This window comes from Pyxidicoccus caerfyrddinensis, from assembly GCF_010894405.1.
GTDB classification, from domain to species: Bacteria; Myxococcota; Myxococcia; order Myxococcales; family Myxococcaceae; genus Myxococcus; species Myxococcus caerfyrddinensis.
The window spans coordinates 114596-575968 of record NZ_JAAIYA010000004.1 but is presented as its reverse complement, the minus strand read 5'-3'; the positions used below and the strand labels follow the sequence as shown (position 1 = coordinate 575968).

Here is a 461373-nt window from a genome sequence, read left to right as displayed (position 1 = left end):
GCTGGCGCTGCTGGAGGGCTCGCGGCAGGTGGACATCCGCGTGAGGGATGCGCTGGGCCGCACCGACTCCGCCTCGCGCGGCGTGGTGGTGGACCGCACCGCGCCCTACGTCGAGGTTACCCGGCCGACGACCAACCCCGCGCAGGTGACGGAGAGCCCCTACCTGCTCATGGGCACGGTGGGTGACGCCAACCTGGCGGGCGTGACGGTGCAGGGCCTGCCGGTGCCCGTGGTGGCCGGTGGCTTCTCGGCGCCGGTGTCGCTGGTGGCCGGCGACAACGCCATCTCCGTGGAGGCGGTGGACCTGGCGGGCAACCGGCGCTCACTGGTGCAGCACCTCGTCATCGACAGCGTGCCCCCGGTCGTCTCCATCCTCCAGCCGGTGGACGGCACGGAGGCGGAGGACGCCATCGTCGACGTCAGCGTGCGCGTGACGGGCGGCACGGGCGCGCTGGACGTCCGCATTGGCACGGGCGCGGCGACGCGCGGCGCGGGGGGCCTCTACACCGCGCAGGTGCCGCTGTCGCTCGGGGAGAACCTCATCCCCGTGACGGCCACGGACGCGCAGGGCCTCACGGGCTCGGCGAGCGTGAGGGTGCGCTTCCGCGACGTCACCCAGGAGCCGCTGGCGGTGACGGGCGCGGACCCGGCGCCGGGCGCGGAGGACGTGGACACGGCGGCGCTGGTGAGCGTCTCGTTCAACAAGCCGGTGCGGCCGGAGGACGTGCCGGGCCACCTCGAGGTGTGGGCGCGCGGCGCGAAGCTGGCCGGTGGCTACTCGGTGGCCCCTGGCGCGCAGACGGCGACCTTCGTGGCGAAGGACCCGCTGCCCGAGGGTGAGCGCGTCACCGTGCGGGTGAGCGGCGTGCGCGCGGGCGCGGGGCCGGGCATGGCGGCGCCCTACGCCAGCGAGTTCACCGTGCGCCGGCCGATGACGGTGGTGCGCGGCGTGGTGATGGACGACGGGCTGCGGCCGCTGCCCGGGGTGAAGGTGGAGGTGGAGGGGCAGGCGCTGAGCACGCTCACGGGGCCGGACGGCAACTGGGCGCTGGTGGGCGTGCGGGGCGGCGGGCCGGTGGTGGTGCGCTACGAGGGCGGCACCACGTCGGACGGGCGGACGCTGCCGGTGGTGCGCCGTCAGGTCTTCGTCGCGTCCGAGCAGGAGACGGTGGACAAGCGGCTGACGCTCGTCGCGGTGGACGCCGCGTCGGCGCAGGTCGTGGATGGGGCCGCTGGCGGCGTGGTGACCCTCGGGGGTGCCCACGGCTCGCTGCGGCTGGAGGTTGCCGAGGGCGGCCTCGCCTTCGCGAGTGGCACCACGCGGGGCTTCCTCACCGCGACGGAGATTCCGACGGTCCACCGCCCGGTGCCCGTCGAGGACAAGGTGTCGGTGGATGCGCTGTGGCAGCTCGGCCCGGAGCAGGTGCGCTTCCTCAAGCCCGTCTCGCTGACGCTGCCCAACCGCACCCGACTCCCCGCGGGGCGCATGGTGGTGCTGCTGGGCTTCGACGAGCGGCGCCTGTCGCTCAAGCGCGTGGGGCTGGCGCATGTGCGCGCGGACGGCGAGGCCATCGTCGCGGATGCCCCGGTGCCCGCGGGCTCGTTGGAGTTCCTCGGCTACATGGCGTTGACGCCGGAGCAGCAGGGCAAGCTGGAGGAGCTGCTCGCCGCGGGGGGCGGCGCGACGGGCGGCCCGGCGACGGATGGCGGCCTGGGGCTGTTGCGGCTTCCGGTGAAGGCACGGGAGCCCTCGCTCTGGGAGCGCGTGAAGGACGTCGTCATCGCCAGCGCGCATGCGGACATCGGCAACGCGCTGCTGTCGATGTGGGCGGTGATGGACAGCTTCCTGCCCGGCATCGCCTACGTCTCGGGACAGGTGCGCTCGCCGCGCGAGCACCAGACGACGCTCACGATGGAGAGGCCAGACCTGGAGTCGGGCATCGAGGTGGACGTCCCCCACACGGTGCTGATCGAATTCACCGCGGAATACCAGGCCAACGGCGCCGCGAGCGCGAGTGAGAGCGTCGTCGCCACGCTGTCCGCGGTGGGCCCCTCCGGCGGGCCGATTGCACCGAAGGCCCAGGAGACCTGGAGGAATGAGGGACAGGGCAAGGCGTCCATCGAGTCCGAGGTGTCCCTCTCGTTCGGGACCTCGACGCTCCTGCTCACGGGCAAGACGCGCTACGACACGCGCGCCATCCGCCTGACCGCCACGCTGGAGCCCATCATCCCCGACGCGGGAGGGCCTCCCACGAAGGCGCGGCTGACGGTGCGCAAGGAGCCCGACAGCACGGACACCGAGGACCCGTTCCACGGCGTGGTGCGCTTCAAGAACCTGCCCGTCAGCGTCACCAGCTACGTCGACACGGGCGGCATGACGGACGACAAGGGCGTGTTCCGCTCGATGGTCATCGTGCCCGGGCCTGACACCACGGGCATCGCCTGCGCGGACATCCCGCTGGGGCCCCGCTTCGACTCGAAGACCGACCTGTTCGGCAACCCCCACGTCGTCGCGGTGAACACCACGTTCCCCGTGTGCTCGCGCAGCTTCTCCATGTTCCCGAACGCGTACTCGTGGGCGGACGTGCTCGTGGATGTCCGGCTGCTGTACGGCAACCTCACCTTCAAGAACAAGGACGGCCAGAAGGTGCCGGCCACGTGCAGGAGCGGCTCGGAGACGAAGCGGAACCCGGAGACGGGCGAGCTGGAGTCCCTCTCCGAGGAGGACTCGGCGACCACCGAGGTCCACTTCTTCCGCGAGGATGACCTCCTGCACCCCGTGGCCCGGTACGCGGTGACGCGGCCGCAGACGATGGAGTGCGAGGACCCGGAGAGCCCGCCCACCGGCGTGCATGGCCAGTACTCGCGCGTGCGGCTGGGGCCCTCCCACTACTCGAACACCGAGACGCGCGCACGCTGCCTCCAGCTCTCAAGCTCGGCGGGGCCGCTGTCCCCCGAGGACGAGTCCTTCTACCGGCTGGAGTGCGGTCCCATGGCGGGCTCGTTCCTGCGGCTGGGGGCCGGGGAGCGACTGGTGGTGTTCGCGGTGAACCACGCCACCGGCTACTCCGGGATGAAGACGGTGACGGTGCCCTCCATCAACCGCGCCGTGCGCGCGGCGGACGGCACCTGCCCCGAGGACGCGGCCGCGGGTGGACCGCTGCAGGTGAGGGAGGGCAGCCAGACGTACAGCATGTCCCGTTGCTCGCGGGCGGAGCTGGGCATCCCCGGGGACATCGACCTGTACCCGCCGGAAATCGACGTGCGCGTGAAGCGCCAGGCCCGCTCCGAGGGCCTGCAGCGCGGTGACGAGCCGAGGCACCTCATCCGCACGGGCGGCGCGGGAACCACGCGCGACGACTACCTCCAGGTCACCACGCACTGGCGGGTGCGACGCGCCCCCGTCCCCGAGGCGGCACCCACGGACGGCGGCCTTCCGGACGACTGGGACCGGGAGGAAGAGGACTGCGAGAAGGGCCGGCTGCCGGACGGCGGCGTGTGCAGGCCGAGCGCCATCACCGACGATGACGCCGATGCGGGCACGCTGCTGGAGATGTTCTGCTCCGAGCTGGCGCCGGGCGCCTCCCGCAAGCAGTGGGAGACGTGTCTGCGGGACGCGATGCAGCTCTCCGACGTGCCCCGAGGCGTGCCGCCGCTGGCGGGCCAGATTGTCCGCGTGACGGGCACCACGGTGGAGCAGCCGGCGGTGACGACCTTCGACGTGGCGCCTGGTCTCAACACCGTGAATGTGCAGTCCTCGCTGCGCCGGGTGAATGCGAGCGGGCAGCAGCAGACGCTCAACAACCTGACGCGCGCGAACTACTACCTCCACGTGGTGGGCAACCGCCTGCTGGATCGCGACACGGACGGCGACGGCTATGTGGACGCGAAGGAGAGCCGGGCCCGGCCGCCGAACTTCGAGGAGCCCACCTCCGGCCACGACAACCCGCCGGGGCTGCCGGAGCAGGCGCTCTTCCTGAAGAACGTCTTCAAGCGCTACGACGCGCGCGGCGCGCTGGTGGACCAGTACGACGTGAAGCGCGAGCACGAGTTCCGCATCCTGGACCTGGAGCCCCGGAAGCTCGTCGCGACGCAGGACGAGGTGACGCGAGACTTGCGGCAGACGCCCCCCCTCGCCCAGGCGAGGGACTTGTCGTACCAGTTCCTCGCGGGCCTGCTGGCGCCGGACGAGCCGGGCCGCGCGGGCACGCTCAGCGGCGACTACCGGGTGCGGCTGGGCACCGACGAGTTCGGCATCGACTGCCCGTTCACCATCGATGAGGTGAGCCACACCATCACCGCGAACTGCGGTGGCGAGTACGTCGGCGACATCCTGAGCGCCAGCGACGTCCTCTACCTCGAGGTGTACCTGAGCGGGAACGCGGAGAACGTCCTCTACCGCTTCAACCTCCAGGGCCTGGCTCCCCGCAAGGACTACGTGGCGTCTTCGGCCGCGTACACCATGGACGCGGCGATGCTGCAGGACGACCCGAGCACCGGCAAGCCGGCCATCGGTCGGCCGGTGTCGCAGCCCTCGACGGCCAACTTCTACGTGGACCCCACGGAAGTCACCTCCGGAACGCTGAGGCTGTGCCTCAACCCGATCTGCGGGCCGGCGAACACGGACCTCCTGAAGGAGGTGTCGCTCACCCTCCAGCCGGATGGCTCCTACTCGCTGCAGGACGCGGGGAACGGCACCGTCAAGCAGAAGCTCTTCCAGGCGAAGCGGAGCTCGAACACGGGCGCGCGGCGCTTCCGGCTGCCGCTGCCTCCGCACCTGACGGGCATGGCCGGCTCCTCGCACGAGCCCGTCCCGGTGTACCTGGTGCTGGACACGGTGCTGCCCGTGAAGGACCACCGGGTCATGGAGCTGGGCAGGCCCCAGGGTTCGTACAACGGGGCCAACGCGCGGGCGGTGGGGCAGGAGACGGTGGCGGGCGTCAACGTGGCGGACGGGCACCTGTCTTTCGAGCACGTGGACTTCGCGCTGCCCTTCCTCAAGGGCGAGTTCGCCTTCAAGCGCGTCTACAACAACCAGGACAACTTCCCGACGCCCCTGGGCGTGGGCTGGCGGCACAACTTCGACGGCTGGCTCCTGGAAGAGCGGGTGGGGCGCTACATCGCGGTGGTGGGCGGGCAGGGCTTCGTCTTCCCCGACTGCGCCGCGGAGCCGAAGGAGTCGTCGAGCTACGGCAACACCCTGGGCACCGACCCGTGCAAGGAGACGGACGGGGCCCATGGCTTCGAGCTGCGCGTCGAAGCGCCCATGGACTCCAGCGGAGCGTCCGACAAGCTGACGCTGAAGACGGAAGGGGGCTGGACGTTCGAGTTCAACCGCCCGGCGAAGGGACCGCGCGAGGAGGGCCACCGCCGCTGGATGCTGACGCGCTTCTCGGACAGCCACGGGCGGGACGGCGGCGACCAGGGCTGGACGAAGCTGGAGTACGAGCCGGACTCGGAGCGGCTGTGGAAGGTGACGCAGGCGGCGGACGCGGGGACGGTGTCGCTCGCCTTCACGTACGAGGACGTGGACACGGAGGCCACGGACCTGCCGGAGGCCATCCGCATCCTGGCGCGCGCCCGGGGCTTCAAGTGGATGCGCACCGCGACGCTGACGGGCGGCGCGGGCGGCGGCTACTCGCTGCGCTTCGAGCAGGACCGCAAGGGCAACCTCACCCGCGTGGAGCGCTCGCCGGGCCTGCCCTACCAGTCCTACGAATACGACTACCTGCCGGTGGCCTCCACGCTGAAGGACGACGAGAAGTGGGAGGCCGTCAACGAGCTGGCCGCGACGCGTGTCATCTATGGCAACTCGCCCGCCTCGAACGGGCCGGTGCACTGGCGGGCGTCCTACGAGCGCTCCGCGAGCAGCGCGCCGTACCAGCACGTCAAGGCCCACGAGATGGTCACCTCCGTGTCGACCACGGGGATGCAGGGCGCGAAGGTGGAAATCGCCTACAGCGGACCGCAGGCGCGGTCGGTGACGTGGCCGGACGGCGTCAAGGCGACGCTGTCGCTGAACGACTTCGGCAACGTGGGAAGCTCGCAGGTGACCCCGGGCAGCGCGTCGACGACGGCCTGGGGAAGCGACACGCGGGGCGGGAAGGTCGTCGCCAATCAGCAGACCTCGGCCGCCGGCCGCACACTGGCGATGGATACCTCCACGCGGCTGGTGCTGCAGGAGGTGTCGCTGCTGAATGCGCCCGCGGGCAGCAAGCCCGTGGAGGGACTCGGCACCACCGGGTCGCTGGTGCGGCACGTGCTGGACTCGCGCTTCGGCGTGCCGGCCACTTCCACCACGCAGGTGGGCGGCGCGGCGGCGACGGTGGAGAGCCCCCGGAGTGACAAGGGCGACCTGCTGGGCCTCAAGGTGTCCGCCCCCGGCGGCACGCGCGAGGTCTTCAAGGACGCGCGGTACACGGCGGACGGCCTGCTCCAGGGCTACACGGACGCGCAGGGCCGGGAGGTGGTGCTGAGCAACTTCAACGCGCTCGGCCAGCCCCAGCGGATGACGATGCAGCTCGCGTCGGCCCCCTCGGGCCTGTCCTTCCTCACGCGCACGCTCTCGTATGACTCGTACGGGCGGCTGGTGCGCACGGAGGACATGGAGACGGGGAGCTTCGAGTCCTTCACCCATGACGGCGTGGGTCGGGTGCTGACGCACGTCCGCTCGGGCACGCCGCAGGAGTCGTGGACGTACACGTACACGGACCAGGACGACGCGCTGACGGTGACGGAGGTGCTGGCCAAGGCGTCCGCCGGCACGACGCGGAACCACGAGCGGACGCGGCAGTACGTGGACGGGCTGTTGATGAGCGAGTCCTCCTACGTGGGCGAGCCCGCGACGCTGAGCACGCGCACGAACACGTACGCGAACGGGCGTCTGACGAGCACCCAGGACGAGAGTGGGAACACCCACGTCTACCAGTACGACGCGGAGGGCCGGGTCGAGCAGGTGAAGGTGGGCAGCACGCTCGAGGTGGCGTACGCGCGGGACGCGGACGGCAACCCGTACTCCGTCACGGACCACCTGGGCCGCGTGACGACCCTCGGCTACGACCGCCTGGGACGCCCCGTCTTCTGGGACTGGGGGGACGGCGACACGCTGGAGCTGAAGCTGGACGTGCAGGGCAACCCGGTGAGCCGGAAGGTGGGCGGCTCCGGGCAGCACACGGTGCTGATGACGTCACTGGACGCGCTGGGCAACCCCCAGGCGACGAACAGCGAGCGCGCGAAGGGTGGCGTGCACGAGGTGCGCGCGTACGACGGGGCGGGGCGGCTGGCGCGGAGGGAGGACCAGGAGCTGGGGCTCGTCGAGACGTACGAGTACGGCGACGTGCTGGGCCGGACGACGCAGGTGGAGAGGAAGGTGCGCTCCGGGATCGCCACGCTCACCTGGAAGGAGACGCGCACGTACCTGGACCCGCAGCACCGCGTGCGGGTGGAGCGCTCCATCGACACGGGAGCGGGCCAGCGCCGGGAGGAGGCGGAGACGCTGACCATCGATGCGGCCGGGCGCACGCTGAGCGTGGTGCGCCAGGTCGGGGGCGTCAACGCGGAGGAGACGTTCGAGTACACCGAGCGCGGCCAGGTGTGGCGGCACACGACCGCCGAGAACGCCGTCACCCAGCGCTTCTATGACCCCCAGGGCACGCTGACGAAGCGGGTGGAGCCGGAGAACAAGACCACCACGTACGCGCTGGACCCATCGGGCCGGGTGCACGTGGAGCGGGGCCCGCATGCGGGCTACCAGTGCACCTACGCGTACGACGCGCTGGGCCGGCTGGCCTCGAAGGTGGTGGCCGCGCATGCGACCACGCCCGAGATGCAGTGGACGTACGAGTACCTGCCCCTCACGCAGCAGGTGCGCGAGACGGCGGACCCGGGTGCTGGAAACACCATCGTCACCCTTCGCAGGCTCAACGCCCGGGACAGGCTGTTGAGCGAGGTGGTGTCGGGGAGCGGTGGCCAGCGGACGAAGACGGTGGAGCTCGAGGGGCCGTGGGCGAAGTCCGTCACGGTCCGCGAGGGCAACGGCTGGGAGTCGAAGACCGCCTGGCCTTCGAGAGACGACCGGGGCCGCATCCTGGAGGAGGAGGAGACCTGGTCGGCGGAGGGCCTGTCCTATCGCTACCGGACGGCGACGTCGTGGGATGAGCGTCAGGCGAGCGTCACCACGAGCGATGAGGCGGGCGGCGCGAGCCAGTCGTGGACCACGCAGCTGGAGGTGGATTCGCTCGGGAACGTGGTGGAGGTGACGCGGGACGGCCGGAAGAACGTCTGGACGTACGACGCGGCCGGCGTGCTGGCCCGGGAGAAGCCCGCGGGCGTCAGCGAGACGACCTATTCGTATGAGAATGGCCTGCTGACGCGGAGCACCTTCGGAGGCGAGCACACCGACTACGGCTACGACCTGGATGGCCGGTTGACGACCCGCACGGGGCCGGATGGGCGCCAGCTCGCGGTCTCCTACTGGCCGCGCGGCCAGGTGAAGGAGGAGCAGTTCGGCCGGGCCGGCGACTTCCAGCGGACGGGCTACACGTACGACGCCAATGGGGCGCTGCTGTCGGTGACGGAGGGGTTGGGCAGCCCGGATGCCGAGACGAAGGCCTTCACCCGCGGAGCGCGAGGCGAGCTGCTGTCGGTGGCGCAGCCGGGGGCGGGAACCTTCTCCTATACCCATGATGGTCTGCTGCGGCTGAGGGGCGTGACGCGGCCCTCGGGTGGCGTCGCGAACGAGTCGTTCGAATACGACTTCCTGGGTCGGCAGACGCTGCGGAAGCGGGGCTCGGCCAGCTGGCAGACCACCTGGGTGGCGGGGAAGGCCACGCGGGTGGACGCCAACCTCGACACCACCGAGTCGCTGATGGACGGGCGCGGGCGTCTGGCGCGGGAGGACTACCAGCCTGGCGCGGCGAGCGCGGCGCACACGCAGCTGACGCGGGTGACCTACGCGTACACGGCGGAGGACCAGCCGTGGAGGGTGACGGAGCGGCAGGGCGCCACGAACGTGGAGAACACCTTCACGTACGACGCCCGGCGCCTGCTCCAGAGCGTGCGCCGTGGCGGAGACCTCGTCTCGTTCACCCATACGGACAGTGGCCGGCGGAAGACGGTGGAGAGCGCCGCTGGGACGGTGACGTACGGCTACGACCCCCGCGGCCGGCTGTCGGACATCGACAGCCCCGCGGGCGGCATGGCGGTGGAGTGGGAGCCGGGCGGCGAGCGGCTCGCGGCGGTGACGGGCGGGGGCCTGACGGAGCGCCGGTGTCACGACGCCCGGGGACGGCTGACAGGGGTGGTCAACGCGGGAGGCCCGGTGGACTGCGGCAACCCGGGAGCCGCTTCCGGGCTGCACAGCCGCTTCGCATATACGTACGACGGGCGCGGCAACCGGCTGCGCGAGACCTATCGAGACGGCCAGCTCACGTCGGACGAGGTGACGACCTACGGCTACGACGCGGCCGACCGGCTGACGGGGGTCCGCTATCCGGATGGCGTGGCGCAGCTCTACAAGCTCTCTGGCGACGGAACGCGGCTGGAAGAGAAGGAGGTCGCGGCCTACAGCGGGTCGCTGGAGCCGTCGGGCTTCAGCGGCGCTTCCGCGCGGCGGCACTGGCGCTACGGGCTGGATACACGCGGCGGGCTGAACAAGCTCTACGACGAGCTCCACGCTGGGCAGCTCATCGCCACCTATGAGACGGACGATGCGGGCCGTCTCACGTCGGAGCAGACGCCGAGCGGCCGCAAGGACTACGGCTGGGACGCCGCGGGCCGGCTGACGCACGTGTCGGTGCAGCCGGCGGTGTCTGGCGGAGGCGGGGGCAACGTCACGGCGACGTACACGTACGGCTGGGACGGACTGCGACGCAGCCGCACGGTGGGCTCCCAGACGACGAACTGGCTCTGGGCCGGGGCCTCCCTGGTCGAGGAGCGGCTCCCGGGACAGGCCGCGCTGCTCTACGCACGGGGGCCCGGGCTGACGGTCTCCGTGGGCTCCGAACGCATCGCGCACGACGGCGCTGGCAGCGCGGTGGGGAGTGTGGGGGCGACGGACACGTGGCACCGGTATGACGCGTGGGGTGGGTACCGCAAGAGCGAGACCCACTGGAAGGTGCCGGGAGCGGCGGAAGCGAGCCTGGGCTTCACGGGCCACGCGTTCGACGCGGACTCGGGGCTGACGTACGCGCAGCAGCGCTGGTACGCGCCACAGCTGGGGCGCTTCCTGAGTGAGGACCCGGTCTTCGGCGTCCCGTCAGTGCCGGGTTCGTTGAATGCCTGGGGTTATGCCCATGGCAATCCGACGCGCTACACGGACCCGACGGGTGAGTTCGTGCCGCTCATCCTGGGCGGGATTGCGATCGGAATGGAGCTGGGCTTCTTCGGTGGCGTCATCCATCAGGAGCTGACGCACGAGAAGGGCTTCTGGGAGTTCGACCACGCGAACTGGATGCACGTGGGCAAGTCCACGCTCGTGGGCGGAGCTGTCGGTGGAGTGGGGACCGCGGCGGGAGTGGCGGGTTCCATGCTGTCCGGGCAGGCCGCCCTCATGCTGGGCGCCAGCAAGGTCACCGCGTACACGGCGGCGGGCGCGGGAGGGGCCTTCGCCAGTGGCTATGTCGGCGATGTGGCGGGCCAGGTCACGGAGATGGCCCTGGGGATGGGCCGCACCTCGGTCAACCACAGACGTGCGCTGGTGTTCGGCGTTGTCTTCGCTCCGCTGGGCGCCGCGGGTGGATACATCAAGGGAACGCTCGAGCAGCTCAGCGACGACATTGCGGTGGCCATCCAGCAGGGGTTCACGGAGGGGGCCGCCGAGACAGGCATCCAGTCGTGGCACCCGCCGGCCCCTGCGGCCAGCGCCGCTGCGGACGCACAAGCCAGCACCGCGCTCCTGGATGATGCGCTCACCGGAGTCTCCGCCACCGAAGGCGGCTCGGCTCCGTTGCTCCCGTCGCTCGACGACGAGCTGGTCACGGTCTACCGCGTGCAACCGCGCATCGACTCGGACGACATCACGGGTGGCGTCTACCGTTATTGGATTGAGAAGAACAAGACGGTGGAGAAGGCAACCCGGGAGTGGGCGAAGCTCTTGCAGTCGGTGAACGAAGGGGAGGTCGTTGACCGGATCAAGGCCATGGAGGGTGCGCAAGCAGGGCACAAGAGCAGCCCCTTCATCTCGACGACCTTCAGCGAGGCGGGTGCTCGGGCAAGCAAGGCCAGCGCAGAGGCCGCGGGGCGGAATGTAGAGCTGGTGACAATCAAGGGCCCCCGCTCGGCCGGGTTTGACTTCGAGAAGGAATTCACCCAGTTGGGAGGGAGAAACAATCCGAAGCGCTTCAAGGATGCCGAGATGGAGGAGTTTGGCATCCCGGATCGAATCATCCCGGGCGAAGGGACGAGCGAATCAGGCTTCTTCATCATCGGGAGGGAGTGATGAGCGTGGAAGAAGAGCGACTGCCCGTGTACTGGCGTGATCAGCTGGTGGGCGTCATGGTGAATCCAAAGGTGGAGATGTTTTCACTGTATGGAGACTGGGAGCCAGCTGAGGGAGCTGTGGTCGCCGAGTTCCTGACCGCCCTGGAGAAAGAGGAGGACCAGGAGGTATTCCTGGGCGGAAGGGAGAACCGGAAGGCGATTGTGATGAGGCCTCCCGACACGGATATCGAAGCGAGGTTCTACCCGGGCTCCTGAAAGGCATTGCCGCGAGAGGGGGCGCTACGGCGTCTCATGCTCGGCGCCTGGGGCTGGCGAAGGCCCAGCGACGGAGTCGCTGGGGCCCGATGCGCCTCATTGCGACGTCAGACCGCTCCCCCCGCATACACCCTGCGGTGCTCACGGATCTCCGTGAGCCGGAACTCACCGGGGGCAGGAGCCACGGGCTCGGGCGCATCCGAGGCCAGCTTCATCAGCCGCTCGTACTCCTCGATGGAGACGCGCTCGCGCTTCGCCAGCACCGACGCCAGGTCCGCGCGCGCCATCCGCTCCGCGGCCTTCTCGCCCACGACACCCGAGTAGAACTCCGCCATGCAGCCGCTGCCGTACGACAGCAGGCCGATGCGCTGCCCGGCGAGCTGCGCGCCCTCGCGCTGCAAGAGGCCCGCGAGCGCCAGGTACAGCGACGCCGTGTACACGTTGCCGATGCGCGCGTTCAGCCCCAGCGACGAGGCCACCTGCGCGTCGTAGCTGGCCTGCGACTTCGCCACCTCGTCGCGCGCCTCCGGCGTCCCGGGGCCCGGGCCCACTGCGTCCTCCAAATCACACAGCCGCAGTTGCGCGTGCGCCTTGCGCGCCATCTTGCAGAAGGGCACGTGGTAGGCGATGCGCGCGAGCTGCTCGCCCGGCATCGTCCCGGACCAGCGCACCAGTCCGGCCGCCACCGCCTTCTCGCGCCAGCCGCGGTACGCGCCGGACAGCGCCTCCAGGTAGCAGTTGATGGAGTAGTGCCCGTCCACCAGCGCCTCCCGGCGGCCCACGGGCCTCCAGAAGTCATACACGTCCATCGTACACACGCCGTTGAGGCCCACGTCCATCGCCAGCAAATCCGGCTGCTCGGAGACGAGCAGCGCCACCGCGCCGCCGCCCTGCGTGGGCTCGCCCGCGGTGTTCAGCCCGTACCGGGCGATGTCCGAGCACACGACGATGGCCACCTTGCCCGCGCCCGCGCCGGAGGCAATCCACTCCGCCGCCGCCATCAGCCCCGCGGTGCCGCCGTAGCACGCGTGCTGCGTGTCGTAGGTGCGCATGGTGCGCGGCAGCTTCAGCAGCCCCTGGACGTGCGAGGCCACGGGCTTCGAGTGGTCGATGCCCGTCTCCGTGCCCACCACCAGCATGCCGATGCGGGAGGGGTCCACGTCCTGCTGCTTGATGAGCCGTGCCGCCGCCGTGGCCGCCAGCGCCACGGTGTCCTCACCGGGGTCCGTGACGGCCATCTCCTTCGCGCCCAGGCCCGAGGTGAACTTCGCCGGGTCCACCCCGCGCGCCCTCGCCAGGTCCTCGATGTCCACGTACCGGGACGGCACCGCCACTGCCAACGCTTCGATTCCCACGCGTTTCTTCATGGCACTCCTCGCTTCCGCTCCCTGCTCCGAATGTGTGTCTGCTCGCCACCCGCGCCGCTCACGCCTCGGGTGGCACCAGCACCAGCCGGCCCGCCACCTCGCGGTTCTCCAGCCGGAAGTGCGCCTTCGCCGCCTCCGCCAGCGGCACCTTGTCCGTGACGTACTGGCGCACGCCGCCCGTGGCCGTCAGCCGCAGCGCCTCGTCCAGCTCCTGCTGGTTGGTGGCGTACGCGCCGAGAATCTCCAGCTCCTTGACGATGACGAGCCCCGGGTTGAGCTGCACCAGCCCCGACTCCAGGTTGCCCACCACCACCACGCGGCCACCGGGTGCCATGGACTTGAGCGTCTGGTCGAACGTGGCGCTGCCCACGATTTCCACCGCCACGTCCACGCCCGCGCCCTTCGTGCGCTTGCGCACGTCCGCCGCGAAGTCCAGCCCGCGCGCCAGGATGACCTCGTCCGCGCCCGCGTCCTTCAGCGCCTGCACCTTCGCCTCGCCGGACGTCACCGCGATGACGCGCGCCCCGTCCAGCTTCGCGAGCTGCACCGAGGACAGGCCCACGCCTCCGCTGGCGCCGGTAATCAGCACCGTCTCGCCGGCGCGCACCTTCGCCCGCGTGCGCACCGTGTGCACCGCCGTGCCCGTGGTGCAGCACACCGTGGCGGCCTCGGCCCAGGGCAGCGACGAGGGCACGCGGCCCAGCCCCGCCACCGGCGCCACCATGAACTGCGCGTAGCCGCCCGGCAGCTCCTCGCCGAAGAAGCGGTTGTCGTTCTTGCAGAGGCTGTTGCGGCCGCTCTTGCAGAGCGCGCACTCGCCACAGGACAGCCGCTGCAGCGTGGCGGCGCGGTCGCCCGTCTTCCAGTTCGGCGTGTCCGGGCCCACCTCCACCACCTCGCCGGCCGCCTCGTGGCCGAGGATGGCGGGCACGCTGGTGCGCGGCAGGTTGCCCCGGCGGTTGATGACGTCGTGGTAGCAGACGCCGCACGCGTGGACCTTCAGGAGCACCTCTCCGCGCCCGGGACGGGGCACGGGGGCGGTCTCCATCTTCAGATTCCCTGCCTCACCAAAGCTGCGCAGAACGACGGCCTTCATTCCCATGCCTCCGTGAATCCAGAATCCGGTGTGAGCAGTAAGTGGTGTGTCAGGCGCCGACGAGCTGGTTGCGCTGCTCTCGCGGGTCGATGGCGCGGATGGCCGCCAGCGTGCGCGCGTCCGGCAGCGAGGTGACGGGGAGCGACTCGGGCACGCGGAAGGCGAAGCCGGTGCGCTCCGTCAGCATCTCCTCCGTCGTCCACGGGTGGCGCGCCAGCAGGCGGGCCCCGTCGGCGCCGAGCTCGAAGACGCCCAGGTCGGAGATGAGCATCGTGGGCCGGCGCGGGTCTCTCGTGGTGGCGACCTGCACCTCGGGCACGAGGTTGCGGCGGGACTGCCGGGGCACCAGGAGCACCGGCCGCTTCACCCACTGCCGCAGGGTGGCCGCGCCCGCCACGCCGGGGAACTTCGTGCGCGGCCGCTCCAGGCTGCCGCTGGCCGTCATGTTGGTGCTGCCGGTGGCATCGACTTCGGCGGCGCCGAAGAAGACGGTGTCCACGCGCCCGCGCCGCGCATGGTCGAAGAGGTCCGGAATGGTGATTTCCGCCGAGCGCCCGTCCAGGTAGCCGAGGTCCTCGGAGGAGGGGAGCAGCGTGGGGAGGTCCGGGTCCAACGAGCCCACGCAGGCCAGGTACGTCAGGCCCGGCGCATGCGTGGCCCTCGCCACCGCAATCGCGAGGATGGCGAGCGGCGAGGCCACGCCCGTGGCCACCACGGCGCCGTCGTCAATCTGCCGCGCCAGGAGCGCAACCACCGTCTCCGCCGGAGTCGCATCGAGGCAGGCACTCATGCCGCCCTCCGCGCCATCAGCGGCGCCAGGAACTCCGCCTCGCGGCCCGTCTCGGCCAGCGCGAGGTAGCGGCTCAGCATCGCGTCGTCATGCGGGTACAGGCCCACGCAGCCCGTGGGCAGCGCGCCGCCGGGGGAGAGGACGATACGGTCCACCTGGAAGCCCGGCACGGTGACGCGGGGCAGGCGCGCCACGCGCTCCTCCACCGTGGCAATCACCCGCCGCGCCGCGCCGGCCACGAGCAGGTCCGTCGTCGGGTCCTCCATGTAGAGGTTGCCGCGCTCGTCCGCGGCGCGCGCGTGAATCAGCGCCACGTCCGGGTAGAAGGCCGGCTCCACCGTCACGCTCTGTCCCGTGAAGGGGTCCACCACCCTTTGCGGCGGCTCCGCCTGCGCCAGCCCGGACACGTCCGCGTCCGGCGCGGGGATGAAGGGAATCCCCATGGACGCGGCGCGCAGCCGCTGGACGACGCGGTAGCCGTCATGCTCGCGCCAGGAGAGGGTGCCCGCTTCGATGGCCCGCTTGAGGCAGGGCATGGGCCGCACGCGGCCCTCCAGGCTCAGCGCGCCGAAGGCCAGCTCCACGCGCTCCAGACAGCCGCCCGCGACGAGGAACTCCGCCGGCAGCGGGTTGGGCAGCGAGATGAGGCCCAGCCGCCGCTTGCCCTGGGCGATGAGCTCCATGACGAGCGCCATGGGCGCGCGGCCGAGCATGAAGCCCCCGGTGGCCAGCGACACGCCATCCGGGATGGAGGCCACGGCCTCCTCGAGTGAGCACCAACGGGCCGTCTTCACGGCTTCTCCTTCGAAGCCGCACCCGGGACTGCGACCGAGGCCGCGTCCGCCGCGCCGGTGCCGGTGGCGCGGGGCACCACGCGTAACGACGACGTGCCCGGCTGTCCCTCCGTGGCCGCCGCGACGACGGGCGGGAAGAGCATGTCCACCATGCCGTCGGCGATCTGCTCATCCGAGAGCCGCCCGTCCGGCTTGAACCACTTGTAGACCCACAGCACCATGCCCAGGAACGAGAACGCGCCGATGGTGGGGTCCACCGGGCGGATGCGCCCCGCGGCCGAGGCCTGGGCGAAGGCCTCCTCCAGGAAGTCCACGTACTTCTTCTTCCGGGCGTCGATGAACGCGCGCGCCTCGCCGGTCAGCGTGGCGTGCTCGTGGAGGATGATGATGACCTCCTTGCTCCACCCCCGCGTCACCAGCAGGATGTTGTGGCGCATGCACGCGCGCAGCCGCTCCACCGGGTCTTCGATGCCCTGCACGCGCGAGAGGACCTGCTCCTCGAACACGTCCATCCCGTAGTTCATGATGGCGAAGAGGAGCTGCTCCTTGTTCTGGATGTGGTGGTAGAGCCCCGCCTTCGTCATCCGGCACGCGGCGGCGATCTCCTGCATCGACGTGCCCTCGTAGCCGCGCTCGCAGATGAGCCGCGCCGACGTCTCCAGGATGGCCCGGTAGCGCTCGCCCTCGTCCGGCTTCCGCCCGCTGTGCGTCACGTGAACTCCTTCCGTGTAGCTGTAAAAATCCTCACGCCAACGCCCTACCGACCGGTAGGTAACATAGGCCAACGCGGAGTGTCAATCCTCTGCGTGCGGGTGTCACCGACGAGAGGTGCTGTGTTTTCAGGGGTTTCGCGGAGTTACGGCAGTAGGGGAGGCAGGCGGGCCGTCACCGGATTGGCAGGGTGGACGTCAGGCGGGCCACCTAAGGTTCGCGCCTCACCCCGTCACTCAGCATTGGAGGTTCACATGCGTCACATCCCCCTGTGGGCTGGTGCAGTTCCCCTGTTCGCGGCCACGTCCGCGTTCGCGCAGGCCCAGTTCATCACCCCGAGCGAGGGCACTCGCTCGGTGTCGGCCACCGTCATCGCCAAGGATGACGGCGTCACCAACGTGAACGAGGAGGACTCGCGCCGGACGTATGGCTTCGAGGACTTCAACGAGAGCCTGGTGCTGAAGGCCAGCGACTTCCCGCAGTACGACGACACGCACAGCCACGCGGACTCGAATGGCTCGGGCACGGAGACGTCGAGCATCACCGGGTCGAGCATCTCCGCGGAGGTGACGGCCAGCGCGAATGGCACCACGCAGTCCGCCCTGTCTCGCGGCTACGCCACGGGCAACGCGGACTTCTATCTGACGTTCCAGCTCAACCGGTACGCCCGCTACGTCGTGGCCGGCGATGCGACCGCCGACACCACGGCGAATGTGTACGGGGGCTCCGCGTCGCTCGTGTACATCGCGAGCCTCACCACCGGCGTGCCCGTGCTGTCCATCGACATCGGCAACACGGACGCGGACTCGGTGCGCCGCAAGGGCTGGCTGTTCCCGGGGCCCTTCACGCTGCAGGGTGACGTGTCCGCGCTGGTGGACGCGAAGGCGGGCACCGCCGGCACGGCGACCGCGTGGTGGAAGATGGACATCCGCTTCTACTGCCCGTCTGACTACGACACCAACGGCACCGTGAATCTCGCGGACCGGGACGCGTTCCTCAACGCGTGGAACGCGGGCAGCCTGGACGCGGACGCGGACGGCAACGGCGTGGTGAACAGCACGGACCGCACCACGTTCCTGCTGGCGTACGGCGCGGGCTGCTAGAGGCGACTCGTGGGGGCTGCCGGTGCGGGAGGGCGACTTCCCGCACCGGCAACCTCAGCGCGCTCCCTGGCGAAGCGACTCCGCGGGGGCGAGCGGACGTCGTCAGACGCCGGCAATCTCAGTAGGCGTAGAAGCAGACGCAGACATCGCCCGAGCACCTGCCGTAGCTGAACCCCTCCTCGATACACTGGTTGACGCAGTTCCCCTCGCAGTAGGAGCTCGGCTCGCCGGGCGGCGGTGCGAGGACCCGCGTGGCACTGAACGACACGACTGCACCTGCGGTCACGGCGAGCAACAACTGTGCGGCCTTCTTCGCGGAGCGAATCATTGGTGTTCTCCCGGAGGGGTTGTTCACGGCGCCCCTGAAAGCCCGCAGGCGCCGCGACTCGAAGGGTAGCAGACCAGCAAATCGCGGTTTCATTGAAACGCCGGGGACCTTCGGGGGAGGCCGACGCCCCTCGCGCCCGGTAGACTCCGGGGCCCCATGCGGTACGCCCTGCTCCCCATCCTGCTCCTGTGTGCCGCGCTCACCAGCGTGGGCATGGGGGTGCTGACGCTGCTGGAGAGCAACCGCGCGGCGCTGGCGCGTCAGTTCGCGGTGGACCGGCAGGCCCAGCTCGACGAGGCCACGCGGGGTGTGTCGGAGACGCTCGAAGACGTCGGCGAGGACCTGCGCTTCGCGGGCGAATTGATGTCCCAGCCCGGCAGCGACGCCGAGCACCGGCGTGAGCTGCGCGCCCTGCTGGAGGCGGTGGGGCAGTACAAGGTCATCGTCGCCTACGACGCGGAAGGGCGCGAGCGGCTGCGCCTGTTGGACCGGCGCACCGGCAAGCAGGTGTCTCGCGGCGCCATCCTCCCGCAGATGGCGGAGGCGGCCCGACGCGCCCTGCAGCGGCCCCCCGGAGACATCACCACGTCGCCGCCGCTCGGAGAGGGTCAGGGCTGGTTGCGCGTCATGGCCACCGCGCTGCCCGTGGCCAAGGGCCGTCCCGCGGGCGCTGTCGCCGTGCTGGTGGACACGGAGACCTTCTTCACGCCGCTGCGCATCGTCACCTCGGATCCGGAGGCGCGCCTGCTGCTGGTGGGCGCCCATGACCAGCCCACGTCCGCCAGCGATGCGAAGCTCGCGGACTGGTACCGGCGGCTGGACGCGGAAGGAATGCTCGTTCCGGGCTTCGCGTCGATGGCGGCGCGGATGAAGGAAGGTGAGCGCGGCACGCTCCCGCTCGGCGAGGACGAGGCGGAGCGGCTGGGGCTCGGGCGCGCGGAGGCCGTCGCCGTCTTCACCCCCATCCGCCTCCGGGGTGGCAACAACTGGGCGGCGGCGACGCTGGTGTCCACCGCCGCGCTGCGCTCGCATGAGCAGGGGCTCATCTGGCGGCTGGCGGGCGCGGCCCTGCTGGTGGCGCTCTTCCTGGTGACGTTCGCCGTGTACGTGGTGCTGGCCCAGCGCCGCGCGGCGGCCCTGCGCGAGAGCCGCCGCCACGCGGACCAGCTCGCCCACCTGCACGACAAGACGCAGAAGATTCTCGACCACATCCCCGCTGGAGTGCTCGCCCTCACCGAGGACGGCCGCATCAGCGCCGTCAACCAGGTGCTGCGCGCCCGCATGCCGGAGCGCGCCGTGGGTGCCCCGCTGGCCGCCGCGTTTCCCCAGGCTCCGGATGCCGTGGTGTCCCGCCTGCGTGCGCTCGCGGAGGCCGCCGCCAGCGAGGCGCGACCGCACAGCCTGCTGGGCGAGCCGCTCGCCCTCTTCGGTGACGAGGGCCGCTTCAACCTGCACGCGGTGCCGCTGGAGGCGAGAGACCCGGACGTCCGCACGCTGCTGGTGGTGGAGGACTTGAGCAACGTGCGCGCGCTGGAGACGCAGCTGTTGCGCGCGGAGAAGCTGGCCACGGTGGGCGTGCTCGCCGCGGGCATCGCCCACGAGATTGGCACCCCGCTGGGCGTGGTGCGCGGGCGGGCGGAGTACGTGCTCGGCAAGCTGGGGCAGGGGCACCCGCAGGGGCCCGGCATCGCCGTCATCATCGAGCAGATAGACAGGGTGAGCCGCACGCTGCGGCAGCTCCTGGACTTCTCGCGCCTGCAGCCCACGGCGGTGCGGCCGGTGTCGCTCGGGCCCATCGTCCGCGACGTGCACGAGCTGCTGCGCGTGGAGGCGGAGCGCCGCAAGGTGAGCCTGGAGCTGGACGTGCCGGACGCGCTGCCGACGCTGGCCGCGGACCCGGACCAGCTTCAACAAGTCCTGGTGAATCTGGCGCTCAACGCGTGTGACGCGTGCGGCCCGGGTGGGCGGGTGCGGTTGGCGGCCTCGGGGCCGGATGGCTCGGCGGCGGGGACGTGGGGGCTGGTGTCGCTCACCGTGAGGGATGACGGCTGCGGCATTCCGCGCGAGAGCCTCAACCAGGTGTTCGACCCGTTCTTCACCACCAAGAAGCGGGGGCAGGGCACGGGGCTGGGCCTGACGATGGTGGCCCACGTCGTGCGCAACCATGGCGGGCGCATCGAGCTGGAGAGCGAGCCGGGGCAGGGGACCTGCGTCACCGTGCTGTGGCCCGCCACGCCGTCCGCTGTCGAGGAGCGACATGCCAGCTGAGGGACGCATCCTGGTCGTCGACGACCACGTGGAGATGGGGCGCATGCTGCGCGAGCCCCTCACCGACGAGGGCTACACGGTGGACCTGGCCACGGGCGGTGAGGAGGCCGTGCGGCTCGTGCGCTCGCGCCTGTATGACGCCGTGCTGAGCGACTTGCGCATGGAGAAGGTGGACGGCCTGGACGTGCTGGAGGCCGTGCACGCGGTGGACCCCGAGGTGCCGGTGCTGCTGATGACGGCCTTCGGCGGGGTGGAGAGCGCGGTGGAGGCGATGAAGCGCGGCGCCTACCACTACTTCACCAAGCCCTTCCGGCTGGACGAGGTGCTCGTCTTCCTGAAGCGGGCGCTGGCGGAGCGGCGGCTGCGCGCGGAGAACCGGGCCCTGCGCCAGGCCGCGGCCGAGCGCAGCAGCCTGGGAGCACTGGTGGGCCGCAGCGCTGCCATGCGGGCCCTCTATGAGCTCATCGGTCGGGTGGCGCACTCCGGCGCGGCGGTGCTGCTGCGCGGCGAGAGCGGCAGCGGCAAGGAATTGGTGGCGCGGGCGCTGCACTTCGAGGGGCCGCGCGCCGCCGGGCCCTTCGTCGCCGTCAACTGCACCGCGCTGCCGCATGACCTGCTGGAGAGCGAGCTGTTCGGCCACGTGAAGGGCGCCTTCACGGGGGCCACGTCGGCGCGGCGGGGCCTCTTCGTGGAGGCGGACCGGGGCACGCTGTTCCTGGACGAGATTGGCGACATGCCCATGGAGCTGCAGGCCCGCCTGCTGCGCGTGCTGGAGGACGGCGAGGTGCGCGCGGTGGGCGCGGACGCCAGCCGCACGGTGGACGTGCGCATCATCGCCGCCACGCACCAGGAATTGGAGGCACGCGTGCGCGAGGGCCGCTTCCGCGCGGACCTCTTCTATCGCCTCAACGTCGTCACCCTTCGCCTGCCCGCGCTGCGCGAGCGCCGCGAGGACATTCCCCTGCTGGTGGAGCATTTCGTCACCCGTGCCCGGGCCCGCAACCCGCGCTCGCGCGTGCAGGCCCTGGCCCCCGACGTGGTGTCCGCGCTGGCCGCCATGCCGTGGCCGGGCAATGTGCGCGAGCTGGAGAACCTGGTGGAGCGGCTGGTGGTGCTCGCGCCGGGGGAGACGGTGGGGCTCGATGACTTGCGCCCGCACCTTCCCCCGGATGCGCTGGAGTCGCGGCCGCTGACGCTCGCCCAGCAGGAGCTGTGGCCGCTGCGCCGCCTCGAGGGGGAGTACATCGCGTGGATGGTGGCCCACTGCGGCGGCAACAAGACGCGCGCGGCGGAGCTGCTGGGCATCGACGTGTCCACCATCCACCGTCGCGAGCGGGAGCGCGGGTAGGGCCCGGCACACCTCCGGCCACGGGGGCGTCCTTCATCCTCGCTGGGACGGGCCTCGCCCGGGTGGGTCGGGATGTGGGGGGCTGTCCGCTGCCCAGGGCTGGAAGAAGCCTCGCGGCGGGCACCGTGGCAATCCGCCATATCGGGCTGGCGCGATGCCACGGTGCGTGGCCCGCGGGCCACGGCTCCGAGGGGCGGGGCACGGGCATGGGCATTGCTTGATTCGCGCGGGTGGAGTCTTCGCGCACAGCCCGTGCCCTCCTGCTGGGAGGGGATGCATCGCTCAGCTCGCTCCTGGCGGACGTGCTGGGGGAGCTGGGCATTGCCCTGGAGTTGGATGGACCTGGGCTGGAGGCGCGGCCCGACCTCGTGCTGATGCATGTGGAGCGAGGCGAGGGCATCCATCGACTGCTGGCCCGGGCCCGGGAGTTGACGCGCCACGGGCCGCTCATCGTGCTGGTGCCGTTCGCGGATGAGCGGCTGGTGCAGCTCGCGCTGCGGCTGGGGGCGCAGGACTGCTTCGCGCTGGGCCGTCCGCTGGAGGAGCTGCGCCGGATGATGCGTGCGCACCTGCCCGACGCGTGGGGCTCCACGTTGACCTCTTCCGGCGGGGCCGTGCCGCCGTCCTCAGGAGACGATTCATGATGAAGCCACAGGCCGCGGTCCTGCTGCCCAATGTCCTCGTGTTTCCGCAGCGCCCGGTGGCGGTGGCGCAGCCTCCTCCCGCCGAGGTGCCGTTGTTCCAGGCGCACGGCGTCCTCGTCACGTCCGACTGCGTGGTGGCTCGGGGCCGCACCCAGCCCCTCGCGGACGTGCTGCGCGTGGAGTCCATCCGCCGCTCGCCGAGCCTGAGGCCCGTGCTGGCCACGCTCGCGCTGTCCATGAGCGTGGGGCTTCCGCTGCTGTCCGCGCTGTCCGTCGCTGCGTCGGCGCAAAGAGGGCTCTACGAGGCCGGGATGGTCCTGCTCGCGCTGGTGTTCTTCGGCTCCATCGCCCGGCTCCTCCTCGCGGAGGACTCGTACCAGGTGGTGGTGCACACGCGGGACGGCGCGTGGCGGGTGCTCTCCAGCCAGGAGGCCCGGACGAGCACGCGGCTGACGGCGCTGCTTCAGGAAGCGGTGTCCGTGGCGGCGCGTCGGCGCTGAGACCTGACGAGGAGCGGCACTGCTCGCCTGCTTCACCCTGCCAGGGCGGGCCTGGGAGGAGGCCCCGGGTCTTCCGCCCGGACGCAGGGCGGAGGGCATGCCATCCGGGGCTCGCGCTGGTGCCGTGCGTACCTTCAAGGCTGTCGCATGCCCGCGTGGCGACCCGCCTTCCCAGGGCAGCAGGGAGGGGCGGCCCTGGCCGGTTGACCGGGTACGCCTGACGGGCCCGAGGAGGAGGTGGGCCATGGCAACTGGCGAGCAGGCCGACATCGTCGTGGTCGGCGGAATCAACACGGACTTCCTGGTGCAGGGCCCTCGCCTGCCCGGGCCTGGCGACAACGTGCGGGGGCATCTGTTCCTGGAGAGCCTCGGGGGCAAGGGAGCCGACGGCGCCGTGGGCGCGGCGCGGCTGGGGGCGCGCGTGGCGCTGGTCGGCCGCGTGGGCATGGATCCGCGCGGGCTCGCGCTGCTGGAGCAGCTCGAGGGCGAGGGCGTGGACATCGGAGCGGTGGCGAGAGACCCGTCCGCCCTCACCGGCGTGGTGCTGGAGATGGTGGACGAGGCTGGAAGGAAGCAGACCCTTGCCTCGCCGGGGGCGAACCTCTGCATGCGGGTCGCGGACGTGATGCAGGCGGAGGAGCGCATCTCCGCCGCGAGCGTGCTGCTGGTGGACCTGGAGGTGCCGATGGACGTGGTCAGCGCCGCCGTCCACCACGCCCGGGCGGCCGGCACGCGTGTGGTGCTGGACCCGGCGCCCGCGATGTCGCTGCCGGAGGACCTGCTGGAGGCCGTCCACGTCATCCGCCCCAACGCGGAGGAGGCCGAGGCCCTCACGGGCGTGGAGGTCAGGGACAGGGGCTCGGCCCGGCAGGCGGCGGAGAACCTGTTGCGGCGGGGCGTGGGCGGCGTGGTGGTGGCGTCGCCGGACGGCAGCCTCGTCCTGACCTCCGAAGGCGAGCTGTGGCTGCCGGACCTGTCCGTGGAGCGGGCGGACACCACCGGCGCGGGAGATGCGTTCTGCGCGGCGCTCGCCGTGGCCCTGACGGAGGGGAAGTCGCTGGCACAGGCGGCGCGCTTCGCGCACGAGGCGTCCGCGCTGGCGACGATGCGCCTGGGCGCGCTCGGGGGGCTGCCCACGCGCGAGCAGGTGGAATCCCGGCTCGCACTGCTGGGGCCCGCCGGACTGTCGGCCGAGGCGTCCCCGCTGTAGCCCCGGTCACCCCCGGAGGCGCTCGGCCTCCAGGGCTTCGTAGACGGGGCGGAGGTAGCGCTCCGCCATCTCACGCGACACGCCAGAGACTCTGTGCGCCTTGTCCGCGGTGTCGTCCGCGAAGGGCAGCACGGGGTTCTTCGCGTCCCGCTCCGCCGCGCCGCGCAGGCGCTCGGCGTCCTCGGGTGTCAGCTCCAGACCGAAGAGGTCCGAGAGGAGCGCCGCGCCGTCCGTCGCAATCCGCCGGTAGTCCAGCAGCCGTGCCGGGCCCTGTCGCTCGCGGTAGCCCCGCAGCCCCGCTTCGCACAGGCGGGCCAGGACCCGGGCCCCGTACTCCTCCAGCGGCATCCCCTCCAGTGCACCGGCCTCCAGCCCGAGCAGCGCGGGCTCCAGGAGGCCCGGCAGCATGTGCGCGCCCCGGTGGTTCTGGTGCGAGGCCATGACCTCCACCGGCTCCCGGTAGAGGAAGAGCCACGGCACGCCCGGAAAGGCGCGCTGGAGCAGCGGCAGTTCCAGCACGTGCCACGCGTCCAGCTTGAGGAACACCGCCTCCTCCTCGGGAAAGCGCCGCTGGCCGAGCGCGCCCACCACCGCCCGCAGCCACTCAATCCGCTGCGCGTCCGTGATGCCGGGCATGCGCAGGTGGGCGCGCAGCACAGTGTCCACCGGCCCGGCCTCGGACAGGACGATGTGGCGCGGGAGTGCCGCCAGCAGTTGCGCCACCAGCGTGGAGCCGCAGCGGGACATGTGGAACACGAGCCCCCGCACCGGCAGCCCGGGCCGCTCCGCGTGGCGCCGCACCAGGTCCTCCATCGACGTCTGGTGGCGGAAGAGCAGGGCGAAGGGATGGCGGAGCCGGCGCTCCAGCGTCTGGTCGAAGAACGGGGCCGTGAAGCGCTGCGCTCCCAGGTGGCACCACTCCACGCGTGGCGCGCCGTCCGCGAGGGAGACGCGACAGGGCGCCCAGCCCTCCAGCCGCGCGTCGTCCGGGCCGTGGCTCATATCCAGCTCTCCAGCCACGTGCGGCGGGCGGCGCGCATGGTCTCCCGCAGCTCTTCCTCGGTGAAGTGACACCCGCGCTCGGCGCCCAGCCTCCGCGCCAGCGCGAGGAAGGCCGGCACGTCCGCCGTCGCCTTCAGCGCCTCCTGCAACGTCACGTCCTCCAGGACGAGCCGGCGGAAGCGCTCGAAGTCCTCAAGCGGCATGGGCGGTGGCCCGGTCGAAGACGGCACGCAGCCAGTCATCCACCACGCAGTCCAGCACCAGGTGGACGCGGTCCGTGTCGCTGGGGTTCTCCACCCGGTGGGGGAGGTTGAAGTTCAGGTACCAGCACTCGCCGGGCTGGAGCACCACGCGCCTCCCCGCGAGGAAGAAGGCCACGTCCGAATGGGTGACGATGGGGATGTGGAGCCGCACCTCGCCGTCCTCGAAGCCCAGGTTGTAGTCGGTGTGCTCGCGGATGACGGCCCCCGCCGCGAGCTTCAGCAACCGCGCCGAGCCGATGGGACACTGGAACGCGGCCAGCGCCTCCTGGAAGTAGGGGCACCGCGCGAGCAGCGGCGTGTCCGCGTAGCGCTCCCTGCCGGTGGGGTCGGGGTAGATGCGTCCCTCCATGCCGCCAATGGAGCGCAGGGGCACGCCGCTCCACTCACCCTCGTAGTAGCGCTTGTTGAAGTGAGGCACCCAGATGTCGGGGCCCAGCCGCGCCAGGTCCTCCTGGAGCCGGGCCGCGTCGAAGTCGAAAGGCAGGCGGAGTCGGTCGGGCACTGCGGACGAGGGCATGCAGCCTCCGCTTCCGCGAGACGTGCGGAAGCCCTCTCTTCATACACCGGCTCGCGAGCCGGCTCACCCCGGGTGCGCCGCCCGGTGCTCCGCCTTCGCCCGGACCAGCGCCGCCTGCGCCCGCGCGAGGGTGCGCTGTGGGTCCTCCTCGCCCTCCACGGAGACCGTCGCGGACACCACCTCCGGCGCCCCCTGCACGGACTGGAACTGCTGGCGCAGGCCTTCCGCGCCCGTGGCCTCCACGCCGGGGAGCGCGCCGAGCAGCGTGCCGCCCTCCCAGCGCACGGCGAACCCGGAGCGCCCGCACATTTCCTCCACCCGGCGTGCCACGTCGCGCAGCGAGGCATCCCCGGCGTCGAAGCCGCGGGTGGCGTTGAGCCGGCCCAGCCCCACCGGGTCCACGAGCAGCAGGCTGAAGGGCAGCCCGTCCCGCCGGCAGCGGCCAATCTCTCGCAGCAGCCGCTCCTCGCCCGCGCGCCGCGTGTCCAGGCCCGTCAGCGCATCCACGCGCAGCAGCCGCTCCCGCTCCTCCCGCGGAGAGCGCGCGCCACCGACGTCCACGAGCGTCAACAGCTGCGCCACGCCGCCGGGCACCGGGAAGGGCCGCGCCACCCACCGCAGCCGCCGGGGCTGGGGACGCTCCAGGGCCAGGGTGAGGTGCAGCCCGCGCGAGGACTCGGAGGCCAGGTCGAGCTGCCGCAGCGTGGCCGCCGGGTCCGCCGTCAGCCCCGCCACGTGCTGGCAGAAGGCCTCCAGTGTCATTCCGGAGATGCGCTCCGACGGCAGGGCCAGCCACTCCGCCAGCGCGCCGTTGCCCGCGTACGGACGCCGTCCCGGGGCCACCAGCAGCACCGGCACGTCCACGGCCTGCACCGCGTCTCGCAGCAGCGCCAGCGCCGAGGCCTCCGTGAGTGCGGGCTCCTTCGGCGCGCGCGCCAGGTCCGGGGCCAGGGTCCCCTGGCGCGAGTGCCCCTTCTGCTCCAGGTCCTCCGCCACGCGCCGGGCCAGCTCGCGCAGGGCCGCCAGGTCCTCCGAGCCGAGCACCAGCGGCCGCGTGTCGATGACACACAGCGAGCCGAGCACCTCGCCCGTGGACGTCAGCAGCGGCGCGCCCGCGTAGCTGCCGACGATGCCTTCGCGCACCAGCGGGTTGTCGCGGAACACCGGGTGGCGCGTGGCGTCCGGCACCACCAGCGACTCGCGGCCCTGCACCACGTGGTGGCAGAAGGACCAGTCACGGGGCGTTCCCCTGTCCCGCGCGAGCGACGGCGGCAGCCCCACGTGCGCCTTGAACCACTGCCGGTCTCCCAACACCAGCGACAGCAGCGCCACCGGCACGCCGAAGGCCTGCGCCACCTCGACGACCAGCTGCTGCAGCTCCTCGTCCGGTGGCCCCTCGTCCACCAGCCGCATCGCTTCGATGCGCGCCAGCCGCTGGCGCTCCTGCTCGGCGGCCGGCTCCGTCAGGTCAGGGAGGGCGGAGCGCTGGCCGTCCAGCACCCGCTTCACGGTGTCCCGCACCAGCTCCGGCGTGGCGCGGCGGCTCAGGAGCGCGTGGATGCCCAGCACGTCCTTGAGCTGCCAGGCGCGCACGCGCAGCTCGTCGAAGGCCGTCACCACCACCACCTGCGTCGCGGCCGCGTCCTCGCGCTCGCGCAGCCACGTCAGCAGCGCGAAGCCGTCCACCCGGGGCAGGGCCAGGTCGGTGATGAGCAGCCGGGGCGCGCCGCGCTGGCGCACCACCTCCTGCGCATCCGCGCCGTCACGGGCCGCCACGCCCTCCAGCCCTACTTCCCGGAGGAGGGCGACGAGGACGGCGGCGCGGCCCGGGTCGGGCTCGGCGATGAGGGCGTACGGAGCCATGTACCCGGGATGCTGCCATGGAACCGCCGTGGCCGGAGCATCCAAGCAGGCACGCCGCACCGTCGGCCGCGAGTCGCCGGAGAGCTCGAGGGAGCTTCACGGACGCTCAGGACGTCGCCTGCGGATAGCGGGAGAACAGCCGGCGCAGGGCGCTGCGCTGCCGGCCCAGCTCCTCCCCACGCGCCACGGCGTCCACCAGCAGCATCAGCAGCAGCCCCACCCACGCGGGCACCAGCGGCACCACCCACCCCAGGTCCGCGGCCAGCCAGCCGACGAGGACGCCGTGCAGCACCGCGAGCAGCACCGCCCACCCCAGCACCGAACGCAGGGAGCGTGCGCGCCGGCAGAGCAGCGCGAAGGCCAGCAGCACCGCCGCTGTCTCCAGCACGCCCGTGAGCGCCACCACGCCCGACGAGCGCAGCAGCCGGCCCGCGCGGAGGTTGTCCAGGGCGAAGGCGTGAATCTCCACGCCGGGCACAGCCACCTGTCCGGGCAGCGTGCTCTGGCCGTGCAGCCCCGTCGCGGTGACGCCCACGAAAACGGTCTTCCCACGCAGCGCCAGGTCCAGCCCCACCGAGCCCGGCTCCGCGCTCAGCACGTCCCCCAGGCTCACCCGGGGCAGCCAGTCCGGAGCGGGCAGTCGCATCAGCGGCGCGCCGTCGTCGAGCGCCGCCAGCTTCAGCAGCGAAGCGGCCCGCTCGGGCATCAGGTGCAGCGCGGTGGCCAGCGCCAGCGACGGCCAGGCCCGGCCGCCCACATTCACGGCGTACGGATAGCGGCGGATGACGCCGTCGGCGTCCACCCACATGTTCAGCGTGCCGCTGCCTCGCGCCGCGAGCCGGAGCGGCGCGATGCTCCCCGCGATTGCCGGGGCCTGGAGCCGCAGCGCTTCCACCGGAATGGGCAGGGCCAGTGGCGCCCCCGGAGCTTCATCCTCCATCGGCGCCATCACCGGGACGTCGCCCGTCAGCGCCGCAGCGCCGAGGATGACGCCGCTGCCCTCCGAGAGCGCCTCGGCCAGCCGGGCATCCCCGTCCGCCGCATGCAGCCGGGCCTCCAGCCGCGTCACCAGCGCGGCCCCCGCGGGCTGAGCCGCGAGGCCCGAGTCCTGGAGGGCCTCCAGCACCTCCTCCCCCAGGTCCAGCGCATCGCGAGGCCCGGGCTGGTCGAACACCACGTCCACCGCCACCGCCGCGGGGCGCTGCGCCGCCAGCGCGCGGAAGGCCCGGGCCCACGTCGCCCGGGACAGCGGCCAGCGCTCCCCGAGCGTCGCCAGCGTCCGGTCGTCCACCTCCACCAGCACCAGGTCCGCGCTCGTGGGCACGCCGGGGAGCCAGCGGCTCACCGCGGCGTCATAGAGGCCGTGCTCGAGGAAGCCCGGGGCGCCGCCCGTCGCCGCCGTCACGCACGCCAGCGCCAGTCCCACCAGCGCGCCCAGCGCCCGCCATACCGCGGTGCGGGGGGGGCTGGGGCTGGAAGGTGGGGAGGACTCGGAGGGACTCGAGGACATGGGGGCGGGTCCGGGCGCATCATGCGTGCCCGGTCGGCCCCGCGCAATCCAGTTGCTGGAGGCCGCCTCCTCTCAGATGGAATTGAAGACCTGCTTGTAGAAGATGTTCTGGTTTCCCCCGCCGTTCCGGTCGCTCTGCCAGAAGATCCAGGTCGAGCGGTCCGGCGCCTGGAGCGAGAAGGGGATGGAGTCGTTCGAGTTGCCGTTGGGGGGGACGGTCAGTTGCCGCACGAGTCCCCACCTGCCGTCGGCCGGCTCGCGACGGACGTAGTACAGGCGGCTCGGTGAGCCCCGGGAGAAGTACAGCCACAGCCCGCCGTACGCGTCCTCCACCGCCGTCGGGTTGAGGTCTTCGTGCACGGTGAACGGGAGGACCTGCACGGAGTCCCAGACACCGGCCGCGAAGCGGGTCATCACCACGCCCGAGCTGGTCAGCCAGAAGGCGAAGACCGGCCCGGCCTTCGTCGGAAGGATGAAGGTCTGCGGGTCGGGTATGTCCGCGTCGAACATCGAGTTGTTGGAGACCACGCCCGTCACGGGGTCCAGCGAGAGCACGTACACCTTGTCGTTTCTCGTGGGGGACAGCACCCAGATGCGGCCGTCCTCCGCCACGGCGGCGTGCAGGAAGCTCGTGACCTCCTGGGGGGCGAGGACCACCGGGTTGGCGTCCAGCCAGGTGTTGTCCGTGTGCCGCAGGCGGCGGAAGCACCACTGCGACGTGCCGCCGGTGAGGAGCGCGAAGATGAACACGGCCACGTTGCCGCTGACGAGCACCATGGGGGCCGCCTCGAACTGCGGGGTGTTCGCCACCGGCAGCTCGGGCGCGGTCGCCAGCGCGGAGTAGGGGGCTCGCTTGTAGAGCGCGTTGGAGTCGCTGAAGTTCGCGTCGACCTCAGTGTAGGCGACGAGGACCTCTCCGTTGGGCAGCACCGCGATGGACGGCGGGTATGGGTGGTTGGTGGTGGCGGTGACCTGCACGGGCACGGGGTCGAATCCGCCGGGGATGTTGCCCAGCGACAACCGATTGATGAACACCTGGTAGTTGCTGCCCACCCCGGTCGACTGCCAGGCCGCCAGCAGCCCGTTGCTCCTGTCGAAGGTGAACGCGCGCATCATGATGAACGGGGTGGCGGTCGGGGAGATCGCCGCGTCCGGCGTGCCGGGGAGCTCGCCTCTCAGCAGCGCATTGATGGCGGCCCGGAGGTTGATGGCCGGGCGGTCCTGCCCCTGGCGGTAGCGGTCCGCGGTGGTGCCCAGCACGTCCTCGATGAGCGTCGCCGACGGGAGGAAGAGCCGGCGCGCGCGCAGGTCCACCACGTCGGTGCTGACCACGTTGGGGCTGGTGGTGCGGCGGAGCACCCGGGCGAGTGCGTAGTAGCTGTGGCCCGCCAGGTAGTCCGGGTCCGCGGGCGCCGTGAGCCTGGGCGCGGTGGCGGACACCCGTGCGCGCACCACCCACTCGCGCTTGAGCCGCGCGCAGCTCTCGGTGCCCAGGCCGGGGAACAGCAGCGAGGGGTCCTCGGCGGGGGTGAGCACCCGGTCCCAGATGTCCACGTAGACGAGCACCTCGCCATTCAGGCTCGGCAGCTCCGGCACGGTGGGCACGCCCAGGGCGGCCGCCAGCGCCGCGGCGCCGGGCTGGCTGACGTGCAGGGGCTGCTGGCGGTAGCGCAGGTCCGCGTCGAGCAGGATGTCGCGCCCGTCCACCAGCAGGCGCCCGATGTCGCGCAGCGCGTGCTCCACCGGGTCCGTGGACAGCACCGCCGGCGGAGTCCCGGCGCTGATGAGGAAGTCGTTGGGCTGGTTCTGTCCCACCATCCGGAAGCCGTCGGTGCCCTCGGGGATGCCGTCCCCGATGAACCACTTCAGGAAGGCCCGGAGCTCGAACCTCCGGATGTCCTCCAGCTCGTTCCAGTCCGCGTCCACGATGGGGACGCCCTGCTGGAGCCGGCAGCCGATGTGGCGCTTCAAGGGACGGAAGGTGTCGGCGGAGATGATTGCCATGTGAGGAGCCTCGGTTCAGAAGACCAGCCAGATGGTCCGTTCCAGCGTGCTGGTGGGGTCCTTGTTGATGACCAGATGGGTGACGTAGTTGAGGAGCACGTCCACCCCGTTGAGCCGCGCCACCAGGCCGAACTCGCGCAGGGCGGAGGTGGTGTGGTTCGCGTCCGGCCACGGCGGCAGGTTGGGCCCCAGCGTCACCTTGATCTGCAGCCGGTTGGTGGGCGTGGTGGAGACGGTGGCCCCGTCCAGGAAGTTGACCTGGAACGCGGGCCCGGGGTTCGGGACGAGGAAGGCATTCGGGTCCACCAGCGCCGTCTGCGCCGGGGTGGCCGGCGGAGGCCCGGTGACATCCCACGCGGCGAGCCCCGCCCCCACCGCCAGCCCGCGGATGCCCGCGGTGGTGGTGGGCGCCCCCGCCAGGAAGCCGGCCAGCACCCGGCGGCAGTCCACGACGATGGCGTTGTTGCGCCAGCCGTGGTCCCAGACCACCTCGCCGCGCACGTCGCGCAGCACGTCCCTGAACATCCCCTTCAGCCCCTCCGTGGGGCGGTCCTCGAGACTCATCGCGCGAGCTCCTCGTTCGAATCATTCCGGCGGCGGGTACCAGGTGCGGCGCCGGAGCGTGGTGGGGTCGGTCGGGTCCGCCGACACATCGGCGACGTCGTTGGAGTGCAGGACGTCCCAGCCGGGCAGCGCCGCCGCCGCCGCATCGGTGATGGGGCCCGGGTACGTCTCGATGAAGGGATGGTTGTCCGCGTAGCTCTCCACGATGTCCGCGCCGGGGGGGTAGACGAGCTCGATGACGGGCTCCGGCCTGACGATGACCACCGCCCTCGAGTGGATGGGCAGGAAGCGCGCGAGCAGCGAGCGCAGCCGCGCCACCTCGTCGGCGGTGATCTCGTTGCCGACCTGACCCCGGCTCAGGTACAGGGCCAGCGTGCCGCGCGTGTAGAGGTCGTCATCCGTCAGCGTCTCGGCGGGCGCGCCGCGCGGCTTCTGCGGCGTGTAGGAGAGCGGGTCCTCCAGCTCGCGGCGGGCGCGGTTTCGCACCACGTCGTCCACCACCACGGTGGTGGAGCCGCCATGGCGGCGTGGCGCACCGGGGTCGGGCACCACCGCGGAGCGCGCCGGGGAGAAGGCGGGCGCCGGGGCCTCGGCCTGGGCCAGCGCGACGTTCCGGTCGCTCCGGAAGGCGAGCCACAGCGTGCCGTCCGGAAGGACGAGCGGCACGGGCGTCCTGTCCCGCGCCACCTCCGCCGGCAGCGCGCCGAGCGCGCCGGGCACGCCGTCCGGCGACAGCGTGAGCCAATGCAGCCCCTCGCCGCCGGAGCGGTCGGACCGGAAGAAGACGCGCAGCGCGCCGGCTTCCCCCGGGACGGCGCACGGCTCGCGGTCGGCGGCGCGGCCCCCCGCCGGCGGTGTGGTGACGGCCGCCTCGTTCGACCACCCGGGCAGCGCGGGATTGAACCGGCGTTGCCGCAGGGTCCACTGCTCGCTCGCCCCCAGGCCCTGGCGCTGGCTCCACAGCAGCCAGGCCCGCCCCTGGGCGTCGACCACCAGCGAAGGCTCGAGGTTGGCGGCCCCCGTAGAGGCGGCGTTGCGCGGCGCCGACCACACGCCGGCGAAGTGGCGCACGTCCAGGGAGGGGAGTCCCTCGGCGAGCCCGACCTTCCGCCAGCTTCCCTCCGCCCCGCGAAACGCCGCGCCCGCCGGCGTTGCCACCCAGACGGCTCCCGTGGGGGAGACCCAGACGGACCGGACGTCATTGGAGGGCAGGCCGTTCGCGGTGCCCACGACGTCCCACGGCCCCTCGCCCTGGCGGGTGGCCAGCCCGGCGGACGTGGCCACCAGCACCGCGCCACGGGCGTCGAAGGCCAGGGCCCTCGGGGCCCCGGCTGGCAGCCCGGTGACGGGCTCGAAGACGCCGGCGCGCAGCACGCCCAGGCCCAAGGCGGTGGCCACCCACGGCGTCCCCGTCTCGTCGAGCGCCACCGCGAGGACGTCCGGGGACGGCAGTCCGCCGGAGGCCGCGGTCCACGAGGTGACGGCTCCCTCGGGAGTCCGCCGCGCGAGGCCGCCCGCGGTGGCCAGCCACAGCGTCCCATCCGGCGCCAGGGCGACGCGGCGCACGTCATTCGAGGGCAGGCCCTGGGCCGTCGTGAGGACGAGGACCCCCGCGGCGCCCCGCCAGAGGGCCGCCCCCGCCGCGGTGGCCAGCCACAGCCCGCCGCCCGGCTCGAAGGCGGCGTCGCGCACGTCGTTGGAGGGCAGGCCCGAGCCGGTGTTCACCACCACCACCGCGCCCCCGGGCCGGCGCAACGCCACGCCCGCCGACGTGGCGAAAGCCCAGGTGCCGTCCGCGTCGAGCGACGAGGCCCGGACGTCGTTGGAGGGCAGCCCCTGCGCGGTGCCGAGCACGGTGACGGCGCCCCCTTCCGCCCGCAGGGCGACACCCGCCGCGGTGGCGACGGCCGACTGCCCCGTCCACAGCGCGAGCCACACCGTCCATGGCGCGCCCCGGTGACTGGCCCAGGCGAGGCGCAGTCCGCCCACCGAGGCATCCCACGCCGCCGTGAGGTCCGCGTGGCGGCCGGGAGCCACCGGGGGCAGCCAGCCCTCCGGGCTCCAGTCGAGCGTGTCGTCGAAGGCCCCGCGCACCGGGCCCGCCGCCTCCGGCCCGAAGCCCAGCGCACGCGCCGCGGTGGACTGCGACAGGTCCACCCACAGCCGCGCCGCCTCGCCGGTGGCCAGCGTCTCCAGCCGGAGCGTGCCGTCCGCTTCGATGACGGGCCGGACCCGGGCGAGCTGCGAGGCGAGCGCCACGACGACTTCATCCGCCGTGGCCTGCGCCGGGTTGACGTAGTCCGCGGCGTGGATGGTGAACAGCTCGGGCCCCGTGCCGCTCGTCACCACCGCGACGCGCGTCCCGGGCGTCAGGACGAAGGGCGCGCGGCGCGTGCCCTGGAGGCGCGCCGGCAGCCCCGCGCGAGGGCGTCCCACGGCGAAGCGGTGCCGGGCCGCCTCGCCCTCCGGGGCCTCGAGCCACGCGAGGAAGATGCGCCCATCCGGCAGCGGAGCGGCGGCCGGGGCGCCGCGCGAGGCCGTGCTGGCTCCGAGCGCGACGCGCGCGGGCCGCCACACATCATCCACCCGCGCCTTGTAGAGGATGCGCCCGACGGCCTCGCGCGGAACATCCCGCTGCGACTCGTGCTGGGCCAGCGCGGACAGCAGCGGGGGACGCTCGGGCGGGGCGGCGCGGTCCCGCGTCTCGAAGAAGAGCCAGCTCCGCCCGGGGCCCTGGTGGAAGGCGCTCGGGCGGCCCCCGGGCGCGCCCTCCAGGGACAGGAGCGAGCCGGGCTCGCGCCGCACGCGCAGGGACGACGCGGGCCCCACGCTCTTGGTGGCCAGCCGCACGCGCCCCCCCGACGCGGTGGCGACCAGCAGGTCGTGCGCGGCGGTGAGCGCTGCGGCGACCTCGGCCGCGGTGGCCGCTGCCAGGTCCTCGAAGTCTCCGGGCGCCAGGCGCACCGTGGTGGGCAGGCCCCCGTCCACCGCGACGGTGAGGCTGGCGCCCGGGTGGAGGGCGAAGGGCTCCACGGCCGTCCCCACGAGCTGCGCGGGGGCGCCGCCTCCTCCCGAGGCGTCGTCGTTGCCGGGGCCAAACCCGAGCACCGGAGACGCGTCGTCCGCGCCGTACCACTGCGTGCCGCGCTCCACGGCGGCGAAGAGGTTGTACCGGGGGGCCTGGTTGGAGTGGAAGACGTGCTGGGCCAGCTCCACCACCTGGCTGGACCAGCCGGTGTACTGCGTCACCAGCGCACGGAGGCCGGGGATGGTGCCGATGCTGGGGTACAGCCGCGCGGCCGTCTTGATTTCGTTGCGGTGCCGGGCGGCGCTCGTGCCCTGGTCCACCTCCCACCCGATCCACCCGGCGAGGAAGGGGAGGAAGCGCGCGTCCACCTCGTCCACGTCGTGCAGCCGCCGCAGCGCCTCCGCGCTGGAGCGGATGGAGCTGAGCGCCGTTCCGAACAGGTCCACCATGCGGCGCAGCTGCCCGGAGCGGCCGGCCATCTCCGGGACGGTGTCGTCGCCGGGTGTGCTCGGCCGCGTCACCACGTCATGCCGCCGGTAGATCTGCGGCAGCATCTCGTAGAGCGTGCGGCCCATGCCGTGGTTCTCGGCGGGCGTCGCGGTGGAGCGGTACGGCTCCAGGGAGGTGCCCGCCGGGAGCGCCGGGCTGAAGAGCTGGTAGTAGTACGTCTCCTCTGGCGAGAGGGCTTCGGGCTCGCCGCCGAGGTCCAGCACCTCCACCCGCTGCCGCAGCGGCCGCCCGTCGTCGTCCAGCACCAGCGTGAGGGTGCGGCGGGCGACTTCCGTGTTGCGGCCGTTGAAGGGGCGGGCCACGGACAGCACGCTCACCACGCGCCGGGTGCCGTCCTCGCGCTCCTCCCAGCCGGGCAGCTCGGTGACGAGCGCGAGCGGGTCCGCGGGCGGGAAGTCGTTGCTGTCGTAGACGACGTACGGGTCCGGCGTGGTGACGACGTACTCGAAGTCGCGCTGCTTGCGGCGGACGACGACGCGGGGCACGTTGGCCAGCGTCTCGCCCTCGTCGGGCCAGAACTCCCAGGCCACGCGGATGCGCCGGCCCACCAGGTCTCCGCTGGCCTGGAAGCCGACAATCCTCACCGGGCCGCCTCCTGCATGCGGACCTTGAGCTCGCCCAGCCCGGCAATCTCGAACTCACCCACGTCGATGCGCCCCTCGGGCGCCACGTCCACCAGCAGGCCCCGGCGGACGAACTCCGGCAGCTGGTCCAGCGGGGGCAGCGAGGCCTGGCGCAGCTTCTGGTCCAGGTCCTCCGCCTGCGTCAGGTGCCGGCGGAAGCGGGTGATGGTGACGGCCTGGACGCCGGGCACGGCCTCGATGCGCGCGTAGATGTCGCTCAGGAAGACGGCCTGGCCGAAGTCCACGTTGGCGAACGCCAGCACGTCCTTCACCGCCGCCTCCACCGCCTGGCGGACGGCGTCGGCGTGGAAGTGGCGGTCGAAGACGACGTCCGCGCTCAGGTCCACGGGCACGAAGGTGGCGTCCAGCACGTCCACGAACGTCCCCGCCATCCGCTTGGCCTCGAAGTACGCGATGAGCCGCCGCCGCAAATCCTCCGGCACGGGGCGCACGGTGTCGCCCTCCGGCGCCACGTACAGCTCCACCACGTTCCACCCGCGGCTGCGCGCGCGCACCTTGGCCACGCCGCCGGCGCGGTGTGCCTGGGCCACGTAGTCGTCCAGCGTGACGGCGCGCTGGCCGGAGCGGAAGGCCAGCGGGCCGAAGCGCACCGCGTCCGCGAGGGACTCGTGGTCCGTGCCGCCCGCGGCCGGCAGCAGGTTGGTGACGGACTCCACGAGCGGCGACAGGCTCGCCGTCCGCACGCGGTTGATGGCCCCGGCGGCCACGTTCCCCGCCGCGCCGCCACCCACGCGGTACGTCGCGCGGAGGTTGTTCACGCCCATGGGCGGACGCCGTCCGTAGACGCCGTCCCCGAAGCGGACGCTCGCGCGGTCCTCCTCGTCGAACTGGACGTAGTAGTGGCGCGACTCGGGCGTGGAGAGGCTGGGCCGGCCGTCGCCGGAGTCGTGGTAGAGCAGGCTCTCGCGCCGGTCCCACTTCACCCAGCCGGCGCCGCCCTCGTTCACCTCCACCACCAGCGAGTCGAGGATGAGCGGCGAGCGGGCCAGCATGAAGGACGGGTTCGGCTCTCCCGTCGACGAACCGATGATCTCCACCGCGCCCGACGCGCTCTGGGTGACGGGCAGCCCGTCGTAGACGCGCTTGTTGCCGGCGATGACCCGCACCTGGTCGGAGCTCAAGTCCACGGTGAACGTGGGCCCGAGGTACTCGAAGAGGAGTTCGCCCGCGGTGCCGCGCGCGGAGAACTGCGCGCCGTTGGGGATGGTGACGAGCGGCGGGCCCGAGGGCGGCCGGAAGGTGAGGCGCAGGTCCGCCGAGGCGGGCGCGGGCGGGGCCAGCTCGTAGGCGAGCAGCCGGAGCAGGTGCATCACGCTCCGGCGCTCGGACGCGGTGTGGAGGAAGCTCTCCGCGGCGATGCGGTCCTGGTAGTAGAGGACGACGTCGCCCATGTACGAGAACATGTCCACCAGCAGGACCCCCAGGTCCGCCGGTGAGCGGTCGCTCCACTCCGGCAGCCGGTAGCGCGCCAGCTCCAGCAGCGCCTGCCGGAGCGAGGCGTAGTCCTTGTTGGTGTAGTCGATGGGCAGGGGCGCGGACGCCATGGCTCACCCGAGCGGGAAGGTGATCTGCGCGCCGGTGACCGGCTCGTTGGTGTGGAAGTAGTTGAGGCGCAGGTGCAGCGAGTCCTCCGTCTGCGCCACCACCGCGTCGGTGATGACGACGCGCGGCTCCCACTGCAGCAGCGCGTGCCGTGCCTGCGTGCGGAGCACGTCCGCCAGCACCTGGTCGTTCGGGTTGTGGGCCAGCGTGTGGAGCTGGCTGCCGAACTCGCGCAGCATGGGGCGCTCGCCGCGCCGCGTGCCGATGACGAGCATCACGTTCTGGCGAATCTTCTGGTCCCCACTGGCCCAGGCGACGCCGCCCGTCTGCGGGTCGATTCGAAAGGGAAAGCCGAAGCCGCGGATGTCATCCAGCATGTGTGCACCTCACTGAAGGTTGCCCAGGTTGTTCTGCGTCCCCGAGCCGATGACGACGTTGGACGGGTTCCTCACCGTGGTGCGCACGCCGACGACCTCGGCGCTCCGGACGTACGCGTCGACAGCGGCGGCCAGCGCGTCCGCGACCTGGTCACTGGTCCAGGACTCCTCCTTGGCGCGCTTGAAGGTGTCCTTGAGCTTCGTGGCGAGCGCCTGCTTGTCGAGAGCCATGGGGACGCGTTCCTCGGTAGCGGTTGCGCATTCACTTCGCGACCACCGCGGTGGTCAGGGCCATCATCGCGTCGAGCGAGAGGGCGGGCGGCACCGGGGGCCCGCTCGGGCCCACGGCGGTTGCATGGGTGTGGGTGATGAAGGTGGACCACATGCCGGCGAACGTCTTTCCCAGGACGGTGGGCTCGGAGGCGCCGTCCCCCAGCTCCACCTTCGACGCCGCCACGATGACCTTGGAGGCCGTCAGGCGCACTGTGTCTCCCTTCAGCTCCACCACGGCGCCGTTCTTGTCGGACACCCGGACGCCGCCGTCCTTGTCGAGCTCGATGAAGGACGCGTCCTTGTGCTTGATGAGGATCTTCTCCTCGCCCTCCTTGTCCCAGAGCTCGATGGTGTGGCCCGACGGCGTGTGGATGACGCGCGTGTCCGGCGGGTTCCGGGCGGCCGGCTGCGGCGCGGCGTCGGTCGGGTAGAAGGTGCCCACCCAGAGCGGGTAGCGGGTGTCGCCGGCCTCGAACTCCACCCAGACCTTCGCGCCCACCGGCGGCACGAAGAAGTGCCCGGAGGTGAAGCAGGGCCGGGCCCGGACGGGCGTGTTGCTCTGGAACACGGAGGGCACGCGCACGTGGATGCGGCCCAGGTTCTGGGTGTCTTCGTTGGCGGCCACCTCCGCGGAGTACTTGCCGTAGAACTTGCCCGCGTGGCGTCTGAGGTCTTCGTTCAGGAGCATGGTCAGCGCGTGGCGACGAAGCGGGTTCGGTAGGTACCGGCGAGCGCCTGGCCGGCGCCCGACGTGCGGGTGAACAGGTGGTTGACGCGGGCGACGTACCAGTCGCCCTCCGCCCAGGTGGCGATGCCCTCCAGGGTGAGGCGCCCCTTGGCGCGGAAGCGCACGGTGCCGCGCGCGGTGCCCTCACCCACGAGGCCCAGCACGCGCGTCGGGTCCCTTCGCAGCAGGCGCTCCGCCAGCGCGGGGTCCGACGGCAGCCCGGGGAGGAACAGCTGCGGCACCTGGTCGCTGGGGTTGCTGGTGGCGCGCCCCGCCGCCTCGACGCCCGCGTCGTAGGCCAGCGCATCCGTGTCACTGATTTCCGCCAGGCGGCTGCGCACGTCCGCGCTGGCGGGTGGCGGCGCGGTGGGCTCGGGCGTGGGCGCGCTGGCGCTCACCGTCTGGCCGGACGACGGGTCCACGCACGAGGTGGCGTACGCCGGCGCCGCGCCGGAGGCGATGCGCTGGTAGCGGAAGTCCAGCAGCTGCGTGTACCCGGGGCACTGGTGGAGCATCCCCATCGGCTCGCCGTCGAGCAGCGTGCGCGTGGGCACGAAGTAGAACTTGGAGGTGCCCTCGTTGAACTCGACGAAGGCGCGGCAGTCGTGCTCCACCGCGAGCTGCTGGAGGAAGTCCCAGTCGTTGAGCCCGGAGCGGCGCGGCAGCTCGTTGTCCTCGGTGAACTCGGGGTCCGGGTCGGGCTTGATGTTGTCCGGGCCGACCACGAAGCCGTAGTCCCGCGCGCTGGCGATGCGCCGGACGATTTCACTCAGCTTGCCGCGGTAGGGCGGGTCGTCCCGCGAGCGCTCGTGCCGCCGCAGCCGCACGCCGAAGTCCAGCGCGGTGATGGTGACGCGGCGTCGGCCGCCCGTCGTCTCGGGGACGGCGCGCGTCACCTCTCCCTCGAAGAGGATGGCGTGGTCGTCGGACCAGCCGAGGTCCACCTGCACCGTCTGGCCCACGTCGACGATGTGGCCGGCGACCTCGCGCGGGTCGTCCACGACGATGCGGGCCCGGTCGATGAGGCGGTCGTGGTCCTCGACGTTGACGGACTGGACCATTCCGCCAATCTCTCCGCCCTGCCAGCGCACGCTGATGAAGGGAGTGGGGTCCGCCACGTCACACCTTCCTCGTGCGCTGCACGCGGCCCACGTCCGCGGCGGCGGGGATGGCCACCTTCGCGCCCGGGTGGAAGTCCAGCGGGAAGCGCAGGGGGTTGGCGTCCGCGATGCGCCACCAGTTGTCGCTGGAGCCGAAGTAGCGCCACGCGAGGTACTCGACGCTCTCCAGTCCGGACACCAGGTGCTGCGTGACGCCGGACGGGCCGGGCGGCGCGGGCGCCGGGCGGATGGAGATGGCCTCGTGCTCCTCTCCGGAGGCGTCACGCACCCGGTGCACGGGGTGGTTGAAGTAGCGGGAGCGGCTGGTGACGGGCATGGGCGGTCCTCCACGGGGCTAGACGAAGAGGTTGACGATGGGAGTCACGGCGGCGAAGTCCGTGCCGATGCCCTGCCGCACGTAGCTGCGGCCCACGTCGAAGTTGCGCTTGAAGTACTCGATGATGGGAGACGGGGAGAACGTCTGCTCTTTCAGCGAGACGCTGACGTCGGCGCGGCTCGGCTTCCCGTCGTCGAAGAACTCCACCATCTTGATGTTCAGGTCCGTCATCACGCAGGTGACGGACAGCCCGCCGTAGATGAGCGAGCACTCCGGGGGGCGCTTCCAGCAGGAGGGGCTGCCTCCCAGCGCCTTGACGACGTCGATGACGTCGTAGGCCGGGTTCATGAACGAGCGCAGCAGCGCCAGGTCGGGCTCGAGGCTCCCGCGCTCCGGATGGGTGAGGTCGGCGTAGTGCTGCCTGCCGTCCAGCGGGCCCGGCTCCGTCGCGTTGAGCTTGAAGTCCAGGGCGAAGGTCCGCTGCTCGCCTTCCACCGGCTCCATCGGCTTGGTGTTGACCAGGAGCGCGCCAATCTCCTTCACGTCCTTGTAGAGGGCGCCGGCGGCGGTGAAGAAGTTGCCGACGCTGGAGAAGAGGCCCGGCGCGGCGGCGAACTGGTCCGTACCCCATTGCCCGAAGGCGTTGGCCTCCTGGTACTTGTACGTCTTCTTCTCCTGCAACATCTCCGGGTTGTATTGAAACCGGAAGATGAGGGGCGGGACGTTGATGAGGCTGGCCAGGTAGCCGGTGGAACGCTCGGGCATGATGCCCTCCTAGGTGACCTGCGTGACGAGGGGGCCGAGTGCGGGGTTCCAGCCCCGCTCCTCCAGCTCGTGGAACAGCTCGGTGAGCATCGAGAGGGAGACCTGCTCGGGCTGCTCGGGGGTGATGGACGAGACGCCCCCGGTCGTCGCCGCTGCCGCGCCCGTGGGGGGTGGGGCAATCTCGATGGTGATGGCGTCGATCTCGATGGTCGCCCTCGGCCGCTCTCCCACGGCGCCAGTGGCCACCGTGCCGGGCAGGGAGGTGGCGGCGGCCGCGCCCGTCGTCGGCCCGCGGCGGAAGTGCTCGGTGATGGTGCCCAGCAACGTGTCCAGCCCGCCGGTGCCCAGCCAGGACTCATAGGCCTGGGCAATGGCCTCGAAGCCGGTGGCGGGCTCGCGCCGGGAGGCCTCCACGGCGGGCGTGAGCGCGGCGGCGAAGTCGCGCGAGCGGTCCCGGACGGTGCGGTAGTGCTCCCCCAGGCGCTCGGCGGCCCGCGCCTCGCCGGCGGCGGCGCGCTCCAAAGAACCGCTGAGGCCGGCCAGCGCGCTGCCCCCGGCGCCGAAGATGCCGCGCATCTCGCGGGTGAGCGAGCCGGCGGCCGTCGTCACGCTGGTGCCGAAGGCCGTGGCGGAGGGGGTGATGATGGCCGCCAGGTCCGGGAAGGCGGGCAGCGGCGCCAGGGCGCCGGGGTACGCGGGCGGACCGAGGGGTGGCGCGGAGATGGAGCCGGTGAACGTCTTGCCGAACTTCAGCTCCCACAGCGGGGGGATGATGCCCGGCAGCAGCTGCACCACGTGGACGATGAAGCGGAACACCAGCGTGTCACCCAGCCGGGTGAGCACCACGAAGGCCGTCTCCACCAGCCAGCGCAGCAGCGCGTCGATGGTCCGCTGCAGCCCGTTGGCGACGAAGCGGATGGCCGCCACCGCCACGTCGAGGAGGGTGCCCACCATGGTGAAGAGCGAGCCGAGGATGCGCTCCACGGCGGTGGCGAGGATGCCCAGCACGTTGGCCCCCAGGCGCGCCGCCGCGGCCACGGTGTCGAAGAGGGTGGTGAGCACCACGCCGCGCAGCAGCAGCACGTTGCGCAGGACGAACTGGAGCATGTCCATGAAGGCCAGCTTCACGTCGTCCAGGCGGGTGATGACGAAGGCCAGCGCGCCGATGAGGATGGGGACCAGGAGCACCAGGCCGTCCACCACGTGGGCGACGCCGGTGAGGATGGCGGAGGCGGTGGTGAGCATCGCCAGCCAGCGCTCGCCGCCCGGCGTGGACGGGAAGGACGAGGTGCGCGCCGCGGCCTCGGGCCCGGTGGAGGCCGCCTGGAAGAGGGCGGTGAAGGTGTTCACCACCCGCTCCACCTGCGCCAGCGTGGCTATCAGGTTGAGGCCACCACCGGCGGCTTCCGGGCGGGCCGGCACTGGCGTCGCCGACGGTGTGGGGCTCGTGCCGACGCCCACGAGCTTCAGGATGCGCTCGATGCGCTCAGCCAGCCGGTTGAGCTGGCCAATCATGAACGGCAGGGAGACGCCGCTGATGGTGCCTCCGACGAGGCCTCCGAAGAAGCTGCCGAAGAAGCGGCCGATGCCGCCGAGCAGTCCCTCCAGGAAGCCGCCGATGCCGCCACCCGGCGCGAGGTCGTTGATGTTCACCACGTAGACCTTGAGGGCGCCGGAGACCATCGGCGGCTCGCCGAAGCGCGGACCGGCGGCGAGCGCGGTGGCGAACGTGAAGCCGCCATAGCGGGCCGTGCTGCGCTCGATGTCCTCCACGGCCCGCCGGGTGAAGCGGAGCTGGGTGAGGATCAATCCGAGCTGTGTGATGATCTCCTCTTCCATCGTTCGCTCCGTCCGTGCGTCCTCACCGCGCAGCCGCCGCCAGCCCGGCGAGCCGCTCCCTGCCCGTCACGTAGGACTCCTCGATGGCCGCCTTCAGGCGGGTGGCCACCGCCTCCGCCAGCTCCGTTCCCGGCGGCCGTCCCGCCGCCGTCAGGGTGAGTTCCGGCACGCGGACCCGCCCCAGCGCCGCGCGGCTCACCAGCTTGTGGGGCGACGTCGGGAGGACCGTCACGGTCGTCTCGGCGCCCTCCGCGGACTGCTGCCGCCAGAAGAGGTCCATCTCCTCGACGTAGAGGGGGATGGCGGAGCCGACGACGTAGAAACCGCCCCGGGTCAGCCAGCCCTCGAAGGCCACGGCCACCGGGTCCTCGCGCCGGCCGCGGACTCGCTCCTCCAGCTCGCCCAGTTGGTCACCGAGCGCCGTCTGCGCCAGCGACGTCGCGCCCTCGGCGATGCGCCGCAGGCGGGTGGGGGAGCCCAGCGTCGCGGCGTCCGCGGTCGCCCGGTCGAAGGAGCGGGAGAGGCCGGTGAGCAGCGCCGCCCCACCGCCGAGGATGTCCCGCACGCCGCCCTCCAGCTCCGTGCGCGCGGTGCCGAGCGTGGCGCGGAAGTTGGGAGCGCCGGGCCCGAAGAACGCGTCGAACACGTTGGGAAAGCTCGCGGGGAGCGCGAAGGACGCCGCGGTCTCCGCGGGCAGTGCCTGGGGCGCGCGCAGCAGGCGCCACACCAACCGTCGCGCGGCGCCGACCCGGAAGCGCGCCGCGTCCAGCCCCCGGACCGCCTTGGGCCCGAGCCACCAGCCCAGCGGTCCGCCGAGGTACTTGAAGGCCCGGGCCGCCACTCCCGCTCCCCTCAAGCCACCCTCCACGACGAGAATCTGGGTGGTCAGCCAGAGCCGGAGCGCCTCGCGGGCCACGTTCGCTCCGAGCCCGACGAAGTCCCGGATGGTGAACCGGGGCAGCGCTCCCAGCGCGGCCAGCCCCAGGCCCAGCGGACCCAGCACCGCGGTGGCGATGATGGGCGCCAGGTCGAAGTCCAGGACGGCCTCGATGGCGCGGATGATGCCGTTGATGACGCCAATCCAGTAGTTGAGGAAGGTCCGCAGCCCACCCAGGAACGTGTCGAGGTTGCGCAGCAGGTCCCCGCCGTACACCAGCGCCACGCGCACGTAGAAGCGCCAGTGCAGCTCCACCACCGCCCACACCGAGGAGAGCACGCGCGCCGCCGACACGATGAGCTCGGGCAGGGTGCGCGAGAAGACGTCGAAGACCTGCCGGCGCAGTCCGAAGACGCCGGACTCGATGCCCTGGAACGCCTGGAGCAGCGTGTCGCGGAGGAAGACGTTCGCCGCGCTCCACAGCCTGCCAATCCACAGGGGCAGGATGGGCAGCGCGAGGACGGCGCCGAGAATCAGTCGGGCGCCTACGTCCAGGGACTCCGCGAGGTCCGCCCCGCCGGCTGCCGGAGCACCCGCGCTGGCCGCCGCGCTCGCCACCGCCTCGGAGGGGCCGAGCGCCTGCCGGAGGACGTCGCGCGCCTCGCCCAGATTCCCGCCCAGGGTGAGGAGCGGGCCGGTGCTCTCGGTGACGGTGCGGAAGAGGAGCCCCGCCTGGCCGAACAGGTCGGACGCCGTCCGGGCGCGAAGGTCGAACATCCCCGGGCGCACGGGGATGAACCGCTCCATCGACGCGACGATGAGGTCGAAGATGTTGCCGATGCGCTCCAGCAGACCGGGCAACAGCCGCTCCTCGGTGATGGCCGTGCCGACGCGGCCGAGCCCCGACACGAAGGCCTGGCCGGAGGCGGCCAGCGTCGCGCCCACGCCGCGCTCGGGAGGGCGGCGCAGCGCGCCGTGCTGGGACGCGTCGACGTGGAGGGTGAGCGCCTCGTTGTAGAAGAGGATGATGGGGAAGCCGCGGCTGCGCAGCTCCAGCGCCTCCGCCACCTTCACCCGGTTCTCGAGCCAGCGCTCCAGCCGCTCCAGCCCCCGGACAATCTCCAGCGTCTGCATCCGGAGCGGAGTCCGGAAGAGCGCGGCGATGAAGTCCCAGGCAATCGGCATCGGCGGCGTCCTCTACGGCGTGGCGGGGGCCAGGTAGGACTGGCGTTGAAGGGCTTCGACGAGCCTGTCCCTGAAGACGCCCACGTGCGGCCCGTCGCTCCCGGCGGAGCGGACCTGGAGGCGGCGCACCACGACGCGGAGCCGGCGCGACTCGGGGACGTGCAGCACGGGGAAGGCGGGCGGCGCGGGCTGCTCCGGCGTGACGCCGTACAGCTCCGTGTCGAGCGTGCGGAAGAGGTCCAGCAGGTCCGGCAGGTACGCCCGGATGGCGGGGGGCAGCACCCGTCCCATGACGGCGGCCAGCGCCTCGCGCAGCGGCAGGTCCTCGGTGCGAATCCGGGCCAGCACCTCGGCGGGGGGAGCGCCCAGCTCGCGGGCCAGCTCCCGGCGGGCGCGCGCCAGCTCGCTGGGGGGCGAGGCGGCGCGGTCGAAGTCCGCGCGGGCCCGGTCCGCGAGGCGGAACACGTCGAGCGTCCCCGCGGGGATGAACGACGCGGCGGCTTCGATGCCGGCCCTGTCGAGCGAGAGGGCAGGCCGGCCAATCATCGCCTCGATGGCGGCGAGGTCCGGCAGCGCCGGCGCGGAGGGCAGGGGCGGAGGCGGGCCGAAGACGAAGCCCAGCGCGGACGAGAGCCAGCCCGGCATCGTCGAGCCCGAGGAGCCGGAGCCGCCGCCGGATGAGGGCGCGGCGCTCGTGGCGGCCGGCGCGGCGAAGAGGCGGCCGAGGTCGGCGAGCTGGGCGCGGAACGTCTGCAGCATGATGACGCGCGGGTGGGCCTGCAGGTTCCTGAGCACCACTGCCCTCGCCGCGTTGAAGAAGGACTGCACCGCGGTCATCACCCGCTCGCCGATGCGTGGGAGCGTGAGGGCCACCTCCTCGAACAGCGACTTGATGCGCTCCGTCACCCGCTGGAGCATGGGGCCGATGCTGGAGAACACGGCCCACAGTCGGCCCAGCGGCTGGGACCGGGAGAAGGAGAAGGCTCGGCCCAGCACCTGGGGAACCTCTTCCAGGATGGCGCCCACGGCGCCCAGCACCGCGCGCGTCAACGGGATGAGCGCGGCGCCCTGTCTCGCCAGCGGCAGGATGAGCGGGCCCAGTCGCGCCAGGACGATGGAGAAGAGCGCGAGCACGAAGGGGATGAGCCGGGCGAACCGGTCGAAGACCTCCAGCGTCTGGCGCAGCAGCGGGTTGCGGATGCGCTCCCTCGGGCCGAGCAGCAGGTCGATGAACTGGTTCACCTGATGGATGAGCCGGGCGAGCGCGCCCATGAGGTCATAGAGGGCGCGCAGGGGCTGCTCGTTGCGCAGGCCGGCGAGCACCGCGACGCCGAGCCCGGCCGGGAGGAGGAGCACGCCGATGACGGCCCCGAAGGCGGGAACCACCACCCCGGCGAGGGCGCCCAACAGGATGCGCAGCCAGGTGCGCATGGACCGCAGCGCCAGCATCGTCACGGAGAAGATGCCCGCCGGAGACAGGACGACGCCCGCCACGGTGCCCACCAGCCCCAGGAGGGGCTCCGTCAGGTTCAGCCCGCGCCCGCCCGAGGGGGTGGCGGCGAGCACCGCCTGGTAGCGGCGCCGGAGGTGGTCAATGTTGGCGATGGACACCCGCAGGGCGAGCCCCTCGGTGGGCAGGCCCGTGCCGAACCAGTGCACGAGGAACGCGCTGCGCGCCCGGCCGATGAGCGTCTCCTCCAGCGACACGAGCCGGTTGAACGGCCCCAGCCGCGTCAGGCCCCGGCGCGCGCGGTCCAACGCCAGCGTGCCGAACGCGAGCGTCGGCGGCTGGTCGTTGAGCAACGGCCCCAGCACTTCCTGGAGGAGGAGCGACACCGGCATCTAGCGCGCCCTCCTCGAAGCCTCGAGTTGCATGTTCTCCCGCTCGATCTGGTCGATGAGCAGTTGAACGAAGGCCCGGCGCTCGTCGGACTCGAGGGTCATGATTTCCGCCCAGGACCAATGGAGGTGGTACGCAAGAAAGAAGACCTCCTGTCGGAGCGCTTCCTGGGCTAGGCCAGCGCTAAAAAATTCGTCATGTCCAGGGTCGCCCGGAAGCTGCCGCCGCAGCTGCCACAGACGACTTCGCGCACCAGGTCCACTCCGGGCGCGCTCGTGTTCAGCGCGCGGTCGATGAGCCGCCGGTCCGTCATGGTGAGGTCGGCGAGGATTTTTGGCCCGAGCGCCTCCAGCCGGTGGCGGGGCACGTCACCCAGCGACTTGAGGCACCGCGACAGCAGCGCGTTCTTCCCCAGCGACGGGTTCTGCCGCATCTGCGGCGCCACCGCGGACTCGTCGTCTCCGCGCGGCAGCCGCAGCGTCAGCGCGGTGTGGACCTGGCCATCCTTGTCCAGGTACCCGTCCTGCAGGTTGACGATGATTTCGTCGGGGGACTCGCCGTCCTGGAGCATCTTCACCGGGAGCTGGTCCAGGTCCTCCACCACCTGGATGGACTCGCCGCAGGTGCCGCAGGTGTACGTCGCCTGCAGCTCCGGCCCGAAGGTGAGGGTGCGCAGCTTCAGCAGGAGGAAGTTCCGGTCCGCCGAGTACATCCGCTCGACGGTGTTGCTGCCTCCCTTGGGCAGCTCGCCCAGGCGGACGAGGCAGCTGGCGATGAGCTCGCTGACCAGCTTGCCGCCGTTACGCTGGTTGCGCCGGTCCGCGAGGATGGCCTCCTCGCGGCCGGTCATCTTGCGCAGCACGGCCACCTTGTGGATGCGGCCCTCGTCGTCGGTGAGGCCGATGGGAATGGTGAACTCGGCCTCGCGGCCTGGGTTGGGGGCGTTGGCGCTCATGTCGGGGGTCCTCGGTTATTCCACGCGCTCGAGCCCTTCGTGCTCGAGGACGAGGGTCTGCTTCATGAGGTTGGTGGTGCCTGCCTCGAGGTCGGTGAACTTGGACGACTTCACCCACGCGTCGCGGAAGGCGAAGGTCATCACGTCCACGCCGTTGTGCCGCTTCACGATCATCCCGTTCTTGCGGACGGTGGAGCCTCCCTGCGTGCGCGAGTTGAGCTTGAAGGTCTGCTTGAACCACTCCATGAAGCGCCGGTCCTCGGGGCTCCCGTCGACGTAGCGCTCGATGGTGAGGGACTCGAACTTCACCTTCGCCGCGGCCAGCTTGTAGACGTGGTTGGAGCCCCCATCCGCCTGCTCGATGGTCTCCAGCTCGCCCTCGGACAGGCCCGAAATCTTGCTGACGCCGGGGCTCTCCGTCCCGTCGATGATCAGCACGAACTCGTTGGCGCGGTAGCTCTCCCAGATATCTCCGACTTTCGGCATCGCGGGTTCCTCTCACGCCTCGGTGGCGGTGGCGCCACTGGGTTGCTGGCCGACCTTGATGACAATCGTCTCGGCGGGCTTGGACGGATAGAAGTAGACCTCGACGAGCAGGTTGCCCTTGTCGACCTCGGTGGGCGGGTTGTTGTTGGCGTCGCAGATGACGGTGAAGACCTGCTCCGGCGTGCCGCTGCCGAAGGCGCCCTGGCGCCACAGGCCCAGCAGGAAGGGCGTCACCGTGCCCAGCCGGACGGCGTTCCAGAGCGTGTCCCGGTTGGGCTCCTGGCGGACCCAGCGCAGGCCCTGCTTGAGGCTGCTCTCCACGTAGTTGAACAGCAGCCGGACGTTCACGTAGAGCCAGCGCGTGTCCGTGGAGAGCGTGCGCGAGGCGTCCACCACGATGCCGTTGCGCGGGACGGCGCGGATGCCGTTGATGCTCCCGTCCTTCACCAGGTGGGTGTGCTCGGCGTCGCTGAGCCGGTACTCGACGTCCAGCGCGCCGGCGAGGTTGGCCTCGTCACCGGCGGGGGCCTTCCAGATGCCGCGCGTCGTCTCCGTGCGCGCGTAGACGCCCATCACATGGCCGACGGGGGGAATCTTCTTCAGCGGGCTGGCCCCGGTGCCAATGGGGTCCTGCACGATGATCCACGGCCCGTACAGGGCGCCGTAGACCTTCTTCCCCTGGAAGCCCTGGCCGTAGTTGATGGCCGCGGTCAGGTCCGCCTGGATGGTGGCCTCCGGCACGGCCCCCACGAACATGCAGTCGCCCCGCTTCGCGCAGTACGCGAGGCCCGCGGCCAGGATGGACGCGTCCGTGCGCTCGGTGCTCAGCAACTGCACGTCGAAGGCGTCGAACGCGTAGAAGCCGGACTTCAGCGTCGGGTTGCCGATGAAGTCATTGGCCGTCGGCGTCCCGTCGCGTCCGGGGTTGAAGCGGACGAAGCCGCTGCTCGCCACCGGGACGTCCGCGCCCACCGTGGAGGCGCTGAGCGCATCCGTGGCCATGACGTACCGCGAGCCCCGCAGCGGGTCGTTGAGCACCGTCTCCACGTAGTTGGGGACGTCCGTCTCCATGGAGAGGCCCGTCCACGACTCCACCACGTGCTCCGCGTCGCCGCCGCCCAGCGCGATGTCCAGGTCGAACTCCACCTTGGACACGCGCAGGAGGACGGCGTCGAAGGTCGCGATGTTGGCGATGTTCGGCGCCCAGGTGACGGCGCCGTTGAGCTCGTTGACGGACATCAGCTTCACCAGCGCGGTGTTCGTCCCGTCCGACACGCGCAGGGCGTCGCCCACCACCAGCGAGGACACCTCCGCCAGCGTGGTGCCGTTGGGGGCGCGCGGCGCCGCGGTGCCCACGGCGGGGTTGGCCATCACCGCGAAGCCCAGCGTCGTGTTGGCGACGGTGACCTGCAGGCGGGTGAAGTCCTTGGCGATGCGCGCCACCTGGCCCGTGGAGGTGAGCACGAGCTGGTTGCCGCTGATGGAGGCCACCAGCTTCGCCGTCCGGCGGTTGATGGCGTCGCGAATCTCCGCCAGCGTGGCCGCGTTGGCCGCCGCGAAGTCCGCGGCCTGGAAGGTGATGACGGTGGCGGCCGTCTCACCGTCCACGCGCACCGTGAGCGAGGGGAACGCCGCCATGTTCACCGGCGCGGTGAGCGCGGTCCCCGTCACGGTGGCGGGCGCCGTCTCCCTCACCGCCGTGCGGGCCGACGCGCGCGCGGTGGTGCGGACGTAGAGGTCGTCGCCCCAGCGCCCGGGGTCCTCCTCCCCGCGGAGGCCGCCCTCCAGCGTGAGGGTGTCCGCGTTGGCCGCGTCATCCAGGGTGATGCTGGCCGGCGCGGCCCCGGTGAGGGCGTCCGTGGCGACGACGCGGTTCACGTAGGCCGTCTGCCCGCCGTTGTCGAAGAAGCCCTTCACCAGATAGGAGCCGTACCCGCCGGAGAAGGCGCCGCCGAAGCGCTGCTCGAAGTCGGGGTAGCTGTTGATCCGGATGGCGCGGTTGGGAACGCCCCGGCGGGTGATGACGTTGAACGCCGCCACCGAGGTCGCGGCCCCGACGATGGCGGGGGTCGCGGATCCATCTACCTCGACGACGTTGAGACCGATGTTGTAGGCCATTGTGCCGGGTCCTCACTTCGTCCTGGTTCGTTTCCACCTGCTGCCCGTCTTGTGGGCGTCGCCCGCCCGGGGCTCCCGGGAGGACTCCTCTCCAGGCGCCTCCGCGTGGGCCTCGCGCGGCTTGGGCACCTCGGCGGGCTTCACCGTCACCGCGTGCTGGCGCTCGAGCGCGCGCAGCTGCGGGGACTCGCGCACCGCCGCGGGAATGGCCACCGTGCCGCGCGGCTCCAGGAAGGCCACCGTGCCGTCCGACAGGTGGAGCTCTGTCGGTTGGTTGCGTCGGCTGACTACGAGGAACTCCTGGCTGGGGCTCGTCATGGTTCAGGCCACCTTCATGTCCGCTTCGACGAGGACGGTGCTCACATCGCGTGCGAGGAGCGCCGCGCCCGCGTCCTTCCGGGCGAGGACGCGGTACAGCAGGCCGACGCGCTCGCCCCGGCTGCCGCCGATGAGCTCCCTGGCGGGCAGGGTGGTCATCTCCAAGGGCAGCATGACGCCGTTGACCAGCAGGTCCCCGCGGGGGGGCAACCGCTCCAGCGCGAAGTCGAGCAGCCGCGCCTCGTCCTCCAGCGTGGTGGCGAAGGCGTCCACCCGGTACAGCAGGTCGTACGCGAAGCCGGCCGGACGGAGGGCGGAGCCGGCGGAGGAGTAGTCGGAGCGCACGGACGCGGAGGGCGTCCTCGCGTTGGAGTGCTCGATGCCCAGCCGGGTGATGCGGAGGTAGGGCGGGTTCGGCGCCGCCACGTCCGGCGAGTGCACCACCGCCGGCACCGGCGAGCCGCCCAGCACCAACCCGTTGTGGAGGCGGGCCAGGAGGGCGGCCTCCGCGTCCAGCACCATCTCGTCGCGGACGGCGAGCACGTCGTCGACGTAGCAGGTGAAGGGGACGCCGGACCGGCACCGGAGCTGGAGCGTCACCACCGCGGAGCGCACGGCCGTCGGCAGGTCCTCCAGGGACAGCCGCTGCAGCTCCCACGTCCCCGCCTGGGACACCGCCAGGTAGCGGTGCCACGTGTTGCCCGGGGCGTCCACCGGCAGCACCGCGCTTCCCAGCCGCAGCTCGAGGAAGAAGGGCTGCGTCGCGGTGCCCGTGGCGGCGCGGTTCGCGTGCACCCACAGCCGCAGCTCGCGGTAGGGCCGCAGGTCCACCGCCGCGCCCAGCGTCCGGCGCAGCAGGTGGTCGGCGGCGGCGGCGCTGGCCTGGATGCGCCCGCTGTGCCCGTCCACGCCGTAGCGCACCTGGACGGTCTCGTTGGTGAGCGACAGCTCCGTCGACGGCGTCACACCGTCGGGAGCCAGCGCGCTCCAGGCGCCGGCAATGTCCATCGCATCGATGAGCCGCTGCGCCATTGCGGGCGGATTAGAGGCGCGGTGGCGGGTTGCAGCCAGCGCCCCGGCGGTCCAATCGGCGATGCGGTACCGCGACTCCTCCGGGGATGAATCGGAGGTACAGCCCAGGTCCTGGCGGAGGGGAGGACGTGGATTCAGGGCGGATTGAATCCAGGTGCGGTTCCTCGCGGCGCGAGGTTCAGCGAAGGCGCATGCGGAAGTACGCGGCGGCCTCGCTCCGGCTCGTCACCCTCAGCTTGGTGAGGATGCCGTGGACATGGTTCTTCACCGTCGCCACCTCGATGCGCAGGCGCACGGCGATCTCCTTGTTGGCCAGGCCCTCGGCCAGGAGGATGCCAATCTCCCGCTCACGCTCGCTGAAGGGCACCGTGGTGGAGGGGCCCTCCGGCCTGCGCCGCGAGAGCGTGCCCACGCACTCGAAGAGGAGCGCCGCGATTCGCGGGGAGCAGAGCAGCTCACCGCGCGCGGCGGACTGCACGGCGGAGACGAGCTGCTCCGACGAGGCCTCGCGCGTCACGAAGCCGTTGACGCCCGCCTCCGCGCACACCATCAGCTCTTCTTCCCGCTCGGTCACCGCGAAGGCCACCAGCTTCACCTCCGGCGTCGCGGCGCGCAGCCCCCGCACCAGCGCCACCGAGTCGCGGCTGCCCATGTCCACCACCACCACCGAGGGCCGCCGCGTCTGGATGAGGTCCACCGCCTCCTCCAGGCTGGAGGCCTCGCCGGCGAAGTCCATCGAGTCCACGCTCGACAGCCGCTGCGTCAGGGCCTCGCGGTACAGCAGCACGTCGGTCACCACGGCGACCCGCACGCTGGCGGGCGCCGGTGCGGCGTGAGCGGGCGCAATCCAACTCGCGTTGGGTGGATCTCTCATCATTGCCCCCCCCAGGGAGTCAGAGGCTCGCCTCGGCCTCAGCCTCCCAATCATACATACGAAGTCTGGGAAAGGCCGACGGCGTCAGGGGCGGACGTCGAAGGCGAAGATCTTCGACGGAAAGCCGACAAAACCATCCGCGTCCACCGCCAGCACCCGCCAGAACCACTTGCCCTCGCGGGAGCCCGGCACCTCCAGCTCGGTACCCTGGGACGGGTACGCCTGCACGCCCGCGGCGAAGTCCGCCGTCCGCGCCAGCTCCACGCGGTACGTCTTCGCGCCCGGCACCGTCCACCACGACAGCCGGGGCGCCGCGCGGAAGGTGCCGCCCCGCGGGTCCGCCAGCGTGGGGGCCACCAGCAGCGGGCGGACGGGCTCCGGCGCGGAGTCCGGCATCGCCCGCGAGCCATAACCCCCGACGACGTCCAGGTCGCCCTTCTTCGCAATCAGCGCCACCCGGCCCTCCAGCGTCTCCAGCCGGTGGGTGCCGTCCTCCTGCGCCGTCACCCGGAAGTGCGTGCCGCGCACGCCGGCAACCGCGCCGCGCGTGCGCACCTCGAAGACGGAGCCCTCACCGCCGGGCGCCGCGGCCGTCTCCACCGTGCCGCGCAGCAGCTCCAGCTCCACCTTGCGCCGCAGGTTCGCCATCAGCTCCACGGAGCCCAGCCGCACCAGGCTGCCCTCCATCACCTTCACCGAGCTGCCATCCGCGAGCACCAGCTCCGCGCGCGCCGCCGGGCCCGTGTCGAACAGCTCTCCGGTGTAGAGCGCATCGCCCACCGTCCTCGGCCGCAGCTCCGCCGGAGCCGGGCCCGCGGACACGTCGCCGCTGGCCGCCCGCACGCGCGCCACCGCCGGCTGCGCGGGCCGCTCGACATAGGCGAGCTGCAGCTGCCCCGGCTCGCCCGGCGTGGACGGCGGCGCCACCGCGGACACCCGCGTGCGCGGCACGCCCGCGGCCACCAGCACGTCCGCCGCGGCCTTCGCCACCGCGAGGCCCTGTCCCTCCAGCCGCTCCACGTCCGGCAGCCGCGCCGCCACCGTCACCGAGCGGATGGCGGGCCGCGCCTTCAGCGCCTCGGCCACGTGTTGGAGGCAGGCCGTCGTCTCCGGCCCCTTCGGCGCGAGCGGCCGGCCCGTCTCGATTCGCCCGCCCGTGAAGCGCAGTCCCCCACAGGGCTCCCCGGCGTCCGCCGCCAGGGCAGGGGAGGAGAGCAGCACCCAGGCCATCATCCACGGAGCAGTCCGCTTCACGGCGTCCCTTCCTCCGCCGAGGGCTCGGCGACCTTCACGATGTTGAACTCGACGCGGCGGTTGTTCTCGCGTCCCTTCGCCGTCTTGTTGGTGTCCACCGGCTTCGTCTCGCCGTGGCCCACCGCCTCCAGCCGCTCCGCCGCGATGCCTTCCTTCACCAGGAAGGCCTTCACGTTGTTGGCGCGGCGCTGGGACAGGTCCAGGTTCTTCGCGTCGGCGCCCTGGTCGTCCGTGTGTCCCTCCACGCGCACCTGCTCCAGCTGCGGGTTGGCCTTGAGCACCGACGCCACCTGCGCCAGCAGCGGGTAGGACTTCGCGAGGATGACGTCCTTGCCCGTGGCGAAGTACACCTTGTCGAGGATGAGGATGCGCGAGCCCTCCACGCGCACCTGCGTCTTCCCCTTGTCCGGGCAGCCGTCGTCGTCCTTCGCGCCGTTGATGACCTCGGCCTCCAGCGGGCACGCGTCCTTCGCATCCGCCACGCCGTCGCGGTCATTGTCCGCCTCGGGGCAGCCATCGCCGTCCTCGAAGCCGTCCACGTCCTCGGGCGCCTTGGGGCACCGGTCCTCCGCGTCCAGCAGCCCGTCCCCATCCGAGTCCACCGCCCCGGGCGGCGGCAGCACCAGCGGCGCGGGGGGGGCGACGGGCTGGCCATTCGCCGCCACCGGCTCCCAGGCCTTCGGGTCGTCGGGGCAGCCGTCCGCGTCCTCGAAGCCGTTGCGCGTCTCCGCCTCGCCCGGGCACACGTCCGGGCCGTCGAGGATGCCGTCGCCGTCATCGTCCGCGTCGAGGCAGCCGTCCTCGTCCTGGAAGCCGTCGAAGTCCTCGGGGCCCAGCGCGCACGCGGCCGAAGCCACGGTCGAGCCCGAGGAGGAGGGCGTCCACGCCAGCCCCGCGAGCACGCGGAAGCCCGGCGTGCCGTAGCCCCGGGTGAGGCCCGGCCCGGCGCCCACATGCGCGGCCAGCCCCTCCTGGAAGCGGTACTTCAGCGCGGCGAGCAGCTCCAGCGGGCGCTCCTCCGTGTTCGTCTCCTTCAGCCCCAGCGCGCCCGAGAGCGACGCCTCCGCGGACAGCTTCTGCGTCAGGGGCACGTCCGCGCCCACGCCGTACGCCAGCTCGTTGCCCACGCGCAGGTTGCGCAATTGCGCCTCGCGCCGCAGGTTGAGGCCCACGTTGGCCAGCAGGCGCAGCGACGTGCCGGCCCACTCGGCCACCAGTCGCGGCTGGAAGGTCAGCCCGTCCGCGCCCAGGTACTTCGAGCCCCCCGCCGTGGGCAGCGTCACCGGCGCCGCCAGGGCCAGGTGCAGGCCGCCCTCGGTGGACAGCAGCCGCACCTTGGGCACCAGCCGCAGGTCACCCACGCCCGTGGCCTTCACCCCGTTGGCGAGGCTCGGCGCGACGGCGCCGGCCGGCTCGGACGTGGTGGTGGAGACGGGCAGCGACAGGCCCAGCTCCAGCCTGTCGAAGAGGGCGACGGCGCCCATGAGGTCCAGCGTGAGCTGGCTGTCGACGATGCGGTAGACGAACGTGTCCTGGCGCGGGTCCAGCAGGTTGAGCGGGTCGTCCGAGTAGTTGAGGGACACGCCCAGGTTCCAGCCCAGGTGCGGCCCCACGCGCGCGCCGTGCAGGCCGAGCACGTCGAACGAGCCCGGGCCCGGCTTGTACTGCTGCACGTCGATGGCCTGCGACGCCGCCGGCTGGGCCAGGGCCACGCCGCCGGGTACCGCGAGCGACAACATCAATCCCACCAGCGCCGCGGCCCGCCGCCGCAGCCCGCGCCACCTCACGGAGAACGAGGCGATGGAGCCCACGTTCGTGGTGTCGGGGGGGATTACTTCTGTTTCAGGGGTGCAGTGGCAATCCATATGCTCACCGCTCCGTCGTGAGAAGTTGGGACACGTGTTGTGCCAGCGCCGGCAGCGGTTGTGGCTTGGGCAGTACCAGATCCACCCCCAGTCCGCGCGCCTTGTCCGTCAACTCCTGCGTGGCGAACGCGGTGAGCAGCACCACCCGGGTGTCCGGCGAGAAGCGGCGCACGAAGTCCGCCAGCATCAGTCCTTCCTCGGACTGCGTCCCGCTCAGGCGCAAATCACTGATGACCAGGTCGTAACGGCCCGTCGTCATCAAATCGAGCGCCTCATCCAGCGCCTGGGCCGAGTCCACCCGGTAACCGGCGCTGGCGAAGAACTGCCCCAGCACCCAGCAGAGGGACGACTCGTCATCGACTATCAGGAGGTTCCGGGCCACGCCCGGGCCGTGAGCAAGCGCGGGGCCAGGGTCCGAAGCACCCCCGGCGCTTTGGGATTTCCAGTACTTGCGCGGCGAACCCCGGCTGCCAGCCCGGACTTGTCCAGATTACGGATCCGATTTCTGGAATCCAGACCGGTTGATGCCCAAACGTTTTAGCCGCTCATAGAGGGAGGAGCGGGGGATGCCGAGCCGGGCGGCGGCGCGCTCCACGTGGCCATTCTCGCGGCGCAGCACGCGCTCGATGTGGCGGCGCTCCAGCTCCTCCAGGGTGAGGTCCTCCTCGGCGCTGGCCTCCTCGGAGGGGGCCTCGAAGCGCAGGTCGTTCCGGGACAGCGGCCCGCCGCCGGACAGCAGCAGGGCGCGCTCCAGCACGTTGCGCAGCTCGCGGATGTTGCCGGGCCATGGGTAGCGCACCAGGGCGGCCTCGGCGTCGGCCTGCAGGCCCACGGTGCCCCGGCCGCGCGCCCGGCCCAGCTCCTCGAGGAAGTGCTGGGCGATGGCGGGGATGTCCTCCGGGCGCTCGCGCAGGGCGGGGACGTGGAGGATGAGGGTGCTGACGCGGAAGTAGAGGTCGCTGCGGAAGCGCTTCTCGCGCGCGGCGGCGCTCAAGTCCTGGTGGGTGGCGGCGATGAGGCGCACGTCCACGCGCCTGTCGCGCACGTCGCCCAGCCGCCGGAAGCGCTTCTCCTCCAGCACCTTCAGCAGCTTGGGCTGGACGGCCACGTCCATGTCGCCAATCTCGTCCAGGAAGAGGGTGCCCTGGTCGGCGACTTCCAGCAGGCCCTGCTTGGCGCTGACGGCGCCGGTGAAGGCGCCCTTCTCGTGGCCGAACAGCTCCGAGTCGAGCAAATCCTTGGACAGCGCCGCGCAGTTGAGGTCGACGAAGGGCGCGTCCGCGCGGGGGCCGCCCTCGTGCAGCCAGCGCGCGAGCACGCTCTTGCCGCTGCCCGTCTCGCCGGTGACGAGCACCGGGGCGTCGCTCTGCCGCACGCGCTCGGCCTGGCCCTGGAGGACGCGGATGGCGGCGCTGGTGCCCAGGAAGGGATTCACGGTGGAGTGGCCCGTGCTGGCGCGGTCCGCGAGCTGCCGCTGCCGCTCCCGCCGCTGCGCCACCAGCCGCTCCAGCACCACCTTGAGGACGCTCAGCTCCAACGGCTTGGTGAGGAACTGCTCCGCGCCCTCCTTCACGGCCTGCACCGCCAGCTCGATGGAGCCGTGGCCGGTGAGCACCACCAGCGGCACCGACGCGTCCAGCTCCTTGAGACGCGGTAGCAGTTGCAACGCGGTACCGTCAGGCAGGCGGTAGTCCACCACGGCCACGTCCGGGCGGGTGGTGCGGAAGGCCTCCTGCGCCTCGGCGATGCTGGTGGCCTCGTCCACGTCGAACCCGTGGGCGGAGAGGAAGCCCCTCATGCCCAGCCGGATGCCGGGCTCGTCGTCCACCAGGAGGATGCGGGTGCGCGTCATGAGGCCAGGGAGTCTACGGATTGGGTTGCCGGAGGCGAGGAAACGGCCGGAAGGAGGAGCGTCACCTCGGCGCCTCCTGCTTCGGTGTTGCACAAGCGGATGATGCCCTGGTGCTCCTCGAGGATACGCTGGACGATGGACAGGCCCAGGCCGGTGCCGCCGCGGCGCTTGCTGAAGAAGGGCTCGAAGACGTGCGGGAGGTCTTCGTCACGGAAGCCCGGCCCGCCGTCGTGCACGGTGCAGCGCACCCAGGCGCGGCCCTCCTCCTCCACGGCCTCGGTGGCCACGCGCACGGTGGCGCCCGACGGCGAGTGCTGCACCGCGTTCTCCACCACGTTGCGGAAGACGTGGAACAGGCGCCTCGAGTCCATGCGCACGGGGGGCAGCTCCACCGCCAGCGCGCTCGCCACCGCGACACCGGCCTGCTCCGCGGCCATCGCGCACGCGGACAGGGCGTCCTCCACGACGGGCCGCACGGGGCCGTCCACCCACTCGCCCCGGGTGGGGCGGCCGTACTCGAACAACTCCTGCGTGAGGTGGTTGAGCCGCTTCACCTCGCCGCGCAGCACCTCCAGGTACGGCTGCAACTCCGCGCGGGAGCCGAACGTCGCGTCCACCGCGTCCACCACGGCGGAGATGGAGAAGAGGGGGTTGCGCACCTCGTGGGCCACGCCGGCGACGATGGCGCCCATGGCGGCCATCGTCTCGTGGCGGCGCAGGCGGGACTGCAGCTCCATCAGGCGCGTGACTTCGGTGGCCACGAGGATGATGCGCGAGTCCTCGCCGCCGGCCTCGTCCACCCATGCTGCGGACAGCTCCCACGCGCGGCGGGACGGCGGGTCCGTCACCTCGCGCGAGGCGCTGCCGTGGGTGTGGCGCAGCAACTCCACCAGGAGCAGGGCGCTGGCGCGCAGCGGCGAGTGGGGCGCGGTGGACAGCGGCTGGCCGGACGGGTCCAGGCCGTCGAACAGGGCGATGGCGGCGGCGTTGAGGCGCTGGATGATGCCGTCGGCGCCGAGGACGATGAGGGGCGAGGAGACGGCGTCGAAGGTGCGGCGCCACTCCTGGGCGGAGCGGCGGAAGCTGGCGTGGAGGCGCTGGCGCAGGTCATCGGCGAGGCGCCGGTCGGTGACGTCGGTGACGACGCAGCCCACGTGCAGCTCGCGCTGCGAGTCGGGCGCGGAAGCCGCGGCGCGGCTGCGCACCCAGCGCACGCGGCCGTCGGAGCAGATGAGGCGGTGCTCCAGTTCCACCTCGGCGCCGGGAGCGAGCCCCTCGATGCAGGCGCGGTAGCGGGCGCGGTCCTCGGGGTGGACCATCTCCGCCCAGAGGGGCGGGGGGCCTCCGTCGGGGCCGGGCTGGACGAAGGCGGAGGCGGGGTAGCCGGTGGTGCGCTCGATGACGGGGGTGCAGTAGAAGTCGCGCAGCACGCCGCCGCGCAGCTTGCCGCCCCAGAGGTAGTCGGGCAGCGAGCGGGTGAGGACGTCGAGCCGGTCTTCGTGCTCCTGGAGGCTCTGCTCGGCGCGCATGCGCTCGGTGAGCTCGGACAGGGCGGCGATGACGCCGAGCACCTCGCCGCCGGAGCCGCGCACGCGCGAGTAGCTGCCGAACCAGAAGCGGGGCTCGCCGGGGGCGGCGGGAGTCTGCACCTGGAGGCAGGGGTCCTGGATGGGGGCGTCCGTCTGGAGGGCGCGCTGGAGCTGGGGTGCGAGGAGGCGGCCCAGGTCGGGCATCACCTCGGTGACATGGTGGCCGAGGTGCTTCGTGGCGGGCAGGCCGTTCATCGCGGCGAGCGCGGTGTTGACGTGGACGTAGCGCAGCTCGCGGTCGAAGAAGGCGAAGCCCACGGGGGTGACGTCCATGACGGCCTCGCGCAGGGCGCTGGCGTCGGTGGCGCTGCGCAGGGCAGCGTCGCGCTCGAGGTGGGCGCGACGCGAGGCGCGGGTCCACAGCACGGCCAGGGTGCCGGTGGTGACGAGCACCAGGGCGGCCGGGGTGAGGAGGCGCGCCAGGAGGCTCTCGGCGCCCAGGCGCCAGCTCGCCCAGGCGACGAGCGAGGCGAGGGCCGAGGCCCCGAGGACGGCCAGGAGCAACTGTCGGAGGGAAGGGGACTCGTGCATGCGGAGGGGGCGCGGAGGCGCGAGCCTAAACCGGAATGGGGCGACAGACCCTTGCAGTGAGTGGTCTCGAGACGACTTCCCGGTGGCAAGGCGGGCGGGAAGGCGGGCCCTCCGAGGCGTGACCTGGGGGTTTCAGCCGCTCACGGTGCCGCGGGCTGGTGCTCCATGCCCGCCTGTCGCTCCAGCGACGCGAGCGTCAGCAGCTCCCGCACCTCTTCATCCGAGGTCTGCGCGAAGTCGCGGTACCACAGGCCCACGGCGTAGAAGGGCGCCGGCCGCCGTAAACAGAGGACCTCGTCCGCCTCCTCCGCCAGGTCCTCGCACGACTCGACGGCGCCCACCGGTACGGCGACCACGATGCGGGCGGGCTCCTGCTGGCGGAGCGCGGCCACCGCGGCGCGCATGGTGGTGCCCGTGGCCAGGCCGTCGTCCACCAGGATGACGTTGCGCCCGCGCACGTCCGGAGGAGGGCGCCCATCGCGGTACTTCACCTCCCGCCGCTGCAGCTCCACCCCCTCGCGCTCCGCCGTGGCGTCGATTTCCTTCCGCGAGATGTCCAGCTCCTCCACCACCTCGCGGTTGATGACGCGTACGCCTCCGGACGCGATGGCCCCCATCGCCAGCTCCTCATGCGAGGGCGCGCCCAGCTTGCGCACCAGGAACACGTCGAGCGGCACACCCAGCGCTTTCGCGACCTCGTAGGCCACCGGCACGCCACCTCTCGGCAACGCCAGCACCACCGTGTCCGGCCGATGCGCGTACTGGCGGAGGAGGTCCGCGAGCTCACGGCCTCCCTCGTAACGGTCCAGGAACTCGGGCCCTCGCATGTTCCTCTCCTCTCGTCCCCGCCTGGGGACGAACCTCCCTCGAAGAAGCTGGGCACCTCGCGAGGGGAGGGGAACGGCCCCGAGCGCGGCTACGCGATGATCTCCGGCTTGCCCGGCGTGGTGGGCATCGGCGGGTCATGGATGCCGGGCGGCGTGATGTCCGGCGGCTGGGGCGGCTCGATTTCCGGAGGCGCGCGTGTGGGCGGTTCGATCTCCGGAGGCTGGCGTGTGGGTGGCTCGCGCTCGGGCGTCGGGATCGGCTCCGGGTTCTTCACGGGTGCCCCAGGCGTCGTGGTCTGCGGTCCAGCCATGCGTCGTGTCTCCTCGCTCCAGCAGTGGTCCAACAGCCCGTTCACCTTGGGCACGCCCGGGCAGGCGGGCACCGTCCCCGTCGCCCACTGAACGAGCGGCCCTCGCCTGGCTGGCTGCTCGGGAGCCGGGGGCGCCAGCGCCACACGGGGCGCTTCCGACCCTCGTGGGTATCGTCCTCCACCCGTGCCCCGGGCCTGAGAGCAAGCAGGCGCTCTGCTACAGTCCACCGCCATGCGCGCATGGCTGAGCTGGCTGGTCCTGTTCTGCGCCCTCGGCACTCCGGCCCTGGGCGTCACGGTGGAGAAGGTACCCCGACCGCCACGCGGCACCTGGACGGTGGACCACACCTCCACCCGCGTCCTCACGCAGGAGACGAAGGCGGAGGTGAACCGGATTGGCACCGAGCTGAATGAGCGCGGGCTCGGTCAGCTCTCGGTGGTGGTGGTGGACACCACGTCGGGGCGCCCCTCGCGTGAGTTCGCGCTGGACCTCTTCAACCGATGGGGCATCGGCCATGCGGGGCGGGACGACGGCGTGCTGCTCTTCGTCGCGCTGGGTGACCGCAAGGCGGAGATCATCCTGGGCGACGGAGTGGATGGACCCGCCGATGAAGAGGCCAGTGACGCGGTGATGGCGGAGAGCGTCGTCCCCGGCTTCAAGCGTCGCGACCCGAACTCCGCCGTGCTCCAGGGCGCGCGGGGCTTGAAGGCGCTCCTCGAAAACTCGAGCCTGAACAATCCCAACGCGGCCTCCCCGAGCCCGGAGTCGCCACCCTCCACGGACGCCGTCGCCGACACGAGCGCCCCGGGCTTCACCCCGGAACCCGAGGTGTACCAGCCCGAGGAGGAGTCCTCCGTGCCCTCGGGCCTCGGCCTCTTCGCCGGAGGCGCGGGCGTGCTCGGCGCGGCGGGCCTGGCCGGCCGTGCCGTCTACCGCCGACGCCCGCGCAAGTGCGTCGCGTGTGGCAACCCCCGGGTGCGGCTCGACGAGCGCGATGATGATGCCCACCTCGACAAGGGGCAGCGACTCGAGGAGTCGATGGGCTCGGTGGACTATGACGTCTGGTGGTGCGACCCGTGCGAGGACGCGATCGTGGACCGCTATGGCGCGCTGTTCACCAGCCGCGTGCGCTGTGACAAGTGCAACTACGTCACCGTCAAGAAGACGAGCCGGACGCTGCGCACCGCGACGTATGACCATGGCGGCGAGGTGGAGGTGACGCGCAACTGCCACCACTGCCACCACACCTCCAAGTCGCGCCACTCCACGCCCCGCCGCACCCGCTCGTCCTCCTCCAGTTCCTCGCGCAGCGGCTCCTCGTTCGGTGGCGGACGCTCCTCGGGCGGTGGCTCCAGCGGGAGCTGGTAGCCGCGCTCCGGCTCACCCGGGCAGCGACGAGAGCGCCGTCTCGTCCGAGAGCATCCGCGGCAGCCGCACCGTGAACACGGTGCCCTCCGCCGCGGACGAGCGCACGGTGAGGTCTCCGCCGTGGGCCAGGACGAGCTGCTGGGCGATGTAGCGGCCCAGCCCCGGTCCCTGCCGTCCGCCGTCGCCTGCCACCTGCTCGAACGGGTCGAAGATGCGCGGCAGCAGCGTCGCCGGCACGGGAGGCCCGTCGTTGTGCACGGCCAGCACCACGTCCGGCCCGTCCGCCACCACCGTGACATGCACCGGGGACTCCTCGTCCCCGTGCACGAGCGCGTTGTCCACCAGGTTCGACACCACCTGGGCCAGCCGGTCCGCGTCCCACGAGCCCGTCTGGGCCCCGCGCGCGCAGGCCAGCTGCACCCGGCCCGGGTGCGTGAGCTCGAACCCGGCCACGGTGTCCCGCACCAGCACGCACAAATCCGTGGGTCGCCGCTCCAGGGGAATGCCGCCGCCCACGGAGGCGCGCGTGAAGTCCAGCAGGTCGTGGACCCTCCGCGCCATCCGGTCCGCGCAGGTGGCGATGCGCCGCACACCCATGAGCATCGGCTCGGTCATTCCCTCCCGTCGCAGGAGCTGCTGCGTGGCGAGCGAGATGTGGGTCAGCGGGTCGCGCAGGTCATGGCCGACGATGCCTGGCAGTCTGTCCCTGAACAGCTCCGCGCGCTTCTGCTCGGTGATGTCCTCGAGGGTGCCCAGGAGGCGCCTGGGCCGGCCCTCCCCATCGAAGAGCGTCCGTCCATGGGCGGCCACCCAGCGCACGCCGCGGGTGGTGTGCACGCGGTATTCCGCCGAGTAGCGGCCGGCGCCCTCCGGTTGCAGCGCCTGCCGAATCACGGCCTGCGTCCTCACCCGGTCCTCGGGGTGCACGCGCTTCAGGAAGTCCTCCAGCCCCATGGGGGTGCCGGGAGGCAGGCCGAAGAGGGCCCGGGCCTGCGCGTCCCAGGTCAGCGCGCCCGTGCGCGCGTCATATTCCCAGGTGCCCAGGCCGGTGGCCTCCAGGGCGAGCCGCAGCCGCTCCCGGTCCTGCTCGCTGAAGTCCGCGTCCCGGGCCATGCCTCACCCAGGCCCCGAGGTGACATGTGGCAGGGGCCTCTCCTGGGAGGTGGCCCCTGGCCCACCGTTTCGGAAGGGGTCCGGCGGCTGTTTGCCCTCCGGCCAGCGCAGGCTTTGCGCCGCTTCCGTGCGGGGCGCACTTCCTGCGCCCGTACGGACAGCCACGGGCCGGTGAGGAGTCTGGCGCGAGGCTTGCTCAACCGCCCGGAGTCAGGCCCCGGCGGGCCGGCGGATGGGAGGCCCCATGGCCCTGCGTGATGCGATTCCGGTGTGCCTCTGTCTGATGCTCGGCGCGAGCGTGGGGGAGGCGAGTGGGCTGGAGCCCGGCTCTCCCCTCGTGGCCCCGCCGCGCCCGGTGGTGGAGAAGCCCGCGCCGGAGCTGTCCCTGGCGCGCTTTCTCGAAGCCCCGGGCAGGGAGCCGGCGCGGGTGCGGCTCTGGCTGCGCCACAACCGCGAGGCGCGCGAGATTGAAGAGGGCGTGCGCGAGTTTCTCGAGCGGCTCATCCAGCTCTCCGCCGAGGCGCCGCCGGAGCTCGTCTTCTCGCACGAGCGGGTAGTGCTCGACGCGGAGGCCCTGGCCACGGACGGCGAGCTCGTCGCCCTGGCGGACGCGCGCTCGGAGCTGCTCGCGCGCACGGGCCGCATGGACCCGGACTTCCACGTCCTCGAAGGGGAGGCGCCGCCGCCCTGGTCGCCGGACGGCAAGGTGGACCGCGAGGCGCTGGCGGGCCTCGTCTTCGCGCGCACGGGCCGGGGCGCCGGGCTGCCGCCCGACCTGGACCGGCTGCTCGTGGAGCTGGCCTCGCTGGACAAGCGGCTGGGCGCGCACGAGCAGCAACTTCTACCCGTGGCGGAGGAGGCGCTGGGCGCCGTGCTGCTGGGCCTGGCCTCGGGGGAGGCGACGATGGGAGAGGTGGTCCACGGCCTCCACTTCCTGAAGCACCAGCAGCGGCGGCGGTTGGATTTGCGCCTCCAGCGCGAGCTGTTGCTGCTGGAGGTGGCCCGCCGGGCCGGCTGCGCGGTGGAGGCCCTGCCCCGGGTCGCGGCGCCCGAGGCGGGCTGAAGGTTCCGACGAACGACACGGACCGGGAGCAACTCCCTGCTCCCGGACGTTGTGAGCGGTTAGGCTTTCAACCCAGAGACCATGGCGGAAACCCTGCTCGAGGAATTGAAGCGTTACGTGGGCTTCAGCGAGGCGGACGAGCGCGCGCTCATCGCCCTGCATGCCATCGCGAAGCCGCACTTCGCCCGCATTGCCCGCGTCTTCTACGACCGCATCCTGGAGCATGAGAAGGCGCGCCAGGCGCTGGAGGGCGGCGAGAGCCAGGTGGGCCACCTCCGCGGCACGCTGGAAGTGTGGATGAGCCAGCTCATGAGCGGCCCCTGGGACGAGGCCTACTACGAGCTGCGCTGCCGCATCGGCCGCATGCACGTGCGCATCTCCCTGCCGCAGCACTACATGTTCGGCGCGATGAACGTCCTGAGGCAGGAGCTCAACGCCGTCATCGACGAGGCCTACCTGAGCCAGCCGGAGAAGCTGCGGGCCGCGCGCTCGGCGCTGGGGAAGATTCTGGATCTGGAGCTGGCCATCATGCTCCACACCTACCGCGAGGACCTGCTCACGCAGCAGGCGCGCAACGAGCGGCTGTCCACCTTCGGCCAGCTCGTGGGCTCCATCGGCCATGAGCTGCGCAACCCGCTCGGCGTCATCGAGACATCGCTCTACATCCTCAAGGGCCGCCCCGGCGCGGTGGACGAGCGCACCACCAAGCACCTCGTCCGCATCGGCGAGCAGGTGGGCATCGCCAACCGCATCGTCTCTGATTTGCTCGACATGATTCGGGACCGTCCGCTGCAGCGGCAGGAGGTGTGGCTGGACGAGGTGTGGCAGGAAGCGCTCACCGCCGTGCAGCGGCCGGAGTCCGTCACCGTGCGCGAGGAGGGGCTCGCCTCGCTCCCGCCGGTGCAGGGAGACGCGGGCCAGCTGCGCCAGGTGTTCGTCAACCTGCTGGACAACGCGGTGCAGGCGCTGGAGGAGTCGGGCGGCAGCGTGTCGCTGTCCGCCAGCACGCCCGAGCCCGGCATGGCGGAGCTGGTGCTGGAGGACTCCGGCCCCGGGGTGAGTGACGCCATCCGCCGTCGCCTCTTCGAGCCGCTGATGACGACGAAGGCGCGCGGCATCGGCCTGGGGCTGCCGCTCGTCAAGCGCATCCTGGAGCGGCACGGCGGCACCATCGCCTACGCGCCCCGCGCCGGCACGGGCGCGCGCTTCGTGCTTCGACTTCCCCTCATGCCCGCGGAGGACACGCATGCGTAGTTACCTGCTGCTGGATGACAACCGCGCCTTCGCGGAGAACCTCGCGGAAATCCTCCGCGACGAGGGTAACCAGGCCGTCGTCGTCACCAGCGGTGACGAGGCCCTGCGCCTGGCGCGCACCACGCGCTTCGACGCGCTGCTGACGGACATGCGCATGCCCGGCATGAGCGGCGCGGACGCGGTGCACCACCTGCGCCGGGTGGACCCGGGGCTGGCCGCGGTGGTCGTCACCGCATACCCCCGCGAGGATGACCTGGAGACGGCGCGCCGCGAGGGACTGCTCGCGGTGCTGCCCAAGCCCGTGCCCATCCCCACGCTGGTGGGGCTGTTGTCCGGCGCCCGGCGCGACGGGCTGGTGGTGCTGGTGGAGGACGACCCCGCGCTGAGCGACAACCTGTGCGAGGTGCTGCGCGCGCGGGGCTTCTCGTGCGTGACGGCGGCCTCGGTGCTGGACGCGGACCGCATCGCCTGCGTGGAGCCCTTCGCCGCGCTGGTGGACCTGCGCCTGCCCGGCGGCCCGGACGGAGAAGCGCTGCGGCGGCTGCGCGAGCGCTTCCCGCACCTGCCCATCTTCATCATGACCGCCTACCCGGACGTGACGCCGATGGAGGGGGCGGCGGGCGTCTTCTCGAAACCCTTCGACACCGGCGTGCTGGTGGCTGCGCTGGAGACGGCGCACGCCGCGCGTCTCACCCGCGCCCCATGAGCGAGCCCACGCCCAAGCCGCCGCCCACCATCCTCGTGGTGGATGACAACGCGGCCTTCCTCGACAACCTCCACGAGCTGCTGGGCGACGCGGGCTACGCCGTGCGCGGCGCGTCCAGCTGCCGGGCCGCGCGCGACTGCGCGAAGGAGGGCTTCGACGTGGCGCTGGTGGACCTGCGCCTTCCGGACGGAGATGGCACCGCGCTGGCGGCGGAGCTGAAGGAGGGCGCGCCCGACTCGGAGGTGGTGCTGCTTACCGGCTTCGCCACGCTGGAGACGGCGGTGGCGGCGGTGCGCGCGGGCGCGTGCGCGTACCTCATGAAGCCGTGCGCGCCGCAGGAATTGCTGCTGACGCTGGAGCAGGCCATGCGGCAGGTGCGGCTGCACGGCGAGAAGCGCGAGCTGGCCCGGCGCGCGCAGATGACGGAGAAGCTGGCGGCGGTGGGGACGATGACGGCGGGCCTGTCCCACGAAATCCGCAACCCGCTGAACGCGGCGGCGTTGCAGCTGTCCGTGTTGGAGCGCCGCCTGCGGAGGCTGCCGGACGGCCAGCAGGGCCCGCTACTGGAGCCCCTCCTGCTGGTGCGCGACGAAATCCGCCGGCTGGACCACATCCTGGAGGACTTCCTCCAGTTCGCGAGGCCCCGCGAGTTCCGCCCCAACTCGGTGGACGTGCGCGCGCTGGTGCGGCGGGTGGTGGACCTGCTCAGCGGTCAGGCCGAGTCACGCAAGGTGGCGCTGGAGACGGCCCCGCTGGAGCAGACGCTGCCGCCGGTGGCGGGTGAGGAGGAGCGGCTGCGGCAGGTGCTCATCAACCTGTGCCTCAACGCGCTGGAGGCGACGCCCGCGGGCGGCAGGGTGACGGTGTCCGCGGGCCACGAGGCGGGCCACGTCTGGCTCACCGTGGACGACGCGGGCCCCGGAGTCCCGCCCGAGGTGAGGGACCGCATCTTCGAGCCCTTCTTCACCACGAAGGCGCAGGGCTCGGGGCTGGGGCTCTCCATCGTCCACGCCATCGTCACGCAGCATGGCGGCACGCTGGAGGTGGGCTCGGCGCCGGGCGGAGGCGCCCGCTTCATCCTCCGGCTGCCGGAGGCACGGTAGCCGTCAGAAGCTGGCGCCGGACTGGAAGAGGACGCGCCCGTCGGTGGTGAACCGCTTGCAGATCATGCAGGAGTTTTCCGCCGCCGCGCCCCGGAACCGGGACAGGTCCACGCTCGCGAGCTGCTTGCCTGGCGGGTCCACCCGGGCGCCTCCCGGCTGGGTGCTGAACACCACGTCGAAGATGTAGTGCACCGCCACGGGCATCCCGTCGCGCAGGGCCGGCTCGTAGCGCCACGTGGTGAGCGTGCGGATGACGTTGTCCTCCAGGCCGCCCAGTCCCTGCAGCGACTTGCAGTCGGTGACGGAGCCCTCGGTGGTGATGGTGCAGCGGGCGACGACCGAGCCCCTGGGGAAGGCGGACACCGCGGAGCGGATGCCGTAGGTGAGGCTGGGGTAGTGGAAGCGCTCGCCGGAGACGAACCGGGGCGGGGTGATGCCGGGCCCGAGGTCCAGCACCGCGGGCCGGGACTTCTCGGCCGGAGGTGAGACGGTGACGGCGAAGTCCTCGACGGGGGCGGTGTCCGTCACGGGCGCGCCAGGCAGCGCGGGGGCGGAGGGCTCGGCGTCCAGCGAGTACGGGACGCGCGGCAACTCCGTGCGGGCAATGGCACCCGTGTCCGGGATGAGCAGCGGCACGGAGCGCGGCGAGCGGTTCTTCACGACGGGCGCGGCGGGGGCGCGCTCCTCCCTCGGCAGGCTCCGTGTGCTCGGGCGCGCCGGGCGGACGGGCGCCGGGCTCGGAGGCGCGATGAAGGTGGGGGCTAGCAGGGGCCGCTGCATGGGAGCGCTCGCCGGCAGGGCCTGCGTCGCCTCCAGGCGGGGCGCGGTGATGGACGGGGCGGGGGTGGAGGGCACCTCCGCGCGCGCGGTGTCGGGCAACTGCGAGGTGCCGAGCACCACCGCGAGCAGCGCGCTGCCGACGCCGCTGGCCAGGCGCCAGGGACGGCGCTGGACGTGGGACTCGGAAGCGACGAGGAGGCGGCGCACGCGCGTCAGCAGCGAGCCCCCGGCGACACCCAGGGCGGGCTGGGGCGAGGGCATGCCGCGGAGCTGCTCGATGTGGGCCAGGGCGCGGGCGTAGAGGTACGCGTCGCCGCAGCACTGGACGGCGAGGTCATCGGCGCAGTGCTCGCGCTCCTCGCGGATGCGGTGGGACAGCCACCAGACGGCGGGGTGGTAGAAGAGGAGGGTTTCGACGAGGGACTGGAGGAGGTTGACGAGGTAGTCGTGGCGCCGGATGTGGGCCAGCTCGTGGGCGAGGATGGCCTCGAGCTGGGAGGCGCTCAGGCCCGTCATGGCGCTGGCGGGCACGAGGATGAGGGGCCGCCACAGGCCGATGACCATGGGCACGTCGATGGAGGCGGAGGCGAGCAGGCGCACGGGCCCGGACATTCGCATGCGCACCAGGGCCTTCTCGAGCGCGTCGCGCCAGGGGCTGGCGGCCTCGAGGGTGGAGCGGCGCGACAGGCGCAGCGTCATGACCCAGGCGAGCAGGGTGCGGGAGGAGAGCAGCAGCACGCCGCAGCACCAGGCCGGCAGCAGCCAGGGGCGCAGCAGCTCCATCCAGGATGCGTCCCCGAGCTGTCCCGGCACCGTCATCACCGTCAAGGTGGCGTCGGCGGGGATGGCGGGGGACGGGGCGCCCGCGGAGATGGTCTCCGTGAAGACGAAGCGGGTGGCCTCGGCCAGGGCGGAGAAGAAGGTGACGACGGGGAGCACGGCCATGGTCAGCAGGCCGAGGCACGCGGCGGCATAGCGCGCGCGGGAGGCGCGCTCGGGGATGAGGGTCAGCCCGCACGCGACCACGAGGGCCACGGCGGCGCCCTGCCAGAGGAAGCCGAGCAGGGCCTGCTCCAGGGCGAGGAAGACGGGCTGCTGCGACAGCGTGTGCAGTGCATCCATCTTCACTTCCCCCGCCTCTCGTGCTCGTCCAGCAGCTTTCGAATCTCCGCCAGCTCCTCGGCGGACGCGCGCTTCATGGACAGCGCCTGCGCCACGACGGTGGTGGCCGAGCCGCCGAAGGCCCGGTCCATCAGGTCGCGGAGCAGGTCGCGCTGCGTGCGCTTCTCGCTGAGGGCGGCCTCATAGACATGGGTCCGCTCGCTCTCGTCGCGCTGGACGATGCCCTTCTCCGTCATGTTCTGGAGGAGCTTGAGCACGGTGGTGTAGCCCGTGTCCTTGTCCTGCGTGTCACGGAGGGACTCGTGCACCTGCCGCACCGTGCAAGGTCCCAACTTCCAGAGGACTCGCAGGATGGCCAGCTCGGCACGCGTGGGTTGCGGCGGGGCGGGGGTCATGCGGGGGAGTATTACGACGTCCGTCGTAAGAGTCAACGACGAGTGTCGTAGTTCTCCGCGCGGCGGGGAAAGTCTACGAAGCGTGTCGTATTCCGCGCAGACGGCCCGCGTCACACTCAGGGCGCGGAGTCGGCGGTGGCCGGCGCACCGGGTGCGGCGCGGAGCTTCTTGAGGTGGGTGAGGTCCTGCACGCCGTAGGACAGGAGGATGCCGGCCACGTGCCGCCCGACGAATGCGCTGGGAAGCCCGCGCGACCACGGGGGCAGGGCAGGCATCGGACTGTCGGCCGGGGGCGTGTCGTTGAGGGTGGCGCCGCGCTCCCAGAGCGTCTTCACCAGCGAGGTGGGGCAGGGCGCCGAGGCAATCGCCTCACCGAGCGCGGCGTAGGCGGGACGGAACGAGCCTTCCGCGAGCGGCTGGAGGTACCGCGCCATCCCCACCGCCTCGCTCAGGCCCGTGCACCGTGAGATGGCCGGGCCGCAGCCGCGCGCCTTCCGCGCCACCTCGACGGGAGCGGCGATGCTGGAGAAGGACATGCTGGCCCAGAAGACGCCGCGCATGCGCTCGGTCTGCTCGACGCTCATGGGCCGCCACTCCGGCGGAGGCGACTGCATGGAGTCGTGGGCCTTGCGCTCGATGCCGAGGATCGCGGTGGCAATCATTGCGCCCAGCAACGTGTCCGAGCGGTACGCAAGCCACGCCAGGTGCCGCACGTCCCGGGCCGCCTCCAGCGGCTGTCCGCTGCGGATGCCATGAATCAGCCGCAACTTCGTCCACGTCTGCAGGGGGATGAAGTTCGGCACGGCGGCCGTCAGGTGGAAGTACGGCTCCGGGAACGGGAAGGGGGTGTTGCGCAGCGTGTCCCACCGGTCAAACGCCTGGAGCTGACGCATCCACCCGAAGTCCAGGGTGGAGAAGTCCACCTCCGACGCGAGCAGCACGTCCCAGTCCTTCTTCCCCTCCAGCGAGGCGGGCACCTGGAGCGGCGAGTCCGCCGGCATCTTCGGGCCCGGCTCCCAGCCCAGCCACGCATTGAGCAGAGGCCCCGCGTCGCCCTCGGTGCGCGGCTCGTGGAACCACGGGTCCGCGGCGAGCTTCGCCTGCTCCTCGCAGAACAGGTCCACGTTCGCCGTGACGTCCGCGCTGAACGCGTCGAGCGCGGGCTCGTACTGCCTGCGCACCCACTGGTCGGCGGCCACCAGCCCGATGACCCCGAGCAACAGGATGATGCTCGCGGCCCACACCAGGACACGCACCACGCTTCCACGGGACGACCGGCGGTCTCGGTGCATTCGGAGACTTTATCCTTGCGATGCCTAAAGTAGAGTGATGGCCGACCTACGATTGATTTCCTTGAGCGGGTCGGAAGGGACTCCAAATTAAAGGCGAAGCCCCATGTGCATCGCTTCGGGATGACTATGCCTGCAGCGCTCCATTTTGCGACGTGGTCGTCTCTACACCCTCAGCTATGATGCGCTGCGAATCGATGAGTCTGCGAATCTGCTAGGTGTATATACAAGCATGGGGCATCGTTCGCGTGGGGACTTCAGTTGGAGGCTCAAGCACGGGCTCTGCGGAATCCAGCGCCCACCAAGCAGAGGTTTTCTGGCACCCTGCAGCAGCAAGCCTGCGCCAATTTAGAAAATAGGCAGAAGCAACTGCCTATCCGCTCACTCCAAGAGTTCTGGGAGCACCTGCATGGACTTCTTTCGCATTCGAAATCTTCGGAGCCTTGAAGACACAGGCAGAATCGCGCTCAAGCCCATTACAGTCTTAGTCGGGACAAACAGCTCAGGGAAGAGTTCGTTTCTGCGCTCCTTTCCATTGCTCAAGCAGAGCATAGAAACCCCCACTGATAGTCCACTGCTATGGTTCGGCAGGTATGTGGACTACGGATCGCTTAGTGACGCGGCGAATCGGGCCGCGTCCGAGAAAAGAATTGCGATTGAATTCGGTTTCAAGCTTGAGGTTCCGATGGGCTACTACATGTCCCATGAGGACTTGGACCTGTCGCCCGTCCCCATCCCAATTGCCGTTTCAATTACACTTGGCCCATCGGAAATATCAGATGGCGCTCGAATTGTTGCCTGCGACATAGAGTTTGACGGACTCCCAGTCCATCTTTCATTCAGTCAAGACACAAGAGTAACTAAGTTTACGGTCGGCGAGTTTGACGCATTGAAGGCAGGCCCCCCTCTTGCTCTCAGGCCAGCTGCCTTTATTCTTCCGTCTATATTTAGTTACGAGGATGGGGGTTTGGCTCCAGCTCGGCGAGTTGTTTTCCAGCCCTATTTCCCCGAGCACCCTCCAACGCAAGACATATTCCACTCCCCCTTTCGAGATCCCATTAGAAACGATGCCTTGAAGGATATCATTCGCCCGATGCTCCATGGGCGTGCGAGCGACGAAACGGTCGAACGGATTGCCTTGAGCCTTGCGGCTGGAACAGCTTCGTGGATGTTGGAGCACTTCAGGCGAATTTCCGCACCACCAAGTTGGTCTGCAAGTATTGCTGCTATTGGCGAGAAGTCGGAAGTGTTCCAGCGACTAAGGGAGCGAATCATCGCAAACACTATTCCGATATTTCTCGAGAAGGCCGATCAATACATTGCCGAATTTGCTGCAGGCGTGGGATACATGGGGCCGCTTCGCGCAACTGCCCAACGGTATTACAGAATACAAGACTTGGCAGTTCGTGAGGTAGACTTTCAGGGCGAGAATCTGGCGATGTTTCTTCGCTCGCTCTCAGATGCTCAGAGAGAGCAGTTTGCCTCGTTCTCGCGGAGATATTTTAACTTCGAAGTCTCACATCGCTCGAGCGGTGGTCATGTCGAGATCATCCTAAAGGAGCATGGCTCTCCTGAGGGGATAAATTTGGCCGACATGGGGTTTGGATATTCACAAGTCCTTCCCGTAATTGCACAGCTATGGTCATCAGTTCCACAAGGACGTAGGCGCGTGAAGCGGAGGCATCGGCTTCTGGCCATAGAACAGCCGGAACTCCATTTGCATCCTGCCTATCAGACAAGGCTGGCGGACATGTTGGCCGGGTTTGCCAAGAACCCCCGTCAGCCTTTGTCTCTCATTGTTGAGACTCATTCGGAATCGATAGTCAATCGGCTCGGTGAAATGGTTCGAGAAGATCGATTGCGCCCAGAGGATGTGCAGATTCTCCTCTTTTCGAAACCTCCCCGAAGCCCGGCAAGCATCATCCGCACGGCAGGGTTTCATGAGGATGGAGCGCTTAAGGACTGGCCGTACGGTTTCTTTGCGTCGGGAGCCATTGACAGCGATGTTAATTCAGGTTCGTGACGAAGTGGTGGATCTGGCCATGTCTAGCGGAGCTCCGATGGCAATCCACGATGCACTTGAGAACATGCTCCGTTCGTTCCGCGAGGGCAATCATGTGCTGTTGATTGCGCCCGACAGGATCGACCGGCTGACTAAGAACAAAAACCTATCAGCGGGAGCTCGTGGCGCCCTTCAGAAGCTGCGGTCGAGGTGGTCCGAGCTTGCGGGGCTGGGGAGAGAACTCCCGATACGGATTGAGGTGGGAACAAATAGCGATGCCGTCGGGTCAACACGGCTTGAACGCGGAACGGCCGTGGTTGAGACCTTCTATGAGTGGTTCTCTAGTTCCAGTAGAACGCAGGCAAGTAGCCTTGTTTGTGAGAATATTTCGGACGCAAGGTTCTACCTGTGTTCCGCCAGGGCATTGATTGCCCATAGGCGATGGCGTCTGAGAGTATCGGCAGAGCCCTATAACGGCGGCGGGTCCACGACAGGAGATGTCTTCCGGGAGCGGTGCGAATCCGGTCGAGTTGTGTTGTGCTTTGTTGATAGCGACAAGCGACATCCTGGCGGCCCCTTGGGTCAACGGCTAGGGCCGTCCGTGAATCGGCGGAGGGATTGGGTTTTCAACGTGCATTTGTTTTGTCGTGCAGGAATATTGAGAATACTTTCCCGGCCAGCCTTGTCCGAGCTGCGCTCAATGCCAACCCGAGTTGCATGTCAGCGGCATCGGCATATGAGCGGCTGTGTTCGATTGGTGGATCTCGCTGTTCGACATTCCGTGAGCATCTGAACTTAAAGGCAGGTCTCAAAGGGCGCGAATATCTCTCCATGAGAGATTCGACTCCGGAGAAATCGTACTGGGAGCCCGTCGTGAGCGAAGCATTAGGTCGCTGGTCAGTCAGTCTCTGTTCGCCTCCTCCGTCGTGCGAAAGTACAGATGATTGTTCGTGCGTTCTGCTTGAGGGACTTGGTCCGAATCTGCTTGCGGTTGTTTTGGATTTTGCAAGTAAACAGTCTCCACACAAGTTGGCAGAAGTCACGGGGGTGCCATTTGGTACCGCACTTGATACTGTTGCCGAGACCGTTGCTGCATGGTGCTGCGCTTTTGAGCCGTTTCTTACATAGCGCCTGCGCTGTGAGCGGCACGGAGATGCTCATCCAGAGTATCCGTCCGGCGGACGATGCGCCGCAGGGCATTGAGCGGATGACGAAGACAGGCCATCCCTCGGTGCGTGCTGAAGGGAGTTGAGAAGCCAGAGTGGCTGCGCGTTGCCGAAGAGTTCGAAGCGAGCGGGCTGACGCAGCGCGAGTTCGCCGGACGCCGGGGGCTGCGCCTGAGCACCTTGCAGTCGTGGGTCTACCGTCGCCGACGCAAGGAGAGCGCCGAGGCCCAACCGGCCGTGCGCCTGCCGCAGCAGGTGATCCGGGCACCCGCGTCGGGCGCAGCACCGCTGAAACTCGCCCTCGGCGGTGGCGTGCAGGTGCGGTTTTCGCCCGAGCTCGGACGATTGGAACGCGTACACATATTCTCTATATAGTCAACGATGTCATCGCGCAGTTCAGTCGTAGAATCCACGCCGAAAACTGTGGCGGTTTTGGATTGACTTCTGGTGTTACGCAAAAGGGACAATTTCCCCTCTACGACTCCGCGGCCAGGTCCTCGTCCTCGTCGGCCACGGCCTTCAGCGGTGCGCCGCCCTGCAGGCCGTACTCTTTGAGGCGGTACTGAATCTTCCGCACGCTGATGCCCAGCACCTCGGCCGCGCGCGACGTGGAGCCCTGCACCATCTCCAGCGTGCGGAGGATGGCCTCGCGCTCGATGGCCGCCAGCGTGGCGCCGGGGATGAGCGAGCCCGCCGAGGTGCCGGCGGGACGCGGCCCGCGCAGCACGGGAGGCAGGTCGTCCGTCGTCAACTCCTGGCCCTGCGCCAGCACCACCGCGCGCTCAATCGCGTTCTCCAGTTCGCGGATGTTGCCCGGCCAGTCATGGGACAGGAGCGCCTGGAGCGTGCCCGGCGCCAGGCCGCGCACCTCCTTGCCGTACGACTCGCCGTACTTCTCCAGGAAGTGGTTCACCAGCGCGGGGATGTCGCTCTTGCGCTCGCGCAGGGACGGCAGCGTCACGCTCACCACGTTGAGCCGGTAGTAGAGGTCCTCGCGGAACCGGCCCGCCTTCACCTCGGCGGCGAGGTCCCGGTGCGTGGCCGCGACGATGCGCACGTCCACCTTCAGCGTCTGGGTGCCGCCCACGCGCTCGAACTCGCGCGACTGCAGCACGCGCAAGAGCTTCACCTGCACCGCGGGCGAGATTTCGCCAAGCTCGTCCAGGAAGAGCGTGCCGCCGTCGGCCAGCTCGAAGCGGCCCTCCTTGCGCGCCAGCGCGCCGGTGAACGAGCCCTTCTCGTGGCCGAACAGCTCGCTCTCCAGCAGGTTCTCCGACAGCGCCGCGCAGTGCACGCGGATGAAGGGCTTGTCCTTGCGCGGAGACTCCTGGTGCAGGGCCTGGGCAATCAGCTCCTTGCCGGTGCCGGACTCGCCCAGGATGAGCACCGTGGCGCGCGTGCCCGCCGCGCGGCGGACCACGTCGTAGATGCCCTGCAGCGGCGGCGACTCGCCGATGATGTCGTGGAAGCGCTTCACCCGCGAGCGGACCTGGTCTCGCAGCGCCTCCGCCTCCTGGCGAAGGCTGCGCTTCTCCAGCGCCTTGCCCAGGATGACCAGCACCTGCTCCGCGTCCAGCGGCTTGAGCAGGAAGTTGTCCGCGCCGGACTTCATCGCCTCGACGGCGGTCTCCACGCTGGCGAAGGCCGTCATCATCACGAACGTCGCGTCGCTGCCCTGCTCGCGCGCCGTCTTCAGCAGCGTCAGGCCGTCCATCTGCGGCATGCGCACGTCGGTGAGCACCACCGCGGGGGAGAACTCGGCGATGCGGGCCAGGGCCTCGGCGCCGTTGGCGGCCTCGGCGACGTCGTAGCCCTCCTCTTGGAGGATGGTGGCAATCGCCCGGCGGGCATTGGCCTCATCGTCGACGACCAGGATTCGCTGTGGGGACATGGGGCTTTCGGGTCAGGAAGCAGGAGCGCTCGCGGAGGATGCCGAACGTGCCACACGGTGCACGTTCCACGTCTCCACCACGGGCTCGATGCGCGGCGTGAGCTGGATGATGGAGCTGGGGAAGCAGTGCGCGGGCAGCTCTGAGAAGATGAGGCGCGCGGCTTCCGCGGCCGCCTCGGTGGGGACGGCGACGTGCGGGCGGACGATGAGGTCCGTGAAGTGCGGCTGCTCGCCCGGGGTGCCCACCACGCGGGCCATGGCGGAGCTCTGGTAGAAGAGCACCGGGACGTCCGCCGCGCGTGCGCGGTCCAGGAAGGCCAGCAGCGTGCGCCCCTCCACCGCGCCCACCAGCAGGGACTCCGGGCCCCACTGGCCCGCGTCGCCCGTTCCGGGCTCCGTCAGTGGCCGGCCGATGGGCAGGGGAGGCGCCTGGTCGCTCGTCAGGACGGCGCCGCGCTCCCCCTGCCAGAAGAGGCGCGTCTCGTACTCAGTGATGGTCACGGACGACATGGGCCAACCTCCCGCTATGCCCTGGGCGGGCAGTACCCCTTCAACTCGTGTGCCGCGCCAGTGCTTCTGGAAGGACGGCCCCCTGGCACGAAGGTACAGGGGCGGGCGTGGAAGGTAGCTCATGGGAGTCCGAAGACACGTAGCACCGCGGGGCCGGTGAGGCTTACCAGCAAGCACCCGGCCAGCATGAGGGGAAACCCCAACCGCATCAGCTCGGAAGAGTCGATCCCCTCTCCCGCGGCCATGGCGTTGGGCGGGGTGCTGATGACGAAGGGGATGCCGAACGAGCACCCCAGCGCGACGAGGACGGGCGTAGACGCCGAGGGGTGGAGCTGCACCGCCAGGGGGATGAGGAGCGCCGCGGTGCCGGTGTTGCTCATCAGCGCGGACAGCGCCGCCGCCGCCACCACCAGCACGCCCAGCTGCGCCGCGACCGGCCAGCCTCCCAGGTCCGAGCCGGCCAGCGCCCGCGACACCAGGCCGGAGTGCTCCATCAGCCGGCCCAGGGCGATGCCCCCGGCGATGAGCAGCAGGGTGGACCAGTCCACCTTCCCCAGGTCCTCGCGCTCGAGCAGGCCACTGCCGAAGAGGAGCGCCGTGGCCCCCAGGGCCACCACCGGCGCGGGCACGCCGTGCAGGGGCTCGGACAGCCACGCCACCACGCAGGCCGCGCTCACCGCGAGCACCCGGCGTCCGGAGCGCGTGAGCGGCAGGGGCGCCTGGGCGGGCAGCTCCAGCCGGCCGCCCACGCGGAAGCGCAGCAGCACCAGCCCGAAGCCCAGCACCAGCATCAGCGCCGTGAGGGGCAGGGCCAGCGCCATCCACTCGGCGAAGGTGACGTGCGAGTACGCACCGGCGGCGGACACCGCGAGCGCGTTGGGGCCGCTGCCCACCGGTGTCGCCATGCCGCCGAAGTTGGCGCCCAGCGCCACGCCCAGCAGCAGGGCGGGCCGCAGCGGCGCTCCCGCGGGAGTGGCCTGGAGGATGGGCCGCAGCGCGGCCAGCATCATCGCCGCCGCGGCCACGTTGGACATCCACATGGAGAGGAAGGCCACGCCGCCCATGACGAGCAGGAGCAGCAGCCGGGGCCGCCCGCGCGACAGCCGCACCACGTGCCGGGCCACCGCGGCGTCCAGGCCGTGGCGCATGGCCGCCACCTCCAGCGTGAAGCCGCCGAGGAAGAGGACCAGCACCGGGTCCACGCCCCACGCCAGCACCGCGCCCAGGCGGTAGTCCGCGGACAGCGGGCCCATCAGCACCGGCGTGGCGCCCATCAACAGCAGGGTGGGGACGAAGGGCGGCACCACCTCCGTGAGCCACAGCACCAGGCACGCCCCGCCAATCAGCACCGCGCGCGAGGCCACCGGCCCGTCCACCCCGAGGCCGGCCACCAGCGCCACCCCCGCGAGCCCGGCCACCGCCAGCGCGGGACGCAGCCAGCCGCGGCGCGCCGGGCTCGCGTCCCCGGCAAGGGGCGCCGCGGGCGAGGCCTCGGCCGCATTCGGGGATGTGACGGGAGAGGAGGTCATGGGGCTTCACGCATCGCGGGGGACGAAGTCCCACCACGTCGGGCATACCGGAGCGGCCAGGGGCCGGGGGCAGTCCTCGCCACCGGGCTCCGACCGGAGTGCAACGGGGATGCCCGCCTTCGAGTCGGGGCGGGCGGGGACTTCAGGCGCCGAACTCGGCGGCCATCTCGCGCCGGTCCCGCTCGTCGATGAGGTACTGCGCGTACCGCACGAGGTCCGCCTCCGTGAGGATGCCCAGCAGGCCGTCGCTGGCATCCACCACCGGGAGGCAGCCGTACTTGTGCCGGAGCATCATCGCCACGGCGTCCTTCAGCGGCGTGTCCGCGCGCACCGTCTCCACATCGCGCGTCATGATGTCCGCGGCCCACAGCGGCTGCGACGCCGGGTCGCTGGTGTGCACGGCGGCCGCGCGCAGCAGGTCGCGATGGGTGACGAGCCCCACCAGCTTGCCCTGCCGCACCACGGGCAGGTGCCGGATGCGGTGGAGGCGCAGCAACTCCTCCGCCTTGGCCAGGTTCTGCGTCTCCTTGAGGGTGACCACGTCACGGGTCATCAGCTCTCCGACGATCTGCATGTGCGGCTCTCCGGGTTCGTGGTTCCTCTGACGGGCGGCTCCCATTGCATGTCCGGGGCCAGCGAGCAGTGCTCCAGGGAAACGGTGTTTCCGGCTCCCAGCGCGCGCAACGTTTGCGCGGGCCCCTGCTCACCCGCAGCCTTTGCGCCTCGATGTCCGGTGCCGGCCTCCGGACACAGCCTGGAGGGCGGTTGAAGGGCGCCGTGCTGTGCGCTAAGTGCTCACCCAGTCGCTAGGGGTGCCCCTGGAAGGGGCTGAGACGGCCGTCGGCAACGGCCAACCCTTGGAACCTGAACCGGGTCATTCCGGCGGAGGGAAGCGGCCTGGGGCCCTGCCCCTCGCCCGTCCGCCATCCGCCGCCGAGGAGATGCGAGATGAGCGGAGCGTCCAAGAGCCTGAAGGTCGATGGGAAGGTGCTGGAGGGAATCAGCCGGGGCGCGTTGCCAGCGTCGCGCAAGGTGTACGTGTCCGGCACGGTGCATCCGGACCTGCGCGTCCCCCTGAGGGAGATCAGCCAGACGCCCACGCGCCATGGCCACGGGCCGGACGCGAAGGAGACGTCCAACCCGCCCGTCCACGTCTATGACTCCAGCGGCCCGTACACGGACCCGTCGGCGCCCATCGACGTGCGCCAGGGCCTGCCCTCGGTGCGCGAGTCCTGGATTGTGGGCCGCGGCGACACGGAGGAGTTGCCCGGCATCAGCTCCGAGTACGGCCGCGTGCGCGAGGCGGACCCGCGGCTCAACGGCCTGCGCTTCAGCCACCGCCGCAAGCCCCGCGTGGCGAAGAAGGGCGGCAACGTCTCCCAATTGCACTACGCCCGGCGCGGCCTCATCACCCCGGAGATGGAGTACGTCGCCATCCGGGAGAACCTGAAGGTGGAGGCGGCGCTCTCCGCCCAGCACCCGGGCCACTCCTGGGGCGCCTCCATCCCGCGCATGATTACCCCCGAGTTCGTGCGCGACGAGGTGGCCCGCGGCCGCGCCATCATCCCCGCCAACATCAACCACCCGGAATTGGAGCCGATGATCATCGGCCGCAACTTCCTGGTGAAGATCAACGCCAACATCGGCAACTCGGCCGTCTCCTCCTCCATCGAGGAGGAGGTGGAGAAGATGGTCTGGTCCATCCGCTGGGGCGCGGACACGGTGATGGACTTGTCCACCGGCCGCAACATCCACGAGACGCGCGAGTGGATCCTCCGCAACGCCCCGGTGCCCATCGGCACGGTGCCCATCTACCAGGCGCTGGAGAAGGTGGGCGGCAAGGCGGAGGACCTCACCTGGGAATTGTTCCGCGACACGCTCATCGAGCAGGCCGAGCAGGGTGTGGACTACTTCACCATCCACGCCGGCGTGCTGCTGCGCTACGTGCCGTGGACCGCGAAGCGCCTCACCGGCATCGTCAGCCGCGGCGGCTCCATCATGGCCAAGTGGTGCCTCGCCCACCACAAGGAGAACTTCCTCTACACGCACTTCGAGGACATCTGCGAGATCATGAAGGCGTACGACGTCAGCTTCAGCCTCGGTGACGGGCTGCGGCCGGGCTCCATCGCCGATGCCAACGACGCGGCCCAGTTCGGCGAACTGGAGACGCTGGGCGAGCTGACCAAGGTCGCCTGGAAGCACGACGTGCAGACGATGATTGAAGGCCCGGGCCACGTGCCCATGCACCTCATCCAGGAGAACATGACGAAGCAGCTCGCGGTGTGCGGCGAGGCGCCCTTCTACACGCTGGGGCCCCTCACCACGGACATCGCGCCGGGGTACGACCACTTCACCAGCGGCATCGGCGCCGCGATGATTGGTTGGTTCGGCACGGCGATGCTCTGCTACGTGACGCCCAAGGAGCACCTGGGCCTGCCGGACCGCGACGACGTGAAGGAGGGTGTCATCACGTACAAGATCGCCGCCCACGCCGCGGACCTGGCCAAGGGCCACCCGGGCGCTCAGGCGCGCGACAACGCGCTGTCCAAGGCCCGCTTCGAGTTCCGCTGGGAGGACCAGTTCAACCTCTCGTTGGATCCCGAGCGCGCCCGCGCCTTCCACGACGAGACGCTGCCCGCCGAGGGCGCCAAGGTGGCGCACTTCTGCTCCATGTGCGGCCCCCAGTTCTGCTCCATGAAGATCACCCAGGACGTGCGTGACTACGCGGAGAAGCAGGGCCTCTCCGAGGCCACCGCGCTCGAGACGGGGCTCGAGGAGAAGAGCGAGGAATTCAAGAAGGCCGGCGGCCAGTTGTATCGCTGAGACCCAGGCCCGGGCCGAAAGGTGCTGGGGACGACCCGTCAGATGACCTGTCCGAGGCGTGACAATCGGATCAGGTGCATGTCATGGTAGGTGCGCAAGGGCGCGCTATTCGCGCCCCAGATATCTGGAGGGGAAAGTTCATGGAGACTCCGCCGCGCGAGCAGATGGGTTCGTACATCAGCGGTTCGCCGATGCCGACCCAGGACGAGAAGACGATGGCACTGCTGGCCCACATGGGCACCATCCTGGGCAACTTCGTGGGCCTGGGCTTCGCGGTGCCGCTGGTGCTCATGCTGACCAAGGGGAAGGAGTCCTCCTTCGTCCGCGCGCACTCGGTGGAGTCGCTGAACTTCCAGATCACCGTCCTCATCGCCGGGTTCGTCAGCGCCATCACCATCTGCATCGGCATTGGCGCCATCCTGCTGCCCGTCGTCTTCGTCGCGGCGCTGATCTTCTCCATCATCGCCGGCCTGAAGGCGAACGAGGGTCTGCTCTACAAGTACCCGGTCAACATCCGGCTGATCAAGTAGGCCGCACCGCCTCAGGCCCTCGTCACGGGGGCCTGGAGTGCACGGGCGGGCCATGCGCAAGCGCGCGGGCCCGCCCGTCGTGTTTCCGGAGTGCCGCCGCTCAGCCGCCGATGCCCATCATGGGCATCAGCGTGGCGCCGTTGCCGGGCTCGGTGAAGCGGTGCCCGTCCGGCTTGTCGCCGAGGGCTCGGCGGATGGCCACGGCCAGGTCCGCGTCGGTGGCGCCGCCGCGGATGAGCTGGTGCAGCGGGGCCTGCGCGCGTCCGCCCAGGCAGCTGCGCAAGTCACCGTTGGACGCCACGCGCACGCGGTTGCACCCGCCGCAGAAGTTCTGGGTGAGCGGGGAGATGAAGCCCACGCGGCCCGCCGGGGTGCGCCAGTAGCGCGCGGGGCCGGAGGTGAGGGAGGCCGCGGCGTCGCCCTGCTCCTCGGGCTCGGGCTCCAGCGACAGGCCCTCGGCCTGGAGCCGAGCGACGAGCTCCGCGGTGGGCACCGGCTGGCCCTGGCCGAAGGGCATCAGCTCGATGAAGCGCGGGGTGAGGCCCCGCGCGTGCGCGTACGCCACCAGGGCGCCGGCCTCGCCGTCATTCACGCCGCGCATCACCACGACGTTGAGCTTCAGTGACGCGTAGCCCGCCGCCGCCGCCGCGTCGATGCCGCGCAGGATCGCGTCGAAGTCGCCCTGCTTGGAGATGCGGCGGAACGTCTCCGGCGAGAGCGTGTCCAGGCTGATGTTGAGCTGGGTGACGCCGGCCTCGCGCAGCGGCACAGCCAGGTCCGCCAGGTGGCTGGCGTTGGTGGTGATGGCCACGTGCTGGATGCCGGGCAGCGCGGCGATGCGTCCGGACACCTCCACGATGTCCGGGCGGATGAGCGGCTCGCCGCCGGTGAGGCGCACGCGGCGGATGCCCATGCTCGCGAAGACGGAGGCGATGCGCTCGAACTCCTGCGCGGTGAGCAGGTCCTTCTTGCCGCCCCACGACGCGGGCGAGCAGTAGGTGCAGCGGAAGTTGCACCGGTCCGTGACGCTCAGCCGCAGGTACGTCATGCGGCGCCCCTGCGCGTCCAGCAGGGGCGGGGCGAGCGGGTCCAGGCGGGGCTGTGGGTCAGTGGTCGTCACGGAGCGCCTGTCCTCATAACAGCCACCCCCGGGCCGGTCATCTCCGGCCCGCGAGGACTTCCGCGAGTCAACCCTCGGTGCCGGTCGCCGAGCGCTTGACGACGGGGTCCTTGCCCTCGGTGCTCTCCGACGCAGAGGAGGACCGGGTGGGGACGTCGTTGTCGTCGTCCAGGTCGGTGAGGCGCGCCAGCTCGGCCTCGGCCTCGGTGGCCTCCGCCTCCGCCACGGGGAGGTTGAGCTTCTTCAGCGCCATCTCCTCCTTGATGCGGATGAGGCCCTCCTCGCCGATGTCGAGGAACGCGCGCACCACTTCCGGGTCGAACTGCGTGTTGGCGCAGCGGCGGATTTCCTGGATGGCGTTGGCGAAGGACGTGCCCTTGCGGTACGGCCGGTCGCTCGTCATCGCGTCCAGCGTGTCCGCCACGGCGAAGATGCGCGCGCCGATGTGGATTTCGTGCCGCTGCAGGTTGCGCGGGTAGCCGGCGCCGTCCCAGCGCTCCTGGTGCGAGAGGACGATGGAGGCGGGCGTGTCCAGGAAGGGGATGGCCTGGATCATCTGGAAGCCAATCTCCGGATGCTTCCGCATCTCCATCCACTCGTCCGGGGTCAGCTTGCCCGGCTTGAGGAGCACCGCGTCCGGCACGCCAATCTTGCCGATGTCGTGCAGGAGCGCGCCGCGGCCAATCTCCTCCAGCTCCTTGCTCTGGATGCCCATGCGCTGGGCGATGGCGGACGTGTAGCTGACCACTCGCTGCGAGTGGTCGCTCGTCTCGTGCTCGCGCGCGTCGAGGGCCGCCACCAGCGCCAGCAGCGTGTTCTGATAGGTGTTCGCGATGTCGCGCAGGGCCAGGCGCAGCTCCGCCGTCCTGTCGCGCACCTTGCGCTCCAGCTTCTTCTGGTAGCGCTTGCGAGCCATCTCGATGCGGCGCTTGGCGAGCGCGCGCTCAATCGCACGGATGAGGTCCGTGAGCTTGGGTGGCTTGAGGAGGTAGTCCACCGCGCCACGGCGCAGGCAGTCCACGGCGGACTCGGTGTCGCCGTAGCCGGTGAGCATGATGACGGACGTGTCCGGGAGCCGCTCGCGCAGGTTCTCCAGGAGCCACAGGCCGTCCTTGCCCGGCATCTTCATGTCGCTGATGACGAGCGGAGTGTCCTCCTCGCCCGCGACATCCAGCGCCATCTCGGCACCACTCGCGACGACGCAGTTGTAGCCCTCCTCCCGAAGGAGGACGGAGATGACGTCTCGGACGGAGTCGTCATCATCGACGATGAGGATTCTGGGTGGGGCAGGAGGGATGGCTTCCACGGCGGTCGATTCTAGAGGTTTCCGGGTTTCAATGGCGAACGAGTGCGCGAAATTACCACCCTTCCCGGGTTGGCGGTTGATCCTCCAGTGGACAGGGAGGGAGGGCCCCGGTCGGTGGAGGTTGGGGCGGCCAGGCGCGAATCCAGGCCTGTTTTCCCTCTGAAAACCCCTCGTGGCGGTTGTCTGCCTGGCTGGGCTCCGGGAGGGCTCACCGCCCCGGGAAAGGGGGTGGCGCCACCCCGACGTCCCGGGTTGCGCGCGCGCCCGGAACGGGGGGGCGGTCGTACCGGAAGGGTGTCAGGTCCATGGTGGACTTCTCCCCGAGCACCGCCTGGGTGATGAGCTTCGCGGTGATCGGCGCCAGGAGGATGCCGTTGCGGAAGTGGCCGGTGGCGAGGAACAGGCCGGGCACGGGGCCCTCGCCGAGGAAGGGATTGCGGTCCTCCGTCCACGGGCGGAAGCCGGCCCACGAGTCCGTCACGGGCGCGGAGGCCAGCTCGGGGCACAGCTCCAGCGCCATGTCGAGGATGCGCGCCAGCCCCGCCGCCGTCACCTGCTTGTCGAAGCCGACCAGCTCCATGGTGCTGCCGGCGATGACGCGCCCATCCGCGCGCGGCACGAGGTAGCCCTTCTCCGACGTGAGGATGCGGTCCAGCACCGGCAACCGCGTCTGCAATTGCACCATCTGCCCGCGCGCGGGCCGCACCGCCTTCGGCTCCACGCCAGCGCCCTGCACCAGCGCGGACCACGAGCCCGCCGCGAGCACGACGGCGTCCGCGCGCAGCACCTCGCCGTCCAGGTCCACGCCCACCGCGCGGCCCTGCTCGTGCATCACGCCGCGCACGTAGCCGCTGCGGAACTCGGCGCCCACGCGGGCGGCGGCCATGGAGAGGGCGCGCACCAGCAGCCGGTTGTCCACCTGGTGGTCGTCGGGGAAGTGCGCGGCGGCCAGCGCCTTCGGGGACAGGCGAGGCTCCAGGGCGCGAGCGGCCGTGCCGTCCAACAGCTCCGCGCGCAGGCCCATGCCGCGCTGCCACGCCACCGTGGCGTCCAGGTGATGCACCTCCGCTTCGTTGAAGGCCACCTTGAGGACGCCGCACGGCCGGTAGGCCACGTCCACGCCGGTCAGCTCGCGCAGCTCGGAGGCGAAGGCGGGGTAGAGGCCCCGGCTGCGCAGACACAGCTCCAGGAAGGGGCCGGGCCCGTCGGACTCCATCTGCGGAGCGAGGATTCCCGCGGCGGCGCTCGAGGCCTCCGCGCCGGGAATGGACCGCTCCAACACGGTGACGCGCACGCCCGCCTGCCGGAGGCGCAGGGCGATGCCGCAGCCCATGATGCCGCCCCCCACGATGATGACGTTCGAGACTCGCATGGCGTGCTTCCTGCTCGTCCACCCCCGGGTTTGCAAGCGTGACGACGGGGGCCTCCCGCGAGGGCAGGTTGACGGCGGGGGCCATTGTCGTTACTGATAGGGCCGTGCTTTCCGCGTTCCATCACCACCATGCGCATCATCGGCTCGGCCCGGACGGGTTCGATCGCCATGCGCATGCCTGGGTGAACCGCTAAGCGCCACCCACCCGGCACAAGCCGCAGCGACGAAGGCCCGTCCCCCCCAGGACGGGCCTTTTTTCGTTTCCGCGCACCCTTTCTTCCCCCCGCAGTCCCCGAAGGCCCACCCATGCTGCTGAAGATTGCCCTTCCCAACAAAGGTCGTCTCTCCGAAGAGGTGCGTGAGCTGTTCAACGACGCGGGCCTGGAAGTGAAGGCCCGCGGTGAGCGCGCCCTCACCGCGTCACTGGGCGGAGAGTTCGAAGCCATCTTCGTTCGCGCCCAGGACATCCCGGAGTTCGTCGCCGACGGCGCGGCGCACGCGGGTGTCACCGGCTGGGACCTGGTGAACGAGGCCGGGCGTGAGCTCGAGCTCTTGATGGACCTGGAGTTCGGGAAGTGCCGCCTGGTGGTGGCCGCCCGCGAGGAGAGCGGGCTCACCAACGCGGACGAGGTGAAGAACGGGAGCCGGGTGGCGTCCTGCTTCCCCAAGCTGACGCAGGCCTACTTCGAGAAGCGCGGGCAGAAGGTGACGGTGGTTCCGGTGTCGGGCGCGGCGGAGATTGCCCCCCACCTGGGCATCGCGGACATCGTGGTGGACCTGACGTCCACCGGCTCCACGCTGAAGATGAACGGGCTGCGCGAGGTGGCCACGGTGCTGGAGTCCAGCGCGCGACTGGTGGCCTGCAAGTCCAACGTCCCGGAGGCGCAGCGCAAGCTGGAGGAATTGAAGCTGGCGCTGGGCTCGGTGCTCGCGGCGCGGGGCAAGCGCTACCTCATGGCGAACGTGCCGAAGACGGCGCTCCAGCAGGTGCGCGAGGTGCTGCCAGGCCTCAACGGCCCCACGGTGGTGGACGTGTTGAACGGCGGCAACTTCGTGGCGGTGCACGCGGTGGTGCCTTCGAAGACCATCTACCGCACCGTCAATGCGCTCAAGGCCCTGGGCTGCGAGGGCATCCTCGTCACCCGCATCGAGAGGTTGATGGCGTGATGGATACCCTCACTTCTTCCATCCTCAGGTATCGCGGTCCCCTGTCCGCCCTGTCCGCGGAGGACCGCCGCCGGCTGCTGAACAGGGCAGGCGGCTCCGACGCGCGCGTGGCCTCGCGCGTGAGTGAGCTCATCGCCCGCGTGCGCGACGACGGAGACCGGGCCCTCTTCGAATTGGCGCGCCAGTTCGACCGCGTGGAGTTGAAGGCGCTGGAGGTGCCGCGCGAGCGCTGCGAGAAGGCACTGGCCTCGCTGGACTCCTCCGTGCGCGAGGCGCTGGCCCGCGCGGCGCGCAACATTGCCCGGGCGCACGAGGCGCAGAAGCCGCGCGCCGTCGAAATCGAGACGGAGCCCGGTGTGTGGGTGGGGCGGAGGCCGGACCCGCTGGGACGCGTGGGCGTCTACGCGCCGGGGGGCCGCGCGGTGTACCCCAGCAGCGTGCTGATGGGCGTGGTGCCGGCGAAGGTGGCGGGCGTGGGCGAGGTCATCGTCTGCTCGCCGCCGGGGCCGGACGGGCTGCCCCACGTCAGCGTGCTGGCCGCGGCGGCGCTGGCGGGCGCGGACCGCGTCTTCGCGCTGGGCGGCGCGGGCGCGGTGGCGGCCCTGGCATACGGGACGGAGAGCGTGCCCCGCGTGGACCGCATCGTCGGGCCGGGCAACGCCTACGTGGCCGAGGCGAAGCTCCAGGTGGTGGGCGCGGTGGCGATTGAAGCGCCGGCCGGTCCCAGCGAAATCCTGGTGATTGCGGACGGCACGTCGAGCCCGGACGCGGTGGCGCGGGAGATGCTGGCCCAGGCCGAGCACGACCCGGAGGCCGCGTGCGTGACGCTGGCGGTGGGCGAGGTCCACGCGGATGCCATCGCCCGGGCGGTGGAGCGGCTGGCGCAGGGGGCGAGGCGCTGGGAAATCGTCACCTCGGCGCTGGGCTCGCGGGGCGCGGTGCTGAGCGTGGCGTCGCTGGAGGAGGCCTGGCCTTTCGCGGCGGACTTCGCGCCGGAGCACCTGCTGCTCGCCACCGCGTCGCCGCAGGAGGACCTGTCGCGCGTGCGTAACGCGGGCACCGTGTTCCTGGGTGAGCGCTCCTCGGTGGCCTACGGCGACTACATGACGGGCTCCAACCACGTGCTGCCCACGGCGGGGCTGGCGCGGGCGTACTCGGGGCTGAACCTGCTGGACTTCTACCGGTGGACCACGTGGCAGCGCGTGGAGGCCCCGGCGGCGGCGGCCCTGGCCGAGGACGTGGGCGTGCTCGCGGACAGCGAGGGCCTCTTCGCCCATGCCGACGCGGCGCGGGCCTGGAGGCGTCCGTGATTCCCACGCGAGCCTCGTACCGGGACATTCCCCTCTACGCACCGGCGAAGAAGCCGTGCCGCGTGGACCTGAGTGACAACACCAACCTCTTCGGCACGCCGCCCTCGGCGGAGCGCGTGCTGCGCGAGGCGTCGCTCCGTGCCGTGTCGGGCTACCCCGCGGGCTACTCGCCGGACCTGCGCCGCGCGGTGGCGTCGTATGCGGGGGTGACGCCGGAAGCGGTGACGACGGGCTGCGGCTCGGACGGCATCATCGACAGCGCCATCCGCGCGTTCCTGGAGCCGGGCGACGTGCTCGCCTTCCAGGACCCCACCTTCGTCATGGTGCCGCTGTACTCGAAGATGAACGGGGTGAGGGCCGCGCCGGTGCCGCTGCGCGCGGACTTCGACGTGGACGCGGACGCGCTCGTGGCGACGGGCGCGAAGGTCATCTACCTGTGCTCGCCCAACAACCCCACCGGCACGGCGCTGTCGCGCGCGGCGGTGGAGAAGGTGGTGGAGCGGGCGCCCGGCCTCGTCATCATCGACGAGGCCTACGTGGAGTTCGCGTCGGGGCCGGGCTTCCTGGACCTGGCGCGCACGCGGCCCAACGTGCTGGTGACGCGCACCTTCTCCAAGGCGTACGGCCTGGCGGGCATGCGAGTGGGTTGGGCCGTGGGCGCTCCTGCGCTGGTGGCCGAGGTGGAGAAGGCCCGGGGCCCGTACATGCTCACCGCGCTGTCGGAGGCCATGGCCACCGCCGTGCTCACCGAGGACCGCGAGTGGGTGACGGCGCGGGCACAAGAGGCGGTGGCCAACCGCGAGCGGCTGCGCGGCGAGCTGGTGCAGTTGGGCCTGCGACCGCTGCCGTCGGAGGCCAACTTCCTGATGGTTCCGCTGCCGGGCGCGGCCAGGGTGGCGGAGCGGATGCGGGAGCGGGACGTGAATGTGCGGGCCTTCCAGGGGCTGACCGGGGTGGGGGACGCGCTCCGGATTGGCAGTGGACCGTGGCCCCTCTTGGAGACGGCGCTGACGGCGCTGCGGGAGTCACTGCGATGAGAGTCACCCTGTTCGACTACGGAGCGGGCAACCTGCACTCGCTGGCCAAGGCACTGGCCACGGTGGAGGGCACGGAGGTGCGCGTGCAGGAGGACCCGGTGCGCGCGCTGGACACGGACGTGCTGGTGCTGCCGGGCGTGGGAGCCTTCGGCGCATCGGCGGCGCGGCTGGAGCCGGGACGTCAGGCCATGCGCGACGCGCTGGAGCGCGGCCTGCCGTGCCTGGGCATCTGCCTGGGCATGCAGTTGCTCTTCGACAGCAGCGAGGAGGGCGCGGGTGCCGGCCTGGGCTACTTCACCGGGAAGGTGACGCGGCTGGCCTCGCGGCGCGTGCCGGAGATTGGCTGGAACACGGTGGAGGAGGACCGCACGCTGGCCGGCGCGAAGCTGGACACCGTGTACTACGCGCACAGCTTCGTCTGCCGCGCGACGGACCCGTCCGTCGTCACCGGGTGGACGACGCACGAGGAGGACCGCTTCCCCGCGGCGGTGCGCAGGGGGAAGGTGGTGGGCGTGCAGTTCCACCCGGAGAAGTCCTCCATGTCCGGCGTGCGTTTCGTGCAGGCCTTCCTGAAGGAGGTGGCGCCGTGATTGCCATTCCAGCCATCGACCTGCGCGAGGGCGCGTGCGTGCAGTTGGTGGGCGGCTCGTACGACGCGGAGAAGGTGCGCGTGAACGACCCGTTGGACGCACTGAGGCAGTGGCGCGACCACGGCTTCCGCACCTTCCACGTGGTGGACCTGGACGCGGCGCTGGGCAAGGGCTCCAACGCGGACGCCATCTTCCGGCTGACGTCGTACGAGCGCGGCCTCACCTTCACGGTGGGCGGTGGCGTGCGCGACTCGGACCGGGCGGAGGCCGTGCTCGAAGGAGGCGCGTCGGCCGTCGTGGTGGGCACTCGGGCGATTGAAGATACCGCGTGGTTGTCGGAAGTGGCCGGCCGCTACCCGGGCCGGGTGGTGGTGGCCGCGGACGTGAAGGGCCGCGAGGTGGTGACGCGCGGCTGGACGGCGGGCAGCGCGCGGGACATCCGCGACGTGCTCGCCGCGCTGGAGCCGCTGCCGCTGGCCGGGCTGCTGGTGACGGCGGTGCACAAGGAAGGGCAGCTGTCGGGCGTGGACCTGCCGCTGATGCAGGAGGTGGCGCGCACCAGCCGCCACCGGCTCTACGCCTCGGGCGGAGTGACGACGCTGGAGGACTTGAGGGCGCTGGCGGAGGCGGGGGCGTACGGGGCGGTCATCGGCATGGCGCTGTACACGGGCAGGCTGGACGCGCGCGCGGTCGCGCAGGAGTTCGCGGGATGACCACCGTCATTCGGGAGACGAAGGAGACGAAGGTCCAGGTGGAGTTGGCGCTCGGCAAGGGCGTCACCCAGGTGGACACGGGCCTGAAGTTCTTCGACCACATGCTGTCCACCTTCGCGCGCTACGCGGGGTTGGACTTGAAGCTGCACGCGCGGGGCGACCTCACCCACCACGTCATGGAGGACGTGGCGATTACGCTGGGCACGGCGGTGCAGAAGGTGATTCCCGCCACCGCGGCGCGCTTCGCGGAGCGGACCATTCCCATGGACGACGCGCTGGTGCAGGCGTGCCTGGATGCGGGCGGACGCTTCTACTACCAGGGCCCGCTGAAGAACCGGCTCTACGAGCACTGGATGCGCTCGTTCAGCGAGCACGCGAAGGTGACGCTGCACCTGCGCATCCTGCGCGGCAAGGACAGCCACCACGCGACGGAGGCCGCCTTCAAGGCGCTGGGGCTGGCGCTGCGTGACGCCATGGTGGACTCGGGCACGGTGTTCAGCATGAAGGGCTCCGTGGCCCTGGAGGTGAAGTGATGCTCACCCGGCGACTCATCGTCTGCCTGGACGTGAAGGGCGGGCGCGTGGTGAAGGGCGTCCAGTTCGAGGGCCTGCGCGACGTGGGCGACCCGGTGGAACTGGCGAAGCGCTACGAGCAGGAGGGTGCGGACGAGGTGACCTTCCTGGACATCTCCGCGAGCGCCGAGGAGCGCGGCACCCTCTGGGAATTGGTGCAGCGCACCGCGGAACGACTGTTCATTCCGCTCACCGTCGGCGGCGGCGTGCGCACGGCTGACGACGTGGGCCGGGCCCTGCGCGCGGGCGCGGACAAGGTGAGCATCAACTCGGCGGCGGTGGCCAACCCCGCGGTGCTGACGGCGTGCGCGGAGCGCTTCGGCGCGCAGTGCGTCGTGGCCAGCATCGACGCCAAGAGGGAAGACGGGCGCTGGCGCGTCTACACCCATGGCGGCCGGAAGCCCACGGACCTGGATGCGGTGGCGTGGGCCCGCGAGTGCGTGTCGCGCGGGGCAGGGGAGGTGCTGCTCACCAGCATCGACCGGGACGGGGCGCGCACCGGCTATGACCTGGAGTTGACGCGCGCGGTGGCGGACGCGGTGGACGTGCCCGTCATCGCGTCGGGCGGGGCGGGCAACGCGGCGCACGTGCGGGACGCGCTGAAGCAGGGCGGCGCGGACGCGGCGCTGGTGGCCGGCATCCTCCACGACGGCGTCACCACGGTGGGCGCCATCAAGTCGCTGCTCCGCGAGGGCGGCCTGCACATCCGGAGCGGGACATGAACGACAGACAGGCACTGATGCAGGCGGCGGCGGACGTGGCGCGGCTGGCCGGGGACGTGGCGCTCGGCTTCTTCCGCGGCGGCATCGCGGTGGACACCAAGTCGGACGGCACGCCGGTGACGGTGGCGGACCGGACGGCCGAGCAGGCGGCCCGCGACTGGATTTCGGCCCGCTTCCCGGAGGACGGCATCCTCGGCGAGGAGTTCGGAGAGACGCGGCCGGGCGCGGAGCGCCGTTGGATTCTGGACCCCATCGACGGCACGAAGACGTTCATCCGCGGCGTGCCGCTGTGGGGCACGCTGGTGGCGGTAGCCAAGAACGAGCGCATCCTCGCGGGCGCCGCGTACTTCCCCGCGGTGGGCGAAATGCTCGTGGCCGCTCCGGGGCAGGGTTGTTTCTGGAATGACAAGCCGACGCGCGTCTCCACGCAGGCGGAGCTGTCGAAGGCGGTGGTGCTGTCCACCGACGAGCGCTTCCTCGTGCACCTGGAGCGGGGCGAGGCCTGGCGCGCCCTGGCGAAGGAGGCGGCCATGGACCGCACCTGGGGTGACTGCTACGGCTACCTGCTCGTGGCCACGGGCAGGGCGGAGGTGATGGTGGACGAGGTGCTGTCGTCCTGGGACGCGGCGGCGCTGCAGCCCATCATCGAGGAGGCGGGCGGCGTCTTCACCGACTGGACGGGCCGGCAGACCTCCTTCGGCGGCAACTGCATCGCGACCAATGGCGCCCTGGCGCGCGTGGTGCGCGAGCGGCTGGGCGCGACGGAGGTGGTGCGATGACGGCGGTGACGTTGGACCTGGACCGGCTCGACTTCGCCAAGGGCGGGGGCCTGGTGACGGTGGTGGCGCAGGACGCGAGCACCGGCGACGTGCTGATGGTGGCGCACGCGGACCGCGAGGCGCTCGAACGCACGCTGGCCACCCGCGAGATGCACTACCGCTCGCGCACGCGGGGCCTGTGGCACAAGGGCGGCACCAGCGGGAACGTGCAGCGCGTGGTGTCGCTCAGCGCGGACTGCGACGGGGACGCGGTGCTGGCCCGGGTAGAGAAGGCCGGCCCCGCCTGCCACACGGGCGAGGAGACCTGCTTCGGCCCTGGACGGTGGGACGCGCTCGCAGCGCTGGACGCCACCATCGCCCGGCGCGCCACCCAGGCGTCCCCCGAGGGCGAGAAGCCGAGCTACACGCGCCGGCTGCTGGACGACCGGAACCTGCGCCTGAAGAAGATTGGCGAGGAGGCCGCGGAGCTGGTGACGGCGTGCGCGGATGGCGACAAGGAGCGCGCGGTGGAGGAGGCGGCGGACGTGTTCTACCACGTGCTCGTCGCGGTGAAGCCGCTGGGCCTCACGCTGGAAGAGGTGAAGGCCGTCCTCGCCCGCCGCGCCGCGCGCTGAAGCAGCGCGCGAGTCGCCTCCGTCGCGAGGACAGTGGCCATCTTCACCGAGCGTGCATACCTGCACACGCAAGGAGGAAGTCACGCATGGCCGCGAAGGCGAAGAAGCAGGTGAGGTCCTCGGCGAAGAAACAGGCGAAGCCCACGGCGAAGAAGGCGGCGAAGTCCGCGCGTCGCAAGACGCCCCAGGTGAAGCGCGCCGCGAAGAAGGCGTCGGCGAAGAAGGTGCCGGCCGCGAAGAAGGCGCCGGCCGCGAAGAAGACGGGCGCGCGCAAGCAGGGGGGCGCGAAGAGCACGGGCACCTCCGCGCGCACCGCCAGCAAGCGCCCGCGCCGCGCCGCGGCGAAGAAGAGCGGGCGCGGAGCCCGCATGCCGGCGCCCACGGCTCCCGCGCCCACTGACGCGGGGATGCCGGTGGAGCCGCCGCCGACGGGTGGTCAGCCCTGAGTGGATCAGGCGCCCCCAGCGGGCGCCGCCGTTCCCGCATTTCCGGTCGGGACTTCCGAGCCTTCCTGAGACATTGAGGGTGCGCAGGGGCAGTGTCACCCTCGACCCGGACGGTTTTGTCCGTCAGGACTGCAGCGCGACAGCATGGCTGCCACGCAATGTGGATCAGGGTAGGTGCTCACTCTCTTCAACGAGAGGAGTGTTCCTGCTACACATTCGGGCGCACGGCGGAGTGGAGATCGCCGGGCGGGCGCTTGCAAACCGTCCGCCTCACCGGAGGCATCGTGAACGGCCCCACCTACAAGGCTGAAATCATCGACCGCGTCATCTTCACCCGCTGGCCGAATCCTCCGACGAAGGAGGACGTCACGACGATCCTGGCGCAGATGCAGGACGCGGCCAAACGGCTGGGCGCGAACCTCATCTACGTCGGCTCGGTGAGCCCCAAGTCGAAGGTGCCGGACGCGCAGGAGCGCGCGGTGCTCAACCAGTTCCTGCTCGACGCCCGCCGCACCTGCGTGGAGCAGGCGTGGCTCATCTACGAGGGCACGGACCTGCAGCACAACCTCCAGCGCGTCATCATCTCCGGCGTGCTGATCCTCACGCGCACCTTCGACAACTTCCTGTCGGTGGCCAAGTCCGGTGACTCCATCATCAAGGACGTCAGCGCGGTGCTGAAGAAGGACGCGTCGCCCATCTTCGGCATGGCGAAGGAGAAGGGCCTCCTGGGCTGAAGAGGCCCTCCGGCGCTCACCGGGCGCCGATGACCTCCAGCTCCTTCACCTCCACGCCCGCGCGCTCCGGGAAGACGCTCACCGCGTCCACGTCGAGCAGCGGCACCGTGGGCTTGCAATCCTCCCACTGACCCGTGCCACGGAAGTGGCACACGGTGGGGTTGACGAAGAAGAAGCCTCCCTCCGGATCCTTCAGCCCCACCCCTGAGGGGGTCCGGACAATGGCCCGCAGCGAGCCCGGCCCGGTGGCGCGGATCCGCAGGGACGCGAGGTGCTTCAGCTCGGGGGCATAACCCGCGCGCAGGGCTCCGTCCGCGGCCCACCGCTTGCCGGGCGCGGCATTGCTCACGACGACGCCGGTATTCACGTCCTTGTCGAATGCCTGCCGCTCAGGCTTCGCGCCCGTCACCTGGTCCGGTCGCACGGCCTTTGTCTCAATAGATCGGGCGGTGACGAGCGCCACCAGCTTCGGCGCCGCCTGGAGCCCCTGCTGCGCGGCGGCGGCCCGCAGCACCGCGTCCGGCAGCAGTCCGGCCTCCGCGCACGTGGGCGCCAGCTCCGTCACGAGCGTCCGCACCGCGTCGCTGACCGGGGTGTCGGACTGGGCGGCCGGCGCGAGCCCCAGCCGGACGAGTGAGTCACAGGCCGCCTTCGTGCCCTCCTGCCCGGCGTGAGCCAGGTTCCACCGCGATTCCGCCAGCGCCGCGGCGTCAGGTACCCGACCCACGGCCCCCTCCAGGAGCGCCTGGCCCACGCTCTGGGCACAGACATTGGCTGCGGGCGGGCAGCGCTCACACAGTGTGGCGAGCAGCCCCCGCAGGGGTGCCGACTCACCGGCGGCGAGGGGCGCTCGCACGGCCAGCGCGCCGCCGAGCTCGCAGGCCCGCTCCGGGAGCGCGGGGCAGGCGTCCAGCTTCTGGCGGGCCTCGGCATGGGCCCGGGCGTCCTGGGGGGCTCGCAGGGCGCCGTCGAGGGCGCGCTCCAGGGTGCGGCACTCGGGAGAAGCCACCGGGAGGCCCGGAGTGGGAGAGGCGGCGGGAGGTGCTTTGCCGGCCGCGTCACGCCGGGCGAGCCCGTCCGGTTGGCCACCGGACGACGCATCTCGGTGCGTCACCCAGTAGAGGCGGCCAAAAGCGGCCAGCGCCAGCAGCATCAGCAGAAGCGTTCGGACGGGGAAACGGCGCACGAGCAAACTCCTTGATTCCAACCGGGACCGGGGGTTATCAGCCCCCCCGGGTTCCATCCGCAATAGTTACGGAGGCGTGCGTGGCTGAGACGTTCGACGTGGTGATCATCGGTTCGGGCCCTGGTGGCTACGTGGGTGCCATCCGAGCGGGTCAGCTCGGGCTGAAGACGGCCATCATCGAGAGGGACAAGCGGCTGGGCGGCACCTGCCTCCATCGTGGCTGCATCCCCACCAAGTCCCTCCTGTGGACCGCGGAGCTGTTCCATCACGTCAAGGAGGCGGCCGACTTCGGCATCGACGTTTCCAGCCCGACCATCAACTGGGCGAACGCGATGAAGCACAAGAACAAGGTCGTCACCAAGGGCGCGGGTGGCATCGACTTCTTGATGAAGAAGAACAAGGTGACCGTGGTCAAGGGCCATGGCCGCATTGCCGGCAAGGGCAAGGTGGAGGTCACCGCCGAGGACGGCTCCAAGCAGGTGCTGGAGGCGAAGAACATCATCATCGCCACCGGCTCGGTGCCCAAGTCCCTGCCCAACGTCCCCGTGGACCACAAGCGGGTGATGAACAGCGACTCCATCCTCGACATCGACCACATCCCCAAGAGCATCATCGTCCTGGGCGCCGGCGCGGTGGGCTGCGAGTTCGCCTCCGTGTTCAACCACGTGGGCAGCAAGACCTCGATTGTCGAGTACATGCCCGCGCTGCTGCCGATTGAGGACGCGGACATCTCCAAGGAGCTGGAGAAGCTCTTCAAGCGCCGCGGCATCGACGTGCACACCGGCTCGGCGGTGGAGAAGGTGGAGCACACCGCGGACGGCGTGCGCGTCACCATGAAGGTCGGCAACGAGACGAAGACGCTCGAGGCCGAAATCCTCCTGTCCGCGGTGGGCCGCGCGCCCGTCACCGAGGACGTGGGCCTGAACCTGACGAGCATCAAGCCCGAGCGCGGCTTCATCAAGGTCGACACGATGATGCGCACCACGGAGCCCAACGTGTACGCGGTGGGTGACGTCATCCCCACGCCGATGCTCGCGCACATGGCCAGCGCCGAGTGCGTGGTGGCGGTGGAGCACATCGCGGGCAAGAACCCGCAGCCCATCAACTACGACCTCACCCCGTCCGCCACGTACTGCTACCCCGAGGTCGCCTCGGTGGGCCTGACGGAGAAGAAGGCCAAGGAGCGCGGCTACGACGTGAAGTTCACCATCGCCCCCTTCGGCGCGGTGACCAAGTCGGCCATCTCCAACGAGTCGATCGGCATGATCAAGGTCATCTCCGACAAGAAGTACGACGAGGTGCTCGGCGTGCACCTCATCGGCCCGCACGCCACCGAGCTGCTGGCCGAGGCGTGCGTCGCGCTGAAGCTGGAGATCACCACCGAGGAGCTGGCGAACACCATCCACGCGCACCCCACGCTCTCGGAGATCATGCACGAGGGCGCCGAGGCCACGCTGGGCCACCCGCGCCACTTCTAGTCGCTTCAGGGCTCACGCCCGTGAGTCACCCAGGCCGTCCCGGGCTCCACGCCCGCGGGCGGCCTGTCCATTTCTGGAGGTACGTGCACCGGCACCTCCAGCAACTCAGCCAGGTCGAACGCGTCCAGCAGCGCGTGCCCGTGGAGGTCGTTGTTGAAGTAGACCCACGCGGTGTGGCCGCGTGCCCGCCACGCCTTCAAGTCCTTCGCCACGGGCCGCAGGGCCGCGCGCCCGTAGCGCCCGGCGTAGCGGCTGCCCGCGCCGTGGAAGCGGAGGTAGCGGAACGCCGCGGTGGGCTTCGGGGCGGGCTCGGGAGCCTGGACGAGGTCGTGCTCGCACAGCGCGGCGCGGTGGCGGCGGAGCACGTCCAGCACCTCCGGGTGGTACCAGGCGGGGTGGCGGAACTCGACCACCTGCTGCACACCCGCGGGCTGCGCGGCGAGGAAGCGCGCCAGCCGCTCCGGATCCGGCTTCGTCATGTGCGGCGGCAATTGCCAGAGGACGGGGCCCAGCTTGCGGCCCAGGCGGAGCACCGGCGTGTAGTAGCGCTCCAGGCCCTCGCCCACGTCGGCCAGGCGCTTCATGTGCGTGAGGAAGCGGCTGCCCTTGCACGCGAAGCGGAAGCCCGGGGGCACCGCGTCGCGCCAGCCATCCACGGCCTGCGCGGTGGGCAGGCGGTAGAAGGTCGCGTTGAGCTCCACCGTGGTGAAGACCTGGGCGTAGCGGGGGAGCCACCGGCTGGCCGGCAGCCCGGCGGGGTAGAGCAGTCCCTTCCAGTGCTTGTAGACGTACCCGCTGGTGCCCAGGTGGACGACGGCCATGCCCACAGCCTGGGCATCCGGGCGTGGCGATGCTGCTCCCGCTCGGGCTGCCTGCCCGGCGTCAGGGCATTAGTAGGGAGACGACAACAGGGAAGCTGCTGGCGGGGGCTGACGCCTCGCGTTAGAGGCTTCCCGCTTGAACGTCTTTCGTCCAACCCATAGAAGGCGCGCGATCCATGGCGACTCCCGACCGGTTTCCTCTCCCCCAGGTGACTGAGACCACCCGCAAGCCGGAGTGGCTCAAGGTCCGTCTGCCGCACGGCGAGGGCTACGAGCGGGTCAAAGCGATTGTGAAGCGGACGAAGCTGGCCACCGTGTGCGAGGAGGCCCGCTGCCCGAACATCGCCGAGTGCTGGGGCGGCGGCACGGCCACCGTCATGCTGATGGGCGAGGTCTGCACGCGCGCCTGCCGCTTCTGCCACGTGAAGGTGGGCGCGCCCCCGCCGCTGGACCCGATGGAGCCCATCCATCTGGCCCAGGCGGTGAAGGAGATGAACCTCGAGTACATCGTCGTCACCTCGGTGAATCGTGACGACCGGCCGGACGGCGGCGCCAGCCACTTCGCGTCCGCCATCCGCGAGCTGCGCAAGGAGAGCCCGAAGACCATCGTCGAGGTGCTCATCCCCGACTTCAAGGGCGTGGAGAAGGACCTGACCACGGTGGCCGAGGCGAAGCCGCACGTCGTCGCCCACAACGTGGAGACGGTGGAGCGCCTCACCCCCACCGTGCGAGACCGCCGCGCCACCTACCGCCAGTCGCTGAAGGTGCTCGAGTACCTGAAGAACCGCCCCGAGGGCCTCTACACCAAGACGTCCGTCATGGTGGGCCTGGGCGAGACGGACGCGGAGCTGGAGCAGACCTTCAAGGACTTGCGCAACGTGGGCGTGGACGTGCTGACGCTGGGCCAGTACCTCCAGCCGTCGCAGTACCACCTGCGCGTGGAGCGCTTCGTCACGCCCGCGCAGTTCGAGGCGTACAAGTCGCTGGCCGAGTCGTACGGCTTCCTCTACGTGGCCTCGGGTCCGCTCGTGCGCAGCAGCTACCGCGCGGCCGAGTTCTTCATGAAGGGCCTGATGGAGCGCGAGCGCCTCGAGCGCCTCGGCTGAGCCGGGCCTGGCCACCATGGGCGAGACCTTTCGATTCGTGGCTTGACGCACACCCTGTTCCTCTCGGAAAGACGACCCCATGGCGATCTTCGAATTCAAGCTCCCCGACCTCGGTGAAGGCGTGATGGAAGGCGAGCTGGTGAAGTGGCACGTGAAGGAAGGCGACCCCGTCAAGGAAGACCAGGTGCTCGCCGAGGTCATGACGGACAAGGCCACCGTCACCGTCCCCACCCCCAAGGCGGGCCGCGTCGTGAAGACGCACGGCAAGGAAGGGGACATGGCGAAGGTGCACCAGCTCCTCGTCACCCTGGAGATTGAAGGCGCGGCTCCGGCGCAGGCGGCGGGTCATGGCGCGGCGGCTCCGGCTCCGGCGGCTGCCACGGCGGCGCCTGTTGCCGCGGCCACCGCGGCGGCTCCGGCTCCCACGACGAAGGTGCTGGCCACGCCCGTCACCCGGCGCATGGCGCGCGAGCACGGCCTGGATCTGGCGACCATCGCCGGCTCGGGGCCGCAGGGCCGCGTGACGAAGGCGGACGTGAAGGCGGCGCTGGAGGGTGGCGCTGAGAAGAACGTGGTGGCGCCCGCGGCTCAGCAGGTGCGTCCCGCCGCGCCGCCGGTGTCGGCCGGCCGTGCGGACGAGCGCGTTCCCCTGCGCGGCCTGCGCAAGAAGATCGCCGAGAAGATGGTGCGCTCGAAGTTCACGATGCCGCACTTCGCCTTCGTGGAGGAGGTGGACGCGACGGACCTGGTGGCCCTGCGCGCGCGGCTCAACAAGCAGCTGGCGGCGGCGGGTGACAACACCAAGCTCAACTACCTGCCGTTCATCATCAAGGCGACCATCGCCGCGCTGAAGAAGTTCCCGCACCTCAACGCCAACTTCGACGAGACCACGCAGGAACTGGTGGTGCGCGGCGAGTACAACATCGGCATGGCGGTGGCGACGCCGGACGGCCTCACCGTGGCGGTGGTGAAGGACGCGGACCGGCTGACGCTGGCTGAGCTGGCGCAGGAGACGGCCCGCCTGGGCGTCGCCGCGCGCGAGCGGAAGCTGAAGCTGGAGGAGCTGACCGGCGGCACCTTCACGATTACGTCGCTCGGCCAGAGCGGCGGCCTGTTCGCCACGCCCATCATCAACCACCCCGAGGTGGGCATCATGGGCGTGCACAAGCTGAAGCAGCGCCCGGCGGTGAAGGACGGCCAGGTCGTCGTGCGCGACATGATGAACCTGTCGCTGTCGTGCGACCACCGCGTCATCGACGGCTCGGTGGCTGCGGACTTCGTGTACGAGGTCATCAAGTACCTGGAGAAGCCGGACCTGCTGTTCCTGGCCATGGCGTGAGGTAAGCGCCACGACCGCTCCGCTCTCCACGAGAGCGGACGCGGCGGGCGCGCCGTCGCCGGAGGCGCTGGTGGCGCTCTACCGGGCGATGATGCGCATCCGTGTGGTGGACGAGCGGTGAGCGGGTCGTCGTGTCTCGGCAACCCGCTCCTGCGGTCGGTGGCCGCCGCGATTCGAGAGGCGGAGTCGCTGCCGGCGGTTCAGGCGGAGCCGATGTTCGAAGGAGAGTATGCCCGGCTGCCCTGGCACCTGGCCGGGCAGCGCTCGGAGCCGCGGGCCATTCTGGGAGGCCGCGCGGCGCTACCCGGAGACGATTAGGCTCACTGCGTATGGCCGACAATCCTCGCGACCTCATCCGTGCCGCGCAGTCCGCCGAGCTGCAAGGGGACATGGAACGCGCCGTGGACTGCCTCAAGCGGGCTGCGGAGCTGTACCAGAGCGCCGGCAATGCGCCCCGCGCGCTGCAGTTGCTCCGTCACGCACGCAAGCTGGACGGCAGCCGGGTGGACATCGCGGAAGCGGTGAACCGGCTGGAGTGGATGCCGGAGACGCTGCTCGCGCGCCCACAGCCCGGGGATGACGAGGACTCGCGGCTGGCGGCGGAGCTGGACCGTTCTCTCGGCGAGGAGCCCCTGCCGGAGCTGGTCCGGAGGCAGCGGCTCATCGAGGACGCCCTGCGCGAGGCCGGCATGCGCGCGGGCGACGACGAGGATGCGCCTCGCGATGGCAAGGCGTGGGTCATCGAGACCGAGCCCGCGGAGGACCTGCAGCGGTTGGAGGCACAGCTCGCGCGGGTGGCGGCTTCGGTGGACGCCGCCGAGGTGGCGCGAGCTGTTGGGGCGGGGACCCTGCCGACTGAGGCTGTTCGAGCGGCGCTGTCCGCGGAGGTCGAGCTGGCGGGAACGGGTGGGGCAGGGGTGTCGCCGACGGAGTCCGTGCGAGCGGCAGCGCCTGCTGACGTCGTGGAGAGGCACGGCGCTCGGGACGAGGCCTCCACGGCGCCCGACGCGGCCCCGGCCTCGGAGGAGGGGAGTGCGGACGCCGCCCCCCGGCGCAGGCGCGAGAAGCGGCTCATCGAGCGGGGACCGACCCGCGCGGACTCGGCGCTGGATGCGTGGTGCTCCTTCTGCTGCCGCCCCCGTTCCGAGGTCGGAGACCTGGTCGCCGGCCCAACGGGCTCGTTCATCTGCGCGGGTTGCCTGTCGGAATCCGTGTCCCTGCTCGCTGACGTCACGCCCGTGCCGCTCCCCGCGCGCCAGCGCCCCGTGGAGCCGACTGGTGCCTTGATGGATCTGGTGGGGCAGGCCGAGGCCCAGGCCCTGCTGGAGCGCGCGCTGCAGACTGGCGCGCACTGCCTGCTCGCCGTCGGCCCCGAGGGCTGCGGCAAGAGCATCTGGTTCCAGCAACTCCAGCGTCAGGAGCGCGGCGTGCTCGCCTCCCTCTCCGCGCTGGAGCAGGCCCCCACGTCACAGCCCCTCCTCATCGAGGACGTGGACCGCATGGACGCCGAGGCGCACGCGACTCTCACCGCGTTCCTCGCCCGCCACCCACGGCACACGGTGGTGCTGAGCGCGCGAGGCCTCTGTCCGGACGCGCGAGGCCCCGTGCTCCGCAATGACTCAGGCGCGCTGCCGGTACCCACCACGGCCGCGCTCGCTCAGGCCGTGCGAGGCTCCACCGTCCCCGTGAGCCTCCTGGAGCATGTGCAGGTCCTGCTGCCGCTGCACGCGCCCACGCAGGCCGAGTTCATGGAAATCGCCCGGAAGCGCCTGGCCCTGCGCGTGCCAGCGGTCTCCCTCTCCGAGGACGTGCTCGGCGCCTTCGCCGCGGAGGCCGTGCGCTCGCCGCGCGGAGGTCACGAGCTGCACGCGCTCCTCAACCGGGTGCCTGCGGGGACGTGGGGCCTGGATACCGCGGCGAAGCCGGCCGCTCCGCGCAAGGGCCGGCGGAAGGGGAGCCCGTGAACACCCTCACCGTCTACCGGCTCGGTCGCGTGGAGTACGAGGACGGGCTGAATCTGATGCGCCTCTTCGGCGAGTCCCGGCGCCAGGGGCTCTCCGGCGACGTGCTGCTGTTGCTGGAGCACCCGCCCGTTCTCACCCTGGGTCGCGCCGCGAAGCGGGAGAACATCGTCGCCAGCGACGAGCGCCTCGCCGCCGAGGGCGCGGAGGTCTTCGAGACCAACCGCGGCGGCGACGTCACCTACCACGGGCCCGGGCAGCTCGTGGGCTACCCCATCTTCCTGCTCCCGCCCGAGCGCCATGACGTGCGCCGCTACGTGCGCGACGTGGAGCGCTCCGTCATGCAGGTGCTCGCGCGCTGGGGCATCACCGCGGGCCCCATCCCCAAGTGGCCCGGTGTCTGGATTGGCGAGGAGGGCTCACCCGACGCGCGCAAGGTCGCCGCCATCGGCGTGCACCTGTCCCGCTGGCTCACCACGCACGGCTTCGCGCTCAACGTGAATACGCGCCTGGAGCACTTCCAGCTCATCGTCCCCTGCGGCATCCGCGAGGCCGGCGTCACCTCCATGCAGCGCGAATTGGGCCGGCCCGTCCCCATGGCCGAGGTGGAGGACGCCATCGCCGACAGCTTCTGCGCCGTCTTCGACAGCGAGCGCGTGGAGGCGCCGCCGCCCATGCGGACGGTCAGCATCGCGGTGGTGCGCGGCCACGGCGAGGAGGCCCGGGTGCTGCTCGTGCGCCGCAAGCCGGAGCGCGGCGGCTTCTGGCAGGTGCTCACCGGCCGCCTGGAGCCCGGCGAGTCCCCCGCGCAGGCCGCGGTCCGCGAACTGGAAGAGGAGACAGGGCTGCGCCTGACACCCGTGGATCTGGACTACCGCCACGCCTTCGCCCTGGGCGAGACGCTTCCTCCCAGGCTCGTGGAGGAGAACGGCTTCGCCGTCCACTGCGCCCCGGACGCCGAGGTGCGCCTGGGTCCCGAGCACGATGCCTACGAATGGGTGGACGTCCCCACCGCCCTGGAGCGGCTGCCCTTCCGGGGCCTGCGCGAGACGGTGAAGCGCGCCGTGGCGACTACAGCGCGATGACCATCGACTCCTTGGCGGCAATCGCCTCGGGGCGGTGCTTGCGCACCTGGCGCAGCAGCTTGTCCATGCCCGCGTCGTCGCGCCCCGGGTCATGGTGGAAGAGCACCAGCGTCTTCACGCCGGCCGCATCCGCCGCGCGCACCGCCGCCTGCCACGTGGAGTGACCCCAGCCCGTGCGCGCCGGACCGTTGCGGCCCTGGTACTCGTCATCCGTGTACATCGAGTCGTAGATGAGCAGGTCCGCCCCGCGCGCGAACTCGAACAGGCCCGGATCCATCGCGCTGCTGTGCTCCACGTCGGTGGCGTACACCACCGAGCGGCCCTCGCAGTCCACCCGATAGCCCAGGTTGCCGCCCGGGTGGTTCAGCTCCAGCATGCTCACCTTCGCCGGGCCGACCTTCAGGGTCTCCGTCGGGGACAAATCCCGATAGGTCAGCTGCGCGCGGAACACGCCCTCCGCCGTCACCGGGAAGTAGGGCTGCACCATCTGCCCACCGAGAATCTGCTTCACCGTCTGCCCGTTGCGGGGCGAGCCATACAGCGTGAAGGCGTTGCTCGGAATGAAGATGGGGCCGAAGAAGGGCAGCCCCTGCAGGTGGTCGTAGTGGTAGTGCGAGATGAAGATGGATCCGCGCACCGGCTTCGCTCCGGCCAGCAGCTCGTCCCCCAGCGCCCGCGCTCCCGAGCCCAGGTCGAAGATGAGCAGCTCGTCCCCGCAGCGGACCTCCACGCACGGCGTGTTGCCGCCGTAGCGCTTCGTCTGCGGGCCGGGCGCGGGGATGGAGCCACGCACGCCCCAGAAGCGCACCTCGAAGGGCACGCGGGACGGCTTGCGCGCAACGGCATTGCGCCGCCGCGCGGGCGGCTTCTCAGCCGGCTTTGGCTTCCGTGTCGTCGTCCTCGGCGAAGAGCTCAATCAGGTGCCCCGTACGCTCGCGCTTCGTCCTCAAATAGTCGAGGTTATGCGGATTGTGCTCGGTCCGGGAAGCTATTCGACGCCGGACGGGGACACCCTCTTCGACCATGCCGGCAATCTTGAGCGGGTTGTTGGTGATCAGATCAACCGAGCGGACGTCCAGGCTGCGCAGCATCTCCGCCGCGATGTCGTACGTGCGCAGATCATCCGCGAAGCCCAGCTGCCTGTTGGCCTCGTAGGTATCCAGGCCCTTGGCCTGCAGGGCGTACGCCTTGATCTTGTTCCCCAGGCCGATTCCCCGGCCCTCCTGGCGGAGGTACAGGACGACCCCCAGGCCCCCCTGGGTGATGAAGTCCAGCGCCCGGTCCAGCTGCTGCCGGCAGTCGCACTTCAGGCTGCCGAAGACCTCGCTCGTCAGGCACTCGGAGTGGATGCGCACGGGCACCCCCTCCATGCCCTGCACGTCGCCCACCACGAGGGCCACGTGCTCGCGGCCGTTGCGCTTGTCGCGGAAGACGATGGTCCTCAGCGTGCCGCGCTCGGTGGGTACGTCCGCCTCTGAAAACCGCTCGAGGTGCTGCGTGTGCTTTCGGGTCGGAAGGACCTGGGGTGAGCGAGTATCCGACATGTCGAGTCGTCTCCGGTTGCAGGGCCCCTGTTTGGAGTCCCCACGGTCGCAAGTCAAGGCAGCCTCAAAGCTTTTCCACGCCGTCGGCTTATTGGATGCACTGGACGGTCGTGCGTTACTCAGGCCACCCAGGAAAGCGGAAGCAATTCCACGGGGTCTCCATGAGCCAGGCTTTTGGCCCCCTGGGGAAAATGCAGCAGATGGGTGGCCGCTGCCGCCGACCGCAGAACACCCGAGGTCTGGGTGGCCAGGGGACGGGCCCAGAGCCCGCCCTCCCTCCAGGCGGCCGTGACGCGGACGAAGTGGGCCAGCCCGGCGGCCTTCGCCAGGCGGCCGTCCAGGCGGCCAGAGGTCCGCCCGGGCTCCACGTCGGCATGCCCGAGCAGCCGGCGCAGGGCGGGGCGGACGAACAGCTCGAAAGTCACCAGGGACGAGGTCGGGTTGCCGGGCAGCCCGAAGAAGAGGGTGCCGCCGCGCCGGCCCACCACCAGCGGCTTGCCGGGCTTGATGGCCACGCGCCAGAAGTGCTGCTCCACGCCCAGGGCGGCCAGCACCTCCTTCACGTAGTCGCGCTCGCCTACGGACACGCCCGCGCTGGTGAGCACCACGTCGAAGCCGTCCACCCGGGACAGGGCCGCCTCCACCGAGTCGCGCGTGTCCCGGGCGATGCCCAGCAGCACCGGCACCCCGCCCGCGCGCCGCACCGCCAGTGCGAGCGACGGGGCGTTGGTATCCACGATGCGGCCCTGCGGCAGCTCGTCGGCGCGGCACAGCTCGTCACCGGTGGAGAGGATGGCCACCCGAGGGGCTCGCGGCACCGGCGCGCACAGCTGCCCCTGCGCCCACAGCAGCCCCAGCTCGGGGATGCCCAGCGGCGTGCCCCGGGGCAGCAGCACCTGGCCCTCGCCCGCGTCCTCGCCGCGCGGGCGGACGAAGTTGCCGGGCCCCGCCGCCTCCAGGATGTCCACCTGATCAGCGCCCCCGTCGGGCACCGGGCGGGTGCGCTCGCGCATCACCACGGCGTCGGCGCCGGCGGGCAGGGGAGCGCCCGTCATGATGCGCGCGCACGTCCCGGGCGTCACCTCCCGCTTTGGCGTGGCCCCGGCGTAGACGGTCTCCGCCACCACCAACCGCACCGGTAGGCGCCCCGCCAGGTCCGCGCTGCGCACCGCGTAGCCGTCCATGGCCGAGTTGTCCCAGGGAGGCAGGGTGCGCTGCGCCGTCACGTCGTCGGCCAGGGTGCGGCCCAGGGCGTCTTCCAGAGGCACCCACTCGGCGGGCAGCGAGGGCGCCAGGGCCAGGATCTGGGCCCGCGCCTCCTCGACCGGCAGCAATGTGGCGGCGTCGTTCATGCCCGGCTTATAGCCATGTGCGGGGCACGTGGCTTGGCCCTCCAACTCGGACAAAGTCCGTGAGAAAATCAAGTGTTAGTTTGACAGCCTAGCTGATCACCATTACAAGCAATCGTGATCGCGAGGCTTGCCTGCCCCCCTGGGGCGGCCCGCCAACCCGTTGAAAGGACACGGGAACTCTCAAGGAGACTGCGTCGATGGCCAAGCCCAAGTCCGGGGCCAAGAAGACGACTCCCGCTGGCAAGGCTGGCGCAAAGCCCGCTGCGAAGAAGGACAACACCGCCCGGCTGGATCTGATCAAGAACGCCTCAAAACGGGTGGCAAAGGCGGCGACGAAATTGGTGAAGGCGGCGACGGACGTGGCCAAGGGTGCCAAGGGCGCGGTGAAGAAGGCCGCGCCGGAGAAGGCCCCCGAGGAGAAGGCTGCAGCGACGAAGGCTCCAGCGGCGAAGGCCCCGGCCGCGAAGGCGCCCGCCGCGAAGAAGGCGGCGCCTCCTGCCAAGACGGCTGCCCCTCCCGCCAAGGGCGCACCTCCCGCGAAGGCCGCGGGTGGCAAGGGCTCGAAGGCGGGTGGCACCAGCGGAGCGGGGACTTCCATCCCGGCCGCGGACCGTCCGCGCCCGCGCGCCACCAAGCTGCCGCCCCCGGGCGAGCCGCTCACCAAGCGTGAGATGGAGCAGCTGCTCACCGCCGGCGAGGGTCGTGGCGTCATGGGGGAGGGCAGCCTCAAGGGCCGCCTCGCCCTCGTGAACGAGATGCCGCACCTCGTGGTGGTGGGGCGCGACAAGCGCGAGCTGACCTTCCTCCTCCAGGGGCCTGATCAGGAGGTCTTCCCGGCCTACGTGGACCACAAGGTCTCCGTCAGCGGGATGATCCGCAAGACGACCAACCACGGCGGCGTGGTGGACGTGCGCAAGTACTCGGCGAAGAAGCCGGAGGCCGAGGTGGTGGAGGTCGCCCCCGCGGAGACCGAACCGCGGCTGCGCTACCTGTCGCCCGGCGAGGTCTCCATGGTGACGGCGGCCGGCATGGGCGCGGGCGTCAAGGGCTTCGCCACCATCCGTGGCAACCTGGAGATGACGGGCGAGGACTACGTCATCGTGGTGTCCAACGGCGGCACCCGCCAGCAGGTCTCCTTCATCATCGAGGGCAAGGCCGCCACCCGGCCGCTGCGCAAGCACGTGGGCCACACGCTGCAGATCCAGGGCGTGGTGGACAAGACGTCTGGCTGGGGTGGGCGCATCACCGCGGAGAACGTGGAGCCGCGTCCCTCCGAGGCCCGTGCCGTGTCTCGCGACGAGATGGAGTTGGTCCATATCGAGGGTGAGGTACCCACGTCCGTGGATGTGAAGCTCAACCACGGCCTCACCGTGCGGCTGCCCGAGCAGCCCGGCTTCACCTGGGCGATTGAGCCCACGGTGGCCAAGCGCGTGGGCCTGCGCGAGGCCAACTTCGAGCCCGGCCCCGGCGGCGGACCGGCCACCCGCGAGTTCTTCTTCACCCCCCGCAACCCGGGCACCTTCGAGGTGGAGTTCTTCCTGGCCAAGGCACTGTCGCCCGGCCTGGTGGACCGCTCCTTCAAGATCAACGTCACGGTCAAGCCCTGAGGGGCGCCGCCCGGAGCAGGTTCCGGGAGGCGGCCGGCCGCTGGGGGGTTCCCGTCCGGGCACTCCGGGCTTACCCGTTCCCGTAGCGGCCGAGCCGCGACCCCACCGTGAGCCTCTCTCCAGACCAACTCAAGCAGATCCTCGCAGACGCCGACCACCCGCTGGGCATCAAGGAGCTCCTGCGGCTCGCCGGCCTGCACCCCGGGCAGCAGACCGAGCTCAAGCGCGCGCTGCGCGAGCTCGTCCGCAATGGGGCCGTGGCCAAGGAGGGCAAGCGCTTCCTTCCCACGGAAGCTCCCGCCCCCGCGCGCCGTGAGGAGGTGGCCGAAGAGGTCCGTCCGGCCAGCCCCTGGCGCCCCAAGGGGCCCGGGGCCGCCCGTGTCGAAGGGCGCGAGCCCGGGACGTTCCGCGGCCCCCAGGGCCGTGGGCATGCCGCCGGCCGGGGCGCCGAGAGCCCGGGCTTCCGGGGCCGGGGCCCGGAGCGGCCGGGCCGGGACGCCGGGCGCCAGGGAGGCCAGCGCGACGGGCGTGGCCGCGAGCGCCGGGGCTTCTCCGGCCAGGAAGCCTCGCGAGGCGGCGGCTTCAACAGGGGCGGCGGCGCGGAGCGCTTCGGCCCGCGCGGGCGCCGGGGTGGCTCCGAGGGCGGGGAATTCCCTGAGGTGGAGGGCATCCTCCACGTCCACCGCGACGGCTACGGCTTCGTGCACCCGGTGACGGGCGAGGGGGAGAACATCTTCCTGCCACCGGGCGAGGCGCAGCGGGCGCTCGACAATGACCGGGTGGTGGTGGAGGTGTCGGGCCGCCCCGGGCGCTACGAGGGCCGGCTGGTGCGCGTGGTGGACCGCCGCCGCGAGATGGCGGTGGGCACGTACATGGCGCAGGGCCGGTACGGAGTGGTGTATCCCACCGACACGAGCCTCTCCGGCTCCATCACCGTCCCCCTCACCCAGATGGCGCAGGAAGGCGACCTGGTGAAGGTGCGCCTCGGCGTGGGCGCGGAGCTGCTGGATCCGAACCGGGGGCTGTTTGGCGAGGTGGCCGGCTCGCTCGGCAAGCCCGGGGAGCCGAGCGCCGAGGTGCTGGGCACCGCCTTCTCGCAGGGCTTCTCCGATGAGTTTCCGCCCGAGACGATGGATGAGGCGGACCGCTACGCGGTGACGGTGTCGGACGAGGAGGCGCGCGGTGAGGGCCGCAAGGACCTGCGCACCATGCCGCTCATCACCATCGACGGTGAGGACGCGCGCGACTTCGACGACGCCGTCTACACCGAGCCGTACGGCGACGGGTGGCGGCTGGTGGTGGCCATCGCGGACGTGTCCCACTACGTGCGTCGGGGCAGCGCGCTCGACACGGAGGGGCTGCGGCGTGCGACGTCCGTGTACCTGCCGGACCGCGTGCTGCCCATGCTTCCGGAGCGGCTGAGCAACGGCATCTGCTCCCTGAAGCCGGACGAGGACCGCCTGTGCATGGTGGCGGACCTGACGTTCGACCGGCAGGGCCAGCGCCGCTCGTACGAGATGTACCCGGCGGTGATGCGCAGCGCCGCGCGGTGCACGTACAACGAGGTGCAGGACGTCCTGGACGGCAAGGACGTGCCGCACCGCAATGCCTTCAAGCCGCAGTTCGAGCAGCTGATGGCGCTGGCTCGCGCGCTGATGAAGATGCGCAAGGAGCGCGGCGCCATCGACTTCGACCTGCCCGAGCACAAGGTGGTGCTCGGCAAGGACGGCCTGCCGCTGCGCATGGACAAGCGCGAGCGCAAGGACAGCCACCGGCTGATTGAAGAATGCATGCTCGCCGCCAACGAGGCGGTGGCGAAGTTCTTCCAGGACGAGGGCCTGCCCACGGTGTACCGGTTCCACGGCGAGCCGGACCCGGAGAAGCTGGCGACGTTCGCCGCGTTGGCGCAGGCGTATGGCTTCAAGATGCGCTTCGAGGACGGGGTGGACTCGAAGGAGCTGGATGCGTTCATCAGCCAGCTGGCGGGCCACCCGGAGCAGCGGGCGCTGAACCAGCTGTTGCTGCGCTCCATGATGCAGGCCGTCTACACGGCGTCGAAGGTGGGGCACTACGGCCTGGCGGCGGAGCACTACCTGCACTTCACCTCGCCCATCCGTCGCTACCCGGACCTGCTGGTGCACCGGCTGCTGAAGGCGCACTGGGTGCGGCAGGGACGCAAGCCGTCGGAGGCGATGCTGGAGCGCGAGGAGGGCCAGCTCGAGGAGATGGCCATGCAGTGCTCCGAGCGCGAGCGCGCGGCCATGCAGGTGGAGCGCGAGGTGGTGTCCTTCTACGCGTGCCTGCTGATGAAGGCCCGCGTGGGGGAGGAGTTCGCCGCGACGGTGGCCGCGATTACCGACTTCGGCTTCTTCGTCGAGCTGGACGAGGAGCACGTGGAAGGGCTCGTGAAGGCGGAGACGGTGGGCCCGGGCGCGAAGCTGGACAAGCTGACGCACGCGCTGGTGTACGCAGGCGGGCGCCGCGTGCGCGTGGGGCAGAAGCTGCGCGTGCGCCTGTCGTCCGTGAATGTGCCGGCGCGGAAGATGGACTTCGAGGCGCTCCAGTTCGAGGGCGAGGCGATGTTGGCGCGTGCCGAGCAGGGTGCCCCGCAGCGCCGTCGCGAATGGACGGCGGAGCCCCCGCGAGGCCATGGCCGCGAGCGGGCCGGACGTCCAGGACGCCGGGAGCGAGAGGTCGTCACCCAGGGGCCGCGGGAGGAGGCTGCCAGCGGCGGTCCGCGTGGCCGGTTCTCGCGTGAGGGCAAACGCGAGGAAGCCGCGCCGCAGCGCCCCGGGTCCAGGTTCCAGCGCACCTGGCAGAACGAGGAGCCGCAGCGGCCCGCCGCCGCCGCGGGTCCGACGCAGGGGCCGAAGCGGAGGATGTTCGTGCGGCCGGAGGCCCCCGCGCTCCCCGCGACGGAGGCCGAGGCGCTTCCGCAGGCGCTCCAAGGGCCTGAGACCAACGGCGCAACCGTGGCGCCCGAGGAGCCGCGCCTGCCCACCCCGCCGCCGTGGGAGGCCCCCGAGGAGCTCGCGGGAGACGAGGCCTCGCGGTCGCCGCATCCGGGCTTCGACCGCATCCGCGCGCTGGCGTCACAGCGCAAGGGTGGCAGGGGAGAGGCACACGGCGCGGCCCACCCCAAGCACGGGACGAACAAGCAGGGACGGGAGCGGCCTCAGGGCGGCCCCGCGCCCCGGTTCCCCGCGCCCCGGCCCAGGCCCGAGACGCAGGCGCCCGTCGTGGAAGCCGCCGAGGCGCGGCCCGAGACTGTCGAGACGAGTGCCGTCATGCCCGGAGAGGGTCCGGGCGTTTCGGAGCGGCCCATGGCTGAGGCGAGGCCGTCCGCTCCCGTCGAGCCCGCGGCGCCCGAGCGTGAGCCCGCCGTGCCCAAGCAGGTGAGCGCCGCCCCCGAGGCGGCCCCCACCCTTCGCGAGGAGCCCGAGGCGGCCGCCCCCCGGGGCCCGAAGCGGAAGGCACCGGCCAGGAAGGCGGCGGCGACGAAGAAGCGCGCGGCTCCGAAGAAGAAGGCCGCCGCCAAGGCCGCCAGGAAAGCTCCGGCGAAGGCTCCGAAGAAGAAGCCCGCGGCGAAGAAGACGCATGGAGCGAAGGCCGCGAAGCCACCGAAGGCCCGCGCCGCGAAGGGCGCGAAGCCTCGTGCCGCCGCGAAGAAGTCTCCGGGTCGCAAGCGGCGCTGAGCACCGCCGGCTTCATCCTCCCGTCGTCAGTGGATGAAGCCGGTGAGCCGCGTCTGGACGAAGGCCCCGACGAGTCCCAGCACCACCACCATCCCCAGCGCCCAGCCCAGCCGCAGCGTCAGCGGGCGCTGCCCGGACACTCGGGCCACGAGCACGAAGTTGACGGCGGCGCTCGCGAGCGAGGCGATGATGGCGCCCACCCCGGCGATGGTCGGCGTCAGCAACCCATGGGCACACAGCGAGGCCGCGGAGGCCACCGCCGAGGCGCTGGACACCAGGCCCCCCAGCGCGCTCACCGCGTAGAATCCCGCGTGCCCCAGCAGGCTCTGCCCGGCCGTGCCCACCACCTGGAAGACCAGGAGGAAGGCGCCGAACTTGAGCGCGGACTGGAGTGAGAAGGGGCTCTGCAGCGGCAGGGACGGCGCGGCGGCCTCGGGGGCCTCTGTCCGCCGCGTGCGCACCAGCGCCAGCCCGATGCTCGACAGGAGGATGAGCGCGAGCGGCACGGCCGAGTTCACCAGGGCCCGGTACGACAGCAGGCCGAGCAGCACCGCGTTGCGCAGTGCCATCGCGGCGGTGGCCAGCATTACCCCGCGATAGGCCACGTCCTGCAGCTGGCCGTCCGTCTCACGCACGCGGTTGGACAGCTCCGTCACGGTGACGGTGCTGTTGACGAGCCCGCCCAGGAAGCCCGTGACTTCCACGCCGCGTGTGCCGAAGAGCTTGAGCAGCAGGTAGTTCACGAACCCCATCGCCGCGATGAGGATGACCGTCACCCACGCGGCCCGAGGCGCGATGAGGCCCCACGGGTCCACGGGCGACGCCGGCAGCACCGGGTAGATGGCGAACGCGAGGATGGCCAGCAGGATGGCGGAGCGCAGCTCCTCGGCCGTCAGCTGATGGCTGAAGCCCGCGAGCCGCTCCTTCCACGTGAGCAGGCCAGCACTGGTGACGGCCACCGCCGCGGGCGTCACCACGTGCCCCAGCCCGCACAGCACGCCGGTGAAGCCCGTCACCAGCAGCGCCGCGGACGTGGTGAGCTCGGCGCCCTGGTTCGCGCGCAGGGACTGCCAGTTCAGGAAGCACACCAACACGCCCAGCAGCAGGACGGCGGCGACGGCGAACGGCGGGCCCAGCAGCCCGCCCAGCCCGCCGAGCAGCGAGGCGAAGCCGAAGGTGCGCAGGCCCGCTTCCTTGCCGCGCCACTCGCGCTCCAGTCCTACGAACAGCCCCACCGCCAGGGCGAGCATCAACCGCATCAGGGTCTGCAGCGGGGGCCATGCGACGGCCGGAGGAATGCCTTCCAAGTGGATGACCTGCCTTCCCAGGAGGAGGAGTCGAGCACGCGGGCTCAGGTGGTTTCGCGAGGCACTTCGTGGGCCGCGCCCCCGACGGAGTACAGCCTCCGCCAGCCCCGCTCGCGCAGGAGCTGTTGCATGGGCTCCCTCAGGGCCGCCCGGAGCTGTCGCTCTTCGTCCGGAGTGGCACTCGCCTGGACGGGCAGGCTCCAGCACACGCCGTCGGCCGCTCCCGCCGGAGGGGCTTCGCCCGGAAGCACGAGCCGCACCACGAGGGGCGGCAGTCCCGCCGGGTCTGCCGCTTCAGGTGTGGCGCCGACCACGGCCCGCGCGCGCTCGGGAGACGCGAGCTGGTTGAAGAGCGCCGCGGCCAGGTCGGCCACCCGGGGTTGCGAGCACTGGAAGATGAGGGTCCACGTGCGGGCCGGCTTCGCAGTGGGTGCCTGCAGCCAGCGGAAGAGACACACCGCGAGCGCGGCGCCGAGCAACTGGGCGGCGACGAACGACTCGACGTCCATGGGATGCAAGGCGCTGGCGCGGGTGCTGACCGCGCGGGCGAGGATGAGCGCCGGATTGGCCAGGGAGCGCGAGTCGGTGAACCACACCGTGGCGGCCACGTAGCCGGCCACGGCGAGCGGCATGGCGGACGGACGGCTCCGCACGCAGCCCCGGACCACCACCAGCAGACCGAACGTGCAGACCAGCTCCGTGAGGAACTGCGCCAGGCTGGCCGAGGGCATGCGCGTCGCGATGAGCACCGGCTCGCCGCACATGACGTGCGCGACGAGGCGCCCCACCAGGCCGCCCCCGAGCTGGGCCAGTACATACCGGGGCACGTCGCCCCAGGGCGTGCCGTCCTCCAGCGCGTCGGCGAAGGTGAGGGCGGGGTTGAAGTGCGCCCCGGAGAGCGGCTGGAGCACCAACGTGAGGCACGCCAGGACGGCGCCGGCCGCCAGCGACATGAAGAGGCGCCCGTCGGTGGCGCTCACGCCCAGGTGCTCGGCGCCGTGGTGGGCGCCCTCCAGGGCCACCACCAGCAGCCCGCAGCCGAGCGCTTCGACCACCATGCGCCGGGGCCTGCTCAGGCGGGCGGTCGCGGGTGCCTCGGGGGATTGGGACGCAGCCGTCATCGCATGGCCCTCCACCAGGAGGCGGAGCGTGAGTCCTCCGCCGTTCCGTGCGGGCCCTCGGGAGTCCGGCTCCACCTCCGCACGTGGATCGCACACCCTACGCATCACCCGCGCGCCCGTCAAAGGCAGGCGGGGAGCCGGGTGCCCGTGGCTTCTCGGAGGCAACACCCCCACTGTGCCCCGTGCCCGGACGGGCGCGGGTTATGCTCCGTGCGAACCGCAAGGAGGCAGCGCGTGGGAGTCGTCCGGCTCGTAGGAGTGATGCTCGCCGTCGCGGGGGGCGTATTGCTGTGGACGGGGCTGCGCGCGAGGGACTCGCTCTCGGAGCGCGTCACCGAGGCCTTCACCGGTCGCAACACCGAGAGCACCACGCTGTATCTCGCGGGCGGCGGGGCGGCGCTGGCGGGTGGCGTCCTGCTGGTGCTCTTCGGAGGCGGTGGCCGGCGCCGGCGGTAGACGAGCGCCGGGCCTCAGCCGAACGTGATGGAGCGCGCTACGCGTTCAGCGCCGCCGCGTGGTGCCGGACGTGGTCCTCCATGAACGAGGAGACGAAGTAGTAGCCGTGGTCGTACCCCTCGTGGATGCGGAGGTTCAGGGGCTGGCCCACGGCCTCGCAGGCCTCGCGCAGCAGCTCCGGCTTGAGCTGCTCCTGGAGGAACTTGTCGCCTGTCCCCTGGTCCACCAGCAGCGACGGCAGCCGCGCCTTCGAGGCCCGCAGCAGCTCCGTGGCGTCGTACTCACGCCACGCGGCGGTGTCCTCGCCCAGGTAGCCGCGGAACGCCTTCTGTCCCCAGGGCACGCGCATGGGCGCGGCGATGGGCGCGAAGGCGGACACGGAGCGGTAGCGCCCGGGCTGGCGCAGCGCGCACACCAGCGCGCCATGTCCGCCCATGGAGTGGCCGAAGATTCCCTCGCGGTCCGCGCGGGCGGGGAAGTGCGCGGCGATGAGCGCCGGCAACTCCTTCGTCACGTACGTGCCCATGCGGTAGCGCGCGGACCACGGCGCCTGCGTGGCATCCAGGTAGAAGCCCGCGCCCACGCCGAAGTCCCAGGAAGCGTCCTCGCCGGGGTAGCCCGCGCCGCGCGGGCTGGTGTCCGGGGCCACCAGCATCACCCCCAGCTCCGCCGCCACGCGCTGCGCGCCGCCCTTGATGAGGAACGTGTCCTCCGTGCAGGTGAGGCCCGCGAGGTAGTAGAGCACCGGCACCTTCCGCTCCCGCGCCTGCGGCGGGACGAAGACGCCGAAGCGCATGTCGCCCCCACACGCCTCGGACGCGTGGCGGTAGAAGCCGACGGTGCCGCCGAAGCAGCGGTGCTCGGACAGGAGGGTGGGGGCCGCCGTCATGAGTACTTCACCACGCTGCGGATGGACTCGCCCCGGTGCATCAGGTCGAAGCCCTTGTTGATGTCCTCCAGCGCCAGCGTGTGCGTAATCAGGTCGTCGACGTTGATCTTCCCGTCCATGTACCAGTCGACAATCTTGGGCACGTCCGTGCGGCCGCGCGCGCCCCCGAAGGCGCTGCCCTTCCACACGCGCCCGGTGACGAGCTGGAACGGCCGCGTCTTGATTTCCTGCCCCGCGCCGGCCACGCCGATGATGATGCTCTCGCCCCAGCCCCGGTGGCAGCACTCCAGCGCCTGGCGCATGGTGTTCACGTTGCCGATGCACTCGAAGCTGTAGTCCGCGCCGCCGCCAGTGAGGTTGACGAGGTACGGCACCAGGTCGCCCTCCACCTCCTTCGGGTTGACGAAGTGGGTGAGGCCGAACTTCTCCGCCATGGCCTTGCGCGCGGGGTTGATGTCCACGCCCACAATCTGGTCCGCGCCCACCATGCGCGCCGCCTGCACCACGTTGAGGCCGATGCCGCCCAGGCCGAACACCACCACCTTGGCGCCCGCCTCCACCTTCGCCGTGTACACGACGGCGCCGATGCCCGTCGTCACGCCGCAGCCGATGTAGCAGACCTTGTCGAACGGGGCGTCCTCGCGAATCTTCGCGACGGCAATCTCCGGCAGCACCGTGTACTGCGCGAAGGTGGACGTGCCCATGTAGTGGTGCACCGGCTCGCGGCCCAGGCGGAAGCGGCTGGTGCCGTCCGGCATCAACCCGCGGCCCTGCGTGGCGCGGATGGCCGTGCACAGGTTCGTCTTGCGCGACAGGCACGACTTACACTGGCGGCACTCGGGCGTGTACAGCGGGATGACGTGGTCGCCCTTCTTCACCGACGTCACGCCCGCGCCCACGTCCACGACGATGCCGGCGCCCTCGTGGCCGAGGATGGCGGGGAACAGCCCTTCCGGATCACTCCCCGACAGGGTGAACTCATCCGTGTGGCAGATGCCGGTGGCCTTCAGCTCGACGAGCACCTCGCCCGCCTTGGGCCCTTCCAGGTGCACCGTCTCGATGCTCAGGGGCTTGCCCGCCTCGAGCGCCACCGCTGCGCGGATGTCCATACGCCACTCTCCCAGTCTGGATGTTGAGTCTCAAAGCGTACGGCCGGGCCCGGGGAGGGGGACAGGAAGATTTCTGCAAGGCGGATGAGTGGACACTCGCGGGAGCGGCGCACGCGCGCCGGAAAAAGCGAAGGGCCTGGGACCGGCTCGCGGTCCGCAGGCCCTCGCAAGTATCGCCGGTGGCGTGACGGCTACGGCGTGTTCTTCGCCTGAGCAGGGGCGGCGGGCTGCGCGCCACCGGCCTTGGCGGCCTTCGACGCCTCGCTGAACTTCTTGGTCATCTCCGCGAACTGCACCTGGAAGTCGTCCATGCGCTTCTGGTGCTCCGCGGCGCGGGCGTTGGCCTCCTCGACGACGGCCTTGTCCTTGGCATTCTCCGCGGCCTCGGACAGCGCCTGCTCCTTCTGCTGCCGCTCGTACTCCATGAGGCGGCCCATCACCACGCGCTTGTTGAGGTACGTGTTGGCGGAGTTGGCGTTGATGGCAATGACCTGGTCGTAATAGTTGAGCGACTTCTCCAGGTCCGCCTTGATGATGGGCGCCGACATGGAGCGGGCGCCGCCGCGCTGCGCGTAGATCTCCGCGATCCACCCGAGGGACGCCTCGTCCTTCGGCTCGAGCTTCAGCGCCTCGTTGAAGTACTTCTCGGCGTCATCGGTGGTGCCCGCCGTCATGTGCATGCTGGCGAGCGTCCGGAGGACCTCGGCCTTCTCGGCCGTCGTGGTCTTCATCTCCAGGATCTTCATGACGGCCTGGGAGGCCTCGGCCATCTGGCCGACCTGCATGTGCGCGTAGGCCTTCTTCTCCCAGACCTTCTCCTGCTTGGGGTCGGCCTCGAGCGAAAGGGCGTACTCGGCCGCCGCCTCCTTGAACTCCTTCTTGCTCAGGTGGTCGGTGCCCTTGACGCGGTGCGCCTTCGCGGCCTCCTCTTTCTCGTCCTTACAGCCGAAGGGGCCACCCAGGGCGAGAACTCCAAGTACCAGACCGACCTTTCCCAGACGCTTCATGTGCATGCCTTTCGAGCGGGGCCCGGGTGCATCGACCCGGCCCGGTCCTGAACTGCCGATGGAGAGCTTTCCGCGGACCCGCCCTCACGGGTCCTGATGGGACTGGGAGCATACCCGAAGTCGCTCGACTGCCGCCTCCGGCCTCGCGACGCCTGCCTCCCTGGTCTCCGGGCCCGGGCTCCGCTCCGGTGGCGGGTTTTCTGCCCCGTCTGGACGGCGGAACGACTCCGGGTATGGGCGCTGGCGCGACTCGCGACTAGCGTGCCCGCTCTCGCGATTGGAGGCCCGCGCAATGCCCATCCTTCCCCGCCGCACCCTGCTCCAGGGGCTCGTGCTCACCGCCGCCGGCTGTGCCGCGCCGTCCTCGCTGCGCCGCACCGTCGCCCCGCGTCCCGCGCCCACGCTGCCGCTGGGGGCGCAGCTCGGCGACGTGCGGGCCGGCGCCGTCACGGTGTGGGGGAAGGCGGACCGCGTCGCGCAACTGGTGGTGGAGTGGAGCGAGGACCCCCGGCTCCAGAAAGGCGTGCACCGCGTGGAGGGGCCGGTGCTCAGTGGCGTCTCGGACTTCACCGGCGTGGTGGACCTCACCGGGCTGCCGGCCGGACGCGAAGTCCACGTGCGGGTGCTCGCGGACGACGGGGGCCGCGCGGGCGAGGCGTGGCAGGGGCGCCTCCTCACGGCGCCGGACAGCCCCGGCGACATCCACTTCACGTGGAGCGCGGACGTGTGCGGGCAGGGCTGGGGCATCAACCCCGAGTGGGGCGGCTACAAGGGCTATGGCGCCATGCGCGCGCTCCGCCCCGACTTCTTCCTGCACGTGGGGGACGCCATCTACGCGGACAACCCGCTGCAGCCCGAGGTGCCGCTCGCCGACGGCCGCGTGTGGCGCAACCGGGTGACGCCCGCGAAGGCGAAGGTGGCGGAGACGCTGGAGGAGTTTCGCGGCAACTTCGCCTACAACTTCCTGGACGAGGAGCTGCGCGCTTTCGCCCGCGAGGTGCCCATCGCGTACCAGTGGGACGACCACGAGGTGCGCAATAACTGGTACCCGGGCCGGAGCCTCGCGGATGACGCGCGCTACACGCGGGTGTCGGACGCGGGCGTGCTGGGGACGCGGGCCCGGCAGGCCTTCTTCGAGTACTCGCCGGTGGGCGGCGCCGCGCGCGCCGAGGGCCGCATCCACCGGCAGCTCGCGTACGGGCCGCACCTGGACGTGTTCATCCCGGACGTGCGCGCCTTCCGAGGGCCCAACACCGTCAACCGCCAGGAGCGTCCCGGCGCGGACACGTCCTTCCTGGGCCGCGCGCAGTTGGATGGGCTGAAGGCCGCGCTGGCCGCGTCCACCGCGACGTGGAAGGTGATTGCCACCAGCATGCCGCTGGGGCTCATCGTCCCCGACGGCAGGCACCCGGACGGCGCGCACATGGAGGCGTGGGCCAATGGCCCCGGGGAGCCGCTGGGCCGCGAGCTGGAGCTGGCCGAGCTGCTGTCCTTCCTCAAGGCCCGAAGGGTGCGCAACGTGCTCTTCCTCACCGCGGACGTGCACTACCCGGCCGCGCATCACTACCACCCGGACCGCGCGCGCTTCCGAGACTTCGACCCGTTCTGGGAGTTCGTCGCGGGGCCGCTGCACGCGGGCACCTTCGGCCCCAACACGCTGGACGACACCTTCGGCCCCGAGGTCCGCTGGCACCGCCCCGTCACCGGGGACAACCCGGCGCCCTGGGATGGACAGCAGTACTTCGGCAGCGTCCGCATCCTCGGGAAGAGCGGGGCACTCACCGTGGCCCTCCACGACCTCACGGGCGCGGTGCTGCATCAGGTGGAGCTGGAGCCCGTGTCATGACATGAGCAGGGTGCTCACGCCGTCAGCACGAGCTTGACGATTTCCGGGGGACTGCCGACGCGCATCGGCGGGCCCCAGAAGCCGCAGCCCCGGCTGACGTAGATGTGCGAGTCGCCGTGTGGGTAGAGCCCCGCGGCGTGCTCCCAGGCGAGCCCGATGAAGAACGTCATCGGCACGAGCTGCCCGCCGTGCGTATGGCCCGAAATCTGGAGGTCCATGCCGCGCTCGGCGGCGACGGTGAAGTTCGTCGGCTGGTGCGCGAGCAGCACCGCGGCGCGGTCGGAGTCCCTGCCGTCGAGCGCCCGGTCCAGGTCATAGCCCCGCTGGTTCCGCCGCCGCCCGCCGCTCCAATCATCCACGCCCACCAGGTCCAGTGAAGCGCCCGCGTCACCGATGCGCACGTGGCGGTTGCGCAGCACCTGGATGCCGAGCGACTGGATGAACTCCGTCCACTCCTCGTCGCCCGAGTAGTAGTCGTGGTTGCCGGTGACGAAGAAGCTGCCGTAGCGCGACTTCAACCCCGAGAGCGCGGAGACGGCGCCGCCCAGGGTGGGCACGTCGCCGTCCACCAGGTCCCCGGTGATGGCGAAGAGGTCCGGCCGGAGCGCGTTGGCTTGCTGGACGAGCGCGTCCATGTACCGGCGCCGGATGAAGGGGCCCACGTGGATGTCCGTGAGCTGGACGATGGTGAGCCCGTCCAGTGCCCGGGGCAGCTTCGGAATCTTCACCGCGAGCTCGGTGACGAGCGGCGGGGAGAAGGCCCGCCAGCTCCCGTACGCGGCCATGCCTCCGCCCGCGATGAACGCGCCGCCGGCCATGGTTCGCGCGAGGAAGCGGCGCCGCTGTTCATCCATCACCGGAGCAGGGGAGGTCGCCTTCTCCGAATCCACCGTGCCAGAGGCCGTCGTGGGAGCCGTGGCCTTCCGGGCCTGGAGCCGCTGCGCGACCGCGACGAGTCCCCGGCCGAGGTCCAGCACGAGGAGCGCGAAGACGAGGCAGAGGGCCACGCCCATCCACGAGAACATCGCCACGACGACGAACTCGGCGAGGTGCTCCGGCACGGCGTCCAGGAAGGTGCGCCGCGCCATCAGCACGAGCGTCAGGAGCGTGAGGACGGCCAGGGCGAGGAGCCTCGGCAGGCGGCCGTGCAGGAGCTGCCGCACGAGGCGCCGGTACAGGTACAGGTGGCCCAGCATTGCGCCGAGCCCGATGAGCAGGGAGAAGGAGAAGAGCCGGAACGGCATTCAGTGGAACCCACGGGGAACGAGTGGGGAGGGTACCACGGGCGGATACGCGCTCCCGCGCCGGGGCGTCGGTCATGGACAGAGGCGCCATCCCCTGGGGAAGTCGATGTTCCACGACACACCAGTTCGCGCGGCTACATTCCCGCCGCCAGGCCCGGACGGGTCATTCAGGAGCGTTCATGGACAAGGTCGTCGTCATCACGGGAGCGAGTGCGGGCATCGGCGCGGAGCTGGCGCGGCAGCTGGGCGCGAAGGGCGCGAAGCTGGTGCTGGCCGCGCGCAGGAAGCCGGAGCTGGAGGCCGTCGCGGCCCGCGCCGGCAGCGAGGCCCTCTCCGTGGTCACCGATGCCACGCGGCGGACGGACATGGAGCGGCTGCGCGACGCGGCGCTGGAGCGCTTCGGGCGCATCGACGTCTGGGTGAACAACGCGGGGCGCGGCATCACCCGCTCGGTGATGGAGCTCACCGACGAGGACATGGACTCCATGTGGCGCGACAACGTGAAGAGCGCGCTCTACGGGATGCAGGTCGTGCTGCCGCACTTCCAGTCGCGCAACGCGGGGCAGATTGTGAATGTCTCCAGCGGGCTGGCGAGGCTGCCGCTCGCATCCTTCCGCTCGGCGTACAGCGCGGCGAAACACGCGCTCAACGGGCTCAGCGCGTGCCTGCGCATGGAATTGCTGCAGACCCACCCGGGCATCATGGTGACGGTGGTGATGCCGGGCATCGTCGCCACCGAGTTCGGCAGCAACGCGTTGGGCGGAGGCCCGGACTCGCGCGTGCTGCCCGGAGCCCAGAGCGTCGAGGACGCCACGAAGGTCATCGTCGACGTCATCGAGAAGCCGCGCCCGGAGGTCTACACGCAGCCGACGATGCAGGCGGACGTCGAGCGCTACTACCACGACGTCGGAGCGTTCGAGGCACAGGCCGCCGCCCGGTTCCGCCGCTGAGCGCCCTGACTCAATCCGGTTCTGGCAAGGCAGGGCTCGCGCACGGGATGCGGATTGCGCGCAGCGACGCGCAACGCCAGCCCTTCACGCGCGAGCCCGTCCAGCGGCCCTGTTCCTGTTTCAGTGCGGCGACTTCTTCGCCTTGAACTCACTGGCCCACCGTCCCACCGTGGACAGGACCTGGTCCTGCACGGTCAACGGCAGGGACGCCTGGGCACTCGAGCTGGCGCCCGCGCCCTTCCGGGTGGGAATGACGGCCTCCGCCTTTCCCTTCTTGCGGACGAACATCCGGGGCTCGGCCACCGGAGGCGCGGCCTTGGCGGGGGCTTCTTCCCGCTGTCGCTCTCCGCGGCGCTTCCGGGGCGGGATGACGTCCGGGACGCTGTGCGGAGCGGCGTTCTCCACCCACTGGGCATGGAGGCGATGGGACGCAATCATCTGGCGCCGGCGCTGGGCGTGAATCACGCAGTAGCCGAGGCTTCCACGGGGAAGCCTGCAGTTGATGACCGCACAGGCCGGTGGCGGCGGCGCGAGGGGCTCGGCGGGCGGCGCCTGGACGCGCGCGGGAACAGGCGTGCGCGTGAGCCTGCCGGACAGTCCGTCCGCGATGCGGAGCAGGGCGGCCGCCAGCTCGGAGACCGGTCCCGCGAATTCATCGCGGAAGGCGGTCCGCAGCGCCTGCTCGAAAGGAACCAGGCCGGTGGCGGCCGCCTTCGAGGGAGCACGGGACTGGGTTGGACGTGAGGGTCGCGAGGTACGGGGATGAGGGACTCGAGCTCTGGCTTTGGGCATGTGAGGCTTTGGCTGCCTGTACGCGAACGTAGAGGCGGGCGGGGGGAGGACTGGGGGAACAGTCCTCCGAGGCGTCAACCCCCTACCCTGGCCGATGTGCCCGGAGAGGGCAAGGCCGCCGGCACGGCCACCTCCAGCTTCGGAGGCCCGTAACGGCGGCGCCATGCGGGTTCCGTGCCCGGCTCAGTTGGACCAGACCTGCGAGGGGCGGATGTACGCGGTCGTATAGATCTGATCGCCGCCGCCCGGGCCTCCACTGGTGTTCACGCCGAAGGGGTCATTGACGATCCACCTGCCGTCGGTGGTGTAGCCCTTGATGAGGATGATGTGTCCGGCCGAGGTCATCCCACCGCTGGCGGCGACGAGCTGCCCACGGTTCAGCTCACCCTGGATCCAGGCGGCGTCCCAGCTGTGTTGCTGGGCCCATCCGGTGTGCCGGTTGAGGTAGCTCAACAGGTCTGCCCACACCGCGCCGCAGCACGCACTGTACACCCAGCCGTGCGCACCGGCCCAGGCACCGGCGCCGGAGTAGTCGGGCTCGGTGTAGCTGAACGAGGTCCCGTTGTACGAGTACGCATCGGTGAGGTACCGGCCATACGGTGAATAGTGGTTGCCACCGTAGTTCACCCAGATGCCCCACTCGCCGAGCTGGTACGACGCCATCGTCATCACCGCGCTCGTCGGGCCACAGGAGCCGCGCCCGTCGAAGTTGTCTCGGGTGTCGTAGACCTGGTTGATCTGAATGGCCCGGTTGGTGAGGCCCTGGATGACAGCCTCCGCGTGCGCGTCTGCCTTCAGCAGGCTCGCCGCCCCGAGCTCCGACTGCGTCCCGGCGCTGATCGGCTTGCTGTCCAGGCTCTCGACGCCCTCTCGGTCGGTGCCGAAGCGCAGCACCCCCTCCTCGATTCCCAGCAGGGTCGCGCCCGGGATGCCGTCCACCACGCGGGTCTCCCGGCCGCTCGCCACCTCGGCGACGAACACACCCGTGCCCTTGGCCTGCTCGGCGATGGCGGACTCCCGGTCGGCGGCAATCCCGGACTTGTTCGGGCACTTCTGCACGGCATAGGCGACCTGGGCTCCGTCCGGGCTCCAGGCCGCGGCCCGGTACAGCTCGCCAGTCGTCGGCCGGAAGGACCGGACGACGTAGCCATCGGTGGTGGCGAGCCGCAGCTCGCTGTCCCCGATGCAGAGCTGATGGCTGGAGCGGATGTAGCTCACCCGGTCCTGGCCGTTGACGCGGACCAGCCGGATGTCGCTGTAGCGTTCCCCCGACACGAGCCCACTGCCGAGGATGGCTGTCGCCTCACCATTGGCGGTGCTCATGCGGACCAGCGACGGGGCATACGTGCCGTCGTCCTGGCGGTCCGGGTAGACGACCGCGAACAGCGAGCGGCCGTCGGTGCTGAAGCCGAGCAACTCCACCTGCCGGCCACGGAGCTCCCCCAGGGTCCGCCCTGCCGAGGTGGCCGTCCCGAGCCTCACCGACGCACCGTCCCGTGTCTCCACGGCGTACGCCAGGCGCGCGCCGTGACGCGAGAAGACGGCCGAGGTCACCGGGCCCTGGAAGAGCATGCGGAGCTCGCCGCTCGCCACATCCAGGATGCGCAGGCCATCACCGTGGTGGGTGTCATGGTCGGGAATGAGGGCCGCAGTGGCACCGTCGGGAGTCACGGCCGCGAAGAGGGTGTTCGAGGGCTCGCGGATGGGGATGAAGGCGCGCTCCACGCCATCCACCGCGACACGGTAGCCGCTGCCCTCGCGGACCGTGCTGAGCTGTGCATCGCGGCGCGTATCGCGTGCGGACGCCAGGGGCTGGGTTGCCACGTCACCCCGTGTCAGCTCCTTCGTGTCCAGCTCCTCGCCGCAGCCAATGACTGACAACGTCGCGAGGACCAGCACGGTACGGCCCATGTTTTTCAAGAGCACGGCCCTTCCTCCCTTGGGCTCACCGGCAATGATGAGTCACTCCTTTTCAATTATGATTTAACAGTAAATCAAGAAATCTGAACGAGCGTCGTCTCGGGCTGAACACTGCCCGGGCGGCGCTGTGCGGAGTGACTTCAGGTCGTGCTGCTCAGGGGCTCGTGACGTGGGCGGCCGGGTGCTCATCCGGAGAGGCCTGACCGAGGAACAGGTTCGGGGGAGGGAACTGGGCGAGGCTGAGCGTGAAGCACGTCCCCCTGCCGGGCTCGCTCTCCACGGAGATTGTCCCCCCATGCGCGCGGATGATGCCGTGGGCGACGGCCAGCCCCAGCCCCATGCCCGCACCCACCTGCTTCGTGGTGAAGAAGGGCTGGAACAGGTTCTTCAGCGTCGCCGCATCCATGCCCACGCCCGTGTCGCGGACGGTGACCCGGATTCGCTCCCCGTCCAGCGCGGTGGTCACCGTCACGGCGCCCGTCTCTCCAATCGCCTCCGCCGCGTTGATCATCAGGTTGACCAGGACCTGGGCAATCTGCCGGGGCCGGCCGAGGAGGTGTGGAAGCTGGGCCAGTTCCAGCCGCAGCTCACGGTCATGCGTGAAGCGGCTCTGGGCGATGCGCGCCGCCGCGCGAATCTCCTCGTTGAGGTCGTACTCCACCAGGCTCTCCGGGTCGCCCCGGGCGAAGCGGCGCAGGTCGGCGACAATGGAGTTGACGCGCCGGAGGCCGTCGAGCGTCGCGGGCAGGATGTCCCGCCGATACTCCTCGATCAGCTCCGGGGAGGTGCCGAGGCGCGGCAGGTCCGCCATCAGGTCCTTGAGGTTGCTGGTGACGTAGCTCATCGGGTTGTTGATTTCATGGGCAATGCCCGCCGAGAGCAGGCCCAGGCTGGAGAGTTTCTCCTGCATCACCGCCCGCTGGTGCAGGGCCTCCATCTCGAGGTGGGCCTGCTGCAATTGCGCGTTCTGCTCCTCCCGCTCCCGCAACATGCCCTCGATGAAGCCCTGCCGGGCCTGGGCGAGGAGGTAGCAGATGCCGGTGAGCGCGCTGAAGCCCAGCGGCAGCGCCAGGGGCACACCCGCCATGAGCGCCGCGGCGTCGACGACCACCACGAGGAACGCGAGGTTGAGGTAGGCCCGGCGCCCTCGATTCTCGTCGGTAATCATCGCGTTGAAGGGGAGCCACAGCCAGATGGCGAGCGGCCACGACTGCAAGGTCCCCATCAACAGCAGGCCCACGGTGTTCCCCGCGATGCGTACCCGTTCGCCGGCCGTGCCTCCGATGCGGGTGATGAGCCATTGGTCCAGCCAGGCATTGAAGACGACCTTGGCGACCAGGATGGCGACCACCTCGGCGACCTCGTAGCCATGGCCATAGCTGGTGGCGACCTGCAGCACGCAGAGCGAGGCCGCGCCAATCAACGCGCGGACTTCGAAGTTGCGCCGGGCCTGCTCCGAGGGGGACAGCGCCGCGTGGCTCATGACCGCTCTCCGGTTGGAGTGGGAGTCGGCCGCGTGGCACGGGCATCGCGCGGGGCGAGCATGGCGCGGATGGCGGGGGCCAGGGTGTCATTGTCCCAGGGCTTGCAGATGAACCGGGAGATCTCCCCTTCCTGGAGGGGCGTCATCACAGACACGAGGTCGGAGTAGCCGGAGAGGATGATGCGCAGCGTCCTCGGGAACCGCCGCCGGACCTCCGCCAGCAATTGGGCGCCATTCATTCGCGGCATCCGGAAGTCGGTGAGCACGACGTCGGGACGGAAGGTGTCGAGCATGAGGAGCGCCTCCGGTCCCCCCTCGGCGGTTTCGACCTCGAATCCCTCTCGCCGGAACAGCCGGCCCAAGGACCTGCACACCTGGACTTCGTCGTCGACGATGAGAATTCTTTCCACGAAGAGCCCCCCACTCGCACCGCGAGCGCTGCCCATCCCGGAATCATAGACGCGGTCCGTGGGTGAGAGCGTGTCCGCCCCCCTCGAAGGGTGTCGCGCATTCAACCTGGACCCTCCCGAGATGGCGAAGGTGACCCAGCCCCGCGGTATGAGCGTGCTGTCGTTCCGAGCACCTGCGTGTCGTTTCGAATCTCCTATCGTCCCCTCCGCAACCGTGTTCTTTCAGGGGCATGGTGGCGCGGTGACACGGAGCACGGACGAGATGCAGGGTGGGCTCACAGCCACGGCGCCACGGCGCGGGGTGCGTTGGGTCTTCATGGGACCCGAGGGGCTGAGGGCGGGCTGGGGCGCGCTGCTCTTCCTGGTCCTCGCGGGCGTGCTCCAGATTCCGGTCGTCATCGGCCTCGGCCTCCTGGATGTGCATCAGAGCGACCTGGTGCGGGATGCCACTTCACCCCGGGGCGTGGCGCTGTCCGTCTCCCTGGGGCTCTTCGGCGTGGTCGTCGCGATGGTGCTTATGGCGCGGCTCGAGCGGCGGACGGCCGCCGCCTATGGACTGGGGCTCAGCCGCTCCCTGCTGCGCTTCACGCAGGGCGCGCTCGTCGGGCTGTTGCTGATGTCGGCCCTGGCGGGGCTCCTGGTGCTCTCGGGGGCCCTGGTGCTAGACGGCGTCGCGCTCCAGGGCGTGGCGGCCTGGCATGCGGGGCTGGCGTGGGCCGGTGCCTATCTCCTGGTGGCCCTGTTCGAGGAACTGACGACCCGGGGCTATCTGCTCCAGGCGCTGGGGCGGGGCCTGGGCTTTCGCCAGGCGGCGGTCCTCACCTCGGCGATCTTCGCCTCGGGGCACCTGACGAACGTGGGCGAGGGGTACATCGGGCTCGCCGCCGTGATGCTGATTGGACTGGTGCTCAGCTACAGCGTGTGGCGGCTCGGGTCGCTGTGGTGGGCCATTGGCTTCCACGCCGCATGGAACTGGGCCCAGTCCTTCCTGTTCGGGGTGGCCAACAGCGGCTTCGCGGGGGATGGCCACCTGCTCACCACGCATCCCACGGGGCCGGCGTGGCTGAGCGGGGGAGCCACGGGCCCCGAGGGCAGCCTGTGGAATCTGCTCATCATCGGAGTCGCGGGCCTCGCGGTGTACGTCACCGCGCGGACGCCGCGGAGGCAGGCTACGGCTTCGGGATGATGATCAGATCCTCATCCTGCTCCAGGCGGTACATCCCGTCAGCGCCCCGGCAGCGCTCGGCGTGGACGCGAATCTTCTCATCGAGCGCGCGCACCTCTTCCGCGCTCAGGGCCGCGAGCTGCGCCGCCGTGAAGCAGCCCTCGAGCACGAAGAAGCGGCAGAGCGTGTACATCTCCTCGAAGGTCTTCGTGAAGAAGCCGCTCATGGTCGGGATGACCTCGTGCGGCAGCCCCATCTGCTTCACCGTGGCGACCAGGTGCTCGCCGAAGAGCAGGGTGTCCGAGAAGTCGCGACACAGCTCGTAGGTCGGCCCTCGGGCGGCGGCCATGACGATGAGGCAATAGCCTCCGGGGCGAACGAACGAGAGCAGCCTGTCGATGAACCCGCCCCAGTCCGAGAGGGGCACGTGGTACAGGACGTGCGAGCAGAGGACGAGCTCATACTGCTCGGACGACTGGTAGCGCTCGAAGGGCTCCAGGAAGATCTTCGCCTTGCCGTGATTGAAGCCGGCAATCTGGTCCCGGTTGGGCTCGAGCAGGGTGAGCAGGTCGAAGTGCGGCGCAAGCCTTTCGGCCACCTTGCCCGACCCCGCGCCCACGTCCAGCAGCGAGGGTTGCTTCGGCAGCCGGGGGAGGATTCGCTGCTCGACGACCTGTCCGATGTTCTCGGGGTGCCGGGCGGTGGCCGCGAGTACGCGAAACGCCGTGGCGTAGTCCTGCGGGGACATCGTGATTCCCATACCGAGCTCCTTCTCCTGTTGGGACTGACGTAACTGGGGGGCGGCTGTGCATGCTACCCGTAAGTCGCACGCATGCCTGGGCGGTCGGCCGCCAACCATTCCGCGCCGCCAACCCCTCGGATGTTCTACTCTGACGCCCTCTCGGAAAGGTCGGGTGCTCGTCTCATGGGTGGTGGTCGTGTCCTCTCGCCAGTTCTCCTCGTCGGCGCCGGAACGGGCGAGGCCACGTGCGGCATCCTCTATCTCGCGAGCTACCTGCGGCGCGGCGGGATTGAAGCCTTCGTGCGGCTGTGGGACGGGGATGAGACCGAAGCCGAGGTGGTGCGCTCATTCGAGCGCCTCGTCACCCGCGTGCGTCCGAAGCTGATCGGCCTCAGCCTCAAGTGGTTCCACCACGTGGACCGCGCGCTGCTCATCGCGCGGGCCGTGCGAAAGATCGACCCCGGGATTCGCATCGTCGTGGGAGGTAACTCCGCCTCGTACTGGTGGCGGGAGCTGAACGCCTACGACTGCATCGACGACGTCGTGCTGGGCGACGGCGAGGTGCCGCTGCTGGCCATCTGCCGTGGCGACGCCGCTCCGCCCAACTGCGTGACGCGGACCCCCGATGGACGCTCTCGAAGGTTGCCGCTGGCCTATGTGCAGGGCGCGACCAACACCGAGGACATCTACTACTCGCACTTCAACGAGCTCTTCCTGAGCCAGATGGACCAGCACTCCTTCTCGGGCTGGGTGGCGCCGGGTAAGGGGTGCGGCGAGAACTGCCTCTACTGCGGCGGGGCGCGTGGCAACCAGAAGGCGGCCTTCGGGCGCGCGAAGCCGTTCCTCCGGTCCGAGGAGAGCGTGCGCAGGGACCACCAGGAGATTGCCGACCGGACCTGGCAGATGCGCTACGACTTCGCCGGAAGCACGGCGGAGTTCCTGGGGAGCACCTGGGCGGGCGTGGACCTCTCGCGCCACTGCTGCACGTACTTCCTGTGGGGGGTGCCCAAGCTCGAGCTCGTCGCCGCGCTGGCCCAGACGTTCCAGCGCATCCACATGGTGGTCGACATCGGCTGCTTCTCCGAGCAGCAGCGCCTCGAACAGATGGGCCGCGGACTGCTCAAGCCGTGCGCGAAGGACGTGGAGCTGCTCGAGGTCATCGAGGCCTCTCGCCGCCACCCGAACCTGGACATCGAGATCTCCGGCATTGGAGGCCTTCCCTTCGCGAGCAAGGCCACACTCGCGGAGGAGCTCCGGCTCGTGGAGCGCGTCATCAGCCTGGACTGCGTGGTGGGCTATCAGCGGCTCGAATCGCAACCCGGGGCGCTGGTCACCGAGCACCCCGCGCGGTTCGACATGGTGAGCGAAGCGCGCACGTTCACGGAGTTCCTCGACTACTTCGAGCGGCGCGAGCCGGGCGACGTGTCGGTGCCGATGATTCGCTTCAAGGACGCGGAGCTGGAGGCGGCGGTGCAGCGCAACTCCGACCGCGTAGATGCCCTGGCGTGGGAGCACCGGGACGCGAAGCGGAACCTCGTCGTCAATGGCCGCACGCGGCTGCGGAACACCGCTCCCTGGACGCAGCAGTTCGCGCTGGGGGACTGGTTGGGGAGCCATCGGACTCCGGCGAAGGTGGCGCAGGAGCGCGTCACCGTCGTGCGCTCGGTGGACGGGACGACCTTGAGCTGTGCTCCGTCGGTCAGCCCGCGCAGGTTCTCGGACCCGACGCTCATGCAGGGCGAGGACGGTGCCATCCTCCTCGCGGCCCTGACCGCCTTCGAGCGCCCCACGACTGTCGCCACCGCGGTGACGCAGCTGGGAGCGAAGGCGAGGCTCGACCCGGGCTCCGCGCGCGAGGTCATCGACCACCTGGTGGACGGACGCTTCCTCCAGCCGGCGTAGTCACCGCGGGCCACAGGGCTGTTCTGGGGACACCTCCAGCTTCGGAGGCCCGTGACTCCATAGCTGGCCCCAGAGTTCCTGCACTCCCAGGTCGCTCGGTGCGAGCGGAGCCGATGGCGCGCTGCTGGGCTCCCCCGCGGGAGCCGCGCGGGTGAACTCCCCCGGACGATGACGTCAGCCCTCCTCTTCATCCTGGCCGAGCATCTTCGGAAGCGGGGGCGGCACGGGCAGTAGTGCCTGGGGAGGAGACCTGCTGCGGATGGGCAGGGCTCCTCTTGCTTTTGGAAATGGTCGCATCGTCGAGATGCGCCTCCTCCGCTCCGGCCTGGGGGGGCCCCTCGATTCTCAACGCCGGTCCGGCGGCATCCAGCCCTGGTGCCTGGGGCAAGGCAGGGGCGTGCCCAGGCTCTTGGTGCTTCCGTTCGTGAAGGGCTCGCCCAGGTCCACCGCGGGGAAGTCGGACAGCGCGCCCACGAAGATCTGCATTCGCTGGGGGGCCCGAGCGGCGCTCCGCGCGGTAGCGCTGGAGGGCCTGCGTCACGTCCTGCTTCGTCGGCGGCTTGCCGCCATCCAGCGCGAGGAATGAGCGGCAGATGGCGTCGAGTTCATCGCGCAGCCGCGCCATTTCCGCCTTGCGCTCGGCCGCCGTGGTGCTGAAACGCGCGCTGCTGGTCGAACACGCGCCTGATGGCTTCCGGAGAGAGCCCGGGGGCTTTGCATCAGGGCTTCATCCGTTGCTCCAGTCGGAGATCGAGCTCGGCGTCGAGCCGCGCGTCACTACAGGAGTAGACGAAGTGCTTCGCGTCACCCAGGCTCAGGCCGAACGTCTTGAGGAGCGCTCGGACGAGCTGGATGTTGTTGCTGTAGTGGCCCTTGCGTTGTTCGTTGCGTATGAACGCGGCAACGCTGTCGCCGCGCGCCTTTACCTCGCACAACCTGCGCGGACGGTCCCAATCGTCCCGGGTGCGGTCGATTACCGGGCTGACCGCGTCGTCGAGCGCGGCATCATCGAGCTCACCGCGACGCCACGCCGCGAGCGGCGCGTATGTAGACATTGCGATTGGCCAACCTTCGAAGGCCGCCGCGAACGCGAGCATCAGCGACAGCCCGCTTGTTGCAGGAAGCCCGCGCGCGATCCGAGAAGCACGGCACGCCTCAGCGAGCGCGAGCGCGCGAATCGTGTCGGCCTCGGGAAGCTCGGCCGGGTAGGGCACGGAACGGTCCATATGGCTCCTCTCGCCAGCGGCATCGACGCGGAGTGAGAGCGGCCGTTGCGGAAACCTGCTCGCAAGCTGCCCCACCAACCTCGCACCCGCGAGCCTGCCCGACTCGGCGCGAACCGGCTCGCGGCCTCTCGCCTCTTCCCTACGCCCCTCGTCGGTCCACCAGCTCGCTTCCCAGTTGCAGTCGTACGCAACTGGCGGACCGATAGGCGTCTTGCGCAGCCAGTCCGAGCCGCCTGGCCCCCCGCGGTCTTCGACCGGCGGCGCATGCAACGCCAGGTGCGTTCGCTCAGCAACGACCTCCGCGATGCGATGCGCGTCGCTCCGGTCTGTGAGCGCTTCCGCCGGAAACCGATGGAGTGGCAGCGTGGAGTATTGGCTGTGATGACGGCCGGGCTGCTCGACAATGGCGTGCAGATCCAACACCCACGCGCTGTATTCCTCTCGGGACTCATCATCGATGACCCCCCATTGCAGCTCGAGTGCAACGCGCGGCTGCGCGATGGCTTCCACCTCGGCGACCAGCTTCTCGACGGTCTCGTTCACGCCCTCATCATGATGACAGCGCCCTCCCGGTGTGACTGCGCCGGCCTGCCCGGGAGCTGTCCGCTGGTGAGCAGCAGGTTGAGCCGGTTCGCCCCTGCGCGAGGGCCGCCGGCCACTCGCTGCCACCCGCCCGCCGGGTGAGCCACGAGAGCGAGAGTGTCACCGTGAACACCTCTTGGAGACATTCTGGAGACAGAACCAGGTTGTCTTGGCGGCAGTGATTCGTCGCTGGGGCGCTGCTATTCCAGCCAGAAGGAGTCGGCTGCTCCAGTTCAAGCCCCTCTCCCAGGTCGGCGCCAGCTCTCCCTTTGCCCAGTGGGAGCCGCGCGCTCGAGGACGTCGTCAGCGCTTGCGTGCCTCGATAAGGCTCACGCCGGTCGGGGAGAGAGTGATGCGCTCCAGCGCCCAACCGGTGCTGGCGAGCAGCGCCTCGTACTCGCGGGCCGTGCGCTCGCGTCCATCCGCGAGCACGAGCATGTTGAGGTCGATGAATGCCGTGCGCGAAGGATCCCCGCCGTCCGGCATCACCATCTCGACCACGATCAGCCGGGCTCCCAGCGGTGCGGCGCGATGAATCTGCAGGAGGATGGAGGTTGACGAGGCGTCGTCCCAGTCATGAAGGATGTGCTTGAGGAGGTAGGCCTCCGCGGCGGGAATGACTGGCTCGAAGAAGCTCCCCGCCACCAGGTCCATCCGCTGGCTCAGCCCCTCGGCCTCCACTGGGGCCCGGGCTCCCTCGATGACGTGCGGTAGATCGAAGAGGATGCCCCGGCAGGAGGGGTAGACACGGAGCACGGCGGCGAGCAACACGCCCTGGCTGCCCCCCACATCGGCCACGCGGGCATAGGGTGAGAAGTCGTGGAGGCGTGCCACCTCCGTGGCGACGAAGCTGGAGAAGCTGCCCATCGCACGGTCGAAGTGCGAAGCCTCCTCCGGGTTCTTCTTGTAATGCTCCCAGAGGTCGGTCCCCAGCGCCCCGCGGGCCGTGGAGCGCCCTGTCTGCACGGCAGTGAAGAGGTCTCCCCAGGGCCGCCAATGGCCTGGGGCGGTCATCATGATGGCCATGTCATGCATCGATCCGGGTACCTCCGAACGGAGGCCGGCCCCCAGCGGGGTGAGCGTGAACGTGCGGGGAGGCACCTCCGTGAAGAGGCCCGCGACCACCCCCGCGCGCATCAGGCGGTACAGCCCATCCGGGTTGGCGCCTACCCGCGGAGCCAGCGCATCGCTCGAGAGAGGACCGCTTGCGAGCAGGTCCGCGAGGCGAAGTCGCGCGACCACACCGATGATCTGGGAGATCCAATAGCTGGAGATGTGCTCCAGGAGCTGCTGCGAGGGATTCGGAGGAGGTGTCTGGTCCATAGCGGTCTGGATCATATTCCAGCGGGGGTAGGGCGCAGCGTTGGGCCAGTGCTACCCTGCGACGCAGGACCGCCATGCAACCCGAGCGCTACGAACTCCTGGATGGCTCGACACCGGACGTCACTCCGCTCGCGGCGGACGTCGGCCGCAAGCAGCCACTGAGCGCCTTCACCCTCCTGGCCGGAGGTGATGTCTTCGAGGTGCGCGGCGGCCGACCTCCCGCGGAAGGGCCTGTCCGTGCCCGCGCGTACGTGAAGGCGAAGCTGGAGCTCAAGAGGTACGGCGCTCCCGCCGCGCAGGTGCAGCGGGTGCAGGACGAAATCGCGAAGCAGCTCTCCGGCAACCTCCAGCTCATCGCCCGGCTGGAGGCCGCGCGCCCGCTCACGCTCGAGCTCATCCCGCCCGGCCATTCCTTGGTGAAGTATGGCTATCCCAGGGCGGTGTCGCCGCAGGCCGCGGGCCTGTTCTGGGACCACCCCGACTGGGCCCGGGCGCGCATCGCGCTCCGACAGGACAAGCTGGAGTCGGAGCAGTACCTCGTCTTCCATGAGATGGCGCACGCCATCCAGGGACTCGCCTTCACCCAGGAGGAGAGCGAGCTCGTCTATCGCACGATGCTGCGCACCTACCGCAGCCGCGCCGCCATCGACGAGGTCTTCGCCATCTACAGCGAGCGGGAGTTCGTCACGGGCGTGTCGGCCCATGATCTGCGCGCTCCCGGCGTGTACGGCATGGCACGCCAGCGCTGGAACGAGGAGCACCTCTTCACCCGCTTTGTGCGCAACCTCTACTTCCCCTACAAACCCCTCGCGGGAGGCAACGCCGGCACGGCCACCTCCAGCTTCGGAGGGCCGTGACTCCATGTCTGTCATTACACACCGCACCGTCAAGACGAACGGCATCCACCTCCACATCGCAGAGGCCGGTGAAGGTCCGCTGGTGCTGCTCCTCCACGGCTGGCCGGAGTCCTGGTACTCGTGGCGCCACCAGCTCACCGCGCTGGCCTCCGCCGGCTACCACGCCGTGGCGCCCGACGTTCGGGGCTACGGCCAGAGCGACAAGCCGTGGCCCGTCGAGGCGTACAGCATGAAGCACCTGCTCGCCGACTTCACGGGCCTGCTCGATGCCCTCGGCGAGAAGACCGCTGTCGTCGTCGGCCACGACTGGGGCGCGGCGATGGCGTGGAACAGTGCCGCGCTTCATCCTGAGCGCTATCGCGCCGTCGTCGGGATGAGCGTCCCGCACCTCGGCCGCCCGCCCATGCCGCCGACGCAGCTCTTCAAGGCCGCGTTCGGAGAGGGGTGGTTCTACATCCTCTACTTCCAGGAGCCCGGCGTCGCCGAGGCGGAGCTCGAAGCGGACATCCCGAGGACGCTGCGCACGACGCTCGCCGGTGTCCCCGGCTTCGATACGACGGCCGAGGCCGTGCGGAACAGGAAGCAGGGCGATGGCTTCCTCACGGGCGTGGACGCCCCCGCCACGCTGCCCGACTGGCTCACGGAGGACGACCTCGCGCACTTCACGAAGGAACTCGCCGGCAGCGGCTTCCGTGGAGGGCTCAATCGCTACCGCAACATGGACCGCGACTGGGAGGAACTGCCCGAGCTCGCGACGGCGAAAATCGAGCAGCCCGCGCTCTTCATCATCGGAGAGCAGGACCCGGGGCGCGCCTTCGCCCCGGTGGACCTGATGAAGCCACTGGTGCCCAATCTAAAAGACGTGCGCGTCATTCCGGGTGCGGGCCACTGGATTCAGCAGGAGCGCGCCGCCGAAGTGAACGCCGCGCTGCTGGCCTTCTTGAAACAGCTGCCCGCCTGACCGGGTTTCACGCACCACTACCCTCGATGAAGCCCCTGAGCGTTCGGGTGCCGGTCACCGACGCAGGTAGTGCAGCGAGGTGGCCGGCTCGCCATGGCCCAGCACGATGTGCCAGGCGTCGTCGTGCCACAGGGCCACGATACGCGTCGCCAGTGCGTCGACGGGCCATTCGTGGACCATCGCCCAGCCCTTGGCGGTGCGTGCCAGCGCACTGATGACCACGCCGGCCCTGGCGCGTGTCAGCGCCAGCAGCCAGGGCTCGCCGCGCGGGCCATCCGCGAGTGCGAAGCCGATCACCGAGCCGAGCTTGCACTCGGCCGAGAGACTGCGCGGCGCGGTGCTGGCATCGACCACCCACAGTTCGCTGGGAGGAATCAGCTTTGGTGCTGAATAGCGCGACAGCGCCCAGAACGGCCGGTAGGGCCCGGCCATGCGTTGAAACGCGACGACGCGCAGCGCAGGGCGGTCCCACCACTGTGGCAGCGCCGCGTCGGACAGCAGGCCGGCTGGCGCGCCCTCATCGGTCAGCAGCAGGGTCTGGCCATCGGCGGTGTTGACGCTCATCGACGCCGTCGGAGCGCCCGGCGAGAAGCGTGGATTGAACAACCATTGCTTCGGCCCCAGGCTGTCCGCCACGTTCCATTGCTCACCGACGTCGAGATGGATGCGCGCGTCCAGTTGCGGCCAGGGACCAATCGGATGAGCGGGACTGAACGTCGTCGGCGGCCCGGCGGGATCGAGCAACGGTTCGAGGGCCGTGCGGGTCAGCTGCAGCGGAACGCCCAGATTGAGCTCGAGCACGAAGCGCATGTCCGGACCGACGACACGCGCATCGACGGCACGAAGGCTCGACTCCTCGTTCTCGATGCGCCGCAAGGGCGTGGCCTGCCCATCGGCTTCGAGGCGCGCGAACGTCAGGGTGTCGCGGAACTCGCGGCGATCGCGGTCGAACACGCCGAGGTGGACGCGGCGCTGATGGGTGAAGAGCCAGAAGCCGGCGACGAACTCGCCGAACTGGAACTCACCGAGCGGCCGAGGTGCATGCATCTTGGGATTCTCCTTGGCTCGCAGCAGGCCCGCGTCCATCTTCACAAGCTGTCGACACGCAGCTCGTAGGGACCGAGGTGCGGGGAACCCTGCAGGGAGTCCGGCGACATGCGGATGAGGACCGGCCCGGTGGTCTGGGGCGTGAGCGTGATGCCGTTGTTCGGGGGAACGGGGAGCCCCGTGAGCGCGTCCACCGCCGAGTACCGGATGAAGAAGGTCGCGTCCACCCGCAGGCGGTACCCCGCATCTTTCTGGAGCGTGACGACGAAGACGTCCTCGTCGATGGCCGCCTCGAGGACTCCCGCCATGGCGCTGCCGAGCGTGAGCGGCGTGGCCTGCGCGGCCTGCCATGAATGGTCGTCGAGCACCGCCTCCTCTAGCCGGACCGTGTACGTCTCGAGCCCGTCGATGGCGAGGCCCACCGTGCCGGAGACCGAGACGTCGAAGAGGAAGCCGTGCCGCAGGGGGGACTTCACGTCCCAGCCCATCCGGTGTCCATTCAGCAGGGTGACGTTGCACTCGCCGATGTTGTTGCCCACCTCGGGCACGCAGACGAACCGGTAGAACCGCCCCGGCTCTGCCGGCAGGGAGAAGACGTCCCGGTCCTGGGTGCTCTGTCCCCGGCCGCTGACTGTCACTCCCTGCGTCAGCGGCGTCGCGGTCTCCAGCGTGTCTCCGTGGTCGTCGAAGCCCAGGTTCTCCGCCTCGAAGGTGAAGTCGTTGGCGGCGCCCCGCACCTCGAGGAAGAAGGTGCCGGACGTCGCCAGGCGGTGGGAGAGCAGCGCGGACGGAGTCTGGGCGCTCGCCAGCACCTGCCCGCTCGCGTCCAGGAGCCGCACCTCGTCCCGCGAGGCGTCCGACGGGGGGACACCCAGCCGGGCGAGGATGAACTGCCCGGCCTCGGCGGTGAAGGTGAAGACGTCCGCGTCCTGCGACGTCTCCACGCGCCCGCCGAGCTTCACCGGGAGGGTGATGGGCGTGGCCTGCGCCAGGATGTTGCCGTGGGCATCCGGTCCGCGGTCTTCCAGCGTACAGGAGTAGGGGTGGGGTACGAGCGCGCGAGTCAGGCCCTGGACCTGGACGGAGTAGCGCCCCGCCGCCGGAGCCAGCACCTCCGCGGGCGTGTGGTTGGGCGGGGAGGAGACGACCTCTCCGTCCGCGCTCCGCATCACCAGGTTCAGCGGGTAGCCGGCGCCTGCGCGGCTGGTGCAGGTGAAGCGGTAGCCGTGGGCCACCAGGGCGTCGAGGGCGAAGACGTCCACGTCGCCGGGCCCATGGAACTCGCCCTGGAGGGTGGACCCGGCCTGAATCGGGGTGGCCTGCTCGGGGGTGTCCCCATGCTCGTCCACGCCGCCCAGATTGAACCGGAGCCGGTAGTCATGGACCCCGCTGCCGCGGAGCTCCACGGTGTGCACTCCGGCCTCGCTGGAGACGTAGATGGCCGGTTCAGAGGGGGTGAAGCGCTGCAGCACCGCGCCGGAGGGCGCGACGACGCGGACCGTGCACTGCCGGCCCGCCGGGGCCTCGCAGCCCAGCAGGTAGTAGGCCTTCGGGGCGAGCTCCGCCTGGAAGACGTCGACATCGTCAGGCGCCTCGAACCAGCCCTCCTCCAGGGCGGAGGTTCCCAGCGGAGTCGCCTCCGCCGCCGTGTCGCCGTGGTCGTCATGGGTGACGTTCCGCAAGCGGCAGCTGTACTGGAAACTGAAGGGCCCGTCCCCCAGCGAAGGGGTGGACAGGGTGATGAAGTGCGGCCCGGACCCGGTCGTCAGGTAGGTGGGGTCCACCTCCGACCCTTCCATCGAGAGCTCGCCCGAGGCGCCGGAGACGGTCCGCTGGAGGTAGGCTCCGCCACCTCCCTCCTGGGTGCAGGCCACCACGAGCCGCTGCCCCGCCTCCGCGTGGAAGGCGAAGACGTCGCGGTCCGACGTGGCCTGGAGGACGCCCTCGAAGGTGGCGTCATCGCCGCTGATGGGCGTGGCCGACTCCGCGATGTCCCCATGGTCGTCCGGCAGGGGCTGGAGCTGGAGCGAGTAGTGGCCCGCGGACTCCCCACTGTGGGCTGCCAGCGCGATGACGTAGCGCCCCGCCCGAACGGGCCGGAAGCGGACGTCGAGTTGCTCGACGCCGTTGGAGACATACGACGAGGCCTCATGGAAGGAGAGGCCCTCCGCATCCGCCATCAACACGCTGCAGCCGTACATGTCCCGGCACGTGCCGGTCAGCTGGTAGAGGTGTTGCCCCGTGGCCTCGAAGTCGAAGTAGACGCTGCTCGTGCGGAATCCGCCTGACTCGAGGGTGGTGCCCTCGACCGGAGCGCCGGTGGTCGGCAGCGGGATGAAGCTGGCGGGAAGCGCAATCCGCACCAGCGTCTGGGCGGGATTCGAGACGCAGGTGGGGACGACGCTGGTGAGGTCCTGACATGTCTCACCTTCGGGGCAGGTGAGCCTGCCGCACTCGAAGAGCCCCGGGTAATAGGGGCGGGGCTCGTCCTTGCAGCCCGCCGCGAGCGACAGGGCGGCGAACAGCAGGCACGACAACACACGGACTGACCTGGGATACGGCATGGCGGGCTGCGCCCCCTCGTTCCAACAATGGGCGGAGGAAGCCATACCAGACAGCGCCGCCCGCTCGGTCCCCCGTGAAGTACAGGTTGTCCCTGCTGAATCCCACGCAGCGCAAGTGGCAGAGCGGCCAGTCCTGTCCTTCTCAGACTCCGTGTGCGAGCCCGCGGAAAGCCTCTGGCCCTCACGCCAGCGCCGCGAGCGCGAGGACCTGGTCGCGCAGCTGCGGCCCGACCCGGACGAGCTGGGCGATGAGGGAAATCCAGCCGATGAGCCCCCGCGCCGCCGAGGCCACCAGCCCTATCACCAGGGACAGCACGGACGCGGCGAGCTGGAGCGCGAGCCCCACCCGCTCCATCCGCTTCAGCACCCCCTTGGCGGCGTCGATGCCGTCGTCGCCCAGCACCAGCAGGTCCGCGTCGCCGTCCGGCCGGAAGCGGCAGGCCGCGCGGACGTTCGGCGTGCCCTCGCGCAGCTCGCCCTTCAGGTAGAGGCCGACGCCATCCACGAAGGCGGTGGCCGCCTTGCGGATGGTGGTCAGCACCTCGTTGGCCTTCTGGAAGAGCGCGCGGAAGACGTTCTTCACCAGCGTGACGGCGTAGCCGACGCCCCGTCGCACCAGATCCACCAGGCCCTCGGCCAGCCGCTTCACCTGGCGCCCCAGCCACCGCGCGGCGCGGCGGAGCCCGTCCCAGAGGAAGAAACCGGAGTTGGGCACGTCACGCGTCCAGTAGTCCTGCAGCGCGGGCTCGTTGGCCTTCACGAAGGCGGCCAGCTCCTCGGGGGACACCTCGGGCTCGCGCTGCTGGCGCGAGAGCTCCTGGAGGGTTTCGAGTCGCAGCCGGTCCGTGACCTGGCGCAGCGCGCTTTCGGACAGCGGCGTGGGCGCCACGTGCTGCCAGTGCACCTGGAGCGACTCCCGCATGGGCTTCTCCCGTACGGGCTCGCGGATGTCGCCAATGGGGTAGCCGTTGAGCCACAGCTCGGCGCGAACGAGCCGCAGCAGGTAGCGCTTCGTCGAGGGCCAGTCGGTCCGCTCGTTCAGCTCCAGGCCATCCTCGAGCGCATCCTTGACCGCATCCCCGCCCTCGGCCACCGCGTCCAGCTGCACGTCATGGTCGAACAGCAGCGCGATGAGCTGCCTGTTCTTGCTGAGGTCCTCGAGTCCCTTCGCCTGGATGCTGACCGTGTCCGCCAACCCCAGCATGGAGACGACGGCTCGGAAACGGTCGAGGGGGATGGTCGTGTACTGGTCCACCGTGCTGTCCACGGGCCTGTTGTCCCGCATCCCGAGCACCGTGAGCCGGAGCTGCACGGCCCGCGTCAGCACGGGGTTGAGCTTGCCCTCGGGGGACACCCAGCGGTCCACCTTGAAGGGCGGCTCCAGCGCGACGAGCTCCTGGAGCGCATCCCAGGTGGGCGGGTCGATTCCCACGTTCCTGGGCAGCCCCGCCTCCTCCCGGAAGCGGTGCAGCGCCTTGAGGAGCTTCACGTCCATCTTCCCGCTGTCGAGGTCCCCCACGTCCGCATAGCCCAGGCTGTCCAGGCGCGTGCGCACCGCGCGGACGCGCAGCGCGTACTCCTCCTGGGCCTGCACCGGGGCTACGGACGGGGGCAGCGGGGACAGGCCCGCCGCGTCCTCGAGTCGGCGGAGGTTCTCCTCCAGCAGCGCGGCATCCTCCAGCCGATCCGCGCCCACCTGGAGCTGGACGCCCTGCGTGGCGGCGGGCAGCTGCCGCGCCCCCGTGAACGCGAGCTTGAGTGTGTCCAGCTCCGGCGGCGGAGGCATGGCGGCGGACTACTTCACCAGGTTCTTGATGGAGTCGGCGAAGAAGTCGGTGATGGCCTTGCGCGCCTGGAGGCTGCTGTTGATGGCCTGCTGGTGCAGCGCCAGCAGCTCGGCGATGCGCGGCAGGTCCTCGTTCGTCTGGAAGGTGTAGCTGTCCCCGTCGAAGTTGAGCTGGGTGGCCGCGACCAGCTTCACGTCGCCGTTCGTCTTCGCGCCCTTCTTCAGCCCATCCCAGTCGATGGCGCCCGCCGCGTTGATGGCGACGTCCACCTTGCCCGTATACGTGACGACCTCCAGCTTGCTGAGGTCATCCACCTGATTGCCGAGTTCCCGGATGGCGTCCTTGAGTCCCATGGTGTGCTCCCCCTCTCGAGGTGAAAGCGGGCGCCAGAAGGCGCCACGTCCGGAAGTAGACGGGGGAGCGGCCCGGCGAGTCAAACGCCCTCGTCTCTTCAGGCCGGGGCCTGGCGCCCGAGCGCGTTGCAGTCGTGGGTCTACCGCCGCAGGCGCCAGGTGAGCGCGGTGGCGCACCGCCACCTCATGGGTCGCTTGCTCCCCTGGGCACCTTGACGTGCTCGCGAGGACCTTTTCACGATGGAGGCTCATCAAACGAAAGAGGGAGTCCCATGACGAAGCGTCTTGCGCGGTTGCTGTCGGTGCTGTGCGTCCTGATGCTGCCCACCCTGGCCGTGGCGGAGGAGGTCTGGGTGGCGGAGACCCAGGCGACCTCGAGCGGGGGGAGCTACTACTCGTACTACCTCACCGTGAGGGTGGGGGTCTGGCCCGTGGCACCGGGCCACTCGGTGGGCATGGTGTACACGAATGACAACTGGCACACGACTCACCAGGTCGACCTGACCTGGCAGTACAACCAGTCCAATGCCTACGGGTCGCAGGATGAGCTCTGGCGCACGCCCACCTTGTACGTGAGCGACAGCGCGCCGGTGGAGTACGCGGTGTACGTGGACGACGCGTATGGAAACCGGACGTGGAACAACAACAACGGTCAGAACTTCCGGTTCAGCCGCATGTGACTCGCTGAGGGCCACCCTGAGCGCAGCCACCGTCGTGAGCAGGAGAGGGACCTCGGCGGCTACGGCTGCGGCACGCCCAGCTCGTAGGCCTTGCGGATGGTCTGGGCACAGGCGCGTGACTTCTCGCCCTCCTCCTCCCCGCCGAGCTGGCGGCTGCGAGCCAGGAGCATGTACCGGTTCCTGGCGGCGTTCACCCAGGGATAGAAGCCGAACGCCCCCGCCGAGGAGTGGCCCGTCACGCTCCACACGCCACCGAGCGTCTCACCTTCAATCCAGTGTCCGAGCCCGTAGTACGCCTGTCCCGTCGTCCATGGCGTGTAGGACACGTTCGGGCCACCCGGCCACGCTGGAACGGAGTCCACGGTCAGCTTGGAGGACAGCTCATATTGGTTGTTGAGCAGCTTCATCAGGAAGACGCGGTAGTGCGCCGCGCTGCCTGAGAAGCCCCCGGCCACGGCGACGTCGCTGTCGGACTCCGGCAGCGTGGTTCCCAGCTGGGCGTTGATCCAATCCATGACGCTCGCCAGGCCCGTGCCCTTCCGCGCGCCGATATCGTCCAGGGCCAGCTTCTGCATGTGCCCGCCGTTGTAGAAGTACCGGCCATTCTGGAGCGGGCGGTAGGAGACGTTCTTGTAGGCAGGTCCGTAGCAATCCGAGACGGTCGTCCCGGCGTCCCCACACAAGGTGGTGTTCTCGTCGATGTAGCCGCTGGTGAAGTTGAGCCGCTTCTTCTCGTCCGTGCTGAGGTTCGCGTACCCCCTGGACTGCACGTAGGCCCCCACGTACAGCCACTTGCTCGCGGACGCGATGGGCATCACCGTCGTGGCCGACACTCCGCTGCCTCGCGGGATGCCGTAGAGCAACCCCGCCCCATTGCCAATCTCCCAGTAGAAGTTCCCGAGCGGCTTGCAGCTCTCCGAGTTGTTGGCCGTGTCCAGCGCGGCCTGTTCGTGCACCGTGAGGGCCGCACGGGACGTGCCCTGGGGCGCGTCCGCGATGGGTTCGAGCGCGTCCTCCGTGGCCCCACAGCCGATGAGGCCCAGGGCCAGCAGCCCGCACGCCGAGATGAGCTTCGTCCTTCCGTGTTGCTTCATGCGGTGATTCCTCCGGGAAACCCTCGTGAACCCGGGAGGCGTCCAGAAGTTGCGCGAAGAATTGACGCAACTCCTGGACGAGGCCTTTCACCCCAAGGCGCCGCTCACCCGACGGCGCTCGCGGCCCTGCCGCGCGAAGTCCCGGGCCACGGAGCCAGCTTCTCCTGCTCGTAGCGCTTGAGCAGGGCGCCGAGCTCCGCGGCCTTCTCCGCGACTGCTGTCCGGCGCTGGGGCGGCACCGTGGGCGCCAGCTCCGGGAAGGGGCCGTTGACGGCCAGCAGGTTGTGGGACTCCAGCGGGTCCGTGTCCAGGTCGTACAGCTCCCACTGGTCCGCCTCCACGCCGTGCGGGTCGAAGTAGCGCGCCAGCTTCCAGGCGCCGCTTCGCACGCAGCGGATGTGGTTCGGCTGGCGCACCGGCCCCGGCGCCAGCTCGGGCACCCGCCCGGTGCGCAGCACCTCCACGACCTTGCAGAAGAAGGCGTAGTTCTCCAGGTCCTGGATGGAGTGCGGGTCTCCATCCGGCGGCAGGGGCTCGGTGATTTCGTCGTCCGTGGCGAAGAGCACACCCGCCCGCTCCGAGCCGTCCGGCTCGCGGACCACGCTGTCCTCGCCCTTCACCACCGGGGTCAGGTCGGTGCCCACGAAGGGCGGCACCACCCGCTGCAGGCGCAGCTCCTCGCGGGCCCGTTCCAGGTCCTGGCCCTGGACGCCCATGAGCCCCAGCAGCGTGGGGACAAGGTCGACGTGGCTGGTCAGCGCCTCGACCTGCCGGGGTGCCAGGTCCGAGTTGAGGGAGGGGTGACGGAACACCACGGGCACATGCAGCGCCTCCTGATAGGCCGCGTGCCACTTCTCCATCATCATGCCGTGGGCACCGCCGTACTCGCCGTGGTCGGACATGAAGACGACCAGGGTGTCCTCGTGCAGGCCCACCTCCTCGAGCGTCTCGAGCACACGGGCGATGTGCCCATCCACGACCTGGTGCAGGTACGCGTAGTACTGCACGAAGGCGGCGACGGAGGCCTCCGGGTTCACCGTCAGCTGGAAGGGGATGTTGGAGGCGAGCGTGACGCCGAGCGCGACGGCCTCGGGATTCTCGGGCGTCTTGCCGGCCGCCACGAGCCCCCGCAGCGCGCCCATGCCCGTCTTCGCCGCGAGCCCGAGCCCGACCTTGTAGGAGTAGTCGAGCTGGCAGGACGGCTTGTCGGGCCCGAGGGGCATCGCGGCCGGGGGCGGAGGCCGGGCGCACGTCTTGTCCAGACCGGCCGGATTGAGCGGGGCGCGGAAGGTGCCGCCCGCGGGCGCGGTGGACAGCGTGCCCTTCGAGGGGATGGGCAGCGGACCCGCCGGAGGAGCATCGGGGTCCAGGGTGCGCGGCAGGGCAGGGTAGGTGGCGATGTCGTGGGGATTGGCGAAGGACACCACCGCCATCCAAGGGGCCTGCTCCGAGGGAGGAGAGGGTTGGAGGGGCGCCTTGTCGGTGGCGACGGCCTGGACCCTGTCGACGCCGACCGCCAGGGCCTTGCGCCGCAGGAAGGTGCAGGCCAGGTCGGCGCAGCCGAAGTCCCGGTAGAAGGCCAGGTTGTTGGGGCTGGAGCCGTGCGGCTCGGGGTAGCTGAGCTCCCAGTCCTCGAAGCCGTAGCGCGTGAGCGAGTGCTCCGGCGGGTTCGACACGTGCCACTTGCCGAAGTAGTGCGTGCGGTAGCCGGCGGCGCGGAACCAGTGGCCCAGCGTGGGGATGCCATCGGGCCGCAGCCAGGGAAAGGCGGCGGCGTCGCCGCTCTTGAACAGACCATCCGTCTGCGTGACGCCCGTCCGCGTGCCGTACTGCCCCGTCATGATGGCCGTGCGGCTGGGAATACAGGCCGAGGAGGCGATGGTGTGGTTGCGCAGCACGACGCCGTGCCGCTGCAGCTTCACGAAGCCCGGGAACTGCGAGGCGTAGGGGTTGTTCTCGCTCAGGGGCTGGAAGCCGAGCAGCTCCTTGAGGGGCTCCGCGAAGCCTCCCTCCGGGCCGTAGGGGAAGCGGGGGAACCGCATCTGGTCGACCATGATGACCAGGAGGTTACGGGGAGGTGACGCGGGCTTGTGACGCATGGGGACGGAGCCTCCAGGGCGGGGCACGGGTCCAGCGGGAAGGTGCGGCGCGAAGAGCATACGCCCGCGCCGCGCTCTTCCGCGAGGCGCCCCTGTACCTCACATGCATCTGCAATCCATGCCGCGCTGTGTCTGGAGTTGCTCCAGGCGGAGATGCGGCGCGGGGCGCCGAGGTCAGTCCTGCTTGGACTGCGTCGCGGGCGCGCCGCTCAGCTCCTGCCGCAGGAACGCGCGCCAGTCCGCGATGAGCTCCGGCGACACGTCATGTCCGAGGCCCGGGTAGGTGAGCAGGTCGATGGGCACGCCTCCCACCTTCAGGGCCTCCACGCGGGCGGTGGTCTTCCGTGCGTCGATGATGGCGTCGGCTTCTCCCTGGAGCACCCGCACGCGGCTCGTCCCGGGCAGGGCCCGCATGGGGTCCCCGAGCAGGCGCGAGCCCATGGGCACCGCGACGTCGACCAGCTCCGGGTAGCGAATGGCAAGGAGCCAGGCCAGGTCCCCGCCGTATGAGAAGCCCGTCACGCCGACGTGGCGAAGCTCGGGATGGGCGCGCCGGACTTCTCGAATGAGGTCCGCGACGCGTGCGGCCATCTGCTCCACGTCCGCGAGCTTCGCGGCCTCGTCCTTCTCCTCATGCCCAGGAGCGAACCAGGTGAAGCCCTCCCTGCGCGGGAGCGGTCCCTGGGGGAGCAGCACGCGCACCGGCGCGCCCCAGTCCTTCACGTACTCGTTCCAGAAAGCAGGCGTTCCCCCGGAGTAGTGCAGGGCGACGAGCAGCGCCTCGGGTTGCTCGCCACCGAGGGTGTACGTCTCGTGGACGAGCTGCCGCGACGTGTCAGTAGCCGTGGCGCTCGCCCGAGGGCCCGCGCACGCCATCGACAGCGTCATCATCACGAGGGGAGCAGCGAGGCCAAAGCGCTTCAGGGTGGAACCTCCTGGCGGGAATGGGGCCCGGAGGATACGCGGAGGGGAGAAGGCGGTCATGGCCCGGCTTGGGCACTGAAGCCAGTCATGCTTTGACTACGCGCCGCATGCCATTTCTGCTGACCCTGCCGGATGGCCGCCACGTCGCGCTGGAGAAGCCCGTGGTGTCCGTGGGCTCGGACCCCGCCTGTGACGTCGTCCTCCAGGAGTCCGGGCTGAAGCCCAGCCACGCCTTGCTCTTCCGCGACGAGCGCGGCTGGACGGTGTCCGCCGCCAGCAAGGGCTGTGACGTGCGCGTGCGCGGCAAGCGCGTGGAGGTGTCCCCACTGTCCCCGGGTGACGCCTTCGCCCTGGGCCGGGCCACGCTCACCCTGGTCCACGCCGACGAGGCTCCGGCGGTACCGCGCTCCGAGTCCGCGCCGGCTCCTCATGGCCAGCTCGTGGCCGTGCTGACGGGCTTCGCATCGCGGCTCCTCGTGCAGCGCCCCTCCACGGAGCTGCTGGAGGTGACGATGCGAGGACTCGCGGAGGTGACGGGCGCGGACGTGGGCTTCCTCGTGTCGGTGGAAGGGGAGCGGCGCCACGTGCTGTGCGCCACCGGACCGGTGCCGGAGGCCGCGGTGGTGGACAGTCTGGTGAATCAGGTGATGGCCTCGGGTGCGCCCGTGCTCGTGCCGGATGTGGCCTCGGACGCGGCGCTCGCCGGTGCGCCCAGTGTCGTGGCACTGCGCCTCACCTCCGCGCTGGTGCTCCCGCTGCGCGTGGGCTCATCGCCCCTGCGCGCCGTGTACCTGGGCCGGCGCCTGGGAAACGCTCCGTTCTCCGCCGTGCACCTGGAAGAGGCGATGGCCCTCTCCTCGCTGGCCGCGCTGCTGCTGGCCACCTCGCACGAGCTGACTGAGCTGCGCACGCGCGTGGACAACCTCACGCAGCGCATCTCCGCGGCCACCTTCGAGGGGCTCATCGGTGAGTCCCCCGCCATGCGCGAGCTCTACCGGCACGTGGAGCGCCTGGGGCCCACGTCCCTCCACGTGCTCATCCAGGGCGAGACGGGCACGGGCAAGGAGGAGGTGGCTCGGGCGCTGCACCGGCGCAGCGGGCGGCGCGGGCGGCTGGTCGCCATCAACTGCGCGGCGCTGCCCGAGTCCCTCATCGAGCGCGAGCTGTTCGGCCATGCGCGCGGCGCCTTCTCGGGCGCGGGGACGGACCGGGCAGGGCTCGTGGAGGCGGCGGACGGCGGCACGCTCTTCCTCGATGAAATCGGCGACATGCCCTTCGTCCTCCAGTCCCGGCTGCTGCGCGTCGTCCAGGAGCGCGAGGTGACGCGCCTGGGCGAGAGCCGCCCGCGCAAGGTCGACATGCGCGTCATCTCCGCCACGCACCAGCCCCTCAAGGCGCGTGTCGCGCAGGGCACCTTCCGCGAGGACCTGCTCTACCGGCTGGATGAAGTGCGCGTCGAGGTGCCTCCCCTGCGCGAGCGCGGCGACGACGTGCTCCTCATCGCCCACCATGTGCTCAAGCAGGAGGGCCGGCGCGCGAAGGGCTTCACGCAGAAGGCCACCGAGGCCCTGCGGGGCCATCCCTTCCCGGGCAACGTGCGCGAGCTGGTGTCCCGGGTGCGGCGCGCGGCCATCCTCGCGCCGGGAGAGCTCATCGGTGTCGAGGACCTGGAGCTGGAGGCGGACCCGACGCCCCTGCTGCCCCTGGACGAGGCCCGCGAGGCCTTCGTGCTGCGCTACGTGCGCGAGGCCATCGCCCGCAACGGCGGCAGCAAGAAGGAGGCGGCGAAGGCGCTCGGCATCGGCCTGCGTTCGGTGTTCCGCTACCTGGGTGAGGACGAGTGACGGACTGGCTTGTGCCCATCACCCGAAGTACTCCTGGCCCCCGCATGCATCCCCCCGTCTCGTGGTTTCTCGTGTCCCTCGGGCTGCTGATGGTGCTTGGCTGCCCGCTCGACATCCAGGTTCGGCCCGAGGAGGGGACTGACGCGGGCTGTCAGGGGAAGGACTGCGAGACGCTGTGCGTCGCGGACTCGGAGTGTCCTGAGTCGCACCGCTGCGACGACTTCGAGGGCCACTGTGCGCCGGGGCCCCGCCTCACGGAAGAGTGCTCGGACTTCATTTCGTGCCAGGGGCTCGCCAGCTGCGAGGACGGCCGGTGCGAGCTGCGCTGCGCCTCTTATGAGTGCCCTCCGGGCTACCAGTGTGGTCCGGACAAGGTCTGCGTCGAGACGTGCACCGGGGGCCCGCCGGAGACCCTGGGCGCCTTCTGTGATTCCTCGCTCGACTGCACCCGCTGCGGTTTCTGTGTGGATGGTGGGGGCTCGAAGCGATGCCACCAGCCGTGCAGCTCCGACGGGGACTGCCCTGGCGGTGCGGTCGGCTCCTGCCAGGCCGTGCCAGGAGGCAGCCTGCACGTCTGTCGCCTGCCCTGAGCGGAGTCGTTGCCCACCCCGGACGGCCTCTCTAGGATGCGCCCGCGATGAGCGACGAAGTGCTGGCGGGCCGCTACCAGTTGGAACAGGAACTGGGGCGAGGAGGAATGGCCACGGTCTTCCTGGCCATGGACCTCCGCCTGTCGCGCCGCGTGGCGGTGAAGGTGATGCACCCGGGCGAGGACGGTCGCCGCAACGAGCGCTTCCGCCGCGAAGCCGAGCTGGCCGCTTCGCTCAAGCACCCCAACGTGCTGGAGGTCCACGACTTCGGCGAGGACGCGGTGCGCGGTCCGTTCCTCGTGTGTGAGTGGGTCCAGGGCGAGAGCCTGCGCGAGCTGGCGCGGCGGCTCGCGCCGGTACCTCCCGAGGTGGCGGCGGTGCTGGGCTGGGAGCTCGCCCGGGCGCTGGAGGCCGCGCACTCGCACGGCGTGGTGCACCGCGACGTGAAGCCGGAGAACGTGCTGATGTCGAAGGGTGGCCCGCTGAAGCTCGCGGACTTCGGCATCGCCGCGCTGGCCGACCAGGAGCGGCTGACGAGCACCGGCGCCGTCACCGGCTCGCTGGCGTACATGGCGCCCGAGCGCATCGACACCGGCGCCTGGTCCCCCGCGTCGGACGTCTACGCGGTGGGCGTCATCCTCTTCGAGCTGGTGACCGGCACCACGCCACACGCGGGGCAGGGCAGTGCGCACCTCGCCGTCTCGGTGATGACGCGGGATGCGCCGCCGCTGTGCGAGGTGGCCCCGGGGACACCGGAGCCCTTCGGTGCGCTGGTGGACCGGTGCCTCGCCCGGGACACGCGGGCGCGGCCCGTGGATGGCGCGGAGCTCGCCGCGTGCCTGGAGTCAGCGGTGCAGCAGCTCGTGGGGCCTCCCTCCGAGGCCTCGAGACGGTTCTTCCAGGGGCCGGAGGCGTATGCCGCCGGCTGGCGGGAAGTCCGGTTCCAGCGACTGCTGACCGACGGTCGCGCGCTGCTGTCGGCAGGAGAGGGGGCGAAGGCCGCGCGCCTGCTCAACGAGGCCCTGACGCTCAAGCCGGGTTCCTCCGAGGTGCTGGCGCTCCTGCGTGCTCGCCCGAAGGTGGGACGCGCGAAGGTGCTCGGCGGGAGCGCCCTGCTGGTGGGCCTCCTGGGCGCCCTCGCGCTCTGGGGCTGGCGCTCGCGGGAGGACGCCACGTCCGTGGTGGCGTCGGAAGCTCCCTTCGTGCGTCCGCCGGCGGAGGCCGAGGCTCCCGTCGGAGAGCGGGACACACCGGAGTCGGCGCTCCAGGACCCGCGCACCGATTCACTGGAGCCCACCCCGCCCGAGCCACCGGTCTTCCCTCCGATGGCCGCGCGCGCCACTCGAACGGAGACGATGAGCGGAGGGGTGCCCCGACGCGGGGCCACCGCCTCGCCCGCGGGCGTGAAGCGTGCGCCCCCGCGCTCCGACCGGAGCCTGCCGGTGGCCGGAGTGCCCCCCGGCGCCGAGGACCCGGCGTCCACGCCTCCGCCTTTCGAGGCACTGGCCCACGCGACGCGGACCTCCCCGCCCACCGAGGCGCCGTCGTCCCAGGCGCGGGGGTACGCCACGCTGAGCGTGGTGACCCGCCCGTGGGCCGAGGTGTTCGTGGACGGGCAGAGCCGCGGCTACACGCCGCGCGTGCGCGAGGTGCGCCTGACTCCCGGCACGCACCGGCTGCGCTTCGACAACCCGCTGTGTGACGTGTTGGAGGAGGACCTCCACGTCGCCGCGGGGGAGACGGTGAAGCGTGAGCTCGTCCTCCAGGTGCGCAAGGCCGAGGTGGTCATCTTCGCTCCCGAGGGCGCACGCGTCTTCGTCGACGGGACGGAGGTCGGTGTGGCCCCCCTGCGAGAGCCCGTGAAGCTCACGCATGGCAGTCATGTCTTCTCGGCCCGGGGGGCCGCGGGAGAGGTCACCCGGAAGGACTTCGACGTCGTTGCCGGTGAGCGGACGGAGGTGGAGCTGGGGTGGGGACCGTGACGGGACTCTTCCTGGCACTGGTGCTGGCCGCCTCACCCTCGCTGGAGCCCGCGCGCGACGCGTACCAGTCCGGCGAGCTGCCACGCGCACGGAGCCTGCTCGAAGCGCTGCTCCAGCCCCTCCAGTTGACGGACCCCGCCGACGAGGCCGAGGCACACCTGCTGTTGGCCGCCACGTACCACGCACAGGAGGACACGGAGCGCGCGGAGCAGGAGGTGGTGCGGGGCCTCACGGCGGAACCGGACGCGAAGCTGGACCCGCTGATGTACCCGCCGGACTTCATCGCCTACGTCGAGCGCGTGCACGTCCTCCACCAGCAGCGCATCTCCGAGCTGTCCGCCCAGCGCCGCGCGCCTGTCGACGCGCCCTGGCACTCCACGGCCCCTCAGCCCTCTCCGGTGGAGGTCGCACGCATCGCGGACCGGCCCGTGTCGCGAGGCTGGTACCTGGTGCCCTTCGGCGTGGGCCACTTCAAGCATGGCCAGCACACGAAGGGCACCTTCCTGGCGGTGACGCAGGGAGTGACTTTCGCGCTCTCCGCCGCCTCGCTGAGCGCGGCGCTGGCGCTGCGCGGCCCCGACGGCCTGTACAGCACTGGGGACGCGAGCGTGGCCCGAGGCCTCAACGTCGCCTGGCTCGTGGGGGCGTATGCCTTCGCGGCGCTCTACGCGTACGGCGTCCTGGACGGGTGGCTCCTGAGCCCCGAGTTGCCCGCTCCGCGCGGCCCTCGGGGCTGAGTCGCCGGAAGGACGCGGCAGACGAACCGGCCATCAGCCGTATCAGTCCGCCTTGCGCCACTCTCCTTCGAGCAGCGAGAGGATGATGCTGTCACTGAAGCCCTCTCCCTCGACGAAGTTCTCGCGCAGCAGGCCTTCCCGCTGGAAGCCGGAGCGGGTGAGCACTCGCAGCGAGGCGGTGTTGCGCGGGTCCACCCGGGCCTCGATGCGGTGGAGCCGCATCTCGTCGAAGGCGTAGCGGAGGAGGGTGGGCATGACCTCCTTCATCAAGCCCCGGCCCCACTGGTCGGCGGCGAGCACGTAGCCCACCTCGGCGTGCCGGTCCGCCTGGTTCCAATGGAAGAGCCCCGCCGAGCCGATGGGCGTGTCGTTGCCGCGCTCGCACAGCAACCAGCGGAAGCCCTCGCCCCGGGCCGCGGTCTCCAGGTCGCGCGCCAGCTTCTGCTGCGTCTTCTCGAGGCCTTCGCCCACCGAGTAGCCGATGTACCGCGACGTCTCCGGATGGCCGTAGATGCGGGTGAGCTGAGCGGCATCCTCCAGCCGGGGCTTGCGCAGCCGCAGCCGCTCGGTGGCGAGCTCCGGGTAGGTGTCGAAGTAATGGGTCTGCATGGCGCCGCACTCTATCCCGGGTTGCACGGGGCCCGACGTGGGGATAGGGAAGGGGCCTCGTATGTCTGTGACCGCGGAGCTGCTCGATGCCGTCCGGGAGGAAGCGCGTCCGGACACCTGGTCCGCCGGCATGGGGCTCGCTCGCGCGGGCGCCGTCTCGGTGCAGTCCGTCGGAGAAGAAGAGGCCGTGCTGCGCGTGCGCGTCGCCGGCCGGCCCGCGCCCCTGACCACCGTGCTCTATCCGGAGGACGACGTCTGGGAGTGTGACTGCCGCGGCAAGGTGGACCCCTGCGAGCACGTCGTCGCGGCGGCTATCGTCCTCCATCAATCAGTGACCCAGCGCGCGCCCGTACAGCGCGCCCCGGCGCGGCCCACCCCGGCGAACCGGCTCGCGCCCTCGCGGCCTCCCGTGGCACAGGCGGCGGCCCCGCGCCCCGGTGCGGCGCCGAAGTCGGAGCGCATGGTGTACCGCTTCAAGCGGGTGGACGGAGGGCTCCAGCTCGAGCGACTGCTGGTGCGTCCGGACAACACCGCGCGGCTGCTCGCGCGCAGCCTGGCGTCGGTGGTGGCAAACCCGGTGGAGGCGGCGCGAATCCAGGTGGAGCCGTGTGACGTGCTCGCGGACAAGCTGCTGCTGAAGCCGACGAAGGGCGCGCTCCCACCAGAGCGGCTCGACGCGCTCCTGCGCGTGCTGGAGCCCGCGCGCACCATCATCTTCGACGGCGCGCTGGTGTCCGTCTCCAGCGAGCCGCTGCTGCCGCGTGTCACCGTGGAGGACCGCGGCGAGCAGACGGTGCTCAAGGTGGAGAAGGACCCGCGCATCACCGACCTGGTCAGCCCCGGCGTGGCGCTGTGCGGGGACATCCTCTGCAAGCTGGGGGAGCAGGCCCTCACCGGCGCGCGGCTGGAGAAGCTGCCCCAGGAGCGCACCTTCTCGCCCGACCAGATGGGAGACCTCACCGGGAAGGTGCTGCCGGACTTCGCGCGCCGCATGCCGGTGGACGTGAAGAGCCAGCGGCTGCCGCCCATCGACCGCACGCTCAAGCCGCGCATCTCCCTGGAGCTCAACCAGCTCGACTCCGGCCTCTCGGCGCTGCCCACGCTGGTGTACGGCTCGCCGCCGTCGGTGCGCATCGACAACGGGCGCATGGTGTACCTGAACGGCGCGGTGCCCGTGCGCGACGAGGCCGCCGAGCAGAAGCTCATCCACGGCCTGCGTGACGAGCTGAACATGGTGCCCGGCCGGCGCGTGACGGTGCAGGGCAAGGAAGCGGTGCAGCTCGCGGACCGGCTGCGGCGCTGGCGCGGCGGCCTCACCGGAGACGCGGCGCGCGTGGTGAGCCCCAACGTGAAGCTGCGCCCCACGCTGTCGGTGGACGCGGGCGCCACCGAGGCCGGCGTGCCGCGCGTGGGCTTCTCGTTCGACTTCCAGGTGGAGGGCGCGGAGCCGGGCGCGCCGCGGACGGTGGACGCGGGCGCGGTGATGCGCGCGTGGGAAGAGGGCCTGGGACTGGTGCCGCTGGAGGGCGGCGGCTGGGCACCGCTGCCGGGCGCGTGGCTGAAGCAGCACGGGCAGCGCGTGGCGGACCTGCTGGCCGCGCGCGGCTCGGACGGGCGGCTCGCCAACCACGCCATCCCCCAGCTCACCGGCCTGTGCGAGGCGCTGGAGCACCCGTCGCCGCCCGGGCTGGAGCGGCTGGCGCCCCTGGTGCAGGGCTTCGAGAAGCTGCCCGACGTGCGGCTCCCGAAGGACCTCACCGCCACGCTGCGCCCCTACCAGCTCCAGGGCGTCAGCTGGCTCACCTTCCTGCGGCAGGCGGGCCTGGGCGGCGTGCTCGCGGACGACATGGGCCTGGGCAAGACGCTGCAGACCATCTGCACGCTGGGCCCGGGCACGCTGGTGGTGGCCCCCACCAGCGTGCTCCCCAACTGGGAGGCGGAGGTGAAGCGCTTCCGCCCCTCGCTGAAGGTCTCCGTCTACCACGGCCCCGGCCGCGCCCTCGACGAGGCCGCCGACGTCACGCTCACCACCTACGCGCTGATGCGCCTGGACGCGGAGGTGCTCGGCGCGAAGACGTGGGACACCGTGGTGCTGGACGAGGCCCAGGCCATCAAGAACCCGGACAGCCAGGTGGCGCGCGCCGCGTACGCCCTGCAGGCCCAGTTCCGGGTGGCCCTGAGCGGCACGCCCATCGAGAACCGGCTCGAGGAGCTCTGGAGCCTGATGCACTTCACCAACCAGGGGCTGCTCGGGGGGCGCAAGCAGTTCGACGAGCGCTGGGCCCGCCCCGTGGCGGACAACCAGAAGGGCGCCGCCGAGCAGCTCCGGACGCGCATCCGCCCCTTCGTGCTGCGCCGGCTCAAGCGGGACGTGGCCCCCGAGCTGCCGCCGCGCACTGACTCCGTGCGTCATGTCACCCTCAACGAGCGCGAGCGCGCCGTCTATGACGCCGTGTACGCCGCCACCCGCGAGGAGGTGGTGTCGCAATTGGAGGCGGGCGGCAACGTGCTCAAGGCGCTGGAGGCGCTGCTGCGGCTGCGGCAGGCGGCCTGCCACCCGGCGCTCGTGCCGGGCCAGCAGGCGAAGTCGTCCTCCAAGGTGGAGGCGCTGCTGGAGGCGCTCGTTACGGCGGTGGAGGAGGGCCACAAGGCGCTCGTCTTCTCGCAGTGGACGTCCATGCTGGACCTCATCGAGCCGGCCCTGCGCGAGGCGGGCATCGGCTTCATCCGGCTGGACGGGAGCACGTCCAACCGGGGCGCCGTGGCCGCTTCCTTCCAGGACCCCAAGGGCCCGCCGGTGATGCTCATCTCCCTCAAGGCGGGCGCCACGGGGCTCAACCTCACGGCGGCGGACCACGTCTTCCTCGTGGACCCGTGGTGGAACCCCTCCGTGGAGGCCCAGGCGGCCGACCGGGCGCACCGCATCGGCCAGCAGCGGCCGGTGATGGTGTACCGCCTGGTCTCCCGGGGGACGGTGGAGGAGAAGATCCTCACCCTCCAGGAAAAAAAGCGAGCCCTCTTCGAGTCCGCCCTCGGCGGCGCCGACGGGGCCACGGCCATCACCCGGGCGGACCTCATGCAGCTTCTCGACTGAAGCGGCCCCTGGCACGTCAGGACGAGCGAGATGGGCCCGGAAACGGGTAGAATGCCCAACCCATGCGCCGTCTCATCCTACCATTGTGGCCCCTCCTGCTCCTCGCCGCCTGCAAGGGCTCGGACGAACTTCCCGACGCGCAGCAGGCCGCCGTGAAGTTGGAGGTTTCCTTCGACTTCAAGGCCGGCTGTATCGCCGTGCAGGCCCGCGACAAGGCCGCTCCGGGGAACTCGGTCAACACCACGGTGGAGGTCCTGAGCCGCGACGCCTCCAAGCGCACGGTGGTCATCAGCGTCTTCCGGAAGAACGAATGGGGCCGGACGCTGGAGCTCATCTCCACGGCGCACGAGCAGTCGTGCGTCGGGCCCGAGGTGGCGCGCGACTCGCGGACCGTGACGCTGGACTCGGCGGGCGTGAAGACGGTGGCCATCTCGTTGCACGCGGAGGACGTCGACGGTGACGGGTACGTGCCCACGGCCGGCGGCGGCACCGACTGCGCCGACAACGACGCCGCCGTCTCGCAGCGCACCTACTACCGGGACGGAGATGGGGATGGCCATGGCGCGGGTCCCACGGTGCAGGGCTGCACGGCGCCGTCCCAGTACGTGGCGCTGGGGGATGACTGTGACGACACGACCACCGAGCGGGCGCCGGGCAGGACCGAGCTGTGCGACGGGGTGGACAACGACTGTGTCAACGGCATCGACAACGGCCTGACGCAGGGCAGCTTCTACCTGGACGCGGACCATGACGGCGCGGGGGCGGGGCCGGTGGTGATGGCCTGTGTCGCGCCCACCAACCACGTGGCTACCAGCAACGACTGCGATGACACCGACAGCCAGCGAAAGCCGGGGCTGGCGGAGACGTGCGACGACAAGGACAACGACTGCGACAACGTGGTGGATGACGGGCTGCCGGTGAGCACGTACTTCCGGGATGTGGATGGTGACGGCTTCGGCAAGGCCTCGGACTCGCTTCAGAAGTGCAGGGCACCCACGGGCTACGTGGCCAACAGCACCGACTGCAATGACGACGCGATGGCCGTGAATCCCAACGCGCTGGAAGTGTGCAACGAGGTCGACGACAACTGCGCCGGTGGCACGGACGAGGGCTTCAACAAGACGTGGTACCGCGACGTGGACGGAGACACCTTCGGGCGGCAGAGCGACATGCAGGCCGGGTGCACGCAGCCCGCGGGCTATGTGGCGCCGAACGGCCCCACCTTCGACTGCAACGATGACGACGGCGCGGTGAAGCCCGGGGCCCCGGAGCTGTGCAACGACATCGACGACAACTGCGTGGCGGGCGTGGACGAGGACTTCACGAGCGGTTCGACCCGGAAGGGCGCCTCTTGCGGCACTCCCTGCACGGGCATCTACGTGTGCAACATGGCCAAGACCGCCACCACCTGCAACGCGCCCACGCCGACGAACTACTACACCGATGCTGACGCGGACGGGGACGGTGCCAGCGGCGCCACCGCCGTGCCCATCTGCCCCGGTCAGTCCATTCCCGCCAACAGCGTGGCGGAGCTGCACACGGACTGTGACGACGTGGACAAGTACAACAAGGGCACCGGCACCGAGGTGTGCGACCAGCGCGACAACGACTGCGACACCACGCCCGACGACGGCAACGTGTGCATGGGCGCCATCTGGAAGGCGGTGGTGGACCCGGCTGTCTCGGCTCGCGACTGGAACACGGTGGCCATCAGCAAGGCCAGCACCACCGGCTACCCGGTGTGGATTGCCGGCGCTGGAGGCGCCCTGGCCCGCCGCGACAGCGCGGGCGGCACGTTCACGAGCTTTGACACCGCGTGTGGCACCACCGCCTGGAACGCGGCCTGGGTGAGCAGCGATGGAAGCGTGTACCTCGCGGGCAGCGGCGGGAAGCTGGCCAGGCATGATGGAACCACGTGCGCCGAGCAGCGCACGCTGGCGAGCGGCAGCAACGCCACGGGCATCATCGGCTTCGACGTCACCCTGCCACTCATGCCACTCCTCTACGTAGTGGATGAAGGGGGCCACCTGTACTCCTGGACGTCGGGAAGCGATGCGGTGGAGGTGGATGACAACGCCCCTGTCTACCGGGACGTCCACGGCCTCGACACTTCGCGCCTGTTCCTCGCGGCCCAGGAAGCAGGAGGGAACCACAGCCCTCTCATGGAGACCTATACCGGGGGAGCGAATACCAGCAACACGGCCATCCCGGGGCCGGATGAATCCAGCATGCGAAGCGTCTGGATGGTGTCGTCGGCGCTCGCATACGCGGTGGGAGACAACTCCATCATCGTGCGGTGGAACGGCTCGAACTGGCAGGCCGTGACGCCTCCCGCTGTCGCCCAATACACGAGCGTCTGCGCGCCGGACCGCACGTCGGTCTACGTCACGGATGCGGCGGGCGTCATCCGTCGCTACACGGGGACCGCCTGGCTGCCGGCGCTGCACATCTCCGTGCCCGCGGGCGCACTCAAAGACGTCGCGAGCGTCGCCCCTACCAACATCTGGGCCGTGGGCCCCAGTGGGCGCGTCATCCACTTCCCGGAGATGCCGTAGCGCTCCCCTCGGAATCCCTGTGATTCCGGGCACCTGGCGAGGCTCCAGGGAGAATCGACCACCGTGTCGATCTCCCGGAGCCTCGTTCGTCGTGAAGGTGAAGCCAGGAACCCGAATCCCAGCGAAACCAGAAGGGGCACCCCATGACGACGAACACGACGCTCAGCGCGGACGCAGTGGCAGGTCAGACCTCGAAGTCGTTCGCCCGGCACCTGCCGACGGTGGGGAGGGTGCTGCTCGGCATCCTGCTCTTCGTCCCCGGGCTGAACGGCTTCCTGAACTTCCTGCCGCCACCCCCGACGGCCCTTCCCGAGTTCGCCGAGGCGCTCATGAAGACGGGCTACATGTTCCCGCTCATCAAGGGCACCGAGGTCCTCGTCGGCGTGCTGCTGCTGACCAACCGCTTCGTGCCGCTCGCGCTGGCCATTGCCGCGCCGGTGGTCGTCAACATCGTCGCCTTCCACGCCTTCCTGGCACCGGAGGGGATGGTCATCCCCATCATCCTCCTGGCGCTGCACCTCTCCCTGGCCTGGTCGTACCGGAAGGTGTACGGCCCCATGCTCGCCATGCGCGCGAAGCCCGGGTAGGGCTCCCGGCGTGCCGTTGGACACGCCGGGGTGGTGGGCCTTCTAGCTCTTCGAGTCCGCGAAGCAGGGGCCCAGCTCGCGCACCTCGACGGTGGCCCACTCCGCGGCGGGACACTCGTGGGCAATGGCGAGCGCCTCCTCCCGCGTCTTGCAGTCGATGAGGAAGATGCCGCCAATCATCTCCTTGGCCTCGGCGAACGGGCCATCGTTCACGACGCGCTTGCCGCCACGAACTCCGATGCGCACCGCGGAGTCGTCCGCGCGGAGCGACTCAGCCACCCTGAGGAGGCCGCGGGACTGCAGGTCCTCGCTGAAGCGCACCATCCGGTCCATGGCGTGATGCGCCTCCTCCTGCGTCCTGCCCTGCCTTTGTCCCCGGGGCTCCAGAATCATCAACGCGAACGCCATTGCTCGCTCCTTTCGAGGAGGCGGATCCTACTTCAGCGGTCTGACGAATCCTGGCCAATCAGTCGCGAGAGCAGGGTGGACAGCACCTCCAGCTCCGCGGGCTTCAGCCGGGAGAGCTCCTCGGGAGGGGCGTACAGTCCTTCCAGCAATTGACGCTTCAGGCGCACGCCCTTCGCGGTGAGGACGACGGAGCGGACCCTGCGGTCGTCAGGGTTCGGCCGCCGCTCCACCAGCCCGCGCGACTCGAGCCGGTCCACGATGAAGGTCGCGTTGGAGGCATCGCAGTCCCAGGCCTCCGCCAGCGAGCGCATCGTGCGCCCCTCCGTCGCATCCAGCCCGCCCAGCCCGCGTGCATCGTTGGGGGTGAGCCCGAGCCGGCTCAGGAGGCGGTCTCGCTGAGGCCGCGTGCGCATGAAGAAGTCGAAGAGCAGGCGCCAGGCCCGCGCCTCCGACCTCGTCTGCTCTCCATCCCCCGGACGTGCCATGGGCGCTGTCTCTCAAGTTCCCGGGGAGAGCGCCAGCGTCATGTGTCTCGCCCGTGGGTTGAGTGGTTCAAGCAAATGCCCGGGCCGTGGGGCGGGTGGCGGCCTCGGGGTTGCGTCTCACCGCGCCCGGGGACACGCCGATGAAGCGCTTGAACGCCCGGCTGAACGCGGCCTCTGATTGGTAGCCGAGGCGGCTCGCGAGCTCACCCAGCCCCGCCGTGTCCTCCCGGAGCCACGTCACGGCCACGTGCATCCGCCAGCGCGCGACGTAGTGCATCGCGGGCTCACCGACGAGCTCGGTGAAGCGCGCCGCGAAGGCCGAGCGCGACATCGCCACCTCCTTCGCGAGCGAGGCCAGCGTCCACGCGCGCGCCGGGTCCTTGTGGATGAGCATGAGGGCGCGGCCGAGCTGCGGGTCCTGGAGCGCGCCGAGCCACCCCTTCTGCGCGGCGGGATCCTGCTGGATCCACGAGCGGATGGCCTGGACGATGAGGATGTCCGCGAGCCGGGTGATGACGGCCTCCACGCCCGGGCGCAGCGCCTTCGCCTCGGCCGCCATCAGCCGCAGCGTGCTCTCCATCCAGTCCGCGTGGGGCGAGCTCGCGGCATCCAGGTGAATCACCCGGGGCAGGAGCCGGACCACCGCATGTGCCGCGGGATGGTCGAAGCGGACGGCGCCGCAGACGAGCGTGCTCGGCGTGCCGCCGCCGCCGTGCCGGAGGACGGAATAGCGCTCGCTGACCTGCTGCTGTGGAAGCTCATGGGCCAGCGGCGTGGGGACGCGGGGCCCGGTCCAGAGGCGATGGCCCTCGCCGTGGGTCACCAGCGCGAGGTCCCCCGGCCGGAGCCCGACGGGCGCGGTGCCCTCGACTTCGAGCGAGCACGCGCCGGACGTGACGACGTGGAACCACATGCACCCGGGCATGGGCGGCAGCGCGAGTCCCCAGGGCGCGGTGAGCTCCGACTGGCAGTAGAAGCTGCCCGTCATGCGCAGGAAGTGCAGCGCCTCGCCGAGCGGGTCCACGGGGGCCCAGAGCTGCGTGTCCACCATGGCCGGAGCATGCCCCCGGCACGACGACAGCGTCCAGCGCGCCTGGACGAACGAGCATGAAACCGCGACTGCCGGTCATTGAGGCCGGCGGCCCCGGGCGACATCTTGCGTGAAGGCAATCAAGCCCGAGGGAGTCGTGATGAAAGTCCTGGTGGTGGGTGCAACGGGAGGTTCCGGACGTGCGGTAGTCGAAGTGCTGCTGTCCGAGGGGCATGACGTGACGGCCTTCGCCCGGCGGCCGGAGGCGCTCGGCGTCTCTTCACCGCGGCTGGCCGTCGTCACCGGGGACGCGACGCGCCCCGCGGACGTCGAGCGCGCGGTGCAGGGGCAGGACGCGGTGATTGTCACCCTTGGCATCCGTGAGAATCCGTTGACGGTCCGGATGCGCGGCAGCGCGGGGACGCCCATGGACGTGCGCTCGGCGGGGACCCGGAATGTCATCGCCGCCATGCGAAGGCACGGCGTCCGCAAGCTGGTGGTGCAGACCACGTACGGGGTGGGGGAGACGCGGGGCCGGCTGTCGCTCAAGTGGAAGCTGCTGTTCTCGCTGCTCCTGAAGCCGCAGATTGCCGACACCGAGGTGCAGGAGCGGGAGGTGCGGGAGAGCGGACTCGACTGGGTGCTCGCGCAGCCCGTGGGCCTGACGGACGAGGCCGAAGCGGCAGCCCCCTTCGCCTCCCCGGCGGGCGAGGCCCGTGGGATGAGCGTCTCGCGGAGGAGTGTCGGCCGCTTCCTCGTCGAGGCGGCGGAGAGCGCGAAGTACATTGGCAGGTCGGTGGCCCTCTCGGCCGCGTGAGGTTCGCAATGCCTTCAGGTGCTCTCGCCACACTGACCTGGCTGTCGGCGCTCGGCTCGGGCGTGGTGGCCGGAGTCTTCTTCGCGTTCTCCTCGTTCGTGATGAGGGCCCTCGCCCGGCTGCCGCCCGCGCAGGGCATTCTCGCCATGCAGTCCATCAACGTCGTGGCGGTGACTCCGGCCTTCATGGCCGTGTTCTTCGGAACGGCGGTGGCCGCGCTGGCCGTCGCGGTCTCCGCGCTGCTCTCCTGGGAGAAGCCCGGCGCGCTGTACCTGCTGCTGGGCGGCGTGCTGTATGGCGTTGGCGTCTTCGCGGTGACGGCGGTGTTCAACGTTCCGAGGAACAACGCGCTCGCGGCCGTCGACCCGACCCAGGCGGATGCCGCCAGCATGTGGACGCTCTACGTGTCGGGCTGGACGGCCTGGAACCACGTGCGAACCGTCGCGGGTGTAGGAGCCACGGTGTGCTTCATCCTCGCGCTCCGGGTCCGAAGCTCAGGGTGACGGCGCGAAGCGGACGTCCACCCAGTAGTTGGTGTCCTTGTAGCTGCTCGCGGGGAAGCCGCCCGCGCCGTAGGCATAGACACCGTTTCCGCCCACGCTCGCGCTGGCGGGAGCCGTCAGGTTGCCGCTGGTGACGGCGCTCGCGAGCCCCGAAGGGTCTCGGGCGAAGAGGCCATTCGACGTGTGGTACGAGGCCACGTAGAGCGTGTTCGCGCTGATGGAGACGGGCGTAGGCAGGACGGCTTCCTGCCACCCGGGGATGGGGCCGTCGCTCACGGCAACCTGGGCGAGCAGGGTGCCCGTGCCGGTCCAGAGGCGGGCGACGTAGCCGCTCGCGTTGCCCGTGCCCCGGTAGAAGCGCAGCGCCTGGATGGTGCCAGGGACGTTGCTGCGGAAGCGCACGCCCACCTCGACGGCGCGGGTGTCCGCCTCCTCAACGGCGTTGGCGGGCGCGCGGTCGCCGAAGAGCGTCTGGCTCCAGGGGAGGATGAGCGTGGCCACCACGGGCCGGTGGTCCGACTGAGACGTCGCGCCCACCACGGCCGCCGTCACGGGAGACGTCCACGCGGAGCCGAGCATCACGTAGTCGATGCGGCGCGTGGGGAAGCCCGCGTCATGCGTGTAGCCGCTGCCCGAGCCGCCGCGCGTCCAGGCGTCGGAGAGCAGCGTCTTCAGGCTGGTGATGCCGGACTCGGTAGGGGAGGCATTGAGATCGCCGCCGAGCAGCGCCCACGGCCTTCCCGCCAGGGCCGCCTTGACGTCCTCGGCCTGGTTGAGCCGCTCCGTGGCGCCCGTGGTGCCGAAGTGCGTGACGGCCACGGGCACCACGTGCGTCGCGTCCAATTCCACTTCCACCAGCCCGAGCACGCGCTGCTCCGCGGCGGAGCGCAGGGGGATGCGCTGCGAGGAGCGGATGGGGTAGCGAGACAGCACCGCGAGGCCGTACTGCCCGCCGTCGTAGCTGAGCAGCGACGGGACGAAGGTCGCGTTCAGCCCCGTGAGCTGCCCCAGCCGCGTGGCCTGGTCCACCTTGCCCGAGCGGTTGGTGAGGACGTCCACCTCCTGGAGCACGACGAGGTCCGGCGACTGCCCCTTGATGACGTTGGCGATGCTGTCGAGACTGCTCAGTTCACCGTGCTTGATGTTGTACGTCATGAACCGCAGCCCGCCGCCGGGCGTCAGGGCCTGGGAGGACTCGGTGAGGGGAAGCGGCTCGTTCGCGGCATCCGGTGGCGCGCACCGGGGAAGGACGGCGAGGAGCAGGACGGCCAGGACGGACGCGAGGGATTGCCGGAGGCGCATGGTCGGGAATCCTGGCCGCCACGCCGTCCTCCGGCAAGGAGCAGGTGCGGAAGCTGCTCATGGGCAACCGAACCGCGAATGCCTTCACGCGTGGGACGTGAGCATCTCCAAGCCACTGGAAGCTCGCGGCAGCCCTTCTTCCGCGAGCTCCACCAGCAGGGTCCACGCCTCGCGGAGGTCCGGCGAGTCGCGGTGGATTGCGAACCGGCCATACATCTTCGCGAGGATGCGCCAGGCTGCGCCCGTTCTCCCGAGGTCCTGGAGCAGCCGGCACAGGCTCACCGTCGCGCGCAATTCGAAGAGGTGGGCCTCCTGCTCGCGAGCCACGGAGAGTGCCTTGAAGAAGCAGGCCCGTGCCTGCTCCGCCCTCCCGAGCCGTCGCAGGCACTCACCCCGCAGGCGGTACAGCTCGGCCTCGTAGAAGCGCTCTCCTGAAACCGCGACCCGCTTCAGTGCGGCCCGCACCGAGGCCAGCCCTTGCTCCGGCTGCTCCAGCTTCAGGTGGATCTCCGCCAGCATGGCGTAGCAGTGCGGCATGTAGACGCGAATGCCCGAGCCATGCCAGTGCGGGAGCACCATCCTCATGCGCGTGAGCGCCGCCTCGGGCTGCCCGAGCTCGGCCAGTGCCCAGCTCCGCAGCGCCGCCGCCCACGCCAACCAGATCCGGAACCGGTGCTCGCGGCAGAGCGCCTCGCATGCCTCCGCCCACCTCAAGGTCTCCCGCCCCTCATGCCGGAGCTGGCTGACCAGCGTGCGCGCGCACAGCACCGAAGCCAGCCCGGAGGGCTGTCCAATCTGCTCGGCCAGGCTCATGGCCTCCTGTTCGTAGCGCCGGGATTCGTCGGGCTGGCAGCCCACCGCGAACAGCAGGCTCCCATGCACGAAGGCGGAGACCCGCGAGTCGGTCCAGTTCCTCGACGCCAGCACCCGGCGCTGCGCGATGTCGATGTCCGGCTCCGCCAGCACCTCCTCGACGAGCCTCCGGCACGCCCGGTTGTCGCCCATGACGGAAAGGCAGCGGCACAGGGCCATCTTCAAACCCAGGCTCTTGTGCGTCGACCTCCCTGCGAGCTGATGCTGCTCCAGCGCCAGATAACGCTGGACCAGTTCCACCACGACGTCGAACCGTCCCCGGATGAGGTAGTAGGTGGTGAACCCCCAGAATGGCAGACGGAGCCGGGGCAGCTCGTCCCCGACTTCGCGGAGCAGCACCCGCACCCGCTCGTAGAGCCGCTCCAGCTCGGGGGCGTTGTAGCGCAGGACCTGGGACATGGGGGTTCCCATGTCCATCAGCAGGTGCAACTCCTTGCGCTCGCGCCACGCCGCATCCGGCAGGCCGGGGAGCAGCTTCAACGCCAGGTGAAAATAGGTGAGGGCGTCCTGGTTGTCCGAGCGCCGGCTGGCGCGCTCTCCTGCCCGTTGCCACGCCTGGATGGCGGACTCCAGGTCTCCAGCCTCCGTGTGGTGGTGGGCCAGCAGCTCGGGGTTCGCCTCGACCAGCTCGGGGAAGCGCGCCTCCAGAACGCCCGCGATATGCCGGTGATGCTTGCGTCGCGTGCTGCGCGAGAGCGACTGGTACGCCGCGTCCTGGATGAGCGCGTGCCGGAACTGGTACACGGGCGCGTCCGCACGCGCTGGCTCCTGGAGCAATCCCGCCTTCACGAGCCCGGCCAGCTCGCGCCGCAGGGTGGTCTCGTCACGCCGCGTGAGGGGCTCGAGCAGCGCCAGTGAGAAGTCGCGTCCCACCACCGCGCAGAGCTGGACCAACGCCTTCAGGCGCGAGGGCAGCGTGTCGAGCCGGGCCAGCAGCAGCTCGTGCAGGGTGACGGGAATGGAGCGCAGGCTGTGTCCCGGGCTCGCACCCGCGGAGGCCCGCTCCAGGACCATGCGCGTCATCTCCTCGATGAACAGCGGGACGCCATCCGTCTTCCGGACCAGCGCCCGCACCGCTTCCGCCGGCAGGTCGTGGCCGTGTGACACCTCCCGCACCAGGTCCGCGGCGAGCTCGGCCGGTAGCCGGTGCAGCGCCATGGCGTGCAGCCAGGGACGGGGAGCCCAGGCGGGCTGGAAGTCGGGCCGGGAGCTCACGATGACGAGCACCGGCTCTTCCTTGACCCGTTCCAGCAGCAGCTCCAGGAAGCGGAGCTGCGATGCGTTTGCCCAGTGCAGGTCCTCCACGATGGCGAGCACCGGGCGCTCCCGGGCCAGCTCCAGCACCAGCGCCATCATGACCTCGATGGTCTTCTCCTGGCGCCACTCGAGCGAGAGCCGATGCACTGCGGCACTCCCGGGGACTGGCAGGGACATGAGCAGCGCGATGAGGTGCACGTGGGTCTCCGACAGGCACAGGCGCCCCAGATGCTCCTCAATCCGCCGCAGCTGCTCTCGCGGTGGGTCCTTCGGCGAGAGCTGGAGCAGGTGCTGGATGAGCGCGGTGGCGGGGTGGCGGGTGGTCATACTGAACTGGGACCAGCACTGGAAGCGCAGCAGGTGGACAGGCTCCGTTGCGACCCGCTCACCGAGCTCCTGGAAGAGGCGGGACTTGCCGATGCCGGCCTCGCCGGTCAAGAGCACGAAGGCGCCCCGCCCGCGCCGGGCCCGCTCCCAGTCCTCCAACAGCAGTCGCAGCTCATGCTGCCGCCCCACCATCCGCGAGAGGCCGCCCACGGCCAACGTCCGCTCGAACCGGGAGTGGGCTTCCCGCTCGTACTGCACCTTGCGCACGTCCAGGGAGCGCGGTCCCGCCATTCCGTCAAAGACACGCGGCCCCAGCTCCTCGGTCGCGAAGGCCCCCCGCACCAGCTTCCAGGACTCGTCACCCAGCACCACCTCACCCGGCCCGGCCTGCCGCGCCAGCCAGGAAACGACCTTGGGGGCTTCCCCCTGGAGGGTGATGCGTCCGCCCCGTGAGTCCGTCGGACGCGCGCACAGGGACAGCAGGTCCGTGAAGAGGCCCACCCGCACGCCCAGCCCGGAGAGGGGGAGGTGCGGCAGCCTGCGTTGGAGCGCCATGGGCACGTCCCGGGCGAGTTGGAGTCCCGCATGGACCGCGCGATCCGCGTCGTCCTCTCGCACCTGGGGGCAACCGAAACAGCCGAGCACCTCGCCTGGCATGTACAGGGTGGTGGAGCCGCCGTGGTGCTCGATGAGGTCCGCGCACTCGTGATGGAAGGCCAGGTCCAGCTCGCCCATGTCCTCACCGTCGAGCGGCTCCGGGAGGCCGGAGAGCCCCTGGAGCTGACAGGACACCAGCGTCACCTGCCGCCGCTCGGGCGAGCAGGACCGCAGCTCATCGGGTGCGGGCGTCAGCCGCCGCTTCAGCTCGCGGACCTCGTCGCACAACTCGTGGGCCGAAGAGAGCCGGCGGGCCGGGTCCTTCGACAGCAGGGTGGCCACCAGGGTCTCCAGCTCGGACGGCACGGCCGGGTTGCGCGCGCGCACCGGGGGCATGGGCTCCGCGGACATCACCCGGTCGCGCAGCTCCACGAGCCGCTTCATGGGCACGGGTATCGTTCCGGTCAGCATCTCGTACAGCACCATGCCCGCCGCCCAGAGGTCGGTGCGTGCGTCCTGCGGACCATTCCGCCACTGCTCCGGCGCCATGTAGGCCGGCGTCCCCGCAGTGAGCAGGTGCAACCTCCGCGAGCTGTTCGCCCCCGGCAGGTGCGACAGCCCGAAGTCGAGCAGCTTCACCACGCCCTGTTCGGTGAGGAAGACGTTGCTGGGCTTGAGGTCCCGATGGATGACGTGGTGCTCGTGCGCGTGGGCCAGCCCCGCGGCGATGCCCTCGACGATTTCCAGCGCGCGTGGCACCCCCAGGTATCCCTCCCGCCGCAGCATCGTCGCGAGGGACTCGCCTGACAGGAACTCCATCACGAGGAAGGGAATGCGCGGCTCCTCCGGGACGGAGCACCACTCGGACACGTCGAAGAGGTGGATGATGTTCTCGTGGTTCAGCCGGGCAGTGGCGCGCGCCTCGCGCAGGACTCCTTCCTCGAGCCCCCGGAAGGCGAGGAGGAACTTGAGCGCCACCTCGCGCTGCAGCTTCTCGTCGTGCGCCCGGAAGACGACGCCCATGCCACCTTCCCCCAGCCACTCCAGGATTTCGAACCGGTGGCCCTCCTGCCCTCCGAGCCGGTCGCCAGGGGCTGGCAGGCGCAGCGGCGGCTCATCCTGGAAGACCACGCGCAGGAAGGAGTCGTCAGACTCCAGGGTGTCGTCGAACGTGCCCTGCCGTCCGTCAAAGCTCTCTCCCACTTCTCTCCTCCCACAGAGACTCGGGACCAGACGACTCCGCGGTAAAGGTGGGACGTCATCGCCAACACGAGGAGCCCCGGGCTCCGGTGGCGCGATCCGATGATTCTCTGGCGCGATCGGATTGGCGTGGGAGGGAGCCGCCCGTGAGTCTTGGCGCACCGAATCTCCGGTGCGTCAAAGGACGGTTCCCATGTCGAAGGTCTGGCTCATCACTGGAAGCTCCCGCGGCCTCGGTCGCGACCTCGCGAAGGCCGTGCTGGCGGCCGGCCACCGCCTCGTGGCCACGGCTCGCAAGCCGGAGCAGCTGCGGGAGCTCGTCGAGCAGTACGGCGAGCAGGTGCTCCCCATCGCGCTGGATGTGACCGACCCGGCGGCCGCTCGGGCGGCTGTCGCCGCGGCGACCTCCACCTTCGGGCGCCTGGACGTCGTGGTGAACAACGCCGGCTACGCGAACGTGGCCTCCATCGAGGACGTGGCGGAGGACGACTTCCGCGAGCAATTCGAGACGAACTTCTACGGAGTCATGCACGTCACGCGCGCGGCGCTGCCTGTCATGCGCGCGCAGCGCGATGGGCACATCATCCAGATCTCCTCCATCGGCGGGCGCACGGGGAGCCCCGGGCTGGCGGCCTATCAGTCCGCGAAGTGGGCCGTGGAGGGCTTCTCGGAGGTGCTCTCCAAAGAGGTGGGGCCGCTCGGCATCCGCGTGACGCTCGTCGAGCCCGGGGGCTTCCGCACCGACTGGGCGGGCGCTTCGATGCGCGTGGACCCTGTCAGCGACGCGTACCAGCCGACCGTCGGCGCCTTCATGGAGAACGTCCGCAAGCATGCCGACGGCGGTCGGGGCGACCCGGCGAAGGCCGCGCGGGCCATCCTCCAGATGGCCTCGGAGAAGCAGCCCCCGCTGAGGCTGTTGCTCGGCTCCGATGCCGTGTTCCTCGCGGGCGCCGTCGCGGCGCAGCGTGCGGAGGAGGACGCCCGGTGGAAGGCGCTCAGCCTGTCCACCGATTACGATGGCATGGTGGACTTCGCCGAAACCCCCGTCGCCAGGATGCTGTCCGCGCAGAGGAGCTGACGTGGCCGCAGATCTCGTCCCCGTGCCGAGCGTGCTGCTCGACCGTCTCGCCACCCTTGGTGTCGACGTCGAGCGCGTGCTGCGGCACGCGGGCATCCTGCTCTCGCGGTTCCAGGAGCCCCGGGCCCACCTGACGACCCGTGAGTTCATGGCGCTCTGGCACGCCGTGGAGGCCGTCGGCGGGGGGCGGGAGCTCGGCCTGCGCATCGGCTCCGAAGCGCGGCCCCACCAGTACGACGTCGCGTCGATGGCCGCGCTCCACGCTCCGAACCTCGGCGAGGCGCTGAAGAAGCTCGCGCGGTACAAGCGCGTCGTCTGCCCGGAAGAGGTCGTGAACGAGGTCTCCCACGGCGAGGCCCGGGTCCGCTTCCACTGGCTGCTCGCCGAGGGCCCGCTGCCCATGTTCCTCGTCGATGCGACGTTCGCCTCCACGCTGGCGCTCGCCCGGCGCGGCACGGGCAAGCCGCTCGTCCCGCGGCGCCTCGAGCTCGCGCGGCGGCGCTCCGACGTGGAGCTGCTCACCCGTCACTTCGGGTGCAAGGTCCGCTTCGACGCGCCGGTGGACCTGCTCGTCTTCGACGAGAGCGCGCTCGCCGAGCCCTTCGTCACGCACAACGCCGACCTGCTGACGCTCCTCGTTCCCGGCCTCGAGACGGCGCTGAATGAGCGGTTGGAGCGGCGCAGGCTCGCGGACGACGTGCGCACGGCGCTCCGTCGTCGCATGCACGGTGAGCGCCCCTCGGTGGAGAAGCTCGCGAAGGAGCTGCACCTGAGCCCGCGCACGCTCCAGCGCCGGCTCGAGGAGGAGGGGACGACCTATCAAGGGCTGCTCGACGAGGTGCGCCGCGAGTCCGCACGCAGGCTCCTGGTGAGCACCGACCTCGACGCCAGTGAAGTGGCGTTCCTGCTGGGCTACGAGGAGCTGAACTCGTTCATCCGTGCCTTCACGGGCTGGGAGGGCACGACACCGGCCCGCTGGCGTGGGGTCGAGCGGACCCGCACGCCTGCTCCCTGACGCGTCCATTGCCTCCCTGACGTGTCAGGGGCCCCACGCGGGCCGCCGCTCCCTCGCGGGCCCCGAGGGAGGACCTCCCCGGAGACCCCTGCGAACGCTGGCACGTGGCTTGATTGAGTGCTGCCGCGCGCTCCGAGAGGACCTGACAATGAATGACACGAAACGGCTGTCCCTGCTGCTCCTGGCGTTCCTGACACTCCCTGTCGCCGCCTTCGCGGCCACGCCGACCTACCAGACCCAGTCCATCGAGGGCTGGACGGTGAATGTCGACACCCGCCTGCCGGCGACGAACAAGGCCGCGACGGACAAGGCCGTCGCGCTGCTGACGGGGCAGTTGAGGGACATCGTCCGGCTCGTCCCCGCCGGGCCCGTGGCGCAGCTGCGCAAGGTGACGCTGTGGCTGTCGCCGCCGTACGCCGGCCAGCCGCCGAGGGCCGAGTACCACACCAGTCCCATCTGGCTGAGCCAGAACGGGCGCAACCCGGCGATGGCGCGGGGCATCGAGATCTCGAACGTCCTCGTCTACGAGGCGGAGTCGCAGCGGATGCCCCTGTTCGTGCTGCACGAGCTGTCCCACGCGTACCAGAACCAGGTCCTGGGCGATGGGAACGCCGACATCAAGGCGGCCTTCGACCGTGCCACCGCGAGCAAGACCTATGACCGCGTGGAGCGCTTCAACGGCCCCGGGCTGCCCAACACGTTCGAGCGCGCCTACGGCATGAACAACGCGGGCGAGTTCTTCGCGGAGACGACCGAGGCGTTCTTCGGCCGCAACGACTACTTCCCGTTCAACCGGGACGAGCTGACCCGGCATGACCCGACCTCGCTGGCGATGCTCCAGAAGGTGTGGCAGGTCGCGCAGACGCCGGTTCCGCCGCAGCCGACGCCGCAGTCGTCCTCCGTGACGGCCGGCTTCGACCTCCGCTGTCACTACCGGCTGACGACCCTCTGGCAGGGCGAGGGGATGTCGCTGGACATCATCAACGACGGCAGGAACAACACGCCCATCCTCGCGAAGACGGCCGTCGTCTCGGGGCAGCTGTGGAAGTTGATGCCCGAGGCCAACGGCACCTGGAGGCTGGTGACCCAGTGGCGCGGTGTTGGCCTGTCCCTGGCCAACACCGCGGGCAACCGGCCCCTGCTCGTCAACACGGCCGCTGCCCCGGAGCAGCTGTGGCGGGTGACGCCGGAGGTCAACGGCGCCGTCCGGCTGACGAACCTGGCGCAGGGGGAAGCGCTGTCGCTGGACATCATCAACGATGGCAAGAACAACGCGCCCATCCTCGCGAAGAAGGCACTCGTGTCGGGACAGCTGTGGAAGGTGATCCCCGTGAGCCCCTGTCCGTAGCGGGCTGGTGTAGACAGCACCCATGGTCCTCCTCACGGAGAATGGCGCCCGTCGGGGCCCGAGGGCGCGCTGTCCTTCCTGCACGCGGTTCAACGCGCCGGGCCTTCCGTGCCCGGAGTGCGGCTGCGGCCCCGTGCCGCCCGAACGCTATGGCGCCGCCCGGATGCTGTTCCACGCAGGGGTGGACCGCTTCGCGCTGATGGAGCGGCTGGAGGCGCTGGCGCCGTCGCAGGCGGAACACCTGGAGGCTCAATACGCCACGCTGTGGACCGGGGTGCGCCGCCTCCTGGAGGACGTGCGCCGCTGGGAGCCGGACCTCCTGCTCGGAGGCTTCCCGGAGGAGGTGGAGGACCTGTGGGCGCGGTGGCTTCCCTGGCGGGTGCCCTCCTTCGAAGCCGGGGACGACGGGAGTCCCGTCGAGGAGCTGCGCGGGCTCGAGGCGCTCGCGGCGGTGAACCGGGGAGAATCCTCCCCGGCCCAGGTGTCCGCCGCGGTCTCCTGCCTGCACGACGAGGGACGCTTCGGCCTGGAGGCGGCGCTGGCCCTGACGCGGTGGCGGGTGTGGCCGTATGTCCGGCTCTCCAGGCAGGGGCGCGAGCGCATCCAGCAGAGCGCCCGCGTCATCGCCGCCCGGTACCCGGAGCACGAGGCCCGCGCCGCCGTGGCCTGGGTCCGCGCCGCGGGACGGGAGCCGGAGGTGGACATCCTCTTCACGCTGCGAAAGGGGCTGCACCACCCGGAGGCCGACGTGCGCTTCGAGTGCGCCCTCTGCCTGGAGGACGAGGACGGGCTGCTCGCCGCGCTGGACTCACCCGACGCGAGGGTGGCCTCCGAGGCCCGCCGCAGGCTGGCCGCGCGGGGCTCCGCGAAGCTCCTGGACCGCCTGTCCGCGAGCGGCGACGCGGACTTCGCCCGCGACGTGCTGAAGCGGCTGTCCACGTCCGGGCCTCCGGGCGCGCTGGGCGTGTTGCTCTCCGTGTCGGCACGGGTGAAGGGCGGGCTCGCCAGCGAGCTGCACAGGTGGGCGACCGGGAAGCCCTTCGCGGAGCTGCCGGCGGAGGACCAGACGCGCTGGGCCACCTGGGCGCGAAGCACCTTGCGCGAGCTTCCCGCCGAAGACGCGCTGCGCTTCCTGGAATGGGCCGCCGCCGCGCCGGACGCCGGGGGCTCGGAGGCGGTACGAGCCTTCGAGTCCGCCGCCGCCGAGGCACTCGCGCGGGCCACGCCGCCCGAGCGGGCGCGGCTGCTCCGCGGCTCTGAGTTCGTGCGGTTCCTCTCGCTGGCGGGGCCCGGGGAGACACCCCTGCTCCACATCTGGTCCCGCGACGAGGCCTGCGCGGAGCCGCTGCTCGACACGCTGGTGTCGCTGACGGGGCGCATGGACCGGTGGGGGCAGTCCGCGAACGGGCAGGCGGCGCGGCTGCTCATGGCGGTCTGGGCGCCGCCCGCGAGGGAGCGGCTGCTGGGCCCACTGGCGGCGGCGGTGAGGTCCTGGAGCGGCATCTCCGGCCGCGAGGAGCTCATCGAGGCCGTGTGGCGGCGCTTCCAGGAGTCGCCGGAGGAGCGCGCGGACCTGCTGACCACCTTCGAGCCCTGGCGGCGGGAGCTGTGGGAGCGGCAGTGCGCGGCGGAGCCGGACCCCGTCGCGCGCTTCGAGACCTGGTGGCGCGTGGACGCGCCCACGCGGCTGCCGGAGCGGGTGAACGACCTGGTCCGCGAGTCTCCCATGAAGGTGGAGGACCTGCCCCGGCGCCTCGCGCGCGTGTGGGCCGCGGCGGAGTCGCGCGTGGACGCGTGGCCCCGGTCCACGTCGCTCGCCGTGTCGTACGCGGCGGCGGTGCTGTCCGGCGAGCTGCGCAGTGGGGCGGACGCGCTCGCTCCCGAGGCGGAGCGCTTCCTGGCCTGGTTCCCGGACTTCGAGCGCCGGGTCCTCGCCGCGCCGCCGGCCGAGGGCGAGTCGAGCTACCACCGCCACTTCCTGGAGGACCTCCACGTCGACGTGCGGTTGATGCGCGAGCGGCTCGAGCGCCTGCGCGAGGACGCGGAGCGGGCGCGGGAGGAGGAGCTGCGGCGGAAGGTAGAGGAGTCGCGGAGGAGGGACGAGGAGCGACGGGCCGAGGCGGCCCGGCTCGACACCGAGCGCCGCGCCGAGGAGGCGCGCGTCCACTCCGCGAAGCTCCTGGCGTCGCTCCCGCCCGTGACGACAGCCCTTCCGCTCCCGGGCGTGCCGGGTCTGCCCATCGACGACGAGGTCGTCCTGGAGGGCGCGCGGCTCGCCACGTTGATGCACTACGTGCGGCTCTTGAAGGCCATGAGCGGCGGCGCCGACGTGCTGGCGCTGTTCGCGGCGCACGGGCTGACGGTGGAGACCTGGACCGTCGAGTGCAACGCCTGGGGTCAGGTGATGATCCGGCGCCCGGACCTGGCCATGCGCTTCGGCGCGCTGATGGCGGCGCCCTGGGGCTGAGCGCCCCCGGGCTCCACTTCACAGGCGCCCGCGTCCACCGTCAGGAGGGTGGGGGAGCATCCGGTTCCCCCGGAACCCCTCTTCCGGCAAGGAACCCCTCCATGGCTCCCGCTCTCGCTCCCAAGCAGTATCCGTTCACCGTCGTCGGCGTCCTGGAGATCTTCTACGAGGACGGCGGAGAGCTGAAGAAGTGGGTCGGTTCCGGGTACCTCCTGAAGACGGCGGCGTATCCGGACCGCAGGGACCTCGTCCTCACCGCCGCGCACAACCTCGTCTACCTGCGCAATCCGAGACTGCAGGAGGTGCACTTCACCGTCTACGGAGACCGCGACGTCTACTCCATCGCGGCGCGTGAGAACGGCAGCCTCCGGTACGCGATTGCCCCGGACTACGACAAGCACCCGGACAACCCGGCGCTCGACTTCGGGGTGATGGTCCTCCAGGAAGGCGCGGGCGGTGCGAATGAGCCCCTGTCGCTGACCGTCGTCGGCGACACGCTCCGCGTGGCCGCGACCATCGCCGGAGGCGTGAGCGCCAGGGTGAAGGTGGACGACCGCAGGGTGTACTGCAGCGCCGTGACGGCCGAGAAGCAGAAGTACACGCCCCTGTACTACCCGGTGGATGCGACCGCCGCCGGGATGAGTGGCGGCCCCGTGCTCGTCGAGCAGCACTCCGCGTGGAGCTCCATCGGCGTTGTCACAGGGACGGGAGACGTGGACGGCACCCTCCGCGGAATCGCGGCGCCAATCTTCGCGCAGACGGCGAAGATCATCGACACGCTGATTGCGACCTCACTCGCCGGGTAACAGACGGGTGACCGGGCAGATGTACAAAAAACCGTTAATTCTGAATTTGCATGTCTTACATTGATTAATGGTTTTGGTGAGGAGTAAGAGTTGGTTGGCGCGATCTTGCGCCCTGAGCCTCCTTCCAGAGGAACCATGCTCAACAAGAAGTTGCTACTTGCGAGCCTGCTGATGTCTGGCGCGGCCTCGGCCTCGTGGGTTGACCGGCCCGTGACACTCATTGCCCAGCAGTACGACCAGTGGTGCCATGCGGCGTCCATCGACATGGTCGCCACGTACTGGGGCGACAGTTTCTGGACCCAATGTGACATCGTGAAGAAGGAGTTCGGCTCCACGACGTGTCCCAACTCGCCCACGGCCTCCATTGACCAGACGTGTACGGGCCTGCAGGCCATGGGCTACCTGTGCAGCGTCAACTACGCGCCGCTGACGTTTGCCCAGTCGTTCTCGGACGTCTACACAAACAACCGCCCCTTCATTCCTCGCATCGGCTGGACGAGCGGTGGCGGTCACATCATGGTGATGCGCGGCGTTGACGACGTGGGGCAGTACGTCAAGTACAACAACCCGCTGCCGGTGGGCACGGGCTCCACCTCCTCGTGGGTGACGTACACGTACTTCAAGAACAACAGCAGCTGGAACTGGACGCACACCGTCTGGAACATCCGGAAGTAGCCCCTTCAGGCAACCACAGGTGAATCCCATGAACGCGATGAAGTCTTTCGTTTCGACGTGTGTGGCCCTGGTCCTGATGGCGGGCACCTCCTCCCTGGCGGCGGATGCCGACCAGGCGCGCATCGACGAGCAGGTGTCCTTCGGCCTCAAGGAGGTCCAGCGCATCCTGGAGCGCGAGGCCGCGGGCCTGGCGGAGTTCGGCATCCAGGACCGCGGTGAGCTGCAGAAGCTCCAGGTGGGTGCGCCCATCGAGGCGTACCGGCTGGACCCGAAGGGCCTGGAGGCGTACGCGCCGGGCAAGAAGATTGCCCCGCTGCTGACGCCGATGGAGGAGCTGTACTACCCAGTGCTGGTGAACGGGAAGGCGCGGCTGGTGATGTGGCTGGCGAAGCTCGACGGCACCTGGCAGTTCGCCGGCTTCGGGCAGTCCGACCTGGGCCCGGCGCTCGCCGGGCTGACGGCGCGGCACGCGAAGGCCGGCGCCCGGCTGAAGGTCGTCATCCAGGCGCAGACCCAGGCGAAGCTGCTCCTGGTGGAGCAGGGCGGCGCGGAGAAGCTGTTCTACCTCTCCAGCCACCCCTGGAGCTTCAACGCCGCCATCCGCAGCGACCTGACGGAGCTGCGTCAGCCGGAGTTGATGGAGCAGCTCAAGGAAGCCACGCGGCAGATGCTGCGCAACTGATGATGTGACGTCTGTCTGTCTTTGAGTGCCCGCGGCCCGCCCGGAAGTCCTCCGGACGGGCCGTGGTGCTTTGGGGGAAGGACCGGCCGCGTCCAGGCCCGTCCTCACCGGCCGCTGCTGCCGTCCACGGGAGCAAGCAGCTCGTTCATGGGCAGCTCCATGCCCTGGCGAGCCAGATAGGTGACCATCACCACCTTGCCATCGGCCGAGTCCTCCGAGCGCATGGACAGGAAGCCCCCGTTCCACACCTGCCGTCCCGGCGTCATGAACGCCGTGCGGACGAAGGTCTGCGAGCGCTCGGGGTCTCCGTGCTCGGTCTCGATACGGCACATGCTCGCGCGGCACTCGACGGACCGGAGCAGGGAATGGTCCGGAAGCGCTGCTCGCACGCCTCCCTCCGCGGTGTGCTCCGCGTCGCGGGCCCAGGCGGTATCGGGAGGCTCGGTGCCGAAGCGCTCTTCGATGCGCTCGCTCACCACCTCCACCGGAACGGGCCTGGGCGCGGAGACGGGGCCGGGAAGGGGTTGCTGCTCGGCCACGGGCGTGGGGGCGGTGGGCGTCTTAGCAGGCACCTCGACCCGGACCTCGCGGACGACCGGAGTGGGTACGTCCTCGCGCGGAGGGGGCACCTCTCGTCGCTCGGTGGCCAGCAGCTCCACCCGGGTGGACAGCGCTTGAAACGCCTCATGCGCGTGCTGCTGTTGGACGAACGAGGCGATGAGCCACGCACCGGCCAGGGTGCCAACCACCAGGACATGCCAGGTCTTCATTGGGACGTACCCTCGGGGAGAAGAGGGGCCGCCGCTGCCCGTGAAGAGAGGACAGCGGCGGCCCGGTGGGATTACAGGCCCCAGCTCACGCTGTTCACGCGGCCGCCCTGGTTCACCCAGCACGCGATGTTCAGCGTGCCGAGGTCCGGCGCGTAGGCTCGGCCCAGCTCGATGCCCGCGGAGGCGCCGAAGGTCGGCAGGTAGATGATGGAGCCGCCCCAGACCAGGCTGACCCCCTTGTCGAGGCCGAACACCTGGCAGCCGACGTTGTTGGCGCTGGTGGCGCCGTAGGCATTCACGTAGCCCCAGTAGGAGCCGGAGGTGTCGATGGGGAGGGGGAACTCGAGGACGCGGGTGCCGGAGCAGTTGTTGGTGAGCGTGCCGTACCACTCGGAGAAGCAGGTGGCGTCGGCCGGGTTGGTGGGCTTGCCGCTGAAGGCGGACACACTGCGCGCCTGCGCGGAGCCAGCGAAGGTGGAGAGGGCGAACAGCGAGGCAACGACGGTACGGGTGTGACGGTTCATTGTTTCCTCGGGATGACTGTGCTCGACGCTGATGCGTCGCCCGGCCCCTTGTGCACCCCGTGTGCCGCCGCGCTTCTCGCGCCTGTTTCCCTCTGGGCGTGAGGCGAAGGCCCGTCCGCGAGGGGCTCCGTCGGGTGTGACCGCCCGCGGGCCGCGCGCGCTGTCACACGGGAAGGAGGTGGATCCGGGCGCCGCGCTGCTTCGGCGGCCTGTCCGGACGCAGCGGGTCCTGGCGTCCGCTATATTCGGCGCCGCTTGGACGAGATGCCGAGGCACTGGAGGGAGCCGCGAAATTGAATCCACCCGATGCACTCCTGGGGGCCCTGGTGGGCCAGTACCGCATCACGCGGGAGCTCGCTCGCGGCGGCATGGGCGTGGTGTACGAGGCCGTCCACGAGGCCATCGGGCAGCGCGCCGCCGTGAAGGTCCTCCAGGACCTGTCGGGCCGGGCCTCGTCGCGGTCGCGCTTCCTCAACGAGGCTCGCGCGGTGAGCCTCGTGCATCATCCCGGGCTGGTGCGCGTCTTCGACTTCGGTGAGCTCCCCACGGGGAAGCCCTACATCCTCATGGAGCTGGTCGAAGGTGAGTCGCTCCGGGAGCGGCTCGCTCGCGGGGGCCCGAGCCTGGAGGTCGGCACGGCCCTGCGCATCGCCCGGCAGATTGCCGCCGCGCTTTGCGCCGTGCATGCCCGGGACATCATCCATCGCGACCTCAAGCCCGAGAACGTGATGCTGGTCCGCGACGAGGAGGCGGCAGGCGGCGAGCGGGTGAAGCTGCTCGACTTCGGCATCGCCCGGCTCGTGGGCGATGGGAGCGTGCGGACCACCGAGGGTGTCGTGCTCGGGACGGCGCTCTACATGGCACCGGAGCAGTGCGCGGGGAGCGACGACCTCGACGACCGCGCGGACGTCTACGCGCTCGGCGTCGTCCTGTATGAGCTGCTCGCGGGCGGGCCTCCCTTCCAGGGGGAGCCGACCGCCGTCATGCGGCAGCACCTCTTCCAGGAGCCGCCTCCGCTTCCCGAGCGGCTCCGACTCCCCGGCGAGCTCCCAGCCCTGCTGCGCCGGATGCTGGCGAAGGAACCCTCCCGCCGCCCGCGCATGGTGGAGCTGGCGGAGGCACTTCAGCAACTGGAGCGAGGCGTCTTCGTGGAGGCGCCTGGCCCCGACTCACGGGAGCTCGCGAGGCCCCCCGGTGGGCCGGACACGCGGGATGGCCTTCCCACCGTCGCGGAGCGGAGGCCTCCGCCCGCGAGCCTGCCTCCGCCCTCGCGCCGCTGGCCCGGCGGACGGGTCGGTGCGGCCGTGGGCGTGGTGCTCCTCGCGGCTCCGGCGGCCTGGGTCGTCACGAGGAAGCCCGAGCAGCCCCGGGCTCCGGCGCTGGATGGAATGGTGTGGCTGGCGGGGGGCGTTTCCGCATGGGCAGCACGCCCGAGGAGCTAGAGGCCTGGTGCGCGAGCGCTCCCGGTGGCTGCACTCCCGACGACCGCAAGCGCCTGGAGCGAGAGTTGCCCGCCCATGATGTCACGCTCTCGCCATTCCAACTGGACCGGCGCGAGGTCACCCAGGGCCAGTTCACCGCGTTCCTCAAAGGGATGGTGGCGTCGGTGGAAGTCCGCGAGGACCGGGACGACCACAGTCCGCGCTTCGTCTACGAGCGCTCTTCCGGGCTCCTGCTCGCGGACCTCCATCCCGGGGCTAGCGGCATCGCGCCCGCCGCGCAGGGCCACTTCGCCGTGCGGCCTAGCATGGAGGACAAGCCGGTGGTCCAGGTGACATGGGATGGCGCTTCGCGCTACTGCCGGTTCCTCGGCAAGCGCCTGCCCACCGAGGCCGAGTGGGAGCTTGCCGCGAGCGGTGTCGCGCGCCGCGTGTATCCCTGGGGAGATGCGCCGCCACGGTGCGAAGGAATCGTCTTCGGCCGTCAGCCCGGGGCGGGCTGCGAGTACCTTCCCTCGACGCTGGTGGACGTGGGCTCGGCCCCGGACGACGTGACGCCCGAGGGCATCCATGACCTTGCTGGCAGCGTGGCCGAGTGGGTGGGGGACGCCTTCACGCGGCCCTATTACGAAGACTGTGGCGAGTGCCTGAATCCCCGTGCCCCCGAGCCTGACGTCCCCATCCATGAGGACCTGCGACTGTTCCGGGGCGGCTCATATCAGTCGGATGCGCTCCTCTCCCGCTCGGCCACGCGCAGCCGCTGGAAGCGAGGGGGCGTGATGGCGGGGCTGGGCCTTCGCTGTGCTTCGGATTGAAGCGTGAGGCCTGTGGCCATCACGCGCTGGAAGCCGATACACTTTTCGAGATGAGGAGGGGGTATGAAGAGCGACGAACCGAAGAAGCTTCAATGGGCAATCGAGTACCTGGGGGCGAAGGGACGTCTCCTGCGCATGGAGCCGGGTAAGGCCAAAAACCTGGGGGAGCGCACCTACTACGCGGTGGAGGGCGCGCTCCCCAAGGACCGGGCGCTCGTGTACGTGCTGTCGATGGACGCGAAGTCCCGCGTCGTCCGGATTGCGTTGATGGCTGCCATCAAGCAGCTCGGCGTCAAGGCCGGGAGCGTGGTTCGGCTGCCCCAGGAGGGCGCCTTCCTGCACAATGGCTCCAAGGGCTCCATCCACGTCGTGGCCACCAAGAGCGTCCTCACTCGGGCGAAGCTGGCGGAGCTCATCGGAGGCCGGGAGCCTCCACCGGACCCGACCGAGCGCCCCATCACCTGACCTGACATGAACACCACCGAGAAGAAGCCGCCCGTCCGCGTCTCCCGGCCGCCGGCTACCGCCTCCCTGGTGCTGGTCTTCTCGGGCAAGGAGTTGCTGGTGCCGCCCCGGCGCTACACTCCCGGCCGCGACGGGCTGTTCATCGGCCGGGAGGTGGAGCAGGGCATCTGCCTGCCGGAAGACCCCCGGCTCTCACGCCGACACGCCAGCGTCCACCGGAGCCCCCTGGGCGGTCTGCGTCTCGTGGACGAGGGCAGCAGCAACGGCACCTGCGTCAATGGCAAGCGCGTCACCGAGTCGCCCCTGGTGGATGGCGACGTCATCTCCGTGGGGGACTCGCTCCTGGTGGTCCGCGTGGAGCCCGAGGGGCTCGGGGACGCGCCGGTGCCCGAGCTGCTCGGGACTTCGGTGGCCGCGCGCCGCCTGCGCGCCGTTCTCGCCCAGGTGGCTCCGAGCGACGCCACCGTGCTGCTGCTGGGGGAGACCGGCTGCGGCAAGGAGGTGGCCGCGCGGGCGCTGCATCAAATGTCCGGGCGCAAGGGGGCCTTCGTGCCCGTGAACTGCAGCGCCATCACCGAGAGCCTGGCCGAGAGCCAGCTCTTCGGACAGTTGGCGGGCGCCTTCACCGGGGCTGTGGCGCGCCCGGGCCTGTTCCGCGCCGCCGACGGTGGCACGCTCTTCCTGGACGAGGTGGGCGACCTGCCCGCGGCCTTGCAGCCCAAGCTCCTGCGGGCCGTCCAGGAGCGTGCGGTGCTCCCGGTGGGAGGCACCACGCCCCAGCCGTGCGACGTGCGCATCGTCGCCGCCACCCACAAGGATTTGCGCGCGGCGGTGGCCGGGCAGTCGTTCCGGGGAGACCTCTACGCGCGCCTGGCCGAGTTTCCCGTTCACCTGCCGCCCCTGCGAGAGCGCCGCGAGGACGTGCCGCTGCTGCTGGCCCACGCGCTCGGGGCACCAGCGCCGAGGCTGGAGGCGGAGCTGGTGGATCGGCTGCTGTTGTATGAGTGGCCGTTCAACGTGCGCGAGTTGCTCGCGCTGGCGAAGCTCTTCCGCATCCAGGGCGGGGCCGGCCCCTACGGGCTGGCGCTGGTCGAGGGGCGGCTCACGCCTCCTTCGAGTCTCGGAGCGGAGTCCGCAGCTCCCGTTGTGGCCGAGGAACTCTCGGACGCTCGGGATGAAGAAGCGCCGGAGCCTCCGCCCGACAGGGCCCGGCTCGAGGAGCTGCTGCGGCAGCACCGGGGCGTGGTGGCCGACGTCGCGCGGGCCATGTCACGCTCGCGCAAGCAGGTCTACCGCTGGATTGAGTACCACCGTCTCGACGTGAAGGCCTTCCGCCCCGACGGCGGGGGCAGGGGAGCGCGCACGCCATGAGTCGACCTACCACCGCCCGCGCGGCAGACAATCCCTTCGAGGACCTGGAGGAGGGCGAGGTCGAGACCTTCCTGGGGCCCGTCGCGCGACGCCATGCGCTGCTGATTGGCGTCAACAAGTACAATCATCGCTCGCTGCCCCCGCTCAAGTACGCAGTCAACGATGTCCGGCAGCTCGAGAAGGTGCTGGGCGCCTACAGCTACCGCGTCCAGACGCTCCAGGACGGGAACGAGGCGGCGAAGCAGCCCACGCGCGAGAACGTGGTCCGCGAGCTCCGGGCGCTCGTTCGCAAGGCAAAGCCCGAGGACCTCGTCCTCGTCCACTTCTCCTGCCATGGCAAGCTGAAGGACGGGCAGACCCTGCTCCTGCTGGCCGACACGCACTGGAAGCAGGGCGCATATGCCCAGGCGCTCTCCGTGGAGGAGGTGAAGCAGCTGATGCTGGAGGGACGCTCCCGCCGGCTGGTGCTGCTGCTGGATGCCTGCCAGAGCGGTGAGACTGGACGCGCGGTCCCCGACAAGGATGTCCATACGGGGTTCATGCGCGGCGCCTATCTGAATGCACAGGGCATCGTGGTGCTCGCCAGCTGCAGCGACGGGCAGATTGCCAACGAGCCCGACAGCCTCGGACATGGCGCCTTCACGTACTTCGTGTTGGAGGGGCTCCGGAAGCAGGCCGTGGACCCGACGACGCAGTTGGTCACCACGGGCAGGTTGGCGACCTACGTCACCGAGAAGCTGAGGGCGCGGTGGCAGGGGGAGGGTGACGAAATCGAGCCACTCCAGGTTCCTGAGATGGAGGTGTGTGACGCGGACCTGGCGATTGCCGACCGCTCCCAGCTCACGTCCCCGGAAGCGCTCGAGAGCGGACAGGTCCGCCAGCTCGAGGGCCATACGGGCATGGTCCGGGACATCGTCGCGTCGAGCAACGGCTCCCGCTGGATGACTGCGAGCGAGGACGGCACGGTGCTGCTCTGGGATGCGAAGACGGGCAAGCCGTACGGCAATCCGTATCCCCACGCATGGCCTGTGGTAGCCGCTGCCCTCGCTCCAGATGGCACGGCCATCGCGACGGTGTGGGAGGACGGGGACGGCCTGGCCGCACTGTGGCGCGTGGGCACGGACAAGCCCGCCGTCGAATTTCCCGCGCAGGGACTCCCCGTCTTCTCCGTGGCCTTCAGCGCGGACGGCCGCTACGTCGCCTTGAGCATGGGGTGTGACGCCCTCCTCTGGAACCTGGAGCGCTCCGACTGGGAGGTGGCGCTCATGGGGCACAAGGGGCACGTGGTCTGCACCGTGTTCAGCCGGGATGGGAATCTCGTGGCCACGGCGGGAACCGAAGGAAAGGTGTTGCTCCGGGACGTCCGCACCAAGGAACTTCTCAGGGACCTTCCTGTGCCCAAACGGGCCGCCGGTTCGTTCCGGAGATTGGCCTTCTCGCCGGATGGACGGTGGCTGGCGGGCGGGGGAGGAGGAGGCGACCCGTTGACGCCGGATAATCGCTTGACGGTCCCCCGCGTCTGGAACACCCGGACGGGTGAGTGCGCCTTCTCGCTAGAGGGGCACTCCCGCGAGGTGACGGCGGTGGCCTTCTCTCCGGATGGCCGGCGCCTGCTCACCGGCAGCCGTGACGGCACCGCGCGCCTCTGGAATGCCTCCAGCGGCGCGCCCCTCACGGTGTTCGAGCAGCCCTCCATGGACGTCACAGCCGCGGCGTTCTCCGCGGATGGAAACAGCATCCTCGTGGGGTGCGCGGATGGGAGTGTCTTCGTCTTCGATGCGCGAGAGTCCCACGCGGCGAAGACGAAGACGCGCAAGCCGTCTGGCACTGCATCCCGCCGACGAAAGCGGTGAAGCGGGCAGTAGTTAGCCAGCAGCCAGCAGCGCGGCGACGGCCAGCAGCGCCAGTGCCACGACGTCCGTCGCCGCCACCCGCCGGAGTTCCAGGGTGAGCCCGGGCGTCATCACGTACAGCGCCAGGAAGCTCAGCTTGCTGATGGCGGCGAAGGCCAGGGCCGGATGCCGCACGGAGGGAACGAAGGCGGCGACTCCCAGGCCCACGCCGACACAGGCGAGCAGGACGGCCCGGTGGCGCATCAACAGGGCCATGGCGCCATCGTCGACCCCGATGCCGTACAGGATTACCGTCCGGTCCGGCAGCAGTGCGACGATGCCGGGGATGAGATTCACAGCGCCCACGGCCAGCAGCAGCAGTGTCGCGGCCAGCGCCTTGATGTCCATGTCGTAGCTTCCTCGTGCGTGGTGGAGCCCATGTCCTACGGCATCGCCGCACGCCTCCGCTTTCAAGAACCGGCTACGGCGGCGCCGGTGGTCTTCCTGGCCTCGGCGCGCTCCGCGTATGTCGGCCCGTCGCTGCGCCTCGCGCCGCACCGGAACGCGGTGGCCTGTGTCGCGCTCAGCCTGGGCGAGCCCTTCCGCCTGGCGACCGGAAGCAGCCAGCGAGAAGCCCGCTCCGCTCTCATCCCCGCCAACACGAGGCACCAGCTGACGGCCGGGATCGGTGCCATCGCCTTTCTCTACCTGGACCCGGTGGACGTCGCCGTCACCGGGGGGCCGGGGTGGCGCCAGCGCACGCGGAGCGGGGTGTCACTCGAGCATGCCGGCACGGAGGAGGCCGTCGCCGCCCTGCTGCGCGTGAGGGCGGCGAAGCCGGCGGCGGGACGGCAGGTCCTGGACGTCCTCGGCGGCCTGGTGGAGCCGACGAGGACGCGTGCGGACCGGAGAATCACGGCGGCGCTCCGGAAGCTGGAGCCGGTGGTGGAGGGGCTGGATGCCGCTGAGTGCCGGCTCGACCGGGTGGCCGCCGGCCTGGGGCTGTCCGTGTCCCGGGCCCAGCACCTCATCCGGGAGGTGACGGGCGTGCCGTTCCGGCGCTACCGGACCTGGGTCCGCATGCGAGTCGCGGCCCGCGCGCTCGCCGGTGGCGGAACACTGACCGAGGCCGCCCATACCGCCGGCTTCTCCAGCGCCGCCCACTTCAGCACGGCCTTCCGCACGATGTTCGGCCTGCCTCCGTCCGCGCTCGTCTCGGCGGGGACCCGCTTCATCGTGCTCTCCCCCTGACCCGGCCGCACCTTTGTTTTGTAATGGCTCAGCGGCGGCGAAGGCTCCGCTGGAGGCATTCGAACTCCGCCTCGTCGCCGCTCATCGCCTGGTCGCAGGTCCGCATCAGGCTCGAAGGGTCCTGGTCGACGGTGACCGCCAGACGCACGCACTCCAGCTCCGGCTCGTCACTCTCGAAGACCTCCGCGCAGGTGCGGATGGCATTGGCGGGCTCGTAGCTGGACTTCACCGCCGAGTAGAAGCACTCCAGCTCCGCGGTGTCTCCATCCATGGCCTGCTCACATGCCGCCAGCGCGGCGGAGGGCGCCCGGGACACCTTGGCGGCGACGCGGACGCAATCCAGCTCGTTGACGTCTCCCTCCATGCTCGTGTCACAGGCCTGGATGACGGAGGTCGGGTCGTAGGTGAAGGCGGAGACCACATCGAGGCAGGCCACTTCGTTCTGCTGGCCGTCGAAGGTCCGCCCACAGGCCTGCATCACCGAGGGCACCGAGGCCCAGTTCTGCCGCGGAGGCGGCGGCTGTTGGGGCGGTGAAGGCTGCGGATAGGGCTGGGGCGGCGGGGGCGGGGGATTGGGCTGGGGCGGCGGAGGCTGGGGATTGGACTGGGGCGGCGGAGCGTTGCGGCTCACGCGCAGGGTGAGCTCGGTGATTTCCACGTCGTGCAGCTTCATCCACTCCAGCCGATGCTGGTCATTGCCGCCGCCCACGCGGACCTGGAGCTCGGATGTGCCCTCGTTCCACGGGAGCGGGAAGCTCAGCCGGTCCTGGCCCTTGCGCAGCGCGGCCCGGAGGCTCGTCCCACGCTTCCCTTGAATCTTGAGCACCAGCTCGGGCTGGACCCGGCGGCCCTTCATCCACTCCCAGCTCCGCTCCTGGACCTTGTAGTCGAGGACGAGCTGACCGTTGGACTCGTAGGCGGCGAGCCCCTCGAAGTGGATGTAGCCGGGCTCGGGAGCAGCCGCCGAGACAGTGCTGGACAGGAGGACGAAGACTCCCAAACAGATACTCAACAACCGAGAAATCAACATGCAGTCAGTGCTCGATGGGTGGTGCGCTCGATGGAGCGGTCGGGTGAATCAACGATTCATGACGTGAGCGCAAGCTTCGTATTCTGACAGGGGAGTGGCATAGGCTCCTCTTCGTTCCTTGCGAAAGGCTCTGACTTGAAGGCTACCTATACGCTCAGCCGCCCCGTGCTCCCCATGGGGACGTCGTCCAAGGTCGATCTGCTGGTGACGTTCTCGGCGGAGGGCGCGGCATCCACGCGGCGCTCGCTCAACCTGGGGCTCGTCATCGACCGCTCGGGTTCCATGGCGGGTGCGCCGCTGAAGAACGCCCTCGACGCCTCGCGCGAGCTGGTGGAGCGCATGGGCCCCGAGGACTCGCTGTCCATTGTCACCTATGACGACACGGTGGCCACGGTGCTCGCCCCGGTGAAGGTGACGGACAAGGCGGCCATCGGCAATGTGCTCTCCAAGGTCAGCGCGGGCGGCTGCACCAACCTGAGCGGCGGGTGGCTCAAGGGCGTGGAGCACGTGAACAGCCAGCTGTCCCAGGAGCGCATCAACCGCGTGCTGCTGCTCACGGATGGGCAGGCCAACGCGGGCATCCGGGACGCGGGCCAGCTCACCGAGATGGCGCGGGAGAAGTCCAACGCGGGCATCGTCACCACGACGCTGGGCTTTGGCGCCAACTTCAACGAGGACCTGCTCATCGGCATGGCCAATGCCGGCGAGGGGCACTTCTATTACATCCAGTCGCCCGAGGACGCCGCGGGGGTGTTCGGCATCGAGATGGAGGGCCTGGGCTCGCTGGTGGCGCAGAACCTGGAGGTGGTGCTCAAGCCCGCGGCCACGGTGAAGGTGGCGAGCGTGCTCAACCGCTACCGCTTCGAAGCGCGGGGCCAGGAGGTGGCGGTGGGGCTGGGGGACGTCTACGCCACGGAGCCGCGGCAGCTCGCGGCGGAGCTGTCGGTGTCGGCGCCGTCGGCGGCCGGGCCGGTGACGCTGGCCACGCTGGTCTTCCGGGCGCAGGTGGTGGTGGACGGGAAGGTGCGCGAGCTGAAGGGCGAGGTGCCCATCCTCGCGCAGCTGGCCCCGGCCGCGGAGTCGGCGGCGGTGCTGGTGGACCAGAACGTGCTGACCCAGACGAGCCGCCTGCGCATCGCGCGCGCGAAGGACCAGGTCATCGAGCTGGCGGACAAGGGGGAGCTGGCGTCGGCCTCCAAGCGTCTGCGCGAGGTCATCTCCGAGGTGTCACTCCTCCTGGACAAGGCGTCGTACGAAATCTCCGAGGAGGTGGAGCAGCTGGCGCACTACGCGCAGCGACTGGAGTCGCGCACGTACGATGCCGTGATTCGCAAGGAGCTGAGGGACCAGTCGTATCAGGCGGGCACGCGCAGCCGTGGAGACCTGGCGCTGCGCGGAACGGCGGGAGGCTCGGCGGACAGCCTGGACGCGGTGAGCGACGCGGGCAGTGGCATCGTGCTGGAGTGCGTGCGCGAGGGCGGCAAGCTGCGCGTGCACACCGTCTCCGCGGGGTATGACTCGAGCTTCAACGTGCAGTTCCCCCGGAGCGTGCGCGAAGAGGGCGTGCGCTACGTGGTGGCGAAGCTGGAGACGTCCGGAGACGGCACCTTCTACCGCGTGGTGGGCGACATCAAGCGCCTGGGGGTACCGGGGCAGGGGCGGACGGCACGGAAGCAGGATGCGGACCCGGCGAAGAAGGGCAAGCCCACGGCCTCGAAGGTGACGGCGAGCTCGGCGGCGGACCTGCCCACGACGACCAGCGTGGGCACGGGCGTGGTCATCCAGTGCATCAAGGAGGGCAGCAAGCTGCGCGCCCGCGTGGTGTCGGACGGGTACGATCCGGACCTCAACATCCGCTTCCCGCGCGACATCCGCGAGGAGAACGTCCTCTACGTGGTGGATGAAATCATCACCATGGCCAATGGCAGCTCCTACATCGCCTGCGGCGACATCCGCCGGTTGGTGCAGTAGACGCGCGAAGGTTACGGACGCGCCAGGTCGAAGCCCGTGTCGACCTGGCGCCCGAGACGGCTCAGCCGGTGCAGGTCGGCGTGGAAATACACACGCTGGACCTTTTCGTCGGCGACCGCGAGCAGCAGCGCCGCGAAGGGCTGCTCGCCATTCCAGAACACGGCGGCCGGCTGTCCGTTCAGCAGGTGCTCTTCCACCCGCAGGACGCCCGCGGTGCGCTGCGTGGTCGCGACGATGAAGGCCGCGATGCGCGCGGCTCCCTCCAGGGGTTGCGGGAGGTTGCGCTGGCCGGCGAAACGGCGCCCCTCGGGCCCGCCGTCGGTCACCAGGGTGGCATTCTCGGCGAGGAGCTGAACCACCCCCTGGAGGTCACCGCCCGACGCGGCCTTCAGGAAGGCCTCGAGCAGACGACGATGCTCCTCCCGCGAGGCGGACTGCATCCGCCGCTCGGTCGCCAGGCTCTGGCGCGCGCGCTCGAGCAGCTTGCGGCATGCCGCCGTGCTGTTGCCGACGAGCCCGGCGATTTCCTGATGGCCGAAATCGAAGACGTCGTGGAGCAGCAGGACGGCCCGCTCGGCGGGCGTCAGGCGCTGGAGCGCGACGAGGAAGGCCATGGAGAGCTGCTCCAGGCGCTCGATGCGGGTGAGGCCGCCATCGTCGAGGTCGACGGGCTCGGGCAGGCGGTCGGGGCGGCTCTCCTCCCGGCGCGCCCGGGCGGAGCCGAGCTCGTTCAAGCAGAGGCGGGTGACGACGGTGACGAGGAAGGCCCGCGACGAGTCCACGTCGCCCTCGTGGGCCTGCCAGCGCAGCCAGGCCTCCTGGACCATGTCCTCGGCGCGGCCGAGGTCACCGAGCATGCGGTACGCCAGCGCGACGAGCTCGTGGCGAGACGACTCGAAGGCCTCCAGGCGGTGCGCCAGTGACGAGCGACTTGCCATCAGCAGAGCCTAACGCCCCGATGCACGTCGAGCACGATGAGCGGCAACAGGGGATTCACGCCGCCTGCTCCCGCCGGGCGAGACCGACGACCTCTCGCGCATGGGTGCCCTGCTCGGTGCAATCGAGGAGGAACGCCGCCACCGCGCGGAACGACATCGACCACGCGCCGGTGGGGAGCCGTTCGCGCTCGCTCCGGTAGGCCTCTTCCGGCGACGAAATCAGCCGTGGCGGCCGCGCGAGCGTCCAGTCGAAGGGCGTGGCCCGAATCACCGTTTCGGCGGCGACGAGGTCTCGGAGATGGTGCCGGATGAGCCTGCGGAAGAAGGCGAAGCGCAGGCCCCCTCCCGGGAACAGCAGGGCCGCGGAGACCATGACGAGGCGATGGACGGACGCCCGCTCCATCGCCGCCACCGTGCTGGCCGCGCATTCGGTCAGGAGCGTGCTCGGCCGGAACGCTTCTCGCCCCGAGGGGCCGATGGCGGAGAGGACGGCGTCATGCCCGGGAAGCGCCTGGGCGAGCTGATTCACGCTCAATGGGTCGCCCTGGACGATGGCGAGGGCAGGGTGGCGGCGGGTGATTTTCTGAGGCGAGCGGACGAACGCCGTCACCTGGTGCCCGCGAGCGAGCGCGAGGTCGAGGACTTGGGTTCCGGTGTTGCCGGTCGCACCGAGCAAGAGGAGTCGCTGTGTCATGGCGAGGAGACCGGACAGCGCGCCGGAACGTGACTGACGGCCGCCGATTTTCTCGCGGATGGCGGAAAGCTCCGATCAGGCCCTCGCGAACATGACGGTCTCCCCCCGAACACGCGCTCCTCCACCAGAACGGATTGCCGCCACGGAGGGCCACCCCCACCGTGCGCCAGTCTCGAAGGAGGACGCTCTTGAAGACTCTTCGCCTGGGCCCCTGGCCCGCCATCGCCACGCTCGTGCTCTCCGCGGTGACACTCGCGGGGTGCGATGACGACGATGACGACGACACCCCTTCGGATTCGGAGCTCGCCACCGAGGCCCTGCTGCGCATCTCCAGGGACGCACCCACCGAGCTGCCGGACAACGTGCCGGAAGACCTTCGGCGCGTGACGTTCGGAGGCACGCAGTACGACCTCCTCGAGCTCCTCGGCCGTCCCTCCGGCTCGCGGCCCTCCGCGCGCATCGTGGCCGCATACCAGACCGTCGACACGCCGGCAGACCCACCGCCCCTGGGGACCCCCTCCAACGCCGTCCTCCCGGACTACACGCGGTCGGCGCCAGCGGCCCAGGTCTACGAGTGCCGTCAGACGGGGGGCGTCTTCGCCTGGGCCTTCCTCCAGCCGGAAGCGGGGCTCGAGCCCATGACCACCACGCCCGTCCCCGGGCTGGAGACGCTCGGCTTCGACCACTTCCGCTACCCGGGCGGCATCGACTACGGGCCTCCCACCGGAACGCCTCCCGTGGGTCCGGCATGGCGGGTGTCCGCCCTGGCGCTGAATGGTGGCGAGCCCACCTTCGGGCAGACCCTCTTCGTCGGAGCCGCTGACGTCACGGTGCCCAACGGGGCCGGCAACGTCCCGCTGCTGAGGCTCTCCAACGCCGCGCGAATCGACCAGGGGCTCCCGTCCGACGTGTTCTCGCGGACCACATCCGATGGCACCCAGGTGGGCTACGTGCTCCGGCTCGACACGGTGGGAGGCGTTGCTCCCACCGCGGGCTGCGCGGGCGCGGGGGACGTGGGCAAGCGGGAGCGGGTGCCGTACTCGGCGGGCTACTACTTCGTCGAGGTCCTCACACCGCCTTGACGGTGCAGGCCGGGCAGCCGGATGGCGCTCCGGCATGAGCCAGAGGGGCCGTACGCTTCGCCGCCATGACGTCGACCGGCGCAACGGGCCGGTCGACGTACCTGAAACCCGGCGTGCTACATGTCCGCGATCTGCCGCACCTCGCACTCGACGTTCCACTCGTCGCCGTGCACCTCGAGGAAGCGCCGGGTCAGCTCGAGCGCCTCCTCCATCGAGTCGGCCTTGAGCATCGCGTAGCCGCCGACCACTTCCTTCGTCTCGGTGAACGGCCCGTCGGTGCGGCTGAGCTTGCCGTGGTTGTTGCGCAGGCGGACGCCCGCGGAGCTGGGCTGCAGGCCGGCGGTGTCGAGCAGCGCGCCCTTGGCCGTCATCTCCGCCATCAACTTCCCCATGTCGGCCATCAGCTTCTCGCTGGGCTTCTGACCGGGGTTCTCCTGGACTCGGACCATGGACAGGAAGCGCATGTGAATCTCCTTCGTCGGTAGGGTGGGTGAAGCCGGGCGGAAAAACGCCCGTTTCATGGAGGGCGACGACCGAGCGGGGACGGAATCGACACGGCCCCTTCCGAAAGTTTCTCCCTCCTTCACCTCACGCTCCGCCGCGGTGCGTCAGTCCGTCGTCAGGGGCTCACGTCAGCGTCCCGCACTCGGCGATTCGTTGGACCCGAAGCGCGGCCAGCCGCTCCAGCGGCGCTGCCGCCTCCGGTCCCTCGAGCAGCGCTACCGCGCGGGCGACCGCATCCAGGGTGGACATGCCGGAGGGGTGCGAGGGCTCGCGGAGCCGGAGCAGCCCGGGCTCGGGAGGCGGTAGCACCAGCCGGGGAAGCGCCCGCAGCGAGGGGTGTCGCTGGGTCATCCGCCGCGCCTGCGACCAGCTCGCGTCCAGCACCACCAGTTGTCTCGGCGCGGGGGCGTCCGGCGGCGCGGTGGGGCCGTCGGGGTAGAGCAGCCAGGTGCCGGGCTCGGTGAGCAGGGCGGCGTCCAGGGCCTCCGCCGGCGAGCCATAGGTGAGCAGCCGGGTATTCGTGAGGGCCAGCGCGGCCACCCTCCCGGTGTTGCTCTTCTTGCCCGCCTCCATCACGTGCTGGAGGAGGAGGAACCGGGTGCGCGTCTCCACCCGGGGAATGTCCTCACACAGGCACAGGTGTGTCGGCAGGTTGCAGGACTGGCAGCGGGGGCGGCGGTAGACGCGGTGGGACATCTCCCGCACACGTACCGCAACGGCTCGGAAGACGCGAGGCCACCGTGTTACGGCAGGGTGCCTGTCACTCGATAGCCAATCACTGGCATTGCCGGCCAGTCTCGGCGCGAGGGGGCCCCATGCTGACCGTGAGCTGCTCCTCACGACTGTCTTTGTGCGGCCAGCCGTGCACGTCTGCTCTTCACGGAAGGCGGGGGCACCCGGCTTCTTCCAGCCCGTGCACCTGCTGGCGCGACTGACGCCGGAGGAGGCGACCCGGCCTACGCCGCTGAGCTGGGGCTACCGGGCGGCGCTGAAGCCGGAGGACGCGGCCGCCGCGGAACGCGCCGCTTCAGTGCACCGGGAAATGACGTAGAGTCGACGGTTCACCCTGGGGGAACCCGTGCGCTCACGTCCGACACCGCAGCTCTGCTTGCTGACACTCCTGGTTGCCCTGGCCGCCTGCTCCGACTCCAACGGCGGCGGCGACGACGATGGCCCGGATGCCGGCTCCGACAACGCGAAGGTGGCCCGCATCATCATCACCCCGGGCGAGGGCTTCCTGTGGGTGGGCGAGCGGCTGACGCTGGCGGCGTTCGCGTACGACAGGGACGGCACGCTGCTGAAGGACGTGAGCTTCACCTGGTCCGGCACCGATGCCACGGTGGCGGACATCGAGGACGGGCGCGTGGAGGGCTTCGCCACGGGCGCAACCCTGGTGACCGCGTCCGCCGGAGGCGTCAACAGTCCGCCGGTGGCGGTGCTGGTCGTCGACGCTCCGGAGGACGCGCACAGCTCAGAGGAGTACCTCGCCGAGGCCGCCGAGGCGGGGCTCCTCACGCCGCACGAGGTGCTCACCTATCGCGTCTACGCCGCCTTCAATGACTCGCGTCTGCCGCTCCAGTACAAGGGCCACGCGGAGGGCACCTTCGAGACGGAGGTGCTCCAGGACGTCATCGACCAGTACGAAACGCTGCCCGCCGGGACGAAGGCCGCGCTCGACCCGTTCCTGGTGCCGCCCGCCGACGGCGCGAGCTGGCTCGCGCCTCCCGGGAGCGGTCAGGGGCTCGGCAACAGCCGCCCCACGTGCAAGGCCAGCACCGACGGGTGGGACTTCGTCAACTCCCCGCAGGCGAAGGTCAACGTCTGGTACCAGTTCACCGTCCCCGGCCAGAAGGCGAAGGCCACGCTGGTGTCGGAAGCCATCGAGAAGGACATCTGGCCGCGGCTCATCGACGGGCTCGGCTTCCCCGCGCCCCTTCCGGACACTGACAGCGGCTGCTCGCTCTACAGCCCGAAGCTCGACGTGTTCCTCGTGCGCAACGTCGACTTCCGCGGCCTCACCGTCCCCGAGTTCGGCGCGCCGTATCAGTCCTCCGTGTTCATCATGCTGAACGAGTCGCTGACCCCGGACGAGCTCAAGGCTTCCGCCGCGCACGAGCTGATGCACGCCAGCCACTGGGCGTACCGGACGAAGTCCTTCCAGGCGAGCTACGGCTGGCTTCGCGACGCGGTCGCCAACTGGGCCATCGACGCCGTGTACGGGAAGACGCTCCAGTTGGAGCAGGACTTCGCGAGCTGCTACCTGAGCACGCCCGAGCTTCCGCTCCAGGACCGCTCCAAGGGCCACTGCAGCGCGAGCAAGTCCGAAGTGGAGCGCGACTACGGCGCCTATCTCTGGTTCCAGTACGTCGCCAACACGCTCGGCCCGTCGACGGTGAAGAGCATCCTCGCGGCGACGCAGTCCGTGGACACCGGCGTGGAGGCCATCGACAACGTGGTGCCGGGAGGCTTCCAGAAGCACTGGCCGCTCTTCGGGAAGATGCTCTGGAACCAGACCCCGGTGGACACGAAGCCCGCGTCCTTCTCCACGTGGGACACGCTGAACGACGTGGTGAAGAGCGTGGACTTGAGCGGCGACCTGGGCGGCGCGGCGGAGAAGAAGGACGACCTGGAGTCGGAGCTGAAGAACCTCTCGCACCGGGTCTACCACTTCGACTTCAGGGACCCGGCGACCCGCTCGGTGCTCTTCTACAACGGCTTCTTCGAGCCGAAGAAGGCAGGCAAGCACCTCAAGGTGCAGGCGCTCTGGATGGACGGCGCCGGCGCGTGGCAGGAGGAGGACTGGTCCAACTACGAGTTCGTCGGATTCTGCAGGGACCTCAAGGGCCAGCGCGCGCAGCACCTGGTCCTCATCCTGAGCAACGCGGAGACCGAGCCGGGCGGCAGCGTGACGGCCACCCGGACGCCCTACCTCAAGCGCAACAACATCGGCTGCTGGAAGATCCAGGGGACGTCGACCGCCATCGATCACCATCCGAGCTGGACGGGGATGGGGCGCAAGGGCGTGGCCACGGTGAGCTTCGAGTTGGATGCCGCGTCAACGGCGCTGGACTTCAAGCACCCGCTCTTCCCGGACACGCTCCGGCTCGGAGCGAACCTGCTCATGTCCCCGAGCGGCTCCTTCTCCTTCGAGGTGGCCTATGGCGACAGCGGTTGCTCGCACAGCTTCGGCCCCGCCAGCTTCGAGCTCGCGCCGTTCTCCGGCTTCCTGAAGACGAACTCCTTCCCCGAACTGCACAGCCCCGACGCCGCGGTGACGGCGTGGCTGAAGCAGCCGGCGCGCGCGTACGTCGGCGCGATGGTGGACAACTCGAGCATCGCCGAGGTGGTCAGCGGCCTGGACTGTCAAAGTCCCCAGTACAGCGTCGCGGGAGGCCTGCTCGCCACCAATGACGTGAACAACGACGTGTACGTGAATCCGCCCACCGTCCTTCCCGACGGGCGCTTCGCGAATTCCTTCTCCGAGTCCGACTTCACCTTCAACTGGAGCTTCACGCCCCAGACGCAGCCCTGACGAGCCCGGCGCACTGGCGACCTGAATCCCCGCCGATTCGACCCGAAGCCGCGCTCTACCGCGGCTTCGGGTCCCCGAGCATCCTCCAGCCATCTCGCCCGCCTCGCGCGAGCCTCTGGAGGACACCGCATGGCCCACGACCACGCCGAACCCGCTGCCCACCACCTCGTGCACGGCTTCGGCGCCGACCGCGCCGCCCACTACGACGCCCAGGCGTCCGTCAACCTCGCCGGCGGCCATGCGGCGTACGAGCTCGGCGTCAGCGCCCTGACCGCCCAGCTCGACGGCCAGGACGCGGCGTCGCTGCTCTTCGTCGGACTGGGCACGGGCGCGGAGCTGGTTCCCTATACCCGCTTCGACGTGCCCGGCTGGCGCTTCACGGGCGTGGAGCCCTCGGACGCCATGCTCGCCATCGCCCGGAAGCGCCTGGAAGCCGAGGGGCTGCTCGCCCGGACGCACCTGCACGTCGGCGAGCTGCACAGCCTGCCTCCGGGGCCGCTGTTCGACGGAGCGCAGATGATGGGAGTGCTGCACCACGTGGAAGGGGAGGGGGCCCGGCTCTCCCTGCTGCGCGAGGTGACCCGGCGGCTCGAGCCCGGAGCGCCCCTCGTCGTGGGCTGCCGCGTCGGCATGGACCCCGAGCTGTCGAAGGTGGAGCTGCGGCGGTTGAGGGCGTATGGCATCTCATCCGACGCACTGGAGCGTCGACGCCAGGCCATGGCGACGATGCGGCCCATCGAGTCCGATGCCGCCCTGTTCGCGATGTTGGCTCAGACGGGGCTGGTGGCGCCGCGGACGCTCTTCGTCTCGCTGCAGTTCAAGGTCTTCCTCGCGCGCTTCGAGCCCTGAGCCGCGGCCATTCCAGGCCCTCACTGGGGACACGCGTGTCGGGGGACGATTAACACGAGGGACGGACTGGAGCGCCGCTGGAGCGGGCAGGACAGGGTGAGCAGCTTGGGCACCACCCCGCGCGCGTCCATGCGCGAGGAAGGAAGCCTCATGCGCTCGAGTGCTGGAGTCCTGGTTCTTCCGTTGGCCCTGCTCATGGGCCTGGCCTGTGGCGATTCCACGCCAGCTCCTGATGAGGAGGCCGCAGTCGAACAGGCGGCCCTGGAGAGCCAGGAGGCCGTGGCGAGTCACGACACGTCCCGGCCTGGCACTCCGCACCGTGTCGAGGACGTCGTCCCGGGCCGTCTCAGCTCGGGGCCGTTCGAGCTGACGGACGTGCGCGGCACGCTGTTCTTCGGCGCCACGGACGCCGAGCACGGCTCCGAGCTGTGGAAGAGCGACGGCACGCCCGCCGGCACGCGCCTCGTGGCGGACATCCGTCCCGGCCGGGAGGGGGCCTCGCCCCGGGGACTCATGGCCGCGGGACGGCGCGTCTACTTCGCCGCCGACGACGGCACGCATGGCCTGGAGCTGTGGACGAGCGATGGGACGCGCGCGGGCACCCGGCTGGTGATGGACATCGCCGCCGGAGGTGAGTCCTCGTTCCCCTTCGCGCTGGTCGCGTCGGGTGAGGTCCTCTACTTCACCGCGTTCTCACCGGAGCTCGGCGAATCGCAGCTCTGGCGGACCGAGGGCCTCCCGGGCACCACCCGCGTGGTCCCCACGGGAGCGCTCCGTCCCGTCTCCGACATCGTGGCGATGGGCGGCCAGCTCTTCTACTTCGGACTGAGCACGTTCAATCGATTGGACGGGACGACGGGGGCCATCGTCACGCTGCTCGACTTCTCCGAACAGATCGACATCTACACCGCGGGCCCGGTCGTCGCGGATGGGCTGCTCTACTTCATCATTGGCGATTCCCCCATCATCGGCGCGTCGAGGACGGGCGGCGCGCTCCAGGAGGTGCCGAGACGCTTCACCCTCTGGAAGAGCGACGGCACGCCCGAGGGCACGGTCGCCGTCACGGACGTACCGGCGCTGCTCACCTTCGACGGACCGAACACGCTCGTCACCGTGGGCCGCAGGCTCTTCTTCAGCGCGGACGATGGGGTGGTCGGCTCCGAGCTGTGGACCAGCGATGGCACGGGCGTGGGAACACATCTGGTGAAGGACATCCGCCCTGGCCCGGAGAGCCCACGCATCCGGGCGCTCACCGCGCTTGGCGGGGCGGTGTACTTCTCCGCGTACACGCCCGACGCGGGGGACGAGCTGTGGCGCAGTGACGGCTCGGAGCGCGGAACCTTCCGGCTGAAGGACGTGAGGCCTGGCCCCCAGGGCTCCAGCATCTCGCAACTCACCGCGCACGGCGGCCGGCTCTTCTTCACCGCGCGCGAGCAGGGCCAGGGGCACGAGCCGTGGACCAGTGACGGCACGGCCCGGGGCACGGTGCGAGTCGCCGACCTGGTGCCGGGCGCCTTCTCGAGCGCGCCACATGACTTCACTCGTGCGGGCTCGTGCGTGTTCTTCGCGGCCACCGAGCCGAAGCGGGGTACCGAGCTCTGGGCCCTGAAGCTCGGCAGGGGCGGGCACGTGGTGGAGGCTGCCGCCGTGGCCGTGTTCGCGGGGCCCGAGGAGGGGACCGCGGTGGGCGAGCAGTGGGGCGGAGGCGGCATCCCCGGCACGGGGCCCGCCTGGCTGGTGCAGGACATCAGGCCCGGGCCGGATGACCCCACCATCACCGAGAACGCCAGCGTGGGCGGGACGCTCTTCTTCACGGCGACGGATTACGGCGTCGGCGCCGAGCTGTGGAGGACGGACGGCACGGCGGCAGGCACCCGGCTCGTCGCGGACATCCGCCCCGGGCCCGACGACTCCGCGCCCACGGACCTGGCGCCGTTCGGCCGGGTGCTGCTCTTCTTCGCGGACGACGGCGTCCACGGCTTCGAGCTCTGGCGGAGCGACGGCACGCGGGGCGGCACGCGGCTGGTGAAGGACATCCATCCGGGGTCCGAGGGCAGCCGCTTCTTCGAAGCCCCGTTCGTGCATGCGGGCGTGGCGTACTTCGCGGCGGACGACGGGGTGCATGGGACGGAGCTCTGGCGCACGGACGGCACGGAGGCCGGCACGCAGATGATCGCGGACCTGTGGCCCGGGTTCATCGGCTCCAGTCCCCAGGCCTTCATCGAGCTGGAGGGGCGCCTGTACTTCATGGCCGCGGACGAGACGGCCGGCTTCGACCTCTGGCGCACGGACGGCACGGCGGCTGGAACGGTTTCGCTGGACCTCATGCCCGGGGTGGAGAGCCTGGAGTTCATGGATGCCGTCGTGGCGGGCGGGCAGTTCATCTTCCACCAGTACTCGGAGCTCGGCGACGAGATGTGGCGCAGTGACGGGACGCCGGAGGGCACCTTCCTCCTCGCGGACATCTACCCTGGCCCGAACAGCTCCTTCCCCACGGACCTGACCGTGGTGGGCCGGCGTGTCTTCTTCGTCGCGGAGAATCCCGAGCTCGGCCGGGAGCTGTGGGTGACGGATGGCACCCGTGAGGGCACCGTGCTGGTGGAGGACATCACTCCCGGCGCGGAGTTCGACCCGCCGCAGTTCCTGGTGGCCTTCGGCGGGCGTCTCTTCTTCAGCGCCCAGGACGGAGGGCCCACCGGCCGCGAGCTGTGGGTGAGCGATGGAACGGCGGCGGGCACGCAGCTCTTCAGGGACATCGCCCCGGGGCCGTACAGCGGGTCGCCGGCCTGGCTGTTCCCCGTGGCCGGCAAGCTGCTGTTCTCCGCGGATGACGGCGTCACCGGGCCGGAGCTGTGGGTGAGCGATGGCACTCGCCGTGGAACGCGCCGGCTCCAGGAGCTGGCGCCCGGACAGACCGGCGGCTCCCCGTTCCTCTTCACCGCGACGCGGGAGCACGTCTATTTCTTCCTCGACTTCTCGCCCACCGGACGGGAGTGGTGGGCGATTGAGCGCGAGAACCTCGACGACTGAACTTCCCGTTCAATGACGGGGTGCTGAAGGTCGAGCACGGCAGGCGCTACCGATGTGGCAGGGTGGCGCCATGTCTCTCGCCTTCCTGCCACCTGCCCTCGCTTCGCGGATCCGGCAGGCCCCCCATGCCCCCGAGCTCACTCCGGAGCGGCTGGAGCAGTTCGAGCGCCGGCTGTCACAACCCCTGCCCGCTGACTTCCGGGAGGTCCTTGTCCGGTTCAACGGCGCGCTCCTGGGGAACTGCACCGCCGGGTTCCGCGACGCACTGGACAGGGAGGTGCGGATCGATGAGCTCCTCGGGCTGCGCGCCGAGGACCGGAGGGGGCTCGAGTACGGGGGCGAGAACATCCCGTCCGACGTGGTGGTCTTCGCGCACCAGTTCGGCTCCATCAACCGCTTCGGTCTGCAGCTGACTGACCGACAGGACTCGCCTCGGGGAACGGTCTGGTTCTTCGACAGCGATGCGCCGACCGAGACCGAGGACCTCTTCGTCGCGCGTGAATGCGCGCCGTCCTTCAGCGCGTTCCTCGCCCAGCTCACGCCGCTTCCGGACGCCGCGGTGGACCCCGTGCCCGTGGTGGACGCCCCGGATGACCCCTGGCGCCATCCCGAGGCCCTCGAGAAGGTCCCCGCGGACGCGCCCACCCCCGAGAAGCCGCTCGTCCTGGCCGGGCATGGACATGCGATTGAATCGGCGCGCCTCGACGTCTACGTCCGCACGTGGGTCCCGGACCTGGAGGCGCGCGAGTACCGCTACCAGCCCGACCGCGCCACGGTGATGTACTCGTTGGAAATCCATGCCCGCGAGAGCTCCGGCGAGGACGGCGTGCCGGAGCCCCATGCGCAGACGATTCCGGTCGCCGCGGCGACCGGAGGACGGCATCCGACGCTCGCGGAGTGGGGGACGCTCGTCGTCGGTCCGGAAGGGGACTGGGATGCGTGGTACGGCAACGACGCGCCCAGCCTGCAAGACAACCGGCTGACGGTGCTGGCCCTCTCCGGGGCGGAGTTGCAGGTGCGCTGGGAGGCGAGCTACTCGCAGTACGGGCGGGACTTCGCCTTCCTGTTCGAGGGCCCGGTCCGGTTGGAGGGAATCCGCTTCGACGTGAAGGACGTCGCTGACATCGACGGCGTGCTCGCCTCGGCGTTCGGTGGCCGCCACCAGGCTTGGGAATGGACGCGGAAGGTTGGCGAGCGCGATGAGCGCGACCGCGTCCCCGTCACGCTCGTGCCCGCGCGGCCCGAATTCCCCTGACGGTTCGTCGACCTCAGCGCACCGGCAACTCGCGGAAGGTCAGGCCGTCGAGTTCGAAGCGCTCCATGACGTCCTTGAAGTGCTCGGTGACGATGAGCATGGTCGCGAAGTTGCGCAGGCGAAAGAGGTCCAGGTCCGTGGGCAGGGAGACGCCGTCGAGGATGGGCTCCTTGGGCAGACTGAAGCCACGACGGCCACATTTCGGGCACGGAGGCGGCGTGCTCTTCGGGATGCAGTCCTCGTGCAGGAGGCCTCGCGGCTCGATGTGCAGGTCGAGCAGCTCGGGGACGCCCTTCGGGCGGAAGAGCATCTCCGTGCGACAGCCTCGCAGGCCTCGAAGGCCTTCTGCCTGTAGCAACGTCAGCGCATCGGGCCGGACGAGCAGCGTACCGCCATACTGCTGGAGTAGCGCGGAGAATGGCCCCCTGGCCTTGCCTACCAGTGGACCGAATGTGGTTCCGGGCTCGAGCGGATAATCGGCAGGCAGCAGCAAGCGAACCTGCTCGCGAAGGCGCTCGAACTCGTCGAAGTCCTCCTCCAGGCGAGCCTTCGACAGCTTCTTGGCCACGGGATGATCGGAGAGGTCCACGGCGGGATAATTGAGACCTGCTCCGCCCCATGTCGCTTTGCATTGGGGACAGCTCACGCCAGGAAGGAGCCATTTGTGCCTCGCGCTGTAGCCGCCTTTCTGGCTGCTGTAGTCGCCGAGCAGAATCTCAAGGAATCGCGGCATGGAGTCAGTACTCGAGGGGAGGACCTACCAGTAGATGGTAGGGCAAGATGGGTCCAAACAGGTCGAAGCGGATGATCAACTCCCTCGCATACCGGTACATGTCTTCCTTGGTTGCACCAGGGTGCGCTCGCTGGAACGTCCTCCATGCCTGATTCCATGGCCCACCCTCGGGCCCCTTGTGGATGCGATGGTGGGTGTCGATATCGAGCAGCATCGTTTCCTTGTGGATGTTGATGCCTTGAATCTCGAACCACTCCCGGAGGCCCTCCTGCCGCGGGAAGATGTGGTGCTTCTCCCGAGGCTTCGTCGCCAGCGCTTGCGCCATCGCCAGGAGCCTCTGCTGGCTTGGTAGCAGTTCCCGCCCGTACCAGCGGATGACGAAGACAGGCTCGGCCTGTCCCGGCAGCACCCAGGGGTAGCCCCAGTTGCGCTGCGGTGACTGAACCGCGCTCGGCGGAAGGACGAACGTACCTCGCGTGCGCACCACGCGCCCGGGCTCGGGGGGCACGTCCTCACAGCGGAACAATCCGCACGCGTCCTTGGCGCAGAGGAACGTGACGCACGCGCCCTCATCCAGCCGGGTGTACGCCTCCGGGAACTCCGCCGCCTCCCGTGCCACGGGAGACACAGGAGTCGACGCGCATGACGTCAAGACCGCGAACAGCCACAGCCAGACAACCCGGTGCCACATCCGTCATCCCCCGGTCGGCCCCACAGTCAGGGCTGGCCGGAGGTCATATCAGGCACCGTCTCGGCAATCGTCATGGCGCCAGCTCGCGATTCAACGCCTCGGCCATTCGCGAAACCGCCCCCGGCAACGTGTCGAGATTGTGGGTGCCGCCGTCGTACTCGAAGTAGGTGAAGGCATTGCTCGGGGAGCCACGCCCGGCGTCCGCCATCGCGGCGGCGAGCGCGCGCGAATATTGGACTGGCGCCGTGGAGTCGGCGGTTCCATGGTGGACCTGTGTCGAGGGCAACCTTGACGGCGCGGCCAGCGCGCTCGTGGCCGCCATCCGCCGCCGCATCTCCACGTAGCCGGCCTCGGTGATGAGCAGCCCGGCATCGGGACTCACCGTGACCTCACCGACCGGGATGAGTGAGCGCAGCAGCAGCGTCGCGGGGTCTCCCGGAGCGGCCACCGCGCCAGCGACAGCCGCTCCGAAGAGCTCCGGTGTCACCCCGGCGAGCGCCACCCTGAAGTCCGTGGGGCCGTAGGCGTCGATGACGAGGTCGAAGCGGTCGTCGCGGGCCCCCAGCGACAGCGCTACCATTCCACCGCGGCTCTCACCGAAGATGGCCACGCGGTTGCTGTCCGCAAGCGGCGTCGTGGTGAAGACCGCGGACAGGAGCGCCGCGGTATCCGTCAGGTCGGTGGTGCCGAAGAGCGTGGCGCCACCGGAGCTGTACGTCGTGTTTGCAATGCGGAGCCGCTCACCCCTGTAGGAGGGGATGACGTAGATGAGCCGCTCCCTGAGGGGCTGCCCGGGAATCCGGAATGCGAGCTCCTCCACGGTGAACGGCGGCAATCCGCCATCTCCCGTGTACCCGCCATGCGTGTATACGAGCACGGGCGCAGGCGCGGTCAACGAGGCCGGCACCAGCACGACGCCGACGTGGTGTGCGCCGCCGACGATGTGGTCGAGCACCCGGTAGGCCATCGGCACGGTTCCCAGGGTCACCGTCCCGCTCGCGAGCTGCGCGACGTCGCGAGCCGCGAGGTCGCGAGCAGCCCACTCCTGCTCCATGAGCTGAAGCTCCGAGGTCGTCACGGGCGCCAGCAGATCACCGAGCACGAGCGGTCGAGGCGTCGTCCCTGCGTCGGCCTCATTCGGGATGTCGCCGCCGCCCGGCGGACTGCTGCATGCGACGGAGGCACCGACGATTCCAAGCACCGCGGCTCCGAGCGCCGCCAGCATCCGTGTCTGCCTGCTCATGGGGGAAGGCTCCTTCGTCGCCAGCCGCGACGCTCGCACCCGGTCGTACCAGGAGATGTGGAACGAAGGGGCGCTGCTCAGGGGCTGGCAGGAAGGGGCATCACGGGAATGACCAGATACTGACTTCGTGTGCTGGAGGCGGCGGGAATCGAACTTCCCAGGTCTGAAAGCCGGCCGGGCGACCCGCCCCTTCCGGGTTGGCCGGAAATTCCTCCGAAATGAAGTGAGGGAAAAAATCAGCCACCACCGTTGAGAGAGGCAGACGCGCAATCCGGTCCGCCCAGGAGCGGGAGGCTGACCTTGCAACCTGCTTGCTCTCGTAGACACGTTTCGAAAACCATCGGCAGAAAGCAGAGGGGGATTCGCATGAAGGCGATGGATGTGATGACGGGGTGGAGCACGGTGCGCGCCTCGGTGCTGGTGCTCGCGGTCTTGCTGGGGGGCATGACGGAGGCGCAGGCGCAGACGCAGAACCCGGCCTTGAAGGTGACGACGCCGCCCGTCGCCGGCGCCGCGCATGACACGGTGGTGGCCTCGCTGGTGGATGCCGGCATCATGACGGGTGACACCGTGATGGTGACGCTGCGCCTGGTTGACGCCGCCGGGGCGGTAGTGGCCCAGACCTCGGGCCTGGTGAGCGAGAGCATGCCCCTGCGATTGAGCTACCGGGCGACCTCGGCCGGCGGACTCTCCGCGCAGGTCCTCGTCCCGCTGACGGAGGTCGGGCTCTCCCTGCCCTTGTTGTCGGTGGAGCGCTGGAGTCCCGCGGTCTGGCCGCCTCCGCGGGAGCCCCAACCGGAAGCCTGCCTCATGCCTCGCACCCAGCGGCCTCCTCCGACCGAGGGGCCGGTGACGCTCTGCCTGCAGGTCGACCCCAGGTGCCCTTGCGGCGCGGTCCCCGCCGGCCCGACCTGATTCCGGTCGCGCCTCGCCACATGACCATCACGGGGCAATGACTTCCGGCGGTCCCCGTCACCCGGAAATAGAATGGCGGGGTGCCAAGGCCGGGGCGAGAACATCCCAGGGCTGTCATCCTCTTCGCTCTCGTGGCGGGGGCGGCCCTCGCAGCGTCCGGCCCGGATGCGAGCACCGGGACTCCGCCCGCACTGGCCGCCTGCAAGGCCCGCTTCGCCGAAAAGCCCCGGGACTCTGAGTCGGCGATGTGCTTCTACCGCAACGCCCAGGGCGCGTCGGGGCGCGACGCCGCACGGCGGCTGCTGTCGGAGCTCCTGGCGCACCACCCCGAACATCCCTGGCTGCTGATGGTGCTCGGCCATGTGGAGCAACTGTCGGAGCCTCGTGCGGCCGAGGCCTCCTACCGGCGCTCCGCGCTGGAGTTCCGCCGCCTCCAGGACGCCGAGGGCGAGGTGCTGGCGGCCATCAACCTGCGCATCATCCTCATGAACCAGAAGCGGATCGATGAGGCGCGTGAATGGACGCGGCGCATCACCGAGGTGGCACGGGCCTCGGGGCGTCCGGAGCTGAACGCGCGCGCCCTCATCGTCGAAGCCAATGAGCTGGCGGAGGTGGAGCTCGACCTGGGGCGGGCCTTCCGGCTGCTCAAGCGCGCCGAGGCGCTGGTCTTCCCGGACGGCACCGATGGACTGAAGAAACAGTGCCTCTCCTCGCTGGCGGTGGTGAGCACCAACCTGGGGCGTCTGGAGGAAGCCGCGGACGTCTACCAGCGACTGGTGGAGCTGGCGCAGCGCACGCGCGAGGCCCCGTTGGAGGCCCGCGTGCGCGTCTCGCAAGCCAACCTCGCCATCACGCTCCACGAGCGGCGCCCCGAGCCCGGCGGGCGCTCGCGCCTCCTGGCCCTGGCCCGCGAGGCGCTGGCCGCCTCGGAGCTGGCGGGCAGCAAGTCCATGGAGGCCATGTCGCTGCGAATCGTGGCTGACCTGCTGGGCCCCTCCCCCGAGGAGCGGCGCGAGGCCGAGCAGCACCTGCAGCGCTGCCTGACGCTGGCGGACGAGCTGGGCAAGCCCGAGCGGCGCATCGCCTGCCTCTGGACCCGCGCGGAGCGCTTCGCCGCGTCCGCTCCCGAGGCCGCGGACCGGGACGCGGAGGAAGCGCTGCGGCTGGCCTACGCGTATGCCGACCCGCAGTACCTCGCACTGGCCCTGCGGGCTCGCGCGACGGTGGCCTTCCACACGAAGTCCCTTCCCGACGCGCTTCACCATGCCGAGCGCGCGCTGGACGCGGTGGAGGCGCTGCGGAGCCTGCAGCGTGATGCCTCCAGCCAGGCCGAGCTGTTCGCGAGCTGGGCCAGCGACTACCACCGCCTCGCCGGGTGGATGCTCGAAGCGGGTGGCGTCACGGGGAAGACGCCCGCGCTGGCACCACGCGAGGCCCTGGAGCGCACGTTCCAGGTGAGCGAGCGGCTGCGAGCGCGGAGCCTGCTGGATACCCTGGTGGCGGCACAGGCGCTGTCCGCCTCCGGAGAGGAGCCGGGCCGGCGCGCGGCCCGCGCTGAGATGCAGCGCCGGCTGGTGGCGGTACAGCGGCGCCTGCTGGAGTCCACGCTCGGCGCGCCGGAGCGCGAGGCGGCCCTGAACGAGCTGCGGGAACTGGAGGGCAACGAGCGCGACCTGCGCCCTGCGCCCCGCCATGGCGCCACGGAGTTCGCCACGCTCGAGGCCGTGGAGCAGCGGCTGACGCCGGACGAGGCGATGCTCGCCTTTCTCGTGGGTGTCGACCGCGACATCTATGGCGACCCGGCGGGCGGCGCGTGGCTGCTCGTGGTCACGCGCGAGGGCTCGCGAGCCCACCGCATCCCCGAGCGCACACGGCTGACGCCCGCGGTGGCCCTCTTCTCCGGCCTTCTCGAGCGCCGGGATGGCTCCGAGGTGGGTGCCGCCGTGGCGCTCCATGCGCAACTGCTCGGCCCGGCCCTGGCCGCGCTGCCCGCGGGCGTGCGCCGGCTGCTGCTGGTGCCGGATGGGCCCCTGTATGACCTGCCCTTCTCCGCGCTGCGAGAGCGTCCGGACGGGCCTCCGCTGGTGGCGCGGTACGAGCTGGCGGTGGTGCCTTCCGCCAGCCTCTGGCGCTACTGGCGTGAGCAGCCGGCCCTGTCACCGGGCGGAGAGGCCCTGGTGCTGGCCGACCCCGAGCGGGGCACAGCGGCGCCGGTGCCGAGGACCCCTGCGTCCGAGCGGGCCGGCGTCTTCGATGAAGCCGCGCAGCTCGGCGCGCTCCCGGAAGCGCGGCGGGAGGGACGCGCGGTGGAGCGACTGCTCCAGGACACGCAGGTCGGACCGCGCTTGCTCGTGGGACGGGAAGCCTCCGAGCGGGCACTCAAGAGCGCACGCCTGGACACGGTGCGGGTGCTCCACCTGGCGACCCATGCCGTCGTCGACGCCGAGGCGCCCGAGCGCTCCGCGCTGGTGCTGGCGCCGGGAGCGGAGGAGGAGGACGGCATCCTCCAGCCCCGGGAAATCGCCGAGCTGCACCTGGAAGGCGCGCTGGTGGTGCTGTCGAGCTGTCAGAGCGCGTCCGGGGCGGAGCTCCCGGGCGAAGGCGTGCTGAGCCTGGCGCGGGCGTTCTTCGAGGCGGGCTCGCGCGCAGTGGTGGCAAGCCTGTGGCCCCTGCGCGACGACGAGGCCGCCGTGCTCGTGGAGCGGTTCTACCGGCACCTGACGCGGGGGATGAGTGCCTCGGCGGCGCTGCGGGCCGCGCAGCTCGAAGCCATCGAGGACGGACAGTCCCCGGCGGCCTGGGCGGGGCTCGTCGTGCTGGGAGACGCGTCGCTTGTGGCCCTGGAGCCGCGAGCGCCCACCGGAGCACGTGGAACCCAGGTGGCCCTGGGCGCCCTGACCGGCCTCTCAGCGCTGGCCGCAGTGATCCTCTGGCGCCGCCGACGGCGCGCGTAGCCCACCGGCGCTTGAAATCCTTTCATGCGGCGAGTCCCCGCGCGTCCCGCGCCAACGCAGGTGCGTCTCCAGGAGACGCGGGTGTGTCGTCGCCTTGCCCTCCGCGGCTCGGAGCGCGGTCCTGGTACAGCGATTGCTCACGGGGCGGTCGCGGTTCCCCTGAGTCCCTCACCGAAAGAGTGCGCCATGCCCCGGCTCATCCACGCAGCAGTCCCGGTCCTGCTCCTGTCGCAAAGCGTCTCCTGCGTCGCCTCCAACAAGCCGGACTCGACGCCGGACCAGGTGGGATCGCAAACCGCCGCGGCCATCACCATCTCTCCGAACCTGCCCGCCGACATCCCGGGGGGCGCGCCGGGTTCCTCGCTCCCGGCCGCCTCGGCCTTCGCGTGGCAGGAGTTCATCGCGTTGAACTGGCCCGCGCTCGGCAACCCGCGAGACACGCCCGACGCCACGAAGTTGTTCGGCCAGCCCGGCTACACGGGGCCGCTGGTGTGGCACACCTTCCGCGGCAAGGTGGAGATCTACCCGGGCAGCGGCGTGCCCAATGGCTATAGCAGCCAGCCTCCCTCCTTCGGCTACGACGCGCCGCCCCAGTACCGCTACAGCACCAGCCAGTTCCCGAATGGCGGCCAGGTGCCCCCGTGCGCCGGGCAGGACCTGGGGCAGCCCACGGCGTGGATCAACCTGGATGAGATGAGTGAGATTGGCCTGAACACCATGTACGCGGGCAAGGTGCCCACGGTGTCACCGGGCGCGCCCTCCGTGCAGCAGCAATTCCTGTTCATGGCCAAGGCCAACCGGCAGGAATACGCGTACGTCGTCGACCCGGCCACCAGCTATTACACGCACGGCCCCCAGTACGCCGCCGCCACCCAGAACTTCATCAACTTCTACACCCAGCTCTCCAATGGCGGGACGGCGCCCCTGAAGCCGCCGTACATCAACTTCCCCGTCGACACGATTGAGAGCAAGGCGGCCTGGCGGCGGCTGAGCACCACGGAGGCCGCGAGTGGCCGCTTCTACACGGCCCCGGTCCGCTACTACGAGTCCATCCCCGGCTCCGCCAACGGCATCTGCTACCGGCAGGACACCTGGGGGCTCGCCGCGCTGCACATCATCCGCAAGACGCCCACGGCGCCGTACTTCGTCTACGCCACGTTCGAGCAGGCGGACAACATCCTCGACGCGAACGGCCAGCCCGTCGAGGACGTGAATGGCAAGGTCCTGCTGAACCCGGGCGCGTCGCCCATGGACCCGGCCATCACCGTCACCCCGGCCGTTGCGGCCAACCCCGCCACCGCGAGCAGCATCGAGCACTTCTCTCCCGCGAGTGCCAACTGCAGGCCGGAGCAGCGGCTGTACTACGTGAACTCGCCGTCGGCACCGCTCACGACCCAGGGAGTCATCTGCGTCAACAAGCGCGTCCACGACATCCCGGCGGACGTCATCGCCGCCAACCAGGCCGCCCACGCGTCCATTGCCGCCTACAACGCGGCGAACAAGATCAGCTCCTCGCCCTGGCTCTACTACAAGCTCGTCAACGTCCAGGCGCAGCCGCTCGACAAGCCGCAGGGGCAGCCCTACACCGGGCCGGACATCGCCACGTTCTACCAGGCCAACATCGTCGTGGAGACGGACTCGAACCTGCAGACCTTCAGCGGCCAGTTCCAGAAGCCCATCGCGGACCCGAGCGTCAACACGAACAACCTCATCACCGAGTTCTCGCTCACGGGCAAGCCGCTGACCAACGTGTATTACAGCCCGAAGCTGTACAACATGGGTGGCTGCATGGGCTGCCATGGCAACGCGCAGGTGTCCGCCGGCACGGACTTCAGCTTCATCCTCGCGGGGGGCCGCGTGGCCGCGCCGGAGGTGGCCGTGCTTCCCAGCTCGGCACCGCTGCCGGAGCGCGTACAGAAGCTTCTCGGCGTGCTGACGAACCACCCGTAGGCCCTGCGCGGCCTTGGAGGCTTCCGCGCGTCCCCTGGGAACGCGGAAGCCTCCGCCACCACGCCCTGGCGCGCTCGCAGGCGCTGTGGGAGTAGACTGGCGGCATGAGCGACACGCTCGAGGTCATCGTCTACTTCCGCCTCCGCGCCGACAAGCGCGAGGGTTACGGCCAACACCGGATGTTCCGCCTCAGCCACGTCCCCCGCGTAGGCGAGCAGGTCATCCCCGCGGCAGACGAGCCGGCCTACACCGTGGAGTCCGTCCAGCACCACCTGCACCAGAACCGGGTGGAGGTGCTCGCAGTCGCGGTGTCCTGAAGCACGGAGGGCTCGCGCTGTGGAGGCAGGCTAGAGGGAGAACCTCCACCCCTACGTGGACTCCAACTCACAGCCCGTGCCAGTAGTCCTCGATGCGCAACGGGTACCCGGGATCGGCGCGGTCGAGCGCGACATCGTAGCGGATGTAGTAGTCGCCTCGGAAGAAGTACGCCTTCTGCCCATTCGGCGTCACGAAGACCGCGTCGATGCCGTCTGAGAACGGCTCGAGGCCCCGCCACGGGCCGACGATCGGCAGCGGGTAGCCGTTGTCGACCTGGTCGTCCTCGAAGTCATAGCGTTCGTAGAGCGGGCCGCGGAAGAAGTAGATCTTGCCGTCCGGCCACAGGACCGCGGCATCGAGGCCCGAGCCCCAGAGACCGTGCCAGTACGTGCCGATGTCGAGCGGGTAGCCATCGTCGACGCGGTCCGCGGCGACGTCGTAGCGGGAGTAGCGCATGCCGCGGAAGAAGTAGGCATCGGCGCCGCCGGGCGCGACCAGCGTCGCGTCGATGACGCCGCCGAGGTCGCCGAGCCCGGTCCAGCTCGTGGCCGTGTCGCGCGGGTAGCCGGGGTCCACGTGGTCGGTGACAAGGTCGTAGCGCGAGTACGCGCCACCCTGGAAGAAGTAGACCTTCCCCGTCGGCCAGGCCAGCGCCTCGGAGATCACCTGCACCTGCCGGCGCAGGCCGAGGCGCGCCAGGATCGCGTCGGCACGCGCCGGAGCGGCGGCGCGGAGCTCGGCGACGAAGCGGTCCAGTTGGTCCTGCACGGCGAGGATCGCGTCGGCGTAGGCCTCGTCGAAACCGGCGCGCGACGCGGCGTCCTTGTTCAGGACGTCGTGGTGGGGGACGCCGGCCGGGCACTTCTTCGGCAGATCATCGGGGTACGTGCCGCTGAACCAACCGGCCGGCTCGGCGCCGTCCAGGTTCGCCAGTGCCCCCCAGGCGTGGCTCTCGACCCAGTATGAGTGTGCGTAGAAGTCCTCGGTCGCGTGCAGCACGAAGCCGAAGTTGCCGAACACTTCGGCGCGCAGGGCCGCGGTCGGACTGGCGTCATAGGCGATCGCGGCGCTCACCGCGGCCTTGCGGTGGTCCTTGATCCAGGTCGACCCCTCGCTCCAGGCGCAGTTGTCGAAGTGTGCCGCGGACAGGTACCAGGGTATGCCGGGCGCCAGCGGCTCGTAGGCCTTGCTATCCCCGATGACCGACGCCGCTCGCAGCTCGGCGACCGTCTGCGGATCAGCGAGGACGCGGAACGCGGCCGCAGTGAGGTCCTTGTGGTTGTCGCCGGTGAACGCGTGCGTCGAGGTGGGCAACGCGAGCAGGGCGGCGAGCGCGATCGGGCGGGCGAGACGGGCGGACGTAGACATGGTGAGGCTCCTCCAAAGGAGGAACGCTCCTGGCGCCGATTGTTCCCCGATGGCTGCGCAGAACCGCCAAATACGTGAGCGTGAATCCCGCGTCCTGGGGCGCATGGCAGGAATTGAATTCACAGACACGCCAACTTGCCACTCCCGGCGCCCTTTCCGTGCCCGGCGCACACACCTGCTCCGCGTCACAGTCGCAGGGCGGGAGGACTGGCACTTCACTTGCTTGGATGCGTGAGCCCCCTGGCAATGACCTCGTTGCCACTTTCCCCACAAGGAGTCACGTATGAGCACCATGAAGTCGTTGGGCGCGTCCCTCGCCGTCGTTGGTCTTCTCAGCGGTCCGGCGGCACTGGCGGCCCCTCCGGTCAAGAACTGCGATGCCTACAAGGTCTGGTCCAGCGGCGTGATGGGGATAGAGACCATCAAACACGATAACCAAGGCTCCAGCGTCACCGAGGAAGCGATCTTGGCACTGCTCTCCGCACAGTCACGCTGCAGCGGGGACTGGCAGGCACGCGGTCGCAGCGCCATCTCGTACGCGAACTCTGGCGGCAAGGCCAACGTGTGGACCACGGATGGCGGAAAGACCTACCAGTACCAGTGTCTGATTTGTGATGACCTGGTTGGCACCCGGCCCGCGGACTGGAAGGAGGGGGCAGCGACGTATGCGCGCCGGGCGGTCGAGGAGAAGCTTGAAGGGCGCGGTGAAGTCGTCGGAGTGACCCCCGTGTTCTACGCCATGGCGGATGCGACGGGCGTCAACTACGAGGTTACTGTCGTCACTGAGCAGCATCTCGCGCGGGTCTTCGTGGACATCAGCACCGGCGAGGTCGTGTTCCCCGAGAGCATGGTCGACGTCGTGGTCATTCCCGAGAACACCTGCAAGTAGCAGCCGTGCCGCGTCCCGCCGGGTCGTTCGAGCGACCCGGTGGGCAGCACGGCGCGCTCGTCCGACATCGACGTGCACCCGAGTCCATCGGCCAGTAGCGTCCCACGTTACAAACTGGCCGGTTTGCGTAACGGGAAGGGACACACTTCCCCGTCCGAAGTGAGTCGTCACGGTGGGCAGCCACAAACCCACGACGCGGAAATGGAAAGGGCCACCCCCGCCGTGCGCGGAGGTGGCCCTGTTTCCGTTCAAGCCGTGAGGGCTACTTCTTCGCCGTCACGCGCCAGGTGTTGCTCTCGGAGCTGCCGCCCCGGCTGACGCGAACATCTGAAAATGGTGAACCCGGCCAGGCTGTCCTCCTGACCGGGTTCGGGGTGCTGCCATTCAAGACGGTTGCCGAGCACGCTGAAGGCCTCGAGGCCCCTTGGACTCGAGCGAGTCGACGATGCGGCGCAGCCGGTTCGCGCGACCTGTCGCGGTGCGCGCCGTCACGACCTCCAGGATGAGCGCGTATCGCCGCGTCTTGCCGAGCGCCTCGAAGGCACGCGCGGCCCGGGGATTCGCGGACAACGCGGCCGTCAGGTCGCTGGGGACCGTGGCGTTTCGCTGCGACTCGTAGGCCGTGGCCCATCGCCCATCGGCCTTGGCGGCCTCGACCTCAGCGAGCCCCGCCGGTCGCATCCTGCCCGCGGCGAGCAACGCCTCGACCTTCCGCACATTCACAAGGGACCAACGGCTGCGCGGCCGGCGCGGCACGTACTTCTGGAGATAGAAGCGCTCGTCGAGTGACTTCCGCTGGCCGGATATCCAGCCGAAGCAGAGCCCCACGTCCACTGCTTCGTCGTCCGTCAGCGAGGCCATGCCCGTCCCCTTCTTGGCGAGCTTCAGCCAGACCCCGGCGCGAGCGCCGCCGTTCTCCTCGAGCCACGCCTCGAACTGCGCAGCGCCGCGAAACGCCTTCACCGGGGCCTCGTCGAGGGTGCTCATTCCGCGCAAGAAGGTCATGGGGTCTCTCGTGCTCTGGCCGCATTTCGTTCGCGACCCGGTGAACATCTCCCCCAAAGGTGACAGAATGGGTCACGTTTGAAGCGCGAACCCGTCATCGACCGCCTGGACCGTGTCCTCGGCCTCCTCGCCTCCCGACCTTCGTGGACGGCTCCGGAGCTGGCGGAGGAGCTGGGCGTCTGCGTGCGAACCATCCGGCGAGACCTGTCCCGGCTCGCGGCACGCGGCGTCCCCATCGAGTCGGACGCAGGGCGAGGCGGCGGCGTGCGCGTGCCGCCACGGACGGGGCTGGGGCGCGTTCAGCTCGACGCCCGGGAAGTCCTCGACCTCATGCTCGCGCTGGCGCTCGCGGAGCAACTGGGCTCCCCCTTGATGCTCTCGACCGTCAAGGGCTTGCGGCAGAAGCTCTCCGCCTCGTTTCCACCGGAGGAGCGCTCCCGGGTGAGCGGGCTGCGCCGGAGGATTCTCGTCGGCCCCAGCTCGAGGAACGTCACCGCGACGTGGAAGGCCCCCAGCGCCGCGGTGCTCCGCCCCATCCAGGACTCGTTCTTCGAGCAACGCGCCCTGGAGCTGACCTACCGCGCGAACGACGTGAGCACGGTGCGCGTCGTGGAGCCGCACTACCTGTTGCTCAGTTGGCCCGCCTGGTTCCTGCTCGTCTGGGACCACCTGCGAGGGGCGGTGCGCATGCTCCGCGTCGACCGCATCGAGTCGGCGCGCCTCACCGGGTCGACGTTCCGCGTGCGGAGCTCGGAGTCGATGCTCGCCACGCTCGGCGACATCTTCTCCGCGCTCTGAGCGGCGGGTCCTCATTTCTGTCGGGAACGTGACTGCCCCTGCGACAGAGGGCCGGGAGGCTCCGGGCCGGTGCTCGTGCAACGCTGGGAGCTCGCATGAGCCACTCCTCTCAACCTCCGCCTGACGAGTCCTCCAGGCTCGCGCTCGACAACACCCACATGGCGGCGACGCGGACCCTGTTCTCGCTGGTGAGGACAGGCGCGGGGATTGCGGGCGGAGGCGCGCTCGTCACCGACCTGCTCATCAAGGGATGGCCACGCTGGGTGGTCCTCACGCTCTCCTCCGCCTTCGTCGTCCTCGGCTACTCGCTGATGTGGTCAGCCTTGAAGACGGGCAGGCGCCTGCGCGCGCAGGTCGAGCACAAGCAGCACGGAGAAGCGTTCCTGTTCCCGCTCCGCAAGGTCACGGTCTGGACGCTGTCGCTCCAGTTCCTGATCGTGACGGTGCTGGTGCTCTATTTCCTCGGCTGACGCCTCGCATGTGCGCGGTCGCCAGGCCCGCGAGCATGCTGCACTTGCTCTCGATGCCCTGGGCGACCTCAAGGCCAAGGATGGTTTCCTCTCGGCCCTCGAAGATCCGGTCTGGGGCGTGAGGTCGCTGGCAGGCTGGGCCCTCGTGGACCTATATCCACGACACGCCCCACACCAGGGCTGCTTGCTAGGAAGAGCCAGACGTCCCGCTCAGTCCAAGGCAGCGGAGTTTCCGCTTCAACGCTTCCACGCCGGCAGCGGTTTCGAGACTCTCTGGCTCGATTTCTACCACGCCAATCCCAGCCGCCGAGATGCGGGCGGACTCGAAGCCGGTCCATTTTGTATCGCCATAGCCCGCGCTCTTCACCACAAGCGCTGCCGCGCTTCCTGCAATCCCGTGCGATAACAGTTCCTCCAGTTCCTCGTCGGAACGGCTCTTTTCGATGCCGCTGGTCAGCCGCCGCGGCGCCGACCAGCGGTCCCACCACGGCCCGAACCCACAATCGGATGTCGCCGCCACGATCCGTCCCATCGTCCGCCGCGCGATGCTCCAGCGGTAACTGATGAACAGCCTTGGCCTGGCCAGAAGCGCCCGCGCGCGCTGCTCAATCGCCGCTGCGGAGCCGTGAGCAATGGTGCGGGTGGTTTGCAACTGCGGCCCGATCACCCGGTCCGGCAACAGCTTCGATATGGAGCCATCCGCGGAGCGAAAATCAAGTGCAACCAGTAGTGTTCTGGCGTCTGCCCAAGGTAGCCAGAAGCTATTCTCTCCAGCAAGGAAGCGGACCGCCTCCCCACCAGAGAGCGTCGATGCGACCCTGACGCAGCCGTCCAAAGACGGCGCCCCAAGACCGAAGCTCGGATGGCTTCCAGCGAGCCAGATCGTATCGCCGGGCCGCACCCGCTTATCGAGATGCCTCTGCTTCGTCACATGGCTCACCGGCTTCAGCGCGCGCTCGGCGAGCCGCTCTGCTCCCCCACGGCGAATCGGCCCCTGGCCATGGCTGCGGGGCACCCAGGCCAGGAAGTGTGCCGGCCCCTCCGTCATGATGCGCCTCTTCCTTGCAACGCCGTCGCTGGTTTGCTCATCGCGGCTACTCTTCTGCTCAACCCGGCAATACGCTGTTGTACCGCCCCGGATTGTGGAGACACCAGAAGGGAGGCGCGTGAGTCGTCCGGGCTCACGCGCCCCTTTCATGGAGCTTGGACTACCTGCTGGTGATGCCGCCAATCCAGCCGCCGAAGTAGCGGTGGTGAGCTCCGCAAAGAACAACGGGCCTCTCACCTGCGTGAGAGGCCCGTCGCTCACTTCCGGGACATGCGTTGTTTCAGGCGGGGATTACTTGCCCGCGCGGTACGTGGTCCACATGCTGTTCATGCGGCTGTGCTGACCGGCGCTGAACGTGTTCATGCAGGAGTCGTAGGTGTAGTCCATGAAGTTGGTGATGGGGTCCACGCCGGCGGTGGTGCAGGTGTCGCGGCCGGCGGGGCAGCCGTAGGCCGCGGAGCCCTCGAACGGCGTGTCATCCACACTGTCACCGGGGCTGGAGCAGCCGCCCTGGAACGTGTGGTACAGGCCCAGCCAGTGGCCGACCTCGTGGGTGCCCGTGTCGCCCTCGTTGTAGTTGGTCGCCGTGCCGCCCGGCAGCGAGCTCGCCAGGATGACCACGCCGTCCATGGCGGGAGAACTGGCGTAGCTCCAGGGGAAGGTCGCCCAGCCGAGCAGCCCCTGGCCCATGTTGTTGGTGTAGAGGTTGAGGTCGTCTGCGCTGCCCTGGTGCAGCGCCTTCTTCATCTTCGTCTCACAACCCGTGGTGGAGCACGTGTACCACTGGTTGTTGTTGGTGTAGTCCACGCCAGCCAGGGTGAAGCTGACGCCGGCCGACTGGTAGGCCTGGTTCAGCACGCTGATCTGGTTGTTGATCTGCGTCGTCGTCACGCCGCCGTTGCCGCTCGCGTCACGGATGACGTGGACATAGACGGGGATGGAGATGGCCGAGGCGTGGACCGTGCCACCCATCGCCTGCACTGCCCGGGCCGCCTCGTAGCGGGCCTCGATCGCCGCCACCTCGTCCTGGGTGAACTCCTGGGCACCGCAGTTGCGGGCATCCACCACCGCGGCCTGCGTGTCCTGCTGCTCCGTCTCGTCCACGGGGCCGCAGCCGGTCATCGCGGCAATCGCACCCAGGGCCACAACCGACTTTCCAGCGATACGCATGTGACTCCGACTCTCAGTATTGAGGGCGGAAAATTCCGCTTATTGTGGACCCCCGCTGTTGCCGTTCGGTCACATTGCCAGAGGAGTGTGCGAGCGCGACGCACTCGGCCTCAGTCGCGCGCACATTCGTCGAAGAGGACGCGCACCTTCAGGGGCGCGGCCGGGTCCTCCGCGTCGTCGAGCACGGCCGTGCGTCCGCAGGGCACGTCGTAGATGTGCTCCACGAAGCGGGGAAACTGGTCCCTCGCAGCGGCGAAGTTGGGGAACTCCAGCGTGGCCATGCAGGAGTGGGTGCGGCAATCCACGCCGAGCAGGTGCCCGCGCCGGTCCGCCGGCAGGGCCGTCAGGAGCGTGCCCATGCTGGTCTCCAGCGACTTGCGCGCCGGGTCCGCCCACGCGGCGTCCATTCGTTCCTGCTGATACGCGTCCACCTTCATCTCGAACATCTCCATGCCGGCCTCGCGGCGCTGCACCCGCTCCTCGGGAGTCGGGGGCATGGGCGGGGGTGGGACGTTGGCGCGGGCCGCCTCCTCGGAGCCGAGCCGCTGGGAGAGCTGCTCCACCTGCTGCTCCAACTGGCGCAGGCGCTTGCCGTCCGCGGAGTCGCCTGACGCGACGGGGGCGGGCAGGGTGGGCGCGGGCACCGGCTCGGAGGTGGGCGCGGAAGTGGTGGCGGGGCCGGGCGACAGGCCGAGGCTCCAGGCGATGCCGGCGACGAGGGTGGTGGTGATGATGGCGGCCAGCCAGGGGCCCTTCAGCAAGTGAGACATGGTTCCTCCAGGGAAAGGGCCCGGAGCGGGGGGCGCGAGGCCCCTCGCTCCGGGTGTCAACGCGAGCGGGTGGGGCGGCGGCCTAGTAGGTCGAGTAGCCGTAGATGGCGCTGTTGCCCAGCGGCCCGTTGTGGGGGATCTGGATCTGGACGTAGGAGTAGTCGCCCTGCCAGGCCTCCTTCAGCTTGTTGACCTGCGCCGCGTCCAGCGCGACCTGGAACGGGCCCGTGAAGGTGACGTCAGTGGCAATCGGGCGGAGCACCTTGGGCGTCGAGCAGGAGGAGCCCGTGCCTTCCCTGAACACGTAGCAGACGGTCGCCTGGGCGTTGTAGTAGTCGCTGGTGCCGTTGTTCCCGTCGTAGCCGGTCACGTAGATGGAAGAGACGGCAGGCCGCCAGCTCACGTTGGACGTGGTGGCGCCAGGGGCTCCGGAGTTGTCGTCGATGATGGGGCAGCGAATGTTGCGCGCGCGGGGGGAGATGCCGCTGCTCTGGTTGGCGATGCCGAGCGACCAGACGTAGTCGCCGACGTAGTCGGTCTCGTAGGTGCAGCCGGCGGCGGGGTAGGCACGGTACGCGCTCGCGGTGCCCGGGAGGATGGCCATCACGACGGGGGCGGCAACGGACAGACCGATGGCGGCGCGCTTCAGCAGCGAGAGAGTGCTCATCTTTTCTTCCTTGGGGTTCGGGTGGACTGCCTGGGATGACGCCCCGTCCGGTGTGCCCGGCGGTGTTCGCCATCTGCGTTGACCTTGAGCAAGGCCCGTGCCCGCGCGCCTGCCCAGGGGGCAGCGGTCTCCATTCGAGATATCGCGCGGACGAATCCTCCTCTGAAAGCGGGCCTCACGCCGGCCACGTCAGCCCCTGTTTCGAGCGCGCTGGACCCCCTGGACTCCACGTGGGTGGCACACCTGGCACATGTGCCATGTGTCATCGCGAGGCATGTCCGGCACCGCGTGGCCGTGTCGCCCGTGACGACACGGCTCTCTGGACCGCGTGGGCGGGCCCCGGGCAGCATGGGGCGAGCAACCCCAGGAGACCGTGCTCCGCATGTCAGCTTCCGACAAGGCAAGACTGGCTCTCGACCCGACGCTTCCGCCGGAAGGCCTCGATTCTTCTCGGCCATCCCCGGTTGGGGAGCATGAGGCGCGGTCCGAGGTGTTCCCGGTCAGCCACTGGGAGCGCTACGAGTTCATCGAGCCGTTGGGCCGCGGCGGCATGGGCGAGGTCTACAAGGCGCGTGACCTGCGCCTGGGCCGCGTCGTCGCGCTCAAGTTCATCCGCGGGGCGCATCCGGACCGGGTCATGCGCCTGCTGCGCGAGGCCCGCGCGCAGGCGCGCATCGACCACCCGAACATCTGCAAGGTCTACGAGGTCGGCGAGGTTGGCGCAAAGGCATACATCGCCATGCAGCTCGTCGGCGGACAGCGGGTCGACCAGGCCGCCATGTCCGTGCCCGAAAAAGTACGGGTGATGAAGGAGGTCACCGAGGCCATCCACGAGGCGCATCGGCTCGGCGTCATCCACCGCGACCTCAAGCCCGCCAACATCCTGGTCTCCAGCGGCGAGGACGGGCGGTGGCTCCCGGTGGTGCTGGACTTCGGCCTGGCGTACGAGGTGGACCAGGGGCACGGCCTCACCGAGACGGGCGCGGTGATGGGGACGCCCGCGTACATGGCGCCGGAGCAGGCCCGTGGCGACGTGCGGAGCATCGACCGCCGCACGGATGTGTACGGCCTGGGCGCCACGCTCTACGAATTGCTGGCCGGCGTGCCGCCGTTCATCGACTCGACGCTCATGGGCACGCTGGCGAAGGTGCTCCACGAAGAGCCGCCGCCTCCACGCACGCTCGTGCCCCAGCTCGCGAGCGACCTGGAGACCATCGTCCTCAAGTGCCTGAGCAAGGAGCCGGACCTGCGCTACCCGTCCGCGCGGGCACTGGCCGAGGACCTGGGACGCTATCTCGACGGCGAGCCCATCCTCGGGCAGCGCCCGGGGCTGCTGTATCGGCTGAAGCGGGGGGCGCGCAGGCACCGGGCCCTGGTGGCCATCTCGGCGCTGTCGCTGGTGAGCATCCTCGTCCTCTCCGCCCTCGGCGTGCGCTCCTGGCTGGACGCACGGCACACGCGGGAGCAGTCCGCGGGCCGCGCGCTGCTGGCGGAGCAACTGGGTCAGCAGGTCAAGGAGCTGGAGTATTTCCTCCGTGTGGCCCATGGGTTGCCGTTGCACGACACGACCCGTGAGCAGCAGCACGTCCGCGCGCTCATGGAGCGGATGGCGGCGCGGGAGCACGCGCTCGGGGAGGCCGGCGAGGGGCTCGTGCAGTACGCCCTGGGACGTGGCCACCTCGCGATGCTCGACTTCGAGAAGGCGCACGAGGCGCTGACGAAGGCGTGGGGGCTGGGTATCGACACGCGCGAGCTGCACCTGGCTCGGGGCCGCGTGTTGGGCGAGCTGTACCACCGGGCCATGGAGGACGCGCGGCGCAGCGGTGGCGCGGAGTGGCTGGCCGGTCGGCAGCGGGAGCTGGAGAAGCAGTACCTGGAGCCGGCGCTCCAGTCACTCGAGCGCAGCCGGGGGCTCGCGCTGGAGTCACCTCGCTACCTCGAAGGGCTCATCGCCTTCTACCGCAGGGACTACGACGCGGCGGCACGGGCGGCGGCGGAGGCCACCGCTGAAGCTCCGTGGGAGTACGAGGCGCTGAAGCTCGCCGGGGACGTTGAATACACGCGGGCAATGGAGCTGCTGGAGCGAGGCGAGTACGACGCGGCGCGCTCGCGACTCCAGGCGGCGGTGGGCCAGTACGAACAGGCGGCCGAGTCCGGGAGAAGTGACGCGCGGATCCAGGAGGCGCTCGCGGAAGCGTGGCTGCAACAGTCGGAGCTGGACCAGCGGCAGGGAAGGCCTCCCCAGGAGGCCCTGCGGCGCGCGCTGGAGGCCGGGGGCAGGGCGCTGAAAGCGGCCCCGCTGCGCGCATCCGGTTACACCCGGCAGGCCCAGGTCCTGTTGAAGCGCTACCACCTGAACCGGTTCCAGGGCGGCAGCGAGGACCCGGCGCCCATCCTCGCCGAGTGGCTCGCCACGGCGACTCGCGCGGTGGAGCTGGATTCAAGCGACGTGTATGCCTACGACTCGCTGGGCAATGGCCTCTTCCTGCGTGGCTTCCAGGAGGCCAGGGTCGGGAGGGATCCGGGGCCGGCCTGGGAGGAGGCCATCTCCGCGCTGAAGAAGGCGCTCGCGCTCCAGCCTCGCTATCCCTGGGGGCTCAATGACCTGGCGCTGGTCTATCGCTGGAAGGGCAACCATCAGCGCGAGCACGGCCAGGACCCGCGCGGCGCCTTCGCGGAAGCGGAGCGCTATTTCCGTCAGGCGATACAGGTGGACCCTCGCTACCTCTACGCCTTCCAGAACCTGGGCGACCTGTACGACGACATGGCGGCTCACGCGCTGGCGCACGGACAGGACCCGGAGGCCGAAATCCAGAAGGCACTCCAGGTGGGCCAGCAGGCCCTCTCCATCGACGGGCGCTTCTACCTGGTGCTGAACCAGGTGGCTGCCGCGGAGCTGACGCGAGCGCAGTACCTTCTCGACAGTGGGGGAGAGCCGCGCCCCGCGCTGGAGCGCGCGTTCCAGCACCTGGAGCGCTCCCTGGGTATCAACGCCACGTTCGGGAGGACGTACTTCCACCGCGCCAGGGGCCACCTCGTGGCGGCGGCCCACGCCCTGGGCGGGGAGCGCAATCCCGATGGTGACCTCCAGGCCGGGCGGAGGGCGCTGGTGGAGGCGTACCGCAACGACGCGGGCTGCGTGGACTGCCGCGTGGTGAGCGCGCGGCTGAGCATGGTGGAGGCGGCGTGGGCGAAGCAGCGGGGACGGCCGGGAGTGCCACTGCTGCTGCAGGCGCTCGCAGAGGCCCGGCAGGCCGTGGAGCTGTATCCGTACTACGAGGCCCACCAGGAGCTGGCGCGCGTCTACTGGCGCCTGGCGGAGGAGCAGCCCGCCAGCGCCGCGCTCGAGTCCATAGCGCGAGGCGAGGAACAGGTGGGCCTGGCGCTGAAGCTCGACCCGGCGCTGGCGCAGGCCCACGCCATTCGTGGAGGACTCCTGCTGACGCGGGCCCGGCTGGAGCGTCAGGCGGCAACACGCCTCCAGACACTTCGCCAGGCCCGCGCCGCGCTCATCCGGGCCCTCGAGCTCAATGCACTGCTGCGAAGGGAGTACGAGGAGCCCCTGCGCGAGGTGGAGCGGCGGCTCTCAACGCCCTGACCGCGGTTGTTTCAGGGGAGGGACTGCGGGCTGGTGGCGAGCCTCCCGAACCCGTTCTGTTCCCACCGGGTCTCCGGGCACGAGGGCAGCGTTCCGGAGTCCGGGAGGAGCTCACGGTGACGAGCATTGCCTCTGTTGAGGCACTCCGCGCCTCGGGGGCTCCAGAGCGCTTCGAGGTGGTCCATCTGCTCGGAGTTGATGCCGAACGGGTCCCGCTTGAAGATCTCGGTTCCGGAGACCGTGTAGCTGTTGAAGTCGCCGAACTGGACGAAGTAGGCCGCGCGCTTGGCGTGCAGGCACGAGCGGAAGAGGTAGTCGCTCCACTTCGGGTCCCCCGTCCGGGAACTCCACGGCGTGTAGCCCCAGGCCAGACAGGTGCTGATGGCTCCCGTTTCGCAGCTCAGGGTGGTGACGCCGGGTTCATCCGTCACTCGAGCCGTCAGGCCATCCACCTTCTTTCCCCCCAGGAAGGAGATCCGGTTCCCCGCGGCGGCATCCTCGCAGTGAGGAATCCAATCGGACAGCGTGCTGCTCAGCTTGTACCGGTAGGAGAGGCGATACCGCTGAATCTCCTCCGGCCCCCCGTTGCCCGGCACGGCGTTGAGCTTCATCTCGTACATGTAGACGTCATCGATGACGCTGAGCTGGAACGAGAGCCTCACCTGCTCCAACCCGGCACCGGTGACCTCATGCACCTGACCTGCCGTTTCGTAGGTGATGACGAGCCGGCTCTGGTCACTCCGGATGCTCTTCAGCGTGACGGGCTGACGGGCGCCGGAGGCGGGCTCGAGCCAGGCCTGAACCGCGGTATCGCGGATGTAATTGGGGTTGGTCCAATCCCGCACCTGGAGTCGAACCCCGGTGGGGGTGTTGAAGAAGAGCTCGGGGCAGAACGAGTAGGGGAAGGAGGGCGAGGCGGCGTGCTCGTCCCTGAAGCAGTAGCTCCGCACCTCGGTGTTGGAGACGTAGATTCCCCTGCCATTCTGGCTGCCGGGACCACAGGAGCCCGTCGGGCAGGCGGCGAAGCTCGTCGGGACCTCGGGTGGCGGCCACGGGACCTTGCACTTCCCATCGCCGCACCCGGTGGTGGACAGCGGCTTGTCAGCAGGGGGCGTGACGGTGCCGGCGTCGGCCGGCGCCTCCTTGTCGGGGACGGGCTGAGGCGGCGGCAGGTGAGAGCCGCACGTCTTGCATCCGCTGACCCACAGCAACACCGCCATCAGTCCGAGCCACGAAGGCCGTATGTTCTTCACCTGCTTCATCTCGAGTCCCCCTTGCTGCGATGTGTGCGGGCGGGTTCGTCCCAGCCCCTGGATGGAAACGACTGGCTTCGCGTGCACGAAGCGCTCGCGGCCCAAGCAAGGCATGTGCCTGCTTCGCTGACACGGACTCTGGCGCGATGGAGCGCGGGCTCGTCAACCATCTCGAGCACTTCTCCACGCGTCCCGGGCGGAGCCTCACTGCGTGGCACACTCGCTGGCACCTGCGTCGTGTGCCAGGAGCCGCGTAGGATGTAGGCCCATGGAGAAGGACCCATCGACCCTGCAGCCGAGCGGAGCCAGCGGAGGCGCGAGCGGCTCCGGTGAGGAGAAGGTGCCGGGCCTCCTGCGCCTGTTCAGCGGGGACGCGGCGATGGCGGAGGTGTTGCCGCTGCGGGACGGGGCCCTGGAGCTGGGGCGGGGTGCCGCCGCGCTGGGGGAGGTCCAGGACCCACGCATGTCCCGGCGTCACGCCCGCGTCCACTTCGATGGGCGGCGCTTCTGGGTGACGGACCTCGGCAGTCAGAACGGCACGTTCGTGGAGGGGAAGCAGGTGCCCGCCGGAGCGCCGCACGAAGCCCAGCGGGTCCTCCGCATGGGGGACTCGCTGTTCGTCCCCTGCGCGGACGTGGGTCCCCTGGCGCGGCACGGCGTGGTGCTCCAGGACGGCTTCGTGCGCGGCCACGCCATGCAACGGTTGCTGGCGGAGGTGGCGCGGCTGGCGCAGGTCGGGTCCACGCTGCACATCCACGGGGAGAGCGGTGCGGGCAAGGAGGGCGTGGCGCGTGCCTTCCATCAGAGCGGACCCCGGAGCGCGGGGCCCTTCGTGGCGGTCAACTGCGCGGCGATTCCCCAGAGCCTCGCCGAGCGGCTGCTGTTCGGCGCCAGGCGCGGCGCGTACTCCGGGGCCGATGCGGATGCCCAGGGCTACCTCCAGGCCGCGGACGGCGGCACGCTGTTCCTGGATGAAGTGGTGGAGCTGGACCTGTCTGTCCAGGCGAAGCTGTTGCGAGTGCTGGAAAGCCGGGAGGTCCTCTCGCTGGGCGCCTCGAAGCCGAAGCCGGTGGACCTTCACGTCTGCTCCGCGAGCAACAAGGACCTGCGCGCGCGGGTGGCGGGCGGGCACCTCCGGGAGGACCTCTACTTCCGCCTGGGCAGGCCAGAGGTGATGCTGCCGCCGCTGCGTCAGCGCCCCGAGGAGATTCCCCTGTTGCTCCAGCAGGAGGTGCGGCAGGTGGCGCCCGGATTGGGACTGCACGTGTCGCTGGTGGAGGAGTGCCTGCTGCGGCCCTGGCCAGGGAATGTCCGGGAGCTGCGGGTCGAGGTGCGCAGTGCCGTCCAGGCAGCGCTCCTGGGCGGCGAGCCGCGCGTGAAGGCCCTCCACCTGAGCCCGAGCGCCGGCACTGCGTTCGGGCCCGCGATGTCGACTCCGGTGCCGATGGAGACGGGAAGCGTCAGGCGAGAAGTGCCCTCGCGGGCTCCACCCTTGGAGGCCGAGGAGCAGGCGCGCATCGAGGAGGCGCTACGCCAGCAGGGTGGCAACGTGGCCGCCGCGGCGCGGGCGCTCGGCATGCATCGCACACAGCTCCGGCGGTTGCTCGCGCGCCATGGCATCGTCGCGGCTCCCGGGAGCGAGGGCGACTGAAGCCCCGGCTGTGAGACCGGGAGGCGCACTGGCATTCAGGTCCGGCTTGGGTCAACCATTCCGGATGCCTGGCCACCTCCCGGTCTTCATCTCCTACGCACGTGAGACGTCCCGAGCCGACGCGGAGGCGCTCCAGCGGGCGCTGGGCCCGGACCTCGCGTTCCTCGACTCGACGGGTGTGCAGCATGGGCAGCGCTTCCCCACCGTTCTGGTGGAGGCCTTGCTGGGCTCGCGCATGGTGGTGGCCTTCCTCGACGAGGCGTACCTCACACGCTGGTACTGCCTGTGGGAGCTGCGAGCGGCCCTGAGTCCCTTTCTCGGACTTCCGGCCGAGGCCTCCGAGAAGGATAGGGCGCAGGCGCTCTCGTGCCTCGTCCTCGCGCTGCCTTCCGAAGGAAGGCCGGCGGCTCCGCTGGAGCGGCTTCCGCCACGGCTCAGGACGCTCCACTGGCCCAGGGCGGACCAGACGGAAGCGCTGGCGCGGCAGGTCCGTGCCCGCCTCGCGGAAGGGGGGCCCTCGCTGGGGGAGCGACTGGAGCAACAGGGACGCCTCGATGCGACGCGCGACCGCCTGCTCCAGGAGTCCGCGCTTCCAGCGCCTCAAAACCTGGCGGGCCTGGCGCTGCACCCGCTGGAGCTCCCGCCGTCCCTCGGGGCGTCCTTCGTCGGACGGGCGGATGACCTGTGGAGCATCGACTTCGCGCTCACCACCCTGTCCGCGGGAGGAGGCGCGGGCGCGGCGCTCTCCGGGGCGCTGGAGGCGGCCGGGGGCTTCGGGAAGACCCGGCTTGCCCTGGAGTACCTCCACCGCCTGGGACCGGCGCGCTTTCCAGGTGGGCTCTTCTGGGTGGATGCGGAGGCCGGCGAGGTGGAGCTGGAGGCGCGATTCCACGGCATCTTGAGCACCCTGGAGCCGGGGGTGCCGTCGCTGAAGGAGTTCCGTGAGCAGCAGCGGGATGCCGCTGGCGAACTGGCCCGGGCCCTCCATGCGCGCTGCGCGAAGGCACCGGTCCTCTACGTGGTGGACAACGTGCCGGAGACCGCGCCGGGGCAGCGCCCCCGGCCGCTGAAGACGTGGTGCCCGGCGCTCGGCAAGGTCGCGCTGCTCGCCACCTCCCGGGCCCGGCTCTCCGTGGGAGGGGAGGGGCTTCAAGCGCTGCCGGTAGCCACGCTCGGGCCAGAGGCGGCCGTGGTGCTGCTGACGGAGGAGGTGGAGCGCTCCGGGCTCGAGGCGACGGACTGGAGGCTCATCGCGGAGTGGGTCGGGCATCTTCCCCTGGCGCTGGAGCTGCTGAACCGCGCGATGCGGGCCGGGGCCATCACCCCGGCGAAGCTGCTGGAGCAGGCCCGGCACGTGGGACCGGTGCGAGAGCTGGACCGGCAGCTGGAGGCCTTGCGACCGCACCTCCCCGATGGGCAGCTGCGGGGCGTGACGGAGGCGCTCTCCATCTCCTACGAACGCCTGACGCCCGAGGCACAGCGGGCTGCGGTGGTCCTGGCCCAGCTTGCACCCGTACCGATTCCCGAGGTGCTGCTCGAGCACATGGCGCCCTTGTTCACCCCGGAGGTCAGAGTCCAGCTCAAGCTGCGCTCCTTCGTGAGCGGCGCGACCGCTGGGCGGGTGCCCACGTTCGGGGCGATGCACCGCGTCCTCGCGGACTTTCTGCGCGGTCGCGCGGAGAGTCCCGAGCTGGCCCTCAGGGCAGTGGCGGAGGCGCTCCTGTCGGCCATGGAGCCACGTGCCCTCGATGACCCGAACGCCTGGCCCTGGTTGGACGCCTGTGCGCCGCATGCGAAGTGGGTCTTCGACCGCACCCTGGCATCGGGCTTCAGACAGGATCTGGGGCTGCCCCTGGGGTACAGGTTGGGGCAGTTCCGTGCGAACCGGGGGCTGGTGGGGCCCGCGGTGGACCTGCTCCACCGCGTGGTGGAGCAGGCCCGGGTTTCCCTGGGAGCGGAGCACCGGTTGACGCTGTTGTGTCAGAACTCCCTGGGAGATGTGCTGAGGCAGGGTGGAAAGCTCGAGGAGGCGCGGAAGCTCCTGGAGGAAACGCTGGAGGCCCAGCTTCGACTGTACGGAGCCGAGGACTCCGAGACGCTGCGCATGATCAACAACCTGTCCATCACCCTCGCGGACCTGGGTGATGCGCGGGCCGCCAGGCCGCTGGTGGAGCAGGTCGTCGAGTCGCGGCGGCTGCTCCGGGGGGAGGAGCACGAAGAGACCCTGATGGCGAAGTACAACCTGGCCACCATCCTCTGGGACCTCGACGACGTGCAGGGCTCCAGGTCGCTGCACGAGGAGGTCCTGGGCGGCCGCCGCAAGGTGCTGGGAGATGCGCATCAGGACACGATGCTGTCGAGGGCAGCGCTCTCGACGACGCTCCGCCGCATGGGGGACCTCGACGGAGCGCGGGTCATGCAGGAGGCTCTGCTGGCGGACCAGCGCCGCCTCCTGGGCGAGGCGCATCCCGACACGATGAACACGATGCAGAACCTCGGGGTGACCCTCATCCGCCAGAAAGACTTCGAGGCCGCGCGTGGAGTCTGGAGCCGGCTCGTCGAGCTTGCCACCCAGGTGTTGGGCGAGGACCACCCCACGACCCTCGATGCCCAGGACCATCTGCGCTCGCTGCGAGAGCAATAGGGCCGCTGGTTGCGCATGGCCTCGCGGAGGACGGGAGGCGCTCGACGGGCCAGGAGCCGGAGGCGCGAATGCGCGCCATGCAAGGAAAGGCACCAGGCGTCCCATGGTCCCTCCGCCCGGAGGCCCTGCCACGGAGAGAGCTCCGGGCCGTCGGGTCGCCCCACGGCCCGGCAACACGCTCTGCCGGTCATCATGCCGCACCGTGTCCACTTCTCGCCGTGAGGACACTGACATCCACTTTGGGGGAAGCCATGGACGTCAACGAGGTCATCGACCGGGCCCGCGACAGCATCACCGTGAAGCGCGTCTACGGAGAAGCCATCCAGCAGGAGGGAGTCACCATGATTCCCGCGGCCCTGGTGGTCGGCGGAGGGGGAGGCGGAGGTGGCGAGGGGCTGGCTCCCCAGCAGGCCGGAGCGGAGGGCGAGGCCCAGAAGGCAAGCGGCTCGGGCGGTGGCTTCGGCCTGAAGGCCAGGCCCGCGGGCGCCTTCGTCATCCGCGAGGGTAACGTCACCTGGGTCCCCGCCGTGGACGTCAACCGCATCGTGCGGGGAGCGCAATGGCTCGTGGGCACGGCGCTCGTCCTCTTCGGCATCAACCGCATTCTGAGAGCACGCTGAGAACCAGGCCCCAGGGCACGCCGACCGGCGGTCGCCGAGTCCCTGCCTGAGAGGCGCTGTACGTCCAGCTGAAGGACGCCGAGGGCGGTCGCGCCAGAAACCACGGACGACACGCAGGAGACCATCGACACCGGCGCGCCAACGTCAAACGGAGCCCGGTCTCAACTCAGCGGGCGGGGAACAACTTCGCGGCGTCCGGGTCGCGTCGCAGCACGAAGAAGTACGGCTGCGGCATGCCGCGCGCGTCCATCGCCCCGAGCACCGTGCCGTCGTCCACCTTCCGGAAGACGTCGAGAATCGGCCGGTCGTCGTAGACCATCGTCGCGCTGACCTTCCCCCGGTACTCGGTCAGTCGCAGGCGCGCCTTGAACGCGTCGGTCTCGACGTCCGCGCGATGCTGCCCCACGGCGCCTTGAAGCGTGGGGGACGGCCACTTCCTCGGGTCCACGGGGAACACCGCCGAGCGGTCCGTGGTGAAGAACAACAACGGGTGCACGCGCTCCCCATCGAGGAACTGCTTGCCGTACCAGCCTGTCGCGCCGAGCAGCCCATCCAACACGTGGCCCGTCCGCAGCTCGCGCCCCTTCCAGGTGCCACGCATGAATGCGAGGTCCACGGTGGGCAGGCTGTCGAACAGCGCAAACGCCTCCTCCGGGGAAATCCGCTCGGCCTTCACCGCCTCGTCGAACGTCATGGACTGCACCCTCCCTCCATGAGCAGCACCGGCTTGATGGCCGTGCGCGTCTCCATGTCATGAACCGCGTCGTTGATGGCCTCGAATGGGTAGGGGCAGCTCAGCCTCTCCAGCGGGAAGCGCCCCTCTGCGTGCAGGTTGATCAGACGGGGGATGAACAGCTTCGGGTCCGCGTCACCCTCGAGGATGCCCACCAGCCGCCTGCCGACGAGCAGCCCCATCATCGGCAGGGTGACGTTCGGGTTGTCGCGGCCGGGCAGGCCCAGCAGTCCGCACGTGCCCAGGGACCGCGTCACGTCGAACGCCTGGCGCAGCACCTGCGGCAGGCCGACACACTCCAGCGCGAAGTCGACGCCCCCTCGCGTGCGCTTGAGAATCGTCTTCGTGAGGTCGGGCTCCGTCGCCAGGAAGGTGTCCGTGGCGCCCAATTCCCGCGCGAGCTCGAGGCGCTCCGGGCTCAGGTCCACGGCGATGACCGAGGAGGCCCCCGCGACACGCGCCGCCATGATGGCCGCGAGGCCAACGGCGCCCGCCCCGAAGACGGCGAGCTGCTGCCCGGCCTGGAGCCGGAAGGCCTCGAGCACCGCGCCCGCGCCCGTCTGGAAGCCGCAGCCCAGCGGAGCGAGCAGCTCGGGAGGCACCGAGGCGTCGACCTTCACCGCGTTGTGCTGATGCGCGAGCACGTGGGTGGCGAACGACGACTGGTGGAAGAAGCTCGAACGGACGGGCTGCCCCTTCCAGCGCATGGGGAACGAGCCGTCCGGCCGCGCCCCCGAGACATTGCCCGCCGGCCCATGCTGGCAGTACGCGGGGTGCCCACTCACACAGGTGGCGCAGGCGCGGCACGAGAAGTAGCTGAGCACCACCGTGTCGCCCGGCGCGAAGTCCGTCACCCCCTCTCCCACGGCCTGCACCACGCCCGTCCCCTCGTGCCCCAGCACCGCCGGCAGCGGGAAGCGGCCCGCACCCGCGCGGTACGTGAGGTCCGTATGGCAGACGCCGCTCGCGGTGACGCGCACCAACAGCTCGTTCGCGCGTGGCGACTCCAGCTCGACCTCGTCGATGACGAAGGGGCCATTCACCTCCTGCAGCAGCGCGGCACGAACGGAATGACGCATGGGCGCATTGTTGGCACTCTGCCAATAACTTCGCCACGAAAAATGCGTGCGTAGGGACGCACTCATGTCGATTGTCGAATCGCGTTTCCAGGCTCGTGGCCGGGGCTTACTCCTCGTGCAGGAGGAACCCGAGCATGGGCACGACAGAGGCAGCACTGCAGGCGGGGCTTGAAGGCGTCATCGTCGCGGATACCCGGCTGAGCGAAGTGGATGGCGAGCGCGGACGGTTGGTGATCGCCGGGAGTGATGTGGAGTCGCTCGCGGGCGCCGTCTCCTTCGACGAGGTGTGCGCGAGGCTCTGGGCGCCGTACGCCCAGGAGCCGCTGCCCTCCTCGCTCCAGGCCGCCCTCGGGGAGGCGCGCGTGCGGGCCTTCGGCTTGCTGGAGGGGCTGGGCAATGCCCTCTCGGCCGAGGAGGGGATGGACGCGCTCCGGGCCGCGATGGCCCAGGTCCCCATCCAGCCGGGCAACGAGCGCGACACGTTCCTGCTGCTTTCAGGAGCCGCCGCGGTGTTCACGGGCGCGTGGGCCCGGCGTAGGCGCGGACTGGCGCCCGTTCGACCGGCCCCCGAGCTTTCCCATGCCGCGGACCTGCTGCGCATGGTCACCGGAGAGTATCAGCCCGAGCGCGCCGCCGGGCTCGATGCGTACCTGGTCACCGTCTCCGATCATGGCTTGAATGCCTCCACGTTCACCGCGCGCGTCATCACCTCGACGGGCTCGGATGCGGTGTCCGCCACGGTGGGCGCCATCGGCGCGCTCAAGGGCCCGCTCCATGGGGGAGCGCCGGGGCCTGTGTTGGACATGCTCGACGCCATCGCCCGACCGGAGAACGCGGCGTCGTGGCTGGAAGGGGAGTTGAAGGTCGGCCGCCGCATCATGGGCATGGGCCACCGCATCTACCGCGTGCGAGATCCTCGCGCCGCGGTGCTGGAGCGCGCCATCGAACGGCTGGAGCGCGGCGGGCTTCGGACCGACCGGCTCGCGCTGGCTCGGGCGGTGGAGCACGCCGCCGAGGAGCTGCTCCGTCAGCGCTACCCGGATCGCCCGCTGCGCGCCAACGTGGAGTTCTACACGGCTGTGCTGCTCGACGCGGTGGGACTCGATCGGACGCTGTTCTCCACGGTCTTCGCCTGTGGGCGCGTCGCGGGCTGGCTCGGGCACGTCGCCGAGCAGCGGGCCACCGGCAAGCTCATCCGGCCCGCCTCCCGCTACGTGGGCACGATGCCGTAGGAGTTCCCTCAAGTGAGGTGGGCGCCCAGCTCCAGGACCTTCTTGGGGAAGGGCGAGCCAGCGCTTGCCATCATGGCGCTGGCAGCTGGAGTCGCCGGCGGCGGCTCCAAGGGCCTCGTCCACGCGAGTGTCAGAGCACGCGCATGAATGAGACCAGGTCCTTCTTCTCCTGCTCGTTGAGCCGGGTCTCCAGCATGAGGTTGAAGAACTCCACCGTGTCCTCCAGCGTCAGGAGCCGCCCATCATGAAGATAGGGAGGAGACTCCTTGATGCCGCGTAGAGGGAACGTCTTGATGGGGCCATCGGCGCCCATCACCGCTCCGTTCACCAGGCGTGGCTTGTAGAAGCGCTCCGCCCGCAGGTTGTGCATCAGGTTGTCGGTGTAATACGGCGGGAGGTGACACACGGAGCACTGCGCCTTGCCGAAGAAGAGCGCCTGACCGCGCAGCTCCGACTCGGTGGCCTTCTTCGGGTCCAGCTTTCCGTCGAAGCGCAGCTTGGGAGCAGGCGGGAAGTCGAGGAGTGCTTGAAACTCCGCCATGAAGTGCACCTGGCTGCCCCGCTCGAGGACGTTGACACCCTTCTTCGTGGCGATGACGGGGTCTCCGTCGAAGTAGGCCGCGCGCTGCTCGAACTCGGTGAAGTCCTCCACCGTCTTGAGGGCCCGCTGCGAGCCGAACAGGCGCTGGATGTTCACCCCGCGGAGGGTCGGCGTCTCGATGCGGTGGCGGAACTCCTGGGGACGAATGTCTCCCACCAGGTGCGTGGCGCCATTGGAGTGGCCATTGACGTGACAGTCGAAGCACGTCACGCCCCGGCTGGGCAGCTCGGAACGACGGTCGGCGGTCTGATTGAACTGCTGCTGGGGAAAGGGCGTAACGAGGAGCCGGAGGCCTTCCAACTGCTTTGGATTCAGGATGCCGTTGAACAGCTCCTGGACATTCATGAGGGTCACCAGCTTCCCCTGCGAGACATCCCCCAGGTCCGGGCGCGTGGTGAGGAAGATGGGAGGTGGGAACTCCGGCAGCAGGTGGTCCGGCAGGTCGAAGTCGAGGTCGAACCGCGTGAGGTCCCTCCCTTCCTGCCGCTTGATTTCTTCGATGTGGAACCTGGGGAAGAGCATGCCGCCTTCCGGATGATTCGGGTGTGGCAACGGCATGAGGCCCCCTGGGAAGAGCCCCTTGTCTCGAATCGCCTCGGGGCTCATGGCGGCGAGGGAGTCCCAGGTGACGCCCTGCGGAAGCTTCACCCGCACGCCTTCCTGTACGGCCTTTCCACGAGACATGGTGAGGCCCCGGGCAGGCCGGTTTCCCAGGTCATAGCGTTGGTTGAGCAGCTGCTGGTGGCGTGCGGTGACCTTGGGCTTCTCGGCCTTCATCCGCGCCATGACGTCGGCGAAGGGCTCCGTCTGGTCCAGGGGCATGTAGCTGGTGCGGCCCCGCTCCTGTATCTCCTGTGCGTGGGCCGCTTCCGAGTACACCAGGCAAAGCCCCATGGCTGCGATTGCGACGTGCTGACGCCCCCAGAACGGCTTCATGCGTGCGCTCCTCTCGTCTGACATCACGCGGCCTGGCGCCCTGCCGTTCATGCAAGGTATTCGATTCACGCATCCTTCCGCCCGCATCGGGGGAAGGAAACGTTTGCCAGTGCATACGTTGCGGCTCAGTGCGGATGAGGCTGAGCGCGCCTCATGGGCCGCGAGGTGCTGGCTCGGGTCGCCAGTCCTCCATCCGATGCGCTGTCGGAAGCCGGGAGGCGTCCCGGGTCGTCCTGGGAGACCGCGACCTCAGGTGCCCACGGCTTTCAGCCCGCGCAGCGTGTCCACCAGGGCCTGCATGCGGTCGTGGTGGGTGCCGGGCCAGAAGACGCGCTGGCAGCCGGGACCCTGGCGGAAGTGCGAGTGGCGTCCGGCCACGCCTTCGGGGACGCGGCCCTGCACCTCGCCCGGCGTGGCTCCCCTCGACGCTCCTCCTCGGCACCGCTGCACCCGCCCGCCACCCTCCACTCGGCCCCTATCCGTCCTATACTTGTTGCCGTGAATAGGTGTGGCCCCGGCCCCGTCGAATCATGGGCTTGATGTCAGGAGTGGTTGGGATGCATGGGGCTGACTCCGAGTCCTTCGAGAGGGTGTTGCAGTCCGCCGGCGAGCTGTCCTCCGCCCGCCTCCGTGAGGCTCCGGGAGGCAGGGAGGCCGTGGAGCGCGCCCTCTCCCTGGCCGCGTCCCTCCACGACGCCGCACCCGAGCCGAAGGCCTTCGCGCGACACCTCGGGGCCCTGCTTTCGCGGGCGGTGGACCCGATGCTCGCGCTGGAGCGACTGCATGCCCGAGACGTCGCGCTCGCGCTCTCCTGCGCACAGGGGTTGCCGGCGGCCCGTGCGCTCCTGGAGCAGGAGGTCCTCCTCAAGCTGCGCGTTCCCCTGTCTCGCATCCATCCCTCGCCGGTGTTCGCGGACGAGGTGCTGCAGGTGCTCCGGGCCAACCTCTTGATGCCTCGCGCGGAAACACCCTCACGGCTGCTCGGCTACGCGGGCGTGGGCCCGCTGCTGCACTGGGTCAGCATCTCCGCGACGCGGCTCGCGCTGAGGATGCGCAAGGCGCAGGGAGAAGAGTCGCAAGTCGACGCCGAGGTGCTCGCCGCGCACCCCGCGCCGGGAGGGCTGGAGCTGGGCTTCGTCCGAGAGGAGGCCCGGGGGCATGTGCGCGCGGCCTTCATCCGGGCGGTGGCCTCGCTGGACGACGAGGACCGGGAGCTCTTGCGACTGCACTTCGTCGAGCGCCTCTCCCTGGAGCGCATGGGCGCCCTGTTCGGCCTGCACAAGTCCACGCTCTCACGCCGGCTCTCCGCGGTGCAGGCGCTGCTGGAGAAGCGGACGCGGCGCGCGCTCGCCGAACGCCTGTCGCTGCCCGAGCCGGAAGTGGACAGCCTGATGCGCGCCATCCAGGGACGGCTGGACCTGAGCCTCTCGGGCCTGCTGGAGGGGCGCGAATGAGCTGCCCCGACGAGAACACGCTCTCGGGCTATGCGAGCGGAGCATTGGGCCCCGAGGGCACGACGAGCGTGCGCCAGCATGTCGCTGGCTGCTCGGAGTGCCGGAGCGTGCTCGCCGCGCTGGGCGGGCTGGAGACGCCACCACCTCTGGTCGATACAGGGCTGCTCGTCTCCGGCGCGCGCGTGGGGCGGTACATGGTGCTCGGTCTGCTCGGCGAAGGAGGTATGGGGCGCGTCCATGCCGCCTATGACCCGGAGCTGGACCGCAAGGTGGCGCTCAAGCTGCTGAACCTCGCGAGGCTCGGGGAGGGCTCTCTGGCCCAGGCGCGTCAGCGGCTGGAGCGCGAGGCCCGCACGATGGCCCGGCTGTCGCACCCCCATGTCGCCCGACTGCACGACGTGGGGGAGTTCGAGGGGCAGCTCTTCCTGGTGATGGAACTCGTCGAGGGAGGCACGCTGCGGCGGTGGCTGGCGGAGAAGCCGCGCACGCGCCGGGAAATCCTCGCGCGCTTCATCCAGGCGGCGGATGGGCTCGCGGCCACCCACGCGCTGGGCATCATCCACCGCGACTTCAAGCCCGACAACGTCCTGCTGACGCGCGACGGGCAGGTGCGCATCACCGACTTCGGCCTGGCCAACGCCGCGGGAGGGCAGGGGCCTCCTCGGGAGGACGTGGCCTTCGTCTCCGGCGAAGCGCCGCTCACCGTCACCGGGGCGTTCGTGGGGACCCCTGCCTATGGAGCGCCGGAGCAGCTTCGCGGAGAGCGGGGGGATGCCCGCTCGGACCAGTTCGCCTTCTGCGTCGCGCTCTATGAGGCGCTCAACGGGCAGCGTCCCTTCGCGGGAGCCACGCGCGAGGAGCTCCTGTCGTCCATGCTGCGCCAGGAGGTGCGTCCCGAGAAGAGGGACGTGCCCTCGTGGCTCAAGGCCGTGGTCCGGCGAGGACTCTCCGTGGACCCGTCGCGGCGCTTCGAGTCCATGCAGGTGCTGGCGGCCCGCCTCACGCGAAAGACAGAGGCCTGGAAGCGCAGCGCCGCCACCGCGGTGCTCGCGGGAGGACTGGTGGGCCTGGGGTTCTTCGTGCTGGGGCCTTCATCGGCGACGCCGAGCGAGACATGCCAGGGCAGTGAGCGGCACCTCGCGGGCATCTGGGACCCGGCCGTGCGTGAGTCCATGCGTCAGGCCTTCCTGAGGACGGAGGACCCCGCGGCCGAGGCCTCGTTCCAGGCCGTGGCCTCCACGCTGGAGCGGTGGACCCGGGACTGGACGCGCGCGCACCAGTCCGCGTGCGAGGCGACTCGCGTCTACGGCGAGCAGTCGGAAGCGGCGCTGGGGCTTCGGATGACGTGTCTGGACCAGCGGCTGGGAGAGCTGTCACGGCTGACGGTGGCGCTCCAGGGCGCGGACGCGCGGACGGTGGAGCGGGGCTTCGGGCTGGGGGCCTCGCTCGGCGGCGTGGGCCCATGCGCGGACGTGCGGACGTTGCAGGAGGCGGTGTCTCCTCCGGAAGACCCGAGGGTCCGCGCGGAGGTGGACGCGGTGCGCGCGGAGCTCGCGCGGGCGAACGCGCAGCTGCTCGCGGGCCATACCGCCGAGGCGCTGCGAATCGCGCTGCCCGCTCGGGAGCGTGCGCTCGCCACCCGTCACCGGCCCCTGGAGGCGGAGGCGCATCACCTCTGCGCGCGCTTGCAGGAGGACGCTGAAGCGTTCGAGGACGCACGAGAGTCCCTGGCCCGGGGCTCGCTGGCGGCCGAAGCGGGGCGGCATCTGGGCGTGCTCGCGCGAGTGCTGATTTCCCAGGCCTGGCTGCATGGATACGGCTTGGGGCGCCCCCCGGAGGCGTGGCCCTTCCTCCAGCGTGCCCGTGCCGTGGCGGAGACGCTGCGAGACGCGGAGCTGGACACACTGCTGGACCAGATGCAGGCGGAGCTCCTGGAGCAGGAGGGCCGCTTCTCGGAGGCGGAGCCGCTGCTCCGTGCATCGCTGGAGACCGCCAGCGCGCGTGGACATACACACGCGCACGCGGAGCTGAGCGGTCGGCTGGGCCTGCTGGCCCGGCAACAGGGGCGGCTGCTGGAGGCGAAGCGTTGGCAGGAGGAAGCGCTGCGGCTCCATGAGGAGCACTTCGGTCCGGCGCACCGGGACACGGGACGGGCCCTGGCGAACCTGGGTGGCACGCTGGCCCTCCTGGGCGAGCTGGCGAGGGCCGAGGCTGTCCTCCAGCGGGCGCTCGGAATCCTTCGCCGGACGCTGGGCGAGGAGAACCTGTCGGTGGCCCGGACGTTGTCCAACCTGGCCCTCGTCTACTTCGAGTGGGGACATGGGGCCCAGGCGCGGGAGGCCGCGGAGGGGAGTTGGGCCCTGGCGCGCAAGAGCGTGGACGCCGACAGCCCGGTGTTGATGGTGATGAAGTCGAACCGGGTCGGCGTCCTGGGAGAGCAGGGTGAGCGTTTGCTGGAGCTGGAGCACGCCCGACGCCTCCTGGCGCATCGCGAGCGCGTCTATGGCGCCTCACACCCGGAGGTGGCCCTGGACGTGCACGAGGTGGGGAGGCTGCTGCGCCTCCTGGGGCGTCCGGACGAGGCACGTAGCTTCCACGCGCGCGGCGTCTCGCTCCAGCGGCCCCTGCTCGCCAGGGGCGAGGTGGATGGCGCGGGGCTGCGCTCCCTGGCGGATGGCCTCCTCTTCCTGGGGCAGGTGGACGAGGCCCGGCGTCATGTGGAGCAGGCGCTCGCGAGCATCGAGCGGGACCTGGGGCCTTCGTCGTCCGAGCGCATCGAGGCGCTGCTGCTGCTGGGGGACATCCAGCTCGCGCGAGGCCAACCCGCCGAGGCCCTGGCGCCGCTGCGGACCGCGCTGGAGGTGCTCACGGCGCGGCAGGTGGTCTCCGCGCGCGTCCCGAGGGTGCGTCGTCGGCTCGCGCGGGCGCTCCGGCTGACGGGTGCGGTGGAGGAGTCCTGCAAGGAAGCGCGGCGCGCCTGGGAGGAGCTGGCCGTCTGGCGCAAGGCCTATGCCCAGGAGACGACGGAGGCGCGGGCCGAGCTCGGGCACTGTCGAGGGTAGCGGTCGATTTCATGCACGGTGTCGCCCGGCCTGTCTCCTCCAAGAGCATCTGTACCGGCGCCCTGAGCCGGGTTCTGCGCTCCCGGTCGAATCGTGGTGCGCTGTCATCCGCTATCTTCCAGGCGCCTCGTTCTATCTGTGTCACCGGTTGCCTGCCGCGCTTCAAGTCTGTGGCAGGGACCCACAACACACTGGAACGAGGTGCTCCGTATGAAGTCTTTCTTGAAGTGGGGAATGTCTGCTGTCCTGGCCACCATCGCGGCTCCGGCCCTGGCTCACGAGGATGCGTCGGGTACGCAAACGGAGTTGGCACAGCTCGCGGGGATCGAGTCGGCACGGGCCGCCTGCTACATCGACACAACGGCGTGGGACGTGGCCACCCCTGACTACTGCTCCGCCATCGTCTGGTGGCAGCTCAAGGCCACGGCGGTGTTCTCGGTCGTCGGCATCGACCAGTCCTCCGGCCGGTACCAGCTCACGTACCTCGACAACAAGTGCTCCAGGGTCTGGTACACCACCCAGGAGGGCTTGCTCTGCTCGCGCTCGATTGGCCCCTTCCGGGACCACACCCAGCGCGTGCAGGTGACAGATCTGCAGACGGGCCAGTCGGTCATCCTCTCCGCCATCGCCAACTACGAGACCGGCGCGTAGAGCCGCATCCCGGCACGGCACCTGGATGAGCAGGTCGCCGTGCCACCTCCGCGGGATTGGAGCCCGATCGGCCATTCAGGCACCTGGTCCTGATTCAGTGAGGTACCGACGGCCCTCCTGTGCAGGGGCGAGTGACAGTTCCAGGGGCCTGGGGTGTTCATCATCCCGATACGGCCCCGCAGGCGACTGCCGTCACTCCGCCATGAAAGGGGGACCCACATGTTTCCTGAATCCGGGCTCCGCAACCTCGCCGCCGTCGCGCTGACGACCGTCGCGACCCTGGCCTCCGCGGCCGGGGCGACCCTCCCATCGCCGTCCGCCTTCTTCCTGTCCCGCAGCGAGAACCGGAACCAGGTCCACTACGCCCTGCGCCTGGACGAGGCCTGCCGCCCCGTGGGGACGCGTCCCGTGCAGGTGTACTGGCGGATGTTGGAGCGCGGGGAGTCGCAGGTGGAGGACCTGCTGGGGGTCGAGCAACCCGTGTATGGGTTGGAGGACCCGCAGCCGGTCGACGCCACCGCGGAGGGCTGGCGAGTGAGGGTGCGCCTGCGGGCCTTCCCCTCGCGCCCCATCGACATCACCACCGCGCGGGTCGACGGCGAATGCCAGGTCCAGGCTTGGACGAAGCTGGGCAACAGCGTCGCCCGACTGGAGCACGTCTTCGTGAAGACGTCCTGGCCCTTCTCGGTCGACTTCGTGCGGCTGGATGGCGTGGGTCCGGAAGGACAGCCAGTCCATGAGCTGATTCGCGAGTGAGGTGAGATTCCCTACACTTCTACAGGTGCAACTCCGTGGCGGAACGGGCGCATAGTGTGATTCGATGCCGCTCAACCCCTCAAGGAGAGACACGCCATGAAGAGCTTCCTGGGTGTGCTGACGGTGCTCGTCGTCCCGGTGCTGGTGGCCTGTGGTGGAGTGGAACCTGTCGAGGCGCCGGAGCTGGGGCAGGAGTCGAGCGCCCTCGTCACGTGCTCACAGACCTGTCCGAATGGCTCGACGGTGTCTTGTGAGGGGAACACCTGTTCGGTGCAGGCGGACTCCGTCGAGTGTGATGGCTTCTACAACATCTGTTTCACGCCCACCCCCATCTGCGGGCTGAATAATCGCTGCAGCAAGCTCGCGGGGACCCCGTGTTCGCCCGTTGGCGGGACGCGGAGCTGCTGTCTGACGGGCCACCCCAATCCCAATTGCTTCTGTACGCCCCTGGGCGTCTGGGCCTGCAGCGCGTTGTGACGCGCCCGGGGCCACCGAGCGCGCCGGAAGCATTGCGTGGTCTGATGTCGCCAGGAGTATGAACATGGGCCTGTGCATCTACCGCTTCGAATTCCCTGGAGTGCCTCCTTCGGAAGAGGAGATCCGGCAGGCATTGAGTGTCCGCCTGCCGAGGGCCGCGGTTGAAAGCATCGAAGTGGACGGCCAGCGAGTCACTGTCCTCACAGACCTGAATTCAGCCCTGACCGAGGCGTACCTCCTGGCGGTTCTCAGCGAGCTCGGAGGGACGCAGGTTGATCCGGTCGATGGACATCCGAGACCGCGCAAGATCCCCGAGTTCACCTCGCGCCCGTGGCCCGAGTATTCACTCTGGGAACGGGCGAACATCCTCATAGGGCATTTGTGGCGCGGAAGTCGGAAGTGAGCGGGGGCGGGGTGTTGAGGCTCAAGACAGCCAAGAGGTCCAGGCCCCTGCCACGCACCTGATGGCGTGGGGCCTTTCGCGCCGACACCCGAGGAACGCCTCGGCTCCCCAGGGACGAACGCCGTCGGGTCGCCCGGGGGGCGCCTTGACAACCCATTTCCTTGCATCTAAAAAACATTTAGATTCACCCCTCAGGAGACCCTCCCATGCCACGCCTTGCTGCCCCCGCCGTCACCCTGCTTTCCCTCGCCTGCGGTGTGCTCCTGGGTGCGTGCGCGACGCCAGTCGGCTATGCGTCCGGGACGTCTGTCGCGGAGCGAGACTCGCTGCACCGCTCGACGGTGGCGCCCACCGTGGAGCCGGAGGCGTCTTTCATCGCGCACACGGTCGAAGTCGATATCGCCGTGCCTCCCGGCCGCCTGTTGCCCTGGCTGGTGAACGTTCCGCTGGAGCGCATCCTGTTGGGGACCGAGAAGATTGCGGGCATCGAGCGGACCGATGCCCTCTCTCCCTCCTGGGGCAGCCCGGGGGCGCGCCGGCGCGTGGTGCTGCGCGACGGGAACACCTCCCTCGAGGAGCTGCTCGTCATCGAGGAAGACCGACGGTTCCAGTACGTCGTCTGGAACTTCACCAACGAGGCGCGGCGCGCCGTCCAGTACGCGGTGGGCGAGTTCCGCTTCACGCCGACCGCGACGGGGACACACCTGAGCTGGACCTACCGCTTCCGGGGCAATGGGTGGCCCACCGAGGGCTTCCTCGAGACTTTCGTCGCGGAGGACTTCGCTGGCTACATGCAGGTCGGCATCCGGAACATCCAGGCCGAGTCCGAGCGCGACCTGACGGCACTGCCGAACTGACGAAGCGTGTTGCCGCGGCCTATGCTCGCCACGGAGAGATGGGAGTCCCGTGGCGAGCACACCCAAGACACGTCCGACCGCGGCCAGGACGGCCAAAGCAGCCAAGAAGCCCACGAAGCCTCGCGGCTATCACCACCTCGACCTGCGCCGCGCCCTGCTGGACGCGGCCATCGAGTTCCTGAGGGAAGGCGACGTCACCGGGCTGACCATCCAGGTTCTCGCACGGGCCGCGGGTGTGTCTCCCGGAGCGCCGTACCACCACTTCCCAGACAAGCAGTCCCTCCTGGCGGCGCTGGCCACCGAGGGCTACGAGCTGCTCGGGGAGCGCGTCGCGCGGGCCGTGGCGCGTGAGCCCACCGTGCCGGGCAAGCTCGCGGAGGTCGCCACCGCGTACCTCTCCTTCGCGAAGGAACACGCTTCGCACTACCGCATCATGTTCCTGCCCGAAATCGAGGACCGCGTGCGCTTCGCGTCCGTCCACGAGGCCTCCGACCGCTCCCTGGGGCTCCTGTTCGAGGTGGTGGCGGCGGGCAACCCCGGGATGCCGCTCGACGCCGTCGTTGCACGGGCCATCGCCGCCTTGTCCCTGTGCCATGGGTTCGCATCGCTGCGGGCCGCGAGGGTGCTGGGAAACATCCCCGGGATTCCGAAGGTCGAGCTGCTCGAGAAGGTCGCCATCGCCGAGGTGGTGACCGTCGCGCTGGGAGCCGGCAGATAGGCCGCCCCCGGTGAAGGGGGCATGCCGGCCCACGTCCTCCCAGGCCCTGGGCCGGGGAGGCGCTCACACGGCGGTCCAGCCTCCGTCGACGTCGAGCACCATGCCGGTGGCGTAGGCGCACGTCGCCAGGAACCAGGCCGCGTCGGCCATGTCCCGGGGGACACCGGGCCGCTTCATCGGGACATGGCTGGCGAGTGTGTCGAGGAACGCGCCCACCTGGGTGGCGGGCACCCCCCAGTCGATGGCGGTGTCGCGCGTGAGGCCCGGGGACAGGACGTTCACCCGGATTCCCTTCGGCGCGAGCTCGATGGCGAGCGAGCGGCCCATGGCGTTGATGGCGCCGCACAGGCCCGCCCCGCCCGCGTAGTTGGCGAGCGCGGCATGGCCGGCGATGCCCGAGCACAGCACGATGACGCCGCCCGCGGCCATCTTCGGGACGGCGTAGCGACATGCGGAGAGCTGGCCGAAGAAGCGGTCATTGAAGAGGGCCTGCCAGGCGCTCATCGGTACCGTCTCCACGGGACCGAACACCGCGCCACCCGCGCACGTCACCAGCAGGTCCACGCGTGGCACGGAGTCGATGAGTCGCTGGACCTGGGCTTCGTCACCGACGTCCGTCACCACGCCCCGGGCGCCATGCCCGATTCGCGCGACGGCTTCGTCCATGCGCCCCTTGTTCCGTCCCGCGATGACGACCTCGGCGCCTTCACTGGCATAGCGCTCAGCGATGGCCAGTCCAATCCCCGTGCTGCCACCCGTGATGATTGCAATCTTCCCATCCAATGCGCCCATGACTGCCTCCTTGAGTGAGGCCATCAGGAAGGCATGTCGGGCCGCTCCGGGTCTGCTGATGCGTCTTCAGGCACGCTTTCCGGCTTCGGTTGGAGACGCCGTGCAGCTCATCTACAGGCGGAAGCCAGCAGGCGCCTTCGGCAGCTCGCGATCGTACATGTTCAGGTACAGGATGACAGGGGTTGGCAGACCGTCGTAGGTGACCACGTAGATATCGAGCAGTCCGCCCCGGTGCGGAGAGCTTTCCCTCTTGAAATAACAGCAGCTTCTCAACCGCTTGTAGAAGAGCCGCTGTCCTTCTGGCCCCCGGAGGCGCTCGAGGTACTCCAGCTCTCCCGTCGGGCCGCCGCCCACCTTGATGGGGTCCTCCGGGCTCACTCCGTACCCCGTGGGAGCGCTCGCCTCTGGCTTCGCGCTCGGAACCGCTCCCGCAGCGGCCTTGGGCGGAGCGACGCTCGTGGAGCCTTCGTTGGTCTGCCCAGCGCCGTCGATAGCGTGCATGTACAGCCGCAAACTGGCCATTTTCGTCTGGAAGGTGGAAAGCCTCTCCAGGACGGTCTTTGCGTCGGCGTAGAAAGTCGGCCTGGGCACCAGCTCGCGCAGCGGGGCGTCTCGGCCCAGCGCGATGAAGGGTGCCCAATCGTGGGGATGGGGCCGGGTGGCCCGCAGCCAGAGCATGGCCTCGCGCAGGGCGGTGGCTCGGCCATGGCCCGCCAGCAGCTTTTGGTAGTAGGCCTCCATCAGCTTCCGGGTGGTGTCGTCGTTCACCTTCCACAGGCTCATCACCACCGTCTCGGCTCCCGCCACCACGAGCGCGCGGCGCAGCCCGTAGACGCCCTGGCCCAGCCTGACGTCGCCTCGGCCCGTGTCGCAGGCGGACAGCACCACCAACTGGGTGCCCCAGAGGTTGAGGCCCGCCAGTTCCAGCGCTGTCGCCAGCGCGCTGTCGGGCGGAGGGGCGGCGGCATTGGCGCTGGAGGGGGGCGGCGCACTCGCCCCCGCGAAGAGCAGGCCGGAGCGCAGCAGCGGGTCCGGGGGGCGCGGGGCCAGCGGGTCCTCACCCAGCGCACCGAAGCTGCCGACGGCGCGGGTATTCGTAGAAGCCGGGGCGTCCTCCATGAAGAAGCCGTGGGTGGCCAGGTGGAGGATGCCGGGGGTGGGCACCTGCAACAGCCGCTCCTTTGTGGCGTCCGCGCCCAGGAAGAGCTGGGCCTGGGGCAGCAGGCGCTGGATGGCCTCCGCCTCATGACGGGTGCCTGGCAATGGGACGAGGTTCCAGTCGCGCTGCGCCAGCTCCTCGCGCCGCGTGGAGGAGAAGCGCTCGACGGCGAGGGAGCGCTCGGCTCGCTCTGGAGCCTCTCGGCTGGAGGGAGCGGATGACTGGAGCGGGGCGCTGAAGTCTGGGTCGGCCAGGACGACCACGGAGGAAGCGGGGACCGGCTGCTGGGGACGTGGCAGCAGGTCCTTGCCGGAGGTGAGATAGGTGAAGTCGAAGGTGTCCACGAGGAAGCTCTTGCCGTCGTGCAGGGCGGCGAAGGGCACCATGGACAGCTGGCCATCTGGAGAGACGAAGAGTCGGCGGGCCTTGCCCAGCAGCGGAATCAGTGGTTGAAACGCCAGCTGGTAGAGCGCCTGGGCGTGAACCTGGAAGGCGGCGTCCCGGTTGGCCAGGGCATCTCGCAGACGCGAGGCGGCGGAGTCGATGGGTGCGGCAGGGCCCAGGTCAACGGTGCGAGTGCTTGCGTCCGGCAGGAGCACCAGCGCCAGGTAGCGAAGGTGGGGCTTGGGTGCGCCGGGGTGGGGCAAGAGTGGGCGCTCCTGATAGGCGATGAGCTCGACGAGGGCCGCATCCCCGGGCAGGGTCTGGGCGACCCGGTCGACAATGTCCGCGGGAGCCGGCAGCTCGACCAGCGCGCGAAGGGGAGCGGAGCGCTTGGCGAGGATGGCTTCGAGAGCATCCCCCTGCGCAGTGAGGTCTTTGACCTGTTGCTGGTAGTCGGGCAGAGGAATGGACCCTGGGCCCTGGAGTGAGAGGTGGGCCAGCTGGGTGCGCAGCCCGCGCAAGCGCTTGAAGGTGTCCTGCTCCTCGGGGCCCAGGCTGCGGTAGACCGCTCGGGAGATGTTGGCTGTCTCATCGACGGAGCGGCCCTTGAGGAGGAGAGCGGCGCCCAGGGCCAAGCGTCTGACGCTAACGCTGTCCGGATGCATGCGCAGCATCCGATAGAGGCTTTCCTCGTCGGTGCGCAGCAAGCGCAGAAAGCTTGTCAGGCGTGCCCCGGAGAAGTCGAGCGCCTCGTGGCGCAGACGCTGCTCTGAGAGGGAGAGGGCGCGAGAGTACAGTGGAACGGCTGCGTCGGGGCCATGCTGGGCCAGCCTGAGTCTGGCGAGGTTGGTGAGTGAATGGGCGATGTCGGGGTGGTTCTTGCCCAGGGCTGCTTCCTCAATGGCGAGTGCGCGCACGAGGAGCAGCTCGGCCCGGCCGTACAACTGCTGCATGGCGTAGAGGATGGCGAGGTTGTTGAGCGAATGGGCGACGTCGGGGTGGTTCTTGCCCAGGGCCGTTTCCCGAATGGCGAGCGCGCGCACATGGAGCGGCTCGGCCCGGCCATACATCTCCTGGACCGTGTAGAGGTTGGCGAGGCTGTCGAGCGATTGGGCAACTCCGGGGTGGTTCTTGCCCAGGGCCGCTTCCCGAATGGCGAGCGCGCGCACGTAGAGCGGCTCGGCCCGGCTGTACAGCCCCTGGTCCATGTAGAGGTGGGCACGATGGCTGAGCGATGGGGCGACGTCGGGGTGATCCTTGCCCAGGGCTACTTCCAAAATGGCGAGCGCGCGCACGTAGAGCGGCTCGGCCCGGTCGTACATCCCCTGCTTCATATAGAGGTTGGCGAGGTCTTGGAGCGAGCCGGCGACGTCGGGGTGGTTGTTGCCCAGGGCCACTTCCAAAATGGTGAGCGCGCGCACGTAGAGCGGCTCGGCTCGGCCATATAGCCCCTGGGCCATGTAGAGGTTGGCGAGGCTGATGAGCGACTTGCCGACGTCGGGGTGGTTGTTGCCCAGGGCCGCTTCATGGATGGCGAGCGCGCGCACGTGAAGCGGCTCGGCCCGGCCATACAGCCCCTGGTCCATGTAGAGGTCGGCGAGGTGGTGAAGCGAGCCGGCGACGTCGGGGTGGTTGTTGCCCAGGGCCACTTCCCGAATGGCGAGCGCGCGCACGTAGAGCGGCTCGGCCCGGCCATATAACCCCTGTTCCACGTAGAGGGTGCCGAGATGGTGGAGCAAGTTGGCAACGTCGGGGTGGTTGTTGCCCAGTGCCGCTTCCAAAATGGCGAGTGCGCGCACGTAGAGCGGCTCGGCCCTGCCGTACATTCCCTGCTTCATGTAGAAGTAGGCGAGGTTGTAGAGCGACTGGGCGACGTCGGGGTGGTTGTTGCCCAGTGCCGCTTCCAAAATGGCGAGCGCGCGCACGAAGAGCGGCTCGGCCCGGTCGTGCATCTGCTGGTCCCTGTAGAGGCTGGCAAGAAGTTGGAGCGATTGGGCGACGTCGGGGTGGTTCTTGTCCAGGGCTGCTTGCCGAATGGCGAGGGCGCGCACGGCGAGCGGCTCGGCCCGGCTATACAACCCCTGCATGCCGTAGAGGCTGGCGAGGACGATGAGTGATTTGGCGACGTCGGGGTGGTCCTTGCCCAGGGCCGCCTCTTTAATGGCGAGCTCTCGTTGAAGCAGTGGCTCGGCTCGGACCAGGTCCTTCTTTCGGAGGTGCAACATTCCGAGCAGGGACAGATATCTGGCGACTGTTGGATGCGTGCCACCGAGCACCGCCTCCCCCAGCATCAGCGCATGTTCGCCCTGCACCACGGCCTCGGCGTGCTTGCCCGCATCGGAGAGCGCTACCGCCCGGTCATGCGCCGTCTGCGCTTCCTGCAGCCGCGCATCCGGTGGGTTCTCCCCGGCCGCCACTCTTGCCGCACAGCACAGGACCACCACTGCCATCCACCCGAGCACCGGTCGCATGTCTCCCCCCGGGCACCCATAAAGGGGCCATCAGATGTTCAACGTCCTCTACCCCAAGAGCCGGTGACCCGGAGAATCATGCAAGAACATCTGCGGAGTCCTGCTCGCGCCGCAGCGCATGAGGCACAAAGGTCACTTATCTCCCTGAATTTCCTGCATTGGGAGTAGCCCAGTTCCGTGGACATTCGAGATGTGCTGGAAGGCGCACGGGATGTTCGCGAACGAGGAGAATCAGAAGATGCCCAGGAGGTCGCGCCGTGAGTTCTCGGCGGAGTTCAAGGCCGGGGCCGTGAAGCTGGTGCTGGTGGAGGGCAAGTCCGTCCCACAAGTCGCCCGCGACCTGGACCTGACGGAGTCGGCACTGCGGCTGTGGGCGGAGCAGACGAAGACGGACCGGGCGTGGGCCAGCCTGGTGCACTGACGACGGCGGAGCGCGAGGAATTGGCCCTGCTGCGCAAGGAGAACCGGGAGCTGAGGCACCCGTCTGCGGCTTTCCTCCGCCCCTCTACACCTGCCTACCACCCTCAGCAGAGTTCCTATCCGCCTAATTCCAACGACCAGTTCCACGTAGAACGCCAGGTGCTTGGGTGGGGCAGCTCTACAACATGGCATCTAGGTCGAGCATTTGTATAAGGGCGGCCTTTCCGCATCAGGCTCCCGCCTGTCTCATTTTTGCTTGGATGGCCATAGGCAATCCTGTGAAACGGGATTTCTTTTTCAGTCAACCATGCGGAGATCAGTTTGCGAGCGACCCATTTGGGGTCTGGCTTGCGCGGATTTTCCGCAGCTACCGGCTTGCCTGTGCATGTATTGATAATCAAGACCGGAGCATAGTTGTCTAGTCGCGCACGGAAGTCGTCATGCAATTTGTTAATGCCCTTGCGAAATAAGTCATTGCGCAAGGAGCTGTCGATAGGGTCGAGGCGCAATGAGGCCGGGAACTGGAGCGGGTTGCAGAGGGTCAAGGATAGCCCGTTTCTGCGCCACTGTTGTGGCATGCGCTCGATCAGCGGCGCTAGTTTAGACTTAAGGACGTGAATGTTGTACCCGGTCAACCCCGATGCCGGCGACACGGGTTGAAGATCACAGGTGACCTCATGGAGATGGGGCGACTCCATAATGAGCAGAATTCCACCACGATCCTCTTCGCGAAAGTCCCGCCCTGTCGGGATTGGTGTCTTCTTGGCGTGGTAGGCAAAGGTATCGCCCGGCTCATCTCTCCACTCATCCTCGTGCCAGCGATAACGTACTACGTCGCGTACTGACTGATCCAAGTCCCAGTCCACCACCAAGGCGGAGTCAGCCGTCAGACGCCACTTGTCGCTAGAAATTTGTTTCGTCACGGCGTCGCGGACGGCAGTGGTCGTGCTGCTGGTAATCGTGTGAACGGTGATATTATTTCTAACCAGTTGAACACAGATGTCTACGATGTCGAAAGGCGTGGGCATGTTCATCTCCAGTGCTACAATGGCACTTGATTTGCCCCGGCAGCGCGTTCCGCAAGTCCCTGGAGTATATGCTGAAGCCGTGCAACGGGCTGCTCGTCTTCAGCAACCCCGTCGTGCCCATCGACAACAACCATGTCGAGCGGCGGTACGAAAGGTTCCTTGCGCGGCCGGGCGGTCAGAACGGCGGGGTGAAGTAGCAGTAGTCGGACGCGTAGGGGCAGTCCTGGGGGCAGATGGAGGGGTTCTCCGTGCAGCAGACGCTGTCACCGCAGGTGTTGATGCCACAGTCCGCCGGGCAGCTATAGGCCTCCGTGTTGATGTCACAGAGGTTGTCGCCGCACTGCGGGACGCAGATGAGGCTGGACGTGTTGCGCGGCTGCTCGCGCCTGGTGCCGGGGCTGCGCTCCGGAGCCTTGCCCGTCAGGGTGGGCGGGGTGAAGTAGCAGTAGTCGGACGCGTAGGGACAGTCCTGGGGACAGTTGGAGGGGGCTTCCCAGTCGCAGCAGACGTGGTCGCCGCAGTTGTTGGGGCCACAGTCCGCCGGGCAGCTACGGACCTCCGAGTTGACGTCGCAGACGTTGTCGCCGCAGACGGAGTAGCAATAGAGGGCGGCGGACTGGCCCGCCACGGGCTCGCCGACTCCTGCTCCCGCCGTGTCGGGGGAGGGCGCTCCACCACACGCCAGGAGGAGTCCAGCGACCAACGACAGGACACGGCTCGGCAACGTGCTCATCGGAAGGCTCCTTGCCCGCTTCGTCAGTCGAAGCACGGGAGCACGGAGGGTACGGGTCCGCACGCTCTCAGGGAATCCCCGGCTGCGCTCCATGCGGAATACGCACCTGTCTCCCGATGTGTGGAAGGTCATCGTCTCCGCGGTCGAGGGGCTGCTGGGGAATGGGCGCCAGCGCGCGCAGAGGGGCGTCGCTGCCCATGGCAATGAAGGGAGCCCAGTAATGCGGATGGGCCTGGGCCAGACGCAAGGCGAGCATCGCCTCTCGCAGCGCCGTCGCCCTGCCTTGCCCCGCCAGAAGCTGGCGGTAGTAGGCCTCCATCAGCGTGCTCGTCGTCTCGTCGTTCACCTTCCAGAGACTCATCACCACCGTCTCCGCTCCCGCCACGAGGAAGGCCCGGCGCAGCCCGTACACGCCCTGGCCCAGCTTCACGTCGCCTCGCCCCGTGTCGCACGCCGAGAGCACCACCAGTTGGGTGCCCCACAGGTCGAGGCCCGCCAGCTCCAGTGCCGTCACCAGCGCGCTGTCGGCCGGAGGCCCGGCGGTGCTGGAGCCCGCGTGCGCCGGGGCGCTCGCTCCAGCCAGCACGAGGCCGGAGCGCAGCAGCGGGTCATGAAGGCCGGGGCCCACTGCGTCCTCGCCCAGCGCACCGAAGTGGGCCACGGCCCGGGAGGCTGGGGGCTGGGGCGCATCCTCCAGGAAGAAGCCATGGGTGGCCAGGTGGAGGATGCCGGGTGCCGGCAGCTGCAGCAGCCGCTGCCGGGTGGCCTCGGCCCCGAGGAAGAGCTGGGCTTCAGGTAGCAGGCGCTGGATGGCCCTGGCCTCCTGGCGGGTGCCGGGCAGTGGAGTTGGGGTCCACGCTCTTTCCTCCAGGTGCGCGTGCAGCGTGGAGGAGAAGCGCCCGCCGGAAACGGAGCGCGTGGCCAGCCCGGCAGCCTCCCCTCCAGAGGCCGGGAGCGCTGGGAGGGAGGCGGCGCTGAAGTCGGGGTCGGCGAGGACGACCACCGAGGCAGGCGGGACGCGCTCCTGGGGGCGTGGCAGCAGACTCCTTCCGGAGGAGACGTAGGTGAAGTCGAAGCCATCCACGAGGTACTGGTGCCCGTCGTGCAGGGCGGCGAAGGGCACCAGGGCCAGCTGTCCATCCGGTGAGAGGAAGAGACGGCGGGTGGTGCCCAGCAGCGGCAGCAGTGGCTGGAAGGCGAGCTGGTAGAGCGCCTGGGCCGAGGCCTGGAAGGTGGTGTCGCGGTTGGCCAGTGCGTCTCGCAGGTGCGAGGCGGCCGAGTCGACGGGCGCGGCGGGGCCCAGGTCCCGGAAGCGGATGGAGCCGTCCGGGAAGAGCACCAGCGCCAGGTAGCGCACCTCGCTGGGGCGCTGGGAGCCGGGCGCACCAGGAGCGAGCACCAGCGGCCGGTCCACGTAGGTGATGAACTCGACGAGGGCCGCGTCCCCGGGCAGGGCCGCGGCGACACGGTCCACAATCTCAGCGAGGGACGGCAGCGCGGCCAGCGCGCGCAGCGGTGCGGAGCGCCGGGCCAGGTCGGCTTCGAGAGCAACGCTCTGCTCCGAGAGCTCTTCGAGACGCTGCCGGTACGTCGCCGGGGGAAGCGAGCCGTGCCCCTGGTGTGAAAGCGAGGCCAGCTGGGTGCGCAGCTCCCTCAACCGCTCGAAGGTACCTCTGTCCTGCGCGCCCAGGCTCCGGTAGACGGCGCGGGAGATGTCGGCGCTCTCCTCGACGGAGCGGCCCTTGAGCAGGAGTGCGGCGCCGAGGACCAGGCGTCTGACGCGGGCATCGCCGGGATGGGCGCGCAGCAGCGCATAGAGCCGCTCCTCGTCGGTGCGCAGCAGCTGGAGGAAGCCGCCCAGACGCGCCTCGGAGAAGCCGAGGGCCTCCTGGCGAAGGCGCCGCTCCGAGATGGCGAAGGCGCGGGTGAGCAGCGGCAGGGCCTCGTCGAGACCCTGCCCGGCCAGACGGGCCACGGCGAGGTGGTTGAGCGTTGCGGCGACGTCGGGATGATTCCTGCCAAGACTCACTTCCTGGATGGCCAGCGCGCGCTCGTAGAGCGGACAAGCCTGGCGATACAACCCCTGGGCCGAATAGAGGCCGGCCAGGTGGTTGAGCGACCTGGCGACGTCAGGATTGTTCTTGCCCAGGGAGGCTTCCCGGATGGCCAGCGCGCGTGCGTGGAGCGGTCTGGCGCGGCGATACAATCCCTGGGCCACGTAGAGATTGGCGAGGTCATGGAGCGGCCTGGCGACAAGGTAATTCTGCTTGCCGTGGATCGATTCCAGAATGGTGAGCGTGCGCGCATAGAGCGGCTCGGCCTGGCTGTACATGCCCTGGGCGACGTGGACGTTGGCGAGCTGGTTGAGCGAGAAGGCAACCATGCCATGGCCCTCGCCATGAGCCGCTTCGCGAATGGCCAGCGCGCGCTCACTGAGCAGTCTCGCCTGGTCGTACAACCCCTGGGCCATGTAGAGGTTGGCGAGCTCATGGAGCGGCACGGCGGTGAGGGGGTCGTTCCTGCCGGGGACCGATTCCAGAATGGTGAGTGCGCGCTCGTAGAGCGGCTCGGCCTGGCCGTACATGCCCTGGGCGACGTGGACGTTGGCGAGGGCGTAGTGCGAGATGGCAACGAGGAAATGGCCCTCGCCGTAAACCGCTTCCCGAATGGCCAACGCGCGCTCGTAAAGCGGCCTCGCCCGGTCATACAACCCCTGGTCCTGGTAGATGTGGGCGAGTTCGGTGAGCGCCGGAGCGACGAAGGGATGGTTCCGGCCGAGGGCCGATTCGAAAATGGCAAGCGCCCGTCCGTAGAGCGGCGTTGCCGGGCCGTAGGCCCCCTGCATGTGGTAGCTGCCGGCGCGGTCGACGAGCGACACCGCGACGAGGGGATGGCTCTCGCCAAGGTCTGCTTCCCGAATCGCCAGCGCGCGCTCGCGAAGCGGCTCGGCACGGGCGAAGAGTTGCTGTACCTCGTAGAGCGTGGCGAGGTTGTCGAGCGACTCGGCGACATCCGGAGGGTTGTTACGGAGGGCCGCTTCCCGAATCGCCAGCGCGCGCGGTAGGAGTGGCCTGGTGCGGGCGTACATCCCTTGCCCCCTGTAGCTCCGGTCGAGGAGAAGGATCGATTCGGCGACAAGGGGATGGCTCTTGCCGAGGCTCCCTTCTCGGATGGTCAGCGACCGCTCGAGGAGTGACTGGGCCCGACTGTGCAACCCCTTCCAGAGGAAGAAGCCGGCGAAGTCGCACAGGGTTTGAGCGACCGCCGGATGATTCCTGCCGAGGGCCGCTTCCCGAATCGCCAGCGCACGCTCGAAGAGCGGCTCGGCACGAGCGCTCGAACCGGAACCGATGTAGAGGCTGGCGAGCTCGTTGAGTGACTCGGCGACGAGGGGATGGTCCTTGCCGAGGGCCGCTTCCCGAATCGCCAGGGCACGCTCATGGAGCGGCCTGGCACGCTCGACAAACAACTGGGCCGATTGGAGCTTGCCGAGGGTGTTGAGCATCTGGGCAACCTCCAGATGGTTCTTGCCGAGGGCCGCTTCCCGGATGGCCAGCGCGCGCTGCAGCAGCGGCTCGGCCCGGACAGGGTTCCCCCGAAGCAGGTGATGAGACCCGAGCCAGTCCAGACTCGTGGCGACGTCTGGATGGGCCCCTCCGAGCACGGCCTCCCGCAGCGCCAGTGCATGCTCGCCCGTCGCAATGGCCTCGGCGTACCTGCCCCCGTCCCAGAGCGTGCGCGCCTCGTCGAAGGCCGTCTGCGCCTCCCGCAGCCGCGCTTCCGCTGGCTCCTCCGCTCCTGCCATTCCTGCCGCGCAGCACAGCATCAGCCCCAGCATCCACCCATGCATTCCCCGCATGCGAGCTCCTGGTCCCCATCCGGTCTCGATGGCCCGGTACAGAACCTCCACCATCGAGAGCCGGCGGTTCGGAGAATGATGCAGCGAATCTTCAGGCCTGACGCCGGCGCCCCGGACGGCTCGACGTGGGCACGCGCCCTCCGGCGCAGCGAAGACGTTGTCCAGGCAGCGTCGCACCCATCGCGAACAAACCGATGCGGGAGGCCAAATCCCTTCGGAGCCTCACTTCGACCCCACCTCGGACAACCGGTCTTGCGCACGCTCGACCCGGACCCGCAGCTCCGGGTCTGCGAGTCGCTTCGCGATGGCCGCGGCTCTGGCCAGCGTGCCCTCATGGTCCGGTGCGCCCTGGATGCGAGCAACCATCAGCAGGCCCATCACCCGCAAACGCACGTATCCACCATCGCCCGCATGTTCGCAGGCACGCTGCGCCATTCTGAGGGCCTCATCCCGGGCGCCCTGGCGATGGAGGCCGAACGCCACCCCGGCATCTCGGCGATAGCTGGCGAAGGGATGCACGTCTTTGGTCGACAGGGAACGATACAGCGCGAGCGCTCGGGCGGAATCGCCCCGCCGGTTGGCATCGAAGGCCTCGTGGTCGACCAGGCGGGCCTGGAAGCATGCGGCCTCCGCCGGGTCCAGCTCCGCCCGGGAGGCGTCAAGAATGCTTCGAGCGCTCTCCAGATGAGGGCGCGCCGCGGCCTCCGCTCGCTTCGCGTTCACCTCGAGGCGGGTCAGGAGATAGCTCGTCGCGAGATGGTGCTCGATCCGTGCCGCGGGCAGGTCCGTGAGCGCCGCGGCTGCCTCGAGCAGCGGCTGCGCCTCGTCGAAGGCTCGCCGGCGCAGCGCGACGCCCGCCAGTCCCAGCAGAATCCAGACGCGAGCCTTCGACTCCGAGAGGGGTGGCCGCTCCCACAGACGAAGCTGGTCGACACACAGCTGAACGGGCAGGTCTCCGAAGGGGCTGTGATACGTCCCCATCCATCGGGCCAGGGCCTCGACGGTCTCGGGCACACCGAAGACCCTCAGGACCCGCTGGCCGATGAGGCCTCCATCCCGCTGGCCCCGTCCGCGCAGGCGCCGGAGCGCCCGTTCCACCGAAGTCACATCTTCCGACAGGCCCCGCTCGACGAGCTTCCATGCGACCGCCGCAAGGGTGCCGTACTCCACCACCAAGGCTTCTACGTAGTCCGCCCACGTGTAGCCGACGGGCGCCTGGGTCTCGGTCGCGCGTTGTCCGGTTTTCTGTCCGTTCCGGCGAGGCAGCCCCGATGCCATCGTGTCGTCAGCCTTCCTGCCAGGGCGAGCCACTTCGACTCCTCGAAAGGACGCACATCATGCGCTTGCTTCTCATCTCCGACACCCATGGCCACCTCGACATCATCGAGCAGCTCGCGAAGGAGGCCCGGGCCGACGCAGTCTTGCACGCGGGTGACTTCGGCTTCTATGACCAGGAGAGCGCGGACCGTATCGAGTCGCGTGAGCTCTTCCTTCGGGTGGTGCACTCGAAGCTGCCCGACGAGGCGAAGCAGCGGGCCAAGAAGCTGAAGGGTGACGCCCTCCGGGCCTTCATCCGCAAGGAGCTTCCGCTGTCCGACTTCGGCGAGTGGCTGCACTCCGGCCGGGGGTTCTCCGTGCCCACGTTCGCGGTCTGGGGCAATCACGAGGACGGAGCCGTCGTCGCCGAGCTGCTGGCGGGGCGTCGGCACATCCCCAACCTGACGCTCCTGGGAACAGGGACGTGCGGCCCCTTCCGCTTCTTTGGCCTCGGAGGAAACCTCCTTCCCGAGCTTCTGGGGGAGGACGCGCCCATCGATGGTCGCCGAGGGAAGATTCGCGCGACGGCTCGGGAGATTTCCGCGCTGCTCGACTCCGCGCGGCCCAGGGTCGCGGGGGAGGTCCGCGTTCTCGTGACTCACGTGAGCCCCGGCAAGCAACCGCTGGTCGGGCTCCTCGCGGCGGCCCTCGACGTGGACCTCACCGTCTCCGGGCACATGGGCTCACCCCATGGATGCGTATGGGATGACTTCGCGGTACGCGAGCAAGCCGAGGCCGCCGCCCGGCTTTCCTCCGCCGCGGCGGCACTCCCCGAGGAGCTGCGAGCACGGCTTCCAGCGCCGCCGTCTGGCGAGGAGCGGGCCAGATGGTACCGCGGCACCTTCCACGTCAACCTCCCGGACGCCCCCGATGGCCATGCCGTGGTGGAGCTCAAGGACGGACGCTTGCGATTGGAGACGTCGTCCGCCGGCCTCCCGCTGCGCGCGTGACGGCCCCAGACCTCAGTAGTCGAAGCGCGAGGTGATGATGCCGTCGAGCCGGTAGAAGGAGTTGCTCACGTCGATGTTGTAGGGGCTCCCCACCGGATTGTTGAGCCCCTTGGCGAAGCCCTGGCACGCGGAGCACACGAGCGTGCCATCGAGCATCACGTCCCAGAGGCCCTGCACGAGGTCGTCCGTCGGCGCGCCCTGCAGGGTGACCAGGTTGAGCTCGAGGACGATGGCGGTGCCGTTGGTGTTCACCGTCACCTTCGCGTTCGCGAACGCGGGTCCGGAGCCTTCCTGCCAGCTCACCACCGACTCATTGAGAACGGGAGCGAAGAGGGTGCCCTGGATGTCGACGGCGCCGCCCTTCGTCGACCAGATGCTGTGCACCGGCTGGCCCGATGCGAGTACCAGCCCCGGAACCGTGATGAGCGCGAGAAAGAGGGCAACGACAGACGGGCGAAAGTTGCGCATGGACGCACCTCGAGCTGCGAAGACGGGATTTGATGGGGAAGGGCGCACGCAGTGCCTGGCAAATGCAATTGAGTGTCAAATGTCACGCCACGAGGGCCACCCCAGGGGCAGTCACGGGACCCCTTGCCCAAGGCGGCACACGTGGAGACTGCTCCCCGATACCAGCCCGCACGAGCCCGGCGTGCTGACCTCACCTCACGGCGTGGCGGTGGAAAGGGCGTAGTAGACGATCAGCCGTGGCCAGCGTGCCGTGAGGCCCAGCGGACGCGGATGTCATGGCTCCGCCGCGTCTGTCATCTCGTGGGGCGCAGAGGTCCGAACTGACCAGCAACCGGTTTATGCTGTCCTCGTTGCCAATGAGGTTCGACAGCGAGGAAGGACGACGCGATGGAATCGACCAGGGCCGCGATCGAGGAACACTGGCGGGCTTCCGAAAGCGGCGAGATCGAAGCCGAACACGCGATCTACGCCGAGGACGCGATCCTCGACTATCCGCAATCGGGTGAACGTTTCCGAGGTCGCACCACGATTGCGGCGCAACGTGGCGGGCACCCGGCCGATCGGCACTTCACCGTGCTACGGATTGTCGGCAGCGGGGAGCTGTGGGTCAGCGAGTGCATCATCACCTATGACGGTGTGCCGACCCACTCGATCTCCATCATGGAATTTGCCGGCGAGTCGGTGGTGCACGAGACGCAGTACTTCGCCGACCCTTTCCCCGCTCCCGAATCGCGGGCGGCCCTGGTGGAGCCTTCCTGAGCTGACTTTCGGTGCGAGCGGACGACCCCTTGAATCCAGGAGGTGCAGGAGGCAAAGCCCGGTATGGACTCGCTCGGGGGACGTCGGCCTTCAGGAGTGCTCGGCGAGCCCGTTCAGCGTGGCCAGATTCTCGGCGCTCAAGACGATTGAGGCGCTCGCGAGGTTCTCCCTGAGGTGCGCGATTGAGGACGTGCCAGGAATGAGCAATACGTTGGGCGAGCGACGCAGGAGCCACGCGAGCGCCACCTGCATCGACGTAGCCCCGAGCCGCGCGGCCACCGTGTTGAGCGTGCTGGACTGAAGCGGTGAGAACCCGCCGAGCGGGTAGAACGGCACGTACGCGATGCGGAGCGCGGCGAGCTCGTCGATGACTGCGTCGTCGCGGCGGTGCGTCAGGTTGTAGTGGTTCTGCACGCACACGATTTCCGTGAGCTTGCGTCCCTCCGCGAGCTGCGCGGCCGTGACGTTGCTCAGGCCAATGTGTCGAATCAGCCCACGTCGCTGAAGTTCGGCGAGCGCGGTAAGCGGCGCTTCGATGGAGCCCTCCGCTGGACCATAGGCGCTGAACATCGCGCGAAGGTTCACGACGTCGAGCACCTCCAGTCCGAGATTGCGAAGGTTGTCATGAACCGCGCGCTCGATATCGGTGGCGGAGAAGGCGGGCTCCCACGACCCCGACGGGCCGCGCACGGCGCCGACCTTCGTGGCGATGACGAGACCCTCGCGATACGGATGCAGGGCCTCGCGGATGATCTCATTCGTGACATGGGGACCGTAGATGTCGCTGGTGTCGACATGGTTGACGCCCTGAGCGATGGCCTCTCGCAGCACGGCAACGGCGGCCTTGCGATCCTCGGGGGGGCCGAAGACGCCGGGGCCGGCGAGTTGCATGGCGCCGTAGCCGAGACGCCGGACGGTGTGAGAGCCGAGGCGGTAGCTGTCTGCGATGTGGGGGGCGGTCATGACGTGGTCCTTTGACGTGGTCCGTTGAGGATGGACTTCGACACGAAACTGACGGAGGACCCGCTGCGCGACAACCCACTATAATCTGCACGGGCTGTGCGATAATTTGCACAGTTGATGGATGACCTCGCAGACCTCACCACGTTCCTGGCGGTCGCCCGTGCGGGCGGCTTTCGCAGCGCCGCCCGTGCGGCAGGCACAAGCGCGTCGCGCATGGGCGACGCGGTTCGTCGACTGGAAGCCCGGCTCGGAGTTCGGCTGCTTCATCGCACCACTCGCAGCGTCACACCCACCGACGCAGGAGCGCGCCTGCTCGAGCGGATCACCCCGGCGCTCAGTGAAGTGCGCGCTGCGCTGGACGTGGTCAACGATTTCCGAGATCGCCCCGCGGGTCGTCTGAGGCTCAACGTGCCGACCGCCGCTGCACGGCTCGTCCTTCCTCACATCGTGCCGCCCTTCCTGGCGAGGTACCCCGACATCTGCCTCGAGGTGACCGCCGAGGAGCGTATCGTCGACGTGGTCGCAGAAGGCTTCGACGCCGGCGTCCGCTACGAAGAATGGCTCGAAAAGGACATGGTAGCAGTTCCCATCGGTCCGCGCGTCCAGCGGTTCGCCGCGGCCGCGTCACCCACATACCTTTCTCGCCGTGGTCGTCCCACACATCCACATGAGCTGCTCGAACATGATTGCCTACGATGGCGCTTCTCGAACGGGCCGCTACACCCGTGGGAGTTCGAACGAGACGGAAAGACGATCAAAGTCGAGCCGAAGGGCCCGCTGATCGTCGGTTTCGGTGGCACGACGGAGCTCGCTGTGGATGCCGCCGTGGCGGGTAGCGGGATCGTCTATCTATTCGAGGATTGGCTCCGTCCCTTCCTCGACCGAGGAGAGTTGGTTCCCGTGCTCCAATCGTGGTGGCTGAGCTTCTCCGGGCCCTTTCTCTACTACCCCAGTCGTCAGCACCTGCCGACGCCGCTGCGTGCCTTCGTGGACTTCGTAAGGTCGATGCAGTCGAAGCAGCCGCGAACTCGTCGACGTAACGAACGCTGAGGTGACTCCTCATTTCCACTCGCTGGTGCCGGACGGCGTCTTCGTCACCGCGTTCCCGAAGCTCGCGGCGCTCAAGGCCTGCATCTCGGAGCGCCCGCGGGTGGCCGCCTACCTGGCCAGCCCGAAGCGCTACGAGCCATACCTGCTGCCGAGTTGATAGAAGCCCGAGGCATGAACGAGAAGACCTCGCGAGAAGAGCGTGTCCCGGTGCTCATCGTCGGCGGCGGCCTGGTCGGGCTGTCGACGGCGCTCTTCCTGGCGCATCGCGGGGTGAAGGCCCTCGTCCTCGAGAAGCACGAGGGCACCTCCATCCACCCCCGAGCCCGTGGATTCCACGAGCGCACCATCGAGCTGTTCCGCTCCACGTGCGCGCGAGAGGAGATCGAGCGGGTAGGAGGCGTGCCTCCCGATCTGGGCGGTGGAGGCCAGTTGGTGGCGCTCACGCTTGCGGGGCCCGTGTTGTCCTGGATGCCCGCGGCGCCGGGAGCACATCGGTCGGACCTGAGCCCGTGTCCGCACGTCTACCTGGGACAGGACAGGCTCGAGCCCATCCTGCTGCGAGCCGCGCGCGAGCAGCAGGCCGAGGTGCGTTTCCGCCACGAACTGAAGGAGTTCACCCAGGACGCGAAGGGAGTGACCGCTCAGGTCCTCGATCGAGCGACGAGAGAGACGTACACGGTTCACACCGACTACCTGGTGGCGGCGGATGGTGTGCGCAGCTCCGTTCGCGAGGCGCTCGGCATCGCGCAGCGGGGGCATGGCTCACTGGGGCACAACGTCTCCACCCTCTTTCACGCGGATCTGTCTCCCGTGCGAAGGGAACACCCGTTCGGCTTCGCGGTGCTGAAGCACCCCGAGGCGGGCGGCGTCATGGTGGCCACGGACGTGAAGGACCGGTGGATCTACGCCACCCGGCTCGACGTTCCGCGAGAGGCACCTGCGGACTTCACCGAGGAGCGCTGGACGCGTCTCATCCGCCTCGCCACGGGGCTGCCGGAGCTTGTCCCGACGCTCCTGGGCACGTTTCCGTGGGAGGCGGCGGAGCGGGTGGCGGAGCGCTTCTCCTCGGGCCGCGTGTTCCTGGCTGGGGATGCAGCGCACCAGATGCCGCCCACGGGAGGGCACGGCGCCAATACCGGCATCCAGGACGCGGCCAACCTGGCCTGGAAGCTCGCGGCCGTGCTGAAGGGACAGGCCGGGCCGTCGCTGCTGGAGACCTATGACTCCGAGCGCCGCCCGGTCGCCGCAGCGACCGCGAACCAGGCCACCCTCCTCGCGCTGCGTCTCGAGAAGGGAGCCGCGATGCCGGAGGACGACGGGGCCGTCAGTGCCCGGGTGGTCATCTTCGGCTATCGCTATGGCTCCGATGAGCCGCTCCCTCGGATGTTGACCCTCAACGGTGAGCCCGGCACGCGCGCGCCGCACGTGTGGCTCTCGTCGGGGGAACGCCCGGTGTCGACGATCGATCTGTTTGGCGGAGGCTTCGTCCTGCTGGCGGGGGACCGGAGTTGGCTCGATGCGAGCGAGGCCCTCTCGAAGCGCGCGGGGCTTCCGCTCCAGGCCCACCGTGTCGACGGCTGGCAGAGCACCTATGGCGTGGGAGCCTCGGGCGCCTGCCTGATCCGTCCCGATGGGATGGTGGCGGCGCGGTGGAGCGAGGCCTCGAGCGATGCGGAGCGTATGCTCTCCGAGGCGCTCGCGGCGGCTACCAGGAGAGGTTGAACGTGCAGGAGGCCGCCCCATGCTTGCGGCAGTTCCCGGGCTCGTGCTCGACGCGAACACAGAGGAGCAGGCCGCGTGGTGTTGAGGCTCAAGAGGCGCCAAGAGGTCCAGGCCCCTGCTACGCACCTGATGGGAGCGCGGTCTGGGCAGGCGTGTACCCCAAGGGGGCTCAAGCGGCCTGTCCACCGGACGGGAGCATCACTCGGGCGGCCCCGTCAGTGGCCCTCCTCGGCGCCTCTGCACCCTCCCTCCCCTCAACAGGGCCCCATCCCTCTTATGCGTTGCGCCACGTCATCGGAGCAGTCCAAGGGAATCAACAGCGGGAGCGACAAGGGGCTGCGTAGCGGGGAAAGCAAGATGAAGACACGAAAGCTCGGAAGCCTGGAGGTCTCGGAGCTGGGAGCCGGGTGCATGAGTATCAGCGCCAACTACGGGCCTCCCGCGGACAGGAACCAGGGCATCCAGGTCCTTCGTGCAGCCCAGATGCGTGCAAGGAGCTGGGAATCGGCTTCGTCCCATGGGGTCCAGTTGGAATGGGTTATCTGACTGGGAAGATTGACGCTGGCACGAGGCTCGACCCGAAAACAGACCTTCGATCCGGGTTCACGCACTTCAGCCCTGAAAACCTGGCGGCCAATGCGGCGGTCGTCGAGCTGCTCAGGCGCGTCGCAGAAAAGAAGGGCGCAACGCCTGCTCAGATTGCACTGGCATGGCTGTTGGCGCAGAAGCCCTGGATCGTTCCGAGCCCGGGTACGCGCAACCCGGCTCACCTCGAGGAGAACCTGGAGGCAATCCAGGTTCAGCTGACGCCTACGGATCTTCGTGAGATCGAAACTGCCTTCTCCAAGATTACAGTGCGGGGTGGGCGGATGAATGAAATGCAGATGGAGGTCGTCGACCCAACGGAGTGACCGGTCGTTGGGCCCGCACCGCCGCCGACGCAGTGCGCCGCAGCGAATTGCACTGATCCCTTTGCCTATTCTCGGATAGTCGCTCTATATTCACGGCGAGTGAACACTGCCAACCCCGCTCCGCGCTGCTGAGTAGCGAGGAGAGGGGGCGCGCAGGGAGCCGTGACCGAATAGGAGGCAGGGATGCCCGAAATGATCATTCCGGGGACCTATGTCGACGTACGGGCCGAGGGGTTGATATCCGCCGGGCGCATCGCCACCGGCATCGTCGGCGTCGTGGGGACGGCCAGCGCCGGTCCCGTGGGAGTCCCGGTCACCCTCTCGGGCTTCGCCAATGCCCGTGAGGTCTTCGGGCTCCCGGACGACTTCGACAAACCAGTGGATGGGGCGAATCCCCTCTCACTCACCCGCGCGCTGCAGCACATCTACGCGAACGGGGCCTCCACCGTCATCGGCGTGCGGGTGGCGAAAAGCACCTCCAAGGCCGCGAGCTTCGCGGTGCGGGACGACGCGGACCACGCCGTGGCTGTGCTATGCGTTAATTCGGGCGCGCGCGCTCACTGACGACTGCGACAGGCGCCGCGAAGCGCTCGCGGATTCGCGAAAAACACGTTGCCGAAATGCGACTGTCCGCATTGCGGAAAGCCTGTCGTTTGCTGTGGAGTACCGTGGTTCCCACCGACAGGAGCGTGCCATGGCAGACATCGTACTATTCTCGGACCGAGGCTTCCGCGGCGACAGCATCACGCTCGGCATCGGCAGCACCCGCTTCGTCGATGCCGCGACCTTCAATGACACAACCCTGTCCGTGCGCGTGCCCGCCGGCTGGTGCGTCAAGCTGTACGAGCACGCGAACGAGAATGGCGGTTACGGTCGCTCCGTCGAGCTGATGGCGGACTGCCCCGACCTGGGCGCGCTGGGCCTGGGCCAGGCCATTTCCTATGTCACCGTGTTCTCGGCCGAGCGTGACGCGTTCGTGTTCGTCCGCGGGCGCATGGAGGGCGGCAACTTCGTGCCAGGGCACTGGGAGCGCAGGCGGGCGAGCGGCGCGGCGCCATCGCAGGGCGCGCCAGTCGTGTCGCCGCCGCTGCCGCCGCCGACGCAACCGGAGTCGCACTCCACGAACGTCGTGCGCGACCATCGCGGCGATGGCGTTCGCTGGGTGCCCGCGCCGGAGACAGGGCCGGGCCGGGGCGGGGGCGTGGTGCACGACCACCGCAAGAGCCGGGTCAAGCACCTGTTCGTCCTGGTGCTCGAGAACCGCTCCTTCGACCACATGCTGGGATTTTCCGGCATCACCGGCACGGACGCGAGCAGCGGCCAGCCCACTGCGATCGACGGCCTGAGCGGCAACGAGTCCAACACCTACGCCGGCGTCAGCCAATCGCCCGTGCGTGGCGCCCCGGACGTGGCGCGCCACGACCCCGGCCACAATTTCGACGCGGTGCTCGAGCAGCTGTGTGGTCAAGGCGCCACCTACGCGGCAGGGCAGCCCTACCCCGAGCCGAACAACTCCGGCTTCTATTCCCGGCACGCGCGCGGGCATGCCGACGATCCCGCAGGCGCCATGCATTGCTTCACCCCCGACCAGGTGCCGGTCATCACGGCGCTGGCGAAGGAGTTCGTGGTCTGCGACCACTGGTTCAGCTCGATGCCGGGACCGACCGAACCCAACCGGTGGTTCGTGCACGCCGCGACGGCCGCCGACTTCGACAACTCGCCGAGCAAGGACGAGTACGCCGAGAGCCTGCTCAACCACTGGGGCGGTTTCTCCTTCCCCAACGGTTCGATCTACCAGCTGCTGGACAAGCATGACGTCAAGTGGCGGATCTACGCCTGCGACGAGTTCCCCAACGTCGCCGAACTCGACGGCGTGAGCCGGACCTGGGACGTGGATGACTTCGACGACTTCCTGCACGACATCGCCTCGCCCGACTACGACGCCGCCTACACCTTCATCGAGCCGAGCTACGACGCGCTGCTGGGCGACTTCCGCGACGGCAACTCGCAGCATCCGCTCGGCAGCGCGAGGGCGGGCGAACGGCTGATCAAGCGGGTGTACGAGGCGCTGCGGCGCTCCCCGATCTGGGAGAGCAGCATGCTGCTGGTCACCTACGACGAGCATGGTGGTTTCTACGACCACGTGCCTCCGCCCAAGGCGAGGCCCACCGGTGCCAAGGGGCGGGCGTTCGGGTTCACGTTCGACCGCCTGGGAGTGCGGGTGCCGGCCATCATCGTGTCGCCCCTCATCCCCCGCAACCTGGTCGACCACCGGGTCTACGAGCATTCCTCGATCGCCTCGACACTGATCGACCTGTTCAACCTCTCGCCGCTGACGGTCCGGTCCTCCAGCAGTTCCGGCTTCAAGCACCTCGCGACCCTGCCGGAACCTCGCCAGGACGCGCCGATGACCCTGCCCGATCCCGACGGCGGCGCGCTTATGCGGATGAAGGAAGTCCGCATCGCCGATGCCGTCGCCGCGCATCCGGAGCGGCTCTTGTCCGACGATCCGAACGGCACCCGCGCCGCCACCCTGCGTTCGGCGCTCGCCCAGCACATGGAGGTGACTCCCGAGGCGGAGCACCCGGCGATCCTGGCGCGGGTCAAGGCCTTGCGAACCCAGGGCGAAGCGCTGCAGTACCTCAAGGATGTCGCTGCGATCGTCGAGGATGCCCGTGAACGCGCCGGCGTGCAGCCTTCGCCGAGGGTTCGGCGTCGTGCCGGCCTGCCGCCGCGGCATCCGCGGGGATGGGACGTGCTCCGGCGCAACCGGCCCGTCCCTTTGAGATAGCTCCGGCGGGCCAGCGATGCGGCGATAATCGCCGCATGCTGGATGACTCCGCGGACCAGGAAGGGCGCGCCACGGGCTTGCAAGGGCCCGCGGCACGCCTGTCGGTCGCCCCCATGATGGACTGGACCGACCGCCACTGCCGCGCCTTCCATCGCGTGCTGGCGCCGGGCGCGCTGTTGTACACCGAGATGGTGCACGCGCAGGCGGTGATCCATGGCGATCGCGAACGTTTGCTCGGCTTCGACGCCAGCGAGCATCCGGTGGCGCTGCAACTGGGCGGCAGCGCCCCGGACCTGCTGGCGCAGGCCGCGCGCATCGGCACGGACTGGGGTTACGATCAGGTCAACCTCAACGTCGGCTGCCCCTCCGACCGCGTGCAGGCCGGGCGCTTCGGCGCCTGCCTGATGAAGGAGCCACCGCTGGTGGCCGAGTGCATCGCCGCCATGCGCGCGGCGGTGGCAGTGCCGGTGACGGTGAAGTGCCGGCTCGGCGTGGACGAGCAGGAGGATTACGAGGCCTTCCTCGCCTTTTCGAGGAGGCCGAGCGGCTTGTTGCCGAAGCCGAACCGGAGTGGCGGCCGGTGCTGCTCGTGGCCCTCAAGACGGGGCTGCGGCAGGGAGAGCTGATCGGGCTCCAGTGGAGTGACGTGGACTTGCAGCGCGGCAAGCTGCACGTGCGGCGCACCATCTGGCGCGGGGTGACGGGCTCACCGAAGGGCGGACGCGAGCGGACGGTGGACCTGCCGGCCTCGGCGGTGGACGCACTCAAGGGACACCGGCACCTGCGCGGCCCCTACGTGTTCTGCCAGCAGGACGGCCAGCCGCTCACCGATGGACTGATGAAGCTGCCGCTCCAGCGCGCGGTACAACGGGCGGGCATCAGTCGCGAGCAAGGGCGCATCGGCTGGCACAACCTGCGGCACACCTACGGCAGCCACCTCGCCATGAGGGGTGTCCCGCTCAAGGTCATCCAGGAGCTGATGGGGCACGCGACCATCGAGATGACCATGCGGTACGCCCACCTCGCACCGGAGGCTCGGGAGAGCGCGGTGCAGCAGCTCGACCGGCCCGTGCCCCCAGCTCCACGCCGCACCGGGCAGAGACGCCGGAGGGGCACACTGAGGGCACATGAGGCCACGAGGCCAAAGAAAAAGCCCAGCAACCCGGTGAGATTGCTGGGCTTCTGAATGTGGAGGCGGCGGGAATCGAACTCGCTGCCGCCGGTGCCACCCTCACTCGTACCGCAGCGACTCGATGGGAGCGAGGCTCGCCGCGCGCCGAGCGGGCCAGATGCCGAAGAACACGCCCACCGTCGCGGAGAAGGCGATGGCCACGACGATGGCCTCGGGCGCGACCACCACCGTCCAGCCCGCTACCTTCTGCAAGAGCGCGGCTCCTCCCACGCCGAGCATCAACCCGAGCGTGCCACCCGCGAGACACAGCACCAGCGACTCCACGAGGAACTGGAGCATGATGTCCATGCCCGTGGCGCCCAATGCCTTTCTCAGGCCAATCTCTCGCGTCCGCTCCGTCACGGACACCAGCATGATGTTCATGATGCCAATGCCTCCCACCAGCAGGGAGATGGCGGCAATGCCTGCCAGGAGCAGGGAGAACGTCTGTGTCGTCTCCTGCATGGTAGTGAGCAGCGAGGCCTGGTCGCGGATGTTGAAGTCCGCCTGCGCGTCCGGCCGCAGCCGGTGCTCGCGCCGGAGCGTGGTGTCAATCTCAATCATCGCATCGTCCATGGACTTGTCGTCCGCCGCCTGCACGGCGATGGAGCGGATGCGGTCGCTGCCCATCACCCGGAACTGTGCAGTGGCCAGGGGGATGTAGAGACTCTCATCCGGGTTGGAGAAGCCCTGGGCTCCCTTCTCCGCCAGCACGCCAATGACCTCGAAGGGGATGCCGCGGATGCGGATGCTCTCGCCCACCAGGGACGAGGAGTCCTTCAGGCCGAGCTGCGCACCCGCCAGTGCTCCCAGCACCACCACGCGCCGGCGGCCCCGGTCCTCCGCGTCCGTGAAGAGGCGGCCCGTCACCACGCGGGCCTGGTTGATGTCGAAGTAGGCCGGCCAGGTGCCCACCACGGACAGGTTGGCGTTGGCCGCGCCGTGCTCCACCTGGAAGCGCGACTCGATTTCGGGGGCCACGGCCTGGATGTGCTTTGGGTTCGCCCGCAGCGCCTCCGCGTCCTCGATGGTCATCGACGCCTGTCCCCGGCCCAGGCCGCCCGCGAAGGACTGGCCGGGACGCACCGTGAGGACGTTGGTGCCGAGCGTCTGCAGCCGCTGCGCGACCGAGCGCTGCGCGCCTTCACCCAGCGCCACCATGGTGATGACCGCGGCGATGCCGATGACGATGCCCAGCATCGTCAAGAGCGACCGCAGCTTGTTGGCGAGGACCGCGTCGAACGCGACCCGAATGATTTCACCCATGACCTGGCCTCCTCCTGACTACCTCGCTCCACCACCGCCGCGTCCGCCAGCGCCGCCCGCGCCGGGAACGATTCCGCCGGCCATCTGGCGCATCCGCTCCGTGCTCCGCTGCTGCTGCGCCTTGAGCTGCGCGACGGAGATGAGCAGCACCTTCTCACCGGGCTCCAGCCCGCTGACCACCTCCGAGCTCTCCCAGTCGCTCATGCCGAGCACCACGCGCCGGGGCTCCGTTCCCTTCGCGCCCTGCACGAAGACGATGCCCGGCCGCGTGTCGCCCGTAGCCTGACTGCCGCCCCGCATACCCCGGCCGCCACGGCCTCCACCCTGGCTCGCTGCCGGCACCACGTTCGCGCCGCCAGCACCCGCCACGGCTCCTGCCGCGCCCGCGTTTGCACCCGCCGCCGCTGCAGCAGCACCGCCAGCGGTGGCGGTGGTCGTCGCACCACCCGGCGTCCCAGCGCCGCCCGCGTTCGCGTCGCCATTGCCCGCGCCGTCGCCCATGCCCCGGCCACGCGCGCCTTCACCCCTGGCGACGGTTCCATTGCCTTCCGCCGCGTTCCCATTGCCGGCGTTATCAGCGCCGCTCGCACCGCCCGCGCCAGGGGCCCCGCCCGCCGGACGCATCACCGCGCGCACGGCCTCCTCGGAGACTCCCACCGCGGTCGCGGCGGAGCGGGCATCCTTCATGGTCGCCACCGCCGCGTTCGGCACGGTGACCGCATCACGCCGCCGCGAAATCTCGATGGAGACCTCCGCATTCATGCCCGGCCGCAGCAGCCCCTCCGGATTGTCCATCCGGATAATCACCGGGAAGAGGGTGACGTTCTGCTCGACGAGCGCCTGCGGCTCCACCTTGACGACGTCGCCCATGAAGACGCGGCCGGGGTAGGCCTCCATCGTCACGCGGGCCTTCTGGCCGGCCTTGATCTGCCCCACGTCCGTCTCGTCCACCTTGGCGCGCACCTGCATCACCGACAGGTCCGCCATCTTGAACAGCGTGGTGCCGCCCGACACGTTGGACGTCGCCGAGGCGATGATGAGGCCGGGCTGAATCGTCCGCTCCAACAGCGTGCCGGCAATCGGCGCGCGAATCGTGACGTCCCGGCTGCGTTCCTTCGCGAGCTGCAGGTTCGTCTCCGCCCGCACCTTCGTCGCCCGCGCCGTGGCGGACGCGTCTACCGCGGCCTCGTACTCCTGCTGGGTGACGTAGCCGGACTTGCGCAGCTCCTCCAGGCGCAGCCGCTGGGCCTCGGTGGTGTTCATGCGCACTCGCGCGGAGTCCACGTCCGCCTGCGCCTGGGCCAGCGCGTTCTGCACGTCGCGCGGGTCCACCTCCGCGAGCAGCGCGTCCTTCTCCACCTTGTCGCCGGTGTCGAAGTGCACGCGCAGCACCTCGCCCGAGGCCTTCGACTTCACTTCCACCACGCGCAGCGGCTCCACCAGGCCGGAGGCCTCGGCGACCACCTCCATGTCCTTGCGCTCCACCACCGCCACCGACGTGGACTGCTCCTGCGCCTGCGGCTGCTCACCGCGCGTCTTGATGACGTAGCCGCCCGCACCGAGCAGGAGCGCCGCGGCGCCCGTGATGACCCACTTCTTCGTCTTGCTCACGACGTCCTCCAAGGTCCATGTCGCCGCGCACGCAGCGCGGCGCTGCTCAGTCCCGCTTCCGCTCGTCCCGCTCGATGACGCCGTCCTTCAGGAACAGCACCCGCTGCGCGTGCGCCGCGATGTCCGACTCGTGCGTGACGAGCATCAACGTCTGGCCCTGCGTATGAAGCTCGCCGAAGAGGGCCATGATTTCTTCTCCCGTGCGGCTGTCGAGCGCGCCCGTGGGCTCGTCCGCCAGCAGCAGCGCCGGGTGCGTCACCAGTGCGCGGGCAATGGCCACGCGCTGGCGCTGACCACCGGAAAGCTCGTTGGGCCGGTGGTCCTTGCGCGCTCCCAGGCCCACCTTCTCCAGCATCGCCGCCGCGCGCTCGCGCCGTTCCTTCTTGGCCACTCGCGCGTAGATGAGGGGCAGCGCCACGTTGTCCAGCGCGGAGGCGCGGGGCAGCAGGTTGAAGCTCTGGAAGACGAAGCCCAGCTCCCGGTTGCGGATGCGGGCCAGCGCGTTCTCCGACATGCCCGCCACCGGCTGCCCGTTGAGCCAGTACTGCCCGCCGCTGGGCACGTCCAGGCAGCCGATGAGGTTCATGAAGGTGGACTTGCCGGAGCCGGACGGGCCCATCACCGCCACGTACTCGTTGCGGCGGATGGTGAGGTCCACGCCGCGCAGCGCGCGCACCACCTCCGAGCCCATCTTGTAGTCCTTGCACAGCCCCTCGACGCGGATGACCACGTCCGAGATGTCCCGTCCGCCCGTGGGCACCGGGCCCGTCGCCGGCTGCGTGCTCGTGGAGGGATTCACAGGCGCCTCCCGGCCAGCGCCTCCAGCTCGGCGCGGGCAATCTGGTAGTCGAAGCGGGCGGCCACCAGGTTGATCTGCGCCTGGACCAGGCTCTCCTGGGACGTGAGCAGCTCCAGGATGGTGGTGGCGCCCAGGCGGTAGCGCTCTGTCTGGACCTTGAGGTCCTCCTGGGCCACCTCGACGGACTGCTTCGCGAAGTTGATGCGCTCCGACGTCAGGCGCAGCTGGCTCAGCGACTGGCCCACGCCCGAGCGCACCGCGCGCCGCGTGTCCGCGAGCTGCGACTGCGACACCGACTCCTGCGTCCGCGCGCGCACCACGCGCTCCTCGCGGAGGAAGCCGTCGAAGATGGGGTAGGAGAGGCCCAGCCGCACGGACCAGCTCGTCCGTCCGCCCGTGAAGGCCAGGTCCTGGTTGAACCAGTCATAGCCGGCGGCCAGCCGCACCGTGGGCAGGTACGTCGCCTTCGCCGCGCCGACGCCCGCCTCCGAGGAGCGCAGGTTCGCCTCCGCCGCGAGCACCGACGGCGCCCGCGCCGCGATTTCATTCACCAGCGCTTCCTCGGTGAGCGGCAGGGGCTTCGGCTCCAGGTTGTCGAGCGGCTTCGCGTCCACCGCACCGTCCTCGCCGATGAGCCGCCCCAGCGCCAGGGACGCCGAGTCGCGCTGCGTCTGGGCGGTGAGCAGGGCCTCGCGCGCAGTGGTCAGCTCGAGCTGCGAGCGGAGCACGTCCGAGCGCGTCGCCGAGCCCACCGCCAGCCGGCGATCCGCCGCCTCCGCGCTCTGCTTCGCCCGTTCGATTCGCGAGCGAGCCACCTCTTCCAGGCCCTGCGCGCGGAGCACCTCGTAGAAGGAGCGCTCCACGTCGAGCACCGCGTTGGATTGCTGCGCGGTGAGCTGCGCCTCGGCCGCGCTCGACTGCGCCTTCGCCTGGCGGCTGTTGGCCCCGCGCTGGCCGCCCGTGAAGACGTCCCACCCGGCCGACAGGCCCGCGCTGTACGTGTCGTTGGAGCCCGACGTCACCGCGCCCGTCTCCGGGTCCAACCGGTCACTGCTCGCCAGCGAGCTGCTCGCGTTCGCCGACAGGCTCGGCAGGTACGCCCCGAAGGCGCTGCGCTCGGCCGCCTCGGAGGTCGTCACGGTGCCGGCGGCCTGCGCCACCTGCGGGCTCGTCTTCAGCGCCCGGGCGATGGCCTCTTCCAGGGTGACACTCATCGTCGGCCGGGGCTGAGGCGCGTCCTCCGGGCGCTGCTGCTGCGGTTGTGCCTCGGCGGGTGCCTGCGCCAGACCCACGCCCGGCGCCGACACCAGCCCGAGGAAGCCCAGGGCCAGGGCCGTCATCCGGTGGGGCCGCTTCTTCGACCACGCTGTCTGGGGCGTCTTCATCGCGAGAGGGGATTGCATACTGCTTGCCAGCCCTCAACCCCTTGAAACAACGGGTGAAATCGCCACGGGTCCTGCTGAATCCGCGCGACGACTGCGGATTCCGCATGCCCGCCGGGCAGCCTTCCTCGCGGAGATTGCACCCGGGCGCCCCGTGTCCCTCGGGAGTCCTCGTGCAAGGGGCATGGGCCCCCTGATTGCAATGGAACCGCTGGCGGAGAGGAAGCGCAGGCCCCCCGTGCCTGCCCGTCCTCCCAGCCTGCGGCCTGAAGGGTCGCGCTCCGTTCCCCTGGGGGAGGTGCCCATGACGTTGGAGACAGCCGAGCGAGGTGGTGCCCGCGGGACGTGGTGCCCGGCTGGAAGGGAGTGCGGATTCCGCACTCCGCATGCAGAGTTCGCAGTGTGGAAGGCAAGCCCCTGGACCTGGAGTCCCCGCAGCGGAGGTCGACGATGAGCGCCACGTCATGGTGGCGCCGCGGTCCCCTCATGCCGTGGGGGGCGGCGGTGCTGATGTGCGCGGTGCTGCTGTCCGCCGCGCTGTTCATCCGCCGCTCGGCGCTGGAGTCCTCGTCGCTGGTGAAGCGCGGCATGGCCAACGTGCTGATGCTCGCCGGGGTGGAGGCCTTCCGCGACACGACGGGCGTGCCGAGTCAGGAGGCCATCGAGGCGTTCCTCGCGGCCCATCGGGACGGCGGGCTGCGCTACGTGGCCATCGTCGAGGATGGCAAGGTGCTCGCTTCGGCGGGGGAGGGCTCCGTCGGCGACCTGGTCCTCCAGCAGGACGGGCCCCAACTGCGGCTGGACGGGAGCCGCGCCCAGCTCGTCCACCGGCTGCGGAGGCCCCGCCCTCCGGCTGGCACCGCGGAGGCCCCGGCGGTGACGCCACCCCCGGAGCCGCAGGACCCGCGGAAGATGCTGCGCATCGCCTATGAGTTCGAGCCGCTCACCGCGCAGGAATTGGAGTCGCGCTCGCAGCGGCTGCTCATCGTGGCGATGGTGTCGTGCGTGGGCATCCTCGTGCTGGCCTTCGCCTTCTCGCGCGCGCAGGCCCAGCGCGAGGCCCTGGCGGAGGAGCTGGAGCGCGGGCGCAGACTCGCGGCGCTGGGCACCATGTCCGCGGTGCTGGCGCACGAGCTGCGCAACCCGCTGGCCTCGCTCAAGGGCCACGCGCAGCTGTTGGCCGAGCGGGTGGAGCGCGACGAGACGCTGCGCCCCAAGGTGGACCGCGTGGTGAACGAGGCCGTGCGGCTGGAGCAGTTGCTGAATGATTTGCTCGGCTTCGTGCGCAGCGGCGAGCTGCGGCGCGAGGACGCGGACCCGAACGATGTGCTCCGCGCGGCGGTGGAGGCCACGGGCGAGGCGAACGTGGAGGCGCGCTACCTGCCGGCGGGCACGCACTGGCCGCTCGACGCCGGGCGCTTGCAGCAGGCGCTGGAGAACGTGCTGCGCAACGCGGTGCAGGCCAGCCCCGCGGGGCAGCGCGTGGAGGCGCGCGTGGAGCAGGAGGGCAAGGCACTCGTGTTCACCGTGAAGGACCACGGGCCCGGCATCCCCGCGGGCGAGGAGGAGCGCATCTTCGAGCCATTCGTCACTGGGCGCCTGCGCGGAGTGGGGCTGGGCCTGTCCATCACCCGCCGCATCGTCGAGCTGCACGGCGGCACGGTGAGCGCGCGCACTCATGCGAGCGGGGGCGCGGAGTTCCGCCTCACCGTTCCTTCCCGGGGGGGCTGAAGCCATGGCGCGAATCCTGGTGGCGGATGACGAAGAGGGCGTGCGCTCGTTCCTGGCCGAGGCGCTGGAGTACGAGGGCCACGCGGTGACGACGGCCGCCGACGGTGACGAGGCGGCGCGGCTGCTGGCGAAGCAGGGCGTGGACCTGCTGCTGACGGACCTCAAGATGCCGGGCCTGGATGGGCTGGCGCTCCTGCGCAAGGTGCGCGAGGAGCAGCCGGACGTGGAGGTCATCGTGCTCACCGCCGTCGGCTCGGTGGAGAGCGCGGTGGCGGCGATGAAGGCCGGCGCCTTCGAGTACCTCACCAAGCCGGTGAGCAGCCCGGCCGAGCTGCGGTTGACGGTGGCGCGGGCGCTGGAGCGGCGCTCGCTGCTCAACTTCAAGGCGGAGGCCCGGCACTCCGCGGGCGAGGTGGTGCTGAGCTGGGGCGCGCCGGCCATGGGCCCGGTGGTGGAGGCCCTGCGCAAGGTGGCGCCCACGCAGGCCACGGTGCTGCTGGTGGGCGAGAGCGGCACCGGCAAGGAGGTGGCCGCGCGCGCCCTCCACCAGCAGAGCGAGCGCGCCGACGGGCCCTTCGTGGCCGTCAACTGCGCGGCCCTCACGGAAACGCTGCTGGAGAGCGAGCTGTTCGGCCACGAGAAGGGTGCCTTCACCGGCGCGGTGGCCCAGCGGCGCGGGCGCATCGAGCTGGCCCAGGGCGGCACCTTCTTCCTCGACGAGGTGGGCGAGCTGAAGGCGGAGCTGCAGGCGAAGCTGCTGCGCGTACTTCAAGAAAGGCGCTTCGAGCGGGTGGGCGGCACGCGGACGCTGGAGGCCGACGTGCGCTGGGTGGCCGCCACCAACCGCGACCTCCGGGCGATGATGGCGCGCGGCGAGTTCCGCGAGGACCTCTACCACCGCCTCGCCGTGTTCCCCATCCGCCTGCCCGCGCTGCGCGAGCGACGTGAAGACTTGAAGCCCCTGTCGGAGCTGTTGCTCAAGCGCATCGGCGAGGAGCTGGGGCGCCCGGGGCTGCGGCTGTCCCCCGAGGCCTCCGCGCGCCTGGAGGACTTCCCGTGGCCGGGCAACGTGCGCGAGCTGCGCAACGCGCTGGAGCGCGCGGCCATCCTCGCGGACGGCACGCTGGTGGAGTCACGTCACCTGTACCTGGACCCCACGAGCGCGCCGGCTTCCGAGGACGCTCTCGGCGCTCGGGCGGCGGCGTCCCTGGAAGGCGCGCGGGTGCCGGACACGACGCTGGAGGCGCTGGAGCGGATGGCCATTGAACAGGCCATCGCGGTCGAGGGTGGCAACCGCAAGCGCGCCGCCCAGCGACTGGGCATCGGCCTGCGGACGCTCTACGACAAGCTGCGGCGCTACGGCATGCAGTGAGCTTGGAGGCTCACGGGGGGCCGTAGTGCTGCACGCGCGAGTTCAGCTCCACCGCGGTGGCGTAGATCTGCGCCCAGGCCCGGAACTTGAAGCGGTCTCCGAAGCCCTTCTGGTCATTGGCGTAGTCGAACAGGTCCTTGCGGAACTGCGCGTCCGCGGCCTTGCGCGCCTCGGGGGCGAGCGGGGTGCCCTTCTTCGCGTAGTAGCGGAGGATGTCGTAGCCGTAGTCGTGCGTCTTCGCGGCCGGGTCGAACTCCTTGTCCGGGCCAATCTTGCCCGGGGCCGACGCGTCGCCGAACGGGTCCTGCATCCGCTGGCCGTGCTTCGTCTGGATGGCGTAGGGCTTGTAGCCCATGACCTTCTCGAAGTCGGCCGGGGGCGGGCGGGCACCGGTGAGGTACTCGCTCATCAGCTTGCCGTGGTCACCCGCCGGAGCGGCCGCCACCTTCGCGGTGCGCTGCGCCGCCGAGGTGGCGCCGGTGAACGTATCCTTCGGCTGGGGACGCGCCGGAGCGGCGGTGTTGGGCCGGGCGGCGGCGGGCTCGGAGGACACGGGGCGGCGGGCGGAGACTGACGGGGGGCGGACGAGCATGGGAACCCTGGGGGAAGAAGTTTCCTATGCGCTCATTGTCGGAGATTGTAGGCCTCGAGTTGCGTGAATGTGACTGACGCACCGCGTGGTGCGAGGAGACCCTGGTGGCAGCGGACCTGTATCGCGACGGAATGGCCCGGCTGGAGGCCGGAGACGTGGGGGAGGGGCGCCGCCTGCTGGAGGAGGCGCTCCGGCTGTCGCCCGGGTCCGTGGAGGTGATGCACGGCCTGGCGCGCGCCCTGGACCTGGCTGGGGAGCGTGCCCGGGCGGTGGAGCTGCTGGAGCTCGCCCATGCCCGCGCGCCGGACGCACCGGAGCCCGCGTGCGACCTGGCCATGTTCCTGCTGGAGCAGGGGGACGATGCCCGGGCGGAGCGGGTGCTGGCGCCCGTGCTGGCGGCCCATCCGGCCCATCCGCGCGCCAATCTGCACCTGGCCATGGCCCTGGCGAAGACGGACCCGGGCCGGGCGCGGGGCCACGCACAGAAGGCGCTCCAGGGGCCAGACCCCGAGCTTCAGCAGCAGGCGGCGGCCCTGGAGCGCGCGCTCGCGGCCGCGTCCCCGCGCTGAAAAACACGACGGGCGGCCTCCCGTGGGGAAGCCGCCCGCCTTGCTTCATCGACTGTGCGGTGTGACTACGGCCGCGTGTAGTTGATGGTCAGGTTGTACGAGGCCGTGCCCGAGCTGCCGCCGCGCACCATGACGTACGCGGACGACTGGCCGGCGGGCACCGTCAGCGTGCACGTCTCCGAGGCGCCGTTCGCGTTCGGCCGGCAGTCGTAGAGCTTGGTGGTGGGCGCCGCGCCGAAGCGCACGTACAGGTTCGGGTTGCCCGTGCCCGACATCACCACGCTGAAGCTGGTGCCGGCGACCACGTTGTACGGCCCGAAGTTGTCGTTCTCGTTCCGCGCCACGGTGCCGCTGGCCGTCGTCGTCGTCGGAGTCCCGGTGCCCGTGCCTCCGCCGTACGTGCCCGTGAGCGTCAGGCCCGAGTAGGAGCTGTAGCCGTTCACCATGACGTACCAGGTGCCGGCCTGCGGGTTGGTGAAGCTGCACGACTCCGCGTTGCCACCGGTGTACGGACGGCAGTCGTAGGTGCCGCTGTTCGGCGCGCTGCCGAAGCGCACGTACAGGTCCGCGTCACCCGTGCCGCCAGCGGTCTCGAACTTCAGGCTCGTCTGCCCGGCGGGCACCTCGAGCGTGTAGTACTTCTTGCTGCCGGAGCTGCCGGACAGGCCCGTCACCGGCACGCTGTTGGTCAGCGGGTTCGTCACCGGCGGCGGGGGCGGCACGCCGACGGCGAGCCACGCGTCCGTCACGGCCTGCACCGTGGCCGCGTCGTAGCCGAGCGCCTGCGCGGCCTGGATGGTGTACGTCTTCGCCTGCTCGAAGGTGGTGCTCGGCGTGAAGAGGTCCGTGTTGGCCTTGTAGAAGATGCGGCCGGCCTTCTCCGGGCCAATCGCCGTCACGTTGATGCTCGTCTTGCCGCGCGGGTGCGTGCCGCCCTTGGAGAGCAGCGCGAAGACGAGGTTGCTGATGCCGGAGCTGTAGTGCACGTCCACGCCGGACGAGTAGTCGCCGTAGAAGTCCAGCGAGGCGTCGTCCGCGGCCGGGTCGTCCATGTAGCGCAGGGCGTCGCCGGCGATGCCGGGCGTCCAGATGTCCTCGCCGACCTTGAAGACGTCCGCGTCCGTGGCCCAGCCGCGCGTCCAGCTCTCGCACACGCCGGAGAAGATGTCGGACATGGACTCGTTGAGGCCGCCGGACTCACCCGAGTAGATGAGGTCCGACTCGGTGTCCGTCACCGCGTGGGTCAGCTCGTGGACGGTGACGTCCAGGTCCTTGCCCAGCTCGATGGAGTCCACGCCGTTGCCGTCGCCGTACACCATCTGCGTGCCGTCCCAGTAGGCGTTCACGTAGTTGGTGCTGTAGTGCACGGTGCTGATGAGCGCCGCGCCCGCGTTGTCGTACGAGTTGCGGCCGAACAGCGTCTGGTAGCAGTTGTACGTGGCGCCGAGCTGGTCGTAGTTCATGTCCACGTGCGCGTCGCCAATGGCGGCCTGGCCCTCGCTGCGCTTCAGCGTGCCCGGCGTGGTCGAACCATTGTTGGCGCTGTAGACGCGGCGGTTGAGGGCCGAGTGGATCTGCGGGTGCACGGCCAGCACGCCGCCGCGCTGCGCGTCCACGTAGACGAGGTCATCGGCGGGCATGCCGTCGCGCTCGCCCACGGTGCGCACCTGCCAGGCCAGCCGCGCCTCGCCGGAGCCGTCGGTGTGGATGAAGACGAGGGTGGCGGGGCCGCGCGCGGTGGAGCCGCTCGCGCCGGAGCCCAGCTCCGCGGCCTTCAGCGCCGCGGCGGAGGCCACCGTCGGCTCGGCGGAAACCTTGCCGTTGCCGTGGGCCGTGCCGTTGGCCGCGTAGATCTGGCCCTTGGAGTCCGCGTGGAGCACGAGCTCGGCGCCCACCACGGGGAGGCCCTGGAGGAGCTGCCGGAAGCGCAGGTGCTTGTGGCCCTGGGCGTCCACGGTGGAGCGCCGGAAGACCAGGTCGTCATTGCGCAGGCGGAAGGCCGCGGCGATGCCACCCAGCGCCTCGCGAGCCTCGCCGCCCGCGTCCAGGCGCGCCTTCTGCGCGGAGTCCGTGGCCAGCTGGCCCAGCTCGCCGCGGATGAAGTAGGGCACCTCGCCGTCACGGCCCAGCACCTCGGCTCCCGGGAGGCGAGCGAGCGCGGCCTGGATGTCGGCGTCCTTCGCCTCACCCGCCGCCGGCTCCGACTCCGGCTGTACCGAGCCACAAGCCGCCAGCCCCGCACCCAGCCACGCCGCCCAGAACGTCCTCGAGAATCGATTGCTCACGCGCACGACCTTTCCAAAGAAGGAAGGATTTCATGACACATGAGCAATTCTGAATTCAAGCGGATATTATGTGTTCATCGGATTTTGAGCTTCCCGGGTGTTACCAGGGCATCGCCTCGATGGCGGCCACCATCTTCGCGACGTCGTACGCGTAGAAGCCGGCCGAGTTGAGGTTGTTGATTTCACCGACGTACAGCCCGCCGTCGTGCATGAAGACGTCCAGCGCGTAGGCGCGGTCCGGCGCCCAGCGGTCGGCCATGGCCTGCGCGAAGGCGTACACCTCCGGCTCGACCTCGGCCGAGGCGACGACGCGGTCCCCGAGCTTGTAGCGCGTGCCGGTGATGACGCGGCCGTCCACGATGACCATGCGGTACTCGCGCTGGATGGGCCTGGGCGCGCTGACCGCCACCCAGGTGTCCGCGGAGACGGTGGTGTCCTCGCCGAGCCCCAGGACGCTGTCGCGCCAGGCGGTGAACTCGTCCCAGGTGGTGACCATCCCCGAGAACGACTTGTCGTCCAGGCACGGGCGGATGAAGAAGGGCCCGTCCAACGGCGTGACGTCCGCGAAGCGGCAGACGCGGGCACCGGCGTTGAGCAGGTGCTCACCGAGGTGCTCGCGCCAGACGCGGAAGTCGAAGTTGTCGTTGAGGAACGCGCCCGGCACCCAGCCGCGCTCCCGCGCATACCGGGTCAGCGTCAGCGAGCCCATGACGATGACGGGGCCGGTGACGTCCACGGCCGGCTCCACGCCGCCGCCGAAGGGGATGACCTTCACCAGGGTGTGGGGGAGGCCACCGTGCTCCAGCACCTGCATCAGGGTGTGGAAGCCGCGCTCGTTGAACAGGTTGTTCTGGACGACCCAGTGCATGTGCCACGCCTCGGTGACAGGGGTGCCGCCTGGACGACGGTACCCCCGGACACCTGACGCTGGCAGGGCCTGTCTCCGCTGGGGCCTCGCCTAGCAGTCCGCGGGGCAGAAGCTCGTGGACTCCCAGGGGTTGCACACCCCGTCGCCGCACGCGGCGTTGAGAAAGGTCTCGAAGACGGCCTTGCGGTGGGGGATGAAGACGTTGGTGAGCGCCGGGGAGATGCGGTGGCGCAGGCCGTCCGGGCCCGTCTCGGTCGACTCGGAGACGTGGGTGAAGCGCTGCGACGAGGGCCAGATGAGGCCACCGCCCAGGTTGGCGTTGTTGCTGAGTTGGTGACAGCCGGCGCACGACTGTGCCTGCGCCCGGGCCACGATGTTGTCCGGCGTGAGCGTGCTGCCGATGGCCGTCAATTGCGTCTGGATGTTCGTGCGGAAGGTGCTGGCCGCGACGCCAAACTGGTTGACGTAGTGGTTCTCCGTCGAGCTCTGCGCATCGCTCTGGCCGCTGTTGTGGAGGTCCGAGGTGAACATCGTGAAGGTGTTGAGGTCATTCACGGCCAGCCGGGACACCTGCGCGGGGAAGGAGCTGTTCTGGAAGTTCGCGGCCTCGGGGTGGGCGGAGGCGGGGTTGAAGAGGGTGCCGCCCGGGTTGGTCTTCACCGTCACGGGCAGGAAGCGCAGCGTGCACGGGGAGAGGCTGCGGCACTCCTTGCGCAGCTTGAACTCGCGCAGCGTCCAGTTGGACTGCATGAACTGGTTGGAGCGGATCTGCCCGGTAGCGTCCGTGGTCCGGTTGCCGTAGTTGTCGATGTGCACCACCGGCATGAAGCCCGGCAGGCCGATGAAGTAGAACGTCCGCAGCTTCGAGGCGCGAGAAATCGGGTCCGCGTCGTTCGTCAGGTCGGCCCAGAAGTTGGCGACGGGACGGCAGCCCTCGAGCCCCTTCGAGGGCGTGGGGTTGGGCAGCACCGCCTCGAAGATGACGAGGTTGCGGTCCGCGCCGTTCGTCTGGCCCGAGCGCTTCGCGTAGGCGATGCGGTACTCGCCGCAGTTGGTGCCGCGCGTGGACGCCAGGTCGAAGCGGTTGAAGAGGCCGATGGGGATGTACGCGCTGGGGTTGGACGTGGGGTTGACGAAGGGGTCCACCAGCGCCTGGTCTCCCTCCTTGCGCGGGCAGGTGTACGGGAAGCCGTTCATGTTGGCGATGCCCGTGGTGTCACAGTGGGCGCCCACCCCGAGCCCGGGCGAGGGCCGCGCCGTGTCCCACCACTGGTGGAACAGGTCCAGCTCCGTCGTCGCGACCCCGCTGCTGGCGACGAGCTCGCTCATCAGCAGCGAGAAGGAGAAGCCGCTGAGGACCGCCTGGTCCGTCACCACCAGCGAGCGCCGAGGGTCCACGGTGACGACCGAGGCCGTGGGCCCCGAAGGCACCATCTCGGGCAGGGCGCCAATGCCGCGCCGCTCGGGGTTGAGGCTCTCTTCCGTCTCATCCGCCGGGGCGGTGACGGGGGCTGGCGCGGCGGGCTCCATCGCCTCGGTGCCACATCCGCTCGACAGGGTCAGGGCCGTGGCCCCGAGCAGGGCCAGCCACCTTCGCTCGTGTTGGGTCTTCACGCGTTGTCTCCAATGCGGCCCCGGGGTGTGGGGAGTCGCCATGGGTCCAACGGCGTCCGCGAAAAATCTTCCTGACCGGGCTTCAGCGGGCCGGGGCGGACCAGCGGCTCACGTACCCGGCGATGTCGCTCGGGTGCTCGGCGATGGCGTCCGGCCCGGCCTGTCGCAGCACCTCCAGGGCGTCGGCGCCCCAGCGCACGGCGATGACCTTCACACCGACCTCCCGGCACGCCGCGATGTCACGCAGCTCGTCGCCCACGTAGACGAGCTGCTCCCGCTGGAGCCCGGTCCGCTTCATCATCGCCCGCATCAGTCGGGCCTTGCCGAAGACGTTGCTGCTGCAGTGGATGCCCTCCACCAGGTCCTCGGCGGCGTGGTGCCGCAGGAAGGCCCGGATGTTCTCCTCGCGGTTGCTGGACAGGATGAGGACGTGGAGCCCGCGGCTCCTCAGGTCCTTCAGCAGCTCGGGGATGCCCTCGTGGAACTCAATCGAGTGCATGGCGCTCCGCAGGGCGCGGCCCACCTGCACCACCAGCCAGGGCAGGCGGTATGGAGGCACCTTCAGCCGGCGGCACCGCTCCAGCATGGAGAGCCGCCGCAGCTCCTCCAGGTTGTCGGCGGTCAGCTTCCCGTAGTGGTGCTTCTCGGCGAGCTCGTTGTACAGCCGGATGACGACGTCCTTCGAGTCCGCCAGCGTTCCGTCAAAGTCGAAGACGACGTGGGTAATCACGGGGCCGCATCCTGCCGCAGGAAGGGGCAGGGTGGGGACGGTGCTGCGTCAGTCAGTTGGCCTACGACGACTGCTTACGGACCCGCTCCCACGCTTCGATGATGCGGCGCGTTTCCTCCTGCGCCAGCGCCTGCAGCTTGGGTCCGAGCTGCGCGACCTTGTCGGGGTGGTACTGAGCGACCAGCGCGAGGTAGGCGCGCCTCACTTCCGGCAGTGGCGAATTCGGAGCGACTCCGAGCACCTCCCACGGTGACGGCGGTGGCGGCGCCCTGGGGGCGACGGGTTCCTCCGGCTCCTCGGGGTCCTCCTGCTCGTCCTCGTCCTGCGGCGCTTCGTCGGGCTGCGTCTCGTCCTCCGCGGCTTCCTGCTCCTCCTCGTCGGCCTGCTCCTCCTCGCTCGCTTCGGCCGGAGGCTCCTCGCTGTCAGCGGGTGGAGCGAAGCCCACGCCACAGGTGGAGCACAGCAGCTTCTCCTGCTGCCCCCCGGCCTGCAGCGGGACGACGCGCGTATCGAAGCAGTCTCCGCACACGATGTTCCGGCACCCCTCGCAGCGGGCGGCGGACTGGGCCTCCTCCAGTCCCTGGCCGCATCGGGGACAATCGTCTGGCAGCGGCGCCTCCTCGCCGCAGCGCACGCAGAAGGCCCATGCCCGGTCGAGGCTGCTCTCGCACCCGGCACACTCCAGGTCGCTGTCCGCGTGTTGCCAGTGCTTCGCCTCGCCACACCAGGGACAGAAGGGCATGAGCCAGGCCAGCTTCCCCGCGCACGCGTCGGAGTCGCAGTCGAACTCGAGCCTGAAGCCCCTCGTGACGGGCTGGGGAACGTTGTCCTCCTCGAAGGACTCGCCACAGGCCCAGCAGCAATTGAAGTGGCGGTGGGACGGCGCTCCGCACGCGTCACAGACCGGGCTGCCGGGCTCGGCCTTCCAGGGGACCTCGTCACCGCAGCCGGGACAGAAGCCCATCCATGGCTTCACATCCGCGTGGGTACAGGACTCGCGCGCGGCGCGGGCCGCTCGCTGGCGCTGCCCGGGTGGGGCGGGGAAGAGCGGCGTGTCGCCCCGGTCCGTCACGACTTCCCACAGGCAGGAGCGGCACACCCGCCCCCGGACCTTCCTGCTCTCGTGGCCGGGCACACCCACGCGCTTGCGGAAGGCGCCCGCTTCCAGCAGCTGCGTGCTCACGCAGGTCTGGCACACGGCGTCGCCGCAGACCTCGCACTTCCCCGCGAGGCGGCGGCCCCCGAGGCCCAGGAGGCCGGACGTCAGCGGCTCCAGGCAGCACGGACAGGCTCGCATGCCTTCTCGAATGCCCCAATCCGCTTCCAAGGTCCAGAAACCACCGGGGCCGGAGGCCGCGCACCCAGCAGCGGCTTCCGGCCCCGGTGTACTCCTGGCCCTCACGGGCTTCGCGAGCTACGCCCGCAGCGACACCACCGTCACGCCGTCGCCGCCCTCGTGGGCCTCTCCGGGGCGGAACATGCGGATGTACGGAGACGCGGAGAGATAGTCACGGATGGCCTGCTTCAGCGCGCCCGTGCCGTGGCCGTGGATGATGAGCGCGGCCTCCTCGCCACTGCGCAGCCCCCCGTCCAGGAACGCCTCCAGCTCCTTCAGCGCGTCGTCCGAGCGCATGCCGCGCACGTCGCAGCGGAAGTTCGTCGCCTCCACCTGCGCGGGCGCCGCCGAGGCCGCGCGCTTCAGTGCCGCGTCCTGCTTCTGCCGCTCGGGGAACTTCGCCTGCTGGGGCTTGCGCGTGCGCGAGCCGGACAGCTCCGACGTGGGCACCCGCATCTTCAGCGCGCCGCCCGCGGACACCAACGCGTGCGAGTCCGTCAGCTCGATGATTTCCACGTCCCGGGCGAGCCCCGAGTGGTGCACCCACGCGCCCACCTTGAGCGTCGCCGGTCCGGGCGCTTCCACCTGGAACAGCTCCGCCTTCGCCGTCAGCGCGCGCTTCTGCGCCTCGTCCGCCCGCTGCTGGAGCTGCAGCCGGGCCTCCGACAGCGCCTTCTCGTTCTGCTCGGCACGCAGCTTCACCAGCAGGTCCTTCACCTCGGCGGCGGCGTGCTCGCTCGCGGCGTGGACGTCCTCGTTGAACTGCATCATCCGCGCGCGGCGCTCGCGCTCGAACTGCGTCTTCTGCTTCTCCAGGTCCTCGCGGAGCGCCTCCGCCTCCTTCGCCGCCACGCGCGCCCGCTCGAGCTCCTCGTGGAGCTTGCGGCGCTCCTCCTCGGCCGCCGCCAGCGCCTTGGACAGGGGACCGCCGGCATTCAGCGACAGCTCCCGCGCGCGCTCGCACACCTTCTGGGGCAGGCCCACCCGGGCCGCCATTTCAATCGCCGAGGACTGGCCCGACGCGCCAATCTGCAGGCGGTACGTGGGCGACATCCGCTTCGAGTCGAAGCCTACGCGGGCGTTGAGGAAGCGCGGGTCCATGTGCGCCAGCGCCTTCAGCTCCTCCAGGTGCGTGGTGACGAGCACCACCACGCCCTTCGCCATCAGCTCCTCCAGCACGGCGATGGCGATGGCCGCGCCTTCGCGCGGGTCGGTGTCCGCGGCGATTTCGTCAATCATCACCACCGAGCCCTCGCTGGCCGCGGCGATGATGTCGCGCAACATCGTCACGTGCGCGCTGAACGAGGACAGGCCCTGGGACAGGTCCTGCGCGTCGCCCACGGTGGAGTGCACGGAGCGGTACAGCGGCATCCGCGAGCCTTCCGCCACCGGAATGGGCAGGCCGGCGCGGAGCATCAGCGTGCACAGGCCCACGCCCGTCAGCGTCACCGTCTTGCCACCCGCGTTGGGGCCGGAGACCACCAGGGCCCGGGCCTCGCCGATGAGCGTCACGTCGTTGGCCACCACGTCCGTGCCCCGGAGCACCAGGCGTGGGTGCCGCAGCATGCGCAGCTCCAGCTCCGTCACCCCAGCGAAGGTGGGCATGGTGGCGTCCAGGTCCGCGGAGAGGATGGCCACGGCCTCCACTTCGTCCAGCTCCGCCACCGCCGCCAGGCCTTCCAGGATGCGGACCGACTCCCGGCCGAGCAAGTCACTCAGCTCCTGGAGCACCCGCCGCTCCTCTTCCGTCACCACCGACTGGGCGATGGCCAGGTCGTTGCCCAGGCCCACCATGGCCTGCGGCTCCATGAAGAGCGTCTGGCCCGTCTGGCTGGCGTTGTGGACGATGCCGTCCACCTCGGAGCGGTAGTTGGACACCACCGGCACCACGTAACGCCCGTTGCGGATGGTGTAGTAGTTCTCGCGCAGCTTGGGCAGGAAGCTCTCGTCGTGGAGCAGCTCGTCCAGGCGCGACTTGATTCTCCGGTGGAGACCGCGGGCCCTGTCGCGGGCCTCGCGCAGCTCGGGGCTGGCACGGTCGGAAATCTCACCGTCGGGCTCGAAGCACTGGTCGATGCGCCGGGCCATGGACTCCAGCATCGGCAGCCGGCGCGCGATGTCCATCAGCTTGGGGACGCGCTCCTTCCGCTCGTCCAGCGCCTCACGGGTGCGCACGAAGGCGAACAGGAGCTGGGCCGCGTCGATGAGCTGGCGGGGCTCCAGCAGGCCGCCCTTGGCCGCGTGGCCGATGGCGGTGCGGATGTCCACCACTCCGCCCAGGGGCATGGAGAACTGTTCGTGTGAGAGGGCGCGGGCCTCGGCGACGAGCGCGAGCGCCTCCTCCACCTGCTCGGGGGTGTCGAGGAACGGGCGGGCGAGCACGCGTTCTCTTCCGGGCTCGGTCCGACAGCGTTGGGCCAACGCGCGGAGCACTTCCGAGAAGCCGAGGTCTTCGAGCGTCCTTTGGGATATCTGCACGGTCATGGGTTTCATGCGCGGCCGCTCGGCCGTCAAGAGGATCTGTTGAGGAGCCCGGCTCGGCTCTGCTATCTGCCGCCCATGAAGTGGGTCTTCATGGCGACGCTGCTGGCGGGCGCAACCGACGCGGCGGAGCCTTCCACCCTGACGGCAACCCCGTCACAGGTGTCCGCGCCGGCCCCCGCCTCGCTCCCGGAGGCCCTGGCCCTCGAAGCGGCCGGGGACGACGCGGGCGCGCTCGCCGCGGTGGAGGCCCTGGTCCGGGCCCGACCCACGTGGGAGCTGCCCCGCCTGGAGGCGGCGCGGCTCCTGTTGAAGATGGGCGGCGCGCTGGAGCAGGCCGAGGCCCACCTGAACGCCGTTGCCGACGTCGCACCGAATAACCCCCGCGCCTGGTACTTGCGCGGCCTGTTGTGGGAGGAGCGGGGCGACCGCATGCAAGCCGTGCGGGCATACGAGCAGGCTGTGCGCTACCGCGGCTCGTACGAGGAGGCCCGCTTCCGGCTCGGAGGGCTGTGGGCGGCCCAGGGGGACTGGCTCAAGTCGGAGCTGCACTACCGGTACCTCGCCCGGGCGAAGCCGGAGTGGGTGCAGGTGCGCCTCCAACTGGCGGAGGTGCTGGAGAAGCAGGAGCGCCCGCTGGACGCGGAGACCGAGCTGTTGGCCGCGAGGAGCTTCCAGCCGGACAGCCCCCTGGTGCTCCGGCGTCTGGCCGACTTCTACGAGCGGACCGGGCGGCCCCAACTGGCGCAGAAGGTTCGCAAGTCGATGGAGCCGCAACAGAAGCGCCGCATGCGTGAGCTGAAGCCTTCGCGTCGCTGACAGCAGCCGGGCATGCGCGGCGTCATGGCGATTGCGCCCCGGGCGTCGGCACGTACACTGCGCCGGCTTTGAAGACCGCCAACCTCGCCATCGTCTTCACCGACATCAAGGGCTTCACCGAGCGGACCAGCCGGCAGACGCTGGAGGAGAACCAGCGCCTGTTGCAGGTCCACAATGCCCTGCTGGCGCCCCTCTTCAAGGCGTTCGGTGGCCGCATCATCAAGTCCATCGGTGACGCCTTTCTCGTCACGTTCGAGTCCCCCACCCAGGCGGTGCTCAGCGGCATCGCCATCCAGGACCGGCTCTGGCACCACAACCGCAACGTCGCTGAGCCCGAGCAGCTCCACGTGCGGGTGGCCATCAACGTGGGCGAGGTGCGGCTGGAGTCCAACGACGTCTTCGGTGAGCCGGTCAACATCGCGGCCCGCGTGGAGGGGCTCGCGGAGGCCGGCGAGGTGTACTTCACCGAGGCAGTCTACCTGGCGATGAACAAGGCGGAGGTGCCCTCGAAGGAGGTGGGCGCCTTCGAGCTGAAGGGCATCCCCGGGAAGATTCGCGTCTTCCACGTGCCCCGCGCGCCGTACCGGGTGGAGGCGCCGTCGGCCGCTACCATCGCTGACGCGCCGGGTTCGGAGGTGATGCCACCCTTCGGCAACCTGGCGCTGTCGCGCGTGCCGGAGTCCTCGCTGGGGCCGACGATGGACCTGGGGCAGCGCGCGTCGGTGCTGGGCCAGCGCGCGGCCGCGGGGGCGTCGGTGCTCGGGCAGCGTGCGGCGGCGGGCGCGACGGTGCTGGGCCAGCAGGCGTCGGTGCTGGGGCAGCAGGCGCGCACCATGGGCGGGTCGGTGTTCTCGCGGCTCGTGGCTGCGTTGCCTCCCGGGTTGGGTGCGCGGGTGCGGACGGTGGCGGGTGAGCGGCGCAAGGCGCTGGTCGGCCTGGGCCTGTTCGCGGTGGTGGCCGGCGTGGCGGTGGTAGCCTTCGGCGGCGGCGCGGCGAAGCGGGCCATCAACGCGGTGGAGGATGCCCCCGAGCAGGAGCGGGGGGCGCTCGCGAAGGAGGCCCGGAGGCTCATCCGCGAGGAGAAGGACGCGGGCCGGCGCTACTACCTCGAGGGTCAGCTGGAAGAGGCGATGGGCAACGTGGCGGGCTCGCTCAGCGAGTACGGCCGCGCGGTGAAGGCGGGCAACGGCGCCGCGGAGGACCGCATCATCGACCTGCTGGAGCATCCGCAGTGCGGCGTGCGCTCGGCGGCGGCGTATTCGGTGGCGCAGCTCAAGCTGGAGGACGCCGTGGGCGAGCTGGAGGACCTGGCGGACGACGGCGGGCCGGACGACGGCAGCGGCGGCATCCTCGGCATGGGCAAATGCGACTCGAAGAAGGCCGCGCAGAACGCCCTCAAGAGCTTCAACAAGGATTGAAGGCCCGGCCCGCGAGGCCCGCCTCGAAGGAAGGGAACACCGTGACGAAGGTGAAGACGGGACTGGATGTCTGGGTGGAGCAGGGCTTCTCCGCGCTGAAGGGCAAGCGCGTGGGCGCCATCGTCAACCCCACCAGCGTGGACTCGCGCTTCCGCCACCTGGCGGACCTGTTGGCCGGCACGGCCGGCGTGAAGCTGGCCGCGCTCTTCGGCCCCGAGCACGGCATCCGCGGCGAGGCGCAGTACATGGTCGCCGTGGGCGAGGCCCGTGACAGGCGCACCGGCGTGCCCGTGCACAGCCTCTACGGCTCCACCTTCGAGTCGCTGTCGCCCCGCCAGGAGTGGCTGCAGGGGCTGGACGCGCTCGTCTTCGACATCCAGGACGTGGGCAGCCGCTACTACACCTACGTCTACACCATGGCCCTGGCGATGAAGGCCGCCGCGAAGGCGCGCGTGCCCTTCTACGTGTTGGACAGGCCCAACCCGCTCAACGGCGCGGCCATGGAGGGCAACCTGGTGGGGGAGGGCTACCGCTCCTTCGTCGGGCTGTACGCGCTGCCCAACCGCCACGGCATGACGGCGGGCGAATTGGCCCGGCTCTTCAACGTGCAGGAGGGCTTCGGCTGTGACCTGACGGTGATTCCGTGCGAGGGCTGGCGCCGCGGGCAGTTCTGGTCCGACACGGGGCTGCCATTCATCTCCCCGTCGCCGAACATGCCCACGCCGGACACCGCGCTGGTGTACCCGGGCATGTGCCTGGGCGAGGGCACCAACGTCTCCGAGGGCCGTGGCACCTGCCGCCCCTTCGAGCAGTTCGGCGCCCCATGGGTGGACACGGACTCGCTGCTGGCGCGGCTGGCGAAGGAGGACCTGCCGGGTGTGGCGTTCCGCGCGGTGGGCTTCACCCCCACGTTCGACAAGTACAAGGGCGAGTCCTGCAACGGCGCCTTCATCCACGTGACGGACCGGCAGGCCTTCCTGCCGCTGCGCACCGGCGTCGCCATCTTCCAGGCGCTGCATGACCTGGGGCCCGGGAAGTTCGACTGGCGGGCGGACGCGTACGAGTTCGTCGAGGACGTGCCGGCCTTCGACTTGCTGTGCGGCACGGACCAGGTGCGCCGGGGAATCGAGGCGGGGTGGCCCCTGGACCGGCTGATGGAGGGGTTCTCCGCCCAGGCAGATGGCTTCGCGAAGCAAAGGGCGCCCTACCTGCTGTACGCTTGATCGTGGGGTGTTCCACACGTGATTGGCGTCTTCTCCGACAGCCACGGCGACCTGGCGGCCTTCGACGCGGCGTACGAATTGCTGCGCGCGAAGGGCGCGCGACGCTTCATCTTCGCGGGGGCGCGCTACACGGACCTGGACGAGTGGGTGCTCTGGCGGCGGCAGAAGGCCCGCGGCGGGCGCGAGTACTCGGACGTGGACTTCCTCGCGGACGTGTCGAACTGGCTGGGTAGCCAGGACGCACTGCCGCGCACGCCCGCGCGGGGGGTGGCTCCGGCGGACGTGGCCTCGGAGGATGATCGGCGGCTCGTGATGGAGCGCTTCCTGCGCGTGCCGGAGCGTGAGTCGCTCCAGTACAGGGATCCGTCCATCAACAACAAGGCGATGGACCTGGTGGGTGACACGCTCTGCTGCGTGGTTCACGACAAGAACGACCTGACGCGTGATGACCTGCAGAACGCGGCGGTGTTCATCCACGGGAAGGAGTCCGAGCCGAAGGTGGTGCAGATCGGCCCGCGCTACTTCATCACCCCGGGCCGGCTGGTGGGCGCGGCCGAGCAGACGTGCGCGCTGCTGGAGAAGGTGGACAAGGACCTGGGCTTCTCCGCGTTCCGGTTGGACGGGCACGTGGTGGTGGAGCCGCGGTTGCTGGTGCTGGAGAAGAAGTCCTCGAAGCTGACCCTCAAGTGACGTGAGGCCCTGACGTGCAGGTCGCGCTCCTCGGAGGTTCGTTCAACCCGCCCCACGTGGGACACCTGATGGCGGCTGGCTACGTCCACGCGACGCAGGGCGTGGACGAGGTGTGGTTGATGCCGACCTGGCAGCATCCCTTTGGCAAGCAGATGGAGGCCTTCGAGCACCGCGTGGCCATGTGCGAGGCCCTGTGCGCGGAGACGTCTGGCTGGCTGAAGACGACGTTGATTGAGCGCGAACCTGGGCTCACCGGGCGCACGGTGGACACGCTGTCGCTGCTGGTGAAGCGCTATCCGGACGTCGAGTGGTCGCTCATCATCGGCAGCGACATCGTCAGGGATTTGCCCAACTGGAAGGACTTCGGGCGCATCCGGGAGATGGCGCGCGTGCTGGTGCTCTACCGCGCGGGCTATCCGGCGCCGGAGACGGTGGGGCCTCCGCTGGCGGAGGTGTCCTCCACGCTGGTGCGGGACATGCTGGCGCGGGGGCAGGAGCCGACGGAGCTCGTGCCTGCGGGTGCCATTGCGTATGCGCGGGCGCGGGGGTTGTACGGGCTGGGGAAGCGTCGCTAGAGGCCGACGCCGAACAGGTGCAGGTCGCCCAGGCCTCGCTCGAAGCGCCAGGCGTACTGGTAGAAGAGGGTGACGGGCACGGCCTGCCCGAAGGTGAGGCGCAGCGAGGCCGCGCCTCCGACGGCGCCGAGGTTGTTCCGGTTGTCCACGCGCGCCAGCGAGCCGAAGCCTTCCACCTCGAAGTCGCTCACGAAGAGGGACGGGAGAATCCAGAGCGTGGAGGCCCAGCCGTAGTCGATGGGCACTCGGTAGCGGTAGGTGGCACTGCCGATGAGCGCGCTGCGGGCTCGCGTCGTCAGGTCCTCGTAGCCGCGCAGGTACTCGCTGAAGGCGATTCCGGGCTGCAGCACGAGGGGCAGGCGGGACGTCTCCTTCGAGCCGCGGCTGCTGTACCAGACCTCTCCGGCGCTGATGCCTCCCACCTCCAGCAAGTCGACGGGCGAGCCGGGAAGGAAGCGGGCCACCGCGGTGAGCTGGAGGTTGTCGTTGCCCGTGAAGGGCAGGCCGCCCAGGAAGCCGTCCACGCCCAGCCGTATGTCGCCCAGCGTGGACTCGCGGAAGAACGCGCCCGGGTACAAGCCACCCGCCGCTGACAGCCCCAGCCCGCGCTGCGTGCCGCCGTACGAGGTGGAGTCACCCGCGAAGTACGAGACCGACACCTCGGGGCCGATGAGCTTCGTGACGAGGCCATCGAAGCGCTCCGTGCGGTCGTACTCGCGCCGCAGGGCCAGGATGCCCACCGTCACCGGTGTGGACCAGAACGTGCGCGTGCCGAACAGCGTGCCTTGCAGGTCCGTGCGCGTGTTCTCGCGGATGCGCGCGGCGGAGGCCAGCACGTACCACGGTGCGAGCTGCGCGTTGCCGTAGGAGAGGGTCACGCTCGGCCCGTCCTCCTCGGTGCTCGCGGACAGCAGCAGCGAGTACGCGTGGAAGCCGAGCCGGTCTTGCCCCGACAACGCCAGTCCGCCGCTGACGATGGTCTTGTCGGTGTCGTCCTCGTCCGTCGTCAGCAGGATGTACGGGAGGCGGAACTCGGGGATGAAGAAGCCCTCCAGCGTCGAGTAGCGCTCGTCGGAGAGGATGTTCAGGTCAACGCCCGGGTCGGGCGGGGAGACCACCGGCGTGTCCAGGTCCGCGAGCGCGGTGGGTGCTTCCGTGGACACGGGTGCATCTGCCGGGGCAGGGGGCGCGTCCTGTGGCTGTTCACCTGGACTGCCCGCGAGGTCTTCGGTCGGAGGTGGCTGCGTCGCCGTGTCAGCAGCCTGCGGGGGAGTGGGTGGGGCGTCAGCCGATGGTGATGGGAACTCCGCGAATTCTTCAGTCTGAGCTGGCGGAGTTTCATCCGGTGGGGGCGACGGGACTTCGGGTGCGGGGGGCGTGCTCTCTGGCTGAGTCGGCGTCGCTACGCTCTCCCCGCCCGGCACGGGCGCCACCGGTGCATGGTCCACGGTGAAGTTCGTTCCGTCCCGGTTGAGGAACGCCACCTCGTTCGTCCCAAGGGGGCTCGCGTCCATCACCAGGTGCGGTGCATCCGTGATGCGCGTGACCTGCCGCGTGGCCACCGTCATCACGTGCGCCTGGAGCCGGCCCTCGTGCTCGCGCAGGAACACGATGCGCTCCGCGTCCAGCCAGTGCGGCGAGTAGTTGAAGAGCCCGTCGTGCGTCAGCCAGCGCAAGCTCCCATCCGCCTCGCGCAGCACCAGGTCCCAGCCGCCGTTCCCCGCGAAGGGGAACACCATGCGCGTCCCATCCGGAGACACCGTCGGCGGCCCGATGGACGCGCTCGCTTCGAACTTCGTGAGCGGCTCCCGCCGCCCCGACTCCAAATCCAGTCGCACCAGGTTGGCCGTGTCACCGCCGCTGATGCTCACGAAGACATAGCCCGTGCCATCCGGCGTGACGTCTCCGCCCATGCCCTCCACGCCGTCCCACGTGCGCACCACCTCGCCCGTGCGCGCGTCCATCCGCCACAGCCGCGCCGTGTAGCCACTCTCCGTGTTCAGGTCCGCCATCACCAGGTACAGCCACGCGCCATCCCGGCTGAACGACATGCCGCTCACGAGCGACGAGCTGCCCAGCACCCAGCGGCGCCCCGGCAACAACTCCACCAGCGGTCGCTCGAAGCGCACGCTTCCGTCCGCCTCGCGCACCGTGAGCCGTGTGTATTCCTCCCGCCCCACGCTCACCAATGCCGTGGCACCGCTCTCCGGATGTGACGCCAGCCGTGAGAAGTAGCCCGCGTCCTTCAGCCACACCCGCTGCGACGCCGGCCGCTCGCGCGCTGCCAATCCCTGGCGCAGCACCTGCGTGTACTCGTTGAACAGCGAGCCAATGTCCCTCCCGTACACGCGCTTGAACCGCAGTGTCACCGCCAGCGGAGGAAGCAGCGACTCGCCCTGCTCATCAATCAACTGCCACAGCTTCTTCTCGCCGTACTTCGCGGCCAGGTACTCCACGAAGTGCATGCCGGTGAGGTAGTTGCCACCGAACGGGTCCAACGCCCGGTGCTCGGGAGAGAGATATCCCGGGTCCAGATCGCCCCCTTGCGCCTGCGCCGCGGACTCGAACCAGCCGCGCCACACCGGGCTGTGCGGGCGCCCCGTGTCCTTCCCGAAGCGGCCCTCGTAGTACGTGGCCAGCCCCTCCAGGAACCACGACTCGGTGAACGAGTTGGCCTGGAACAGGCCCCCTGTCACCGTGTTGAGGAATCCCAAGACGCCGTCCGTCTGCTGCAGCTGCACGTAGTGCACGGCCTCGTGGCAGGCCACGTCGCCGATGTCCACCTCGCCCAGATTGAAGAGGTGGAACAGCTCCAGCGTCACGTGCACGGGCACCACCATCTGCTGGGGCGTGCTCGCGTAGTCCGGCACCACGTATGCGTTGTTGAAGTCCGAGCTCGTCAGGTAGACGAGCACCCGCTCGCGCTCCGTCCGGCTCCAGACCTGGCCGCGCAGCCGCTGGACGCAGCCCTCCAGCCTCGCCGCCATCCGCAGCGCCGGGCCCTTCAGCGACGCGGGGTAGTAGAGCTCCAGCGAGGACGTGGTGAGCTTGCGCATCTCCTCCCGAGCGAACGACGCCTGGATGTTCTGCGGGAAACGAGGTGTGACGAAGGCACACCCCGCGGTTGTCAGCAGGAGGAAGGAGGCCAGGGCATGCCAGCAAGGCAGCCGGCGGGGGGCGGGCATGCGGGGCATCCTAGCGGGCACAAATCGTAGCCACGACCGCGTTTTTCACGGTATTGGGAGGCGCGTCGCCTCCCTTTCGATTCTGGATTCCTCCATGTCCGATCCCGCCGCTCCCCAGGGGTATCCCGTTCCCCAGCACGTCCACCAGGCCCAGTCCCAGGTCGCCGCCGCGCTCGAGAAGTCCGAGGGCAAGCCCGTCGATCTGCTCAAGGCGCCCTGGCAGGACGTGGAGAAGGCCGTCATCAAGCTGCTCGGCGGCCCCTTCCAGGTGAATCAGCCGGAGCACCAGACGCTGGCGCTCGGACTCGCCGGCGCCTTCGCCCTGCGCCTCATGCAGGAGCACCAGGCCTTCTGGTTCCCCAACCGGGACTCGCCCGAGGGCGCCACGCTGGGCTTCCCCGACGCCATCATCATGCTGTCGCCGTTCGGCGCGGTGATGGACTCGCTCGGCCAGGGCAAGCTGGCCCGGCTGGACGACCTGGCCTCGGACATCCGCCGCTCGCTGGGGCAGGCGCGCCTGAGCGTCAACCCCGCCCAGGCGCTGGGCACCCAGGCCCAGAAGCTGTCGCCGGTGGACTACCAGCGCCTGTTCGACCCGGGCTTCCTCCAGTTCGTCGTCCTGGACCCGAACAAGACCAAGACGGCGCTCGACACGAAGCCCGACGCGCTGAGCCGTGACGTGCGCAACGCGCTGGGCCGTACCCAGCCGCCCCTGCCTCCCGAGGCGAAGCAGCAGTTCGACGGGCAGATCGTCCAGTCCCTCGCGCGCCTGGATGCGACGAAGCCGCTGCTGGAGCAGGCCGACCGCGCCCCGCGCCTCGCGGAGCTGATGGCGCACCTGTGCGGCACCATCGGCGGCACGGGCTCGGCGCCGGAGGACTTCTGGCACGAGGTCGTCCTGCCGCTGCTGTTCATCGGCAACCCGGCGAGCTTCCCGCCGCTGGATGACGAGGAGCTGGAGGCGTTCCGCCAGGGCGTGGACGTGCTGCCCCTCTTCGTGGACATGGTGCCGTACGCGCACAAGGCCCCGGACGAGGGCCTGCTGGGCGCCTTCGAGATGAGCGACATCGGACTGGTGCACCCCGGCTTCGCGAAGATTGGCGCGCTGCGGCTCATCCGTATCAACGCCGCGCGCATCAAGCCGCTGCTGGACCAGTTCGACCCGGCGAAGACGGCGGACACCCTCAAGCGCTTCACCGAGTACCTGGCGAAGTCGGCCGGCAAGCCCGCCACCGCGACGCCCCAGGGCGACGAGATGCTCAAGGCGGCCCTCACGCTGCTGGCCGACCTGAAGCGCTCGGTGACGCAGGTGCAGGGCGACCTGTGCCTGCGCCGCCTCACCGAGGCGGAGGCCGCTTCCGAGCAGGCGCTGGCCGTGGTGCGCAAGGCCCTTCAGGGCTCGCTCATCATCACGGCTTGAGCAGTGGCTCCAGCGCGGCGCGCGACTCGGGGCGGAGCCGGTCTCCGGCCAGCTCCAGCGCGCGCCGCGACAGCAGTCGGTAGAGCGGGGCGACTTCTTCCGGAAGCGCCTCGAGGTGGGCTGACACGACGCCCGCGTCCCCCCGGACGATGGGCCCGGTGAGCCCGCCGGAGAGCCCCCGGGCCTCCACGCCCCGCAGCGCCGAGCGCATCAGCGGCAGCAGCGCCGCCAGCGCCGCGTCGGGGGGAATGCCCGCCGCGCCCAGCGCCGCCACCGCCGCATCCGCCAGCGCCACCAGCCCGCCCGCGCTCATCACCGCGCCCGCGTGGTAGGCCGCGCGGTGCGACTCCGGCACGTCGAGCACCTGGAGCCCCACGTCCCCGGCCATGCGGCGCAGCACGTCCCGCAGCGCGCGCGAGCGGGTGCTCACCGCCACCGCGTGGCCGGCCAGCGAGTCCCGGGGCGAGGACACCGCGCACAGCGGATGGAAGGAGCCGCGCGTGCGCCCCTTCGCGGTGCCGAGTGCGTCGAGCGACAGCGCGCCCGCCGTGTGGACGAGCGCGGCGGAGCGGGGGAGGGTGGCGGACAGCTCCTTCGCCACGGAGGGCACCGCCGCGTCGGGGACACAGAGCAGGACGACACGGGCGCGCTTCAGGTCCGCGGGGGTGGCGGACTTCAGGCCCAGGCCGTCCGCGCGCTCCTGGCCTTCGGTGCCACGCGAGTGCAGTCGCACGGACCAGCGCTTCGCCGTGAGTGCCAGCGCGAGCGCTCCGCCGAGCCGGCCGGCTCCGACGATGACGACGGGAACGCGTGAGGCGCGGGGGCTGCGCTTGCGAGCGGCGGTGTCGGGCATCGCGACCTCGGGTTCCTTCGGTGCGGGTGGCATGTCACCACGCACGGGACTCCGAGGCACGTAAGACGTGGGGGCGACCCGCGATTCAGTGCGAGTCGCGTCGGAACTGCAGCTGGCCGGACTGCACCGCGACGCGGACGCGGTCTCCGGAGCCGAACTCACCGGAGAGGATGCGCTCCGCCAGCGGAGCCTCCACCAGTCGCTGCACCATCTGCCGCATGGGCCGCGCGCCGAGCTGCGGGTCGAAGCCACCGGACTTCAGCAGGTGCCCCACCACGTCCTCGCCCGCGACGTACTCGATGCCCCGCTCCGTCGCGAGCCGCTTGCTGCTCTCCTCCAGCAGCAGCGTGGCGATGCGCGCCACCTCCGTCTCCTCCAGCGGACGGAAGGGGAGCCGCTCGTCGATGCGGTTCCACAGCTCCGGCGGCAGCGCCTTGCGCGCAGCGGAGGCCGCCAGCTCCATGGCATCCGCCGGCCCACCCGCATCCGCGCCGAAGCCCACCGGCCGGCCCGTGCGGGAGAAGGCCTCCGCGCCCAGGTTGGTGGTCATCACGATGACCGTGTTCGAGAAGTCGATGTGCCGGCCCTTGCCGTCCGTCAGCCGGCCCTCCTCCAGCACCTGGAGCAGGAGCAGCTGCACCTCGCGGTGCGCCTTCTCGATTTCGTCCAGCACCACCACCGACGACGGCCGGCGGCGCACCGGCTCGGTGAGCTGGCCACCCTCGCCGAAGCCGACGTAGCCCGCGGGTGCGCCGATGAGCCGCGAGACGCCGTGCTGCTCGGACATCTCGCTCATGTCCAGCCGCACCAGCGCGTCGCGGTTGCCGAAGAGCACCTCCGCCAGCGCCCGCGCCATCTCCGTCTTGCCCACGCCCGTGGGGCCCAGGAAGAGGAAGCTGCCCATGGGCCGCCGCGACGCGAACCCGGCGTAGTTGCGTCGAATGACCCGCGCAATCCGCGCCACCGCCTCCGTGTGGCCAATCACGCGCTCGGACAGGTCCTGCTCCAGCCGCAGCAGGCGCGCCGAGTCGTTCATGAGCAGCCGCTCCTCGGGCACCCCCGCGAGCTTCGCCACCACGCGCGCCACGTCCGCCGCTTCCACCACGTCCCGGCCCTCGCGGTGGCACCGGCTGCCCGCCAGGTCCACCACGGAGATGGCCTTGTCCGGCATGAACCGGTCCGTCACGTAGCGGCTCGCCAGCGACGCCGCGGCCTCCAGTGCCTCCGGCAGGTAGCGCAGCGCGTGGTGCTCCTCGTAGCGGCCGATGATGCCCTGAAGGATTTCCACCGTCTCCGGCACCGACGGCTCGTTCACCACCACCGCGGTGAAGCGCCGCTCCAGCGCCGGGTCCGCGCTGATGAACTTGCGGTACTCGTCGTGCGTCGTCGCGCCGATGCACGGGAACTCGCCGCGCGCCATCGCCGTCTTCAGCTCGTTGGCCGCGTCCTGCGGGCCCTCGCCCGTGGAGCCCGCGCCCACCAGCGTGTGGATTTCGTCGATGAAGACCACCACGCGCCCCTCCGCGCGGCGGACCTCCTCCTTCAGCGCGTTGAGCTTCTCGGAGAAGGAGCCCCGAAGCTGCGTCCCCGCCACCAGCGAGGCCATGTCCAGCTCCACCAGCACCTTCTCCGCCAGCGTGCCGCGCAGCTCCAACAGCCGCTGCGCCACGCCCTCCACCACCGCCGTCTTGCCCACACCGGGCTCGCCCAGCAGGCACGGGTTGTTGGTGCGGCGCTTGCCCAGGATGTCGATGACCTCCTCGACCTCCCGCGCGCGGCCCACCACCGGGTCCAGCCGCCCCTCGCGGGCCGCCTGGCTCAGGTTGCGGCCCAGCGAGGTGAGCAGCGGGAAGGCCTTCGCGTCCAGCGTCACGGACGCGTGACGGGCCACGGGCGCCGGAGGCGGCGCCACCGGGCGTGACAGCGGCGGGGGCAGGGGCGCGGGCAGAGGCGGAGCGGTGCGCGCCACCACCGGCGGGGCGGGCGGAGGCGGAGCGGCGCGTGCCACCACCGGTGGGGCGGGCGGGAGGACGGGCTCGTCGGCCAGCGCCTCCGGTTCGTCCACGTCGATGAGGTCCCTGGGCGACAGGGCCGGAGTGGAGCGCGACGGCCGCTTCGGAAGAGGCGGGGGCGTGGTGATGGCACGCGGCAGGCTCACCGCGACCGTTGAGGCGGGCAGGGGGGAAGGGGGGGCCCCCACCGGGCGGCTCACGGGCACCCGGCCGCCCGTTGCGAGCGCGCGGCCGGTCTGGAGGAAGCGGGGCATGCGGCCGCTCGTGAAGTAGGCCATGGCCGTCGTACGCAGCGTCGCCAGGTCCTGGCCCGCATGGAGCAGCAGCTCGTGCGCAGAGCAGCGCACCCGCGTCACCGCGATGAGCAGGTGCAGGCAGTCCGCCTCGGGCGAGCCCAGGCTGGTGGCAATCTCCCGCGTCTTCTCCCGGAGCTCGCGCACCACCCCGTCCGTCTCGGCCGGGGCCGCCGTGAGGAGCTGCAATAGGGCGTCCTCGTCCACCCCCCGCTCCTTCAACAGGAGCTGGGCGCGGTTCTCCACCGTGAAGAGGGCCAGCAGCACGTGCGCCGAGGTGAGCCTCTGCACCACGCTCTGTGCGATGTCGTTCGCCTCGTGGAGTACCTGCGCGAGATCCGTGCTATCGACCATTCGAGCTCCGGCAAGCGGGCAGGCAGGCGGAATACACCCTCTCCAGGCGTCCAGCAAAATTTCCGCTACAGGTCGCTACAGGTCCGCTGAAACACTGAGGTAGAAAGCGGGCCCACGCGGAATTCGGTTGGCTGCCTGCTCGTTCTCCGCGTCAATTCCGGCTGGCCGGGCAATTGCCTGAGGGCGAGTGCCGTACATCGCTCCGAGACACTCAACCATATGACCTCTCTCGTCCAACCGGTACGCGTCTTCGTCGACCCCTTCGAGGGAACGCGCACCGCCGTCGAGGCCCGCCGCTGGGTGTGGCCTCTCCTGATTCTCGCCCTGTGCGTGTCCGCCTCCGGGACGCTCTATTCCCTGCGCTGGGACGCCGCGCCCGACGTCATCCGTGAGCTGCAAGGCACGGGCACGCTGGCCGGCATGTCCGAGGCCGACCTCTCCGACAACATCCAGACCGCCACCCGCAAGGCGCTGGTGGGCGGCATCGCCAAGGGTGTCTTCGTCATGCCGCTGCTGGCGCTGGTGCTGGCGTGCGTGCTGTGGGTGGTGGGCTGGCTGTTCGACCGGCCCGCGCCCTTCGAGCGGCTGATGTCCGCGGCGGCGCTCGCGCTGCTGCCCATCGCCCTCTACCACCTCATCTTCACCGTCTGCCTCGCGGCGCAGCACTCCGTCACGGCCGCGCGCGCCGCGCAGCTCGTGCCCTCCAACCTGGGCGTCATCATCCAGGGGCTGAGCCCGAAGATGCTCCGGGTGGCCAGCGCGGTGGACTTCTTCAACCTGTGGAGCGCGGGCCTCTTGGGCCTGGGCTTCTCCGCCGCCACCGGCATGAGCCGCGGTCGCGCGCTGCTGCTGGCCGTGGTGCTCTACGCCATGTTCGCGGGCGTGATGATGATTGGCCTTCCGGGGATGGGAGGTGGCAAGTGAACGCGCTCCTCGTCGCCGCCATCCTCTCCGCCGCGCAGGCGGACTCCCCCCAGGCGCCCCCGAGCGCCGCCACCCAGGACCCCCTGGCCCCGGCCTCCACCGCCTCCGTGCCGTCGAGTCCCGCCGTCCCGACGGACGCCACCACGCCCATCTCCCTGGACCAGGCCCGCGCGCTCGGCCGCAACAACGCCAGCGCCATCCAGGCGCTGCTGGACGTGGAGGTCGCCGAGCAGGACGTGAATGTGTCGCGCTCCGCGCTCCTGCCGCAGCTCAGCCTGGCGGCCTCCGCGGGCAAGACGTGGACCAGCAATCAGATTAGGGCCAACTTCATCCCCGACCCGACCAACGCCAACCGCGTCATCACCCGGGAGGTCGAGGCCCCCGCCTACACCATCGCCAACTACGACCTGGGCCTGACGCTGACGCAGGTCATCTACGACCGGGCGCGCTTCAAGCAGCTCCAGCAGAGCGGCGTGCTCCGGGACGTGGAGAAGAGCCAGGCGCTGGAGGAGGCGGACACCTCCGAGCTGGAGGCCATCCGCCGCTTCTTCGTGCTATTCCGCACCCAGGCCACCCTCCAGGTGCTGGAGGCCACCGTCAAGCGCAGCGAGGAGCAGCTCGAGCGCGCCCGGGCCCTGTTCCAGGCGGGCCGCGTGGGGAAGAACGAGGAGATCACCGCCCTCGTCAACCTGGGCAATGACCGCATCACCTTCACGTCGACGCTGGCGCAGCTGGTGACGGACCAGACGCAGCTGGCCATCTGGCTGGCCCGCCCCGGCACCGAGCCCTTGCAGGCGGCCGACCCCGGCGTGCTCCAGACGGAGCCCGCGCCCGCGCCCGCCATGGACACCGCCCTCACGCAGGCCCGGGAGCACCGGCCGCTGCTCGCGGCGCTCCAGGGGCAGGTGCGCTCCGCGGAGCTGCAGCGCGCCATCGCCCGTGCGGACTACATCCCCAGCCTGTCGGCACGCGGTAGCTACACGCGCGGAGGTCCGAGCGCGGAGGCCGTCTTCACGGAGCCGCGCCTGCAGAACGACCTCACCGCCAGCGTCCAGCTTTCGTGGGACCTCTTCAACGGCTTCGCCACCGGCGCCCAGTCGAAGCGCGCCGAGGCCAACATCCGCCGGGCCCAGGTGATACTGGCGCAGACGGTGCGCGAAATCGAAGGGCAGGTGCGCAGCGCGCACCGCTCGCTGGAGGCCCAGCTGGTGGCCGCTCGCCTGGCCGCTGACAACCGCGAGGCCGCCGTCCAGGGCTTGAGGCTGGCAGAGGAGCGCTTCCGCGCCGGCGCGGGCTCCACCCTGGAGGTCCGCGACTCGCAGCTCAGCCTGACGCAGGCCGAGCTCAGCTTGCTGGAAAACAGGATTGATGTCGAAATCGCCCGCTTCACATTGCTGCGGGCCATGGGCGCCCTGAGCCCGGGAGAGTCGAAATGAAGTGGTGGAAGGGTGCCATTGCTGGCGTGTTGTTCCTGGGTGCGGCGGCCATCACCGTCGGCGGACTCAAGGAGCGGCCGCCGCCGTCACTGGAGGTCCAGGTCGCCAAGGCGCACAAGGGCACCATCACCCGGACCATCACCGGTGCGGGCAAGGTGCAGGCGGCCACCACCGTGAAGATCTCCTCCAGCCTCTCCGGAGACCTGGTGGAGCTGCTCGTGAAGGACGGCGAGCCGGTGAAGAAGGGCCAGGTGCTGGGCCGCATCGACAAGCGCATCTACGAGGCCGCGATGAAGCAGGCGATGGCGTCGCAGAACGCCTCGCGCGCGGACACGCAGGTGGCCGAGGTGGAGGCGGTGCGCACCGGGCAGGAGCTGGCCCGCGTGGAGGGCCTGGCGGCGAAGGGCCTCGCGTCGGCGGCGGAGATCGAGCAGGCGCGCGCGGCGAAGAACTCGTCGGACGCGCGGGTGGCTTCCGCCAAGCAGATGCTGGCGCGCAACGTGGCCTTCGTGGACCAGGCGCAGACGGACCTGTCCAAGACGACGCTCTTGTCGCCCATCGACGGCAACGTCATCGAGCTGTCGCGCGAAGTGGGTGAGCGCGTGCGCGGCTCGGAGCTGTCCGAGGACGTGGTGATGACCATCGCCGCGCTCAGCGCCATGGAGGTGAAGTTCGAGGTGGGCGAGCACGAGGTGGTGCACCTCAAGCCCGGCCAGCCCGCCGAGGTGACGCTGGACGCGCTGGAGGGGCAGACCTTCAGCGGCTCCGTGGTGGAGATTGCCCAGAAGGCGCTCATCAAGAACGCGGGCACCGAGGCCGAGGTGACGAGCTTCCCCGTCACCGTGGCGCTGGACACCCGGCCTCCGGGCGTGCTGCCCGGCATGAGCGCCGAGGTGCGCATCTCCGCGGAGACGCGCAAGGACGTGGTGCTGGTGCCCATCCAGGCGGTGACGGTGCGCTCGGCGCGCTCGCTGCCTGACTACAAGGAGCCGGTGGAGGGCGGGGCGCTGACGGCCAAGCGCACCGAGTCGCTGGCCAAGGTGGTGTTCGTGGTGGACGCCGAGAACAAGGCACGCGTGCAGTCGGTGACGACGGGCATCGCCTCCGACACGGAGCTGGAGATCCTCACCGGCATCAAGGACGGGGACCGCGTGGTGGAAGGCCCCTACCGCACGCTGTCCAAGGAGCTGAACGACGGCGACGTGGTGCGCGAGCCCGAGCCGGGTCAGGGCCCGGGCGGCACGAAGGGTGGGCGGAAGTCGTGAGTGACGGAAGCAGCGCGGGGCCCCTCATCCAGGTGGAGAACATCACCCGCGTCTTCCACGTGGGCGGCGAGGAGGTGCGCGCGCTGCGCGGCGTCTCCTTCGGCATCAACCGTGGCGAGTGGGTGGCCATCATCGGCCAGTCGGGCTCCGGCAAGAGCACGATGATGAACGTGCTGGGCTGTCTCGACACGCCCACCAGCGGTCGCTACATGCTGAACGGCAAGGACGTGTCGCGCATGAGCGACGACGAGCTGGCCGTCATCCGCAACGTGGAGATCGGCTTCATCTTCCAGACCTTCCAGCTGCTGCCGCGCGAGACGGCGCTGGCCAACGTGGAGCTGCCGCTGGTGTACCGCGGGATGCCGGCGCGAGAGCGCCGTGAGCGGGCGCGGGCGGCGCTCGACAAGGTCCAGCTCACGCCCCGCATCCACCACAAGCCCAATGAGCTGTCCGGCGGTCAGCGGCAGCGCGTGGCCATTGCCCGCGCGCTGGTGTCCGAGCCGTCCATGCTGCTGGCGGACGAGCCCACGGGCAACCTGGACTCGGCCACGGGCGAGGAAATCGTCCGGCTGTTCGAGCAGCTCCACCAGGCGGGCCACACGCTGGTGCTCGTCACGCACGAGCCCAAGCTGGCGGCGCGCTGTCCCCGGGCCATCCGCCTGAGCGACGGGCAGATTGTCGCGGACGGCGTGGGCCGTGACGTGGCCCTGGGCACGGCCCCGGTGGTGCTGGCCGCGGGGGGCGCATGAGCCTGCCGCCGGGCTTCAGGGTGGACGTGCTGGAGGGCGCGCGCATCGCCGTCTTCTCGCTCAAGGCCAACCGCCTGCGCACGGTGCTGACCACGCTGGGCATCGGCATCGGCGTGGCGACGCTGCTGGCCATCGTCGGCATCATCCAGGGGCTCAACACGTCCTTCCACCGGCAGCTGGCCGGCTTCGGCGCCAACACGCTCTACGTCTCCAAGTTCCCCTGGATGATGAAGGGCGACTGGTGGGTGTACCGGAACCGGAAGAACTTCACGATGGAGCAGGTGGACCGGCTGCGGTCGCTGGCGCCCTTCCTGTCGGCCATGTCGCCCTACGTGCAGCGCGTGTCGGACGTGGCGCACGGCGGCGAGCAGATGTCCACGGTGCGCATCACCGGCGTGAGGCAGGAGTACCTCTCCATCGCCGGCTATGAAGTCACTGGCGGACGCTTCATCACCGACGCGGACGACGAGGTGACGCGGCCGGTGGCGGTGGTGGGCGCGGACGTGGCGGACGCGCTCTTCCCCGGCATCAGCCCGGTGGGTCGCACCATCCGCATCGACAACCGCTCGTTCCAGGTGGTGGGCACGCTCAGCCGCAAGGGGAAGATTGTCAGCGAGAGCCTGGACCTCGTCGTCTTCATCCCCTTCAAGACGTTCTATTCGAGCTTCGGCAAGGGCCGCGGCTTCGAGATTGCCCTGGCCGTGGAGGACGCGGCGCAGGTGAAGCGGGCGGAGGACCAGTTGATAGGCATCCTCCGGCGCATCCGCTCCACGCCGCCGGACGCCGCGGACGACTTCAGCATCAACAAGCCCGAGGCCATGGCCCAGACGTACGAGCAGCTCACCGGCGCGCTCTACGGCGTGGCCGTGGGCGTGGGGCTCATCACGCTGCTGGTGGGTGGCATCGGCATCATGAACATCATGCTGGTGTCGGTGCGCGAGCGGACGCGGGAGATTGGCGTGCGGCGGGCGCTGGGCGCGCGCAAGCGCACCATCGTCTTCCAGTTCCTCATGGAAGCGTCGAGCGTGTCCGCGGTGGGAGGCCTGCTGGGGACCACGGTGGGGCTGGGCACGGCGAAAATCGTCTCGCTCATCACCCCGCTGGCGGCGGACGTGCAGCCGGGCACGGTGATTGGCGGGGTGGGCTTCGCCGCGCTGGTGGGCCTGCTGTTCGGCATCTGGCCCGCGGCGCGCGCGGCCAACCTGGACCCGGTGGAAGCCCTCCGGTACGAGTGACGCGATGCGAGCCTTCCTGGACAACCTGCGGCTGGCCCTGGGCACGTTCCTGGGCAACCCGCTGCGCTCGCTGCTGACGCTGCTGGGCATCGTCATCGGCGTGGCGACGGTCATCACCATGATGGGGCTGATTGAAGGGCTCCGCATGAAGGTGAACAAGGACCTCGGCCGCATGGGGGCCCACACCTTCCAGGTGACGAAGTGGCCCGCGGGCGGCTTCGGCCGCATCAACTGGGCGAAGTTCGCCCGGCGGCCGGACATCACCATGGAGGACGTGCACGCCATCGAAGAGGCCTGCCCGTCGGTGGGCGTGGTGGCGCCCGCGGACGACGAGGGCGGCCAGAAGGTGGCCACGGCCGCCCTGGAGACGCGGCCGTCGGTGCGCGTCTTCGGCACGCAGACGAACTACTCGGTGACGAGCGGCCTGACGCTGGCCTCCGGGCGCTTCTTCAACGAGGTGGAGGCGCTGGACGGTCGGTCCGTGGTGGTGCTGGGCACGGACGTGGCGGACGTGCTCTTCCCCGGCATGGACCCGGTGGGCTACGAGGTGCGCATCAAGGGGCGGCCCTTCCGCGTCATCGGCGTGCTGCAGCGGCGCGGCAGCATGATGGGCATGTTCAGCCTGGACAACCAGGCGATGATGCCGCTGCTCATCTTCCAGCAGCTCTACGGGAAGAACCGCTCGCTGGACGTGGACGTGCAGGCGAAGGAGCCCGAGCTGTTCCAGAAGGCGCAGGACGAGGTGGCCACGCTCCTGCGCCGCCGCCGGAGCGTGGCGTCGAACCTGCCCAACGACTTCGAGATGCACACCAACGAGTCGATGACGGCGTCCTTCAACCAGCTCTCCGTGGTCATTAGCATCGCCGGCGTCGGAGTGTGTCTGTTGTCGCTGGTGGTGGGCGGCATCGGCATCCTGAACATCATGCTGGTGTCGGTGATGGAGCGGACGCGGGAGATTGGCGTGCGCAAGGCGCTGGGCGCGAAGAGGCGGCGCATCCTCGGGCAGTTCGCCACGGAGGCGGTGCTGCTGGCGCTCATGGGCGGCGCCATGGGCGTGGGCCTGGGCTTCTTCCTGGTGTTCCTGGGGAACTGGATGCTGCGCTTCCCCATGGTCGTTCCGCCGTGGGTGGTGGCGCTGGCCCTGTTCATGAGCTGCGGGGTGGGGCTGTTGTTCGGCATCTACCCGGCCGCGCGGGCGGCGAAGCTGGACCCCGTCGAGGCGATGCGCGCGGACTGAAGGCCCTGGGTGGGTTGCCTCGCTCGTGGGACTCCGCTACGGGGGAGTCCTACGCGACGCGAGGGACACACGCATGGCGCCACGCATTGGTTCGCTCTGGGACGCGGTAGGGAACACGCCGCTCTTGCGCATCGGCTCGCTGAGCCGGCAGACCGGGTGTGACATCCTCGGGAAGGCCGAGTTCATGAACCCCGGCGGCAGCATCAAGGACCGCGCCGCCAAGGGGATGATTCGCCGCGCGGAGGAGCAGGGGCTCTTGAAGCCGGGCGGCACGCTCGTGGAGGGCACCGCCGGCAACACCGGCATCGGCCTGGGGCTGCTGGGCCGCGAGCGCGGCTACCGCGTCGTCGTCACCATGCCGGACAACCAGGCCCGCGAGAAGTACGAGTACCTGGAGGCCATGGGCGTGGAGGTCCGCAAGGTGCCCGCGGTGGCCTTCGCCAACCCGCTCCACTTCTTCCACCAGGCCCGCGCCCTGGCCGAGCAGCACGGCTGGTTCTGGGCGAACCAGTTCGAGAACCCGGCCAACGGCGACTTCCACTACGAGACGACGGGGCCGGAACTCTGGGAGCAGTGCGAGGGGAAGGTGGACGTGCTCGTCGCGTCGGTCGGCAGCGGCGGGACGATGTCTGGCGTCAGCCGCTACCTGAAGGAGAAGAACCCGGCGCTGCGCGTGGTGCTGGTGGACCCGCCGGGCTCGGGCCTCTACTGCTACGTGCGCGAGGGGAAGCTGGAGTGCACCGGTAACTCCATTACCGAGGGCATCGGCATCATGCGGCTGACGGAGAACTTCCGGCGCGCGCGCGTGGACGAGGCCATGCGCCTGGGCGATCAGGACATGCTGGAGATGCTCTACCACCTGGCCCGCCAGGACGCGCTCGTGGTGGGGACGTCCGCCGCCCTCAACGTGCGCGCCGCGTGGGAGATTGCACGCCGCCACCAGGGCGAGGGGCTGCGCATCGTCACCTTCCTGTGTGACCACGGCAGCCGCTACGCCTCGAAGGTGTTCAACGCGGAGTTCCTCGCCTCCAAGCAGCTCGAGGTGAAGCCGCTTCCCGTCAGTCCTCCCGCAGCACCGTGAGGCCCGTGTCCGTGAGGACGTAGAGCATCGCGGGCTTCACGGTGGGGTCGTAGACCACTTGCAACACCTGGTCTCCGCTCACCGTGTCCACGCGGGTGGGCGTCTCGCCGCCTTCTGCGATGCGCCACAGGCCCGCGTCATGGGTGCCCACGTAGACGCTTCCGTCGTCCGTGGCCGCGAGCGCCGTCACGTTGTCGGAGGGGAGGACGCTAACGCGCGTGTAGTTCGCGCTGGAGCGGTCCTTCTGGTCCATGCGCCAGAGGCCGAAGTCCTTGCTCCCCACCCAGGTGACGCCCTGCTTCGTGCGGGTGATGGCGCGCCAGTAGTCGAACGTCTCCAGGCTGTTGAGCTGCGCGTTGTGGCCCTTGTAGCGCCAGGGCACCGGGCCGTCCCAGGTGCGCTCCTTGTCGAAGTCCTCCAGCACGCCGTTCGGTTCGAGGATGCCCACCATCCAGTCGTTGGCGACCAGCACCTCGCCCTCGGGCCCGATGCCCAGGCCCCAGTTGAAGCCGGCCTGGAGTGAGTCACCGTCCGCGTACCAGGCCGCGTGGCGGTGGCTGTTGTAGGTGAGCCCGCGCACCAGCGACACGCCATGGTTGGTGCCGATGTACAGGTCCCCCTTGTCGCGCCCGCGCAGCCCCCGCTGGCAGGTGAGCACGGAGCGGTCCTCGTCGTAGTGGAAGTCGTTGGTGTTGCGGATGCCGAGATGCTGGGTGCCGCCGGATACGCCCACGCTGCGCCACAGGTGCTCTTCCAGCGCCACCGTGCCGTCGGACTCCAGGCGCACCGCGTCCAGGTCGCCCTTCTGGTACTCCGCGAAGCGCGCTTCGGTGTAGTGCGGCTCACCGGGCGCGGGGATGTACGCGTGGGGCTTGTCCGGCACCTCCGACTGCAACTCGTACGTGTGGTAGCCCACGTAGGCGCGGCCCGCCTCGCCGCCGCAGATGACGGTGGAGCCGAGCGCCTTCTTGTCCCGCCCGAAGCCTCCCTCGGCCTGGCCCACGCCGCGCGTCCACGTGGGCTCCGTGTCGCCGGGCCGCAGCACGCCAATCTCCGCGCCGCGCAGCAGCCAGATGTTGTGCGCTTCGTCGACGCCGACGCTCCTCACTCCGGCGCCGATGCGGAACTCCGCCGAGTAGTTCTTCACCGCGTCCGTGGGCCACGGGCCCGGGCCGCTCGGCGCGTCCGCGTCGCTCCCATCCTTCGACTCACCACAGGCGCCCAACAGCACCGCCGCCCCCACCACCCATCCCCAACCGCCGCGCATCTACCCTCCCGGCTGTCTGCTCCTGCCGGATACCCAGCAAGGCGCATGCCCGGCGGGATGGGAAAATCCCTTCCCACCGTGGCGACTTCAGGGGAACGCGGCGGGCTCGGAGCTTGGAGGCCGTGCCGACTACCGGGCCATGTCCGTCGCCGCCTCCTGCGAGTCCTCGTCCGAGGGCAGCCGCCACCGCACGCCCACGAGCCCGCAGTCGCGGATCAGCGCGTCCACCAGGGCGCCGTAGTTCTCCTCCACCCATTGGCGGAAGTAGACGTCGGGCACGGCGAGGATCAGCCGTCCGTCCTGCACGTCCACCGGATGGGCCTTCTGGAGCCACAGGAGGGCGTAGCGCTTGCCCTGCTCGTGGAGCCGCGTGAGGCACCGCTGCCACGCGCGTCCGGCCTGCGAGGACACGTCCACGCTCGGGGGCGCGGAGACCTCGGCGGCGTCCGGCTGCTCGTGCGGGACGTAGCGCACCCAGACCTTGGGCGAGCAGAAGGCCACGCACGTCCCCACCGGCTGGCGGGAGCGGCCCCAGTCGGACTGGAGGTAGCCGCGGCAGGCCGTCAGCAGCCGTCCCTCGTCGCCACCCACCTTCGACAGGGCGTGGCGGTACCAGTCCGACCAACCGGGAGGCAGGTCCTCGCGGGGCACGCCCCGGAAGGCGCGGGTGCGCTCGTCCTGGAAGGTCTCGAAGAAGGACTCCGCCTGGGTCTGGGCGTCACGAGGCGGGGCGGCCGGCTCGGGCGGAAGGGAGACGGGGACCAGGTGGGTGCCGGGCAGGGCGAGCTGCACGGGGTCGATGTCCTCGGACGTGTCTTCGTCCGGCGGCGGAGGCGGTGGGACGGGGGCGAGATGTCCCATGGACGATCCACCCTCCATCGCTGCTGCTGCAGAAGAAGAACTCTTCTTCTCCGTCTCCCTCTCCCTCTTCTTTCTAGCGGCGGATGTCCCGGGCGCGTCCGCGGGACGTCCTGCGGACGCGGCGGCCTTGTTGGCGCGCTCCCTGCGTTTTCGCTCGGCCTCCTTCTTCCTCTTTTCGAGGACTTGCACGTAGCGGTCGCAGAGGGTGAGCCGGACGCTGTCGTCCTCGCGCACGAGGATTCCGGTGCGGAGCAGCGCGTCCCAGAAGGCCCCGGGAGCGCCCGTCCACCGTACGGCGCCCTCGACCGCTTCACACCAGATGGGCTCGTCCGCGGACGCGTCCTGCGGACGTCCTGCGGACGCGGGAAAGGGCTCGAAGCGTCCGGAGGGGAGGGCCTGCACGGCCCAGATCTGGAGCTCCACGATGGCGCCGAGGAACGCCCGCCGCTCCATGCCCAGCGAGCGCGCGGCGCCCACCACGGCGAGGCTCATGGGGAAGCCGACGTCCACCTGCACCCAGTCCAACCCGCCCACGATCATGCCTCCACGGTCCCGCGCTCGAAGCGTCGGGCCCCTGCGTGCGTCCGGTGCTCGTCGGTGTCCCCAACCGGTTTCCAGATGCGCGGGACACCGCGGCGCGCACCTTCCAGGCCTGTCCCACCCTGTCGCACCCCTGGTACACAGGGGCCCCGGGCGCGTGAGCAGATCGCGGCCCACCACTACGACAGAGACACGTCGCTGATCCAGAGCCGCGCGATCTGCTTCGTCCGGCCAGCGCCGGCTACCTCCTGAGTGGAGTGAACCGCCCGTGTTCACCCAGCGTGTGCCCGGGGAAGAGCGTGATCCGTTTCGGAGGCGCGCTCACTACAGCGTGCAACAGGTTTCACCCCGAGCCTGATCCGCACAGGGTAGTGGGCCGCTGATCTCACCCTGGGTGGAGATCAAGTGGCTGATCCGCGCTGATCCACGGCTCAAAATTTTCTGATCGCGATCAGCCGCCGGCCTCAGGTTCGGGAGGACGCACGGAGGGGGCGGATGTAGGTGCCGGGGCCCTGCACGACTTCTGCACAATCATTCCTCGGGAAGCGCACGAGCCGGTCATCCGGGTTGCACACCCGGCGCCCATCCTGGGTTCATGAACGCTCCATCACTTCCTCCCCGCTCGCCGCGCGCGCCTGACGGAGCCATCCGCAAGGCCCTGCGGTGGCTCGTCGCGCACCACGTCTTCGGCAGTCTCTTCATCGTCGTGTTCGCCACGGCGGTCATCGCCGGGCAGGTGGCGAACCGGACGGACTTCGCGAACTCCGAGCTGGCCGCCGGGGTGGAGGACCGCTGGGGCGCGCCTGTCACCCAGCCCGCGCCGTCGCTGCGCTACGTGCACAGCGGCACCATCTTCACCGAATTGAAGCCGCTCGCCTTCGACCGGCAGCACGTCCAGGTGAAGGCGCAGATGAACTACCGCAAGCGCGGCCTGCGCTACTTCTCCGGCTTCGACTTCACGCTCGACGCCGACTACGCGGTGGTCAACCGCGAGGGCCGCGACATCGACGTGGCCTTCATCTTCCCCATCGAGATGGACAAGTCCCAGGTGCTCCTCTCGGAGCTCCAGTTCCTCGTCGACGGTAAGGAGTCCAGCCTGGACCTGGGCGAGTCCGGCAACCGGCTGGTGTGGACGGGCCGCATCGCCAAGGACGCCACGTCGCGCTTCTCCATCCGCTACCGCGCTCGGGGCCTCAACTCGTTCGTGTACAAGCTGGACCCGGCGCTGCCCGCGCGTGATGTCCGCGTCCACTTCGCCGTGGAGGGCGGGGAGAACTACGACTACCCGGCGGGCGTGCTCGCCGCGTCGTCCGTGCAGACGGCGAGCGACGCCGTGACGCTGGACTGGGCCTTCCAGTCGCTCGAGTCCGGCGTGAGCCTGGGCGTCATCCTCCCGTCGGAGAAGACCTTCGACGCCATGGTCTCCCTCATGGCGGGCCGCGCGTGGGTGCCGTTCATCGCGCTGCTGGCGCTGCTCGCCGCGCTCAGCCTGCGCCACCGCCGGCCCATGGCGCTCCACGAGACGTACCTGCTGGCCGCCGTCTACGGCTTCTTCTTCGTGCTGCTCTCGTACCTGGCCGCCTTCATGAACTTCTACGTCGCCTACGCCATCTCCGCCCTGGGGCTGGGCGCGGCGGTGGTCGCCTGGGCCCGGTGGCTCTTCCCCAAGGAGCGCCTCGCCGTGCTCATCGGCCTGTGGGGCGCGACGCTCATCGTGCCCACCGGCGCCGTCATCCTCGAGGGCTACACCGGCCTCATCTACACGCTGGAGATTCTCGCGGCGCTGCTCGGCCTGATGGTCCTCTCCACCCGCCCCAGCGTGCGCGCCTTCCTCTCGGATTTGTCGCAGCCCGGTGAGCCGCCGCGTGGCGCCGTCGCCGCCGCTGTTCCCGCCACCCCTGTCACCCCGGAAGCGAGCTGAGCCGCCATGTGGACCCTTCCTCTCGTCGTCGGACTGCTGCTGGGCACGACCGAAACCTCTACTCCCGCGGGCACCGCCACCGTGCCGCTGGAGCAGCTCATTCCCCTCTATGCGCAGCGCGAGTCCGCACCGCCTGCGCCGCCTCCCACGGAGGCCCTGGTGAAGAGCCAGCTCAAGGGCCGCCTCTCCGCGGACACCCTCCACGTGGAGGGCCAGTTCGACGTGGAGGTGCTCGCGGACAATCGCTGGACGCAGGTGCGCCTGCTCCAGCTCGACGCGGACACGTACCCCAGCGAGCTGCCCACGCTGGATGACGCCACGGTGGGCGTGGTGGACGGCTACCTCTGCCTCGTCACCCGCAAGGCCGGACGCTATGCCTTCGAGGTGGGCCTGTCCGTGCGCTCGCCGGGCGCGGGCCCCATGCGCCGCGCGCAGCTGCGCTTCGGGCCTGCTGTGTCGCCGGTGCCGCTGACGCTCGAAGCGGACACCGCCGTCTTCACGCTGCTGGAGCCACTGTCCGCCTCGGACGGCGAGGCCCACTCCGTCTACCCCGTGCAGGGCGCCCTGCGCGTCGGCTGGCGCGCGGCCGTGGCGCAAGCGGAGCTGAGCCCGAAGCAGCAGGTCCGCCCGCCGCTGGAGCCCCGCATCACCGAGGCCACCGCGTCCTGGGTGTCCACGCTGGAGGGCCGCGCCACGCTGCGCGTGAGCTACGCGCTGAGCCTGGACCGCGAGCAGCCGCTGGAGCTGGAGCTGCCCGAGGGCCACCGACTGGAGCGCATCACCCTCAACTCCATCCCCGTGCCCGTGGAGACGCAGGACGGCACGCTGAAGCTGAAGGCCGCGCCCGCGCGCCTCGGTGAGACAGGGGGCACGCTGGAGGTGGTGCTGGCGCGCGAGCTGGGCGTCTTCCACCTCTCCGGCCGGCTGAAGCTGGCGCTGCCGCGTGTGTCGTGGCCGGTGGCCGAGCTGCGCGCCCGTGCGCACTTCCCCGCGGTGTTCAACTACCGCCGCGAGGGCGGCAGCCTGGAGCAGGTGGAGGCCGCCGCTTCGGCGGACACGGCCGAGGCGGGCCTGCCCGGCAAGGAGCTGCAGTTCCGCCAGTACCTCGTGGCGGCCTCCGCGCCCACGCTGGAGCTGGGCTACTCGGTGGACATCTCCAACAGCTACTTCCGCTGAAGCACCGGCACGGGCGCCGCCACCACCGCGAAGGCGGCGCCCGGCCCTGGAGCCTGCGCGGGCAGCAACTCCAGCCCCGCGCCGAAGGCCCGCAGCATGGACTGGGCGATGGTGAGTCCCAGCCCCGTACCGCCCCGCTCGCGCGCGGTGGTGAAGAAGGCGTCGAAGATGCGCGCGCGGTTGGCCTCGGAGATGCCGCGCCCGTTGTCCCGCACCACCACGCGCACAGGGCCGGTGCCGTCCGCCTCCACCGCCAGGTCCACACGCACGCTCTCACCGCCGTGCTGACGCGCGTTGGTGACGAGCTGCCAGAGCACGTCGTCCAGCACCTCGGCAGGAAGCGGAAGCAGGAGGCCCGCGGGCCCCGGCGCCACGTGCACCTCCGCCACGCCCTCCGCGCGGGCTCGGGCGGCGAGCGACTCCAGCAGCGGAGCCAGCTCCACCCGCGAGGGCGTGGCCGTCATCGAGTCCGCGCGCGCCAGCTCCAGCAGCCGCTGCACCAGCCGCGTGAGGCGCCGCGCGTCCGCGTCGACGTTGGCGAGGAACCGCGTTCGCTGCTCCGGCGACATGACGTCCGCGCTGTCCCGCAGCAGCTCCACCGCGCCTTGGATGGAGGCCAGCGGCGTCTTGAACTCGTGCGACACGTTGGCGGCGAAGGAGCGGATGTACTGGTTCCTGTCCCGCAGCGCGGTGGCCATGCCGGCGAGCGCCTCGGACAACTCGGCCAGCTCGGCGACCACGGGGCGCGCCACCGGCTCGAAGCCCGAGGGGTCGCTCACGGCGATGGCGCGCGTCTGCTTCACCAGCGCCCGCACCGGGCGGCCCACCAGCGCGCCCGCGGCCAGCGACATCAGGGCCACCGCGCCCACCAGCACCAGGCCCGTGGCGGTGAGGTTCCACCGGTCCGCGTAGACGGCCTTGGCGAACGTCATCGGCGTGCGGGCCAGCACCACCGCGCCCCAGACGCGGTCTCCCATCAGCACGGGCAGGGCCACCGAGACGCGGATGCCCGTGTCCCGGCTGAGCGAGGCCAGGGGCGTGTCCTCGGGCTCGGCGTAGCGGCGGCGCAGCACGCTGGCCGGCTCTCCGCGCAGGGCCCGCTGCACCTCGGGACGGTCCGCCAGGGTAGTGCCGAGCACCTCCGGGCTGCTGCTGCCCACCACGACACCCTCCGTGTCCACCACGCGGATGCCCGCCAGCGTCGTGGCTCGCACCTGTTCGAGCAGCGGGTTGAGCCGCGTGCCGGCTCCCAGTGCAAGGGGCTCCGCGGGCACGCGGGAGGGCGCGGGTGTCTCGTCCGGCGGGAGCGGCACATCCGAGGCCTTCAGCGAAGGGAGGATGGGCTTCAGCCGCTTGTCGTCTGGGATGGGGAAGGGCCAGGGGGAGATTCGCACCCGGCCGTAGGTCTCCGCGTGGACTCCTTCGCTGAGCTGCTCGCGGAAGACCTGCGCCACCACCGAGCCCTGGGCGATGAGCTCCGACTCCGTCTGCCGGATGAGCTGGTCGTCATAGACGCGCACGAAGGACAGGCCCGCGAGCGTGAGCATGAAGCCGGCCACGCCCACCGCGGCGAAGACCATCCACAGGCGCGGGCGCGCGCGCCGGCTAGGGGAGGGCGAGCCGATAGCCGAGGCCATGCACCGTCTCGATGACTTCTCCGCCCGCCGCGGAGAACTTCTGCCGCACCCGTCGCACGTGGCTGTCGATGGTGCGGTCGCTCACCACCACATCGTCGTAGACGCGCGTCATCAGCTCGTCGCGCGTGAAGACCTTGCCGGGCACGCGCAGCAGCGTGGCGAGCAATTGAAACTCCGTGACGGTGAGCACCACCTCCTGCTCGCCCCACCACGCGCGCCAGCGCTCCGCGTCCATGCGCAGCGGGCCGCGCTCCTGCATCCGTGCAGTGGGCGGACCGGGCTCCGGCGGGGCGGCCGGAGCGGGGCGCGCGCGCCGCAGCACCGCCTTCACGCGCGCCACCAATTCGCGCGGGCTGAAGGGCTTGGTGAGGTAGTCGTCGCCTCCCAGCTCCAGCCCAAGGATGCGGTCCACCTCGTCGTCGCGCGAGGAGAGGAAGACGATGGGCAGCTCGTGCTTGCGCCGCACTTCACGGCACACGGCGAGCCCGTCCAGCTCCGGCATCATGATGTCCAGGACGATGAGCGCGGGCACCGAGCGCTGCACCTGGGTGAGGGCGGCGCGGCCATCCGCGGCCTCCTCTACGTGGAAGCCCCCCTGCTCCAGCGCGAAGCGGACGATTTCCCGCAGGTGCGGATCATCATCGACGACCAGGACGGTGGGACGTTCAGCCACGGGCGCGGAGTCTACACCCGGTACGACAGGCAGCGGATCCAGTCGAGGCGCCGGTACTGCGCCTTCAGGTGAATCAACGCGCAGCCACTCCACAAGTGAAGCCAAAAGGGCGGGGTACCTCATCGGGTACCCCGCCGGTTGTTACCACCGCCTCGAACGCCGGCGGGGACGAGGAATCGCCACCGCGGCGGCGAGCAGCAAAATGACTGGAATGAACACGAGCATCGTCTGAGCCATCACCGTCGCCCTCCTTTCAGGAAGTCGCGCACTATGGCGCCCCCCTCTGACGTGGAGTCCGGGGCTTTCCTGAAAACACCGTCAAACGAGAACGTGACAGCCGGAGCGGATGCGGGCCGTTCTCCCGTGTGCGGTGGGCCTGTCAGCTCTACGACGGGGTGCCGTCCCCATTGCATGCAGCCGCGCATCCCGCCCTTCGTTCCCTCTGACTACACTTGGCTCTCCGGGTCAGAAGTCCTCCGTCCGGCGGACCTCGTCACCATCGGCGCGGGCCTGGCCTGGTGCCTTGAGATGAAGCGGGAGGACCTGTCGGGGTGGTATCGCCCGCTGGGGCTGGCGCTGTTCGAGCGCCTCGGCCTCACCGGGCTGCCGCAGTACCGCGCGGTCGCCGAGGAGACACGAGGGCCTGAGCTGCTGCGCGCGCTTGGCGTCGCGGAGGGCTTCCCCAATCGGTCCAATGCGCTCGGGCGCGCCTGGATGTTCCGGGCCAGCCTGCTCGCCTTCCCGGACCATGCTTCGGGTGTGCTGGAGGGCCATCCCTACCAGTTGGCCATCTTCAACCGTGGGATTCCCGAGGCCCTGAAGCCCCTGGCGGAGCAGACCGCTGACGCGCTCATCGCCCACTGCCGCGCGGCGAACGAGCTGGCCCGGGAGCTGGACCGGGCCATCGTCGCGCTGTGGGGCTGTCCGCTGGAGTGGCTCGACGCGCAGGTCACCGTGGCCGAGCTCGTCGCAGCGGGACTGGCCCTGCAGACCTTCGAGCCGTGACGGCTACAGCAGCTCGCGGGTGATGACCTCGGAGCGTTCCTTGTCGTTCCAGGTCACCTTCCGCGTCTCGCGGCCATTGAAGTACATGGCCTCCTTGTCGCTGATGAGCTTGCGGATGGTGACGCGCGACAGGAACTGGCTCTCGTCCACCCCGTGGGTCAGCTCATAGCGGGGGACGGACGTGGAGGCCTCGCCCAGGCGGACGCGAATCTCGCCGACGGTGTCCACGTAGTCCGCCAGGCACTCCAGCTGGTTCAGCGCGCGCCGCAGCACCTTGTCGGTGCGCTTGCTGATGACCCGGTCCCAGAAGAGGTAGCCGGCGCCCAGCGTGGCCGCGCTGGTGAAGAAGATGAGGAAGTTCAGCGCCGGGTCCAGGTAGCGGTTGTGCGTGAGGCCCTGGTCCGCGGCGGCCTCGGCGAGGATGTCCTTCATGGACTCCACCGCCGTGCGGTGCGCCAGCTGCGTCCACTCGCGCGCGTCCTTCTCCGCGCCGAGCAGCAGCCAGCAGAATCCCAGGTGCAGCGCGATGAGCGACGTGCGTGCCTTGTCGCGCTCCATGCCCAGCGCGTCCGTGAAGCTGTTGCGCGCGGCCTTGAGCAGCTCCAGCCGGTCGTCACGCGTGCGGTGGGGCTTGAGCGCCGCTTCCAGGTGGATGCGGCCCGCGTGGAAGGGGCCCTCCTGGAGCTGCTTCGCGTCGCGGTGGAGCTGGCGCAGCAGCGTGAGCTGCTCCTCCTCCGTTCCGAGCAGCGTCTCCAGCAGCGTCGCCGCGGCCGCGTCACCGAGGCCGGCGCCCGCCTGCTTTGGAACCGCCATGACGAGCTCGTCCCACCTGGCCATGCGCGGACTCCCATGTGCTGTGGTGACCATGGATGTTGATGCCCCCCTGCCCATCCGAGTCTGCCACAACGCGCGCGAGGTCCAGCATGAACGGCCCACGACTCGCGCACGTCAGCCGCGCGGCGCCGCGCCCAGGGCCGCGAGGAAGCGCAGCGCTTTCAGACTCGGCATAAAAAAATACCCGCCTCCTCTGGTGGTCACGAAGCGCTGGAGGTCGGCGACGCATTGGCGTACCGGTTTCTCGGGGATCAGCAGTCTTCCGCCGCCGTCTCCGGACAGAGGGTCCTCCGCGCCCTCCACCCCTCCGAGCTGGTCAAAGTGGACCCAGCTGCGCTGGATGAACTCGAACTGGCGGTTCAGGCTCGCGTTGAGCGCGAGGAAGAGGAGCCCCTTTCCGCCGCCGTCTTCGTAGCTGAAGCCGCGGCGCAACAGCCGGTGGCGCCGCGTCACCTCCATCGAGGCCTCGCGCGAGGGAGGCAGGGCGTCGCGCGGGTTGCACCGTCGCGCGTGCGCGGTCACCGGGCAGCCGAAGCCGTGCGGGTCATCGCGCGCGTACAGGAAGCCGTTGTCCACGTCCTTCGCGCTGCTGCGCGACACCACCGGCGGCTTCGCCTTGTCTCGGAAGAGGAACGGGAGGAAGCGGTGCAGCGGGCAGCGCTTCGCGGACGTGAGCGGAGCCCCGTTGCGCCAGCGGCCCACCAGCTTCGCCGCCAGCCACTCGCGGCGATTCTCCTGCGTGCCCTTCGGCGCGAGCGCGGCGTTCCTGTCGAGGAAGCGCTCGAACTCGCGCACGTCCTGCTCCAGCTTGCGCACCACGAGGTAGCTGCCGTTGTGGCCCAGGTCCCGCCACTCCGCGTGGCCCGGGCTGTTCCGCAACACCTCGGTGACGTCGAGCCGCCGCGGCACGCAGGGCGACACCGGATACTCCTCGTACTCGTTGGCATGGCCGAGGATGAACTCCCCGCGCTTCAAGGGCCGGTCATAGTCGCGAGGGTGTCCGCCTGGCTCCTTGAAGCCCTCGAGGCGCGGTTGCGACAGCCCGTCCAGAAAGCCGAAGTGGTCGCGGAAGTAGCCGGGTGGGTCATCGGGCCGCTGCTCACGGTGGCCTCGCTGCACGTGGACCTTTCGCAGGCCCTGCGCGGTCGCGCGCATCTCGTGGTCATGGAGCAGTCGGTCCATCCGCTCGCCATCCGAGGCGTAGAGCAGCAGCAGCACGTGGAGGTCGTCCTCATGGCGCGTGCCGCCCAGCTCCCATCGGTCCGGGTCATTGGCCTCCACGTCGCGCAGGTGCTCGCGCGCGCGGCGTGCCATGCCCTCGCGCAGCTCGAAGGGAAGGGTGGCCAGCACCTCCTCCGGCAGCCCGAGTGTCGCGAGGCCCCGGTGGGACAGCGCGACGTTGACGCGCGAGTAGTGCTTGCCCTGCTCGCGCGCCCGGCGCTCGTGCTCGCGCGGGTCCGAGGAGGTGATGGCATCGCGGGCCAGCTCGCCGAGCCACTGACGGCAGCGCTCCGTGTCGTCGATGCGTAGGAAAAGCATCGCCAGTTCGCGCATCTCGCGGTAGCCGTGCAGCAGCAGGCCCTGCACGTCGTTCAGGTCGAGCTCGGTCGAAGGCTCAGGCGACGGCGTGCTGCCCCGGGACGAGGTGCGGCCGGAGTTCAGGTGGGTTGAGTACACGGGGCTTCCTCCAGGGCTCTCGCCACCGCTCACGGAGGGCGGCGGAGAGCGCGGACAGCGAGTGGCTGAGCAGGGCCGGGACGCGCAGCAGCGCGCGGCCGGGATTGCAGGCGCCCCGGGACAGGAACGCGCTGAAGGCCCGGCGCGCGGCCCAGTCCCGCAGCGGCCGGTCGAGGTGCTCCCGCGCGAGCAGCTCCCGCAGCCGGAGCGCGTTGTGCAGCAGGAGGACGGAGTGCCGCTGGTAGGGGCCGCCGTCCAGGGCGGCGCTGTACCAGACGCGGGTGGGGAACTCGTGCCCGCGCAGCCACGCCTTGAAGGGCTCCACGGGCAGCCGCAGCTCCCAGCCTCCCCACCGCTTCCGCCGGGGGAAGAGTCCCCGCGTCTTGTCGGGGAACCCGTCCGTCCGGCTCCAGATGAGCTCCAGGAAGGCACGCACGTCCGCGTGGTCCACGAACGCGTCGATGTACGCCTCCCAGCTGTCGTCGTAGTTGCTGAGGAAGATGAGGTGGTGCGGCCCACCGTCCCCGTCCGAGTGCAGCAGCCAGCGCGCGCAGTGGATGGTCTGGATGTGGTTCAGCCCCACGACGTAGCGGCTCAGGCGCTTGTCCACGCTGGGCAGCGAGGCCTCGACCAGCTTCACCGCCAGCGGGCCTCCGGTGATGCGGGCCACGTGCACCATCGGGTTCTGCACCATGGCGTCACTGGGAGGTGGAGGACTGCGCGTCGCGGTCAGCTCCGGTGCGCACGGGCTGTAGTCCCTGGGAGGCCGATTCGCGCCGGCCAGCCACAGCCGCAGCCGCAGCCACATCACCCGGGGAAGGGAGTGTGCGTATCGCTGGAGGGGATACGCCAGCGTGGCGAGGGCCGCGGCGCGTCGCGCGGCGGTGAGCCGCTGGCCCCAGCCCGCATCGAACACGGTGGACGAGACGGACAGCGCCACGTCGCGCAGCTCGCTGTGCAGGTGCGGCAGCTCGCCACGTCCTCCGCGCCAGGGCGTCTCCGCGAGCAGGCGGGCCCGCGCGTCCAGGTGCCGGTTCACCTCGCGCAGCACGTCCACTGCTTCACGCAGTTCCTCCGGCGCCTCGAAGCGATAGACGAAGTCCACGTGCCGCGTGGTCGCGTCCATCCGGTGCCGCAGCAGGTACGCCTCCACCGCGTCGGGGTCCTCGAGCCCTTTCACGGGATAGTCGCGGCAGGCGCGATAGAGGTCGTCGAACACGGTGGCGGCGCGGGCCCCGTGCGCGCGCAGGTCCGAGAGCCAGGAGATGAGCCCGTGGACGAGCCGCCCGTCGAGCTGGAGCGGGGCTCCATCGTCTCCCGGCACGGTGAAGTCGGCGGCGAAGAGGAGGCGGAGGTCCTTCGCGGCTTGCGCCGGCTCGGGCGCTGTCAGGTCGATGATGGCCCAGCGCGCGAAGTGCAGGCCGGGCACGCCGGAGAAGAGCGCCGTGCGCAGCCGCGCAGCCTCCGCGAGCGAGCGCTCGAGGGCCGGGAGCGCGTCCGGCTGGAGGCGCGTGATGACGGTGGCTGTGCCATGGCGCATGGACGTCCCCCCTGAGCTTCGGACTCCCTCGGAGCGAATCACCGTGCCACTGATGTGACGCCGGCCGGGGCCGGGGAGAACGGCGCGGCACCAGGGCCGCGCCCGCTCGACCCGCCCCGGGGAACGAGGGCAGGCAGGTGCGGCGATGCCTGCCCTGGACCCGAGGGTGATGCGAGCCCCCGTGAGTGGGAGGACGGCCAGGGCAGCCACCAGGCGTTTCCTTGTTGTGCCCGGACACCATTCCTAACGTGAACAGGGGTGGCCGCCGGGCGCGAGCCGTGACCGGGGGGAATTCGGCGATGCCAGACTGGACCGGTGACGAGAACAGCCGTGAGCGCACCGCGTCGGGGCAGGACCCCGACCTGGAGGCGCTCGACCGCGAGGACTTCGAGGACAGCTTCCTGCGCAGCGTGGCGCGGGCCTCGGTGCCCCCACGGCTGCCCGTGCCCGGCATGCGGCTGGGAGACCGGGACGGAGGGCGCTACGAGGTGCTGGAGGAGCTGGGCGGCGGCGCCATGGGACAGGTCTTCCGCGCCCGGGACATGGTGCTGCAACGCTCCGTGGCGCTGAAGTTCCTCATCCCCCACGAGTCGCTCGCCGAGGCGCCGATGCTCGCCCTCCTGCGACAGGAGGGCCGGGCGATTGCCCAGCTGGACCATGAGCACATCGTCCGCATCTTCAACGTGGACGTCTGGAGCAGCGAGCCGGGAGAGCCCCCGGTCCCCTTCCTCGTCATGGAGTGCCTGGAGGGCGAGTCCCTGTCCGCGCTCCTGCGGCGGGGGCGGCCAGGGCCGCGCAAGGCGATGGAGATTCTGGACGCGGTGGCCGCGGGCCTGTCGCACGCGCACGAGCACCACATCGTCCACCGCGACCTCAAGCCCAGCAATGTCTTCATCACCCGCAAGGGCGTGGTGAAGATTCTCGACTTCGGCCTCGCGTGGCTCGCCGCCGCGAGCGCACCGCCCGACGTGTCGCTGTCCACCGCGGGCACGCCTCCGTACATGTCCCCCGAGCAGTGGCGCGGCGGAGCGCAGGACGCGCGCACGGACCTGTGGTCCGCGGGCATCCTGCTGTTCGAGATGCTCACCGGCGAGCCACCGTATTCCGGCAACCCGGAGGAGATTCGTGCGCGCGTCATGTCGCCGGACCCGGCGCCCTCGGTGCGCGAGCGCGTCCCGGTGCTGCCGGAGGCGGTGGACCGGCTGCTGGCATCGCTGCTGGCGAAGGCTCCGGAGGAGCGGCTCGGCTCGGCGGTGGAGTTGCGCGAGCGGCTGCGGCAGGTGGAGGAAGGGCTCGCGCCCCGCCACCGGATGGCGAGGACCGCGGCGCCGCAGCGGCGGCAGGTGACGCTGGTGGCGTGCCGGCTCGCGGACGTCGCGGGGCTGACGGCGAGTCTGGACCCGGAGGACGTGAGCGAGCTGGAGGCCACCTTCCACCGGAGCTGCTCGGAGGTCATCCAGGAGCACGGCGGCTCCGTCGTCCTGTGCGTGGGCGAGGAGGTACTCGGTTGCTTCGGTCATCCGGTGGCGAAGGAGGACGACTCGGAGCGCGCGGTGAACGCGGGGGTGCGCGTGGCGTCGGCCCTGGCGCCCGCGCTCCAGGAGTCGCTGCTGCTACCCCCGGGCCGTGAGCTGGCCCTGCAGGTGGGCATCCACACGGACATGGTGGTGATGGACGGCGCGTCCATCCAGGGCGAGGCCCCGCGCATGGCCACCTGGCTGGCGCGGCAGGCGCCGCCGGGCACGGTGTACCTCAGCGACGCCACGCTGGCGCTGGTGCGCGGCGCCTTCGTCACCCAGCCCATGGAGCCCCTGCACTTCACCGGCCTGTCCGGCGTGCGCGACGTGCCGGTGCATCAGGTGCTTCGCCCGCGCCGCGCCGCGAGCCGGTTCGACCGCAAGCTGGTGGCGCGCCCGCTCACCCCGCTGGTGGGACGGCGCGCGGAGCTGCAGTGCCTGCTGGGCTGGTGGGAGGAGGCGCGGAGCGGGCACGGGGTGTGCGGCCTCATCTCCGGCGAGGCGGGCATGGGCAAGTCGCGCCTGCTGCGCGAGGTGCGCGAGCGCGTGCCGCCCTTCACCGCGCTCCGGCTGCGGTGCCAGTGCTGGCCCCAGTCGAGCACCAGCGCCTTCGCGCCCATCATCGACCTGCTGCGCCACCTGCTGCAGCTGGACACGCAGGGCACGCCGACGCAGCACAAGGCGCGGCTGGAGGCGGGGCTGGGCGCGCTCGGGCTGGGGCACCAGCGCACGTGGGTGCTGTCCGGCCTGGTGGGCCTGTCCGGGACGGAGAGCGCGCCGCACCTGCGCTACACGCCGGACCGGATGAAGCAGGAGACGCTGGAGTCGCTGACGGCCCTGCTGCTGCGGCTCGCGGAGGAGCGGCCGGTGCTCGCGGAGGTGGAGGATCTGCACTGGGCGGACCCGTCCACGATCGAACTGCTGGGTGTCCTCCTGGAGCGGCTGCCGCGCTCGCGCACGTGCTTGCTGCTCACCGCGCGCCCCGACTTCCGCCCGCCGTGGCCCAAAGGCCCGAGCATCCGCCGCCTCTCGCTGGAGCGACTGCCGGCCGCCATCGCCGGAGAGCTGGTGCGCAAGGCGGCGGGACGCCAGGAGCTTCCCTCGGAGACGGTGGCGCGCCTGGTGGCCCGCACGGACGGCGTCCCCCTCTTCGCGGAGGAGCTGACGCGCACCGTGGTGGAGCGTCCTGTTTCCGAGTCGGAGCCAGCGCGCGCGCTGGCCTCGTCCGTGCCGCTGTCCCTGCGCGAGCTGCTCCTCACGCGGTTGGACCGGCTGCCCGCGTCGCAGAAGGAGCTGGCGCAGCTGTGCGCCGTGGTGGGGCGCGGCTTCTCGCAAGCGCTGCTGTCCTCGCTGTCGGGCAGGGGCGACGCGGCGCTGCGCCAGGACCTGTCCGGGCTCGTCGCGGAGGGACTGCTCCAGACCGAGGAGGGAAGTGAGCCGCGGTTCAGCTTCCGGCATGCCCTCATCCAGGACGCGGCTTCGGACTCGCTGCCCCGGCACCAGCGGCGGCAGTACCACCGGCGCGTCGCCCGCGTGCTGGCGGAGCAGTTCCCCGAGCTGTCCGACGCGCAGCCGGAGCTGCTGGCCTGTCACTACACGGAGTCGGGGCAGGTCGAGGCGGCGCTGCGCTGGTGGGTGCGCGCGGGCGAGCTGGCCAGCCGCCGCTCGGCCAATGTGGAGGCCCTCAGCCACTTCTGGCGGGCCGTGGAGCTGCTGCGCATGCTGCCCTCCACGCGCGAGCGCGCTGGGGAGGAGCTGAAGCTGCTCATCGCGCTGGAGCTGCCACTGGTGCAGGTGCAGGGCTACCACTCGGCGGAGGGCGAGCAGGTGTACACGCGGGTGCGCTCGCTGATGCGCGAGCTGGAGGAGGACCTGCCCCGGTTGGATCCGCCCTACTGGGTGCCCTACGCCTACGCCTTCGCGCGGGCGCGGTGGGACGAGGCGCACGAGGTGGCGGAGCGATTGGTGCGGCTGGGCCGCCGCCATGGCCAGAAGGAGCTGCTGGCGCTGGGCTACCGGATGATGGCCACCGACTTCTTCACCTGGGGCCAGGTGCGCGCCGCGCTGGAGCATGTGGAGCTGGCGCTCGCGTTCTCCGACTTCGGGCTGGAGCAGCACCAGGCGCTGGCGGTGAAGCACTGGGTCAACCCGCGCGTGGCGGCCCTGGCGTATGGGGCGGTGGTGCAGGCGGTGGTGGACGCGCCGGAGCGCTCGCGCGAGTACGGGCGCCAGGCCCTGCGGCTGTCCATGGACATCGGCCACCACAACACGACGGCCTTCGCGCTGCTGTATGTGTCGCTGGCGTGCCAGCTGCGCCGCGAGCCACGCGAGGCGCTGGAGTTGTGCGACCGCAACATCGCGCTGTCTCGCGAGCACCACTTCCGCCTGTGGTTGGGCTGGGCCTCGCTCATCCGGAGCTGGGCGCAGTCGATGATGGGCAATGCGCGCGAGGGGCTGGCGCTGATGGAGTCGGCCCTGGCGCAGTGGCGGCGCTCCGGCTTCGAGGCGGGCCTGCCGCACAACCTGGGCATGCTGGCGGAAATCCACCTGCTGCTGGGGCAGCCGGACGCGGCGCTGGAGGCGGTGCACGAGGCGCTCGAGCGGGCCGAGTCGACGCGCGAGGTCTCCTACGAGGCGGTGCTGCGGGGGCTGGAGGCGGAGGCGCTGCGGAGCCTGGGGCGGGAGGCGGAGGCGCGTGAAGCGTTCGCACGGGCGCTGCGGGTGGCGGAGGACCAGGGCGCGCTGGGCTACGGCAGGTTGGTGCGGGAGCGGCGGGTTGGCCGCCCGCAGGTGGAGATGCCGCCGTCAGCAGGCGCGCAGGCGGAGGGCCCGGCCTCCCTCGCGTGAGGGAAGCTGGCGCGAGCCGGGATTCGTCACGGCGCGCGCGGGGGGCACTCAATCCGTCGGGGGAAGGCGCAGGAGCGTGACTTGATGACATCTCCGATGATGGATGGAGGCGCGGACGCCGACGCGGCCGCTGCTCGCGAGCAGGTGGAAGCGCAGCTTCACGCGCATTGCCTGCGAGGGGAGTACGGCCAGGCGGTGGAGCTGGCGATGCGCGCCTACGGGCCGGAGATACGCCGGCTGATGGCGTCCGTGCTCCACCACCCCGAGCTGGCGAAGGATGCCTTCAGCCTCTTCAGCGAGAATCTCCTGAAGGGGTTGCCGGGCTTCCGGTGGGAGAGCTCGTTCCGGACGTGGGCGTACCGGCTGGCGCGCAATGCCTGCTACCACCAATTGCACGCGCCGGCGGCACGCGAGCAACCGGTGAGCGAGCCGGCGGCGAACGAGGCGCAGCGGCAGCGCACGGACACCCAGCCCTGGCGGCGCACCGCGGTGAAGGAGCGCTTCCGCGCGCTGCGAGAGGAGCTGGAGCCGCACGAGCGGATGCTGCTCATGCTGCGCGTGGACCAGCGCCTGGCCTGGACGGAGATTGCCCGGGTGATGGCGGAGCCGGACGAGCCCGTCACCCGCGAGGCCCTGAACCGCCGCGCCACCGCGCTGCGCCAGCAGTTCCAGCGCGTGAAGGCTCGGCTGCGCTCGCTCGCGATTGAAGAGGGCGTCATCCCGGCCGACCGGCTGGACTCGTAGGCGACTACTCGGTGCGGCCCGGTGCGGGCGCCAGGTACATGCGGAAGCGTGTCACCGGCCGGTAGCCCATGCGGCGGTAGACGGGCAGGCCGGCGTCCGTGGCGTGCAGCACGGTGCGCTCGAGGCCCCAGTCGCGCCGGGCCGCTGCGAGCGCGTGCCGCATGACGAGCTCGGCGCCGCCCTGGCGGCGGTACGGGGGCAGCGTGGCGACCATGGCGATGTACGCCACGCCGTCCACGCGCAGCACCGACGCACTGGTGGCGGCCCCGCCGTCCCGGCAGCCCACGAAGCCCTGGTGGTCCGGCCCGTAGAGGGACTCCACGGCGAACGCCTCGCGGCCCACGTCGCGCGGCACGTCGTAGCAGGACGAGTTGATGTCGGAGAGCGCCTCGCGCGTCCATGCGTCCCGCACCGGGCGGATGTCGAACGGGGAGGGCGGATGGGCGGGCTCGACCAGGCGCTCGGCCACCATGCCGGTGACGCTCATCGCGGGCTCGAGCCCGTACCAGGCCAGGATGGACTCCGCGCGCTCGCGCACCTGGGGCGTCATCCAGTCGTCGCCCAGCACGAAGGCCCAGCCGTGTCGGCCCTGCGAGAAGTAGCGCGCCGCGGAGGCCGCGGCCGCCGAGAGCGCCTGGTCCGAATCCACGGGCGCGCGCAGGAAGGCCGCGTTCATCAGTGCCCAGGACACGTGGCCCGCGGCGATGAACACCTCGGGCCGCTCCACCACCTCGCCCGCCGGGCTCCCCAGCGCGAGCAGCCTCCAGGAGCCCCGGTACTGCGCATGGGACTCGTCAATCTCTGCTCGCGTGACGGTGGGCATCATGGCTCCTGGGCGGCGGAAGGCAGGAGCCCCGAATCTACTATCTGGCCGCCACGCCTCGAAGCAGGGGCCGGGCCTTTTCCAGCAGTGAGAGGAATTCCTCACGCTCGGCGTTGCCAGCGGGCGTGGCCGCGCGTGCGATTTCGCGTACGGACTCGAAGCTCCAGCGGTCCGCGTGCGGGCTGCGCCGCAGCAGTTCCGCCGCGCCCATCACCGCCGTGGCGAAGCGCAGGTCGGCCTTGGCTTCCTTGAAGGTGCTGGCCAGCGCCGCGGCGGGGAATCGGTACGCGCGCTCCGTGGCGGACTCACCGCGCGGCCGCTTCGCGCGCACGCGCACGGTGGCGAGGCCCTCGCCCGCGCCCGGCTTCAGCTCCACTTCGTAGAGCGCGGTGACGGTGTGTCCGGAGCCAATCTCGCCCGCGTCCACGCGGTCATTGCGGAAGTCGCGGTCCGCGATGTCCCGGTTCTCATAGCCGACCAGCCGGTAGCGCGAGACCTGTGCGGGGTCGAAGTCCACCTGTAGCTTCACGTCCTGGGCAATGACTTCCAGCGTTCCGCCGAGCTGCTCCTGGAAGATGCGCCGCGCGGCGAGCAGCGAGTCCACGTAGTAGTGGTTCCCGTTCCCCTGGTCCGCGAGCTGCTCCATCATCGTGTCCTGGTAGTTGCCCATGCCGAAGCCGACGGTGGTGACGGTGACACCTTCCTTCACGTGGCCGCGGATGCGCTTGAGGATTTCCCCGTGGTTCGTCGAGCCCACGTTGGCATCGCCGTCGGAGAGGATGACGATGCGTGAGAGCGAGCCGCCATCCAGCGTCTTCATCGCCTCCTGGTAGGCCAGCTCGATGCCGGACGCCATCGCGGTGGAGCCGCCCGCGGACAGGTCCTCGATGGCGGCGTGGATGTGCGCCTTCTGCTCCATGCCCGTGGGCGGCAGCACGCGGCGCACGTTGCCCGCGTACGTCACCAGCGCCACCGTGTCGCCGTCGCGCAGGTTGTCCACCAGCATCCGCAGCGCGCGCTTCGCCAGCGGCAGCCGGTCCGGTGACTGCATCGAGCCGGACACGTCCACGAGGAAGGTGAGGTGCGCGGGCTTGCGCTCGGACACACTCACGCGGCGGCCCTGCACGCCCACGCGCAGCAGGTGGCGTCCCGGCGTGTACGGTGAGGGCGCGGCGTCCAGGTGCACGGCGAGCGGGCCGTCGCTCTCGGTGGGCTCCGGGTAGGTGTAGCGGAAGTAGTTGAGGAACTCCTCCACGCGCACGGCTTCCTTCGGCGGCAGTGCACCGTCCAGCAACTTGCGGCGCGAGAGCGTGTACGAGGCCGTGTCCACGTCCACGGCGAAGGTGGACAGCCGGTCCTCGGACGCCGTCACGAAGGGATTCACTCCGTAGTCGCGATAGCCCTCGCCGGAGGAGGAGGTTTCGGAGGCCACGCTCTTGCTCGCGAGCGAGCCTCCGATGCCCTTGCCTCCGAGCGAGATGGAGCCCTGTATGTTCATGACGCCGGTGCCCGGGCCGGGGCCGGCGCGGGCAGAGCCAGCCCCGTAGGCGACAATTCCCATTCCGCGGCCCTTCGTGCCAATCGAGCCGATGCCACCGCCGCCAGAGCCCTTGCCGCTCAGGCCCAGGCCCATCCCACCAGGTGCCTTGTCGCCGCCACCCGCCCCAACGCCGCTGAGTCCGAGTCCATTGCCCATGCGGCCCTCGTCTGCCTTGAAGGCGGCACCAGACGGTGCGGGCGGCGCGGACTTCATCACCGCTTCGAGACGCGGATCCGCACTCGGGGATGCAGCCTTGTTCGCCGCCGGCGCCGTGCTCGGGGCAGCCGCGGCGCTCTGCACCTGCGCAGCGGAGGGTGCGGCCTTTTCACCTTCGCTGCCTTGCGCCTCCTGCTTCGCCTTGGCGGGGAGGGTGGAATCGGACCGCTGTTCCGCGGACCTTGCACTGTCCTCCCGTGAACGGCATCCCGACACCGTGCTCCCCAGGACGAGCGCGCACACGACTCCCATGACGGCCAGGTGCATCCGCCTCATTCACAGCCTCCGTTGTCGCTGATTGGCGAATCCTTCCGACAGCGGCACGCGCGAAAAGGTTCCGGAGATGTCGCGGCGCGGTGTGGACTTCGCCCGAGCGGGCCCGCGTATCCTCCGCGCGGGTCCTCTGTCCACGGCACGCGCCATGAGGCCGGCTCGCCGGGTGGACGCTCCGACCCGGGAGGGGCAGATGCGGGTTTCATGGTTGTGGGCCATTGCCGCGGGCAGCGTGGCGCTCACCGGATGCGGCGTGGACGACGAAGCACCGGAGGACGCGCTCGGCACGGCGAAGGCCCGGCTCGTCGCGGGCTGTGAGTTGTCTTCGGTGGACGGCGACGCGGACGGAGTGGATGACGGGCTCGAGGACTGCCTCCTGCAGCGCCACGCGCCCGTGCTCTACCTGCCCGCGGACCTCGACTGGACGCGCCCGTCCAACGTGGACTGGTACCTCGCCCGCGCGCAGATGCGCTTCCACCATGATGGCTGTCCGGACTGCTCCATTCTCGCGCTGGGCAGCGTCACGCAGACGGCGCTGCTGAACCGCTCACATGGGGAGAAGAACTGGATCTGCTCGCACACGAGCACGCTGCGAAATACGTCCAGCGGCGAGTGGGTGGAGAACGAGACCTTCTTCCTCCAGCCGCCGAGCGACACCACGCACAACGGCAGCACCAACCCGGCCGATTGGAAGATCTACGGCCACGTCTACAAGAACCGGTTCGGAGGGGTGAATCTCCAATTTTGGTACTTCTTCCCGTACAACGACGGCCCTTCGGGCTTCAATCACGAGGCGGACTGGGAGCACGTCAACGTGCGGCTCGCGGCGGACTACTCTGTGTCGGGCGTCCACTTCGCGCACCACGCCAACGTGACGTACTTCGTGGCGGCGGACGTGCAGTGGCTGGACACGACGCATCCGCTGGTCTGGGTGGCGGATGGCAGCCACGCGAGCTACCGCAACGAGAGCACCTGCGACAGCACCTACGAGGAGCTGGGCTGGGGGCTCGACAGTTGTCAGACGAACGCGAGCTATCGCTGGTTCACCTGGGCCGGAGGGAAGGGCACGCGCTCGGGCTACCAGGGGGGCGGCGTCATCAACGTGGGTGAGAAGACCCGCACGCTGAAGGGCCAGGAGTTCCTCAAGTACAACGCGCGCTGGGGCGAAGTGGGCAACAGCTCCAACACCTCCGGCGTGCGTGGCCCGGCGATGCAGGGCAACTGGACTCGCGACACCTGAGCGGTGCGAGGTGCGTCAGTACGGGGTGTTCAAGTCCTCCGAGTAGACGGTGAGCGCCACCGTGCCGCGCTTCGTGCTCCGTCCTCCCGGGTACGTCACGAAGCGAGGCACCATCGGCTGCACATCGCGGAGCCTCCGGTCCGCCCGCCGCGCCATGTCCTTCGCGGCGCAGCGGCGGGCGGAGGACTCCGTCGAGTGATTGTGCTTCGTGCAGAGCATGGGGCTGTCAGGCGGCATAAGGGCTGCGTGCGGGTCGGCAACTCCACCGCGAAGACGTCCACGAGGTTCAGCACGAAATGGTGGTGTACGGCTTCCACCACGGCGCGGTTGTGAGCGCGATGGCGCAGGCCCTGTCACAGAAATCGTGTCACATCCACCGCAAACACGTCGACCCTGTCGGAGACACGCGCGCCACCTGAGGAGAAGCAGCCAGGCTCGGTGGGGTAGGGTTGAGCACCGCTGTTTGCGCGAGGTGGTGCCGGGTGATTAGGTCGGGCCGCCGCCATGAATCCTCCCGGCCCGCTGCTCGCTTCCATCTACGGCCTGTACCTGCTCGCGGTCATCACGCCCGGGCCGAACACGTTCATCGTCACGCGCCTGGCGCTGTCCGCCACGCGCCGGCATGCGGCCTGGGCCGTGCTGGGCATTGCCCTGGGGAACGCGGCGTGGCTCTGCTTCATCCTGGGCGGCGTCGCCGTGCTCCTGCAGCAGCTCCCGGGCGGGATGCGGGCCGTGCGCTACGTGGGCGGGCTGTACCTGCTCTACCTGGGCGTGCGGGGGCTGCTCGCCGTACGCAAGGCTTCGAAGGCTTCAGGGGCGGCTCCGGCCGTGGCTCCGGAGACAGCTCTCGTGGAACGCGCGCTGGCGGGGGAGGAGGCCCGGCCGTTTCGCAGCGGGCTGTTCGCCAGCCTGTCCAATCCGAACACGCTGCCCTTCTACCTGAGCATCCTCGCTCCCACGGCCGCGCCGGGCATTGCCCTGTGGGTGAGCGTGGCGGCGGCCGCGGGCATCGTGAGCATCGCCATGGCGTGGTACGGGACGCTGGCCTGGGGCCTGTCCACCGGGCACGTCCGGCGGGCGTACTCCCGGCGGGAGCCGCTCATCCGCCAGGTGCTCGCGCTGGTGCTGGTGGTCTACGGAATCCGGCTGCTGGTGACGGGGTAGGGCGCGCGCGGCCCGACGAACTGAACGCGCGACACCCGAGGCGTCGCGCGTCCTGGAACGCTGCTGACTACTGCGGCGCGCACTCGAAGCAGCGGATGGCGCAGTAGGTGCCCGAGCCATCGCACTGCGGGCACTCGCGCTTGCCGCCGGAGCAGGCCATCGCTTCGACCTCACCCGTGGGCGCGGCCGGAGGCGTGCAGTCCAGGCACGCGTCGCCGCAGTAGGTGCTGTGGCCATCACACGACGTGCACAGGTACTGGCCCTTGGGACATCCGGCGGCCTCCTGCACCTGCTGGGACTCCTGCGGCTCCTGCGCTTCGGGTGACTGGCTGGGACCGCAGCCGACGGTCAGCACCAACGCCAACGCCGCGGACCATGCGAGCAACTTGGAGCTCATGATGTTTCCTCTGTGAAGGGGGGAGGGGACTGCACCGCCACGCTAGCCGCTTGTCCTGGCTGCGAAGAAGCGCCTGCCATCGCGCTGCAATCTGACAGGACCGATGTGTCGACCGTGGCGATGACAGCGGAGCGCGTCTACGTTCGTGGAATGACGCACGTGGACGCCGACATGTGGACGCTGCCCTGGCGCGGGCTGGGGCTGAGCAGCAACCTGAGCACGGCGGACGTGCCTCAACCGTATCGACTGCTGGACGCGTCTCCGGGCCTCTTCGACTACGTCGAGTACAGCGCGCCGTTGTCGCTCGAAGAAGCGAAGGCGCACGCGTCGCTGTTCCCGGAGATGTGGCGGCGGCGTCCCGACGTACCCGTGCTCTTCCACCCCGTGCACCTCAACCTCTGGGGCCCGGAGCTGGAGCCCGCGTCGGCGCTCGCGGAACTGGACGCGCACGCGCGCACGGTGGGCAGTCCGTGGGTGGGCAACGACGTGGGCTGGTGGCACGTGGGCGGCCAGCCCTTCCCGGGCTACCTCTACTTCACGCCGCCGTTCAACGAGGCGGGCCTCGCGGACTGCGCGGCGCATGCGCTCCATGTGCAGCGGCACCTCTCCATGCCCCTGGTGTTGGAGAACCCCGCCGTGCTCGCTCGCCGAGGCGAATGGCACGTGCTGGACTTCATGTCCCGGCTGCACGCACGCACCGGGCTGCCGCTGCTGTTGGACCTGGGTCACCTCTTCAGCCACCAGCTCTCCGCGGGCCTGCCGCTGGAGGCGGGGCTGGAGGGCTTCCCGCTCGACCAGGTCATCGAAATCCACCTCGCGGGCGGCGTGGTGACGCGCCGGGGCTCGCGCCAGTTCTACGTGGACGATCACACGCAACCGGTGCGCGAGGAACTGTTCCAGCTACTGGAGTCGCTCCTGCCGCGCTGTCCCTCGCTGCGCGCCGTCACCTTCGAAGGGGACGGGCACCCGCCCGAGGTGGCCAGGGTGTCACTGCGCCGGCTGCGCAAGCTGGTGCCCGCGGGTGAGCGCCCTCCGCTGACGTTGCGCGCGCCGCGTGACCTCACCGTGCCACCGCTGACCGGTGAGAGCCGGCCGTGGGAATTGTTCGACGCGGGCCATGGCGCCACGCCCGCGGCTTCCGTGGAGGACGAAGAAGGGACGCTGGCGGACCGGGACTTCCGGCTCGCCGTGGTGGCGGAGGTGCTGGACCGTGAGTGGCCGCTCACGCGCCTGCTCGTCGCCGGCACGGGAGAGTCTCTGGCCGCCTTCACCGGCTCCTCCGAGTACCGTGGCTTCTTCGGCGGCACGGGCCGCTCGCTGGGACAGGTCTTCTCCAAGTGGGCCATGCGTCACCTGCGCGAGCACCCCGACGAAGGCGCCTCCGCGGCGCTCGCGCTGGAGATGCTCCTGCCCACACTGTTCCTCCGTCCCGTGCCCCCTCCGGGCCCGGGGCAGGTGGGGCTGGCGGAGGACGTGCGCATGGGCGCCCTCCCGGTGGACCTGTCGGAGCTCGTCTTCGCCGCTCGCGCCGTGCGCCGTCACCTCACGGCCCGTGCGTGGGCCTGTGGCTCGCTGGAGCTGTCGGGCCTGGAGTCGCTGGCGCAGGTGGCCCGGCGTCCGGGCCAGGGGCCGTGGAGCTTCCTCGTCCGGCGCAGGGGAGGGGCGCACGAGGTGCTGACGGTGGCGCCCGCTCTGTCGGAGTGGCTGCGCAAGCTCGCCTCGCGCCCCATTCCGGTCGAGGAGGCGCCCCCCGCATTGCTGGCCGAGGCCCAGGGGCGCGGGCTGATCCGCCGGGGTTGATTCGTCTGGAACCGGACTGAAGCCTTGCGCTGGCCCCTCCGGTGGGGTACGTGCCGCCGCCATGGCGTCCCCCCTCGTCGTCGGCATCGCGGGCGGCACCGCGTCCGGCAAGACCACCGTCGCCCGCAAGGTTCGCGAGGCGCTGGCCGATTGCCGCGTGGCCTTCATCGATCAGGACTCGTACTACCGGGACCTGAAGGACCTCCCGCTGGCGGACAGGCGCGAGGTGAACTTCGACCATCCGGATGCGTTCGACACGGACCTGCTCGTGAAGCACCTACGCGAGCTGAAGTCCGGCCGGCCCATCCAGAAGCCCGTCTACGACTTCGTCACCTCGTCCCGTCAGCCGCGCACCATGGGCGTGGACCCGGGCGACATCATCCTCATCGAAGGCATCCTCGTCCTGCACATGAAGGAGGTGCGCGACGAGATGGACGTGAAGATCTACGTCGACGCGGATGACGACCTGCGCATCCTTCGTCGCCTCACCCGCGACATCAAGGACCGCGGCCGCGACTTCGACCACGTGGTGGGCCAGTACCTGCGCCACGTGCGCCCCATGCACATGGGCTTCGTCGAGCCGTCCAAGCACTTCGCGGACATCATCATCCCGCACGGCGGCAACAACGAGATTGCCATCGGCATGCTGGTGGGCGCCCTGCGCGGGAAGCTCTCCGGCGCGCCCCCGCGCGAGTAGTCAGCAGCGCCGCAGGAAGTCGCCCAGCGGGCCAATCAGCCGGTCCGCATCCGACAGGAGCGCGCCGTGGTCTCCAGGGCCCGGCAGCTCCAGCAGGCGCGCGCTCACGCCCGCCGCAGTCAGCAGGTGGTACGTGTCCCGCACGCGACTCACCGGCGCCAGCACGTCCGACGAGCCCGCCACCAGCAGCACCCGCGCGCGGATGTGCTGGAAGCAGTCCGACACGTCGCCCCCCGCCCACGCCGAGCACAGCGTCGCCCAGGACACCGGGTCGAAGGTGTCCGCGAACGCGTCGGCCTCTGCCTCCATCGCCACCCGAGCGGACTCGGGGTCCGGCCAGTGCGAGGCGAGGTACTCGCGCCCGTACAGCAGCTTCTGGAAGTCCAGCCTCAGCCGGCGCATCGTCTTGCGCGGCAGCGTGTCCGGCCCGTAGAGGCCCTCGCGGAAGTCCGGGTCCGCGCGCAACAGCTGCCACGACAGGCCCAGCTTCTCGCGCACGCCCTCGGGTAGCGCGCGCGCCGTGCCCAGTGTCACCACACCGGCGGCCAGGTCCGGGAAGAGCGCCGCCAGCCGCAGCGCCACCTGGCCACCCAGGCCCACGCCCACCAACCCACGCACCTGCTTCAGCCCCAGCGCGCGCAAGCACGCGGACACGCCGCGCGCCATGTCCAGCACCGTGAGGGGCGGCATGTTGAGGCCCCAGCGCTCACCCGTCGCCGGATCCGCCGAGGCCGGTGACGTGGTGCCGAAGGGACTGCCCAAGAGGCCCGGTACCACCACCGGCGTGCTCTCCGGATCCAACGCCAGCCCCGGCCCCACCAGCGCTTGCGCCCAGCCAGACGGTTGGTAGGCCGAGTCCTCTAGTGGACCCAAGGCTCGGTGAGAATGGGAGACGTCGTGCAGCAGCACCACCGCTTTGCCGTCGGACGGTTCCCCGTAGCACTCCCAGGCCACCTGGGGATTGCCCAGAAGCTCCCCCTCCTCCAAGGGAAGCGGCGCGGAGAACAGGTGGGTGCCGGTGGCCTGGATCACGTTGGGGAATTTTCATATCACTGCCAGCTCCAACGCACAGGAGCCAGCCTTCGTGAAGCGCTACTTCGGAGTCATCGTCATCATCGCGGGGGTGTTGCTGGCCGCCGTCATGAGCTACCGCAGCGCCAGTGCCAAGGCGAAGGACGCCCAGCGCGACGCGGATGCCCAGCGCATCCAGGCCGAGTACCTCGAGCGCGTCGGCTGGATGCGCGCCAACCCGAACGAGGCCGCCTACAAGGAGGAGCTGAAGCCCTTCTTCCGCGCGTACTTCGAGCAGGTGGACACGCACCTGACGCAGTTCGCCGGCAACAAGAAGTTCGACGGCTACCTGGAGGAGCTGGAGAAGCGCTCCGAGAGCGGCAAGGAGGAGCGCGCCAACGACAAGAAGGCCTTCTACGAGTACACGCGCAAGGTGTTCGACAGCCTGCGCGAGGGCAAGTACAGCCCGGTGTGGACGGCCACGGACAAGGGCATGCGCCTGGACATCGTGTCGTCGGACGTCGTCATGGTGCTGGGCAAGCCGCAGATTCGCCTGCAGCTGGCGCTGTGGGGCGCGCAGCGCGCGCTCAAGGACGAGGGCAAGGTGAAGAAGATGATGACCAGCGCCTCGTTCGACACGGTGTGGAAGCTGACCGACGCGAAGGGGAAGCTGCTGGGCGAGATGCGCGGCAGCGACCCGGCGATGAAGGTGGACTTCCCGGAGCGCTACATCCCCCAGTTCCCCCCGCAGATGGTGCTGGGCCACTACGACCTGGACCAGTTGCCCAGCGGCGTGGCGAAGCTGGAGATGACCATCAACGTCTCCTCGCACAGCGCTTCCGGCGGTGACGCCACCGCCAACTACGTGTGGAAGCTGGACGTGCCCTCCGAGTGGAAGCTGGGCGCCGGCGAGACGTGGGAGGGCGCCACCCAGGAGGAGCGCCCCGAGGAGGAGATCGACCCGGACAAGTCGGCGAAGAACCAGTAGCCCCCCCGGGAGGAGCGGCGCGGGATGCTGCCCGCGCCTACTCCACCACGGTGAAGTGCGACGCCAGCCGGTACGAGGACAGCGTGCCGGCGTCGTCGAGGAAGTAGAGGTTGAGGCGCACGTCCGCCTGGAGCGCGACGAGCCCCACCCCCACCCGGACCTCCGCGAGCACCTGGCCGCCGCGAGGGTCCACCGCCCGCACCCGCTCGCCCGGCACCAGCGTCACGCCCCTCGCGGTGCGGGCCGGGAGCGCGCGGATGAGCGGCTCGCCCGCGGCACCCACGCGCCAGTCCACCGTGCCATTGGCGGCCACGCGCGCGGCGGCCCCGGACGGGCTCGTCACCACCACCGCGCGAGGCAGCGGCGACAGCGCGTAGGGCCCCGGCCCCAGATTCAAGGGCCGCTCCCAGACGCGCTTGCCCTTGGAGTCCAGGCACAAGAGGACGCCGTCGCGCTCGCGCTCTCCGGCGAGGAACACGCGGGGCCCTACCGGCAGCGGAAGGGACGGATGGGTGAGGTCCGGCTCGTGCGTCCACACGGTTTCACCGGTGTGCGCGTCCGCGAGCAGCACCGCCCAGTGCGAGCCGCGCCCCAGCATGGACAGGAAGCGCCGGCCCCACGCCACCGGTGGGCAGTGGAAGGGCATGGGCGCGCGCATCCGGTAGCGCACCTGGCCGTCTTCCAAGTCGAGCCCGTAGAGGTAGCCCGAGTCGGTGCCCACCAGCGCGCGGTGGCCCTGGGTGGACAGCCAGCTGCGCTGCGTGCGCGGAGGCGCGAGGCGCCAGACTTCGCGGCCGGTGGCCTCGGCGAAGGCGACGACGGTGCGGTCCTCGGAGAGGGTGAGCAGCAGCCCGTCCTTGCGCAGCAGCAGCGGGCCCAGGGGGATGCCGTCGTGGTCATGCAGCCAGCGCGCGCCCGCGCCCCGGCCGGTGAAGCCGTACACGCGCGTCATGTCCGCCGCCACCGCGTGCCCGTCCGCGGAGGCCGCCACGCCCAGCGGCGCGGCGCGCTTCCACAGCAGCGTCCCGTCCTTGCGCGAGAAGGCCGACGCGAGCTGCGGCGCGCAGTACACCGGCCCGTGCCGGCCCAGCAGCAGCTTCGCCTCCTCGGCGTCCGACAGCCCGCGCTTCTCCCACAGCTTCTCGAAGCGCAGCCGGCGCAGGCGCCCGGGCACCTTCAGCGGCTTCGACGTGCCGCGGGCCGCCCGGGCCTTCTTCTCCCGGGCCGCGCCCTGCGCCTCGGGGGGCTGCACCGCGCCGCGCAGGTGCGACAGGCCCTCGCGGCAGCGCTCCGCCAGCTCCACCAGGTAGGGGTTGCCCACCTGCGTCCGGTCCTCCTCCACGAAGGCCGCGGCCAGGGACTCGCCCAGGTGGAAGAGGGCCCCGGCCAGGGCCTTGGCGTCGAGCGGGAAGGGCGTGCCGGTGCGCCCGGGCTTCGCCTTGCCGCCCTTCAAGTCCAGCACCAGCACCGGCCGCGCGCCCGCGGGGGCCAGCTCGAAGCGCTCCTCGCCCAGCTCCACCGCGCGGGCCAGCTCCACCGCCTGCCGGGACAGCTCCAGCACCGCGAGGAAGGGCGGGCCCGGGACGCGCCAGGCCTCCGGCCGGCCCGGCAGCGCCAGCCACACCTCGCCCCCGGCCAGCAGCGGGGCCAGACTCCCCGCGGTGCCCCGCTCGCCCGCACGGCCGGCGGGCACGCCCACGTCGCGCAGCTCGAAGCCGAAGCCGGGCACCTCCTGGGGCTCCACCCGCTTCGTGGACGGCTTCGCGCGCGCCTCCTCGGGGGGACGGGCGGGGCGGCGGAGGACCTTCAGTGGCTCCCCCAGCGCCTGGGAGAGGGACGTGGAGAGCGCCTTCGGGGCCACCCGGGTGACGTCCGCGAGGAAGCGCTCGGCGCCCTCCCGGACGGCCACGGCCAGCTCGTCCACCTCCACGCGCACCGGTGGCCGCAGCAGCCGGGCGGGGCGGGCGAGGCTCGCCACGAGCAATTCCACCTCCGGTCCCACCCGGCGGAGCACCAGCTCCAGGTGGGCTTCCGGCAGGGAAACCTGGGCCAGCCGCTGTCGCCCCCCATAAATGGCCGCAACTGAGCGCACCAGCGCGGGCACCACTTCTGCTAGAGACTCCTCCACGGCCCCGGACAGCAGGTCCACCCCGTCCAATTCCAGTGCGATGGAATCGAGCGGGGAAGTCGCGGGTTCGCGTTTCCAACGCTGTCCGATGCGTATGCGGGTCATCTTCTGCGGGTCATCTTCCGTTCGTTGACAAGCCAGTTTAGCGATGGCTAGCATCCGCCACCCATACGGACCTACATTTTTGTAACCGTTCGGAATTCTTGGGGAATACTCGATGACATTCTACGAGGCCGCGCTCCGTGTCCTGGAGAGCGAAGGTCGTCCCCTCCATTTTCTCGAAATCACTGAGAAGTCCATCCAGCAGAGCCTGCTTTCCCACGTGGGCAAGACGCCTGAGGTGACGATGCTGTCGCGCCTCGCTGCCATGGCGCGCCGCACGCGGGATCGCAAGGTGATTGTCACGGCGAAGGACACCTTCGCGCTGGTGGACTGGTCGATTCCCGAGGATGCGGAGGCTTTGGCACAGACTGGCGTAATCGAGCCACATCCGGAAGAGGACCTGCCGCCGCTGCGTCCTGCGGAGCGCCATCCCGAGCCTCGCGTGGACAACGTGAAGGTGGCGGGCCGTGGCAGCGACCGCAAGCGCCGCCGCGACGAGGAGGAGGAGCGGGGCGGGCGCCGCAAGCGCTTCCCGCCGCTGCCGGAGGTGGTGTTCGAAATCCTCAGCGAGGAGGGCATCGCGCTGCGCACCGAGCAGCTCATCGAGCGCGCCCGGGGCAAGGAGCTGTGCGCCGAGGAGACCACGGTGGAGGCGGTGCTCACCGCCCTGCTGGAGGACAACCAGCGCCGCATCGACGCCGGCCGCCGCCCGCAGTACTCCTTCAACAAGGAGACCGGCGAGGTGACGCTGGAGCGCGCGGGCGCGCCGAGCGAGGCCCCGCCGCTGGAGCTGCAGGCCGCTTTCGCGCAGGCGCTGGGCATCCCCCTGGAGGCCGGGCGCCCCCTGCTGGGCAAGCCGGCCGCCGCGGCCGCCGCCGAGCCGCTGGCGGACGCCACGCTGCTCACCACGCTGCGCACCACGCTCAAGGACGCGCGCCGCGCCGTGGCGCGCGGGCTGCGCAAGCGCCTGGGCGAGCTGGACGTGGGCACGTTCGAGAAGTCCGTCGTGAAGATGATGCACGGGCTGGGCTTCCGCGAGCTGAAGGTGGCGAAGCGGTCCAAGGAAGGCCCGCTGCTCACCGCCCGCAAGCGCGAGGGCAGCGTGGAGCTGCGCTACGCGGTGCGCATGCTGAAGGGCGCGCCCGGCATCGACCGCAAGACGGTGCAGGAGCTGCGGCGCGACCTCGGCCACTACTCCGCGCAGGTGGGCCTGCTGGTGAGCGCCGGGGATGTGCGCGGCGACGCGCGCACCGAGGCGCAGGCCAGCGGCTCGCTGGTGATGCTCTGGTGCGGTGACGCGCTGGGCGAGAAGTTCCTCGAGGCGGAGACGGCCGTCACCGTCACCCGCGTGGAGCTGTTCGAGGTCGACGAGACGTTCTTCGAGGCCGCGAAGCTGGATGCCGAGGAGGCCCAGAAGCGCCGCGAGGAGCGCCAGCGCGAGAAGCAGGCCCGGGGCGAGGGCGAGGAGGCTTCCGCGGAGGCCACTCCCGGCGCGCCGGAGCGCGAGCGTCCCCGCGAGAAGCGCCGCCGCGAGCGCGAGGCCCGCGAGGCGCGCGAGGCGGAGGAGACCGCCGAGGTGTCCGGGGCCGCCGAGGCCACGTCCGCCACTCCCTCGGCCGAGAGCGCGCCCGTCGCCGCGCCGCCCGCCGCACCCGTGCAGCAGGCGGGTGAGGACGAGGAGGGGGACGACGACGAGGAGGGCGATGACGAGGACCTGGAGGCCGCCAGCGCCTTCGTCGGAGGCGCCCGTCCCGAGGGTGCCGCCGCCGAGGGTGGTGCCGAGGGCGCCCAGGGTGAGCGCAAGCGCCGCCGCCGCCGCCGTCGCGGTCGCCGCGGCCGTGGCAACCGTGAGGGTGCCGCCCCGGGGGCGACGCCTCCGGCCGAGGGTGCCGCCGCTGCTCCGGCTGGGGAGGGCACCGCGCCTTCTGGTGAGGCCGCTGCCGCCCCTGCGAGCGAGGCCCCGGTCGCGCCTTCCGCCGAGGCCACCGCTGCTGCGCCTGCGGGTGAGCCCACCACCGCTTCGACAGGGGAGGCCACCGCCGCTCCTTCGGAGGAGGCCGCCACGGAGCCGCGCGGCGCGGAGGCGCCCACGTCTGTCGCATCTCCGACTCCCGACGATGACAACTCCGGAAGTGTCGGAGGGGGGCGGGCGGCCACCGCCGAGGCCCCCGCCGCCGCTCCTTCGGGGGAGGCCGCCACGGAGCCGCACGCCACCGAGGCCACCGAGCGTCGCGAAACGCCCCCTCCGGACTCGTCCGAGGGAGGCCAGGGCTGACGAGGGACTTCAGGCAGGCGGGGAATGGCCGGCGCCGTCGCCTTCCGGGTGTTAACCTGGAGGGGCGATGAAGCCGGCCCTGGTGCTCGCCTCCTGCGTCGTCCTACTCGGTGCCTGCCGCTCGCAGGCGCCGCGCTACCCGGTGGCGCCGGTGGAGGTCTCCGGCACCACCGTGCGGGACAACGCCCTGCTGGGGCTCGCGCCCGAAGGGGTGGCGACGCTCTTCACGGAGGCGCTGAAGTCCTCCGGACGCTTCGACCCGCAGGCCGAGGACGCGCCCCGCGAGGTGCGCCCCTGGCGGTTGACGCTGGACGTACCCTTCACCCGCGAGGTGCTGAAGGACGGAGACCCGCGCAGCTTCGCCGAGGTGGGTGCCAGCCTCACGCTGGAGCGCTTTGGCGGAGACCTCCCGCAGCACTACGAAGTGGTGGGCCTGGGCGAGGCGCCCGTCGAGAAGGACTCGCCCGCCGGGCGGCAGGAGGCCATGCGCGTGGCGCTCCAGAGCGTGCTGCGCCAGGTGACGGACTCCGCCGTGCTGCAGCTCGCCGCGCTGGAGCGCACCGACGACGCGCTCGTGCAGGACCTGCGGGCGGATGACGCGCGCCTGCGCGACGTCGCCCTGCACACGCTGGCGGACCGCCAGCACCCGGCCGCCGCGCCGCTGCTCATCGAGCAACTCAAGGACGCCACCGACGCGGACTCGCTGCGGAAGACCATGGGCACGCTGGTGGAGATGAAGGCGCGCACCGCGGTGCCCGTGCTCATCGACCTGGCGCGGGGCAAGGAGCTGGGCTTCGTGCAGGAAATCGTCTTCGCGGTGGGCGAGATTGGTGGCCCCGAAGCGGAGGCCTACCTCTACACGGTGGCGCAGGGACACGACGCGCCCGCGGTCCAGGCCGCGGCGCAGCAGGCGCTGGACACGCTCTACGCATCACGCAAGCACACGACGGCGGAGGCGCGTGGCCCGGGCCACGCGGACTGAAATCCTGATGAAGCGTTCATTCGGCGTGGGGGCGGTGGCCTTGCTGGCCACCCTGGTGCTGGGCAGCGGCTGCTCCAAGAACGTGGAGGCCGCGCCGAGGGCGCCATCCACCGACAACGTGGCCCAGTTCTACCCGCTCGCGGTGGGCAACCGCTGGACGTACCGGCTCAATGGCATCGCCAACAAGCAGGTGACGGTGGAGATCCTCGGGCAGGAGGAGGGCTACTTCGTCGACAACCAGAAGGGCCAGCTCGCGGTGGACGCCTACGGGCTCCGCGACGCCAAGCGCTACCTGCTGCGCGGGCCGCTGGAGGTGGGCCACTCGTGGACGAACGTGGTGTCCGTGTCGTCCACGGAGCGCTACCGCATCATCGGCGTTGGCGTGACGTGCCAGGCCCCCGCCGGCACCTTCCAGGGCTGTGTCCAGGTGGAGGGACGCAACCGGATGGATGCGAACGCCACCCTGGTGAACACCATGTCCTTCGCCCCCGGCGTGGGCATCGTTCGCCTGGACATCGCCGTGGAGGGGAAGGACGGCCAGCGCACGCCGCAGGTGCTCATGGAGCTGACGGGCTGGCAGCTCAGCGATGGCCAGGGCGGAGGTCGCCCCGCCGCGGAAGCCCCTCCGGCCGGCTGAACGCCCGCTGCGAGACGGGGCGGGGACGGGGGAGGCGTGGCGGGTTGAAAGCCCGGCCGCCCCTCCGTACCCTGGCGCATCTTCCGCGAGGATCCTTCCGTGCCCGCCGATTCGAACGAGCAGACGCAGGAGGAGCTCATCCTGGGCTTCCTCTCCGAGAGTGGGAGCGACTTCACCTCCGGAGAGGCGCTCTCCGGCAAGCTGGGGTTGTCGCGCACCGCCGTGTGGAAGCGCGTGGAGGCGCTGCGCACCAAGGGCTACCGGATTGAGGCCATCTCCGCCCGGGGCTACCGCCTGCTGGAGGTGCCGGACCGGCTCACCTCGCTGGAGCTGGCCCCGCTGCTGACCACGCACGACCTGGGCCGCACCGTGCACCACCACGACTCGGTGGGCTCCACCAACGAGGTGGCCTTCCGCCTGGCGCAGGACGGGGCCGAGCACGGCGAGGTGGTGGTGGCCGAGCAGCAGACGGCCGGCAAGGGCCGCCGGGGCCGCGCGTGGGTGTCCCCGCCGGGCCTCAACCTCTACTTCTCCGCCATCCTCCGTCCGGAATTGCCGCCGCAGCGCGCCCCGGAGCTGACGCTGGTGGCCGCCGTGGCGCTGGCGGAGGCGCTGCGCGAGCAGGGGACGGAGGCCGCCATCAAGTGGCCCAACGACGTCCACCTCGACGGGCGCAAGGTGGCGGGCATCCTCACGGAGCTGTCCGCCGAGCCCGAGCGCGTGCACTTCGTGATTGTGGGCGTGGGCGTCAACCTCAACTCCCGCGCCGAGCACTTCCCGGACGAGCTGCGCGAGACGGCCACCTCCCTGGCCCTGGCCACCGGACAGCGCGTGCTCCGCGCCCGCTTCGCCGCCACCCTCTGGGGCCGGATGGAGGAGTGGCTGGACAGGTACCTGGAAGAAGGCTTCGACCCGGTGCGTGCCCGGTGGAAGGCGCTGTCCTCCACCCTGGGCCAGGACGTGCTGGTGCGCACGGACCGGCAGGAGCTGCGCGGGCGGGCCGAGGACATCGACCCGTCCGGCGCGCTCATGGTGCGGACGGAGGGGGGCTCGCTCGAGCGGGTGCTGGCGGGCGACGTGGAGCAGCTCCGGCCCCGGAAGCCGGCACGCCCCAGGTAGGGCCGGGGAGGGCAGCCGAGGTGGCCGCCTTCGCGATAGAGTGCGCGGTGTGATGCTTCTGGCCATCGACGTTGGCAATACCAACACCGTCCTTGGAGTCTTCGAGGGCCGGCGCCTGCTGGACCACTGGCGGGTGGAGACGAGCACCCGCCGCACCTCGGACGAGTACGGCATCCTGGTCCGCCAGCTCTTCACCCACAGCGGGGTGGACGCGGCGAAGGTGTCCGCGGTGGTGGTGTCCAGCGTGGTGCCGCCGCTCCAGTTCAACCTGGAGAAGATGAGCGAGCGCTACTTCCGCACGCGCCCCATGTTCGTCGGGCCGGGCGTGAAGACGGGCATGCCCATCCTCTACGACAACCCGCGCGAGGTGGGCGCCGACCGCATCGTCAACGCGGTGTCCGCCTACGAGAAGCACCACTCGGGCGTCATCGTCGTGGACTTCGGCACCGCCACCACCTTCGACGCCGTGTCGCCGAAGGGCGAGTACCTGGGCGGCGCCATCTGCCCCGGCATCAACATCGCCATGGAGGCCCTGTTCCTGAACGCCTCCAAGCTGCCGCGCGTGGAGTTCGCGCGGCCCCCGCACGTCATCGGCCGCAACACCGTGCACTCCATCCAGTCCGGGCTCGTGTTCGGCTACGTGGGGCTGGTGGACGGCATCTGCGCGCGGATGCAGTCGGACCTGGGCTTCCCGGTGCGAGTCGTCGCCACCGGGGGGCTGGCCGCGCTGGTGGCAACCGAGTCCAAGGCCATCCACGAGGTGGACGAGTTCCTCACGCTCGAGGGCCTGCGCATCATCTACGGAAGGAATCACGCCTCATGACCACCGCCGTCCCCAACGCCGTCCCGGCGCCGCCCCCCGGCTGTCCCTTCAACGCGGAGTTCCTGCCGCCCAACCTGCGCAAGCACGTGGACCCGGCCGCGCCGGTGCCGCTGCGGATGATGGCGGCCAAGTCGCTGGTGCCGCTCAGCCCGTCGGACATGCTCGGCGCGCTCTTCATGCTGACGTTCGACCCGGACGCCGCCGTGCGCGACACGGCGACGAAGACGGCCGCCAACCTGCCGGACAGGATTCTGGGCTCCGCGGTGCGCGACGAGGAGGTGCAGCCCCCCGTGCTGGGCTACTTCCTGGGCCTGCTCAAGGCCAAGGAGGCCTACGCGGAGATGCTGGTCCTCAACGCCAGCACCCCGGATGACGCGGTGGCCGACGTGGCGAAGGACTGCTCCGCGAAGCTGGCGGAAATCGTCAGCCAGAACCAGCTGCGCCTGCTGCGCCACGAGGACATCCTCCGCAACCTGTGCGTCAACCCCAACGTCCCCGTGTCGCTCACCGACAGCGTCTGCGACTTCGCGGTGCGCAGCGGCCTGGTGCTCGCGGACGTGCCGCAGATGAAGACGGCGCGCATCCGCCTCTTCGGCCCCGAGGCCGCCGAGGCCCCGCCGGACCCGGGCCCCACCGCCGAGCAGGTCCTCCAGGAGTTCCAGGAGGTGGCGGGGGAGGACGCCGCACCGATGGAGGAGGGCAAGAGGCTCACGCTCGCCCAGCGCATCATGAAGATGTCCATCGCGGAGAAGATCAAGCTCGCCACGCTGGGCAACAAGGAGGCCCGCGGCACGCTCATCCGGGACACCAACAAGCTGGTGGCGGTGGCCGTCATCCGCAGCCCGCGTCTCACCGACGGTGAGGTGCTCTCCTGCGCGGCCAACAAGGCGATGATGGATGACGTGCTGCGCGTCATCTACAACAACCGCGAGTGGACGAAGCACCAGAAGGTGAAGCTCGCGCTGGTGAAGAACCCCAAGGTGCCGCTCACCGTCACCATGAAGTTCCTCAACTCGTTCCGCGACGGCGAGCTGAAGGACCTCGCCCGCGACAAGAACGTGCCCGCCGCCGTGCAGTCCTTCGCGAAGAAGCTCCACGAGAAGAAGACCGCCCCGAAGAAGCAGGGGTAGGGCGGGGCGGGACAGCGGCCCCGGGCTTTCAGTCAACGCCCGGGGCGGGCTTCAGGACTTCAGGAGGACTTCAGGCCGCGGCCTCGTCGGCGTCCGCCACGGCGGAGGCCGGCTCATCCAAGAGCTGCTGGGCGATGGCGAGCGCCTTCTTCGTCTTCTCGCGCAGCTTCTCGTCGTTCTTGATGCGCGCGTAGAGCTTCGTCACGCGCTCCTCGTCGCGCACCGCGGCGGCCTCCAGCTCGCTGATGCGCTTGCGCAGCTCCTCGGCCTCCTCGGCCGCGCGGGTGCCCTGCTCGGACAGCTGCGCGTTGGCGTCCTCGAGCTGCGCGCGCAGTGCCTCGGCCTCGCGCTGGGCGGCGTCCACCTGGCCGCGCAGCCCTTCCGCCTCTTCCTGGGCGGCCTGCAGGTCCGCCTCGAGCTGGCCGGTGCGGCCGCGCAGCTCCTCCACCTCGGCGCTCAGCCCCTGGGCCTGGGCCTGGTGCTGGTCCACTTCCGTCTGGAGCGCGGACAGCTGCGCGGCGGCGCCGCGGGCCTCTTCCTTGGCGGCGGCGAGCTGCTGATCCACGCGCTTGCGCTCCGTGGCCAGCGTGTCCGCGCGCGTGGTGAGCGTCTTCAGCTGCGCGTCGCGGCGGGCAATCTCGGAGTCGGCCGTGCTGGCCTTCTGCTCCAGCTCCAGGTGCTGGTCCTTGAGCTCGACGATCTCCTGGTCCTTCTGGTTCAGCTCCGTCTTCAGGCGGAGGATTTCCTTGTCCCGCTTGTTGACGGCGTCGCGCAGGGCGAAGGTGTCCTTGTCGTTCTTCCCGGTGGCCGCGCGCGCCGTCTCCAGCTCGGTGGCCTTGCCCTCCAGCTCGGCCTCCAGCTCACGGACGCGGTCCTCGGCCTGCGTGGCCTGGCCCTGGGCGTCGTTGAGCGCGCCCTGCAGCTCGGCCACCTTCGCGCGCAGGTTGCGCAGCTCCGCGGTGTCCGCCGCGGCCATGGCCGGGGCCGCCGTCACCGGGGGCGCGGCGGTGCGCGCGGGAGGCGGCGGCGTGCGCGCGGGCGGCGGCGCCACGGCGCGCACGGGCTCGGGCGGACGCACCGGCTCCGGCGGCGGGCGCACGGGCTCCGGGGGCATGAAGCCCACCACCGTCTTCTCCGAGTCATCCAGCGCGTCGAGCGCGTCGTCCGCGTCCGAGCCCAGCGAGTCCAGCGAGGCGAAGTCCTCTTCCACGCCCTCCACCACCGCCTCCGGCGGGGCGATGACGGGCTCCTCGTCAATCGAGGGCTCGTTGTCGGGGGCGGACATGTCGCTGAAGGCGGCGTCGAGGTCCAGCTCCTCGCCCTGCACCGCGGCCTCCTCGCCGGTGTCGACGGAGATCTCCTCGCCGAAGTCCGCCGTCATCGGCTCGTCGCCGAGCGCGTCCAGCGTGAGGCTCTCGTCGACCACGTCCTCGGACGCCGGGAGCTCCGGGAAGCCGATCAGCGCGCCCACGCGCTCCACCAGGAGGTTGGCGTCCACCGGCATGGCGACGTACTCGTCCGCGTGCGCCTTCAGCTTGCGGTGCTGCGCGAAGCCGTCCGGGTTGCCGACGATGACGATGGGGACGTTCTTGAGGTCGTCGTCCTTCTTCAGCTTGCCGCAGATGAGGTAGCCGTTCTGCCCCGCGGACAGCTCCACGGCGATGACGGTGAGGTCCGGCCGGTCGCGGCGAATCTGCTCCACGCTGCCCTTGCCGTCGGCGGTGTCCTCCACCGTGAAGCCTCGGGCCTCCAGCGCGGGACGCAGCGTGGCGGCGAGGGCGGTGTCGCTCTTTTCGACGATCAGGATTTTCTTGGACATGGAGGGACGGCCCGTCCTGCGGTGCGGCGCGCACGTGTGCACCCCACGGGCGACAGCGCGCGAAATAGGAATTCGCCGTCGAGGCTATCGGCCATGCAGGGGACCGTCAATGTTCCGCCCCGACGGAATCCCGGCCGCCCGGAGAGCGGGCAGGCGTCATGAAACGAACGTTTGGGAGGTGCCGGACAGCGCGACTCAGCGAGGGAACTTCACCGTCTCGATGGGGACGGACGGACGCGAGTGCTGCGCGGGCGCGGGCGAGAACAGCGGCTCTTCGGACTGCGGCGGCTCCGACTTGCGGGCAATGGCCTCACCGCTGTCACGCTCGGAGAGCATCCGGCGGATGTCGTCCTCGTCCATGTCGGTGACCATCTCGTAGACGATTTCGTCGTCCCGCCAGGTGACGACGTTGTAGCCCTGCGCGGAGTCCACCTCCACCGCCTTCAGGGTCTGGACTCTCGGCGCCGCCGCCTCGTCGTCGGGGACGACGAAGACGCTCAGACGGCGGCTCGGCTCGCCTTCCTTCTGCGGCAGCGTCTCGTAGCTGATGAACGCCACTTCCTTGCCGTTGAGGATGGAGATGCGGCCGCCCAGCGGCTTCGCCTTGGGCAGCTGCGGCAGGGTGACGCGCGGGTCCACCTTGTCCTTGAACCACTCCTCCATCTGTTCAGGGGAGGCGGAGGCGATTTCGTAGGGCAGCACCCGATTGTGGCGCTGGATGGCCTCGCGGCGGGCCAGGCGCAGGCGCTGCTCGGACTGGTACGCCACCCAGCCTCCGCCCACCGTCACCACCACCAGGGCCATGGCGCCCGCGCGCAGCCACACGCCGTACTGGGCGCGGCGCTGCTCCCGCTTGAGTCCGCCCTGGATGCCCGCGCGCAGGGACGCGGGAGTCCGCATCCCCTGCACGGAGTGGCGTGCGGCTCGCCGCAGCGCCAGCTTCATCTGCGTCTCCTCCTCCACGCGGCGCTGACATGCGGCGCAGCCGGAGAGGTGGGTTTCGAGGTCCACCCGCTCCTCCGGCTGGAATTCGCCGTCGAGGTACGGATAGAGGAGCCGTTCGAGTTCCTGGCAGGTCATGGGCGCGCGGGAGGAACCTGTTTCTACCCTGTCTTCTTCCTGTTCCGGTACTCTTCGAGGTCTGCGGGGGCGTTCACCGGCTCACCATCATGCCGGAATACACCCTGGCCCACCGCGTACTCGCGCAGGTTCTTCTGCAACAGCTTGCGCCCGCGGAACAGCCGGCTCATCACCGTGCCCACGGGACACTCGAGAATCTCGGCGATCTCCTTGTAGGAGAACTCCTGCAGGTCCGCGAGGATGACCACCAGCCGGAAGTCGATGGGCAGCGCGTCGATGGCGCGCAGCACGTCGTCCGACAGGAGCCGGTCGAAGAAGTACTGCTCCGGGTTGGCCGCGAAGTCCGTCGCGTCCCGGCTCACGAAGCGCTCGTGCACGGCCTCGCGCTCCACGCCCTCCACCACCGTGCGCTCCTTCACCTTCCGGCGGTACCGGTTGATGAAGGTGTTGGTGAGGATCTTGAAGAGCCAGGCCTTGATGTTGGTGCCCCGCTCGAACTTGTCGAAGAAGCGGTAGGCCCGCATGCAGGTGTCCTGCACGAGGTCTTCCGCATCGCGCTCGTTCTTCGTCAGCCGCAGGGCGGCGGAGTAGAGCGGGTCCAGGTGGGCCAGCGCCAGCTCTTCGAATTCCTGCTTCGTTCGGTTGGGTTGCCTGAAGTCCAACATATCCCGCCTTCCAAGGGCCCGAAACAATTGGGGAATGAGTTGTCGCCTGCCCATCAATGTATGCACGGGAACAGACTGGGCAACAACGGCATCCCTGCTACACCCGGCCGCACGCCCGCTTCGGGAACGCTAGACGCCCGCCGGGAGAAGATATTCCCCATCAGGAATAACGAACGGGGAGGCCGGATGTCGCCATCCGAACCTCCCCGCCGGGTCCTGCCTGACTGGCTGCCTGCTGGGCCTACTTGCGGCCGGCGAGCGCGTCCGCCAGGGGCACGTAGTCGTAGCCCATGTCCTTGGCGACGGCCTCGTAGGTGACGTGGCCGTTGTAGGTGTTCATCGCACGGGCCAGGGCGCGGTCGGACTTCACGGCCTCGACCAAGCCCATGTCGGCGATCTTCCGCGCGTAGGGGCGGGTGGTGTTGGTGAGCGCGTACGTGGACGTCTGCGGCACCGCGCCGGGCATGTTGGCCACGCAGTAGTGGACCACGCCGTGGACGACGAAGGTCGGGTTGTCGTGGGTGGTGGGCTTGCAGGTCTCGATGCAGCCGCCCTGGTCCACCGCGACGTCGACGACGACGGAGCCGGGGCTCATCTCGGCGATGAGCGCCTCGGAGACGAGCTTCGGCGCCTTGCCGCCGGGGATGAGCACGCCGCCGATGACCAGGTCCGACTCGCGCACCGACTTCGCGATGCTCTCCGTGTCCGACGCCAGCACGCTGGTGCGGCCGAGGAACACGTCGTCCAGGTAGGTGAGGCGCTCCAGGTTGACGTCGAGGATGGTGACCTCGGCGCCCATGCCCACGGCCACCTTGGCGGCGCACAGGCCCACCACGCCACCACCGATGACGGTGACGCGGCCGCGGCGCACGCCGGGCACGCCGCCCAGCAGGATGCCCTTGCCCCCGTGCGCCTTCTCCAGGCACGCGGCGCCCACCTGGATGGCCATCTTCCCGGCCACCTCGGACATGGGCTTGAGCAGCGGCAGGCTGCCGTCATCCAGCTGCAGCGTCTCGTACGCGACGGCCGCCGCCTTCTTCTTGAGCAACGCCTTCGTCAGCTCCGGGTCCACGCCGGCCAGATGGAAGTACGTGTAGATGATCTGGCCGGGCTGGATGCGCTCGTACTCGGGCGCAATCGGCTCCTTCACCTTGACGATCATCTCTGCGCGCTTCCAGACCTCGTCCGCGCTGGCGACGATCTGCGCGCCGACGCGCTGGTACTCCGAGTCGGGGATGCCGGAGCCGACGCCGGCGTTCGTCTCGACCAACACCGTGTGGCCCGCGCTCGTGAGCGCGCGCACACCCGCCGGAACCATGCCGACGCGGTACTCACGGGTTTTGATCTCCTTGGGAACTCCGACGATCACGACTGCCTCCAGAGGGGGACTTGAAATCGCGCGGACCCTATCCAAAACCCGGGGGGAATCAAGGCGCGCCTGGAAGCCGGATGCATGCCTCCGGTGAGACGGAATAACCCCTCACGTATGACGCGCGGCGTTGAATGCGATGCGTCTCGTGCTGCTTCGACGTCGAAGAAACGCGGGCCCGGTGGTAGTTGAGGAAGACATGACGTCCGCACCGAAGCTGCTGTTCGCCGACCCCAAGGGCCGGGTGATGGAGCATCCGTACCTGCTCGCCACGCTGCGCAGCGGGGAGGAGCTCGTCCCGCCGCAGGACAAGCCCATCCCCCTGCCGGAGGCCGGACGGCTCGTGCACCTGCCTGGTCGCCTGCCGGTGGGGCTCCATCCGGAGACGGGCGAGCTGGAGCTGGTGCGGGAGATGAAGGTTGGCGGCAAGACGTTCGTGCCCAACGCGGTGGGTGCGCTGCTGCCGCCGGGCTACACGCGGACGTTCCTCCCCGGCGAGGTGAAGGGCAACGGGCCGGTGCTGCCGCAGTGGGCGTACACCGCCGCTGCGTGGGTGGGCGAGGGCCCGGTGGCGTGGGCGATTCACACCGACCGCCGCTCGCATTGGGACCCGGAGCGCTACTCCACGCCGGAGATGAAGGCACTGGTGGAGCAGCACATGGAGCGCTTCCCCAACAACCGGGTGCTGAAGCAGCTCAAGACGTGCGCGCTCATCTACCGGTGCTTCACGTCGCAGAACACGTTCTACGTGCGCGACGAGGCCGCCATCCCCGCGTCCGTCATGTGCAACGCGCGCTGCGTGGGCTGCATCTCCGACCAGCCCGCGGACGGGCCGCCCGCCTCGCACGAGCGCATGGACGACGGCCCCACCGGCGAGGAGATGGGACAGATTGGCCTGTTCCATCTGCAGCACGCGCCGGGCCGCACCATGGTCAGCTTCGGCCAGGGCTGCGAGGGTGAGCCGCTCACGCGCTGGAAGCAGATTGCTGAAGCCATCCGCTACATGCGCGCGCACTCGCGCGAGGGCTCCATCAACATCAACACCAACGCCAGCCTCACCAAGGGGCTGGAGGCGCTGTTCGACGCGGGGCTGGACGCCATCCGTGTGTCGCTCAACTCGGCGGTGAAGGACCTCTACGAGGCCTACTACAAGCCGGTGAAGTACGGCTGGGAGGACGTGGAGGCGTCCATTGCCCTCGCGCGTGAGCGCGGCGCGTACCTGGCGCTGAACCTGCTCCTGTTCCCCGGCGTCACCGACCGCGAGGGCGAGGTGAAGGCGCTGGAGCGGCTGGTGAAGAAGTACCGCGTGGACCAGGTGCAGACGCGCTCGCTGTGCATCGACCCGCTCCAGTACCTGGAGGTGGCGCGCGACAAGGGCGCGGGCGGCGAGCCCGTGGGCATCCGCACGCTCTTGCAGCGGCTGAAGGCGGCGCGGCCGGGGCTCGTCATCGGCAACTTCGCGCGCGGCCTGGACGAGCGGGAGAACGCGGCCGGGCGAGGGTAGGGGAGTCGGGACACCGGGGGCCGGTAGACGGCCCCGCGAGGACTACTCGGTGGGCGGGGGCATCAGCTCCTTGGCCACCAGGTTGCCCATCACCGCGTCCTTGGGGATGTAGCCGTCGGCGCCCGCCTCGCGGCAGATGCGCTGGAGCTCCTCGACATTCTCACCCGAGCACAGCAGCACCTTGATGCCCTTGAAGAGGCTGTTGCTCTTGATGAAGCGGCAGAACTGCTCGCCATTCACGTTGGGCATCCGCACGTCCAGCAGCACCAGGTCCGGACGCGTCTGCTTCTTGAGGATGATCTTCGTGGCCTTGTCCGCGGTGTCGGCCACGTGCACCTCGAAGCCCTTGGACACGAGGTCCGCTTCGATGATGCGGGCCGTCATCTCGCTGTCGTCCACGATGAGGATGCGCGGCTTGCGTCCGCCCGCGGTGGCCGGCTTGGCGGCGGGGATGCCGCCGGTGGCCGCGGGGGCCTGGGGCGCGGCGGCGGGAGGCGCGGCCGGAGCGGCGGGCACGGCGGTGGGGACGCCCAGGGCGGGAGGTCCAATCAACCCCATCACGCCGCCCAGCACGGCCTCCAGGCCGCCGCTCTTGAGGATGTAGCCGTCCGCGCCGGAAGCCTTCGTCTTGCCCTGCAGCTCCGCCTCGGGGATGTCGGAGTACAGCACCAGCTTGGCGGTGACCTTCTTCTGCCTCCGGAGATACTCGACGACATCGTCGCCGAACATCTCCGGCATGTTCACGTCCATGAGGATGAGCGCGAACGGCCCCTCGGTGAGCTTCTGGTCGAGGCTCGCCAGGTCCTGCGCGCCGCTCGCCTGGTAGCCAGCGGCGGTGAGGGCCCGTACGGTGAGCTCCACCAGCATCGGGCTGTCGTCAATGACCAGTACGCGCGACATCGTCCTCCTCAAAGGAATCCCGCTAACCCTACACCTTTGAATCCGCGCGGACCATCGAAACGGCGACCGAGCAGCCGGCCTGTCGGGTCTACTTGACCGGTTTTCGTCCCCTCCGGATACTTTGCCGCCTTGACCACGACCCCCACACCCCTCCAGCGGGCACTCCGGATGGCTCCGGACCGCGCTGTGGCTGCCCAGGCCCGACCCGAGCAGGAGTTCTTCTGCTTCCGGGTGGGAGACCTGCGGCTCGGCGTGCCCAGTGAGAATGTGCTCGAGGTTCTCCGCGCGGGCCTGCTCACTCCCCTGCCGAGGACTCCTTCCTTCATCATGGGCGTCACCGGCCACCGAGGAGAGGTGCTGCCGGTCGTCGACCTGCTGCGCTTCCTCTCCAAGGGAGAGGCGCGCATCGGCCCGCGCACCCGCCTGTTCGTCGGCATCACCGGCAGCTACGTGGCCGGCGTCGTCGCGGACACGGTGCTCGGCCTGCGCCGCATCCCCGTGTCCGAAATCCTGCCGCCGCCGCTGGGCGGTGACGCCGCCGCCGAGCACCTGCTCGGCGTGGTGCACGGCAGCGGCAACCAGGACGCCATCAACCTCCTCAACTTCTCCAAGCTGCTGCAGACCGCGCGGCAGCGGGCGGTGGCTCGATGAACGACGAGCACGTCCAGGAGCAGGAGGTGGTGGACATCCTGTTCTTCGACATCGGCCACTCGCTGTACGGCACCGACGCGTCCCAGGTGCTGCGCATCGACCGCTCCCTGCCGGAAGACATCACGCTGCCCGGGCTGGGCCTGCCTCTCCGGGGCCACCGCGCCATCGTCTTCGACACGCCGGAAGGCGAGGGCCACCTGAAGGTGGATGCCGTCCACGCCGTGCGCTCCATCCCCCTCAACTCGCTCCGCCGGATGCCCCCCACGGCCGGAGCGGCCCCCTATGCCGTTGGCGTGTACCTCGAAGAGGCCCGCGCCGTGTTGCTCATCGATCTGGTGGAAACCGCCAGGACCCAAGGAACTCAAGGAAGGCACTGACCGCAATGTCCCTGGACACCCCCAACGACAAGTCCACGTCCAAGGCTCGCTCCGCCCGGAAGGCCCCCGCCTCCAAGGCGTCCGCGGGCTCCAAGGCCAGCGCCAACCCGGCGACGACCCAGGCCCAGTACAAGGCCTTCACCGACACGCTGCTGACGGTGCTTTCCGGCAACCTCCAGGCCCGCGTTCCCAAGGAGCTGGTGGGCGAGAGCGCCTCGGAGATGGCGCACCTGCTCAACCAGGTGCTCGACAATCTCGCCGCGTCCGAGCACCGCAAGCAGGTGTCGGCGCAGGAAATCGACCAGGCGCTGGACTCGCTCATCGGCCTGGTGCGCGAGGGCGACCTGTCCCGGTGGAACACCACCACCGAGGACCCCCAGCTCGGGCCCCTGCTCGAGGGCTTCGGCAAGGTCATCGAGACGCTGCGCACCTTCGTGCGGGAGATCAACGAGGCGGCGCTGCGCCTGTCCTCGTCCGCCAACCAGGTGCTCGCGGCCTCCACGCAGCATGAGACGTCTTCCACGGAGCAGGCGGCGGCCATCCACGAGACGACCGCCACCATGGAGGAGCTGAAGCACGCGTCCGCGCAGATTGCCGAGAACGCCGGCAGCGTGGCGCGCGTGGCGGAGGAGACGCTCGGTGCGGCTCGCGCGGGCCGTGGCGCCATTGGTGAGTTCATCCAGGCCATGCAGCAGATCCGCAGCGACGGCGTCGCGGTGGCGGACTCCATCGCCAAGCTGTCCAAGCGCGTGGAGCGCATCGGCACCGTGGTGGAGGTCATCGACGAGATTGCCGACCGCTCGGACCTGCTGGCGCTGAACGCGGCGCTCGAGGGCAGCCGCGCGGGTGAGGCCGGCAAGGGCTTCTCCATCGTCGCGGCGGAGATGCGGCGCCTGGCGGAGAACGTCCTGGACTCCACCAAGGAGATCAAGAACCTCATCACCGAGATCCGCGAGGCCACGGCCGCGGCGGCCGGTGCGGCGGAGGCTTCCAAGGCGGCGACCGAGTCCGGCGAGAAGCTGGGCGCGGTGGCGGCGCAGGCGGTGGAAGGCATCCTCGCCGGTGTGCAGGAGACCAGCGACGCGGCCCGCGTCATCAACCTCGCCACGCAGCAGCAGCGCACGGCGACGGAGCAGGTGGTTGCGTCCATGGCGGAGATCGAGGACGTGACGCGCCAGACGACGCAGGCCTCCAAGCAGGCCACGGGTGCCGCGGCGGAGCTGACGCAGCTCGCGGGCCGGCTGGCAGAGCTCATCAAGCGTTTCAAGGCCGACTAGCGCTTCCTGGAACGGGAGGGGCGAACGCCGGCCATGGACACCGAGGCTCTAAAGAAGTCCCTCCTGAAGAAGTTCCAGGAGGTCACCGCAGACCGCCTCCAGAAGATTCAGCTGGGGGTATTGGACCTGGAGAAGGACACCGCGGACCAGGCCGCGGAAGACGTCGCGCGCGAGCTGCACACGATGAAGGGGGAGGCCCGCATGCTGGGCCTGCCCGTCATCGGGCAGCTGGCGCACGCCGCCGAGGACGTCCTGCGCGCCGAGCGCGAGGGCAGGACGGCCACGGAGATCGCCACCGACGTCCTGCTCAGGGCGTGTGACGTCCTCTCCGACCTGAACGAGGACCTGGCGGGCGCCAACACCGGCACCCCCGCCAGCGAGGAGATGGTCAAGGCGCTCGCGGAGGTCTCCGGCCAGGAGCCGCCCTCCATCGGGCCCAAGCCGAAGCCCGCCGCTCCGCCGCCCGCCGCGCCCCGCGCTCCGGTGACGGCGCCCGTCGCGGCGCCGGTGCTCGTGGCGCCTGCTGCTGCTCCGGTGGCTGCTCCGGCCGCACCCGTGCATCGTGCTCCCGAGGCTCCCGCAGCGCCGGCTCCCGCCGAGGAGACGCAGGGCGCGGCGAAGTCCGCCGCCGTGGCGGACCGGACCATCCGCGTCAACGTGGAGGTGCTGGACTCGCTGGGGCTGCTCGCGGGCGACCTGCTCGTGGAGAGCGCCCGCGGACGGCTGCGCAGCTCGGAGACGGAGGCGCTGTTCGAGCGCTTCAGCCGCCTGGGTGACCGCTTCCTGCGGCTCGCGGAGCAGGTGGAAATCCCCACCCCGGTGCGCGCGCTGCTGGACCGCGTGGAGAGCGACCTCCACATGCTGCGCGACGATGCGTTCCGCTTCGTGCGGCGCAACGACGACGGCATCAACACGCTGCACGGCAACCTCGCGAAGATGGCGGACCACGTGGCCGAGGCCCGGCTGGTGCCGCTGTCCACCGTGTTCGACGCCTTCCCCCGCGCGGTGCGAGAGATGTCGCGCACGCAGGGCAAGGACGTGGACCTGGTCATCGAGAACGCCGACATCGGCGTGGACCGGTCCATGCTGGCTGACGTGCGCGACGCGCTGGTGCACCTGCTGCGCAACTCGGTGGACCACGGCGTGGAGTCTCCGGACACGCGCCAGAGCCTGGGCAAGCCGCTCACGGGCCGTGTCCGCATCAAGGTGCGCGTGGACGGCGACATGCTCCACATCGAGGTGGAGGACGACGGGCGCGGCATCGACCCGGAGCGGCTGCGCCAGGCCGCCGTCAACAAGCGCCTCATCACCCAGGTGCAGGCCAACGCGCTGTCCGAGCGCGAGGCCATCGAGCTCATCTTCCGTCCCGGCTTCTCCACCCGCGACCAGGTCAGCGAATTGTCCGGCCGTGGCGTGGGCATGGACGTGGTGAAGCGGAAGGTGGAGATGCTGGGCGGCTCGGTGGGCGTCATCAGCCGCATCGGCCGTGGCACCACGATTACGCTGCGCCTGCCGCAGTCGCTCGCCCTCATGAAGGTGCTGCTGGTGCGCCTGGGCGACGACGTCTACGGCATGCCCGCCGCGGACGTGGAAGCGGTGATGCGCGTCAAGCCCGAGGACCGGCTGGAAATCTTCGGCACCCTCGCCGTGCGGCACCGGGGCAAGCCCACGGCGCTGGTGGCGCTGGGGCCGCTGCTGGGCCTCAACGGTGGCAACCGCTTCGACAAGCCGCCCGCGGTGGTGGTGCGTCACGGCGAGGACCACGCGGCGCTCGTCGTCGACGGCTTCGTGGACGAGCGTGAAGTCGCGGTGAAGCCCTGCGGCGGCGAGTTCCTCAAGGGCGCGCCCTTCATCGCCGGCACCGCGGCGCTGGAGGACGGTCGCATCGCCGTGCTGCTGCACGTGCCGGACATCATGGCCGAGGTGCGCCGCATGGCGCGTCCCGTCACCCAGGCTCCGGCGGCCAAGCGCCTGCGGGTGCTGCTGGTGGACGACTCGCCCATTGCCCGCGCCACGGAAGGAGCGCTGGTCAAGGCGCTGGGCCACCTGCTGGAGGAGGCCCAGGACGGCGAGGAGGCGTACGCGAAGGTGCAGAACAACCAGTACGACCTCATCCTCACCGACGTGCAGATGCCGAAGATGGACGGCTTCACGCTGTCGCGGCGGCTCAAGTCCACGCCCGCGGTGGCCCGCATCCCCGTCATCATCCTGTCGTCGCTGGCCTCTCCGGAGGACAAGCGCCGCGGCCTGGACGCGGGGGCGGACGCCTACCTCGTCAAGGGGGAGCTCGGCGTGGAGATCCTCGCGCAGGCCATCGACCGGCTGACCTGAGGAGCCACGCTTGGGCGGCCCCCCCGCGGCAGGAATGGCATTCCGGGTGCTCATGGTGGGCAAGGGGCTGCGTGCGCTCGCCGCGCGTGGCCTCTTCGACGGCGAGTCGCTCGTCCCGGTGGGCCCGGCGGAGGTGGACTTCGCCGGCGCGCTGGTCGCCGTGCAGCGCCACTTCCCGGACGTGCTGCTGGTGGACCTCAGCGCCCGCGAGGCGCTGGAGGCGGTTGAACACGTGATGGTGGAGCGGCCGGTGCCCATCCTCGCGCTGCACCCGGGCGCGCTCTCCGGCCAGGACGCCTTCCAGGCCGTGGCCCTGGGCGCGCTGGACGTGGTGGAGCGCCCGGCGTCACCGGGGGCGGACTTCTGGAGCCATGTTTCGCGCAAGCTGGTGATGCTGGCGCAGGTGAAGGCGGTGCGGCAGGTGAGCACCCGGCCCCTGCCGCGCACGGACGCGCCCGCGCCGCCCTTCCCGCTGGTGGCCATCGCCGCGTCGCTGGGCGGCCCCAAGGCGGTGGCGCAGGTGCTCCGGATGATTCCCCGGGGTTTTCCGGCGCCCCTGGCCTACTGCCAGCACATCAGCGAGGGCTTCACCGAGGGGCTGGCCCACTGGCTGGCCATGGAGACGGCGCTGCGAGTGCAGGAGGCTGAAACCGGGGTGGTGATGGAGCCCGGCACGGTGTACATCGCTCCGTCTGGCAGTCACCTGTTGGTCCGACCGGAGGGCAGGCTGGAGCTGGACTCCGGGCCCGCGCTCCGCGGTTTCAGACCTTCGTGTGACATGCTGCTCACTTCCGCGGGCGAGGCCTTCGGCTCGCGCTGCATCGGGGTCATCCTGACGGGCATGGGGCGCGACGGCGCGCGAGGGTTGAAGGAGATTCGTGAGCGTGGTGGAAGGACCATCGCGCAGGACGAGGCCACATCCACCGTCTGGGGCATGCCCCGCGAGGCCGTGCTGATGGGCGCCGCGCAGGAGGTACTGCCGCTGGACCGGATTGGACCGATGCTGCTTCAGTGGGTGGACGCGTGCTGACCGCGAGCAACAAGGTGCTCCAGCAGCTCGCCGCGCTCCTCCTGGAGCGTGCGGGCCTCAAGATTACGCCGGACGGCTTCCACAGCCTCCGCCTGGCGCTGTCCACCCGCATGCCCGTGGTGGGCGTGGAGGAGCCGGAGAAGTACCTCGCGCAGCTGTCGGGCCCGGGCGGCGAGGAGGAGCTGCGCTCGTTCCTCCCCCTGGTGACGGTGGGGCACACGGAGTTCTTCCGCGACGCGAAGCAGTTCCGCGCCCTGGAGAAGAGCGTGCTGCCGGAGCTGGTGACGCGCGCGCGGCGGGAGATGCGCAAGGTGTCCGTCTGGTCCGCCGGCTGCGCCACGGGCGAGGAGCCCTACAGCGTGGCCATGGTGCTGGCCGAGCTGGGCGCGCTGTCCATGGAAGTGGACCTGCTGGCCACCGACCTGAACCTGGCCGCGGTGGATGCCGCGCGGCAGGGGCGCTTCACCTCGCGCCGCTGCATCAGCATCGGCCCGGAGCGGCTCAAGCGCTTCTTCCGTCCCGTGGACGAGGGCTACGAGGCGCTGCCCACCCTGCGCGACTACATCCGCTTCGACGGGCAGAACCTGGCGGTCCCCGTGTTCGACAAGGTGGGGCTGTCCTCGCTGGACCTCATCCTCTGCCGCAACGTCATCATCTACTTCGACCTGCCCACCATCCGCGGGCTGATGGACCGCTTCCTCAGCGCGCTGCGGCCGGGTGGACTGCTGTTCCTGGGCTACTCGGAGAGCCTCTTCAAGGTCTATGACCGCTTCGAGATGATCGAAGTGGACGGCGCCTTCGTGTACCGGCGCCCGCTGGCGGACAAGGCCCTCCGCCCGCCGCCGCTGCGCATCACCCCGTACCCCGGCGAGCCGGACGTGTCCGAGCGCAAGCAGACGCCCGAGTCCTTCGCGGCGGACCTGCGCAAGCGCATCCAGGTGGAGACTGCGTCCGGCGCCCTGACGCGGGGCACGCCGTCTCCGGTGTCCCCGCAGGGGCCTGCGGCTCCCGGCGCTCCCAGGGCCGTGAAGGGGCACGTGCACCTTCCGGCCCCGGTGACGCCGTCCACGCCGCCGCCCGTGGGGCCGCGCTCCGGAGGCTCCGGAGGCTCCGGAGACCTGGCGCGCCCGCGCATCACCCAGGAGCTTCCGGTGGCGTCGGCTTCGGACGCCGCGCGCCCGCGCATCACCCAGGAGATTCCGGTGGTGACGCCCACGCGCAGCACCACGGGCGAGGTGCCGGCATGGCCCAAGCTGCTGCCGCCCGCGGAGCGCCTGGCCATTGCCGTGCGGAAGATGGCGCAGGGGGACTTCCCCGCCGCCATCGCCGCCGTCGAGCGCCTGCTCGTGGACGAGCCGAGCGACCTGGACGCCATCCTGACGCTGGGCAACCTCTACTCGCTGACGGGCCGCATCCCCGAGGCGCGTGACACCTTCGCGCAGGCGATTCAGCGCGAGCCGCTGTGCGTGGAGGCGCGCGTGTTCGGTGGGGTGGCGATGCTGCAGGCGGGGAACCTGAAGGAGGCGCGCTCGGAGCTGAGCAAGGCGCTGTTCCTGGAACCCACGCTGGCCATTGGCCACTACCTGCTGGCGCAGGTGCACGAGCGCTCCCAGGAACCGGAAGCGGCACGGCGCAGCTATCGCAACGCCATTGCCCAGCTGCGCTTCCCGCAGCGGCCCCTGGCAGGGCACTACCCGGAGATGCCGGACTCGGCGGACGCCATCTCCCGCGCGGCGCGCTATGCGCTCGCCGCGCTGGAGGAACAGCCCCTGCGCTGAGTGCAGGCGGGGGCCGCGAGTCTGGGGTGCTGCTAGCCCAGGTTCGTCTTCACCTGGTCCAGCGTCTTCTTCGGATCCAGCACGGAGGCGAACTTGTCCTGCAGGTAGGACTTGGCCTTGCCGCGCAGGAGCATGCCGGGGTCGGTGCCCTCGCCCTGGACCTGGTTGTCGGTGATGACGAAGGACGCATCCATCTGGATGCCCATCACCTTGCCGGCGATCTTCGCGCCGTCGCCCGCCCAGTCCGCCTTCACGCCGTATTTGCTGTTCCAGTACTTCAGCAACTGCTCGACGCGCTGCTTCACCTCCTCCTTCGGGAGGGTGTGGGGGATATCGAACTTCATCATGCCCATGGCCCGGCTCCTGATGTCGGTGACCCGTCCGTGCGTTTAGTGGCGCGCGGGCGGGAAGGGAACCGCCGTCTCACTTTTGATGGCGCGGATGTCAACAGGCTTGCTCACCGTCCGGCCACGCGCCGGGGGCGCTTGAGCTTCACCGGCGGGTCTCCGGGGCGCCCCCAACGGGCCAGGTACGGCGCCAGGTCATACTTCTCCGCCGTGCGCGGCGAGCTCATGGGCCGCACCTTCCCCAACACCTTCCGCTCCTGGAAGGGCCTGTCGTGCAGCCCCAGCACCCACATGAAGTTGGCCACGCTGGCCGGGTCCCTCCCGTCCACCGCGTACTTGTCGTTGAGCAGGGCGATGCGCCCCAGGCCCTCCTCGGGGGTGGCGCTCCACTCCAGCAGCTTCTTCCCCCAGAGCATGCGCAGGTAGTTGTGGATGCGGCCGCGCTCCAGCAGCTCGCGCTGGGACGCGTTCCACAGGCCGTCCCCGGTGCCCGACGTCTCCAGTTGCTCCAGCGTGTAGAGGTGCTCGCGCGCGTCCTTCTGGTGCGTGGCGAGCGTCTCGCGCGCCCAGGCGGGCAGGGACTCCAGGGAGAGCTGCCGGGGGCCGGGCGTGTGGAAGCAGAAGTTGAAGCCGAGCTCGCGCCGCACCAGCAGCTCTTCGAGGAAGGCGCGCACGGCGGGGTGGTCCGTGCCGCGCGAGCGGATGACGGCGCGCGCCGCTTCTCCCGCGAAGAGGTTGCCCCAGTGGAAGAAGGGAGACAGGCCGGACTGGTGCGCGCGGCCCGGGTCGCTCCGCTCGGTGTCGTAGCCGTCCATGCGCTGGAGGAAGGCGTGGAGCGACTCGAGCCCGGCCTTGCGCCCGCCGCGCTCGGAGATGGGGGCCACCGTGTGGTCGATGTCGAAGCTGGCCAGCGCCTCGCGGGCCTCACGCGCGTCCGCGGTGTCGAAGTCGGGCTCCAGTTTGCGCCCCGCGGCCGCGGCCTTGACGGCGCGGGCGGGCAGGGTGCGGCCCAGGTACTCCGGCCACAGCTTCTGCAGCTTGGGCCGCAGGGTGTACGCGCCGGCCTGCACCGTGGCGATTCGCTGCATGGGCACCACGCACGACGCGTCCACCGCGAACAGCGGCACGTCCAGCGCCTTCGCCGCGCCGCGCAGGTGGCCGGGGATGATGAACGTGGGGAACAGGTCCGACACCACGGCGGCGGCGCGGCGGCCCAGCTCCGCCAGCCGGGGTCGGTGCTCCTTCTTGCGGCGCGGCAGCTCCAGCCAGTACGGCAGGCCGCGCGAGGCACACCCCGCCGCCATGTCGACCATGCCCTCCAGCGCCCACGCGTGGAGCCGGTCCGAGGCGTAGGGGTAGTCCGGGCGGAGGGCCTGGTACACGACCACGGGCAGGCCCAGGTGGTTGCCCAGGGCGATGGCCACATCGAGCGCGTGGTTCTCCTCGGCCCGGTGGTTCACCATGCACCAGTAGAGGACGAAGTCCCGCGAGTCGGTGGGGAAGGGGGCGTCCTTCACGACCTGGACGCGGGCGGAGTCCACGCCAAGCTCGGACCATGAAAACCCGGTGGGCATGTGTCTCTCGATGCTCGGACGACGTCCGCGTCGCGGAGGAAAGATACATGTGTTCCAGATACATGTTTTGGGCTGGTGCGTCGGTGGAGGTGCGGCGCATGCCCGGTGCGCCGCGAGTCGCCGCCCGCCCCAGGGCCGCCGGAAGTGTCTTCGCGTGTGCACGAATGCGGGGGCCTGATGCGGGGGCCGGGTGGGGACGCGGGCCTGTGGACCGGAAGTGGACGGAAGTGCCCAAAAACCGGCGCTCCGGGACGGGTTGTGGTCTTCTGCGCGGCCGGCTGACCCAAGGAGTCGTTGCGTGCCACATCCGAGATTCTGGAGCTGCCTGTCCGTCGCCGCCCTCACCCTGGCGCTCGCCGCGCCGGTGACGGCCGGTGCGCAGGCGACCTCTTCCTACCCGTCCACGCCGCCCCCGTCCTCCGCGCAGCCGGGGTACGCGCAGCCGCAGCAGCCGGCGGCCTATCCCCAGGAGCCCGCCGCTCCGCCGTCCCCCGCGCCGGCGTCGCCTCCGCAGGGCTCGACGCAGACGGAGCCCGCGCCGGCCTATCCTCCGCCGCAGCAGGCGTACCCGCCGCCGCAGAACACCGCGCCGCCGCAGCAGGCGTATCCGCCGTCGCAGAACAGCTATCCCGCGCCGCAGCAGCAGCCCGCGGACCCAGCGTATCCGCCGCCATCGCAGAACAACTATCCCCCGCCGCCGCAGCAGCAGCCCGCGGACCCGGCGTATCCGCCCTCGCAGAACACGTATCCGGCGCCGCAGCAGCCCACGTACGCGCCGCCCACCACCGCGCAGCCGGACCCGGCGCAGCAGCCACCTCGGGGCTCGGAGCCCTCGGCCACGGATGCTCCGCGTGTGCCTCCGGAGCCGGGCTCGCTCGTCACGCAGCCGCAGGCGCCGCTGACGCCGGACGACCAGACGGACCCGTCGAAGCCCTCCGCGGTGCCGTCGTCCGCCACCGCGTCCTCAACGCCTCCGCCCGAAGACACCGGGGTGATGCTGGACGGCCGGCCCCGCCAGGGCCCGTTCCTGTCCGGCCCCGGCAGCCTCACCTTCATGTTGCACCACACGACACTCGGCGCGCTGGGCGGCTTCTTCACCCAGGCCTTCGCCAACGACTTCAACTTCAACCAGAGCTCGCGCGAGGCGATGCTGGCCGGCACGCTCATCGGCGCGGGCCTGGGCTTCGGCGCTTCCGCGTGGTGGCAGTTCAACAACTGGGTGGACAAGCCCATGGCCCACTTCGGCATCGGCAACTCGGTAGTGGGCGGCATGTTCATGGCCGGCTTCATGGACCTGTTCACCCAGGACCCGGGCGTGCTGACCTGGTCCGCCTTCCTCGGCGCGGAGCTGGGCGCATGGCTCACCGCGGGACTCGGCGGTGGGCAGCTGCCACTCAACGACGGCCTGCTGATTGCGTCCGGCGCGGGCTGGAGTCTGGCGTACGCCGCGCTGCTCATGGCCATCATCCATTTCTCCGGCACGGACGTGTCCAGCAAGACGTGGCGCGACACGCTGCTCCTGGCCCCGGGCATCGGCGCGGGCGCGCTGGCGCTGGCCACCATGCGCTACAATCCCACGCCCTCGCAGATTCTCCGCGCGGACATGTTCGGCGCGGGGGTGGGCGCGGCGGTGCTGCTCATCTCCGGCCTGGTGCTGGGCGGGTTCGACCAGTCCACGCCCTACGTGCTGTCCTTCCTCGGCTCGGCGGGCGCCATCACCACGGTGAGCCTCCTGTGGGAGGAGAGCGTGGACCGCTCGTCGCTGAAGATGGTCGGTCGCCCCTCGAAGGCGCGGCCGTACAAGAACGTCTGGTGGTAGACGGGCCGTAGGGCAGCCGGGCGGGCGCCATGGCACGGCGGGGCAGGAAGCACCACCTTCCCCCCGACATGGCGCGCGTTCATCCCTTCACGGCCCTCATGGCCTCGCTGGAGCAGCGGCTGGAGCCCAGCGACTACGTGCCGCGAAGCAACGCGGCGCCCCAGCCTTCCCATGTGCGCTCACTGCTGGGGGCGGCGAACCCCTCGGCGGAGCTGCGGCGCCTGCGCGAGTCGGGCGCCCTGCTTCGCGACGCACGGCCGGCGCTGTACCTGGTGGAAATCCACAGCCCCGCCGGCAAGCTGGGGGGCCCTCCGGTGCGCTTCCTGCTGTGCGCGCTGAACGCGGACGCGGGCCTGCCGCTGGAGCACGACCCGTACCGCCCTCGCGCCTGGGAGGCCGAGCCCGCCGTCACCCTCACCGCGGATGACCATGGCGTCCTGCGGGGGCTGCTGGCAGAGGCCTCCGAGCGCGCCATCACCGTGTGGCAGGGGCAGTTCGAAGGCAATCCGATGTCGCTGCGGCGCATCGAGCCCTCGCCGGTGTCCAAGCGAATTCAGGCAGTGCTGGACGAGGCACCCATGCGCCCACTGGCGGCGCTGAACGAGGGGGGCCCCACGCTGGCGGCGGTGGTGCCCCTTTCGGACCCCGGCCTGGAGATCCAGCCCATCCACCGTGCCCTGAAGGGTGTGGACACTTTCAAGGAGGAGACATTCCTCACGCTGGTGACGGCGTATGCGCGTGTCTACGAACTGGATGAGCCGCTCGACACGCCGCGAGGACTGGCCGCCGCGCGCGAGCGGCTGGCGACGCTCATCACCGGACACCACGCGGTGCTGCTGGTGCTGCCGGGAGGGCGGGGCCGCATCCTCCGGTTCCGTCAGGGCCTGGACCTGGCGCACCTGAAGGGGGCGCCCCGCAACCCGACGCTGCGCAGCCTGGACCTGGCGCTGCTCAACGCGCTGGTGTTGCGGACGGTGCTGGGCATCAAGGACCCGGAGGCGCCGGGGCATCCGCAGGTGTTCCCGGTGCAGGGGCTGGAGTCACTGGTGCGCGGTGTGGAGGAGGGCACCTTCCAGGCGGGCTTCGCCCTCAACCCTCCGCCGGTATGGGAGGTACGGGCCGTGATGGAGGCACAGGCAACACTGCCGCCGAGGACACTCCGGGTCGAGCCGCTGCCACCCGCGGGCCTTTTGTTCCTGGATCGTGAAGCCTAGCTTTCCAGCGTGAGGATCCTGACCCGATCCTTGCCGGACTGGCCCCGGCGCGTGCGGCTCGAGCTCCATCCGGGGCCCGGGGAGACCCTCGATTCGATTTGCGGCGGTGAGGTGCAGGTGCTCCAGCGCCGCCTGGGCTATCGCTTCACGTTGGACCCGCTGCTGCTGGCGCACTTCGCGGTGTACGAGGCCGGAGCGCTGCGGGGCCGGCTGATGGACCTGGGGACGGGCTGCGGAATCATCTCCCTGGTGCTCGCGCGGAGGCTGGGCCGCAAGGACATCACCGCGCTGGAGCTGCAACCGGGGTTGTTCTCCCTTGCCGAGCGCAACGTGTACCTCAACCGCTGCGAGCGCGAGGTGACGCTGGTGCAGGGCGATTTGCGCCGCGTGCAGGACCAGTTCCCCTCGGGCAGCTTCGCGCACGTGCTCTGCAATCCGCCGTACCGTGCTCGTGCATCGGGACGCACGAGCCTGTCGATTGAGAAGGCCATTGCCCGTCACGAGCTGGCGTGTGAATTGCCAGACGTGGCGCGCGCGGCGGAGCACCTGTTGGTGACACGGGGCGCGCTGTGCATGGTGTATCCGGCCTCGCGCTTCAGCGACCTGGTGAACGTGCTGCGCACGCACAGGGTGGAGCCGCGCACCGTGCGCTGGGTACACCCGCGTGGAGACAGGCCCGCGAAGCTGGTGCTCCTCCACGCGGTGAAGGGGGGCAGGGCCGATTTGACGGTGCTGCCCCCCCTCGTGGTGCATGCGGATGACGAACACGCCTTCACGGAAGAAGTGCGGGCGATGATCGTCTGACGAAGGCGGCGCGGGCCGCGTCAGCCGGCAGTCAGCGCCAGCGCGTTCTTGTGCCGGTCGCGTAGGGCAATGCCCTGGGTGTAGAGCGTCCGGGTGGTCCAGCAGGCCTCGTCGTCGGTGAGGCTGCCCGTGCGCTGCAGGTTGTTCGCCAGCCGCTGTGCCTCCAGCGTGCCCAGGTCCGCGCCGACCTGACTGAAGGCCTGCGTCTGCACGGCCAGCTCCTGCTCGTACGACTCACAATCCGGTTGCATTCGCGGAAAGTGCTGTATCTGCGCCATCATCGCGCCCCAGAGGTCCGACACCATGCTGCATCCAGCGATGCTCCTGCTGCTCGCCGCCGTACCCACGGGCGACACGAATCTCCGCGTCCAGGAGGGCATGCCCGCGGGCTTCCAGGTGGACGGAAGCCTGGGGGAGTGGACGCAGCCGCCGTCGCTGACCCTGGGCGAAAAGCCACCGGACGCACGGTCCGCCAGGGTCTGGCTCGCGGTGGATTCCGGAGGGCTCGCCATCGCGGGAGAGCTTCGCGACGACCCGGCCCGGATCGCCGGGGAGAAGGTCGAGGTGTCGCTCTCGCTGCCTCCGCCGGAGCTGCCTCCGCTGGCCTTCGTCGACCAGTTCCAGGAGCACCTCGTCCCCACGGAAGGCGACTGTCCACAGCGGCCCCCGAAGAGGGTGGCGGCCTGCCAGTCCTGGTGGAAGCAACAGTCCCAGCGGCGCCAGCAACTCCAGGACGCGCGGGTCGCTCGGTACGTCCTGCGGCCCGGGGGCGTGGTGCGCTCCGGGCAGGCGGACCTCGTGGGCTCCGCGCGCTTCGTGCCCATGCCGGGGGGCCTCCGCTTCGAGGCGCTCATCCCCGTCACGGCTTTCCCCCGCACGGCCGAGGCCCCACTGGTACACCTGGGCCTCCACGTGAGTGTGGTGGACGGCGACGCTGGCGACAGCCCCCGGCCCTCGCTGGCCTCGTCCACCGGCCTCCAGTCCGTGAGCCTGTCGAAGCCGCTGCGCTACGGCCGGTGGCCCGAGCTGCTGGAGCGGGCGCTGAAGGCGCAGCCGGGCGCTTCGTACCAGCCCGGGCTGGGCGCGGACTGGCTCGAGGTCTGGGTGAATCCAGCACAGGCCTATCAGTACGCGCCCAAGGTCCCGAGCCCCGCCGTGGTTCGCGTGGACCTGGCCGACGTGAAGCCCGTGGCCTCGGCGGGAGACCTCGAGCTCGTCTCGGTGCCCGCGGAGGTGAACCGCCGGGGCGGGGTGGACCGCTGGCTGGTGTCCCGCCGGGGGCAGGCCATCCTGGACACGCGCAACATCGGCGAAGACGCCCTCCGCTCGGCCCCGAGCGCGTCGGGACTCCAGCTCCTCCAGGTGTACCAGGGCCCCTCGAGCCCGATGGGCACCGGCACGTGCGGCGAGTGCCCGCTCGTGTCCTTCCAGTACTTCACGATGGACGCGCAGGGGCGCTTCTCCAGCCCCACGCGCCTGCAGGGCACCGGCGGCCTTTCGACGCACCCCGTGGCGTGGACCGCCAGTGAGGACCTGACGCGCATCGAGGCCTTCGACGTACTCCCCGCGCCGCGTGGGAAGCAGCTCGCGGTGAGGCACACCCTCGACCCGAAGACGGGCACCTACACAACTTCCACCCCCGCCTCGCGATAATCCCAGGAAATCGCAATTGCGTTGCGCGAGGGACTGCCCATGTCGAGCGTTGGAAGCAGCGGAGGAAGTGGCGGAGCCGACAGCGCCAGCAGGGCGGAATCCGCGAGGGCCGAGTCCGCGCGCGCCGATGCGGCCCGGCAGGCCGAGGCTTCGAGGAAGGCTTCCGAACAGGCAGCCCAGGCCCAGGCCGCGAAGAACGCGGCGGTCCGGAATCAGTTCGCGGTGGACAGCTTCACGCCTGCTGCCGCCGCGAAGGCCCCGGTGGACCTCAATCCGTCTCCCGTAAGCAGCACGGTGGCCCAGGCGCAGACGGTCGACGCGGCGAAGACCGTGGATGCCGCGCGGGAAGCCCAGGCCACGCAAGAGGCCAAGGACACGCAGGAAGCCGAGGCCGCACAGGACGCCGAGGCCGCGGACGAAGTGGAAGTCGCGCAGGCGACCGAGGCCGCGGACGTAGCCCAGGCCGCGCAGGACGCCCAGGCCACGGACGACGCCCAGGCCACGCAGGACGCGCAGGCTACGGACGCGCAGCCGGCCGATGCCGCCCAGCAGGCCCAGACGCCGACGGTGACGGAGGCGGACATCGACGCCGCGAAGCAGGAGCTGCCCGACGTCGACCTGACCCGCAACCCCGCGGGGACGGATCCGTCGGCCGAGGTGACGGCGCAGAACCAGCAGGTGCAGACCGCGCTCCACGAGCTGGGCCTCGTGGCCTCCGCTCATGTCACCGGCTTCTACGGCTCCATCACCGAGGGGGCCATCAAGTCCTTCCAGTACGAGCAGGGAATGACGGTCACCGGCAACTACGACGCGGCGACCCGTGATGCCATTGCCGGGGAGCTCGCGGAGAAGCGCGCCGCCGAGGCCCAGGGCATCACCGCGCCCGCCGTCGACCTGCCGGACGCGTACACTGCCGTGACGGACCAGCAGCTCGCGGACATCATGCCCAACGCCACGGACGCGCTGCGCGCGCAGTACCTGGACCCGCTCAACAACGCGATGGAGGAGTTCAACATCTCCACGCCCGAGCGCCAGGCGGCCTTCCTGTCCCAGATAGCCGCGGAGACGGCAGACCTGCAGTACATGTCCGAAATCACTCCCAACCCGGCCCACGGTGACTACTACGGCCGCGGGATGCTGCAGCTCACCCACGAGAGCAACTACATCGAGGCGGGCAACGCACTCGGGACGAACCTCACCCAGGACCCCGATCAGGTGGCCACCGACGCGGACCTCGCCGCGCGCACCGGCGCCTGGTACTTCAACGACCGGGGCCTCAACCAGCAGGCGGACCAGGGCCACATCGGTGCCGTCACCCTGGGCGTGAACGGTGGCTACAACGGCGTCGACCGGCGCCTCGAGGCGTACGACACGGCGCGAGATGTGCTGGGCCAATAGCCCCAGGCACTGAAGTCCAGGCGGTGGCCGCGCTCGGTGCGCGGCCACCTCCGCCAACGGCCGCGCCTACTTCGCGGTGGCCTCGGCCGCCTGCCGCTCCTGCTTGCAGAAGGCCAGGCGCTCCTTGATGGCCTCCAGCGGCACGGCCATCTCCAGCTTGAACGTGTCCCCGTCCGGCTGCACGCGGGCGAAGTCGAGCAGCTGCGCAATCTCCTTCTCGCCCTCGGCCTGCGCCTTCATGCGCGCCAGGGACAGCGCGGCGCCCAGGGACTTGCCCAAATCAGTCACCTTGTCCGCGTCCGGGCCGCGCACCTCCGCCACCAACGCCACGTCTGACGACGCGTCCACGTGCAGCTCCACGTTCTGCGCCACGTCGCGCAGCCGCTGCGCTAGCTCCGCCTGCTCCGGCGGCAGCAGCTTCGCGATCTGCTCCACCGACAGCACGCCGTACATCTCCCCGTACGTGCTGCCCTCGGGAATCACGGACGGCCCGTCCGGCCCGCGTCCCTCCACCCGGTCGATGGCCGCCTTCACCTCGTCAGGCGTCTTGCCCACCATGAAGAGCTGGTTGTTCCAGACGCCCACCGCGGTGTCCCGCCGCCGCGTCTCCGTGGTTCCATCCGGCCGCGTCACCGTCGACTCGCCCGGCTCGTAGACGCGCGCGCCCTCGCCGTAGTCCGCCGACACCGCGTTGCCCATCATCTCCTGGAACTTCGCGTTGCCGAAGTTGCCCGACAGCATCATCCCCTCGTCGGTGATGACCAGCCGGTCCAGGTCCTGAAGCGGGTCCACGCCGCTCCTCTTGCGGATCTCGTCCAGCTGCTTCCCGCCGTCGCGCATCATGCAGTCCAGCAGCAGCTCGCCAATGGGCGAGTGCCTCAGCGCGTTGGCCTCGATGACCACCGCCGTGCGGCCCGGGCCCCGGGGCAGCGCCGCGAGCAGCGGGTCTCTCGGACGCGGGCGCTCCTGCGTCACCGTGCCCGCGTCGGCCACCATGGGCACCACCCACGTGCGGCGCTTCTCGGCGCGCTCGCGCTCCTCACCCCGCATCCGCCGGGGGAACTCCACCTGGGGACCATCGTCCTTGGGAAGCGAGTCACCCTGACCCGCGAACATCAACACCCCGGCCAGCACGAACAACAGTGCCGCCACCCCGAGCCACACCCGACGCCGTCGACGGTTGTCCACGTCAGTAGTCCTTTCCCTCGAAGCGCCAGAACCCCACGGCCAGCGCGCCAAACCCGAACACCATCACTCCCGCGAGCAGCGTCCCCAGCGAGTGAACCTCCAGTGGCGTCGAAGCCGCGATGTCTCCCGCGGCCTGCGCCAGCGACGACAGGCGCGGCAGCGCCAGCGTCACGGCCTCGAAGGCGGTCCGGCTGAGGCCATCCTCGAACGCGGAGGAGATCTGCGTCCGGAACCCCGCGATGACGCCGCCCACGAGGACCAGGATGCCAGCCGCCGCGCTCAGCGCCGCGCTGCGCACCAGCGTCGCCGTGGTCAGCATCACCGCGTACACCGCCGCGAAGCCCACGCACGCCATCAGTCCGGCAATCAGCGGCCCCGCCGTCCAGTACCCCGCCTTCACGCCGAAGATGAGCACCAGCCCCGTGGTGCCATACAGCGTCCCGCCCAGCGCCAGCGTCATGACGCCCAGGAACGTCCCGGCCAGCAGGTGCCAGCGCTGAATGGGCAGCGCGAGCAGGTGCTCGATGCGCCCCGGCGACATCAGCGACGGCGCGAAGTCCGAGCACGCGACGATGCCGAACAGGATGCCCCCGTAGAACACGATGAACGCCGCCGCCGTGTACACGGGGCGCAGCGCCACGTCGACGGAGCGGATGCTCGAGCGAATCTCCTCGCCGAACAGCCGCGACGCCGCCAGCGCGCCGTCCACCACGTCCAGCCGCAGGCTCAGCGCCACCACGGACAGCACCAACGTGATTCCCACCACGAAGGCGAGGATGAACTTGCGAGACATCGCCTCGCGCAGCACGTACCCCGCGATTCCCAGCACCGGATTCAAGCCGCCACCCCCACCGCGCCGGCCGGAGCCATCGTCCCCAGCAGCACGGACTCCAAGTCAGCTCCATCCCGCCGCAACTCCACGAGCAGCGCCCCGGCCGCGCGAGCCCGGTCCACCGCCGCGTTGAGCGCCGCCGGGTCCTCCGCCTCCACGTGGTACACGCCGTCCGCGCTGCCCCGCGTGAAGCCCGCCGCGCCCAGGGCCGCCGCGTCCACACCGGGCGCGAAGCGCACCATCCACCGGGCCCCGCCGCGCGCCAGGTCCTCCAGCCGGCCCTCGCGCACCACGCGCCCGTCCGCGAGGATGGCCACGCGGTCACACACGCGCTCGGTCTCCGCCAGCAGGTGCGAGTTGAGGAAGAGGGTGGTGCCCTTCTGCACCTCCTCCAAGAGGATGCGGCGCACCTCCAGGCGGCCCATGGGGTCGATGCCGTCCGTGGGCTCGTCCAGGATCAGCAGGGAAGGGGTGCCCACCAGCGCCGCCGCCAGCCCCAGCCGCTGCCGCATGCCCTTGGAGTAGCCGCCAATCTTCCGGCCCGCCGCGTCCGCCAGGCCCACGCGCTCCAGCAGGCGCGAATTCCCCTGCGCATCAGACTTCAGGCCCTTCAAGCGTGTGACGGTGGACAGAAAGGCCGTCGCCGTCCACGAGCCCGGCAGGTGCAGCCGCTCCGGCAGGTAGCCGATGCGCGCGCGGATGCGCGGGTCCTCGGGCGAGCCCCCCAGCACCTGTACCGTGCCCGCCGTGGGCTGGACGATGCCGAGGATGCTCTTGATGAACGTCGTCTTTCCCGCGCCGTTGGGGCCGATGAGCCCGAAGGCGCTCCCCTCCGGCACGCTCAGGTCCATGCCCTTGAGGGCATCATTCCCCGTCTTGCGGAAGGCACGGTGGTACGTCTTCCGCAGACCCCTCACTTCGATGGCTGGCGCTCTGGCTGTCACGGTTGTGACTGTAGACGACCGGGGCGGGCACCGATTGCCTCGCCACCCTCAATGCAGGGCGGGCGGACGGGGGAGCACCCGTGCCTTCCTCCGCGACACCGCCTACGCGCACCTGAGAAACACGTTTCGCACCCAATCCGTGTCTGCCGCGCCGCGCCACCCCGTCCTTCCGCGAGCTTGGAACGCTTGGGGCTCCATGGTCCGAGGTGTGCACACCTCGCCGGGCACATTCACACCCCAGGAGATGGAACCCATGGCGTATGTCGACCAGCAGCTTCAGGAGGCCCGTCGTGAGCTGGAGGCGGCCGAGCAGGGACTGAAGGCTGGCACCGAGGCGGCGCGCGTGCGCTACGCCCGGGCCCTGCACGAGGCCGACCTCGCCGAGCACCGTGCGCAGCGCGCCGCCCGCGAGCACGTGCGCCATCAGCGCAGCTGGCGGCTCGCCGCAGGCTGAGCGGCCGGGCAGGGGTGCGGAAACGATGAATGCCGGGCGCCGCCGGTTTATACCGGCGACCGTCATGGCCTATCCCGTCCATCGCCCCCGCCGCCTCCGCCGTAACCCCGTCCTGCGAGACATGGTGCGCGAGACGCACCTCGAGCCGGGCGACTTCATCTATCCGCTCTTCGTCGTGGAAGGCCGGGACGTGCGCCGTCCCATCGCCTCCATGCCGGGCATCTTCAACCTGTCCGTCGAGCACGCCGTCGCCGAGGCCCGGCAGGCGAAGGCCCTGGGCATCCCCTCCGTCCTCCTGTTCGGAATCCCGAACCACAAGGACGCGCGCGGCTCCCAGGCCTATGCGCAGGACGGCATCGTCCAGCGCGCCATCCGTGAAATCAAAGCCGCCGAGCCGGACCTGCAGGTCATCGCCGACGTGTGCCTCTGCGAGTACACGGACCACGGCCACTGCGGCGTGCTGGAGGAGGGCCACGTCGTCAACGACGCCACCCTGCCGCTGCTCGCGCAGATGGCCGTCTCCTGCGCCCAGGCTGGCGCGGACATCATCGCCCCTTCGGACATGATGGACGGGCGCGTGGCCGCCATCCGCCGCTCGCTGGACGAGGTGCGCCTCACCGAGGTGCCCATCCTCTCCTACGCGGCCAAGTACGCCTCCGGCTTCTACGGCCCCTTCCGCGAGGCCGCCCAGAGCGCGCCCAAGTCCGGCGACCGCCGCGGCTACCAGATGGACCCCGGCAACGTGCGCGAGGCCCTGAAGGAGGTCGCCCTGGACGTGGAGGAGGGCGCGGACATGATCATGGTGAAGCCCGCGCTGGCCTACCTGGACATCATCCGCGCCGTGCGCGAGCGCTTCGAGCTGCCCGTGGTCAGCTACAACGTGTCCGGCGAGTACTCCATGCTCAAGGCCGCCGGGCAGAACGGCTGGATTGACTACGAGCGGGTGATGATGGAGACGCTCACGTCCATCAAGCGCGCGGGCTCGGACCTCATCATCACCTACCACGCGCTGGAAGCCGCGAAGCTCCTGTAGACGACAACCGGACGCACGCCGCGCCGAGGACTTGATCCGCGCGGCGCATTGCGTCCAAATGAACCGCGCAAGATGCCCACCAAGAAGAAGCGGCCCGCACGCAAGTCCGAGAAGCCCCCGCCCCAACGTCGGCGGAGGGCCGGTAGGCGCCCCGGGAGCGGACGCTCTGCGGTGATTCGCGCACCCGGACCGTTGCAGTACAAAGTGGTGGAGCTGTCCACGGTGGATGAGGGCACGCTGGAGCGGACCCTCAACGAGTGGACCGGGAAGGGCTGGAACCTGGACGGCGTGCAGTTCGCCATGCGCGAGGCCTCCAAGCGGCCGGCCATGGCCTTCGTCTTCTTCACCCGCGAGGGTGCCCCCGCCGCGCATGACGAGGACGCCGCGCGCGAGCGGCTGTTGCGCATGTCCGACACGGGCAGCCCCACCGCGGCGCTCGCCGCTGGCAGGGCGCACGAGCAGGCCGAGTGGGCCGCTCCGATGGTTCACCCGCTGAGCGCGCACGAGCGCCTGGCCCGGCTGGCGGGGCTGGACGAGCCCGAGCCGCACGAGGAAGGACTCACCTTGGAGCCCGAGGAGTGAGCACGGACCGCGAACGCGTGTTCATGACGGACAGCCGCGGTGGCAGCCGGGTGCTGCGCATCGTCGCGGCCGACGCGGAGGAGACGGGCTCGCCGTACCCGAAGGCCTCGCTCTTCCTGCGCCTGGGCGCCCGCGTGGTGGACGTGGCGGTGGCCTGGGGCCTCTACGTGGTGTGCGGCGCGGCCGGCGCGGTGGTGGCGCTGCTGTTCCTGCTGCTGGCCGACGGGATGATTCAGGGCCAGAGCGTGGGCAAGCGCATCTTCGGCGTGAAGGTGATGCACCTGCCCACGCGCTCGGCGGCGCGCCACCGCGACAGCACCCTGCGCAACGCGCCGCTCGCGCTCATCGTCCTGCTGGGAATGATGCCCGCGCCGCTGGGCTGGGTGGCGGGGCTCGCGGGGCTGGTCGTCATCGGCGGGGTGGAGGCGTGGCGCGTGGTGAGGGATCCGCTCGGCTGGCGGCTCGGTGACACCTGGGCCCAGACGCAGGTGGTGGACGGGAAGGTTGTCGCGGGCGCAACCGTTGCAGCCCGCACGCCGGTGGCTCATCAGCGAGCACCGGGAAGAATCATGTCCGCGGCGAAGATGCGCCGCGGTCGCTCGCTCAAGAAGAGAAAGGGGCAACCGTGCGCATCGCGCTGACCCACAACCTCAGGCTGTCCGATTCAGAAGAAGAAGCGGAGTTCGACACCCAGGAGACGGTCAACGCACTGGCCGCGGCCATCGAGCGCCTCGGCCACCGGCTGGAGCGCTTCGAGGTCAGCGGTCCCGCCTCGCGCACCGTGGCACGGCTGGAGGCGTACAGCCCGGACCTCATCTTCAACACCGCCGAAGGCCGCCGAGGCCGCTTCCGCGAGGCCTTCTACCCGGCCCTCTTCGACGAGCTCGGCTTCCCGTACACGGGCTCGGACGCGTACGCGCTGGCGCTGACGCTGGACAAGCAGCTCACCAAGCTGGTCCTCACCAAGCAGGGCATCCGCACCCCGGGCTGGCAGTACGTGGAGAAGCTCAGCGAGCTGACCGCGGAGAACCTGCGCTTCCCCGTCATCGTGAAGCCCAACTTCGAGGGCTCCTCCAAGGGCATCACCCAGGACTCCATCGCGGAGACGCTGGACGAGGTGCGCACCAAGGTGGCCGCCGCGCTGGAGAAGTACCCCGCCGGCGTGCTGGTGGAGGAGTACATCACCGGCAGGGACCTCACGGTGCCGTTCCTGGCCGCGGTGGACAACGACTACGACGGCGTGCTCACGCCGGTGGAGTACGTGGTGGACCCGGCCGTCACGGCGGGGCGCAAGTACGCCATCTACGACTACGAGCTGAAGACGAAGAAGGAGAACGCCGTCAGCGTGCGCGCGCCCGCGCAGATTCCGACGCGCACCGCCGAGGACGTGCGGAAGATGGCGCAGAAGATCTTCCAGGCGCTCGACACGCGCGATCTGGGCCGCATCGACTTCCGCCTGAGCGATGCGGGCGTGCCGTACTTCCTGGAGATCAACGCGCTGCCCAGCCTGGAGCCGGGCGCGGGCATCTACTCCTCCGCGGAGCTGGACGGGCTGCACTTCGACGGAGTCATCAACTCCATCATCCAGAGCGCGGCGAAGCGCTACAAAATCAAGGACGGCAAGCGCCAGGGCAAGCCGGCGCGCAAGACGGGCCCGCTGCGCGTGGGCTTCACCTACAACGTCAAGCGCGTGAAGCCCATGGCCACCTCCGAGTCGGTGGAGGACAGCGAGGCCGAGTACGACTCGCCCAACACGCTGCAGGCCATCCGCGAGGCCATTGCGTCCTGGGGCCACGAGGTCATCGACCTGGAGGCCACCGCGGAGCTGCCCACCGTGCTGTCCAGCACGCCGCTCGACATCGTCTTCAACATCGCCGAGGGCTTCAAGGGCCGCAACCGCGAGAGCCAGGTCCCGGCCATGCTGGAGCTGCTCGACATCCCGTACACCGGCTCCGACCCGGCGACGCTGTCCATTGCCCTGGACAAGGCGCTGGCGAAGAAGATCGTCCGGCAGGCCGGCATCCTCACGCCCAACTTCCAGCTGATGGCCACGGGCAAGGAGCGCCTCAACAAGGAGTTCACCTCCTTCCCGCTCATCGTGAAGCCGGTGGCGGAGGGCAGCTCCAAGGGCGTCGTCACCAAGAGCGTCTGCTACAGCGAGGCCGAGCTGCGCGAGGTGGTGCGCGAGATTGCCAGCAAGTACCAGCAGCCCGCGCTCATCGAGGAGTACATCGGCGGGCGTGAGTTCACCGTGGGCCTGCTGGGCGAGCGCCGCCCGCGCGTGCTGCCGCCGATGGAGATCGTCTTCCTCGACAAGGAGGAGAAGAACCCCGTCTATAGCTTCCAGCACAAGCTCGATTGGACGGACCGCATCCGCTACGACGCGCCGGCCAAGATCGAGCCCGCGCTGTTGGAGAAGCTGCGGACGGCGGCGCGCAGCTCGTTCATGGCGCTGGGGTGCCGCGACGTGGCGCGCATCGACTTCCGCATGGACGACAAGGGCCGCATCTACTTCATCGAGTGCAACCCGCTGCCCGGCCTGACGCCGGGCTGGAGCGACCTGGTGCTCATCGCCCAGGGCGCCGGCATGGACTACCGGGGCCTCATCGGCGAAATCATGGCCCCCGCCATCCGCCGCTACAAAGAGCGCGAGGCGCGCCGCGCGGCCACCGAGACGCCCTCGGTGCTGCGCAAGGGCCCGTCGCTGGATGAGCAGGGCGCTGCTCCGGCCGCCGCGCCGTCCTCGTCGGGGAGCAGCTCGGGTGGCTCCGGCGGCGGCGAGCCGCCCACGCGCATGGAAGCCAAGGCCTGACGTCCGGCTGCTTCTGACTCGAACGCCCCGCCCCGTGCCTGCCTTCCTGGCGGCGGGACGGGGCGTCGTCTTGTCCGCCGCGGGGCCTGCCACCCGCGAGCGCCCAGGGGGAGGCCCCCTGGCGGGGCATGCGCGGAGTGATTGACGGTGGGGGATGGTCGGATAGTGTCCGCCGCCTATGGTGCACATCCCCGAGGAGACCGGGCCCCGCGTCCGCGCCCGTGAGCTGGGACTTCCGCTGGGACGCTTCAAGCCTGGGAAGTTCAACGCCATCACCGACGTGGAAGGCGTGCTCGTCGGGCACAGCACCATCATCAAGGGTGAGGGCCCGCTGCGGCCCGGCCACGGTCCGGTGCGCACGGGCGTGACGGCCATCATGCCCAACAACGGCAACATCTTCATGGAGCGCATGAACGGAGGCGGCTTCGTGCTCAACGGCGCGGGCGAGGTCTCCGGCATGACGCAGCTCATGGAGTGGGGCCTCATTGAAACGCCCATCCTCCTCACCAACACCATGGCGGTGGGCGCCGTGTCGGACGGCGTCGCGCGCCACCAGGTGGAGCGCTACCCCGGCATCGGCGACGAGCACGACGTCATCATCCCCGTGGTGGGCGAGTGCGACGACTCGTGGCTCAACGACATCTCCGGCCGGCACGTGCGCGAGGAGCACGTCTACGAGGCCATCCTCAGCGCGAAGACGGGCCCCGTGGCCGAGGGCAACGTGGGCGGCGGCACCGGCATGGTGACGTGCGACTTCAAGGGCGGCATCGGCACGTCGTCCCGGAAGCTGCCGGAGGTGCTCGGCGGCTACACCCTGGGCGTGCTGGTGATGTCCAACTTCGGGAAGATGCACAACCTGCGGGTGGGCGGCCTGCCCGTGGGCGAGGTGCTGGCCGAGAAGTTCAAGGACACGCCCAAGCGCGGGCACACCTACGGCTCCATCATCGCCGTGGTGGCCACGGACGCGCCGCTGTTGAGCCATCAGATCAACCGCCTCTGCAAGCGCGTGGCGCTGGGCATTGGCCGGGTGGGTAGCTACGCGGCGCACGGCTCGGGCGAAATCGTCGTCGGCTTCTCCACCGCGAACATCATCCCCAGGCGCACGCAGAAGATGGTCTACAAGCTGAAGATCCTCCTGGATCAGCGGCTGGACCCCCTCTACGAGGCGGTGATGGAGGCCACCGAGGAGGCCATCCTCAACGCCATGTGCATGGCCACGTCCATGACGGGCGTGAATGGAAACCACAGCCCGGCGCTGCCCCTGGACGAGGTCCGGCGCGCCCTGGACGCCTTCAAGCCGATTTTCGCCTCGGTGAAGAAGCGCCCCCAGCAGAGCAGCGCCCCCGTGTCCCGCGAGCGGCCGAGCAACGAGGACCGGGAGGGGGAGGTGACGGTGTCCTCCGCCAGACCCACCCAGGTCCGGGGGGCGGAGGGGATTCCGTTCCCCACCCGTCCGGCCCCGGATGAGCCCTCGGAGGAGGCTCCGGCGGAGGCTCCGCGGGAGGCTCCGGAGACCCCTTCAGAGGGTTCCTCTTCCGGGAGCCCATCCGGTTCTGATACGTAGGCCCTTCTTTTCACGTCTCCGTTCCGGAGCGCAGGAGTCAACGATGGCCCGCAGCAAGAGCAAGCACCGTCGCGTGCAGATGAAGATCAAGCAGGCCTGGAAGAAGCGGGCCAAGAAGCAGAAGGCCGAGGCGAAGGCCGCCGAGGCGAAGAAGAAGTAACCAGCCCCCGCGCTCGAGCGGCCCGAGGCGCTATTCCCGGGTCGCCGAGAACGGGCTGACGACGTTGCAGCGCTGGGACCCGTTCGGCCCGGCGCGCGTGAAGGTGCCGGTGTAGGTCCCCGCCAGCCGTGCCGTTCCGCCATCCGTCACCGGGGGCGTGAAGCTGCCAGCCAGGCTCAGGTTCTGCGTGAGGCCCCCGTCCGGGCTGCCTCCGGCGTTCCCCAACAGGCTGAAGGTCCCCTGGCCGGAGACGGTGCCCCGCAGGGACACCCCCTCCAGCGAGCCCGTGAGGGCGTCCCCCGTGCGGGCGATGGCCAGCGGACGGCCCCGGGGGAGATCCACGGCGAGCGCGCCGCACTCGGCCGGCACGCCCCCATCCGCGAAGTCCATCCGGTAGCGCCCCTCCAGCGCCGGGCAGTCCGTACAGGGGGACGTCCCCTCCCCACACGCGGAGGCGGCGAGGGACAGCAGGGCGGTGAGCACCGCAGGCGTGAAACGTCCAGAAGTCATGATTGATCCTCGGCGGAGGAGGAACCCGGACTTCCCGGTGGGAAGCGGGGTTCCTAGTTTGGGGTGGCGTCGGTGGCCCGCGGGGCGGGCGGGGTGGGGTGGGGCGGTGGGTGAAACTCGGCGGTGGTCGAACTACGTGTTCGCGGGGCTCTTTGCCTTCGCGTTGATTCTTTTCTCCAGGATTCTTCTTCCGTTCCTCATGCCGGTGTTGCTGGGCGGCTTCCTGGTCGTCCTCTTCATGCCGGTGCAGGACTACCTGGGCCAGAAGCTGCGGGGCCGCAAGTCGCTCGCGGCCGGGTTGTCCACCCTCGCGGTGTTCCTGCTCATCCTGGCCCCGCTGGCGCTGGTGGGCTGGATGGTGGCGAAGGAGCTGCTCCAGTTCGTGGGCCAGGCGCAGGACCTGCTGGAGCAGGTGGACCTGCGTCACCAGTTCGCCTCTTCGCTGCCCCGTGGGCTGAGCCGGTACATCCGGTTCGACCCCGAGAGCGCGGAGACGGAGCGCGCGCTGATGACGGCGGTGACGGGCGGGGCGGCGCTGCTGGGTGACGTGGTGACCGCCGGCGCGGAGCTGGTCGTCAACATGTTCCTGATGACCGTGGCCATGTACTACTTCTTCCTCGACGGCCGCCGGCTGGTGTCCGAGGTGATGCGCCTCATCCCGCTGGACAAGCGCTACTTCGAGGCCTTCTCGCGGGAGTTCACCGACGTCGCGTACGCGATTGTCTATGGCAACACGGTGACGGCGCTCATCCAGGGCGCGGTGGGCTTCGTGGGGCTGCTCATCGCCGGGGTGCCGCATGCGGGCGTGTGGGGCGCGGCCATGGTGCTGGTGGCGCTGGTGCCGGTGGGCGGCACGGCGCTGGTGTGGGGGCCCATTGGCGTGGTGCTCATCGCCGCGAACAAGGTGACGGAGGGCGTGTTCCTCCTGTCCTGGGGCACCTTCCTGGTAGGCAGCATCGACAACGTCATCCGCCCGAAGCTGTGCGGGGCGCGCATGGCGCTGCACCCGCTGCTCGTCTTCCTGTCCATGTTCGGCGGGCTGGCGGTGTTCGGGATGATGGGCCTGCTGGTGGGGCCGCTCATCGCCTCCATCTTCATGGCCATGGTGCGCATCTACCGCCGTGACTTCCTCGGCATCGGCCGCGCGGAGCACCTGGCGGCGACGCAGGCTGCGGCGGACTCGTCGCCGTCCCTGGCGCCGGACATGGAGCCGACGATGACGGTGGGCAGCACGGGCCTGGGCACTCCGGCGACGATGAACGCCTGAGCGTGCGGCGGGGGCTCATGGCTCCGGGACTGTGGGTTCTGGAGCCGGAGCCGATGCCCGTCGGTGGGCCGGTTGTGGGGCTCGTGTCGATGATGCGCACCTGAGCGTGTGGGAGGCCTCTGGCCTCCGAGCCCCGGGCTTGGAGCCTGGACATCGCGTGCGGGGTAGGTGAACCTCCCTCGGGAATGATGAACACCGGACACGCGATGGTCCGCTGGGGCATGGTGTTCGCCCTGGCGGTGGTGCTGGCCTCCCCGTCGGCACAGGCCGCCGTCATCAAGCGGAAGAAGGCGGCGCCCGTGGCCGCGCGGCAGCGCGTGGAGGGTGCCGCTCCGGCGGCGGCGAAGCGGAAGAAGTCGGCGTCCGTGTCTCAGCGGCAGCGCGTGGTGGTGCTGGACCTGGAGGGCGACTCGCGAGGCCGGGTGCGCGCGCAGCTGGATGCGGCGTTGCGCCGCACGCGCCAGGTGTCGGTGGTGTCGTTGAAGCAGTACGCCGCCACTGCGAAGAAGTCGGGCCTGCGTGGCGCCGAGGCTTCGTCCGAGGCCGCGCTCGTCAAGGTGGCCCCGCGCCTGAAGCTGGACTCGGCGGTGGGCGGCGCGGTGGGCTCCTCGCTGCACGTGCGCGTGCTGGATGCCGACGGGCAGGTGCTGTCCGAGCAGGAGGTGATGCTCACGCGCGGGAAACTCTCCGCCGCGGACGCGAAGAAGGCGGCGCTCGCCATCGCCACGGCGGTGCGCGCGCCTCGCACTGCGCCGGTGCTGGAGTCGCCTCGGGATGTCGCTCCCGCCGAGCCCATGAAGCCGGCCGAGCCGCTGACGCCCGCGCCTCCTCCGGCGGTGGTGGAGGCTCCGGTTCCCGTGAGCCCGGGCGCCCCTGTCGTGGCGGAGCGCCCCACCGAAGCGCCTCCCGCCGTCGCGCCGCCTCCGGACGCCCCTGCCGTGGCGGAGCGCCCCGCCGAAGCGCCTCCCGCCGTCACGCCGCGTCCGGATGCGCCGAAGAAGCCGGTGATCCGCCCGGATGCAGTTGCCGTGGCCCCGAGCGACACCGACAGCGCGGAGCTGATGCCGGTGGACCCGGAGTCGCACACCACGACGGACCCGTTCCTGGAGGTGGCGCTGGACACGGGCTCCGGTGGCACGGTGGGTGACGAGCCAGTGCGCCCGCCGCTGGCGCGGCTGTTCCTCGGTGGCACGACGACGTGGCGCAAGTACTGCGCGCGTCCCGGGGTGAAGTCGTGCAGCGAGTTCGACCGGAAGGCCGTGGACGACCAGCTGGGAGACCGGGTGGACTACTCGTCGTCGGTGCCGTACCTCGGCGTCTCCGCGGAGCTGGAGCTGCTGCCGCTGGCGCGCAAGCAGTCGGCGGTGCGCGGGCTGGGCGCGGTACTGGGCTACCGGCGCGGATACTCGTCCACGAACGTGACGCTGGTGGGAGACGCGGGCCAGTCAGTGACGCGCGAGGTGGTGGCCACCGACTCGGTGCTCACGGCGCAGGCGCTGTACCGCTACTACTTCGGCCTGGGTGAGGCGCGGCAGTTGCTCGGCTACGCGGGGCTGCGCGCGGGTCTGCTCACGCGCGCGTTCGACGTGGACGAGTCCGCGGAGAGCCCGCTCACGGGCACGCACCGCATGTTCCCCGCGGTGGGCCTGGAGGTGTCCGTGCCGCTCCTGCGCTCGGTTCGGCTGGAGGGCGCGGGGCAGGTCTTCATCGACCCGAAGCCGGGAGAGGGCTTCGACGACGAGGGCGGCGCACTGGGGCTAGAGGTCAGCGACTACGGCACGTCCGTGTCCAGCTTCGGCTGGGAGGCCGAGCTGGGCGTGGCCGGGGAGCTGTGGGGCCCGTTCGGCTATTCGGTGCGCTTCCGCCTGTCGCGCTACCAGGACACCTTCTCCGGCGCGGGCACGCGCACGGGCTGGGAGGCCGGCGGCGTGGCGGAAGAGACGTACTCCAGCCTGCACTGGGGTCTCACCGCGTCGTACTGAGCCCGGCGCCCGGATGTAGAAAGCGCGTAAACCGTTAAATCGCCTTACCTCGCTAATCAGGAAATCGTGTAGGAGTCCGCCTGAAAGGGAGGACCCCCCATGGTCTCCGTTGGTCGTCACGTTCGTGGTGCCCTCGCGCGAGCTGTCGTCCCCGCCGCGCTGATGCTGCTCGCTGCCTGCGGTCCGGAGTCGCTGGACGAGGACTTCCTCGGTGAGTCCGGGCTGGGGCTCGCGGGCGGCCCCACGTCCACCGCGTTCCGGGCTGCGCTCGCGAAGCGCTGGGCGCCCATCCACTACCAGGACGTGGACGTGACGGGCTCGCACTCGCTCAGCGGCAAGGCGGACTACATCACCCGCGTCGACTTCGACGGCGACTGGAGCGGGACGAACAACTGGGACAACTCCGCGTCGCGGGCGCTGACGGCGCACGCGTACCACTCGCTCGTGGAGACCAGCTCGCACTGGTACCTCGTCTACACGTTCTTCCACCCGCGCGACTGGGCCGACAACATCTTCGACACGGAGCATGAGAACGACGCCGAGGGCGTGATGCTCATCGTGGAGCGCAACGGCACCGAGTACGGGGCGCTGATCGGCGCGGTGACGGTGGCGCACAAGGACTTCTTCTCGTTCGTGCCGGACGGCAGCCCCATCGGCTCGGGCGTGGAGTCCGTGGACGGCAAGCTGTCGTCCCTCTCCTTCGAGGGCGTGCTCCATCCCATCACCGCGCAGGAGGCCAAGGGCCACGGGCTCAAGGCGTGGCCGGCCTTCGACATCGTCGGAGACGGGGTGAAGTACTTCCCCTCGCTGACCACCGCGGAGGAGCCCTCGTCGGCCACGGACTCGGACGTGCGCTACAAGCTCGTGGACATCTACGGCTCGGAAGGGCTGTGGCAGCGTCGGAGCCTCACCACGCTCTTCGCGTCCGAGGGCACGTTCAAGGGCGACACGGGCGGCGGCTGCGGCTCGGTGGCGGGGCAGTGCACGTCGAACTCGGCGAACGCGCCGTGGGGCTGGGACGACCAGAACGACGGCTCCATCCTGCGCGGGGAGCTGGCCACCGACCCGGCGAAGCTCGCGGCGTACTACTTCAGCCCGTCCTCGCGCTTCTCGACGACGTACACGTTCAATCCGTTCAAGGGCATCGGCGACCCGAACCAGCCCTGAGCACGGCGCCCGCCTGGGGCCTAGAGTGCGCGGAATGAGCACGCACCCGAGTCCCCAGGAGTTGCGAAGGAAGTGGAAGGCGGCGAACGCGGAGCCGGTGGAGGGCTCTCGCCGGCTCGACGCCTACCGGGAGCTGGCGGAGGGCTGTCCCGCCTTCGTCCCGAACCTGCTCGCCTTGAGCCGCACCTGCCTGCTCGACCGCGACGAGGCCCACCTCGACGAGGCCGAGCGGGCCCTGCGCACCGCGGCGGATGTCTCCGCCGGTGCGCCGGAGCCGCTCATCGAGCTGGGGCGCTTCCTCGCCACCGCCCGCAGTTCGCCCGAGCACGCGGAGGCCGCCTTCGCCTCCGCTGCCAGCGCGGCGCTGTCCCTGCTCGAAGAGGCGTGGGCCGGGTGGATTCACGCGCTGGGGCAGCAAGACAAGCTGGATGCGGCGCTGGAGGTCGCGGAGCAGGCGAAGCGAATCGTTCCTGAGTCCGCCGCCATCGCCCGGGCCGTGGAAGAGGTCGAGCGCCGCGCCGCGCGCTGAGCTCAGTCCCCCCGCAGCGTCACCGCAGGGTCCACGCGCATGGCGCGGCGGGCGGGGATGAGGCACGCCAGCAGCGCCACGCCGAGCAGCAGCGCCATGACGCCGCCGAAGGTGAGCGGGTCATGCGGAGCAATCCCGTAGAGGATGCTGCCCATCACCCGCGCCAGGACGAGTGCCCCGGCCGCGCCCAGCGCGATGCCCGTCCCCGCGAGGCCCATGCCGCTCTTCAGCACCAGGCGCAGCACATCCGCCGGTTTCGCACCGAGCGCCAGCCGCACGCCCAATTCCCGCTGCCGCTGGCTCACCGTGTAGGCCAGCACGCCGTAGATGCCCACCGCCGCCAGCACGAGTCCCAGCACCGCGAACAGGCCCAGCATCACCGACAGCAGGCGAGGGCGCGTCACGGCCTCGCTCACCACCTCGTCCAGCGTGGTGATGCGGCTGATGGTCTGGTTCGGCTCGATGGCCCAGATGGCCTGGCGCGCGGCGATGGCCATGGGCAGCAGCGCTCCCTGTCCGCGCAGCACCAGGTTGGTGGCGGAGCGGGAGAACTGCTGCACGTGGAAGTAGACGAGCGGAGGGGCCGGCTCGGCGAGCCCCGCCTGTCGCACGTCACCCACCACGCCGATGATGCCGATGTCGGTGGTGTCGACCTTCACGGACCTGCCCACCGCGTCCTCGCCGGGGAAGTAGCGCCGGGCGAAGGTCTGGTTCACCACTGCCACGATGGGCGTCTGCTGCGTGTCCGTGGCCTCGTGGGCGCGGCCCCCGAGCAGGGGGATGCCCATCGTGCTGAAGTACCCGGTGCTCACGTGCATCACCGACGCGTGCGGCGGGTTCGAAGTGTCCTCCGGGTGGCCGGGACGGTTGAAGGCCATGTCCTCGCCCGTGCTCTCCAGCGGCAGGTACTTCACCATCGCCGCGGACTCGATGCCCGGGAGGGCGCGCACCCGCTCCAGCACTTCCGCGAGATAGGCACGGCCCTGTCCCCTGCGGGAGTCCGGCACGGAGAAGCTGACCACCGCGGCGCCCTCCGAGCGGAAGCCCGGGTCCTCCGCCAGCATCCTCGCGAGGCTGCGCGTGGCGAGCCCCGCGCCCGTGGCCAGCACCACCGCGATGGCCACCTCCGCGACGACGAGCATGCCGCGCAGCCGCGCGCCACCCGAGCCCACCGTGCCGCGCGCGCCCGCCTTCAGCACCGGCTCCAGTCGCGTGGAGCTGGCGCGCAGCGCGGGCAGCAGACCGAACAACAGGCCCGTGAGCAGCGTGGCACCGGCGGCGAAGGCCAGTACCTCGCCGTCCACGCGCACGTCGCGCAGCCGGGGAAGCTGATGCACCGAGAGGCCGACCAGCACCTCGGTGCCCCACACCGCCAGGGCGATGCCGAGCGCACCGCCCAGCCCCGCGAGCACCACGCTCTCCGTGAGGAGCTGGCGCACCAGTCGCCCCGGTCCCGCGCCCAGGGCCGCGCGCACCGCCAGCTCCCGCTCGCGCAGTGTGGCGCGGGCGAGCTGCAGGTTGGCCACGTTGGCGCAGGCGATGAGCAGCAGCAGGCCCACCGCGCCGAGCACCACCAGCAGGCCGGTGCGCACGTCGCCCGTAATCGCCTCATGCAGGGGGATGGCGGTGATGCCGGGGTACTGCGCATTGCTGTCCGGGTAGGCCTCCGCGAGCTGCCGGGAGATGCCGCCCAGCTCCGCGCGCGCCGTCTCCAGCGTCACGTCCGGCTTGAGGCGGCCCACCACGTTGAGGAAGCGATTGAAGCGCGTGCGGGGGATGCCGCTCTCCGGGATGTTGGACAGAGGCACCCACACGTCCATCTGCTCGCTGGGGAAGGTGAAGGAGGGCGGCATGATGCCCACCACCGTGTGCGGCACACCATCCAGGGTGAGGCTGCGGCCAATCATCGTTGGGTCCGCGCCGAACTTCCGCGTCCAGAGTCCGTGGCTGAGCACCACCACCGCGTCCTGGCCCGGCAGGTTCTCCTCCGGAAGGAAGGGGCGGCCCAGCTGCGGCGCCATGCCGAGCGTGGAGAAGAACCCATCCGTCACATACGTGGCCTGGAGCAGCTCCGGGTCTCCGAGCCCGCTCAGGTCCACGCCAGACATGTTCTGCACGTGCCACCACGCGCCCAGGTCTGTGAATGACTTCTGCCGGGCCTTCCAGTCCTCGAGGTCAGGATGGGAGAGGACGGTGCGCGGCGAGTCCAGCGCGGGGCTCGCCTGCCACAGGCGGACGAGCCGCTCGGAGGTGGGGAAGGGGAGCGGCTTGAGCAGCACGCCCCGCACCACGCTGAACAGGGCGGTGGTGGCGCCGATGCCCAGCGCCAGGGTGAGCACGGCCACCAGCGAGAAGGCCGGGGCCTTGCGCAGCGTGCGCAGCGCGTACCGCACGTCCTGCACGAGCGCGTCCAGGAACAGGCTTCGCTTCATCTCGCTCTCCCTCTCGTGTCCCAGGCGTACGCACTCGGCGCGCACGTGCTCCAGGTTTCCGAACTCACGCTGGGCGGTGGCATGCGCCTCGGCGGGTGGAAGGCCCTCGCGCTGGAGCTTCTCGGCGCGCATCTCCAGGTGGAACCGCAGCTCGTCATCCACGTCCTGCTCCACCGCGCGCGGACGCACGGCGAGCTTGAGCAGGCGCTTGAAGCCAGGGGGCAGTTGCATGGCGAGCCTCAGGCGGCTTCGAGGACGCGCGACACGGCCGCGGCGTAGCGCGTCCACGTCTGCGACTGGGCGCGCAGGTGGGCCCGGCCGGCGGAGGTGAGCTTGTAGAACTTCGCGCGGCGGTTGTTCTCCGACAGGCCCCACTCGGCCTCGAGCAGGCCGCGCTTCTCCAGCCGGTGCAGGGCCGGGTAGAGCGCACCTTCCTCCACCTTGAGCACCTGGCCGCTGCGCTCGTTGATGGACTCCGCCACCGCGTAGCCGTGCCGCGCGCCCCACGACAGGCTCTTCAGGATGAGCACGTCCAGCGTGCCCTGCACCAGCTCCAGCGACGTGTCCGACATTCGCCCGGCTCTCCCCTCAACGTTTTAGGGGAGAGTGCCCGCAGCTCCCCTAAGGTGTCAAGGGGAGGGCCTTCGCTTCGGAGAGCAGCCAGGCTTTGAATGCGGCCACGTCCCGGCGTCCCGCGAGTGGACGGGGGTGGACGAGCCAGTAGCTGAAGTCGTTCGGAAGGGCCTGCGTGAAGGGCTGGACCAGGCGACCGGCCTTCAAGTCATCCGAGGCGAGCATCAGCCGCCCGAGGGCGACGCCCTGACCCTGGCGCGCGGCCTGGAGCACGAGCCCGGCATCGTTGAACGCGGGGCCCGCCTCGGCATCCACGCCTTCGACTCCGGCGAAGTCCAGCCAGCGCCGCCAGCCGTCCTTCGGCGTGTCGTGGAGGAGCCGGACCTTCTTCAAGTCGGAGGGTGCGCGGAGCTTCTTCGCGAGCGCGGGCGTGCAAACGGGGCTGAGCGCCTCCTGCGCAAGCTGCTCCGCCTTGAGGCCCGTCCAGCGGCCCAGGCCGGAGCGGATGCCCATGTCGAAGCGGTCGTCGAGGAAGTCCCACAGCTCGGCCGAGCTGTTGAGGTGGAGCTCGATGTCCGGGTGCTGCTGGCGGAAGCCCTCCAGGCGAGGGAGCAGCCAGCACGAGGCGAACGCGGGCAGCACGGTGATGCGCAGCGGCCCCTGCTCGCGCTCGTAGAGGCGCGAGGTGGCCTCGGACATGCGGTCGAAGGCGGGCGTGAGCTCGCGGAGGTACGCCGCTCCCTTCGCGGTGAGCCGCAGCTCATGGCCCCGGCGCTCGAACAGGGAGATGCCGAGCCAGTCCTCGAGCTGGCGCACCTGATGGCTGATGGCGGCCTGGGTGACGCTCAGCTCGGTGGCGGCGCGGGTGAAGCTCAGGTGTCTCGCTCCGGCCTCGAAGGCGCGGAGGGCGCCGAGTGGTGGAATGCGGCGCATGCTCGATGAACTCCCTTTATCGAGCGGGCGAGGATAGCTCGCTGGGGACTCGCCTCGAAACGGTGTTTGTCGTGTGGAGCAAGAGCGCGGCGAACGCGCGAGGGAGCACGGCGATGATTTCGGCGGAAGTCTGGTGGTTGTTCGTGGGCTACACGGTGCCCATGGTGTTCAGTCCCGGGCCCGGCAACACGGTGCTCGCCACCGCGGGCGGGCGCTTCGGCGTCCGGGGCTCGCTGCTCTTCTGGTTGGGCTTCGAGATGGCCAATGTCGCGCTCTGCGCCCTGTACGGGTTCGGGCTTGGCCGCGTGCTGCACGACATCCCGTGGCTCCACCCGGCGCTGAAGTGGGGTGGGGTGGTGTACCTGCTCTATCTCGCATGGGGCTTCTTCCGCTCGACCGCCGCACCCGGCGCGGTACGCGAGGAGCCCGCGGGGCTCGGGTACGGAGAGGGCTTCCTGGTGGTCGCGCTCAACCCGAAGATCCACTCGATGATCGTGGTGATGTTCTCCCAGTTCCTCGACCCGGCCCGCGCGATGGCTGCGCAGACGGCACAGCTCACGCTGGCCTTCCTCGCCGTCTGCGTGGTGTGTCACTTCCCGTGGATCTACGGAGGGAAGCTCATCCTCGGGCGGTTCCGCTCCGAGCGTGCCATGCGCATCCAAGGCTGGACGTTCGGCCTGTGCATGCTCGCTGTCGCGGGCTACGTGGCGTTCCTGGCTCCGGCGTGAGCGATGGGGACGGAAGCTGGCTGCTCGCGCGCGGTCTTCCACACAGGCAGGAGCGCGGCGACCACAGCGGTCACCACGTCCGCCAGGGCCTCGGGCCGCCCCTCCGGCTGGCTGGCCCGGTAGCGCGCCCACTTCTCGTTGCTCCACGGACTGCGGCCGAACTCGCCCGCCATCAGCCGCTCCATCAACTCCACCGAGTCTCCCCGTGACTCGAAGGCGAGCCGCAGCGCCCGTGGCAGCAGCGCAGTGTCCATCGTCGCGTGCCGGGTGAGCAGGTACACGTCGAACAAATCCTTGGGACGGAAGCGGCCCTTCCCGCGCTCGAACAGTCCGTGCATCTTCCACGCGAGCAGCGTCTCCGGCCGGCATGCCAGCACCCGCGCGGAGCCGCCCTCGCCAACGTCGTACTCCGTCCACGCGGGCCCCGGCTCCATCGGGTCGCCGAAGCCGGTGTCGATGCGCAGCTCGAATGCGCCCTCCACGCCGGGCAGCCGCGTCTCCACGAAGACGCGCACGCCTGGGAACTTCGTCTCCGCCCAGATGACCTCGGACCGCAGCGCGCCGAAGGAGAACCCGTCCTCCACGTCGACCCGGAGCACGGACTCCAGCCGCCGCACCGTGTCCTCCGCGTCGAAGGAGAACCTCGCGAGAAAGTCCAGGTCCTCCACCGGCCGGGGCACCGGCCCACTCCACAGGCGCATCATCAGCCCGCCCCGCAGGACGAGCGCCTCCACCTCGGAGGACCGCGCGAGGCGGCGCAACACCGCCGCCCCCGCGCGCAGGGGCAACTCATGGGCGCTCACTTCGCATCCTCCAGCCAGCCACGGTCCAACCCGTGGTTCGAGTCGTACACCGTCCACTCGCGCAGCCGCTGCGTCAGCGTCAGCCCCGTCCTCGCCAGGTCCTCCAGCAGCGCCGTGAAGCGTGCGTCCGCATTCGCCCGGCCCAGGCCGTAGACGCGCAGCGTGACGAAGCGCTCGGACGCGCCGTCCTCACGCACCTTGCGCGCGTTGCGTGACAGGTGCGCGCCGTGTTTCTCGCACCGCGCCCGCAGCGCCTCCACGCCAGCGTCACCCGAGGGCACCAGCGCCTTCACGTGGAACTCGAAGTAGTTCGCCGGCTGGGCCTTCGCCGTCGCGTCGTCCTCGGGAATGTCGCGATTCTTCCCCAGCGCCTCCAGCTTCAGGCGCGTGACGTCGAAGCCCTCCGCCGCGAGCGCGCGAGCCATGGCCTGCACCTCCTCGCGTGCCTGCCGGAGCGTGCCGTGGTGGTACGAGGCCGTCATCGGCTGGAAGATTTCCGCGCCCCGGCCCAGCTCGATGAAGATGCACTTCACCGACGCCGCGTCGCAGAACGCGCGGAAGCGCTGGAGGTCCTCCTCCGAGCGAGCGGAGACGGTGATGTGTGCCTCGTAGGCGCCACCCTGAGACTGTGCCCGCAGCCGGTCCGCCAGCTCCAGGTAGGGCCGGTGCCGCATGTTGAGGAAGAACTTGTTCCTCGGCATCTCCCCGAGCGTGCGCAGGAAGCCGTCCGGCACCCACGCGCGGTCCCAGCCATAGCCACCCTCGCCACGAGGCTCCGCCAGCAGCGTGCCCTCGATGGAGTCCTCGAAGAGGGCCACACGCTCAGGATGGCCATCCTCCGAATACGCCACCGCCACGCGCGTGCGCCCCCGGCGCCCGCCGTGGGCCGCGAGGAAGGCGCGCTCGCCCATCGCGAGCACCTGTTTCTTGAACCGCGCACCCGTGAGCGCAGGCCCGCCGTCCAGCTCCAGCGCCGTCGTCTCCACGAAGCAGGGCGCGCCGAGCTCGCGGTACGCCGCCAGCGCCTTGCGCTTCGCCAGCGCCGCCAGGTCAAGGGACTCCGCCTCGTCGAGCCCCGGCAGCGCGAGCTTCCGCCACGTGACGTCGAGGCCCGCGAGCAGCCGGGCCACCTCGTCGGCCTTGTATTGGTTTCCAGTGACGAAGAAGGCGCGTGTCACGGCCGGCACTCCCTACGGCGAGGGCACCCGGGGCTCGGGGCGCCAGTTCCACACGGCGGACCGCCCCGTGTTCCCAGGCGGGAGCCTGCCATCCACCCTGTCTGGCCGTACATACCTGACCAGGAACTCCACCCTGACAACTGCGCCCTCACGCCCCGCGTCCCGTTCAGTCCTGCCCGGAGGGCGATCCACCCGGGCCTTCCAGTGACAACTGTCTGTCGACATCCACTGTCGGGGCAGGCGCAACGCTCGAAGGAAGGGCTCGCTCGCCACGAGCCCCTCACCCGGTTTTCGAGCACCCCATGAACCCATACCGATTGACTCTGCCAGGCCTGCTGGTCCTCTGCCTCGCGTGCAACTCCGTGGAGGGCCCGACTCCCTCTGCGGAGGCAGCCAGCGAGCAGGGGCTCACGCCCGTCACCACCGTCAGCTGGCAGTTCGCCGAGCACCCCCGGCCCCGGGACGGTTACGCGCTGGCGTCGCTCGGGACCCAGGCCGTTCTCTTCAGCAACTCCGAGGGCATGTTCACCTGGGACGGTGCCGCGTGGAACCCACGGGTGGCGCAGGGGTGGCCGTCATCCCGCGCGGTCGGCCACATGGTGGGCTACGGCACCAGCCTCCTCATGTTCGGCGGCTACGACTCGAGCTCGAATACGTATGTCGACGAGACGTGGCAGTGGGACGGAACGAGCTGGACGCGACTGCTCACCGCGACCAACCCACCGGCTCGCGCCGGACAGGGGATGGCGGTCGTCGCGGGCAAGGTGGTGATGTATGGCGGCCATTCAGCGCAGGGCACTCTCGGCGATACCTGGACCTGGGATGGGGTGGACTGGACGCGCGTCACCACCACCACCAGCCCCTCCACGGCCTCGATTTCCATGGTGACGGTGGGCGATTCGGCGCTCCTGCTCGGCTACGACTCCAGCGCTCCCTTTCCGGCGGAGACCTGGACCTTCGATGGCTCCGGCTGGACGAAGCTCGCCACGTCGACCTCGCTGCCCGGGCTGTCACGATACGAGCTTGCGACGCTCGGGGGCGTGGCGCTCGCCTATGACGGCACCAGCACCTGGCAGTGGTCGGGGGCCGACTGGGTAAAGACCAGCCCGGTCGCGTCGCCGACGACGCGCAGCCCCGGCCTCATGGTCGCCGCGGGCCCGACGGTGCTCCTCTTCGGGGGCATCGTCTCCGGGAGCTCCACCTACGACACCTGGACCTTCGACGGAATGACGTGGACCGAGCGCTGGAAGATGCCGGTTTCGATGAAGGGTGCGTCGATGGCGACCCTGGGTGGAAAGGTCGTTCTCTTTCGCGACACCCAGACCTGGGAGTGGGATGGCAGGGCATGGAGCCAGCGCACGCCGACAACGGTTCCTCCGGCGCGGCAATACGCGGCCATGGCGACGCTGGGAAACAAGGTCGTGATGTACGGCGGTGCGAGCGACACCCGGACCTGGCTCTGGGATGGAAACAACTGGACGGGATTGACCACCGCCCACACGCCCGGGGCGAGGAAGTACATCGGCATGGCGCCGCTCGGCGGCCGGCTGGTTCTCTTCGGAGGACTCGACCTGTCCCAGCTCTCCCTGGCGGACACCTGGCAGTTCGATGGCGTCGACTGGAAGCAACTGGCGCCCACGAATCGTCCTGGCTCGCGCGGCGGCTACGGAATGGCCACCGTCGCTGGGAGCGTGCTGCTCTTTGGCGGTGCGTACACCGATGGGGCCAATCCGTCGAACACCTACTACTACTCGGATTTGTGGATCTGGAACGGGACCAACTGGCTGCCCGGAGCCAGAGGTCCCGGAGCTCGCTATGCCCCCATCATGGCGGAGCTCGACGGCAAGGCGGTGCTCAACGGTGGCCGCAGCAGTCCTTCGTCGAGTGGAGTCTTCCTGAGTGACACCTGGCTCTACGACCCCGCGACGGGGTGGTCCCAGCCGCAGACGACCAGCACGCCACCGGGTCTCCATGAGGCCACCGCCGCCACGCTCGGTCACACCGTCGTGAAGTGGGGCGGAGGCAGAGACTACTATTATGGGATTGGAGGCACGTGGACGCTCAACGCCTTCATGGCGGCGGGCTCCAATTGTTCCGTCTCGGCTCAATGTGAGACGGGCTGGTGCGTGGATGGCGTGTGTTGCCAGACGGCGTGCAGTGGGACGTGCGAGTCCTGCAACCTGCCCGGCACGGAGGGGCTCTGCACGACGGTTCCCGCTGGCGAGCCCAGACCCGGGACGTGCGCGAGCTGCAACGGCGATGGCGGATGTGACACGCCCTGGCCGGAAGACGCCGGAAGTGGAGCGGCCGATGCGGGCCCCGTCGATGCGGGACACGACGCCGGTACGATGGATGGCGGGACTGTCGGGAGCGATGCCGGGTCGCCGCCACGAGGTGATGCGGGTGTCGTCGCGGACGGTGGCAGCGGCTCGGGCAATCCGGGCGGCTCCGGCTGCCTCACCGGCTTCACGGGAGGCAATGCGTGGCTCGTCGTGTTCGCCACGTGCCTGGGCGTGGGGGCCCGTCGACGCCGCCGGGCCTGACGACACGGAGCCTTCGAGACATCCACGGGCGGCCGTGCAACAGCGCCGTCTCGTCAGGCGCTACGGCGAGGGCACTCCGGGGGCGGGTCGCCAGTTCCACACGGCGGACCGCCCCGTGTTCTCAGGGAGGAGGCTGCCGTCCACCTTGTCCGGCCGCACGTACTTGGCGAGGAACTCCACCCTGACACCCGCGCCCTCCCGCCGCTCCACCCGCCAGACGGCCCCCTCCACCGGGTCCACCGCCCCGTGGAAGCCGCCCCCCTGGAGCCGTGCCATCGCCGCGTCGATGCCCAGCGGCCCGCCCTCATGGAGCAGGCCCGGAGTCATGAAGCCGCCGGCCCCGATGCGCGCGGTGAGCTCGTGCCACGGCAGCCGCTCGCCGTCGCGCATCAGGTCGAAGGCGACGAAGGGCTCGTGCGTCAGCGTGTAGCGGGTGCCATGGGCCAGGGCCAGCCACTCGCCGACGAGTCGCTCTCCCGGCTGGAGCACGGCCAGGAAGCGCGCCGTGTTCGCGGAGACCCACGTCGCCCAGAGCCGGCGTGACTCATTGGGGGACTGGGAGGCCAGGCGCCCCTCGCGGCCCAGTGCCAGCACGGAGTCACCCACGCGCGCCGCGGCCACGCACGAGCCGTCGAGCTTCTCCAGCACCACGACGTGGTCTCGCGCGTCCCGGATGCGCTCGGTGCACAGCCGCGCCAGGGCCGGAGAGAGATGGCGATCCGCCGGCCCGGTGCGTGAGCCCGGGAGGTGGGGAATGGAGCCATAGGCCTTGCGGCCGAGGGGACGGAAGTCCGGGGTGGGATGCGGTTGCACCGGAGGAAGCGTACCACCGGCGCATGTGTCGCCGGCCCGGTGTGTCACCTGTGTGATTCAGGCGTTCGCGACATCCAGGTGACACCTGCAGGAAGCCGTGACCGTCATGTGGCCACCAGGGTCCTTGCGGCGCGGCACGGGAATCGTCAGATCCGCCGCTCCCCCCAACGAGGACCCACTCATGCCACGGTTGCGCTCCCTGCTACTGTTCCTCTCTCTGGCCACCGCTTGCGGAGGCGACCCGTCCGCCTTCGTTTCCGAGGCCCCGCTCGGCGAGCGCGAGGACGCCGTCACCATTCCGTCCCGGGGCTTCGCCAGCACGCTCGATGTCGGCTGCTGGAACCTGGAGTACTTCGGCTCCACGTCCCACGGCCCCAGCGACGAGACGCTCCAGCTCCAGAACGCGCGGGACGTCATCCTGGGTGCCGACCTGGACGTCTGGGGTGTGGAGGAAATCGTCAGCGCCGCGCAGTTCAACACCCTGGTCTCCCAGCTCCCCGGCTACGCGGGCCTGCTCGGCAGCGACCCGAGCGTGGTGGGCGGCAGCACGTACTACACGCCGGGCGAGCAGAAGGTGGGGCTCCTCTACAAGCCGGCGGTCGCCTCCGTGCTGGGGGCGCGCGTCATCCTCACCGCGGATGCCACGTTCTTCGGTGGCCGGCCGCCGCTCGAGGTGCGGATGCGGGTGGGCCTCAACGGGCACACCGAGGACGTCGTCGTCATCGTCATGCACGCCAAGGCGCTGAGCGACGTGGACAGCTGGCAGCGGCGCGTGGACGGCTCGGCGGCGCTCAAGGCGTACCTGGACAGCACGTGGCCCACGGCGAAGGTGCTGGTCATCGGCGACTTCAACGACGACGTGGACGTGTCCATCTCCTCCAGCCGCACGTCGCCGTACGAGAACTTCGTGGTCGACGCGGCGGGCTACTCCTTCCCGACCAAGGCGCTCTCGGATGCGAACCTCACGTCCACCGTGGGCTACAAGGCCGTCATCGACCACCACCTCGCGACCCATGAACTGCGGGCGCTCCATGTGGCGGGCTCGGCTGAGGTGTACCGCGTGGACGCGTACATCCCGAGCTATGACACGACCACCACGGACCACTACCCGGTCCTCACGCGCTATACCTGGGGCAACGAGGGCGCGGCGCTGACCGTCACCTCACCCAACGGTGGAGAGAGCTGGGCGGGCGGCGGCGCGCGCACCGTCACCTGGAGCGCGACCCAGGTGCCGACGGTGAAGTTGGAGTACTCGATCGACGACGGTGGCGCGTGGGCGCTGATTGGCACTGCTTCGGGGGCTACGGGCAGCTACACGTGGACGGTGCCGGACGTCGCGACCTCGCTGGCTCGCGTCCGGGTGAGTGACGTGGCGAACGCGGCGCTCTCGGACAGCAGCGTTGGGGCGTTCACCATCACCTCCACCAACACCCCGGGCAACGTGGTGCTGCACGAGATCCTCGCCAATGAAATCGGCTCGGATGCCGGCACGGAGTTCATCGAGCTGCTCAACACCGGTGGCTCGCAGGTGGACCTCGGTGGGTGGATGCTGTGGGACGCGACGGGCCTGCGGCACACCTTCGCCAGTGGCACCATCCTGGGAGCGGGCAGGGCGCTCGTGGTGTTCGGCAAGGCGGCGTCCATTCCGGCGGGCGTGGGCAACGCGGTCGGCGCCACCACGGGAGGCCTCAGCCTCAACAACGGCGGAGACACCGTGACGCTCCAGAAGACCGGTGGCACGGTGGTGGATGCGTATACCTATGCCGCGTCACTCGCGGGTCAGGACGGCGTGTCCATGAATCGCAACCCGGATGGCGGCGCCACGGGGAGCTTCGTGCTCCACACGAGCCTCTCCACGCGCAGCGCCTCTCCGGGCATGCGCGCGAACGGCTCGGCGTTCTGATACTACCCGGTCACATGAATTGGACGCTGCCCGAGGTGCGCGACGCATGCAGGTGCTGTTCGTCATGTGCCTCGGGCATTGCCCACTCTACCTTCGCTCCACTGACGCCCGTGCGCCACCTCTGACGTTGGTAGCGCTATCGTGAGGCCTGGACGCAGCAAATTGAGGTCAGTCAATGGGCCTATGTATCGAATACGTCTCCCTCGCGGGCCTGCCGCCAATGGAGCTCGTCCGGGACATGGTGGGCGAGAGGCTGGGGCGCCAGGTGGAGCTGATACAGCACCCAGCGGGTTTCTACATCGAGGTTACGAAGGGGTGGTTCATCCACCTTGTGCCGAGCGAGCGCGCCCTTGAGGTCGACGAGCGTGCGCTCAACCCCGTGAACCCGCTCGATCAAGATCCTGATTACCTGCGTCTGTGTCGTGCCCTGGCGGCGTTGGGGGGACAGCAGGCCCCCCATGAGCTACTGGAGTGGGGCCGGTTCAAGCAGCGCTTCGAGTTCCAGAAGGGCACGCCCAGTCCTCTGGAGGTACACGAGCAAGTTCGCCGCTTGGGAGGGGGCGGCGGAGGGCCACCAACTCCCTACGAACCATGGTTCCAGCTCGTTGTCCCAGGTCCTGCTCTTCAGGGAGTTTTGCTGAAGCCGCAGTCCCCCTGGCTCATGCTGATGGCAGGGACCAATAGTTTTGAGCTGATCGACCAAGCTTATGAAGTCCTGGTCTCCTGCGGCGCACGACCTCGAACTGATTCGGATGGGTGATGCGCTCGGTGATGCGCTCCGCCCTGCAGAAGTGCACTGTGTAGGGGAGTTCCTCGACCAGGCGGCGTGGCTGTGCGCGTGTGCAGGGCATCGGGCACGGCTTCACGAAGGACCCGGCATTCGCCGACAACGCCGTACGTCCCCGCGGGCCCTTGAACTGTCTTCCACTGGAAGGGAGCTCGGGCGCTCGTACTGGTGGGGATCCACGACGCCTACGCTGCCGGAATGGCTGACCGCATCGTCTTCGAGCACACGGTGGAGGCGCTGTTCTTCCGGGGCCTCGGCGAGAGGGTGACGCCGATGCTGAAAGCACAGCTCCGGGAGGCGGGACTGGACCTGGACCGCAAGCTGCTGCCGGGCTACCCGCAGGTGGACTTCACGCGGTGGCTGCGGCGCTCCGCCGGGGCGCTGTGCCCGGACGCTCCCGAGGAAGAAGGCCTGTGCTGGCTGGGGGAGCGCCTGGTGGATGGGTACAAGGAGACGGTGGTGGGCAGCGCGCTGTTCGGCGTGCTGCGGCTGCTGGGCCCTCGGCGGATGCTGGAGCGGACGCAGAAGAACTTCCGCTCGGGCAACAGCTACACGGAGGTCCGCACCACCATGCTGGGGGAGCGGGAGATGGAGCTGTGGATGAACGAGCTGGACGTCGCCCGCTACTTCACGAAGGGCACCATGCTCGCGGGCATGCGTGCCTCCGGTGCGAAGGAACCCCAGGTGGACGTGCTCCGCTTCGACAGCACGGGCACCACGTACCGCGTGATGTGGAGCGCCTAGCGCGGACCGCCGCACCGCTCACTTCGGCTGCACACCCGCGGCGCACAGCTTCGCGCACATCGTGTTGAGGATGCACGTGCCCGTACACGGGCACAGCACCTGTCCGACGGCACACGGCGCGGTGACGCCGGTGACACACGAGCCGTTCTTGCACGTCCTGCCCGTGGCACACGTCGCACCGCAGCGGCCACAGTTGTTCTTGTCGAGCTGCACGTTGACGCAGCTATTCCCGCACAGCGTCAGCCCCGAGTTGCACTGACACCGGCCCCCCACGCATTGCTGCGACGGCCCACAGCGGGTGCCACAGGTGCGGCAGTTCTGCTCATCCGTGTCCGTCTCCACGCACTGGCCTCCGCAGAGCGTGAGGCTCCCGGTGCAGCCGCAGCGACCGTCGGTGCAGACCTGGTTCGCTCCGCAGCGCGTGTTGCATGCGCCGCAGTTCTGCGTGTCCTTGCGCGTGTCCACGCAGCGCTCGCCGCACAGGCCCAGGCCCGAGGGGCACTGGCAGCGGCCGTCGCGGCAGAACTGCCCCGCGCCGCACGTCACGCCACAAGCGCCGCAGTTCCGGTCGTTCTGCCGCGTGTCGATGCAGACATTCCCGCAGCGCTCCCGTCCCTCCGTGCACTCGCAGGCTCCTCCCTCGCAGACTTCCTCAGGGCCGCAGGTCGTCCCGCACGCGCCGCAGTTCTTCGCGTCGGACCGCACGTCGATGCACCGGTCTCCACACGTCACCTGTCCGGCCGGACACGTGCCGGGTTCGGCATCGTCACCGCGCAAGCCGAGGAACAACGCCACCGCGCCACCCGCGATGACGAGCCCGCCCACCACGAGCCACCACCAGGGGAACGGCTTCGCGGGCAGCGGCGTGGGGCGCACCTCCACGGCGATGGTGGGGCCCTCCGCGAAGCGCTCGTCGGGAAGGTCCAGGTCCGCCACCACCATGCGGAACGTGTACGGACCCGGGGGCGCGCCGGGGGGCACCTGGAGGCCCACCGTGAAGACCTCCGTCGCTCCCGGTGGCATGTCGCGGTGGTCCGCGCCGCGCACGCTCAGCCACTCCGGCTTCAACGGAGGCTCGGGCAGGAGCCTGACTACGGCCCGCATCGCGAGCCCGGTGACGTTGGTGACGGTGAAGGCCACCTCGCCACGCCCGTCCGCGCCGAGTGAGAGCGACGGGGACGGGGCGGTGATGGCGAACTCGCGCGTCATGGCGTGCGGCGCCCTCCACCCGGGGATTCGAGGTCCCGCAAGGGTAGAGAGCCGTCCCTCCAACGGAAGGGACACCCGAGGGCATGTGGGTGCCACCTGCTTCACAGCTCCGCGCGGGACTCAGCGCTGACCGTGCGCCGCCAGCCACTTCGGTGCCCCCCGCGTCAGCGCCGTGGCGCCTTGCGGTGCTCCTCAATCCATTGCAGGGCCTTCTCCTGGCTGTCGACGAACTCGACGTCGAAGCGCTTCCTGCCCGACAGCAGCATGGCCACGGTGAGCCCCTTGGCGGTGATCTTCTGGAGGATGCCTCCGCCGACGTAGACGATGGCCTTGAACCAGTCGGAGCTGCTCTGCTTCGCGAGGTACTGGCGGGCTTCCTGGGACAGCCGGGGGTAGGGGAACTCCGGCATCGGTGTCATCTGCACCACGCAGTACACGGACACGGGGCCGGGAGTCGTCACGTCGCGCATGATGGCCACCCACTTCACGCCATCCTCGTACGTAATCCAGCCGCGAATGATGGCGCGGAGGGTGTCGGGCGGCTCGAAGATGAGCTCGTGGTTGCCGACAATCCATGTCCTCGACTGTTCCATCGCAGCCTCCGTCCCATCTGGACGTTGGAGGCGCGAGCCTGTGACACCGGATGTTTGCAGTGCGCGGCTACGTCACGGCATGCGGTTCGCGTCGGGCCTGCCCACCTCGCGCGCGGCCTGCCGGTGCTGGGCGATGCGGTTGCGGGCCCACTCGGGCGCCAGGTCCAGCTCCTCCGGGAAGAAGAGGTCCTCTCCGAGCCCCTCCACGTGCACCTGGATGAGCGGGTCCTCGGGGTACTGACTCGCCGGGTCGTCGTAGACGAGCCCCACCACCACGCCCGCGCGCCCGAGGAAGCGCTGGCTGATGGTGCCGTCGTCCGAGCGACTCACCACCTTCACGGTCTCGCCAATTCGCACCGGCGCGCCGGCCACGTCACTGCAGACGATGAGAGAGGGGTCCTGGATCATGGCGCGTAGGAACGGGGTTTGAGCGACTTGGAGATGGCCAGTGACGCGATGACGACGAGTCCCCACGCCAGCAGGTGATAGCCGGCGACGTGCCGCCAGCCCCGCTCGCACGCGAGCTCACCCATGAAGGCCCCCGTCGTCCCCACCGCGAGGCCCGCCACCAGGGCCCGCATCGGCTGGAACACGGCGGTACGCAGCGCGAGCAACGCCACCACCAGCGGCACCGCGCCCACCGCGACGTGGCTGGCCGTGCACACCCACTCGGGCACGGTGGAGACCGCATGCGGGGTGCCTCGCGCCAGCACCAGCACGGCCGCGCTGACCATGGCCAGCGCCACGCCCAGCCGCTGCACCCCGCGCCCGCGCGGAGAGAGCGCACCCCAGGCGCACACCGCGCTCGTGCCCAGCAGCAGCACCAGCAGGTGCGCGCGGCCCAGCAGCAACGCCCCGGAGGTGACTCCCAACGCCAGCAACACCACCGCCACCGCGAGCGACAGTCCGCCGGAGGCCGCCATCAGCCACAGCGCCTGCGTGCGCCAGCCGCGCACAGGCCTCCGCTGCGCCAGCTCACCCTGCGCCGCGGCGAGGACGCGCGCGGCCGCGGAGGCGTCCCGAGGCGGCTCTTCGGACAGGAGCGAGTCCAGGTCGAGGGGCGGGCTCATCGCGCTTCCTCCAGCGAGCCGAGCAGCTCCCGCAGCCGCTCATAGCCCCGGTGCGCCCGGATTCGCGCCGCCCCCGAGCTGATGCCTCGCAGCGCGGCAATCTCCTCGAAGGACCAGCCCTCCACCTTGCTGAGAACCACCGCCTCGCGCTGGTCCGGTGGGAGCTGCTGGAGCGCGTCCAGCAGGTGCCGGCGCATGCTCGGGTCTCCAGCCGGCGGCTGCACCGACGCGGGCGCGGACGTGTCCACATGCGAGGCATATGCGTCCACGTGACGCTGGTGCCGCAGCGCATCCCGCGCGGCATTCGCGGCGATGGTCATCAGCCACGGCAGGAAGCGGGTGCCGGGCTCGTACCGGCCCCGGGAACGGATGACGGACAGGAAGGTCGCCTGCAAGAGGTCCTCCGCGAGTGGTCCGCTGCGCACCATGCGCGCGAGGAAGCCCTGCACCCGTCCGGAGTGCCGGGTGAAGAGCACCTCGAAGGCATCCTGCGCGCCGTCGCGAAACCGTTCCATCAGCTCTTCGTCCGTTGGACTCCCCATCTCCCATCTCCCCGTACGGCCCACTCCGAAGAATGTTTCCGGAGGGCCGCTCCGCCCCGCCGCTTCCGCCAAACCGCCGGAAACACAGGGGGATTCAGGGAACGCTGGCCCTCCCGAAAGGAGGGCGGACGAGCGGCCTCACCACGGAGGAGCCTACCCGGGGAGCAACACCAGCCGTGCGATTTCCGACGGTGCCCCCACACGCATGGGCGGGCCCACGAAGCCGCAGCCCCGGCTGACGTAGAGCAGCGACTGCTCCGTCCGGCTCAGCCCGGCGTTGCGGCTCCCCCAGATGAGGTCGCCCACAATCGTGCCGGGGAACATCTGCCCGCCGTGGGTGTGCCCGGAGAGCTGGAGCCCCACGCCCCGCCGGGCGACCTCGTCGAAGTTGGAGGGCTGGTGCGCCAGCAGCACCGACGCGCGGTCGGGTCGCACGTCGCGCAGCGCCGCGTCCAGATCGTACCCGGGCTCGCCCAGCCGGTCCGCGCTCCAGTCGTCCACACCCGCGAGCTGGAAGGACGCCGCGCCGTCGCCAATCGTCACCGAGCGGTTGCGCAGCACCTGGATGCCCAGGCTCTTCACGAAGGCCACCCACGCGTCCGCGTCCGAGTAGTAGTCGTGGTTGCCGGTGACGAAGAAGGCGCCGTGGCGCGCGCGCAGGGCTCCGAAGCCCGCGACGAAGGGGCCCAGCGTTTCGACGGAGCCGTCCACCAGGTCGCCCGTAATCGCGATGAGGTCCGGCTTCAGCGCGTTGGTGCGCGACACCAGCTCGTCCACGAACCGGCGCTGCAGCACGCCGCCGATGTGGATGTCCGTGAGCTGCACCAGCGTGAAGCCCTCCAGCGCCTTGGGCAGACCGGGCAGGCGCACGGGGATGTCCCGCACGTCGGGCGGGTGGAAGGCGCGCCAGGTGCCGAAGCCGGTGACCGACGCGCCCGCAACGCCAGCCCCGAGCGCCAGGCCCCGGCCCAGCAGCGCCCGGCGCTCCGGCGACGCAGGCTCCGAGGGCTCCGCACCGGAAGCGGCCTGACGGCGGGCTCGCCACCTCGCCACCGTGCGCAGCGCGTCCGCCGCGAGGGTGAACATGAGCAGGTAGAGGACGAGGCCAATCCACGCGAGGAAGACGATGCCCACGACGCGCGACGCGGCGGAGGGCAGCACGGCCCCGAGGGCCCGGGCGCCGAAGGCCCCGGCGAAGCCCACCGTGAAGAGCGCCCCGGCCGCGCGGCGGAGGCCGCGGTGCTCCGTCACGTCTCGGACCAGCCGGCGGAAGAGATAGACGTGTGCGCCCACCAGCAGCAGGAGCACCGGGATGAAGAACAGGAGGAGGCTGGCCCAGCGTGGCATGGAGGGCTCCTGCATAACGGAAGCCTGCTCGCAGCGCCCCTGTATTCCAGGGTGGCAGGCAGGCGGGGACACACGGCCCTTTCGCGCGGTGCCGGGGCGGGGCAGGCTCCCTCCATTGTCGAGGTCGACTTCCGGCCCCCGTTTCCGAGGACTCCATGCTCCGCTCGCTGCTGCTCTGTGCCCTGCTCGTCCCGCTGTTCGGGTGTGGAGAGGACACCGAAGTGACGCCTGACTCCGGTGACCCCACCAAGGTGACGTACGCGGAGGCGCTGAAGGTGGACCTGTCCGCCATGACGCTGCTGCCCAGCGGCGTCTACATCCAGGACCAGCCCGTGGGCACTGGCACGGAGGCCGTGGCGCTGAAGCGGGTGCAGGTGCACTACACGGGCTACCTGCCCGACGGCACGGAGTTCGACAGCAGCCGCGGTGGGCCGCCCATCTCCTTCAGCCTGGGGGCAGGCGAGGTCATCAAGGGGTGGGACGAGGGCATCGTCGGCATGAAGGTCGGCGGCTCGCGCCGGCTCATCATCCCCTCGTCGCTCGGCTACGGCGAGGACGGGGTGCCCGGCGTCATCCCCCAGTACTCGGTGCTCATCTTCGACACGGAGCTGATGTTCGTGCGTTGAGCGTCGCGTCCGGAGACGGCGGGCGGGCGGGCGTCCACGCGCCGACACCTCCGCCCGTGTCGCGACTTCGAGCGGCGTGTCACGGTGATATAGCCTCGGGCTGTCTTCCGGGGCTTCAGGGCCGGGCACCTCCCGGCCCCTGAAACAGTGGCTCAAAACATCCCGGAATCGGGGGGACGAGAGATGTCACGGTCCGAGGTGGAGATGCTCGAGGATGACGGCGCCCGCGCCGGCGTGGTGGGAGAGGGCGCCTTCCAGGCGCTGCAGGCGCTGATGATGCTCGCCGAGCCGGACCGGGCGGCGCAGCTCTACGAGGACCTGGGCTCCTCTCAGCGCGAGCGACTCCAGAAGGAGGCCGCGCAGGCCCCGGTGGAAGAGCGTCAGCGGCTGGCGGAGGTGATGCGGCAGGCGCGTGACTTCTCCGGCGCCGCGCGACTCCTGGACGGCTGCGGCGCGGCCGGCCTGGTGGCGGACCTGTACGTCCAGGGCGGCAACTACGTGGAAGCGGCGGAGGCGTACCTGCGCGACGGCCAGGTGGAGCGCGCGGCGGCGGCCTTCGAGCGCGGCGGCGCGCTGGAGCGGGCACTGGAAGTCTATCGCGGCCTGGGCTCGCGCGAGCCGATGGCGCAGTGCCTGGTCCGACTGGGGCGCCCCTACGAGGCGGCGGCGCTCTACCGCGAACTGGGCCAGTCCCACGCGGAGGTGGAGGCGCTGGGCAGCGTGCCCGCGGGCGACCCGCGCCACCTCGAGTCCGTGCTGCGCATGTGCAAGGTGCTGGACGGCGAGGGCTTCACGCGGCGCGCGCTGGCGCTGCTGGCGGACACGATGCGCGGCTCGGACGCGGCGCGCGCGGACCCGGCGCTGGCCGCGGAGAAGGCGCGCCTGCTTCGCCGCATGGGCATGGAGGCGGAGGCCGACGCCGTCATCGCGCGGCTGCCCGCGAGCGCCTCGGCGCCCGAGGCCAACGGCTACGGCTACCTCAAGGCCATCCCCATCTTCGGCGAGCTGTCCCTGGAGGACATGAAGGACCTGTACCGCGTGGCGCGGCAGGTGCTCATCCCCGCGGGCGCGGTGCTGCTGGAGAAGGGCGTGCAGGGCGTGGGGCTCTTCGTGCTGCTGGAGGGCACGGTGGAGGTCTACAGCGGCTCGGAGCCGGACGCGCGGCGCCTCAACACGCTGGGGCCCGGCGCGTACCTGGGGGAGATCTCCCTGGTGCAGGACGCCCCTGTCTCCGCGCAGGTGAAGGCGCGCACGTCGGTGCGGGCGCTGCGCATCACCCGCGCCGGCTTCCAGCACTATCTGGACACCCATGAGGCCGCGGCGTTGCGCATCTTCCGCCTCTTCACGCAGAACCTCGCCGCGCGCGTGCGGGCCCTGAGCAGCTGAGCGGCCGAAACACAGACACGGGCACCCGGGTTGACAAGCCCGCCTGGGTGCTTTATCTCATCTGCATCATGAGGCCCGTCTCCAACATCGCCCTGCTGATTGCGCGCAACATCGCGCCGGCGGCGGACGTGTGCCTCGCCCCCCGTCACGAGGTTCTGCTCGACATTTGAGCTGGCGGACCGGTGTCCTCCGGCCCGCGGGTTGACTGGTTCCCGCGTGTCCTGAGTCCCGGCTCCGCCCTCGCTCTGTCAGTGCCCTCGTGTGCCCTCACGCGTCCCGGAGCGGGCCTTCCGTGCCCCTCCGGCGTGTCTCGCGTGCGTGCCCGCCCGGCGCGCTGACACCCGTCCATCCATTTCCAACCGGTTGTCTGTCTTCAACCACCCGCGGGCCTCGCTGCCCGACGGGAACGAGAGTCTTTTATGTCTCGCAACACGCGCCTCGAGCGGTACCGCAACATCGGCATCATGGCCCACATCGACGCGGGCAAGACGACGCTCACCGAGCGCGTCCTGTTCTTCACCGGCCGCATCCACTCCACGGGAGAGGTGCACACCGGCTCCACGGAGATGGACTGGATGCCGGAGGAGAAGAAGCGCGGCATCACCATCACCTCCGCGGCCACCACCGCGTTCTGGAAGCCCACGCAGGGACACGCGGCGGGACAGCCCCACCGCATCAACATCCTGGACACGCCGGGACACGTGGACTTCACCATCGAGGTGGAGCGCTCGCTGCGCGTCCTCGACGGCGCGGTGGCGGTGTTCGACGCCAGCCAGGGCGTGGAGCCCCAGTCGGAGGCGGTGTGGCGGCAGGCGGACCGGTACGGCGTGCCGCGCATCGCCTTCCTCAACAAGATGGACAAGGTGGGCGCGGACTTCGCCATGAGCGTCGCGTCCATCGAAGAGCGGCTCGGCGCGCGTCCGGTGGCGGTGCAGCTGCCCATCGGCGAGGGCTCGGAGTTCCGGGGCCTCGTGGACCTGGTGCGCATGGTGACCGTGGTGTTCGAAGGCGACGAAGGGCAGTACCGCGAGGAGCCCCTCACGGCGGAGCTGCGTGAGGTAGCGGAGGTGTACCGGCAGCGGCTCATCGAGGCGTGTGCGGACGTGGACGCGACGGTGCTGGAGAAGTTCGTGGAAGGGCGGCTGGAAGAAGTCACCGCGGAGGACCTGGAGCGCGCGCTGCGCTCGGGCACCCTCACGCGGACACTGGTGCCGGTGCTGGGCGGGTCGGCCTTCAAGAAGAAGGGAGTGCAGATGTTGCTGGATGCCGTCGTCAACTACCTGCCCGCGCCATCGGACCTCGCCGCCGTCGAGGGCTGTGTCCCCGGCACGGATGAGCGTGTCCTACGTCCGGCTTCGGACTCGGGTCCACCCACCGCCCTGGCGTTCAAGATGATGAGCGACAAGGCCGTGGGCGGCATCGTCTTCCTGCGCGTGTACTCGGGCACGCTGCGCGCGGGCACCGTCCTGCTCAACCCCGTCACGGGGAAGCGGGAGCGGATTGGACGTCTCATGTTCATGCATGCCAACCGCCGTGAGGAGGTGGCGGAGGTGTACGCGGGAGACATCTGCGCGGCGCTCGGCCTGAAGGGCGTGCGCACGGGCGACACGCTGTGCGACCCGGAGGCTCCGGTGGTGCTGGAGTCGCTGGGCGTCATGGAGCCCGTGGTGCAGCTCGCCGTGGAGGCGCGCTCGCCCGCGGAGCTGACGAAGCTGGAGGAAGGCCTGCACCGGCTGGCGGCGGAGGACCCGTCGCTGCGCGTGGGCGTGGACCCGGAGAGCGGCCAGGTGCTGCTGTCCGGCATGGGTGAGCTTCACCTGGAGGTGGTCGTGTCACGGTTGCTGACGGAGTACGGCGTGGAGGCGCGCGTGGGACAGCCGAAGGTGGCGTACCGCGACACGCTCCGGCGCCAGGTGCGCCAGGAGTACCGCCACGTCCGCCAGACGGGCGGGCCCGGGCAGTACGCCCGCGTGGTGCTGGACGTGGGTCCGGCGCCGCGAGGGGCGGGGCTCGTCTTCGTGGACGACACCCGTGGCGGCAACATTCCGAGGGAGCTGGTCCCCGCCATCGAAAAGGGCGTGGCCGGCGCCATGGCGCGGGGCGTGCGGGACGGCGTTCCGCTGGTGGACGTGGAGGTGCGGCTGGTGGATGGCGACACGCACGTGAAGGACTCCACGCCGCAGGCGTTCGCCATGGCCGGCTCGCTGGCGCTCCAGGAAGCGGCACGGAGCGCGGGCGTGCTCGGGCTGGAGCCGGTGATGGAGGTGGAGGTGACGACCCCCGAGGAGTACGTCGGTGAGGTGCTGGGGGACCTGTCCGCGCGGCGCGGGCGGGTGCTGGGGATGGAGGCGCGTGGCGTCGTGCGGGTGGTCTCCGCGCGGGTGCCCATGGCCAACCTCTTCGGCTACGTGAACGGGCTGCGCGGCCGCACGCAGGGCCGGGCCCAGGCCAGCATGCGCCTGGGCGCGTACGAGCCGGTGCCGGAGTCGCTCCAGACGGCGCAGGCCGAAGCGCGGGTGTGAGGTGAGGGGCCCGGGAGTGCGGTATCCGCTCCCGGGCCCGTTGCCTTCGGGTCCACACCTCCAGCGCAGCTGTTGCTCCCGGTTCTACAGGTGACGAGGTGCCTCCCTCGGAGCGCACGCTGGCCTCGATGTTGCTCAGGCGCTCCTGCCTCGCCTCTGCACCCTCGACCTGCTGGATGCATATGACCGCTCACACCCCTGATGCAGCCCCTCCGCCGGAGCTGGAGTCCCCCGTGCGCATCCGCGCGCACAAGCAGTTCTTCCGCCGAACCCTCCAGGCCTTCCAGGAACAGGATGCCGCCTTCCAGCCCCGTCCGGGGATGCTGAGCGTGGTGGGCCACGTCCACCACGTCACCGCGGGGTTGGAGCTGTTCCTCGCGGGCGTCTTCCCGGCCATGGAGCGCTTCAAGGGGCGGGAGTGGAAGAGCCGCCGGGGCGAGGGGCAGGCCTGGCTCGGGCTGGGCCCGGGCTTCACCAGCATGGAGTGGACGAAGGTCTCCAACGAGAACCTGTCGGGTGGAAGCGACACGGAGAGCCCGCTGGCCTTCGCGCTCCGCGCCTTCGACGAGACGATGGACCTGGCCGCGGAGCTGTATGGCCAGCTCTCCCGGGAGGAGCTGCTGCTACCGCTCCCGGAGAACCCCATCCGCCTCCGGACGCCGCAGGAGGCGCTGGAGATCATGATTGACCACACGGCGCACCACCGCGGCGCCCTCGCGCAGTACGCGCGCCTGCTCGACCGGGAGCCCAAGATTCCCTACTTCGAGATGAGCGAGGCCATGCACGAGGCCCAGCTCCTCGCGGGCGGACACGCGCCCTGACCGAAGCGTGAAGGGCGGGCCTTCAGCTCTTCTCGACGTTGTGGAAGTCCCGGCAGGGCTCCTTCAGCCCGAGGTAGTAGGGAAGCACCTTCGCGTTCATCACGATTCGCTCCCACCAGCGCGCGGCCAGGCTCTTGCGCTGGGCGGGTGGCAGGTCGGCGGCCGTCTGCGTGAGGTCGAGGTAGTGCGTCTGCGTCGGGCCGATGCCCTCGAAGTCGTGAAGGAGGGCCTGCGCGGACCGGCCGAGGGCGGGCTCCAGGTTCCGCAGCAGCTCGTCGGTCATCAGCAGGTACTCCCGGATGGGCACCTCGTTCTTCAACATGCGGTGCACGAGGATGACGTCCACGCCCGCCAGCTCCGTGTGGCGCTTCACCTTCTGGAAGGCGACCTCTCCCACGTGGGCGACGAACTTGAGGTCGAGGTTGTCGACTTCCACGCACCCGTGGCAGGAGCACAGCCGGTTGGTTGCGATTTCCTGCTGCCGGGCAAGGAACGCGCGGCGGATGTCCGCCACCGCCTGCCCGACGGAGCTGAGCTGCGCGTCGCTCTCGAGCGGGACGTAGAGGAACGCGGCATCTCCCTCCAGCTTCGCCAGCTTGAGCGGCCTGGACGCGTCGATGACGGCCTCGAGCAGCGACGCCACCATCTCCTGCGCGTGTGCGAGCGACATGCGGTGGGTCCGCATGAAGCGGGTGTACCCGCCGATGTCCGCGATGAGCAGGATGGAGCGCTGGATGGCCATTGCCTCCAGATTAGCGCGCCTGCCCGTTCTGGAGCGAAGATGGGCTTCGCGCAAATAGCGTTGAATCCGCTGAATGCGGAGATTACTAGGCGCAGCCGAAAGGACTCCCCATGCACCTTCGGCTTCGTCCCGCAGCTCAGAGTCTTGGTCAGGCGTTGGCTTTCTCCCTGCTCTTCACCGCGCCCGCGTTCGCGGATGAGGCGCGCCCGTGGTCCGCGAGCCCCGCGCCGACCGCCGAGGGCGAGACGCAGCACTGGGGCTACATCGAGTCCATCGGCCCCGAGCACTGGGGAGAGTTGCCGGGGGCGTCCGCCTGCGCGCAGGGCCATTCGGAGACGCCCATCGCCCTGGAGACGCGGGGCGCCATCCCGGACACGCACCTGGCGCCGTACTTCCAGTACCGGCCCAGCCACGTGCACATGGTCAACAACGGCCACACCGTGGAGTTCACGTACGACGCGGGCAGCTCCGTGCGCGTGAATGGCCGCGAGTACACGCTGGCTCAGTTCCACTTCCACACCCCCAGCGAGCACACCGAGGACGGCAAGCGCTTCCCGCTCGAGATGCACCTGGTCCACAAGGACAGCAACGGTGGCGTGGTGGTGGTGGGCGTCTTCATCAAGGAGGGCGAGCCCAACCGCGTGCTGGACGCCGCCTTCAGCCATCTGCCGCATGACCCGGGCGCGCACAGTGATCTGGAGCACGGCTTCATCAACGCGGCCGCGCTGCTGCCGCGGGAGCAGGCCTACTTCCAGTACCAGGGCTCGCTGACCACGCCGCCGTGCACCGAGGGCGTCGAGTGGTTCGTGATGACGAAGCCCATCGAGATGTCCGACGCGCAGATCGCCGCCTTCCAGCGCCTGCCGTACCTCAACCCCAACAGCCGCTCGCTCCAGCCGCTCAACGGGCGCACCGTCTACCTGCACACCGCCTCGCGGTAGTCAGCGCGACTCCGCGTCCGTCAGCACCTGCCCGTGTTTCAGCCGTCGAGGCACGGGCTGGTAGCCTTTCGCGACCAGTGGCGCCAGCTCGAAAGGCAGGCGCCGGTCGTGCTGCACCTCCCGGGCGCTCGCCATCAGTGACGCGCGTGAGCAGGGCTCCGCGCGCGGGAGCCCCACGAGGATGCGGTTCGTCGTTGTCTCCACGTCGAACCGGTGGAGCTGCTGGAAGCTCACCTGCCACGTGCGGAGCATGGAGTCGAAGAGCGGGTTGGACACCGACTCCCACACGTTGCCCACCGCCGCGCCGTCCGGCGTCAGCCGCGCCCGCGCGGCCCCGAGGAACTCCCGCGTCGCCAGGTGCCCGGGGATGCTGTCGGGGCCATAGGCATCCAGGAAGATGAGCGAGTAGGGCGGCCCGGAGGACTCGATGAACTCACGCCCATCCGCCACGTGCGCGCGCAGGCAGTCGTCCTCCTCGAAGCCGCAGTAGAGCTTCGCCGCCTCCACCACGTCGGGCTCCACCTCCACCGCGTCGATGCGCGCCTCGGGGAGCACGGCGCGCAGGAACATCGGAACCGCGCCGCCGCCCAGGCCCACGACGAGGATGCGCTCCGGTTTTGGCACGAAGGCCAGGCCCACCATGGACGCGCGGGTGTAGGCGGCCTCCAGCCGCAGCGGCTCACCGGGCCACACCACGCTCTGGCGCGCGCCTCCCTCCTCGAAGCGCAGGGTGCGCAGGCCCTCGGGGTCCTCGGTGACGACGACGCGGTGACTCACGGGCCCCTCCTACCAGCCCACCAAACCCGCGAGCATTCGCCGTCTTTCGTGTTTAGACAGCAGACAGGCGGGCAGGGCCCTGTCCTGCAAGCACGGGATACCGTGAAAACGTGCGGCAAGGCGTTGATTTCACGGGACTTTCGCGCCGTTAGCGGGCAGGGTCCGCGCCGTAGTTCCGGAATGGGTGGGGGGGCCCTCCTGTTCCACCACGTTCCCAAAGCGGTTCGGCCACATGGGTCTGACCGCGCACCGCCAGGCGCCCACGGCATGAGACCGGATGGGCGCGCTGCGCGGGCCTCCTCACTCTCTGAGGAGGCGGGCTCACCGCTTCACCAGGACGACATGACTTTCGACGAACTCCAGCTTCACGAGACCCTCCTGCGCGCCGTCAAGGCGGAGGGTTACACGACGCCTACGCCCATCCAGGCGAAGGCCATTCCCCAGGCGCTGGCCGGCCGGGACGTGCTCGGCGTGGCGCAGACGGGCACCGGCAAGACGGCCGCCTTCGCGCTCCCCATCCTCCAGCGGCTGTCCGCCAAGGCGCCCGCGGGCGGCGCGCGGCCGGTGCGTTGCCTCGTGCTCACCCCCACCCGCGAGCTGGCGGGACAGGTGGGTGAGAGCTTCGCCACGTACGGCAAGAACCTCCCCCTGCGCCATGCCGTCATCTTCGGCGGCGTGGGCCAGAATCCCCAGGTGCAGGCGCTGCGCAGCGGCGTGGACGTGCTGGTCGCCACGCCGGGCCGCCTGTTGGACTTGATGGACCAGGGCTTCGTGTCCCTGCGCTCGCTCGAGGTGTTCGTACTCGACGAGGCGGACCGCATGCTCGACATGGGCTTCATCCATGACGTGCGCAAGGTCATCAAGGTGCTGCCCCAGAAGCGGCAGACGCTCTTCTTCAGCGCCACGATGCCGCCCGAGATCGTGGACCTGTCGCGCAACATCCTCACCGACCCCATCCGGGTGGAGGTGACGCCGGTCTCCAGCACCGCGGAGACGGTGAGCCAGCAGGTGTACTTCGTGGAGCGCGAGCAGAAGCGCGGCCTGCTGACGCACCTGTTGAAGGAGGGCCGCATCGCCCGTGCGCTCGTCTTCACGCGCACGAAGCACGGCGCCAACCGCGTGGCGAAGCAGCTGGAGGGCGCGGGCGTGCAGGCCGCGGCCATCCACGGCAACAAGAGCCAGAACGCCCGTGAGCGCGCGCTGGACGACTTCCGCGCCGGCTCGCTCCGCGTGCTGGTGGCGACGGACATCGCCGCGCGCGGCATCGACATCGACGGGCTGAGCCACGTCATCAACTACGACCTGCCCAACGTGCCCGAGCAGTACGTGCACCGCATCGGCCGCACCGGCCGCGCGGGCGCCAGCGGCATCGCCGTGTCGTTCTGCGATGGCGAGGAGCGCGCGTACCTGCGTGACATCGAGCGCACCATCCGCCGCAGCGTGCCCGTGGTGGAGGACCATCCGTACCGCGCCGGCCGCTCCGGGCCGCGCCCCGCGGACTACTCGGCTCCGGCCGAGCCTGACCGCGCCCCGGCTGGCAACAGGGGCGGGGGCCGTGGCGGGGGACGGGGTCAGTCCCAAGCCCGCGCCTCCGGCAATGGCGGTGGTGGTGGCGGGGGTGGTCATCCCTCCGGTCCGTCGCGCCGCAGCCGTGGCGGCAGGGGTGGTGGTGGCCGGGGTGAGGGTCGCTCCGAGGGCGGACGTTCCGCGCAGGGCGGTGGCGGCGGAGGCCGTGGCAACGTCGCCGTGTCGCGTGGCCCGTCCGAGCACCGTCGTCCGGCCGCTCCCGCGGCGCAGGCCGCGGGGAAGGCTCCCGAGGCTGCTCCGCGTCCGGCGCGTCCTTCGCCGAAGTGGTTCTGATTTGAGCCGGGGCCCATGAGCTCCGGCGCCGCGACAGTGCGGTCCTGATTCACCAGGAGCCGGGTCCTCGAGGGCCCGGCTCCTTTTTCATGTCACGCGCTCGCCGTGTTTCAACGGACGGCCAGCCGGGCTGCCCGCTGTCCTGCTCGCTCACCGGGCGCGATGACGTGCCAGCCGACAGTGCCTGCCTCACCTTCGTCCTTCCCTATGCCGTGAGCACGGGGCGGAGCGGCCACCCCTTCGGGCTGGCCGGGCAGGAGGGCAGGGGACATGCGCGGGCGGGCGGTCATCGCGGGCGGCGGACTGGCGGGCCTCACCTGCGCAAAGCTGCTGGTGGACGCGGGCTGGGCGGTGACGGTGGTGGAGGGGCTGCCCTATCTCGGCGGCCGAGCCTCCACGTACCGCGACGCCGACGGCGACCAGGTCGAGCAGGGACTCCACCTGTTCCTCGGCGCCTACTCCGAGTTCAAGGCGCTGCTGGCCAGTATCGGCGAGCCTTACGACCTGGTCCTCTTCTGGATGGAGCAGCTCCAGCTCCAGGACACGGAAGGCCCCGCCGAGGCCGTCTTCATCATCAACCCGAAGCGCTCGCTGATGAAGACGCCCGAGCCGCTCCGCTCGGAGCCGCTCTTCGCGGACCTCGCCGACCTGCCCGTGGCGCCGGCCATCTCCGTTCAGCTCTGGCTCGACCACGAGGTGGTGACGCACGAGTGCTTCGTCCTCGTGGGACGCAGCGAGGCCTGCGTCTACCAGGACCAGTCGCGCAATGCCTATCCGACGTCCGAAGGCAGCCGCCTGTCCGTCATCGTCTCTCCCGCGGACGGGCTGCTCTTCGCTTCGGACGAGGCGCTGGTGCTGCGGGTGCTCGACTCGCTGGCGAAGGTGGTGCCCGAGATCCGCGACGCCCAGGTGCGCAAGTCGGTGGTGCTCAAGCACCCGAAGCACCAGGTGCAGCCGCTGCCTGGCGCCATGTCACGCCGTCCGGTGCAGGCCACGCCCGTGCCCAACCTCTTCCTCGCGGGAGACTGGACGCAGGTACGCCAGCACCAGACGTCTGTCTCCATACCTCACGCAGGCGAACACCTACGAAGTGGTCCGTTGCATCAATGGCGAGGCCAACGGCCGCCTCATCCACCGCCCCGAGCGCGGCGCGTACTACCGCCGCGCGCTGCTGGTGCTCGCTTTGTGAGAGCGATGACTCGCGAATAGCGCGACCACCACCGGGCTGCCGTACCCATTTCCCTGCGCACTTCGAATCCACGGGGCGGTCTTCAGCCGTCCCGACTATCGGCTGAGATGGAGCCCCCTCTGTCAGGAGACAGGGCGCTACACCTCCGAGGTGGTCTCCGGGGCGCTGTCCGGAGTGAGGCGAGAGTTGCCCACCACGAGGAATCGGCAGGCTCCCAGGCGCACCACGTAATGGCCCGTGCGGCCCGTCGCGAGCGGGATCCCCGGAACCAGCCGCTTCGGGATGGGGCCCAGACCTCCACCGCCGTCGTGTCCTGGTAGGGCCCTGCCTCGAGCCTGTCGGACACGGCCGCGCGCCCGTAGGGCAGGGCATGACGGCTTGCATGTGCACGGCCTTGACCAGCAACTCATCCATTCAGCGGTCCAGCTTGGCGTACTCGGGCTCCTCGCTTTCAGGTGCTGGGGTGAGAAGGATAACGTGCCTTGTCCTCAGCCGGCTTGAGGCGGACCAATTCGGTAGGTATGAGCATGTCGGGAGGCATGACCGAGGACAAAGGTCCTATTTGTTCTATGCTCGCGCAACAGGGCCTCCATCCGTTCTATGATCCACGAGTGAGAGCAGCCAGGGGAATTCTTGATGCACCGTCCCGCCCGGATCTTCATTTCCTATGCACACGCTGACGAGTTCCACCGCATGCGTCTTGAGGCGCACCTTGCGCCACTCCGGCGTGAAGGACTCATCGCTCCATGGCACGACCGTCAGATCCTTCCGGGCAGTGAGTGGGACGCAGTTATCAACCAGCACCTCGCTGAGGCAGACATCGTTCTCCTCGTGGTGAGCGCGAACTTCGTCGCATCCGACTACTGCTATGAGAAGGAACTGGCGCTGGCGCTCGATCGTCACGAACGCGGGGATGCTTGCGTCATCCCGATCATTGTCGCTCCCGTCGACTTTGGAACGACACCCTTCGCAAAGCTCCAAGTGCTCCCTAAGGACGCGAAGCCCGTTAGCACATGGAGCAACCAGGACGAAGCGTGGCTCGACGTAGTCCGCAGAGTTCGCCGGTTGGTCCTTCCAACTGAGTCTTCAACATTTCTCTCCACCGCTCAAGTCTCGGAGAACCGCAGTGGCGGCGTTGATGTTCGTGTCGACCGAAAAATCAGTGGCAGCCGATGGCTGTTCAGTGGCGACAACATATACAAATATGCGGTACTGCCATTGATTGTCCTTCTTCTTGTTGCGCTGGCATATTCAGGCAGCTTTCAAAGGGAGAAGCCTGCACAGCCTTCGGGAGAAGGACCGAGACAAGCATCTGTCCAGATAATGCCCATAGATCCCGAAGCAGGTGCTGGAGAGCATGGCTTTCTGGCCGAGCAACGGCGGGCGGAAAAATCTAAAGAATCTCCAGGAGATGAGTTGCCGCTTGGCGTCGAGGGCGAAGAAGAGTCTGTGCAACTGGCTCATCACCAGAAGGCCGTCGGTTCTGGCCTCGGGAAGACCAGTCCGATGGAGAAGCAGCCCTCTCAAGACACGAGACGCAAGCCTCGTCCGCCGCCTGCGCTGATTTTCTATGGAACCATCAAGGACGATAGCACTGGCAATGCCCATGCTGGGGCCGACGTCCAACTTGTCGGCACAAGCTGCGTTACCCGCACAGATAAATACGGGAACTTCGCATTCAAGTCGTGCGATCCTGACAGGGCGAAACTCCTCAAGAATCCGATGATCAGGGTGCGGATGCCAGAGGCGACTGGCTGGTGTAACGACATCCCTATTCTCCAGCCGCCGGCCATAACCTCTATCAACATCCAGGCGAGCTGCCAGGGAGCAAAATTTGGCGGACGTGGGAGTATAAGAATCCAAGGCACGCAGTTGCATGGTTCTGAGGTGACCAGCGTACAGCTTGGCGACATTGACCTCATAGGCTCAACCCTTCGTGGACTCAGTGTTGATACTCGCTTCCATGGTACGCTGAGGGACGGGACCGCAGTGGAATTGGCCATAATCGGCAGTGAACTGGACGCAGCCGACCCGGCCGGAGAGACTGTCCTGTACTCTGCTCTCATGAGGCGGTCTGGCAGGGATGAATGGGAAAACCCCTGTCTGTCTGATGCTATGCAGGACCGAAGAGCAATCGCCGTGGCTGGAATATGGGACACGACAGGCGCTCATATCGATAAACTAGGCTACTTTACATTCGCTTGCGTAAGCGGTGTTGTCGCAAAGTGCGTGCGCTGGGGGTACAGACCATGGCAACAGCGCAACGGTATTTCCCTCAAAAACCATCACCAAGCCTGCACACGAATGGCTCGGGCAGACTACTGCGGTAATGGGGGCAGCCATACGCGAGAAGGAACGGCGATTGAATTCTTCGACAATCTGGGGGGACGCACAATAGCGGTCACCCCAGGAATGCAGTTCGAGGCAGCGTGGACGGAGGACGGCGCGACTTGTATGAGACGGCCTCGATGGCGCGAGCCAGTGACAGCCGTCTTTGCTGGCTCACGCCCATCCGCCATCAGCTGTGAGGAGCGCTTGCAGAAGTTGAAGCGGGCTTCCGGCGATACGGAGGATGCACCCTGTGGATTGACTCCACTGGGCCGCGTCGGACCGCCTGCGCTCATCTGGAACTATTCCTACATCAACTCAAGTGCTCCGTGAGTTCGTTCTCCCGAAGCAGGCCGCAGGAGGCATTCGGGACTTGGGAACAGTGCTTTGGAGGCTGGTCGCGGAGAAGGTCTACGCACTGGAGACGCCAGCTCTCGCTGGGGGAGAACTGGAGGCACATGCGCCCGCCGAGTGGCGATCCGCCCGCATTGTAGGTGCTGCGCGAGCAGTGTGGCTGGGACCGCAAGCTCGCGGCCCTCCCGGACATGGCGTCCGCGTTACTGAGGCAGTCCGGGCTGGAGGAGCCCGTCGCGCCCTCCTCCAGCACGAAGCGCAGGCATGTGGGCGGGAGCTCGCCGCCCGCTGGACGAGGTCTGCGCGGGCTGGGCGCGTCGCTTCCGGTGCACGGCGACGATCGACTTCTTTCAGGGTTACCCACCCGAGCTGTTCGCCACGCTGGAGGACACGGCCCTCACGCAGGAGCGCTGTATCCGTACGACGGACGATGTGCTGAGGGTCGTTGCCGCGATGCGCAGGACCGGTCATCCCTCGACGGATGCAGAAGAGAGCTGAAAAGCCGGGGTAGCTGCGGGTTGCCGAGGAGTTCGAAGCGGTCGGGCTGACGCAGCGTGAGTTCGCCGGGTGCCGAGGGCTGCGCCTGAACACGTTGCAGCCGTGGGTTTACCGCCGCCGGCGCCAGGCAAGCACCGCGGTCGAGCCGCCCGTGCGCCTGCTGCCGGTGCAGGTGAGCCGGGCGCCTGTCGCAGACGCGACCACGCTGGAGGTCGCCATCCCCCGAGGCATGCGGGGTCGGTTCGAGGCGGGCACGGACGTGGACTACGTGGCCGCCCTGGAGCGCAGCGCGTGCTGACGCTGCCCGCCTCGGTGCGAATCCTGTTGGCTACCGGGCCGGTGGACATGCGCAAGTCCATTGATGGGCTCATGGCCTTGGTGCGCACCGCCTGGGCGAGGACGTCTACTCGGGCCACCTCTTCGCCTTCGTTAGCCGGCGCGGAGAACGGGTGAAGATTCTCACCTTCAGCCGGGGCGGCTTCGTCCTGTACTACAAGCGTCTGGAGATGGGCCGCTTCATCTCCTCTATGCGCCGGCGTCAACCAGCTCTGGGGAGAAGGTGCTCGACGGCTTTGCGGATGCGCTCGAAACAGTCGTCAATCATGCCACTACGGAAAGTGAGGTGTGTGAGTCCGTGGATGTTGGAGAACACGGTGCATTTCTCCTCCACGAGGATGAGGACCCTGTCGAAGCCAAGCTTGACCTGGAAGAGGCCTATCTCGTGAACCACGTTCTGGCGAGCGTGCCGGCTTCCGTCCAGGTGTTCGTCCTCGCCGGTCATGACGAGGACGGCGAGCTGGCACTCCTGCAGGCACTTCTGGAGCCGCTCGACGGTGGTGTGGCCGGGGGTCGGCGTGCTGTTGAACTCCACCGGGTCCAGTCCCAGCCTGTTCGACAGGAAGTCCTTCAGGGCCCACCACGCCTGGGAGTTGCCATGGCCAATGAAGACCTTGGGACGGCCTGTCGCGAGCGCGGGGCGCGGCGGGCTGGGCGGCGCCTCGGGCGCGACGGGCGGCGTGGCTAACGCGACGGCCTGTTCGATAACGCCCGCGGAGGCATGGAAAGCCTTTGAGCGGGTAGGGGGCTCCATCGGGGGAAACCACACGGTCGGGGAGTACCTGTCGCATACCCTGACGTATTCCTCCCACGTCCTCACATCCTTCAGTTCGTCGATGACATGCGTGCGAAGCTCGACCTGCCAGTCTTTGAGCCCAAAATCCCAACCATCGACGCTCCCCCAGCCGTCTTGTTCGAGGAGCATGGCCACCGGGAGCACCTGCTCCTCCGGAAGCTTCAACTTTCCGGCGATCTGCCCGATGGAGAATTTCTTTTTCGCCCCCTGCTCGACGAGCAACTCCACGAGCGTCCGGATGATGCTGAGAGCCAGGGCGCAGCCGGTCTCCCCCGCGACGACCGGCACCGCCCGGGCCCTCAGATGGATCCGGGCGGGCCGCTCATACCGGCTCTGCGGGTGGATGAAGCTGGGCGTCAGCGCCATGACCAGATGAGGGAGGTAGCCGAGCCGCTCCCGGTGCTGGAGGGTGAACTCGGCGAGCAAGGGCCACTGCCGCGTCTTCTGGATGTGCGCGTAGACCGCCTGGAGCAGCGCCAGGTGCTGTCCCTGAGGGGCGTGCCGTACGGTCCCCTCCTTAGGCGGGACGGAGGCCGACAGGTACTGCTCCAGTGACTCCACCTTCTCGTAGCGGAGGATGTCGAGCCTGGGGCGGAAATAGAACTCCGAATGAGGGTCGCCCCACCCGCCCAGTCCACTGCGGAGGTTCCACAGGAGCTTCGCCGCGAGCCTTGCTTCGGACTCATCCTTCCAGAACTGGATGAACGACTCGGCTCCCACCTCAGGTCCTTGCGAGCCGCGCTCCTCATCGAGGTCGGGCTCTTCCACGAAGCGGCGGGCGAGGAACTGCAGGAACCGGGGGAGTGGCTCCAGGAGGGTGCGCGCCTCGGGTATCTCCAGAAGTGTTTCGAGGCCCACGCTGACGGTATCCCCGATGCTGCTGATCGACAGCCACGGGGCGCGGCTGGCGAGCTCGTCCAGGTTCAGGTTCAGGTTCCGGAGCTGGCTCCAGAGCAGAAGCTTCTGCGGCCATCCACCGTGCAGTTTGAAGTGGGACCAGATGAGCAGGAGGACGGTGGTTTCTTCCGGGGCCATGGCTGGGCCGGATCTACCCGAAGAGCGTGCGCGGGCGAAGCGAAGGGCGCCTGTCTCCGTCGGCCGGAGTCAATGGACCCACCGGCGCTTCGGGAAGAACCCCGAGTGCCCCGGCGTAGAATCCCTAGCCATGGTGGGTGAGCTTCGAACGGCTTTCCTCAGTGGGACGTGACGTGACCTGGGCAGCTTCTTCGGAGCGACACGGACCGCCATCGGCAAGGGAAGAACTGAGGCCGCCCTGGGACGGGCTGAGCCTTCGGGTCACCTCCGCGACGGAAGCCCGGTGAACGCACGGACAACCACCTTCCCGTCCTCGAGGGCGGCTTGGGTAGGCGTGTAGCTCGGCAATCCGCCGGGCAGCGCCACGTCGGACTGGGGCGCGCTCGTGTGCCGCAACACCAGCGGCGGAGGCGCAGGGCGCTCCCCGTTCAAATGGCGCTCATGAGTGCGGCGTGAAGGGGTCCGGAGGCGCGGGCCGGGTAGGGGGCGTCTTGAAGTCCCCTCCCTGCGAGGAGTCCATCCAGTCCTCCAGGTCTGGATCCACCGCGCAGCCGGCCTGCTTGAGCTTGTGCCGGAGCTTGCGCCGCGACTCGATGTCATTGGTGAGGCGGAAGTGGAGGATGCCATCGAGGTCCGAGGGCAGTTCGAGATGGCCCACGGTGACGAGGATGGTGCCCTCCCGGTTCATGCCCATGGCCATGCCCGCCTCGTAGATGACGTTGGGGCGGGGCTGCCACCTCTGGAGGTTCCGATCCGGCTCATGGCCCTGGCGCAGGTCGGGGGCGAGGCTCGCGAACTCATCCGGCGTCAGCAAGGCGATGACGGCCCGAGTCTTCGCCACGCCCCGCGAGACAATCTCCGCGATGTGGGTGTTGGGCGTGGCCTCGTGATGTTCGTTGTCGAACGTCCACGCCTGGAGCCCGAGCGCCTTCAGGAAGTGCTTGAGCTCCTGGAGGACGGACTTTTCACGTCCGTGGATGATGAAGACCTTCTTGGCGTCCCGCTGTGGCGCCTGGGCCGGGCCGGGGAGGGACGTCTGTGCGAGAGGGGCCTCCGCCAGGGGCGCGTTGGAGCCGGTCCTTGATTCGGAAGGCCGCTCATCCCCTTCCTCTCCCAGGTTCAGGATGCGCTCGATGAGTGGCGCCTTCTCCCGGCCGCTGTCATCCAGATCGAGCGCGTCGCAGATGTCCTTCAACTCATCGCGCGTGAGCCCTTGGAGGATGCTGGCGAAATCCACCGACCTGGATCGCACGATGGCGGAGATGTGCTGCTCGGCGATCCGGCGATCTTCCACGTACAGGCCGAGGTCGTCGGTGATGTCCAAGAGCCTGTCCCTGCTGAGCTGCTCGAGGGCCATCCGCCTGGCCGCTGGGGGGAGCCAACGTGTGTCTTTCGAAGCCATCGGTGGGCAAGCTACCAGAGACCGTGCGGGTGTGGCGCCACGAAAGCACCGCGGTGCGGTCTCCCGTGTAGAGACCGCGCCCCGTTTCCACTTCGCTTCAGGTGTCCTGCGCTACTCCGTCAGCAGCGCGCCCGAGGAGAACACCTGTCCTCCGTCCCAGGGGTTCCTGAGACACCTCTCTGGGGGCGGTACAGGGATACGACCTTGAGCGGCTCCCGCCACCCTGCCTGAAACCCTCCCCAAGTCCCGACGGGCTCCCGGGGCCATCGAGCAGGGGGCGCAGCCGGTCATCCGCTGCACCCAAGGCAGCCCGCGAGTGAGCGCCGAACCGAAGGAATCGGGGCAAGGCCGTTCGACGTCGCGGGGGGCACGGTATGCGCGCGCCCCCAGGCAACATTCGTGCTCCAGCCACCGCCAGAAGGGCTCATGAAAACACGGTACCTGCTCATCCTCGTCGCGTGCCTCACCGCTTGCACGACGGGGCCCTACCAGAACACGTCAGTCACCAATAAGTCGTCGCCCATCCTTTTTCAGGGATATGCGTCGGCCGCGGGTGCCGCCATCACGGTGGCCGCTCTCAACAACAGCACGGGTGAGCAGCGGACGATTGCAACCACGGTCGCGTCTTCGACGGCGGCGGTCGATAGCACGGGAAGGTCGTGGTACTACTGGAGTACCTCCGTGGTCCTGCCGCGCCAGGGCGGCTTCTGGCAACCGGAGGGGACGAGCAGCAGCAAGGCGAGCATCATCACCACCATCGGCAGCATCCAGTCCTATACCTTCACGGCGGCCCAGATGACCTGCACGGTCCAGAATCTCCCCGCCAAGGGCTATATGCAGGCAGCCCTGGACTGCGGGTCGACCGCCGATCCTCTCGTCCTGCTGGCTCCGTGCGACAGCAAGGTGACGACCGTCAACGCGGAGCTGAACGGCTGTTATCGCGTCGGGACCCCCTCCAACCTCGAAGACTTCCCATTCGACCGCTCCTACGAACTGGCGAATGGGCTGCAGGGGGTGTGCCATGACGACAACAATTGGTTCCTCACCTCCGCGTGGCGCAATATCTCCGGGCAACAGAGCCGCATTGCAAAGAAGCCGGTCAACGTCAGCTTCAACGAGGACAACTTCCTCGTCTACAGGAGCCCGTATATCGACCAGGGATGGAGACACCCGGGCGATTGCGATGTGTTCGGGGGGGTGGTGTATGTCCCTCTGGAGCCGGATGAGGGCTTCGCGGGATACAACGCGATTGGCCGCTTCGACACCTCCAACCTGGCCTACTACCCGGTGATGCCCATTCCGGCAAACAGCCCTCAGCGCAGCCCCGGCAATTTCCCCTGGATGGCGAGAAACCCCAAGAACGGCCTCTGGTACAGCTCCAAGTTCGACGCAACCGAGCTGTACGTGTATGCCATTTCGGGTTCGAGCATCACCTACAAGGGAGCGGTCGCGCTTCCGCAGGCGATTTACCGGATCCAGGGTGGCGAGTTCAGTCCGAGCGGCAGGCTCTTTCTCGCCACGGACTGGAACACGGGTCTCCTGTCACTCGAGCTCGCGGAGAGCATCGGGGACAGCATCGGCTCGACGGCGGCCATCACGCAGTGGCACAAAATCAACTGGGTGCCGGGTGACGAGGAAATCGAAGGGCTGACCGTGTGGAACCTCGATGACGGGCGTGCCCCCGGCATTCGCGGCCAGGTGCATGTGCTCATGCTCGACGTGGGAGAGGTCAGCAACGACGACCTCTACTTCAAGCACGTGCGCATCAGCCCGGTTGATGCGCTCTGACCAGGTCCTGAGTGGTTGACGCTGGCCTGCGAGCAGGCCTGGACGGGCCGTGGCCCGGGCCGGCGTCAACCGGTCCGGGGCGACGGCGCTTCAGGCGCCGCTGAGGCCTTCTGCCTCAGCCGCACCCGGGCCTCCGCGGCGCGGGCGCTGGCGGCCTCCTCGTGTCGACCCACCGCATCCAGGACGGCCGCCGCGCGCGCATGGTGGTCCGCGGCCTCCTCCAGGAGCAGCAATTCTTCGTCCGCGTGTGCGGCCGCATGCAGGTAGGGAAGGGCGCGGACTTCCTGCCCCGCCTGCAGCCAGTGGTAGGCCAGGAGGTTGGCCGGCGCGCCGTCACGCTCGAACACGGCCGCGAGCCGGCCATGCAGAAAGCGTCCCGTGGCCTTGCCGATGGTGGCCTGCACGGCCTCCATCACCAGGTCGTGGCTGAAGCGCTCCCCCACCAGCAGCTGCATGGCCTCCAGCTCGGAAAGCGCCGCGTAGATCGAGGTCGCGCTACCCTCCAGCACCTCGGGCACGCGCGCGGCGCGAAAGTGGGAGCCCGCCCTCGCGGCGAGCTGCGCAATCTGCAGGGCCAGCGGCGAGAGCCGATCCAAGCGGCGCTGGATGAGCGGGCCCACCCGTCCCGGCGGCGGCAGTCGCCGCGGCCACTTCTTGCGGAGCGAGTCCGTCTCGATGAGGTGCTTGAGCGTCTCGACGATGTAGAGGGGGTTGCCTCCCGTGTAGCGGGTCAGCGCCAGGGTGTGGGCCTCGGCACCGGGCAGCTCCAGCCCCGCCAGCAACTGGCGCACGCTGTCGACGGAGAGCGACCCCAGCTCGACGACGCGCCCCTTTCCCATATCCACGAGCTGGCGGATGTTGGCCTCGGAGAAGGGGAGGAGCTCGCCCCGGCGGAAGCACTGGATGAAGCACGGCAGGCGGACCGCGTGGGCCCCGGCGTCGGCCATCCGGGCCCAGGCGTACATTGACAGCCGGGTGCTGGCCTTGTCCCAGTACTGCACATCATCCGCGATGGCCACGCGCTCGTCCCCGAGCACCAGGGCCAGCCCTTCCGCGTGTGCCTCGAAGAAGCGCAGCTCGTCGGCCTCGGACGTCAGCGGAGGCACTGGCCGCGAGTCGCCCAGCTCGGGAAGGAAGCGCGACAGCTCCGAGCGCAGGCGGTCCGGCAGCTTCACGTCGGGCCGCCGGGCCAGCTGGGCCCGGAACGCACGTGCCTGCGAGGCGTAGGGGACGTCCAGGTCTCCAGGCCGGGCCTCGCTGCGCATCCACCGGCCCTGGGCTGCCGCGAACTCCTCGGCGAGCCGCGACTTGCCCGAGCCCGGCTCGCCCGAGATGAAGACGACCTGCTCCGCCTGGAAGCCCTCCAGCAGCTCCCGCCAGGCCGACTCGCGTCCCGCCAATACCGGAGGACGCAGCACCGTCAGGGGCAGCGAGGGGCGGGCGACGGGGGCGGGCTGCGCCACCTGGGCGCCCTTCTCGATGTGCCGGACCAGCGCCAGGGTGTCTGGCATTGGAGCGACGCCCAGGTCATGGGAGAGCGTGGCCCGCAGTCGCTCGAAGGCCGCGAGCGCCGCGACACGGTCTCCCTGGAGGTAGTGCAGCCGGATGAGGTGACGGCCGGCCTGCTCGGACTCGGGCTCCTGCTGAACCCACTCCTGTGCCAGGGCGAGCGCGGGTGACCAGTCGCTGTCGGCCAGGTGGCGCTGGATTTGCGCTTCGCGCGCCTTGCGAACCCAGCCCTCCACGGCGGCGCGGGCGCCATCCAGCCAGCGCGCCAGCTCCTCACAGTCATCGAAGTCGAACCCGGCCAGCAGCGGCCCTCCACCCCCGGGCCACGGGGCCTCGGGGGCGCGCGCAGGGGCGCTCGTCGTGGCGGCGGACTTCAGGCTCGCGAGGTCCAGGCTCAGCAGGGGCGACAGCGCGAGGCGCTCGGAGTCGGCCTCCACCAGCTCCACGCCGCCCGAGGCAAGCCGCAGGCGGCGCAGGAGCTGGCGCATGTTGTTGCGGGCGGTGACGGGAGGCGAGTCGGGCCACAGCAGACATGCGACGGGGAACTTGGGCGAGGGGCCCTCCAGCCCCAGATAGGCCAGCAGCGCCGCGGCCCGTCGCTCCAACCGCACCCGTTGTCCCTGGGGCCCCAGCAACTGTGACATGCCCAGGACCCGCGCACTCCACTCTGGCCGGCTCACTTCACGCTCCTTGGGGGTCGGTGCTTCCCGCGCCGGCCACGCGGGTATCCGCTGAACGAATAAAGCCGGGCTCTATACTGATCCTGGCCTTTCTCGATTGCGAGCACGGTCCTCGCCGGCCCTGCTGACCGACTTGCAGCGCCAGGTGATCCTCCATGGCGCGCACCCTGTCGGGCTGAATCCCACCCCGGTGGAGGTCCCGAGCGGCCAATTCCTCCCGAGCTTGTTTCAGCGCGAGGCCGGCAGTGGCATGCCCTGGCTGTAGCTGTCGCAGAGCGCCAGGTACTCGTCGCTGTCGAGGTCGAGCGCGGCGACGCGCAGCTTCTTGACCTTGGGTTTGTCCAGGGTGGTCTTGATCTGGACCAGCTTGAGGATCGGAATGCCCATGTAGGACTGACTGATATAGGTATTCTCCTTCATGTCGTCCCAGCCGATCAGCATGCCGTCCTCGAAGCGGATGCCGTCCTTGCCGATGATCAGCGCCGGCGTGTCCAGGCTGCCCAGGGGCTTGACGCAGTTGAAGAACATCCAGACCGCGAGCAGGGTGATCACCCCGAAGAATCCCATCGCGCCGGTCTCGGAGCGCGACTGATAGGTGAGCACTCCAAAGCCGGCGATGGACAGCGCCCAGATGACGGCGCCAGCGAGGAGCCGGGTGCGGGAGTAGTAGATGGCTCGCGGCTGCTGCGTCTTCTTCTTCGCCTGCGCGGAGCTGTAGATTTCCATGATGTGCCGCCTGTGAGGGGAGAGGTGGGGTCAGCCGGCCAGACGGTCTGACAGGTAGGCCAGCAGCACTGGCGCGTTGATGACCTTGGCTTCGTCAATCTTGCGAGGCTTGCCCTGCGCGACGATGACCAGCTCGCGGGTCGCCACGGCGTGGTCCTCTTCGTCCTGGAGGCGGATGCTGTCGATGTCTTCCCAGCGCATCAGCCGCCCCTTGTGGGTCAGCCCCGCGCTGCTGAGAATCAGCGGCCCGAAGTGCACCGGCCGGCCCGCGGCGACCTGACGGCTCACGCCGTCCAGCAGCGCCGAGACGACGTGGCCTGTCACCTCGTGGCGCAGGTGTTCCGCGTCGCTCCACAGGCCCAGCCGCAATCGATAGGTCCCCCCGCGGTGACGCAGGATGAGCCTGTCGTACTGGTGCTGCTCGACGATGGACTTCACGTTCCGCCATGCGAGTCGGGTGCCGCCGACGCGCAGTCCTTCGTCGGTCAGCTCCAGCAAGCTCGGAGCGCGCATCCAGACGAAGAGGTCACTGGCCCGCCAGCCGATGACGTAGATGCCACAGGGAAGGCCGAACAGGAGGATGAAGAACCCGAAGCGGCTCCGGAGCAGGTTCTCGATGGCCTCCCGTGGCAGCAGGTGCAGTGAAGTGGGGGCGAGGAGCGTCGCCACCACCACGTAGATCATGACGAGTCCCGCGACGAGCCAATACAGGGCGTGCGTGGGGAAGACCAGGGTGTGCGAGCGCTTCAGCGTTGCCTCCAGGCAGGCCGGGTTTCAGCCGGAGCCGGGCCACGTGAGCCTCAGCGGAAAGTCGGCGCTCGTATAAACAATCGCATGTATTTATGCGACCTGATTCGCACCCCTTCGCTCCGAGTGCGGACGGACGTGTCATCAGAGTGTCTTGTCGACATTTGAGAAACCAGGATTCATCTCGATGCGAGTCCTTGGGATGTTTTGATTTCAGGGATTGTTGCGGACATCTGGGCGTGAAGCGGTGGGGCGGCGCGCTCTTGTCGAGTGGCGCAGGCTTGAGGCAGGGTATGGGGCATGTCGAGCTCCATCCCGCTTCACGCCGCTGGCCTCTCTCGTCGTGCCAACCTCTGGGCGGGCCTGGCCCTGGTGCTGGGGGGCGCACTTGCCGGCTGTGCTCCACCAGAGCCGGAGGCGTTGCCCGTTGAGTCCGCGGTGGCCCTGGACGCACAGTCCCAGGCGCTGTCCTATCCCAACGGGAGCAGTCGGACGGTGGTGTCACGGCGCGTCGTCTACAAGGACGCCTCCGGCAACTACCAGGCGGCGCCGGGCTTCGAGCCGTTCCGTGCGGCAGGCGCCTCCGACGGCACGCTCCACCCCATCCGCATCGCCCAGGTGGAAGCTCCGAGCGTTCGCGAGGCCATCGTCCTGATGTCCGCCGGGCAGAAAATCTCGAGCAGCGGCCACTCCAGCGGAGTGACGGGCCAGTCCTCCGACTGGGACGCGTCCTGCGGCGACGTCTCCTGCCCCAACGTGCTCCTGGATGGGCGCTCGCTGGCCATGAAGCTGAATGCCCTGGGCTGGTTTCCCCCGGGGAAGACGCACCTGTCCGTGGTCAACGACAACAACTTCGACCACCTGTTCGACAGCGACACGAAGCAGCGAATCGTCAATGGGTTCGTCCGCTGGCTCGAAGCCCAGGTCCAGCCCGAGACGCGGGCCATCTACCTCGCGGGGAGCTCCCGCGGTGGGTGTCTGGTGATGCGCATCGCCCAGGCGCTCCGCGCCAACACGGGGCTGGATGGCATCGACATCTACGTGTCGTCGTTCGATGGCGTGTGCAGGAACAGCCAGGGCGAGCTGGGCACGTTCGACACCAAGATCAACAACCCCGTGCGCCCCTGGGGCACGTTCTACGGCGCCTGGGCCACGGACCTGTCCGCCCAGTTCCCCCGCCGCCAGCGGTTGCACCTGTACCAGGTGGTGGGGGGCCAGGAGGTGGCGCCGGCCACCGGCATCCGCGCCTTCTCGGGGTACGCGGGCACCACGCCTCCCTCGACGGGCACCCACCTGGACTGGGGTTGGTACAAGCAGACCTGGGTGAGCTGGAAGCACAAGGAGATTGGCAACCCATACAGCGAGCCGAGCGCATCGGACCAGCCGCGCGTCATCTCGGAGACGATCGACGCGCAGCTGACCTGGCTCGACGGCTTGCTGTAGCGGGCATGTCTGCACGACGACCAGGGCACGCCGCTCAAGGTCCTCACACCGGCGCCGGGCTACCCGCTCCTCAAGGTCGCCGGTGGCAGGCGCTGGGCGGCAAGTCCTTCCAGGCACTTCCGTTCCGCTGAAGAAGAGTTCCCTCGATGGGGGCGTCCGCCGCGAAGGTGTGGCGGTGCCGAGCTCGTCGCCGAGCTCCGCGCGGCGCCGCGACCTTCAGAGCGACTGAAGGAACTCGAGCAGCGCCGCACGGTCCGAGCTGGTCATGGTGCGGAACGCCTCCTTCGAGCCTTCGGCCTCGCCGCCATGCCAGAGGATGGCCTCGCTCAAGCTGCGGGCGCGGCCATCGTGCAGATAGGCCTCGCCTCCGCTCACGCCGGCGGTGAGCCCGATGCTCCACAGCGGCGACGTGCGCCACTCGGCGCCCGACGCGGTCCACTCGGCCAGGTTGTCGGCCAGGCCGGGGCCCATGTCGTGCAGCAGCAGGTCGGTGTACGGGTGGATGGTCTGCCCCCGCAGCTCGGCGAGGGGGTGATAGGGGCTCGTGGTCATCGTCGGTGCGTGGCACTGCGCGCAGCCCGCCGAGGTGAACAGCGTCTCGCCCTGCAAGGCCTCCGGGTCGGTGAGCTCCCGGCGCGCGGCGACACCGAGCGTCGCGATGTAGCGGTACAGCAGGGCCAGGTCGGCGTCGGACAGCTCGGTGCTCGGTCCCGGATCCGACTGTGACGAGCCACGGTCGACGTTCGGGAAGATCGACGTCGTGACTCCCATGTCGTTGACCAGTGCGCTCGCGAGCTGATGAGTCACCCGAGCCTGACCCGCCTTGTAGCCGAGCCGACCGAGGCGATGGGCGCCAGTCTGCGGGTCGATCACCAGCTGCATGCGGCCAGAGATGCCGTCGCCGTTCGCGTCGTCGGGATCGGCGAGCGCGGCCACCGCGTCTTCGCGCACCGCCTCGAGCAACCCGAGCCCGACCAGCTGTGGCGTCACCCGCACCGAGTAGAACGAGGGCACCACGCCGGTGAAGGTGTAGCTCGGCTTCCGCAGGGAATAGGGGGTGCCGTCGCCGTAGGTGCCGTTCGTGGTGGTGTAGCTGCTGATGTACGCGCCGCCCTCGGCCACGCCCGAGGTGACTTGCGGCTGCAGGTAGCGGCCGAGGTTCGGGTGCGGGGCCCCGGTCGCGTCACTGCCGACCCGAACGACGGACTCGAGCATCGGGGCACCGACGGCGGGCGGGAGCGCCCGGCCGTTGTTCGCGTGACAGGCCACGCAGCTTCGCGCGACGAAGGCAGGGCCGAGCTTGCCGACCTGCGCGGTGAAGACCGGGTTGCCGGGCTCTTCGTGCGAGCCGTCGCCAAAGTCGGTGTGGTGCAGGCGGCGGCCGAGCATGAACGGCTGCACGCTGTTCTCCGACATGTGTCCTGCGATCTGCTTGAACCGGTGCAGGGGCTCGTTGGAGTACTGGTACGGCAGCGTGGCGCGGCCACCCATCCACGCCGACTGCGGCAGGGGAAACGAGTCTTGTGCGCCCGACGGCAGCACCGGCCCCTGGCCGTACCAGGGCACGAGGCCGCCCGAGCCAACGACGTACAGCACCGTGGTGCCGTAGTAGTTCTCGCGGCCGTTGGTCGGAGCCTTGAGAAACTGGCTGACTTCGATCTCGACGCGATCTCCAATCCGCAGCGGCCGGTTCTCCTTGGGGTTGTGGCTGATGGTGGCGCGGTAGTGCAGCGGGTCGAGCCGGGTCGCGCTCAGGTTCAAGTGGTACTCGGCCTTGGTGGTGATGCCGCGGAAGATGGCGCGGAACTCCGGCGCCTCGAGCGGCCACTCGGGGTTGATGTTGAACTCGATCTCGGTTCCACCCTTCGCGACCTTGTCGACGATCTCGATCTTCGCGGTGCGCTGCTCCCAGTAGAACGTGAGGTAGTGGTCGTAGATGTGAAACTCCGCTTCGCGGGCGTGGCGGTCGCGCGCCCGGTCCCCGAACCGGGTGATCAAGGCGGTCGGCGTGTCCTCGACCATCGCCGGCTCGAGCACGGTGGTGGCGTCGAACAACGGCACCGGCCCGCTGCCCGCGGCCAGGGTCGTCGCCGTCACGTTCTCACTGAAGGCGCTGGCGCCAGCGGCGTTGGTGGCGCGCACCGCGTAGGTGTGGGTAGAGCTGGCCGTCAGGCCGGAGTGCGCGTGGGGTGAGGTCACGCGGGTGACAGTCACTCCGTCACGCTGCAGGTCGTACCCCGTCGCTCCCGGCACCGCGCTCCATGAGACGGTGAGCTGACTCTCGCTGCCGGCGGTCGCGACCAGTCCTGAAGGCACCGCCGGCACGGTAGGCGCGGTGTGCGTCGTCGCCGTCACGGTCGCGCTGAAGGCGCTGGCGCCGGCGGCGTTGGTGGCGCGCACCGCGTAGGTGTGGGTAGAGCCGGCCGCCAGGCCGGAGTGCGCATGGGGCGAGGTCACGCGGGTGACAGTCGCTCCGTCACGCTGCAGGTCGTACCCGGTCGCGCCCGGCACCGCGCTCCACGAGACGGTGAGCTGGCTCTCGCTGTCGGCGGTCGCGATCAGTCCTGAAGGCACCGCCGGGGTGGTCGGCCCGGTACTTCCATAGACTTCAAGCTCCCACAACGAGTAGCCACCCGAGGTTCCGCGTGCGGTGCCATACATGCGTACGTAGCGGCCGGTGCCCGAGACGGCGTGCGTGGCGACTCCGCCGCTGCCTCCGGTGACCGTGACCACGTCCGTCCACGTGGTCAGGTCGTTCGAGAGCTGGATCTTGTAGTCCTTTCCGTAGGCTGTCTCCCAGCGCAAGACGACGGTGGAGATCGTGTAGCTCTGGAGCAGATCGACCCAGAGCCAGCCGGGATCGGTGGGGGTGCTCTCCCAGCGAGTGCCGAGGTTTCCGTCGCACGCCTTGTTGGGCGTGTTGGTGGCGTTCTGGGCGTTGGACGCCGAATACACCTTGCCGATAGCGAGGTTGGTTCCCAGCGGGTTGATGGTGAAGACCAGCGTCTTCGAGTCGGTGCCGCTGCCATTGGTGGCGCTGACAATGACGCTGGTGGTGCCGGCGGCGGTGGGCGTGCCAGAGATCTCTCCCGAAGCCGGGTTGACTCCGAGGCCGGGCGGCAGACCGGTCGCGGCGTAGCTGCTGGGAGCGTTGCTGGCGGTGATGAAGTAGCTCAACGAAGTGCCCACCGTTCCGCTCTGGGTGAGCGGGCTGGTGATGGACGGCGGGGCCCCGGCTTCAGCGATGGTGAAGACCAGCGTCTTCGAGTCGGTGCCGCTGCCGTTGGTGGCGCTGATCGTCGCGTTGGTGGTGCCCGCCCCGGCCGGTGCGCCTGAGATCAGCCCGCTCGTCGGGTTCACGTTCAGCCCGGCCGGCAGGTTGAGCGCGTCGTAGGCCGTCGGCGAGTGGGTGGCGGTGATCTGGTAGCTCAACGTCACGCCCGCCGTACCCGCCTGGGTGAGCGCGCTGTCAATCACTGGCGCCACGGGCGCCACGGGCGTCTGCCGCAGCTCGGCCGGCTCGCACGCCAGGACCGCACACAGAACGAGGCAGAATCTGAAGGGTGTCGAGTGCATGTGAGCGCCTGCGCTTCTGACGGAAGGCCACGGTGTCGGCGTAGAAGGTGCCCGGGGCGGTGGTGAAGAACTTGAGCCGCCACAGCCGGTCGAACACTTTGTTCGCCGTCTGAACAAACTAGCTTCTGGTTCAGCGATGTAAAGGCGCGGTGCGTCGCCCCCTGCATTGAGCGAGGTGCAGGTCGGGCGTGGGCCCTCCGTGGGCTCGCGCTCCCCGCCTCGGGAAGGGGCCTGCGTGGCCGGGTGCCGTTTTCCAGCGAGCACCCCCGCCAGGTTGGATTGACGCCACCCCCCCGGTCGATTAGACGCCAGTATGTGGAAGTGATAATGCGAATCGGTCTCAACGGGTGGCGGTCCGCCGGCCGGGCATTGCGCCCTGTCGGGGGGCTGCTGTGGCTCTTCCTGATCCACGCCGCCGCGGCCCAACCCGCCGTGCCGCCTGTCGCGCCTGTTCCGCCTGCTTCGACCGCCGTGGCAGGTGGTATCGAGGGTGAGCTGACGCCATGCCCGGGCGGTGGGCTCGCCGGGGCCGAGCTGCTCCTCGACGTGGGTGGGCAGATGCGGCCGGTGGGCCTGGACCGGACGGGGCGCTTCCGGGTCGACGGGCTCGCTCCCGGCACGTACGAGGCGCATGCCTACGTCCCCGGCTGTGAGCCGGCGAGCTACCGCGTCCAGGTCGCGTCCGGGCAGCACACGCCGCTGCGCGCCACGCTGGTGGCGGGGGAGGGGATGGAGACCACCATCGACGTGGTTGGCCGGAAGCTGACGCGAGCCGAGGAGCGCAAGGTCTCCGCCGAGGCGATGCGGGTGGTGGAGCTGGAGCAGGCGCGCCAGCAGACCGCGGACCTGGGCGAAGTGCTCAGCCGCAACTCGGGTGTGAATGTGCAGCGCTCCGGCGGGCTTGGCTCTTCCAGCCGCCTGTCCCTCAACGGCTTCTCCGGCGAGCAGGTCCGCTTCTTCCTGGACGGTGTGCCGCTCGAGCTGGCGGGCTTCGGCCTGGAGCTGGCCAACGTGCCGGTGAATCTGTTGAAGCGGGTGGAGGTGTACCGGGGCGTGGTGCCGGTGCGCTTCGGCGCGGACGCGCTTGGAGGCGCCGTCAACCTCGTCTCTTCCGACGGCGATGAGCCGAGCGGCGGCTCCGTCTCGCTCCAGGCCGGCTCGTTCGGCACCTGGCGCGGCATGCTCGCGGGCCGCTACCGGTCCGACGAGGGCGGCCTCTTCGTGAAGGGCCACGCCTTCGGGGACCTGGCCCGCAACGACTACCGGGTGGACGTGGAGGTCCCCGACGCCCAGGGACGGCTTGCGCCCGAGAGCGTCTCGCGCTTCCACGACGGCTACGGCGCGCTCGGAGGGGGCCTGGAGGTGGGCGTCGCGGACCGTCCCTTCGCCGAGCGCCTCTCGCTGCGCCTGTTCGGCACGCGCGCGCGCAAGGAGCTCCAGCACAACGTGGTGATGACCGTGCCCTACGGCGAGGCCCTCTCCACGGAGGCGGCGTATGGGGCACTGCTGGGCTGGACGTCTTCGGAGCTCCTGTCCGGGAAGCTGAAGCTGGAGGGCACGGCGGGCTACAGCCGCCGGGACACGGGGTTCAGCGACCAGGCCGCGTTCGTCTATGACTGGCACGGCAACCGGGTGCGTGAGCGTCTCCAGCCCGGCGAGCTGAGCACCACGCCCACCGACCGGCTCATCCAGCAGCACAGCACGCTCGCGCGCCTGCATGCCGGCTATTCGCTCACCGACACCCAGGCCCTGCGCCTCTCCGTCGCCCCCACCTTCGTGACGCGCCAGGGTGAGGACCTGCTGCTGCGGGGCACGGGCCTGAGAGATCCGCTGAACGCCCAGCGAGACCTGTTCACGCTGGTGGGCGGCCTGGAGCATGAGCTGCGGCTGTGGGACGGACGGCTCGAGAACGTCCTCTTCGTGAAGGGCTACCTGCTGCGCACCCAGACGGAGGAGGTGCTCGCGGGGGACGTGACGCGGCGGAGGGACCAGTCGAGCGAGCACGTGGGGGCGGGCGACAGCGCGCGGCTGCTCCTGCCGCACGGGTTGCTGCTCAAGGCCTCGTACGAGTACGCCACCCGGATTCCCGGGCCGGACGAGTTCTTCGGGGACGGGGTGCTCATCCTCGCCAACCTGGGGCTCCAGCCCGAGACGAGCCACAACGCGAACCTGGAGCTGGAGCTGCGCGACCTGGGCACCTCCGTGGGGAGCTTCCGCGGCAGCGTGGGGGGCTTCGCCCGGCTCGCGGACCAGCTCATCGTCATCCTGGGCAATGACAGCGTGTACACCTTCGCCAACGTCTACGCGGCGCGCTCGCTCGGCGTGGAGACAGCGGCGGGGTGGACGGTGCCCGGCGAGTGGCTGTCGGTGGACGCCAACGCCACCTTCCAGGACTTCCGCAACGCCTCGGACGAGGGGGCCTACGGGGCCTACTCGGGGGACCGCATCCCCAACCGGCCCTGGCTGTTCGCGAACCTCACCGCCCGGGTTCGGCGTGGCTCGCTGTTGCGCGCCGGGGACGAGGCCTCGCTGTGCGTCATCTCGCGCTACGTGCACGGCTTCTTCCGGGGCTGGGAGAGCCAGGGGCTGCGCGAGGACAAGCAGAAGGTGGCGGCGCAGCTCAGCCACTCGCTCGCGCTCACCTACGCGCTGCCGGTCCGCCCCGCGTTCAGCGGCACGCTCGAAGCGCACAACCTCACCGGTGAGAAGACCTACGACTTCTTCGGCGCCCAGCGCCCGGGCCGCTCGTTCTTCTTCAAGCTCAACATGGAGCTCTGACCATGCCTCCGGCCCTCCGTGTCACGCTCACGCGCCTGGCGATGCGCATCCACTCGTGGTCGGGTCTTTTGGGCGCCCTGGTATTCGTCGTGGTGGGGCTGACGGGCGCCGTGCTCGTCTTCCACAAGGAGCTCGACGCCGCGCTCTTCCCGCGCCTCTTCGACGTCCGTCCGGCGGATGGGGAGCTGTCGTACCAGCGGGCCTTCGAGACCGCGCAGCGCGCCTTCCCGGAGGCTCGCATTCGCGGCATGCGCGTGCCTCCCCCGGGTGAGCCGAGCACTCTCGCCGTCCAGGCCGTGGGTCCCCGGGGCGGGCCCATGCACATCGCGCTGGTCGACCCGTACACCGGTGAGCTGCGCGGCACCCGCATCTGGGGTTCGGGGCACACGCGCTTCGTCGACGACCCGGTGAGCTGGACCTATCTGCTGCACTATCAGCTCACGGCGGGACAGGTCGGCCAGCTCGTCGTCGTGCTGGCCGCCATCCTCCTCGCGCTCTCGGTGCTGACGGGGACGTTCGTCTACCGCAAGCAGCTCTGGCGCGCGCTCACGTTCCGCGAGCCGATGCGCCGCAAGGGCTGGCAGGCGCGGTTCTCCTCGCTGCACCGGCTGGTGGGGGTGTGGACGCTCGCGCTCAACCTGCTGCTCTCGGTGAGCGGCCTGTGGATGCTGCGCGCCACCTTCACGGCGGACTTCTGGAAGCGGCCTGACGGGCGACCCGCGCCTATGGGGCCCGCGCCTCGCAGCGCCCACTCCTTCGACGAGGCGCTCGCGGCCGCGCGGCGCGCCATGCCCGGCTTCGAGCCGAGCTGGGTGGAACTGCGCGCCCAGCCGACGGACCGCTTCGTCATGCTCGGACGCCACACCGAAGAGACGAAGCTCTACGGCCGCTATGCGAGCGCTGTCGTCCTGGATGCGAAGGGCCTCGAAGTGCTCGAGGTCCGTCGTCCCGAGGAACTGGGCCTGGGTGGGAAGCTCGACTTGCTCGCCTTCCCGCTCCATCAGGGGCAATGGGGCGGCCTGCTGGTGAGGCTCCTGTATGTGCTCGCGGGGCTCGGCGTTCCGCTGCTCAGCCTCACCGGGATGTTGCTGTGGCTGCGGCGCACCCGGCGGCGGCGTGCCCACCCCGGAGTCCAGCCCGTGCCCGTGGCGACGCGCCCGGTGCCGGCGACGGGGACTCCCAAGGTCTAGAGATTGCCAGGCTTCCAAAGTGGAGGCGGCGGGAATCGAACCCGCATCAAGGCGGAAGCAAGACCCCAAGCAGGTCGCGCTGCTACCGGCAAATGCCTTGATCTCTCATCGGTTCGTTCTGCTGCCCCATCCCGTTTCGTCCCGTCTCGTCCCGTTCTCATGCCCGCTGGAGGGTCACACTGGGGAGGCGGCCGGAGACGACGGTGCTGTACGAGACGGTGAAGGACAACCTGGCCACGCTGCTGGTGACTCCTCATTTCCTCCCATTTTTCTGATGCTCCGACGGCACCACCGCGAGCTGTTCAAGCAGCGCGCGCTCGAGCTGCCCTTGCGTGCCATCTATCCGCATGCTAGACACTGAACCACATGGTTCAGTATGTAAATGCCGGCCTCGATGCTTCGTTCGCCGCGCTCTCCGACGCCACCCGACGCGGTGTTCTGGAGCAGCTCGGGCGTGCGGAGGCCTCGATCACGGACCTCGCCGAGAAGTTCAACATGACCCTCACGGGCATGAAGAAGCACGTCGGTGTCCTGGAGCGGGCCGGGCTCGTGATCACGGAGAAGGTCGGGCGCGTGCGGACCTGCAAGATCGGCCCGCGCCGACTGGAGGAAGAGATGGCATGGCTCGAGAGGTACCGCCAGCTCTGGGACGCACGCTTCGACGAGTTGGACAAGGTTGTCGAGGAATTGAAACGGAAGGAGCAGGTCGATGGACGCAAGCAGAGAGAGTGAGCCCACACCCATGAAGAACCGCACGACTGTGGAACGGAAGTCCGAGCGTGAGACCGTCGTCACGCGAACTTTCAATGGTCCGGCACGCATCGTGTTCGAGGCGTGGACAAAGCCCGAGCTGTTCAAGAAGTGGTGGGTGCCGAAGTCGTTGGGAATGACCCTGGTTTCCTGCGAGATGGATGTTCGTACCGGGGGCAAGTACCGTCTGGTGTTCGGCCAAGGGATGGCGTTCTTCGGTAGGTACACCGAAGTGACACCGCACTCGCGCCTCGTCTGGACCAATGAGGAAGGTGGTGACAATGGGTCCGTCACCACGGTGACCTTCGAGGAAAAAGGGGGCAAGACGCTGCTGGTCGTGAGCGAGCTCTACCCCTCGAAGGAAGCTCTCGACGCTGCCGGCACCGGGGCGGCGGAGGCGCTGGTCGAGACGTTCCAGCAACTGGACGAGCTTCTCGTCACCCTGGGCGCTCGCTGATAAGCGCCTGGCCAGCACTGCCTGCTCCCTCATATCCATTTCAAGATGACGGAGCAGGAGGCCTGCCGACAGGCTCGTCAGCCACACACCCGAGCGCAGTACGCCTCGCAGTCGGCACGCTCGCCAGAGCAATGGTACCCGCCGCAGCCACAAACAATGCGGACCCACACGCCCTGCTCCACTGTTGAAATCGACCCTTCGCTTACCGGCGCAGCCACTCCTGCCGCGGGACACCGCGCCTTGCACTCGTTGAGCGCGTAGCCACACAGCACCTTGCCTGGGCCGCTGCCGGCGTTCTCCACCATGCACTGGTGGTACTCTGCCTGGCAGGTGCCCAGGCACGTCGCTTCCTGCACTGCGGCGGCGTCAGCCATCGCGTCCGTCTCCGTGCCACCGCACCCCGCCAGCAGCCCGACCAGCAAAACCGCTCCGAAAAGTCCTCGCATGAAGCCTCCTGGTCGTACGGCTTCGAGAGGATAGCGATTTCCTCGATTTGCAGGGAATGTCGGAATGTGATTGAAAGCGGCCTGTGTGCGACCTCCGCTGCGCCATTGAAACCTGAGACCAGGGTGCGCAGTGTCCAGCGGGTCAGGGGTGATGGCGCAGCACGTACCCCTCCGCCTGCCTCCACACGCGGAAGAAGGTCTCGAACATCGTGTCGCGCTGCTTCTCATCGCCGTTGACCGCCGCCGTGAGGAACGGCGAGCCGAAGTTGAGCATCACCGTGCCCCTCTTCACAGCCACGGCATGGCATCGTCACCCTGGAAGCGGGTGAAGCACGGGCCTCGCGCGTCTGTGTCGGGTGGTGCGCCGTGGCAACGGTGTGGGCCCACGCGGCGAGGACCTCAGTTCATGAAGTCGAAGGCACTCAGCTTCGATTCCTGGATCTTCGTCAGGATGGCCGGGAGGGAGAGGACCATGTCGGTCAGGAGGCTGACCGAGCATTCTTCCGGCTCGGGCAGGACGTTGATGTTGAGCCTCGTCAGCGCGATGGCGTGCTCCTCATGGAATGACCTCAGGCGCCCGATGCAGTCCCCGCAGTAGCGCTGGCAGATGGCGTCCACCTCCTTCCGGAAGCGGATCAGCTCCAGGTCGAGCCGCTCGGAGCGAAGCTCGAAGGTGACGATGCGGATGTTGGAGTTCGGCGTCGAGAAGAAGTTCGGATTCATGATGAGCCGGGCCTGGGGGTCGTTCCCGCCGGAGAAGCTCTCCCAGAACCCCGGCTTCTCCACCGAGTTGAGCACGGAGCGGGTGAACCCGCCCGAGCGCGCGGGCAGCCGCGTGGCCGTCACGTGGTCGAGCGGTGCCTTCAGCCCGTACATCTCTCCTATGCGTGAGTCCAACGGGTACCCGCTCTGCACGGAGATGTAGGCCACCTCGTCGAGCACGTCGTCATCGATGAAGATTTGATAGATGGCCGGGTTGCAGGGCGTCGCCTGCAGGAACATCTGCAGGGTGGCCACGCACTTGAGCAGCGGCTGGAAGAGCCCGTCCGGAAGCCTGTAGCTGGCGAGCAGGCCCTCGAAGATTCCGAGCGCCTTCTTCGGGTCGACGTCGAAGAGGCCCTTCTGGAAGAAGATGGTCAGCGTGTTCTCGCTGCCTCCCGAGCAGATGTCACCGAGCACCGTGAGGTTCGTGGAGAGCACGGGCTTCGGCTCGTCGCGGTCGCTCCACGTGCTCTTCTGGAGGACGGTGTTCAGGAACTCCTGGGGCCTGAGCAGGGTCTGCGGGTGGTAATCCACGGCCGGGGCTCGGAGGAACTCGAACGTGTCGAGCGAGGGAGGTGTTCCTCCGAGCACGGTATGGAGGGACTGGATGAGGATCTTCGCCATCCGGTGCAGCGCCCGGGCACCCGGGCCCGCTGCGTTGTAGAAGACATGCTCGTCGCGGCGACGGCGCTTCTCGCTGGCGATGAGCATCCTGAGGAGCTCATCGACGTTCAGGAAGCTCTTGATCCTGGGAGTGACGTCTCTCTCCCGCACGGTGAGATAGGTCTCCGTGGGCGAGGACACGGGGCGGGTGGGCCTGATGCGCACGTAGTCCGGGTCCTCCCGGTGCACGATGGGAGGCATGTGCTGCTTGAACGGGTTGTCCGGGCTGGGGTTCCAGTGGGCGAGCTGGTAGGCGCCGTCGGGCAGGACCTCGGCAATGACATAGGCCAGGGCCGTCTTCGTGTTCACGACGACATCACCCGCCTTGGCGTCTCCAATCATGGGGTCTCCCTCCGGGCGCGAGCCGGGTCAGTATTCGACGTCGTAGGCAACGGGGTCGTGGTCGGACAGCCCCATCCCTCCGACACCCGGGGCATTGGGTTCCGCTACTGACACGTCGCGCGGGGAACCGCTGAAGGCAGCCGCCGGGACGTGCGCCAGGATGCTGGAGCAAGCGCCGTACCGCGTGGACCCACGCCGGGATGAGCGGTGCGAGCCTCCGGGGACGCGTCCTCCGGGGACGCGTCTGCGTTCCGGCATGCAGCGCCCAGGGGGCGCGTGAGCACGGGCGGGCAGACGTCAAGCAGGTGCGCAGGAGGCGAGCGCGGGGCTTGAGGCAGCGGCCAGGAAGGAGCGGAAACGCGCCAGGGGCTCCGTCTCGCGAGCGTCGTCATGGAGCCGGGCGGGCTGGACCCGGCTCCAGGGCGGCAGGGGAGGGATTCGGCGCGGTGGTTGCGTTTCGCAGCCACCGTCCGAGGGCGGGGGCGAGGGCGATCAGGAGCACGCCCCCCGCCACCGCCGCGGCCCCCGTGAAGAGCAACGTGCTGATGCCGACCGAGTCGTCGGAGAGAACGGATGCCAGCCAGTTGGCCGCCATGGCCAACAGGAACCAGCTTCCCACCGTCGTGGACGGGAACCGTGCCGGCGCCAGCCGCGTCACCTCTGAAAGGGCGATCGGTGCAGTGCACAGCTCCGCCAGGGTGAGGAACAGGTGCGTCATGAGGAGCCACACCGCGGACGCCTGGCCCGCCAGTTGGTGTTCCTTCCATGCGCCGAACATGAAGGCGAAGCCCAGCGCCATGAGCAAGGCCCCTGCTCCCATCTTGACGGGAGACCCCGGAGCCCTGCCACGCGCCGCCAGCGCGTTCCACAGGACCATGAGCAGGATTGCCAGCGGAAGCATGAACCAGGAGCCCGAGTTGCTGAACATGTTCCCGGGCACTTCCACGCCGAACAAGGTCCAATGGAGCTTCGACGCATGGTTGATGGGCAGGCTGGACAATTCGTAACACGTCCAGAACACGAACGTGAACACGCCAAGAATGGCGATGATGCCTGTCCGAGCCCGGTTCTCGTGCGTGGGGCTGACGCTGCCACTCCCACCTGGTGGTGCTGTCAATGATGCGGAAGCCGGCTTCGGTGGTGTCAGCAGCCTGGCCGGAACCGTCAGGAAGGTCATCAGGCCCAGGAGCATGAATGCCGCCGCGGCGCCGAATCCCCAATGCCAGCCCAGGAAATGGCCCACGGTGCCACAGACGAATGAGCCCAGCATGGCGCCGAAGTGGATGCCCAGATAGTAGAGGGTGAAGCCTCCGTCCCGCTGCCCTGCCTCCACCGGGTACAGTCCCCCGAGGAGGGTGGTCATGCTCGGCTTGAAGAAACCACCGCCGAGGATGAGCACGCCCAGGCCCAGGTAGAGCGCGGGCCCTGCGGGCAGTGCGAGCAGCAGGTAGCCCACCAGCATCAGCGCGCCCCCCATGATGACCGCCTTGCGCTGTCCGAGCCACCAGTCCGCGAGGAAACCTCCCGGAATGGGCAGCAGGTACGCGAGGAAGGTGAAGGTGCCGTAGAGCGAGAGCGCGTCCGAGGTGGCCCAGCCAGGTCCTCCCCGCGTCGTGGACATCAGGAAGAGGACCAGGAGCCCACGCATGCCGTAGTAGGCCGCGCGCTCCCACAGCTCGGCGAGGCAGAGCCGGTACAACCCCGGAGGACTTCCGGCGTGGGCCCGCGTCTTTCCCACCATTCCCTGGGTGTACTCACTGGCCATATGCGGCACCTCTCGAGGCAGAGGAGGTCCATGCCTCCTGTCACAGGCGTCCAGCCGCGTCCTTCATGAACCTCGGGAACACCGCGTCGCGTAGCGGGCTCGGTGGAGGCGTGGCATGTCAGTGATTGCGATGGTACCCGCTCCGCAAGTGAGAAGGAATGACACGTTCCGACGGAGTGGAACGCGGCTGTGACACGTGGGTCCGTTCCCCGGGCGGAGGCGCCCATCAGCGCGCGGAGTGAGGATTCTCCGGGTGGCGGGATGGATGCGTCCCGCCGCTCGGGAGCACCGAGATGTGGACCGGTGACGCCGTCGCTGGGAAGGTATGCCCTTCGCGTCCCTGCTTGGACGCACGAAGGGAGCTGACGATGCTGGGGGACTCTGACGAGCACACCCAAGGACGCGTGGCGTCCCGGTGGGTGGCGTTACTCATCACCGGATTCGTTCTCACGCTGCCCGGCATCGCCGCCGCCCAGGCGTACGAGGGCAGGGCCTGTACGGCGAAGGGAAGCCTCTCGCTGAGAGGGCTCCAGGTGGGCGCGAGCCTCGCGGGCGGAGTCTCCCATGGCCTCACGGGGGACTTCTCGGACTGGGCGTCATCGACGCTGCTGCCGAAGGGCAAATCTCCCGCCTGCGAGGACTGTCCGCCCGAGGCCGAGGACGACCTCCGCGAGCGGGAGATGACCGCGCACGAGTGGACGTGTGGCTACTCGGCGGAGAAGGCGATGGACGGCAAGCCGGACACGGCCTGGTGCGAAGGCGCGAAGGGAACAGGCGTGGGAGAGGTGCTGCTGGCGAAGGTGGAGCCGGGCAGGCCGGTGAGCATCTGGGCGGGCTTCGGCAAGTCGGCCCAGCTCCATGCGGCGAATGCGAGGCCACGCAAGGTCCGGCTCGCCGTGCTCCAGGCGCGGAGCGCGGCGGCAAGTCAGTCGAGCATCGACTATGGGGGGCTCACCGTGGCCGCCATGGGAGAAGTGGAGCTGAAGGACGTCAACGACTACCAGGAACTGAAGCTCCCCGCGTTCAAGCGCGATTCAAACGCCGCGGGCACCTTCGTCGCCATCGAGGTCCTGTCCGTCTACCCGGGCAAGAAGTTCACGGACCTGTGCATCAGCGAGGTGCGTGCTTCGGACAAGCCCTGAGGTCGGGCGCCCAGGTGGAGCTGTAGTGTCCGGAGCGGCTGCTACTTTCGGAACGCAGTCCCAACCGAAAGCCGCTCCTTGTACTGCTCCGGGTCCTTCAACGCGCTGGGCGACACGCTGCGCGAGCAGCCTCAGTTGCGCAGGAACTGGCGGGCGCGCGCCCAGAGCCCTGGCTTGCGCATGTCCACCTGCACCACCTGCGCGGAGGGGTCGGTGGGGGACGGCACGTAGCGCACCTGCAAGCGCTCCTCGGCGGTGCGCCCCACCGTGTTGCCATCCGGCAGCGCCTTCCCGCGCTTGAGGACGTAGCCCTGCATGTCGAAAAGAAACTTGATGGTCTCGCTGCCCTGGGCCTTGTCTGCGAGCACGAGCATGTTCGGAAGTTCGAACTGCTCCATCCCCACGCTCAGGATGCTCAGGCCCTTGCCGTCGCGCACGATGCTCAGGCCGGTGAGCGCGGGCAAGGGGAGGTCCAGGTCGCGCACGGCATCGATGAAGAACGAGGCGGGATGCGCCACGTGGCCCATACCCCAGTACACCCCGACGGCTCCGGTGGCATGTGCCACGGCCGCCGTCACCTGGGCGAGTACCAGCGCCTCGGCGGCCGGTGCGCGCCGGGCCTCGTCCCTGAACGTCACGATGACGTGCGCGGCGTGCGGCGCGAGCCCGGGCATCGACGCGAAGGACGCGAGGCTCAGGGCCGCTGCCGCTTCGATCTCGCCCGTCGCGATGGGTGCCGGGACGGGCGCGAGGATGACGTCTCCCGAGTCGTCCTGCAGGCGCAGGCACGTGATGCCGTCCTCCCGCGTCTCCTCCGGGACGAGCCGCGTGGCTTCGGGAGACAGCTCGAGGTGACTGCGAGAGATGGCCCCGCCATCCAGGGGCACTGCCATGGAGAGAAGGACAAAGGAGACGCGCATGAGGCGACTCTATAGTCCTCTGACCGGCGGCGGGGGTGAGATAGCCCGTCGGGGTGAGGTCGGCCGGGTTCGGGGTAGAGACGTCCTTGGGGTAGAAGCCACGGGACTCGGCCGCCATGAGGTTCATGGCCGGGGTGGCGCTCGAGCGGGTGGCCCCGGGCGGCACATCGGGCGCCTGCCTGCCTCAATCCTTCTCCCATGAAAGGGTCTTCCGTCCACGAACAGGCCCGCCCATCAGAGACGAAGGCGCACAGCCGAATTCCTCCTGGAAGGCCTGCGTGAAATGACTATGGGATGAAAAACCCAGGGCAAGGGCAATCTCGGTCAGACGTCCGGCAGCGCCCTGGAGCTCGAAGAGGGCAGCGCGAAGCCTCACCCGGGTGAGGTGACGGTGCAATGTCTCACCCGTCACGGCCCGAAAGACACGGCTCGCGTGAAAGGGAGACGTGCGGCACGCGGAAGCCATGAGGTCCAAAGTCAAACGCTCCTTGAAGCGAGTGGCCACCACGTGTTGCAGCTCCTCGCTCAAGCGGCGCCACGCGCGGGAAACGCTCCGAGCCCGTTCCGGCTGAGCCCGAGCATCCGACAACACGCAGTGTACCAGCGACAACGCGGTCTCTTCCCGGGCCAGGGGATCCACGGCGTGCAAGAGCTGGACATGAAGGCGCGCGGCTTGCGGTGAAATGGAACAACTTCGAGTGGGCAGACGAGGAATCAGCTCTTCGGCCAGCTCGCCCCGGAGCAGGAGCAGCGTGCCCTGCTGAGGGCGTTCCGTGGGAGAGGCCATCCAATACTCATCCGATGGCGCATGGAGCGCGGCCGTCGTCGGATCCACCACGTTGCGTTGATGCCCCAGGTCACGCAGGTGCGTTCCCGTCTGGAGGAGATCCATCTCGTAATAGAGGGCTCGCTCTCGCCAACAGGGAGGACGCGGCGAGCCGCCGGCGCAATGCCATTCACCCACGAAAAGCTCACGCCCATGGAGCAGCGTGCGCATTGGAAAAGCGAGGTCCCAGTTCATTCGAGCAAGATTCTGACAGCGCCCATCTCGGCCACCTTCCATATTGCGGCCATGCGAATCGCTCTTGTCAACGTACTTCTGCTCGTGGCCGCATGTGCCCATTCCCCGGAGTCAACCACCCCTTCCGTCCATGTTGAGACGGTGCCCGTCAATCCGGAAGATGTCAGCACCATTGATGGGGTGATGCGCGCCTTCTACGAGGTGGTGAATGTGGCCCCGGACGCACCGCGGCAGTGGGCCAGGGATAGAACGCTCTATGCTCCGTGGATCCACTTCGTTGCCATTGGGAGCAAGCTGACGGTGTTCGATCATCCGTCCTTCGTGGAACAAGCGGAGCCGCTGATGCGCGAGGGTTTCCGCGAACCGGAGCTCCGCCGCATCGTGCACCGCTATGGCAACATTGCCCATGTGGCTTCCAGCTACGAGCTGCTAAGGCGCTCGGATGGCAGTCGGCACTCTCGAGGCGTCAATTACATCCAGCTCTATTTCGATGGTCGGCGCTGGTGGATCGCGAGTGTGGTCTGGCAGGACGAGGACGCGGCGCACCCCATCCCTCCGGAGCTCTTGCCACCCTCGCCGTAAGCCCGAGGGTCGAATCCCCCTGTGCCAGCTCGCCAGGCCGGTATCGACGCGGAGCTGGACCTGCTGGGCCATCTCCTCCGCCCCCGCGCCATTCCATGCGCGGGGGCGAGGGAGCGGGTCATTCGCGCGCGAGCGGGTTGGGCAGGAAGCCGTTCGGATACAGCGCGTGGCGCAGGGCACGGTCTGTGTAACGGGTGACGACGATGCGGTCCCGGTTGAGCGCGTAGCGCGGAATCTGCGGGGTGAGCAGGTCGTACTCGGCGAAGCGCTGGCTCAGCTCGGGGAAGCGCTGGTGGAAGGCCAGGATGGTCTTCCGGACCTGCTTCCAGAACGCCTGCTCGGGCATTCCGAGCTGTTCTGAGACCAGCGGCGCCAGGTAGCGGAAGTGCCCGACGAAGACCTGGTCCACCACGTGCTGGCGGATGACCGAGGGGTGCTTGCGCGGCAGCACGTGGTCATGTCCGTCCGGCTCCGGGCCCCGCTCGGGCACGTCGGTGAACGACACGCACACGTCGTCGACGAAGTCCTTCAGGTACAGCCGGCGGGGAACGTCGTTCCCGTCGAAGCCCAGGAGGGTGTTCTGCCCGTGTGGGTTGAAGGTGATGCCGTAGCGATACAGCACGTGCATGATTGGGACGAGCAGCGTGTCGAAAAGGTGCTGGAGCCACTCCTGCGCGCCCAGGCCCGACGCGCGGACCAGCTCGGCGACGAACGCGGTGCCCTTGCCGTCCACGTGCAGCAGCGAGGCGAACGTGCGCACCCGCTCGCTGGAGTCCTGGCGCGCGGCGACCGGCTCGCGCCAGATGCAGCCCAGGGTCTCCAGGTGTTGGTACGGCACGTCCGCCACCTTCGACAGGTACGGGTGCCGCACCGTCACCGAGGCGACCTCGCCGAGGAACACCGTGCGGCACTCCTCGACCAGGAAGGGGTCGCTGTCGAGGAGGCACTGGAGCCACTGGGTGACGACGGGCGCGCCGAGGGTGCAGTGGGGAGGGATGCCGCGCCACACCAGCGTGTTGAGGATCTTCAGCGGCAGCTTGACGTCATAGCGGCCGGGCGTCGTCACGTTGGCCATGGTCCGGATGGACTGGCCTGGCAGGTACAGGTCGGTGCTCTCCCCCAGGGGCACGATGCGCCGCTGCGCCACGTCCGCGGCGTGCAGCACCTGCACCGCATGGTCCCACTGCCAGGGGTGCACCGGCATCCACACGAACGCGTCCGGGGCCAGCCCCGCGGAGGTGAGCACGCGGGTGAAGCGGCTGCGCGTCGCCTCGTCCAGCTCGCGGGCGAGCACCTCGCGCTCGGACAGCTGCGACGTGCCCCGGAACTCCGCGAGCCCGCGGTGCACGGCCACCCACAGCAGCCGTACCGGCTGGCGTGACTCCGGCGCGTAGCGGCGCACGGCGGACGCGGAGAAGTTGACCCGACCCTTGTTCGCCACCAGCCAGTTGTGCCCCGTCATGTGGCACTCCAGCTCCGTGTGGCCCAGCGCGCGCAGCTCCGCGGCGGTGCTGCCTCCGTGGGTGATGCGCGCGGCATCCACCGCCAGCGTGGACGACAGCTCCAGGAAGTACGTGGACAGCGTCGACGGGTCCGTGCCCAGCGTGGAGGCGGCGTCGGTCAGGAACTGCAGCGCGTCCCAGGCCGGCTCGGCGATGCTGTTGCCGAGCATGCTGGTGGCGCTCCGGGTGATGGACGCGGGGTCCACCTTCATCCAGCCGAAGGCGCCCGGCTTCGCGGAGAACACATAGGAGGTGCCGCTCCCCAGGTCGACCCGATAGCGGCCCTCACCGTCCTGGACGGGCTTGAGCATCTCCTCGAAGCACCACTCCCCCAGGGCCTTGGCCAGCAGTCGCCGGTTGGCCTCCTTCCACGCGGCGGGCTCCACCTCCGACAGGGCCGGCACCGGGTGGTCGTTGCCCCCCTCGAGGACGGCGTGGGTGCGGTCCACGGAGGTGGGGAGGATGCTGACGGGGTTGCTCAGGTCCAGGGCTTCGGTTCTGGCTTTCACGGTGACTCCTTCAAGGAAAGGGACTGCTCACGGATGGCCGGGCGCGTGGCCCGGGCCGCCGGGTTGGAGAGGACGCGGAGGGCGACGACGGCCCCCGCGAGGCACACCGCCGATGCGGCGACGCAGACCGCCAGGTAGGCGTGGGCGAAGGCCGCCTGGGCGAGCGGCATGAGCGCGGGCTCGACGAGGCCGAACTGCCCCGTCTCCAGGGCCGAGCGCACGCTCCGGGCCGCTTCGGCTGGCAGCGGACCGGACTCGAGGGCGGCGCCGAGCCGCGAGGAGAACACGGCGCCAAAGGCCGCCACGCCCGTGGCGGTGCCCAGGGGATAGCAGGCGTTGGTCAGCCCCGAGGCCATGCCCGCTCGGGCGGTGGGGACGACGCTGACCGCCACGCCCATCATGGGCGGGAAGATGATGGCGCCTCCCGTTCCCATCAGCACCAGGCCCACGAGGCTCAGGGCCCACTGCCCCTGGATGGCGGCGCCTCCGAGGGCCAGCAGCCCCAGCCCCTGGAGTGCGAAGCCGCTCGCCACGAGCCCCGCGGCGGAGAAGCGCGCCTGCAGCCGTACCATGAACAGGCCCGCGACCAGCAGGCTCCCCGTCAGCGGGAGCAGCCGCAGCCCCACCTGGAGCGGTGAGCCGCCGGACGCGCCCTGCAGCCACAGGGTGGTGAAGACCAGCACGCCCAGGCTCGACATGCGGGCGAGGAACCCGAGCACCGCCGTCCCGGAGAGCGCGCGGATGCGCAGCAGCTCCAGGTCCAGCATGCTGCCGGGCCGCCGCTGGCTCGCGATGAGCGCCACGAGGAGCACGACCCCGGCGCACGCGGGGACGAGCACGTTGGGAGAGCCCCAGCCGGTGTCCGACCCCACCATGAGCGGGTAGTGCAGCGACAGCAACACGCCGATGGCGAGCAGCGCGCCCAGCGGGTCCAGCTGACGGCCGGTGTCCTGCGGCGTGAGGGCGGGCATCCGCGTCAGCGCGCCGATGACGACACCCACGCCGATGGGCACGTTGACCAGGAAGATCCACCGCCAGCCGACCAGCTCGACGAGCACGCCTCCCACCACCGGCCCGAGTGCGCCCGCGGCGGAGGCGATCGCCGCATAGGTGGCGATCGCCTTCCGGCGCTCGGCACCTTCGTACACGGCGGCGATGAGGGCGAGCGCGGGGGCGAACACCATGGAGCCGCCGAGCCCCTGCGCCACCCGGGCCGCGATCAGCGCCTCGGCATTGGGTGCCAGGCCGCACAGCATGGAGGCCAGGGTGAAGAGCGCGATGCCCGCGACGAAGACGCTCCGGCGACCGATGCGGTCCGACAGCGCGCCCGCGGTGAGCAGCAGCGCGCCGAACGCGAGCGAGTATGCGGACACCGTCCACTGCACCTGGTGCAGTCCGGCCCCCAGGTCCTTCGCGATGGCGGCCAGGGCGACGTTGACCACCGTCACATCCAGCGTCATCACCACTCCGCCCGCGCTCACCAGCGCGAACGTCCAGCGGGCCGCGCGGCGGGCGTCGGCGCTCGCGCGGGGTGCCCCGGTGCTGTCATCAGGACGGGTGCTCACGAGGCCTCCGGAGCGCGAGCGACGAGGGGCCGCGCCGCGGCCTCGGGCACCATCGGCGTGGCGGTCGTGGTGGACCGTGGCGTCTCCTGGGGGCGGGGACGCGCGACGACCTCCGGGAGCCCGAAGCGGGAGAACGCGGTGCGCTGGGGCAGCGCGAACACCTCACGCCCCATGACGGCGTTGAGGATGGTGGCGTTGCGGTACGCAGACACGCCCAGGTCGGGCGCGGCGACGCCATGGCTGTGCAGGTCGGCGTGGGAGACGAAGATGCGCCCGCTCACCTGTGACGCCAGCTCCACCGAGTGGTCGAACCGGACCTTGTAGCGGCCCTGCTCGTCCCGACGCAGCAGGCCCTCCATGGGCTTCAGGAAGACCGGCGGCCGCTGCTTGTAGCCCGTGGCCGCGACCACCAGCTCCGTCGTGTGCTCGAACGTCTCCCCGGTGTCGAGGTGCCGGCAGCGCAGCACCACCTGGCCCGCGCCATTCACCGAGGACTCCTCCACGGCGACGCCGGAGCGCAGCTCCACGTCGGCCAGCCCGGTCTCCAGCTCGCGCCGGTAGAGCAGGTCGTGGAGCTGCTCCAGCGTCTCCGTCGAGATGCCCTTGTAGTGCCGCCACTGCTCGGCGACGAGCCGGTCCTTCGTCGGCTGGGGCAGCGCGTGGAAGTACCGGACGTAGGCCGGCGTGGTCATCTCCAGGGTCAGCTTGGTGTAGTCCAGCGGCGCGAACGACATCGTGCGCGTGAGCCAGCTCACCGCGCCACCGCCCGTGAGGTTGCGCTGGAGCAGGTGCAGGGCGACTTCGGCGCCCGACTGCCCGGAGCCGACCACCGTCACGTGCCGAGCGGCCTCCACGTCGGTCTGCCGGTGCAGGTAGTCGCCGGTGTGGATGCGCTTGCCGGGAGGCAGCGAGGCCAGGGCCGGGGGCAGCGTCGGCTCGGTGCCGATTCCGAGCACGACGTCGCGGGCGGTCATCACCAGCCGGCGGCCGTCACCGCGCAGCACCTTCAGGACGAAGCGCTGGCGGGCCTCGTCCCAGCCGAGCTCCTCGACCTGGTGCGAGAAGCGCACCGAGGGAAGCTTCGCGGCGGCCCAGCGCAGGTAGTCCTCATACTCGCGGCGCGTCGGGTGGAAGCGCTCGCGGATGTAGAACGGGTAGAGCCGGTCCTTGTCGTGCAGGTAGGCCAGGAACGACAGCGGGTGCGTGGGCGCTATCAGCGTGACGAGGTCGGCGAGGAAGCTGAGCTGGAGCAGGGCCTCGTCGAACATCAAGCCCGGGTGCCAGCGCAGCTCCGGCCGCGACTCGAGCACGACCAGGTCGAGCCCCTGCACCGTGGACGCGAGCGCCGCGAGGCCGAGGTTGAAGGGCCCGCAGCCGACCGCCACCACGTCGTGCTCGGTGTGCAGGGGGGGCGCATCAGGAGAGACGGTTTTCACGGCAGGTCCTCCTCGGACCGGGGAAAGACGAGCAACGTCGCGTTCTTGTCGGAAAGGGTGATGGGGCCGACGGTTCGGAAGCCGGCGGCGGTGAAGGCGCGCAGCGACGGGGCGTTGCGCGAATCGGGCTCGGCGACCACCCGGGTGCAGCGCGGGTCCGCCGCGAGCAGCCCCTCGGCCACCGCGCGCAGGAGCGCCCGGCCCAGGCCGCGGCCGGTGCGGCCGAGGTCGCCGATGGCCACGTGCACGCCCAGGTCATGCGGCTGCTCCGCGTAGTGCCCGGCCAGCCGGTCGCGCACCACCCGGTAGATCTCGAGGTACGCCAGCGGGACGCCCTCGAACTCGAGCATGACCGGCAGCGAATGGTCTCCGGCCGCCTGCCGCTCCAACTCGGTCCGCCAGCGCTCCACGGGCCAGGCCTGCTTCCAGAATTCGGCCACGTGCGGGGCCTGCATCCAGAGGTGCACCCGCTCCAGGTCCTCGGCGACGCGCGCGGGCCGGGCCGACCACGGCGCGCGGACCCGCGGCACCGGGGGCGCGGGCACGCCGCTGCCCACGACGTTCTCTCGGGCCAGGGCGGTCATCGCGCCGCCTCGCGCAGCGGGTTGGGCGCATTGAGGTACACCGACTGCGCGTCCAGAGGCGCGAGCACCTCGTCGATGCCGTGCAGCCGGGTGAGCAGGTTGCTCTTGCAGGGCAGGGTGTCGGCCTCCAGCCACCTGCGGGCCAGCCGGTCTCCCCGCGGTCCCGCGGCGGCCAGTGACGGCAGCGCCTCACGCAGCCGCCCGGCCATGATGGCGAGCAGCCGGCGCTCCTCTCCCAGTCCGTCCACGCCGAGGCACCCCACCACCGCGAGCGCCTGGTTGCGCAGCAGGTAGTAGGAGAGCCGCTCGTCGACGATGGCGTCGTCCACCACGGCCAGCGTCGAGGCGCTCGCGCCGAGCCGCTGGAGCAGCCGGGGCAGGTGCGACGTCGCGAGGTAGTAGCCCTGGTTGTCCCGGAAGGCCGCGCCGGTGACGCGGCCCCGGGCGTCGAGCCGCACCAGGGTGTTCTGCTGGTGCGCCTCGAGGCCGATGCCGGTGGCCGCGTACAGATGCAGCATCGGCACCAGCACGCGGTCCGTGTAGTCGGCCACCCACTGCTCGGCGGCACCCGTGCCGAGCTCGGCCACCCTTGCTCCCAGCTGGCTGCGCCCCAGTCCCGGGCGCGGCGCCACCAGCCCGGCCAGGCAGCGCAGGTCGGCGATGCCGGAGGGCACCTCCCGCACCGCCACGTCCAGGCCCGTCACGTCCGGGCCCCCGGGCCGTGAGGGCTCGTCCACCGCAATCCACGCGGGGTCTCTCACGATGGAGAAGCCCGGGTGGGCGGCGAAGGTCTCCCGTGCGTAGCCGGCATCCAGCAGCCGGTGGACTTCCAGCCCGCGCTTCAGCTCGGTGCGCGTGGACTCGCGGCGGGAGTTGGTCAGCCGCAGTCCCAGGGACAGCTTCAGCATCACCGAGACGTCGGGCCGGTAGACGGTGCGCACGCTGGAGGTGGCCCACCAGCGGGGCCCACGCTCTCCCAGCGGCGCCAGCAGGCCCGCTTCAATCAGCGCGGCGATTCTCGGCCGCGTCAGGAGATCTCGGGCCTGCCACGGGTGCGCCGGAATCAGTACCTGGCCTTCGTCCCGGGGCCGCTCCGCCAGGTCCATCATCAGCGCCACCGTGTCCCGCCCGGAGAGCGAGGGGGCGCCCTGGACCGCGTCGTGGGACACCACGGACGGGTCCGCGGCGAACCAGTGCAGCCGGAACGAGCCCCTCAGCTCCGGGGAGAAGTCCACGGTGTCGGAGGAGGAGAGCCCATCCCGGCTCTTGGGCGCCGGGTGGTGCAGGTGTCCCAGCACCAGCGCCTGCTCCGCCGCGAGGAAGCCGTCCACCGGCGGCGGTGGCAGCGGGTGCTCGCGGCGGTGGGTCACGAAGTCCGCCACCCGGCGCACGGACTCCGCCGTGCGCTCGACCAGGTCGGCCAGCGCGCCCGAGGGAACGCCACCGGGGCGTGCGCCTCCCCGCATCGCGGCCTCGTGGGCCACCAGCGCCACGGCGAGCACGGCGAGCACGGCGTCGGCGCAGCTGGAGGTGCTTCCGCCCGGACCCTCCAGGAACACCGGGCCGAAGCGGTGCCAGCCGCTCGGCGAGCAGTGGCTCACCTCGGTGCGCAGCGCCAGTCCCGTGCTCGGCAGCGCGACGCGCAGCGGCCCCGGGTGGACCGGCGTCCGGGTCTCCACGAGCCAGCAGCGCAGCAGCGCCTCCAGGTGGGCATGCTCCGCCGTTCGACGCGCGTCCGCGTCGTGCAGCGGGTCCGAGGTCGGGACTTCGTACCGGGGAAGAATGGCGGCGCTCATGCGGCCCCCTTCTGCAAGCGGGGCGTGCAGGCACGGCCCGCCTTGAGAACGGCCTCCACGAGGGCGTCGAGGTCCTCGGGGGTGGTGGTGGGATTGAGGAGGGTGAACTTGAGGCACACCCGCTCCGGCGAGCCGGGCCCGTCCAGGCGGACCGCGGTGCGGCCAATCAGCGCGACGCCGGTCTCCATCAGCCGGCGGCGCAGCGCGCCGTTGATTTCGTCCTCGCGCACCGGGTCCTCGTCGCAGCGGTAGCGGAACACGACGGTCGTCAGCTCGGCGGGAGACACCAGCTCCAGCTCGGGCTGGGCCGCGATGCGCTGCTCGGCGTGCCTGGCCAGGTCGTGGCAGGTGTCGACCATGTCGCCCATTCCCCGGCGTCCATAGGCCAGCAGCGTGGCGGCGACCTTCACCGCGTCGGGCCGCCGGGTGGTCTGCAGGCTGCGGCCGAGCAGCCCGTCATAGCCCGCGGCCGAGTCGTCGCCCGGGTTGAGGTAGGCGACCTCGCGCTCCAGCGCGGAGAAGGTGCTCCCCTTGGAGACCAGCAGCGCGCTGGTCGCCGCCGGCTGCCAGCCCAGCTTGTGCAGGTCCACCGTGACGGAGTCCGCCAGCTCCAGTCCGGCCAGCCGGCCCGCGAGCCGCTCGGAGAACAGCGCTCCGAAGCCATACGCCGCGTCGACGTGCAGCCAGACGCCGTGCTCGGCGGCAATCGCCGCAATCCGCGGCAGCGGGTCGACGCTGCCGAAGTCCGTCGTTCCCGCAGTGGCGACGATGGCCAGCGGGGTGTGCTCCGGACCCAGCTCGCGCAGCATGGCGTCCAGCACTTCGGGAATCATCCGGTGGCGCGAGTCGGTGGGCACGGGCCGCACGGCGCCTTCACCCAGGCCGAGCGCGGCGCAGGCGCGGTGCACCGAGAAGTGCGCCAGCTCCGAGCACAGCACCACCGGAGCCTGGAGCGCGGCCACGCCCTGCCGGCGGACGTCGATACCCCGCCGCAGCGCGGCCGCGTCCCGTGCCAGCAGCAGGCCCAGCAGGTTGGACATCGAGCCGCCCGGGGTGAGCACCCCGTCCGCCCACCGCCCCAGCCCGGCCAGCTCCACCAGCCCGGCGATGAGCCAGCGCTCCACGGCGATGGCCGAGGGCCCCGAGTCGTACGTGTCCAGCGAGGCATTGCTGGCGCTGGCCAGCGCGTCCGCGGCCACGGCGACCGCCAGCGGAGGCGGCTGCAGGTGCGCCACCGCATGCGGGTGCGACAGGTGGAGTCCGTGCTCCACCAGCACCCGGCCCAGCCGGGCCAGTGCGGCCTCGGTGCCCATGCCCTCCTCGGGGATTCCGTCCACGCCAAGCGCCGCCGTGGCCGAGGCCATGACCTCCGCCGGGGTGCCGGCCCGCAGGGGGCCGCTGGGCCACCGCGCGGCGGCCAGCGCGTTGCCCACCGCGCCCGTCAGCGCGGCGGACACCGCGGCCAGTCCTTCGCGAGAGCCCGCCAGCACCGACGACGGGCGGCGGGGCCAGCCGGGCGTCACGGCCGCGTCGGGCCCCCGCTTCCGCTCTTCAGTTTCAGCCTGCATGGTGATTTTCCTCCGGTGTTGATTTTAATGATAAGAATCAATTTCAACTTCGGGACACACTTCGGCCCTGACAGCGCGCGAGGAGACCGCGGCCGTTCGTGCCACTGGGGAGGGGGAGGGGGCCCCGCGCGCCGAGCCGGCGGGTGGCCCCCGGGGTTGCTACTGGATTCGCGCCACGTCGAGCACGAAGCCAGGGAAGGACACGCCAGCCTTCGGCGTGCCGGAGCTCTGCTCCATCAGGGTCGACGTGGAGTAGTCCGATGCGCTCTGGCTGATGAAGAAGCTCGTCCCGGCGCTCACGGCGAAGCCGCTGTAGGCGCCAGGCTCTCCCTGCACGCGCGCGGGGGTGCTGAGGCTCTCGAGCGGCAGGCTCCACCAGCTCCAGCCCTTGCTGTACCACTCGCTGTACGTCGTCCCGGGCGCGGAGGGGGTGATGGTGGTGTCGGCGACCTGGACCCAGGCCTTGCCGTCCTCGGTCACCGTGATGACGGTGCCGACCTTGTTGTCACCCAGGGCCGGGGCGACGCTGCCGACGTAGCTCGCGTCGAAGGTCTTCTGGCCCGGCGCGATGCGCAGGATGCAGTCCTGCTGGCCGCCGTTCTGGCTGCTGTAGGCCGTGTGGCCCAGGCCGTTGATGACGCCACTGAAGAAGTAGAGCGTGTCGCCCAGTCGCGCCGTCTTCAGGATGTCGCGGCAGCGCTCGTCGGGAACCTGCGTCAGCTCGTCCGTCGCCGTGTCGATGCGCACCAGCACGGTGCCGGGAAGGACGCGGTCATACGTGGTGGTGCTCCAGCCCACCGTGAAGAAGGCCTCGCCCGCGCGGCTGGCCCACTGGCTCAGGCTGGTGATGTAGCCCTGCTTGACGAGCTCCCTGGGCAGCTGGAGGGTCTTCACGATGGCCATCTCGGTCGGGTTCCAGACGATGATCTGCGCCTGGGCGTCATCCTTGTAGTAGGCCCTCGTCGCGCTGATGAAGAGCACGGCCTGGGCGCCCATGGCCCGCACGCCCTGCGCCTGCAGGGAGATGCTGCCGCCGGCCACCAGCCGCCCGTCCTTCACCTCGTAGCGGGTGATGGTGGGCGACTCGCCATCGCCGATGGCGAAGACGCCAATGCCCTGCGCCGCGTAGAGCCGCGGACGGCCCGGCAGCTCGAGCGAGTTCGCATAGTCGAGCTGGGTGGCCTGGTCGAGCGAGTCGACCAGGGTGAAGTAGTTCATCCGGGTGCCGCCCGTCTGGACCGCCGAGTGGATGAGGTACTGCGGCTCGGTGCTGGGCTCCTCCGTCGGGTCGGGCTCTTTCTCCTCGCTGCACGCGGTGCTGAGGAACGCGGCGCATGCCAGGGCCCTCCCGGTGATGTTGCCCACGCCGAACCGCTTCGCGTTCTTCGTCATCCGCATCCCCATCATGAAGTTGATATTGAGTTGCATAATCAAGATAAACGGGTCCGAATGTCAAGGACGCTGATGCGCTCCTCCGTGCCAGGTAAGGTTTTGAATCAGGGTTCATTTTTCTGGAATGGACAGACACACGTCGGGCTGGGTCTCGCGAGAAATCTCATGCAACGGATTGGTCTCGGCACCGCGAGCGCATGGCGCGCTGGCAGCAGTTCCGACGTCGTCATGTCCAGGTCGCGGTACAGCCCGTGGCCCGAGTTCCCCGCGGCGTCGAGTCGGTGCGTCCCGTGAGCAGCACTTCCGCACCCTCGGGAAGGAACGTCCCGGACGAGGCGGGCAGGCCGAGGCAGGGCTGGCCCGACTCCCGCTGGAGGGGTCTTCCAGGCCCGAGCCCGCCTGGGCGCTCCGCCCGCGTCCTATGCCTTGGATGGCGGGCCGGGCACCGCGTGGCTCCCACCCGGCCACATGCGTACCTTGTGGCTACGTCCCTCGAGGCACCGTGCAATGGAGCCGCACCCCCTTGATGAGTCCCCGTCGGATCCTCCTGCCCGGGAGCGCGGTCTGGAGGGCCTGTCCGCACTGGAGCTGGCGGAGACGCTGGAGGAGGGCTTCATCGCGGTGGATGCCACCGGCCACATCCAGGCGGTGAATCCGGCCGCCGAGCGGCTCCTCCAGGCTCCCCGGGCCCAGCTGCTCGGCCGTGCGCTGGCCTCGCTCTCCGGCGAGGCGGCCCACGCCTGGTCCAGGGGAACACCGGCGAGGCTCACCCTCTGCGTGGGACCCTCCGGGCAGGAGCTCGAGCTGCGGCTTCATCCGCGGCGCGGCCAGGGGTGGCTCTTCCTGCGTGCCACCCACCCAGGGCACGAGCCCCAGGCGGAGGTGTCGTGCGAGGAGTCGCGCAAGCGGCTCCGACTGGTGCTCAGCCACGCCCCCGTACTCCTGTTCTCGTTCGACAGGCGGGGCATCCTCACCCAGGCCGAGGGCAAGGGGTACGAGGGCCTCGGGGTGCCGTCCGGGCAACTCGTCGGCACCTCCGTGTTCGAGACCTACCGGGACGTCGACTGGGTCATCGACAGCGCCCGGCGGGCGTTGGGGGGCGAGGAGGTGTCGGTGGTGGGGCAGGTGCGCGAGACGTGGTTCGAGGTGCACTACACGCCCATCCGTGATGCCAGCGGGCAGGTGGACCGCGTCATTGGCGTGGCCACCGACGTCACCGAGCGGGAGCGGGCCCTCCGTGTCCTCCGCCACCAGCAGTCGGTGCTCCGGTACGTCATCGCCAACGTGCCCCACGCCGTCTTCTGGAAGGACCGTCAGGGGCGCTTCCTGGGCGGCAACCAGAACTTCATCCATGACGCCGGCGTCGGCAGCCTGGAGAACCTCATCGGCAAGACGGACTTCGACGTGTGGAGCAAGCCGGAAGAGGCGGAGTTCTTCGTCAAGATCGACCGGGAGGTGATGGAACAGGGCCGGGCGTTCCATGACATCGAGGAGCCGGTGCTCCGCGCGGACGGCTCGCAGCGCACGCTGCTGACCAGCAAGGTCCCCATCCGGGACGAGTCCGGGAACGTCACGGGCCTGCTGGGCATCTACGTGGACATCACCGCGCGCAAGCGGCTGGAGCTGGAGCTGGAGAAGGCGAAAGAGGCCGCGGAGAATGCCGCCCGCGCCAAGAGCGAGTTCCTCACCGTGATGAGCCACGAGCTGCGCACGCCGCTGACCCTCATCCTGGGTCCCCTGGGCTCGCTGCTCACCTCCCGCGGCAGCGAGCTTCCGGAGCACGTCCGCGCGGACCTCGAGCGCATCCACGGCAACGCCGTGCGGCTCTTCCAGCTGGTCGACGACATCCTGGACCACCAGAAGGTGGAGGCCGGTCGGATGCCGGTCGACCGACAGCCTCTGGACGCGGTGGCCTGCGTGGCGGGCATCGTGGAGGACGCCCGGCCCGCGGCGAGCGTGCGGGGGCTCGACCTGGGCTTCGAGGCGGCCTCCGGGCTCGGCACGCTGATGCTGGACGGGCGCAAGTTCGAGAAGATCGTCGTCAACCTCCTGGGCAACGCCCTCAAGTTCACGCCCTCCGGGGGACGGGTGACGGTGGCCCTGCGGCGGGCGGAGGACGACCTGGAGCTGGCGGTTCGCGACACCGGGCCTGGGATTCCCCAGGACAAGCTGGAGCTCATCTTCCAGCGGTTCCAGCAGCTCGACGGCTCCGCCACACGCAAGCACGAGGGCACGGGCATGGGCCTGGCCATCGTGAAGGAGCTCGCGGAGCTGATGGGGGGCCACGTCGCCGTGCGGAGCGAGCCTGGCGCGGGCGCGTGCTTCACCGTGAGGCTGCCGGGGGCCGGGGTGGCCCACGTCCCGGCAGATGCATGCAGCACGGCGACTGTCTCACCCCGGGAGGGCGCCTTTTCGCGGTTCGCCGTTCCGGCGGTGCCCCAGGTCGTGCCCCGACGGCCCGCGCATCCGGCCCCGCGCCTGCTCGTCGCCGACGACAACGCGGGCATGCGGGCGTACCTGGCGGAGCTGCTGGCCGATGAGTACGAGCTGGAGCTGGTGGAGAACGGCCGCGAGGCGTGGGAGGCGGTACAGCGGCACAGACCGGACGTCATCGTGTCGGACCTCATGATGCCGGAGGTGGACGGCATCGAGCTGACGGCCCGGCTCAAGGCGGACGCGCGGTACCGGGACGTGCCCATCATCCTGCTGACGGCCAAGGCGCACCGCGAGGATGTGGTCGGGGGCCTGGACGCGGGCGCGGACGACTACCTGGGAAAGCCTTTCGGTCCCTTGGAGCTGAGGGCGCGGGTGCGCGCCGCCGTGCGGCTTCACCAGGTCTATCTGGAGCTGCGCGACACGCAGGAGCAGGTCGTCGAGAGCGCCCGGCGCGCCGCGGTCGGCACCCTGGTGGCGGGGCTCTCCCACGAGCTGAACAACCCGCTCGCCGTCATCCGGATGAACTCGCAGCTGCTCTGCAAGCACTCGACGGACCCGGCGGGCCTGCACCGGGCGCTGCACGCCATCGAGCGGCAGTCACAGCGCTGCTCGCAGGTGCTGAAGGCACTGCTGGAGTTCTCGCGCCAGGTGGCCGCCGCGCGCGAGTCGTTCCAGACGGAGGTGTTGGTGGACCGGGTGCTCGACACCCTTCGCCCCGAGGCCCGGCGGCGGGACGTCCGCCTGGAGACGGTGCTTCCCCCGTCTGGCGCCCCCTGGGTCCACGTGAATGCGGCGGAGGTGGAGTCCGCCCTGGGCAACGTGGTGACCAACGCGCTGGAGGTGAGCGCGCCGGGGACGACGGTCCAGGTCGAGGTGCGCGCTCTCGAGCGAGGCGGCAGGAACGGAGTGGAGGTGATGGTACGCGACAGCGGACCCGGCATTCCCGCGCACGTGCTGCCGCACGTCTTCGACCCCTTCTTCACGACGAAGCCACCGGGTGAGGGCATGGGGCTGGGCCTGTCGCTCGCACGCCGGTTCATCGACAGCCAGGGAGGCGCCGTCCAGGTCGAGAGCGAGGAGGGCCACGGAACCGGGGTGCGCCTCTGGATACCGGCGAAGGCAGGGGGGGAGCCCTGATGCCCGGCGCCCCAGCGCCGCGACCCCCCGTGGGTGGCGCGCACGAGCACATCCTGGTGGTCGACGACGAGGAGGACATCCGCGACACGCTGGCGATGATTCTCTCGCTCGAGGGCTACGACGTGAGCACCGCGGACCGCGGCGCGTCGGCGTTGGCCATGGTGGAGGCCCGGCACTTCGACCTGGTGATTTCAGACCTGAGGATGCCCGGCATGGATGGCGTGGAGACGCTGGTGCGGCTGAAGCGGCTGCGTCCCGACCTGCAGGTCATCATCGCCACGGGCTACGCCTCCGCTGAAACCGCGCTCCGCTGCAGGCTCGAGGGCGCGTACGACTACATCTCCAAGCCCTTCGACATGGATGACCTGCTGAGCCTCGTGCGCGGGGCCATCGAGGCCGGCCGGCGCGACGGGCCTCATCCGCCGAAGCGCCAGGAGCCTTCCAGCCTGGTGAAGTGAGCCCAGGCCCTTTGTAGCTCCCACCACCCCGAATTCTCTACCACGGAGGACGGACGGTGTTCCCAGCGGCGAGGCGGAGCGAGGAGGAGGCACCAGCGGCAGCAGGGGAGGGCACGTGCGGGAGGAGTCAGCGCGCACCGAGGCTCGACTGGGCGGGTGAGCGCAGCGCCGCGAACGAACGCCGTGATGTCGAGCCCGAGTCGGGACGCCATACTGGCGCCGCTCCTGTGCGGTGAGCCGCCTTGTGCCGCCCCTCGTATGTGAGCACGCTGTCACGCCCCCTTCCGCTGCTCCGAACGATGCTCACGAGACACCTCCGGGCCGCGAGCGCTTGCTCGTGGGAGTCGAGTGTCGAGGAGCTGGCGCTGCCCGCCTCCGCCATTGACGGCGGCGGGCAGCGGGCCGACCGTGGCGGGAGCAACTCCAGTCACCGGGGGAGGGGAACGATGACGAAGGACATCCCGGTGCTCGTCATCAGCTTCCTGCTGACCACCGTCGCTGGCGGCTTCCTGGGCACGTACCTTCAGCAGCGCTCCTGGAAGCGACAGAACGAAGCGCGCCTGCGCGAGGAGGAGCTGCGCCGGGCGGACATGGCCTGCCAGACCGTCAGTGCCCTCATCGACAAGCGACGCTACCGCATGGTGCGGCTCCTGAATGCGATGCAGGAGTACAGCGCGGGGCGAGACGTCGCGAACCAACTGGACCCATGTCGTGAGGCCTATGACGCGGTGCTGTTCGAGTACAACGACAGACTCAACGTCCACTTCTCCCTGGTAGGCACCTACTTCGGAGAGAGGGCACGCGCCTGGCTCCAGGACGAGGTCCACGCGACGTTCGTCCGGGCTGGGGAGCACTTCGTGCGGGCGGGGCGCGCGGCCGGCGCGGAGGCTGCGGGGGCGGAGCTCGCCTCGGCCGCGAGCGAGCTCGACGCGCTCAACGAGCACATCTACCGCCTCAGCGTCTTCATGATGGCCATGCTGCGGGAGGGCCGGGTCGGACGGCAGGCCGACGATGCGCTCCCGCCCGGGCTGCTGAAGCCGCGTTGACGGCTACTTCTTCGTGGCCGCACGCCAGAGCTCATAGAGCTCAACCGGCCCCCCGGATTGAGCCGGCATGTGGACGGGCTTCAGGCGCTGCTCCGCGGGCGGCCCTGCCAGCTCGGCGTAGATGGCGGCGGTCGACAGTCCGTAGGGCTCGCCGTCCGCGTTCGAGTAGGCAAACGCGACCTGCTCGATGCCTGCCATCCGAATGGCCGCGAAGCACATCGGGCAGGGCTGGCCGCTCGCATACACGGCGCAGCCGTCGAGGCGTGGTGTGCCCAGCGCCCGGCCCGCGGCGCGGAGCGCGAGGAGCTCCGCGTGGGCGGTCGGGTCGTGGGTGGCCAGCATCTCGTTGACGCCGCGCGCGATGACCTGGCCTTCCTTGACGACGACGGCGCCGAAAGGCCGCCCGCCACGGCGGACGTTGTCCCGCGCGAGCCCAATCGCTTCGAGGAGATGGTCCTTGGGTGATGACATGAATACCTCCATGCCTCCGGACCGGATTGGGCGAAAGGAGTTTGTTTCGCTCCTGTCGTGAGGTCATCCCTCCCGGAGGTTGCGGCTTCCGGGAGGGGAGGGACGCGCGTCAGCGCAGCGGCAGGTCCAGCCAGGACGGGCCGCCGAGCGACGAAGGTCGGCCTCTACCGCCTGATGCGCACCGTGACGGAGGTGAACACCTCGACGCTCTGTCCGTCGACCTGGACGAAGCTGCTCGTGTAGCCCACCGGCTTGATGAAGAGGCCGCTGGCTAGCTCGGCATTGCTTCCCGCAGGACGGAGGGTGACGTCGATGAATCCACCGTTGTCGATGGCCGAGTTGACCTTGATGAGCTCCTCCTTCTTCGTCCACCCCAGCCAGTGGAGCTGCGGGAGGTTGTAGTTATCCGACGAAAACTTGCCCATGTACGTGCTCGAGTCGCCGTACTGGGTGACCTGGCCGGTCGACGGGTCTCGCGCGTTGCCGTGCGCGAGGCCGAGGACGTGCCCGGTCTCGTGGTTGTAGTCCCGGAACAGGTTGCCATTGAGGTAGATGCTGCGCGAGCCAGCGTTCGAGGTGGGACACAGCCCGCTGGGCATCGAATACACGGTCAGGAACGCGTTCGATTTGGCCTGCTGGATGGCCTGGCTCTTCGCCGACTTGCAGTTGCTGCCCGCCGTCACCGCCACGGTCTGCGAAGCGACGCTCTCCAGGCTCACCTGGCTGTGCGACGCGACGGCGAAGAAGTCGTACATCTCGCGGACCCTGCTCACGAGGGAGGTCATCGAGGGCGTGGTCCTGCCCGCGAGGGTGACGCGGACGACCTTGACGGTGTGCTTCCGGTTGATGGCGCCCAATCTGATGTTGTCGTTGGCCCATCCGCGTGCACGAGCTTGCGCAGGTCGGCCTGGGTCACGAGGAGTGACGCCGCGCTCCGCGAGGTGCCTCACGGGCCCTGATTCGCCCGGACGGCGGAGGCCGTCTGGTCCAGCTCCGCGGACAGCAGCACCAGCATGTCGTCGAGGGACACGAGCCCCGCCAGCCGCCCCTGCGCGTCCAGGATGGGCAGGCGGCGCACGCCCTGCTTCTTGAAGGTGAAGAGCGTCTGGTCCAGCGAGCTCTCCACGCTGACGACGGCGGGCTCGGCCGTCATCACCTCCATGACGGTAACGGCCGTGGGGTCTGCCCGCTCGGCCACCACGCGTGTGACGATGTCCCGGTCGGTCAGCATGCCCACCGGGCGCAAATCGTCTCCGACGACGACGAGCGCGCCCACGTGCTGGCCGCGCATGAGCTCGGCGGCCTCGGCCACGCTCTGCATGGGCTGGATGATGGCCAACGTCTTGCGACAGAACCTTGCGAGCGACATGGCGCCTCCCCGGACGCTGCGGGCGTGCGCCCGGCCGCACGGCCCTGGCGCGGGTCGTCCCCGCGCACGTCCTCCTCGCCGAAAACCAGCGCACCGTCACCGCCGGATGCAACCCACCCCGGCGAAGCAGCAGGGCGGCCGGCCCTCCCATCCGGGAGCCCGGGCGCTCGCGCGGCCACGCGGGTGGCCGCGCGAGCGCTCTGGGCATGGGGGCCTTCGGGGGAAGAAGGGGGCTGCTCCGCCGCGCGGTGCAATGCCCATTCCCGGTGGGGCTCCACTCCGACACAGGCCCGGAAGCGTTGCTCCGTGCGCTACGGCCCGGGCGCAGTGTTGTCTCCGGAGCCACGGGCACGAGCGGAGCCAACAAGCGGCACGCGGTTCATCTGGCCGTACGGCGTCGCCACCGGCCGGGGAAACAGCCACCTCCCCCGGCCTTCCGCCGAGCCCTGCTCTGGCGCAGCCACCCAGCGTCCACCGGAAGAGGGGTCGAAGAAACCGCTGTACCCGCCCGTCACGGAGCGCACGAGCGGGAGCCCGTATTCGAGCGAGCGGGCCATGCCCATCGCCAGGGTCATGCGATGCATGAGGGCGCTTCGGAACCAGCTCTCGTTGCCGATGTTGAGCAGCACCGCGGGCCGCACGTCTGGCTGGACCAGGCCGGTAAAGGCCACCTCGAAACAGATGAGGGGAATCACGGCCACGCCGTCCACGTCGAGCGGCGGCTGTGGCCCGCTCCCGGCAATCACCTGGCTCTTGAGGGTATTGACGCCGAGCCACGCGAAGAGCCGCCGGAAGGCTTCCCCGGGCAGGTACTCCGAGAATGGCACGAGCTTCTGTTTGTAATAGACCGGCTTGCCGCTCCCCAGCTCGACGAGGGTGTTGTACGTGCCGGCGCGAGCCCGCAGCAGCGTACCGGCGAAGAGCCTCCGGCCCGCCAGGGACAGCAGCTCCCGCAAGGGGCCGATGCTCGCCTCGCCATCGCGGATGACGGACTCCGGCCAGATGACCCAGTCCGCATCGGCCCGCCGGGTGGCCATGACGTACCGGGAGAGCAGCTCCAGGTCGTCCCGCTCGCGGTCGCCCGCGCTCGCCTCGTCCAGGGCGACGACAGCCACCCGGACGGGCCTGGCACCCGCGCTCGGGCGGAGGCTCACCGGAATGAACAGCACGGCGCTGAACACCCCCACCGCCAGGAGGAGCTGGAACCGGGGCCTCGGCTGCCAACTCCACAGTCCGAGACACGCCGAGAGGTGGAGCAGCAACAGCCCCGACGCGCGGGCGCCGACAAGGCCCAGCCATGCGCCGAACGGCCCCTGGGCCAGCCAGTAGCCGGAATGCAGCCACGGAAAGTCGAGCCAGACATCGTGGACGAGCACCTGCATGAGCCACAGCCCGAGGGCCTGCGCATACACCGGCACCGGACGGCGTGACGGCAGGGCGGCCACGAGCCCCCACAGGCCATAGGGCAACGCGACCAGCAGCAGGAACCCGCCGAGCACGGCGGCACCGACGAGGCGCTCGCCGGGCGTCAGCACGTAGAGGACATCGACGAGCCAATACAGACTGCTGGCCGCCAGCAGCAGGCCAAACAGGTAGCCGGAGAGGAACCCGGCACGCGGTGTCCCGCTCCGGCCGAGCGCGTGGAAGTAGCACGCGAACCCGGCGACGAGCCCGAGCAGGTTGGCGGGGAAGAGCAGGATGAGGTGGGCCGAGAGGCCCACCAGCAGGGCTCCGAGCGTGGAGACCCGCTTCAAGGAGCCCCTGGCGCCTGGCAACCGGGCTTCACCTTCAGCCACCGGCCGTAGTGGTCGGAGTGGGTGTAGAAGGGCCACTTGCGCTGCTGGGTGTCGAGCGTCTTCCAGGCGGGCGCCCATCCGCTGTACGAGATGCTGGCCGCCGGGCAGGTGCCAAACCAGGTGGGCTTGCCGAGCAACACGGTGTCGAAGTCGCCCTTCTGGCCGGTGCTCATTCCGTTCGGCCCGGTGTCGACGGACGTGCCGGGCCAGTTGGACTGGAAGCCCGCCGTCTCGAAGCCACCCAACACCGCGCCGGCGCCCCGGTAGGCGTAGGGCTCGAGGAATGCCCCGCTGGCGGAAGCCTGCATCAGGAGCTGGTAGCCCTTGGAGTTGGCGACGGTGCTGTCGAAGTCGGCGTTGAAGTCGCCCCCGAAGAGGACGTGCGCGGGAGGATAGCTGGCCTTGTTGGCAGCCACCGCCCCCTGGATGAAGGCCAGGGACTCCTGCATGTTGGAGATGCGCGAGCCGTCCGAGGCGGCATGTCCGTCGAGGTGACTGTTCTCGCCGTAGGTCAGGTGGGTGTTGAAGACATAGTAGTAGCGCCCCTCCTTGGCGAAGATGGCCCCCCAGACGCCCTTCTCCTTGTGCACGTCGAAGCCCGTCACGTTGGTGAAGGCCTTGAAGCCGAGCTCCTTCACCAGCGAGGTGCCGCTCTTGTAGAACATCACCAGGCCGCTGCAGTCGTTCTCGATGGCCCCGTCGAGGGAGTCATCGCAGTAGTAGCCGGAGGGGGTCACCATGCCGTAGCCGCGCGCGGCCAGGTCGGCCTTGGGACCATCCAGGATGATGTCGTCGTAGTCCCAGGCCTCCTGGAACAGGAGGATGTCCGCGCACTTGAACACCTTCCCCAGGCTCTGCTCCATCTCGTCTCCGAAGTCGGTGACGAACGGGACGTTGTGGAAGATGTTGTAGGACGCCACGGTGAACGCACCGGCGTCGTTGCAGGCCTCGTTGAGCTGCCAGGAGCGGGTGAGCGAGGTGTTGAAGTAATCCATCTCGCTCACGGCGTCGAACCACTCTGCGGGACGGTTCGAGTAGCGGTTGTCGAACGACGGCGTGGACTCGGCCAGGGCGGCTCCGGGGAGGACCAGCCCCAGCAGGACAGACAAGACGTGGAGTGAGTGTCTGGGCTTGTGGGCTTTCATCTTGGACCTTCCGGGACGGTGAGGGGATTATTGCAACTGATGTTTGACGAGCAATTGTTGATCGACGGCGGGCATCCGCTGACGCAGTTGCTCCGGCGTCAGGCCGGAGCGAGTGAGCTGCTCGAGGAGCCGCGCCCGCTCCAGGTTGAAGGCGTCCAGACGCTCGCGCCGCTCCGTCTGCTCCCGCTGATGCTCCAGATACCGGAGGGCGGACTCGGAGCCGGCATGGCGCTCGTACACGGCCCGCTGCTGCTCCGGACCGAGCGGGCCGGCCGTCTCGCGAATCCGTAGCTCGAGCTTCGCCAGCTCCACCGGCTCCACCACGGACGCAAGCCGCACGCCGTGCTCGCTCTCCAGCCGCTGGAGCCATTCCTGCCAGGCGGCGAGCTTCTGGTCCACCGAGGTATGGGAATCGGTGGCGAGATGGTCCACCCGGTAGGGAAGCTGGAAGAGCTCATCGGAGAGACCGAAGAGCGGCCCCTCGATTGATGGGCCGAGGATGCCGCGGCGCGCCTCACGGAAGCGCTCGTGGGCGGCGAGGAGCGCCTCGTCCGAAGCGAACGGGAACTGACTCACCACGAGCCGCTCGTATTCGGAGTCGACCTGCTCCAGCATGCTCCAGAGCCGCTCCTGGGTGAGGTCGTCGGGGAGGGCGAAGCGCTCCTTCAGCCAGCCGAACAAGAGGCTCCGGCACGCCGCGGCACCGTCCGGCCCCTCGAGCTGGAGCTGGGCCCGGTAGGGGGTGAGCTCCTCGAGGTGGCTCCGCAAGGCTCCACAGCGCCTGTCGAGAAGGCTCTTCAGGAGACGGCTGGGAGTGAGCGCGAAATCCCCTCGCGCGGCGGTGCGCTCGTAGGCCGCGCCCAGCCTCTGTCTGAGCTGTGCCACCAGGAGCCGCGCCTTGATTTCCCGCGCCTCGGGAGCGCTGGCCACCAGGGAGCCTGTCTGGGCGCGCCTCGAATCGAGGGGGGCAGGGTGCGCGGAGGCGCTCGCGGCACCGGCGCTCCCCGCGGGAGACACGCTGCTCTCGGAGGCCACGACATACCGCCAGGCCATGAGCCCGACGAGCGCGGCACACACCAGGACTCCGGTAACTCTCGAAGGGGCGCGCATGGGTGCTCTCGTCTGAGGGAACCCGAATATACCCGTTCTCAGGCACCGTTCCGCCGCGACACGGCCCAGTTCCTTTCCGGGACCTGAGAGGCCGCGCGGACGTGGCGGTGGGTTGAACGCCCGCCCGAGATGGGCGAAGGATGTACACCATGCCCAAGCCTCGTCCGACGGACATCGCCGCGCTCCAAGCGCGAGCCGACAAGCAGCAGAAGTCCGCCGCGAAGGCGGACAAGGCCCCGGATGTGGCTTCCGTCGCGCAGGTACTGGCGGACGTCCACGTCACCGCGCAGGGCACCGTGGTGGTGCTGGCGGCGACGCCGCACCCGGACTCCGACTACGGCTATGTCGCCGGGGACGACCTCTGGGACTTCGACAACAGGGTGAAGTGGAACCAGCCCTGGACCGACCAGGTCTGGCTGGACCAGGTGACGGTGGACGAGGACGAGGTCGAGCACTTCGAGCCCACCTACGACGTGGATTTCAACCGCCTGCTGACCCACGACGGCAAGGGCTGGACGCGCACGAAGCTGCCCAAGGCGCTTCCCTACGGCTACGTGGCCTCCACCCTCCGGGACCTGGGCGCGCCCTGGGGCCTCACGGGCTTTGGTGTCTCCGTGCTCGCGTTCGACGGCGGGGGCAAGGGCTGGAAGCTCCGGGAGGTCACGGGGGCCGTCGCGCTCGACCTGGTGGACGGTGTCATCCACGAGGGCTCCCTCTTCGGCTTGTGCTCGGCGAACGGGCTGGGGCGGCTCACCCCCGAGGGCAAGGAGCTGAGCTTCGAGCAGGTGGGCAAGGAGCAGCCAGGGCTCCGCGGCCTGTTGTCCCACGCGGGCACGCTCTACGCGTATGGCAACGGCGGTCTGTTCGCGCTCGAGGACAAGGCCCTCGTCGCGCGGCACGCCACCCGCTTTCCCGTGACGGGCGCGTGCGCGGGTCCCGAAGGAAGCCTCTACTTCCATACCGACGCACAGGCGTTCCGCCTCCCCGCCAGGGGCAAGGCGCGGAAGCTCGCCCTCCCCAAGGGTGCCGTGCAATCGCTGGCCTTCTTCAAGGACCACCTGTTCGTCAGCCTGGACGACCGCGTCCTCCGCCTGGACGACGACCAGGGCACGCCGCTCAAGGTCCCCACACCGGCGCCGGGCTACCCGCTCCTCAAGGTCGCCGGTGGCAGGCTCTGGGCGGTGTTCCCACACCACCTGGCCTTCACCACCACCGGCAAGTCCTTCAAGGCACTTCCGTTCCGTTGAAGAGGATGCGCTCTCGCTGCGTTCACGGCCGTATGCCGGTGAGCGCGAGGCGCAGCACCCGGCGCGCGGTGAGCGGATCGTCTTCGTTGGCGACGGCGATCGCGTTCGCCAGCATCATCAGGTCCTCCGTCGTGGCGCCGGCGTGAATCGCGCCCACCGATGACGCCCGTGCCACCAGCACGTTCAACACCTCGCGCAGCATGTCGGTGCAGCAGAGTTCTTCGGCCGAGAGGCCCTCCGGGCCGGTCAGCAGCACCGCGGCAAGCCCGCGGTTGGTCGCGGTGTAGACCGTCAATTCCTCGAGCCAGGCCGCCAACTCCGCGGCGGGAGCCTTGCCCGGTTGCGCGGCTGCCCGCGCACAGAGCTGCGCGACCCCATCGCGGAATACCGCCTCCAACAGCGCGTGCCGCGACGGGAAGTGCCGGTGCAGGGTCGCCGAGCCTACCCCCGCCCGCCGCGCGATCTCCTCGAGCGACGCCTGCGCGCCATCCCTGCCGACCAGCTCCGTGGCAGCCGCGACAATCCGCTCCCGGTTGCGTCTCCCGTCCGCTCGCAACGGCTTCACACGATCCACGGCGATGTGCTCCTCACGAGAACCTTCCTTGACAAACGGGGGACCCCTCCGTATTCAACCACAGAATTAAACGGTGGGGTCCCCCACTTACGAAAGGAGCTGCCAATGAGCAGCACCGCTCCCGTTCTCGTCACCGCCGCCACAGGGCGCCAGGGCGGCGCCACCGCCCGGGCGCTGCTGGCCGAAGGCAGTACATCCGTGCGCGTGATGGTGCGCAATCCGGAGGCGCCAAACGCCAAGGCCCTCGCGGCGGCTGGCGCCGAGGTGGTCGTCGGGGACCTCGATGATCCGGCGTCGTTGCGCGCTGCCTGCGCCGGGGCACGGGCGGTCTTCTCGATGCAGTCACCGATCATGTCCGCGACCGGTGTCGACTTCAGCAAGGAGCGCCAGCAGGGGAGGAACCTCGTCGAGGCCGCGCTTGCCGAGGGCGTCGGGACGTTCGTGCACACCGCGACGTCCGGCGTCGGCGACCACCGCAACGTCGAGGGTTGGGCGGAGGGGCGCTGGAAGTCGCACGAGGAGTACTGGGAGAACAAGCTTGCCACCTGCGACCTCGTACGCAGCGCGGGCTTCAAGCACTGGACCCTCATCCTGCCCGCCACCTTCATGGACCAACCGATGTTGGATCCCGCCTGCTTCGTCGACGGGCGCCGGTTGCTCACGGTGATCAGGACCGACCGGCCCATCGCGCTGATCGCGCCGGAGGACGTCGGCAAGGCGGCCGCGGCGGCGCTCAACAATCCCGCGACGTTCAGCGGTGTGACGCTGCAGCTCGCGGGTGACCTGCTCACGCTTCCTCAGGTCGCCGAGATCCTCTCGCGCCTCGACGGCAAGGAGTATGCAATCCAGTCCGGCACGGTCGAGGAGGCCGTCGCGGCCGGCCTGCATCCCGGCGTGGCGCGAGGCCTGACGTACATGAACGTCTCCCCGGTGCTGGCACGGCCCGAGATCGCGCGTTCCTACGGCCTTTCGCCCATGAGCTTCGAGACCTGGGCGCGCCAGCAGCGCGAGACGACCTGACCGCTGCCCCGAGAGGGACGTCCAGCCGCTGGGGGCCGGAGGAGGACACGGCGGTGCGACGCTCAGCGGGAGCGCGTGAGGCGGCCGGGGTAGGGTGCACGCATGGTGGACTCCTTCATGAGCGATGAAGAGCTGCGGCGGCTGCGCGAACGGCTGAGGGCGACTTCATGGCGCCATGTCGTGGTCCTCACCGGCGCGGGCATCTCCGTCGCCTCGGGGCTGCCCACCTACCGCGGCCCCGGTGGGCTGTGGACCCGACCGGAAGCGGAGGAGCTTCCCGACGCGGCCATGCTGGCCCGCGACCCGTCCCGGGTCTGGAGCCTGTTCGGTCCGCTGCGCAAGCACCTCCAGGTCGCATCTCCCAACGCTGCCCACCTGGCGCTGGCGGAGTGGCAGGCGCGGCCGGTGCCGGGACGGTCCTTCACGCTGGTGACGCAGAACGTGGATGGACTGCACACGCGGGCGGGCAGCCGGGACGTCGTCGAATTGCACGGCTCGCTGCTGCGCACCCGCTGCGGCAATCCGGAGTGTTCGCTGCCGCCTTTCGAGGACCTCGGCGAGCGCGTGCAGGCACCGCCCTGCGAGCGGTGCGGACAGCCGCTCCGGCCGGACATCACCCTGTTCAACGAGCCGCTGCCCGTGGACGCGGAGTGGGCCGCCAAGAAGGCCCTGCGCGAGTGCGACCTCTTCCTGGCGGTGGGCACGTCCGGCACGGTGGCTCCCGCCTCGAACTTCGTCCGCGGAGCGAAGTACGCGGGGGCCTGGACGCTGCTGCTCAACCTCACGCCCATGCAGCCCCGTCACCCGGACTTCGACCAGGAAGTCCTGGGACGCGCCGAGGACTTGCTGCCGTTCCTGCTGGGCGACGGTTCCTGAGCGCCGGCATCCTGGCCCCTGGGGGGCGAGCCGAGCGGGTCCAGGTAGCAGGCCAGCTTGCGGTGGGTGAGCGCGTGGGCGAGCGCGAAGGCGTAGGCACTCGCGTCCTGCCGCAGCAGGGTGACGCTCCGGCCCCGCCATGCCCGGGATGAACAATCCTGACATAAGGCTGTCACAGGCCCGCTACACTCTGTCTCCATGAACACGAACGCACTTCCGTCCCTGACCCTGCTCGAGGTGGCCGACGCCGGCCTCCCCAGCATCGAGAGCTATTCCCCCTTCTGTCTCAAGGTGCACCGCGCTCTGAAGTACGCGGGCCTGCCCTATACGCGGAACTGCGCGGGGAACCCGGCGTCGCACCGGGCCCACAACTCCACCGGACAGGTGCCCGTGCTGCTGGTGGGCGGCGAGGCCGTGCCGGACTCCACCGCCATCCTCGCCCGCATCATCCAGCTCGTCCCGGGCCGCATCGCCTCCAGCCCGGAGGCCCTGCTCTGGGAGGAGCTGGCCGACACGGCCTTCAACGGCTTCCTGGTGGCGGCGCGGTGGGCGGACGAGCGCAACTGGCCGGCCACCCGCGCCGCCTACTTCGGCTCCATGCCAGCACCGGTGCGCGCGGTGGTGCCGGGGCTCATCCGGCGCAAGGTGGTGCGGGGGCTGGTGGCGCGCGACGTGTGGCGCGCGGGCCCGGAGGCGTGCTGGCGGCGGTTCGAGACGCTGCTCGACCACCTCGACGCGCGCGCCCCCGAGCAGGGCTTCTGGCTCCCTGGCGGACTGGGCGTGGCGGACCTGGCCCTCTTCGGCCAGCTGCACAGCCTGCGCACGCCCCTCACGCCCTGGCAGGCGCAACAGGTGGCGCACCGCAAGCGGCTGAGCGCATGGCTGGACCGGGTGGACGAGGCCACCCGCGGCACGGCCACGCCCCTTCGCGCCGTGGGCTGAGGCCCGCGACTCCTGGCGCATGACGAGCCACCGTGGCGTGCCCAGGCCCACACGTCACGCGAAGTCAGGGCTCCTTCGAAGCGCGGTGACTCGAATAGAGTCGGCGTGCGCTGGCATCGGGCGGCGCAAGGAGAGAGCACGAACGATGCGGACCCATGGCATTGGTTTGAGGCTGGGAGTGTGTCTGGCCCTGCTCGCTGTCTCGGCGGCAGCGGCACCACAGGCGAAGCCGGAGGAGCAGGAGCGCACGCGGCTCCAGAGGCTGGCGGCGGTGGGGGAACTCTGGGGGCAGGTGCGTTACCGCCACCCGTGGATGCTTTCACGGCGCATTGATTGGGACGCGGCGTTCATGAACGCCGTGCCGAAGGTGGAGGCCGCCAGGAGCACCGACGAGTACGCGGCGGCCGTGCAGTCGATGCTCGACGCGCTCGAGGATCCCGCCACGAAGGTGAAGAGCACGCAGCCGCCCGCCACGCTGGCTCCACCGACGCTCCGGCCGCTGATTGGCTTGGAGAAGGACGTGGTGGTGCTGGACCTGCGCAACCTCACGTCCCCCGAGGGACTCCAGGAGTTCTGGGGCCTGGGCCCCAACTCTGGGGGCCCGTCGAGAAGGCGCGAGCCGTGGTCGTGGACCTGCGTCTGCGCGGCTTCGCCCCGGAGGCGGTCTGGAGCGTCTCCAGCGCGGTGGACCAGATCGTCCCCCTGTTCTTCGAGGGAGAGCTGGCCGTTCCGGGGCTGAGGTCCACGATTCACGGGGGCTACAAGGCGCAGAACGGCATGGACACCCCCTACACCACGCTCTTCACCCAGGATGCCAGCTCGGTCGTGAAAGGCTATCTCGGGAAGAAGCCCGCGCGAGTCGTCTTCCTGCTGGACGATCACAGCCCGGTCTCTCCGAAGCTCCTGGCGCTGCGCGCCGCCGGTCGCGCGCTCTTCGTGGGCGAGGGGCCCGTGACGGACGCGTTGACCGTGGACACCCAGGACGTGCCGCTGGGCGAGAAGCTCACCGCCATCGTCCGAACGAGCGAGACGGTGCTG

General features: G+C 70.1%; 379 protein-coding genes, 3 pseudogenes and 1 riboswitch (2 of these 383 only partly in view). Of the genes and pseudogenes, 192 read left to right on the top strand and 190 right to left on the bottom strand.

Translation table 11 applies throughout. The annotated features are described in order from the left end of the window. Both G4D86_RS12765 and G4D86_RS12760 read left to right on the top strand, forming a co-directional pair. Window positions 1–11437: the 3' portion of an RHS repeat-associated core domain-containing protein gene (locus G4D86_RS12765; protein ID WP_163993135.1), read on the top strand. It extends 2318 nt beyond the left edge of the window; only the last 11437 of its 13755 coding nucleotides appear in the window; its start codon lies off the left edge, out of view; the stop codon is at window positions 11435–11437. Beyond that, window positions 11437–11694, top strand: coding sequence for a hypothetical protein (locus G4D86_RS12760; protein WP_163993133.1), 258 nt, complete (start codon window positions 11437–11439; stop codon window positions 11692–11694). The genes G4D86_RS12765 and G4D86_RS12760 overlap by 1 nt, the downstream gene beginning before the upstream one ends. Before the next feature lie 107 nt (window positions 11695–11801). Here the strand turns inward: G4D86_RS12760 and G4D86_RS12755 are convergent, their stop codons facing one another. From G4D86_RS12755 to G4D86_RS12735, 5 genes are read right to left on the bottom strand one after another with little or no spacing between them, the layout of a single operon-like run. Then, window positions 11802–13061, bottom strand: a complete 1260-nt coding sequence (locus G4D86_RS12755) for a hydroxymethylglutaryl-CoA synthase family protein (protein WP_163993131.1) — start codon at window positions 13059–13061, stop codon at window positions 11802–11804. Window positions 13062–13119: 58 nt separating this feature from the next. Continuing rightward, on the bottom strand, window positions 13120–14157 hold the full coding sequence (locus tag G4D86_RS12750) for an alcohol dehydrogenase catalytic domain-containing protein (protein WP_163993129.1): 1038 nt from the start codon (window positions 14155–14157) through the stop codon (window positions 13120–13122). Between the two features lie 49 nt (window positions 14158–14206). After that, complete coding sequence (locus G4D86_RS12745) at window positions 14207–14947, bottom strand: CoA-transferase subunit beta (protein WP_163993127.1); 741 nt, start codon at window positions 14945–14947, stop codon at window positions 14207–14209. Next, complete coding sequence (locus G4D86_RS12740; RefSeq protein ID WP_163993125.1) at window positions 14944–15741, bottom strand: CoA transferase subunit A; 798 nt, start codon at window positions 15739–15741, stop codon at window positions 14944–14946. Before G4D86_RS12740 ends, G4D86_RS12745 begins: the two co-directional genes overlap by 4 nt. Continuing rightward, window positions 15738–16454 (bottom strand): TetR/AcrR family transcriptional regulator, encoded by a 717-nt coding sequence (locus tag G4D86_RS12735; RefSeq protein ID WP_163993124.1) that lies wholly within the window; start codon window positions 16452–16454, stop codon window positions 15738–15740. Before G4D86_RS12735 ends, G4D86_RS12740 begins: the two co-directional genes overlap by 4 nt. A gap of 252 nt (window positions 16455–16706) precedes the next feature. Here G4D86_RS12735 and G4D86_RS12730 point away from each other — a divergent pair, with 252 nt between their 5' ends. Continuing rightward, complete coding sequence (locus tag G4D86_RS12730; RefSeq protein WP_163993122.1) at window positions 16707–17555, top strand: GC-type dockerin domain-anchored protein; 849 nt, start codon at window positions 16707–16709, stop codon at window positions 17553–17555. A gap of 118 nt (window positions 17556–17673) precedes the next feature. Here G4D86_RS12730 and G4D86_RS12725 read toward each other — a convergent pair whose 3' ends face one another. Next, window positions 17674–17883, bottom strand: a complete 210-nt coding sequence (locus tag G4D86_RS12725) for a hypothetical protein (RefSeq protein WP_205519553.1) — start codon at window positions 17881–17883, stop codon at window positions 17674–17676. A gap of 156 nt (window positions 17884–18039) precedes the next feature. Between G4D86_RS12725 and G4D86_RS12720 the strand changes: the two genes are divergently transcribed. The 5 genes from G4D86_RS12720 (at window position 18040) to G4D86_RS12700 (ending at window position 23853) form a co-directional block, all read left to right on the top strand. Continuing rightward, on the top strand, window positions 18040–20151 hold the full coding sequence (locus G4D86_RS12720; RefSeq protein WP_163993119.1) for a two-component system sensor histidine kinase NtrB: 2112 nt from the start codon (window positions 18040–18042) through the stop codon (window positions 20149–20151). Further along, a complete protein-coding gene (locus G4D86_RS12715) occupies window positions 20141–21499 on the top strand; it encodes a sigma-54-dependent transcriptional regulator (protein ID WP_163993117.1) in 1359 nt (452 codons plus the stop codon). The genes G4D86_RS12720 and G4D86_RS12715 overlap by 11 nt, the downstream gene beginning before the upstream one ends. 230 nt (window positions 21500–21729) lie before the next feature. After that, window positions 21730–22143, top strand: coding sequence for a response regulator (locus tag G4D86_RS12710; RefSeq protein ID WP_163993115.1), 414 nt, complete (start codon window positions 21730–21732; stop codon window positions 22141–22143). Continuing rightward, the gene (locus G4D86_RS12705; RefSeq protein ID WP_163993113.1) at window positions 22140–22643 is read left to right on the top strand and encodes a DUF6232 family protein; all 504 of its coding nucleotides are present in this window, start codon (window positions 22140–22142) and stop codon (window positions 22641–22643) included. Before G4D86_RS12710 ends, G4D86_RS12705 begins: the two co-directional genes overlap by 4 nt. Window positions 22644–22887: 244 nt before the next feature. Further along, window positions 22888–23853: a ribokinase gene (locus tag G4D86_RS12700; RefSeq protein ID WP_163993111.1), complete on the top strand. Its 966-nt coding sequence runs from the start codon at window positions 22888–22890 to the stop codon at window positions 23851–23853. Between the two features lie 6 nt (window positions 23854–23859). On the opposite strand, the gene G4D86_RS12695 is transcribed toward G4D86_RS12700, so the two are convergent. The 32 genes from G4D86_RS12695 to G4D86_RS12540 form a co-directional block, all read right to left on the bottom strand. After that, entirely contained in the window at window positions 23860–24855 is a 996-nt protein-coding gene (locus G4D86_RS12695; RefSeq protein WP_240360207.1) for a sulfotransferase family protein, read from the bottom strand. After that, window positions 24852–25058 (bottom strand): Nif11-like leader peptide family natural product precursor, encoded by a 207-nt coding sequence (locus G4D86_RS12690; RefSeq protein ID WP_163993109.1) that lies wholly within the window; start codon window positions 25056–25058, stop codon window positions 24852–24854. The genes G4D86_RS12695 and G4D86_RS12690 overlap by 4 nt, the downstream gene beginning before the upstream one ends. Continuing rightward, window positions 25048–25635 (bottom strand): aspartyl/asparaginyl beta-hydroxylase domain-containing protein, encoded by a 588-nt coding sequence (locus G4D86_RS12685; RefSeq protein WP_163993108.1) that lies wholly within the window; start codon window positions 25633–25635, stop codon window positions 25048–25050. The genes G4D86_RS12690 and G4D86_RS12685 overlap by 11 nt, the downstream gene beginning before the upstream one ends. A gap of 63 nt (window positions 25636–25698) precedes the next feature. Next, window positions 25699–27498, bottom strand: coding sequence for a GAF domain-containing protein (locus G4D86_RS12680; protein WP_163993105.1), 1800 nt, complete (start codon window positions 27496–27498; stop codon window positions 25699–25701). A 106-nt stretch (window positions 27499–27604) separates the two neighbouring features. After that, entirely contained in the window at window positions 27605–29008 is a 1404-nt protein-coding gene (locus G4D86_RS12675; protein ID WP_163993104.1) for a CHASE2 domain-containing protein, read from the bottom strand. A gap of 72 nt (window positions 29009–29080) precedes the next feature. After that, entirely contained in the window at window positions 29081–31012 is a 1932-nt protein-coding gene (locus tag G4D86_RS12670; RefSeq protein ID WP_163993102.1) for a hypothetical protein, read from the bottom strand. 15 nt (window positions 31013–31027) lie between these two features. Further along, window positions 31028–31576 (bottom strand): hypothetical protein, encoded by a 549-nt coding sequence (locus G4D86_RS12665; RefSeq protein ID WP_163993100.1) that lies wholly within the window; start codon window positions 31574–31576, stop codon window positions 31028–31030. Window positions 31577–31597: 21 nt separating this feature from the next. Further along, window positions 31598–35698, bottom strand: coding sequence for a phage tail protein (locus tag G4D86_RS12660; protein WP_163993098.1), 4101 nt, complete (start codon window positions 35696–35698; stop codon window positions 31598–31600). Then, the gene (locus tag G4D86_RS12655; protein ID WP_163993096.1) at window positions 35695–37302 is read right to left on the bottom strand and encodes a putative baseplate assembly protein; all 1608 of its coding nucleotides are present in this window, start codon (window positions 37300–37302) and stop codon (window positions 35695–35697) included. Before G4D86_RS12655 ends, G4D86_RS12660 begins: the two co-directional genes overlap by 4 nt. Before the next feature lie 3 nt (window positions 37303–37305). Then, window positions 37306–37677 (bottom strand): GPW/gp25 family protein, encoded by a 372-nt coding sequence (locus G4D86_RS12650; RefSeq protein WP_163993093.1) that lies wholly within the window; start codon window positions 37675–37677, stop codon window positions 37306–37308. Window positions 37678–37686: 9 nt separating this feature from the next. After that, a complete protein-coding gene (locus G4D86_RS12645) occupies window positions 37687–37908 on the bottom strand; it encodes a hypothetical protein (protein WP_163993092.1) in 222 nt (73 codons plus the stop codon). 31 nt (window positions 37909–37939) lie between these two features. Continuing rightward, entirely contained in the window at window positions 37940–38638 is a 699-nt protein-coding gene (locus G4D86_RS12640) for a phage baseplate assembly protein V (protein ID WP_163993090.1), read from the bottom strand. Window positions 38639–38640: 2 nt separating this feature from the next. Beyond that, window positions 38641–39795, bottom strand: a complete 1155-nt coding sequence (locus tag G4D86_RS12635; protein ID WP_163993088.1) for a hypothetical protein — start codon at window positions 39793–39795, stop codon at window positions 38641–38643. Between the two features lies 1 nt (window position 39796). Continuing rightward, on the bottom strand, window positions 39797–40114 hold the full coding sequence (locus tag G4D86_RS12630) for a hypothetical protein (RefSeq protein WP_163993086.1): 318 nt from the start codon (window positions 40112–40114) through the stop codon (window positions 39797–39799). 18 nt (window positions 40115–40132) lie between these two features. Beyond that, window positions 40133–40879 (bottom strand): hypothetical protein, encoded by a 747-nt coding sequence (locus tag G4D86_RS12625; RefSeq protein WP_163993084.1) that lies wholly within the window; start codon window positions 40877–40879, stop codon window positions 40133–40135. Window positions 40880–40888: 9 nt separating this feature from the next. Beyond that, on the bottom strand, window positions 40889–42718 hold the full coding sequence (locus G4D86_RS12620; protein WP_163993082.1) for a hypothetical protein: 1830 nt from the start codon (window positions 42716–42718) through the stop codon (window positions 40889–40891). A gap of 22 nt (window positions 42719–42740) precedes the next feature. Further along, window positions 42741–44780 (bottom strand): hypothetical protein, encoded by a 2040-nt coding sequence (locus tag G4D86_RS12615; protein ID WP_163993079.1) that lies wholly within the window; start codon window positions 44778–44780, stop codon window positions 42741–42743. Window positions 44781–44792: 12 nt separating this feature from the next. Then, window positions 44793–46622, bottom strand: a complete 1830-nt coding sequence (locus tag G4D86_RS12610; protein ID WP_163993077.1) for a hypothetical protein — start codon at window positions 46620–46622, stop codon at window positions 44793–44795. Next, on the bottom strand, window positions 46623–46850 hold the full coding sequence (locus G4D86_RS54140) for a DUF6760 family protein (RefSeq protein ID WP_163993250.1): 228 nt from the start codon (window positions 46848–46850) through the stop codon (window positions 46623–46625). It lies immediately after the preceding gene. Next, window positions 46793–47575: a T4 family baseplate hub assembly chaperone gene (locus G4D86_RS12600; protein ID WP_163993075.1), complete on the bottom strand. Its 783-nt coding sequence runs from the start codon at window positions 47573–47575 to the stop codon at window positions 46793–46795. The genes G4D86_RS54140 and G4D86_RS12600 overlap by 58 nt, the downstream gene beginning before the upstream one ends. A gap of 15 nt (window positions 47576–47590) precedes the next feature. Continuing rightward, entirely contained in the window at window positions 47591–48061 is a 471-nt protein-coding gene (locus G4D86_RS12595) for a phage tail protein (protein ID WP_163993073.1), read from the bottom strand. Between the two features lie 12 nt (window positions 48062–48073). Beyond that, window positions 48074–50179 (bottom strand): phage tail sheath family protein, encoded by a 2106-nt coding sequence (locus tag G4D86_RS12590; protein ID WP_163993071.1) that lies wholly within the window; start codon window positions 50177–50179, stop codon window positions 48074–48076. A gap of 12 nt (window positions 50180–50191) precedes the next feature. Beyond that, window positions 50192–50497, bottom strand: a complete 306-nt coding sequence (locus tag G4D86_RS12585; RefSeq protein WP_163993069.1) for a hypothetical protein — start codon at window positions 50495–50497, stop codon at window positions 50192–50194. A 3-nt stretch (window positions 50498–50500) separates the two neighbouring features. After that, window positions 50501–51529, bottom strand: a complete 1029-nt coding sequence (locus tag G4D86_RS12580) for a hypothetical protein (RefSeq protein ID WP_163993067.1) — start codon at window positions 51527–51529, stop codon at window positions 50501–50503. Between the two features lie 178 nt (window positions 51530–51707). Then, window positions 51708–52406, bottom strand: coding sequence for a LuxR C-terminal-related transcriptional regulator (locus G4D86_RS12575; protein ID WP_163993065.1), 699 nt, complete (start codon window positions 52404–52406; stop codon window positions 51708–51710). An 81-nt stretch (window positions 52407–52487) separates the two neighbouring features. After that, window positions 52488–53657: a FecR family protein gene (locus G4D86_RS12570; RefSeq protein WP_163993062.1), complete on the bottom strand. Its 1170-nt coding sequence runs from the start codon at window positions 53655–53657 to the stop codon at window positions 52488–52490. After that, window positions 53654–55468, bottom strand: a complete 1815-nt coding sequence (locus G4D86_RS12565) for an OmpA family protein (RefSeq protein ID WP_420821854.1) — start codon at window positions 55466–55468, stop codon at window positions 53654–53656. The genes G4D86_RS12570 and G4D86_RS12565 overlap by 4 nt, the downstream gene beginning before the upstream one ends. A 58-nt stretch (window positions 55469–55526) precedes the next feature. Next, window positions 55527–55904 (bottom strand): response regulator, encoded by a 378-nt coding sequence (locus G4D86_RS12560; RefSeq protein WP_163993060.1) that lies wholly within the window; start codon window positions 55902–55904, stop codon window positions 55527–55529. 108 nt (window positions 55905–56012) lie between these two features. After that, window positions 56013–57374 carry a sigma-54-dependent transcriptional regulator gene (locus G4D86_RS12555; RefSeq protein WP_163993058.1) on the bottom strand — a complete coding sequence of 454 codons (1362 nt, stop codon included), beginning with the start codon at window positions 57372–57374 and terminating at the stop codon, window positions 56013–56015. Continuing rightward, on the bottom strand, window positions 57371–59494 hold the full coding sequence (locus G4D86_RS12550; protein WP_163993056.1) for a PAS domain-containing sensor histidine kinase: 2124 nt from the start codon (window positions 59492–59494) through the stop codon (window positions 57371–57373). The genes G4D86_RS12555 and G4D86_RS12550 overlap by 4 nt, the downstream gene beginning before the upstream one ends. 140 nt (window positions 59495–59634) lie before the next feature. Beyond that, on the bottom strand, window positions 59635–60321 hold the full coding sequence (locus tag G4D86_RS12545; protein ID WP_163993054.1) for a phosphoribosyltransferase: 687 nt from the start codon (window positions 60319–60321) through the stop codon (window positions 59635–59637). An 89-nt stretch (window positions 60322–60410) separates the two neighbouring features. Next, window positions 60411–60632, bottom strand: a complete 222-nt coding sequence (locus tag G4D86_RS12540) for a hypothetical protein (protein WP_163993052.1) — start codon at window positions 60630–60632, stop codon at window positions 60411–60413. Between the two features lie 232 nt (window positions 60633–60864). Between G4D86_RS12540 and G4D86_RS12535 the strand changes: the two genes are divergently transcribed. Beyond that, window positions 60865–62001 (top strand): TPM domain-containing protein, encoded by a 1137-nt coding sequence (locus G4D86_RS12535; RefSeq protein ID WP_163993050.1) that lies wholly within the window; start codon window positions 60865–60867, stop codon window positions 61999–62001. A 12-nt stretch (window positions 62002–62013) separates the two neighbouring features. Here G4D86_RS12535 and G4D86_RS12530 read toward each other — a convergent pair whose 3' ends face one another. Beyond that, complete coding sequence (locus G4D86_RS12530; protein ID WP_163993049.1) at window positions 62014–63114, bottom strand: sensor histidine kinase; 1101 nt, start codon at window positions 63112–63114, stop codon at window positions 62014–62016. A gap of 244 nt (window positions 63115–63358) precedes the next feature. On the opposite strand from G4D86_RS12530, the gene G4D86_RS12525 reads away from it, so the two are divergent. The 4 genes from G4D86_RS12525 to G4D86_RS12510 all read left to right on the top strand — a co-directional run bounded on the left by G4D86_RS12525 (window position 63359) and on the right by G4D86_RS12510 (window position 67240). Further along, complete coding sequence (locus G4D86_RS12525; RefSeq protein ID WP_163993047.1) at window positions 63359–64177, top strand: hypothetical protein; 819 nt, start codon at window positions 63359–63361, stop codon at window positions 64175–64177. Window positions 64178–64258: 81 nt separating this feature from the next. Then, window positions 64259–65431, top strand: a complete 1173-nt coding sequence (locus G4D86_RS12520; protein WP_163993045.1) for a protoglobin domain-containing protein — start codon at window positions 64259–64261, stop codon at window positions 65429–65431. Then, a complete protein-coding gene (locus G4D86_RS12515; RefSeq protein ID WP_163993043.1) occupies window positions 65424–66137 on the top strand; it encodes a response regulator in 714 nt (237 codons plus the stop codon). The genes G4D86_RS12520 and G4D86_RS12515 overlap by 8 nt, the downstream gene beginning before the upstream one ends. Next, window positions 66134–67240 carry a sensor histidine kinase gene (locus G4D86_RS12510; protein WP_163993041.1) on the top strand — a complete coding sequence of 369 codons (1107 nt, stop codon included), beginning with the start codon at window positions 66134–66136 and terminating at the stop codon, window positions 67238–67240. The genes G4D86_RS12515 and G4D86_RS12510 overlap by 4 nt, the downstream gene beginning before the upstream one ends. 3 nt (window positions 67241–67243) lie before the next feature. On the opposite strand, the gene G4D86_RS12505 is transcribed toward G4D86_RS12510, so the two are convergent. The 3 genes from G4D86_RS12505 to G4D86_RS12495 all read right to left on the bottom strand — a co-directional run bounded on the left by G4D86_RS12505 (window position 67244) and on the right by G4D86_RS12495 (window position 70793). Next, window positions 67244–69142 (bottom strand): M56 family metallopeptidase, encoded by a 1899-nt coding sequence (locus G4D86_RS12505; protein WP_163993039.1) that lies wholly within the window; start codon window positions 69140–69142, stop codon window positions 67244–67246. Window positions 69143–69144: 2 nt separating this feature from the next. After that, window positions 69145–69537, bottom strand: a complete 393-nt coding sequence (locus G4D86_RS12500) for a BlaI/MecI/CopY family transcriptional regulator (RefSeq protein ID WP_163993038.1) — start codon at window positions 69535–69537, stop codon at window positions 69145–69147. 116 nt (window positions 69538–69653) lie between these two features. Continuing rightward, a complete protein-coding gene (locus G4D86_RS12495; RefSeq protein WP_163993036.1) occupies window positions 69654–70793 on the bottom strand; it encodes a hypothetical protein in 1140 nt (379 codons plus the stop codon). 442 nt (window positions 70794–71235) lie between these two features. Between G4D86_RS12495 and G4D86_RS12490 the strand changes: the two genes are divergently transcribed. Both G4D86_RS12490 and tnpA (G4D86_RS12485) read left to right on the top strand, forming a co-directional pair. After that, window positions 71236–72849 carry an AAA family ATPase gene (locus G4D86_RS12490; RefSeq protein WP_163993034.1) on the top strand — a complete coding sequence of 538 codons (1614 nt, stop codon included), beginning with the start codon at window positions 71236–71238 and terminating at the stop codon, window positions 72847–72849. A 1214-nt stretch (window positions 72850–74063) separates the two neighbouring features. Next, a complete protein-coding gene (gene tnpA / locus G4D86_RS12485) occupies window positions 74064–74369 on the top strand; it encodes an IS66 family insertion sequence element accessory protein TnpA (RefSeq protein ID WP_163993031.1) in 306 nt (101 codons plus the stop codon). A gap of 100 nt (window positions 74370–74469) precedes the next feature. On the opposite strand, the gene G4D86_RS12480 is transcribed toward tnpA (G4D86_RS12485), so the two are convergent. The 4 genes from G4D86_RS12480 to G4D86_RS12465 form a co-directional block, all read right to left on the bottom strand. Beyond that, window positions 74470–75885 carry a sigma-54-dependent transcriptional regulator gene (locus G4D86_RS12480; protein WP_163993029.1) on the bottom strand — a complete coding sequence of 472 codons (1416 nt, stop codon included), beginning with the start codon at window positions 75883–75885 and terminating at the stop codon, window positions 74470–74472. A 12-nt stretch (window positions 75886–75897) separates the two neighbouring features. Then, a complete protein-coding gene (locus tag G4D86_RS12475) occupies window positions 75898–76395 on the bottom strand; it encodes an OsmC family protein (protein ID WP_163993028.1) in 498 nt (165 codons plus the stop codon). A 119-nt stretch (window positions 76396–76514) separates the two neighbouring features. Beyond that, window positions 76515–77924, bottom strand: a complete 1410-nt coding sequence (locus G4D86_RS12470) for an SLC13 family permease (RefSeq protein ID WP_163993026.1) — start codon at window positions 77922–77924, stop codon at window positions 76515–76517. Between the two features lie 142 nt (window positions 77925–78066). After that, a complete protein-coding gene (locus G4D86_RS12465) occupies window positions 78067–78498 on the bottom strand; it encodes a CBS domain-containing protein (RefSeq protein ID WP_163993024.1) in 432 nt (143 codons plus the stop codon). 224 nt (window positions 78499–78722) lie between these two features. Then, window positions 78723–78832: riboswitch (TPP riboswitch) on the top strand. Between the two features lie 40 nt (window positions 78833–78872). On the opposite strand from G4D86_RS12465, the gene thiC reads away from it, so the two are divergent. Further along, window positions 78873–80747 (top strand): phosphomethylpyrimidine synthase ThiC, encoded by a 1875-nt coding sequence (thiC, locus tag G4D86_RS12460; RefSeq protein WP_163993022.1) that lies wholly within the window; start codon window positions 78873–78875, stop codon window positions 80745–80747. Window positions 80748–80887: 140 nt separating this feature from the next. Further along, window positions 80888–81277, top strand: a complete 390-nt coding sequence (locus G4D86_RS12455; RefSeq protein ID WP_163993020.1) for a DUF4870 domain-containing protein — start codon at window positions 80888–80890, stop codon at window positions 81275–81277. A 100-nt stretch (window positions 81278–81377) separates the two neighbouring features. On the opposite strand, the gene moaA is transcribed toward G4D86_RS12455, so the two are convergent. From moaA to thiO, 3 genes are all read right to left on the bottom strand, one after another. Further along, a complete protein-coding gene (gene moaA, locus G4D86_RS12450; protein ID WP_163993017.1) occupies window positions 81378–82397 on the bottom strand; it encodes a GTP 3',8-cyclase MoaA in 1020 nt (339 codons plus the stop codon). A gap of 67 nt (window positions 82398–82464) precedes the next feature. Continuing rightward, a complete protein-coding gene (locus G4D86_RS12445) occupies window positions 82465–83703 on the bottom strand; it encodes an HD-GYP domain-containing protein (protein WP_163993015.1) in 1239 nt (412 codons plus the stop codon). Between the two features lie 208 nt (window positions 83704–83911). Further along, the gene (gene thiO, locus G4D86_RS12440) at window positions 83912–85075 is read right to left on the bottom strand and encodes a glycine oxidase ThiO (protein WP_163993013.1); all 1164 of its coding nucleotides are present in this window, start codon (window positions 85073–85075) and stop codon (window positions 83912–83914) included. Between the two features lie 306 nt (window positions 85076–85381). On the opposite strand from thiO, the gene hisG reads away from it, so the two are divergent. The 11 genes from hisG to G4D86_RS12385 all read left to right on the top strand — a co-directional run bounded on the left by hisG (window position 85382) and on the right by G4D86_RS12385 (window position 93759). Further along, window positions 85382–86242, top strand: coding sequence for an ATP phosphoribosyltransferase (gene hisG / locus G4D86_RS12435; protein ID WP_163993011.1), 861 nt, complete (start codon window positions 85382–85384; stop codon window positions 86240–86242). Next, window positions 86242–87552, top strand: coding sequence for a histidinol dehydrogenase (gene hisD, locus G4D86_RS12430; RefSeq protein WP_205519551.1), 1311 nt, complete (start codon window positions 86242–86244; stop codon window positions 87550–87552). Before hisG ends, hisD begins: the two co-directional genes overlap by 1 nt. Further along, entirely contained in the window at window positions 87549–88589 is a 1041-nt protein-coding gene (locus G4D86_RS12425; RefSeq protein ID WP_163993007.1) for a pyridoxal phosphate-dependent aminotransferase, read from the top strand. The genes hisD and G4D86_RS12425 overlap by 4 nt, the downstream gene beginning before the upstream one ends. Then, the gene (hisH, locus tag G4D86_RS12420; RefSeq protein ID WP_163993004.1) at window positions 88586–89179 is read left to right on the top strand and encodes an imidazole glycerol phosphate synthase subunit HisH; all 594 of its coding nucleotides are present in this window, start codon (window positions 88586–88588) and stop codon (window positions 89177–89179) included. Before G4D86_RS12425 ends, hisH begins: the two co-directional genes overlap by 4 nt. Continuing rightward, entirely contained in the window at window positions 89176–89892 is a 717-nt protein-coding gene (locus G4D86_RS12415) for a 1-(5-phosphoribosyl)-5-[(5-phosphoribosylamino)methylideneamino]imidazole-4-carboxamide isomerase (RefSeq protein WP_163993002.1), read from the top strand. Before hisH ends, G4D86_RS12415 begins: the two co-directional genes overlap by 4 nt. Beyond that, window positions 89889–90425, top strand: coding sequence for an imidazoleglycerol-phosphate dehydratase (locus tag G4D86_RS12410; RefSeq protein WP_163993000.1), 537 nt, complete (start codon window positions 89889–89891; stop codon window positions 90423–90425). The genes G4D86_RS12415 and G4D86_RS12410 overlap by 4 nt, the downstream gene beginning before the upstream one ends. Then, window positions 90425–91186 (top strand): imidazole glycerol phosphate synthase subunit HisF, encoded by a 762-nt coding sequence (gene hisF / locus G4D86_RS12405; RefSeq protein ID WP_163992998.1) that lies wholly within the window; start codon window positions 90425–90427, stop codon window positions 91184–91186. The genes G4D86_RS12410 and hisF overlap by 1 nt, the downstream gene beginning before the upstream one ends. Further along, the gene (gene hisN, locus G4D86_RS12400) at window positions 91183–91965 is read left to right on the top strand and encodes a histidinol-phosphatase (protein WP_163992995.1); all 783 of its coding nucleotides are present in this window, start codon (window positions 91183–91185) and stop codon (window positions 91963–91965) included. Before hisF ends, hisN begins: the two co-directional genes overlap by 4 nt. Further along, on the top strand, window positions 91962–92579 hold the full coding sequence (gene hisIE, locus G4D86_RS12395) for a bifunctional phosphoribosyl-AMP cyclohydrolase/phosphoribosyl-ATP diphosphatase HisIE (protein ID WP_205519549.1): 618 nt from the start codon (window positions 91962–91964) through the stop codon (window positions 92577–92579). Before hisN ends, hisIE begins: the two co-directional genes overlap by 4 nt. 86 nt (window positions 92580–92665) lie before the next feature. Beyond that, a complete protein-coding gene (locus G4D86_RS12390; RefSeq protein WP_163992994.1) occupies window positions 92666–93025 on the top strand; it encodes a histone H1 in 360 nt (119 codons plus the stop codon). A 284-nt stretch (window positions 93026–93309) separates the two neighbouring features. After that, complete coding sequence (locus G4D86_RS12385; RefSeq protein WP_163992991.1) at window positions 93310–93759, top strand: DofB protein; 450 nt, start codon at window positions 93310–93312, stop codon at window positions 93757–93759. Between the two features lie 16 nt (window positions 93760–93775). Here G4D86_RS12385 and G4D86_RS12380 read toward each other — a convergent pair whose 3' ends face one another. Then, window positions 93776–94945, bottom strand: coding sequence for a serine/threonine-protein kinase (locus G4D86_RS12380; protein ID WP_240360206.1), 1170 nt, complete (start codon window positions 94943–94945; stop codon window positions 93776–93778). Window positions 94946–95025: 80 nt separating this feature from the next. Between G4D86_RS12380 and lpdA the strand changes: the two genes are divergently transcribed. After that, the gene (gene lpdA, locus G4D86_RS12375; RefSeq protein ID WP_163992988.1) at window positions 95026–96423 is read left to right on the top strand and encodes a dihydrolipoyl dehydrogenase; all 1398 of its coding nucleotides are present in this window, start codon (window positions 95026–95028) and stop codon (window positions 96421–96423) included. A gap of 5 nt (window positions 96424–96428) precedes the next feature. Here lpdA and G4D86_RS12370 read toward each other — a convergent pair whose 3' ends face one another. Continuing rightward, window positions 96429–97244, bottom strand: coding sequence for a DUF72 domain-containing protein (locus G4D86_RS12370; RefSeq protein WP_163992985.1), 816 nt, complete (start codon window positions 97242–97244; stop codon window positions 96429–96431). A gap of 176 nt (window positions 97245–97420) precedes the next feature. On the opposite strand from G4D86_RS12370, the gene lipA reads away from it, so the two are divergent. The 4 genes from lipA to lipB all read left to right on the top strand — a co-directional run bounded on the left by lipA (window position 97421) and on the right by lipB (window position 102735). Further along, window positions 97421–98350, top strand: coding sequence for a lipoyl synthase (lipA, locus tag G4D86_RS12365; RefSeq protein ID WP_163992983.1), 930 nt, complete (start codon window positions 97421–97423; stop codon window positions 98348–98350). A 79-nt stretch (window positions 98351–98429) separates the two neighbouring features. Beyond that, window positions 98430–99689, top strand: a complete 1260-nt coding sequence (locus G4D86_RS12360; RefSeq protein ID WP_163992981.1) for a dihydrolipoamide acetyltransferase family protein — start codon at window positions 98430–98432, stop codon at window positions 99687–99689. Between the two features lie 329 nt (window positions 99690–100018). Next, on the top strand, window positions 100019–101653 hold the full coding sequence (locus G4D86_RS12355) for a ClpX C4-type zinc finger protein (RefSeq protein ID WP_163992979.1): 1635 nt from the start codon (window positions 100019–100021) through the stop codon (window positions 101651–101653). Next, window positions 101650–102735, top strand: a complete 1086-nt coding sequence (lipB, locus tag G4D86_RS12350; protein WP_163992977.1) for a lipoyl(octanoyl) transferase LipB — start codon at window positions 101650–101652, stop codon at window positions 102733–102735. Before G4D86_RS12355 ends, lipB begins: the two co-directional genes overlap by 4 nt. Here the strand turns inward: lipB and G4D86_RS12345 are convergent. The 3 genes from G4D86_RS12345 to G4D86_RS12335 all read right to left on the bottom strand — a co-directional run bounded on the left by G4D86_RS12345 (window position 102722) and on the right by G4D86_RS12335 (window position 105631). Beyond that, the gene (locus tag G4D86_RS12345) at window positions 102722–103555 is read right to left on the bottom strand and encodes an MBL fold metallo-hydrolase (protein WP_163992975.1); all 834 of its coding nucleotides are present in this window, start codon (window positions 103553–103555) and stop codon (window positions 102722–102724) included. The genes lipB and G4D86_RS12345 overlap by 14 nt on opposite strands. 49 nt (window positions 103556–103604) lie before the next feature. Next, complete coding sequence (gene ribA, locus G4D86_RS12340; protein WP_163992973.1) at window positions 103605–104279, bottom strand: GTP cyclohydrolase II; 675 nt, start codon at window positions 104277–104279, stop codon at window positions 103605–103607. A 119-nt stretch (window positions 104280–104398) separates the two neighbouring features. Then, window positions 104399–105631 carry a molybdopterin molybdotransferase MoeA gene (locus tag G4D86_RS12335; protein ID WP_163992971.1) on the bottom strand — a complete coding sequence of 411 codons (1233 nt, stop codon included), beginning with the start codon at window positions 105629–105631 and terminating at the stop codon, window positions 104399–104401. Between the two features lie 197 nt (window positions 105632–105828). Between G4D86_RS12335 and G4D86_RS12330 the strand changes: the two genes are divergently transcribed. Together G4D86_RS12330 and rnr are read left to right on the top strand one after the other, a co-directional pair. Continuing rightward, entirely contained in the window at window positions 105829–107238 is a 1410-nt protein-coding gene (locus tag G4D86_RS12330; RefSeq protein WP_163992969.1) for a protease inhibitor I42 family protein, read from the top strand. Between the two features lie 107 nt (window positions 107239–107345). Continuing rightward, window positions 107346–110933, top strand: coding sequence for a ribonuclease R (gene rnr / locus G4D86_RS12325; protein WP_163992967.1), 3588 nt, complete (start codon window positions 107346–107348; stop codon window positions 110931–110933). Between the two features lie 26 nt (window positions 110934–110959). Here rnr and G4D86_RS12320 read toward each other — a convergent pair whose 3' ends face one another. Both G4D86_RS12320 and G4D86_RS12315 read right to left on the bottom strand, forming a co-directional pair. Continuing rightward, complete coding sequence (locus tag G4D86_RS12320; protein ID WP_163992964.1) at window positions 110960–112192, bottom strand: MgtC/SapB family protein; 1233 nt, start codon at window positions 112190–112192, stop codon at window positions 110960–110962. A gap of 92 nt (window positions 112193–112284) precedes the next feature. Further along, a complete protein-coding gene (locus tag G4D86_RS12315) occupies window positions 112285–113361 on the bottom strand; it encodes an aquaporin (protein WP_163992962.1) in 1077 nt (358 codons plus the stop codon). Between the two features lie 234 nt (window positions 113362–113595). Between G4D86_RS12315 and G4D86_RS12310 the strand changes: the two genes are divergently transcribed. Then, on the top strand, window positions 113596–113817 hold the full coding sequence (locus G4D86_RS12310) for a DUF3185 family protein (protein ID WP_205519548.1): 222 nt from the start codon (window positions 113596–113598) through the stop codon (window positions 113815–113817). 37 nt (window positions 113818–113854) lie between these two features. On the opposite strand, the gene fghA is transcribed toward G4D86_RS12310, so the two are convergent. From fghA to G4D86_RS12295, 3 genes are all read right to left on the bottom strand, one after another. Further along, window positions 113855–114706 carry an S-formylglutathione hydrolase gene (gene fghA / locus G4D86_RS12305; RefSeq protein WP_163992960.1) on the bottom strand — a complete coding sequence of 284 codons (852 nt, stop codon included), beginning with the start codon at window positions 114704–114706 and terminating at the stop codon, window positions 113855–113857. Continuing rightward, window positions 114703–115815 carry an S-(hydroxymethyl)glutathione dehydrogenase/class III alcohol dehydrogenase gene (locus tag G4D86_RS12300; protein ID WP_163992957.1) on the bottom strand — a complete coding sequence of 371 codons (1113 nt, stop codon included), beginning with the start codon at window positions 115813–115815 and terminating at the stop codon, window positions 114703–114705. Before G4D86_RS12300 ends, fghA begins: the two co-directional genes overlap by 4 nt. 191 nt (window positions 115816–116006) lie before the next feature. Next, on the bottom strand, window positions 116007–116822 hold the full coding sequence (locus G4D86_RS12295) for a tetratricopeptide repeat protein (RefSeq protein ID WP_163992956.1): 816 nt from the start codon (window positions 116820–116822) through the stop codon (window positions 116007–116009). A gap of 292 nt (window positions 116823–117114) precedes the next feature. Here G4D86_RS12295 and G4D86_RS12290 point away from each other — a divergent pair, with 292 nt between their 5' ends. Then, the gene (locus G4D86_RS12290; protein ID WP_163992954.1) at window positions 117115–118668 is read left to right on the top strand and encodes an alkaline phosphatase D family protein; all 1554 of its coding nucleotides are present in this window, start codon (window positions 117115–117117) and stop codon (window positions 118666–118668) included. Between the two features lie 14 nt (window positions 118669–118682). On the opposite strand, the gene G4D86_RS12285 is transcribed toward G4D86_RS12290, so the two are convergent. Then, a complete protein-coding gene (locus G4D86_RS12285; protein WP_163992952.1) occupies window positions 118683–119912 on the bottom strand; it encodes a metallophosphoesterase in 1230 nt (409 codons plus the stop codon). Between the two features lie 179 nt (window positions 119913–120091). On the opposite strand from G4D86_RS12285, the gene G4D86_RS12280 reads away from it, so the two are divergent. Beyond that, complete coding sequence (locus tag G4D86_RS12280; RefSeq protein WP_163992950.1) at window positions 120092–120862, top strand: SDR family oxidoreductase; 771 nt, start codon at window positions 120092–120094, stop codon at window positions 120860–120862. A 120-nt stretch (window positions 120863–120982) separates the two neighbouring features. Here G4D86_RS12280 and G4D86_RS52770 read toward each other — a convergent pair whose 3' ends face one another. From G4D86_RS52770 to G4D86_RS12260, 4 genes are all read right to left on the bottom strand, one after another. Continuing rightward, window positions 120983–121327, bottom strand: a complete 345-nt coding sequence (locus G4D86_RS52770) for a cell wall protein (protein ID WP_240360205.1) — start codon at window positions 121325–121327, stop codon at window positions 120983–120985. Window positions 121328–121837: 510 nt separating this feature from the next. After that, window positions 121838–123580, bottom strand: coding sequence for a C39 family peptidase (locus G4D86_RS12270; RefSeq protein ID WP_163992948.1), 1743 nt, complete (start codon window positions 123578–123580; stop codon window positions 121838–121840). Window positions 123581–123728: 148 nt separating this feature from the next. After that, the gene (locus tag G4D86_RS12265) at window positions 123729–125057 is read right to left on the bottom strand and encodes a sensor histidine kinase (protein WP_163992946.1); all 1329 of its coding nucleotides are present in this window, start codon (window positions 125055–125057) and stop codon (window positions 123729–123731) included. Then, entirely contained in the window at window positions 125054–125467 is a 414-nt protein-coding gene (locus tag G4D86_RS12260) for a response regulator (RefSeq protein ID WP_163992944.1), read from the bottom strand. Before G4D86_RS12260 ends, G4D86_RS12265 begins: the two co-directional genes overlap by 4 nt. Before the next feature lie 316 nt (window positions 125468–125783). Between G4D86_RS12260 and G4D86_RS12255 the strand changes: the two genes are divergently transcribed. Beyond that, window positions 125784–126653: a CPBP family intramembrane glutamic endopeptidase gene (locus G4D86_RS12255; RefSeq protein WP_163992943.1), complete on the top strand. Its 870-nt coding sequence runs from the start codon at window positions 125784–125786 to the stop codon at window positions 126651–126653. On the opposite strand, the gene G4D86_RS12250 is transcribed toward G4D86_RS12255, so the two are convergent. Next, the gene (locus tag G4D86_RS12250; RefSeq protein WP_163992941.1) at window positions 126637–127392 is read right to left on the bottom strand and encodes a class I SAM-dependent methyltransferase; all 756 of its coding nucleotides are present in this window, start codon (window positions 127390–127392) and stop codon (window positions 126637–126639) included. The two genes, G4D86_RS12255 and G4D86_RS12250, sit on opposite strands and share 17 nt — an antisense overlap. Before the next feature lie 165 nt (window positions 127393–127557). On the opposite strand from G4D86_RS12250, the gene G4D86_RS12245 reads away from it, so the two are divergent. Further along, complete coding sequence (locus G4D86_RS12245) at window positions 127558–129276, top strand: cobalamin-dependent protein (protein WP_163992939.1); 1719 nt, start codon at window positions 127558–127560, stop codon at window positions 129274–129276. Window positions 129277–129621: 345 nt separating this feature from the next. On the opposite strand, the gene G4D86_RS12240 is transcribed toward G4D86_RS12245, so the two are convergent. The 3 genes from G4D86_RS12240 to G4D86_RS12230 all read right to left on the bottom strand — a co-directional run bounded on the left by G4D86_RS12240 (window position 129622) and on the right by G4D86_RS12230 (window position 132407). Next, entirely contained in the window at window positions 129622–129762 is a 141-nt protein-coding gene (locus tag G4D86_RS12240; RefSeq protein ID WP_163992937.1) for a hypothetical protein, read from the bottom strand. A gap of 233 nt (window positions 129763–129995) precedes the next feature. Continuing rightward, the gene (locus G4D86_RS12235; protein WP_163992935.1) at window positions 129996–131045 is read right to left on the bottom strand and encodes a hypothetical protein; all 1050 of its coding nucleotides are present in this window, start codon (window positions 131043–131045) and stop codon (window positions 129996–129998) included. 342 nt (window positions 131046–131387) lie between these two features. After that, window positions 131388–132407, bottom strand: coding sequence for a methyltransferase (locus G4D86_RS12230; RefSeq protein ID WP_163992933.1), 1020 nt, complete (start codon window positions 132405–132407; stop codon window positions 131388–131390). Window positions 132408–132481: 74 nt separating this feature from the next. Here G4D86_RS12230 and G4D86_RS12225 point away from each other — a divergent pair, with 74 nt between their 5' ends. Together G4D86_RS12225 and G4D86_RS12220 are read left to right on the top strand one after the other, a co-directional pair. Then, window positions 132482–133264 carry a hypothetical protein gene (locus tag G4D86_RS12225; RefSeq protein ID WP_163992931.1) on the top strand — a complete coding sequence of 261 codons (783 nt, stop codon included), beginning with the start codon at window positions 132482–132484 and terminating at the stop codon, window positions 133262–133264. 4 nt (window positions 133265–133268) lie between these two features. Further along, the gene (locus G4D86_RS12220; RefSeq protein ID WP_163992929.1) at window positions 133269–134225 is read left to right on the top strand and encodes an alpha/beta fold hydrolase; all 957 of its coding nucleotides are present in this window, start codon (window positions 133269–133271) and stop codon (window positions 134223–134225) included. Window positions 134226–134279: 54 nt separating this feature from the next. Here the strand turns inward: G4D86_RS12220 and G4D86_RS12215 are convergent, their stop codons facing one another. From G4D86_RS12215 to G4D86_RS12200, 4 genes are all read right to left on the bottom strand, one after another. Then, window positions 134280–135317 carry a hypothetical protein gene (locus G4D86_RS12215; RefSeq protein WP_163992927.1) on the bottom strand — a complete coding sequence of 346 codons (1038 nt, stop codon included), beginning with the start codon at window positions 135315–135317 and terminating at the stop codon, window positions 134280–134282. Further along, window positions 135314–137809, bottom strand: coding sequence for a hypothetical protein (locus G4D86_RS12210; protein WP_163992925.1), 2496 nt, complete (start codon window positions 137807–137809; stop codon window positions 135314–135316). The genes G4D86_RS12215 and G4D86_RS12210 overlap by 4 nt, the downstream gene beginning before the upstream one ends. Before the next feature lie 208 nt (window positions 137810–138017). After that, on the bottom strand, window positions 138018–139622 hold the full coding sequence (locus G4D86_RS12205) for a hypothetical protein (RefSeq protein WP_163992923.1): 1605 nt from the start codon (window positions 139620–139622) through the stop codon (window positions 138018–138020). 9 nt (window positions 139623–139631) lie between these two features. Continuing rightward, entirely contained in the window at window positions 139632–139976 is a 345-nt protein-coding gene (locus G4D86_RS12200) for a hypothetical protein (protein ID WP_163992921.1), read from the bottom strand. Between the two features lie 272 nt (window positions 139977–140248). On the opposite strand from G4D86_RS12200, the gene G4D86_RS12195 reads away from it, so the two are divergent. Next, window positions 140249–140656: a carbohydrate-binding protein gene (locus G4D86_RS12195; RefSeq protein WP_163992919.1), complete on the top strand. Its 408-nt coding sequence runs from the start codon at window positions 140249–140251 to the stop codon at window positions 140654–140656. A gap of 59 nt (window positions 140657–140715) precedes the next feature. On the opposite strand, the gene G4D86_RS12190 is transcribed toward G4D86_RS12195, so the two are convergent. The 3 genes from G4D86_RS12190 to G4D86_RS12180 all read right to left on the bottom strand — a co-directional run bounded on the left by G4D86_RS12190 (window position 140716) and on the right by G4D86_RS12180 (window position 144740). Beyond that, entirely contained in the window at window positions 140716–141750 is a 1035-nt protein-coding gene (locus G4D86_RS12190) for a hypothetical protein (protein ID WP_163992917.1), read from the bottom strand. Between the two features lie 104 nt (window positions 141751–141854). Next, window positions 141855–143849: a sulfatase-like hydrolase/transferase gene (locus G4D86_RS12185; protein ID WP_163992915.1), complete on the bottom strand. Its 1995-nt coding sequence runs from the start codon at window positions 143847–143849 to the stop codon at window positions 141855–141857. 174 nt (window positions 143850–144023) lie between these two features. Continuing rightward, the gene (locus G4D86_RS12180; RefSeq protein ID WP_240360204.1) at window positions 144024–144740 is read right to left on the bottom strand and encodes an alpha/beta hydrolase; all 717 of its coding nucleotides are present in this window, start codon (window positions 144738–144740) and stop codon (window positions 144024–144026) included. A gap of 140 nt (window positions 144741–144880) precedes the next feature. Here G4D86_RS12180 and G4D86_RS12175 point away from each other — a divergent pair, with 140 nt between their 5' ends. From G4D86_RS12175 to G4D86_RS12160, 4 genes are read left to right on the top strand one after another with little or no spacing between them, the layout of a single operon-like run. Then, the gene (locus G4D86_RS12175) at window positions 144881–146617 is read left to right on the top strand and encodes a sigma 54-interacting transcriptional regulator (protein ID WP_163992911.1); all 1737 of its coding nucleotides are present in this window, start codon (window positions 144881–144883) and stop codon (window positions 146615–146617) included. A 44-nt stretch (window positions 146618–146661) separates the two neighbouring features. After that, the gene (locus G4D86_RS12170; RefSeq protein ID WP_163992909.1) at window positions 146662–147207 is read left to right on the top strand and encodes a latent transforming growth factor beta-binding protein; all 546 of its coding nucleotides are present in this window, start codon (window positions 146662–146664) and stop codon (window positions 147205–147207) included. Window positions 147208–147254: 47 nt separating this feature from the next. After that, window positions 147255–149189 carry a serine/threonine-protein kinase gene (locus G4D86_RS12165; RefSeq protein WP_163992907.1) on the top strand — a complete coding sequence of 645 codons (1935 nt, stop codon included), beginning with the start codon at window positions 147255–147257 and terminating at the stop codon, window positions 149187–149189. Then, on the top strand, window positions 149186–149926 hold the full coding sequence (locus tag G4D86_RS12160) for a tetratricopeptide repeat protein (protein ID WP_163992905.1): 741 nt from the start codon (window positions 149186–149188) through the stop codon (window positions 149924–149926). Before G4D86_RS12165 ends, G4D86_RS12160 begins: the two co-directional genes overlap by 4 nt. 42 nt (window positions 149927–149968) lie before the next feature. Here G4D86_RS12160 and G4D86_RS12155 read toward each other — a convergent pair whose 3' ends face one another. Beyond that, entirely contained in the window at window positions 149969–150535 is a 567-nt protein-coding gene (locus G4D86_RS12155) for a GNAT family N-acetyltransferase (protein WP_163992903.1), read from the bottom strand. 61 nt (window positions 150536–150596) lie between these two features. Between G4D86_RS12155 and G4D86_RS12150 the strand changes: the two genes are divergently transcribed. From G4D86_RS12150 to G4D86_RS12140, 3 genes are all read left to right on the top strand, one after another. Further along, window positions 150597–153629, top strand: a complete 3033-nt coding sequence (locus G4D86_RS12150) for a DEAD/DEAH box helicase (RefSeq protein ID WP_163992901.1) — start codon at window positions 150597–150599, stop codon at window positions 153627–153629. Between the two features lie 62 nt (window positions 153630–153691). Then, complete coding sequence (locus G4D86_RS12145; RefSeq protein WP_163992899.1) at window positions 153692–156184, top strand: putative metal-binding motif-containing protein; 2493 nt, start codon at window positions 153692–153694, stop codon at window positions 156182–156184. Between the two features lie 143 nt (window positions 156185–156327). Continuing rightward, on the top strand, window positions 156328–156771 hold the full coding sequence (locus G4D86_RS12140; RefSeq protein ID WP_163992897.1) for a DoxX family membrane protein: 444 nt from the start codon (window positions 156328–156330) through the stop codon (window positions 156769–156771). Between the two features lie 42 nt (window positions 156772–156813). Here G4D86_RS12140 and G4D86_RS12135 read toward each other — a convergent pair whose 3' ends face one another. The 3 genes from G4D86_RS12135 to G4D86_RS12125 form a co-directional block, all read right to left on the bottom strand. Then, a complete protein-coding gene (locus G4D86_RS12135; protein WP_163992895.1) occupies window positions 156814–157179 on the bottom strand; it encodes a YciI family protein in 366 nt (121 codons plus the stop codon). 32 nt (window positions 157180–157211) lie between these two features. Continuing rightward, a complete protein-coding gene (locus tag G4D86_RS12130) occupies window positions 157212–157664 on the bottom strand; it encodes a MarR family winged helix-turn-helix transcriptional regulator (RefSeq protein ID WP_205519547.1) in 453 nt (150 codons plus the stop codon). Between the two features lie 67 nt (window positions 157665–157731). Beyond that, window positions 157732–158715 carry an AraC family transcriptional regulator gene (locus tag G4D86_RS12125; RefSeq protein WP_163992892.1) on the bottom strand — a complete coding sequence of 328 codons (984 nt, stop codon included), beginning with the start codon at window positions 158713–158715 and terminating at the stop codon, window positions 157732–157734. Between the two features lie 139 nt (window positions 158716–158854). Here G4D86_RS12125 and G4D86_RS12120 point away from each other — a divergent pair, with 139 nt between their 5' ends. Both G4D86_RS12120 and G4D86_RS12115 read left to right on the top strand, forming a co-directional pair. Then, window positions 158855–159511 (top strand): NAD(P)-dependent oxidoreductase, encoded by a 657-nt coding sequence (locus G4D86_RS12120; RefSeq protein WP_163992890.1) that lies wholly within the window; start codon window positions 158855–158857, stop codon window positions 159509–159511. Between the two features lie 8 nt (window positions 159512–159519). After that, window positions 159520–160014 carry an anthrone oxygenase family protein gene (locus G4D86_RS12115; protein ID WP_163992888.1) on the top strand — a complete coding sequence of 165 codons (495 nt, stop codon included), beginning with the start codon at window positions 159520–159522 and terminating at the stop codon, window positions 160012–160014. Here the strand turns inward: G4D86_RS12115 and G4D86_RS12110 are convergent. Continuing rightward, a complete protein-coding gene (locus tag G4D86_RS12110; protein WP_240360203.1) occupies window positions 160006–161316 on the bottom strand; it encodes a DUF4082 domain-containing protein in 1311 nt (436 codons plus the stop codon). The two genes, G4D86_RS12115 and G4D86_RS12110, sit on opposite strands and share 9 nt — an antisense overlap. Before the next feature lie 84 nt (window positions 161317–161400). After that, entirely contained in the window at window positions 161401–165573 is a 4173-nt protein-coding gene (locus G4D86_RS12105; RefSeq protein ID WP_163992885.1) for a protein kinase domain-containing protein, read from the bottom strand. 190 nt (window positions 165574–165763) lie between these two features. On the opposite strand from G4D86_RS12105, the gene G4D86_RS12100 reads away from it, so the two are divergent. The 7 genes from G4D86_RS12100 to G4D86_RS12070 all read left to right on the top strand — a co-directional run bounded on the left by G4D86_RS12100 (window position 165764) and on the right by G4D86_RS12070 (window position 173641). Further along, entirely contained in the window at window positions 165764–166648 is an 885-nt protein-coding gene (locus tag G4D86_RS12100; RefSeq protein WP_163992883.1) for an oxidoreductase, read from the top strand. A 1-nt stretch (window position 166649) separates the two neighbouring features. Continuing rightward, the gene (locus tag G4D86_RS12095; RefSeq protein WP_163992881.1) at window positions 166650–167663 is read left to right on the top strand and encodes an AraC family transcriptional regulator; all 1014 of its coding nucleotides are present in this window, start codon (window positions 166650–166652) and stop codon (window positions 167661–167663) included. 148 nt (window positions 167664–167811) lie between these two features. Then, window positions 167812–169011 (top strand): RICIN domain-containing protein, encoded by a 1200-nt coding sequence (locus G4D86_RS12090; protein ID WP_163992879.1) that lies wholly within the window; start codon window positions 167812–167814, stop codon window positions 169009–169011. Window positions 169012–169144: 133 nt separating this feature from the next. Then, window positions 169145–171478, top strand: a complete 2334-nt coding sequence (locus G4D86_RS12085; RefSeq protein ID WP_240360202.1) for a hypothetical protein — start codon at window positions 169145–169147, stop codon at window positions 171476–171478. A 101-nt stretch (window positions 171479–171579) separates the two neighbouring features. Next, on the top strand, window positions 171580–172284 hold the full coding sequence (locus G4D86_RS12080) for a trypsin-like serine peptidase (protein WP_163992874.1): 705 nt from the start codon (window positions 171580–171582) through the stop codon (window positions 172282–172284). A gap of 135 nt (window positions 172285–172419) precedes the next feature. Further along, window positions 172420–172959 carry a papain-like cysteine protease family protein gene (locus tag G4D86_RS12075; protein ID WP_163992872.1) on the top strand — a complete coding sequence of 180 codons (540 nt, stop codon included), beginning with the start codon at window positions 172420–172422 and terminating at the stop codon, window positions 172957–172959. A gap of 37 nt (window positions 172960–172996) precedes the next feature. After that, a complete protein-coding gene (locus G4D86_RS12070; protein WP_163992870.1) occupies window positions 172997–173641 on the top strand; it encodes a hypothetical protein in 645 nt (214 codons plus the stop codon). A gap of 104 nt (window positions 173642–173745) precedes the next feature. On the opposite strand, the gene G4D86_RS12065 is transcribed toward G4D86_RS12070, so the two are convergent. Next, window positions 173746–174411, bottom strand: a complete 666-nt coding sequence (locus tag G4D86_RS12065; RefSeq protein WP_163992868.1) for a hypothetical protein — start codon at window positions 174409–174411, stop codon at window positions 173746–173748. Window positions 174412–174482: 71 nt separating this feature from the next. After that, window positions 174483–174935 carry a hypothetical protein gene (locus G4D86_RS12060; RefSeq protein WP_163992866.1) on the bottom strand — a complete coding sequence of 151 codons (453 nt, stop codon included), beginning with the start codon at window positions 174933–174935 and terminating at the stop codon, window positions 174483–174485. Window positions 174936–175228: 293 nt separating this feature from the next. Here G4D86_RS12060 and G4D86_RS12055 point away from each other — a divergent pair, with 293 nt between their 5' ends. The 5 genes from G4D86_RS12055 to G4D86_RS12035 all read left to right on the top strand — a co-directional run bounded on the left by G4D86_RS12055 (window position 175229) and on the right by G4D86_RS12035 (window position 180878). Further along, complete coding sequence (locus G4D86_RS12055) at window positions 175229–176377, top strand: serine/threonine-protein kinase (protein ID WP_163992864.1); 1149 nt, start codon at window positions 175229–175231, stop codon at window positions 176375–176377. Continuing rightward, on the top strand, window positions 176353–177189 hold the full coding sequence (locus tag G4D86_RS12050; RefSeq protein ID WP_163992862.1) for a formylglycine-generating enzyme family protein: 837 nt from the start codon (window positions 176353–176355) through the stop codon (window positions 177187–177189). The genes G4D86_RS12055 and G4D86_RS12050 overlap by 25 nt, the downstream gene beginning before the upstream one ends. 63 nt (window positions 177190–177252) lie before the next feature. Further along, a complete protein-coding gene (locus G4D86_RS12045) occupies window positions 177253–177654 on the top strand; it encodes a hypothetical protein (protein WP_163992860.1) in 402 nt (133 codons plus the stop codon). 6 nt (window positions 177655–177660) lie between these two features. Next, window positions 177661–179025 carry a sigma 54-interacting transcriptional regulator gene (locus tag G4D86_RS12040; protein ID WP_163992858.1) on the top strand — a complete coding sequence of 455 codons (1365 nt, stop codon included), beginning with the start codon at window positions 177661–177663 and terminating at the stop codon, window positions 179023–179025. Beyond that, on the top strand, window positions 179022–180878 hold the full coding sequence (locus G4D86_RS12035; protein ID WP_163992856.1) for a caspase family protein: 1857 nt from the start codon (window positions 179022–179024) through the stop codon (window positions 180876–180878). The genes G4D86_RS12040 and G4D86_RS12035 overlap by 4 nt, the downstream gene beginning before the upstream one ends. Before the next feature lie 12 nt (window positions 180879–180890). Here G4D86_RS12035 and G4D86_RS12030 read toward each other — a convergent pair whose 3' ends face one another. After that, a complete protein-coding gene (locus G4D86_RS12030) occupies window positions 180891–181265 on the bottom strand; it encodes a phosphopantetheine adenylyltransferase (protein WP_163992854.1) in 375 nt (124 codons plus the stop codon). Between the two features lie 30 nt (window positions 181266–181295). Here G4D86_RS12030 and G4D86_RS12025 point away from each other — a divergent pair, with 30 nt between their 5' ends. Next, a complete protein-coding gene (locus tag G4D86_RS12025; protein WP_163992852.1) occupies window positions 181296–182108 on the top strand; it encodes a helix-turn-helix transcriptional regulator in 813 nt (270 codons plus the stop codon). Window positions 182109–182136: 28 nt separating this feature from the next. Here the strand turns inward: G4D86_RS12025 and G4D86_RS52090 are convergent, their stop codons facing one another. Further along, the gene (locus G4D86_RS52090) at window positions 182137–183108 is read right to left on the bottom strand and encodes a hypothetical protein (RefSeq protein WP_205519546.1); all 972 of its coding nucleotides are present in this window, start codon (window positions 183106–183108) and stop codon (window positions 182137–182139) included. A gap of 165 nt (window positions 183109–183273) precedes the next feature. Between G4D86_RS52090 and G4D86_RS12015 the strand changes: the two genes are divergently transcribed. Beyond that, entirely contained in the window at window positions 183274–185109 is a 1836-nt protein-coding gene (locus G4D86_RS12015) for a vWA domain-containing protein (RefSeq protein ID WP_163992850.1), read from the top strand. An 11-nt stretch (window positions 185110–185120) separates the two neighbouring features. Here G4D86_RS12015 and G4D86_RS12010 read toward each other — a convergent pair whose 3' ends face one another. Together G4D86_RS12010 and G4D86_RS12005 are read right to left on the bottom strand one after the other, a co-directional pair. Continuing rightward, window positions 185121–186047: a sigma-70 family RNA polymerase sigma factor gene (locus G4D86_RS12010; protein ID WP_163992849.1), complete on the bottom strand. Its 927-nt coding sequence runs from the start codon at window positions 186045–186047 to the stop codon at window positions 185121–185123. Window positions 186048–186102: 55 nt separating this feature from the next. Next, window positions 186103–186741, bottom strand: a complete 639-nt coding sequence (locus G4D86_RS12005) for an NAD(P)-dependent oxidoreductase (protein ID WP_163992847.1) — start codon at window positions 186739–186741, stop codon at window positions 186103–186105. Between the two features lie 188 nt (window positions 186742–186929). Between G4D86_RS12005 and G4D86_RS12000 the strand changes: the two genes are divergently transcribed. After that, window positions 186930–187823 carry a DUF3455 domain-containing protein gene (locus G4D86_RS12000; RefSeq protein ID WP_163992845.1) on the top strand — a complete coding sequence of 298 codons (894 nt, stop codon included), beginning with the start codon at window positions 186930–186932 and terminating at the stop codon, window positions 187821–187823. 116 nt (window positions 187824–187939) lie between these two features. Here the strand turns inward: G4D86_RS12000 and G4D86_RS11995 are convergent, their stop codons facing one another. Together G4D86_RS11995 and G4D86_RS11990 are read right to left on the bottom strand one after the other, a co-directional pair. Next, window positions 187940–188287 carry a YciI family protein gene (locus tag G4D86_RS11995; protein ID WP_163992843.1) on the bottom strand — a complete coding sequence of 116 codons (348 nt, stop codon included), beginning with the start codon at window positions 188285–188287 and terminating at the stop codon, window positions 187940–187942. A 163-nt stretch (window positions 188288–188450) separates the two neighbouring features. Continuing rightward, window positions 188451–189023 carry a tRNA-uridine aminocarboxypropyltransferase gene (locus G4D86_RS11990; RefSeq protein ID WP_205519545.1) on the bottom strand — a complete coding sequence of 191 codons (573 nt, stop codon included), beginning with the start codon at window positions 189021–189023 and terminating at the stop codon, window positions 188451–188453. Between the two features lie 166 nt (window positions 189024–189189). On the opposite strand from G4D86_RS11990, the gene G4D86_RS11985 reads away from it, so the two are divergent. The 5 genes from G4D86_RS11985 (at window position 189190) to G4D86_RS11965 (ending at window position 196993) form a co-directional block, all read left to right on the top strand. Then, window positions 189190–189378 (top strand): hypothetical protein, encoded by a 189-nt coding sequence (locus G4D86_RS11985; RefSeq protein ID WP_163992256.1) that lies wholly within the window; start codon window positions 189190–189192, stop codon window positions 189376–189378. Between the two features lie 57 nt (window positions 189379–189435). Next, window positions 189436–191859, top strand: coding sequence for a hypothetical protein (locus tag G4D86_RS11980; RefSeq protein WP_163992839.1), 2424 nt, complete (start codon window positions 189436–189438; stop codon window positions 191857–191859). Window positions 191860–191988: 129 nt separating this feature from the next. Continuing rightward, complete coding sequence (locus tag G4D86_RS11975) at window positions 191989–192708, top strand: class I SAM-dependent methyltransferase (protein ID WP_163992837.1); 720 nt, start codon at window positions 191989–191991, stop codon at window positions 192706–192708. 150 nt (window positions 192709–192858) lie between these two features. Further along, window positions 192859–195738: an ELWxxDGT repeat protein gene (locus G4D86_RS11970; RefSeq protein ID WP_205519544.1), complete on the top strand. Its 2880-nt coding sequence runs from the start codon at window positions 192859–192861 to the stop codon at window positions 195736–195738. Between the two features lie 70 nt (window positions 195739–195808). Further along, complete coding sequence (locus G4D86_RS11965) at window positions 195809–196993, top strand: SMI1/KNR4 family protein (RefSeq protein WP_163992833.1); 1185 nt, start codon at window positions 195809–195811, stop codon at window positions 196991–196993. A gap of 13 nt (window positions 196994–197006) precedes the next feature. Here the strand turns inward: G4D86_RS11965 and sitI6 are convergent, their stop codons facing one another. The 3 genes from sitI6 to G4D86_RS11950 all read right to left on the bottom strand — a co-directional run bounded on the left by sitI6 (window position 197007) and on the right by G4D86_RS11950 (window position 199660). Next, window positions 197007–197726 carry a SitI6 family double-CXXCG motif immunity protein gene (gene sitI6 / locus G4D86_RS11960; RefSeq protein WP_163992831.1) on the bottom strand — a complete coding sequence of 240 codons (720 nt, stop codon included), beginning with the start codon at window positions 197724–197726 and terminating at the stop codon, window positions 197007–197009. Between the two features lie 4 nt (window positions 197727–197730). Beyond that, entirely contained in the window at window positions 197731–198417 is a 687-nt protein-coding gene (gene sitA6, locus G4D86_RS11955) for a SitA6 family polymorphic toxin lipoprotein (protein ID WP_275899104.1), read from the bottom strand. 70 nt (window positions 198418–198487) lie between these two features. Then, window positions 198488–199660 carry an alpha/beta hydrolase family protein gene (locus G4D86_RS11950; RefSeq protein WP_163992827.1) on the bottom strand — a complete coding sequence of 391 codons (1173 nt, stop codon included), beginning with the start codon at window positions 199658–199660 and terminating at the stop codon, window positions 198488–198490. 366 nt (window positions 199661–200026) lie between these two features. Here G4D86_RS11950 and G4D86_RS11945 point away from each other — a divergent pair, with 366 nt between their 5' ends. From G4D86_RS11945 to G4D86_RS11930, 4 genes are all read left to right on the top strand, one after another. Further along, window positions 200027–200575 (top strand): hypothetical protein, encoded by a 549-nt coding sequence (locus tag G4D86_RS11945; protein WP_163992824.1) that lies wholly within the window; start codon window positions 200027–200029, stop codon window positions 200573–200575. A 245-nt stretch (window positions 200576–200820) separates the two neighbouring features. Beyond that, window positions 200821–203529 carry a CHAT domain-containing tetratricopeptide repeat protein gene (locus G4D86_RS11940; protein ID WP_163992822.1) on the top strand — a complete coding sequence of 903 codons (2709 nt, stop codon included), beginning with the start codon at window positions 200821–200823 and terminating at the stop codon, window positions 203527–203529. Between the two features lie 186 nt (window positions 203530–203715). Beyond that, window positions 203716–205479, top strand: coding sequence for a hypothetical protein (locus G4D86_RS11935; protein ID WP_163992820.1), 1764 nt, complete (start codon window positions 203716–203718; stop codon window positions 205477–205479). 104 nt (window positions 205480–205583) lie between these two features. Further along, window positions 205584–205796: a hypothetical protein gene (locus tag G4D86_RS11930; RefSeq protein WP_163992818.1), complete on the top strand. Its 213-nt coding sequence runs from the start codon at window positions 205584–205586 to the stop codon at window positions 205794–205796. A 67-nt stretch (window positions 205797–205863) separates the two neighbouring features. Here G4D86_RS11930 and G4D86_RS11925 read toward each other — a convergent pair whose 3' ends face one another. Beyond that, window positions 205864–207165: a hemopexin repeat-containing protein gene (locus G4D86_RS11925; RefSeq protein ID WP_163992816.1), complete on the bottom strand. Its 1302-nt coding sequence runs from the start codon at window positions 207163–207165 to the stop codon at window positions 205864–205866. A gap of 283 nt (window positions 207166–207448) precedes the next feature. Here G4D86_RS11925 and G4D86_RS11920 point away from each other — a divergent pair, with 283 nt between their 5' ends. Continuing rightward, a complete protein-coding gene (locus G4D86_RS11920) occupies window positions 207449–208054 on the top strand; it encodes a hypothetical protein (protein ID WP_163992814.1) in 606 nt (201 codons plus the stop codon). 384 nt (window positions 208055–208438) lie between these two features. Here the strand turns inward: G4D86_RS11920 and G4D86_RS11915 are convergent, their stop codons facing one another. Continuing rightward, window positions 208439–209059: a YdeI/OmpD-associated family protein gene (locus tag G4D86_RS11915; RefSeq protein ID WP_240360200.1), complete on the bottom strand. Its 621-nt coding sequence runs from the start codon at window positions 209057–209059 to the stop codon at window positions 208439–208441. Window positions 209060–209137: 78 nt separating this feature from the next. On the opposite strand from G4D86_RS11915, the gene G4D86_RS11910 reads away from it, so the two are divergent. Both G4D86_RS11910 and G4D86_RS11905 read left to right on the top strand, forming a co-directional pair. After that, window positions 209138–209857, top strand: a complete 720-nt coding sequence (locus G4D86_RS11910) for a helix-turn-helix transcriptional regulator (RefSeq protein WP_163992813.1) — start codon at window positions 209138–209140, stop codon at window positions 209855–209857. A gap of 95 nt (window positions 209858–209952) precedes the next feature. After that, a complete protein-coding gene (locus G4D86_RS11905; RefSeq protein WP_163992811.1) occupies window positions 209953–210327 on the top strand; it encodes a DUF202 domain-containing protein in 375 nt (124 codons plus the stop codon). 187 nt (window positions 210328–210514) lie between these two features. Here G4D86_RS11905 and G4D86_RS11900 read toward each other — a convergent pair whose 3' ends face one another. From G4D86_RS11900 to G4D86_RS11885, 4 genes are all read right to left on the bottom strand, one after another. Then, window positions 210515–211375, bottom strand: a complete 861-nt coding sequence (locus G4D86_RS11900) for a hypothetical protein (protein WP_163992809.1) — start codon at window positions 211373–211375, stop codon at window positions 210515–210517. A gap of 291 nt (window positions 211376–211666) precedes the next feature. Beyond that, on the bottom strand, window positions 211667–212545 hold the full coding sequence (locus G4D86_RS11895) for a zinc metalloprotease (protein ID WP_163992807.1): 879 nt from the start codon (window positions 212543–212545) through the stop codon (window positions 211667–211669). 110 nt (window positions 212546–212655) lie between these two features. After that, entirely contained in the window at window positions 212656–213315 is a 660-nt protein-coding gene (locus G4D86_RS11890; protein WP_163992806.1) for a hypothetical protein, read from the bottom strand. A gap of 82 nt (window positions 213316–213397) precedes the next feature. Beyond that, a complete protein-coding gene (locus tag G4D86_RS11885; protein WP_163992803.1) occupies window positions 213398–213982 on the bottom strand; it encodes a hypothetical protein in 585 nt (194 codons plus the stop codon). Window positions 213983–214472: 490 nt separating this feature from the next. Here G4D86_RS11885 and G4D86_RS11880 point away from each other — a divergent pair, with 490 nt between their 5' ends. After that, window positions 214473–217580 (top strand): serine/threonine-protein kinase, encoded by a 3108-nt coding sequence (locus G4D86_RS11880; protein WP_240360199.1) that lies wholly within the window; start codon window positions 214473–214475, stop codon window positions 217578–217580. A gap of 11 nt (window positions 217581–217591) precedes the next feature. Here the strand turns inward: G4D86_RS11880 and G4D86_RS11875 are convergent, their stop codons facing one another. Next, window positions 217592–218842, bottom strand: a complete 1251-nt coding sequence (locus tag G4D86_RS11875) for an ADYC domain-containing protein (RefSeq protein WP_163992799.1) — start codon at window positions 218840–218842, stop codon at window positions 217592–217594. A gap of 259 nt (window positions 218843–219101) precedes the next feature. Between G4D86_RS11875 and G4D86_RS11870 the strand changes: the two genes are divergently transcribed. The 3 genes from G4D86_RS11870 (at window position 219102) to G4D86_RS11860 (ending at window position 223748) form a co-directional block, all read left to right on the top strand. Next, window positions 219102–220484, top strand: coding sequence for a sigma 54-interacting transcriptional regulator (locus tag G4D86_RS11870; RefSeq protein ID WP_163992797.1), 1383 nt, complete (start codon window positions 219102–219104; stop codon window positions 220482–220484). A gap of 64 nt (window positions 220485–220548) precedes the next feature. Beyond that, window positions 220549–223128 (top strand): tetratricopeptide repeat protein, encoded by a 2580-nt coding sequence (locus tag G4D86_RS11865; RefSeq protein ID WP_163992795.1) that lies wholly within the window; start codon window positions 220549–220551, stop codon window positions 223126–223128. A gap of 251 nt (window positions 223129–223379) precedes the next feature. Then, complete coding sequence (locus G4D86_RS11860) at window positions 223380–223748, top strand: spore germination protein GerW family protein (protein WP_163992793.1); 369 nt, start codon at window positions 223380–223382, stop codon at window positions 223746–223748. A 166-nt stretch (window positions 223749–223914) separates the two neighbouring features. On the opposite strand, the gene G4D86_RS11855 is transcribed toward G4D86_RS11860, so the two are convergent. Together G4D86_RS11855 and G4D86_RS11850 are read right to left on the bottom strand one after the other, a co-directional pair. Continuing rightward, window positions 223915–224442: a DUF4334 domain-containing protein gene (locus G4D86_RS11855; RefSeq protein ID WP_163992791.1), complete on the bottom strand. Its 528-nt coding sequence runs from the start codon at window positions 224440–224442 to the stop codon at window positions 223915–223917. Further along, window positions 224439–225560 (bottom strand): NAD(P)-dependent alcohol dehydrogenase, encoded by a 1122-nt coding sequence (locus G4D86_RS11850; protein ID WP_163992788.1) that lies wholly within the window; start codon window positions 225558–225560, stop codon window positions 224439–224441. Before G4D86_RS11850 ends, G4D86_RS11855 begins: the two co-directional genes overlap by 4 nt. A gap of 134 nt (window positions 225561–225694) precedes the next feature. Here G4D86_RS11850 and G4D86_RS11845 point away from each other — a divergent pair, with 134 nt between their 5' ends. After that, window positions 225695–226792, top strand: a complete 1098-nt coding sequence (locus G4D86_RS11845) for a citrate synthase (RefSeq protein ID WP_163992786.1) — start codon at window positions 225695–225697, stop codon at window positions 226790–226792. Between the two features lie 130 nt (window positions 226793–226922). On the opposite strand, the gene G4D86_RS11840 is transcribed toward G4D86_RS11845, so the two are convergent. Beyond that, window positions 226923–228329 (bottom strand): cytochrome B6, encoded by a 1407-nt coding sequence (locus G4D86_RS11840; protein ID WP_163992783.1) that lies wholly within the window; start codon window positions 228327–228329, stop codon window positions 226923–226925. Window positions 228330–228578: 249 nt separating this feature from the next. Next, entirely contained in the window at window positions 228579–228779 is a 201-nt protein-coding gene (locus tag G4D86_RS11835; protein ID WP_420821853.1) for a Mut7-C RNAse domain-containing protein, read from the bottom strand. Window positions 228780–228886: 107 nt separating this feature from the next. On the opposite strand from G4D86_RS11835, the gene G4D86_RS11830 reads away from it, so the two are divergent. From G4D86_RS11830 to G4D86_RS11795, 8 genes are all read left to right on the top strand, one after another. Then, window positions 228887–229783 (top strand): transcriptional regulator, encoded by an 897-nt coding sequence (locus tag G4D86_RS11830; RefSeq protein ID WP_163992781.1) that lies wholly within the window; start codon window positions 228887–228889, stop codon window positions 229781–229783. Beyond that, entirely contained in the window at window positions 229780–232845 is a 3066-nt protein-coding gene (locus tag G4D86_RS11825; protein WP_163992779.1) for a protein kinase domain-containing protein, read from the top strand. Before G4D86_RS11830 ends, G4D86_RS11825 begins: the two co-directional genes overlap by 4 nt. Window positions 232846–233079: 234 nt before the next feature. Further along, window positions 233080–233496 carry a hypothetical protein gene (locus tag G4D86_RS11820; protein ID WP_240360198.1) on the top strand — a complete coding sequence of 139 codons (417 nt, stop codon included), beginning with the start codon at window positions 233080–233082 and terminating at the stop codon, window positions 233494–233496. 219 nt (window positions 233497–233715) lie between these two features. Beyond that, complete coding sequence (locus tag G4D86_RS11815) at window positions 233716–234252, top strand: DUF4833 domain-containing protein (RefSeq protein WP_163992776.1); 537 nt, start codon at window positions 233716–233718, stop codon at window positions 234250–234252. A 96-nt stretch (window positions 234253–234348) separates the two neighbouring features. Further along, window positions 234349–234729: a hypothetical protein gene (locus tag G4D86_RS11810; RefSeq protein WP_163992774.1), complete on the top strand. Its 381-nt coding sequence runs from the start codon at window positions 234349–234351 to the stop codon at window positions 234727–234729. Between the two features lie 64 nt (window positions 234730–234793). Continuing rightward, complete coding sequence (locus G4D86_RS11805) at window positions 234794–235132, top strand: hypothetical protein (RefSeq protein ID WP_163992772.1); 339 nt, start codon at window positions 234794–234796, stop codon at window positions 235130–235132. 206 nt (window positions 235133–235338) lie between these two features. Further along, on the top strand, window positions 235339–235989 hold the full coding sequence (locus G4D86_RS11800) for an SRPBCC family protein (RefSeq protein WP_163992770.1): 651 nt from the start codon (window positions 235339–235341) through the stop codon (window positions 235987–235989). Between the two features lie 49 nt (window positions 235990–236038). Further along, a complete protein-coding gene (locus tag G4D86_RS11795) occupies window positions 236039–236707 on the top strand; it encodes a TetR/AcrR family transcriptional regulator (protein ID WP_163992768.1) in 669 nt (222 codons plus the stop codon). A gap of 63 nt (window positions 236708–236770) precedes the next feature. On the opposite strand, the gene G4D86_RS11790 is transcribed toward G4D86_RS11795, so the two are convergent. Further along, window positions 236771–237499 carry an SDR family NAD(P)-dependent oxidoreductase gene (locus G4D86_RS11790; RefSeq protein WP_163992766.1) on the bottom strand — a complete coding sequence of 243 codons (729 nt, stop codon included), beginning with the start codon at window positions 237497–237499 and terminating at the stop codon, window positions 236771–236773. 111 nt (window positions 237500–237610) lie between these two features. Further along, entirely contained in the window at window positions 237611–241513 is a 3903-nt protein-coding gene (locus G4D86_RS11785) for a CHAT domain-containing tetratricopeptide repeat protein (RefSeq protein ID WP_240360197.1), read from the bottom strand. A 238-nt stretch (window positions 241514–241751) separates the two neighbouring features. Between G4D86_RS11785 and G4D86_RS11780 the strand changes: the two are divergent. Then, window positions 241752–241987, top strand: a pseudogene (locus G4D86_RS11780) (transposase); the annotation flags it as partial. 62 nt (window positions 241988–242049) lie between these two features. Here the strand turns inward: G4D86_RS11780 and G4D86_RS11775 are convergent. Then, window positions 242050–242961 (bottom strand): hypothetical protein, encoded by a 912-nt coding sequence (locus G4D86_RS11775; protein ID WP_163992760.1) that lies wholly within the window; start codon window positions 242959–242961, stop codon window positions 242050–242052. Window positions 242962–243029: 68 nt separating this feature from the next. Between G4D86_RS11775 and G4D86_RS53760 the strand changes: the two genes are divergently transcribed. After that, on the top strand, window positions 243030–243158 hold the full coding sequence (locus tag G4D86_RS53760; RefSeq protein ID WP_275899103.1) for a hypothetical protein: 129 nt from the start codon (window positions 243030–243032) through the stop codon (window positions 243156–243158). Here the strand turns inward: G4D86_RS53760 and G4D86_RS11770 are convergent. From G4D86_RS11770 to G4D86_RS11760, 3 genes are all read right to left on the bottom strand, one after another. Further along, entirely contained in the window at window positions 243137–243694 is a 558-nt protein-coding gene (locus tag G4D86_RS11770) for a hypothetical protein (RefSeq protein WP_163992758.1), read from the bottom strand. The two genes, G4D86_RS53760 and G4D86_RS11770, sit on opposite strands and share 22 nt — an antisense overlap. A gap of 67 nt (window positions 243695–243761) precedes the next feature. After that, the gene (locus G4D86_RS11765) at window positions 243762–247553 is read right to left on the bottom strand and encodes a CHAT domain-containing tetratricopeptide repeat protein (protein ID WP_240360196.1); all 3792 of its coding nucleotides are present in this window, start codon (window positions 247551–247553) and stop codon (window positions 243762–243764) included. Window positions 247554–247775: 222 nt separating this feature from the next. Beyond that, window positions 247776–248831 (bottom strand): hypothetical protein, encoded by a 1056-nt coding sequence (locus G4D86_RS11760; RefSeq protein WP_163992756.1) that lies wholly within the window; start codon window positions 248829–248831, stop codon window positions 247776–247778. Between the two features lie 59 nt (window positions 248832–248890). On the opposite strand from G4D86_RS11760, the gene G4D86_RS11755 reads away from it, so the two are divergent. Beyond that, window positions 248891–249820 (top strand): metallophosphoesterase family protein, encoded by a 930-nt coding sequence (locus G4D86_RS11755; protein ID WP_163992755.1) that lies wholly within the window; start codon window positions 248891–248893, stop codon window positions 249818–249820. 12 nt (window positions 249821–249832) lie between these two features. Here G4D86_RS11755 and G4D86_RS11750 read toward each other — a convergent pair whose 3' ends face one another. Continuing rightward, window positions 249833–250288 (bottom strand): hypothetical protein, encoded by a 456-nt coding sequence (locus G4D86_RS11750; protein ID WP_163992753.1) that lies wholly within the window; start codon window positions 250286–250288, stop codon window positions 249833–249835. A 387-nt stretch (window positions 250289–250675) separates the two neighbouring features. Here G4D86_RS11750 and G4D86_RS11745 point away from each other — a divergent pair, with 387 nt between their 5' ends. Further along, window positions 250676–251047, top strand: a complete 372-nt coding sequence (locus G4D86_RS11745; RefSeq protein ID WP_163992750.1) for a nuclear transport factor 2 family protein — start codon at window positions 250676–250678, stop codon at window positions 251045–251047. 90 nt (window positions 251048–251137) lie between these two features. Here G4D86_RS11745 and G4D86_RS11740 read toward each other — a convergent pair whose 3' ends face one another. After that, window positions 251138–252010 (bottom strand): aldo/keto reductase family oxidoreductase, encoded by an 873-nt coding sequence (locus G4D86_RS11740; protein WP_163992748.1) that lies wholly within the window; start codon window positions 252008–252010, stop codon window positions 251138–251140. Between the two features lie 117 nt (window positions 252011–252127). Between G4D86_RS11740 and G4D86_RS11735 the strand changes: the two genes are divergently transcribed. The 8 genes and pseudogenes from G4D86_RS11735 to G4D86_RS54290 all read left to right on the top strand — a co-directional run. Further along, on the top strand, window positions 252128–253060 hold the full coding sequence (locus tag G4D86_RS11735) for a LysR family transcriptional regulator (RefSeq protein ID WP_205519543.1): 933 nt from the start codon (window positions 252128–252130) through the stop codon (window positions 253058–253060). A 1-nt stretch (window position 253061) separates the two neighbouring features. Beyond that, entirely contained in the window at window positions 253062–253217 is a 156-nt protein-coding gene (locus tag G4D86_RS11730) for a glutathione S-transferase family protein (protein WP_163992744.1), read from the top strand. 14 nt (window positions 253218–253231) lie between these two features. Further along, complete coding sequence (locus G4D86_RS11725; protein WP_163992742.1) at window positions 253232–254782, top strand: FAD-dependent oxidoreductase; 1551 nt, start codon at window positions 253232–253234, stop codon at window positions 254780–254782. Window positions 254783–255189: 407 nt separating this feature from the next. Then, window positions 255190–255693, top strand: coding sequence for an aldo/keto reductase (locus tag G4D86_RS11720; protein ID WP_205519542.1), 504 nt, complete (start codon window positions 255190–255192; stop codon window positions 255691–255693). Window positions 255694–255876: 183 nt separating this feature from the next. After that, a complete protein-coding gene (locus G4D86_RS11715) occupies window positions 255877–256257 on the top strand; it encodes a phage tail sheath protein (RefSeq protein WP_163992740.1) in 381 nt (126 codons plus the stop codon). A 130-nt stretch (window positions 256258–256387) separates the two neighbouring features. Then, window positions 256388–258484: an alkaline phosphatase family protein gene (locus G4D86_RS11710; protein WP_163992738.1), complete on the top strand. Its 2097-nt coding sequence runs from the start codon at window positions 256388–256390 to the stop codon at window positions 258482–258484. Next, complete coding sequence (locus G4D86_RS54525) at window positions 258442–259110, top strand: tRNA-dihydrouridine synthase (protein ID WP_476705408.1); 669 nt, start codon at window positions 258442–258444, stop codon at window positions 259108–259110. Before G4D86_RS11710 ends, G4D86_RS54525 begins: the two co-directional genes overlap by 43 nt. Continuing rightward, window positions 259014–259559: pseudogene (locus G4D86_RS54290) on the top strand (tyrosine-type recombinase/integrase); the annotation flags it as partial. The gene G4D86_RS54525 and the pseudogene G4D86_RS54290, both read left to right, overlap by 97 nt. A 156-nt stretch (window positions 259560–259715) precedes the next feature. Here the strand turns inward: G4D86_RS54290 and G4D86_RS11695 are convergent. The 4 genes from G4D86_RS11695 to G4D86_RS11680 form a co-directional block, all read right to left on the bottom strand. After that, complete coding sequence (locus tag G4D86_RS11695; RefSeq protein WP_163992733.1) at window positions 259716–260921, bottom strand: ABC transporter permease; 1206 nt, start codon at window positions 260919–260921, stop codon at window positions 259716–259718. An 18-nt stretch (window positions 260922–260939) separates the two neighbouring features. After that, window positions 260940–262532 carry an efflux RND transporter periplasmic adaptor subunit gene (locus G4D86_RS11690; protein WP_163992731.1) on the bottom strand — a complete coding sequence of 531 codons (1593 nt, stop codon included), beginning with the start codon at window positions 262530–262532 and terminating at the stop codon, window positions 260940–260942. 46 nt (window positions 262533–262578) lie between these two features. Beyond that, window positions 262579–263262, bottom strand: coding sequence for an ABC transporter ATP-binding protein (locus tag G4D86_RS11685; protein WP_420821856.1), 684 nt, complete (start codon window positions 263260–263262; stop codon window positions 262579–262581). Window positions 263263–263327: 65 nt separating this feature from the next. After that, on the bottom strand, window positions 263328–264734 hold the full coding sequence (locus tag G4D86_RS11680; RefSeq protein ID WP_240360194.1) for a TolC family protein: 1407 nt from the start codon (window positions 264732–264734) through the stop codon (window positions 263328–263330). Window positions 264735–265163: 429 nt separating this feature from the next. Here G4D86_RS11680 and G4D86_RS11675 point away from each other — a divergent pair, with 429 nt between their 5' ends. Together G4D86_RS11675 and G4D86_RS11670 are read left to right on the top strand one after the other, a co-directional pair. Further along, on the top strand, window positions 265164–266444 hold the full coding sequence (locus G4D86_RS11675; RefSeq protein WP_163992727.1) for a sensor histidine kinase: 1281 nt from the start codon (window positions 265164–265166) through the stop codon (window positions 266442–266444). A gap of 4 nt (window positions 266445–266448) precedes the next feature. Then, a complete protein-coding gene (locus G4D86_RS11670; protein ID WP_163992725.1) occupies window positions 266449–267816 on the top strand; it encodes a sigma-54-dependent transcriptional regulator in 1368 nt (455 codons plus the stop codon). A 10-nt stretch (window positions 267817–267826) separates the two neighbouring features. Here G4D86_RS11670 and G4D86_RS11665 read toward each other — a convergent pair whose 3' ends face one another. Beyond that, entirely contained in the window at window positions 267827–268408 is a 582-nt protein-coding gene (locus tag G4D86_RS11665) for a hypothetical protein (protein WP_163992723.1), read from the bottom strand. A 104-nt stretch (window positions 268409–268512) separates the two neighbouring features. On the opposite strand from G4D86_RS11665, the gene G4D86_RS11660 reads away from it, so the two are divergent. After that, on the top strand, window positions 268513–268977 hold the full coding sequence (locus G4D86_RS11660; protein ID WP_205519541.1) for a tetratricopeptide repeat protein: 465 nt from the start codon (window positions 268513–268515) through the stop codon (window positions 268975–268977). 65 nt (window positions 268978–269042) lie between these two features. On the opposite strand, the gene G4D86_RS11655 is transcribed toward G4D86_RS11660, so the two are convergent. From G4D86_RS11655 to G4D86_RS11630, 6 genes are all read right to left on the bottom strand, one after another. After that, window positions 269043–271262: a M4 family metallopeptidase gene (locus G4D86_RS11655; protein ID WP_163992721.1), complete on the bottom strand. Its 2220-nt coding sequence runs from the start codon at window positions 271260–271262 to the stop codon at window positions 269043–269045. 100 nt (window positions 271263–271362) lie between these two features. Next, window positions 271363–272130, bottom strand: a complete 768-nt coding sequence (locus G4D86_RS11650) for an ATP-grasp domain-containing protein (protein WP_163992719.1) — start codon at window positions 272128–272130, stop codon at window positions 271363–271365. 90 nt (window positions 272131–272220) lie between these two features. Further along, complete coding sequence (locus tag G4D86_RS11645; protein ID WP_163992717.1) at window positions 272221–273744, bottom strand: hypothetical protein; 1524 nt, start codon at window positions 273742–273744, stop codon at window positions 272221–272223. An 82-nt stretch (window positions 273745–273826) separates the two neighbouring features. Then, on the bottom strand, window positions 273827–274474 hold the full coding sequence (locus G4D86_RS11640; RefSeq protein WP_163992715.1) for an HAD hydrolase-like protein: 648 nt from the start codon (window positions 274472–274474) through the stop codon (window positions 273827–273829). 61 nt (window positions 274475–274535) lie between these two features. After that, entirely contained in the window at window positions 274536–275771 is a 1236-nt protein-coding gene (locus tag G4D86_RS11635; RefSeq protein ID WP_163992714.1) for a J domain-containing protein, read from the bottom strand. Between the two features lie 117 nt (window positions 275772–275888). Further along, on the bottom strand, window positions 275889–278294 hold the full coding sequence (locus tag G4D86_RS11630) for an endonuclease MutS2 (protein ID WP_163993227.1): 2406 nt from the start codon (window positions 278292–278294) through the stop codon (window positions 275889–275891). Between the two features lie 75 nt (window positions 278295–278369). Here G4D86_RS11630 and G4D86_RS11625 point away from each other — a divergent pair, with 75 nt between their 5' ends. The 5 genes from G4D86_RS11625 to nadD all read left to right on the top strand — a co-directional run bounded on the left by G4D86_RS11625 (window position 278370) and on the right by nadD (window position 283016). Next, window positions 278370–279110: a tetratricopeptide repeat protein gene (locus tag G4D86_RS11625; RefSeq protein WP_163993225.1), complete on the top strand. Its 741-nt coding sequence runs from the start codon at window positions 278370–278372 to the stop codon at window positions 279108–279110. A 68-nt stretch (window positions 279111–279178) separates the two neighbouring features. Further along, entirely contained in the window at window positions 279179–280528 is a 1350-nt protein-coding gene (locus G4D86_RS11620; protein WP_163992712.1) for an adenylate/guanylate cyclase domain-containing protein, read from the top strand. 41 nt (window positions 280529–280569) lie between these two features. After that, the gene (locus G4D86_RS11615; protein ID WP_163992710.1) at window positions 280570–281751 is read left to right on the top strand and encodes an exo-beta-N-acetylmuramidase NamZ family protein; all 1182 of its coding nucleotides are present in this window, start codon (window positions 280570–280572) and stop codon (window positions 281749–281751) included. Between the two features lie 18 nt (window positions 281752–281769). After that, window positions 281770–282441: a hypothetical protein gene (locus G4D86_RS11610; protein ID WP_163992708.1), complete on the top strand. Its 672-nt coding sequence runs from the start codon at window positions 281770–281772 to the stop codon at window positions 282439–282441. Window positions 282442–282455: 14 nt separating this feature from the next. Then, complete coding sequence (gene nadD, locus G4D86_RS11605) at window positions 282456–283016, top strand: nicotinate (nicotinamide) nucleotide adenylyltransferase (RefSeq protein ID WP_163992706.1); 561 nt, start codon at window positions 282456–282458, stop codon at window positions 283014–283016. Here nadD and G4D86_RS11600 read toward each other — a convergent pair. Next, window positions 283013–286210: a TolB-like translocation protein gene (locus tag G4D86_RS11600; RefSeq protein WP_163992704.1), complete on the bottom strand. Its 3198-nt coding sequence runs from the start codon at window positions 286208–286210 to the stop codon at window positions 283013–283015. The two genes, nadD and G4D86_RS11600, sit on opposite strands and share 4 nt — an antisense overlap. 85 nt (window positions 286211–286295) lie before the next feature. Here G4D86_RS11600 and G4D86_RS11595 point away from each other — a divergent pair, with 85 nt between their 5' ends. Continuing rightward, window positions 286296–287621 carry a hypothetical protein gene (locus tag G4D86_RS11595; protein WP_163992702.1) on the top strand — a complete coding sequence of 442 codons (1326 nt, stop codon included), beginning with the start codon at window positions 286296–286298 and terminating at the stop codon, window positions 287619–287621. Here G4D86_RS11595 and G4D86_RS11590 read toward each other — a convergent pair. Beyond that, entirely contained in the window at window positions 287611–288474 is an 864-nt protein-coding gene (locus G4D86_RS11590) for a Rossmann-like and DUF2520 domain-containing protein (RefSeq protein WP_163992700.1), read from the bottom strand. The two genes, G4D86_RS11595 and G4D86_RS11590, sit on opposite strands and share 11 nt — an antisense overlap. A gap of 85 nt (window positions 288475–288559) precedes the next feature. Next, on the bottom strand, window positions 288560–291133 hold the full coding sequence (locus G4D86_RS11585) for an AAA family ATPase (RefSeq protein WP_163992697.1): 2574 nt from the start codon (window positions 291131–291133) through the stop codon (window positions 288560–288562). A 219-nt stretch (window positions 291134–291352) separates the two neighbouring features. On the opposite strand from G4D86_RS11585, the gene G4D86_RS11580 reads away from it, so the two are divergent. The 7 genes from G4D86_RS11580 to G4D86_RS11550 all read left to right on the top strand — a co-directional run bounded on the left by G4D86_RS11580 (window position 291353) and on the right by G4D86_RS11550 (window position 299060). Beyond that, window positions 291353–292057, top strand: a complete 705-nt coding sequence (locus tag G4D86_RS11580; RefSeq protein WP_163992695.1) for a YIP1 family protein — start codon at window positions 291353–291355, stop codon at window positions 292055–292057. Further along, window positions 292054–293493, top strand: a complete 1440-nt coding sequence (locus G4D86_RS11575) for a TolC family protein (RefSeq protein WP_163992693.1) — start codon at window positions 292054–292056, stop codon at window positions 293491–293493. Before G4D86_RS11580 ends, G4D86_RS11575 begins: the two co-directional genes overlap by 4 nt. Further along, window positions 293490–294758 (top strand): efflux RND transporter periplasmic adaptor subunit, encoded by a 1269-nt coding sequence (locus G4D86_RS11570; RefSeq protein WP_163992691.1) that lies wholly within the window; start codon window positions 293490–293492, stop codon window positions 294756–294758. The genes G4D86_RS11575 and G4D86_RS11570 overlap by 4 nt, the downstream gene beginning before the upstream one ends. Next, a complete protein-coding gene (locus G4D86_RS11565; protein ID WP_163992689.1) occupies window positions 294755–295507 on the top strand; it encodes an ABC transporter ATP-binding protein in 753 nt (250 codons plus the stop codon). The genes G4D86_RS11570 and G4D86_RS11565 overlap by 4 nt, the downstream gene beginning before the upstream one ends. Then, window positions 295504–296742 (top strand): ABC transporter permease, encoded by a 1239-nt coding sequence (locus G4D86_RS11560; protein ID WP_163992687.1) that lies wholly within the window; start codon window positions 295504–295506, stop codon window positions 296740–296742. Before G4D86_RS11565 ends, G4D86_RS11560 begins: the two co-directional genes overlap by 4 nt. A 4-nt stretch (window positions 296743–296746) precedes the next feature. Further along, entirely contained in the window at window positions 296747–297979 is a 1233-nt protein-coding gene (locus G4D86_RS11555; protein WP_163992685.1) for an ABC transporter permease, read from the top strand. A gap of 73 nt (window positions 297980–298052) precedes the next feature. Next, window positions 298053–299060 (top strand): cysteine synthase A, encoded by a 1008-nt coding sequence (locus G4D86_RS11550; protein ID WP_163992683.1) that lies wholly within the window; start codon window positions 298053–298055, stop codon window positions 299058–299060. On the opposite strand, the gene G4D86_RS11545 is transcribed toward G4D86_RS11550, so the two are convergent. Continuing rightward, on the bottom strand, window positions 299038–300327 hold the full coding sequence (locus G4D86_RS11545; RefSeq protein ID WP_163992682.1) for a hypothetical protein: 1290 nt from the start codon (window positions 300325–300327) through the stop codon (window positions 299038–299040). The genes G4D86_RS11550 and G4D86_RS11545 overlap by 23 nt on opposite strands. Window positions 300328–300456: 129 nt before the next feature. Then, on the bottom strand, window positions 300457–301728 hold the full coding sequence (locus G4D86_RS11540) for a DnaA N-terminal domain-containing protein (protein WP_240360193.1): 1272 nt from the start codon (window positions 301726–301728) through the stop codon (window positions 300457–300459). 595 nt (window positions 301729–302323) lie between these two features. Between G4D86_RS11540 and G4D86_RS11535 the strand changes: the two genes are divergently transcribed. Together G4D86_RS11535 and G4D86_RS11530 are read left to right on the top strand one after the other, a co-directional pair. Next, on the top strand, window positions 302324–303649 hold the full coding sequence (locus G4D86_RS11535) for a hypothetical protein (RefSeq protein ID WP_163992678.1): 1326 nt from the start codon (window positions 302324–302326) through the stop codon (window positions 303647–303649). 6 nt (window positions 303650–303655) lie between these two features. Further along, window positions 303656–304825, top strand: coding sequence for a hypothetical protein (locus G4D86_RS11530; RefSeq protein WP_163992676.1), 1170 nt, complete (start codon window positions 303656–303658; stop codon window positions 304823–304825). On the opposite strand, the gene G4D86_RS11525 is transcribed toward G4D86_RS11530, so the two are convergent. Next, window positions 304813–306462, bottom strand: coding sequence for a sensor histidine kinase (locus G4D86_RS11525; protein WP_163992674.1), 1650 nt, complete (start codon window positions 306460–306462; stop codon window positions 304813–304815). The two genes, G4D86_RS11530 and G4D86_RS11525, sit on opposite strands and share 13 nt — an antisense overlap. Further along, the gene (locus G4D86_RS11520) at window positions 306431–307135 is read right to left on the bottom strand and encodes a response regulator transcription factor (RefSeq protein ID WP_163992672.1); all 705 of its coding nucleotides are present in this window, start codon (window positions 307133–307135) and stop codon (window positions 306431–306433) included. Before G4D86_RS11520 ends, G4D86_RS11525 begins: the two co-directional genes overlap by 32 nt. Before the next feature lie 411 nt (window positions 307136–307546). Here G4D86_RS11520 and G4D86_RS11515 point away from each other — a divergent pair, with 411 nt between their 5' ends. Next, window positions 307547–308140 (top strand): hypothetical protein, encoded by a 594-nt coding sequence (locus G4D86_RS11515; protein ID WP_163992670.1) that lies wholly within the window; start codon window positions 307547–307549, stop codon window positions 308138–308140. 3 nt (window positions 308141–308143) lie between these two features. Here G4D86_RS11515 and G4D86_RS11510 read toward each other — a convergent pair whose 3' ends face one another. The 3 genes from G4D86_RS11510 to G4D86_RS11500 form a co-directional block, all read right to left on the bottom strand. Next, window positions 308144–308977 carry a hypothetical protein gene (locus G4D86_RS11510; protein ID WP_205519540.1) on the bottom strand — a complete coding sequence of 278 codons (834 nt, stop codon included), beginning with the start codon at window positions 308975–308977 and terminating at the stop codon, window positions 308144–308146. Window positions 308978–309088: 111 nt separating this feature from the next. Beyond that, on the bottom strand, window positions 309089–310651 hold the full coding sequence (locus tag G4D86_RS11505; RefSeq protein ID WP_163992665.1) for a Dyp-type peroxidase: 1563 nt from the start codon (window positions 310649–310651) through the stop codon (window positions 309089–309091). Then, window positions 310590–312191, bottom strand: coding sequence for a hypothetical protein (locus G4D86_RS11500; RefSeq protein WP_163992663.1), 1602 nt, complete (start codon window positions 312189–312191; stop codon window positions 310590–310592). Before G4D86_RS11500 ends, G4D86_RS11505 begins: the two co-directional genes overlap by 62 nt. A 299-nt stretch (window positions 312192–312490) precedes the next feature. On the opposite strand from G4D86_RS11500, the gene G4D86_RS11495 reads away from it, so the two are divergent. Together G4D86_RS11495 and G4D86_RS11490 are read left to right on the top strand one after the other, a co-directional pair. Then, window positions 312491–316555, top strand: coding sequence for a protein kinase domain-containing protein (locus tag G4D86_RS11495; RefSeq protein ID WP_163992661.1), 4065 nt, complete (start codon window positions 312491–312493; stop codon window positions 316553–316555). Window positions 316556–316639: 84 nt separating this feature from the next. Next, the gene (locus tag G4D86_RS11490) at window positions 316640–317299 is read left to right on the top strand and encodes an RNA polymerase sigma factor (protein ID WP_163992659.1); all 660 of its coding nucleotides are present in this window, start codon (window positions 316640–316642) and stop codon (window positions 317297–317299) included. Between the two features lie 4 nt (window positions 317300–317303). On the opposite strand, the gene G4D86_RS11485 is transcribed toward G4D86_RS11490, so the two are convergent. Continuing rightward, window positions 317304–318125 (bottom strand): GNAT family N-acetyltransferase, encoded by an 822-nt coding sequence (locus G4D86_RS11485; RefSeq protein ID WP_338050602.1) that lies wholly within the window; start codon window positions 318123–318125, stop codon window positions 317304–317306. A 37-nt stretch (window positions 318126–318162) separates the two neighbouring features. Beyond that, a complete protein-coding gene (locus G4D86_RS11480; protein WP_240360192.1) occupies window positions 318163–319818 on the bottom strand; it encodes a vWA domain-containing protein in 1656 nt (551 codons plus the stop codon). A 526-nt stretch (window positions 319819–320344) separates the two neighbouring features. On the opposite strand from G4D86_RS11480, the gene G4D86_RS11475 reads away from it, so the two are divergent. After that, window positions 320345–321391 carry a hypothetical protein gene (locus G4D86_RS11475; RefSeq protein WP_163992657.1) on the top strand — a complete coding sequence of 349 codons (1047 nt, stop codon included), beginning with the start codon at window positions 320345–320347 and terminating at the stop codon, window positions 321389–321391. Window positions 321392–321406: 15 nt separating this feature from the next. On the opposite strand, the gene G4D86_RS11470 is transcribed toward G4D86_RS11475, so the two are convergent. Then, window positions 321407–321610 carry a hypothetical protein gene (locus G4D86_RS11470; protein WP_163992655.1) on the bottom strand — a complete coding sequence of 68 codons (204 nt, stop codon included), beginning with the start codon at window positions 321608–321610 and terminating at the stop codon, window positions 321407–321409. Window positions 321611–321895: 285 nt separating this feature from the next. On the opposite strand from G4D86_RS11470, the gene G4D86_RS11465 reads away from it, so the two are divergent. Then, the gene (locus G4D86_RS11465; protein ID WP_163992653.1) at window positions 321896–322555 is read left to right on the top strand and encodes a LysE family translocator; all 660 of its coding nucleotides are present in this window, start codon (window positions 321896–321898) and stop codon (window positions 322553–322555) included. Window positions 322556–322622: 67 nt separating this feature from the next. Here G4D86_RS11465 and G4D86_RS11460 read toward each other — a convergent pair whose 3' ends face one another. Then, window positions 322623–322952, bottom strand: coding sequence for a hypothetical protein (locus G4D86_RS11460; RefSeq protein WP_163992651.1), 330 nt, complete (start codon window positions 322950–322952; stop codon window positions 322623–322625). A 150-nt stretch (window positions 322953–323102) separates the two neighbouring features. On the opposite strand from G4D86_RS11460, the gene G4D86_RS11455 reads away from it, so the two are divergent. Beyond that, window positions 323103–324752, top strand: coding sequence for an MbnB/TglH/ChrH family RiPP precursor modification enzyme (locus G4D86_RS11455; protein ID WP_205519556.1), 1650 nt, complete (start codon window positions 323103–323105; stop codon window positions 324750–324752). A gap of 61 nt (window positions 324753–324813) precedes the next feature. Beyond that, window positions 324814–325449, top strand: coding sequence for a uridine kinase (udk, locus tag G4D86_RS11450; RefSeq protein ID WP_163992647.1), 636 nt, complete (start codon window positions 324814–324816; stop codon window positions 325447–325449). On the opposite strand, the gene G4D86_RS11445 is transcribed toward udk, so the two are convergent. Next, on the bottom strand, window positions 325450–326481 hold the full coding sequence (locus G4D86_RS11445) for an alpha/beta fold hydrolase (RefSeq protein WP_163992645.1): 1032 nt from the start codon (window positions 326479–326481) through the stop codon (window positions 325450–325452). Between the two features lie 52 nt (window positions 326482–326533). Between G4D86_RS11445 and G4D86_RS11440 the strand changes: the two genes are divergently transcribed. Continuing rightward, window positions 326534–327448 carry a hypothetical protein gene (locus tag G4D86_RS11440; RefSeq protein WP_163992643.1) on the top strand — a complete coding sequence of 305 codons (915 nt, stop codon included), beginning with the start codon at window positions 326534–326536 and terminating at the stop codon, window positions 327446–327448. A gap of 37 nt (window positions 327449–327485) precedes the next feature. On the opposite strand, the gene G4D86_RS11435 is transcribed toward G4D86_RS11440, so the two are convergent. Then, window positions 327486–329681: an outer membrane protein assembly factor BamB family protein gene (locus tag G4D86_RS11435; RefSeq protein ID WP_163992641.1), complete on the bottom strand. Its 2196-nt coding sequence runs from the start codon at window positions 329679–329681 to the stop codon at window positions 327486–327488. 112 nt (window positions 329682–329793) lie between these two features. On the opposite strand from G4D86_RS11435, the gene G4D86_RS11430 reads away from it, so the two are divergent. From G4D86_RS11430 to G4D86_RS11405, 6 genes are all read left to right on the top strand, one after another. Continuing rightward, window positions 329794–331953: an HTH domain-containing protein gene (locus G4D86_RS11430; RefSeq protein ID WP_163992638.1), complete on the top strand. Its 2160-nt coding sequence runs from the start codon at window positions 329794–329796 to the stop codon at window positions 331951–331953. A gap of 67 nt (window positions 331954–332020) precedes the next feature. Beyond that, on the top strand, window positions 332021–332935 hold the full coding sequence (locus G4D86_RS11425; RefSeq protein ID WP_163992636.1) for a HEAT repeat domain-containing protein: 915 nt from the start codon (window positions 332021–332023) through the stop codon (window positions 332933–332935). Next, window positions 332913–333572 (top strand): hypothetical protein, encoded by a 660-nt coding sequence (locus G4D86_RS11420; RefSeq protein ID WP_163992634.1) that lies wholly within the window; start codon window positions 332913–332915, stop codon window positions 333570–333572. Before G4D86_RS11425 ends, G4D86_RS11420 begins: the two co-directional genes overlap by 23 nt. Window positions 333573–333671: 99 nt before the next feature. Beyond that, window positions 333672–334691 carry a biotin--[acetyl-CoA-carboxylase] ligase gene (locus G4D86_RS11415; RefSeq protein WP_163992633.1) on the top strand — a complete coding sequence of 340 codons (1020 nt, stop codon included), beginning with the start codon at window positions 333672–333674 and terminating at the stop codon, window positions 334689–334691. A 52-nt stretch (window positions 334692–334743) separates the two neighbouring features. Beyond that, on the top strand, window positions 334744–335514 hold the full coding sequence (locus tag G4D86_RS11410; RefSeq protein WP_163993220.1) for a type III pantothenate kinase: 771 nt from the start codon (window positions 334744–334746) through the stop codon (window positions 335512–335514). Next, window positions 335511–336644 carry a hypothetical protein gene (locus tag G4D86_RS11405; RefSeq protein WP_163992631.1) on the top strand — a complete coding sequence of 378 codons (1134 nt, stop codon included), beginning with the start codon at window positions 335511–335513 and terminating at the stop codon, window positions 336642–336644. Before G4D86_RS11410 ends, G4D86_RS11405 begins: the two co-directional genes overlap by 4 nt. Before the next feature lie 70 nt (window positions 336645–336714). On the opposite strand, the gene G4D86_RS11400 is transcribed toward G4D86_RS11405, so the two are convergent. The 4 genes from G4D86_RS11400 to ald all read right to left on the bottom strand — a co-directional run bounded on the left by G4D86_RS11400 (window position 336715) and on the right by ald (window position 341577). Further along, window positions 336715–338463 (bottom strand): response regulator, encoded by a 1749-nt coding sequence (locus tag G4D86_RS11400; protein ID WP_163992628.1) that lies wholly within the window; start codon window positions 338461–338463, stop codon window positions 336715–336717. Window positions 338464–338658: 195 nt separating this feature from the next. After that, the gene (locus G4D86_RS11395; protein WP_163992626.1) at window positions 338659–339543 is read right to left on the bottom strand and encodes an anti-sigma factor family protein; all 885 of its coding nucleotides are present in this window, start codon (window positions 339541–339543) and stop codon (window positions 338659–338661) included. Window positions 339544–339566: 23 nt separating this feature from the next. Next, window positions 339567–340208 (bottom strand): sigma-70 family RNA polymerase sigma factor, encoded by a 642-nt coding sequence (locus G4D86_RS11390; RefSeq protein ID WP_163992624.1) that lies wholly within the window; start codon window positions 340206–340208, stop codon window positions 339567–339569. Between the two features lie 241 nt (window positions 340209–340449). Continuing rightward, window positions 340450–341577: an alanine dehydrogenase gene (gene ald, locus G4D86_RS11385; RefSeq protein WP_163992622.1), complete on the bottom strand. Its 1128-nt coding sequence runs from the start codon at window positions 341575–341577 to the stop codon at window positions 340450–340452. 199 nt (window positions 341578–341776) lie between these two features. Between ald and G4D86_RS11380 the strand changes: the two genes are divergently transcribed. Then, a complete protein-coding gene (locus G4D86_RS11380) occupies window positions 341777–343081 on the top strand; it encodes a radical SAM family protein (protein WP_163992621.1) in 1305 nt (434 codons plus the stop codon). Between the two features lie 42 nt (window positions 343082–343123). On the opposite strand, the gene G4D86_RS11375 is transcribed toward G4D86_RS11380, so the two are convergent. Beyond that, a complete protein-coding gene (locus G4D86_RS11375; protein WP_163992619.1) occupies window positions 343124–343981 on the bottom strand; it encodes a response regulator in 858 nt (285 codons plus the stop codon). Window positions 343982–344149: 168 nt separating this feature from the next. Between G4D86_RS11375 and G4D86_RS11370 the strand changes: the two genes are divergently transcribed. From G4D86_RS11370 to G4D86_RS11345, 6 genes are read left to right on the top strand one after another with little or no spacing between them, the layout of a single operon-like run. Further along, a complete protein-coding gene (locus G4D86_RS11370) occupies window positions 344150–344632 on the top strand; it encodes a chemotaxis protein CheW (protein WP_163993218.1) in 483 nt (160 codons plus the stop codon). Further along, complete coding sequence (locus tag G4D86_RS11365; protein ID WP_163992617.1) at window positions 344629–345009, top strand: Frizzy aggregation protein FrzB; 381 nt, start codon at window positions 344629–344631, stop codon at window positions 345007–345009. Before G4D86_RS11370 ends, G4D86_RS11365 begins: the two co-directional genes overlap by 4 nt. A 5-nt stretch (window positions 345010–345014) precedes the next feature. Further along, window positions 345015–346286 (top strand): methyl-accepting chemotaxis protein, encoded by a 1272-nt coding sequence (locus G4D86_RS11360; RefSeq protein WP_163992615.1) that lies wholly within the window; start codon window positions 345015–345017, stop codon window positions 346284–346286. A 33-nt stretch (window positions 346287–346319) separates the two neighbouring features. Then, window positions 346320–348617 (top strand): hybrid sensor histidine kinase/response regulator, encoded by a 2298-nt coding sequence (locus G4D86_RS11355; protein ID WP_163992613.1) that lies wholly within the window; start codon window positions 346320–346322, stop codon window positions 348615–348617. A gap of 34 nt (window positions 348618–348651) precedes the next feature. Next, window positions 348652–349647, top strand: coding sequence for a chemotaxis protein CheB (locus G4D86_RS11350; RefSeq protein ID WP_163992611.1), 996 nt, complete (start codon window positions 348652–348654; stop codon window positions 349645–349647). Next, on the top strand, window positions 349641–351425 hold the full coding sequence (locus G4D86_RS11345; RefSeq protein ID WP_163992610.1) for a protein-glutamate O-methyltransferase: 1785 nt from the start codon (window positions 349641–349643) through the stop codon (window positions 351423–351425). The genes G4D86_RS11350 and G4D86_RS11345 overlap by 7 nt, the downstream gene beginning before the upstream one ends. Before the next feature lie 32 nt (window positions 351426–351457). On the opposite strand, the gene G4D86_RS11340 is transcribed toward G4D86_RS11345, so the two are convergent. Together G4D86_RS11340 and G4D86_RS11335 are read right to left on the bottom strand one after the other, a co-directional pair. Then, window positions 351458–351778 (bottom strand): polyhydroxyalkanoic acid system family protein, encoded by a 321-nt coding sequence (locus G4D86_RS11340; RefSeq protein WP_163992608.1) that lies wholly within the window; start codon window positions 351776–351778, stop codon window positions 351458–351460. Window positions 351779–351882: 104 nt separating this feature from the next. Further along, on the bottom strand, window positions 351883–353346 hold the full coding sequence (locus tag G4D86_RS11335) for a cryptochrome/DNA photolyase family protein (protein WP_163992605.1): 1464 nt from the start codon (window positions 353344–353346) through the stop codon (window positions 351883–351885). A 298-nt stretch (window positions 353347–353644) separates the two neighbouring features. Between G4D86_RS11335 and G4D86_RS11330 the strand changes: the two genes are divergently transcribed. The 3 genes from G4D86_RS11330 to G4D86_RS11320 all read left to right on the top strand — a co-directional run bounded on the left by G4D86_RS11330 (window position 353645) and on the right by G4D86_RS11320 (window position 357183). Continuing rightward, window positions 353645–355165, top strand: coding sequence for a cation:proton antiporter (locus tag G4D86_RS11330; RefSeq protein WP_163992603.1), 1521 nt, complete (start codon window positions 353645–353647; stop codon window positions 355163–355165). Window positions 355166–355233: 68 nt separating this feature from the next. Continuing rightward, window positions 355234–356379: a DUF1015 family protein gene (locus G4D86_RS11325; protein WP_163992601.1), complete on the top strand. Its 1146-nt coding sequence runs from the start codon at window positions 355234–355236 to the stop codon at window positions 356377–356379. 30 nt (window positions 356380–356409) lie between these two features. Beyond that, window positions 356410–357183, top strand: coding sequence for a tRNA1(Val) (adenine(37)-N6)-methyltransferase (locus G4D86_RS11320; RefSeq protein ID WP_240360191.1), 774 nt, complete (start codon window positions 356410–356412; stop codon window positions 357181–357183). Window positions 357184–357203: 20 nt separating this feature from the next. Here G4D86_RS11320 and G4D86_RS11315 read toward each other — a convergent pair whose 3' ends face one another. Further along, window positions 357204–357488 (bottom strand): hypothetical protein, encoded by a 285-nt coding sequence (locus G4D86_RS11315; RefSeq protein ID WP_163992597.1) that lies wholly within the window; start codon window positions 357486–357488, stop codon window positions 357204–357206. Here G4D86_RS11315 and G4D86_RS11310 point away from each other — a divergent pair. Together G4D86_RS11310 and G4D86_RS11305 are read left to right on the top strand one after the other, a co-directional pair. Continuing rightward, on the top strand, window positions 357487–358836 hold the full coding sequence (locus tag G4D86_RS11310; RefSeq protein ID WP_163992595.1) for a hypothetical protein: 1350 nt from the start codon (window positions 357487–357489) through the stop codon (window positions 358834–358836). The genes G4D86_RS11315 and G4D86_RS11310 overlap by 2 nt on opposite strands. A gap of 39 nt (window positions 358837–358875) precedes the next feature. Further along, window positions 358876–360234: a glycoside hydrolase family 19 protein gene (locus G4D86_RS11305; protein WP_163992593.1), complete on the top strand. Its 1359-nt coding sequence runs from the start codon at window positions 358876–358878 to the stop codon at window positions 360232–360234. A gap of 66 nt (window positions 360235–360300) precedes the next feature. On the opposite strand, the gene G4D86_RS11300 is transcribed toward G4D86_RS11305, so the two are convergent. From G4D86_RS11300 to G4D86_RS11290, 3 genes are read right to left on the bottom strand one after another with little or no spacing between them, the layout of a single operon-like run. After that, the gene (locus tag G4D86_RS11300; RefSeq protein WP_163992591.1) at window positions 360301–361422 is read right to left on the bottom strand and encodes a hypothetical protein; all 1122 of its coding nucleotides are present in this window, start codon (window positions 361420–361422) and stop codon (window positions 360301–360303) included. Window position 361423: 1 nt separating this feature from the next. Then, window positions 361424–362260: an ABC-2 transporter permease gene (locus G4D86_RS11295; RefSeq protein ID WP_163992589.1), complete on the bottom strand. Its 837-nt coding sequence runs from the start codon at window positions 362258–362260 to the stop codon at window positions 361424–361426. Then, complete coding sequence (locus G4D86_RS11290; RefSeq protein ID WP_163993216.1) at window positions 362257–363162, bottom strand: ABC transporter ATP-binding protein; 906 nt, start codon at window positions 363160–363162, stop codon at window positions 362257–362259. Before G4D86_RS11290 ends, G4D86_RS11295 begins: the two co-directional genes overlap by 4 nt. 289 nt (window positions 363163–363451) lie before the next feature. Here G4D86_RS11290 and G4D86_RS11285 point away from each other — a divergent pair, with 289 nt between their 5' ends. The 7 genes from G4D86_RS11285 (at window position 363452) to G4D86_RS11255 (ending at window position 369803) form a co-directional block, all read left to right on the top strand. After that, window positions 363452–363652, top strand: coding sequence for a hypothetical protein (locus G4D86_RS11285; RefSeq protein WP_205519539.1), 201 nt, complete (start codon window positions 363452–363454; stop codon window positions 363650–363652). A 64-nt stretch (window positions 363653–363716) separates the two neighbouring features. Continuing rightward, entirely contained in the window at window positions 363717–364685 is a 969-nt protein-coding gene (gene hemB, locus G4D86_RS11280) for a porphobilinogen synthase (protein WP_240360190.1), read from the top strand. Window positions 364686–364856: 171 nt separating this feature from the next. Beyond that, window positions 364857–365267, top strand: coding sequence for a hypothetical protein (locus G4D86_RS11275; protein ID WP_240360189.1), 411 nt, complete (start codon window positions 364857–364859; stop codon window positions 365265–365267). Beyond that, window positions 365264–365908: an RDD family protein gene (locus G4D86_RS11270; protein ID WP_205519538.1), complete on the top strand. Its 645-nt coding sequence runs from the start codon at window positions 365264–365266 to the stop codon at window positions 365906–365908. The genes G4D86_RS11275 and G4D86_RS11270 overlap by 4 nt, the downstream gene beginning before the upstream one ends. Further along, window positions 365893–368079, top strand: a complete 2187-nt coding sequence (locus G4D86_RS11265; RefSeq protein WP_163992585.1) for a D-alanine--D-alanine ligase family protein — start codon at window positions 365893–365895, stop codon at window positions 368077–368079. Before G4D86_RS11270 ends, G4D86_RS11265 begins: the two co-directional genes overlap by 16 nt. A gap of 178 nt (window positions 368080–368257) precedes the next feature. Next, window positions 368258–369643, top strand: a complete 1386-nt coding sequence (locus G4D86_RS11260; protein WP_163992583.1) for a DmpA family aminopeptidase — start codon at window positions 368258–368260, stop codon at window positions 369641–369643. A 43-nt stretch (window positions 369644–369686) separates the two neighbouring features. Beyond that, window positions 369687–369803 (top strand): hypothetical protein, encoded by a 117-nt coding sequence (locus G4D86_RS11255; protein ID WP_015349395.1) that lies wholly within the window; start codon window positions 369687–369689, stop codon window positions 369801–369803. A gap of 30 nt (window positions 369804–369833) precedes the next feature. Here G4D86_RS11255 and G4D86_RS11250 read toward each other — a convergent pair whose 3' ends face one another. Beyond that, entirely contained in the window at window positions 369834–370313 is a 480-nt protein-coding gene (locus G4D86_RS11250) for a hypothetical protein (protein WP_163992581.1), read from the bottom strand. 106 nt (window positions 370314–370419) lie between these two features. Here G4D86_RS11250 and G4D86_RS11245 point away from each other — a divergent pair, with 106 nt between their 5' ends. The 4 genes from G4D86_RS11245 (at window position 370420) to G4D86_RS11230 (ending at window position 375258) form a co-directional block, all read left to right on the top strand. Further along, window positions 370420–371580 (top strand): AI-2E family transporter, encoded by a 1161-nt coding sequence (locus G4D86_RS11245; protein WP_163992579.1) that lies wholly within the window; start codon window positions 370420–370422, stop codon window positions 371578–371580. A gap of 185 nt (window positions 371581–371765) precedes the next feature. Next, window positions 371766–373562 carry a hypothetical protein gene (locus G4D86_RS52760; RefSeq protein ID WP_240360188.1) on the top strand — a complete coding sequence of 599 codons (1797 nt, stop codon included), beginning with the start codon at window positions 371766–371768 and terminating at the stop codon, window positions 373560–373562. A gap of 99 nt (window positions 373563–373661) precedes the next feature. Next, window positions 373662–374729, top strand: coding sequence for a hypothetical protein (locus G4D86_RS11235; protein ID WP_163992577.1), 1068 nt, complete (start codon window positions 373662–373664; stop codon window positions 374727–374729). A 34-nt stretch (window positions 374730–374763) separates the two neighbouring features. Further along, window positions 374764–375258, top strand: coding sequence for a hypothetical protein (locus tag G4D86_RS11230; protein ID WP_163992575.1), 495 nt, complete (start codon window positions 374764–374766; stop codon window positions 375256–375258). A 2-nt stretch (window positions 375259–375260) separates the two neighbouring features. On the opposite strand, the gene G4D86_RS11225 is transcribed toward G4D86_RS11230, so the two are convergent. The 3 genes from G4D86_RS11225 to gcvA are packed head-to-tail and all read right to left on the bottom strand — an operon-like array spanning window position 375261 to window position 379196. Next, the gene (locus G4D86_RS11225; RefSeq protein WP_163992572.1) at window positions 375261–377921 is read right to left on the bottom strand and encodes an ABC transporter permease; all 2661 of its coding nucleotides are present in this window, start codon (window positions 377919–377921) and stop codon (window positions 375261–375263) included. An 8-nt stretch (window positions 377922–377929) separates the two neighbouring features. Then, window positions 377930–378262, bottom strand: a complete 333-nt coding sequence (locus tag G4D86_RS11220) for a PadR family transcriptional regulator (protein WP_163992570.1) — start codon at window positions 378260–378262, stop codon at window positions 377930–377932. Between the two features lie 49 nt (window positions 378263–378311). Next, entirely contained in the window at window positions 378312–379196 is an 885-nt protein-coding gene (gene gcvA, locus G4D86_RS11215; protein WP_163992568.1) for a transcriptional regulator GcvA, read from the bottom strand. 5 nt (window positions 379197–379201) lie between these two features. On the opposite strand from gcvA, the gene G4D86_RS11210 reads away from it, so the two are divergent. Next, complete coding sequence (locus G4D86_RS11210; protein ID WP_240360187.1) at window positions 379202–379924, top strand: LysE family translocator; 723 nt, start codon at window positions 379202–379204, stop codon at window positions 379922–379924. Here G4D86_RS11210 and G4D86_RS11205 read toward each other — a convergent pair. Together G4D86_RS11205 and G4D86_RS11200 are read right to left on the bottom strand one after the other, a co-directional pair. Beyond that, the gene (locus tag G4D86_RS11205; RefSeq protein WP_163992566.1) at window positions 379897–380727 is read right to left on the bottom strand and encodes a nucleotidyl transferase AbiEii/AbiGii toxin family protein; all 831 of its coding nucleotides are present in this window, start codon (window positions 380725–380727) and stop codon (window positions 379897–379899) included. The two genes, G4D86_RS11210 and G4D86_RS11205, sit on opposite strands and share 28 nt — an antisense overlap. Then, complete coding sequence (locus G4D86_RS11200; protein WP_163992564.1) at window positions 380724–381905, bottom strand: non-canonical purine NTP pyrophosphatase; 1182 nt, start codon at window positions 381903–381905, stop codon at window positions 380724–380726. The genes G4D86_RS11205 and G4D86_RS11200 overlap by 4 nt, the downstream gene beginning before the upstream one ends. A gap of 302 nt (window positions 381906–382207) precedes the next feature. On the opposite strand from G4D86_RS11200, the gene G4D86_RS11195 reads away from it, so the two are divergent. Further along, window positions 382208–384448 carry a Kelch repeat-containing protein gene (locus G4D86_RS11195; protein ID WP_163992562.1) on the top strand — a complete coding sequence of 747 codons (2241 nt, stop codon included), beginning with the start codon at window positions 382208–382210 and terminating at the stop codon, window positions 384446–384448. A 60-nt stretch (window positions 384449–384508) separates the two neighbouring features. Here the strand turns inward: G4D86_RS11195 and G4D86_RS11190 are convergent, their stop codons facing one another. Then, window positions 384509–385261: an RNA ligase family protein gene (locus G4D86_RS11190; RefSeq protein WP_163992560.1), complete on the bottom strand. Its 753-nt coding sequence runs from the start codon at window positions 385259–385261 to the stop codon at window positions 384509–384511. A 181-nt stretch (window positions 385262–385442) separates the two neighbouring features. Between G4D86_RS11190 and G4D86_RS11185 the strand changes: the two genes are divergently transcribed. From G4D86_RS11185 to G4D86_RS11175, 3 genes are all read left to right on the top strand, one after another. Next, window positions 385443–387164, top strand: coding sequence for a lamin tail domain-containing protein (locus G4D86_RS11185; RefSeq protein WP_163992559.1), 1722 nt, complete (start codon window positions 385443–385445; stop codon window positions 387162–387164). A gap of 238 nt (window positions 387165–387402) precedes the next feature. Then, the gene (locus G4D86_RS11180; RefSeq protein ID WP_205519537.1) at window positions 387403–387924 is read left to right on the top strand and encodes a hypothetical protein; all 522 of its coding nucleotides are present in this window, start codon (window positions 387403–387405) and stop codon (window positions 387922–387924) included. 225 nt (window positions 387925–388149) lie between these two features. Continuing rightward, window positions 388150–388695 (top strand): DUF2378 family protein, encoded by a 546-nt coding sequence (locus G4D86_RS11175; RefSeq protein WP_163992555.1) that lies wholly within the window; start codon window positions 388150–388152, stop codon window positions 388693–388695. Between the two features lie 18 nt (window positions 388696–388713). On the opposite strand, the gene G4D86_RS11170 is transcribed toward G4D86_RS11175, so the two are convergent. From G4D86_RS11170 to G4D86_RS11145, 6 genes are all read right to left on the bottom strand, one after another. Continuing rightward, complete coding sequence (locus G4D86_RS11170; protein ID WP_163992553.1) at window positions 388714–389904, bottom strand: MXAN_6577-like cysteine-rich protein; 1191 nt, start codon at window positions 389902–389904, stop codon at window positions 388714–388716. Between the two features lie 164 nt (window positions 389905–390068). Then, window positions 390069–390497, bottom strand: a complete 429-nt coding sequence (locus tag G4D86_RS11165) for a hypothetical protein (RefSeq protein ID WP_163992550.1) — start codon at window positions 390495–390497, stop codon at window positions 390069–390071. A 72-nt stretch (window positions 390498–390569) separates the two neighbouring features. Next, window positions 390570–390905, bottom strand: a complete 336-nt coding sequence (locus G4D86_RS11160; RefSeq protein ID WP_163992548.1) for a Carotenogenesis protein CarS — start codon at window positions 390903–390905, stop codon at window positions 390570–390572. After that, window positions 390902–391567: a DUF1109 domain-containing protein gene (locus tag G4D86_RS11155; protein ID WP_163992546.1), complete on the bottom strand. Its 666-nt coding sequence runs from the start codon at window positions 391565–391567 to the stop codon at window positions 390902–390904. Before G4D86_RS11155 ends, G4D86_RS11160 begins: the two co-directional genes overlap by 4 nt. Further along, window positions 391564–392109, bottom strand: a complete 546-nt coding sequence (locus G4D86_RS11150) for an RNA polymerase sigma factor (RefSeq protein WP_163992528.1) — start codon at window positions 392107–392109, stop codon at window positions 391564–391566. Before G4D86_RS11150 ends, G4D86_RS11155 begins: the two co-directional genes overlap by 4 nt. Before the next feature lie 153 nt (window positions 392110–392262). Next, window positions 392263–393456 carry a metallophosphoesterase gene (locus tag G4D86_RS11145; RefSeq protein ID WP_163992526.1) on the bottom strand — a complete coding sequence of 398 codons (1194 nt, stop codon included), beginning with the start codon at window positions 393454–393456 and terminating at the stop codon, window positions 392263–392265. Window positions 393457–393611: 155 nt separating this feature from the next. Between G4D86_RS11145 and G4D86_RS11140 the strand changes: the two genes are divergently transcribed. The 5 genes from G4D86_RS11140 (at window position 393612) to G4D86_RS11125 (ending at window position 398811) form a co-directional block, all read left to right on the top strand. After that, window positions 393612–394082, top strand: coding sequence for an FKBP-type peptidyl-prolyl cis-trans isomerase (locus tag G4D86_RS11140; RefSeq protein ID WP_163992524.1), 471 nt, complete (start codon window positions 393612–393614; stop codon window positions 394080–394082). A 183-nt stretch (window positions 394083–394265) separates the two neighbouring features. After that, a complete protein-coding gene (locus tag G4D86_RS11135) occupies window positions 394266–395468 on the top strand; it encodes a cyclic nucleotide-binding domain-containing protein (RefSeq protein ID WP_163992522.1) in 1203 nt (400 codons plus the stop codon). Window positions 395469–395515: 47 nt separating this feature from the next. Next, window positions 395516–395638: a hypothetical protein gene (locus G4D86_RS53755; protein WP_275899102.1), complete on the top strand. Its 123-nt coding sequence runs from the start codon at window positions 395516–395518 to the stop codon at window positions 395636–395638. A gap of 249 nt (window positions 395639–395887) precedes the next feature. Further along, a complete protein-coding gene (gene fusA / locus G4D86_RS11130; protein WP_163992520.1) occupies window positions 395888–397990 on the top strand; it encodes an elongation factor G in 2103 nt (700 codons plus the stop codon). A gap of 182 nt (window positions 397991–398172) precedes the next feature. After that, entirely contained in the window at window positions 398173–398811 is a 639-nt protein-coding gene (locus tag G4D86_RS11125) for a DinB family protein (RefSeq protein ID WP_163992518.1), read from the top strand. Between the two features lie 22 nt (window positions 398812–398833). Here the strand turns inward: G4D86_RS11125 and G4D86_RS11120 are convergent, their stop codons facing one another. Then, window positions 398834–399553 (bottom strand): DUF2652 domain-containing protein, encoded by a 720-nt coding sequence (locus G4D86_RS11120; protein ID WP_163992516.1) that lies wholly within the window; start codon window positions 399551–399553, stop codon window positions 398834–398836. Between the two features lie 155 nt (window positions 399554–399708). Here G4D86_RS11120 and G4D86_RS11115 point away from each other — a divergent pair, with 155 nt between their 5' ends. Next, on the top strand, window positions 399709–400494 hold the full coding sequence (locus G4D86_RS11115; RefSeq protein ID WP_240360186.1) for a carbonic anhydrase: 786 nt from the start codon (window positions 399709–399711) through the stop codon (window positions 400492–400494). On the opposite strand, the gene G4D86_RS11110 is transcribed toward G4D86_RS11115, so the two are convergent. Then, entirely contained in the window at window positions 400495–401271 is a 777-nt protein-coding gene (locus tag G4D86_RS11110; RefSeq protein ID WP_163992512.1) for a spermidine synthase, read from the bottom strand. It abuts the gene before it with no gap. A 342-nt stretch (window positions 401272–401613) separates the two neighbouring features. Here G4D86_RS11110 and G4D86_RS11105 point away from each other — a divergent pair, with 342 nt between their 5' ends. The 6 genes and pseudogenes from G4D86_RS11105 to tnpB all read left to right on the top strand — a co-directional run. Then, window positions 401614–403131 (top strand): DEAD/DEAH box helicase, encoded by a 1518-nt coding sequence (locus G4D86_RS11105; RefSeq protein WP_163992510.1) that lies wholly within the window; start codon window positions 401614–401616, stop codon window positions 403129–403131. Window positions 403132–403401: 270 nt separating this feature from the next. Further along, the gene (locus tag G4D86_RS11100; protein WP_163992508.1) at window positions 403402–404340 is read left to right on the top strand and encodes an FAD-dependent oxidoreductase; all 939 of its coding nucleotides are present in this window, start codon (window positions 403402–403404) and stop codon (window positions 404338–404340) included. 616 nt (window positions 404341–404956) lie between these two features. Further along, window positions 404957–406981, top strand: coding sequence for an ADYC domain-containing protein (locus G4D86_RS11095; RefSeq protein WP_163992506.1), 2025 nt, complete (start codon window positions 404957–404959; stop codon window positions 406979–406981). Window positions 406982–407266: 285 nt separating this feature from the next. After that, entirely contained in the window at window positions 407267–407500 is a 234-nt protein-coding gene (locus G4D86_RS52085) for a hypothetical protein (RefSeq protein ID WP_205519536.1), read from the top strand. Window positions 407501–407513: 13 nt separating this feature from the next. Further along, a complete protein-coding gene (gene tnpA / locus G4D86_RS54285) occupies window positions 407514–407798 on the top strand; it encodes an IS66 family insertion sequence element accessory protein TnpA (RefSeq protein ID WP_163993206.1) in 285 nt (94 codons plus the stop codon). Further along, window positions 407792–408018, top strand: a pseudogene (gene tnpB / locus G4D86_RS54280) (IS66 family insertion sequence element accessory protein TnpB); the annotation flags it as partial. The gene tnpA (G4D86_RS54285) and the pseudogene tnpB, both read left to right, overlap by 7 nt. Window positions 408019–408038: 20 nt before the next feature. On the opposite strand, the gene G4D86_RS11075 reads toward tnpB, so the two are convergent. Then, window positions 408039–409667 carry a TIR domain-containing protein gene (locus G4D86_RS11075; RefSeq protein ID WP_163992502.1) on the bottom strand — a complete coding sequence of 543 codons (1629 nt, stop codon included), beginning with the start codon at window positions 409665–409667 and terminating at the stop codon, window positions 408039–408041. Window positions 409668–410106: 439 nt separating this feature from the next. Beyond that, window positions 410107–411024, bottom strand: coding sequence for a TIR domain-containing protein (locus G4D86_RS11070; protein ID WP_205519535.1), 918 nt, complete (start codon window positions 411022–411024; stop codon window positions 410107–410109). A gap of 471 nt (window positions 411025–411495) precedes the next feature. Between G4D86_RS11070 and G4D86_RS11065 the strand changes: the two genes are divergently transcribed. Further along, the gene (locus tag G4D86_RS11065; RefSeq protein WP_163992498.1) at window positions 411496–412857 is read left to right on the top strand and encodes a hypothetical protein; all 1362 of its coding nucleotides are present in this window, start codon (window positions 411496–411498) and stop codon (window positions 412855–412857) included. Window positions 412858–412922: 65 nt separating this feature from the next. Here G4D86_RS11065 and G4D86_RS11060 read toward each other — a convergent pair whose 3' ends face one another. The 3 genes from G4D86_RS11060 to G4D86_RS11050 form a co-directional block, all read right to left on the bottom strand. Further along, on the bottom strand, window positions 412923–415046 hold the full coding sequence (locus G4D86_RS11060) for a BTAD domain-containing putative transcriptional regulator (protein ID WP_338050601.1): 2124 nt from the start codon (window positions 415044–415046) through the stop codon (window positions 412923–412925). Window positions 415047–415274: 228 nt separating this feature from the next. Further along, complete coding sequence (locus G4D86_RS11055) at window positions 415275–415772, bottom strand: hypothetical protein (RefSeq protein ID WP_163992496.1); 498 nt, start codon at window positions 415770–415772, stop codon at window positions 415275–415277. Window positions 415773–415802: 30 nt separating this feature from the next. Further along, window positions 415803–416456, bottom strand: coding sequence for a hypothetical protein (locus G4D86_RS11050; protein WP_240360184.1), 654 nt, complete (start codon window positions 416454–416456; stop codon window positions 415803–415805). A 363-nt stretch (window positions 416457–416819) separates the two neighbouring features. On the opposite strand from G4D86_RS11050, the gene G4D86_RS11045 reads away from it, so the two are divergent. Continuing rightward, the gene (locus G4D86_RS11045; RefSeq protein ID WP_240360183.1) at window positions 416820–417962 is read left to right on the top strand and encodes a hypothetical protein; all 1143 of its coding nucleotides are present in this window, start codon (window positions 416820–416822) and stop codon (window positions 417960–417962) included. 216 nt (window positions 417963–418178) lie between these two features. Here G4D86_RS11045 and G4D86_RS11040 read toward each other — a convergent pair whose 3' ends face one another. Continuing rightward, window positions 418179–421538 carry a di-heme oxidoredictase family protein gene (locus G4D86_RS11040; protein ID WP_163992494.1) on the bottom strand — a complete coding sequence of 1120 codons (3360 nt, stop codon included), beginning with the start codon at window positions 421536–421538 and terminating at the stop codon, window positions 418179–418181. Between the two features lie 327 nt (window positions 421539–421865). Here G4D86_RS11040 and mxcH point away from each other — a divergent pair, with 327 nt between their 5' ends. From mxcH to G4D86_RS11020, 4 genes are all read left to right on the top strand, one after another. Beyond that, window positions 421866–424316, top strand: a complete 2451-nt coding sequence (mxcH, locus tag G4D86_RS11035; RefSeq protein WP_163992492.1) for a TonB-dependent siderophore myxochelin receptor MxcH — start codon at window positions 421866–421868, stop codon at window positions 424314–424316. A 2-nt stretch (window positions 424317–424318) separates the two neighbouring features. Further along, window positions 424319–425506: a PepSY-associated TM helix domain-containing protein gene (locus tag G4D86_RS11030; protein WP_163992490.1), complete on the top strand. Its 1188-nt coding sequence runs from the start codon at window positions 424319–424321 to the stop codon at window positions 425504–425506. 366 nt (window positions 425507–425872) lie between these two features. Further along, on the top strand, window positions 425873–426238 hold the full coding sequence (locus G4D86_RS11025; RefSeq protein ID WP_163992488.1) for an ArsR/SmtB family transcription factor: 366 nt from the start codon (window positions 425873–425875) through the stop codon (window positions 426236–426238). A gap of 10 nt (window positions 426239–426248) precedes the next feature. Beyond that, window positions 426249–426713 carry an SRPBCC family protein gene (locus tag G4D86_RS11020; protein WP_163992486.1) on the top strand — a complete coding sequence of 155 codons (465 nt, stop codon included), beginning with the start codon at window positions 426249–426251 and terminating at the stop codon, window positions 426711–426713. Between the two features lie 588 nt (window positions 426714–427301). Here G4D86_RS11020 and G4D86_RS11015 read toward each other — a convergent pair. The 3 genes from G4D86_RS11015 to G4D86_RS11005 form a co-directional block, all read right to left on the bottom strand. Further along, window positions 427302–427457 carry a hypothetical protein gene (locus tag G4D86_RS11015; protein ID WP_163992484.1) on the bottom strand — a complete coding sequence of 52 codons (156 nt, stop codon included), beginning with the start codon at window positions 427455–427457 and terminating at the stop codon, window positions 427302–427304. Between the two features lie 101 nt (window positions 427458–427558). Next, the gene (locus G4D86_RS11010) at window positions 427559–428926 is read right to left on the bottom strand and encodes a hypothetical protein (RefSeq protein WP_163992482.1); all 1368 of its coding nucleotides are present in this window, start codon (window positions 428924–428926) and stop codon (window positions 427559–427561) included. A gap of 388 nt (window positions 428927–429314) precedes the next feature. Beyond that, entirely contained in the window at window positions 429315–430691 is a 1377-nt protein-coding gene (locus G4D86_RS11005) for a peptide MFS transporter (RefSeq protein ID WP_163992481.1), read from the bottom strand. A gap of 368 nt (window positions 430692–431059) precedes the next feature. Here G4D86_RS11005 and G4D86_RS11000 point away from each other — a divergent pair, with 368 nt between their 5' ends. Next, window positions 431060–431833 (top strand): NADase-type glycan-binding domain-containing protein, encoded by a 774-nt coding sequence (locus G4D86_RS11000; RefSeq protein ID WP_163992479.1) that lies wholly within the window; start codon window positions 431060–431062, stop codon window positions 431831–431833. A 131-nt stretch (window positions 431834–431964) separates the two neighbouring features. Here G4D86_RS11000 and G4D86_RS10995 read toward each other — a convergent pair whose 3' ends face one another. After that, a complete protein-coding gene (locus G4D86_RS10995) occupies window positions 431965–432753 on the bottom strand; it encodes a DUF4261 domain-containing protein (protein ID WP_163992477.1) in 789 nt (262 codons plus the stop codon). Window positions 432754–432937: 184 nt separating this feature from the next. Further along, window positions 432938–433645 carry a helix-turn-helix transcriptional regulator gene (locus tag G4D86_RS10990; protein WP_163992475.1) on the bottom strand — a complete coding sequence of 236 codons (708 nt, stop codon included), beginning with the start codon at window positions 433643–433645 and terminating at the stop codon, window positions 432938–432940. A 57-nt stretch (window positions 433646–433702) separates the two neighbouring features. On the opposite strand from G4D86_RS10990, the gene G4D86_RS10985 reads away from it, so the two are divergent. Continuing rightward, window positions 433703–434356, top strand: a complete 654-nt coding sequence (locus G4D86_RS10985; RefSeq protein WP_163992473.1) for a hypothetical protein — start codon at window positions 433703–433705, stop codon at window positions 434354–434356. Window positions 434357–434474: 118 nt separating this feature from the next. Here the strand turns inward: G4D86_RS10985 and G4D86_RS10980 are convergent, their stop codons facing one another. From G4D86_RS10980 to G4D86_RS10950, 7 genes are all read right to left on the bottom strand, one after another. Continuing rightward, window positions 434475–436367: an IucA/IucC family protein gene (locus tag G4D86_RS10980; protein WP_163992471.1), complete on the bottom strand. Its 1893-nt coding sequence runs from the start codon at window positions 436365–436367 to the stop codon at window positions 434475–434477. Continuing rightward, on the bottom strand, window positions 436364–437932 hold the full coding sequence (locus tag G4D86_RS10975) for an MFS transporter (RefSeq protein WP_163992469.1): 1569 nt from the start codon (window positions 437930–437932) through the stop codon (window positions 436364–436366). Before G4D86_RS10975 ends, G4D86_RS10980 begins: the two co-directional genes overlap by 4 nt. Further along, on the bottom strand, window positions 437929–439368 hold the full coding sequence (locus G4D86_RS10970; protein ID WP_163992466.1) for a lysine N(6)-hydroxylase/L-ornithine N(5)-oxygenase family protein: 1440 nt from the start codon (window positions 439366–439368) through the stop codon (window positions 437929–437931). The genes G4D86_RS10975 and G4D86_RS10970 overlap by 4 nt, the downstream gene beginning before the upstream one ends. Continuing rightward, a complete protein-coding gene (locus tag G4D86_RS10965; RefSeq protein ID WP_163992464.1) occupies window positions 439365–439952 on the bottom strand; it encodes a GNAT family N-acetyltransferase in 588 nt (195 codons plus the stop codon). Before G4D86_RS10965 ends, G4D86_RS10970 begins: the two co-directional genes overlap by 4 nt. Continuing rightward, complete coding sequence (locus G4D86_RS10960; RefSeq protein WP_163992462.1) at window positions 439949–441748, bottom strand: IucA/IucC family protein; 1800 nt, start codon at window positions 441746–441748, stop codon at window positions 439949–439951. The genes G4D86_RS10965 and G4D86_RS10960 overlap by 4 nt, the downstream gene beginning before the upstream one ends. Then, complete coding sequence (locus G4D86_RS10955; protein WP_163992460.1) at window positions 441745–443316, bottom strand: pyridoxal phosphate-dependent decarboxylase family protein; 1572 nt, start codon at window positions 443314–443316, stop codon at window positions 441745–441747. Before G4D86_RS10955 ends, G4D86_RS10960 begins: the two co-directional genes overlap by 4 nt. A gap of 159 nt (window positions 443317–443475) precedes the next feature. Then, window positions 443476–444744, bottom strand: coding sequence for an MxcI (locus G4D86_RS10950; protein WP_240360182.1), 1269 nt, complete (start codon window positions 444742–444744; stop codon window positions 443476–443478). Window positions 444745–445215: 471 nt separating this feature from the next. Between G4D86_RS10950 and G4D86_RS10945 the strand changes: the two genes are divergently transcribed. The 3 genes from G4D86_RS10945 (at window position 445216) to G4D86_RS10935 (ending at window position 449785) form a co-directional block, all read left to right on the top strand. Then, entirely contained in the window at window positions 445216–448281 is a 3066-nt protein-coding gene (locus G4D86_RS10945; RefSeq protein WP_163992458.1) for an ATP-binding protein, read from the top strand. Further along, window positions 448281–448739: a sigma-54-dependent transcriptional regulator gene (locus G4D86_RS10940; protein WP_163992456.1), complete on the top strand. Its 459-nt coding sequence runs from the start codon at window positions 448281–448283 to the stop codon at window positions 448737–448739. The genes G4D86_RS10945 and G4D86_RS10940 overlap by 1 nt, the downstream gene beginning before the upstream one ends. A 446-nt stretch (window positions 448740–449185) precedes the next feature. After that, the gene (locus G4D86_RS10935; protein ID WP_163992454.1) at window positions 449186–449785 is read left to right on the top strand and encodes a hypothetical protein; all 600 of its coding nucleotides are present in this window, start codon (window positions 449186–449188) and stop codon (window positions 449783–449785) included. Window positions 449786–449788: 3 nt separating this feature from the next. On the opposite strand, the gene G4D86_RS10930 is transcribed toward G4D86_RS10935, so the two are convergent. The 6 genes from G4D86_RS10930 to G4D86_RS10905 form a co-directional block, all read right to left on the bottom strand. Further along, window positions 449789–450256 carry a nucleoside deaminase gene (locus G4D86_RS10930; RefSeq protein ID WP_163992452.1) on the bottom strand — a complete coding sequence of 156 codons (468 nt, stop codon included), beginning with the start codon at window positions 450254–450256 and terminating at the stop codon, window positions 449789–449791. A gap of 164 nt (window positions 450257–450420) precedes the next feature. Next, window positions 450421–451113 carry a hypothetical protein gene (locus tag G4D86_RS10925; RefSeq protein ID WP_163992450.1) on the bottom strand — a complete coding sequence of 231 codons (693 nt, stop codon included), beginning with the start codon at window positions 451111–451113 and terminating at the stop codon, window positions 450421–450423. A gap of 89 nt (window positions 451114–451202) precedes the next feature. Beyond that, window positions 451203–451625 (bottom strand): CBS domain-containing protein, encoded by a 423-nt coding sequence (locus tag G4D86_RS10920; RefSeq protein WP_163992448.1) that lies wholly within the window; start codon window positions 451623–451625, stop codon window positions 451203–451205. Between the two features lie 311 nt (window positions 451626–451936). Next, window positions 451937–453379, bottom strand: a complete 1443-nt coding sequence (lnt, locus tag G4D86_RS10915) for an apolipoprotein N-acyltransferase (RefSeq protein ID WP_240360181.1) — start codon at window positions 453377–453379, stop codon at window positions 451937–451939. Then, window positions 453376–454566, bottom strand: coding sequence for an exonuclease/endonuclease/phosphatase family protein (locus G4D86_RS10910; protein WP_163992446.1), 1191 nt, complete (start codon window positions 454564–454566; stop codon window positions 453376–453378). The genes lnt and G4D86_RS10910 overlap by 4 nt, the downstream gene beginning before the upstream one ends. 27 nt (window positions 454567–454593) lie before the next feature. Further along, window positions 454594–455676 carry a lipase secretion chaperone gene (locus tag G4D86_RS10905; protein ID WP_163992444.1) on the bottom strand — a complete coding sequence of 361 codons (1083 nt, stop codon included), beginning with the start codon at window positions 455674–455676 and terminating at the stop codon, window positions 454594–454596. A gap of 149 nt (window positions 455677–455825) precedes the next feature. Here G4D86_RS10905 and G4D86_RS10900 point away from each other — a divergent pair, with 149 nt between their 5' ends. Next, window positions 455826–456923 carry a hypothetical protein gene (locus G4D86_RS10900; RefSeq protein ID WP_163992442.1) on the top strand — a complete coding sequence of 366 codons (1098 nt, stop codon included), beginning with the start codon at window positions 455826–455828 and terminating at the stop codon, window positions 456921–456923. 22 nt (window positions 456924–456945) lie between these two features. On the opposite strand, the gene G4D86_RS10895 is transcribed toward G4D86_RS10900, so the two are convergent. Beyond that, window positions 456946–457497: a TetR/AcrR family transcriptional regulator gene (locus tag G4D86_RS10895; RefSeq protein WP_163992440.1), complete on the bottom strand. Its 552-nt coding sequence runs from the start codon at window positions 457495–457497 to the stop codon at window positions 456946–456948. A 105-nt stretch (window positions 457498–457602) separates the two neighbouring features. Here G4D86_RS10895 and G4D86_RS10890 point away from each other — a divergent pair, with 105 nt between their 5' ends. From G4D86_RS10890 to G4D86_RS10880, 3 genes are all read left to right on the top strand, one after another. Beyond that, the gene (locus G4D86_RS10890; RefSeq protein WP_163992437.1) at window positions 457603–458517 is read left to right on the top strand and encodes an NmrA family NAD(P)-binding protein; all 915 of its coding nucleotides are present in this window, start codon (window positions 457603–457605) and stop codon (window positions 458515–458517) included. A gap of 117 nt (window positions 458518–458634) precedes the next feature. Further along, a complete protein-coding gene (locus tag G4D86_RS10885; RefSeq protein ID WP_240360180.1) occupies window positions 458635–459393 on the top strand; it encodes an SIR2 family NAD-dependent protein deacylase in 759 nt (252 codons plus the stop codon). A 198-nt stretch (window positions 459394–459591) separates the two neighbouring features. After that, complete coding sequence (locus G4D86_RS10880; RefSeq protein ID WP_163992423.1) at window positions 459592–460335, top strand: glutathione S-transferase family protein; 744 nt, start codon at window positions 459592–459594, stop codon at window positions 460333–460335. A gap of 297 nt (window positions 460336–460632) precedes the next feature. On the opposite strand, the gene G4D86_RS10875 is transcribed toward G4D86_RS10880, so the two are convergent. Then, window positions 460633–460884: a hypothetical protein gene (locus G4D86_RS10875; RefSeq protein ID WP_163992421.1), complete on the bottom strand. Its 252-nt coding sequence runs from the start codon at window positions 460882–460884 to the stop codon at window positions 460633–460635. A 78-nt stretch (window positions 460885–460962) separates the two neighbouring features. Between G4D86_RS10875 and G4D86_RS52750 the strand changes: the two genes are divergently transcribed. Then, window positions 460963–461373 carry the 5' end (the start) of a S41 family peptidase gene (locus tag G4D86_RS52750; RefSeq protein ID WP_163992419.1) on the top strand. Its footprint extends 1398 nt past the window's final position, so 411 of the gene's 1809 nt are visible here — the first part of the coding sequence; it begins with the start codon at window positions 460963–460965; the stop codon falls past the right edge of the window.

What these genes read in the sequence shown, in the direction of transcription:
- G4D86_RS12760 (WP_163993133.1), top strand. Translation starts at nt 11,437, where the DNA reads ATGAGCGTGGAAGAAGAGCGACTGCCCGTGTACTGGCGTGATCAGCTG.
- G4D86_RS12755 (WP_163993131.1), bottom strand. Translation starts at nt 13,061, where the DNA reads ATGAAGAAACGCGTGGGAATCGAAGCGTTGGCAGTGGCGGTGCCGTCC.
- G4D86_RS12750 (WP_163993129.1), bottom strand. Translation starts at nt 14,157, where the DNA reads ATGAAGGCCGTCGTTCTGCGCAGCTTTGGTGAGGCAGGGAATCTGAAG.
- G4D86_RS12745 (WP_163993127.1), bottom strand. Translation starts at nt 14,947, where the DNA reads ATGAGTGCCTGCCTCGATGCGACTCCGGCGGAGACGGTGGTTGCGCTC.
- G4D86_RS12730 (WP_163993122.1), top strand. Translation starts at nt 16,707, where the DNA reads ATGCGTCACATCCCCCTGTGGGCTGGTGCAGTTCCCCTGTTCGCGGCC.
- G4D86_RS12725 (WP_205519553.1), bottom strand. Translation starts at nt 17,883, where the DNA reads ATGATTCGCTCCGCGAAGAAGGCCGCACAGTTGTTGCTCGCCGTGACC.
- G4D86_RS12720 (WP_163993119.1), top strand. Translation starts at nt 18,040, where the DNA reads ATGCGGTACGCCCTGCTCCCCATCCTGCTCCTGTGTGCCGCGCTCACC.
- G4D86_RS12715 (WP_163993117.1), top strand. Translation starts at nt 20,141, where the DNA reads ATGCCAGCTGAGGGACGCATCCTGGTCGTCGACGACCACGTGGAGATG.
- G4D86_RS12705 (WP_163993113.1), top strand. Translation starts at nt 22,140, where the DNA reads ATGATGAAGCCACAGGCCGCGGTCCTGCTGCCCAATGTCCTCGTGTTT.
- G4D86_RS12700 (WP_163993111.1), top strand. Translation starts at nt 22,888, where the DNA reads ATGGCAACTGGCGAGCAGGCCGACATCGTCGTGGTCGGCGGAATCAAC.
- G4D86_RS12695 (WP_240360207.1), bottom strand. Translation starts at nt 24,855, where the DNA reads ATGAGCCACGGCCCGGACGACGCGCGGCTGGAGGGCTGGGCGCCCTGT.
- G4D86_RS12690 (WP_163993109.1), bottom strand. Translation starts at nt 25,058, where the DNA reads ATGCCGCTTGAGGACTTCGAGCGCTTCCGCCGGCTCGTCCTGGAGGAC.
- G4D86_RS12685 (WP_163993108.1), bottom strand. Translation starts at nt 25,635, where the DNA reads ATGCCCTCGTCCGCAGTGCCCGACCGACTCCGCCTGCCTTTCGACTTC.
- G4D86_RS12680 (WP_163993105.1), bottom strand. Translation starts at nt 27,498, where the DNA reads ATGGCTCCGTACGCCCTCATCGCCGAGCCCGACCCGGGCCGCGCCGCC.
- G4D86_RS12675 (WP_163993104.1), bottom strand. Translation starts at nt 29,008, where the DNA reads ATGTCCTCGAGTCCCTCCGAGTCCTCCCCACCTTCCAGCCCCAGCCCC.
- G4D86_RS12670 (WP_163993102.1), bottom strand. Translation starts at nt 31,012, where the DNA reads ATGGCAATCATCTCCGCCGACACCTTCCGTCCCTTGAAGCGCCACATC.
- G4D86_RS12665 (WP_163993100.1), bottom strand. Translation starts at nt 31,576, where the DNA reads ATGAGTCTCGAGGACCGCCCCACGGAGGGGCTGAAGGGGATGTTCAGG.
- G4D86_RS12655 (WP_163993096.1), bottom strand. Translation starts at nt 37,302, where the DNA reads ATGGCGTCCGCGCCCCTGCCCATCGACTACACCAACAAGGACTACGCC.
- G4D86_RS12650 (WP_163993093.1), bottom strand. Translation starts at nt 37,677, where the DNA reads ATGCTGGATGACATCCGCGGCTTCGGCTTTCCCTTTCGAATCGACCCG.
- G4D86_RS12645 (WP_163993092.1), bottom strand. Translation starts at nt 37,908, where the DNA reads ATGGCTCTCGACAAGCAGGCGCTCGCCACGAAGCTCAAGGACACCTTC.
- G4D86_RS12640 (WP_163993090.1), bottom strand. Translation starts at nt 38,638, where the DNA reads ATGCTCCTGAACGAAGACCTCAGACGCCACGCGGGCAAGTTCTACGGC.
- G4D86_RS12630 (WP_163993086.1), bottom strand. Translation starts at nt 40,114, where the DNA reads ATGCCCGTCACCAGCCGCTCCCGCTACTTCAACCACCCCGTGCACCGG.
- G4D86_RS12625 (WP_163993084.1), bottom strand. Translation starts at nt 40,879, where the DNA reads ATGCCCGAGCGTTCCACCGGCTACCTGGCCAGCCTCATCAACGTCCCG.
- G4D86_RS12620 (WP_163993082.1), bottom strand. Translation starts at nt 42,718, where the DNA reads ATGGAAGAGGAGATCATCACACAGCTCGGATTGATCCTCACCCAGCTC.
- G4D86_RS12615 (WP_163993079.1), bottom strand. Translation starts at nt 44,780, where the DNA reads ATGCCGATTGCCTGGGACTTCATCGCCGCGCTCTTCCGGACTCCGCTC.
- G4D86_RS12610 (WP_163993077.1), bottom strand. Translation starts at nt 46,622, where the DNA reads ATGCCGGTGTCGCTCCTCCTCCAGGAAGTGCTGGGGCCGTTGCTCAAC.
- G4D86_RS12600 (WP_163993075.1), bottom strand. Translation starts at nt 47,575, where the DNA reads ATGAGCGCCAACGCCCCCAACCCAGGCCGCGAGGCCGAGTTCACCATT.
- G4D86_RS12595 (WP_163993073.1), bottom strand. Translation starts at nt 48,061, where the DNA reads ATGCCGAAAGTCGGAGATATCTGGGAGAGCTACCGCGCCAACGAGTTC.
- G4D86_RS12590 (WP_163993071.1), bottom strand. Translation starts at nt 50,179, where the DNA reads ATGGCCTACAACATCGGTCTCAACGTCGTCGAGGTAGATGGATCCGCG.
- G4D86_RS12585 (WP_163993069.1), bottom strand. Translation starts at nt 50,497, where the DNA reads ATGACGAGCCCCAGCCAGGAGTTCCTCGTAGTCAGCCGACGCAACCAA.
- G4D86_RS12580 (WP_163993067.1), bottom strand. Translation starts at nt 51,529, where the DNA reads ATGGCGCAGCGGCTCATCGATGCGATGGACATTGCCGGCGCCTGGAGC.
- G4D86_RS12575 (WP_163993065.1), bottom strand. Translation starts at nt 52,406, where the DNA reads ATGATGAGAGATCCACCCAACGCGAGTTGGATTGCGCCCGCTCACGCC.
- G4D86_RS12555 (WP_163993058.1), bottom strand. Translation starts at nt 57,374, where the DNA reads ATGACGCGCACCCGCATCCTCCTGGTGGACGACGAGCCCGGCATCCGG.
- G4D86_RS12550 (WP_163993056.1), bottom strand. Translation starts at nt 59,494, where the DNA reads ATGCACGAGTCCCCTTCCCTCCGACAGTTGCTCCTGGCCGTCCTCGGG.
- G4D86_RS12545 (WP_163993054.1), bottom strand. Translation starts at nt 60,321, where the DNA reads ATGCGAGGGCCCGAGTTCCTGGACCGTTACGAGGGAGGCCGTGAGCTC.
- G4D86_RS12540 (WP_163993052.1), bottom strand. Translation starts at nt 60,632, where the DNA reads ATGGCTGGACCGCAGACCACGACGCCTGGGGCACCCGTGAAGAACCCG.
- G4D86_RS12535 (WP_163993050.1), top strand. Translation starts at nt 60,865, where the DNA reads ATGCGCGCATGGCTGAGCTGGCTGGTCCTGTTCTGCGCCCTCGGCACT.
- G4D86_RS12530 (WP_163993049.1), bottom strand. Translation starts at nt 63,114, where the DNA reads ATGGCCCGGGACGCGGACTTCAGCGAGCAGGACCGGGAGCGGCTGCGG.
- G4D86_RS12525 (WP_163993047.1), top strand. Translation starts at nt 63,359, where the DNA reads ATGGCCCTGCGTGATGCGATTCCGGTGTGCCTCTGTCTGATGCTCGGC.
- G4D86_RS12520 (WP_163993045.1), top strand. Translation starts at nt 64,259, where the DNA reads ATGGCGGAAACCCTGCTCGAGGAATTGAAGCGTTACGTGGGCTTCAGC.
- G4D86_RS12515 (WP_163993043.1), top strand. Translation starts at nt 65,424, where the DNA reads ATGCGTAGTTACCTGCTGCTGGATGACAACCGCGCCTTCGCGGAGAAC.
- G4D86_RS12510 (WP_163993041.1), top strand. Translation starts at nt 66,134, where the DNA reads ATGAGCGAGCCCACGCCCAAGCCGCCGCCCACCATCCTCGTGGTGGAT.
- G4D86_RS12505 (WP_163993039.1), bottom strand. Translation starts at nt 69,142, where the DNA reads ATGGATGCACTGCACACGCTGTCGCAGCAGCCCGTCTTCCTCGCCCTG.
- G4D86_RS12500 (WP_163993038.1), bottom strand. Translation starts at nt 69,537, where the DNA reads ATGACCCCCGCCCCGCCGCAACCCACGCGTGCCGAGCTGGCCATCCTG.
- G4D86_RS12490 (WP_163993034.1), top strand. Translation starts at nt 71,236, where the DNA reads ATGGACTTCTTTCGCATTCGAAATCTTCGGAGCCTTGAAGACACAGGC.
- G4D86_RS12480 (WP_163993029.1), bottom strand. Translation starts at nt 75,885, where the DNA reads ATGTCCCCACAGCGAATCCTGGTCGTCGACGATGAGGCCAATGCCCGC.
- G4D86_RS12475 (WP_163993028.1), bottom strand. Translation starts at nt 76,395, where the DNA reads ATGTCGTCCGTGACCATCACTGAGTACGAGACGCGCCTCTTCTGGCAG.
- G4D86_RS12470 (WP_163993026.1), bottom strand. Translation starts at nt 77,924, where the DNA reads ATGACCTCCTCTCCCGTCACATCCCCGAATGCGGCCGAGGCCTCGCCC.
- G4D86_RS12465 (WP_163993024.1), bottom strand. Translation starts at nt 78,498, where the DNA reads ATGCAGATCGTCGGAGAGCTGATGACCCGTGACGTGGTCACCCTCAAG.
- thiC (WP_163993022.1), top strand. Translation starts at nt 78,873, where the DNA reads ATGAGCGGAGCGTCCAAGAGCCTGAAGGTCGATGGGAAGGTGCTGGAG.
- G4D86_RS12455 (WP_163993020.1), top strand. Translation starts at nt 80,888, where the DNA reads ATGGAGACTCCGCCGCGCGAGCAGATGGGTTCGTACATCAGCGGTTCG.
- thiO (WP_163993013.1), bottom strand. Translation starts at nt 85,075, where the DNA reads ATGCGAGTCTCGAACGTCATCATCGTGGGGGGCGGCATCATGGGCTGC.
- hisG (WP_163993011.1), top strand. Translation starts at nt 85,382, where the DNA reads ATGCTGCTGAAGATTGCCCTTCCCAACAAAGGTCGTCTCTCCGAAGAG.
- hisD (WP_205519551.1), top strand. Translation starts at nt 86,242, where the DNA reads ATGGATACCCTCACTTCTTCCATCCTCAGGTATCGCGGTCCCCTGTCC.
- hisH (WP_163993004.1), top strand. Translation starts at nt 88,586, where the DNA reads ATGAGAGTCACCCTGTTCGACTACGGAGCGGGCAACCTGCACTCGCTG.
- G4D86_RS12410 (WP_163993000.1), top strand. Translation starts at nt 89,889, where the DNA reads ATGACCACCGTCATTCGGGAGACGAAGGAGACGAAGGTCCAGGTGGAG.
- hisF (WP_163992998.1), top strand. Translation starts at nt 90,425, where the DNA reads ATGCTCACCCGGCGACTCATCGTCTGCCTGGACGTGAAGGGCGGGCGC.
- hisN (WP_163992995.1), top strand. Translation starts at nt 91,183, where the DNA reads ATGAACGACAGACAGGCACTGATGCAGGCGGCGGCGGACGTGGCGCGG.
- hisIE (WP_205519549.1), top strand. Translation starts at nt 91,962, where the DNA reads ATGACGGCGGTGACGTTGGACCTGGACCGGCTCGACTTCGCCAAGGGC.
- G4D86_RS12390 (WP_163992994.1), top strand. Translation starts at nt 92,666, where the DNA reads ATGGCCGCGAAGGCGAAGAAGCAGGTGAGGTCCTCGGCGAAGAAACAG.
- G4D86_RS12370 (WP_163992985.1), bottom strand. Translation starts at nt 97,244, where the DNA reads ATGGCCGTCGTCCACCTGGGCACCAGCGGGTACGTCTACAAGCACTGG.
- lipA (WP_163992983.1), top strand. Translation starts at nt 97,421, where the DNA reads ATGGCGACTCCCGACCGGTTTCCTCTCCCCCAGGTGACTGAGACCACC.
- G4D86_RS12360 (WP_163992981.1), top strand. Translation starts at nt 98,430, where the DNA reads ATGGCGATCTTCGAATTCAAGCTCCCCGACCTCGGTGAAGGCGTGATG.
- G4D86_RS12355 (WP_163992979.1), top strand. Translation starts at nt 100,019, where the DNA reads ATGGCCGACAATCCTCGCGACCTCATCCGTGCCGCGCAGTCCGCCGAG.
- ribA (WP_163992973.1), bottom strand. Translation starts at nt 104,279, where the DNA reads ATGTCGGATACTCGCTCACCCCAGGTCCTTCCGACCCGAAAGCACACG.
- G4D86_RS12335 (WP_163992971.1), bottom strand. Translation starts at nt 105,631, where the DNA reads ATGAACGACGCCGCCACATTGCTGCCGGTCGAGGAGGCGCGGGCCCAG.
- G4D86_RS12330 (WP_163992969.1), top strand. Translation starts at nt 105,829, where the DNA reads ATGGCCAAGCCCAAGTCCGGGGCCAAGAAGACGACTCCCGCTGGCAAG.
- G4D86_RS12320 (WP_163992964.1), bottom strand. Translation starts at nt 112,192, where the DNA reads ATGCGGTTGATGCTCGCCCTGGCGGTGGGGCTGTTCGTAGGACTGGAG.
- G4D86_RS12315 (WP_163992962.1), bottom strand. Translation starts at nt 113,361, where the DNA reads ATGACGGCTGCGTCCCAATCCCCCGAGGCACCCGCGACCGCCCGCCTG.
- fghA (WP_163992960.1), bottom strand. Translation starts at nt 114,706, where the DNA reads ATGACGGCGGCCCCCACCCTCCTGTCCGAGCACCGCTGCTTCGGCGGC.
- G4D86_RS12300 (WP_163992957.1), bottom strand. Translation starts at nt 115,815, where the DNA reads ATGGACATCCGCGCAGCGGTGGCGCTCGAGGCGGGCAAGCCCCTGAGC.
- G4D86_RS12295 (WP_163992956.1), bottom strand. Translation starts at nt 116,822, where the DNA reads ATGAAGCGTCTGGGAAAGGTCGGTCTGGTACTTGGAGTTCTCGCCCTG.
- G4D86_RS12290 (WP_163992954.1), top strand. Translation starts at nt 117,115, where the DNA reads ATGCCCATCCTTCCCCGCCGCACCCTGCTCCAGGGGCTCGTGCTCACC.
- G4D86_RS12285 (WP_163992952.1), bottom strand. Translation starts at nt 119,912, where the DNA reads ATGCCGTTCCGGCTCTTCTCCTTCTCCCTGCTCATCGGGCTCGGCGCA.
- G4D86_RS12280 (WP_163992950.1), top strand. Translation starts at nt 120,092, where the DNA reads ATGGACAAGGTCGTCGTCATCACGGGAGCGAGTGCGGGCATCGGCGCG.
- G4D86_RS12265 (WP_163992946.1), bottom strand. Translation starts at nt 125,057, where the DNA reads ATGAGCCACGCGGCGCTGTCCCCCTCGGAGCAGGCCCGGCGCAACTTC.
- G4D86_RS12255 (WP_163992943.1), top strand. Translation starts at nt 125,784, where the DNA reads ATGGGACCCGAGGGGCTGAGGGCGGGCTGGGGCGCGCTGCTCTTCCTG.
- G4D86_RS12250 (WP_163992941.1), bottom strand. Translation starts at nt 127,392, where the DNA reads ATGGGAATCACGATGTCCCCGCAGGACTACGCCACGGCGTTTCGCGTA.
- G4D86_RS12245 (WP_163992939.1), top strand. Translation starts at nt 127,558, where the DNA reads ATGGGTGGTGGTCGTGTCCTCTCGCCAGTTCTCCTCGTCGGCGCCGGA.
- G4D86_RS12240 (WP_163992937.1), bottom strand. Translation starts at nt 129,762, where the DNA reads ATGCAGATCTTCGTGGGCGCGCTGTCCGACTTCCCCGCGGTGGACCTG.
- G4D86_RS12230 (WP_163992933.1), bottom strand. Translation starts at nt 132,407, where the DNA reads ATGGACCAGACACCTCCTCCGAATCCCTCGCAGCAGCTCCTGGAGCAC.
- G4D86_RS12225 (WP_163992931.1), top strand. Translation starts at nt 132,482, where the DNA reads ATGCAACCCGAGCGCTACGAACTCCTGGATGGCTCGACACCGGACGTC.
- G4D86_RS12220 (WP_163992929.1), top strand. Translation starts at nt 133,269, where the DNA reads ATGTCTGTCATTACACACCGCACCGTCAAGACGAACGGCATCCACCTC.
- G4D86_RS12205 (WP_163992923.1), bottom strand. Translation starts at nt 139,622, where the DNA reads ATGCCTCCGCCGCCGGAGCTGGACACACTCAAGCTCGCGTTCACGGGG.
- G4D86_RS12200 (WP_163992921.1), bottom strand. Translation starts at nt 139,976, where the DNA reads ATGGGACTCAAGGACGCCATCCGGGAACTCGGCAATCAGGTGGATGAC.
- G4D86_RS12195 (WP_163992919.1), top strand. Translation starts at nt 140,249, where the DNA reads ATGACGAAGCGTCTTGCGCGGTTGCTGTCGGTGCTGTGCGTCCTGATG.
- G4D86_RS12190 (WP_163992917.1), bottom strand. Translation starts at nt 141,750, where the DNA reads ATGAAGCAACACGGAAGGACGAAGCTCATCTCGGCGTGCGGGCTGCTG.
- G4D86_RS12185 (WP_163992915.1), bottom strand. Translation starts at nt 143,849, where the DNA reads ATGCGTCACAAGCCCGCGTCACCTCCCCGTAACCTCCTGGTCATCATG.
- G4D86_RS12180 (WP_240360204.1), bottom strand. Translation starts at nt 144,740, where the DNA reads ATGATGACGCTGTCGATGGCGTGCGCGGGCCCTCGGGCGAGCGCCACG.
- G4D86_RS12175 (WP_163992911.1), top strand. Translation starts at nt 144,881, where the DNA reads ATGCCATTTCTGCTGACCCTGCCGGATGGCCGCCACGTCGCGCTGGAG.
- G4D86_RS12170 (WP_163992909.1), top strand. Translation starts at nt 146,662, where the DNA reads ATGCATCCCCCCGTCTCGTGGTTTCTCGTGTCCCTCGGGCTGCTGATG.
- G4D86_RS12165 (WP_163992907.1), top strand. Translation starts at nt 147,255, where the DNA reads ATGAGCGACGAAGTGCTGGCGGGCCGCTACCAGTTGGAACAGGAACTG.
- G4D86_RS12155 (WP_163992903.1), bottom strand. Translation starts at nt 150,535, where the DNA reads ATGCAGACCCATTACTTCGACACCTACCCGGAGCTCGCCACCGAGCGG.
- G4D86_RS12150 (WP_163992901.1), top strand. Translation starts at nt 150,597, where the DNA reads ATGTCTGTGACCGCGGAGCTGCTCGATGCCGTCCGGGAGGAAGCGCGT.
- G4D86_RS12145 (WP_163992899.1), top strand. Translation starts at nt 153,692, where the DNA reads ATGCGCCGTCTCATCCTACCATTGTGGCCCCTCCTGCTCCTCGCCGCC.
- G4D86_RS12140 (WP_163992897.1), top strand. Translation starts at nt 156,328, where the DNA reads ATGACGACGAACACGACGCTCAGCGCGGACGCAGTGGCAGGTCAGACC.
- G4D86_RS12135 (WP_163992895.1), bottom strand. Translation starts at nt 157,179, where the DNA reads ATGGCGTTCGCGTTGATGATTCTGGAGCCCCGGGGACAAAGGCAGGGC.
- G4D86_RS12130 (WP_205519547.1), bottom strand. Translation starts at nt 157,664, where the DNA reads ATGGCACGTCCGGGGGATGGAGAGCAGACGAGGTCGGAGGCGCGGGCC.
- G4D86_RS12125 (WP_163992892.1), bottom strand. Translation starts at nt 158,715, where the DNA reads ATGGTGGACACGCAGCTCTGGGCCCCCGTGGACCCGCTCGGCGAGGCG.
- G4D86_RS12120 (WP_163992890.1), top strand. Translation starts at nt 158,855, where the DNA reads ATGAAAGTCCTGGTGGTGGGTGCAACGGGAGGTTCCGGACGTGCGGTA.
- G4D86_RS12115 (WP_163992888.1), top strand. Translation starts at nt 159,520, where the DNA reads ATGCCTTCAGGTGCTCTCGCCACACTGACCTGGCTGTCGGCGCTCGGC.
- G4D86_RS12110 (WP_240360203.1), bottom strand. Translation starts at nt 161,316, where the DNA reads ATGCGCCTCCGGCAATCCCTCGCGTCCGTCCTGGCCGTCCTGCTCCTC.
- G4D86_RS12100 (WP_163992883.1), top strand. Translation starts at nt 165,764, where the DNA reads ATGTCGAAGGTCTGGCTCATCACTGGAAGCTCCCGCGGCCTCGGTCGC.
- G4D86_RS12090 (WP_163992879.1), top strand. Translation starts at nt 167,812, where the DNA reads ATGAATGACACGAAACGGCTGTCCCTGCTGCTCCTGGCGTTCCTGACA.
- G4D86_RS12080 (WP_163992874.1), top strand. Translation starts at nt 171,580, where the DNA reads ATGGCTCCCGCTCTCGCTCCCAAGCAGTATCCGTTCACCGTCGTCGGC.
- G4D86_RS12075 (WP_163992872.1), top strand. Translation starts at nt 172,420, where the DNA reads ATGCTCAACAAGAAGTTGCTACTTGCGAGCCTGCTGATGTCTGGCGCG.
- G4D86_RS12070 (WP_163992870.1), top strand. Translation starts at nt 172,997, where the DNA reads ATGAAGTCTTTCGTTTCGACGTGTGTGGCCCTGGTCCTGATGGCGGGC.
- G4D86_RS12065 (WP_163992868.1), bottom strand. Translation starts at nt 174,411, where the DNA reads ATGAAGACCTGGCATGTCCTGGTGGTTGGCACCCTGGCCGGTGCGTGG.
- G4D86_RS12060 (WP_163992866.1), bottom strand. Translation starts at nt 174,935, where the DNA reads ATGAACCGTCACACCCGTACCGTCGTTGCCTCGCTGTTCGCCCTCTCC.
- G4D86_RS12050 (WP_163992862.1), top strand. Translation starts at nt 176,353, where the DNA reads ATGGGCAGCACGCCCGAGGAGCTAGAGGCCTGGTGCGCGAGCGCTCCC.
- G4D86_RS12045 (WP_163992860.1), top strand. Translation starts at nt 177,253, where the DNA reads ATGAAGAGCGACGAACCGAAGAAGCTTCAATGGGCAATCGAGTACCTG.
- G4D86_RS12040 (WP_163992858.1), top strand. Translation starts at nt 177,661, where the DNA reads ATGAACACCACCGAGAAGAAGCCGCCCGTCCGCGTCTCCCGGCCGCCG.
- G4D86_RS12035 (WP_163992856.1), top strand. Translation starts at nt 179,022, where the DNA reads ATGAGTCGACCTACCACCGCCCGCGCGGCAGACAATCCCTTCGAGGAC.
- G4D86_RS12030 (WP_163992854.1), bottom strand. Translation starts at nt 181,265, where the DNA reads ATGGACATCAAGGCGCTGGCCGCGACACTGCTGCTGCTGGCCGTGGGC.
- G4D86_RS12025 (WP_163992852.1), top strand. Translation starts at nt 181,296, where the DNA reads ATGTCCTACGGCATCGCCGCACGCCTCCGCTTTCAAGAACCGGCTACG.
- G4D86_RS12010 (WP_163992849.1), bottom strand. Translation starts at nt 186,047, where the DNA reads ATGGCAAGTCGCTCGTCACTGGCGCACCGCCTGGAGGCCTTCGAGTCG.
- G4D86_RS12005 (WP_163992847.1), bottom strand. Translation starts at nt 186,741, where the DNA reads ATGACACAGCGACTCCTCTTGCTCGGTGCGACCGGCAACACCGGAACC.
- G4D86_RS11995 (WP_163992843.1), bottom strand. Translation starts at nt 188,287, where the DNA reads ATGCGCTTCCTGTCCATGGTCCGAGTCCAGGAGAACCCCGGTCAGAAG.
- G4D86_RS11990 (WP_205519545.1), bottom strand. Translation starts at nt 189,023, where the DNA reads ATGTCCCACCGCGTCTACCGCCGCCCCCGCTGCCAGTCCTGCAACCTG.
- G4D86_RS11975 (WP_163992837.1), top strand. Translation starts at nt 191,989, where the DNA reads ATGGCCCACGACCACGCCGAACCCGCTGCCCACCACCTCGTGCACGGC.
- G4D86_RS11970 (WP_205519544.1), top strand. Translation starts at nt 192,859, where the DNA reads ATGCGCTCGAGTGCTGGAGTCCTGGTTCTTCCGTTGGCCCTGCTCATG.
- G4D86_RS11965 (WP_163992833.1), top strand. Translation starts at nt 195,809, where the DNA reads ATGTCTCTCGCCTTCCTGCCACCTGCCCTCGCTTCGCGGATCCGGCAG.
- sitI6 (WP_163992831.1), bottom strand. Translation starts at nt 197,726, where the DNA reads ATGCCGCGATTCCTTGAGATTCTGCTCGGCGACTACAGCAGCCAGAAA.
- sitA6 (WP_275899104.1), bottom strand. Translation starts at nt 198,417, where the DNA reads ATGTGGCACCGGGTTGTCTGGCTGTGGCTGTTCGCGGTCTTGACGTCA.
- G4D86_RS11950 (WP_163992827.1), bottom strand. Translation starts at nt 199,660, where the DNA reads ATGAGCAGGCAGACACGGATGCTGGCGGCGCTCGGAGCCGCGGTGCTT.
- G4D86_RS11945 (WP_163992824.1), top strand. Translation starts at nt 200,027, where the DNA reads ATGAAGGCGATGGATGTGATGACGGGGTGGAGCACGGTGCGCGCCTCG.
- G4D86_RS11940 (WP_163992822.1), top strand. Translation starts at nt 200,821, where the DNA reads ATGTGCTTCTACCGCAACGCCCAGGGCGCGTCGGGGCGCGACGCCGCA.
- G4D86_RS11935 (WP_163992820.1), top strand. Translation starts at nt 203,716, where the DNA reads ATGCCCCGGCTCATCCACGCAGCAGTCCCGGTCCTGCTCCTGTCGCAA.
- G4D86_RS11930 (WP_163992818.1), top strand. Translation starts at nt 205,584, where the DNA reads ATGAGCGACACGCTCGAGGTCATCGTCTACTTCCGCCTCCGCGCCGAC.
- G4D86_RS11925 (WP_163992816.1), bottom strand. Translation starts at nt 207,165, where the DNA reads ATGTCTACGTCCGCCCGTCTCGCCCGCCCGATCGCGCTCGCCGCCCTG.
- G4D86_RS11920 (WP_163992814.1), top strand. Translation starts at nt 207,449, where the DNA reads ATGAGCACCATGAAGTCGTTGGGCGCGTCCCTCGCCGTCGTTGGTCTT.
- G4D86_RS11915 (WP_240360200.1), bottom strand. Translation starts at nt 209,059, where the DNA reads ATGACCTTCTTGCGCGGAATGAGCACCCTCGACGAGGCCCCGGTGAAG.
- G4D86_RS11905 (WP_163992811.1), top strand. Translation starts at nt 209,953, where the DNA reads ATGAGCCACTCCTCTCAACCTCCGCCTGACGAGTCCTCCAGGCTCGCG.
- G4D86_RS11900 (WP_163992809.1), bottom strand. Translation starts at nt 211,375, where the DNA reads ATGACGGAGGGGCCGGCACACTTCCTGGCCTGGGTGCCCCGCAGCCAT.
- G4D86_RS11895 (WP_163992807.1), bottom strand. Translation starts at nt 212,545, where the DNA reads ATGCGTATCGCTGGAAAGTCGGTTGTGGCCCTGGGTGCGATTGCCGCG.
- G4D86_RS11890 (WP_163992806.1), bottom strand. Translation starts at nt 213,315, where the DNA reads ATGTCTCACTTGCTGAAGGGCCCCTGGCTGGCCGCCATCATCACCACC.
- G4D86_RS11885 (WP_163992803.1), bottom strand. Translation starts at nt 213,982, where the DNA reads ATGAGCACTCTCTCGCTGCTGAAGCGCGCCGCCATCGGTCTGTCCGTT.
- G4D86_RS11875 (WP_163992799.1), bottom strand. Translation starts at nt 218,842, where the DNA reads ATGAAGCAGGTGAAGAACATACGGCCTTCGTGGCTCGGACTGATGGCG.
- G4D86_RS11870 (WP_163992797.1), top strand. Translation starts at nt 219,102, where the DNA reads ATGGAGAAGGACCCATCGACCCTGCAGCCGAGCGGAGCCAGCGGAGGC.
- G4D86_RS11865 (WP_163992795.1), top strand. Translation starts at nt 220,549, where the DNA reads ATGCCTGGCCACCTCCCGGTCTTCATCTCCTACGCACGTGAGACGTCC.
- G4D86_RS11860 (WP_163992793.1), top strand. Translation starts at nt 223,380, where the DNA reads ATGGACGTCAACGAGGTCATCGACCGGGCCCGCGACAGCATCACCGTG.
- G4D86_RS11855 (WP_163992791.1), bottom strand. Translation starts at nt 224,442, where the DNA reads ATGACGTTCGACGAGGCGGTGAAGGCCGAGCGGATTTCCCCGGAGGAG.
- G4D86_RS11850 (WP_163992788.1), bottom strand. Translation starts at nt 225,560, where the DNA reads ATGCGTCATTCCGTTCGTGCCGCGCTGCTGCAGGAGGTGAATGGCCCC.
- G4D86_RS11845 (WP_163992786.1), top strand. Translation starts at nt 225,695, where the DNA reads ATGGGCACGACAGAGGCAGCACTGCAGGCGGGGCTTGAAGGCGTCATC.
- G4D86_RS11840 (WP_163992783.1), bottom strand. Translation starts at nt 228,329, where the DNA reads ATGAAGCCGTTCTGGGGGCGTCAGCACGTCGCAATCGCAGCCATGGGG.
- G4D86_RS11830 (WP_163992781.1), top strand. Translation starts at nt 228,887, where the DNA reads ATGCATGGGGCTGACTCCGAGTCCTTCGAGAGGGTGTTGCAGTCCGCC.
- G4D86_RS11825 (WP_163992779.1), top strand. Translation starts at nt 229,780, where the DNA reads ATGAGCTGCCCCGACGAGAACACGCTCTCGGGCTATGCGAGCGGAGCA.
- G4D86_RS11820 (WP_240360198.1), top strand. Translation starts at nt 233,080, where the DNA reads ATGTCTGCTGTCCTGGCCACCATCGCGGCTCCGGCCCTGGCTCACGAG.
- G4D86_RS11815 (WP_163992776.1), top strand. Translation starts at nt 233,716, where the DNA reads ATGTTTCCTGAATCCGGGCTCCGCAACCTCGCCGCCGTCGCGCTGACG.
- G4D86_RS11810 (WP_163992774.1), top strand. Translation starts at nt 234,349, where the DNA reads ATGAAGAGCTTCCTGGGTGTGCTGACGGTGCTCGTCGTCCCGGTGCTG.
- G4D86_RS11805 (WP_163992772.1), top strand. Translation starts at nt 234,794, where the DNA reads ATGGGCCTGTGCATCTACCGCTTCGAATTCCCTGGAGTGCCTCCTTCG.
- G4D86_RS11800 (WP_163992770.1), top strand. Translation starts at nt 235,339, where the DNA reads ATGCCACGCCTTGCTGCCCCCGCCGTCACCCTGCTTTCCCTCGCCTGC.
- G4D86_RS11790 (WP_163992766.1), bottom strand. Translation starts at nt 237,499, where the DNA reads ATGGGCGCATTGGATGGGAAGATTGCAATCATCACGGGTGGCAGCACG.
- G4D86_RS11785 (WP_240360197.1), bottom strand. Translation starts at nt 241,513, where the DNA reads ATGCGACCGGTGCTCGGGTGGATGGCAGTGGTGGTCCTGTGCTGTGCG.
- G4D86_RS11775 (WP_163992760.1), bottom strand. Translation starts at nt 242,961, where the DNA reads ATGCCCACGCCTTTCGACATCGTAGACATCTGTGTTCAACTGGTTAGA.
- G4D86_RS53760 (WP_275899103.1), top strand. Translation starts at nt 243,030, where the DNA reads ATGCTGAAGCCGTGCAACGGGCTGCTCGTCTTCAGCAACCCCGTCGTG.
- G4D86_RS11770 (WP_163992758.1), bottom strand. Translation starts at nt 243,694, where the DNA reads ATGAGCACGTTGCCGAGCCGTGTCCTGTCGTTGGTCGCTGGACTCCTC.
- G4D86_RS11765 (WP_240360196.1), bottom strand. Translation starts at nt 247,553, where the DNA reads ATGCGGGGAATGCATGGGTGGATGCTGGGGCTGATGCTGTGCTGCGCG.
- G4D86_RS11760 (WP_163992756.1), bottom strand. Translation starts at nt 248,831, where the DNA reads ATGGCATCGGGGCTGCCTCGCCGGAACGGACAGAAAACCGGACAACGC.
- G4D86_RS11755 (WP_163992755.1), top strand. Translation starts at nt 248,891, where the DNA reads ATGCGCTTGCTTCTCATCTCCGACACCCATGGCCACCTCGACATCATC.
- G4D86_RS11750 (WP_163992753.1), bottom strand. Translation starts at nt 250,288, where the DNA reads ATGCGCAACTTTCGCCCGTCTGTCGTTGCCCTCTTTCTCGCGCTCATC.
- G4D86_RS11745 (WP_163992750.1), top strand. Translation starts at nt 250,676, where the DNA reads ATGGAATCGACCAGGGCCGCGATCGAGGAACACTGGCGGGCTTCCGAA.
- G4D86_RS11740 (WP_163992748.1), bottom strand. Translation starts at nt 252,010, where the DNA reads ATGACCGCCCCCCACATCGCAGACAGCTACCGCCTCGGCTCTCACACC.
- G4D86_RS11735 (WP_205519543.1), top strand. Translation starts at nt 252,128, where the DNA reads ATGGATGACCTCGCAGACCTCACCACGTTCCTGGCGGTCGCCCGTGCG.
- G4D86_RS11725 (WP_163992742.1), top strand. Translation starts at nt 253,232, where the DNA reads ATGAACGAGAAGACCTCGCGAGAAGAGCGTGTCCCGGTGCTCATCGTC.
- G4D86_RS11715 (WP_163992740.1), top strand. Translation starts at nt 255,877, where the DNA reads ATGCCCGAAATGATCATTCCGGGGACCTATGTCGACGTACGGGCCGAG.
- G4D86_RS11710 (WP_163992738.1), top strand. Translation starts at nt 256,388, where the DNA reads ATGGCAGACATCGTACTATTCTCGGACCGAGGCTTCCGCGGCGACAGC.
- G4D86_RS54525 (WP_476705408.1), top strand. Translation starts at nt 258,442, where the DNA reads ATGGGACGTGCTCCGGCGCAACCGGCCCGTCCCTTTGAGATAGCTCCG.
- G4D86_RS11695 (WP_163992733.1), bottom strand. Translation starts at nt 260,921, where the DNA reads ATGGGTGAAATCATTCGGGTCGCGTTCGACGCGGTCCTCGCCAACAAG.
- G4D86_RS11680 (WP_240360194.1), bottom strand. Translation starts at nt 264,734, where the DNA reads ATGCAATCCCCTCTCGCGATGAAGACGCCCCAGACAGCGTGGTCGAAG.
- G4D86_RS11675 (WP_163992727.1), top strand. Translation starts at nt 265,164, where the DNA reads ATGAGCGCCACGTCATGGTGGCGCCGCGGTCCCCTCATGCCGTGGGGG.
- G4D86_RS11670 (WP_163992725.1), top strand. Translation starts at nt 266,449, where the DNA reads ATGGCGCGAATCCTGGTGGCGGATGACGAAGAGGGCGTGCGCTCGTTC.
- G4D86_RS11665 (WP_163992723.1), bottom strand. Translation starts at nt 268,408, where the DNA reads ATGCTCGTCCGCCCCCCGTCAGTCTCCGCCCGCCGCCCCGTGTCCTCC.
- G4D86_RS11650 (WP_163992719.1), bottom strand. Translation starts at nt 272,130, where the DNA reads ATGCACTGGGTCGTCCAGAACAACCTGTTCAACGAGCGCGGCTTCCAC.
- G4D86_RS11635 (WP_163992714.1), bottom strand. Translation starts at nt 275,771, where the DNA reads ATGCGAGCCTGTCCGTGCTGCCTGGAGCCGCTGACGTCCGGCCTCCTG.
- G4D86_RS11630 (WP_163993227.1), bottom strand. Translation starts at nt 278,294, where the DNA reads ATGACCGTGCAGATATCCCAAAGGACGCTCGAAGACCTCGGCTTCTCG.
- G4D86_RS11625 (WP_163993225.1), top strand. Translation starts at nt 278,370, where the DNA reads ATGAAGTGGGTCTTCATGGCGACGCTGCTGGCGGGCGCAACCGACGCG.
- G4D86_RS11600 (WP_163992704.1), bottom strand. Translation starts at nt 286,210, where the DNA reads ATGCCCCGCATGCCCGCCCCCCGCCGGCTGCCTTGCTGGCATGCCCTG.
- G4D86_RS11595 (WP_163992702.1), top strand. Translation starts at nt 286,296, where the DNA reads ATGTCCGATCCCGCCGCTCCCCAGGGGTATCCCGTTCCCCAGCACGTC.
- G4D86_RS11590 (WP_163992700.1), bottom strand. Translation starts at nt 288,474, where the DNA reads ATGCCCGACACCGCCGCTCGCAAGCGCAGCCCCCGCGCCTCACGCGTT.
- G4D86_RS11585 (WP_163992697.1), bottom strand. Translation starts at nt 291,133, where the DNA reads ATGGTCGATAGCACGGATCTCGCGCAGGTACTCCACGAGGCGAACGAC.
- G4D86_RS11580 (WP_163992695.1), top strand. Translation starts at nt 291,353, where the DNA reads ATGACCTCTCTCGTCCAACCGGTACGCGTCTTCGTCGACCCCTTCGAG.
- G4D86_RS11570 (WP_163992691.1), top strand. Translation starts at nt 293,490, where the DNA reads ATGAAGTGGTGGAAGGGTGCCATTGCTGGCGTGTTGTTCCTGGGTGCG.
- G4D86_RS11560 (WP_163992687.1), top strand. Translation starts at nt 295,504, where the DNA reads ATGAGCCTGCCGCCGGGCTTCAGGGTGGACGTGCTGGAGGGCGCGCGC.
- G4D86_RS11555 (WP_163992685.1), top strand. Translation starts at nt 296,747, where the DNA reads ATGCGAGCCTTCCTGGACAACCTGCGGCTGGCCCTGGGCACGTTCCTG.
- G4D86_RS11550 (WP_163992683.1), top strand. Translation starts at nt 298,053, where the DNA reads ATGGCGCCACGCATTGGTTCGCTCTGGGACGCGGTAGGGAACACGCCG.
- G4D86_RS11545 (WP_163992682.1), bottom strand. Translation starts at nt 300,327, where the DNA reads ATGCGCGGCGGTTGGGGATGGGTGGTGGGGGCGGCGGTGCTGTTGGGC.
- G4D86_RS11540 (WP_240360193.1), bottom strand. Translation starts at nt 301,728, where the DNA reads ATGATCGTGGGCGGGTTGGACTGGGTGCAGGTGGACGTCGGCTTCCCC.
- G4D86_RS11535 (WP_163992678.1), top strand. Translation starts at nt 302,324, where the DNA reads ATGAACGCTCCATCACTTCCTCCCCGCTCGCCGCGCGCGCCTGACGGA.
- G4D86_RS11530 (WP_163992676.1), top strand. Translation starts at nt 303,656, where the DNA reads ATGTGGACCCTTCCTCTCGTCGTCGGACTGCTGCTGGGCACGACCGAA.
- G4D86_RS11525 (WP_163992674.1), bottom strand. Translation starts at nt 306,462, where the DNA reads ATGGCCTCGGCTATCGGCTCGCCCTCCCCTAGCCGGCGCGCGCGCCCG.
- G4D86_RS11515 (WP_163992670.1), top strand. Translation starts at nt 307,547, where the DNA reads ATGCAGCCGCGCATCCCGCCCTTCGTTCCCTCTGACTACACTTGGCTC.
- G4D86_RS11510 (WP_205519540.1), bottom strand. Translation starts at nt 308,977, where the DNA reads ATGGCCAGGTGGGACGAGCTCGTCATGGCGGTTCCAAAGCAGGCGGGC.
- G4D86_RS11500 (WP_163992663.1), bottom strand. Translation starts at nt 312,191, where the DNA reads ATGCGCCATGGCACAGCCACCGTCATCACGCGCCTCCAGCCGGACGCG.
- G4D86_RS11495 (WP_163992661.1), top strand. Translation starts at nt 312,491, where the DNA reads ATGCCAGACTGGACCGGTGACGAGAACAGCCGTGAGCGCACCGCGTCG.
- G4D86_RS11490 (WP_163992659.1), top strand. Translation starts at nt 316,640, where the DNA reads ATGACATCTCCGATGATGGATGGAGGCGCGGACGCCGACGCGGCCGCT.
- G4D86_RS11485 (WP_338050602.1), bottom strand. Translation starts at nt 318,125, where the DNA reads ATGATGCCCACCGTCACGCGAGCAGAGATTGACGAGTCCCATGCGCAG.
- G4D86_RS11480 (WP_240360192.1), bottom strand. Translation starts at nt 319,818, where the DNA reads ATGGGCAATGGACTCGGACTCAGCGGCGTTGGGGCGGGTGGCGGCGAC.
- G4D86_RS11475 (WP_163992657.1), top strand. Translation starts at nt 320,345, where the DNA reads ATGCGGGTTTCATGGTTGTGGGCCATTGCCGCGGGCAGCGTGGCGCTC.
- G4D86_RS11470 (WP_163992655.1), bottom strand. Translation starts at nt 321,610, where the DNA reads ATGCTCTGCACGAAGCACAATCACTCGACGGAGTCCTCCGCCCGCCGC.
- G4D86_RS11465 (WP_163992653.1), top strand. Translation starts at nt 321,896, where the DNA reads ATGAATCCTCCCGGCCCGCTGCTCGCTTCCATCTACGGCCTGTACCTG.
- G4D86_RS11460 (WP_163992651.1), bottom strand. Translation starts at nt 322,952, where the DNA reads ATGAGCTCCAAGTTGCTCGCATGGTCCGCGGCGTTGGCGTTGGTGCTG.
- G4D86_RS11455 (WP_205519556.1), top strand. Translation starts at nt 323,103, where the DNA reads ATGACGCACGTGGACGCCGACATGTGGACGCTGCCCTGGCGCGGGCTG.
- udk (WP_163992647.1), top strand. Translation starts at nt 324,814, where the DNA reads ATGGCGTCCCCCCTCGTCGTCGGCATCGCGGGCGGCACCGCGTCCGGC.
- G4D86_RS11435 (WP_163992641.1), bottom strand. Translation starts at nt 329,681, where the DNA reads ATGACCCGCATACGCATCGGACAGCGTTGGAAACGCGAACCCGCGACT.
- G4D86_RS11430 (WP_163992638.1), top strand. Translation starts at nt 329,794, where the DNA reads ATGACATTCTACGAGGCCGCGCTCCGTGTCCTGGAGAGCGAAGGTCGT.
- G4D86_RS11425 (WP_163992636.1), top strand. Translation starts at nt 332,021, where the DNA reads ATGAAGCCGGCCCTGGTGCTCGCCTCCTGCGTCGTCCTACTCGGTGCC.
- G4D86_RS11410 (WP_163993220.1), top strand. Translation starts at nt 334,744, where the DNA reads ATGCTTCTGGCCATCGACGTTGGCAATACCAACACCGTCCTTGGAGTC.
- G4D86_RS11405 (WP_163992631.1), top strand. Translation starts at nt 335,511, where the DNA reads ATGACCACCGCCGTCCCCAACGCCGTCCCGGCGCCGCCCCCCGGCTGT.
- G4D86_RS11400 (WP_163992628.1), bottom strand. Translation starts at nt 338,463, where the DNA reads ATGTCCAAGAAAATCCTGATCGTCGAAAAGAGCGACACCGCCCTCGCC.
- G4D86_RS11395 (WP_163992626.1), bottom strand. Translation starts at nt 339,543, where the DNA reads ATGACCTGCCAGGAACTCGAACGGCTCCTCTATCCGTACCTCGACGGC.
- G4D86_RS11390 (WP_163992624.1), bottom strand. Translation starts at nt 340,208, where the DNA reads ATGTTGGACTTCAGGCAACCCAACCGAACGAAGCAGGAATTCGAAGAG.
- G4D86_RS11380 (WP_163992621.1), top strand. Translation starts at nt 341,777, where the DNA reads ATGACGTCCGCACCGAAGCTGCTGTTCGCCGACCCCAAGGGCCGGGTG.
- G4D86_RS11375 (WP_163992619.1), bottom strand. Translation starts at nt 343,981, where the DNA reads ATGTCGCGCGTACTGGTCATTGACGACAGCCCGATGCTGGTGGAGCTC.
- G4D86_RS11370 (WP_163993218.1), top strand. Translation starts at nt 344,150, where the DNA reads ATGGCTCCGGACCGCGCTGTGGCTGCCCAGGCCCGACCCGAGCAGGAG.
- G4D86_RS11365 (WP_163992617.1), top strand. Translation starts at nt 344,629, where the DNA reads ATGAACGACGAGCACGTCCAGGAGCAGGAGGTGGTGGACATCCTGTTC.
- G4D86_RS11360 (WP_163992615.1), top strand. Translation starts at nt 345,015, where the DNA reads ATGTCCCTGGACACCCCCAACGACAAGTCCACGTCCAAGGCTCGCTCC.
- G4D86_RS11355 (WP_163992613.1), top strand. Translation starts at nt 346,320, where the DNA reads ATGGACACCGAGGCTCTAAAGAAGTCCCTCCTGAAGAAGTTCCAGGAG.
- G4D86_RS11350 (WP_163992611.1), top strand. Translation starts at nt 348,652, where the DNA reads ATGGCATTCCGGGTGCTCATGGTGGGCAAGGGGCTGCGTGCGCTCGCC.
- G4D86_RS11340 (WP_163992608.1), bottom strand. Translation starts at nt 351,778, where the DNA reads ATGGGCATGATGAAGTTCGATATCCCCCACACCCTCCCGAAGGAGGAG.
- G4D86_RS11335 (WP_163992605.1), bottom strand. Translation starts at nt 353,346, where the DNA reads ATGCCCACCGGGTTTTCATGGTCCGAGCTTGGCGTGGACTCCGCCCGC.
- G4D86_RS11325 (WP_163992601.1), top strand. Translation starts at nt 355,234, where the DNA reads ATGGCGCGCGTTCATCCCTTCACGGCCCTCATGGCCTCGCTGGAGCAG.
- G4D86_RS11310 (WP_163992595.1), top strand. Translation starts at nt 357,487, where the DNA reads ATGCTGCATCCAGCGATGCTCCTGCTGCTCGCCGCCGTACCCACGGGC.
- G4D86_RS11315 (WP_163992597.1), bottom strand. Translation starts at nt 357,488, where the DNA reads ATGGTGTCGGACCTCTGGGGCGCGATGATGGCGCAGATACAGCACTTT.
- G4D86_RS11305 (WP_163992593.1), top strand. Translation starts at nt 358,876, where the DNA reads ATGTCGAGCGTTGGAAGCAGCGGAGGAAGTGGCGGAGCCGACAGCGCC.
- G4D86_RS11285 (WP_205519539.1), top strand. Translation starts at nt 363,452, where the DNA reads ATGGCGTATGTCGACCAGCAGCTTCAGGAGGCCCGTCGTGAGCTGGAG.
- hemB (WP_240360190.1), top strand. Translation starts at nt 363,717, where the DNA reads ATGGCCTATCCCGTCCATCGCCCCCGCCGCCTCCGCCGTAACCCCGTC.
- G4D86_RS11260 (WP_163992583.1), top strand. Translation starts at nt 368,258, where the DNA reads ATGGTGCACATCCCCGAGGAGACCGGGCCCCGCGTCCGCGCCCGTGAG.
- G4D86_RS11255 (WP_015349395.1), top strand. Translation starts at nt 369,687, where the DNA reads ATGGCCCGCAGCAAGAGCAAGCACCGTCGCGTGCAGATGAAGATCAAG.
- G4D86_RS11250 (WP_163992581.1), bottom strand. Translation starts at nt 370,313, where the DNA reads ATGACTTCTGGACGTTTCACGCCTGCGGTGCTCACCGCCCTGCTGTCC.
- G4D86_RS52760 (WP_240360188.1), top strand. Translation starts at nt 371,766, where the DNA reads ATGATGAACACCGGACACGCGATGGTCCGCTGGGGCATGGTGTTCGCC.
- G4D86_RS11235 (WP_163992577.1), top strand. Translation starts at nt 373,662, where the DNA reads ATGGTCTCCGTTGGTCGTCACGTTCGTGGTGCCCTCGCGCGAGCTGTC.
- G4D86_RS11230 (WP_163992575.1), top strand. Translation starts at nt 374,764, where the DNA reads ATGAGCACGCACCCGAGTCCCCAGGAGTTGCGAAGGAAGTGGAAGGCG.
- G4D86_RS11225 (WP_163992572.1), bottom strand. Translation starts at nt 377,921, where the DNA reads ATGCAACTGCCCCCTGGCTTCAAGCGCCTGCTCAAGCTCGCCGTGCGT.
- G4D86_RS11220 (WP_163992570.1), bottom strand. Translation starts at nt 378,262, where the DNA reads ATGTCGGACACGTCGCTGGAGCTGGTGCAGGGCACGCTGGACGTGCTC.
- gcvA (WP_163992568.1), bottom strand. Translation starts at nt 379,196, where the DNA reads ATGCGCCGCATTCCACCACTCGGCGCCCTCCGCGCCTTCGAGGCCGGA.
- G4D86_RS11210 (WP_240360187.1), top strand. Translation starts at nt 379,202, where the DNA reads ATGAACTCCCTTTATCGAGCGGGCGAGGATAGCTCGCTGGGGACTCGC.
- G4D86_RS11195 (WP_163992562.1), top strand. Translation starts at nt 382,208, where the DNA reads ATGAACCCATACCGATTGACTCTGCCAGGCCTGCTGGTCCTCTGCCTC.
- G4D86_RS11185 (WP_163992559.1), top strand. Translation starts at nt 385,443, where the DNA reads ATGCCACGGTTGCGCTCCCTGCTACTGTTCCTCTCTCTGGCCACCGCT.
- G4D86_RS11180 (WP_205519537.1), top strand. Translation starts at nt 387,403, where the DNA reads ATGGTGGGCGAGAGGCTGGGGCGCCAGGTGGAGCTGATACAGCACCCA.
- G4D86_RS11175 (WP_163992555.1), top strand. Translation starts at nt 388,150, where the DNA reads ATGGCTGACCGCATCGTCTTCGAGCACACGGTGGAGGCGCTGTTCTTC.
- G4D86_RS11170 (WP_163992553.1), bottom strand. Translation starts at nt 389,904, where the DNA reads ATGACGCGCGAGTTCGCCATCACCGCCCCGTCCCCGTCGCTCTCACTC.
- G4D86_RS11165 (WP_163992550.1), bottom strand. Translation starts at nt 390,497, where the DNA reads ATGGAACAGTCGAGGACATGGATTGTCGGCAACCACGAGCTCATCTTC.
- G4D86_RS11160 (WP_163992548.1), bottom strand. Translation starts at nt 390,905, where the DNA reads ATGATCCAGGACCCCTCTCTCATCGTCTGCAGTGACGTGGCCGGCGCG.
- G4D86_RS11155 (WP_163992546.1), bottom strand. Translation starts at nt 391,567, where the DNA reads ATGAGCCCGCCCCTCGACCTGGACTCGCTCCTGTCCGAAGAGCCGCCT.
- G4D86_RS11150 (WP_163992528.1), bottom strand. Translation starts at nt 392,109, where the DNA reads ATGGGGAGTCCAACGGACGAAGAGCTGATGGAACGGTTTCGCGACGGC.
- G4D86_RS11145 (WP_163992526.1), bottom strand. Translation starts at nt 393,456, where the DNA reads ATGCCACGCTGGGCCAGCCTCCTCCTGTTCTTCATCCCGGTGCTCCTG.
- G4D86_RS11140 (WP_163992524.1), top strand. Translation starts at nt 393,612, where the DNA reads ATGCTCCGCTCGCTGCTGCTCTGTGCCCTGCTCGTCCCGCTGTTCGGG.
- G4D86_RS11135 (WP_163992522.1), top strand. Translation starts at nt 394,266, where the DNA reads ATGTCACGGTCCGAGGTGGAGATGCTCGAGGATGACGGCGCCCGCGCC.
- fusA (WP_163992520.1), top strand. Translation starts at nt 395,888, where the DNA reads ATGTCTCGCAACACGCGCCTCGAGCGGTACCGCAACATCGGCATCATG.
- G4D86_RS11125 (WP_163992518.1), top strand. Translation starts at nt 398,173, where the DNA reads ATGACCGCTCACACCCCTGATGCAGCCCCTCCGCCGGAGCTGGAGTCC.
- G4D86_RS11120 (WP_163992516.1), bottom strand. Translation starts at nt 399,553, where the DNA reads ATGGCCATCCAGCGCTCCATCCTGCTCATCGCGGACATCGGCGGGTAC.
- G4D86_RS11105 (WP_163992510.1), top strand. Translation starts at nt 401,614, where the DNA reads ATGACTTTCGACGAACTCCAGCTTCACGAGACCCTCCTGCGCGCCGTC.
- G4D86_RS11100 (WP_163992508.1), top strand. Translation starts at nt 403,402, where the DNA reads ATGCGCGGGCGGGCGGTCATCGCGGGCGGCGGACTGGCGGGCCTCACC.
- G4D86_RS11095 (WP_163992506.1), top strand. Translation starts at nt 404,957, where the DNA reads ATGCACCGTCCCGCCCGGATCTTCATTTCCTATGCACACGCTGACGAG.
- G4D86_RS52085 (WP_205519536.1), top strand. Translation starts at nt 407,267, where the DNA reads ATGTGGGCGGGAGCTCGCCGCCCGCTGGACGAGGTCTGCGCGGGCTGG.
- G4D86_RS11075 (WP_163992502.1), bottom strand. Translation starts at nt 409,667, where the DNA reads ATGGCCCCGGAAGAAACCACCGTCCTCCTGCTCATCTGGTCCCACTTC.
- G4D86_RS11070 (WP_205519535.1), bottom strand. Translation starts at nt 411,024, where the DNA reads ATGGCCCTCGAGCAGCTCAGCAGGGACAGGCTCTTGGACATCACCGAC.
- G4D86_RS11065 (WP_163992498.1), top strand. Translation starts at nt 411,496, where the DNA reads ATGAAAACACGGTACCTGCTCATCCTCGTCGCGTGCCTCACCGCTTGC.
- G4D86_RS11055 (WP_163992496.1), bottom strand. Translation starts at nt 415,772, where the DNA reads ATGGAAATCTACAGCTCCGCGCAGGCGAAGAAGAAGACGCAGCAGCCG.
- G4D86_RS11050 (WP_240360184.1), bottom strand. Translation starts at nt 416,456, where the DNA reads ATGATCTACGTGGTGGTGGCGACGCTCCTCGCCCCCACTTCACTGCAC.
- G4D86_RS11045 (WP_240360183.1), top strand. Translation starts at nt 416,820, where the DNA reads ATGTCGAGCTCCATCCCGCTTCACGCCGCTGGCCTCTCTCGTCGTGCC.
- G4D86_RS11040 (WP_163992494.1), bottom strand. Translation starts at nt 421,538, where the DNA reads ATGCACTCGACACCCTTCAGATTCTGCCTCGTTCTGTGTGCGGTCCTG.
- mxcH (WP_163992492.1), top strand. Translation starts at nt 421,866, where the DNA reads ATGCGAATCGGTCTCAACGGGTGGCGGTCCGCCGGCCGGGCATTGCGC.
- G4D86_RS11030 (WP_163992490.1), top strand. Translation starts at nt 424,319, where the DNA reads ATGCCTCCGGCCCTCCGTGTCACGCTCACGCGCCTGGCGATGCGCATC.
- G4D86_RS11025 (WP_163992488.1), top strand. Translation starts at nt 425,873, where the DNA reads ATGGTTCAGTATGTAAATGCCGGCCTCGATGCTTCGTTCGCCGCGCTC.
- G4D86_RS11020 (WP_163992486.1), top strand. Translation starts at nt 426,249, where the DNA reads ATGAAGAACCGCACGACTGTGGAACGGAAGTCCGAGCGTGAGACCGTC.
- G4D86_RS11010 (WP_163992482.1), bottom strand. Translation starts at nt 428,926, where the DNA reads ATGATTGGAGACGCCAAGGCGGGTGATGTCGTCGTGAACACGAAGACG.
- G4D86_RS11005 (WP_163992481.1), bottom strand. Translation starts at nt 430,691, where the DNA reads ATGGCCAGTGAGTACACCCAGGGAATGGTGGGAAAGACGCGGGCCCAC.
- G4D86_RS11000 (WP_163992479.1), top strand. Translation starts at nt 431,060, where the DNA reads ATGCTGGGGGACTCTGACGAGCACACCCAAGGACGCGTGGCGTCCCGG.
- G4D86_RS10995 (WP_163992477.1), bottom strand. Translation starts at nt 432,753, where the DNA reads ATGCGCGTCTCCTTTGTCCTTCTCTCCATGGCAGTGCCCCTGGATGGC.
- G4D86_RS10990 (WP_163992475.1), bottom strand. Translation starts at nt 433,645, where the DNA reads ATGGATCTCCTCCAGACGGGAACGCACCTGCGTGACCTGGGGCATCAA.
- G4D86_RS10985 (WP_163992473.1), top strand. Translation starts at nt 433,703, where the DNA reads ATGCCATTCACCCACGAAAAGCTCACGCCCATGGAGCAGCGTGCGCAT.
- G4D86_RS10965 (WP_163992464.1), bottom strand. Translation starts at nt 439,952, where the DNA reads ATGACCGCCCTGGCCCGAGAGAACGTCGTGGGCAGCGGCGTGCCCGCG.
- G4D86_RS10960 (WP_163992462.1), bottom strand. Translation starts at nt 441,748, where the DNA reads ATGAGCGCCGCCATTCTTCCCCGGTACGAAGTCCCGACCTCGGACCCG.
- G4D86_RS10955 (WP_163992460.1), bottom strand. Translation starts at nt 443,316, where the DNA reads ATGCAGGCTGAAACTGAAGAGCGGAAGCGGGGGCCCGACGCGGCCGTG.
- G4D86_RS10950 (WP_240360182.1), bottom strand. Translation starts at nt 444,744, where the DNA reads ATGCAACTCAATATCAACTTCATGATGGGGATGCGGATGACGAAGAAC.
- G4D86_RS10945 (WP_163992458.1), top strand. Translation starts at nt 445,216, where the DNA reads ATGGAGCCGCACCCCCTTGATGAGTCCCCGTCGGATCCTCCTGCCCGG.
- G4D86_RS10940 (WP_163992456.1), top strand. Translation starts at nt 448,281, where the DNA reads ATGCCCGGCGCCCCAGCGCCGCGACCCCCCGTGGGTGGCGCGCACGAG.
- G4D86_RS10935 (WP_163992454.1), top strand. Translation starts at nt 449,186, where the DNA reads ATGACGAAGGACATCCCGGTGCTCGTCATCAGCTTCCTGCTGACCACC.
- G4D86_RS10930 (WP_163992452.1), bottom strand. Translation starts at nt 450,256, where the DNA reads ATGTCATCACCCAAGGACCATCTCCTCGAAGCGATTGGGCTCGCGCGG.
- G4D86_RS10920 (WP_163992448.1), bottom strand. Translation starts at nt 451,625, where the DNA reads ATGTCGCTCGCAAGGTTCTGTCGCAAGACGTTGGCCATCATCCAGCCC.
- G4D86_RS10910 (WP_163992446.1), bottom strand. Translation starts at nt 454,566, where the DNA reads ATGAAAGCCCACAAGCCCAGACACTCACTCCACGTCTTGTCTGTCCTG.
- G4D86_RS10905 (WP_163992444.1), bottom strand. Translation starts at nt 455,676, where the DNA reads ATGCGCGCCCCTTCGAGAGTTACCGGAGTCCTGGTGTGTGCCGCGCTC.
- G4D86_RS10900 (WP_163992442.1), top strand. Translation starts at nt 455,826, where the DNA reads ATGCCCAAGCCTCGTCCGACGGACATCGCCGCGCTCCAAGCGCGAGCC.
- G4D86_RS10890 (WP_163992437.1), top strand. Translation starts at nt 457,603, where the DNA reads ATGAGCAGCACCGCTCCCGTTCTCGTCACCGCCGCCACAGGGCGCCAG.
- G4D86_RS10885 (WP_240360180.1), top strand. Translation starts at nt 458,635, where the DNA reads ATGAGCGATGAAGAGCTGCGGCGGCTGCGCGAACGGCTGAGGGCGACT.
- G4D86_RS10880 (WP_163992423.1), top strand. Translation starts at nt 459,592, where the DNA reads ATGAACACGAACGCACTTCCGTCCCTGACCCTGCTCGAGGTGGCCGAC.